Source organism: Pseudomonas sp. S5D5 (genome assembly GCF_003013355.1).
In the GTDB taxonomy this organism is placed as follows: Bacteria; Pseudomonadota; Gammaproteobacteria; order Pseudomonadales; family Pseudomonadaceae; genus Aquipseudomonas; species Aquipseudomonas aylmerensis.
In genome coordinates, this window is record NZ_PTEO01000001.1 from 602,501 (window position 1) to 1,056,491 (window position 453,991).

General features: G+C 60.7%; 414 protein-coding genes, 9 tRNA genes, 5 rRNA genes, 1 other RNA gene and 5 pseudogenes (2 of these 434 cut by a window edge). 264 read left to right on the forward strand and 170 right to left on the reverse strand.

All coding sequences use genetic code 11. The features are described 5' to 3' along the window. The 51 genes from C9990_RS02840 to bfr form a co-directional block, all read left to right on the forward strand. Positions 1–1,785, forward strand: a 23S ribosomal RNA gene (locus tag C9990_RS02840) (it extends 1,107 nt beyond the left edge of the window). A 170-nt stretch (positions 1,786–1,955) separates the two neighbouring features. Further along, positions 1,956–2,071 (forward strand): 5S ribosomal RNA (gene rrf, locus C9990_RS02845). 166 nt (positions 2,072–2,237) lie between these two features. Beyond that, positions 2,238–3,197, forward strand: coding sequence for a bifunctional biotin--[acetyl-CoA-carboxylase] ligase/biotin operon repressor BirA (gene birA / locus C9990_RS02850; RefSeq protein WP_106802490.1), 960 nt, complete (start codon positions 2,238–2,240; stop codon positions 3,195–3,197). Next, positions 3,187–3,936 (forward strand): pantothenate kinase, encoded by a 750-nt coding sequence (locus C9990_RS02855; protein ID WP_106802491.1) that lies wholly within the window; start codon positions 3,187–3,189, stop codon positions 3,934–3,936. The genes birA and C9990_RS02855 overlap by 11 nt, the downstream gene beginning before the upstream one ends. Positions 3,937–3,943: 7 nt before the next feature. Then, positions 3,944–4,390, forward strand: coding sequence for a hypothetical protein (locus C9990_RS02860; protein ID WP_106802492.1), 447 nt, complete (start codon positions 3,944–3,946; stop codon positions 4,388–4,390). A gap of 142 nt (positions 4,391–4,532) precedes the next feature. Further along, positions 4,533–4,617 (forward strand) — tRNA-Tyr (locus C9990_RS02865). Between the two features lie 24 nt (positions 4,618–4,641). Beyond that, positions 4,642–4,715: transfer RNA gene (locus C9990_RS02870), tRNA-Gly, on the forward strand. Positions 4,716–4,741: 26 nt separating this feature from the next. Further along, positions 4,742–4,817, forward strand: a tRNA-Thr gene (locus C9990_RS02875). A 161-nt stretch (positions 4,818–4,978) separates the two neighbouring features. Continuing rightward, positions 4,979–5,054, forward strand: a tRNA-Trp gene (locus tag C9990_RS02880). A gap of 45 nt (positions 5,055–5,099) precedes the next feature. After that, a complete protein-coding gene (secE, locus tag C9990_RS02885) occupies positions 5,100–5,468 on the forward strand; it encodes a preprotein translocase subunit SecE (protein WP_003194658.1) in 369 nt (122 codons plus the stop codon). A gap of 9 nt (positions 5,469–5,477) precedes the next feature. Further along, positions 5,478–6,011: a transcription termination/antitermination protein NusG gene (gene nusG, locus C9990_RS02890; RefSeq protein WP_003176436.1), complete on the forward strand. Its 534-nt coding sequence runs from the start codon at positions 5,478–5,480 to the stop codon at positions 6,009–6,011. Positions 6,012–6,128: 117 nt separating this feature from the next. Further along, on the forward strand, positions 6,129–6,560 hold the full coding sequence (gene rplK, locus C9990_RS02895; RefSeq protein ID WP_003176435.1) for a 50S ribosomal protein L11: 432 nt from the start codon (positions 6,129–6,131) through the stop codon (positions 6,558–6,560). Then, the gene (gene rplA / locus C9990_RS02900) at positions 6,560–7,255 is read left to right on the forward strand and encodes a 50S ribosomal protein L1 (protein WP_003176434.1); all 696 of its coding nucleotides are present in this window, start codon (positions 6,560–6,562) and stop codon (positions 7,253–7,255) included. The genes rplK and rplA overlap by 1 nt, the downstream gene beginning before the upstream one ends. A gap of 199 nt (positions 7,256–7,454) precedes the next feature. Then, positions 7,455–7,955, forward strand: a complete 501-nt coding sequence (gene rplJ, locus C9990_RS02905; RefSeq protein ID WP_016969477.1) for a 50S ribosomal protein L10 — start codon at positions 7,455–7,457, stop codon at positions 7,953–7,955. Between the two features lie 78 nt (positions 7,956–8,033). Continuing rightward, positions 8,034–8,399, forward strand: coding sequence for a 50S ribosomal protein L7/L12 (gene rplL, locus C9990_RS02910; protein ID WP_016969476.1), 366 nt, complete (start codon positions 8,034–8,036; stop codon positions 8,397–8,399). A gap of 219 nt (positions 8,400–8,618) precedes the next feature. Next, positions 8,619–12,692, forward strand: a complete 4,074-nt coding sequence (gene rpoB, locus C9990_RS02915; RefSeq protein ID WP_025857208.1) for a DNA-directed RNA polymerase subunit beta — start codon at positions 8,619–8,621, stop codon at positions 12,690–12,692. Positions 12,693–12,756: 64 nt separating this feature from the next. After that, a complete protein-coding gene (rpoC, locus tag C9990_RS02920; protein WP_065909923.1) occupies positions 12,757–16,956 on the forward strand; it encodes a DNA-directed RNA polymerase subunit beta' in 4,200 nt (1,399 codons plus the stop codon). A 217-nt stretch (positions 16,957–17,173) separates the two neighbouring features. Continuing rightward, positions 17,174–17,545, forward strand: a complete 372-nt coding sequence (gene rpsL, locus C9990_RS02925; RefSeq protein WP_002555494.1) for a 30S ribosomal protein S12 — start codon at positions 17,174–17,176, stop codon at positions 17,543–17,545. A 118-nt stretch (positions 17,546–17,663) separates the two neighbouring features. Further along, positions 17,664–18,134, forward strand: coding sequence for a 30S ribosomal protein S7 (gene rpsG, locus C9990_RS02930; RefSeq protein WP_002555493.1), 471 nt, complete (start codon positions 17,664–17,666; stop codon positions 18,132–18,134). Positions 18,135–18,164: 30 nt separating this feature from the next. Further along, positions 18,165–20,270 carry an elongation factor G gene (fusA, locus tag C9990_RS02935; RefSeq protein WP_065909927.1) on the forward strand — a complete coding sequence of 702 codons (2,106 nt, stop codon included), beginning with the start codon at positions 18,165–18,167 and terminating at the stop codon, positions 20,268–20,270. 30 nt (positions 20,271–20,300) lie between these two features. Continuing rightward, a complete protein-coding gene (tuf, locus tag C9990_RS02940) occupies positions 20,301–21,494 on the forward strand; it encodes an elongation factor Tu (protein ID WP_025857206.1) in 1,194 nt (397 codons plus the stop codon). A 158-nt stretch (positions 21,495–21,652) separates the two neighbouring features. After that, a complete protein-coding gene (gene rpsJ / locus C9990_RS02945) occupies positions 21,653–21,964 on the forward strand; it encodes a 30S ribosomal protein S10 (RefSeq protein ID WP_003186070.1) in 312 nt (103 codons plus the stop codon). Between the two features lie 81 nt (positions 21,965–22,045). Continuing rightward, on the forward strand, positions 22,046–22,681 hold the full coding sequence (gene rplC / locus C9990_RS02950) for a 50S ribosomal protein L3 (protein ID WP_003194649.1): 636 nt from the start codon (positions 22,046–22,048) through the stop codon (positions 22,679–22,681). Positions 22,682–22,693: 12 nt separating this feature from the next. Beyond that, positions 22,694–23,296 carry a 50S ribosomal protein L4 gene (gene rplD, locus C9990_RS02955; protein WP_003176424.1) on the forward strand — a complete coding sequence of 201 codons (603 nt, stop codon included), beginning with the start codon at positions 22,694–22,696 and terminating at the stop codon, positions 23,294–23,296. After that, positions 23,293–23,592, forward strand: a complete 300-nt coding sequence (rplW, locus tag C9990_RS02960; protein WP_002555488.1) for a 50S ribosomal protein L23 — start codon at positions 23,293–23,295, stop codon at positions 23,590–23,592. The genes rplD and rplW overlap by 4 nt, the downstream gene beginning before the upstream one ends. Before the next feature lie 14 nt (positions 23,593–23,606). After that, on the forward strand, positions 23,607–24,431 hold the full coding sequence (gene rplB, locus C9990_RS02965) for a 50S ribosomal protein L2 (protein ID WP_003186055.1): 825 nt from the start codon (positions 23,607–23,609) through the stop codon (positions 24,429–24,431). Between the two features lie 16 nt (positions 24,432–24,447). After that, complete coding sequence (gene rpsS, locus C9990_RS02970) at positions 24,448–24,723, forward strand: 30S ribosomal protein S19 (protein ID WP_002555486.1); 276 nt, start codon at positions 24,448–24,450, stop codon at positions 24,721–24,723. A gap of 11 nt (positions 24,724–24,734) precedes the next feature. Next, on the forward strand, positions 24,735–25,067 hold the full coding sequence (gene rplV, locus C9990_RS02975) for a 50S ribosomal protein L22 (RefSeq protein WP_003103908.1): 333 nt from the start codon (positions 24,735–24,737) through the stop codon (positions 25,065–25,067). A 13-nt stretch (positions 25,068–25,080) separates the two neighbouring features. Continuing rightward, positions 25,081–25,767, forward strand: coding sequence for a 30S ribosomal protein S3 (gene rpsC, locus C9990_RS02980; RefSeq protein WP_003176422.1), 687 nt, complete (start codon positions 25,081–25,083; stop codon positions 25,765–25,767). Between the two features lie 12 nt (positions 25,768–25,779). Then, complete coding sequence (rplP, locus tag C9990_RS02985) at positions 25,780–26,193, forward strand: 50S ribosomal protein L16 (protein WP_003176421.1); 414 nt, start codon at positions 25,780–25,782, stop codon at positions 26,191–26,193. After that, entirely contained in the window at positions 26,193–26,384 is a 192-nt protein-coding gene (gene rpmC, locus C9990_RS02990) for a 50S ribosomal protein L29 (RefSeq protein WP_002555481.1), read from the forward strand. The genes rplP and rpmC overlap by 1 nt, the downstream gene beginning before the upstream one ends. A gap of 2 nt (positions 26,385–26,386) precedes the next feature. Continuing rightward, positions 26,387–26,653, forward strand: coding sequence for a 30S ribosomal protein S17 (rpsQ, locus tag C9990_RS02995; protein WP_003176419.1), 267 nt, complete (start codon positions 26,387–26,389; stop codon positions 26,651–26,653). A 23-nt stretch (positions 26,654–26,676) separates the two neighbouring features. Continuing rightward, positions 26,677–27,045, forward strand: coding sequence for a 50S ribosomal protein L14 (gene rplN, locus C9990_RS03000; RefSeq protein ID WP_002555479.1), 369 nt, complete (start codon positions 26,677–26,679; stop codon positions 27,043–27,045). 11 nt (positions 27,046–27,056) lie between these two features. Beyond that, complete coding sequence (rplX, locus tag C9990_RS03005) at positions 27,057–27,371, forward strand: 50S ribosomal protein L24 (protein WP_007896770.1); 315 nt, start codon at positions 27,057–27,059, stop codon at positions 27,369–27,371. 22 nt (positions 27,372–27,393) lie between these two features. Further along, on the forward strand, positions 27,394–27,933 hold the full coding sequence (gene rplE, locus C9990_RS03010) for a 50S ribosomal protein L5 (RefSeq protein ID WP_003194642.1): 540 nt from the start codon (positions 27,394–27,396) through the stop codon (positions 27,931–27,933). Positions 27,934–27,946: 13 nt separating this feature from the next. Continuing rightward, positions 27,947–28,252: a 30S ribosomal protein S14 gene (gene rpsN / locus C9990_RS03015; protein ID WP_003176414.1), complete on the forward strand. Its 306-nt coding sequence runs from the start codon at positions 27,947–27,949 to the stop codon at positions 28,250–28,252. A 208-nt stretch (positions 28,253–28,460) separates the two neighbouring features. Beyond that, positions 28,461–28,853, forward strand: coding sequence for a 30S ribosomal protein S8 (gene rpsH / locus C9990_RS03020; protein ID WP_010566853.1), 393 nt, complete (start codon positions 28,461–28,463; stop codon positions 28,851–28,853). 12 nt (positions 28,854–28,865) lie between these two features. Next, positions 28,866–29,399 (forward strand): 50S ribosomal protein L6, encoded by a 534-nt coding sequence (rplF, locus tag C9990_RS03025; RefSeq protein ID WP_003176412.1) that lies wholly within the window; start codon positions 28,866–28,868, stop codon positions 29,397–29,399. Between the two features lie 10 nt (positions 29,400–29,409). Further along, positions 29,410–29,760 (forward strand): 50S ribosomal protein L18, encoded by a 351-nt coding sequence (gene rplR, locus C9990_RS03030; protein WP_003186037.1) that lies wholly within the window; start codon positions 29,410–29,412, stop codon positions 29,758–29,760. A 3-nt stretch (positions 29,761–29,763) separates the two neighbouring features. Beyond that, positions 29,764–30,264: a 30S ribosomal protein S5 gene (gene rpsE, locus C9990_RS03035; RefSeq protein ID WP_010566852.1), complete on the forward strand. Its 501-nt coding sequence runs from the start codon at positions 29,764–29,766 to the stop codon at positions 30,262–30,264. A gap of 2 nt (positions 30,265–30,266) precedes the next feature. Beyond that, a complete protein-coding gene (gene rpmD / locus C9990_RS03040) occupies positions 30,267–30,443 on the forward strand; it encodes a 50S ribosomal protein L30 (protein ID WP_003176408.1) in 177 nt (58 codons plus the stop codon). 3 nt (positions 30,444–30,446) lie between these two features. Then, positions 30,447–30,884 carry a 50S ribosomal protein L15 gene (gene rplO / locus C9990_RS03045; RefSeq protein WP_003176407.1) on the forward strand — a complete coding sequence of 146 codons (438 nt, stop codon included), beginning with the start codon at positions 30,447–30,449 and terminating at the stop codon, positions 30,882–30,884. Then, positions 30,885–32,213, forward strand: coding sequence for a preprotein translocase subunit SecY (secY, locus tag C9990_RS03050; protein WP_003176406.1), 1,329 nt, complete (start codon positions 30,885–30,887; stop codon positions 32,211–32,213). Between the two features lie 28 nt (positions 32,214–32,241). Beyond that, a complete protein-coding gene (gene rpmJ / locus C9990_RS03055) occupies positions 32,242–32,358 on the forward strand; it encodes a 50S ribosomal protein L36 (RefSeq protein WP_002555468.1) in 117 nt (38 codons plus the stop codon). 129 nt (positions 32,359–32,487) lie between these two features. Next, entirely contained in the window at positions 32,488–32,844 is a 357-nt protein-coding gene (gene rpsM / locus C9990_RS03060; protein ID WP_003194635.1) for a 30S ribosomal protein S13, read from the forward strand. A 30-nt stretch (positions 32,845–32,874) separates the two neighbouring features. Beyond that, positions 32,875–33,264, forward strand: a complete 390-nt coding sequence (rpsK, locus tag C9990_RS03065; protein WP_002555466.1) for a 30S ribosomal protein S11 — start codon at positions 32,875–32,877, stop codon at positions 33,262–33,264. An 18-nt stretch (positions 33,265–33,282) separates the two neighbouring features. Beyond that, a complete protein-coding gene (gene rpsD, locus C9990_RS03070; RefSeq protein ID WP_003176404.1) occupies positions 33,283–33,903 on the forward strand; it encodes a 30S ribosomal protein S4 in 621 nt (206 codons plus the stop codon). A 22-nt stretch (positions 33,904–33,925) separates the two neighbouring features. Next, on the forward strand, positions 33,926–34,927 hold the full coding sequence (gene rpoA / locus C9990_RS03075) for a DNA-directed RNA polymerase subunit alpha (protein WP_003176403.1): 1,002 nt from the start codon (positions 33,926–33,928) through the stop codon (positions 34,925–34,927). Positions 34,928–34,968: 41 nt separating this feature from the next. Further along, complete coding sequence (rplQ, locus tag C9990_RS03080) at positions 34,969–35,355, forward strand: 50S ribosomal protein L17 (protein WP_003176402.1); 387 nt, start codon at positions 34,969–34,971, stop codon at positions 35,353–35,355. 238 nt (positions 35,356–35,593) lie between these two features. Then, entirely contained in the window at positions 35,594–37,042 is a 1,449-nt protein-coding gene (locus C9990_RS03085) for a catalase (RefSeq protein ID WP_065909929.1), read from the forward strand. A gap of 155 nt (positions 37,043–37,197) precedes the next feature. After that, on the forward strand, positions 37,198–37,662 hold the full coding sequence (gene bfr / locus C9990_RS03090) for a bacterioferritin (protein ID WP_003176400.1): 465 nt from the start codon (positions 37,198–37,200) through the stop codon (positions 37,660–37,662). Between the two features lie 66 nt (positions 37,663–37,728). On the opposite strand, the gene uvrA is transcribed toward bfr, so the two are convergent. Further along, on the reverse strand, positions 37,729–40,563 hold the full coding sequence (gene uvrA, locus C9990_RS03095) for an excinuclease ABC subunit UvrA (RefSeq protein WP_106802493.1): 2,835 nt from the start codon (positions 40,561–40,563) through the stop codon (positions 37,729–37,731). 178 nt (positions 40,564–40,741) lie between these two features. Here uvrA and C9990_RS03100 point away from each other — a divergent pair, with 178 nt between their 5' ends. Both C9990_RS03100 and C9990_RS03105 read left to right on the forward strand, forming a co-directional pair. Next, entirely contained in the window at positions 40,742–42,136 is a 1,395-nt protein-coding gene (locus C9990_RS03100) for an MFS transporter (protein WP_106802494.1), read from the forward strand. Positions 42,137–42,145: 9 nt separating this feature from the next. Then, positions 42,146–42,661, forward strand: coding sequence for a single-stranded DNA-binding protein (locus tag C9990_RS03105; RefSeq protein WP_003232445.1), 516 nt, complete (start codon positions 42,146–42,148; stop codon positions 42,659–42,661). A gap of 67 nt (positions 42,662–42,728) precedes the next feature. Here the strand turns inward: C9990_RS03105 and C9990_RS03110 are convergent, their stop codons facing one another. Next, positions 42,729–43,637 carry a LysR family transcriptional regulator gene (locus C9990_RS03110; protein WP_106802495.1) on the reverse strand — a complete coding sequence of 303 codons (909 nt, stop codon included), beginning with the start codon at positions 43,635–43,637 and terminating at the stop codon, positions 42,729–42,731. A 101-nt stretch (positions 43,638–43,738) separates the two neighbouring features. On the opposite strand from C9990_RS03110, the gene tam reads away from it, so the two are divergent. Then, positions 43,739–44,497: a trans-aconitate 2-methyltransferase gene (tam, locus tag C9990_RS03115; RefSeq protein WP_106802496.1), complete on the forward strand. Its 759-nt coding sequence runs from the start codon at positions 43,739–43,741 to the stop codon at positions 44,495–44,497. Positions 44,498–44,518: 21 nt separating this feature from the next. Here the strand turns inward: tam and C9990_RS03120 are convergent, their stop codons facing one another. Beyond that, positions 44,519–45,082: a cysteine hydrolase family protein gene (locus C9990_RS03120; RefSeq protein ID WP_106802497.1), complete on the reverse strand. Its 564-nt coding sequence runs from the start codon at positions 45,080–45,082 to the stop codon at positions 44,519–44,521. Between the two features lie 96 nt (positions 45,083–45,178). Between C9990_RS03120 and C9990_RS03125 the strand changes: the two genes are divergently transcribed. The 3 genes from C9990_RS03125 to C9990_RS03135 all read left to right on the forward strand — a co-directional run bounded on the left by C9990_RS03125 (position 45,179) and on the right by C9990_RS03135 (position 48,164). Continuing rightward, positions 45,179–46,138, forward strand: coding sequence for a GlxA family transcriptional regulator (locus C9990_RS03125; RefSeq protein WP_065909942.1), 960 nt, complete (start codon positions 45,179–45,181; stop codon positions 46,136–46,138). A gap of 171 nt (positions 46,139–46,309) precedes the next feature. Further along, entirely contained in the window at positions 46,310–47,419 is a 1,110-nt protein-coding gene (locus C9990_RS03130) for a DUF3182 family protein (RefSeq protein WP_106802498.1), read from the forward strand. Continuing rightward, the gene (locus C9990_RS03135) at positions 47,409–48,164 is read left to right on the forward strand and encodes a S9 family peptidase (RefSeq protein ID WP_016969461.1); all 756 of its coding nucleotides are present in this window, start codon (positions 47,409–47,411) and stop codon (positions 48,162–48,164) included. Before C9990_RS03130 ends, C9990_RS03135 begins: the two co-directional genes overlap by 11 nt. A gap of 108 nt (positions 48,165–48,272) precedes the next feature. Here C9990_RS03135 and C9990_RS03140 read toward each other — a convergent pair whose 3' ends face one another. From C9990_RS03140 to C9990_RS03160, 5 genes are all read right to left on the reverse strand, one after another. After that, the gene (locus C9990_RS03140) at positions 48,273–49,229 is read right to left on the reverse strand and encodes a lysylphosphatidylglycerol synthase domain-containing protein (RefSeq protein ID WP_065909945.1); all 957 of its coding nucleotides are present in this window, start codon (positions 49,227–49,229) and stop codon (positions 48,273–48,275) included. Further along, positions 49,219–50,481: a cardiolipin synthase ClsB gene (gene clsB, locus C9990_RS03145; protein ID WP_106802499.1), complete on the reverse strand. Its 1,263-nt coding sequence runs from the start codon at positions 50,479–50,481 to the stop codon at positions 49,219–49,221. Before clsB ends, C9990_RS03140 begins: the two co-directional genes overlap by 11 nt. After that, a complete protein-coding gene (locus C9990_RS03150) occupies positions 50,478–51,254 on the reverse strand; it encodes an endonuclease/exonuclease/phosphatase family protein (RefSeq protein ID WP_106802500.1) in 777 nt (258 codons plus the stop codon). The genes clsB and C9990_RS03150 overlap by 4 nt, the downstream gene beginning before the upstream one ends. Beyond that, entirely contained in the window at positions 51,251–52,177 is a 927-nt protein-coding gene (locus C9990_RS03155) for a DUF72 domain-containing protein (RefSeq protein WP_106802501.1), read from the reverse strand. The genes C9990_RS03150 and C9990_RS03155 overlap by 4 nt, the downstream gene beginning before the upstream one ends. Positions 52,178–52,730: 553 nt before the next feature. After that, positions 52,731–53,933 carry an MFS transporter gene (locus C9990_RS03160; protein ID WP_106802502.1) on the reverse strand — a complete coding sequence of 401 codons (1,203 nt, stop codon included), beginning with the start codon at positions 53,931–53,933 and terminating at the stop codon, positions 52,731–52,733. A gap of 177 nt (positions 53,934–54,110) precedes the next feature. On the opposite strand from C9990_RS03160, the gene C9990_RS03165 reads away from it, so the two are divergent. Next, entirely contained in the window at positions 54,111–56,216 is a 2,106-nt protein-coding gene (locus C9990_RS03165; RefSeq protein ID WP_106802503.1) for a mechanosensitive ion channel family protein, read from the forward strand. A gap of 118 nt (positions 56,217–56,334) precedes the next feature. Here the strand turns inward: C9990_RS03165 and C9990_RS03170 are convergent, their stop codons facing one another. Further along, on the reverse strand, positions 56,335–60,582 hold the full coding sequence (locus tag C9990_RS03170) for a DEAD/DEAH box helicase (RefSeq protein WP_106802504.1): 4,248 nt from the start codon (positions 60,580–60,582) through the stop codon (positions 56,335–56,337). A gap of 166 nt (positions 60,583–60,748) precedes the next feature. On the opposite strand from C9990_RS03170, the gene C9990_RS03175 reads away from it, so the two are divergent. Beyond that, positions 60,749–61,633 (forward strand): sugar nucleotide-binding protein, encoded by an 885-nt coding sequence (locus C9990_RS03175; RefSeq protein ID WP_083221509.1) that lies wholly within the window; start codon positions 60,749–60,751, stop codon positions 61,631–61,633. A gap of 166 nt (positions 61,634–61,799) precedes the next feature. On the opposite strand, the gene C9990_RS03180 is transcribed toward C9990_RS03175, so the two are convergent. The 5 genes from C9990_RS03180 to C9990_RS03200 all read right to left on the reverse strand — a co-directional run bounded on the left by C9990_RS03180 (position 61,800) and on the right by C9990_RS03200 (position 65,848). Further along, positions 61,800–62,498, reverse strand: a complete 699-nt coding sequence (locus C9990_RS03180) for an OmpW family protein (protein ID WP_106802505.1) — start codon at positions 62,496–62,498, stop codon at positions 61,800–61,802. Positions 62,499–62,593: 95 nt separating this feature from the next. Further along, positions 62,594–63,106: a DUF3299 domain-containing protein gene (locus tag C9990_RS03185; protein WP_106802506.1), complete on the reverse strand. Its 513-nt coding sequence runs from the start codon at positions 63,104–63,106 to the stop codon at positions 62,594–62,596. 11 nt (positions 63,107–63,117) lie between these two features. Then, the gene (locus tag C9990_RS03190; RefSeq protein ID WP_065909957.1) at positions 63,118–64,383 is read right to left on the reverse strand and encodes an ABC transporter permease; all 1,266 of its coding nucleotides are present in this window, start codon (positions 64,381–64,383) and stop codon (positions 63,118–63,120) included. Position 64,384: 1 nt separating this feature from the next. After that, entirely contained in the window at positions 64,385–65,095 is a 711-nt protein-coding gene (locus C9990_RS03195; protein WP_106802507.1) for an ABC transporter ATP-binding protein, read from the reverse strand. 150 nt (positions 65,096–65,245) lie between these two features. Then, positions 65,246–65,848 carry a DUF2796 domain-containing protein gene (locus C9990_RS03200; RefSeq protein WP_106802508.1) on the reverse strand — a complete coding sequence of 201 codons (603 nt, stop codon included), beginning with the start codon at positions 65,846–65,848 and terminating at the stop codon, positions 65,246–65,248. Positions 65,849–65,979: 131 nt separating this feature from the next. Here C9990_RS03200 and C9990_RS03205 point away from each other — a divergent pair, with 131 nt between their 5' ends. Beyond that, the gene (locus C9990_RS03205; RefSeq protein WP_106802509.1) at positions 65,980–66,327 is read left to right on the forward strand and encodes a hypothetical protein; all 348 of its coding nucleotides are present in this window, start codon (positions 65,980–65,982) and stop codon (positions 66,325–66,327) included. Here C9990_RS03205 and trxA read toward each other — a convergent pair. The 3 genes from trxA to C9990_RS03220 all read right to left on the reverse strand — a co-directional run bounded on the left by trxA (position 66,324) and on the right by C9990_RS03220 (position 68,421). Further along, entirely contained in the window at positions 66,324–67,196 is an 873-nt protein-coding gene (gene trxA, locus C9990_RS03210; protein WP_065909965.1) for a thioredoxin, read from the reverse strand. The two genes, C9990_RS03205 and trxA, sit on opposite strands and share 4 nt — an antisense overlap. Positions 67,197–67,312: 116 nt before the next feature. Then, a complete protein-coding gene (locus C9990_RS03215) occupies positions 67,313–67,969 on the reverse strand; it encodes a methyltransferase (protein WP_106802510.1) in 657 nt (218 codons plus the stop codon). Next, positions 67,966–68,421 carry a YbaY family lipoprotein gene (locus tag C9990_RS03220; RefSeq protein WP_065909967.1) on the reverse strand — a complete coding sequence of 152 codons (456 nt, stop codon included), beginning with the start codon at positions 68,419–68,421 and terminating at the stop codon, positions 67,966–67,968. Before C9990_RS03220 ends, C9990_RS03215 begins: the two co-directional genes overlap by 4 nt. A gap of 139 nt (positions 68,422–68,560) precedes the next feature. Here C9990_RS03220 and nrdR point away from each other — a divergent pair, with 139 nt between their 5' ends. From nrdR to C9990_RS03275, 11 genes are all read left to right on the forward strand, one after another. Then, positions 68,561–69,025 (forward strand): transcriptional regulator NrdR, encoded by a 465-nt coding sequence (gene nrdR / locus C9990_RS03225; protein WP_016978538.1) that lies wholly within the window; start codon positions 68,561–68,563, stop codon positions 69,023–69,025. After that, positions 69,022–70,158, forward strand: a complete 1,137-nt coding sequence (gene ribD, locus C9990_RS03230) for a bifunctional diaminohydroxyphosphoribosylaminopyrimidine deaminase/5-amino-6-(5-phosphoribosylamino)uracil reductase RibD (protein ID WP_106802511.1) — start codon at positions 69,022–69,024, stop codon at positions 70,156–70,158. The genes nrdR and ribD overlap by 4 nt, the downstream gene beginning before the upstream one ends. Positions 70,159–70,205: 47 nt before the next feature. After that, entirely contained in the window at positions 70,206–70,868 is a 663-nt protein-coding gene (locus C9990_RS03235) for a riboflavin synthase (RefSeq protein ID WP_065909971.1), read from the forward strand. Positions 70,869–70,883: 15 nt separating this feature from the next. Beyond that, entirely contained in the window at positions 70,884–71,975 is a 1,092-nt protein-coding gene (gene ribBA / locus C9990_RS03240; protein WP_065909973.1) for a bifunctional 3,4-dihydroxy-2-butanone-4-phosphate synthase/GTP cyclohydrolase II, read from the forward strand. A gap of 88 nt (positions 71,976–72,063) precedes the next feature. Then, positions 72,064–72,540: a 6,7-dimethyl-8-ribityllumazine synthase gene (gene ribE, locus C9990_RS03245; protein ID WP_003176356.1), complete on the forward strand. Its 477-nt coding sequence runs from the start codon at positions 72,064–72,066 to the stop codon at positions 72,538–72,540. Continuing rightward, the gene (gene nusB, locus C9990_RS03250; protein ID WP_044269051.1) at positions 72,537–73,037 is read left to right on the forward strand and encodes a transcription antitermination factor NusB; all 501 of its coding nucleotides are present in this window, start codon (positions 72,537–72,539) and stop codon (positions 73,035–73,037) included. The genes ribE and nusB overlap by 4 nt, the downstream gene beginning before the upstream one ends. A gap of 17 nt (positions 73,038–73,054) precedes the next feature. Next, positions 73,055–74,020 carry a thiamine-phosphate kinase gene (gene thiL, locus C9990_RS03255; RefSeq protein WP_106802512.1) on the forward strand — a complete coding sequence of 322 codons (966 nt, stop codon included), beginning with the start codon at positions 73,055–73,057 and terminating at the stop codon, positions 74,018–74,020. A 66-nt stretch (positions 74,021–74,086) separates the two neighbouring features. Next, positions 74,087–74,815 (forward strand): ABC transporter substrate-binding protein, encoded by a 729-nt coding sequence (locus C9990_RS03260; RefSeq protein WP_106802513.1) that lies wholly within the window; start codon positions 74,087–74,089, stop codon positions 74,813–74,815. Positions 74,816–74,944: 129 nt separating this feature from the next. After that, positions 74,945–75,562 carry a GTP cyclohydrolase II gene (gene ribA / locus C9990_RS03265; RefSeq protein WP_065909979.1) on the forward strand — a complete coding sequence of 206 codons (618 nt, stop codon included), beginning with the start codon at positions 74,945–74,947 and terminating at the stop codon, positions 75,560–75,562. Further along, complete coding sequence (locus tag C9990_RS03270; protein WP_065909981.1) at positions 75,559–75,978, forward strand: MFS transporter; 420 nt, start codon at positions 75,559–75,561, stop codon at positions 75,976–75,978. The genes ribA and C9990_RS03270 overlap by 4 nt, the downstream gene beginning before the upstream one ends. Further along, positions 75,975–76,763, forward strand: a complete 789-nt coding sequence (locus tag C9990_RS03275) for a cobalamin-binding protein (RefSeq protein WP_106802514.1) — start codon at positions 75,975–75,977, stop codon at positions 76,761–76,763. Before C9990_RS03270 ends, C9990_RS03275 begins: the two co-directional genes overlap by 4 nt. Before the next feature lie 91 nt (positions 76,764–76,854). Here the strand turns inward: C9990_RS03275 and C9990_RS03280 are convergent, their stop codons facing one another. From C9990_RS03280 to ycaC, 8 genes and pseudogenes are all read right to left on the reverse strand, one after another. Next, a complete protein-coding gene (locus tag C9990_RS03280; RefSeq protein ID WP_106802515.1) occupies positions 76,855–78,756 on the reverse strand; it encodes a TonB-dependent receptor domain-containing protein in 1,902 nt (633 codons plus the stop codon). Between the two features lie 136 nt (positions 78,757–78,892). Next, positions 78,893–80,791, reverse strand: coding sequence for a 1-deoxy-D-xylulose-5-phosphate synthase (gene dxs / locus C9990_RS03285; RefSeq protein WP_106802516.1), 1,899 nt, complete (start codon positions 80,789–80,791; stop codon positions 78,893–78,895). A 110-nt stretch (positions 80,792–80,901) separates the two neighbouring features. Then, a complete protein-coding gene (ispA, locus tag C9990_RS03290; protein ID WP_065909986.1) occupies positions 80,902–81,789 on the reverse strand; it encodes a (2E,6E)-farnesyl diphosphate synthase in 888 nt (295 codons plus the stop codon). Then, complete coding sequence (locus tag C9990_RS03295; protein WP_003176346.1) at positions 81,786–82,028, reverse strand: exodeoxyribonuclease VII small subunit; 243 nt, start codon at positions 82,026–82,028, stop codon at positions 81,786–81,788. Before C9990_RS03295 ends, ispA begins: the two co-directional genes overlap by 4 nt. Before the next feature lie 77 nt (positions 82,029–82,105). Then, a pseudogene (locus tag C9990_RS03300) lies at positions 82,106–82,748 on the reverse strand (DUF4172 domain-containing protein); the annotation flags it as partial. 263 nt (positions 82,749–83,011) lie between these two features. Then, positions 83,012–83,455 (reverse strand): hypothetical protein, encoded by a 444-nt coding sequence (locus tag C9990_RS03305; protein ID WP_106802517.1) that lies wholly within the window; start codon positions 83,453–83,455, stop codon positions 83,012–83,014. Next, the gene (locus tag C9990_RS03310; protein WP_106802518.1) at positions 83,452–88,020 is read right to left on the reverse strand and encodes an RHS repeat-associated core domain-containing protein; all 4,569 of its coding nucleotides are present in this window, start codon (positions 88,018–88,020) and stop codon (positions 83,452–83,454) included. Before C9990_RS03310 ends, C9990_RS03305 begins: the two co-directional genes overlap by 4 nt. Positions 88,021–88,394: 374 nt before the next feature. Continuing rightward, complete coding sequence (ycaC, locus tag C9990_RS03315; protein ID WP_065909998.1) at positions 88,395–89,027, reverse strand: isochorismate family cysteine hydrolase YcaC; 633 nt, start codon at positions 89,025–89,027, stop codon at positions 88,395–88,397. A gap of 370 nt (positions 89,028–89,397) precedes the next feature. Between ycaC and C9990_RS03320 the strand changes: the two genes are divergently transcribed. From C9990_RS03320 to C9990_RS03355, 8 genes are all read left to right on the forward strand, one after another. Continuing rightward, positions 89,398–89,979, forward strand: a complete 582-nt coding sequence (locus C9990_RS03320; RefSeq protein ID WP_106802519.1) for a YjfI family protein — start codon at positions 89,398–89,400, stop codon at positions 89,977–89,979. Between the two features lie 17 nt (positions 89,980–89,996). Next, positions 89,997–90,695 (forward strand): PspA/IM30 family protein, encoded by a 699-nt coding sequence (locus tag C9990_RS03325; protein ID WP_106802520.1) that lies wholly within the window; start codon positions 89,997–89,999, stop codon positions 90,693–90,695. A gap of 116 nt (positions 90,696–90,811) precedes the next feature. After that, a complete protein-coding gene (locus C9990_RS03330) occupies positions 90,812–91,372 on the forward strand; it encodes a rhomboid family intramembrane serine protease (RefSeq protein WP_106802521.1) in 561 nt (186 codons plus the stop codon). Positions 91,373–91,445: 73 nt separating this feature from the next. Further along, positions 91,446–92,480: an ion channel gene (locus C9990_RS03335; protein WP_106802522.1), complete on the forward strand. Its 1,035-nt coding sequence runs from the start codon at positions 91,446–91,448 to the stop codon at positions 92,478–92,480. Continuing rightward, positions 92,467–93,141: a DUF2491 family protein gene (locus C9990_RS03340; protein WP_106802523.1), complete on the forward strand. Its 675-nt coding sequence runs from the start codon at positions 92,467–92,469 to the stop codon at positions 93,139–93,141. The genes C9990_RS03335 and C9990_RS03340 overlap by 14 nt, the downstream gene beginning before the upstream one ends. 15 nt (positions 93,142–93,156) lie before the next feature. Continuing rightward, positions 93,157–93,585, forward strand: coding sequence for a DUF350 domain-containing protein (locus C9990_RS03345; RefSeq protein ID WP_065910015.1), 429 nt, complete (start codon positions 93,157–93,159; stop codon positions 93,583–93,585). An 18-nt stretch (positions 93,586–93,603) separates the two neighbouring features. After that, positions 93,604–94,314, forward strand: a complete 711-nt coding sequence (locus tag C9990_RS03350) for a DUF1190 domain-containing protein (protein ID WP_065910018.1) — start codon at positions 93,604–93,606, stop codon at positions 94,312–94,314. A gap of 12 nt (positions 94,315–94,326) precedes the next feature. After that, positions 94,327–95,484: a glutathionylspermidine synthase family protein gene (locus C9990_RS03355; RefSeq protein ID WP_106802524.1), complete on the forward strand. Its 1,158-nt coding sequence runs from the start codon at positions 94,327–94,329 to the stop codon at positions 95,482–95,484. A 301-nt stretch (positions 95,485–95,785) separates the two neighbouring features. Here C9990_RS03355 and C9990_RS03365 read toward each other — a convergent pair whose 3' ends face one another. The 9 genes from C9990_RS03365 to C9990_RS03405 form a co-directional block, all read right to left on the reverse strand. Next, positions 95,786–96,556: a S24 family peptidase gene (locus C9990_RS03365; RefSeq protein ID WP_106802525.1), complete on the reverse strand. Its 771-nt coding sequence runs from the start codon at positions 96,554–96,556 to the stop codon at positions 95,786–95,788. Between the two features lie 213 nt (positions 96,557–96,769). Beyond that, complete coding sequence (gene ppa, locus C9990_RS03370) at positions 96,770–97,297, reverse strand: inorganic diphosphatase (protein WP_003219382.1); 528 nt, start codon at positions 97,295–97,297, stop codon at positions 96,770–96,772. 109 nt (positions 97,298–97,406) lie between these two features. After that, positions 97,407–98,222 carry a zinc-dependent peptidase gene (locus C9990_RS03375; RefSeq protein ID WP_065910024.1) on the reverse strand — a complete coding sequence of 272 codons (816 nt, stop codon included), beginning with the start codon at positions 98,220–98,222 and terminating at the stop codon, positions 97,407–97,409. Between the two features lie 6 nt (positions 98,223–98,228). Then, positions 98,229–98,885, reverse strand: a complete 657-nt coding sequence (locus C9990_RS03380; RefSeq protein ID WP_065910026.1) for a DedA family protein — start codon at positions 98,883–98,885, stop codon at positions 98,229–98,231. A 325-nt stretch (positions 98,886–99,210) separates the two neighbouring features. Next, complete coding sequence (locus C9990_RS03385; protein ID WP_065910028.1) at positions 99,211–99,669, reverse strand: N-acetyltransferase; 459 nt, start codon at positions 99,667–99,669, stop codon at positions 99,211–99,213. Between the two features lie 92 nt (positions 99,670–99,761). Then, on the reverse strand, positions 99,762–100,595 hold the full coding sequence (gene eutC, locus C9990_RS03390; RefSeq protein WP_106802526.1) for an ethanolamine ammonia-lyase subunit EutC: 834 nt from the start codon (positions 100,593–100,595) through the stop codon (positions 99,762–99,764). Beyond that, a complete protein-coding gene (locus C9990_RS03395; RefSeq protein ID WP_065910032.1) occupies positions 100,592–101,986 on the reverse strand; it encodes an ethanolamine ammonia-lyase subunit EutB in 1,395 nt (464 codons plus the stop codon). The genes eutC and C9990_RS03395 overlap by 4 nt, the downstream gene beginning before the upstream one ends. 64 nt (positions 101,987–102,050) lie before the next feature. Then, positions 102,051–103,499, reverse strand: coding sequence for an ethanolamine permease (gene eat / locus C9990_RS03400; RefSeq protein WP_065910034.1), 1,449 nt, complete (start codon positions 103,497–103,499; stop codon positions 102,051–102,053). 206 nt (positions 103,500–103,705) lie between these two features. Continuing rightward, on the reverse strand, positions 103,706–105,226 hold the full coding sequence (locus tag C9990_RS03405; protein WP_106802527.1) for an aldehyde dehydrogenase family protein: 1,521 nt from the start codon (positions 105,224–105,226) through the stop codon (positions 103,706–103,708). A gap of 272 nt (positions 105,227–105,498) precedes the next feature. On the opposite strand from C9990_RS03405, the gene C9990_RS03410 reads away from it, so the two are divergent. The 6 genes from C9990_RS03410 to C9990_RS03435 all read left to right on the forward strand — a co-directional run bounded on the left by C9990_RS03410 (position 105,499) and on the right by C9990_RS03435 (position 112,281). After that, positions 105,499–107,388: a sigma-54-dependent Fis family transcriptional regulator gene (locus C9990_RS03410; RefSeq protein ID WP_065910038.1), complete on the forward strand. Its 1,890-nt coding sequence runs from the start codon at positions 105,499–105,501 to the stop codon at positions 107,386–107,388. 199 nt (positions 107,389–107,587) lie between these two features. Further along, entirely contained in the window at positions 107,588–108,646 is a 1,059-nt protein-coding gene (locus C9990_RS03415) for a hypothetical protein (protein WP_256595048.1), read from the forward strand. A gap of 116 nt (positions 108,647–108,762) precedes the next feature. After that, complete coding sequence (mpl, locus tag C9990_RS03420; RefSeq protein ID WP_106802528.1) at positions 108,763–110,112, forward strand: UDP-N-acetylmuramate:L-alanyl-gamma-D-glutamyl-meso-diaminopimelate ligase; 1,350 nt, start codon at positions 108,763–108,765, stop codon at positions 110,110–110,112. Beyond that, positions 110,109–110,738 (forward strand): flavin prenyltransferase UbiX, encoded by a 630-nt coding sequence (gene ubiX / locus C9990_RS03425; protein ID WP_065910043.1) that lies wholly within the window; start codon positions 110,109–110,111, stop codon positions 110,736–110,738. Before mpl ends, ubiX begins: the two co-directional genes overlap by 4 nt. Further along, on the forward strand, positions 110,731–111,015 hold the full coding sequence (locus tag C9990_RS03430) for a YceK/YidQ family lipoprotein (protein WP_065910045.1): 285 nt from the start codon (positions 110,731–110,733) through the stop codon (positions 111,013–111,015). The genes ubiX and C9990_RS03430 overlap by 8 nt, the downstream gene beginning before the upstream one ends. A 318-nt stretch (positions 111,016–111,333) precedes the next feature. Continuing rightward, positions 111,334–112,281: an IS110 family transposase gene (locus C9990_RS03435; protein ID WP_106802529.1), complete on the forward strand. Its 948-nt coding sequence runs from the start codon at positions 111,334–111,336 to the stop codon at positions 112,279–112,281. Between the two features lie 61 nt (positions 112,282–112,342). Here the strand turns inward: C9990_RS03435 and C9990_RS03440 are convergent, their stop codons facing one another. From C9990_RS03440 to C9990_RS03450, 3 genes are all read right to left on the reverse strand, one after another. Continuing rightward, positions 112,343–112,984 carry an oxidoreductase gene (locus C9990_RS03440; protein ID WP_065910047.1) on the reverse strand — a complete coding sequence of 214 codons (642 nt, stop codon included), beginning with the start codon at positions 112,982–112,984 and terminating at the stop codon, positions 112,343–112,345. Between the two features lie 29 nt (positions 112,985–113,013). Continuing rightward, positions 113,014–114,732 carry a C13 family peptidase gene (locus C9990_RS03445; RefSeq protein ID WP_106802530.1) on the reverse strand — a complete coding sequence of 573 codons (1,719 nt, stop codon included), beginning with the start codon at positions 114,730–114,732 and terminating at the stop codon, positions 113,014–113,016. A 191-nt stretch (positions 114,733–114,923) separates the two neighbouring features. Then, complete coding sequence (locus tag C9990_RS03450) at positions 114,924–115,379, reverse strand: MaoC family dehydratase (RefSeq protein ID WP_065910051.1); 456 nt, start codon at positions 115,377–115,379, stop codon at positions 114,924–114,926. Between the two features lie 165 nt (positions 115,380–115,544). On the opposite strand from C9990_RS03450, the gene C9990_RS03455 reads away from it, so the two are divergent. From C9990_RS03455 to C9990_RS03470, 4 genes are all read left to right on the forward strand, one after another. Further along, positions 115,545–115,898: a CidA/LrgA family protein gene (locus C9990_RS03455; RefSeq protein WP_065910053.1), complete on the forward strand. Its 354-nt coding sequence runs from the start codon at positions 115,545–115,547 to the stop codon at positions 115,896–115,898. Further along, a complete protein-coding gene (locus C9990_RS03460; protein ID WP_106802531.1) occupies positions 115,895–116,611 on the forward strand; it encodes an LrgB family protein in 717 nt (238 codons plus the stop codon). The genes C9990_RS03455 and C9990_RS03460 overlap by 4 nt, the downstream gene beginning before the upstream one ends. Positions 116,612–116,632: 21 nt before the next feature. Further along, positions 116,633–117,223 (forward strand): LON peptidase substrate-binding domain-containing protein, encoded by a 591-nt coding sequence (locus C9990_RS03465; RefSeq protein ID WP_065910057.1) that lies wholly within the window; start codon positions 116,633–116,635, stop codon positions 117,221–117,223. A gap of 101 nt (positions 117,224–117,324) precedes the next feature. Then, positions 117,325–117,540, forward strand: a complete 216-nt coding sequence (locus tag C9990_RS03470) for a hypothetical protein (protein ID WP_065910332.1) — start codon at positions 117,325–117,327, stop codon at positions 117,538–117,540. Here C9990_RS03470 and C9990_RS03475 read toward each other — a convergent pair. Further along, positions 117,534–118,850, reverse strand: coding sequence for a bifunctional DedA family/phosphatase PAP2 family protein (locus C9990_RS03475; protein ID WP_106802532.1), 1,317 nt, complete (start codon positions 118,848–118,850; stop codon positions 117,534–117,536). The genes C9990_RS03470 and C9990_RS03475 overlap by 7 nt on opposite strands. A 70-nt stretch (positions 118,851–118,920) precedes the next feature. After that, a complete protein-coding gene (locus C9990_RS03480; RefSeq protein WP_065910061.1) occupies positions 118,921–119,604 on the reverse strand; it encodes a DNA-3-methyladenine glycosylase in 684 nt (227 codons plus the stop codon). A gap of 174 nt (positions 119,605–119,778) precedes the next feature. On the opposite strand from C9990_RS03480, the gene C9990_RS03485 reads away from it, so the two are divergent. The 13 genes from C9990_RS03485 to C9990_RS03550 all read left to right on the forward strand — a co-directional run bounded on the left by C9990_RS03485 (position 119,779) and on the right by C9990_RS03550 (position 132,269). Next, on the forward strand, positions 119,779–121,044 hold the full coding sequence (locus tag C9990_RS03485) for a glutamate-5-semialdehyde dehydrogenase (protein ID WP_106802533.1): 1,266 nt from the start codon (positions 119,779–119,781) through the stop codon (positions 121,042–121,044). Next, the gene (gene nadD, locus C9990_RS03490) at positions 121,044–121,688 is read left to right on the forward strand and encodes a nicotinate-nucleotide adenylyltransferase (RefSeq protein ID WP_065910068.1); all 645 of its coding nucleotides are present in this window, start codon (positions 121,044–121,046) and stop codon (positions 121,686–121,688) included. Before C9990_RS03485 ends, nadD begins: the two co-directional genes overlap by 1 nt. A gap of 69 nt (positions 121,689–121,757) precedes the next feature. Further along, entirely contained in the window at positions 121,758–122,252 is a 495-nt protein-coding gene (rsfS, locus tag C9990_RS03495; RefSeq protein ID WP_003215432.1) for a ribosome silencing factor, read from the forward strand. A gap of 9 nt (positions 122,253–122,261) precedes the next feature. Beyond that, the gene (gene rlmH, locus C9990_RS03500; protein WP_003176297.1) at positions 122,262–122,729 is read left to right on the forward strand and encodes a 23S rRNA (pseudouridine(1915)-N(3))-methyltransferase RlmH; all 468 of its coding nucleotides are present in this window, start codon (positions 122,262–122,264) and stop codon (positions 122,727–122,729) included. Between the two features lie 15 nt (positions 122,730–122,744). Beyond that, positions 122,745–124,643, forward strand: a complete 1,899-nt coding sequence (gene mrdA / locus C9990_RS03505) for a penicillin-binding protein 2 (RefSeq protein WP_106802534.1) — start codon at positions 122,745–122,747, stop codon at positions 124,641–124,643. Positions 124,644–124,674: 31 nt separating this feature from the next. Continuing rightward, a complete protein-coding gene (gene rodA / locus C9990_RS03510) occupies positions 124,675–125,778 on the forward strand; it encodes a rod shape-determining protein RodA (protein ID WP_065910334.1) in 1,104 nt (367 codons plus the stop codon). A gap of 17 nt (positions 125,779–125,795) precedes the next feature. Continuing rightward, the gene (gene mltB, locus C9990_RS03515; protein WP_065910072.1) at positions 125,796–126,806 is read left to right on the forward strand and encodes a lytic murein transglycosylase B; all 1,011 of its coding nucleotides are present in this window, start codon (positions 125,796–125,798) and stop codon (positions 126,804–126,806) included. After that, positions 126,806–127,804 carry a septal ring lytic transglycosylase RlpA family protein gene (locus tag C9990_RS03520; RefSeq protein ID WP_065910074.1) on the forward strand — a complete coding sequence of 333 codons (999 nt, stop codon included), beginning with the start codon at positions 126,806–126,808 and terminating at the stop codon, positions 127,802–127,804. The genes mltB and C9990_RS03520 overlap by 1 nt, the downstream gene beginning before the upstream one ends. A 179-nt stretch (positions 127,805–127,983) precedes the next feature. Continuing rightward, positions 127,984–129,141: a D-alanyl-D-alanine carboxypeptidase family protein gene (locus tag C9990_RS03525; protein ID WP_065910075.1), complete on the forward strand. Its 1,158-nt coding sequence runs from the start codon at positions 127,984–127,986 to the stop codon at positions 129,139–129,141. A gap of 85 nt (positions 129,142–129,226) precedes the next feature. Continuing rightward, complete coding sequence (locus tag C9990_RS03530) at positions 129,227–129,508, forward strand: DUF493 domain-containing protein (RefSeq protein ID WP_043047980.1); 282 nt, start codon at positions 129,227–129,229, stop codon at positions 129,506–129,508. After that, positions 129,508–130,155: a lipoyl(octanoyl) transferase LipB gene (gene lipB, locus C9990_RS03535; protein WP_065910077.1), complete on the forward strand. Its 648-nt coding sequence runs from the start codon at positions 129,508–129,510 to the stop codon at positions 130,153–130,155. Before C9990_RS03530 ends, lipB begins: the two co-directional genes overlap by 1 nt. Positions 130,156–130,181: 26 nt before the next feature. Then, positions 130,182–131,183, forward strand: a complete 1,002-nt coding sequence (gene lipA, locus C9990_RS03540; protein WP_162473202.1) for a lipoyl synthase — start codon at positions 130,182–130,184, stop codon at positions 131,181–131,183. Positions 131,184–131,336: 153 nt separating this feature from the next. Further along, the gene (locus C9990_RS03550; protein ID WP_106802536.1) at positions 131,337–132,269 is read left to right on the forward strand and encodes an LD-carboxypeptidase; all 933 of its coding nucleotides are present in this window, start codon (positions 131,337–131,339) and stop codon (positions 132,267–132,269) included. Between the two features lie 647 nt (positions 132,270–132,916). Here the strand turns inward: C9990_RS03550 and C9990_RS03555 are convergent. The 5 genes from C9990_RS03555 to leuS form a co-directional block, all read right to left on the reverse strand. Further along, on the reverse strand, positions 132,917–134,242 hold the full coding sequence (locus C9990_RS03555; protein WP_106802537.1) for a lytic murein transglycosylase: 1,326 nt from the start codon (positions 134,240–134,242) through the stop codon (positions 132,917–132,919). 61 nt (positions 134,243–134,303) lie between these two features. After that, positions 134,304–134,468: an alternative ribosome rescue factor ArfA gene (gene arfA, locus C9990_RS03560; RefSeq protein WP_003176285.1), complete on the reverse strand. Its 165-nt coding sequence runs from the start codon at positions 134,466–134,468 to the stop codon at positions 134,304–134,306. A 191-nt stretch (positions 134,469–134,659) separates the two neighbouring features. Further along, on the reverse strand, positions 134,660–135,697 hold the full coding sequence (gene holA / locus C9990_RS03565) for a DNA polymerase III subunit delta (protein ID WP_065910085.1): 1,038 nt from the start codon (positions 135,695–135,697) through the stop codon (positions 134,660–134,662). A 39-nt stretch (positions 135,698–135,736) separates the two neighbouring features. Then, entirely contained in the window at positions 135,737–136,342 is a 606-nt protein-coding gene (lptE, locus tag C9990_RS03570) for an LPS assembly lipoprotein LptE (protein ID WP_106802538.1), read from the reverse strand. Positions 136,343–136,430: 88 nt separating this feature from the next. Next, positions 136,431–139,037 carry a leucine--tRNA ligase gene (gene leuS / locus C9990_RS03575; protein ID WP_106802539.1) on the reverse strand — a complete coding sequence of 869 codons (2,607 nt, stop codon included), beginning with the start codon at positions 139,035–139,037 and terminating at the stop codon, positions 136,431–136,433. Between the two features lie 262 nt (positions 139,038–139,299). Between leuS and C9990_RS03580 the strand changes: the two genes are divergently transcribed. Beyond that, positions 139,300–139,617 carry a hypothetical protein gene (locus tag C9990_RS03580; protein ID WP_065910089.1) on the forward strand — a complete coding sequence of 106 codons (318 nt, stop codon included), beginning with the start codon at positions 139,300–139,302 and terminating at the stop codon, positions 139,615–139,617. A gap of 99 nt (positions 139,618–139,716) precedes the next feature. Next, the gene (locus C9990_RS03585; RefSeq protein WP_106802540.1) at positions 139,717–140,478 is read left to right on the forward strand and encodes a YdcF family protein; all 762 of its coding nucleotides are present in this window, start codon (positions 139,717–139,719) and stop codon (positions 140,476–140,478) included. Between the two features lie 121 nt (positions 140,479–140,599). On the opposite strand, the gene lnt is transcribed toward C9990_RS03585, so the two are convergent. The 5 genes from lnt to miaB form a co-directional block, all read right to left on the reverse strand. Then, positions 140,600–142,123: an apolipoprotein N-acyltransferase gene (lnt, locus tag C9990_RS03590; protein ID WP_065910093.1), complete on the reverse strand. Its 1,524-nt coding sequence runs from the start codon at positions 142,121–142,123 to the stop codon at positions 140,600–140,602. Positions 142,124–142,131: 8 nt separating this feature from the next. Continuing rightward, positions 142,132–142,971: an HlyC/CorC family transporter gene (locus tag C9990_RS03595; protein ID WP_015373027.1), complete on the reverse strand. Its 840-nt coding sequence runs from the start codon at positions 142,969–142,971 to the stop codon at positions 142,132–142,134. A 42-nt stretch (positions 142,972–143,013) separates the two neighbouring features. Continuing rightward, positions 143,014–143,472 carry an rRNA maturation RNase YbeY gene (ybeY, locus tag C9990_RS03600; protein ID WP_106802541.1) on the reverse strand — a complete coding sequence of 153 codons (459 nt, stop codon included), beginning with the start codon at positions 143,470–143,472 and terminating at the stop codon, positions 143,014–143,016. After that, entirely contained in the window at positions 143,465–144,469 is a 1,005-nt protein-coding gene (locus C9990_RS03605) for a PhoH family protein (protein WP_065910097.1), read from the reverse strand. The genes ybeY and C9990_RS03605 overlap by 8 nt, the downstream gene beginning before the upstream one ends. Before the next feature lie 226 nt (positions 144,470–144,695). Continuing rightward, positions 144,696–146,024 (reverse strand): tRNA (N6-isopentenyl adenosine(37)-C2)-methylthiotransferase MiaB, encoded by a 1,329-nt coding sequence (gene miaB / locus C9990_RS03610; protein ID WP_065910099.1) that lies wholly within the window; start codon positions 146,022–146,024, stop codon positions 144,696–144,698. Between the two features lie 131 nt (positions 146,025–146,155). Here miaB and C9990_RS03615 point away from each other — a divergent pair, with 131 nt between their 5' ends. Continuing rightward, on the forward strand, positions 146,156–146,482 hold the full coding sequence (locus C9990_RS03615; RefSeq protein WP_065910336.1) for a DUF1820 family protein: 327 nt from the start codon (positions 146,156–146,158) through the stop codon (positions 146,480–146,482). 129 nt (positions 146,483–146,611) lie between these two features. On the opposite strand, the gene C9990_RS03620 is transcribed toward C9990_RS03615, so the two are convergent. The 4 genes from C9990_RS03620 to C9990_RS03635 form a co-directional block, all read right to left on the reverse strand. Then, positions 146,612–147,166: a tetratricopeptide repeat protein gene (locus C9990_RS03620; RefSeq protein ID WP_106802542.1), complete on the reverse strand. Its 555-nt coding sequence runs from the start codon at positions 147,164–147,166 to the stop codon at positions 146,612–146,614. A 225-nt stretch (positions 147,167–147,391) separates the two neighbouring features. Beyond that, positions 147,392–148,675: a glutamate-1-semialdehyde 2,1-aminomutase gene (gene hemL, locus C9990_RS03625; protein ID WP_106802543.1), complete on the reverse strand. Its 1,284-nt coding sequence runs from the start codon at positions 148,673–148,675 to the stop codon at positions 147,392–147,394. Between the two features lie 11 nt (positions 148,676–148,686). After that, positions 148,687–149,316, reverse strand: a complete 630-nt coding sequence (gene thiE, locus C9990_RS03630) for a thiamine phosphate synthase (protein WP_065910105.1) — start codon at positions 149,314–149,316, stop codon at positions 148,687–148,689. 27 nt (positions 149,317–149,343) lie between these two features. After that, positions 149,344–150,141: a hydroxymethylpyrimidine/phosphomethylpyrimidine kinase gene (locus C9990_RS03635; RefSeq protein ID WP_049711392.1), complete on the reverse strand. Its 798-nt coding sequence runs from the start codon at positions 150,139–150,141 to the stop codon at positions 149,344–149,346. Positions 150,142–150,416: 275 nt separating this feature from the next. Between C9990_RS03635 and C9990_RS03640 the strand changes: the two genes are divergently transcribed. The 4 genes from C9990_RS03640 (at position 150,417) to C9990_RS03655 (ending at position 156,880) form a co-directional block, all read left to right on the forward strand. After that, complete coding sequence (locus C9990_RS03640) at positions 150,417–152,807, forward strand: hybrid sensor histidine kinase/response regulator (RefSeq protein ID WP_106802544.1); 2,391 nt, start codon at positions 150,417–150,419, stop codon at positions 152,805–152,807. Positions 152,808–152,876: 69 nt separating this feature from the next. Further along, the gene (locus C9990_RS03645; protein WP_106802545.1) at positions 152,877–154,526 is read left to right on the forward strand and encodes an acyl-CoA dehydrogenase family protein; all 1,650 of its coding nucleotides are present in this window, start codon (positions 152,877–152,879) and stop codon (positions 154,524–154,526) included. 173 nt (positions 154,527–154,699) lie between these two features. Beyond that, positions 154,700–156,172, forward strand: a complete 1,473-nt coding sequence (gene amn, locus C9990_RS03650) for an AMP nucleosidase (RefSeq protein WP_161630243.1) — start codon at positions 154,700–154,702, stop codon at positions 156,170–156,172. 72 nt (positions 156,173–156,244) lie between these two features. Continuing rightward, entirely contained in the window at positions 156,245–156,880 is a 636-nt protein-coding gene (locus C9990_RS03655; RefSeq protein ID WP_106802546.1) for a pseudouridine synthase, read from the forward strand. Here the strand turns inward: C9990_RS03655 and C9990_RS03660 are convergent. Together C9990_RS03660 and C9990_RS03670 are read right to left on the reverse strand one after the other, a co-directional pair. After that, entirely contained in the window at positions 156,875–157,084 is a 210-nt protein-coding gene (locus C9990_RS03660; RefSeq protein WP_025999909.1) for a DUF2788 domain-containing protein, read from the reverse strand. The genes C9990_RS03655 and C9990_RS03660 overlap by 6 nt on opposite strands. A 203-nt stretch (positions 157,085–157,287) precedes the next feature. Continuing rightward, the gene (locus C9990_RS03670) at positions 157,288–157,767 is read right to left on the reverse strand and encodes an Lrp/AsnC family transcriptional regulator (RefSeq protein WP_003194418.1); all 480 of its coding nucleotides are present in this window, start codon (positions 157,765–157,767) and stop codon (positions 157,288–157,290) included. Between the two features lie 431 nt (positions 157,768–158,198). Between C9990_RS03670 and C9990_RS03675 the strand changes: the two genes are divergently transcribed. Continuing rightward, positions 158,199–159,296, forward strand: a complete 1,098-nt coding sequence (locus C9990_RS03675; RefSeq protein ID WP_106802547.1) for a DUF6515 family protein — start codon at positions 158,199–158,201, stop codon at positions 159,294–159,296. Between the two features lie 82 nt (positions 159,297–159,378). Here the strand turns inward: C9990_RS03675 and C9990_RS03680 are convergent, their stop codons facing one another. Next, positions 159,379–160,278 (reverse strand): cation diffusion facilitator family transporter, encoded by a 900-nt coding sequence (locus C9990_RS03680; RefSeq protein ID WP_106802548.1) that lies wholly within the window; start codon positions 160,276–160,278, stop codon positions 159,379–159,381. A 9-nt stretch (positions 160,279–160,287) separates the two neighbouring features. Then, a complete protein-coding gene (locus C9990_RS03685; protein ID WP_106802549.1) occupies positions 160,288–160,707 on the reverse strand; it encodes a polyribonucleotide nucleotidyltransferase in 420 nt (139 codons plus the stop codon). A 148-nt stretch (positions 160,708–160,855) separates the two neighbouring features. On the opposite strand from C9990_RS03685, the gene hrpB reads away from it, so the two are divergent. Beyond that, positions 160,856–163,363 (forward strand): ATP-dependent helicase HrpB, encoded by a 2,508-nt coding sequence (hrpB, locus tag C9990_RS03690; protein WP_106802550.1) that lies wholly within the window; start codon positions 160,856–160,858, stop codon positions 163,361–163,363. A gap of 105 nt (positions 163,364–163,468) precedes the next feature. On the opposite strand, the gene C9990_RS03695 is transcribed toward hrpB, so the two are convergent. Both C9990_RS03695 and C9990_RS03700 read right to left on the reverse strand, forming a co-directional pair. Continuing rightward, positions 163,469–164,557, reverse strand: a complete 1,089-nt coding sequence (locus C9990_RS03695; protein ID WP_106802551.1) for an endonuclease/exonuclease/phosphatase family protein — start codon at positions 164,555–164,557, stop codon at positions 163,469–163,471. Between the two features lie 40 nt (positions 164,558–164,597). Continuing rightward, the gene (locus tag C9990_RS03700; protein ID WP_065910342.1) at positions 164,598–165,257 is read right to left on the reverse strand and encodes a YciC family protein; all 660 of its coding nucleotides are present in this window, start codon (positions 165,255–165,257) and stop codon (positions 164,598–164,600) included. Positions 165,258–165,437: 180 nt separating this feature from the next. Here C9990_RS03700 and C9990_RS03705 point away from each other — a divergent pair, with 180 nt between their 5' ends. The 3 genes from C9990_RS03705 (at position 165,438) to C9990_RS03715 (ending at position 167,445) form a co-directional block, all read left to right on the forward strand. Then, complete coding sequence (locus C9990_RS03705; protein ID WP_106802552.1) at positions 165,438–166,196, forward strand: DUF2076 domain-containing protein; 759 nt, start codon at positions 165,438–165,440, stop codon at positions 166,194–166,196. Between the two features lie 118 nt (positions 166,197–166,314). Then, entirely contained in the window at positions 166,315–166,791 is a 477-nt protein-coding gene (locus tag C9990_RS03710; protein WP_034117765.1) for an NYN domain-containing protein, read from the forward strand. A gap of 42 nt (positions 166,792–166,833) precedes the next feature. Further along, complete coding sequence (locus tag C9990_RS03715; RefSeq protein ID WP_065910125.1) at positions 166,834–167,445, forward strand: PolC-type DNA polymerase III; 612 nt, start codon at positions 166,834–166,836, stop codon at positions 167,443–167,445. Positions 167,446–167,481: 36 nt separating this feature from the next. Here the strand turns inward: C9990_RS03715 and C9990_RS32650 are convergent. Beyond that, positions 167,482–167,625: pseudogene (locus C9990_RS32650) on the reverse strand (DUF3077 domain-containing protein); the annotation flags it as partial. 193 nt (positions 167,626–167,818) lie between these two features. On the opposite strand from C9990_RS32650, the gene C9990_RS03725 reads away from it, so the two are divergent. Further along, entirely contained in the window at positions 167,819–168,385 is a 567-nt protein-coding gene (locus C9990_RS03725) for a hypothetical protein (protein WP_106802553.1), read from the forward strand. Continuing rightward, positions 168,375–168,638: an acyl carrier protein gene (locus C9990_RS03730; RefSeq protein WP_106802554.1), complete on the forward strand. Its 264-nt coding sequence runs from the start codon at positions 168,375–168,377 to the stop codon at positions 168,636–168,638. The genes C9990_RS03725 and C9990_RS03730 overlap by 11 nt, the downstream gene beginning before the upstream one ends. Positions 168,639–168,759: 121 nt before the next feature. Here the strand turns inward: C9990_RS03730 and C9990_RS03735 are convergent, their stop codons facing one another. Together C9990_RS03735 and C9990_RS03740 are read right to left on the reverse strand one after the other, a co-directional pair. After that, complete coding sequence (locus tag C9990_RS03735) at positions 168,760–169,458, reverse strand: cyclase family protein (protein ID WP_106802555.1); 699 nt, start codon at positions 169,456–169,458, stop codon at positions 168,760–168,762. Next, complete coding sequence (locus C9990_RS03740) at positions 169,448–169,903, reverse strand: Lrp/AsnC family transcriptional regulator (protein WP_065910132.1); 456 nt, start codon at positions 169,901–169,903, stop codon at positions 169,448–169,450. The genes C9990_RS03735 and C9990_RS03740 overlap by 11 nt, the downstream gene beginning before the upstream one ends. A 161-nt stretch (positions 169,904–170,064) precedes the next feature. On the opposite strand from C9990_RS03740, the gene yedA reads away from it, so the two are divergent. Both yedA and C9990_RS03750 read left to right on the forward strand, forming a co-directional pair. Next, entirely contained in the window at positions 170,065–170,961 is an 897-nt protein-coding gene (gene yedA, locus C9990_RS03745; RefSeq protein ID WP_106802556.1) for a drug/metabolite exporter YedA, read from the forward strand. Between the two features lie 48 nt (positions 170,962–171,009). Then, positions 171,010–172,344 (forward strand): DEAD/DEAH box helicase, encoded by a 1,335-nt coding sequence (locus tag C9990_RS03750; RefSeq protein WP_106802557.1) that lies wholly within the window; start codon positions 171,010–171,012, stop codon positions 172,342–172,344. A 93-nt stretch (positions 172,345–172,437) separates the two neighbouring features. Here C9990_RS03750 and C9990_RS03755 read toward each other — a convergent pair whose 3' ends face one another. Then, on the reverse strand, positions 172,438–173,703 hold the full coding sequence (locus C9990_RS03755; protein ID WP_106805602.1) for a TIGR03862 family flavoprotein: 1,266 nt from the start codon (positions 173,701–173,703) through the stop codon (positions 172,438–172,440). 374 nt (positions 173,704–174,077) lie between these two features. Continuing rightward, entirely contained in the window at positions 174,078–174,998 is a 921-nt protein-coding gene (locus C9990_RS03760; RefSeq protein WP_106802558.1) for a histone deacetylase, read from the reverse strand. 75 nt (positions 174,999–175,073) lie between these two features. Between C9990_RS03760 and C9990_RS03765 the strand changes: the two genes are divergently transcribed. Genes C9990_RS03765 through C9990_RS03775 form a run of 3 tightly spaced genes read left to right on the forward strand, consistent with a single transcriptional unit; the run spans position 175,074 to position 177,150 of the window. After that, positions 175,074–175,643, forward strand: a complete 570-nt coding sequence (locus C9990_RS03765) for a GNAT family N-acetyltransferase (protein WP_106802559.1) — start codon at positions 175,074–175,076, stop codon at positions 175,641–175,643. A gap of 47 nt (positions 175,644–175,690) precedes the next feature. Continuing rightward, complete coding sequence (gene tesB, locus C9990_RS03770; RefSeq protein WP_065910141.1) at positions 175,691–176,560, forward strand: acyl-CoA thioesterase II; 870 nt, start codon at positions 175,691–175,693, stop codon at positions 176,558–176,560. Beyond that, complete coding sequence (locus C9990_RS03775) at positions 176,557–177,150, forward strand: HAD family hydrolase (RefSeq protein ID WP_065910143.1); 594 nt, start codon at positions 176,557–176,559, stop codon at positions 177,148–177,150. The genes tesB and C9990_RS03775 overlap by 4 nt, the downstream gene beginning before the upstream one ends. A gap of 936 nt (positions 177,151–178,086) precedes the next feature. Here C9990_RS03775 and C9990_RS03780 read toward each other — a convergent pair. The 3 genes from C9990_RS03780 to C9990_RS03790 form a co-directional block, all read right to left on the reverse strand. After that, a complete protein-coding gene (locus C9990_RS03780; RefSeq protein WP_106802560.1) occupies positions 178,087–179,070 on the reverse strand; it encodes an alpha/beta hydrolase in 984 nt (327 codons plus the stop codon). Continuing rightward, positions 179,071–179,958, reverse strand: a complete 888-nt coding sequence (locus C9990_RS03785; RefSeq protein WP_065910147.1) for a neutral zinc metallopeptidase — start codon at positions 179,956–179,958, stop codon at positions 179,071–179,073. It abuts the gene before it with no gap. Between the two features lie 155 nt (positions 179,959–180,113). Then, complete coding sequence (locus tag C9990_RS03790; RefSeq protein ID WP_065910149.1) at positions 180,114–180,530, reverse strand: membrane lipoprotein lipid attachment site-containing protein; 417 nt, start codon at positions 180,528–180,530, stop codon at positions 180,114–180,116. Between the two features lie 185 nt (positions 180,531–180,715). Between C9990_RS03790 and C9990_RS03795 the strand changes: the two genes are divergently transcribed. Continuing rightward, positions 180,716–181,594 (forward strand): DMT family transporter, encoded by an 879-nt coding sequence (locus tag C9990_RS03795; RefSeq protein ID WP_065910150.1) that lies wholly within the window; start codon positions 180,716–180,718, stop codon positions 181,592–181,594. Here C9990_RS03795 and C9990_RS03800 read toward each other — a convergent pair whose 3' ends face one another. Next, on the reverse strand, positions 181,595–182,929 hold the full coding sequence (locus tag C9990_RS03800) for an MFS transporter (RefSeq protein ID WP_106802561.1): 1,335 nt from the start codon (positions 182,927–182,929) through the stop codon (positions 181,595–181,597). Between the two features lie 220 nt (positions 182,930–183,149). Here C9990_RS03800 and quiC point away from each other — a divergent pair, with 220 nt between their 5' ends. Next, entirely contained in the window at positions 183,150–185,051 is a 1,902-nt protein-coding gene (gene quiC, locus C9990_RS03805) for a 3-dehydroshikimate dehydratase QuiC (protein WP_106802562.1), read from the forward strand. 77 nt (positions 185,052–185,128) lie between these two features. After that, entirely contained in the window at positions 185,129–185,794 is a 666-nt protein-coding gene (locus C9990_RS03810) for a TetR/AcrR family transcriptional regulator (RefSeq protein WP_065910346.1), read from the forward strand. 629 nt (positions 185,795–186,423) lie between these two features. Here C9990_RS03810 and C9990_RS03825 read toward each other — a convergent pair. The 4 genes from C9990_RS03825 to aroQ all read right to left on the reverse strand — a co-directional run bounded on the left by C9990_RS03825 (position 186,424) and on the right by aroQ (position 189,384). Beyond that, positions 186,424–187,260, reverse strand: coding sequence for an IS3 family transposase (locus C9990_RS03825; RefSeq protein ID WP_065899479.1), 837 nt, complete (start codon positions 187,258–187,260; stop codon positions 186,424–186,426). Continuing rightward, a complete protein-coding gene (locus tag C9990_RS32655) occupies positions 187,257–187,559 on the reverse strand; it encodes an IS3 family transposase (protein ID WP_065899480.1) in 303 nt (100 codons plus the stop codon). Before C9990_RS32655 ends, C9990_RS03825 begins: the two co-directional genes overlap by 4 nt. Positions 187,560–188,089: 530 nt before the next feature. Then, entirely contained in the window at positions 188,090–188,938 is an 849-nt protein-coding gene (locus C9990_RS03830) for a shikimate dehydrogenase (protein ID WP_106802565.1), read from the reverse strand. Next, entirely contained in the window at positions 188,935–189,384 is a 450-nt protein-coding gene (aroQ, locus tag C9990_RS03835; RefSeq protein ID WP_065910157.1) for a type II 3-dehydroquinate dehydratase, read from the reverse strand. The genes C9990_RS03830 and aroQ overlap by 4 nt, the downstream gene beginning before the upstream one ends. A gap of 207 nt (positions 189,385–189,591) precedes the next feature. Here aroQ and C9990_RS03840 point away from each other — a divergent pair, with 207 nt between their 5' ends. From C9990_RS03840 to C9990_RS03870, 7 genes are all read left to right on the forward strand, one after another. Continuing rightward, positions 189,592–190,113, forward strand: coding sequence for an RNA polymerase sigma factor (locus tag C9990_RS03840; protein WP_028618031.1), 522 nt, complete (start codon positions 189,592–189,594; stop codon positions 190,111–190,113). Between the two features lie 63 nt (positions 190,114–190,176). After that, positions 190,177–191,175, forward strand: a complete 999-nt coding sequence (locus C9990_RS03845; protein ID WP_106802566.1) for a FecR family protein — start codon at positions 190,177–190,179, stop codon at positions 191,173–191,175. A 198-nt stretch (positions 191,176–191,373) separates the two neighbouring features. Further along, positions 191,374–194,034: a TonB-dependent receptor gene (locus C9990_RS03850; protein WP_106802567.1), complete on the forward strand. Its 2,661-nt coding sequence runs from the start codon at positions 191,374–191,376 to the stop codon at positions 194,032–194,034. 81 nt (positions 194,035–194,115) lie between these two features. Continuing rightward, positions 194,116–194,736 carry a heme acquisition protein HasA gene (locus C9990_RS03855; RefSeq protein ID WP_106802568.1) on the forward strand — a complete coding sequence of 207 codons (621 nt, stop codon included), beginning with the start codon at positions 194,116–194,118 and terminating at the stop codon, positions 194,734–194,736. A 165-nt stretch (positions 194,737–194,901) separates the two neighbouring features. Then, positions 194,902–196,638, forward strand: coding sequence for a type I secretion system permease/ATPase (locus C9990_RS03860; RefSeq protein ID WP_106802569.1), 1,737 nt, complete (start codon positions 194,902–194,904; stop codon positions 196,636–196,638). Further along, positions 196,635–197,960, forward strand: a complete 1,326-nt coding sequence (locus C9990_RS03865; RefSeq protein ID WP_106802570.1) for an HlyD family type I secretion periplasmic adaptor subunit — start codon at positions 196,635–196,637, stop codon at positions 197,958–197,960. The genes C9990_RS03860 and C9990_RS03865 overlap by 4 nt, the downstream gene beginning before the upstream one ends. Beyond that, on the forward strand, positions 197,957–199,291 hold the full coding sequence (locus C9990_RS03870; protein WP_106802571.1) for a TolC family outer membrane protein: 1,335 nt from the start codon (positions 197,957–197,959) through the stop codon (positions 199,289–199,291). Before C9990_RS03865 ends, C9990_RS03870 begins: the two co-directional genes overlap by 4 nt. A gap of 650 nt (positions 199,292–199,941) precedes the next feature. Here C9990_RS03870 and trmA read toward each other — a convergent pair. Next, positions 199,942–201,021 carry a tRNA (uridine(54)-C5)-methyltransferase TrmA gene (gene trmA, locus C9990_RS03885; RefSeq protein ID WP_065910173.1) on the reverse strand — a complete coding sequence of 360 codons (1,080 nt, stop codon included), beginning with the start codon at positions 201,019–201,021 and terminating at the stop codon, positions 199,942–199,944. Then, positions 201,018–202,313, reverse strand: coding sequence for an NCS2 family permease (locus C9990_RS03890; protein ID WP_034100857.1), 1,296 nt, complete (start codon positions 202,311–202,313; stop codon positions 201,018–201,020). The genes trmA and C9990_RS03890 overlap by 4 nt, the downstream gene beginning before the upstream one ends. Before the next feature lie 209 nt (positions 202,314–202,522). Here C9990_RS03890 and C9990_RS03895 point away from each other — a divergent pair, with 209 nt between their 5' ends. From C9990_RS03895 to C9990_RS03910, 4 genes are all read left to right on the forward strand, one after another. Further along, positions 202,523–202,969, forward strand: coding sequence for a DUF4879 domain-containing protein (locus tag C9990_RS03895; protein ID WP_106802573.1), 447 nt, complete (start codon positions 202,523–202,525; stop codon positions 202,967–202,969). 106 nt (positions 202,970–203,075) lie between these two features. After that, on the forward strand, positions 203,076–203,600 hold the full coding sequence (locus C9990_RS03900; RefSeq protein WP_106802574.1) for a (2Fe-2S)-binding protein: 525 nt from the start codon (positions 203,076–203,078) through the stop codon (positions 203,598–203,600). Then, entirely contained in the window at positions 203,597–204,586 is a 990-nt protein-coding gene (locus tag C9990_RS03905; RefSeq protein ID WP_106802575.1) for a xanthine dehydrogenase family protein subunit M, read from the forward strand. Before C9990_RS03900 ends, C9990_RS03905 begins: the two co-directional genes overlap by 4 nt. Then, complete coding sequence (locus C9990_RS03910) at positions 204,583–206,766, forward strand: xanthine dehydrogenase family protein molybdopterin-binding subunit (protein ID WP_106802576.1); 2,184 nt, start codon at positions 204,583–204,585, stop codon at positions 206,764–206,766. The genes C9990_RS03905 and C9990_RS03910 overlap by 4 nt, the downstream gene beginning before the upstream one ends. Before the next feature lie 138 nt (positions 206,767–206,904). Here C9990_RS03910 and C9990_RS03915 read toward each other — a convergent pair whose 3' ends face one another. Beyond that, positions 206,905–208,143, reverse strand: a complete 1,239-nt coding sequence (locus C9990_RS03915) for an MFS transporter (RefSeq protein WP_065910183.1) — start codon at positions 208,141–208,143, stop codon at positions 206,905–206,907. Positions 208,144–208,460: 317 nt separating this feature from the next. On the opposite strand from C9990_RS03915, the gene C9990_RS03920 reads away from it, so the two are divergent. The 3 genes from C9990_RS03920 to C9990_RS03930 are packed head-to-tail and all read left to right on the forward strand — an operon-like array spanning position 208,461 to position 211,089. Further along, positions 208,461–209,900 (forward strand): cytochrome ubiquinol oxidase subunit I, encoded by a 1,440-nt coding sequence (locus tag C9990_RS03920; protein WP_065910184.1) that lies wholly within the window; start codon positions 208,461–208,463, stop codon positions 209,898–209,900. Position 209,901: 1 nt separating this feature from the next. Next, positions 209,902–210,909 (forward strand): cytochrome d ubiquinol oxidase subunit II, encoded by a 1,008-nt coding sequence (gene cydB, locus C9990_RS03925; protein WP_065910185.1) that lies wholly within the window; start codon positions 209,902–209,904, stop codon positions 210,907–210,909. A 12-nt stretch (positions 210,910–210,921) separates the two neighbouring features. Further along, entirely contained in the window at positions 210,922–211,089 is a 168-nt protein-coding gene (locus tag C9990_RS03930; protein WP_010206690.1) for a DUF2474 domain-containing protein, read from the forward strand. A 65-nt stretch (positions 211,090–211,154) separates the two neighbouring features. On the opposite strand, the gene C9990_RS03935 is transcribed toward C9990_RS03930, so the two are convergent. Together C9990_RS03935 and C9990_RS03940 are read right to left on the reverse strand one after the other, a co-directional pair. After that, on the reverse strand, positions 211,155–212,279 hold the full coding sequence (locus tag C9990_RS03935; RefSeq protein WP_106802577.1) for a class I SAM-dependent methyltransferase: 1,125 nt from the start codon (positions 212,277–212,279) through the stop codon (positions 211,155–211,157). 161 nt (positions 212,280–212,440) lie between these two features. Then, positions 212,441–213,151 (reverse strand): LuxR family transcriptional regulator, encoded by a 711-nt coding sequence (locus C9990_RS03940; protein WP_106802578.1) that lies wholly within the window; start codon positions 213,149–213,151, stop codon positions 212,441–212,443. 379 nt (positions 213,152–213,530) lie between these two features. Here C9990_RS03940 and C9990_RS03945 point away from each other — a divergent pair, with 379 nt between their 5' ends. Continuing rightward, positions 213,531–214,307 carry a ferredoxin--NADP reductase gene (locus tag C9990_RS03945; protein WP_106802579.1) on the forward strand — a complete coding sequence of 259 codons (777 nt, stop codon included), beginning with the start codon at positions 213,531–213,533 and terminating at the stop codon, positions 214,305–214,307. A 46-nt stretch (positions 214,308–214,353) separates the two neighbouring features. Here the strand turns inward: C9990_RS03945 and mscL are convergent, their stop codons facing one another. Continuing rightward, positions 214,354–214,770, reverse strand: a complete 417-nt coding sequence (gene mscL, locus C9990_RS03950) for a large-conductance mechanosensitive channel protein MscL (protein WP_065910193.1) — start codon at positions 214,768–214,770, stop codon at positions 214,354–214,356. Positions 214,771–215,057: 287 nt separating this feature from the next. Between mscL and katB the strand changes: the two genes are divergently transcribed. The 3 genes from katB to radA all read left to right on the forward strand — a co-directional run bounded on the left by katB (position 215,058) and on the right by radA (position 218,651). Further along, positions 215,058–216,599 (forward strand): catalase KatB, encoded by a 1,542-nt coding sequence (gene katB / locus C9990_RS03955; protein WP_106802580.1) that lies wholly within the window; start codon positions 215,058–215,060, stop codon positions 216,597–216,599. Between the two features lie 100 nt (positions 216,600–216,699). Beyond that, on the forward strand, positions 216,700–217,248 hold the full coding sequence (locus C9990_RS03960; protein ID WP_106802581.1) for an ankyrin repeat domain-containing protein: 549 nt from the start codon (positions 216,700–216,702) through the stop codon (positions 217,246–217,248). Between the two features lie 35 nt (positions 217,249–217,283). Continuing rightward, positions 217,284–218,651, forward strand: a complete 1,368-nt coding sequence (radA, locus tag C9990_RS03965) for a DNA repair protein RadA (RefSeq protein ID WP_053137919.1) — start codon at positions 217,284–217,286, stop codon at positions 218,649–218,651. A 114-nt stretch (positions 218,652–218,765) separates the two neighbouring features. Here the strand turns inward: radA and C9990_RS03970 are convergent, their stop codons facing one another. Further along, positions 218,766–219,134 carry a PilZ domain-containing protein gene (locus tag C9990_RS03970; RefSeq protein ID WP_106802582.1) on the reverse strand — a complete coding sequence of 123 codons (369 nt, stop codon included), beginning with the start codon at positions 219,132–219,134 and terminating at the stop codon, positions 218,766–218,768. A 174-nt stretch (positions 219,135–219,308) separates the two neighbouring features. Here C9990_RS03970 and C9990_RS03975 point away from each other — a divergent pair, with 174 nt between their 5' ends. From C9990_RS03975 to yjiA, 3 genes are all read left to right on the forward strand, one after another. Further along, positions 219,309–221,375, forward strand: coding sequence for a carbon starvation CstA family protein (locus C9990_RS03975; RefSeq protein ID WP_065910199.1), 2,067 nt, complete (start codon positions 219,309–219,311; stop codon positions 221,373–221,375). A 15-nt stretch (positions 221,376–221,390) separates the two neighbouring features. After that, the gene (locus C9990_RS03980; protein ID WP_106802583.1) at positions 221,391–221,588 is read left to right on the forward strand and encodes a YbdD/YjiX family protein; all 198 of its coding nucleotides are present in this window, start codon (positions 221,391–221,393) and stop codon (positions 221,586–221,588) included. 156 nt (positions 221,589–221,744) lie between these two features. Continuing rightward, a complete protein-coding gene (gene yjiA / locus C9990_RS03985; RefSeq protein WP_106802584.1) occupies positions 221,745–222,704 on the forward strand; it encodes a GTPase in 960 nt (319 codons plus the stop codon). Between the two features lie 159 nt (positions 222,705–222,863). On the opposite strand, the gene glyA is transcribed toward yjiA, so the two are convergent. Both glyA and C9990_RS03995 read right to left on the reverse strand, forming a co-directional pair. Further along, positions 222,864–224,117 (reverse strand): serine hydroxymethyltransferase, encoded by a 1,254-nt coding sequence (gene glyA / locus C9990_RS03990; protein ID WP_065910203.1) that lies wholly within the window; start codon positions 224,115–224,117, stop codon positions 222,864–222,866. Between the two features lie 241 nt (positions 224,118–224,358). Continuing rightward, entirely contained in the window at positions 224,359–228,210 is a 3,852-nt protein-coding gene (locus tag C9990_RS03995) for a bifunctional diguanylate cyclase/phosphodiesterase (RefSeq protein WP_065910205.1), read from the reverse strand. Between the two features lie 285 nt (positions 228,211–228,495). Here C9990_RS03995 and ettA point away from each other — a divergent pair, with 285 nt between their 5' ends. Then, complete coding sequence (gene ettA / locus C9990_RS04000) at positions 228,496–230,160, forward strand: energy-dependent translational throttle protein EttA (RefSeq protein ID WP_025859215.1); 1,665 nt, start codon at positions 228,496–228,498, stop codon at positions 230,158–230,160. Between the two features lie 350 nt (positions 230,161–230,510). Further along, positions 230,511–231,848, forward strand: a complete 1,338-nt coding sequence (gdhA, locus tag C9990_RS04005; protein WP_106802585.1) for an NADP-specific glutamate dehydrogenase — start codon at positions 230,511–230,513, stop codon at positions 231,846–231,848. Here gdhA and C9990_RS04010 read toward each other — a convergent pair. The 4 genes from C9990_RS04010 to C9990_RS04025 all read right to left on the reverse strand — a co-directional run bounded on the left by C9990_RS04010 (position 231,845) and on the right by C9990_RS04025 (position 235,414). Next, positions 231,845–232,333, reverse strand: a complete 489-nt coding sequence (locus tag C9990_RS04010; protein WP_106802586.1) for a GreA/GreB family elongation factor — start codon at positions 232,331–232,333, stop codon at positions 231,845–231,847. The two genes, gdhA and C9990_RS04010, sit on opposite strands and share 4 nt — an antisense overlap. 87 nt (positions 232,334–232,420) lie before the next feature. Then, entirely contained in the window at positions 232,421–232,777 is a 357-nt protein-coding gene (locus tag C9990_RS04015) for a hypothetical protein (RefSeq protein WP_065910211.1), read from the reverse strand. Positions 232,778–232,980: 203 nt separating this feature from the next. After that, complete coding sequence (locus C9990_RS04020) at positions 232,981–234,834, reverse strand: DUF4105 domain-containing protein (RefSeq protein WP_106802587.1); 1,854 nt, start codon at positions 234,832–234,834, stop codon at positions 232,981–232,983. A 91-nt stretch (positions 234,835–234,925) separates the two neighbouring features. After that, positions 234,926–235,414: a DUF3015 domain-containing protein gene (locus C9990_RS04025; RefSeq protein ID WP_016973832.1), complete on the reverse strand. Its 489-nt coding sequence runs from the start codon at positions 235,412–235,414 to the stop codon at positions 234,926–234,928. A gap of 267 nt (positions 235,415–235,681) precedes the next feature. On the opposite strand from C9990_RS04025, the gene C9990_RS04030 reads away from it, so the two are divergent. Beyond that, complete coding sequence (locus tag C9990_RS04030; protein ID WP_065910214.1) at positions 235,682–238,120, forward strand: Lon protease family protein; 2,439 nt, start codon at positions 235,682–235,684, stop codon at positions 238,118–238,120. A 1,411-nt stretch (positions 238,121–239,531) separates the two neighbouring features. Beyond that, positions 239,532–239,849: a hypothetical protein gene (locus tag C9990_RS04045; protein ID WP_065910216.1), complete on the forward strand. Its 318-nt coding sequence runs from the start codon at positions 239,532–239,534 to the stop codon at positions 239,847–239,849. Positions 239,850–239,854: 5 nt separating this feature from the next. Here C9990_RS04045 and C9990_RS04050 read toward each other — a convergent pair whose 3' ends face one another. After that, positions 239,855–241,678, reverse strand: a complete 1,824-nt coding sequence (locus tag C9990_RS04050) for a hypothetical protein (RefSeq protein ID WP_106802590.1) — start codon at positions 241,676–241,678, stop codon at positions 239,855–239,857. A gap of 163 nt (positions 241,679–241,841) precedes the next feature. Between C9990_RS04050 and C9990_RS04055 the strand changes: the two genes are divergently transcribed. Further along, positions 241,842–242,330, forward strand: a complete 489-nt coding sequence (locus tag C9990_RS04055; protein ID WP_010206662.1) for a TIGR00645 family protein — start codon at positions 241,842–241,844, stop codon at positions 242,328–242,330. A gap of 15 nt (positions 242,331–242,345) precedes the next feature. On the opposite strand, the gene C9990_RS04060 is transcribed toward C9990_RS04055, so the two are convergent. From C9990_RS04060 to C9990_RS04075, 4 genes and pseudogenes are all read right to left on the reverse strand, one after another. Beyond that, entirely contained in the window at positions 242,346–243,785 is a 1,440-nt protein-coding gene (locus tag C9990_RS04060; RefSeq protein WP_106802591.1) for a glycosyltransferase family 39 protein, read from the reverse strand. Between the two features lie 125 nt (positions 243,786–243,910). Then, positions 243,911–244,936: a hypothetical protein gene (locus C9990_RS04065; RefSeq protein WP_106802592.1), complete on the reverse strand. Its 1,026-nt coding sequence runs from the start codon at positions 244,934–244,936 to the stop codon at positions 243,911–243,913. Positions 244,937–245,570: 634 nt separating this feature from the next. After that, the gene (locus tag C9990_RS04070; protein WP_106802593.1) at positions 245,571–246,773 is read right to left on the reverse strand and encodes a hypothetical protein; all 1,203 of its coding nucleotides are present in this window, start codon (positions 246,771–246,773) and stop codon (positions 245,571–245,573) included. A gap of 60 nt (positions 246,774–246,833) precedes the next feature. Next, positions 246,834–247,694, reverse strand: a pseudogene (locus tag C9990_RS04075) (WYL domain-containing protein). A 119-nt stretch (positions 247,695–247,813) separates the two neighbouring features. Here C9990_RS04075 and C9990_RS32660 point away from each other — a divergent pair. Together C9990_RS32660 and C9990_RS04080 are read left to right on the forward strand one after the other, a co-directional pair. Further along, positions 247,814–247,942, forward strand: coding sequence for a hypothetical protein (locus tag C9990_RS32660; RefSeq protein WP_256595049.1), 129 nt, complete (start codon positions 247,814–247,816; stop codon positions 247,940–247,942). 255 nt (positions 247,943–248,197) lie between these two features. Beyond that, positions 248,198–248,935 carry a hypothetical protein gene (locus tag C9990_RS04080; protein ID WP_106802594.1) on the forward strand — a complete coding sequence of 246 codons (738 nt, stop codon included), beginning with the start codon at positions 248,198–248,200 and terminating at the stop codon, positions 248,933–248,935. 152 nt (positions 248,936–249,087) lie between these two features. Here C9990_RS04080 and C9990_RS04085 read toward each other — a convergent pair whose 3' ends face one another. From C9990_RS04085 to C9990_RS04115, 8 genes are all read right to left on the reverse strand, one after another. Then, positions 249,088–250,908, reverse strand: coding sequence for a hypothetical protein (locus C9990_RS04085; protein ID WP_106802595.1), 1,821 nt, complete (start codon positions 250,906–250,908; stop codon positions 249,088–249,090). A 399-nt stretch (positions 250,909–251,307) separates the two neighbouring features. Then, positions 251,308–251,727: a hypothetical protein gene (locus tag C9990_RS32665; RefSeq protein WP_256595050.1), complete on the reverse strand. Its 420-nt coding sequence runs from the start codon at positions 251,725–251,727 to the stop codon at positions 251,308–251,310. Next, positions 251,667–251,978 carry a hypothetical protein gene (locus tag C9990_RS32970; RefSeq protein WP_371920614.1) on the reverse strand — a complete coding sequence of 104 codons (312 nt, stop codon included), beginning with the start codon at positions 251,976–251,978 and terminating at the stop codon, positions 251,667–251,669. The genes C9990_RS32665 and C9990_RS32970 overlap by 61 nt, the downstream gene beginning before the upstream one ends. Positions 251,979–251,999: 21 nt before the next feature. Then, positions 252,000–252,344, reverse strand: a complete 345-nt coding sequence (locus tag C9990_RS32675) for an Arm DNA-binding domain-containing protein (protein WP_256595052.1) — start codon at positions 252,342–252,344, stop codon at positions 252,000–252,002. A gap of 174 nt (positions 252,345–252,518) precedes the next feature. Then, positions 252,519–252,915: a transfer-messenger RNA gene (gene ssrA, locus C9990_RS04100) on the reverse strand. A gap of 102 nt (positions 252,916–253,017) precedes the next feature. Further along, positions 253,018–253,299 carry a hypothetical protein gene (locus C9990_RS04105; protein WP_065910245.1) on the reverse strand — a complete coding sequence of 94 codons (282 nt, stop codon included), beginning with the start codon at positions 253,297–253,299 and terminating at the stop codon, positions 253,018–253,020. Positions 253,300–253,434: 135 nt separating this feature from the next. Continuing rightward, the gene (locus C9990_RS04110; RefSeq protein ID WP_106802596.1) at positions 253,435–256,245 is read right to left on the reverse strand and encodes an FAD-binding and (Fe-S)-binding domain-containing protein; all 2,811 of its coding nucleotides are present in this window, start codon (positions 256,243–256,245) and stop codon (positions 253,435–253,437) included. A 70-nt stretch (positions 256,246–256,315) separates the two neighbouring features. Continuing rightward, a complete protein-coding gene (locus C9990_RS04115; protein ID WP_065910248.1) occupies positions 256,316–258,010 on the reverse strand; it encodes a lactate permease LctP family transporter in 1,695 nt (564 codons plus the stop codon). Between the two features lie 251 nt (positions 258,011–258,261). On the opposite strand from C9990_RS04115, the gene C9990_RS04120 reads away from it, so the two are divergent. Continuing rightward, positions 258,262–259,029 (forward strand): GntR family transcriptional regulator, encoded by a 768-nt coding sequence (locus C9990_RS04120; protein ID WP_106802597.1) that lies wholly within the window; start codon positions 258,262–258,264, stop codon positions 259,027–259,029. A gap of 35 nt (positions 259,030–259,064) precedes the next feature. Here C9990_RS04120 and smpB read toward each other — a convergent pair whose 3' ends face one another. Next, complete coding sequence (smpB, locus tag C9990_RS04125) at positions 259,065–259,547, reverse strand: SsrA-binding protein SmpB (protein ID WP_060752280.1); 483 nt, start codon at positions 259,545–259,547, stop codon at positions 259,065–259,067. A gap of 167 nt (positions 259,548–259,714) precedes the next feature. Between smpB and C9990_RS04130 the strand changes: the two genes are divergently transcribed. Beyond that, positions 259,715–260,149: a type II toxin-antitoxin system RatA family toxin gene (locus C9990_RS04130; RefSeq protein WP_106802598.1), complete on the forward strand. Its 435-nt coding sequence runs from the start codon at positions 259,715–259,717 to the stop codon at positions 260,147–260,149. Beyond that, positions 260,142–260,444, forward strand: coding sequence for an RnfH family protein (locus tag C9990_RS04135; protein WP_106802599.1), 303 nt, complete (start codon positions 260,142–260,144; stop codon positions 260,442–260,444). The genes C9990_RS04130 and C9990_RS04135 overlap by 8 nt, the downstream gene beginning before the upstream one ends. A gap of 63 nt (positions 260,445–260,507) precedes the next feature. Here the strand turns inward: C9990_RS04135 and C9990_RS04140 are convergent, their stop codons facing one another. Further along, the gene (locus tag C9990_RS04140) at positions 260,508–261,035 is read right to left on the reverse strand and encodes an outer membrane protein assembly factor BamE (RefSeq protein WP_065910254.1); all 528 of its coding nucleotides are present in this window, start codon (positions 261,033–261,035) and stop codon (positions 260,508–260,510) included. A gap of 98 nt (positions 261,036–261,133) precedes the next feature. Between C9990_RS04140 and fur the strand changes: the two genes are divergently transcribed. Next, on the forward strand, positions 261,134–261,538 hold the full coding sequence (gene fur / locus C9990_RS04145) for a ferric iron uptake transcriptional regulator (protein ID WP_003194220.1): 405 nt from the start codon (positions 261,134–261,136) through the stop codon (positions 261,536–261,538). A gap of 86 nt (positions 261,539–261,624) precedes the next feature. Here the strand turns inward: fur and recN are convergent, their stop codons facing one another. Continuing rightward, positions 261,625–263,298: a DNA repair protein RecN gene (recN, locus tag C9990_RS04150; protein WP_106802600.1), complete on the reverse strand. Its 1,674-nt coding sequence runs from the start codon at positions 263,296–263,298 to the stop codon at positions 261,625–261,627. A gap of 254 nt (positions 263,299–263,552) precedes the next feature. Here recN and grpE point away from each other — a divergent pair, with 254 nt between their 5' ends. The 8 genes from grpE to C9990_RS04190 all read left to right on the forward strand — a co-directional run bounded on the left by grpE (position 263,553) and on the right by C9990_RS04190 (position 274,019). After that, positions 263,553–264,113 carry a nucleotide exchange factor GrpE gene (grpE, locus tag C9990_RS04155; RefSeq protein ID WP_106802601.1) on the forward strand — a complete coding sequence of 187 codons (561 nt, stop codon included), beginning with the start codon at positions 263,553–263,555 and terminating at the stop codon, positions 264,111–264,113. Between the two features lie 102 nt (positions 264,114–264,215). Then, a complete protein-coding gene (dnaK, locus tag C9990_RS04160; RefSeq protein ID WP_065910260.1) occupies positions 264,216–266,132 on the forward strand; it encodes a molecular chaperone DnaK in 1,917 nt (638 codons plus the stop codon). 317 nt (positions 266,133–266,449) lie between these two features. Further along, entirely contained in the window at positions 266,450–267,574 is a 1,125-nt protein-coding gene (dnaJ, locus tag C9990_RS04165) for a molecular chaperone DnaJ (RefSeq protein ID WP_065910262.1), read from the forward strand. Between the two features lie 9 nt (positions 267,575–267,583). Further along, positions 267,584–268,390, forward strand: coding sequence for a 4-hydroxy-tetrahydrodipicolinate reductase (gene dapB, locus C9990_RS04170; RefSeq protein WP_106802602.1), 807 nt, complete (start codon positions 267,584–267,586; stop codon positions 268,388–268,390). Between the two features lie 259 nt (positions 268,391–268,649). After that, on the forward strand, positions 268,650–269,786 hold the full coding sequence (gene carA, locus C9990_RS04175) for a glutamine-hydrolyzing carbamoyl-phosphate synthase small subunit (protein ID WP_065910266.1): 1,137 nt from the start codon (positions 268,650–268,652) through the stop codon (positions 269,784–269,786). Between the two features lie 105 nt (positions 269,787–269,891). Next, complete coding sequence (carB, locus tag C9990_RS04180; RefSeq protein ID WP_065910267.1) at positions 269,892–273,113, forward strand: carbamoyl-phosphate synthase large subunit; 3,222 nt, start codon at positions 269,892–269,894, stop codon at positions 273,111–273,113. Continuing rightward, positions 273,110–273,586 (forward strand): transcription elongation factor GreA, encoded by a 477-nt coding sequence (gene greA, locus C9990_RS04185; RefSeq protein ID WP_106802603.1) that lies wholly within the window; start codon positions 273,110–273,112, stop codon positions 273,584–273,586. The genes carB and greA overlap by 4 nt, the downstream gene beginning before the upstream one ends. Before the next feature lie 28 nt (positions 273,587–273,614). Then, complete coding sequence (locus C9990_RS04190; protein ID WP_106802604.1) at positions 273,615–274,019, forward strand: MFS transporter; 405 nt, start codon at positions 273,615–273,617, stop codon at positions 274,017–274,019. A gap of 9 nt (positions 274,020–274,028) precedes the next feature. Here C9990_RS04190 and C9990_RS04195 read toward each other — a convergent pair whose 3' ends face one another. Beyond that, a complete protein-coding gene (locus C9990_RS04195; protein WP_010206607.1) occupies positions 274,029–274,337 on the reverse strand; it encodes a YhbY family RNA-binding protein in 309 nt (102 codons plus the stop codon). Positions 274,338–274,443: 106 nt separating this feature from the next. Between C9990_RS04195 and rlmE the strand changes: the two genes are divergently transcribed. From rlmE to C9990_RS04275, 16 genes are all read left to right on the forward strand, one after another. After that, the gene (gene rlmE / locus C9990_RS04200) at positions 274,444–275,094 is read left to right on the forward strand and encodes a 23S rRNA (uridine(2552)-2'-O)-methyltransferase RlmE (protein WP_010206606.1); all 651 of its coding nucleotides are present in this window, start codon (positions 274,444–274,446) and stop codon (positions 275,092–275,094) included. A gap of 200 nt (positions 275,095–275,294) precedes the next feature. Then, on the forward strand, positions 275,295–277,205 hold the full coding sequence (gene ftsH / locus C9990_RS04205; protein ID WP_032803717.1) for an ATP-dependent zinc metalloprotease FtsH: 1,911 nt from the start codon (positions 275,295–275,297) through the stop codon (positions 277,203–277,205). An 8-nt stretch (positions 277,206–277,213) separates the two neighbouring features. After that, complete coding sequence (folP, locus tag C9990_RS04210) at positions 277,214–278,065, forward strand: dihydropteroate synthase (protein WP_106802605.1); 852 nt, start codon at positions 277,214–277,216, stop codon at positions 278,063–278,065. Positions 278,066–278,081: 16 nt separating this feature from the next. After that, a complete protein-coding gene (gene glmM, locus C9990_RS04215; RefSeq protein ID WP_065910270.1) occupies positions 278,082–279,419 on the forward strand; it encodes a phosphoglucosamine mutase in 1,338 nt (445 codons plus the stop codon). A 66-nt stretch (positions 279,420–279,485) separates the two neighbouring features. Next, complete coding sequence (tpiA, locus tag C9990_RS04220) at positions 279,486–280,241, forward strand: triose-phosphate isomerase (protein ID WP_058427650.1); 756 nt, start codon at positions 279,486–279,488, stop codon at positions 280,239–280,241. 4 nt (positions 280,242–280,245) lie between these two features. Beyond that, on the forward strand, positions 280,246–280,629 hold the full coding sequence (secG, locus tag C9990_RS04225; protein ID WP_010206600.1) for a preprotein translocase subunit SecG: 384 nt from the start codon (positions 280,246–280,248) through the stop codon (positions 280,627–280,629). A gap of 22 nt (positions 280,630–280,651) precedes the next feature. After that, positions 280,652–280,737: transfer RNA gene (locus C9990_RS04230), tRNA-Leu, on the forward strand. A gap of 96 nt (positions 280,738–280,833) precedes the next feature. Continuing rightward, a tRNA-Met gene (locus C9990_RS04235) sits at positions 280,834–280,910 on the forward strand. Positions 280,911–281,050: 140 nt separating this feature from the next. Then, positions 281,051–281,509 (forward strand): ribosome maturation factor RimP, encoded by a 459-nt coding sequence (gene rimP, locus C9990_RS04240; protein WP_003235029.1) that lies wholly within the window; start codon positions 281,051–281,053, stop codon positions 281,507–281,509. A 47-nt stretch (positions 281,510–281,556) separates the two neighbouring features. Continuing rightward, positions 281,557–283,038, forward strand: a complete 1,482-nt coding sequence (gene nusA, locus C9990_RS04245) for a transcription termination factor NusA (RefSeq protein ID WP_008057419.1) — start codon at positions 281,557–281,559, stop codon at positions 283,036–283,038. Between the two features lie 27 nt (positions 283,039–283,065). Then, the gene (gene infB / locus C9990_RS04250; protein ID WP_025857113.1) at positions 283,066–285,591 is read left to right on the forward strand and encodes a translation initiation factor IF-2; all 2,526 of its coding nucleotides are present in this window, start codon (positions 283,066–283,068) and stop codon (positions 285,589–285,591) included. A gap of 159 nt (positions 285,592–285,750) precedes the next feature. Beyond that, positions 285,751–286,146 carry a 30S ribosome-binding factor RbfA gene (rbfA, locus tag C9990_RS04255; protein WP_016973761.1) on the forward strand — a complete coding sequence of 132 codons (396 nt, stop codon included), beginning with the start codon at positions 285,751–285,753 and terminating at the stop codon, positions 286,144–286,146. 3 nt (positions 286,147–286,149) lie between these two features. Next, a complete protein-coding gene (gene truB, locus C9990_RS04260; RefSeq protein ID WP_034117853.1) occupies positions 286,150–287,067 on the forward strand; it encodes a tRNA pseudouridine(55) synthase TruB in 918 nt (305 codons plus the stop codon). 159 nt (positions 287,068–287,226) lie between these two features. Continuing rightward, positions 287,227–287,496 carry a 30S ribosomal protein S15 gene (gene rpsO, locus C9990_RS04265; RefSeq protein ID WP_003176135.1) on the forward strand — a complete coding sequence of 90 codons (270 nt, stop codon included), beginning with the start codon at positions 287,227–287,229 and terminating at the stop codon, positions 287,494–287,496. Between the two features lie 194 nt (positions 287,497–287,690). Beyond that, a complete protein-coding gene (gene pnp, locus C9990_RS04270; protein ID WP_017528788.1) occupies positions 287,691–289,796 on the forward strand; it encodes a polyribonucleotide nucleotidyltransferase in 2,106 nt (701 codons plus the stop codon). A gap of 295 nt (positions 289,797–290,091) precedes the next feature. Continuing rightward, positions 290,092–290,712, forward strand: a complete 621-nt coding sequence (locus tag C9990_RS04275) for a BON domain-containing protein (RefSeq protein ID WP_065910272.1) — start codon at positions 290,092–290,094, stop codon at positions 290,710–290,712. Positions 290,713–290,960: 248 nt separating this feature from the next. Here C9990_RS04275 and C9990_RS04280 read toward each other — a convergent pair whose 3' ends face one another. From C9990_RS04280 to dksA, 14 genes are all read right to left on the reverse strand, one after another. Further along, the gene (locus C9990_RS04280; RefSeq protein WP_106802606.1) at positions 290,961–293,891 is read right to left on the reverse strand and encodes a DUF748 domain-containing protein; all 2,931 of its coding nucleotides are present in this window, start codon (positions 293,889–293,891) and stop codon (positions 290,961–290,963) included. An 87-nt stretch (positions 293,892–293,978) separates the two neighbouring features. Then, positions 293,979–294,995 carry a class I SAM-dependent rRNA methyltransferase gene (locus C9990_RS04285; RefSeq protein ID WP_065910276.1) on the reverse strand — a complete coding sequence of 339 codons (1,017 nt, stop codon included), beginning with the start codon at positions 294,993–294,995 and terminating at the stop codon, positions 293,979–293,981. Between the two features lie 57 nt (positions 294,996–295,052). Beyond that, a complete protein-coding gene (locus tag C9990_RS04290; protein WP_106802607.1) occupies positions 295,053–295,922 on the reverse strand; it encodes an oxygenase MpaB family protein in 870 nt (289 codons plus the stop codon). A gap of 6 nt (positions 295,923–295,928) precedes the next feature. Beyond that, the gene (gene acs, locus C9990_RS04295) at positions 295,929–297,866 is read right to left on the reverse strand and encodes an acetate--CoA ligase (RefSeq protein WP_106802608.1); all 1,938 of its coding nucleotides are present in this window, start codon (positions 297,864–297,866) and stop codon (positions 295,929–295,931) included. 164 nt (positions 297,867–298,030) lie between these two features. Further along, complete coding sequence (pgi, locus tag C9990_RS04300) at positions 298,031–299,695, reverse strand: glucose-6-phosphate isomerase (RefSeq protein WP_065910282.1); 1,665 nt, start codon at positions 299,693–299,695, stop codon at positions 298,031–298,033. Between the two features lie 213 nt (positions 299,696–299,908). Next, on the reverse strand, positions 299,909–300,757 hold the full coding sequence (panC, locus tag C9990_RS04305) for a pantoate--beta-alanine ligase (RefSeq protein WP_106802609.1): 849 nt from the start codon (positions 300,755–300,757) through the stop codon (positions 299,909–299,911). Continuing rightward, positions 300,754–301,554, reverse strand: a complete 801-nt coding sequence (gene panB, locus C9990_RS04310) for a 3-methyl-2-oxobutanoate hydroxymethyltransferase (RefSeq protein ID WP_065910286.1) — start codon at positions 301,552–301,554, stop codon at positions 300,754–300,756. Before panB ends, panC begins: the two co-directional genes overlap by 4 nt. A 366-nt stretch (positions 301,555–301,920) precedes the next feature. Further along, positions 301,921–302,406, reverse strand: coding sequence for a 2-amino-4-hydroxy-6-hydroxymethyldihydropteridine diphosphokinase (gene folK / locus C9990_RS04320; RefSeq protein WP_106802610.1), 486 nt, complete (start codon positions 302,404–302,406; stop codon positions 301,921–301,923). Positions 302,407–302,408: 2 nt separating this feature from the next. After that, on the reverse strand, positions 302,409–303,812 hold the full coding sequence (locus C9990_RS04325; RefSeq protein WP_065910290.1) for a polynucleotide adenylyltransferase PcnB: 1,404 nt from the start codon (positions 303,810–303,812) through the stop codon (positions 302,409–302,411). A 710-nt stretch (positions 303,813–304,522) separates the two neighbouring features. After that, positions 304,523–305,962, reverse strand: coding sequence for a sigma-54 dependent transcriptional regulator (locus C9990_RS04335; protein ID WP_106802611.1), 1,440 nt, complete (start codon positions 305,960–305,962; stop codon positions 304,523–304,525). A gap of 22 nt (positions 305,963–305,984) precedes the next feature. Beyond that, a complete protein-coding gene (locus tag C9990_RS04340) occupies positions 305,985–308,939 on the reverse strand; it encodes a sensor histidine kinase (RefSeq protein WP_168167075.1) in 2,955 nt (984 codons plus the stop codon). Further along, positions 308,923–309,099 (reverse strand): hypothetical protein, encoded by a 177-nt coding sequence (locus tag C9990_RS04345; RefSeq protein ID WP_003176118.1) that lies wholly within the window; start codon positions 309,097–309,099, stop codon positions 308,923–308,925. Before C9990_RS04345 ends, C9990_RS04340 begins: the two co-directional genes overlap by 17 nt. A 62-nt stretch (positions 309,100–309,161) precedes the next feature. After that, on the reverse strand, positions 309,162–310,049 hold the full coding sequence (gene gluQRS, locus C9990_RS04350; protein ID WP_106802612.1) for a tRNA glutamyl-Q(34) synthetase GluQRS: 888 nt from the start codon (positions 310,047–310,049) through the stop codon (positions 309,162–309,164). Positions 310,050–310,133: 84 nt separating this feature from the next. Further along, a complete protein-coding gene (gene dksA, locus C9990_RS04355; protein WP_065910298.1) occupies positions 310,134–310,577 on the reverse strand; it encodes an RNA polymerase-binding protein DksA in 444 nt (147 codons plus the stop codon). 319 nt (positions 310,578–310,896) lie between these two features. Here dksA and C9990_RS04360 point away from each other — a divergent pair, with 319 nt between their 5' ends. Together C9990_RS04360 and sfsA are read left to right on the forward strand one after the other, a co-directional pair. Continuing rightward, entirely contained in the window at positions 310,897–312,069 is a 1,173-nt protein-coding gene (locus C9990_RS04360) for a pyridoxal phosphate-dependent aminotransferase (protein ID WP_106802613.1), read from the forward strand. Further along, positions 312,069–312,779: a DNA/RNA nuclease SfsA gene (sfsA, locus tag C9990_RS04365; protein WP_106802614.1), complete on the forward strand. Its 711-nt coding sequence runs from the start codon at positions 312,069–312,071 to the stop codon at positions 312,777–312,779. The genes C9990_RS04360 and sfsA overlap by 1 nt, the downstream gene beginning before the upstream one ends. Here the strand turns inward: sfsA and C9990_RS04370 are convergent. Further along, positions 312,776–313,093 (reverse strand): Rieske 2Fe-2S domain-containing protein, encoded by a 318-nt coding sequence (locus C9990_RS04370; RefSeq protein ID WP_106802615.1) that lies wholly within the window; start codon positions 313,091–313,093, stop codon positions 312,776–312,778. The two genes, sfsA and C9990_RS04370, sit on opposite strands and share 4 nt — an antisense overlap. Positions 313,094–313,249: 156 nt before the next feature. On the opposite strand from C9990_RS04370, the gene C9990_RS04375 reads away from it, so the two are divergent. The 3 genes from C9990_RS04375 to C9990_RS04385 are packed head-to-tail and all read left to right on the forward strand — an operon-like array spanning position 313,250 to position 315,929. After that, the gene (locus tag C9990_RS04375) at positions 313,250–314,128 is read left to right on the forward strand and encodes a hemin ABC transporter substrate-binding protein (RefSeq protein ID WP_106802616.1); all 879 of its coding nucleotides are present in this window, start codon (positions 313,250–313,252) and stop codon (positions 314,126–314,128) included. After that, positions 314,125–315,162, forward strand: a complete 1,038-nt coding sequence (locus tag C9990_RS04380; protein WP_106802617.1) for an iron ABC transporter permease — start codon at positions 314,125–314,127, stop codon at positions 315,160–315,162. Before C9990_RS04375 ends, C9990_RS04380 begins: the two co-directional genes overlap by 4 nt. Then, complete coding sequence (locus tag C9990_RS04385) at positions 315,162–315,929, forward strand: heme ABC transporter ATP-binding protein (protein WP_065910310.1); 768 nt, start codon at positions 315,162–315,164, stop codon at positions 315,927–315,929. Before C9990_RS04380 ends, C9990_RS04385 begins: the two co-directional genes overlap by 1 nt. A 253-nt stretch (positions 315,930–316,182) precedes the next feature. Here C9990_RS04385 and C9990_RS04390 read toward each other — a convergent pair whose 3' ends face one another. The 3 genes from C9990_RS04390 to C9990_RS04400 all read right to left on the reverse strand — a co-directional run bounded on the left by C9990_RS04390 (position 316,183) and on the right by C9990_RS04400 (position 318,655). After that, on the reverse strand, positions 316,183–316,455 hold the full coding sequence (locus C9990_RS04390) for a TfoX/Sxy family protein (protein ID WP_106802618.1): 273 nt from the start codon (positions 316,453–316,455) through the stop codon (positions 316,183–316,185). A 206-nt stretch (positions 316,456–316,661) separates the two neighbouring features. Next, positions 316,662–317,006, reverse strand: a complete 345-nt coding sequence (locus C9990_RS04395) for a pentapeptide repeat-containing protein (protein WP_065910314.1) — start codon at positions 317,004–317,006, stop codon at positions 316,662–316,664. Positions 317,007–317,098: 92 nt separating this feature from the next. Beyond that, positions 317,099–318,655 carry a bifunctional aminoglycoside phosphotransferase/ATP-binding protein gene (locus C9990_RS04400; protein WP_106802619.1) on the reverse strand — a complete coding sequence of 519 codons (1,557 nt, stop codon included), beginning with the start codon at positions 318,653–318,655 and terminating at the stop codon, positions 317,099–317,101. 118 nt (positions 318,656–318,773) lie between these two features. Between C9990_RS04400 and mrcB the strand changes: the two genes are divergently transcribed. From mrcB to C9990_RS04505, 20 genes are all read left to right on the forward strand, one after another. Beyond that, on the forward strand, positions 318,774–321,098 hold the full coding sequence (gene mrcB / locus C9990_RS04405) for a penicillin-binding protein 1B (protein WP_106802620.1): 2,325 nt from the start codon (positions 318,774–318,776) through the stop codon (positions 321,096–321,098). 16 nt (positions 321,099–321,114) lie between these two features. After that, positions 321,115–321,849 (forward strand): M48 family metallopeptidase, encoded by a 735-nt coding sequence (locus tag C9990_RS04410; RefSeq protein WP_065910320.1) that lies wholly within the window; start codon positions 321,115–321,117, stop codon positions 321,847–321,849. After that, positions 321,849–322,178 carry a YqcC family protein gene (locus tag C9990_RS04415; RefSeq protein WP_065910322.1) on the forward strand — a complete coding sequence of 110 codons (330 nt, stop codon included), beginning with the start codon at positions 321,849–321,851 and terminating at the stop codon, positions 322,176–322,178. The genes C9990_RS04410 and C9990_RS04415 overlap by 1 nt, the downstream gene beginning before the upstream one ends. A gap of 431 nt (positions 322,179–322,609) precedes the next feature. Next, the gene (locus tag C9990_RS04420) at positions 322,610–324,334 is read left to right on the forward strand and encodes an acetolactate synthase 3 large subunit (RefSeq protein WP_065910352.1); all 1,725 of its coding nucleotides are present in this window, start codon (positions 322,610–322,612) and stop codon (positions 324,332–324,334) included. Between the two features lie 2 nt (positions 324,335–324,336). Next, positions 324,337–324,828 carry an acetolactate synthase small subunit gene (ilvN, locus tag C9990_RS04425; protein ID WP_003176102.1) on the forward strand — a complete coding sequence of 164 codons (492 nt, stop codon included), beginning with the start codon at positions 324,337–324,339 and terminating at the stop codon, positions 324,826–324,828. 46 nt (positions 324,829–324,874) lie between these two features. After that, a complete protein-coding gene (gene ilvC, locus C9990_RS04430) occupies positions 324,875–325,891 on the forward strand; it encodes a ketol-acid reductoisomerase (protein ID WP_003176099.1) in 1,017 nt (338 codons plus the stop codon). A 144-nt stretch (positions 325,892–326,035) separates the two neighbouring features. Further along, positions 326,036–326,893 carry a CDP-diacylglycerol--serine O-phosphatidyltransferase gene (gene pssA / locus C9990_RS04435; RefSeq protein WP_065910324.1) on the forward strand — a complete coding sequence of 286 codons (858 nt, stop codon included), beginning with the start codon at positions 326,036–326,038 and terminating at the stop codon, positions 326,891–326,893. 63 nt (positions 326,894–326,956) lie between these two features. Next, a complete protein-coding gene (gene msrP / locus C9990_RS04440) occupies positions 326,957–327,970 on the forward strand; it encodes a protein-methionine-sulfoxide reductase catalytic subunit MsrP (RefSeq protein WP_106802621.1) in 1,014 nt (337 codons plus the stop codon). Continuing rightward, on the forward strand, positions 327,970–328,590 hold the full coding sequence (gene msrQ / locus C9990_RS04445; protein ID WP_065910328.1) for a protein-methionine-sulfoxide reductase heme-binding subunit MsrQ: 621 nt from the start codon (positions 327,970–327,972) through the stop codon (positions 328,588–328,590). Before msrP ends, msrQ begins: the two co-directional genes overlap by 1 nt. Positions 328,591–329,135: 545 nt before the next feature. After that, positions 329,136–330,672, forward strand: a 16S ribosomal RNA gene (locus C9990_RS04455). Positions 330,673–330,754: 82 nt separating this feature from the next. Then, a tRNA-Ile gene (locus tag C9990_RS04460) sits at positions 330,755–330,831 on the forward strand. Between the two features lie 30 nt (positions 330,832–330,861). Then, positions 330,862–330,937, forward strand: a tRNA-Ala gene (locus C9990_RS04465). Positions 330,938–331,174: 237 nt separating this feature from the next. Beyond that, positions 331,175–334,066, forward strand: a 23S ribosomal RNA gene (locus C9990_RS04470). A 170-nt stretch (positions 334,067–334,236) separates the two neighbouring features. Next, positions 334,237–334,352, forward strand: a 5S ribosomal RNA gene (gene rrf, locus C9990_RS04475). Together the 16S, 23S and 5S rRNA genes with 2 tRNA genes alongside form the textbook arrangement of a ribosomal RNA operon. A 256-nt stretch (positions 334,353–334,608) precedes the next feature. Then, entirely contained in the window at positions 334,609–338,061 is a 3,453-nt protein-coding gene (gene recC, locus C9990_RS04480) for an exodeoxyribonuclease V subunit gamma (RefSeq protein WP_106802622.1), read from the forward strand. Next, complete coding sequence (gene recB, locus C9990_RS04485) at positions 338,058–341,732, forward strand: exodeoxyribonuclease V subunit beta (RefSeq protein ID WP_106802623.1); 3,675 nt, start codon at positions 338,058–338,060, stop codon at positions 341,730–341,732. Before recC ends, recB begins: the two co-directional genes overlap by 4 nt. Then, the gene (recD, locus tag C9990_RS04490) at positions 341,729–343,798 is read left to right on the forward strand and encodes an exodeoxyribonuclease V subunit alpha (RefSeq protein WP_106802624.1); all 2,070 of its coding nucleotides are present in this window, start codon (positions 341,729–341,731) and stop codon (positions 343,796–343,798) included. The genes recB and recD overlap by 4 nt, the downstream gene beginning before the upstream one ends. Before the next feature lie 142 nt (positions 343,799–343,940). Beyond that, positions 343,941–344,507: a YfiR family protein gene (locus tag C9990_RS04495; RefSeq protein ID WP_106802625.1), complete on the forward strand. Its 567-nt coding sequence runs from the start codon at positions 343,941–343,943 to the stop codon at positions 344,505–344,507. Further along, entirely contained in the window at positions 344,504–345,766 is a 1,263-nt protein-coding gene (locus C9990_RS04500; RefSeq protein WP_065908403.1) for a diguanylate cyclase domain-containing protein, read from the forward strand. Before C9990_RS04495 ends, C9990_RS04500 begins: the two co-directional genes overlap by 4 nt. A gap of 4 nt (positions 345,767–345,770) precedes the next feature. After that, positions 345,771–346,262: an OmpA family protein gene (locus C9990_RS04505; RefSeq protein ID WP_106802626.1), complete on the forward strand. Its 492-nt coding sequence runs from the start codon at positions 345,771–345,773 to the stop codon at positions 346,260–346,262. Positions 346,263–346,823: 561 nt separating this feature from the next. Here C9990_RS04505 and C9990_RS04510 read toward each other — a convergent pair. After that, a complete protein-coding gene (locus C9990_RS04510; RefSeq protein ID WP_065908407.1) occupies positions 346,824–347,771 on the reverse strand; it encodes a LysR family transcriptional regulator in 948 nt (315 codons plus the stop codon). Positions 347,772–347,891: 120 nt separating this feature from the next. Between C9990_RS04510 and C9990_RS04515 the strand changes: the two genes are divergently transcribed. Together C9990_RS04515 and mmsB are read left to right on the forward strand one after the other, a co-directional pair. Beyond that, positions 347,892–349,409, forward strand: a complete 1,518-nt coding sequence (locus tag C9990_RS04515) for a CoA-acylating methylmalonate-semialdehyde dehydrogenase (RefSeq protein ID WP_065908408.1) — start codon at positions 347,892–347,894, stop codon at positions 349,407–349,409. Positions 349,410–349,424: 15 nt separating this feature from the next. Next, positions 349,425–350,312 carry a 3-hydroxyisobutyrate dehydrogenase gene (mmsB, locus tag C9990_RS04520; RefSeq protein WP_106802627.1) on the forward strand — a complete coding sequence of 296 codons (888 nt, stop codon included), beginning with the start codon at positions 349,425–349,427 and terminating at the stop codon, positions 350,310–350,312. Between the two features lie 185 nt (positions 350,313–350,497). Here the strand turns inward: mmsB and C9990_RS04525 are convergent, their stop codons facing one another. Beyond that, a complete protein-coding gene (locus tag C9990_RS04525; RefSeq protein ID WP_106802628.1) occupies positions 350,498–350,842 on the reverse strand; it encodes a cupin domain-containing protein in 345 nt (114 codons plus the stop codon). A gap of 318 nt (positions 350,843–351,160) precedes the next feature. On the opposite strand from C9990_RS04525, the gene kynB reads away from it, so the two are divergent. Both kynB and kynA read left to right on the forward strand, forming a co-directional pair. Further along, complete coding sequence (gene kynB, locus C9990_RS04530; RefSeq protein WP_106802629.1) at positions 351,161–351,811, forward strand: arylformamidase; 651 nt, start codon at positions 351,161–351,163, stop codon at positions 351,809–351,811. After that, the gene (kynA, locus tag C9990_RS04535; RefSeq protein WP_065908419.1) at positions 351,808–352,665 is read left to right on the forward strand and encodes a tryptophan 2,3-dioxygenase; all 858 of its coding nucleotides are present in this window, start codon (positions 351,808–351,810) and stop codon (positions 352,663–352,665) included. Before kynB ends, kynA begins: the two co-directional genes overlap by 4 nt. A 141-nt stretch (positions 352,666–352,806) precedes the next feature. On the opposite strand, the gene C9990_RS04540 is transcribed toward kynA, so the two are convergent. The 4 genes from C9990_RS04540 to antA form a co-directional block, all read right to left on the reverse strand. Beyond that, the gene (locus tag C9990_RS04540; protein WP_106802630.1) at positions 352,807–354,210 is read right to left on the reverse strand and encodes an amino acid permease; all 1,404 of its coding nucleotides are present in this window, start codon (positions 354,208–354,210) and stop codon (positions 352,807–352,809) included. Between the two features lie 71 nt (positions 354,211–354,281). Further along, the gene (gene antC, locus C9990_RS04545) at positions 354,282–355,286 is read right to left on the reverse strand and encodes an anthranilate 1,2-dioxygenase electron transfer component AntC (RefSeq protein WP_106802631.1); all 1,005 of its coding nucleotides are present in this window, start codon (positions 355,284–355,286) and stop codon (positions 354,282–354,284) included. A 223-nt stretch (positions 355,287–355,509) separates the two neighbouring features. Then, positions 355,510–356,001, reverse strand: a complete 492-nt coding sequence (gene antB, locus C9990_RS04550) for an anthranilate 1,2-dioxygenase small subunit (protein WP_106802632.1) — start codon at positions 355,999–356,001, stop codon at positions 355,510–355,512. After that, positions 356,001–357,392, reverse strand: coding sequence for an anthranilate 1,2-dioxygenase large subunit (antA, locus tag C9990_RS04555; RefSeq protein ID WP_065908427.1), 1,392 nt, complete (start codon positions 357,390–357,392; stop codon positions 356,001–356,003). The genes antB and antA overlap by 1 nt, the downstream gene beginning before the upstream one ends. Before the next feature lie 311 nt (positions 357,393–357,703). Here antA and C9990_RS04560 point away from each other — a divergent pair, with 311 nt between their 5' ends. Further along, positions 357,704–358,696: a helix-turn-helix domain-containing protein gene (locus tag C9990_RS04560; RefSeq protein ID WP_106805603.1), complete on the forward strand. Its 993-nt coding sequence runs from the start codon at positions 357,704–357,706 to the stop codon at positions 358,694–358,696. 115 nt (positions 358,697–358,811) lie between these two features. Here the strand turns inward: C9990_RS04560 and C9990_RS04565 are convergent, their stop codons facing one another. Then, positions 358,812–359,687, reverse strand: coding sequence for a LysR family transcriptional regulator (locus tag C9990_RS04565; RefSeq protein WP_106802633.1), 876 nt, complete (start codon positions 359,685–359,687; stop codon positions 358,812–358,814). Positions 359,688–359,801: 114 nt separating this feature from the next. Between C9990_RS04565 and C9990_RS04570 the strand changes: the two genes are divergently transcribed. The 3 genes from C9990_RS04570 to catA are packed head-to-tail and all read left to right on the forward strand — an operon-like array spanning position 359,802 to position 362,203. Then, complete coding sequence (locus tag C9990_RS04570; RefSeq protein ID WP_106802634.1) at positions 359,802–360,929, forward strand: muconate cycloisomerase family protein; 1,128 nt, start codon at positions 359,802–359,804, stop codon at positions 360,927–360,929. 12 nt (positions 360,930–360,941) lie between these two features. Further along, on the forward strand, positions 360,942–361,232 hold the full coding sequence (catC, locus tag C9990_RS04575) for a muconolactone Delta-isomerase (RefSeq protein WP_106802635.1): 291 nt from the start codon (positions 360,942–360,944) through the stop codon (positions 361,230–361,232). A 41-nt stretch (positions 361,233–361,273) separates the two neighbouring features. After that, on the forward strand, positions 361,274–362,203 hold the full coding sequence (gene catA / locus C9990_RS04580; protein WP_065908436.1) for a catechol 1,2-dioxygenase: 930 nt from the start codon (positions 361,274–361,276) through the stop codon (positions 362,201–362,203). Between the two features lie 105 nt (positions 362,204–362,308). Here catA and C9990_RS04585 read toward each other — a convergent pair whose 3' ends face one another. Continuing rightward, on the reverse strand, positions 362,309–362,782 hold the full coding sequence (locus C9990_RS04585) for an Lrp/AsnC family transcriptional regulator (RefSeq protein ID WP_106802636.1): 474 nt from the start codon (positions 362,780–362,782) through the stop codon (positions 362,309–362,311). A gap of 143 nt (positions 362,783–362,925) precedes the next feature. Between C9990_RS04585 and kynU the strand changes: the two genes are divergently transcribed. Both kynU and C9990_RS04595 read left to right on the forward strand, forming a co-directional pair. Then, a complete protein-coding gene (gene kynU, locus C9990_RS04590) occupies positions 362,926–364,176 on the forward strand; it encodes a kynureninase (RefSeq protein WP_106802637.1) in 1,251 nt (416 codons plus the stop codon). 137 nt (positions 364,177–364,313) lie between these two features. After that, positions 364,314–365,720: an amino acid permease gene (locus tag C9990_RS04595; protein ID WP_106802638.1), complete on the forward strand. Its 1,407-nt coding sequence runs from the start codon at positions 364,314–364,316 to the stop codon at positions 365,718–365,720. On the opposite strand, the gene C9990_RS04600 is transcribed toward C9990_RS04595, so the two are convergent. After that, entirely contained in the window at positions 365,666–366,556 is an 891-nt protein-coding gene (locus C9990_RS04600; protein WP_106802639.1) for a LysR substrate-binding domain-containing protein, read from the reverse strand. The two genes, C9990_RS04595 and C9990_RS04600, sit on opposite strands and share 55 nt — an antisense overlap. Positions 366,557–366,676: 120 nt before the next feature. On the opposite strand from C9990_RS04600, the gene C9990_RS04605 reads away from it, so the two are divergent. The 5 genes from C9990_RS04605 to C9990_RS04625 all read left to right on the forward strand — a co-directional run bounded on the left by C9990_RS04605 (position 366,677) and on the right by C9990_RS04625 (position 371,948). After that, entirely contained in the window at positions 366,677–367,441 is a 765-nt protein-coding gene (locus C9990_RS04605; protein WP_106802640.1) for a sulfite exporter TauE/SafE family protein, read from the forward strand. Positions 367,442–367,563: 122 nt separating this feature from the next. Then, positions 367,564–368,154: an NAD(P)H-dependent oxidoreductase gene (locus tag C9990_RS04610; RefSeq protein WP_065908447.1), complete on the forward strand. Its 591-nt coding sequence runs from the start codon at positions 367,564–367,566 to the stop codon at positions 368,152–368,154. Between the two features lie 30 nt (positions 368,155–368,184). Then, the gene (locus C9990_RS04615; protein WP_065908448.1) at positions 368,185–369,081 is read left to right on the forward strand and encodes a LysR family transcriptional regulator; all 897 of its coding nucleotides are present in this window, start codon (positions 368,185–368,187) and stop codon (positions 369,079–369,081) included. Between the two features lie 103 nt (positions 369,082–369,184). Continuing rightward, positions 369,185–370,078 carry an NAD-dependent epimerase/dehydratase family protein gene (locus C9990_RS04620; RefSeq protein ID WP_065908450.1) on the forward strand — a complete coding sequence of 298 codons (894 nt, stop codon included), beginning with the start codon at positions 369,185–369,187 and terminating at the stop codon, positions 370,076–370,078. Between the two features lie 424 nt (positions 370,079–370,502). Further along, positions 370,503–371,948 (forward strand): SulP family inorganic anion transporter, encoded by a 1,446-nt coding sequence (locus C9990_RS04625; protein WP_106802641.1) that lies wholly within the window; start codon positions 370,503–370,505, stop codon positions 371,946–371,948. A gap of 23 nt (positions 371,949–371,971) precedes the next feature. On the opposite strand, the gene C9990_RS04630 is transcribed toward C9990_RS04625, so the two are convergent. Next, entirely contained in the window at positions 371,972–372,352 is a 381-nt protein-coding gene (locus C9990_RS04630; protein ID WP_065908454.1) for a lysozyme inhibitor LprI family protein, read from the reverse strand. A 248-nt stretch (positions 372,353–372,600) separates the two neighbouring features. On the opposite strand from C9990_RS04630, the gene C9990_RS04635 reads away from it, so the two are divergent. Genes C9990_RS04635 through C9990_RS04650 form a run of 4 tightly spaced genes read left to right on the forward strand, consistent with a single transcriptional unit; the run spans position 372,601 to position 376,686 of the window. Next, the gene (locus C9990_RS04635) at positions 372,601–373,950 is read left to right on the forward strand and encodes a gluconate:H+ symporter (protein WP_106802642.1); all 1,350 of its coding nucleotides are present in this window, start codon (positions 372,601–372,603) and stop codon (positions 373,948–373,950) included. A 12-nt stretch (positions 373,951–373,962) separates the two neighbouring features. Further along, positions 373,963–374,823, forward strand: a complete 861-nt coding sequence (locus C9990_RS04640) for a MurR/RpiR family transcriptional regulator (RefSeq protein WP_065908458.1) — start codon at positions 373,963–373,965, stop codon at positions 374,821–374,823. A 1-nt stretch (position 374,824) separates the two neighbouring features. Continuing rightward, positions 374,825–376,288 carry an amidohydrolase family protein gene (locus C9990_RS04645; protein ID WP_106802643.1) on the forward strand — a complete coding sequence of 488 codons (1,464 nt, stop codon included), beginning with the start codon at positions 374,825–374,827 and terminating at the stop codon, positions 376,286–376,288. A 29-nt stretch (positions 376,289–376,317) separates the two neighbouring features. Then, entirely contained in the window at positions 376,318–376,686 is a 369-nt protein-coding gene (locus tag C9990_RS04650) for a glyoxalase superfamily protein (protein ID WP_065908461.1), read from the forward strand. A 635-nt stretch (positions 376,687–377,321) separates the two neighbouring features. Here C9990_RS04650 and C9990_RS32975 read toward each other — a convergent pair. Continuing rightward, the gene (locus tag C9990_RS32975; protein WP_371920688.1) at positions 377,322–378,185 is read right to left on the reverse strand and encodes a methyl-accepting chemotaxis protein; all 864 of its coding nucleotides are present in this window, start codon (positions 378,183–378,185) and stop codon (positions 377,322–377,324) included. After that, a pseudogene (locus C9990_RS32980) lies at positions 378,177–379,241 on the reverse strand (methyl-accepting chemotaxis protein); the annotation flags it as partial. The pseudogene C9990_RS32980 and the gene C9990_RS32975, both read right to left, overlap by 9 nt. Positions 379,242–379,518: 277 nt before the next feature. Here C9990_RS32980 and C9990_RS04660 point away from each other — a divergent pair. Beyond that, positions 379,519–380,136, forward strand: a complete 618-nt coding sequence (locus tag C9990_RS04660; protein WP_065908463.1) for an FKBP-type peptidyl-prolyl cis-trans isomerase — start codon at positions 379,519–379,521, stop codon at positions 380,134–380,136. 120 nt (positions 380,137–380,256) lie between these two features. Here C9990_RS04660 and C9990_RS04665 read toward each other — a convergent pair whose 3' ends face one another. From C9990_RS04665 to C9990_RS04675, 3 genes are all read right to left on the reverse strand, one after another. Beyond that, positions 380,257–380,514 (reverse strand): hypothetical protein, encoded by a 258-nt coding sequence (locus tag C9990_RS04665; RefSeq protein ID WP_003194088.1) that lies wholly within the window; start codon positions 380,512–380,514, stop codon positions 380,257–380,259. 159 nt (positions 380,515–380,673) lie between these two features. After that, a complete protein-coding gene (locus C9990_RS04670) occupies positions 380,674–381,015 on the reverse strand; it encodes a zinc ribbon domain-containing protein YjdM (RefSeq protein ID WP_065908466.1) in 342 nt (113 codons plus the stop codon). 170 nt (positions 381,016–381,185) lie between these two features. Then, on the reverse strand, positions 381,186–382,154 hold the full coding sequence (locus C9990_RS04675; RefSeq protein WP_065908467.1) for a polyprenyl synthetase family protein: 969 nt from the start codon (positions 382,152–382,154) through the stop codon (positions 381,186–381,188). Between the two features lie 239 nt (positions 382,155–382,393). Here C9990_RS04675 and rplU point away from each other — a divergent pair, with 239 nt between their 5' ends. The 7 genes from rplU (at position 382,394) to C9990_RS04715 (ending at position 388,843) form a co-directional block, all read left to right on the forward strand. After that, positions 382,394–382,708, forward strand: coding sequence for a 50S ribosomal protein L21 (gene rplU / locus C9990_RS04680; RefSeq protein ID WP_007950961.1), 315 nt, complete (start codon positions 382,394–382,396; stop codon positions 382,706–382,708). 34 nt (positions 382,709–382,742) lie between these two features. Further along, a complete protein-coding gene (gene rpmA, locus C9990_RS04685) occupies positions 382,743–383,000 on the forward strand; it encodes a 50S ribosomal protein L27 (RefSeq protein WP_003205738.1) in 258 nt (85 codons plus the stop codon). Positions 383,001–383,194: 194 nt separating this feature from the next. Continuing rightward, positions 383,195–384,418 carry an Obg family GTPase CgtA gene (cgtA, locus tag C9990_RS04690; protein ID WP_010206489.1) on the forward strand — a complete coding sequence of 408 codons (1,224 nt, stop codon included), beginning with the start codon at positions 383,195–383,197 and terminating at the stop codon, positions 384,416–384,418. Between the two features lie 111 nt (positions 384,419–384,529). Further along, positions 384,530–385,648 carry a glutamate 5-kinase gene (gene proB / locus C9990_RS04695; protein ID WP_005791305.1) on the forward strand — a complete coding sequence of 373 codons (1,119 nt, stop codon included), beginning with the start codon at positions 384,530–384,532 and terminating at the stop codon, positions 385,646–385,648. Between the two features lie 15 nt (positions 385,649–385,663). After that, positions 385,664–386,128, forward strand: coding sequence for a CreA family protein (locus C9990_RS04700; RefSeq protein ID WP_065908470.1), 465 nt, complete (start codon positions 385,664–385,666; stop codon positions 386,126–386,128). A 101-nt stretch (positions 386,129–386,229) separates the two neighbouring features. Further along, the gene (locus C9990_RS04705) at positions 386,230–386,712 is read left to right on the forward strand and encodes a glutathione peroxidase (protein ID WP_065908472.1); all 483 of its coding nucleotides are present in this window, start codon (positions 386,230–386,232) and stop codon (positions 386,710–386,712) included. A gap of 1,027 nt (positions 386,713–387,739) precedes the next feature. Further along, positions 387,740–388,843 carry an NADH:flavin oxidoreductase gene (locus tag C9990_RS04715; protein WP_106802644.1) on the forward strand — a complete coding sequence of 368 codons (1,104 nt, stop codon included), beginning with the start codon at positions 387,740–387,742 and terminating at the stop codon, positions 388,841–388,843. A 47-nt stretch (positions 388,844–388,890) separates the two neighbouring features. Here C9990_RS04715 and C9990_RS04720 read toward each other — a convergent pair whose 3' ends face one another. The 3 genes from C9990_RS04720 to cysZ all read right to left on the reverse strand — a co-directional run bounded on the left by C9990_RS04720 (position 388,891) and on the right by cysZ (position 391,304). After that, on the reverse strand, positions 388,891–389,124 hold the full coding sequence (locus C9990_RS04720; protein WP_106802645.1) for a hypothetical protein: 234 nt from the start codon (positions 389,122–389,124) through the stop codon (positions 388,891–388,893). Between the two features lie 182 nt (positions 389,125–389,306). Then, positions 389,307–390,485: a glycosyltransferase family 1 protein gene (locus tag C9990_RS04725; protein WP_065908478.1), complete on the reverse strand. Its 1,179-nt coding sequence runs from the start codon at positions 390,483–390,485 to the stop codon at positions 389,307–389,309. 54 nt (positions 390,486–390,539) lie between these two features. Beyond that, positions 390,540–391,304 (reverse strand): sulfate transporter CysZ, encoded by a 765-nt coding sequence (gene cysZ / locus C9990_RS04730; RefSeq protein WP_065908480.1) that lies wholly within the window; start codon positions 391,302–391,304, stop codon positions 390,540–390,542. Between the two features lie 294 nt (positions 391,305–391,598). Here cysZ and trxB point away from each other — a divergent pair, with 294 nt between their 5' ends. Continuing rightward, positions 391,599–392,561 carry a thioredoxin-disulfide reductase gene (trxB, locus tag C9990_RS04735; protein ID WP_016976180.1) on the forward strand — a complete coding sequence of 321 codons (963 nt, stop codon included), beginning with the start codon at positions 391,599–391,601 and terminating at the stop codon, positions 392,559–392,561. Positions 392,562–392,747: 186 nt separating this feature from the next. On the opposite strand, the gene C9990_RS04740 is transcribed toward trxB, so the two are convergent. The 6 genes from C9990_RS04740 to C9990_RS04765 all read right to left on the reverse strand — a co-directional run bounded on the left by C9990_RS04740 (position 392,748) and on the right by C9990_RS04765 (position 395,757). After that, the gene (locus C9990_RS04740) at positions 392,748–393,086 is read right to left on the reverse strand and encodes a HopJ type III effector protein (RefSeq protein ID WP_106802646.1); all 339 of its coding nucleotides are present in this window, start codon (positions 393,084–393,086) and stop codon (positions 392,748–392,750) included. Further along, complete coding sequence (locus C9990_RS04745) at positions 393,079–393,375, reverse strand: DUF1244 domain-containing protein (protein WP_065908484.1); 297 nt, start codon at positions 393,373–393,375, stop codon at positions 393,079–393,081. The genes C9990_RS04740 and C9990_RS04745 overlap by 8 nt, the downstream gene beginning before the upstream one ends. Before the next feature lie 65 nt (positions 393,376–393,440). After that, the gene (folX, locus tag C9990_RS04750; RefSeq protein WP_065908486.1) at positions 393,441–393,845 is read right to left on the reverse strand and encodes a dihydroneopterin triphosphate 2'-epimerase; all 405 of its coding nucleotides are present in this window, start codon (positions 393,843–393,845) and stop codon (positions 393,441–393,443) included. 2 nt (positions 393,846–393,847) lie between these two features. Continuing rightward, positions 393,848–394,408, reverse strand: coding sequence for a GTP cyclohydrolase I FolE (folE, locus tag C9990_RS04755; protein ID WP_025858052.1), 561 nt, complete (start codon positions 394,406–394,408; stop codon positions 393,848–393,850). Between the two features lie 20 nt (positions 394,409–394,428). After that, a complete protein-coding gene (gene folM, locus C9990_RS04760; RefSeq protein WP_106802647.1) occupies positions 394,429–395,139 on the reverse strand; it encodes a dihydromonapterin reductase in 711 nt (236 codons plus the stop codon). Between the two features lie 57 nt (positions 395,140–395,196). Continuing rightward, positions 395,197–395,757 carry an antibiotic biosynthesis monooxygenase gene (locus C9990_RS04765; RefSeq protein WP_065908493.1) on the reverse strand — a complete coding sequence of 187 codons (561 nt, stop codon included), beginning with the start codon at positions 395,755–395,757 and terminating at the stop codon, positions 395,197–395,199. A gap of 212 nt (positions 395,758–395,969) precedes the next feature. Here C9990_RS04765 and C9990_RS04770 point away from each other — a divergent pair, with 212 nt between their 5' ends. Beyond that, positions 395,970–396,926 (forward strand): MerR family transcriptional regulator, encoded by a 957-nt coding sequence (locus C9990_RS04770; RefSeq protein WP_106802648.1) that lies wholly within the window; start codon positions 395,970–395,972, stop codon positions 396,924–396,926. Between the two features lie 2 nt (positions 396,927–396,928). Here the strand turns inward: C9990_RS04770 and C9990_RS04775 are convergent, their stop codons facing one another. Beyond that, the gene (locus tag C9990_RS04775) at positions 396,929–397,534 is read right to left on the reverse strand and encodes a hypothetical protein (RefSeq protein ID WP_106802649.1); all 606 of its coding nucleotides are present in this window, start codon (positions 397,532–397,534) and stop codon (positions 396,929–396,931) included. 57 nt (positions 397,535–397,591) lie between these two features. Beyond that, positions 397,592–398,059: a PAS domain-containing protein gene (locus tag C9990_RS04780; RefSeq protein ID WP_106802650.1), complete on the reverse strand. Its 468-nt coding sequence runs from the start codon at positions 398,057–398,059 to the stop codon at positions 397,592–397,594. Between the two features lie 128 nt (positions 398,060–398,187). On the opposite strand from C9990_RS04780, the gene C9990_RS04785 reads away from it, so the two are divergent. Next, the gene (locus C9990_RS04785; protein WP_065908500.1) at positions 398,188–398,643 is read left to right on the forward strand and encodes a flavodoxin; all 456 of its coding nucleotides are present in this window, start codon (positions 398,188–398,190) and stop codon (positions 398,641–398,643) included. Here the strand turns inward: C9990_RS04785 and C9990_RS04790 are convergent. Further along, the gene (locus C9990_RS04790) at positions 398,624–399,520 is read right to left on the reverse strand and encodes a LysR substrate-binding domain-containing protein (RefSeq protein WP_106802651.1); all 897 of its coding nucleotides are present in this window, start codon (positions 399,518–399,520) and stop codon (positions 398,624–398,626) included. The genes C9990_RS04785 and C9990_RS04790 overlap by 20 nt on opposite strands. A gap of 112 nt (positions 399,521–399,632) precedes the next feature. Here C9990_RS04790 and C9990_RS04795 point away from each other — a divergent pair, with 112 nt between their 5' ends. From C9990_RS04795 to C9990_RS04830, 8 genes are all read left to right on the forward strand, one after another. After that, complete coding sequence (locus C9990_RS04795; protein ID WP_106802652.1) at positions 399,633–400,019, forward strand: CidA/LrgA family protein; 387 nt, start codon at positions 399,633–399,635, stop codon at positions 400,017–400,019. Next, complete coding sequence (locus C9990_RS04800) at positions 400,009–400,695, forward strand: LrgB family protein (RefSeq protein WP_065908506.1); 687 nt, start codon at positions 400,009–400,011, stop codon at positions 400,693–400,695. Before C9990_RS04795 ends, C9990_RS04800 begins: the two co-directional genes overlap by 11 nt. A 150-nt stretch (positions 400,696–400,845) precedes the next feature. Next, complete coding sequence (locus tag C9990_RS04805; protein ID WP_106802653.1) at positions 400,846–401,628, forward strand: class II aldolase/adducin family protein; 783 nt, start codon at positions 400,846–400,848, stop codon at positions 401,626–401,628. Continuing rightward, on the forward strand, positions 401,628–402,533 hold the full coding sequence (locus C9990_RS04810; protein WP_065908510.1) for an alpha/beta fold hydrolase: 906 nt from the start codon (positions 401,628–401,630) through the stop codon (positions 402,531–402,533). The genes C9990_RS04805 and C9990_RS04810 overlap by 1 nt, the downstream gene beginning before the upstream one ends. Before the next feature lie 148 nt (positions 402,534–402,681). Continuing rightward, the gene (locus C9990_RS04815) at positions 402,682–403,593 is read left to right on the forward strand and encodes an SDR family oxidoreductase (RefSeq protein ID WP_106802654.1); all 912 of its coding nucleotides are present in this window, start codon (positions 402,682–402,684) and stop codon (positions 403,591–403,593) included. Positions 403,594–404,090: 497 nt separating this feature from the next. Then, positions 404,091–405,857 carry a DUF1302 domain-containing protein gene (locus tag C9990_RS04820; protein ID WP_065908514.1) on the forward strand — a complete coding sequence of 589 codons (1,767 nt, stop codon included), beginning with the start codon at positions 404,091–404,093 and terminating at the stop codon, positions 405,855–405,857. Between the two features lie 24 nt (positions 405,858–405,881). After that, positions 405,882–407,249 (forward strand): DUF1329 domain-containing protein, encoded by a 1,368-nt coding sequence (locus tag C9990_RS04825; RefSeq protein WP_065908516.1) that lies wholly within the window; start codon positions 405,882–405,884, stop codon positions 407,247–407,249. Between the two features lie 221 nt (positions 407,250–407,470). Further along, positions 407,471–409,972: a LuxR C-terminal-related transcriptional regulator gene (locus C9990_RS04830; protein ID WP_106802655.1), complete on the forward strand. Its 2,502-nt coding sequence runs from the start codon at positions 407,471–407,473 to the stop codon at positions 409,970–409,972. Here the strand turns inward: C9990_RS04830 and C9990_RS04835 are convergent. Continuing rightward, a complete protein-coding gene (locus C9990_RS04835; RefSeq protein ID WP_106802656.1) occupies positions 409,969–410,844 on the reverse strand; it encodes an AraC family transcriptional regulator in 876 nt (291 codons plus the stop codon). The two genes, C9990_RS04830 and C9990_RS04835, sit on opposite strands and share 4 nt — an antisense overlap. 138 nt (positions 410,845–410,982) lie before the next feature. Here C9990_RS04835 and C9990_RS04840 point away from each other — a divergent pair, with 138 nt between their 5' ends. Further along, positions 410,983–411,885, forward strand: a complete 903-nt coding sequence (locus tag C9990_RS04840) for a DMT family transporter (protein WP_106802657.1) — start codon at positions 410,983–410,985, stop codon at positions 411,883–411,885. 37 nt (positions 411,886–411,922) lie between these two features. Here C9990_RS04840 and norR read toward each other — a convergent pair whose 3' ends face one another. Beyond that, on the reverse strand, positions 411,923–413,467 hold the full coding sequence (gene norR / locus C9990_RS04845) for a nitric oxide reductase transcriptional regulator NorR (protein WP_106802658.1): 1,545 nt from the start codon (positions 413,465–413,467) through the stop codon (positions 411,923–411,925). A gap of 147 nt (positions 413,468–413,614) precedes the next feature. On the opposite strand from norR, the gene hmpA reads away from it, so the two are divergent. Then, positions 413,615–414,796 carry an NO-inducible flavohemoprotein gene (hmpA, locus tag C9990_RS04850; RefSeq protein WP_106802659.1) on the forward strand — a complete coding sequence of 394 codons (1,182 nt, stop codon included), beginning with the start codon at positions 413,615–413,617 and terminating at the stop codon, positions 414,794–414,796. A 211-nt stretch (positions 414,797–415,007) separates the two neighbouring features. After that, the gene (locus tag C9990_RS04855; protein ID WP_065908531.1) at positions 415,008–415,514 is read left to right on the forward strand and encodes a disulfide bond formation protein B; all 507 of its coding nucleotides are present in this window, start codon (positions 415,008–415,010) and stop codon (positions 415,512–415,514) included. Positions 415,515–415,986: 472 nt separating this feature from the next. Here C9990_RS04855 and C9990_RS32985 read toward each other — a convergent pair. Further along, positions 415,987–416,277, reverse strand: a pseudogene (locus C9990_RS32985) (hypothetical protein). Positions 416,278–416,304: 27 nt separating this feature from the next. Here C9990_RS32985 and cyoA point away from each other — a divergent pair. The 6 genes from cyoA to C9990_RS04890 all read left to right on the forward strand — a co-directional run bounded on the left by cyoA (position 416,305) and on the right by C9990_RS04890 (position 422,364). Next, positions 416,305–417,246, forward strand: coding sequence for a ubiquinol oxidase subunit II (gene cyoA / locus C9990_RS04865; RefSeq protein WP_106802660.1), 942 nt, complete (start codon positions 416,305–416,307; stop codon positions 417,244–417,246). A 3-nt stretch (positions 417,247–417,249) separates the two neighbouring features. Beyond that, complete coding sequence (gene cyoB / locus C9990_RS04870) at positions 417,250–419,268, forward strand: cytochrome o ubiquinol oxidase subunit I (protein WP_065908533.1); 2,019 nt, start codon at positions 417,250–417,252, stop codon at positions 419,266–419,268. Between the two features lie 3 nt (positions 419,269–419,271). After that, on the forward strand, positions 419,272–419,898 hold the full coding sequence (locus tag C9990_RS04875; RefSeq protein ID WP_010206435.1) for a cytochrome o ubiquinol oxidase subunit III: 627 nt from the start codon (positions 419,272–419,274) through the stop codon (positions 419,896–419,898). Continuing rightward, complete coding sequence (cyoD, locus tag C9990_RS04880) at positions 419,898–420,239, forward strand: cytochrome o ubiquinol oxidase subunit IV (RefSeq protein WP_010206434.1); 342 nt, start codon at positions 419,898–419,900, stop codon at positions 420,237–420,239. Before C9990_RS04875 ends, cyoD begins: the two co-directional genes overlap by 1 nt. Before the next feature lie 11 nt (positions 420,240–420,250). Next, positions 420,251–421,138: a heme o synthase gene (gene cyoE, locus C9990_RS04885; RefSeq protein WP_003194050.1), complete on the forward strand. Its 888-nt coding sequence runs from the start codon at positions 420,251–420,253 to the stop codon at positions 421,136–421,138. A 146-nt stretch (positions 421,139–421,284) separates the two neighbouring features. Next, positions 421,285–422,364, forward strand: coding sequence for a pyridoxal phosphate-dependent aminotransferase (locus C9990_RS04890; protein WP_106802661.1), 1,080 nt, complete (start codon positions 421,285–421,287; stop codon positions 422,362–422,364). A gap of 135 nt (positions 422,365–422,499) precedes the next feature. Here the strand turns inward: C9990_RS04890 and C9990_RS04900 are convergent, their stop codons facing one another. Next, positions 422,500–423,207, reverse strand: coding sequence for a hypothetical protein (locus C9990_RS04900; protein ID WP_065908539.1), 708 nt, complete (start codon positions 423,205–423,207; stop codon positions 422,500–422,502). 252 nt (positions 423,208–423,459) lie between these two features. Here C9990_RS04900 and C9990_RS04905 point away from each other — a divergent pair, with 252 nt between their 5' ends. Then, positions 423,460–425,484 carry a c-type cytochrome gene (locus tag C9990_RS04905; RefSeq protein ID WP_106802662.1) on the forward strand — a complete coding sequence of 675 codons (2,025 nt, stop codon included), beginning with the start codon at positions 423,460–423,462 and terminating at the stop codon, positions 425,482–425,484. Here C9990_RS04905 and C9990_RS04910 read toward each other — a convergent pair. Both C9990_RS04910 and C9990_RS04915 read right to left on the reverse strand, forming a co-directional pair. Next, positions 425,481–426,731: an aspartate aminotransferase family protein gene (locus C9990_RS04910; RefSeq protein ID WP_106802663.1), complete on the reverse strand. Its 1,251-nt coding sequence runs from the start codon at positions 426,729–426,731 to the stop codon at positions 425,481–425,483. The genes C9990_RS04905 and C9990_RS04910 overlap by 4 nt on opposite strands. An 89-nt stretch (positions 426,732–426,820) precedes the next feature. Beyond that, positions 426,821–427,714: a LysR substrate-binding domain-containing protein gene (locus C9990_RS04915; protein ID WP_065908545.1), complete on the reverse strand. Its 894-nt coding sequence runs from the start codon at positions 427,712–427,714 to the stop codon at positions 426,821–426,823. Between the two features lie 144 nt (positions 427,715–427,858). Between C9990_RS04915 and C9990_RS04920 the strand changes: the two genes are divergently transcribed. Beyond that, the gene (locus C9990_RS04920; protein WP_106802664.1) at positions 427,859–428,887 is read left to right on the forward strand and encodes an amino acid ABC transporter substrate-binding protein; all 1,029 of its coding nucleotides are present in this window, start codon (positions 427,859–427,861) and stop codon (positions 428,885–428,887) included. Positions 428,888–428,896: 9 nt separating this feature from the next. On the opposite strand, the gene C9990_RS04925 is transcribed toward C9990_RS04920, so the two are convergent. The 6 genes from C9990_RS04925 to C9990_RS04950 all read right to left on the reverse strand — a co-directional run bounded on the left by C9990_RS04925 (position 428,897) and on the right by C9990_RS04950 (position 436,107). Further along, the gene (locus tag C9990_RS04925) at positions 428,897–429,910 is read right to left on the reverse strand and encodes a diguanylate cyclase domain-containing protein (protein ID WP_106802665.1); all 1,014 of its coding nucleotides are present in this window, start codon (positions 429,908–429,910) and stop codon (positions 428,897–428,899) included. A gap of 265 nt (positions 429,911–430,175) precedes the next feature. Further along, positions 430,176–432,071, reverse strand: coding sequence for an alkaline phosphatase D family protein (locus C9990_RS04930; protein ID WP_106802666.1), 1,896 nt, complete (start codon positions 432,069–432,071; stop codon positions 430,176–430,178). 109 nt (positions 432,072–432,180) lie between these two features. Continuing rightward, positions 432,181–432,390 carry a hypothetical protein gene (locus C9990_RS04935; RefSeq protein ID WP_106802667.1) on the reverse strand — a complete coding sequence of 70 codons (210 nt, stop codon included), beginning with the start codon at positions 432,388–432,390 and terminating at the stop codon, positions 432,181–432,183. 287 nt (positions 432,391–432,677) lie between these two features. Then, positions 432,678–434,921: an ATP-binding protein gene (locus tag C9990_RS04940; RefSeq protein ID WP_106802668.1), complete on the reverse strand. Its 2,244-nt coding sequence runs from the start codon at positions 434,919–434,921 to the stop codon at positions 432,678–432,680. Next, complete coding sequence (locus tag C9990_RS04945) at positions 434,918–435,532, reverse strand: biliverdin-producing heme oxygenase (protein ID WP_106802669.1); 615 nt, start codon at positions 435,530–435,532, stop codon at positions 434,918–434,920. The genes C9990_RS04940 and C9990_RS04945 overlap by 4 nt, the downstream gene beginning before the upstream one ends. Before the next feature lie 194 nt (positions 435,533–435,726). Beyond that, positions 435,727–436,107 carry a response regulator gene (locus C9990_RS04950; RefSeq protein ID WP_065908558.1) on the reverse strand — a complete coding sequence of 127 codons (381 nt, stop codon included), beginning with the start codon at positions 436,105–436,107 and terminating at the stop codon, positions 435,727–435,729. Between the two features lie 197 nt (positions 436,108–436,304). On the opposite strand from C9990_RS04950, the gene C9990_RS04955 reads away from it, so the two are divergent. Together C9990_RS04955 and C9990_RS04960 are read left to right on the forward strand one after the other, a co-directional pair. Next, on the forward strand, positions 436,305–436,847 hold the full coding sequence (locus tag C9990_RS04955; RefSeq protein ID WP_226939935.1) for a demethoxyubiquinone hydroxylase family protein: 543 nt from the start codon (positions 436,305–436,307) through the stop codon (positions 436,845–436,847). A 43-nt stretch (positions 436,848–436,890) separates the two neighbouring features. Beyond that, a complete protein-coding gene (locus tag C9990_RS04960; RefSeq protein ID WP_065908559.1) occupies positions 436,891–437,265 on the forward strand; it encodes a cytochrome c family protein in 375 nt (124 codons plus the stop codon). Here C9990_RS04960 and C9990_RS04965 read toward each other — a convergent pair whose 3' ends face one another. From C9990_RS04965 to C9990_RS04985, 5 genes are all read right to left on the reverse strand, one after another. After that, positions 437,266–439,287, reverse strand: a complete 2,022-nt coding sequence (locus tag C9990_RS04965) for an LTA synthase family protein (protein WP_106802670.1) — start codon at positions 439,285–439,287, stop codon at positions 437,266–437,268. Positions 439,288–439,355: 68 nt separating this feature from the next. After that, entirely contained in the window at positions 439,356–439,967 is a 612-nt protein-coding gene (locus C9990_RS04970) for a hypothetical protein (RefSeq protein WP_106802671.1), read from the reverse strand. After that, positions 439,967–441,235 carry an exo-alpha-sialidase gene (locus C9990_RS04975; protein WP_106805604.1) on the reverse strand — a complete coding sequence of 423 codons (1,269 nt, stop codon included), beginning with the start codon at positions 441,233–441,235 and terminating at the stop codon, positions 439,967–439,969. Before C9990_RS04975 ends, C9990_RS04970 begins: the two co-directional genes overlap by 1 nt. 22 nt (positions 441,236–441,257) lie before the next feature. Beyond that, a complete protein-coding gene (locus tag C9990_RS04980; protein WP_065908562.1) occupies positions 441,258–441,803 on the reverse strand; it encodes a cytochrome b/b6 domain-containing protein in 546 nt (181 codons plus the stop codon). Beyond that, positions 441,803–442,069, reverse strand: a complete 267-nt coding sequence (locus C9990_RS04985) for a PepSY domain-containing protein (RefSeq protein ID WP_065908564.1) — start codon at positions 442,067–442,069, stop codon at positions 441,803–441,805. The genes C9990_RS04980 and C9990_RS04985 overlap by 1 nt, the downstream gene beginning before the upstream one ends. A 147-nt stretch (positions 442,070–442,216) precedes the next feature. On the opposite strand from C9990_RS04985, the gene C9990_RS04990 reads away from it, so the two are divergent. The 3 genes from C9990_RS04990 (at position 442,217) to C9990_RS05000 (ending at position 445,094) form a co-directional block, all read left to right on the forward strand. Then, positions 442,217–442,879 (forward strand): response regulator, encoded by a 663-nt coding sequence (locus C9990_RS04990; protein ID WP_106802672.1) that lies wholly within the window; start codon positions 442,217–442,219, stop codon positions 442,877–442,879. Next, a complete protein-coding gene (locus tag C9990_RS04995; protein ID WP_106802673.1) occupies positions 442,876–444,228 on the forward strand; it encodes a sensor histidine kinase in 1,353 nt (450 codons plus the stop codon). Before C9990_RS04990 ends, C9990_RS04995 begins: the two co-directional genes overlap by 4 nt. 293 nt (positions 444,229–444,521) lie before the next feature. After that, entirely contained in the window at positions 444,522–445,094 is a 573-nt protein-coding gene (locus tag C9990_RS05000) for a hypothetical protein (protein WP_106802674.1), read from the forward strand. Positions 445,095–445,104: 10 nt separating this feature from the next. Here C9990_RS05000 and C9990_RS05005 read toward each other — a convergent pair whose 3' ends face one another. From C9990_RS05005 to C9990_RS05025, 4 genes are all read right to left on the reverse strand, one after another. Next, positions 445,105–445,605 carry a hypothetical protein gene (locus C9990_RS05005; RefSeq protein ID WP_106802675.1) on the reverse strand — a complete coding sequence of 167 codons (501 nt, stop codon included), beginning with the start codon at positions 445,603–445,605 and terminating at the stop codon, positions 445,105–445,107. A 4-nt stretch (positions 445,606–445,609) separates the two neighbouring features. Next, positions 445,610–445,897 carry a colicin E3-like toxin immunity protein gene (locus tag C9990_RS05010; RefSeq protein ID WP_106802676.1) on the reverse strand — a complete coding sequence of 96 codons (288 nt, stop codon included), beginning with the start codon at positions 445,895–445,897 and terminating at the stop codon, positions 445,610–445,612. 15 nt (positions 445,898–445,912) lie between these two features. Continuing rightward, on the reverse strand, positions 445,913–447,076 hold the full coding sequence (locus tag C9990_RS05015) for an S-type pyocin domain-containing protein (RefSeq protein WP_106802677.1): 1,164 nt from the start codon (positions 447,074–447,076) through the stop codon (positions 445,913–445,915). Positions 447,077–447,421: 345 nt separating this feature from the next. Further along, entirely contained in the window at positions 447,422–447,793 is a 372-nt protein-coding gene (locus C9990_RS05025; protein WP_065908583.1) for a PH domain-containing protein, read from the reverse strand. Positions 447,794–447,950: 157 nt separating this feature from the next. Here C9990_RS05025 and C9990_RS05030 point away from each other — a divergent pair, with 157 nt between their 5' ends. Beyond that, positions 447,951–448,586 carry a LysE family translocator gene (locus tag C9990_RS05030; RefSeq protein WP_106802678.1) on the forward strand — a complete coding sequence of 212 codons (636 nt, stop codon included), beginning with the start codon at positions 447,951–447,953 and terminating at the stop codon, positions 448,584–448,586. Between the two features lie 6 nt (positions 448,587–448,592). Here the strand turns inward: C9990_RS05030 and C9990_RS05035 are convergent, their stop codons facing one another. Next, a complete protein-coding gene (locus C9990_RS05035) occupies positions 448,593–448,922 on the reverse strand; it encodes a hypothetical protein (RefSeq protein ID WP_106802679.1) in 330 nt (109 codons plus the stop codon). A 203-nt stretch (positions 448,923–449,125) separates the two neighbouring features. Here C9990_RS05035 and C9990_RS05040 point away from each other — a divergent pair, with 203 nt between their 5' ends. The 3 genes from C9990_RS05040 to C9990_RS05050 all read left to right on the forward strand — a co-directional run bounded on the left by C9990_RS05040 (position 449,126) and on the right by C9990_RS05050 (position 453,208). Then, a complete protein-coding gene (locus C9990_RS05040) occupies positions 449,126–449,671 on the forward strand; it encodes a sigma-70 family RNA polymerase sigma factor (protein ID WP_065908587.1) in 546 nt (181 codons plus the stop codon). Further along, positions 449,668–450,648, forward strand: coding sequence for a FecR family protein (locus C9990_RS05045; protein WP_106802680.1), 981 nt, complete (start codon positions 449,668–449,670; stop codon positions 450,646–450,648). The genes C9990_RS05040 and C9990_RS05045 overlap by 4 nt, the downstream gene beginning before the upstream one ends. Before the next feature lie 97 nt (positions 450,649–450,745). Further along, complete coding sequence (locus C9990_RS05050) at positions 450,746–453,208, forward strand: TonB-dependent siderophore receptor (RefSeq protein WP_106802681.1); 2,463 nt, start codon at positions 450,746–450,748, stop codon at positions 453,206–453,208. 151 nt (positions 453,209–453,359) lie between these two features. On the opposite strand, the gene C9990_RS05055 is transcribed toward C9990_RS05050, so the two are convergent. Then, positions 453,360–453,444, reverse strand: a tRNA-Leu gene (locus C9990_RS05055). Positions 453,445–453,552: 108 nt separating this feature from the next. Between C9990_RS05055 and queA the strand changes: the two genes are divergently transcribed. After that, a protein-coding gene (queA, locus tag C9990_RS05060) for a tRNA preQ1(34) S-adenosylmethionine ribosyltransferase-isomerase QueA (protein ID WP_065908609.1) crosses the window boundary here: on the forward strand, positions 453,553–453,991 show its 5' end (the start). Its footprint extends 611 nt past the window's final position; the window shows 439 of its 1,050 coding nt (coding positions 1–439); it begins with the start codon at positions 453,553–453,555; its stop codon lies off the right edge, out of view.

Consider the following 453,991-nt stretch of genomic DNA (forward strand, 5'->3'; position numbering starts at 1 on the left):
CCTGCGCGGAAGATGTAACGGGGCTCAAACCATACACCGAAGCTACGGGTATCACGTAAGTGATGCGGTAGAGGAGCGTTCTGTAAGCCTGTGAAGGTGAGTTGAGAAGCTTGCTGGAGGTATCAGAAGTGCGAATGCTGACATGAGTAACGACAATGGGTGTGAAAAACACCCACGCCGAAAGACCAAGGTTTCCTGCGCAACGTTAATCGACGCAGGGTTAGTCGGTCCCTAAGGCGAGGCTGAAAAGCGTAGTCGATGGAAAACAGGTTAATATTCCTGTACTTCTGGTTATTGCGATGGAGGGACGGAGAAGGCTAGGCCAGCTTGGCGTTGGTTGTCCAAGTTTAAGGTGGTAGGCTGAGATCTTAGGTAAATCCGGGATCTTAAGGCCGAGAGCTGATGACGAGTTAACTTTTAGTTAACGAAGTGGTTGATGCCATGCTTCCAAGAAAAGCTTCTAAGCTTCAGGTAACCAGGAACCGTACCCCAAACCGACACAGGTGGTTGGGTAGAGAATACCAAGGCGCTTGAGAGAACTCGGGTGAAGGAACTAGGCAAAATGGCACCGTAACTTCGGGAGAAGGTGCGCCGGTGAGGGTGAAGGACTTGCTCCGTAAGCTCATGCCGGTCGAAGATACCAGGCCGCTGCGACTGTTTATTAAAAACACAGCACTCTGCAAACACGAAAGTGGACGTATAGGGTGTGACGCCTGCCCGGTGCCGGAAGGTTAATTGATGGGGTTAGCTAACGCGAAGCTCTTGATCGAAGCCCCGGTAAACGGCGGCCGTAACTATAACGGTCCTAAGGTAGCGAAATTCCTTGTCGGGTAAGTTCCGACCTGCACGAATGGCGTAACGATGGCGGCGCTGTCTCCACCCGAGACTCAGTGAAATTGAAATCGCTGTGAAGATGCAGTGTATCCGCGGCTAGACGGAAAGACCCCGTGAACCTTTACTATAGCTTTGCACTGGACTTTGAATTTGCTTGTGTAGGATAGGTGGGAGGCTTTGAAGCGTGGACGCCAGTCTGCGTGGAGCCATCCTTGAAATACCACCCTGGCAACTTTGAGGTTCTAACTCAGGTCCGTTATCCGGATCGAGGACAGTGTATGGTGGGTAGTTTGACTGGGGCGGTCTCCTCCTAAAGAGTAACGGAGGAGTACGAAGGTGCGCTCAGACCGGTCGGAAATCGGTCGTAGAGTATAAAGGCAAAAGCGCGCTTGACTGCGAGACAGACACGTCGAGCAGGTACGAAAGTAGGTCTTAGTGATCCGGTGGTTCTGTATGGAAGGGCCATCGCTCAACGGATAAAAGGTACTCCGGGGATAACAGGCTGATACCGCCCAAGAGTTCATATCGACGGCGGTGTTTGGCACCTCGATGTCGGCTCATCACATCCTGGGGCTGAAGCCGGTCCCAAGGGTATGGCTGTTCGCCATTTAAAGTGGTACGCGAGCTGGGTTTAGAACGTCGTGAGACAGTTCGGTCCCTATCTGCCGTGGACGTTTGAGATTTGAGAGGGGCTGCTCCTAGTACGAGAGGACCGGAGTGGACGAACCTCTGGTGTTCCGGTTGTCACGCCAGTGGCATTGCCGGGTAGCTATGTTCGGAATAGATAACCGCTGAAAGCATCTAAGCGGGAAACTAGCCTCAAGATGAGATCTCACTGGAACCTTGAGTTCCCTGAAGGGCCGTCGAAGACTACGACGTTGATAGGTTGGGTGTGTAAGCGCTGTGAGGCGTTGAGCTAACCAATACTAATTGCCCGTGAGGCTTGACCATATAACACCCAAGCAATTTGCTTGCTTCGAGCTGAAAGGCAAAAGAGCACCAGATTGCGGTGTGTGAAGACGAAATGAACCGAAAGTTCGACGTTCACAAAACACCGAAAGCTATCACATACCCAATTTGCTGAAGCGAGACCACATGGTCGCGACTCAGTACCCGAATTTCTTGACGACCATAGAGCATTGGAACCACCTGATCCCATCCCGAACTCAGCAGTGAAACGATGCATCGCCGATGGTAGTGTGGGGTTTCCCCATGTGAGAGTAGGTCATCGTCAAGATTAAATTCCAGAACCCCTGTTTGCTAACGCAAACAGGGGTTTTGTTTTGGGCGGTCGAAAATGCGCCAGGGACGTGGCTGAGGCCTTTAGCGCTTATGTCCGGCCTTTCTATGCAATGACCCTGCGCATGGCTATCATGCGTGCCTCATTGTGAGGCGATACTTGCATGCTGACGTTGTTAAAACTTCTGAAAGACGGCCGATTTCACTCCGGAGAAGCACTTGGCGCCGCCCTGGGCGTCAGTCGAAGTGCAGTCTGGAAACAACTCCAGCACCTTGAGGCAGAGCTGAACCTGCCCATCCATAAGGTTCGTGGCAAAGGGTATCAATTGGCTTCGCCGCTGGTGTTCTTGAGTGCTGAGGAGATCGCGCTGTTTGCGCCCTCGTTGGCGTGGCCTGTTCATATTTCCGACTCCATTGACTCTACCAATGCCGAAGCACTGCGCCTTGTCGAGACAGGCTCTGCGGCGCCGTTCCTAGTGCTGGCGGAGCAGCAAACAGCAGGAAGAGGCAGGCGTGGCCGAAAGTGGGTCAGCCCCTTCGCGCAAAATGTGTATTACAGCCTTGTACTGCGTATAGAGGGTGGTCTTCGACAGCTTGAAGGTTTGAGTCTTGTTGTTGGCCTGGCTGTCATGCAGGCCCTGCGTGAGTCGGGTATGCGCGGGGCTGCCTTGAAGTGGCCAAACGATGTGTTGGTTGGGCAGAAAAAAATTGCCGGGATATTGCTGGAATTGGTAGGGGACCCTGCTGATATCTGTCACGTTGTCCTAGGAATCGGGATCAATGTGAATATGCAGAGGGCTGACGAGGTTGATCAGCAATGGACATCGGTGCAGCTCGAGACGGGGGCTCCTGTCAATCGTAATGTCTTGGTGGCCCAACTCGGTTTGCAGTTGCAAAGCTATCTTGATCGTCATAGAACCGCTGGCTTCGCAGCACTTCAGGCGGAATGGGAGCAGAGTCATGCGTGGCAGGGCAAGGCGGTATCGCTCATTGCAGGTGTCAACCAAGTGGATGGCGTGGTGCTGGGTGTCGATGGGCAAGGTGCTTTGCGTTTAAGCGTCGATGGGGTCGAGAAAATATACAGTGGTGGTGAGTTAAGCCTGAGGTTGCGTGATGATTCTTGAGCTCGACTGTGGGAATAGCTTTATCAAATGGCGTGTGCTCGGCTCAGGTGGGGTAGGCGCTTGCGCAGAGGGCGTTGCGGGTTCGGATGTCGCGTTGATAGAAAGCCTGGTGGCGTTGCCTGGCTTGTCGCTGACGCGCTGCCGGTTGGTGAGCGTTCGTGCCCAGGAAGAAACAAGCAGGCTTGCCGAGGCGCTGGTGGAGGCTTTTGGCGTTGCTGTTTCCTGTGCGGCCTCTGCGCGTGAAATGGCAGGCGTACGTAACGGCTACGAGGATTTCGAGCGTCTTGGGCTTGATCGGTGGCTGGCAATGTTGGGTGGATTCAAATTGGCTTCAGGTGCTTGCCTCGTGCTTGATTTTGGTACGGCGGCGACTGCAGATTTTATTGCTGCAGATGGCGAGCACCTCGGCGGCTTTATTTGTCCTGGTATGCCGCTCATGCGAAACCAGCTGCGTACGCACACGCGCAAGATCCGTTACGACGATGCCGCTGCCGAAAGGGCTCTGGAGCGCCTTTCTCCTGGTCGTACGACCGTAGAGGCGGTCGAGCGCGGCTGCACGCTGATGCTCAGGGGGTTTGTGTTGACTCAGCTTGAGCAGGCCCGTAGCTACTGGGGTGATGACTTCACTGTGTTCCTGACCGGTGGAGATGCCGATCTGGTCCGAGATGCCGTGCCCCAGGCCCGACTCGTTCCTGACCTGGTTTTTGTCGGGTTGGCGATGGCGTGTCCTTTATCTTGAGGTGATTATGCGTTGGCTGTTTTTGCTTTTACTCGTCCTCAACGCCTTCTACTACATTTGGCACCAGCAAGAAGCGCCTCTGCGCGCCAAGGATGTCACGCCCTTGAGTCTCTATCGGGGTTCTCAGCAGGATATTCGACTGCTGAGTGAATCGTCGGATGCCGTGGTCCGCAGGGATCGGGCAAAAGCGTCCGATGCGCAAAGCACCTGCTTGTACATCGGCGGCTTTGCGGATCAGCACGAAGCGCAATCTCTCGAGCAGCGTCTCATTAGCCTGGATATAAAGGTCAAGCTTCAGTTGCTGAGTACGCCCGACGTCTCGGGTTACTGGCTTCGCGTAGCCCCGGAAAGCCGACGCCTGGCAGATGATCTGCCCTTTGAAAACCTTGCTAAGGAATTCAATGAGTTAAAACATAAAATAATGCTGTGCGAAGGCATTGCAACTCTCGAATAGTTTGCATAGAATGGCGCCCGCTTCGCAGTGAAGACCTTTAAGGCCTTCAGTGAGAGGCGAGGTCAACGCAGCTAACCTCATATTTTTAAATGAGAAAATGCTTGACAGAAGGCCGGCGTGATGTAGAATGCCGGCTCGCTTAGGAGGGGTTCCCGAGCGGCCAAAGGGATCAGACTGTAAATCTGACGTCTACGACTTCGAAGGTTCGAATCCTTCCCCCTCCACCATTTTTAGCGTGAGCTGCAAGCTCCGCGGGTATAGTTTAGTGGTAGAACCTCAGCCTTCCAAGCTGATGATGCGGGTTCGATTCCCGCTACCCGCTCCAAGTTTGCAGGTTGTGCACGGTGTTTTGCTCTTGTAGCTCAGTTGGTAGAGCACACCCTTGGTAAGGGTGAGGTCAGCGGTTCAAATCCGCTCAAGAGCTCCATATAACAAGGCAGATATGAAAATATCTGCCTTTGTTTTAACAGCTGCCTCGGCTTGATTGTGTTGTGCTTGGCTTTGTTGCTGGGTGTTTTCAAGTCTCTAGGGGTTGGTTGTTGTAAAGTCTTTTTCAGGCCTGCATAATGGTCGGCCTGATTTTGTTTTAGGTCAGTAGCTCAATTGGCAGAGCGACGGTCTCCAAAACCGTAGGTTGGGGGTTCGATTCCCTCCTGACCTGCCAGATTCACGTGGTGTGTCTGGCTTTCTTTTCACAGGATCTTCATAGATGACTCCTAAGGCTGAAGCTCAAAGCTCTCGTTTCGATCTCGTCAAGTGGCTCGCCGTAGTCGCATTGGTGGTCGTAGGCGTTGTTGGCAATCAGTACTACTCTGCTTCGCCGATCCTGTACCGCGTCCTCGCTTTGCTCGCCCTTGCCGCTGTAGCTGCCTTTGTAGGCCTGCAGACTGCTAAAGGCAAGTCGTTCGCGGTCCTGGTAAAGGAAGCTCGCACCGAAATCCGTAAAGTCGTTTGGCCGACTCGCCAAGAAACCACGCAGACCACGTTGATCGTTGTGGCTGTTGTTCTGGTTATGGCGTTGCTGTTGTGGGGGCTTGATTCCCTGCTCGGCTGGCTTGTTTCCTTGATTGTTGGCTAAGGGTGTCCCGTGGCTAAGCGTTGGTACGTTGTGCATGCTTACTCGGGTTACGAGAAGCATGTTATGCGCTCTTTGCTAGAGCGCGTAAAGCTCGCAGGCATGGAAGATGGCTTCGGCGAAATTCTGGTTCCCACTGAAGAAGTGGTTGAAATGCGGAATGGCCAGAAGCGTAAAAGCGAACGCAAGTTCTTCCCTGGCTACGTGCTGGTTCAGATGGACATGAATGAAGGTACTTGGCACTTGGTCAAGGACACTCCTCGTGTCATGGGTTTTATCGGCGGTACTGCTGATAAGCCTGCTCCGATCACCGACAAAGAGGCAGAAGCAATTCTGCGTCGTGTTGCTGACGGTAGCGACAAGCCCAAGCCGAAGACTTTGTTCGAGCCGGGTGAGGTTGTTCGTGTCACAGATGGTCCGTTTGCTGATTTCAACGGTACCGTCGAAGAAGTTAACTACGAAAAGAGCCGGATCCAAGTGGCAGTGCTCATTTTCGGTCGCTCTACTCCGGTAGAGTTGGAGTTCAGCCAGGTCGAGAAGGTCTAGCTGGGCAAGCATCCCAACCCCGCAGCCTTAGGCTGTGGGGTTTTGTCGTCACTGGGATAAACGCGCAAGTAACCGGGGAGCCTTTCGAGGCGTTAGAACCCGTAATTGGAGTGCCTCATGGCCAAGAAGATTACCGCTTACATCAAGCTGCAAGTGAAGGCCGCTCAGGCCAACCCTAGCCCACCCGTCGGTCCAGCTCTGGGTCAGCACGGCGTGAACATCATGGAATTCTGCAAGGCCTTCAACGCCCGTACTCAGGGTCTTGAACCAGGTCTGCCGACTCCAGTGATCATCACTGTATACAGCGACCGTAGCTTCACTTTCGAAACCAAGTCGACCCCGGCTTCGGTTCTGCTGAAGAAAGCTGCTGGTCTGACTAGCGGTTCCGCTCGTCCTAACACCGTTAAGGTTGGCACCGTGACTCGTGCTCAGCTGGAAGAAATCGCGAAAACCAAAAACGCGGATCTGACTGCAGCTGATATGGATGCAGCCGTGCGTACCATCGCCGGTTCTGCTCGTAGCATGGGCCTTAACGTGGAGGGTGTGTAATGGCTAAGCTGACCAAGCGCCAAAAGGCTATCGCCGGCAAAATCGAAGCAGGCAAGTCCTACAACTTTGTAGACGCTGCTGCCCTGCTGACCGAGCTGTCGACTGTCAAGTTCAGCGAGTCCGTTGACGTTGCTGTAAACCTGGGTGTTGACCCACGTAAATCCGACCAGGTCGTTCGTAGCGCAACTGTGCTGCCACACGGTACCGGTAAGACTGTACGTGTAGCTGTCTTCACCCAAGGCCCGGCAGCTGAAGCTGCTCTGGCCGCCGGCGCTGACCGCGTTGGCATGGACGACCTGGCTGCCGAAATGAAAGGCGGCGACCTGAACTACGACGTAGTTATTGCTTCCCCGGATGCAATGCGCGTTGTAGGTCAGTTGGGTCAGATCCTCGGTCCACGTGGTCTGATGCCTAACCCGAAAGTCGGCACCGTGACTCCAGACGTAGCTACCGCGGTTAAAAACGCCAAGGCTGGTCAGGTTCGTTATCGCACCGACAAAAACGGCATCATTCACACCTCCGTTGGCAAAGTCGGCTTCGACGCCGTCAAGCTGAAGGAAAACGTTGAAGCCCTGATCGCTGATCTGAAGCGTATCAAGCCAGCTTCCTCGAAAGGTATCTACGTCAAGCGCGTTACCCTGAGCACCACTATGGGCCCAGGTCTGGTCATCGACCAAGGCTCGCTGGACGTATAAGACACAGATTGGCGTGAGAGATTGCGCCAATTGAAAAAATTGGGGTCCCTGCCTGGCGGGGGCTATCCAAGACCGTAGGCGGCGCAAGTCTTAAACCACAAGCCTACGCAGATGGTGCTCCCGGTTCCTTACCGAATCAGACACCAAAACGACATCCGGCTTCGGCCAGATGAAACGGTAACAAGCAGGAGTTAAACCCGTGGCAATTAATCTCGAAGACAAGAAGGCCATCGTCGCTGAAGTCAACGAGGCTGCCAAAGCTGCTCTGTCCGCTGTCGTGGCTGATGCCCGTGGTGTGACAGTAGGCGCTATGACCGGACTCCGTAAAGAGGCTCGTGAAGCTGGCGTATACGTACGTGTTGTACGTAACACCCTGCTCAAGCGCGCTGTTGCTGACACTGAATACAGTGTTCTCAACGACGTGTTCACCGGCCCGACTCTGATCGCGTTCTCCAAAGAACATCCAGGCGCTGCTGCCCGTTTGTTCAAAGAATTCGCCAAGAGTCAGGATAAGTTCGAGATCAAGGCAGCTGCGTTCGAGGGCAAGTTCCTCGCAGCTAACCAAATCGACGTACTGGCAACACTGCCGACCCGCGACGAAGCCATTTCGCAGCTGATGAGCGTGATTCAAGGCGCTACCAGCAAGCTGGCTCGTACTCTGGCTGCAGTTCGCGAGCAAAAAGAAGCTGCCGCAGCCTAAGGCTGAGCGACTTCTCTCGCGTATTTTTGTTTATTTCGATGGCCGCGTAGGCCGTCCCCCAATTCAGGAAATACAGCAATGTCTATCTCCCAAGACGATATCCTCAACGCCGTAGCTGAAATGTCGGTTCTGCAGGTTGTTGAGCTGATCAAAGCTTTCGAAGAAAAATTCGGCGTTTCCGCTGCCGCTGCTTCCGCTGGCCCAGCTGCTGCTGCTGCCGTTGTTGAAGAGCAAACCGAATTCAACGTCATGCTGACCGAAGCTGGCGAGAAGAAAGTAAACGTGATCAAGGCAGTACGTGAACTGACCGGTCTGGGCCTGAAAGAAGCCAAGGCTGTAGTTGACGGCGCTCCTGCCCTGGTTCTGGAAGCTGTTGCCAAAGACGCAGCTGACAAAGCCAAAGCAGTACTGGAAGAAGCAGGCGCTAAAGTCGAGCTGAAGTAAGCATCGACCTTGCGTCTCCAGCCCAAGCGTTAAGCTGAAGGCTGATGGCTGGTGGCTCTTGCCACCGGCCTTTTTCCGTTCTTGGCTGTCGACTCGGTCGCCGCCATTAACGCGCTGTAGCCACCCGATGCGGTGGTGCAAACCATGGGGTTTGCAAGATTTTCTGGCTGCTCCCGTCGGAGGGGCCAAACAAGCAGGTGACCAAGCTGGGGAACGCTGATGGCTTACTCATATACTGAGAAAAAACGTATCCGCAAGGACTTTAGCAAGTTGCCGGACGTCATGGATGTCCCGTACCTTCTGGCTATCCAGCTGGATTCGTATCGTGAATTCTTGCAGGCGGGAGCGACCAAAGATCAGTTCCGCGACGTGGGCCTGCATGCGGCCTTCAAATCCGTTTTCCCGATCATCAGCTACTCCGGCAATGCTGCGCTGGAGTACGTCGGTTATCGCCTGGGCGAACCGGCATTTGATGTCAAAGAATGCGTGTTGCGCGGTGTTACGTACGCCGTACCTTTGCGGGTAAAAGTCCGCCTGATCATTTTCGACAAAGAATCGTCGAACAAAGCGATCAAGGACATCAAAGAGCAAGAAGTCTACATGGGCGAAATCCCATTGATGACTGAGAACGGTACCTTCGTTATCAACGGTACCGAGCGTGTTATCGTTTCCCAGCTGCACCGTTCCCCGGGCGTGTTCTTTGACCACGACCGCGGCAAGACGCACAGCTCCGGCAAGCTCCTGTACTCCGCGCGGATCATTCCGTACCGTGGTTCGTGGTTGGACTTCGAGTTCGACCCTAAAGACTGCGTGTTCGTGCGTATCGACCGTCGTCGCAAGCTACCGGCCTCGGTACTGCTGCGCGCGCTCGGCTATACCACCGAGCAAGTGCTGGACGCCTTCTACACCACCAACGTATTCAGCCTGAAGGATGAAACCCTCAAGCTGGAGCTGATCGCTTCGCGTCTGCGTGGTGAAATTGCCGTCCTGGACATCCAGGATGAAAAAGGCAAGGTCATTGTTGAAGCTGGCCGTCGTATCACTGCGCGCCACATCAACCAGATCGAAAAAGCCGGTATCAAAGAGCTGGAAGTGCCTCTGGACTACGTACTGGGTCGCACTACCGCCAAGGTCATCGTTCACCCGGCTACAGGCGAAATCCTGGCTGAGTGCAACACCGAGCTGAACACCGAGATCCTGGCCAAAATCGCCAAGGCTCAGGTCGTTCGCATCGAGACCCTGTACACCAACGACATCGACTGCGGTCCGTTCATCTCCGACACTCTGAAGATCGACTCCACCAGCAACCAATTGGAAGCGCTGGTCGAGATCTATCGCATGATGCGTCCTGGCGAGCCACCGACCAAAGACGCTGCCGAGACCCTGTTCAACAACCTGTTCTTCAGCCCTGAGCGCTATGACCTGTCTGCGGTCGGCCGGATGAAGTTCAACCGTCGTATCGGTCGTACCGAGATCGAAGGTTCGGGCGTGTTGTGCAAGGAAGACATCGTCGCGGTACTGAAGACTCTGGTCGACATCCGTAACGGTAAAGGCATCGTCGATGACATCGACCACCTGGGTAACCGTCGTGTTCGCTGCGTAGGCGAAATGGCCGAGAACCAGTTCCGCGTTGGCCTGGTGCGTGTTGAGCGTGCGGTCAAAGAGCGTCTGTCGATGGCTGAAAGCGAAGGCCTGATGCCACAAGACCTGATCAACGCCAAGCCAGTGGCTGCGGCGGTGAAAGAGTTCTTCGGCTCCAGCCAGCTCTCGCAGTTCATGGACCAGAACAACCCGCTCTCCGAGATCACCCACAAGCGCCGTGTTTCGGCACTGGGCCCAGGCGGTCTGACCCGTGAGCGTGCAGGCTTTGAAGTTCGTGACGTACACCCGACGCACTACGGTCGTGTTTGCCCGATCGAAACGCCGGAAGGTCCGAACATCGGTCTGATCAACTCCCTGGCTGCGTATGCGCGCACCAACCAGTACGGCTTCCTCGAGAGCCCGTACCGCGTGGTGAAAGACGCTCTGGTCACCGACGAGATCGTGTTCCTGTCCGCCATCGAAGAAGCGGATCACGTGATCGCCCAGGCCTCGGCCACGATGAACGACAAGAAAGTCCTGGTCGACGAGCTGGTAGCGGTTCGTCACTTGAACGAGTTCACCGTCAAGGCGCCGGAAGACGTCACCTTGATGGACGTTTCGCCGAAGCAGGTAGTTTCGGTTGCAGCGTCGCTGATCCCGTTCCTCGAGCACGACGACGCCAACCGTGCGTTGATGGGTTCCAACATGCAGCGTCAAGCTGTACCGACCCTGCGCGCTGACAAGCCGCTGGTAGGTACCGGCATGGAGCGTAACGTAGCCCGTGACTCCGGCGTTTGCGTCGTGGCTCGTCGTGGCGGCGTGATCGACTCCGTTGATGCCAGCCGTATCGTGGTTCGTGTTGCCGATGACGAAGTTGAAACTGGCGAAGCCGGTGTCGACATCTACAACCTGACCAAATACACCCGCTCGAACCAGAACACCTGCATCAACCAGCGTCCGCTGGTGAGCAAGGGGGATCGCGTTCAGCGTAGCGACATCATGGCCGACGGCCCGTCCACCGACATGGGTGAACTGGCACTGGGCCAGAACATGCGCATCGCGTTCATGGCATGGAACGGCTTCAACTTCGAAGACTCCATCTGCCTGTCCGAGCGTGTTGTTCAAGAAGACCGTTTCACCACGATCCACATTCAGGAACTGACCTGTGTGGCACGTGACACCAAGCTTGGGCCAGAGGAAATCACTGCAGACATCCCGAACGTGGGTGAAGCTGCACTGAACAAGCTGGACGAAGCCGGTATCGTTTACGTAGGTGCTGAAGTCGGCGCAGGCGACATCCTGGTAGGTAAGGTCACTCCGAAAGGCGAGACCCAACTGACTCCAGAGGAAAAACTGCTGCGTGCGATCTTCGGTGAAAAAGCCAGCGACGTTAAAGACACCTCCCTGCGCGTACCTACCGGTACCAAGGGTACTGTCATCGACGTACAGGTCTTCACCCGTGACGGCGTTGAGCGTGATGCTCGTGCACTGTCCATCGAGAAGACCCAGCTCGACGAGATCCGCAAGGATCTGAACGAAGAGTTCCGTATCGTTGAAGGCGCGACCTTCGAACGTCTGCGTTCCGCCCTGGTAGGCCACAAGGCTGAAGGCGGCGCAGGTCTGAAGAAAGGTCAGGACATCACCGACGAAGTTCTCGACGGTCTTGAGCACGGCCAGTGGTTCAAACTGCGCATGGCTGAAGATGCTCTGAACGAGCAGCTCGAGAAGGCCCAGGCCTATATCGTTGATCGTCGCCGTCTGCTGGACGACAAGTTCGAAGACAAGAAGCGCAAACTGCAGCAAGGCGATGACCTGGCTCCAGGCGTGCTGAAAATCGTCAAGGTTTACCTGGCAATCCGTCGTCGCATCCAACCGGGCGACAAGATGGCCGGTCGTCACGGTAACAAAGGTGTGGTCTCCGTGATCATGCCGGTTGAAGACATGCCGCACGATGCCAATGGCACACCGGTCGACGTCGTCCTCAACCCGTTGGGCGTACCTTCGCGTATGAACGTTGGTCAGATCCTTGAAACCCACCTGGGCCTCGCGGCCAAAGGTCTGGGCGAGAAGATCAACCGTATGATCGAAGAGCAGCGCAAGGTCGCAGACCTGCGTAAGTTCCTGCACGAGATCTACAACGAGATCGGCGGTCGCAACGAAGAGCTGGACACCTTCTCCGACCAGGAAATCCTGGATCTGGCGAAGAACCTGCGCGGCGGCGTTCCAATGGCTACCCCGGTGTTCGACGGTGCCAAGGAAAGCGAAATCAAGGCCATGCTGAAACTGGCAGACCTGCCAGAAAGCGGCCAGATGCAGCTGTTCGACGGCCGTACCGGCAACAAGTTCGAGCGCCCGGTTACTGTTGGCTACATGTACATGCTGAAGCTGAACCACTTGGTAGACGACAAGATGCACGCTCGTTCTACCGGTTCGTACAGCCTCGTTACCCAGCAGCCGCTGGGTGGTAAGGCTCAGTTCGGTGGTCAGCGTTTCGGGGAGATGGAGGTCTGGGCACTGGAAGCATACGGTGCTGCTTACACTCTGCAAGAAATGCTCACAGTGAAGTCGGACGATGTGAACGGTCGGACCAAGATGTACAAAAACATCGTGGACGGCGATCACCGTATGGAGCCGGGCATGCCCGAGTCCTTCAACGTGTTGATCAAAGAAATTCGTTCCCTCGGCATCGATATCGATCTGGAAACCGAATAACACGTGACGCGAATCGAGAGCGGGGCCGTTTAGCCCGCTCTCTGCTCCGCCAGGAGGAAAGGCCTTGAAAGACCTACTGAATTTGCTGAAAAACCAGGGTCAAGTCGAAGAGTTCGACGCCATCCGTATTGGATTGGCATCGCCTGAGATGATCCGTTCGTGGTCGTTCGGTGAAGTTAAAAAGCCGGAAACCATCAACTACCGTACGTTCAAACCTGAGCGTGACGGCCTGTTCTGCGCCAAGATCTTTGGCCCGGTAAAGGATTACGAGTGCCTGTGCGGTAAGTACAAGCGCTTGAAGCACCGTGGTGTGATCTGCGAGAAGTGCGGCGTTGAAGTTGCACTGGCCAAGGTTCGTCGTGAGCGCATGGCGCACATCGAGCTGGCTTCGCCGGTTGCCCACATCTGGTTCCTGAAATCGCTGCCGTCCCGTATCGGCTTGCTGATGGACATGACCCTGCGTGATATCGAACGCGTTCTCTACTTCGAGAGCTATGTCGTTATCGATCCAGGCATGACCACCCTTGAAAAAGGTCAGCTGCTGAACGACGAGCAGTACTTCGAAGCGCTGGAAGAATTCGGTGACGATTTCGATGCCCGCATGGGTGCCGAAGCTGTCCGCGAACTGCTGCACGCTATCGACCTGGAGCACGAGATTGGTCGTCTGCGTGAAGAGATTCCGCAAACCAACTCCGAAACCAAGATCAAGAAGCTGTCCAAGCGTCTGAAGTTGATGGAAGCCTTCCAGGGTTCCGGCAACCTGCCAGAGTGGATGGTGCTGACCGTTCTGCCGGTTCTGCCGCCAGACCTGCGTCCGCTGGTACCGTTGGATGGTGGTCGTTTCGCGACTTCCGACCTCAACGACCTGTACCGTCGCGTGATCAACCGTAACAACCGCTTGAAGCGCCTGCTCGACCTGTCCGCTCCGGACATCATCGTGCGCAACGAAAAGCGTATGTTGCAAGAAGCTGTCGATGCCTTGCTCGACAACGGTCGTCGTGGCCGCGCTATCACCGGTTCGAACAAGCGTCCTCTGAAATCCTTGGCCGACATGATCAAGGGCAAGCAAGGTCGTTTCCGTCAGAACTTGCTCGGTAAGCGTGTTGACTACTCCGGTCGTTCGGTAATTACCGTAGGCCCGACCCTGCGTCTGCACCAGTGCGGTCTGCCGAAGAAGATGGCTCTCGAGCTGTTCAAGCCGTTCATTTTCGGCAAGCTGGAAATGCGCGGTCTCGCGACCACCATCAAAGCCGCCAAGAAAATGGTCGAGCGCGAACTGCCAGAGGTTTGGGACGTTCTCGCTGAAGTGATCCGTGAACACCCGGTTCTCCTCAACCGTGCACCGACCCTTCACCGTCTGGGTATCCAGGCGTTTGAACCGGTACTGATCGAAGGTAAGGCTATTCAGCTGCACCCGCTGGTCTGTGCTGCGTACAACGCCGACTTCGACGGCGACCAAATGGCCGTGCACGTACCGCTGACACTGGAAGCCCAGTTGGAAGCGCGCGCGTTGATGATGTCGACCAACAACATTCTGTCGCCAGCCAACGGTGAGCCAATCATCGTTCCGTCGCAGGACGTTGTACTGGGTCTGTACTACATGACCCGTGAAGCGATCAACGCCAAGGGCGAAGGTCGTGTGTTCGCTGACCTGCAGGAAGTTGACCGTGTGTTCCGTGCCGGCGAAGCCGCACTGCACGCCAAGGTCAAGGTGCGGATCAACGAAACCGTCAACGACCGTGACGGCGGCAGCGTGACCAACACCCGTATCGTCGACACCACTGTCGGCCGTGCGCTGTTGTATCAAGTTGTGCCAAAAGGTCTGTCGTACGATGTCGTCAACCTGCCGATGAAGAAAAAGGCGATCTCCAAGCTGATCAACCAGTGCTACCGCGTGGTTGGTTTGAAAGAGACCGTGATCTTCGCTGACCAGTTGATGTACACCGGTTTTGCTTATTCGACCATTTCCGGCGTTTCCATCGGCGTTAACGACTTCGTTATCCCGGATGAAAAAGCCCGCATCATCGGTGCAGCCACCGACGAAGTGAAAGAGATCGAAAGCCAGTACGCTTCCGGCCTGGTAACCCAGGGCGAGAAGTACAACAAGGTGATCGACCTTTGGTCCAAGGCGAACGACGAAGTATCCAAGGCGATGATGGCCAACCTCTCGAAAGAGAAAGTCATCGACCGCCACGGCGTCGAAGTTGACCAGGAATCCTTCAACTCGATGTACATGATGGCCGACTCGGGCGCACGGGGTTCTGCTGCGCAGATCCGTCAGCTCGCCGGTATGCGTGGCCTGATGGCCAAGCCGGACGGCTCCATCATCGAAACGCCGATTACTGCGAACTTCCGTGAAGGTTTGAGCGTACTTCAGTACTTCATCTCCACTCACGGTGCTCGTAAAGGTCTGGCGGATACCGCGTTGAAAACCGCTAACTCCGGTTACCTGACGCGTCGTCTGGTAGACGTTGCACAAGATCTGGTTGTAACCGAGATCGATTGCGGCACCGAGCACGGCCTGCTGATGACTCCGCACATTGAAGGCGGTGACGTTGTAGAGCCGCTGGGTGAGCGCGTATTGGGTCGTGTTATTGCCCGTGACGTATTCAAGCCAGGTACCGAGGAAGTTATCGTTCCTGCCGGCACTCTGGTCGACGAGAAGTGGGTCGAGTTCATCGAACTCAACAGCATCGACGAAGTGATTGTTCGCTCGCCGATCAGCTGCGAAACCCGCTATGGCATTTGCGCCAAGTGCTACGGCCGTGACTTGGCTCGTGGTCACCAGGTGAACATCGGTGAAGCGGTCGGCGTTATCGCTGCCCAGTCCATCGGTGAGCCGGGTACCCAGCTGACCATGCGTACGTTCCACATCGGTGGTGCGGCAAGCCGGACCTCCGCAGCTGACAGCGTTCAGGTGAAGAATGGCGGTACCGTCCGTCTGCACAACCTGAAGCACGTTGAGCGAGTGGATGGCCACCTGGTTGCTGTGTCCCGTTCCGGTGAGCTGGCAATCGCTGATGACTACGGTCGTGAGCGTGAGCGCTACAAGCTGCCGTACGGTGCTGTGATCTCGGTTAAAGAAGGTGACAAGGTCGACGCTGGCGCAATCGTGGCCAAGTGGGATCCGCACACTCACCCAATCGTTACCGAAATGAAAGGTACCGTGACCTACGTGGGCATGGAAGAAGGCATCACGATCAAGCGTCAGACTGACGAATTGACCGGTATGACCAACATTGAAGTACTCGACGCGAAAGATCGTCCAGCTGCCGGTAAAGACATCCGTCCTGCCGTGAAGATGGTCGATGACAACGGCAAGGACTTGTTGCTGCCAGGCACTGACGTAATCGCTCAGTACTTCCTGCCAGCCAACGCCCTGGTCGGTGTAGCGGATGGTGCGAAGATCGCGATCGGTGATGTTATCGCGCGTATCCCGCAAGAAACTTCGAAGACCCGTGACATCACCGGTGGTCTGCCGCGTGTTGCCGACTTGTTCGAAGCTCGTCGTCCGAAAGAAGCGTCGATTCTGGCTGAAGTCAGCGGTACCATCGCGTTCGGTAAAGAGACCAAGGGCAAGCGCCGTCTGGTCATTACCCCGAACGACGGTAGCGATCCGTATGAAGAGCTGATTCCGAAGTGGCGTCACCTGAACGTGTTCGAAGGCGAACAGGTAAACCGCGGCGAAGTTATCTCCGACGGTCCAAGCGATCCACACGACATCCTGCGTCTGCTGGGTGTGAGTGCGCTGGCCAAGTACATCGTTAACGAGATCCAGGACGTTTACCGCCTGCAAGGCGTGAAGATCAACGATAAGCACATCGAGACCATCCTGCGTCAGATGCTGCGTAAAGTTGAAATCGCTGAGTCTGGCGATTCCAGTTTCATCAAGGGCGACCAGATGGAATTGACTCACGTGCTGGTGGAAAACGAGCGCCTGACGAACGAAGAGAAATTCGTTTCCAAGTTCACTCGCGTGCTGCTGGGTATCACCAAGGCGTCGTTGTCGACTGAGTCGTTCATCTCGGCGGCCTCCTTCCAGGAGACCACTCGCGTACTGACCGAAGCAGCGGTAACCGGCAAGCGCGATTACCTGCGCGGCCTGAAAGAAAACGTGGTCGTGGGTCGTCTGATCCCGGCAGGTACCGGTTTGGCTTACCACAGCGAGCGCAAGCGCCGCCGTGATGCTGACAAGCCGCTGCGCGTAAGCGCCAGTGAAGTGGAAGCTGCACTGACCGAAGCGCTGAACTCTAGCGGTAACTGAGTTCTGCGATAAATAAGTCTGGGCCCTGGCAGCCCCCATTCGTCGGATCGAGGCAATTTTGTCGCGGTTCGATGAGAGGGGAGGTCGGGGCCTTGCCTTGACTGGGGACAAGATCCTCTTTAGACTCTTGTACCCCTAAATTTGGCGGGAATTCGTTCCTGCCATTTTGCTTTTCTTGCAAGACAATAGCGTCGCAAGACAACAGTGGAGCTAGTAGATGGCAACTATCAACCAGCTGGTACGTCAGCCGCGTAAGCGTATCGTCGAGAAATCCGACGTACCTGCGCTGCAGAACTGCCCGCAACGTCGTGGCGTATGCACTCGCGTGTATACCACTACGCCGAAAAAACCTAACTCGGCACTGCGTAAAGTATGCCGTGTGCGTCTGACCAACGGTTTCGAGGTTTCCTCGTACATCGGTGGTGAAGGCCACAACCTGCAAGAGCACAGCGTGGTACTGATCCGCGGCGGTCGTGTAAAAGACTTGCCAGGTGTTCGTTACCACACCGTACGCGGCTCCTTGGATACTTCCGGCGTTAAAGGTCGTAACCAGGGTCGTTCGAAGTACGGTACCAAGAAGCCTAAGTAGTAGCGGCTTTTTGTAAAACTGAATCATCTTATTTTCTGAGTCGATAAGAGTAAGGTCGGAGGCGTCCCGAAAGGGCACCGATTCCGAGCGAACCTGAAGACCGTTTGAGGGCTTATCCATGCCAAGAAGACGCGTAGCAGCCAAGCGCGAAGTGCTTGACGATCCAAAATACGGAAGCCAAATTCTGGCCAAGTTCATGAACCACGTGATGGAAAGCGGCAAGAAAGCCGTTGCCGAGCGTATCGTTTATGGCGCGCTGGAAAAGGTTAAAGAACGCAAGAACAGCGACCCCCTGGAAATCTTCGAGAAAGCTCTCGACGCCATCGCTCCGCTGGTCGAAGTGAAGTCGCGCCGTGTAGGCGGTGCTACTTACCAGGTTCCGGTTGAAGTTCGTCCGTCCCGTCGTAACGCTCTGGCAATGCGCTGGTTGGTAGACTTCGCCCGTAAGCGCGGCGAGAAGTCTATGGCTCTGCGTTTGGCTGGCGAACTGTTGGACGCTGCTGAAGGTAAAGGTGCTGCTGTTAAGAAGCGTGAAGACGTGCACCGTATGGCTGAAGCTAACAAAGCTTTCTCGCACTACCGCTTCTAATCTTAGCTTCACTAATTTTGCGAGGGCTTTATGGCTCGTACTACTCCGATTAGCCGCTACCGTAACATCGGTATCGTTGCTCACGTGGATGCTGGTAAAACCACCACCACCGAGCGCGTACTGTTTTACACCGGCAAAAGTCACAAAATGGGCGAGGTGCATGATGGCGCCGCGACCACAGACTGGATGGTTCAGGAGCAGGAGCGTGGTATTACCATTACTTCTGCTGCTATTACCGCCTTCTGGAAAGGTTCCGAGAAGCAGTACAAGGATGAGCACCGCTTCAACGTAATCGATACCCCGGGCCACGTAGACTTCACCATTGAAGTTGAGCGTTCCCTGCGCGTACTCGACGGCGCTGTCGTTGTGTTCTGTGGTACTTCGGGTGTTGAGCCTCAGTCGGAAACCGTATGGCGTCAAGCCAACAAATACGGCGTTCCACGTCTTGTTTACGTAAACAAGATGGACCGTGCTGGTGCCAACTTCCTGCGCGTGATCGGTCAGATCAAGCAGCGTCTGGGTCACACCCCGGTGCCAATCCAATTGGCTATCGGTTCCGAAGACAACTTCCAGGGTCAGATCGATCTGATCAACATGGAAGCTGTTTACTGGAATGACGCTGACAAAGGTATGGTCCCTGTTCGCAAGCCTATCCCTGCAGAACTGCAGGAACTGGCTGACGAATGGCGCAATAACATGGTTGAGGCTGCTGCCGAAGCCAGCGAAGAGCTGATGAACAAGTACCTCGAAGGTGAAGAACTCACCAACGCGGAAATCAAGGCCGCTCTGCGTCAGCGTACTATCGCTGGTGAGATCGTCTTGGCTGTTTGCGGTTCTTCCTTCAAGAACAAGGGTGTTCCCCTGGTTCTCGACGCCGTTATCGACTACCTGCCTGCCCCAACTGACATTCCTGCTATCAAGGGTACCAACCCTGATAACGAGGAAGAAGAGATGGAGCGTCACGCCGATGACAGCGAGCCGTTCTCGGCTCTGGCGTTCAAGATCGCTACTGACCCATTCGTGGGTACTTTGACCTTCGTCCGCGTTTACTCGGGCGTGTTGGCCTCCGGCGACGGCGTGATCAACTCGGTTAAAGGCAAGAAAGAGCGCGTGGGTCGTATGGTGCAAATGCACGCAAACGCCCGTGAAGAGATCAAGGAAGTACGCGCTGGTGACATCGCGGCCCTGATCGGCATGAAGGACGTCACCACTGGTGAGACTTTGTGCGACGCTGCTAAGCCAATCATCCTGGTTCGCATGGACTTCCCGGAGCCGGTTATTTCGGTTGCCGTTGAGCCTAAGACCAAGGATGACCAGGAAAAAATGGGTATCGCTCTGGGCAAACTTGCTCAGGAAGATCCATCTTTCCGCGTCAAGACTGATGAAGAGACTGGTCAAACGATCATCTCCGGCATGGGCGAGTTGCACCTGGACATCCTGGTTGACCGGATGCGCCGTGAGTTCAACGTCGAAGCCAACATCGGTAAGCCTCAGGTTTCCTATCGTGAGCGCATCACGAAGAACTGTGAAATCGAAGGCAAGTTCGTTCGTCAGTCCGGCGGTCGTGGTCAGTTCGGTCACTGCTGGATCCGTTTTGCTCCTGCTGACGAAGGTCAGGAAGGTCTGCAATTCGTGAACGAAGTAGTTGGTGGTGTTGTTCCTAAGGAATACATCCCGGCTATCCAGAAGGGTATCGAAGAGCAGATGAAGAACGGTGTTGTTGCCGGCTATCCGCTGATCGGCCTGAAAGCAACCGTTTTTGACGGTTCTTACCACGACGTCGACTCCAACGAGATGGCGTTTAAGGTGGCTGCTTCCATGGCAACCAAGCAACTGGCCCAGAAGGGCGGTGGTGAGTTGCTTGAGCCAATCATGGCGGTAGAAGTTGTTACACCTGAAGACTATATGGGTGATGTCATGGGCGACCTTAACCGTCGTCGCGGCATGATCTTGGGTATGGAAGACACGGTTTCCGGCAAAGTGATTCGCGCCGAGGTTCCGTTGGGTGAGATGTTCGGTTACGCGACCGACGTTCGCTCCATGTCTCAGGGTCGCGCAAGCTACTCTATGGAATTCAAAAAATACAACACAGCTCCGGCGCACATCGCTGAAACTGTATCCAAAAAACAAGGCTGATTCAGTCCTTTAGGCAAGGAGTTAATTGTCGTGGCTAAAGAAAAATTTGATCGTTCCCTACCGCACGTAAACGTTGGCACCATCGGCCACGTTGACCACGGTAAAACCACTCTGACCGCTGCTCTGACTCGCGTCTGCTCCGAAGTTTTCGGTTCGGCTCGTGTTGACTTCGACAAGATCGACAGCGCACCAGAAGAAAAAGCTCGTGGTATCACCATCAACACCGCGCACGTTGAGTACAACTCGACTATTCGTCACTACGCTCACGTTGACTGCCCAGGTCACGCTGACTACGTGAAGAACATGATCACTGGTGCTGCCCAGATGGACGGCGCGATCCTGGTTTGCTCGGCCGCTGATGGTCCGATGCCACAAACCCGTGAGCACATCCTGCTGTCCCGTCAGGTAGGCGTTCCGTACATCGTGGTTTTCCTGAACAAGGCTGACCTGGTAGACGACGCTGAGCTGCTGGAACTGGTTGAGATGGAAGTGCGCGATCTGCTGAGCACTTACGACTTCCCAGGCGACGACACTCCGATCATCATCGGTTCTGCTCGTATGGCTCTGGAAGGTAACGACGAAAACGAAATGGGCACCACTGCCGTTCGTAAACTGGTTGAAACTCTGGACACCTACATCCCAGAACCAGTTCGTCTGACCGACAAGCCGTTCCTGATGCCAATCGAAGACGTATTCTCGATCTCCGGTCGCGGTACTGTTGTGACTGGTCGTATCGAGCGCGGTATCGTTCGCGTTCAAGATCCACTGGAAATCGTTGGTCTGCGTGACACCACCGTCACCACCTGCACTGGTGTTGAAATGTTCCGCAAACTGCTCGACGAAGGTCGTGCTGGCGAGAACTGCGGCGTTCTGCTGCGTGGTACCAAGCGTGACGACGTTGAGCGTGGCCAGGTTCTGGTTAAGCCAGGTTCGGTTAAGCCGCACACCAAGTTCACCGCAGAAGTTTACGTTCTGAGCAAAGAAGAAGGCGGCCGTCATACTCCGTTCTTCAAAGGCTACCGTCCACAGTTCTACTTCCGTACTACTGACGTGACTGGTAACTGCGAACTGCCAGAAGGCGTTGAAATGGTAATGCCAGGCGATAACATTCAAATGACTGTTACCCTGATCAAGACCATCGCAATGGAAGACGGTCTGCGCTTCGCAATCCGCGAAGGCGGCCGTACCGTTGGTGCTGGTGTTGTAGCTAAAATCATCGAGTAATTATCTCTTCTGAGATAGCTCGATTTTTTGAGAAGGCCCCCGCTTAGCGGGGGCCTTTTTTATTGGGTTGACACCTATCTGGGGCGTCTATAGAATTGCGCCTCCTTTTAACGGGCGTATTGCGCTCGCTGGGAATAGCAGCCGGAGTCTGAAATCCAATGCAAAATCAGCAAATCCGTATCAGGTTGAAGGCTTTTGACCATCGCCTGATCGACCAATCCACCCAGGAAATCGTGGAAACCGCGAAACGTACTGGTGCTCAAGTGCGTGGTCCAATTCCACTGCCTACCCGTAAAGAGCGGTTCACCGTTCTGGTCTCCCCGCACGTCAACAAAGACGCGCGTGACCAGTACGAGATCCGTACTCATAAGCGCGTACTGGACATCGTCCAGCCAACGGATAAAACCGTTGATGCACTTATGAAGCTCGATCTGGCGGCCGGTGTGGAAGTACAGATCAGCCTCGGCTAAGACTTGGGTCTTAGTCGTGTAACGCTCTGAAATGGGCGGCCATAGCGGGTGAAAGCCCCGTACACTCATGAGGTTTACAACATGACTATTGGTGTAGTCGGTCGTAAATGCGGTATGACCCGTATTTTCACCGAAGAAGGTGTCTCCATTCCGGTCACGGTCATTGAGATCGAGCCGAATCGCGTCACCCAGTTCAAAACTGAAGAAACCGATGGCTATCGTGCAGTGCAAGTCACTGTCGGCGAGCGTCGTGCTTCGCGCGTGACTGCTGCTCAAGCAGGTCACTTCGCTAAAGCAAACGTTGCAGCTGGTCGCACTGTTATGGAGTTCCGTCTCGAAGACGGCGACTACCAGGCTGGCGATCTGATCAACGCTGAAATCTTCGCCGCTGGTCAACTGGTTGATGTAACCGGTCAGTCCAAGGGTAAAGGCTTCCAGGGTACGATCAAGCGTTGGAATTTCCGTGGCCAAGACAACACTCACGGTAACTCCGTTTCCCACCGCGTCCCGGGCTCTATTGGCCAGTGCCAGACTCCTGGTCGTGTATTCAAGGGCAAAAAAATGTCCGGTCATATGGGCGCTGAGCGCGTGACCGTGCAGTCCCTCGAAGTAGTGCGCGTCGACGCTGAACGCAATCTGTTGTTGGTCAAGGGTGCTGTTCCTGGCGCTACTGGCGGCAACCTGGTTGTACGTCCAGCGGCCAAGGCTCGCGGTTAAGGGGAAGCTGACATGCAATTAAATGTAAATGACGCTCAAGCGATCGAAGTTTCCGAACTGACATTTGGCGGCGAATTCAACGAGACGCTGGTTCACCAAGCAGTCGTGGCCTACATGGCCGGCGGCCGTCAAGGTAGCAAGCAGCAAAAGACCCGTTCCGACGTACGTGGTGGCGGTAAGCGCCCTTGGCGTCAGAAAGGTACTGGCCGTGCTCGTGCCGGTACTATCCGTAGCCCAATCTGGCGTGGCGGCGGTACCACTTTCGCAGCTCGTCCACAGGATCACTCTCAGAAGCTCAACAAGAAGATGTATCGCGCAGCACTGCGCTCCATCCTTGCTGAACTCGTGCGTACTGATCGTCTGGTTGTGGTTCAGGACTTCGCTGTTGAAAGCCCGAAAACCAAAGATCTGCTGGGCAAGCTGAACAACATGAGCCTGACCGACGTTTTGATCGTGTCTGAAGCTGTTGATCAGAACCTGTACCTGGCTGCTCGCAACCTGCCACACGTTGATGTACGTGACGTGCAAGGTTCCGATCCAGTTAGTCTGATCGCATACGACAAGGTGTTGATCACCGTGTCGGCCGTGAAGAAATTCGAGGAGCTGCTGGGATGAACCAGGAACGCGTATTTAAAGTTCTGCTTGGCCCGCACGTTTCCGAAAAGGCTACGGTTCTGGCTGACAAGAAAGGCCAGTTCGTTTTCAAGGTTGCAACCGATGCAACCAAGCTGGAAATCAAGAAGGCCGTCGAAAGCCTGTTCAGCGTGAAAGTAGAGCGTGTTACTACCCTGAATGTTCTGGGTAAGAGCAAGCGCACTGCTCGCGGTCTGGGCAAGCGTAATGACTGGAAGAAGGCAGTTATCTCCCTTCAGCCAGGCCAAGATCTCGATTTCAGCAGCAGTGCTGAGTAAGGAAGGGGTGCATCATGGCAATCGTTAAATGCAAACCGACTTCCCCTGGCCGCCGTTTTGTGGTCAAGGTGGTCAACCAGGAGCTGCATAAAGGCGCTCCTCACGCACCGCTGCTCGAGAAGAAATCGAAGTCTGGTGGTCGTAACAACAATGGTCGTATTACCACTCGTCACATCGGTGGTGGCCATAAGCAGCATTATCGTCTGGTCGACTTCCGTCGCAACGACAAAGATGGCATCGCTGCCACTGTCGAGCGTATCGAATACGATCCAAACCGTACTGCTCACATCGCTCTGCTGCTGTACGCAGATGGCGAGCGTCGCTACATCATCGCCCCTAAAGGCGTGAGCGCTGGCGACCAGCTGATCGCAGGTGCCCTGGCACCGATCAAGCCGGGCAACGCTCTGCAACTGCGTAACATTCCAGTTGGTAGCACCGTACACGGCATCGAATTGAAGCCAGGTAAAGGCGCGCAAATCGCTCGTTCCGCTGGTGCTTCGGCTCAGCTGATCGCTCGTGAAGGTGTCTACGTGACCCTGCGTCTGCGTTCTGGTGAGATGCGTAAAGTGCTGGCTGAATGCCGCGCGACCCTGGGTGAAGTCTCGAACTCCGAGCACAGCCTGCGTTCGCTGGGTAAAGCTGGTGCCAAACGCTGGCGTGGCGTTCGCCCAACCGTTCGTGGTGTTGCCATGAACCCGGTTGACCACCCACACGGTGGTGGTGAAGGTCGTACCTCTGGTGGTCGTCATCCGGTATCGCCATGGGGCTTCCCGACTAAGGGCGCGAAGACTCGTGGTAATAAGCGTACCGACAAAATGATCGTCCGTCGTCGCAAGTAAATAGAGGGATACGACAGTGCCACGTTCTCTGAAAAAAGGTCCTTTTATTGATCTTCACCTACTGAAGAAGATCGAAGTGGCGGCGGAAAAGAACGATCGCAAACCAGTTAAGACCTGGTCGCGTCGTTCGATGATCCTGCCACAAATGGTCGGTCTGACCATCGCAGTACACAACGGTCGTCAACACGTCCCAGTTCTCGTTAACGAAGACATGGTCGGCCACAAACTAGGCGAGTTTGCCGGTACCCGCACTTATCGTGGGCACGTGGCAGACAAGAAAGCCAAGCGTTAAGGGGTAAGGAAATGGAAGTAGCCGCTAAGTTGTCGGGCGCTCGAATCTCCGCCCAGAAAGCCCGCTTGGTCGCCGACCAGATCCGCGGGAAGAAGGTGGGCGAAGCGCTCAACCTGTTGGCTTTCAGCAGTAAGAAAGCCGCCGAGATCATGAAGAAAGTGCTGGAGTCGGCCGTAGCCAACGCCGAGCATAACGAAGGCGCAGACGTTGATGACCTGAAGGTCAGCACCGTTTTCGTCAACGAAGGGCGTTCGCTGAAGCGCATCATGCCACGTGCCAAAGGCCGTGCTGATCGCATCGTCAAGCGGTCTTGCCATATCACTGTCAAGGTTGCTGACAAGTAACGGAGTCGAAGAGATGGGTCAGAAAGTACATCCCATTGGCATTCGCCTGGGAATCGTCAAGGAGCACACCTCCGTCTGGTACGCAGACGGTCGGACTTATGCGGACTACTTGTTCGCTGATCTGAAGGTGCGTGAGTATCTCCAAGACAAACTAAAAAGCGCGTCCGTAAGCCGTATCGATATCCATCGTCCGGCCCAAACTGCACGTATCACCATCCACACCGCTCGTCCAGGTATCGTTATCGGGAAGAAAGGTGAAGATGTTGAGAAACTGCGTCAGGACCTGACCAAGCAAATGGGTGTGCCTGTGCACATCAATATCGAAGAGATCCGCAAGCCGGAGCTCGACGGTATGCTGGTTGCGCAGAGCGTAGCTCAGCAGCTGGAGCGTCGCGTAATGTTCCGTCGCGCTATGAAGCGCGCCGTACAGAACGCCATGCGCATTGGTGCCAAAGGCATCAAAATCCAAGTGAGCGGTCGTCTCGGCGGTGCTGAAATCGCACGTACTGAATGGTATCGCGAAGGTCGTGTGCCACTGCACACCCTGCGTGCCGACATCGACTATGCCAACTACGAAGCTCACACCACTTACGGTGTGATCGGTGTAAAGGTTTGGATCTTCAAAGGCGAAGTAATTGGTGGTCGCCAAGAAGAACTGAAACCACAAGCACCAGCGCCTCGTAAAAAAGCTGCTAAGTAAGGGGTACGCCAAATGTTGCAACCTAAGCGTACGAAGTTCCGCAAGCAGATGACAGGCCACAACCGTGGTCTGGCTCAGCGCGGTAGCAAAGTCAGCTTCGGCGAGTTCGCGCTGAAGTCTGTAGCTCGTGGTCGTCTCACCGCTCGTCAGATCGAGTCAGCGCGTCGTGCTCTGACCCGTCACGTAAAACGTGGCGGCAAGATCTGGATCCGTGTATTCCCGGACAAGCCGATCTCCAAAAAACCTCTCGAGGTTCGGATGGGTAAAGGTAAGGGTAACGTGGAATACTGGGTAGCCCAGATTCAGCCAGGCAAAGTCCTGTATGAAATCGAGGGTGTTTCTGAAGAGCTGGCGCGTGAGGCTTTCGCCCTGGCTGCTGCAAAGCTGCCGCTCGCCACCTCCTTTGTTAAACGGACGGTGATGTGATGAAAGCGAATGAACTTCGTGAAAAATCCGCACAGCAGCTGAACGAGCAACTGCTCGGCCTGCTGCGCGACCAGTTCAATCTGCGTATGCAGAAAGCAACTGGCCAGTTGGGGCAGTCTCATCTGCTCTCGCAAGTTAAGCGTGACATCGCTCGCGTGAAGACTGTGCTCAACCAGCAGGCAGGTAAGTGATCATGGCTGAAGCCGAAAAGACTGTCCGTACGCTGACTGGCCGTGTTGTCAGCGACAAGATGGACAAAACCATCACCGTTTTGATCGAGCGTCGCGTTAAGCACCCGATCTACGGTAAATATGTTAAGCGTTCGACTAAGCTGCACGCGCACGACGAAACCAATCAGTGCCACATCGGCGACAAAGTCACTATTCGTGAAACTCGTCCGCTGGCCAAGACCAAGTCTTGGGCACTGGTTGATGTTCTCGAACGCGCTGTGGAAGTCTAAGGACTAGGGGTCGGAGAAATTATATGATTCAGACTCAATCCATGCTCGATGTGGCCGATAACAGCGGCGCTCGCCGTGTTATGTGCATCAAGGTGCTGGGTGGCTCCCATCGTCGTTACGCTGGTATCGGTGACATCATCAAAGTTACCGTTAAGGAAGCAATTCCTCGCGGTAAGGTGAAAAAAGGCCAAGTGATGACTGCTGTTGTAGTCCGCACTCGTCACGGCGTACGCCGTGCAGATGGCTCCATTATCCGCTTTGATGGCAACGCTGCTGTTCTTCTGAACAACAAGCAAGAGCCGATCGGCACCCGTATCTTTGGGCCAGTGACCCGTGAACTTCGTACTGAGAAGTTCATGAAGATCGTCTCGCTCGCCCCAGAAGTGCTGTAAGGAGATCCGACATGCAAAAGATTCGTCGTGACGACGAGATCATCGTGATCGCCGGCAAAGACAAAGGTAAGCGCGGTAAGGTGCTGAAGGTTCTCGCTGACGACCGTCTGGTCGTTGGTGGTCTGAACCTGGTCAAGCGTCATACCAAGCCTAACCCGATGTCGGGCGTACAGGGCGGTATCGTCGAGAAAGAAGCGCCACTGCACGCTTCTAACGTCGCCATCTTCAACGGCGAAACCAACAAGGCTGATCGTGTTGGTTTCAAAGTAGAAGACGGTAAGAAAATTCGTGTCTTCAAGTCGACCCAAAAAGCGGTTGATGCTTGAACACTGCTAGGTAGATAAGACCATGGCACGACTACAAGAGATTTACCGGAAGGAAATCGCCCCCAAGCTTAAGGAAGAACTTAAGCTCGGGAACGTGATGGAAGTTCCGCGCGTTACCAAAATCACCCTGAACATGGGTCTGGGCGAAGCGATCGGCGACAAAAAAGTCATCGAGCACGCTGTTGCTGACCTGGAAAAGATCACCGGTCAAAAGGTCGTTGTGACTTACGCTCGGAAATCCATCGCTGGCTTTAAAGTCCGTGAAGGTTGGCCGATCGGCGTCAAAGTGACCCTGCGCCGTGAGCGTATGTACGAATTCCTGGATCGTCTGCTGTCGATCTCCCTGCCTCGGGTTCGCGACTTCCGCGGCCTGAATGCCAAGTCCTTCGATGGTCGTGGTAACTACAGCATGGGCGTGAAAGAGCAGATCATCTTCCCGGAAATCGACTACGACAAGATCGATGCTCTCCGCGGTCTGGACATCACCCTGACCACCACTGCCAAGAACGATGATGAAGGCCGCGCTCTGCTGCGTGCATTCAAATTCCCGTTCCGCAACTGATTGGAGTAGGACCATGGCCAAGATGAGCATGAAAAACCGCGAGCTGAAGCGTCAGCTCACGGTTGCCAAGTACGCCAAGAAGCGTGCAGCACTGAAAGCGATCATCGTTGATCTGAACGCAAGTCCAGAAGCGCGTTGGGAAGCTACAGTTGCTCTGCAGAAGCAGCCACGTGACGCAAGCGCTTCGCGCATGCGTAACCGCTGCCGCCTGACCGGTCGTCCACACGGCGTTTACCGCAAGTTCGGCCTCGGCCGTAACAAACTGCGTGAAGCGGCAATGCGTGGTGACGTACCAGGTCTGGTTAAAGCCAGCTGGTAAGTACTTTCAGCGTCCAGGTGGGAGGTATCGCAAGATACTGACCACCGGTGACCTTGAATCTGGAACAAGCCCCTTTTGGGGCTTGTTTCATTTCCGGAGTGTGTCTAGAATACCCGGCTCGCCTGAGCCCGTGTTTTCTATGCTCGGAGATTCTCGGCGACATATGTAGCCGCAAGGCTAATTTTTTTGTATTAGGAGCGTCTAGCCCATGAGTATGCAGGACCCGTTAGCGGACATGCTAACTCGTATCCGTAATGCCCAGATGGCTGAAAAGTCCGTCGTAAGCATGCCATCTTCCAAGTTGAAGGTAGCTGTTGCCAAAGTCCTGAAAGACGAAGGCTACATTGCGGGTTATCAGATCAGCAGCGAAACCAAGCCACTGCTGTCCATCGAGCTGAAGTACTTCGAAGGCCGTTCGGTCATCGAGGAAGTGAAGCGCGTTAGCCGTCCAGGCCTGCGTCAGTACAAGTCCGCTGAGGATCTGCCGAAAGTTCGTGGCGGTCTTGGCGTGTCTATCGTCTCCACCAACAAAGGTGTGATGACGGATCGTGCTGCGCGCGCTGCCGGTGTCGGCGGCGAAGTTCTTTGCACTGTGTTCTAAGGGGGGATAAGCATGTCTCGCGTCGCTAAGAACCCCGTTAAGCTGCCAGCCGGTGTCGAAGTCAAATTCGCAGGCCAACAGCTTTCGGTGAAGGGTGCCAAGGGTACTCTTGAACTGAACATCCATTCGTCCGTTGAGATCGTTGAAGAAGCTGGTGAGCTGCGTTTCGCTGCTCGCAATGGCGATCAACAAACTCGCGCAATGGCCGGTACCACGCGTGCGTTGGTAAACAACATGGTCCAAGGCGTAAGCCAAGGCTTCGAGCGTAAGCTCCAGCTGGTCGGTGTTGGTTACAAAGCGCAAGCAAAAGGCACGGTTTTGAACCTGGCCCTTGGCTTCTCGCACCCAGTGGATTACGAACTGCCGGAAGGCATCACCGCTGAGACTCCTAGCCAGACCGATATCCTGATCAAGGGCATCGATAAGCAGCTGGTAGGTCAAGTGGCTGCTGAGATCCGCGACTTCCGTCCACCAGAGCCGTACAAAGGCAAAGGTGTGCGCTACGCGGACGAAGTCGTCCGTCGTAAAGAAGCCAAGAAGAAGTAGGGCATAGCAAATGACCGACAAAAAAGTTACTCGACTGCGTCGCGCTCGCAAAGCACGCCTGAAAATGCACGAACTCGAAGTCGTGCGTCTCTGCGTGTTCCGCTCGTCGCAGCACATCTACGCCCAGGTCATCTCGGCCGACGGCAACAAAGTCCTGGCAAGCGCCTCGACTTTGGATAAAGAACTGCGTGATGGTGCCACTGGCAACATCGACGCGGCCACAAAGGTTGGCCAGCTGGTCGCTACGCGTGCTAAGGCCGCTGGCGTCTCGCAAGTGGCTTTCGACCGCTCTGGCTTCAAGTACCACGGCCGCGTTAAAGCGCTGGCTGATGCTGCTCGTGAAGCTGGGCTGGAGTTCTAAGTTATGTCAAATAACGACCAAAAGCGCGACGAAGGCTACATTGAGAAGCTGGTTCAAGTTAACCGCGTAGCCAAAACCGTTAAAGGCGGCCGTATCTTCACTTTCACCGCGTTGACCGTGGTGGGTGATGGTAAAGGGCGCGTTGGCTTCGGCCGTGGCAAGTCGCGTGAAGTGCCTGCTGCGATCCAGAAGGCAATGGAAGCTGCTCGTCGCAACATGATCCAAGTTGATCTGAACGGCACCACGCTGCAGTACGCAATGAAGTCCGCTCATGGCGCTTCGAAGGTGTACATGCAGCCTGCTTCTGAAGGTACCGGTATCATCGCTGGCGGCGCTATGCGTGCTGTCCTCGAAGTTGCTGGCGTTCAGAACGTTCTGGCCAAGTGCTACGGCTCGACTAACCCGGTAAACGTGGTTCACGCCACTTTCAAAGGTTTGAAAGCTATGCAATCCCCTGAATCCATTGCCGCCAAGCGTGGCAAAAGCGTCCAGGAGATCTTCTGATCATGGCTACCGTTAAAGTAACGCTGATCAAAAGCATGACCGGCCGCATCCCTAACCACAAACTGTGCGTTAAAGGTCTGGGTCTGCGTCGCATCGGTCACACTGTAGAAGTCCAGGATACTCCCGAGAATCGCGGGATGATCAACAAGGCTTACTACATGCTGCGTGTAGAGGGTTAATCGATGAAACTCAATGATCTGAGTCCAGCGCCGGGTTCCCGTCGCGAAAAGCATCGTCCGGGCCGTGGTATCGGTAGCGGTTTGGGTAAGACTGGTGGCCGTGGCCACAAAGGTCAAACCTCCCGCTCCGGTGGCACCATTGCTCCAGGCTTTGAAGGCGGTCAACAGCCGCTGCATCGTCGCCTGCCTAAGTTCGGTTTCGTTTCCCTGAAAGCCATGGATCGCGCAGAAGTGCGTCTGTCCGAGCTGGCCAAAGTGGAAGGCGACATCGTTACTGTGCAGACCCTGAAAGATGCCAACGTGATCAACGTCAACGTACAGCGTGTGAAAATCATGCTGTCCGGTGAAGTGACTCGCGCTGTCACTATCGGCAAGGGAATCGGCGCCACCAAAGGTGCGCGTTCGGCTATCGAAGCAGCTGGCGGCAAGTTCGAGGAATAAATGGCTAAGCAAGGTGCTCTCTCAGCGCTCGGCAAAGGCGGTATGTCTGAACTTTGGGCTCGTCTGCGTTTTCTGTTCCTGGCGATTATCGTCTACCGAATAGGCGCACACATCCCGGTTCCAGGTATCAACCCGGACCGACTCGCAGACCTGTTTCGACAGAATGAGGGGACCATTCTTAGCTTGTTCAACATGTTTTCCGGCGGCGCGCTGGAACGGATGAGCATCTTTGCACTGGGGATCATGCCGTACATTTCGGCATCGATCATCATGCAACTGATGACCGCCGTCAGCCCGCAGCTGGAGCAGTTGAAGAAGGAAGGTGAAGCTGGCCGTCGCAAGATTAGCCAGTACACCCGCTACGGCACTGTCATCCTCGCCCTGGTTCAAGCTATCGGCATGTCCGTTGGCCTGGCCGGGCAGGGTGTTGCGTTCACTGGTGACTTTGGCTTCCATTTCGTCGCGGTATCCACTTTTGTGGCTGGTGCGATGTTCATGATGTGGCTGGGTGAGCAGATTACTGAGCGTGGTGTTGGCAACGGTATCTCGATGTTGATTTTCGCAGGTATCGTCGCCGGTCTTCCGAGAGCAATCGGGCAGTCTTTCGAGTCTGCGCGTCAGGGTGATATCAATATTTTCGCCCTGGTTGCCATCGGTTTGCTGGCAGTAGCGATTATCGGTTTTGTGGTGTTCATTGAGCGTGGCCAGCGTCGTATTGCTGTTCACTACGCCAAGCGTCAGCAGGGCCGTAAGGTCTTTGCTGCGCAGACCAGCCACTTGCCGCTGAAAGTGAATATGGCCGGTGTTATTCCGGCAATTTTCGCGAGCAGCATTTTGCTGTTTCCGGCTTCGTTGGGTACCTGGTTTGGTCAGTCTGAAAATATGGGCTGGCTGCAGGACCTCTCTCAGTCGATCGCTCCTGGTCAGCCGTTGAATATTCTGCTGTTTAGTGCAGGGATTATTTTCTTCTGCTTCTTCTATACGGCGTTGATGTTCAATCCGAAAGACGTAGCGGAAAACCTGAAGAAGTCCGGTGCCTTTATTCCGGGTATTCGTCCAGGTGAGCAGTCTGCACGCTACATTGATGGCGTTCTGACTCGTTTGACCCTGTTCGGTGCTCTATATATGACGGCCGTGTGCTTGTTGCCCCAGTTCCTGGTGGTTGCAGCAAACGTTCCGTTCTACCTTGGCGGGACCTCGTTGCTGATCGTGGTCGTGGTTGTGATGGACTTCATGTCCCAAGTACAATCGCACCTCGTTTCGCACCAGTACGAATCCCTGATGAAGAAAGCCAACCTGAAGGGCTACGGCAGCGGCATGTTGCGCTGAGTACCCCATAAGGTTCGAGGAGTTGGTGATGAAAGTTCGTGCATCGGTGAAAAAGCTGTGCCGTAACTGCAAGATTATTCGCCGCGAAGGTGTTGTTCGAGTAATTTGCAGCGCGGAACCGCGTCACAAACAGCGCCAAGGCTGAGTGTGATCCGCTTGAAGCCCGGCAGCTAGTGCGCTGCCGGGTTGATTATTTGTTATTACAGCGATATTATCTCGCGCCCTATTTCTTGGCTTCCGGGGCGTAGGTAGCTGTCAATTGGAGTCCCACTGAATGGCCCGTATTGCAGGCGTTAACATTCCAGATAACAAGCACACTGTTATCTCGCTGACCTACATCTATGGTGTTGGTCGCACTACTGCGCAGAAAATTTGCGCAGTTGCTGGGGTAAACCCAGCCGCTAAGATCAAGGATCTGAGCGACGAGCAGATTGAACAGCTGCGTGGCGAAGTGGCGAAGTTCACCACTGAAGGTGACCTGCGTCGCGAAATCAACATGAAAATCAAGCGTTTGATGGACCTCGGTTGCTATCGCGGTCTGCGTCATCGTCGTGGTCTTCCAGTACGCGGTCAGCGTACCAAGACTAACGCGCGTACCCGTAAAGGTCCGCGTAAGCCGATCCGCAAGTAATCGCCCCAGCGAATCGACAGGAAAATTATCATGGCAAAACCTGCTGCTCGTCCTCGTAAAAAAGTTAAAAAGACAGTGGTTGATGGCATCGCCCACATCCATGCTTCTTTTAACAACACCATCGTGACCATCACCGACCGTCAAGGTAACGCGCTTTCTTGGGCTACCTCCGGTGGTTCGGGTTTCCGCGGTTCCCGCAAGTCCACCCCGTTTGCTGCTCAAGTAGCTGCTGAACGTGCTGGTCAAGCTGCGCTGGAATACGGCCTGAAAAACCTCGACGTTAACGTCAAAGGTCCAGGTCCAGGTCGTGAGTCTGCTGTCCGTGCTTTGAACGGCTGTGGCTATAAGATCGCCAGCATCACCGACGTGACGCCAATCCCGCACAACGGGTGCCGTCCGCCGAAGAAGCGCCGCGTGTAATCCAGGAGATTGTAAAGAATGGCTCGTTACATTGGTCCAAAATGCAAACTCGCTCGTCGCGAAGGCACCGATCTCTTCCTGAAGAGCGGCGTGCGCGCGATCGAATCGAAGTGCAACATTGAAGCAGCACCTGGTATCCACGGCCAACGCCGCGGTCGCCAGTCCGATTACGGCACCCAACTGCGTGAAAAGCAGAAGGTCCGTCGTATCTACGGCGTTCTCGAGCGTCAGTTCAGCGGCTACTACAAAGAAGCTGCTGGCAAGAAAGGTGCAACCGGTGAAAACCTGCTGCAACTGCTCGAATGCCGTCTGGACAACGTTGTATACCGTATGGGCTTTGGTTCGACTCGTGCCGAATCCCGTCAGCTGGTATCGCACAAGTCGATCAGCGTTAACGGTCAGACCGTAAACGTTCCGTCCTACCAGGTTCGTGCTGGTGACGTGGTCGCAGTTCGCGAGAAAGCAAAAAACCAACTTCGCATTGTCCAAGCTCTCGATCTGTGTGCCCAACGTGGCCGCGTAGAATGGGTAGAAGTAGACACTGAGAAGAAGTCGGGCGTTTTCAAGAACGTTCCTGCTCGCAGTGATCTGTCCGCCGACATCAACGAAAGCCTGATTGTCGAGCTCTACTCCAAGTAAGGGCTAGAAAATAGGTGCATCCATGCAGATTTCGGTAAATGAGTTCCTGACACCCCGCCACATTGATGTGCAGGTTGTCAGTCCAACCCGCGCCAAGATCACTCTCGAGCCTCTCGAGCGTGGTTTTGGCCACACCCTGGGCAACGCGCTGCGCCGCATCCTGTTGTCCTCAATGCCCGGCTGTGCAGTAGTCGAGGCCGAGATTGACGGTGTGCTCCACGAGTACAGCGCCATCGAAGGTGTACAGGAAGACGTAATTGAAATCCTGTTGAACCTTAAAGGTCTGGCTATCAAGCTGCACGGCCGTGACGAAGTTACGCTGACCTTGTCGAAGAAGGGTTCGGGGGTGGTTACCGCTGCCGATATTCAGCTGGATCATGATGTCGAGATCGTTAACCCCGATCACGTAATCGCTAACCTGGCGTCTAACGGCGCCCTGAACATGAAGCTCACCGTAGCTCGTGGTCGTGGTTATGAACCGGCCGACTCGCGTCAGAGCGATGAAGACGAAAGCCGCAGCATTGGTCGCTTGCAGCTTGACTCTTCGTTCAGCCCGGTTCGCCGTATCGCATACGTGGTGGAAAACGCCCGTGTCGAGCAGCGTACTAACCTGGACAAGCTGGTTATTGATCTGGAAACCAACGGTACTCTGGATCCTGAAGAGGCTATCCGCCGCGCTGCAACCATTCTGCAACAGCAGTTGGCTGCGTTCGTCGACCTCAAAGGTGACAGCGAACCAGTGGTAATCGAGCAGGAAGACGAGATCGATCCGATCCTGCTTCGCCCGGTTGACGATCTGGAACTGACTGTACGTTCGGCTAACTGCCTTAAGGCGGAAAACATTTACTACATCGGCGACCTGATTCAGCGTACCGAAGTAGAACTGTTGAAGACTCCGAACCTGGGCAAGAAATCCTTGACTGAAATCAAGGACGTTCTGGCCTCCCGCGGTCTGTCCCTCGGCATGCGCCTCGACAACTGGCCGCCTGCAAGTCTTAAGAAGGACGACAAGGCGACTGCCTGATCGTCGTAATCACCGAACGTGAGTTTGGTAAGGAATGAACCATGCGTCATCGTAAAAGTGGTCGTCACCTGAGCCGTACCAGCTCGCACCGCAAGGCCATGTTCCAAAACATGGCGGTGTCGCTGTTCGAGCACGAGCTGATCAAAACTACACTGCCGAAAGCTAAAGAACTGCGTCGCGTTGCTGAGCCGCTGATTACTTTGGCCAAGACAGACAGCCTGGCTAACCGCCGTCTGGCTTTCGACCGTACTCGTTCGAAAGCTATCGTTGGTAAGCTCTTCAACGACCTGGGCAAGCGTTACGCTACCCGTGAGGGTGGCTACCTGCGCATCCTCAAGTGCGGTTTCCGCGCTGGCGACAACGCGCCTATGGCGTACGTCGAGTTGGTTGATCGTGCTACTGCTGGCGAAGCTGTAAGCGCCGAGTAAGACGACAAGCTGTAACGAAGAACCGGGCCTAGTGCCCGGTTTTTTGTGCGCGTAATAAAAGCGCCACGTGTACAAGCTTTCGTCAGGTCAAGATTGGCACTATGAATGAAGGGATTGTCGGTAGTTTTTCTCTATTGATGTCTGCAATTTAATGAATTTGTAGACGTCATGTTGATGATCGATACTTCCTCCAAGCCGATAGCCGGCAGTTCCAAGTCCGACCTGAGGAAAATTGAGCATGAGCCAGAACAAAATCCTTACTACTGCCAGTGGCGCGCCCGTTGCGGATAACCAGAATTCCCGTTCCGCCGGCCCTCGTGGCCCGCTGCTTCTTGACGACTTTCACCTGATCGAGAAGCTTGCCCATTTCAACCGTGAGAACATCCCTGAGCGTCGCGTACACGCCAAAGGCTCGGGTGCTTACGGTACATTCACCGTGACAAAAGACATTACTCAATACACCAGTGCCAAACTGTTCGAGTCTATTGGCAAGCAAACCCCAACCTTCCTGCGGTTTTCCACGGTAGGCGGCGAGCGTGGTTCGGCTGACACCGAGCGCGATCCGCGTGGTTTCGCCCTGAAGTTCTACACCGAAGAAGGCAACTGGGACATCGTGGGTAACAACACGCCGGTATTCTTCATTCGTGATCCATTGAAGTTCCCTGACTTCATCCACACCCAGAAACGTCTGCCGCAAAGCAACTTGAAAAGCGCGCAGATGATGTGGGACTTCTGGTCGCACTCCCCTGAGGCGCTGCACCAGGTCACCATCCTGTTTTCGGACCGTGGCATCCCCGATGGCTACCGTCACATGCACGGCTTCGGCAGCCATACCTACAGCCTGATCAACGCCAAGGGCGAGCGTCACTGGGTGAAGTGGCACTACAAGACCAAGCAAGGCATCAAGAACCTGGCGCCTGCCGAGGCTGCACGCCTGGCCGGTACCGATCCTGATTACGCCCAGCGCGACTTGTTCGGTGCAATCGAGCGCGGTGATTTCCCGAAATGGCGCGTCTGCATCCAGATCATGACTGAAGCCCAGGCAAACGCTCACTATGAGAACCCTTTCGACGTAACCAAGACCTGGTCGCAGAAAGAGTTTCCGCTGATCGAAGTGGGTGAGTTGGAGCTCAATCGCAATCCGCAGAACTATTTCGCCGAAGTGGAACAAGCTGCGTTCGGTCCGAGCAACATGGTGCCAGGTGTTGGCTTGTCGCCAGACCGCATGCTGCAGGGGCGTGTGTTCGCGTACGCAGATGCCCACCGCTACCGCGTCGGCACGAATCACCAGCAACTGCCGGTGAATGCCCCGCGTAGCCCGGTAAATAGCTACCAGCGTGACGGCTCGATGGCATTCGGCAGCAACGGTGGTGCGGCGCCCAACTATGAGCCCAACAGCTACAGTGACGCACCGAAGCAAGCGCCGCAGTACGCTGAGCCTGCTCTGGCGCTGAGTGGTGCCGCGGATCGCTACGATCACCGCGAAGACACCGATTACTACAGCCATGCAGGTGCGCTGTTCCGCCTGATGAATGATGAGCAGAAAGCATTGCTCACCAGTAACATCGCCGGTGCAATGTCCGGGGTTTCCAGTGATGTGGTTCAGCGTCAATTGCAGCACTTCTACAAGGCAGACCCTGCTTATGGAGAAGCAATCGCAAAGGCACTGGGTGTATCGCTTAACTAACTCTAAACGATAAGCAGAACCGCCCTCATTCGGGCGGTTTTTGCGTTATTTCAGCTACTTTTCTCCGGAAATCTTCACTTTTCTGCCGTTGATCCCGTGACCTATAGGTCAGCATGGTTCAAACTACAGGCTTTCAAGCAGGGAGATGTAGGGCGATGCAAGGTCACCCCGACGTAATCGATTACCTCAACACGTTGCTGACGGGCGAACTGGCAGCTCGTGACCAATATTTCATCCACTCGCGTATGTACGAAGACTGGGGCTTTACCGAGCTCTACGAGCGTATCAACCACGAAATGGAAGAAGAGGCACAGCACGCCGACGCTCTGATGCGCCGTATCCTGATGCTCGAAGGCACGCCACGTATGCGGCCCGACGATCTGGATGTGGGCACCACGGTGCCTGACATGCTCGCTGCCGATCTTCGCCTCGAGTACAAGGTCCGTGCCGCCCTCTGCAAAGGCATCGAGCTTTGCGAGCAGCACAACGACTACGTCACCCGGGAAATCCTGCGGGTGCAGTTGAACGATACCGAAGAAGATCACACCTACTGGCTGGAAAAACAGCTGGGCCTGATCAAGCTGATCGGCCTGGAGAACTACCTGCAATCGCAGTTCTGATTTCCGGCTACAAAAAAGCCCCTGTCATCTTGAAGTGACAGGGGCTTTTTATTGGGCCCGGGAAGGTCAGGCCCGATCGCGCGCCAGCAGCGGTTTCAAGTAGTAACCGGTGTGGGACTGTGGCATCTCGGAGACCTGCTCCGGCGTCCCCACTGCAATGATCTGGCCGCCCTTGGAGCCGCCTTCCGGCCCCAGGTCTACCAGCCAGTCGGCGGTCTTGATCACATCCAGGTTGTGCTCGATCACTACCACGGTGTTGCCGTGGTCCCGCAGGCGGTGCAGCACGTCCAGCAGTTGCTGGATATCCGCGAAGTGCAGGCCGGTGGTTGGCTCATCGAGGATATACAAGGTCTTGCCTGTATCGCGCTTGGACAGCTCGCGCGACAACTTCACCCGCTGCGCTTCACCGCCGGACAGGGTGGTCGCCGATTGCCCCAGCTTGATATACGACAGGCCCACATCCATCAGTGTCTGCAGCTTGCGCGCCAACGCCGGGACGGCGTCGAAGAACACCCGGGCTTCCTCGATGGTCATCTCGAGGGTTTCGTGGATGCTCTTGCCCTTGTATTTGATCTCCAGGGTTTCGCGGTTATAGCGCTTGCTCTTGCACACATCGCATGGCACGTAGATGTCCGGCAGGAAGTGCATCTCGACCTTGATCAAGCCATCGCCCTGGCAGGCCTCGCAGCGCCCACCCTTGACGTTGAACGAGAACCGGCCCGGCCCGTAGCCCCGCGAGCGGGACTCCGGTACACCGGCGAACAGCTCGCGAATCGGCGTGAACAGTCCGGTATAGGTTGCCGGATTGGAGCGCGGTGTACGGCCAATCGGGCTCTGGTCGATATCGACCACCTTGTCCAGGTGTTCCAGGCCCTTGATGCTGTCGTGCGCCGCAGCTTCCAGCGTAGTTGCGCCATTCAGGGCGGTGGCACTCAGCGGGAACAGCGTGTTGTTGATCAGCGTCGACTTGCCCGAGCCGGACACGCCGGTCACGCAGGTCAGCAGGCCCAAGGGGATTTCCAGGTCCACGTTGCGCAGGTTGTTGCCACGCGCTCCCTTGAGGTGCAGCGCGAGCTTCTTGTTGCGCGGAGTGCGCTTGGCCGGCACTTCAATCTTCACGCGGCCAGACAAGTATTTGCCGGTCAGCGAGTCCGGGTGGGCCATGACTTCGGCAGGTGTGCCTTCCGCGACGATATGTCCGCCATGCACACCCGCACCCGGGCCAATGTCGACGACATAATCCGCCAGGCGGATCGCGTCTTCATCGTGCTCGACCACGATCACCGTGTTGCCGATATCCCGCAGGTGTTTCAGCGTACCCAGGAGGCGGTCGTTGTCGCGCTGATGCAGGCCAATCGACGGTTCATCAAGGATATACAGCACGCCCACGAGGCCTGCACCGATCTGGCTGGCCAGTCGAATCCGCTGGGCCTCACCGCCGGACAAGGTATCGGCGCTGCGATCCAGCGACAGGTAGTCCAGGCCCACGTTAACCAGGAACTGCAGGCGCTCGCGGATTTCCTTGAGGATCTTGTCGGCAATTTCCCCGCGGCGTCCGGTCAGCTTCAGTACGCCAAAGTATTCACAGGCATCGCCGATTGGCAGGTTGGTCACCGCCGGCAGGGTCTTCTCGCCGACCCAAACATGCCGGGCCTCACGGCGCAGGCGCGTGCCACGGCAATCCGGGCACGGCTGGGTGCTGAGGAATTTCGCCAGCTCCTCGCGCACGCTTGCCGACTCGGTCTCGCGGTAACGGCGTTCCAGGTTCGGCACGATGCCTTCGAACGGGTGCGAGCGCTTGACGATGTCGCCACGGTCGTTCAGGTACTTGAAGTCGACGTTCTGCGAACCACTGCCGTTGAGAATGACCTTCTGCTGGTCGGCCGGCAGTTGGTTGAAGGGCACTTCAAGACTGAACTTATAGTGGGAGGCCAACGACCCGAGCATCTGGAAGTAATAGACGTTGCGCCTGTCCCAGCCGCGTATCGCCCCTTCCGCCAGTGTCAGTTCGCCATTCACCAGGCGCTTGATGTCGAAGAATTGCTTCACGCCCAGGCCATCACAGGTCGGGCAGGCGCCGGCCGGGTTGTTGAAGGAAAACAGCTTGGGTTCCAACTCGCTGATGGCGTGGCCACAGATCGGGCAGGCGAAGCGCGCGGAGAAGATGATCTCCTCGCCTGGCTCGTCGTCCATCGGTGCGACCAGGGCGATGCCGTCGGCCAGCTTCAACGCGGTCTCGAACGACTCCGCCAGGCGCTGCTGCAGGTCGGCGCGCACTTTGAAGCGGTCGACCACCACATCGATCGAGTGCTTCTTCTGCTTGTCGAGCTTGGGCGCTTCGTCCAGCTCATAGAGCTTGCCATTGATGCGCGCGCGTACAAAACCTTGCGCACGCAGCTCTTCGAAGACCGAAAGGTGTTCACCCTTGCGCTCGCGAATCACCGGTGCCAGCAGCATCAGCTTGGCGCCTTCCGGCTGCGCCAGCACCAGGTCGACCATCTGGCTGACGGTCTGGGCCTCCAGCGGAATGTCGTGGTCCGGGCAGCGCGGAATACCTACTCGCGCGTAGAGCAGGCGCAGGTAGTCGTAGATCTCGGTAATGGTGCCCACGGTGGAACGTGGGTTATGGGAGGTCGACTTCTGTTCGATGGAGATCGCTGGCGACAGGCCTTCAATGGTGTCGACGTCTGGCTTTTCCATCATCGACAGGAACTGGCGGGCGTAGGCCGACAGCGACTCCACATAGCGGCGCTGGCCTTCGGCATACAGCGTGTCGAACGCCAGGGACGATTTGCCGGAGCCGGACAGGCCGGTGATGACGATCAGTTTGTCCCGGGGCAGGGTCAGGTCGATGTTCTTCAGGTTGTGGGTTCTAGCCCCACGAATCAGGATCTTGTCCAAGATGGCCTCGCACGGCGGGCGTAAATAATGCCGGAGTATACGGCTAAAGACTGGATGAATATACACTGTCAAAAGGCCGCTTGCAGCCTTACATGAAAGCTGCGCGGCAAACCGCCGCATATACCCTCTCAATCGATGGGACTGGTAGAATCGCCGCCGGTTCACACGAGGTTTTTCCATGCACGATCCCCACAGCGAACGCATGAGTAGCGGCGAGACCCGAGCAGCAAGCGGTCTGGCCCTGGTGTTCGCCTTCCGTATGCTTGGCATGTTCATGGTGTTGCCGGTGCTGGCGACCTATGGGATGGACCTCGCAGGCGCGACCCCCGCATTGATCGGCCTGGCGATTGGCGCCTATGGCCTGACCCAGGCAATTTTCCAGATTCCTTTCGGGATCATTTCCGACCGCATCGGCCGTCGCCCGGTGATTTACCTGGGGCTGATCGTGTTCGCCCTCGGCAGTGTGCTCGCGGCCCAGTCCGATTCGATCTGGGGCGTGATCGCCGGACGAATCCTGCAAGGCGCCGGTGCAATTTCCGCCGCTGTCATGGCGCTGTTGTCGGACCTGACCCGCGAACAACATCGCACCAAGGCCATGGCCATGATCGGTATGACCATCGGTCTGTCCTTCGCCGTGGCGATGGTGGTCGGCCCCTTGCTGACGCGTGCCTTCGGTTTGCACGGGCTGTTCCTGGCCACTGGCGGTATGGCGTTGTTCGGTATCGTGATCGTGGCCTTTATGGTGCCGCGCTCCACCGGCACCCTGCAGCACCGTGAATCGGGTGTCGCGCGCAAGGCGTTGTTACCGACGCTCAAGCACCCGGACCTGTTGCGCCTGGATTTAGGTATCTTCGTATTGCACGCGATGCTGATGTGCAGCTTCGTCGCCTTGCCTCTCGCATTGGTGGAAAAAGCCGGTCTGCCCAAGGAGCAGCACTGGTGGGTCTACCTGACAGCGCTGCTGGTTTCGTTCTTCGCAATGATCCCGTTCATCATCTACGGCGAGAAGAAACGCAAAATGAAACGAGTTTTGCTCGGCGCCGTCACGACGCTGATGCTCACTGAGCTATTCTTCTGGCAGTTCGGCGACAACCTGCGGGCGCTGGTAATCGGCACGGTGGTGTTCTTCACCGCGTTCAACCTGCTGGAGGCCTCGCTGCCGTCGCTGATCAGTAAAGTTTCACCGGCCGGGGGCAAGGGCACTGCGATGGGGGTGTATTCCACCAGCCAGTTCCTGGGTTCCGCACTGGGCGGCATCATGGGCGGCTGGATGTTCCAGCATGGCGGTTTGTCGGTTGTGTTCCTCGGATGCGCCGGGCTGGCTGCACTTTGGCTGGCCTTTGCTGTTACCATGCGCGAACCTCCCTACGTCACAAGTCTGCGTTTGCCGCTGTCGCCAGAGGCGATCCGTGAAAGCGGTCTGGTAGAGCGCCTGAAGGCCGTCGTAGGGGTAACAGATGCAGTCGTGGTCGCTGAAGAGGCGGCCATTTACATCAAACTGGACACCGAATTATTGGATCGCGCGACGCTCGAGCAACTGGTCAACCCAGTGCCGACAGCGCGCCCAGCCTAGGAGAACGTTATGGCCCGTGGGGTTAACAAAGTCATATTGGTCGGTACATGCGGCCAGGATCCCGAAGTTCGCTACTTGCCTAACGGTAACGCCGTGACCAACCTGAGTCTGGCGACCAGCGAACAGTGGACCGACAAGCAGACCGGCCAGAAGGTCGAGAAAACCGAATGGCACCGCGTATCGATGTTCGGCAAGGTCGCCGAGATCGCCGGTGAGTACCTGCGCAAAGGTTCGCAGGTCTACATCGAAGGCAAGCTGCAGACCCGCGAGTGGGAAAAAGACGGCATCAAGCGTTACACCACCGAAATCGTGGTCGACATGCAAGGCACCATGCAACTGCTGGGCGGCCGTCCACAGGGCGACCAACAGGGCCAGGGCGGCATGTCCAACTCGGCACCGCGTCCACAACAGTCGCGTCCGCAGCCAAGCCAGCAGCCACAGCGTGAGTCGCGTCCAGCGCCACAACAGGCCGCGCCGCAGCCTGCGCCGGATTTCGACAGCTTTGACGATGATATCCCGTTCTAAGGTTTAACCACCGGAACGAGCAAAACCCCCGACGGCGCAAGCCTCGGGGGTTTTTTATTGCCGTTTGTCAGGCGTCTGTCGAGGCCGCTCGCACCACCATTTCCTTGAAGCGTTGCAGCACTGCCGAGCCATCACCCACCCGCGTCGCCAGATGCAAGGGCGCCACCAGGCTGCGGCAATCGCTCAACTCCCGGTAGACGATGCCATCCCCGCGCAGCCGCTGCATCGAGGCCGGCACGATGGACACCCCAAGGCCCGCAGCCACCAGGCTCAACGTGGCGGTCATGCGCGGGGCTTCCTGGACCACCTGCGGGCTGAACCCCGCTTCACGGCAGGCCACCAGGATTGCGTCATACAACCCCAGTCCGACACGACGGCGATAGAGCACGAAAGACTCGGTGGCCAGCGCAGACAAGGGCAGGGGGATGTCAAAGTCGATCGCCAACGGATGATCGGTCGGCAGCGCCAGCAACATCGGCTCCACCAGGATCGGCTCGTCCTGCAATGATTGCGTGCCGCTGAGCGGTGAGCGGATAAACGCCGCGTCGAGTTTCTCATGCGCCAGCGCGTCCAGCAGTTCGCCGGTTCCGGCTTCCTCCAGTACGACCGAGACTCCCACGAAGGTTTCCCGAAACAGCCGCAATACACTCGGTACAAACGGGTGCAAGGCCGCTGAGCTGGTAAAGCCGATGGCCAGGCGCCCGCGTTCTCCCCGAGCGGCGCGACGCACGACATCGGCGACACCGTCGACGCGCGCCAGCACCTCGCGTGCTTCATCCAGCAGGGCCAACCCGGCCGGGGTCGGCCGCACGCCGCGTGGCAGGCGTTCCATCAGCACCACGTCCAATTCGGCTTCAAGGCTTTGCAGCAAGCGCGTCAACGGTGGCTGCTGCATGCCCAGGCGTTGCGCCGCGCGGGTGATGTAGCCTTCTTCGGCAATGGCCACGAAAGCTCTGAGTTGGCGAAGCTCCAGCATAGGAATACTTTTGAGGTATGGGAGGTAGCCAATCCTGGCATTTGTTCTCATGGCTCACAAGAATTAGGCTGTAGCCAACCTCAAAAAGAAGGAAAGCCGTGATGACCTGGTCAGCCAAGCAGTACACGATGTTCGAACAGCAGCGCACTCGTCCTGTCCGTGACCTGGTCGCGGCCATTCCGAATACTGAGGTGCGCAATGCCGTCGACCTGGGCTGCGGCCCCGGCAATTCCACCGAAGTACTCGCCGAGCGCTTCCCGCAGGCGCACGTCACGGGCATGGACAGCTCCGATGACATGCTGGTCGATGCCCGCAGACGGCTGCCGGCGTTAAGCTTCGAACTGGCGGATATCGGTGCCTGGCGCCCTGCACAGGCTTTCGATGTGATTCTGGCCAACGCCTCCCTGCAGTGGCTGCCGGACCACGCCACGCTCTATCCACATCTGGTCAACCAACTGACGCCCGGCGGCACGCTGGCCGTGCAGACACCGGACAACCTCGACGAACCTGCCCACCGGCTGGCCCGCGAGGTGGCTGCCGACGGCCCATGGGCGGCCAGGATCGGTACGGTCAAACACAATGAGCGGCACAGCGCGAACTACTATTACGAGTTGCTGAGCAAACACAGCACCGTGGACGTCTGGCGCACCACGTACCTGCATCCATTGGCCGACCACGCGGCTGTGGTGGAGTGGTTCAAGGCCTCGGCGTTGCGGCCGTTTCTGGCGCCGTTGACCGACGAAGAAAAGGCCGCCTTCCTACGTGAATATCAGGCGCGAATTACCCAGGCTTACCCAGCCCTGGACGATGGCACCGTGTTGCTGCCATTTCCGCGCCTGTTCATCATCGCCACGCGCTGACGCCCTCCACACGAGTGGCGGTTACGCGGCCGCCGCTTGTGCCTGCAAATACTCCTGTGCCGACACCACGCCGGCATAACCAAACGCCAACGATGCCATGTAGGTGTCATGCACGTGCGCCGCCGGGATCACCTTGCCATTGAATTCCAGGTCCCGCGTGGCGCAGGCGTCATGGATCAGTGTGACCTTGTAGCCCAGGTCCGCCGCCGCTCGCACCACCGCATCAATGCACATATGGCTCATGCTGCCGACTACCACCAACTCCGTGATGCTGCGTTGTTCCAGCAGTGCGCGCAGGTTGGTCTCGCGAAACGCATTGACGAAATGCTTGAGCACCACCGGCTCACTGCCCTCATTCAGTACCTTGGGGTGCAAATAAGCGCCCTCGGAGCCCGGGGTGAAGAAGGGCGCGTCATCCGAGGTAAATTCATGGCGCACATGAATCACCGCATCGCCCGCCTGGCGAAAGGCCTGGAGCACCTGCGCGGCCTTGTCTGCCGCGGCTTCCACGCCGTCGAGCGGCCACTTGCCCTGGGGGAAGTAGTCGTTCTGGATATCGATTAGGATGAGCGCTTGCTTGGCCATGGGTGTTGCCTCGTGATGGGTTGATGGGGCCAGTATGTTAGCTGGCGCCGGCGCGCGGGATTGGCTGCACCGACAATAACAGGGGGAAAACTGACAATGGCGGTTGTGGAGCTGGGCGTGTTGATCTACCACGGTGCGCAGTTGGCGGCTGTCCACGGCCTGACCGATTTGTTCGGGGTGGCCAACCGGATTGCTGCCGAGCATCAATCCGCGCAACTGCCGTTGCTGCGGGTCAGCCACTGGCAGGTGGATGCCCATGGCACGCCTGCGCGGGTATTCGACACTCACCCCGGCCCTGAGCAACCGATGATGGCCCTGCTGGTGCCGCCTTCAATCGGTGAGTTCAGCGAAGAACAGGCACCGCCCGCGCTGCTCGAGTGGATTCGCCAGCAACACGCGGTGGGCACTGTGCTCGGCGGTGTGTGTATCGGCTCGATCATGCTGGCGCGCAGCGGCCTGTTGGACGGGCGCAGCGCCACCACCCATTGGTCCTCCGCCAGTGCCTTCGCCACACGGTATCCGGCGGTGCGCCTGGAGGCCGATAAACCTATCGTCGATGACGGCGACCTGATCACCACTGCCGGGCTGATGGCCTGGTCCGAACTGGGCCTGCGCCTGGTCGATCGCCTGATGGGCCCGAGCATCGCCGCCGGTACCGCGCGCTTCCTGGTGATCGAGCACAGTGACAGCGCCAGCCAATGCGGCAGCAACTTTGCGCCGATCCTGGGGCACGGCGACAGCGCGATCCTCAAGGTGCAGCATTGGCTGCAAGCCAGTGGCGCAGTGGACGTGTCGGTGGCGGCGATGGCGCAGGAGGCGGGCCTGGAAGAACGCACCTTCCTGCGACGGTTTCGCGCCGCCACCGGCTTGAAACCCACCGAATACTGCCAGCACCTGCGCGTCGGCAAAGCGCGGCAGATGCTGGAGTTCACCAACGGCACCATCGACCATATCGCCTGGACCGTGGGCTACCAGGACCCCAGTGCATTTCGAGCCATCTTCAAGAAGATCACTGGCCTGGCCCCCAGCGATTATCGCAACCGTTTCGGCGTGTGAATCGTGCAGAACGCCGCAGCTTCAAGGCGGCGTCGTGCAGAATCAAACAGGCTAACTGCCATCGCTTTTTCGACAACCGGTTGATTTCACTCGCATCCTCCTTGAAACCGCCTTGGCCTGATCCCTGCAACCTTCCCACCACACACATGGCGGGAAGGCCAAGGGGGACGCATGACCCCGAAGAATCGCAAGAAACTCGTAGTTGCCCACTCCACTCGGGAGGGTGCGCCACAGCATGAGGTGGAAACCAATCGTGCGCTGGCGCGCTGGCTGGCGCAGATCCTCGGGCTGAAGTTCGGCGGCAGCTATGACCCCGACCAGCACGCCGACCGAGCCCTCTACCTGTTGCCCACGCAAACCCTGGTCGGCGCGGCCCAGGCCCGCGCGCTGAACGTCAACGGCCCCGAAGACCTGTGGGGCGGCTATGTGGATCACGACATCATCTGCACCAAAGCCATCAGCCATGGCGTTTTGGGCCCGGATGCGGTGACCCCACCCGGCTGGTCGCCATTGTTCTGCGAGCGGGTACGCGACGTCGTGCTCGACGGCCTCAGCGTATTTGCCCTGAAGGATGCACGCGAAGCCGCGACACGCTTGCTCTACAGCGGCCCGATCCGTTTGAAACCGGTACATGCCTGCGCCGGGCGTGGCCAGGAAGTGATCCGCAGTCTCGACGCGTTCGATGTGGTGCTGGCGCGACCGAACGCCGCGCAACTGTTTGAGAGCGGCGTGGTGCTGGAGCAGGACTTGCACGACGTCATCACCCACAGCGTGGGCCAGAGCTTTATTGGCGAGCACGTGCTCAGTTATTGCGGCGAGCAGTTCCTGACACAAGACGCACACGGCGAAGAGGTGTACGGCGGTTCCGATTTAATCGTGGTCCCGGGCGACTACGAAAAGCTGCTCGCCCTCGCGCTGCCGGACGACGTGCGCCAGGCCATCGAACAAGCGCAGGTTTTCGACGCGGCCGCCGATGAGGCCTACCCTGGCTTCTATGCCTCGCGGCGCAACTACGACATCGCCGAGGGCCTGGACAGTGACGGCCAGCGCCGCAGTGGCGTGCTCGAACAATCCTGGCGCATGGGCGGGGCCAGCAGCGCGGAGGTCGCGGCGTTGCAAAGCTTCATCAACCACCCCGGCCTGCGCGCGATCCGGGTGTCCTCGGTGGAAACCTACGTGGACCAGGCGCTGCCCGCCGATGCCATCGAGGTGTACCGCGGCCCGGCGGAAAACAGCGAGTTTCTTCTCAAGTATGTGACGGTTAAATCTTATGACGGCTAGAAGCGAAAGCATTGCGATCGATATCGACGACGAACAGATGAGCGCCACCTTCCTGAGCCCCAAATCCAAAGTGCCGGGCGTGTTGTTTGTGCACGGCTGGGGCGGTAGCCAGGAGCGCGACCTGGAGCGTGCCAAAGGCATCGCCGGCCTCGGCTGCGTGTGCCTGACCTTCGACCTGCGGGGGCATGCCGGCACCGGTATCCCGTTGTCGCGCGTTACCCGCGAAGACAACCTGCGCGACCTGCTGGCAGCCTATGACCGGCTGCTCTCGCACCCGGCCATCGACACCTCCGCAGTGGCGGTGGTGGGCACCAGCTACGGCGGTTACCTGGCGGCGATTCTGACCTCGTTGCGCCCGGTGCGCTGGCTGGCGCTGCGTGTGCCGGCGCTGTATCGCGATCAGGAATGGCTCAAGCCCAAGCGCGATTTGGACAAGGCCGACCTGATGGATTACCGCAGCACGCTGGTCCACGCTGAGACCAATCGCGCGCTGCATGCCTGCGCGCAATTCACCGGGGATGTGCTGATCGTCGAATCGGAAACCGACGACCATGTGCCCCATGCGACCATCATGAGCTACCGCGCGGCCTGCCAGCAGACGCACTCGCTGACTCACCGCATCATCGATGGCGCGGATCACTCCCTTAGCGATCCAGTGTCCCAGCAGGCCTACACCTCGATCCTGGTGGACTGGATTACCGAGATGGTGGTGGGCGAGCGCTTGAGCATTATCCAGTCTCAATAGGGGGGGCTTTGGATCGCTATCGGCGGCAAGCCGACACCTGCAGGGGGACGCATCGCAAATGTAGGCGCTGGCTTGCCAGCGATAGCGATCCTCTCGGCAACATCTCTCTCAAGCCGGTGTCTTCTTCACCCGCAACGCCTTGGCCTTCGCCTCGACACCGACGTACATCACCAGCGCGATCAGCAGCGGCAGAATAAAGTAGATCGCGCGGTAGGCAATCAGCCCGGCAAGCAAACTGCCGCGCGAGGCTTCATGTTGCAGCAGGGCAATAAACACCGCCTCCAGCACGCCCAGCCCGGCGGGGATATGGGTGATCACGCCGGCAATCGCGCTGATCAGTAACACGCCGAGCACGAGCGGATAATCCAGCTTCGCCGGCAGCAAGGTGAAAATCACCGCTGCCATCAACGACCAGTTCAACGCCCCCAGCGCCAATTGCAGGCATGCCATGCGCAGCGACGGCAGGTTGATCTCGATCCCGCGAATCGACCAGGCGCGCTTTTTCGAAAACTGGCAGGCCGCCAGATACCCCAGGCTGGCCAGGACCAGCAACACACCAATGCCCTGCAAGGCACCGCTGCTGACTTTCCACCCTGGCGGCATCGTCACCAAACCGCTGCTGAACACCACCCCGGCCAAGGCCATATAGCCAAACCAATTGGTGGCCAGGCTCAGGCCGAGGATCTTGGCGATGTTGCCAGTGCTCACCCCCAGCCGCGAATACAGCCGATAACGCATCGCGATGCCGCCGACCCAGGCGCTCAGGTTGAGGTTGAACGCATAGCTGATGATGCCCACTGGCAGGATCTGTTTCCAGCGCAGGGGCTGACGAATGTAGGTGCGGCCGATCAGGTCGAAGCAGGCGTAGACGACAAAGCTGCACGCTGTCAGCCCGCCCGCGATGATCAGCGTGCGCACCTTGAAATTGCCGAGGGTCTCGAACACCTCGCTCCAGTCGATGCGCCGGGCGAGCAGGGTGAACAGCACGATCAACAACAGGAAGAACGCGACAGTCAGCGGTTTCTTCCAGCGCGCGAACCGAGAACCGCTGGCTTCAGACGTCATGGGGCGAACGCTCGAAAGGTTTCAGGCGGGGCTTGTGCGCCGGCAACCAGCCCGTCAGCGCGGGGAAGTGGCGCATCACATGGAACACCAGGAAACCCACGGTCAGCCGCCACAGCCACAGGCGCGGCTTGCGGTTCTCCGGTATGGTCCGGCAATGCGTGTCAGCGAGTACTTCCAGGCGCTCGTAGAGCTGCTGGTTGAAGGCGCGGTCACGAATCAGCACATTGGCTTCCAGGTTCAACGACAGGCTCAGCGGGTCGAGGTTGCTCGAACCGACGGTGCTCCATTCGTCATCCACCAGCGCGACCTTGCCGTGCAGCGGTCGCTGGCAATACTCGTGAATCACCACACCGTCCTTGAGCAGGTAGTCGTAGAGCATGCGCGCAGCCAGCTTGGCCAGCAGCACGTCAGGCTGGCCCTGCATGATCAGCTGCACGTGCACGCCACGGCGCGCGGCGTTACGAATCTCGCGCAGCAGCCGGTAGCCGGGGAAGAAATACGCGTTGGCGATCACCACACGTTTCTGCGCCTTGCTCAGGGCGTGGATATACGCCTCTTCGATGTCGTCGCGATGCTGGACGTTGTCGCGATAGATCAGGCGCACCAAGCCTTTGCCTTTCTCGGTGGCCCACAGCGAAGGGCGTTGCTGGCGCCGGCGCCAACCGCGGCGTGTGCGGACCTGTCGACCGCTTTGCGCGAGGGCGAAATGATGCAGGTCCGCCACCGCCGGGCCCGTCACCTGCACCGCGTAATCCTGCTTGGCCTCGGGGCCGAAATCGCCCAGATGGTCGGCGGAAAAATTGATCCCGCCGATAAACGCCACGGCCGCATCCACCACCACAATCTTGCGGTGCAGGCGGCGAAACCAGTTGGTGCGGATGCCCAGTGTCTTGGACGCCGGGTCAAACATCTGCACCGTCACTCCTGCCTCCGCCAGCTCACCGAGAAACCCCGGGCTCAGCTCGCCGCAGCCAAAACCGTCCAGGCTCACGACCACCTTGACCCCGCGTTGCGCCGCCTCGATGAGGATGCCCTGCAGCTCGTGGCCGACCTTGTCTTCGAAGAGGATAAAGGTCTCCAGCAGGATCTCCCGATGCGCTTCACGCATCGCTTCGAAGACCCGGGGGAAATACGCCTCGCCGTTCTCCAGCAACTCGACCCGGTTGTCGCTCTGCCAGCCGTAATCCAGGTCGCGGGCCTTGGCTTCATCCGGCGGCTGATCGGTAGCGATGTGTTCCACGGCAACGTTCATAGCTCAATCTCCACCGACAGGGGCGCGTGGTCTGACAAATGTGACCAGGGGCGGGCAGTGAGCACTCGCGGGTTATGCACCTTCACGTTGCGCACATAAATGCGGTCCAGCGGCAGCAATGGCAGGCGCGCCGGGAAGGTGCGTGCGGGTTTGCCGTGGGTTTCGATGAACACTTCCTTCAGGCCGCTCTGGCTGAGGTCGGCACGCTGGCGCCAGTCGTTGAAATCGCCGGCAACCACCAACGGTGCATCGGCCGGAATCTCGCGGATGCGCTGCTCCAGCAAGCGCAATTGCTGCTGGCGATGCACCTCGCGCAGGCCCAGGTGAATACAGATGGCGTGCACCTCTTGGCCGGTACCCGGCAGGCGCAGCACGCAATGCAACAGGCCACGGTTTTCATGCCCGCTTTGCGAAATGTCGAGGTTGTCGTAGCGCACGATCTGGAATTTCGACAGCAGCGCATTGCCGTGGTCGCCATGCGGGTAGACCGCGTTGCGCCCGTAGGCGAACTGCGGCCAGATGCTGTCGGCGAGGAACTCGTACTGCGGCATGTTCGGCCAGTCGCTATAGCGCTGGGGATGGCGCTCGTGGGTGCCATGGATTTCCTGCAGGAACACCATGTCGGCACCGATACTGCGCACCGCCTCACGCAACTCGGGCAGGATGAAACGCCGATTCAGCGCAGTGAAGCCCTTGTGAATATTCACCGTCAACACGGTAAAACGCGTTATCGCGGTGGTGGGGGCGATGGGTACCCATTCCGGCTGTGTCATGGCAACACCCCGGGTTCCGGCAACTTGCCGGGTTCGGTGAGGAGGTGCTTATCCAGCCCGAAACGCCCGAGCAAGTGACGGGCATCGAAGGGCGCCCGCACCTTGATGTCGTTGTCGAAAAAACAGAAGACGTCGCGCTGCTTGCGCGCGGAGGGCTTGCGCTGCGGGTCGACCAGGTGCGCATCTGCCGGCTGCTTGCCGTGTGCCCAGCGCTCGATGCGATCACCCCAGCGCTCGAGGGCTTCATCGGTGTAGCCGCTGGCGTACAGCTGCTTGTCGCCATGCAAACGCAGGTAGAGGAAATTGGCGGTGACGTCTTCGAGGTACGGCCACTTGCCGGCGGTGTCCGCCACCACCAGGGCCACGCCGTGCCGAGCCAGCATCTGCACAAACTCAGGCACCGCAAAACTCTTGTGCCGGATCTCCACCGCATGACGCAGGGCGCGCTTGCCATGAGCCTGCAGGCTCGCCTTGCCGTTCAGGCGTGGCTCGTGCTGGCGGGCGAGGGTCGCGGCTTGCACCGTGTCAGTGGGCAAGTCGGCGAGGAAGGCTTCGAACAGCGCTGGGTCGAAGGTGAAGCTGGGCGGAAATTGCCAAAGGATGGGGCCAAGTTTTTCCTGCAGCTCCAGTACCCCGGAGGCGAAGAAATTCGCCATTGGCTTGTGCACCTCCCGCAGGCGCAGGATATGCGTGATATAGCGCGGTGCCTTGACGCTGAACATGAAGTCTTCAGGGGTGTCGGCGTACCACTCGGCGTAGCGCTTGGGGGTTTGCAGCGCGTAGAACGAGCCATTGATTTCAATGCTGTTGACGGCACGTGACGCAAACTGCAACTCGCGTTTCTGGGTCAGCCCCTCGGGGTAGAAATCCCCGCGCCAGGGCGTGTAGCGCCAGCCGGAAATGCCGATATGAATCGCCGCCATGGTGACTCCCGTGAATGGTGGGTCGAGTGACCTCCGTTCTGGAATGACTGCGCTATTTGCGCGAAAGTTTCCACGGTCCTACAGACGGCACCCGCTAAAACTGTGGGAACGGGCTTGCTTGCGAAGGCAATCTGTCAGCAATCAATTCATCGACTGCCCCACCGCCATCGCCGGCAAGCCAGCTCCCACATGGGATTGAAGGTGTTGCCGGATCAGTGCCCGGAAAAACTGTGGGATTGAAGGTGTTACCGGATCAGAGCCCGGTAAAAACTGTGGGAGCGGGCTTGCTCGCGAAGGCAATCTGTCAGCAATAAATTCATCGACTGCCCCACCGCCATCGCAGGCAAGCCAGCTCCCACATGGGATTGAGTCGTGGCCGGATCAGTGCCCGGTAAAAAACTGTGGGATTGAAGGTGTTGCCGGATCAGCGCCCGGTAAAAACTGTGGGAGCTGGCTTGCCTGCGATAGCGATTTGTCAGCAATCAATTCATCGACTGACACCCCGCCATCGCCGTCAAGCCAGCTCCCTCATGGGATTGAAGGTGCTACCGGATCAGTGCCCGACCACACTGCGTGTCGAACTCTCGGGATACACCGGACCAAGGCGGTCCAGCCGGCCACTCCACGCGGTCAGCGCCAGGGCCACCAGCACCACCAGCCCGCCAATCCACGCCGTGTGGATCAGGCCCATATGGGCCACGATCAAACCACCCGCCCAGGCACCACCGGCGATTCCCAGGTTAAACGCGGCGATATTCAGCCCCGACGCCACGTCCACTGCATTCGGCGTGTGATGTTCGGCCTGGCGCACCACATACACCTGCAGGCCGGGCACGTTGCCGAAGGCGACCGCGCCCCACACCAGCACGGTGGCCAGGGCCAGCCAAGGATTGCTGGCGGTCATCGTCAGGACAAACAGCACGGCCGCGAGCAGGGCAAAGATGATTTTCAACGCGCTGATCGGGCCGCGTTTATCCGCCAGCTTGCCGCCCCAGATGTTCCCGGCCGCGACCGAGATGCCATACACCAGCAGCACCAGGCTGACCGTGCCGGCGCTGAAGCCGGAGATGTCCTGAAGGATCGGCGCCAGGAAGGTAAACGCGATAAACGAGCCACCGTAGCCGACGGCTGTCATCGCGTACACCAGCAGCAAACGCGGTTGCTTGAGCACTTGCAGTTGTTGCAGCAGCGACGCGGGTTTGCTGTGGGCGATGTGCTTGGGCACGTAGATCAGGCTGCCGATAAACGCGATCACACCCAGGGCGGACACGGCGAGGAAGGTTTCGCGCCAGCCGAAGTGCTGGCCGATAAAGGTGCCCAGCGGCACACCCGTGACCAGGGCGACGGTGAGGCCGGTAAACATGATGGCAATTGCGCTGGCGGCCTTTTCCTTGGGCACCAGGCTGGTGGCGATGGTCGAGCCGATCGAGAAAAACACCCCGTGGGCCAGGCCGGTAACGATCCGCGCCAGCACCAGCGATTCATAACTCGGCGCCTGCCATGCCAGCAAGTTGCCAAGGGTGAACAGCACCATCAGCGACAGCAGCAGGAATTTGCGCGGCACCTTGCCGGTGAGCGCGGTCAGCACCGGCGCGCCGATGGCCACGCCGAGGGCGTAGAGGCTGACCAACAGGCCGGCGGACGGCAGGTCGACACCCAGGTCGGCGCCGATGGTGGGTAACAGGCCAACGATGACGAACTCGGTCGTCCCGATGGCGAAAGCGCTGAGGGTCAGCGCGAGCAAGGCAATGGGCATGGCTGCAACTCCGGTGGGTTTCATTCAGGAGCGCAGTGTCTGGTTTTGGCCTGTGCGGAAAAAGCCAGGGATCGGCATTTGATATTTGCCTGCAGGTCAAAGATCTCGAAACAGGGGAACGATCAGGGTTCAAACCCGTCAGTTCCTTACACACCCTGTTGATGGAGGCCCGGCGTTTTGCTGAATCTCAAGACTGCATTACTGCTCGGCGCGCTGCTGTTTTGTGGCAGCGGCGCACTGCAAGCCGCGGCCACCGCGCCTGAACCCGAAGCGCCGGCCAAGCCGGAATTGCTCGTCGAAGGCGGCCTGCTCGGTGCCATCAGCTCCAGCATCGATGACGTGCAGGAGAAGCTCGACCTCAATCAGAACCTGATCGATGAATGGCGTTTGCGTGCCGACCGCGCCGCGGATGAAGTCGGCCGGCTGGTCGATCAGACGGCGGAGCGCTCGCCGTGGAGCGTCGCCGGGGATTTCCTGTTGCTGTCGGGGGTGTGGATAGGCGCCTTCGCGGTGTTGACGTTGCTTGCGCGCTTCAGCGTACGGCGCCTGAGCCAGCGCACGTTCATTCAGCAGCGCAAGCGATTGCAGGCGGTGCTCGGGTATGTGCTGCCCTACACAATCCCCGCGCTGATCTGCCTGCCGCTGACCCTCTACGTCAGCCATTTTTTACCCACCTCTATCGGCCGCGCGCTGGCGCTGTGTTTTGCCTACGCCACCAGCAGCGGCATCTTCTCTACCTCGATGCTGCTGTGCGTCATCGTGATGTTCAATGTAGGGCACAAGCGCCCGGCGGTGCAGATCATTCGCGGTTACTGCCCCAAGCCGCTGTTCCTGATCGGCTTCCTCGCTGCCCTCAGTGATGCGCTGACCAGCCCGCAGATCGCCCGTCAGCTCGGTGGCAATATCACCAGCAGCATCGCGGTGTTTACCGGCCTGTTTGCCGCGGTGATCTTCGGCGTGCTGGTGGTGCGCTTGCGCCGCCCGGTGGCGCACCTGATCCGCAACCGACCCTTGGCCCAGCGCCTGAAACACCCGGCGCTGCAACAGTCGCTGCGGGTGTTTTCGGGGCTGTGGTACTGGCCGATCCTGTTGATGGTGCTGGTCTCGGCAATCAACCTGATCGGCGCCGGCGACGACAACCAGAAGGCCCTGCGTTGCGCGCTGTTCACCACCATCCTGTTGATCGGCACGGTGTTCCTCAGCACCGTGCTGCAACACCTGTTCAAGTCGCGCAGCCAGGTGGCGATCCAGCGCAGCAGTGCCTACAAGGAGCGCTTCCTCAGCCTGCTGCACGCGATCCTGCGCATCGCCATGGCGATCGCCTTTATCGAAATCCTCGGGCGTATCTGGGGCGTCTCGCTGTTCGAATTCGCCCAGCGCAATTCGGTGGGCCGCGCCATCAGCGACTCGCTCAGCAGCATCGGCCTGATCCTGCTGGTGACGTGGCTGTTCTGGGTGGTGCTCGACACCGCGATCCAGGAAGCGCTGAAGCCACCGGTGAACAAACGCTCCAGCCGTCAGCCCAGCACGCGGGTCAAGACCATCCTGCCGCTGCTGCGCAATGCGGTGAAAATCATCCTGGTGGTGATCTGCGCGATCACCACCATGGCCAACCTGGGCATCAACGTCGCGCCGCTGTTGGCGGGTGCCGGAGTGGTCGGCCTGGCGATTGGTTTCGGCTCCCAGCAATTGGTGCAGGACGTGATCACCGGCCTGTTCATCATCATCGAAGACACACTGTCCATCGGCGACTGGGTGGTACTCGACTCCGGCCATGCCGGCACCGTCGAAGGCCTGACCATCCGCACCCTGCGCCTGCGCGACGGCAAGGGCTTCGTGCACTCGGTGCCGTTCGGGCAGATCAAGGCGGTCACCAACCAGTCACGCCAGTTTGCCTATGCGTTCTTCTCGGTGCAGTTCACCTACGACACCGATGTGGACAAGGCCGTGGAGCTGATCCGCGAAGCCGGGCAGTCGATCCGCGACGACGTGTTCCTCAAGTACAACCTGCAAGGGCCGCTGGAGGTGTTTGGCGTCGACAAGATGGACCTCAACGGCGTGGTCCTCACCGCGCAGTTCCGCACCGTGTCGGGTGGGCAATATGCAGTCAGTCGCGCGTTCAACCAGCGCCTGAAAAAGCTTGTGGATAACTGTGATGAGGTGCACTTCGCGCAGACTTATCCACAGCAGGTGCTGCTGCCCAAGCGCACAGCCCCAGTGGATGAGCCGGATGACGAAGTGCCGGCGTCGGTGGTGCTGACGGAGCAGCCGCGTACCCAGTGATCGATGTCGCCCGGGCTGGCCTCATCGCGGGCACGCCCGGCGCCCACATTGTCGACCGTGTGAACCCGTACAAATGTGGGCGCTGGCTTACCTGCGATGGCGTCAGATCAGGCCCCCCCTAATGCCTGATCAACTTCTCCTGCACCGCCTGCGGGTCCACTTCCAGCAACACCTGCTGCTTGCCCGCGACCATCACCGCCGCCGGCACCCCATCGCGGTACACAATCCGATTGCCGCTGACCGCCGGCACTTTGCTGCCGGGCAACAAGGTGCCCACCAGGTTCAGCGGATCGGCCCCGCACACTGCAATCAGACTCCCATCATGCGGGCGCCGTCGCACCTCACGCAGCAGCGGGATCGCTTCCGGCAATGCAAACTGTTCCCCCGCCAAGCCACTGACAAAGCGCCCGCCGCGAATCTCCCCGCGCGCTTCCAGCCGATGGAACGTGCGCAGCAATTCGCGCCAGCTCGGTAACCAATCCGCCTCGCGCTCCAGCAGCCGCCAGAACACCACGCCGTAGCGGCGCAGCAAGGTCATCGCCACATGCTCCAAGGTCTCTGCCGAGTGCGCGCCGGCGGCGGTCGCCGGGCGCCGGATCAGCGCCCAGCGCCCGGCATCGTCCATGCCGCCGACAAACGCCCCACGCCCGCGCCGGCTGCTGCGCGCCTGGCGTTTGCTCGCCGGCGTGGTTAACGCCCGCAGCCCGGCAAAACTGTCGGCATTCACCAGGCCGGCACCGACCAACTCCTGCAAGGCGCTTTCCAGTTCGCTGCGCAGCAGGTGGGCTTCGTGCACCAACTCATCAAAAAACAGCGCGCCATGTTCGCGCAGGGCCAGGTGGACTTTCTGCGCCTTGGGCGACAGCGTCGTGCTGTCGGTGGGTTCGGTCAGCCCGCTCCACAGCGGCACCTGGCTGCGCGGCAACAGCACCACCGGCGTGCTGCGCAGGGCGATGGCGCTGGCCTTGTTGCTCAAGCGCGTCCACACCAGCTTGCCGCTGCGGCACAACTCATCGAGCCAGGTGGAGGAATAATCCTTGAGCCGCGCGCTGAGCAAATCAGTGTCCCAGGCGGACGTGGCAGCGGCGTAGCCTTCGAACTGGCCGACGATCTGCGCCAACATCGCGCTGCCCTGGCCTCGGGTGCTCTCGGACAAGTGCTGCCAATCGAACAGGAAACGCATGAAGTCCTGCAGCGCCACCGGCTCGATTTCCCGGCGCAGGCGCTTGACCGTGTAGCGATGAATGCGCGCCAGCAGGTGGCGTTCGCACCATTGCTCTGCGTCGGCGCCAGGGCTGAAACGCCCACGCAGCACGTAGCCTTCCTGCTCCAGGCGGGCCAACGCCTGCGTGACATCAGCCACCGGCAAGGCCAGGGGCGCGGCGATCTCGATCAAGGTCAGCGGGCCGAAGCCGCCAAGGCGCGCGCGCAGCACTTCCACCAGCGCTTCGTCGTAGGTCCAGGGCTCATCGAAGCCCGGGAGCAACGGCAAGCCGTTGGGATAAATTGCCTGCAAACAGCTCAGGCGCTCGACCGCTACCCACAGGCCGTTGTGCAATGCAGAGGCGCGCCCACCCTTGGCCAAGGCGTGCAGCCACTCGGCCCATTGCGGCGTGACTTCGTCAGCGGCGATGCAGGCCAGGCTCATCAACGCCTCATGCATTTCATCCAGGCTATGGGGCGCAGGCCAGGCTTCTTCGCGGACCCCGGCGATGGCGTCCGCATCCAGTGCGCCAAGGTCGTCGGTGCTCTGCGGGTCGCTCCAGCGCCGGTTGAGCACGGCCTGGGTGCGGCGTTCTTCCAGCGGCGCATCGTCGAGAAAAGTGTAGGGGCGCGCGCTGAGGATTTCCGCGGCCATCGGCGAGGGCGCCGGCAGGTCACGGCTGATCAAGCGCACGTCGCCGCTCTCCATGCGCCGCAGCAGGGCCAGCCAACCGTCGCTGTCCATGGCTTCGTGCAGGCAGTCATCGAGGGTTTGTTCCACCAGCGGATGCGCGGGCACTTCGCGTTCGCCGGCAAGGTTTTCCAGGCAGGCGATCTGGTCGGGGAACACGCTGGCGATCAGGTCTTCGCTCTTCATGCGCTGGATTTGCGGCGCGACCTTGCGCCCGCCGGTATAACGCGGCAGCGCCAGGGCCACGCCGGCATTCCAGCGCCAGCGCACGCCGAACAGCGGCGCGTCCAGCACCGCCTGGATCAGCAGGTGTTCGGCGCTGTGGCTGTTGAGATAGCGCCACACTTCGTCCAGCTCGAAACTGTGGCTGGTGGACAGCGACAGCACGATGGCATTTTCGCTGGCCGCCGCCTGCAGCTCGAAGTTGAACGTACGGCAAAAACGCTTGCGCAGGGCCAGGCCCCAGGCGCGGTTGATGCGGCTGCCGAACGGCGTGTGGATGATCAGTTGGGTGCCGCCGGACTCGTCGAAAAACCGCTCCATGATCAACGTGTCCTGGGACGGCAACGCGCTGAGTGCCAGGCGCGCACGGGCCAGGTAGTCGAGGATCTGTTCGGCGCTGGCGCGGTTCAGGCCGAGGGTGTCGGTGAGCCAGTCCTGCGCCGGTTGCAGGTCACCGGGGCTGGCGCTGAGCAGCGAGTCCAACTGCCCCTGCAAACGTGCCACGGCCGCCGACAATTCATGGCTGCGCCCCGGTGCCTCGCCGAGCCAGAACGGAATGGTCGGTGGCTGGCCGTGGGCATCCTCGACGCGCACCTTGCCGGCCTCGACCCGCAAAATCCTGTAGGACGTATTACCGAGCTGGAAGATATCCCCGGCGATACTTTCCACCGCGAAGTCTTCGTTGACGCTGCCGATGTTCAGGCTTTGCGGCTCCAGCAACACGCTGTAGTCGGCATTGTCCGGGATGGTGCCGCCGCTGGTCACGGCGGTCAGCCGGGCGCCCCGGCGGCCGCGCAGGGTATGGGTCACGGCGTCGCGGTGCAGGTAGGCGCTGCGGATGCCCTGGCGACCGTTGTAGCCGTCGGCGAGCATCTGCAGCAGCGCCTGGTAGTGGCCCTGATCCAGTTCTGCATATGGCGCGGCGCGGCGGATCAGCGCCAGCAGCGCCGCTTCCGACCACTCCTGGGCGCTGACCTCGGCGATGATCTGCTGGGCCAGCACGTCCAGCGGCGCCACGGGAATGTGCAACGTGTCTAGTTCACCCCGGCGTACGCAGTCGAGCAGCGCGGCGCATTCGATCAGGTCATCACGGGTGGTGGCGAACAGACGGCCCTTGGGCGTGCCGCCAACCTGGTGGCCGGAGCGCCCGACCCGTTGCAGAAAGCCGTTGATGGATCCTGGCGAGCCGATCTGGCACACCAGGTCGACGTCACCGATATCAATCCCCAGCTCCAGCGAGGCGGTGGCGATCAGCACTTGCAGCGCGCCGGCCTTGAGCCGTTGCTCGGCGTCCAGGCGCAGTTCCTTGGCCAGGCTGCCGTGGTGGGCGGCGACAGCGTTCTTGCCCAGGCGCTCGCTCAAGTGCCGGGCCAGGCGCTCGGCCAGGCGCCGGGTGTTGACGAAAATCAGCGTGGTGCGGTGTTCGCGGGCCAGCGCAGCGAGGCGATCGTAGACCAGCTCCCAGACATCATTGGCCATCACTGCCGACAGCGGCACCGGGGGCACTTCGATATCCAGGTCGCGGGGGCGGGCATGGCCGATGTCGACGATGTCGCACGAGCGGCCCGTGCCGACCAGAAAGCGCGACACGGCCTCGATAGGTTTCTGCGTGGCTGACAGGCCGATGCGGGTCAGCGGTTCGCCGCATAAACCCTGCAGGCGCTCCAGGCTCAGGGCCAGGTGGCTACCGCGCTTGCCGGCGGCGATCGCGTGGATTTCATCGACGATCACCGTGCGCGTGCTGGCCAGCATTTGCCGGCCGGAGTCCGAGCCCAGCAGGACGTAGAGCGATTCCGGGGTGGTCACCAGGATATGCGGCGGGCGCTTGCGCATCAGCGCCCGGTCTTTTTGCGGGGTGTCGCCGGTGCGTACGGCGGTGCGGATCACCAGCGGCGGCAGGTCCATGGCCTGCAGGTGCTCGGTGATCCCCGCCAGCGGGGTTTGCAGGTTGATCTGGATATCGTTGGACAGCGCCTTGAGCGGCGACACGTACACCACCAGCGTTTCGTCCGGCAGTTGCCCGCCGTGGGCCAGGCCCTGGTGGACGAGGTCGTCCAGCACCGCCAGGAACGCGGTCAGCGTCTTGCCCGAGCCGGTGGGGGCGGCGATCAGGGTCGAGCGGCGTTGACGGATCAGCGGCCATGCCTGGGCCTGCGCGCTGGTCACCGAAGGGAAGGTGCTGCGGAACCAGGTGCTGACGGCGGGGTGGAAGCCGTCCAATACCGTGTCCGTTGATTCGGGAAGGTTCATGACTCTTATATGCAACCCATGAGGTCAAGTTGCAACCCCCGCACTTTATCCGTGACGGTTGCGCTACAAACCCGCAAAATGCAACGATTCTGGAATACACCTACGGCTGGCTCACGGGCCTGCCGACAATAACCATCGTTCCAAACAGACCGGGCCTGCTCAATCTATGCGAATGCGCCTTATGTTACTGGGCGGCGGGAATGCCCTCGGGCAGGCGCTGATTCGCCTCGGTGCAGAGGAAGACATTGGTTTCCTCGCACCCAAACCGCCCACCGACGGCTGGGATGCCGCAAGCCTCACCCAATTGCTCGACGACACCCGTCCCGATGCGTTGATCAACCTCGCCTACTATTTCGACTGGTTCCAGGCCGAGGCTGTCAGCGAAACCCGCCTGGCTGCCCAGGAGTTCGCCATCGAACGCCTGGCCGAACTGTGCCAGCACCACAACATCACCTTGCTGCAACCGTCCAGCTACCGCGTGTTCGATGGCTCCCGCGCCACCGCCTACAGCGAAAAAGACGAGCCGGTGCCCTTGGGCCTGCGCGGCCAGGCGCTGTGGCGTATCGAGCAAAGTGTGCGCGCCACGTGCCCGCAACATGTGCTGCTGCGCTTTGGCTGGCTGCTGGATGACAGCATCGACGGCACGCTCGGGCGCTTCCTCGCGCGGGCCGAGAAGCCGGATGAATTGCTGATGGCAGATGACCGTCGCGGCAACCCGACGCCGGTGGACGACGCCGCGCGGGTGATCATCTCGGTGCTCAAGCAACTCGATTGTGCCGCGCCGCTGTGGGGCACTTACCACTACGCCGGGCATGAGGCGACCACGCCGCTGGCGCTGGGCCAGGCGATCCTGACCGAGGCGCGCAACTTCCACCCGCTGGCTATCGAAGCGCCCACCGCCCAGGCCCACGCGGCCCGGCCGGATGCCGGCGACGAACCGCAGCACGCGGTGCTGGCCTGCAAGAAAATCCTCCACACCTTCGGCATCAAGCCACGGGCGTGGCGGGCGGGGTTGCCGGCGTTGCTGGATCGGTTCTACCGGCACGGCTGACCCAACCCCAAAACCAACGTGGGAGCGGGCGGGTGTGGGAGCCGGGCTTGCCCGCGATAAAATCGCCTCGGTCTGTCAGTTGCACCGAGGCGATGCTATCGCAGGCAAGCCAGCTCCTGCACCCGCCCGCTCCCACATAGGTTATGCAGCGTGAGTGGAACCTGGGTTAGAACTTGTAGCCGATGCCCACCATGTACACCATCGGGTCCACATCAACGTTTACCTTGGCGCGAGTGCCAGGTGCCACGGCGTTGTTTTCCACGGTCGCCTTGGTGCTGATGTCGATGTAGCGCGCCTGGGCGTTGATCATCCACTTGTCGTTGATCATGTAGTCCGCGCCGATCTGCGCCGCCCAGCCCCAGGAGTTCTCGGCCTTGAAGTTGCTGAAGCCTTCGCCCTGTGCGCGGCTGCCGACGTGTTCGTCGTAGATCCAGGTGTAGTTGATACCGGCGCCCACATACGGTTGAAACGCAGACTTGTTGTCCAGCGGGTAGTACACGACGCTCAGGGTCGGCGGCAGGTGTTTGAGGGTGCCGAGCTTGCCGTTGGCCGGGCTCAGGGCGGTGCCTTTGATCTTCACGTCGTGCTCGAACGGGGTGGCCGCCAGCAGCTCGATACCCACGTGGTTGGTCAGCATGTAGGCAAAGTTCAAGCCCAGCTGGGTGTCGCTGCTCATGGTCGCCTTGCCGCCCAGGTTGGTGCCCGCCAATGGACCCTGGTCAACCTTCACGTGACCGCTGTCGGCTTTCGGGTTCACGGTGATTGCACCGGCGCGCACCAGAATATCGCCCGCTTCGTGAGCGTGGACGACCGGGGCGGCGAGGGCGAGCGCGAAGAGGGACGCGCCGAGCAGAGACTTGTTCATGGGAGCTCCAAAAGGACGTTTAAAAGTTGTACGTCCAATGGTAAAGATCGTTCCGCTCGATCTTTTGACTCAGCTCAATGAAAGGTCGATCAGCGCTATTGCGGCAGTTCGTAGATGTAAATCTTCTCGGCGTCCATCTGGTAACCGGCGTCGGCCAGCTCGCTGGTGGACGGTTTGACCTGCATCGCGCCTTCGATCCAGTACGGCTGGTAGAGCTCATCGAGCTTCACGCCGACTTCGCTTTTCACATGCACGATCTGGTTCGACGGCGGCGGTGGCACATGGATGCACGCGCCGAAATACGGCACCAGCAAGAACTCGGTGGTGCGGCCTGCTTCGCTGACTTCCAGCGGCACGATATACCCCGGCAGACGAATATGCTGGCCATCGAGGCCCTGTACCACCGGCGCGTGGGGCATTTCCTGCTTGGCCGCTGGCGCCGACTCCAGCGCGTCGGCCATCCCGGACAAGTTGTGCAGCGGCTGCATGTTCGGTATTTCCGGTTCGGCATCCGGCGGGATCAGCTCCGACCAGGTCAGCTCTTTAGGCTCAGCGGCCCAGGCCGGCAGGGCCATCAGCAGAAACAGTGCAAACAGGACGCGACGCATCAAAGCCTTCCTCATAAACGTATGGACAGGCCATCGGCCAGGGATTGTCGATAGGCGCGCCACGCGGGCACGCTGCCCATCAACAGCGCTGCACCGAGGATACCGGCCAGCAGCGTCCATTCATATTCGCTCGGCCACGACATCGGCAGGTCCAGGCCGTAATTGGCCTGCAGATACCCGCGCGACGCGGCGATGCACACGTACAGCAGGCCGACCCCCGCGATCACGCCGGACAAGGCCAGCGCGAAGGCTTCGAAGATCAGCAAGGTCGCGATATGCCAGGGCCGTGCGCCCACCGAACGCAGGATCGCCATTTCGCGGCGGCGTTCGTTGAGGCTGGTGAGGATCGCCGTGAGCATGCCGATCAGCCCGGTCAGCACCACGAACAGCGAGATCACGAACAAGGCTTTTTCGGCGGTGCCCATCATGCTCCACAGCTCCTGCAGCGCCACGCCCGGCAGGATCGCCAACATCGGCTCGCCACGGAACTCGTTGATCTCGCGTTGCAGCGCGAAAGTGGAAATCTTGTTGTTCAGGCCGAGCATGAACGCGGTGATGGCCTGCGGGGTGAGGTCCATGTTGCGCGCCTGGTCGGCGCTGATGCGGCCTTTGCCCTGGGCAGGCACGCCGTTGTGCCAGTCGATGTGGATCGCTTCCATGCCGCCCAGGCTGATATGCAGCGTACGGTCCACCGGTGTGCCGGTACGCTTGAGGATGCCGACCACGGTGAACGGCTTGTCATCGTGTTTCACCAGGCTGACCACTGCCACGCCGTGGGCCAGTACCAGCTTGTCGCCGAGCTTGTAATGCAGCGCATCGGCGACTTCGGCGCCGAGCACCACCTCGAACGGGTCAGTGGCGAAGGCGCGGCCGCTGGCCAGTTCAAGGTTCTGCTTGCGGCCGTACTGGTAGTGCTCGAAGTAGGATTCGTTGGTGCCCATTACGCGGTAGCCGCGGTGGGAGTCGCCCAGGGAAATCGGGATGGCCCATTTCACCTGGGGGCTGGCGGCGAAGTGCTCGTAGCTGTCCCAGCGGATGTTGTTGGTGGCGTTGCCGATGCGAAACACCGAGTAGAGCAGCAGGTTGACCGAGCCGGAGCGCGCGCCGACGATCAGGTCGGTGCCGCTGATGGTGCTGGCAAAGCTGTTGCGCGCCTCAACGCGCACGCGTTCCACCGCCAGCAGCAGGCACACCGACAAGGCGATGGCGAAGGCGGTGAGGATCGCAGTAAAGCGGCGGTTCGCCAGGCTGGCCATGGCTAGACGGAACAAATACATCTCAAACCTCTGCGGGCGTGGCGGCGCGATTGAGTTCGGCCAGCGACAGGTTGCGGTCGAACAGCGGCGCCAGGCTCTGGTCATGGCTGACAAACAACAGGCTGGCGCCGGCCTCGCGGCATTCGGCGAACAGCAACTGGATGAAGGCTTCGCGGGCGTCGTAGTCCAGGGCCGAGGTGGGCTCGTCGGCGATCACCAATTCTGGCTGGCCGATCAACGCACGGGCGGCGGCAACGCGTTGTTGCTGGCCGATCGACAGCGAGTCGGCGCGGCGCTCCAGCAAGTCCCGGTCCTTCAAGCCCAGGTGCGCGAGCAGGGTGGCAGCGGCCTGGTCGACACTGCCGTGGCGCTGGATCGCCCGCTGCGCACGCAGCTTGGAAAAGTGGCAGGGCAGCTCGACGTTTTCGCGCACCGACAGGAACGGCAGCAAGTTGAACTGCTGGAAGATGTAGCCGGTATGGTCGACGCGAAAGCGGTCGCGGGCGCCGGCCGAGAGTTCGGTCAGCTCCTGGCCGAGCAGGCGAATGCTGCCGCGGCTGGGCTTCTGCACGCCGCCGAGCAGGCCGAGCAAGGTGGTTTTGCCACTGCCACTCGGGCCCTTGAGAAACAGGGTTTCCCCTGCTTCCAGGCGGAACGCGGGGATGTCCAGCAACCGTGGGTGGCCGGGCCAGTTGAAGCCCAGGTCAGACAGTTCGATTAACGCTTGGGTCATGGGGAGTCAGTGGTCTGGTTTGATTTGGATGATGACACCGATCGAGTGTGGGAGCTGGCTTGCCTGCGATGCAAGCGACGCGGTGTGGCAGAAACACCGCGTCGATGCTATCGCAGGCAAGCCAGCTTCCACCTTGACTGAGGCATGAACTCAAAATTTCAGGGTAGCTGCCTGTGCCGTCGCTTCCACACCTTGCTGGCCACTCGGGCCAATCAGTTGTACCTGGATTTTCTGCGTGGCAGGGAAGGTCTTGAACACCTGGCTCAGGTCCAGGTTGCTCAGGGCTGTCGGCGTGGCGCAGGTGAATTGGTAATGCGCGTGGATTTCGCTGTGGTCATGATGATGTTCGTGGGCGCCGTCTTTGGCGTCGTGATCGTCATCATCGTCGTCGTGGTCAACTTCGGGTTTGTCGCCGAACAGTGGGCTGTTGAGTTCCTGGGTGCTCACGACGCAACCGGCACTTTTGGGCAGGTTGAACAGGGCGATAGGGTTTTCCAGCTGCTTGCGTGCAGCGGCGACCTTGGCCTTGTCTGCGGGGGTAGAGGCCTGGTGTTCGAAGCCCACCAGGTTCATCGCCGGGCTGTCCAGCTCAAGCTCCAGGGCCTGGCCATCGAGTACGGCATTGAGGCGACCGACGCCGTGTTCGTGGGCACCCAGGCTACCGTGCTCGTGTTCATGGTCGTGCTCGTCGGCAGCATGGGCGATGGCGAGTGGCAACAGGGCAAACGGCAAAGCAAGCAGCAGACGGCGCATGAGAAAGCTCCAGAACATGAAAGTTTTGTTATGTGATCTTATAACAATAGTGCCGAGAGTTTGACCGCCCGCTTGGCGTTGCGCAAGCCGCATGGGAGCATGCCCGTCAGAAAAGTGCAGGAGTAAGGACGATGTTGCGAATTCGTGGAACCGTCGGCGACCTGCCGGTGGACTTGACGCTGGAACTGGATGACGGCGATTGGGCGCGACTCGGCGCGCAGTTGCAGGCTGCGCCCGTGACGAGTGCGGCCGCCGCGCCGGTGGCGCCGGCCAAGCACAATGACGACCAGTGGCAGGGCGCCCAGGACCTGCTGCGCAACGCCGGCCAACTGAACGGCCTGGAGTTGCTCGACCAGCTTGAAGGTTTGGCGGGCGACGCGTCGGCGGGCAAGCGCCTGCTGGTGCGCCTGCGCCATAGTGCCAAGGTCAAGGTGAGCAGCGGCGGGGATACGCCGCTGTACAGTTGGATCGGCGATTAGTACAGCGCGGCAAACAGCTTGCGGCGGTACGCGGTCACCAGCGGGTGATCATTGCCCAGCAGTTCGAACACCTGCAGCAAGGTCTTGTGCGGCAAGCCTTCGCTGTAGCTGCGGTTGCGGATAAACAGCTTGAGCAAGCCTTCGAGCGCCGCGTCGTACTGCTGGCGCGCCAGTTGCTGGATGGCCAGTTGATAAGCCGCTTCGTCGTCCTGCGGGTCTTGCGCCAGGCGGCTTTTCAAGTCGGCAGCGTCCGGCAGGTCGGCGGCCTGGCGCAGGAAGGTGATTTGCGCCTTGGCGCCGGCGAGGGCGGCCTTGTGATCGTCGCTCTTGACCGCGTCCAGCACAGTCTGGGCTTCACCCAGCTCACCGCGCTCGGCCAGGCAGCGCGCATACAGGATCAACGCCGCGGCGTTGGTATTGTCCTCGCCCAGCAGCGCCACCAGCACCGCTTCGGCATCGCTGATGCGGCCGTCGGCAAACAGCGCCTGGGCCTGCTCCAGCGGATCTGCCGCGGCCGGTGGTGGCATCTGCACATGCGGCTCCAGCATCGCCCGCACCGCCGACTCCGGCTGCGCCCCGGCGAATCCGTCGACCGGCTGGCCATCCTTGAACAGCACCACGGTCGGCAGGCTGCGAATGCCAAACCGCGCGACGATATCCTGCTCGGCATCGCAATCGACCTTGGCCAGCAGCAACTCGCCCTGATAGCTCTCGGCGATCTGCGCGAGCATCGGCATCAGCGCCTTGCACGGCGCGCACCACTCGGCCCAGAAATCCACCAGCACGGGTTTTTCGAAGGAGTTCTGGATCACTGCCTGATCAAAGTTGGCGGTGGTGACATCGAAGATGTACGGCGTGGGCTCACTCATGGGGCGTCTCGAATAAAGCGGGAATGGGGCAACTATAAGGGCTGGCGCGATTGGCTGAAAGCGTGTCCAGCAGGCGAATGCGCTCACCTGCAGGCGCTGGCTTGCCGGCGATGGCCTCAAGAACGCCGCGAATGGTACAGGCTCACCTTGCGAAACTCCCAAGGCTCGGCCAAATCCGGCAACGTCAGCGCATCCAGGATCTCCAGCCGCCGGTAATCCGGATGCTGGAAATCGCGCACGCGCGAATCCGCCACCAACGCTTCGCGGCCTCGGCTCAGGAACTGGTCCAGCAGCGGCAGGTTGGCCCGATCATAGAGGACGTCGGCGACCAGGATCAGGTCGAAGCGGTCGGCTTCGGCGAAAAAGTCCGCCGAGTAGCTCAGCTCTACACCATTGAGTTCGGCATTCGCCCGGCAGGACGCCAACGCCAGCGGATCCAGATCGCAGGCCACCACTTCCAGCGCTCCGGCCTTGAGCGCCGCAATCGCGGCCACACCGGAGCCGGCGCCGAAGTCGAGCACGCGTTTTCCCGCAACCCATTGCGGGTTCGCCGCCAGGTAGCGTGCCAGAGCCAGGCCGCTGGCCCAGCAAAAGCTCCAGTAAGGCGGCTCGTGCAGGATGCGCCGGGTTTCTTCGGGGCTGAAAGCGCGGTCCATGTTGTCGGCGTCAAGCAACCACAACGACAACTCGGTGCCCGGCAAACGGCAGGGCACCAAGTGCGCGTCGCCGATCAGCTCGCTCAGCGCGGCTTGCAGGTCCAGCGGTGGCGTCATGGGGCCTTGACGAGTTGCAGGGGGCCGGTGGTCTGGGTGATCGGCTGGGTGATGCGCACGGCGGGCAGGTGCAGGATCAACTGGCCGGACTGGCTGGCGCGACCGCGCAATTCAACCCGCGCACCGGCCGGGAAGGCTTCGGGGTTGTAGCGCAGGCGGAAGGCGAGCGGCTGGCCGTTGCCGGTCAACACACTGCTGGCCAGCAGTTGTTGCGGGCGCGAACGGTCATCGATGACCAGCAGCGCCATCTCGACTTCGGCGCCGGCGGGCACGTTGGTCAGGCTGCCGCTGATTTCACGCTGGTAGGCGGGCAGGGGGCCGAGGTCCTCGATGCCTGGGACTTTTTTCTCTTGCGCGGGCGTGGGTTGAGGCGCGGCCGGCTTGGGGGCTTCGCTGCTGCAGGCGACCAGGAAACTGAACAGGGTAAGCAAAACAAGTGGTCGTAACTGCATGTACGGCTCCAGAAAGGACAAAATCCGTGGCTTAAAAAATATGAAACATAATAGTCAGCCTATATACCGTAAAGGCTATGGCTTGTCTTGCCACGGGGATGCGCTACCATGGCCCTCCCTTTTTTTGTTGCCTGCCACCATGCACTGTCCCTTCTGCGGTGCCAACGACACCAAGGTCATTGACTCGCGTCTGGTCGCCGAGGGCGATCAAGTGCGTCGCCGGCGCGAATGCCTGGCCTGCGGTGAACGTTTCACCACCTTTGAAACCGCCGAACTGGTGTTGCCACGGCTGATCAAGTCCGACGGCAGCCGCCAGCCCTTCGACGAAGAAAAACTGCGCGCCGGTATGCAGCGCGCCCTGGAAAAACGCCCGGTGAGTGTCGAGCGGCTGGAAGCGGCGCTGGTGCATATCAAGCACAAGCTGCGTGCGACCGGCGAGCGCGAGGTCAAGAGCCTGGTGGTTGGAGAGTTGGTGATGGGCGAGCTGCAAAAGCTCGACGAAGTCGCCTATATCCGTTTCGCTTCGGTGTATCGACGCTTCCAGGACCTCAATGAGTTCCGCGAAGAGATCGACCGCCTGGCCCGTGAGCCGGTCAAAGAATGAACCCACCTTCTGCTGAACAGGCCGTCCTCGACGCCCATTACATGGCCCGCGCCCTCGAATTGGCGCGCAAGGGCCTGTACACCACCCATCCCAATCCTCGGGTCGGCTGCGTGATTGTGCGCGATGGGCAGGTGGTCGGCGAAGGCTGGCATGAACGCACCGGCGAACCGCATGCGGAGCCCAACGCCCTGCGCGCCGCCGGTGACAAGGCGCGCGGCGCCACCGTGTACGTGACCCTCGAACCTTGCAGCCACCATGGCCGCACGCCGCCGTGTGCCGACGCACTGGTGAGCGCCGGCGTCGCGCGGGTGGTCGCCGGAATGCAGGACCCTAACCCGGAAGTGGCCGGGCGGGGCATGCAGCGCCTGGCTCAGGCGGGTATCGAGGTGCACAGCGGTGTGCTCGAGGCACAAGCGCGTGCGCTGAACCCCGGGTTTCTCAAACGCATGGAGCATGGCCTGCCCTTTGTGCGGGTCAAGCTGGCGATGAGCCTCGACGGTCGCACCGCGATGGCCAGCGGCGAAAGCCAATGGATCACCGGCCCGGCTGCCCGCGCCGCCGTGCAGCGTCTGCGCGCCGAGGCCAGCGTGGTGCTGACGGGCGCCGACACAGTGCTGGCCGACGGCGCACGCCTAACCGTGCGCGCCGCTGAGCTGGGCCTGGATGAAGACACTACGGCACTCGCCCTGTCGCGCCCGCCGCTGCGCGTGTTGATCGACGGGCGCCTGCGGGTGCCGCTCAATGCGCCATTCTTCAAGGCGGGCCCCGCGCTGGTGATCACCTGCGTGACCCCGGAAAACCAGTTTCCGCGCGGGCCCGAGTGCCTGGTGGTGCCGGGCGTGGACGGTCAGGTCGACCTGCGCTCGGCACTGGTGGCGCTGGCCGCCCGTGGCGTCAACGAAGTGTTGGTGGAGGCCGGCCCGAGCCTGGCCGGTGCGTTTGCCCAGCAGGGGCTGGTCGACGAGTATGTGATTTTCGTCGCCGGCAAGTTCCTTGGCTCCGCCGCGCGGCCTTTGCTGGACTGGCCGCTTGAGAAACTGGCCGACGCCCCCCAACTCAAGATCACTGAAATGCGCGCGGTAGGCGACGACTGGCGAGTCACTGCCGTCCCGCTTCCACCCGCGAGCGTATAATTCTGACCGGGCGCTCAAGTGCCCGCACCGTTTTCCAGGAGAAGGCCATGTTCACCGGCATTATCGAATCCATCGGCAGCATCCGCGCCATGACCCCCAAAGGCGGCGACGTGCGCCTGCTGGTTGAAACCGGCAAGCTCGACCTCGGCGACGTCAAGCTGGGCGACAGCATCGCCGTCAGCGGCGTGTGCCTGACCGTCATCGAACTGCCGGGCAACGGCTTTGCCGCCGATGTCAGCCGGGAAACCCTGGACTGCACCGCGATGAACGACCTGAAGGCCGGCAGCCCGGTCAATCTGGAAAAAGCCCTGACCCCGACCACCCGCCTCGGTGGCCATCTGGTCAGCGGCCACGTCGACGGCGTCGGCGAAGTGGTTGCCCGCAGCGAAAACGCGCGTGCCGTGGAATTTCGCATCCGCGCGCCGAAAGAGCTGGCCAAGTACATCGCCCACAAAGGCTCGATCACCGTCGACGGCACCAGCCTGACCGTGAACGCCGTGAATGGCGCCGAATTCGAACTGACGATTATTCCCCACACCCTCAGCGAAACCATCATGGCGTCCTACCAGCCGGGTCGCCGGGTGAACCTGGAAGTCGACTTGCTTGCCCGTTACCTGGAGCGCCTGTTGTTGGGCGATAAGGCCGCAGAGCCAACTGCCGGGAACATCACTGAAAGTTTTCTGGCCGCTAACGGCTACCTGAAATCCTGACCAAGGGGGTGCCACGTGGCGCTCAATAGCATCGAAGAACTGGTTGAAGACATCCGCCAAGGCAAGATGGTCATCCTGATGGATGACGAAGACCGCGAGAACGAAGGCGACATCATCATGGCCGCCGAGGCCTGCAAGCCCGAGCACATCAACTTCATGGCCAAGCACGCCCGTGGGCTGATCTGCATGCCCATGAGCCGTGAGCGCTGCGAACTGCTCAAGCTGCCGTTGATGGCGCCGCGCAATGGGTCGGGCTTCGGCACCAAGTTCACCGTGTCGATTGAAGCGACCACCGGCGTCACCACCGGTATCTCCGCCGCCGACCGCGCGCGCACCGTGCAAGCGGCTGCCGCGAAAGACGCCAAGGCTGAAGACATCGTCAGCCCCGGCCATATCTTCCCGCTGATGGCCCAGCCGGGCGGGACCCTGGCGCGCGCCGGCCACACCGAAGCGGCCTGCGACCTGGCGCGCATGGCCGGGTTCGAGCCGAGCGGGGTGATCTGCGAAGTGATGAACGACGACGGCACCATGGCCCGTCGCGCCGAACTCGAAGCCTTCGCCGCTGAACACGGCATCAAGATCGGCACGATTGCCGACCTGATTCACTACCGCATGATCCACGAACGTACCGTTCAGCGGATTGCCGAGCAGCCGCTGGACAGCGAACTGGGCCAATTCAACCTGGTGACCTACCGTGATTCGGTGGCAGGCGACGTGCACATGGCCCTGACCCTGGGCACCATCTGCGCCGACGAACCGACCCTGGTGCGGGTGCACAACATGGACCCTCTGCGCGACCTGCTGATGGTCAAGCAACCGGGTCGCTGGAGCCTGCGCGCCGCCATGGCTGCGGTTTCCGAGGCTGGCAGTGGTGTGGTGCTGTTGCTCGGCAACCCGGTGGATGGCGACGTCCTGCTCGCGCATATTCGCGAAACCGCCGAGCATGCCCAGGTCAAGACGCCGACCACCTACAGCATCGTCGGCGCCGGTTCGCAGATCCTGCGCGACCTCGGTGTGCGCAAAATGCGCCTGATGAGTGCGCCAATGAAATTTAATGCGATATCCGGTTTCGACCTGGAAGTTGTAGAATACGTGCCCTCCGAATAAAGGCTGGCGATTCCTGCCCCTTGTTCGCGGTTAAATCATCACTGAGGGACGCACTTTTCGCGTCCCGGCTCTTTAAGAGATTTGTCGAATGACCCTGAAGACCATCGAAGGTACCTTCATCGCCCCCAAAGGCCGCTATGCCCTGGTGGTTGGCCGCTTCAACAGCTTCGTGGTTGAAAGCCTGGTAAGCGGTGCCGTGGACGCCCTGGTTCGCCACGGTGTGAGCGAGAGCGACATCACTATCATCCGTGCGCCTGGCGCCTTCGAAATTCCACTGGTTGCGCAAAAAGTTGCACAACAGGGTGAATACGCGGCGATCATCGCCCTGGGCGCGGTCATTCGTGGCGGTACTCCGCACTTCGAATACGTGGCGGGCGAATGCACCAAGGGCCTGGCCCAGGTGTCCATGGAGTTCGGCGTGCCGGTTGCGTTTGGCGTGCTGACCGTGGATTCCATCGAGCAAGCCATCGAGCGTTCCGGCACCAAGGCCGGTAACAAAGGCGCTGAAGCTGCCCTGTCCGCCCTGGAAATGGTCAGCCTGCTGTCGCAGTTGGAGGCCAAGTGATTTCCGACGAGAGCGATCAGTTCAACCCTCAGGAGCCACGTCCTGCGGATGCCGGCAAGCCCTCCAAGAGCGAGAAGCGTCGCAAGGCGCGTCAGCTCGCGACCCAGGCGCTGTACCAGCGTCACCTGGCAGGCGCTTCGCTGAACGAAATCGAAGCACAGTTTCGTGTCGACAACGACTTTACGTTCGCCGATCAGAGCTACTTCCACGACATCCTGCACGGCGTCCACGCCAACCTGACCGAGATCGATACGGCCCTGGCACCTTGCCTGGACCTGACCATCGAGGAACTGGACCCGGTTGAACTGTGCGTCATGCGCCTGTCCACCTGGGAACTGCTCAAGCGCGTCGATGTGCCGTACCGAGTGGTGATCAACGAAGGGATCGAACTGGCGAAAGTCTACGGTTCGACCGACGGCCACAAGTTCGTCAACGGCGTGCTCGACAAGCTGGCCCCGCGCCTGCGCGAAGCCGAAGTGAAGGAACACAAGCGCTAAGCCGCGCTTGAGTTCCCATGGGTGAGTTTGAGCTGATCCACACCTACTTCGCCGCCGCGCCGTGTGCGCAGGGCGGCGAAGGCATTGCCCTGGGGATTGGCGATGACTGCGCCCTGCTGGCGCTCCCTGCCGGGGAGCAGTTGGCAATATCCACCGATACGTTAGTGGCCGGCGTGCACTTTGCCGACCCCTGTGACCCGTTCCTGCTCGGCCAGCGCTCGCTGGCCGTGGCGGTGAGCGACCTGGCCGCCATGGGCGCCCACCCCCTCGCGTTTACCCTTGCCCTGACGACACCGACGGTCGATGCCGATTGGCTGCAACGCTATGCCCAGGGTTTGAACGCCATGGCGCAACGCTGCGGTGTGGGCCTGGTGGGCGGCGACACCACACGCGGGCCGTTGAGCCTGACCCTGACCGTGTTTGGTCGTGTACCCGCCGGGCAGGCGCTGACCCGCAGCGGTGCGCAGCCGGGCGACCTGCTGTGCGTGGGCGGTGAGCTCGGCAATGCCGCCGGTGCCTTGCCGCTGGTCCTGGGGCAGCGCAGCGCCGACGCGGCCATCGCCGATCCGCTGCTGGCCCATTACTGGTCGCCGCAGCCGCAGTTGGCGCTGGGGCTGGCGCTGCGTGGCAAGGCTACGTCCGCGATGGATATCTCCGACGGGTTGCTGGCCGATTGCGGGCATATCGCCAAGGCATCGGCCGTCAGCCTATTGATCGAGCGCGAGCGGTTGCCGTTGTCGGCGCCGCTGTTGGCGTTTGTCGGTGATGACGCCGCGCGCGTGGCGGCCTTGAGCGGCGGCGACGATTATGTCCTGGCGTTCACCCTTCCACCTGTCGAGTTGGCGCCGCTGCTGGCCGGCGGCTGGCCGATCCATGTGATCGGACGGGTCGAGGCGGGGCAGGGCGTGACGCTGCTGGATGCCGCCGGGCAGGACATCACCCCGGCCGTTCGCGGCTATCAGCATTTTCGCGAGGCGCCCTGAGTCGGCGGGCTGCGCTACCCTCTATAGCGTTATCACGGATGCAAGGCTTTGCAGGAGGTCGTCACCATGGATGTGCGCCGCTGGCTGCTGATACTGCTGTGTGCCGTCGCGGCGCCCACCCAGGCGCGGGAAGTGCCGGTGGTGCCCGGCAAGGTGCTGCTGGCCAGTGAGGCCTGGGACGACTACACCAACGCCGACGGCAGCGGCTTGGCCTGGGATGTGCTGCGTCAGGTGTTCGAGCCTGCGGGGATCAGGCTGCAGACCCGCACCGTGCCTTATACCCGTTCGGTCGGCCTGACCCAGCGTGGCGAGGTGGATGGCTGGGTCGGTTCCTATCGCGAAGAAGCCCAGGGTGTGTTGTACCCGCACTGGAACTTCGATTCCGATCATATCTACGCCCTCGGCCTGGCCAGCACCGCGACGCCGACCGTGGCCACCCTCGGCAATTACCGCCTGGCCTGGGTGCGCGGCTACAAGTACGAGGAGTACTTGCCCAATGTGCACCGTTTCGACCAAATCCAGCGGCGCGACGGCATTCTGCCGATGCTGCAGCACGGCCGGGCCGACTTCTACATCGATGCCCTGACCGAAGCTTCCTACGTCCTCAAGCAGGCCGACGACCCGGCGCGCTTCAGGCTGACGCACATTGCCGAACTGCCGTTGTATGTCGGGTTTGCCGACAACGAGCGTGGACGGGGGTTAATGGCACTGTTCGACCAGCGCATGGCGACCCTGGTGAAAAATGCCGAGCTGAAGCCGATTTTCGAGCGCTGGAAACAGCCGTATCCGTTCTGACTGGCATAGAACCGGGATGAAGGCCAATCGAACCGATTGATCTTTATCAGCGATAATTCAGCTTAAGCGTCTGTAGGAACCTGCTGTTACAATGGCCGCCACTGTAAAAACTGAAATCAGGAGCACACGGTGCCCGTCGTTTTCGTCGCTGCTTCCAAGCTGCCTACCCCTTTTGCCACGTTCACCATGAACGGCTTTCTCGAAGAAGCCACCGGTCGCGAGCACGTTGTGCTCAGCCTGGGGGATATCGCTGATGGCGCGCCGGTTCTGGGGCGCGTGCACTCCGAATGCCTGACCGGTGACGCGCTGTTCAGCCAGCGCTGCGACTGCGGTTCGCAACTGGAAGCCGCGCTGCAGGCCATCGCCCGTGAGGGCCGTGGCGTGCTGCTGTACCTGCGTCAGGAAGGCCGTGGCATTGGCTTGCTGAACAAGATTCGCGCCTACGAGCTGCAGGATGGCGGCGCCGATACCGTCGAGGCCAATGAGCGCCTGGGCTTCGCCGCGGATCAGCGTGACTACGCGATCTGCCTGCCGATGCTCGAGCACTTGGGCGTCAAATCCCTGCGCCTGATGACCAACAACCCGCGCAAGGTCAAGGCCTTGACCGAGATGGGCATCACTGTGGCCGAACGCGTGCCGCTGCACACCGGGCACAACCCGCATAACAAGCTCTACCTGGCGACCAAGGCCAGCAAGCTCGACCATATGATGGGCAACGAGCATCAGGGCGAGGTCGATCGCGCGTGACCCGCGGCCAGGTGAAACGGCGACTGTCCTTCAACTGGTGGCAGTACCTGGCCCTGGCGCTGCTTCCGCTGTTCGTGATCAACCTGGTGTTTGGCCAGGCCGAGTCCCTGCTGCCGGTGCTGGCGATGCCATTCTTTATCGCCGGCGTGGCCTCGATGTTCCTCAGCCTGCGCTACTTTCACGGCTATAAACACGCGCTGATCGCCACCGCCAAAGCCCTCGATACCGCTGAAGAACCGGCTGCCTGGATCACCCTCGCGGCTCGCCGGCGCACGGCGTTGCTGGTGGCTGCCATACCCGCGTGGATCGGTGCGCTGGCGGTGTTCGTCGGCCTGGAAGCGGTGCCGCTGTTTCTGCTGGCGCTGTCGACCCTGGTGCTGTTCTACCTCTACCGCATTCCCCGTCAACTGGGATGAAGCGTCACTGGCTGGCGGTCCTGCTGCTGGCGCTGAGTGCCCCGGCGTGGGCGGCCGAGCGCGTGGTGAGCCTGGCGCCATCCTTATCTGAAATCGTGGCTGAACTGGGCGCTGCCGACCTGCTGGTCGGCGTGCTCGATGGCGGTGAGCGCCCGGAAGCGCTGGCCAACGTGCCGTCGGTTGGCAAGTACGGCCAGTTGGACATGGAGCGCCTGCTCAGCCTCAAGCCCGACCTGATCCTGCTCTGGCCCGGCAGCGTCGGCCCGGCCCAGCGCGAGCAGCTGCAGCGCCTGAACATCCCGGTTTTCGTCGCCGAACCCCACAGCCTCGAACAACTCACTACCCAGGTCCAGACGATTGCCGAACAGCTGGGCCGCGCCGAGGCCGGCCGGCAATTGGCGGTGCAGTTGCGCCAACGCCTGGCCGAGTTACGCCAGCGCTATCAACGTGCCGAGCCATTGCGGGTGTTTTACCAGGTGTGGGACCAGCCGCTGTACACCGTGGGCGGCGGGCAGATCATCAGCGATGCGTTGAATGTGTGCGGCGCGCGCAATGTGTTCGACGATCTCAAGCTGCCCGCGCCGCAGGTCAGCATCGAGTCAGTGTTGCAGCGTGATCCCGAGATGATCCTGGTGGGTGATCCGGCTCAGCTGCAGGCCTGGAAGGTCTGGCCGGCGATGGCAGGACGGGTGCGCGTGGTGCCGGATAAAGGCTTGGAGCGGCCCAGCGGGCAGATGCTGGAGGCGGTGGGGCGGCTGTGTGAGGTGATTGCGCCGAGCCGGTGAGACTGCTATCGCCGGCAAGCCGGCTGCTACAGGGTGAGCGCATTCCCGTCGTAGACGCTGGCTTGCCGGCGATGAGGCCTGCACACGCGCCTCACATCTCAGGCGTCCAGGTCACCCCAAACATCCACACCCGGCCTTCTTCGCGATAATCGTGATTGTTCAGGAACGCCGGGTCGTTGTAGCTGTACATCGCGCGGGCGTACGTCTTGTCCAGCAGGTTATCGACCTTCACCGACAGCAACACTTCACGGTTCAATGCCCAACTGCTGCGCAACCCCAGCAGCGCATACCCGCCCAGGCGACTGCGATTGTCTTCATCGTCGTAGCTGCTGCTGATCGCCTGCCAGCTGGCACCCAGGCCCAACTTATCGAATTGACGATCCAAGTCCAGGCTCACTGTGCGCCGCGCCCGGCGGGCCAGGGTGTGGCCGCTGTCGCGGTCGCGCGGGTCGATGACGGCGAGGCCAAGGTTGCCTTGCCAGCCGAACAGGTCCTGCTTGAGCGCCGCTTCAAACCCGTTGATGCGCGCCGACGCCACGTTCTGCGGCTTGCCGGTGCGATCGAGGATAATCGCATCGCTCAAGTCGGTGCGGTACAGCGAGGCTTCCAGGCGTGTGCTGTCAGTCAATTGGCTGCGCCATTGCAGCTCGTAGCTCTTGGAGGTTTCGGGTTGCAGGTCGGGGTTGCTGTATTGCGTCTGCGGGTAGTACAGGTCGTTGAAAGTCGGCGCACGGAAGCCTTCGCTGTAGCTCAGCAGCAGGTCGTTGTCGGGGTTGACCGGCACGGTCAGGGTGCCGCTCCAGCTGTTCTGGCTGCCGAATTGCTGGTTCTGGTCGCGGCGCAGGCCCAGCTCGGTGGAAAACCACTCCCCGCGAAAGCGATGCTGCACAAAGGCGGCACGGTTCCAGCGGCTGTTTTCGGTAAAGGTGGTGGAGCCGTGGAAGCGGTCTTCGTACCAGTCGCCGCCGAGGATCAGGCTGTTGTGCTCATTGAGCGTCAGGTCGTTCTGCCAATTGACCGAGTCGCGATAGGTGTTGAACACACTGGAATCATCGCTGAGGGTATCGCGCTTGGTATCGCGATTTTCGCTGTGGCCCAGCTCCAGGCGCGATTGCCAGTGCTGATTGAGCGTGGCGTCGACATAGCCGCTGGCGCTGCTGACGGTGTAATCGGTGTAGGGCTTTTGCCCAACGGTCTGGCGAGTCGCGACGTCGTAGCGGCCGAAGCTGTTGTCGTACTCCGATTTACCGCGGTTATCCAACAGGTTGAAACCCGCCTCCAGCGTGTCGCTGAACGCGTGGCTGAGGTTCAGGCTGAGGGACTGATTGCGGTAGGCATCATGATCGCCATCGCTGGGAAACGATTGGTGGGTCGAATTGATGCCTGCGGTTTCATCCAGGCTCGCACCCAAGTTGAAGCGCGTGTGTTCGTCGCCGCCGGATACGCCGAGGCTGCGCTCCCAAGTCCCGTTGCTGCCAAACCCGAGCTTCATGCGCGGTTGCAGGCCTTGCTCGGCGTTGCGCCGGGTAAACACCTGGATCACCCCGCCAATCGCGTCGCTGCCGTAGATCACCGAGCGCGAGCCGCGCAGCACTTCCACCCGCTCGATCTGGTCGACATTCAAGTACTGCAGGCCGCTGTCGCCGGAGGTGGTGTTGGCGATGCGCTGGCCGTCCACCAGTACCAGGCTTTGTGCGGATTTGGTGCCGCGAATGTAAATGCCCGGCAAGCTGCCACGGCCACCAGTGGGCGCGACTTGCACGCCGGGCACGCGGCTGAGCAGGTCGGTGAGGCTGGTGGGCTGCAGGCGGTCGATGTCGTCGCGGGTGAATACGGTGTTGGCAGCGCTGCTGTCGTTGCGCGCCTGGACCTGGCGGTTGGCGCTGATGACGACGTCGGGGAGTTTCAGGGCGTCGTCGCGCTCGAAGGTATCGGCGAGCAGGTCGTTGGCGGGCAGGAGAAGTAAGGGCAGGGCGAAGCGAAGGCGACTCATGGGCTGTCCATTGCATTTGAACACGGCACGAAACCAATGTAGGTGCTGGTTTGCCTGCGATGCAGGCACCTCGGTTTTTCAGTGAGGCCGAGATGATGCTATCGCAGGCAAGCCAGCGCCTACAGGTGATTCGGGGTTACAGGCCGAGCAGTGCCAGGCGCTCGCGCACCGATGCTTCGATGCCGGCCTCATCCAACCCGCACTCAGCGAGCATCTGCGCCGGCTTGGCATGTTCGACGTACACATCCGGCAAGCCCAGGTGCAACACCGACTTGAGGATGTTCTCGCGTGCCAGGAACTCGCTGACCGCCGCCCCAGCGCCACCCATGATGGCGTTTTCTTCGACAGTCACCAGCAACTCATGGCTGCCGGCAATTTCGCGCACGAGGGCTTCATCCAGGGGTTTGACGAAGCGCATGTCGACCACGGTCGCGTCGATTTTATCGGCGACTTTCAAGGCTTCGGCCAGCTGCACGCCGAACACCAGGAACGCAGTCTTGCTGCCTTGGCGACGCACGATGCCCTTGCCGATCTCGATTGGCTCGAGGTCTTTCTCGATCAACGCATTCGGGCCGTTGCCACGTGGGTAGCGCACGGCAGCCGGGCCGTTGTACAGGTGGCCGGTGCTGAGCATCTTGCGCAATTCGTTTTCGTCGCTCGGTGTCATCACCAGCATGCCGGGGATGCAGCGCAGGTAGGACAGATCGAAGCTGCCAGCGTGCGTCGGGCCGTCTTCGCCGACCAAACCGGCGCGGTCGATGGCGAACAGCACGTCGAGGTTCTGCACCGCCACATCGTGGACCAGTTGGTCATAGCCGCGTTGCAGGAAGGTGGAGTAGATCGCGACCACTGGCTTGGCGCCTTCACAGGCCATGCCGGCGGCGAAGGTCACCGCGTGCTGCTCGGCAATCGCCACGTCGAAGTAGCGCAGCGGGAAACGCTCGCTGAAGGCCACCAGGTCGGAGCCTTCCTTCATTGCCGGGGTAATGCCCACCAGGCGCGGGTCGGCGGCGGCCATGTCGCACAGCCATTCACCGAACACACCGGAATACTTCGGCCCGCTGGCTTTTTTCGGCGCGGCGGCGGGTGCATCGACGGGTTCGAGCTTGGTGATCGCGTGGTAACCAATCGGGTCGACTTCCGCCGGGGCGAAACCCTTGCCCTTCTTGGTGACGATGTGCAGGAACTGCGGGCCCTTGAGGTCACGCATGTTGCGCAGCGTGGCGATCAGGGTCGGCAGGTCATGGCCGTCGATCGGGCCGATGTAGTTCCAGCCCAGCTCTTCGAACAGGGTGCCGGGGACCAGCATGCCCTTGGCATATTCTTCGGTACGGCGGGCAATTTCCCACGCGCCGGGCAGACGCGAGAGCACTTTCTTGCTGCCTTCGCGCATGCTGGCGTAAGTACGGCTGGAGAGGATCTTGGCCAGGTAGTTGGACAGGCCGCCGACATTGCGCGAGATCGACATGTCGTTGTCGTTGAGGATCACCAGCATGTTGGCGTCCACTTCCGGCGCGTGGTTCAGCGCCTCGAAGGCCATGCCGGCGGTCAACGCGCCGTCGCCGATCACGGCAATCGCCTTGCGGTCGCTGCCTTGCAGGCGGGCGGCAATGGCCATGCCCAGCGCTGCACTGATCGAGGTGCTGGAGTGGCCGACGCCAAAGGTGTCGTACTCGCTCTCGGAGCGACGCGGGAAGGCCGCGATCCCGTCCTTCTGGCGCAGGGTGCCCATGCGCTCGCGACGGCCGGTAAGGATTTTATGCGGATACGCCTGGTGGCCCACGTCCCACACCAGCCGGTCGTCCGGGGTGTCGAATACGTAGTGCAACGCGATGGTCAGCTCGATGACGCCCAGGCCGGCACCGAAATGCCCACCGGTCTGGCCGACCGTGTAGAGCAATTCCAGGCGCAGTTCATCGGCCAGGGTTTCCAGCTCGGCTTCACCCAGTCGACGCAGGCCGGCCGGCGTGGCAGCACGGTCGAGCAGGGGCGTGGACGGGCGCTTGCGGGGAATCTCTTGGAACGTCGTGGGCATCAGGCGAATCGTTATAGGTATAGAAGAGGCGGCAGTTTACCTCAAGCATCGCAAACTGCCCACGCAGAGCGCCGAACTTGGCTGATATGCGGCTGCAATAGCCGCCGTTATCAGTGGCGGCGTTCGACGATATACCGCGCCAGGCCGCGCAGGGGCTCGGCCGCCGCGTCGAAAGGTCGCAGGGCGTCCAGGGCCTGGTCACGCAGTTCCAGGGCATAGGCCTTGGCGGCTTCAAGGCCGAGCAACGCAGGATAAGTCGGTTTGTCCCGTGCGATATCCGCACCTTGGCGCTTGCCCAGGGTGGCGGTGTCACTTTCGACGTCGAGAATATCGTCCTGCACCTGGAACGCCAGGCCGATGGCCCGGGAATAGGTGGTCAGGGCCGCCAATTGCGCGGCTTCGGCACGCCCGCTGGCCAGGGCGCCGAGGTGCACGGCGGCTTCGATCAGTGCGCCGGTCTTGTGGCGATGCATGTGCTCGAGGGCTTGCTGGTCCAGCTTGAGGCTGACCGAGCCCATGTCGATCGCCTGCCCGCCTACCATGCCGGCCGGGCCTGCGGCGTGGGCCAGGGCGGTGACCATGCGCAACCGGATCTCGGCATTGACGCTGCTCAGCGCCGGGTCCAGCAACGCGCTGAACGCCAGGCTCTGCAGGCCATCGCCGGCCAGGATCGCATAGGCTTCATCGAACGCTTTGTGGGTGGTCGGCTGGCCGCGACGCAGATCGTCGTCGTCCATCGCCGGCAAATCGTCATGCACCAGGGAATAGGCGTGAATCAGCTCCACCGCACAGGCCGCGCCATTCGCCTCTTCGGCAGGCGCTCCCAGGGCTTCGCAGGCCGCGTAGGCCAGCAGCGGGCGCACACGCTTGCCGCCATTCATCACGCTGTAGCGCATGGCTTCATACAGACGCGTCATTTCCGGGCTTGGCGCAACAAACAAGGGCTCCAGCGCCGCATTTACCCGGGCTTGGCTACTGGCCTGATACGCGTCGATCATTCCGGCTGTTCCGCATCGAAAGGTTCTTCGGCCAACTCCCCGTCACGTTCCAGCAGGACCTGCACCTTCTGCTCCGCCTGCGCCAAGGCGCTCTGGCAGTCGCGGGTCAGGCCGATACCTTGCTCAAACGCCGTCAGCGAGTCTTCCAGCGACAGCTCGCCGTTCTCCAGACGCTCGACCAGGGTTTGCAGGTCGGCGAGGGATTGTTCGAAATCGAGTGCAACTTTTTTGCGGGCCATGGCGGCTATTCCGGTAGACGGTAAACCGGCGCGACACTAGCAGACATGGGGCCTGCGGGCAAATGAGCGGGCGCGCTTCAAACGCCCCCGCCATTGATCTGATAGCGCGTGCTGCGGCCTCCAGCGGGCAATCGCATCAGGTAGCCTTTTTTCCAGCAGATCAGCCAGGTGACGCGTCGCCGTGGCCTTGGACACCTTCGCAACCAGTTGGTACTGCGCAGCGCTGATCCCGTGCTCAACGCCCTTTTCATCGTCTTCGAGCAGTCGATTGAGCACCTTGATTTGTTCGGCAGACAACGCGAGGTCACGGTGTCGCTGCGAGAAACGGCTTTTGTCCAATATCCGATCAAGCCGGCCAGACACCACCTGCTTCGGCTCGTCCCCCCTCAATGGCCCGATATTGAGCGCTCTGGCGACATAGCCTGCTTCCGGGGGCGGGAACAATAAGTGATGCCATTTCAATAAGTGGGTGAGGGTAAAAGGTTAGGTGAATAGTTGAGTGGCATCCATCATCACTCGGCAACGCCTTCGCTGCGGCGGCTTCCCTGACTATCTTTCATCGGCTCCAGGCCCATCCGCCTTGTCAGGGACGAGCGCCCCAAGCCGATATTTAACTGCTCACCCCCCAATCGCCGAGGACGTCAGGATGTTTTGCAGCAGTGCATCCATTTCATTCTGTGCGCTGACTGCCTGGCTGACGGAGCCGATCACTGTCAGCAACCACTGGAAGATTCCCTCTCCGGTATTGCTCGCCCTAAAGCAGCAGCTTTTTCGTTTCACTAGCTTCAGACTTAATGGGTTTTTTGTGAAAGGCTAGGATCCTATTTGTTGTAATAATACTTACTTTATTTCATTTGTTTTGCAGGGGGTTTTCTCTGTGGTTTTGTCCGTGAATACCTGCGGCCTAAAGTAAGATTTGTGCTGCGAAGATTAACTTCATTTGTGTCAGCTGGTTTCTCTATAAGGCTATCATCCATCAGTTTTCAAAGCTTGGGGGGCGGTGGTGTAGCGGGCTTCAATAGTGCAAAGTCGATATCGCCCTCAAAGGAAATGCAAGCAATCCAGTCTAGCTGTTCTTGAACTATATATGTGTGCTGTGGTATTTCGGAGAAAATTCTTAGTGCTTCTTCTAGTTGTTCGAGGTTTATGCAGTAAGCGTCGTCACAAACCGAATCACCCACAATAATTATTTTGTCGTCGGCGACTTTTTTGATTTCTTTGGCCAGATGTGAGGTCGGCGAGTCCGTAAGGTCGCTCCCAAAGTTCATGCTGTTGCTTAATTTGCTCCAGGCAATTTTGCTTCCTGAGAACGGGATATTTTCATTGATCTCTCTAACAATGGAAGCGTGATCATTTGCTGGGAGAATATTAAAGGCAATGTTGTGGGATCTCAATTCCGAAATTAGCTCGTCATCAAAATAGCTCATTCTTTTGCGAACCTTTTAGTCAGTTGTAATACGGTTTTTGGGCTGGCCTCAAAAAGGTAGTGTGGTCCCTTTTTCTTCGCAGACCAAACGTTTATATGAGCGCCGCTTTTGTCGTCATGCTCAACGCGGTAGCCAGTTTTACCGTCAGCCGTTTGCATTCCAACTGGCTCCCCTTTGCGTGGGCCGAACCTGCCCAGAGTTGGCTTTTCTGCGCGGAAATTATTTTCCAGCAGCCAATCCAATGCTTTATTTGCTGCCTGTTCATATGTTGACGACCGGATAGAGTCGCTAGCTTCTGGAGGCTTTTGCTCATGTTTGTTCGCTGACGCTTTGTCTCGTTGTCCTGGGCACCTCCCGGATATGCAAGTTAATCCCAGCGGGTCTATCCACCCCGTGGGATTGGGCGCGTACTGGTAACCGTTAATCCCACCCGCCAGCTTCACCGGGTCCGGCGTCAGGTAGCGGCCAACATCCGGATTGTAGTAGCGATGGCGGTTGTAGTGCAGCCCGCTTTCCTGGTCAAAGTACTGGCCTTGGAAACGCAGCGGGTTGTCGATTTTTCCTATGTCTAGGCGGCTGATTTCTCCGTAGGCACGGTAATGCGCGGACCAGACGATTTTGCCATCCGGGGCGGTGAGTTCTTGTGGGGTGCCCAGGTGGTCGAGTTGGTAGTGGTAGGGCTTGGTGGCCTTTGGGCCGAAGCCCTCGAGCAACGCCAGCGGCCGAAAGCTGTCGGGTTCGTAGAGATAGCTGCGATGACGATCCGCGTGATGCTCAGCAATCAGCTTGTCGCCTTGCCAGAAAAACTCCGTGGTTGTCCCATCAACGGTTTTGCTGATCCGCCGTCCAAACGGGTCATAGCGGTAGGTCGCGGTTTGGCCGTTGGGTTGGGTGATTCCGATGAGGCGGTGCTGGCAGTCGTAGCGATATTCGGTGATGAGCGCGTGCCCACGGCCACGTCGTTCGCGGATCAGGTTGCCGAAGGCGTCATAGTCGTAATGGCGGTCGCCCTGGATCATCAGCCGATTGCCCGCGACGATGTCCGGACCGGGACGGTCTTGCATCAGCAGGTTGCTGGCTGGGTCGTGGCCGAAGCGTTCTTGCACATCCTGCGAGTGGTCGGCGCGGGTCAGGCGGGCGAGGGGGTCGTAGTGGTAGTGGTGTTCGCCTTTGCGGGTGTCGAGCAGGCGGGTGAGGTTGCCGGATTTGTCGTAGTCGTACTGGCGTTGGTAAAGGGTGTGCTGCTGTTGACTGACGGCATGGGCGTGCAGGCGCTGCTGGTCGTCGTAGTGGTAGTGGCTGATCAACTGGCCTTGTTGGCGTTGGTGTTCCTGACCGGCTTTGAATAGGTGAGCAGTAAGGACTTCACCGTTCAGTTCGACGGTGGACAGGTGGCCGCCCTTGGCGTGATTGAACACCACGCGATTGTTGTCGGGCAGACGCAAGTGTTGCAGCTGCCCACAGGCATCGTAGCCGTAGCGCAAGGTGCCCCAGCCCTGGTGTTCGGCGGTGAGGCGGTTTTGTGGGTCGTATTCGTAGGCGAGTGCCCAGTGGCCATCGTCGACGCTAAGGAGGTTGCCTTGGCGGTCGTAGGCATAATCGACGACGCTGGCATCGGGAAGTACTTTTCTTACGAGACGGCCAGCGTGATCTCGCTCATAACGGGTAACCAGCTGACTGCCATCGTCGCCGTGCTCGGTTTTTTCCTGCAGGTTGCCGTTGAGGTCGTAGGCATAAGCCGTCCGTTGGCCGTCAAAGCCGACTTCCTGCTGGATCAGGCCATTGAGGTGATAGTCGAGTGTGTAGGTTTCGCCAACCTCGTTTTCGATTTCGGTGAGCAACAGCCGCACGTTGTCGTAACGGTATTTAACCTGGCTGCCATCGGCATTGATGCGCCGGCTGATCAGGTGCAACCCATCGGCATATTCGTAGCGGGTGACATGCCCCAGCTCATCACGCTCGGAGGTGATCTTTCCGTAGGGGTTATAGCTGTATTCTCTAAAAGCACCGCCGGGCAACACGACACGAGTCAATCGACTGACGCTGTCCCACTGATACTCGGTCAGCGCCCCATGCGCATCCTCACGCGCCACCTGCCGCCCGAGATCGTCATAGCGGTAGTGCTTGACGCCGCCATTTGGCAGTTGTTCTTCCAGCAACTGACCACGCTCATTCCACACCAGCCGATGGCAGCTGTTGTCGGGAAACCAAACTCCGGTCAGTTGTCCCTGCTTGTCGTAGCTGTAGTCCGTTACGTTGCCGTCGGGATCAGTCTTACGAACGATATCGCCCTGATCATTACGCTCATATTTCCAGGCAGCCTCACCACGCCTTACAACCCGTACGAACCCATTGTCATGCTCGTAGGACGTCGGCTCATCGTCCCCCGGAAACACCGCCACCAAACGTCCGGCTTCGTCGTACTGATACGCCGTCACCGCTCCGAGCGGATCCTGCTCAACCGTCAGCCGGCCTTTGGCGTCGTAGGATCTGAAATGCTCGGCACCATCCGGATCAATGCGCTGCACCAGCCGCGCCCGCTGGTCATGCACGTAGACTTCCTGGCTGCCATCAGCGTTAAACACCGTGACCTGCCCGTGGTCATCCCAGGCATAACGCGTGTCCATCTGCGAAAAGCTCGCCCAGTGGCGGACACAGCGCGCGGCCTTGCCAGCCCGTTCCCACGCCCAGAAAAAACTCGCGCCACCGGCCAACTGCCGTTCAAGAATGACGTGCTGATCGTCGTACCGATAAACCTCGCTTTCGCCGACGGCATTGGTCGCCGAGACCAGTCGGCCTAGGTCGTCATAGGCGTAGGAAACAACGTTGTGCTCAGTCATCCACTCGAAAGGGGCATGGCCCTTGGCGCGCTGGATCTGGTAGTCCACCGCCACGATGCGACCCAACTCATAACGCAGGAACAGCGAACGCCCGACACCGTTATCCAGCCGCTCAATGCGCCCCAAAAGATCCCGGGCAATGCGCAGCCGGTTGTCATACGCATCGCTGATCGCGGTCAGTATGCCGTCGCGAAAGTGGTAAAAGCGCGACGCCTGGGCCAACACCAGTTCATCGGGCAACGTCCCCAGGTAAATCGCCGCTTCAGCCAGGCTATTGGTGATTGCTGGGCGAGAAACAGATGGCAAGGGCAGGGTGGTCGAGCGGTTTTCATGATCGGTCCACACCACCGAATCACCGGAAACACTCAGCCGATGCGCCAACGAGTGACTCCAGCCAAACCCCAACCCGCCATCCACTTCGACCGCGCTGGTGCGGTACAAGCGGCTCCACTCAAACGACAAGATTCCGTCCAGCGCCCCATCAGTCAGGGTGAGCAATTCCTCGCCCGTCACCATCGACACCGGGCAGCCATTAGTGGCGGTCTTATCCGCAGGCGCTGCCGAGTCCCCGTTCAGGTTCTTCCCCGAAACAGGCACATCATCCACACGCTCTTTTTGCTTCAGCACCGCGTTCTGCCGCGCCCGCCAGCGCATCTGCAGCGTGCCTTGCTTCACCCCGCCGACCACGCCGCGAACCGCTACCGCCTTGTAGCGATCCACCGCCCGCATGAATTTCGTCAGAATCTCCAGCACGCTCTGAACAAAACCTACAGCCGCCTTAACAATCTGTGCGCCATACCTGGCCAGCCGCAGGCTCAAATACGCCACAGCCGCCGCTGGCAATGCGATGGTCAGCACCGCGCCAATCACCAGGTCAATCAGCAGCGACACCACAAACCCAGCGGCCACTTGCGCAATCTCACTGGGCGGCAATGCGTCCAACCAGATCATCGCCGTGCGCACCAGCAGGAACAGCGCCGCCTCATCACTGGCGAGCAACATCGCCTGTTCCATGACCTTGGGCGCATCGGTGGCGATTTGTGCGAGCTTGGCCGCTTCAGCCCCCAGCTGTTCGACGTACTTCAACGGGTCTGCAAGAATCGCCTGCACCAGCTGGATGCTGTCCCACACGTCCCGGATCGCGGCCCAACTGCCCGCCAGCACGCCGCTGCCAATCGCACTGGCCGTGGACTGCTGCCAATGCGGCTTGAAGCCTTGCCACTGTTCGCGAAGCCACCGCTCCAGGTCCGCCATCAGTCCGGAGTAGGAGGCGAAGAGCGCATCCACCTGCTCCTCGGAAACTGCGCCCTGTACCCGCACCTGATAGCGCCCGCCCGCGGCGCAGTGGTGTGAGCCCTTGCCATGCTCATCCAGCATGACTCGCGTGGAACTGCCGTCATCCAGCCCGATCACCTCGACCGGAATGTCGCCAATCGGCACGTCATACACCGAGTCGAATTTGCTCTCTATCTTCAGCTCGCCGCCCAACGGGCACACGGCAACACTGCCGATAAAGTTCGGGTCGCTCATGCTCACGGTTGTCTGCGAGTCACCGACGCGCACCACCCGATCCATTCCCAGCAACGACGGCATATCCGCCGCATGGCTCATCGAATCCAGCGCCTGCGAATACCAGGCGCCCATCTGCTGGCGATAAGTCACCAGGCTCTGATGAAAGCCATCCAGCTCATGTTCGATAGAGGCAATGTGGGAAGCGTTGGTCATCCGTGACGTCTCGGCAGAGGGCAAGGCGTCGGAGTCTGCCGCAGTAAAAAGCGGCTGGATGAACGGCGGGGAAAATCAGAAAGGGCTTACTACTGAAGCGTAAAAGTCAGCGCTAACTCACAGCCGATTGCTACCTCCAATGGCGACCTTGCTCATTGACGAACAGTGCCCGCTGCTTCTTTTTAGCGGGGTTTCAAATTCCACCGGCTGCGTCTGCATTCTTTGCAACGCGGCAATTGGCGTGGACAGCTCTCGCTTATCGCGGGCGATGGCAAGTGTCGTGAGGGCGCAGCGCGTATAGGTGAGACTCAAGGCGTGCCTGAAACAACGAAAGCCTGCTTTTCAGGGCAGGCTTGTCGCGAATCTCGGCTGACTTACTGCTGATGAGCCGTCAGCGCCGCATACCCATTCATCAAGTTGCGATAGTTCGGAATACGCTGCGACAACAGATTCCCCAGGCCTTCAATGTCGTTGCGCCAGTCGCCCTGCAACTCACACGCTACCGAGAACCAGTTCATCAACTGTGCACCGGCCTGTGTCATACGGCTCCATGCGGCCTGCTGCACCGTGGTGTTGAAGGTGCCGGAAGCATCGGTCACCACAAACACCTCAAACCCTTCCGCCAGCGCCGACAAGGTCGGGAACGCTACGCACACATCCGTGACCACGCCGGCGATGATGATCTGCTTGCGGCCGGTGGCCTTGATTGCCTTGACGAAGTCTTCGTTGTCCCACGCGTTGATCTGACCAGGGCGAGCGATATACGGCGCGTCCGGGAACATCGCTTTCAACTCTGGTACCAGCGGGCCATTGGGGCCTTGCTCGAAGCTGGTGGTGAGGATCGTCGGCAGGTTGAAGAACTTCGCCAGGTCGGCCAGGGCCAGCACGTTGTTCTTGAACTCGTTGGGCGAGAAGTCCTGGACCAGGGAGATCAGGCCGGTCTGGTGGTCGACCAGCAGTACGATGGCGTCGTCTTTGTTCAAGCGGTTGTAGGTTGCAGTGCTCATGGTTGAATCCTTTTTTGTTTAGGTTGGTTGGGCGATGCGTTCAACATGGGCACAGATTAATAGGTGGGCTGCAGAGGATAAATCGGCTGGGACAGGTAATACCGTCAACTCAGAAGAGACAATTGTCGGGTGGGCAAGAGGACAGGTCTTTTTAGTGACATGAAAATGTAAGGAGAAAAATCTCACGCGTGAGCTATTGAGTGCGGCAGAAATAGCCTGTAGATTTTCTCACGCGTGAGTTTTTCACACCGAGGTCAGTACCATGAAAAGCAGCTCTCCATCGAACCCGCCCGCCGGGCTCGATTCCGATCCAGCAAGCCTTCAGGGAGAGCGCTTGAAGCCGTCTGCGAAAAAACCATCGAGCTTTTACATGAAGCAGATGCGCGCAGGCCTGGCGGCCGCCGGCTACGTGAAACACGAAACTTGGGTGCTTCCCGAAAACCGAAGCCTGCTCAAGCAGATGGAGAAACAGCTTCGCCAGCCGATTCTGGCTGGCTCATTCATGTCGGAGAATTTCATGAGCGCAGGTACCAACTGGAATATCGATCGCCTCTTCACGGCCTTCCAGGCCCTGGATGAAGTGGTCTCCAACGACATTACGCTTTCTCTCGTTCAAGGCTCCGAGTCCAGCATCAAGCTGGAAATGAACGACTTCGGTGGCTTGCCGATTTACATCGCGGTGGTGGGCGAGCAGATCATCGTGGATACCGTGCTGGTCGATGTCGAGTCCATCAATGACGTCGCTAAGTTCAATGACGCGGTGTTGCGCAGCCGGGAAATGTTCCCGCTGTCCTCGATCGGTATCGAGTCCATGCCGAACGGGCAGGTGGTCTACAACATGTTCGGCGCGTTGAGCTCCGACTCCAGCCTGACCAATATCGTGACCGAGGTGAAAACCCTCGTCGACAACGTGCAACGCGCCAGCGAAGCCTTCGAACGTTTCTTCAATTAAGTATTCGGGAGTATCCAATGACTCAGTCCATCTGGAGCAAACTGTTCACCGCGCTGCGTGGCGGTGCCAGCGAAGTCGGCGAATCGATCGTCGACCAACAGGCCCTGCGCATCCTCGATCAGGAAATTCGCGATGCCGACACCGCGCTGGCCAACGCCAAGCGTGAGTTGGTCAGCATCATGGCCAAGCACAAATTGGCGACCGATCGCGTCAGCGAGTACGACGCCAAGATCAAGGATCTGGAAGCCAAGGCGGTTGCGGCCCTGCAGGCCAATCGTGAAGACCTCGCCCTGGAAGTGGCCGAAGCGATTTCGACCCTGACCAACGAGCGGGAAGTAGAGCACAAGCAGGCCACCGAGTTCGGCGGCTACGCGGACAGCATGCGCAAGGACATCACCAAGGCCGAAAGCCGGATCAAGAGCCTGCGCCAGCAGGTGGACATGGCCAAGGCTCGCGAAAGCGTGCAGAAGGCCCAGGTCAGCGCGTCCATCGCCAGCGGTGGTGCCAACGGCAAGCTGGAGACTGCCGTCGGTACGCTGAATCGTCTGCAGGCCAAGCAGCAGCAACGCGCCGCTGAACTGCAAGCCCAGGATGAACTGGCCGAAGCGTCGACCGGTACCGACCTCGAGCGCAAGCTGCGCGAAGCCGGGATCACGCCGGACGAAGGCAGCGCCAATGCGATCCTGGAGCGTCTGAAGCAGAAGTCGGCCGAGTAAGCGAAGGGCGAACACTGTAGCTGTGGCGGGGGAGCAAGCTCACTCGCCACGGCTGCAGGGCTCTTTCTTAACGGACTGGCTTTATAGGCTCTGCCCTTTTTTACGTTGAGGTCAGGATGGACGCCCTGAAGGGTTTCAAGACAATCGCCGGGCTGGCGCTGTTCATGGTCGCGCTGCAACTGCTCAATGTGGCGACCGGTTACAGCCTCATGGCGTTCGGGCTGGTCCCGAGAACGCTGCAGGGGTTGTTCGGCATCCTCGCCTCACCGTTTTTGCACGGGTCTTTCGCCCACCTCAGCGCGAACTTGATTGCCTTTTTGATCCTGGGCACGTTGGTGATTATCGAAGGGCTCCACCGGTTCGTCAGCGTCAGCGCGATCATCATCCTGCTGGGTGGCTCGCTGGTCTGGCTGTTCGGTTTTGCGGGCGTGCATGTGGGGGCCAGCGGTTGGGTATTCGGGTTGTGGGCCTACCTGCTGTCTCGCGCCTGGTTTCACCGAAGCTGGAGCAACCTGTTAACGGCGGGTGTCGTGGCGGTGCTGTATGGCGGGCTGGTCCTGGGCTTCCTGCCTCGACAGGGCATCTCCTTCGAAGGGCATCTGTTTGGTGCATTCGCCGGATTTATTGCAGCCAAGGTACTTCTCTCCAAACCACGCAGCAGGTTTAATGCCGACTGAGCGCACTTGAGCATCCGGATGTCGAGGCGATGACGTCATCAGGAATCAAGTACCCAGGGAGTCAGGGACTGAAATGTCGATTTTTCTTCTGTTGCGCCTGTACGCCTCGTCCCTCTTTCACCGCTTCGGTTGGGCAGGCCTGGTCATTGCCCTGGGCGTCCACCTGAGCACGGCTTACCTGGGCCTGGTGTATCTGGGCGAACAACACCTCACCGCGCCCGCCACATTTGTTTACTTCTATCTCACCACCACGCTGACCGTCGGCTATGGCGATCTTGCGCCGCAGACTTCGGCGGGGCGCGTGTTCGTGGCGACCTGGGTCATGCTCGGCGGTATTGCGCTGCTGACAGCAGCCATCGGCAAAACCACCAGCAGTGTCATCGATGCATGGAGAAAAGGCATGAAGGGCAAAGGCGATTTCACCGGCAAGGTCGGCCATACCGTGCTTATTGGCTGGGAAGGCGCGTCCAGTGAACGGGTCATTGAGTTGTTGCTGCAAGACGAAACCTCGAACGACAACCTGATCGTCATCTGCGACTGCACCCTCGACGAAAACCCGATGCCGGGCAAAGCAGCGTTCATCCGTGGTGACAGCCTGTCCTCCACCGCGCTGTTGCAGCGTGCCGGAGTGCCCGGTGCCGAGCGTGTGCTGGTGCGAACCCCGTCCGACGACCTGACGCTGGCCACCGTGCTGGCGGTGAATCAGTTGAACCCTGTCGGGCATGTGGTCGCGCACTTCAATGAAAGTGAGATTGCCGCACTGGCCAGCTCCTACGCACCCAGCCTGGAGTGCACCTCCAGCATGGCCATCGAGATGCTGGTGCGCGCTTCCCAGGATCCGGGCTCGTCGGTGGTCATTAATGAGCTGCTGTGCGTGGGGCAGGGCGCCACCCAATACCTGATGAAATTGCCTTCGACCTTCGAAGCCACCTTCGGCGACCTGTACACGCGGATGAAAGAACACCACAACGCCACCCTCATCGGCTATCGCGCCAAAGGCGCCCAGCAACCGTCGATCAACCCGCCGAGCGCCACGCGCGTTGAAGGCGGCGAACTCTTCTACATTGCCTCCACCCGCCTCAAGGAAATCTCCAATGGGATGGTTTAAACAGTTGATGGGGCTTGAGGCCCCGAACGCGAACCCACAGTCGAACCGGCCCGCCGCCGAAGCCCTGCCGACCACCGGTCCGCTGGGCCTGGCTCCCGGCAAAGGCGTGATGTTCGACACCACCCTGAAGTTGTTGCTCGACGGGCATACCTCGGTGGTGATCCCCGGCACCCAGGAAATCTGGAGTAACGGCACCGTCGACCTCGGGCAGTCGAACTGGCTGTCGCGCTATTACATGAACGACGAAGATTACTGGCTGCAGGTGCACACCACAGGCGACATCGCCGGGCAGGTCGAGTCCGTCATCCTGTTCAACTACCTCAGTTACGTCACCATCAGCAGCGAAGCCGAACTGCGCCGGCTGGCGGGGCCCCAGAGCCTGATCGGGTTGCCGACCTACACCTACAACGGCGTCGAATACACGCGCGTATGGGGCAGCGAGGAGGGCCAGACCGAACTGGTGGCAATGAGCGAGCAGGTGATAAACCCCGAGAATTCCTACAGCGTCGAACACCGCTCAATGCTATACGCCCGTGACACAGGCCTGACCGATCGACGCGAGTTCCTGCTGTTTTCCGTCGAAGAAGACGCGGAAGGCACCGTCAGCCTGAGCACCTCGCTGGGCATTTCGCTGTACACAACCGACTTGAATGCGCTCTAAAAAAGGAAGCAGTCCATGCTAGAAGCTCTCTCCATTTCCCTGAACAAAGCCGCCGTGCTCGGGTTTGTCACCTACATCCTCGGTGCGGCCGTCCTGTTCATGCTGTTCCAGTTCATCTACACCCGTGTGACCCCGCACAAGGAGTTCGAGCTGATCCGTGCGGGTAACGTGTCCGCGGCGGTCGCCCTGGGCGGCGCCATCGTCGGTTTCGCCATTCCGGCCAGCAACGTGATTGCCTACTCGATCAGCATCCTCGACTTCGTTGTCTGGGCGGTGATCGCAGCCGTCGTCCAGTTGTTGGCGTTCCTGCTGACCAGCCTGGTGCTCAAAGGCACGTCCGAGCGCATCAAGAACGGCGAACTCGCGGCCGGCATCTATGTGGCCGCCGTGGCCATCAGCGTCGGCATGTTGAATGCCGCGTGCATGACGCCTACCCAGAACTGATCGCGCACGGAGCTCCCGATGAAACGAAGCAAGTACGTCCAGCTGTCGCTGGCAGCGTCGGTCGCGATGGCGATATCCGGCTGCGGCCCGACGGAAAAAACCTACGATTTGCAGAAGAAATACAACTTCCAGTCCGTTCAGCAGTGCGCCGATGAAAAACTTCCGGTGGACGTCTGCTCGGACGCCTACATGACGGCCATGGCCGAGCATCGCCGCATTGCGCCGGTGTACGACAATCAGGCCGATTGCGATGCCGATTTTGTCGCCGACTGGTGCCAGCAGGACTCCACCGGCAAATTCATCCCCAGGCTCGGCGGTTTCGAGCTGACCGCCGAAGGGCAGGTGACGCAATCCCAGGTCGACGCAGCCAATGCCCAAGTGGCCGGTTCCCAGGCGAACAGTGGCGGCTCGGGTTTCTCCACCAGCAGCCTGCTGACCGGGCTGTTGATCGGCAACATGCTGAGCAACAATCGCAACAGCTACCGCTCCGAGCCGGTGTACCGCTATCGCGATGATCGCGGCGACTACGCCTCCTCGACGCTCAATCAGCGCGTCTCGAAGGGTGCCACGTTTGGCCGCTCGAACCAGGCCCGCTACGGCAGCAGCAATTACACCAACACGCTGCGCTCCTCCAGCAAGTCGAGCTCCGTGGCCTCGGCCACCTCCCGTGGCGGCTTCGGCAGCAAGGCCAGCGCGCGCAGCGGCTGGGGCGGCGGGTCGAGCAGTTAAGGAAGACGGGCCATGAAGAAGATCCCTTGCGCAGAGCGCCATGACTGGAAACAGACCGCCGACAGCCTCGGCTTTCTGTTCCATACCATCGACGACGAACCCTACTGGGACGAGAGCGCGTACTACCAGTTCACGCTCCAGCAAATCGAGCGCGACCTCGAAGACCCGACCACCGAGATCCATGACATGTGCATGGACCTCGTCGCCCGCGTGGTCCACAGCGAAGAACTGCTCGAACGCCTGAGCATTCCCGCGCCCTTCTACGACATGATCCGCACCTCATGGCTGGAAGGCCACCCGCACCTGTACGGGCGCATGGACTTCTCCTACCACGGCACCGGCCCCGCCAAGTTGCTCGAGCTCAACTACGACACCCCGACCAGCCTCTACGAAGCCGCGGCGTTCCAATGGGGCTGGCTGGAACAATGCATTGAGCGTGGCCTGCTGCCCAAACACGCCGATCAGTTCAACAGCATCGACACCAAACTGCACCAGGCCTTCGCCCAGCTGCAGGTCAACCAGCCGTTCTACTTCGCCTCGATGAAAGACTCGGTCGAAGACAAAGGCACTACCGACTACCTGCGCCTGGTCGCGGAGAAGGTCGGCATCGAATCACGCCACATCGACATCGAAGACATCGGCCTGACCAGCGATGGCCGCTTCGTCGACCTCGAAGATCGCTGGATTCCCCACCTGTTCAAACTGCACGCCTGGGAGTTCATCTTCCACGAACCCTTCGGTTCGGCGATTGCCCAGAGCGATACGCAGTTTTTTGAGCCGGCCTGGAAATCGATTATTTCCAACAAAGGCATCCTGCCGCTGTTGTGGGAATTCAACCAAGGCCACCCGAATTTGCTCGCGGCCCATCTGGATACAGAGCCAGGTAAAGCTGTGCCGAAGGGCTGGGTGCGAAAGCCGTTCTTCTCGCGGGAAGGGGCGAACATCGAGTTGCAGACGGCTGATGGGCTGATTGTGAAAGAGGACGGCCCTTACACGGATGCGCCGTTTATCCTCCAGGAGTTCGCACCGCTGCCACGGTTTGGGGACAGCTATACGCTGATTGGGTCTTGGGTGATTGGGGATCAAGCCGCCGGCATCGGCGTGCGGGAAGACAACAGTTTGATCACCAAGGATTCAAGTCGGTTCTTGCCGCATTTGATATTGGATTGAGGCTGGGGCTTGAAGAGCCAGCAGGGCTGATCGCTTTCATTTGCAGGACGTTTCCGAGAGAATCCCAACCGCATTGCGCCAGCGGGAGTGCAGGCATTAAAAAGCCGGCTTGTGGCCGGCTTCTCGGGGACTGCCTCAGCTTGTTTTTGACAAACCTCACCAGCCTTCAAATCGCTCAGCCAACATCGCGTCTGGCTGAATAGTAGGGGCATCCGCGGGAACTCCTCCGCTTCGCCAGGCAAGGTGGATAGCGCAAAGCCACCCCCTGCCAAATGTGCGGCGCATGATACCCACATTCACTTCAAATGCCCACCTCCGGATCCGATTTAGAGCCTTCCCAGCCCAGCAGGTGTTCGTCCAGCGGTACCGGTCGGCGGTTGTTCAGGGTGGACCACCAGAACACCCAGCCCACGATGGTGAAGTTCTGCTCGAACCGCTGTTCGTGTGTGAGGTATTCGTCCGGGTGTTCGCTGGCGTTGTGGCTGCGCATGCGCAAGCCACCCCCGGGTCGGTTGTAGAGGTATTTGATGCGCAGCATGCCGTCATGTTCGACCGCGTAGATTTCGCCATCGATGATTTGGGTGCGGCCTTTGTCGATGGCGAGGGTGGCGCCCTGTTGGATGATGTCGATCATGCTGTTGTCGACCATGTAGGCGCCCAGCGCGCGGTCGGCGTTGACGTTGAGGGCTTGCAGGGTCTGCAGTGAGATACGGATGCATTCGGTGGAGATGAATGAAGTGTGGAGGGCGATCTCCACGTCGATTTTTTCCGGGCGGCAGGCGGGGCCTGTGAGGTATTTTCCGGTTTCTTCGCGAGCAGGGAGTCCTTTCCTGGCGTCCGGGCCTTCCAGCAGGAAGTTGGCCGGTGGGTGTTTGGGGCCTTCGCCGGTGCGTAGCCAACGGCTGGAGATGCACAGCAGTTCTGCGATCTCGTTGAGTCGGCCCATGGGTACACCGCGTTTGAACCAGTTGTTCACGTGTTGAGGCGTGACACCACGGTTCTTGGCGAAGTCGGAGGCGGAAAGATGAACTTCCCGCAGTAGCGCTTTTAAGCGGTCACCTGATGTATTCATAAACGCAAGTTTACTGGTCGGAAAAACAGATCAAATAAACTATGCGTTGACTGGCGGACGTAGGTTTTTACTTAGTTGTAGTCTGATACTTCCGATGGTTAATTAACTTAAACAGCGTTTATAAAGTGTTCAACTTTGAGTTGAATTTTTCCCACAAAAAAAGCCCCGAATAATCGGGGCTTTTTCAATTGCCGAGGCAATGAGGAGTCGGTATCAGCCTTTGTAGGCAGCGACCGACTTCAGGATCTCGGCGCGGGCGGCGTCTGCGTTGCCCCAACCGTCGATCTTCACCCATTTGCCTTTTTCGAGGTCTTTGTAGTTCTCGAAGAAGTGTTTGATCTGCTCCAGCAACAGCGGCGGCAGGTCGGTGTATTCCTTCACGTCCACATACAGCTGGGACAGCTTGTCGTGGGGTACTGCGATAACTTTGGCATCGCCGCCGCCATCGTCGGTCATGTTCAGGATACCGACTGGACGGGCGCGGATAACCGAACCTGGGGTCACTGGGTAAGGGGTGACCACCAGCACGTCGAGGGGGTCACCGTCGTCGGCCAGGGTGTTAGGGATAAAACCGTAGTTGGCCGGGTAGAACATCGGGGTGGCCATGAAACGGTCAACGAACAGGCAGTCGCTGTCTTTGTCGATTTCGTATTTGATCGGCGCGTGGTTGGCCGGAATCTCGATGGCGACGTAGATGTCGTTCGGCAGGTCTTTGCCAGCCGGAATCTTGCTGTAGCTCATTGGGCGTTGCCCCCGTTAATTGGCCAAGAAACTTGGCCGGATTGGCCTAAAAGTGGCGGCGATTATAGGCATATTCCGCCGCCGATGCCATGCGCCAGACGTCGTACGGTTATTCGTCCTGCGGCTGATAGCGTGGGTCGCTGGCTTGCAGTTGGACGAGGCGGGCCAGCGGATCCTGGCGGTAAAAGCGGCTGAGTTGGGCGTACACTTGTGGATAACTGTTGACCAGTAAATCCGGGGCGCTGAAAAAATATTCGCTGGTGACCGCGAAGAATTCCGCCGGGTTCTCGGCGGCATAGGGGTCGATCTCGGTCTCGACGTCCGGGTTGGCGTCCAGTTGACGATTGAGGTCATCAAAGGCGCTCTGCATCACGCTGGCCCATTCCTGCACGCGCATGTCGTGATGCAGCGGCGGCAGGCCGTTGGCATCGCCGTTGAGCATGTCGAGCTTGTGCGCCAGTTCGTGGATCACCAGGTTGTAGCCTTCCCACTGACCGCTGGCCAGCACGCCGGGCCAGGCGAGGATGACCGGGCCTTGTTGCCAGGCTTCGCCGCTGTGTTCGCCGTCCCACTCGTGTTCGATGCCACTGCTGTCGCGATGGCGCTGGGGGCTGACGAAGTCGTCGGGGTACAGCACGATCTCATGGAAGCCCTGATACCAGTCGAGATCGCCGAGGTTCATCAGCGGCAGTTGCGCCTGGGCGGCGAGCAGCAGGCGTTGTTCCTGGTGCAGCTCGACGCCGGGCAGGGCGGTCAGGTGTTTTTCGGCGAGGAACACCACGCAGGCTTCGCGCAGCCATTGGTCCTGCTCGGCGCTGAGGCCGTCGAGGAAGGTCAGGTGGTGGCGCACCCGCTGCCAGGTGTCATCGGCAATCGGGTGCTTGGCCAGCAGGCGCCGGCGGCGCCAGGCGCTGAGGGACCACATTGCCGGTCAGTGCGGCTTGGCTTCGGAGGACGCGCGGCCAAAGCGGCTGCGGAATACACCAATGATCATCGGCACCAGCGACAGCAGAATGATGAACACCACCAGCAGCGACAGGTTTTTCTTGATGAACGGCACGTTGCCGAAGAAGTAGCCCAGGGTCACCAGGCCGCCGACCCAGAGGATGGTGCCCAGTACGCTGAAACCGAAGAAACGTGCGTAAGGCATCTTGGCGATGCCGGCGACGAACGGTGCGAAGGTGCGCAGGATCGGCAGGAAGCGCGCCAGCGTCACGGTCTTGCCGCCATGGCGATCATAGAAGTCGTGGGTCTTCTGCAGGTAGTCGCGGCGGAAGATTTTCGAGTTCGGGTTGTTGAACAAGCGTTCGCCGACCGTTCGCCCAATCACGTAATTGGTGCTGTCGCCGAGAATCGCTGCGAGCATCAGCAGGCCGCCCAGCAATACCGGGTCCATGCCGCCGCCTGCCGCCACGGCACCCGCGATAAACAGCAACGAATCACCCGGCAGGAATGGCATGACCACCAGGCCGGTTTCGCAAAAAATCACCAGAAACAGAATGGCGTAGATCCACGGACCGTAATTGGTTACCAGCAGGTCGAGATAGACGTCGAGATGCAGGATAAGGTCAAGCGGGTTGAAATCCATGGATGGCACCTGTGTGAATGGCCCGACTCAGCAGGCCTGTGCGGAAGCTCGGGTAAGTAAGGCTACAAGTGTATGCCGCATTTCTTACAACCCTGAAAGGTCCGCATTATACGGATTGAGCTGTGAAAAGCCTGTTGGTTTTGTAGCGGGGGATGTCGCACAAAGGCTGGGTTACGGTCTGAATGTTATCGAATGTCCGATTGTCGCCGCTGGCCTTTGTGGGAGTTGGCTTGCCTGCGATGCAGGCACCTCGGTGTTTCAGTGAGACCGAGGTGATGCCATCGCCGGCAAGCCCGCTCCTACAGGGGATTTGTGGGGTTTGGGGTCAATCTTCGCTGATCGGCAATGTGTAGTTCTTGAACTCGGTGTCCTCGCGAAACCCGATCGACTCGTAGGTCTTCTGCGCCACTTCGTTGTCACTGCTGGTCGACACCCGCAACCGCACGGCCTGCGTTTCCTTGGCCATTTTCTTCGCGGTGCGCATCAAGTTGTCCGCCACCAGTTGGCGACGAGCGTCCTCGGCGACGTAGATGTCATTCAGGATCCATACGCGCTTGAGCGACAGTGACGAAAAGCTTGGATACAGCTGGCAAAACCCAAGCAACTTCTTGTCGTCATCGTCGGCGAGGGCCAGGTAAATCACTGACTCTTTGCGGCGCAGGCGTTTTTCGAGGAAGGCGCGCGAGGAATCCGGGAAGGGCAGGGCCCCATAAAACTCGCGGTATTTGACGAACAACGGGGTCAACAGGTCCAGGTGTTCCAGGGTCGCTTGAGTGATCCGCATGCCAGGCCTCAACTTCCAAATGGGGTATGACCACACACGCGGCCGTAACTCGATGCTGCCTAAAGGCGTGAAAAAGCGCAATCGTGCCGGTATCAGTCCGTGGGCGGGCTGAGTAGGAAATTGCCTTTCATCAGGTCAGGGTCGTCGGATTCAATGGTCTGAACCTGCGCCTCATCCTTCAGATTGACCCCCGACAGCTGCCGGCGACACGCTTCTCGCATCAAGTACAGCAGGCGATGGGCCGCCATGCCATAACTCAACCCTTCCAGGCGCACATTGGAGATGCAGTTGCGATAGGCATCGGTGAGACCGACCTTGGGGTTGTAGGTGAAGTACAGGCCCAGGCTGTCCGGCGAACTGAGCCCCGGCCGCTCGCCGATCAGGATCACCACCATCTTCGCACCGAGCAATTGCCCGATCTCATCCGCCACCGCCACTCGGCCCTGTTCCACCAGAATCACCGGTGACAGTGACCACCCTTCGGCGTGGGTCTGTTCCTCCATGCGTGTAAGAAACGGCAGGGTATGTTTATGCACCGCCAGTGCCGACAGGCCGTCGGCTACCACGATTGCCAAGTCGACCCCGCCGGGGTTGGCCGATGCATGATCGCGCAGTAATTGGGCCGACTCGTCACTCAAGCGCCGACCCAGGTCCGGGCGTTGCAGGTACGTATGGCGGTCAACGGCGGCGCTGTGCAGCAACAGGCTGTCACGTCCGCGCTCGGCCAGCTGGCTGCTGAGGCCGCCATGGTCGAAGGGCAGGTGCACCGCGTCCCGCGCCTGGGCGTGGGCAAACTGGAAGTCCAGTTGTGCGCCGGTGGGAATGCTCGTGCCAGTGCGGCCGAGGGCAATGCGCGCCGGCGTCAGGCGGCGCAGTTCGAGCCAGGGGTTGTCAGGCAGGTCGAGTTGCACGGGCGGCTCCTTCATCCCAGTTGCGCCAGGGCGTGGCGAAACGCCGGTGGCAGGCTGTTGCCGAAATGCACCTTGCCGTCGGCTTGCGTGAAGATGCCCATTTTCGCCAGCCACTGCTCAAACTCCGGCGCCGGTTTTAAACCCAATGTTTGCCGGGCATAGAGGGCGTCGTGGAAGGAGGTGGTCTGGTAGTTGAGCATGATGTCGTCGGAGCCGGGGATGCCCATGATGAAGTTGATCCCGGCCACGCCCAGCAGGGTCAGCAGGGTGTCCATGTCATCCTGGTCGGCTTCGGCATGGTTGGTGTAGCAGATGTCGCAGCCCATCGGCACGCCGAGCAGCTTGCCGCAGAAGTGATCTTCGAGGCCGGCGCGGATGATCTGCTTACCGTTGTACAGGTACTCCGGGCCGATGAATCCTACGACCGTATTCACCAAAAATGGCTTGAAATGCCGGGCCACGGCGTAGGCACGCGTCTCGCAGGTTTGCTGGTCGACGCCAAAATGCGCGTTGGCCGACAAGGCGCTGCCCTGGCCGGTTTCGAAATACATCAGGTTCTGCCCGAGGGTGCCGCGATTCAGGCTCAAGCCGGCGTCGTAACCTTCCTGCAGCACGCTCAGGCTGATGCCGAAACTGGCGTTGGCCGCTTCGGTGCCGGCAATCGATTGGAACACCAGGTCCAGCGGTACGCCCCGGTTGATGGCTTCGATGGAAGTGGTGACGTGGGTCAGCACGCAAGCCTGGGTCGGGATTTCGTAGCGCTGGATGATCGCGTCGAGCATTTCGAGCATGGCGCAGATCGAGGCGATGCTGTCGGTGGCCGGGTTGATGCCGATCATGGCGTCGCCGTTGCCGTAGAGCAGGCCGTCGAGGATGCTCGCGGCAATGCCGGCTGGTTCATCGGTGGGATGGTTGGGCTGCAGCCGCGTCGACAGGCGTCCGCGCAGGCCCATGGTGCCGCGAAACTGGGTGACCACGCGGATCTTCTGCGCCACCAGCACCAGGTCCTGCACGCGCATGATTTTGGAGACGGCAGCGGCCATTTCCGGGGTCAGCCCCGGCGCCAGGGCGCGTAGGCTTTGTTCATCGGCGGCGTCGCTGAGCAGCCAGTCGCGCAGGCCGCCGACGGTCAGGTGGCTGACCGCGGCAAACGCGGGTTTATCGTGGGTGTCGATGATCAGCCGGGTGACTTCGTCGCTTTCATAGGGGATCAGCACCTCTTCGAGGAAGTGCTTCAGCGGGATATTCGCCAGCGCCATTTGCGCCGCGACACGTTCGCCGTCGTTCTGCGCGGCGACGCCGGCGAGAAAGTCCCCGGAACGTGCGGGGCTGGCCTTGGCCATCACGTCCTTGAGGCTGTCGAAGCGGTAGGTCTGTGCACCCACCGCGTGGGAAAAGCTTGCCATACAGTGTCTCCTGGATGACGCGGGCCCGATGTGAGGATCGAACCCGTGTCGAGGTTTACGGCTATCAGTGCAAGGCGGCCTCTGCGGCCTGGATCGCCGCGAATTCCTCTTCGGGCGTGCCTGCTACCAAGTGATGCCGGCTGTAGAAAGCAAAGTAAGCAATTAATACTCCATAGATGATCGCCGCGCCAATCACCACCCGTGGATCCACCAGAAAGCCCGCCACTACGGCCACGCAGGCCAGCACCAGGGCAATGCCGGAGGTGAAGATGCCGCCGGGCGTGCGGTACGGACGGTCCATTTTGGGGCGACGGATGCGCAAGGTGATGTGCGCGGCCATCATCAGCACGTAGGAAATGGTCGCGCCGAACACCGCCACCAGGATCAGCAAGTCGCCCTGGCCGGTCAGCGACAGGCCGAAACCGATGATGCCGGGGATCACCAGCGCCAGCACGGGGGCCTTGCTCTTGTTGGTCTGCGACAGCTTGCGCGGCAGGTAGCCGGCGCGGGACAAGGCGAAGATCTGCCGTGAATAGGCGTAGATAATCGAGAAAAAGCTGGCGATCAGCCCGGCCAGGCCGACCAGGTTGACGAAGCTGCCCATCCAGGTCGAACCGCCGTACGACAGCGCCAGCGCCTCGACCAGCGGGTTGCCGGATTTGACCAGCGCATAGGTGCCGGCGCCACCCGGGGCAATCACCAGGATCAGCAAGGCAAAACTGGTCAGCACCACAATGGCGCCGATCAGACCGCGTGGCAGGTCGCGCTTGGGGTTCTTGGTTTCTTCGGCGGCCAGTGGCACGCCTTCCACCGCGAGGAAAAACCAGATGGCATAAGGAATTGCGGCCCACACGCCGACGTAGCCGAACGGCAGGAAGGTGCTGGCACCCTTGGCCTCGGTGACCGGGATGTCCAGCAGGTTGGCGACATTGAAGTGCGGCACCATCGACACCAGGAACACGCCGAGGGCAATCGCGGCGATGGCGGTAATCACAAACATCAACTTCAAGGCTTCGCCGACACCAAAAATGTGGATGCCGATAAAGATGATGTAGAACGCCAGGTAAATCATCCAGCCGCCGATGCCGAACAGCGACTCGCAATAAGCGCCGATAAACACTGCGATGGCAGCGGGGGCAATCGCGTATTCAATGAGGATGGCGGTGCCCGTGAGGAACCCGCCCCAGGGGCCGAAGGCGCTGCGCGCAAAGCCGTAGCCGCCGCCGGCGGTAGGAATCATGGATGACAATTCGGCCAGGGAAAAACACATGCACAAGTACATGGTGGCCATCAGCAATGTGGCGAGAAACATGCCGCCCCAGCCACCCTGGGCCAGGCCGAAGTTCCAGCCGGCGTAATCGCCGGAGATCACATAGGCAACGCCAAGGCCGACCAGCAGGACCCAGCCGGCAGCGCCTTTTTTAAGTTCGCGTTGTTGGAAGTATTGGGAGTCGACTTTTTCGAAGTCGACGGAAGACCCGGACGCCGGAGCGCTATTCGGTTCGCTAGGCATGATGGAAGCCCTTTCTTATTGTTTTTTCCCGGCTTACTTAAGTAAGCCGAATGAGTAGCAAGGTCTTGTGAAGATCAAGTGTGGGAGCGGGCTTGCTCGCGAATGCGGTGTGTCAGTCACTGAGTCTTAGGCTGACCCACCGCATTCGCGAGCAAGCCCGCTCCCACATTTTTATTGCATTTCAAAATGTGGGAGCGGGTTGTCGGTTAGAAGAAGCCCAGCGGATTGATGTCGTAGCTCACCAGCAGGTTTTTGGTCTGCTGATAGTGGTCGAGCATCATCTTGTGGGTCTCACGGCCCACGCCGGACTTCTTGTAACCACCGAACGCGGCATGCGCCGGGTACAGGTGATAGCAGTTGGTCCACACGCGGCCGGCCTTGATCGCGCGGCCCATGCGGTAGGCGCGGTTGATGTCGCGGGTCCACACGCCGGCGCCCAGGCCGAACTCGGTGTCGTTGGCGATGGCCAGGGCTTCGGCTTCGTCCTTGAAGGTGGTGATGCTCACCACCGGGCCGAAGATTTCTTCCTGAAACACGCGCATTTCGTTGGTGCCCTTGAGCAGGGTCGGCTGGATGTAATACCCGCCGGCCATGTCGCCGCTGAGCTGCTCGACCTTGCCGCCGGTCAACAGTTGCGCGCCTTCGCCCTTGGCGATTTCCAGGTAGGAAAGGATCTTGTCGAACTGCTGCTCGGACGCCTGGGCGCCGACCATGGTGTCGGTGTCCAGCGGATCGCCACGCTTGATCTGCTCGATCTTTTTCATCACCACTTTCATGAAGTCGTCGTAGATCGACTCTTCCACCAGGGCGCGTGAGGGGCAGGTGCACACTTCGCCTTGGTTGAAGAACGCCAGCACCAGGCCTTCAGCGGCTTTTTCGATAAAAGTCGGCTCGGCTTTCATGATGTCCGCAAAGAAGATGTTCGGCGACTTGCCGCCCAGCTCAACGGTGGACGGAATGATGTTCTCCGCCGCCGCATGCATGATGTGCGAACCCACGGGGGTGGAGCCGGTGAAGGCGATCTTGGCGATGCGCTTGCTGGTGGCCAGGGCCTCGCCAGCTTCTTTGCCGAAGCCGTGCACCACGTTCAGTACGCCCGGCGGCAGCAGGTCGCCGATGACTTCGAGCAACACGTTGATGCCCAGCGGGGTTTGCTCGGCAGGCTTGAGCACCACGCAGTTACCGGCGGCCAGGGCCGGGGCGAGTTTCCACGCCGCCATCAGCAGCGGGAAGTTCCACGGGATGATTTGGCCGACCACGCCGAGTGGCTCGTGGAAGTGGTAGGACGCGGTGTGTTCGTTGATTTCGGCGCTGGTGCCTTCCTGGGCACGGATGCAGCCGGCGAAGTAGCGGAAGTGGTCGGCGGCCAGCGGGATGTCGGCGTTGAGGGTTTCACGCACGGCCTTGCCGTTGTCCCAGGTTTCGGTGATGGCCAGCAGTTCGAGGTTCTGTTCGATGCGGTCGGCGATTTTCAGCAGCACCAGCGAGCGGTCCTGGGCCGAGGTCTTGCCCCAGGCGTCGGCGGCGGCGTGGGCGGCGTCGAGTGCCTTGTCGATGTCTTTGGCAGTGGAGCGCGGGAATTCGGCGATGGGCTTGCCGTTGACCGGCGAGGTGTTGGTGAAATAGTTGCCATCGACCGGAGCAACGAATTCGCCACCAATGTAGTTGCCGTACTTGGCCTTGAACGAAACGATCGCGCCTTCGGTACCGGGGTGTGCGTAACGCATGGTGGATTCTCCTGGCTTTTATGTTTATTGGAGTACAGCGCGCAAAAGCGCTTGATTAAGCGTAGAGCAAAGGTTGGGCCAGTGCTTTGTGGGCCAGGTAAATCAAGGGCTTGGGGTTTGTTGCAAGGCGTTGCTGTGACATCTTCGGTACAGCCTGGGTGACAGTTTGTGCCATGGACGGTACAGCCGGTGACCGACGGGTCGCCCCGGGATTGCATTGGCCGGATGCCTGGGGGATGCTGGTTGTTCTCACGCAGGGAGAATAATAAGAAATGCACAACGATCATTTCAGTCGCCATGCCCAGCAAGTCCTCACCGTGGCCCATGGCCGCGATCCGTCCAGCGACCCGTCCATTGCCCGCTCCTGGCTGCGGTGCCTGGAGGACTACCACCTCGACCCTGCGCAAACCATCGCCCCCACCGTGCTCGAGCATGGCCGCCTGCTGGAAAGCCGCGAACGCTTGCAACAGGTATTGCAGATCGCGGGCAGCGAGATGAACAGCCTGCACCAGCAGCTCTCGGGTGCCGGCCATGCCGTGCTGCTGACGGATGCGCGTGGCGTGATCCTCAACTGTGTCACCGCGCCGTCCGAGCGCAGGATCTTCGAGCGCGCCGGGCTGTGGCTGGGCGCCGACTGGAGTGAGGCCTGCGAAGGCACCAATGGCATCGGCACCTGCCTGGTGGAGCGCCAATCCCTGACGATTCACCGTGATGAGCATTTTCGTGGCCGGCATACCGGGTTGACCTGTTCGGCGAGCCCGGTGTTCGATCCCCACGGTGAGCTGTTGGCCGTGCTGGATGTGTCCTCGGCCCGCGAAGCCGTCTCGCGCCAGAGCCAGTTCCACACCATGGCGCTGGTCAACCTGTCGGCGAAGATGATCGAGAGTTGCTACTTCCTGCGTCACTTTGAACACCACTGGTTGCTGCGCTTTCACCTGCAGGCCGAATCCGTGGGCCTGTTCAGTGAAGGGCTGTTGGCGTTCGACGGCGAAGGGCGCATCTGTGCGGTCAACCAGAGTGCGCTGAACCTGCTGGGGCAGGGGCGCGGTGGTCTGCTGGGGCAGCCGGTGGAGGCGTTTTTCGAGTGTTCCCTGGATCAACTGCTCGGTCGCGCCAGCGCCAATGCCACCGCCAGTTGGCCCTTGCGCACGCGGGATGGCCGGCACCTGTTCGCCGCCCTGCGTGGCCAAGCGCGCAGCCAGCCCGCGCCATTGCTCAAGCCGGAACCTGCGCGGCCGCGCCTGCCCGGTATCTACCTGGGCGACCCGGCGCTGCAGAATGATTTTCGCAAGGCACTGCGGGTATTCGAGCGCGACGTGCCCTTGCTGATCAACGGCGAAACCGGTTCCGGCAAAGAGGCGTTCGCCAAGGCGGTGCATCAGGCCAGCCAGCGCGCCGACGAGGCTTTCGTGGCCCTCAACTGTGCCGCCATCCCGGAAAGCCTGATCGAAAGCGAGCTGTTCGGCTATCGCGGCGGCAGCTTCACCGGCGCGCGCAAGGAGGGTATGCAGGGCAAGCTGCAACAGGCTGACGGCGGTACGCTGTTCCTCGATGAAATCGGTGACATGCCGCTGGCATTGCAGACCCGTCTATTAAGGGTGCTGGAGGACCGCATGGTGGTGCCCCTCGGCGGTGAGCCTCAGGCGGTGAACGTCAGGATTATCAGCGCAACTCACCGTGACTTGCTCGGGCGCGTGCAGGACGGCAGTTTTCGCGAAGACTTGTACTACCGGCTCAATGGCCTGGAAGTCGCGTTGCCGCCGTTGCGCGAGCGCAGTGACCGGCCTCAGTTGCTCGACTTCCTGCTGGCTGAGGAATCAGCGGGCCAGTCGGTCAGCCTCGAACCCGCCGCACGCCAGGCACTGCTGGCGTTCGCCTGGCCGGGCAACGTTCGGCAAATGCGCACGGTATTGCGCACGCTGGTCGCCCTTTGTGATGACGGGCGTGTGGGGCTGGAGGACTTACCCGCGTTGCTGCGCCAGGCGCCTGCGCACAAGGTCACCGAGTTGCCACTCGATGATGCCGAGCGCCAGACCTTGCTGGCGGCGCTGGAGCGTCAGCACTGGCACATGACCCAAACTGCCGAGCACTTGGGGGTAAGCCGCAATACTCTGTATCGCAAGTTGCGCAAACATCGGATCACGCGGTTGGCCGGGGTATAGGTTCGGTGTTTTTCGACGGTTCTTGTAGGGAGGATGTTCTGCAGTTATCAGTCATTAAGTCCTTTTATTGTTAAGTTGGAATAACCCGTTCAAGTTGTATTGGGCTGCTCTGACAGGAACTGTTAAGTGCCACGGGGTTACTCAACTTGGGTAACGCCAAGTGAACTTTCAAACAATAAAAACTTAATGGGTATCCCTAATGAAAATTGCACCGCCTGCTGTTTCTTTCATTCCTCCACAGCCCGTATCGATAGAAGAGCCGCCCGCGCGAACTGTGGAGCAACACGCCGACGCTGCCGATCAGCCTTTGATGCGCAACAAGAGGGCGATAAAGGGCTTTTCCTGGTTCGGACGAAGGCCTTCAGCGCCACCCTCCCTGCCGTCGCCTGGCAGTATTGCGCCTGCGCCCATCCCCCGGCCGCCGACACCCGCGCCCAAGCCTTTGCCCAAGCCCGGCCCCTCCGTGAAACCGGGCCAGCCGCTGTCGGTGGACAAGTTCAAGGAGGCCGGGCAGGCGATCGTGCATGCCAACAAAATCAAGGTGAGTGACGAATTGCTCATGACTCAGCTGCGCAAGCAGGCGCCGATCAGTGTTGCCGAGGCCGCCAAGCGAGTGATCGACGCCAATAGCCTGGTCAAGGCCGGCGTTATATCCACAGGCCCCAATGCCAGCCGCGTTGCCCGTGATGCGTTCATCAGTGCAGGGATTACTGGCTTGGTCAGTGCGCCGATCAACGTCGCGGCCTACGCAGGCTCTGTCGCTTCGGGGGAGTCCATCAAGTCGAGCTATGCGCCCGGGGTGCTGCCGCCTCCGTTTTTGCCGGGGGCTGCCAGCCCGCCGAAGGCCACGGGCGGATCCGCGCCCGTGCAATCGACCCCGTCATCGGCAGATCCGGTCAGTGCACAGTTGGATGAGGTTGAAATGAAATTGCTGGGCATGGCCACGACGGTCATGTTCACACTCGGGGATACAAGCCGTGTATTTACCAAGGATGACACCTGGCCGACTGATAATGTCGGGCGCCTGGGTAATCTTGAGAAGTTGCTCGGTGTATCGGAACAACACCTGAAAAAAGCCTCGCGGCAGAACGGTCTGGTGTTCAAACCCTACAAGCCCGGGTCGCCCATCCCCACTGAACCGAAAGATCGCCTCGACCTGATGGAAAAGAAGTTTGCGTGCATGACCGAGGCTTATGAGAAGTTGCGGTTCCTGGCCGCGATGAAAGACAGTCAAAATAAAGCCGAAGCCAGCGCCTGAACACAGCCCGGGCCGAGTGTAGTACCCAGGTGCTCTTCGCTCGGCCTTTGGCCGTATAAAAGGTGCGATTTCGCCCTCCCTGCGCTAACCTGCCTCGATGTTTTACGAGGTCGACTATGCACATTCATATTCTGGGTATCTGCGGTACGTTCATGGGGTCAATGGCTGTATTGGCCAAAGAGCTGGGCCATCACGTCACGGGCTCCGACGCCAATGTCTACCCGCCCATGAGCACGCAACTCGAGGCCCAGGGCATTGCGCTGACCCAAGGCTACGACCCGGCGCAATTCGACCCGGTACCGGATTTGGTGGTGATCGGCAACGCCATGGTGCGCGGCAACCCGGCGGTCGAGTACGTGTTGAACAAAGGCCTGCCTTACGTCTCCGGCCCGCAGTGGCTGGCTGATCACGTGCTGCAGGGTCGCTGGGTGTTGGCCGTCGCCGGCACCCACGGCAAGACCACCACCAGCAGCATGCTCGCCTGGGTCCTGGAGCACGCAGGCATGAGCCCGGGCTTCCTGATCGGCGGTGTGCCGCAGAATTTCTCGGTATCGGCGCGCCTGGGGGACACCCCGTTCTTCGTGATCGAGGCTGACGAATACGACAGCGCCTTCTTCGACAAGCGCTCCAAGTTCGTCCACTACCGCCCGCGTACGGCGATCCTCAATAACCTTGAGTTCGATCACGCGGACATCTTCCCCGACCTGCCGGCTATCGAGCGCCAGTTCCACCATTTGGTGCGCACCATTCCGAGCGAAGGCCTGGTGATCCACCCGACCACCGAGCCGGCGCTGCAGCGTGTGATCGACATGGGCTGCTGGACCCCGGTGCAAACCACTGGTGCGGGTGGGCAGTGGCAAGTCAAATTGCTCAGCGAAGACGGTTCGCGCTTTGAAGTGCTGTTTGAAGGCGAGGCCCAGGGCATCGTTGAGTGGGACATGACGGGCCAGCACAACGTCGCCAACGCCCTGGTGACCCTGGCGGCTGCGCGGCATGTCGGCGTCGTGCCGTCCATGGGCATTGCCGCGTTGAGCGCCTTCAAAAGCGTGAAGCGCCGCATGGAGAAGGTCGCCGAAGTGAATGGGATTACCATCTACGACGACTTTGCCCATCATCCAACGGCGATTGCCACCACGCTCGACGGCCTGCGCAAGCGCGTCGGCGATGCTCCGATCATCGCGATTGTGGAGCCGCGTTCCAACTCCATGAAGCTCGGCGCACACCGCGACGGCTTGCCGGAAAGCGTCAACGATGCCGACGAGGTGGTCTGGTACGCCCCCGCCAACCTCGGCTGGGACTTGCCGGCGATTGCCGCGCTGTGCACGGTACCGTCCACCGTCTGTGATTCCATCGATGGCATCATCGAACACGTCAAGCATCAGGCCAAGCCGGGCACCCACGTGGTGGTCATGAGCAACGGCGGTTTCGGAGGCCTGCATGGCAAGCTTGCCGAGGCGCTGAAATGAGTGGCCCGGAACGCGTCACCCTGGCGATGACCGGTGCATCCGGCGCGCCCTATGGCCTGCGCCTGCTGGACTGCCTGGTGCGCGAGGACCGTGAGGTGCACTTCCTGATCTCCAAGGCCGCACAATTGGTGTTGGCCACCGAGACCGATGTCGCGCTGCCCGCCAAGGTGCAGATGATGCAGGCCTTCCTCACCGAGTACACCGGTGCGGCGGCGGGACAGATCAAGGTTTACGGCAAGGAAGACTGGATGTCGCCGGTGGCCTCGGGCTCCGGCGCGCCGGCGGCGATGGTGGTGGTGCCGTGTTCCACCGGGACCTTGTCGGCGATTGCCACGGGCGCCTGCAACAACCTGATCGAGCGTGCGGCGGACGTAACCCTGAAGGAGCGTCGCCAATTGATCCTGGTGCCGCGTGAAGCGCCGTATTCGAGCATTCACCTGGAGCACATGCTCAAGCTGTCGAACATGGGTGTGACCATCCTGCCGGCGTCGCCGGGCTTTTATCACCAGCCACAGACCATCGATGACCTGGTGGACTTTGTAGTCGCGCGGATTCTCAACCTGCTGAACATCCCTCAGGACATGCTGCCGCGCTGGGGCGAGCACCATTTGAGCAGCGATGAATAAGGCACTGTGGGTGATAGTGGCGTTGCAATTGGCGGGCTGCGCCACCGCACGCACGCTGGACGCCGCGCAGCCCGGCGCGCCGGTGGTGTATGCCGGCACGCGCCTGGATTTGTATGCGATCAACGGCGGCTGCTGCGCCAAGGACCGCTTCGGTGCCGAAGCGCCGAGCTATCCGCACGTCGACCTGCCGGCCAGTGCGCTGCTCGATACCTTGTTGTTGCCACTGTCGGTGTTGACGGTGCTTGGGGTTGGGTTTAACGCCACAGGCGGTCTCTAAGCTCGATGTTAAAGACACCACAAAGCCAATGTGGGAGCGGGCTTGCTCGCGAATTCGGTATGCCAGTCAACTAATAAGCTGACTGATCCACCGCCTTCGCGAGCAAGCCCGCTTGTATGCTAGGACTTGAAGGGAGGAGGAGGGACAAAGCCCGATTCTGACTGTTAGAGCAGTACAGACCGTGGGAGATTTCGCCCCTCCTCCTTTCACCCAAGCGCCGATAAAGAATGCATCTGGCTATGACCGACGATAGGAACAAGCCTGCGCCCCTGGGTGAGCCCTTCAAGTGCTTAAAACCTTAGCCCGGAGGACGTCACTATGGCAATGCCAGTTCCCGTCTCAAAGCCAATCGTTGGTATTGATGTCGCAAAAAATGAGTTGGTGATTTATCACGCCGAGCTCGATCTGCTGGAAACGATCCCGAACAACAAAGCCGCCATCAAAACGTGGTTGAAGGCTTTACCGGGCGCCATAGCGATCGCAATTGAGGCGACTAATACCTACCACTTGGAGTTCGCTGACCTGGCCTATGAGGCCGGCTGCGTTATTTACATGGTCGGTGGTTATGAACTCAGCCATTACCGCAAAGGTGTGAAGGTTCGGGCTAAAACCGACGCTTTGGATGCCCAATTACTGGCGCGGTATTTGAGAAAAGAAGCCGACGAACTTCACCCCTGGACTCCACCGTCTCCTCTTTATCGCCAACTTTTGAGCCTTTTCCGTCGTCGTGCCGCTTTGGTTCAAGCTCGCGTCAGCCTAACGCAAAGCTGGGCGAACGAGCCGCAGTTGAAGGCCTCTTTCGCTGAGCAAATGAAGTCGATGCAAAGACTTGAAGGGCTGATAGAAAAAATGATCGGTGATCGCCTGAAAGAGGCCGGGTTGCTGGCCCAACTCAAACGCTGCATGAAAGTTGAAGGTATCGGTTTTTTGACTGGCGCCCGTTTGATTACAACCTTTCAGCGAGGTGATTTTAGAAACGCGGACGCTTTTATTGCCTTCCTGGGCATGGATTTGCGCGTTTCTAAGTCAGGGCAGAAAGATAATCGCCGCAGCTTGAGCAAGCGCGGCGACTCAGAAGCACGGCGCCTTCTGCATAACGCAGCAATGGCTGCCAGCCGGACAGCAGCATGGAAAGAGTTTTACCAAGCGCAGCGCGCACGGGGATATAGCACAACTCAGGTGTTGGTAATGCTGGCTCGCAAGCTCGCCCGGGTGGTCTTTGCCTTGCTGAAAGGACAAAACGAATACCAACCGAAGGTTGGTTGAGGGTTGCTCCTCAACCATAGAATCTCCCACATTTGAAACTGCGCCAGGGGGTTAGATCGGGTTACTTGCCGAGCTTGCGCAGCTCATCCGACTCCACCACCCGCACCCCATCCTGCTCTTCCAGCGCCAGGCGCCACATGGCCCGGGCCAGTTCGCAGACTTCAATGCCGTGGTACTTGCCCGGAATCAACCGCGACAATGGCCCGGCCAATTGCTCGGCCAGGCGCGGCTCCAGGCGTTCGCCCAGCAGCAGCGACGGCCGCACGATGGTCAGTTGCGGCCAGTCCTGCGCCTTCAGCGCCTGTTCCATTTCGCCTTTGACGCGGTTATAGAAAATCGAGGATTTCGGGTCGGCGCCGATCGCGCTGATCACGATCAAGTGCCGTGCGCCCATTTCCCGCGCACGTTTGGCGAAGGCCACGACCATGTCCAGGTCCACGGCGCGGAAGGCCTCTTCAGAGCCGGCCTGCTTGATGGTGGTGCCCAGGCAGCAGAACGCGATATCCACCCGGCCGCTCAGTTGCGGCAGGAAGACCGCCGGGTCGCCGACCGGGTTTTCCAGGTGTGGGTGCTCGGCCAGCGGCTTGCGGCTCGGTGCCAGCACGCGGGTCACGGTGGGCTCGTTGAGCAGGCGGTCGAGCAGGTGTTCGCCGGTGAGCCCGGAGGCGCCGGCGAGCAAGATATGCTGCGGTGTCAGGTACATGGTGTTTCCCCCTTGTTACACATTACAGCTTAGTTGTCTTTGGCTTCCTTGCTATTCATTGAGACGCTTTCGAGCGCCTTTCGTGCCTGCTGCTTGCGTAATAATTGCCAGTGGGCGATGACGCCCTTGGGGGCCCAGATCTGCGGCTCGGAGGCTTCGAAGTTGTCCGCCTGTTCGCGTTCGGTCACATGCAGCTGCGCGAGCTTGAACGCCTGCTGCAGGTCATCGGTCTGGTTGAAGGCTTGGGCGAAGAGGGCGTCGCCAAAGTAGGTGAAGTCAGCTTCCTCGGAGCAGCCGAAGGACACGCGGTCGGCGCGCGAGGCGGTCATGATCAGCGTGTGTTCATCCTTCAGCGCCGGGATAAACCCGCCGGAGTAGCAGGCGGAAATCACGATGATCTTGTCGCGATTCTTCAGCGGCGTGAGCACCGCCGCCAGTTCATCGGCGGGCAGGTCGGCCAGCTCCATGCGCGGTTGGTCGAGCACCAGCTCGTGTTCGTGGGTGCCGTGGCTGGTCAGGTAGATGAACACCAGGTCTTCCGGACCGCTGCGCTCCGCGAGGGTCTGGACGGCGCGCCGCAGGCTTTCGCGCGTGGCCATCGGACGGTCGGCGATATGGTCGCGGTGGTTGACCAGGCGAATCTGCCCGCGGGCACCGAAGCGCGTGGCGAGCATATTGCTGACGTAATCGGCTTCGCGCAGGAACACGCTTTGTTTGCCGTCGCCGGCCAGTACCAGGGTGTACAGCTCCACCGCCGAGGTGGAGGCGGGCACCGCGGCGAGGGCGGCGTCGAGCAGGTGGCCCTGGGCCAGGATCCCGGTCTCCAGTGGATCGGGCAGCAGCTTGCCGTCGGCATCCCGCACGCGCATGCCGTTGACCCAGGTACCGGCCTGCACCGTGCCATCGGTCAGCACCAGGGTGCCTTTGCCTTGATAGCTGTCGCTGTCGAAGCCGCCGATATAGAAGCTGCCGTCGGTAAGGTTCAAGCGGCCTTCGCCGGTAAAGCGCCAGTCGACGAACTGGCCGACGTAATGGCTGCCGTCCACGCCGATCAACTCGCCCTTGCCGCTGAGGGCGCCTTCCTTGAACTGGCCGATCCAGACATCGCCGTCGGCGTTTTCGTAGCGGCCCTTGCCGTTGAGCTGGTTCTGCTTGAACTGGCCGACATAGATGTCGCCGTCAGCGCTGTTGAACGTGCCGTTGCCTTCCAGTTGGCCATCCACGAAGTGACCGTTGAACTGGTTGCCGCTGTCATCGTTGCGCTGGCCTTCGCCGTTCGGCTTGCCGTGGGCGAACTGGCCCTGGTATTGGCTGCCATCGGCCAGTTCCAGGCGGCCGAGGCCGGAATACTGGTCGTCCTTGAATTCGCCGCGATAGGTCATCTGCCCCTCTTTGAGGGTGCCTTCGCCGTTGCGTCGACCGTTCTTGAAGCCGCCGACATACTGGCTGCCGGCCGTGGTCAGGCTGCCCTGGCCGTCGAACAGGCCTTGCTGGAACTGGCCTTTATAGACTTCGCCATTGCTGCCATGCCACTCGCCCTGGCCGTGCCACTGGCCTTTGTCGAACTGCCCGGCGTACCAGCTGCCGTTCGGGTAGTCCACGCGACCCTTGCCTTGCAGCAAGCCATCGACCACATCGCCCCGGTAACGGCCGCCATCGGGCAGGCGCGCATCGGGCGGCAACAGCGATTCGCCGTCTCCGCAAGCGGTGAGCAACAGGGCAAGGGCAAGGGGAGCGAGTGGGCGCATAGCGGGATCCGGATAATTGAGCGCCGAGTATGCCGCAGCTGCGGGTTTCATACATAAATTTACATCTGTTGTGGTAAGGATTTTGCCTTTCCACAGATCCGTAGGAGCCGGCTTGCCGGCGGGCATTCAGGGGGAATGCGGCGGCTGTGCGTTTTTCGCTGACAAGCCAGCTCCTACATGGGGGCGGGTGGTTACACGAAGTAGAGCGACAACGACTCGGCTACGTAAGCGGGTTTTTCCTGGCCTTCGATTTCCAGGGTCGCGGTGGCCTTGAGCAGCCATTGACCGGGCTTTTTCTCGGTGACGTCATTGAGGGTCACGTTCAGGCGCACCTTGGAATTGACCTTCACCGGCTGGATAAACCGCACACTGTCCAGGCCATAGTTGACGGCCATCTTCAAGCCTTCGGGCACGATCAGCAGGTCTTCCATCAGCTTGGGCATCAGCGACAACGACAGGAAACCATGGGCGATGGTGGTGCCGAACGGCGTCTGCGCGGCCTTGACCGGGTCGACATGGATGAACTGGTGATCGCCAGTGGCCTCGGCGAACAGGTTGATACGAGCCTGGTCGATGGTGAGCCATTCGGAACGTCCCAGTTCCTTGCCGACATAATCTTTGAGCTGCGCTACGGGTACATAGGGCATTGCGTCTCTCCTTGGTTCATCGGTGCTGTTTTTATGGGTTACAGAGAACCAATGTAGATCATCATGGCCAATCAGCCCGGTCAACCCACCATGCTTTTGGCGAATGCCGATGCATAGGGCGGGCATGCTTATAATGCGGGCGGGTCTTGAGGGGGGAGAGAACGGATGCTGTTACGCGGTCTGACATGGCTGGTGCTGTTTCAATTGATCGGCACGGCGATCAATCATTTGCTGTTACCGGTGCTGCCGGGCCCGATCATTGGCCTGCTGCTGATGCTCGGTTACCTGGTGTGGCGCGGCGAAGTCGGCGAGCCCCTGAGCCTGGCGGCCAGCAGCCTGTTGCGCTATTTGCCGTTGCTGCTGGTGCCGCCGGCGGTGGGGGTGATGGTGTATGCGCGGGACATTGCCGCCGACTTCTGGGCAATCGTCGGCGCGCTGGTGGTGTCGCTGGTGATCGCCATGGGCTTTGTCGGCCTGTTGATGGAGCACATGGTCAAGCGCAAGGAGAAGGATCAATGATCTTCGACTGGCAAGGCGCGTGGACAGCCGTGATTCACCACCCTCTGTTTGGCATCGGTATCACCCTCGGCGCGTATCAATTGGTACTCGCGGGCTTTGAGAAAACCCGCTGGATTTTCCTGCAGCCGGTGCTGGTTTCCATGCTGCTGGTGATTGGCGTGTTGCTCACCTGCGGGCTGAGCTACGCCGAGTACCGCAAGAGCACCGAGATCATGAGCATCCTGCTCGGCCCCGCGACCGTGGCCCTGGCGGTGCCGCTGTACTTGAACCTGCGGCGGATTCGCCAATTGTTCTGGCCGATTTTTACTACGCTGGTGATAGGTGGCGTGTTGGCCACCGGCCTGTGTGTGTTGCTGGGGTGGTGGTTTGGCGCCGAGCATAGGATGCTGATGACGATGGCGCCCAAGTCGGTGACCTCGCCGATCGCCATGCTGGTGGCCGAACAGATCGGCGGCGTGGCCGCGCTGGCGGCGGTGTTTGTGCTGATCACCGGGGTGATCGGCGCGATGATCGGACCCGCTTACCTGTCGCGCCTGGGGGTGCGCAGCCCCGAGGCGCGCGGCATCGCGCTGGGGATGACCGCCCACGCCGTCGGCACCTCGGTGGCCCTGCAGGAAAGCGAAGAGTGCGGCGCCTTTGCAGCGCTGGCCATGAGTCTGATGGGCGTGGCCACGGCGGTATTCCTGCCGCTGGCTGTGTCGGTGATTGTTTAAACCAGGTTTAAGGAAACCTTTATGAGTCTGGCGCTGTTCCCGCTCAATACCGTGCTGTTCCCTGGCTGCACCCTCGACCTGCAACTGTTCGAGGCGCGCTACCTGGACATGATCAGCCGCTGCCTGAAAAAGGGCGAAAGCTTCGGCGTGGTGTGCATCCTCGACGGCAAGGAAGTGGGCATCGCCCCGGACGGCTACGCGCTGATCGGCTGCGAAGCGCTGATTCGCGACTTCAAGCAACAGGACAACGGCCTGCTTGGGATTCGCGTCGAAGGTGGCCGTCGCTTCCGCGTGCGTGACGCCGGCGTGCAGAAAGACCAGTTGCTGGTGGCCGAGGTGCAGTGGCTGGAAGAACAACCGGACCAAGCGCTGGAAGAAGAGGACGCCGACCTCCTGGCCTTGCTGCAGGCCCTGGCCGAACACCCGATGGTCGCCTCGCTGGACATGGGCGCCCACGCCGACGGCCAGCAAGCCCTGGGCAACCAACTGGCGTATCTGCTGCCGTTCACCGAGGCCGACAAGATCGACCTGCTGCAACTCGACGACCCGCAGCAACGGCTGGACGCGATCCAGATGTTGCTCGATGAGCTGCAAGGCGAGCTGTTCACCTGAGTTTCGGAAAACTCCGGTGCTGCTTTCGGACGTTTCTTCGCGGCCCGCTGTGCGTTGCCTGAAATAGTCGCCGATCACATAACGATGATCGGGGAATGGACATGATTCGGCTAGCGCAATCGGAGCAGGCGGTCTGGGACGCTTTTTTTGTCAGCATTGCCGGGCAATTGCTGCAGTCGGACGCCAAGCGCGGTGCGGAATACATCGCCGAGCGCGCCGCAGAGATTGCCGATGAGATGCTGTTGGAGCGACGCGAACGCTGTATTGAGCGTCGCGTTGCTCCCGTCGACTGGTTGGGGCCGGCCCGGAGTCAGTAGGCGTACCTGAGCAGCGCGTGCGGTGTGCCGGTAAAGGCGATAAAACTCAGCACCGCCACTATCGCCGGCAGTAACAGCCACCAGGCTTTCTGCGACATCGGCGGCAATGGGCTGCGGTACTGGCTGACGGTCAGGCTGAACGCACACACGGTCATCGCCAGCAGCGTGCCCGCCAGGATATCGGTGGGCCAATGAGCGCCCAGGTACACCCGGGACAATGCGATAAAAGCAGCGGGGATGCAGCCCAGCAGCATCCAGGTCAGGCGCAACCGCGTGGGCTGGCCGCGACCGGCCAATACCGCCAATGCCAGGAAAAACGCGAACGCGCCGGACGCGTGCCCGCTGGGCATGCTGAAGCTGGTGAGTGGGTCGGTCAGGATCTCCGGGCGACCGCGCGCGAAAAACAGCTTGGTCCCGGTATTGATCACCGCCGCCCCGGCCAGTGTGGCGCCGACAAACACGGCATGCCGCCATTGCCGTGCCAGGAGCAGCAGGCCGGTGAACACGGCGCTGGCGACGAACATCTTCTTGAACTCACCCAACTGCGTAATCCGCACCATCACCTCGTCCAACCAGGCGCTGCGATGTTCCTGGACCAGCGCACTGAGGCCCTGGTCAAAGTCGTTGAGGTGCGGATAGCCGATAAACAGTGCGATCAACAGCGTCAGGCTGGCGCAGCCGATCCACAGCGTCGCGCGACGATGCCCGCGCAGGCTGCTGTTCAAGCTAAGCCCCAGCAGTATCGCCAGGCAGGCCGCGACAATCCCCGCTTCCGGCCAGAACCCTGGTGGCAATGGCAGGCGAAACGCGGCGCCGGTCGCCCAGCCTGGCAACAGGTAGGCCACCGACCAGCCGGCGGCGGCTAGAATGCTGACGGCGGCAAAGCGCGGAAACGGCATGTCGCACATGCCGGCCACCATTGGCAGCATCGGGCGCAGCGGGCCGATGAAACGTCCGACCAACAGGCTGGCGATGCCGTACTTGTGGAAGTAGGTCTCTGCGCCGCTCATCCACTCGGGGTGGTGGCGCAGACCGGGCAGGCGGCGAATGTTCTGGTGGAAATGACGCCCCAGATAATAGGACACAGCATCGCCCAGCAACCCTCCGAGAAAACCCAGCAACAGGGTTTCGCTCAACGACAGCGCACCACTGCCGGCCAAGGCAGCGATGGCAAACAGCAACACCGTGCCAGGCACGATCAGTCCGGCAATCGCCAGGCATTCCACGCACGCGACGATAAACACCGCCACCGCCAGCCATTGCGGGTTGAGGGTCAGCCAGCCAGTAATGCTATCGAGCCATTGGCCCATACAATCCACTCCATCCAAGTTCGTACACCTTGCACGCGCCCGGCAAGCCGGGCTCCTGCAGGCCGTGTCATCACATCAAAAAATAATCGCGGCCTTCGACCTGGCCCCGACGCAGCGGGTTGCGCGTGCAATACGGCGCATAGCCCGCGTCCACGAAGCGGTACATCAAGTGTTCGTCACGGCCACTGGGGATGCCCAGGCGGGTGGTCTGGATGATCTGTGTGGGTGTCTGGCCAACGTCTTCCACATAGAGCAAGTCCTGATCGAAGCGCTTGGCGTCCCAAACCGGCACCTTCAGGCCCAGCGCTTTGCACAGCAGCGTCTGCCCGGCGCACAGCTTCTGCGAGGCACGGGGGCTGCCGTCGGCGTTCGGATTGTTCAACAGCATCTGCGCCAGGCTGGCGGGGCCGGAGCGTTCATCGACCCACGGATAGGCCGATTTGATCAGTACCGCATTGCCCGGGCCGTGGGCGCTGAAGTTCAGCGAATCGCCGCCACGGGCGTAGTACATGTAGATATGGCCGCCATCCAGAAACAAAGCCTTACGCTTTTCTGTGTAGCCGAGTGAGGCGTGGCTGCCTTTTTCGGCCACGTAATAGGCTTCGGTTTCAATAATTCGCGCCGAAAGCCAGATATCGCCGACGCGATGGCGTATGACTTTTCCGAGCAATTCGCGCGCGAGCAATTGTGCATCGCGGTCGAAGAAGCTGTCGGGCAGGGCGCTGGCGGGGAGTTGCGGGGTCAAACCGGACATGGCGTTCAGGGTTATTACGGCTAAATGTGACGGAATAATAACAACTCCCACCTTAATTACCGCTGAACCCCAGGTTTTTACAGTTCATTTCGACCATCCGCCCCTCACCGCTGTCAGTCGGGCGGCGTCACAGCTATAATCTGCCGCTTTCCTCTTTGCCAAGACTCCCTGACCATGACTGAGTCCGTTCTTGACTACATGACCCGCCTGGGTCGCGCTGCCCGTCAGGCCTCGCGGTTGATCGCCCGTGCGAGCACCGCGCAGAAGAACCGTGCCCTGCTGGCAGCCGCCGACGCTCTGGACGCCTCGCGCTCCGAGCTGACCGCCGCCAACGAACAGGACCTGGCCAACGGCCGCGCCAATGGCCTGGAGCCCGCGCTGCTGGACCGCCTGGCGCTGACCCCGGCACGTATCGACGACATGATCGAAGGCCTGCGTCAGGTGGCCAAGCTGCCTGACCCCATCGGTGAAATCCGCGACATGCGTTACCTGCCATCCGGCATCCAGGTCGGCAAGATGCGGGTGCCGCTGGGCGTGATCGGCATCATCTATGAGTCGCGCCCGAACGTGACCATCGACGCCGCGAGCCTGTGCCTCAAGTCAGGTAATGCCACCATCCTGCGTGGCGGCTCCGAAGCGATCAATTCCAACCGTGCCATTGCCGCCTGCATCCAGCAGGGCCTGGCGGTGGCCGAGTTGCCGGCTGAAGTGGTGCAAGTGGTGGAAACCACCGACCGCGCCGCCGTGGGCGCCTTGATCACCATGCCGGAATTCGTCGATGTGATCGTGCCGCGCGGTGGCAAGAGCCTGATCGAACGCGTCAGCCGCGATGCCAAGGTGCCTGTCATCAAGCACCTGGACGGCGTGTGCCACGTGTTCATCGACGTGGCCGCCGATATCGACAAGGCGATCCGCATCGCTGACAACGCCAAGACTCACCGCTACGCCCCGTGCAACACCATGGAAACCCTGCTGGTGCACGCAGGCATTGCCGAGCGCGTGCTGCCGCCGCTGGCTGCCATCTACCGTGACAAGGGCGTGGAGCTGCGGGGTTGCGAGCGCACCCGTGCGCTGCTCGGCGGGGATGTGATCGAGGCGACCGAGCTGGACTGGTACACCGAATACACCGCGCCGATCCTGTCGATCAAGATTGTCGACGACCTCGACGAGGCCATCGAACACATCAACACCTACGGCTCCAAGCACACCGATGCCATTGTTTCCGAGCATTTCAGCGATGCCCGGCGTTTCCTCAATGAAGTGGATTCCGCTTCGGTGATGATCAACGCCTCGACGCGTTTTGCCGACGGCTTCGAGTATGGCCTGGGGGCGGAGATCGGCATTTCCACCGACAAGCTCCACGCACGCGGCCCGGTTGGCCTGGAAGGCCTGACCAGCGAGAAGTACGTGGTGTTCGGCGACGGTCATGTGCGCACTTGATGGCTAAACGCATCGGGCTGCTCGGTGGCACCTTCGACCCCGTGCACATCGGCCATTTGCGCAGTGCCCTGGAAGTCGCGGATGCCCTGGCGTTGGACGAACTGCGCCTGATCCCCAATTTCCGGCCGCCGCATCGCGATACTCCACAGGTGTCGCCGCAGCAGCGCCTGGAAATGGTGCGCCTTGCCGTGGAAGGCATACCGCCGCTGGTGGTGGACGATCGCGAGCTCAAGCGCGATAAACCGTCCTACACTGTCGACACCCTGGAGCTGATGCGCGCCGAGTTGGCCGCGGATGACCAGTTGTTTCTGCTTTTGGGCTGGGACGCATTTTGCGGCCTGCCCTCTTGGCATCGCTGGGAGGAACTCCTCCAGCATTGCCACATCCTGGTTTTGCAACGCCCGGATGCCGACAGCGAACCGCCGGATGCCTTGCGCAACCTGCTGGCTGCGCGGTCGGTAAGTGACCCCTTGGCCCTGACCGGGCCGAACGGGAATATTGCATTCGTCTGGCAGACCCCGCTTGCGGTGTCCGCCACCCAGATCCGTCAACTGCTGGCCAGCGGGAAGTCGGTACGTTTCCTGGTGCCTGACGCGGTCCTGGCCTACATCGATGCGCACGGGCTTTACCGTGCGTCGAACTGAAAAGGCGCGCTTGAACGCACGGACAACCGTGCAGCAAGCGCCCGAACATACGAGCAAAACGAGTTTTTTATGACGAACAAAGACGTAAGCAAAGTTAAGCGCAAAGGCACGTTCAAAAGCGCCCCGCTGCCGGTTGAAGCGCACACCGGCCCTGAGCTGGCTGGCGAAGAGCTGGTAAAAGTCGCCGTGGCGGCCCTGGAAGACGTGAAGGCCCAGGACATCCAGGTCCTGGACGTACGCGACAAGCAGAGCATCACCGACTTCATGATCATCGCCACCGGTACCTCCAACCGCCAGATCGGCGCGATGCTCGACAAGGTCCGCGAAGCCGTCAAGGCCCAGGGCGTCAAGCCGCTGGGTGAAGAAGGCAAGGGCGACAGCGACTGGGTGCTGCTGGACATGGACGACGTGATCGTTCACATGATGACTTCCAACGCCCGTCAGTTCTACGACCTGGAGCGTCTGTGGAAAGGCGCCGAGCAGAGCCGTGCGGCTGACGGCAAGCACCACAGCCCGGAAGTGGGCCACGCGCACTTCGACAAGCTGAACAAAGACCAGGAATAAGGAACGGCTGTGCGCCTGCGTCTGATTGCTGTCGGTTCACGCATGCCCAAGTGGGTGGAAGAAGGCTGGCACGAGTATGCCAAGCGTCTGCCCGCTGAGCTGTCGCTGGAACTGGTAGAGATACCGCTCAATACCCGGGGCAAGAATGCCGACGTGGCACGCTTTATCCGTCAGGAAGGCGAGGCCATGCTGGCCAAGGTCGGCCCCAACGAGCGCATCGTCACCCTCGAAGTGCACGGCAAACCCTGGAGCACCGAGCAACTGGCGGTTGAGCTGGATCGCTGGCGCCTGGACTCGCGCACGGTCAACTTCATGGTCGGCGGCCCGGAAGGGCTGGCGCCGGAAGTCTGCGCGCGGGCGGATCAGCGCTGGTCGCTGTCGGCGCTGACGCTGCCGCACCCGTTGGTAAGGATCCTGATCGGTGAACAGCTGTATCGCGCCTGGACAGTTCTGTCCGGGCACCCTTACCACAAATAATCTGCGCCCCTCCCGATGACCCAGCCGATCCGCATCAAGGACCACGAGAAAGACGCACGTCTGGTACGCGCGCGCGTGGTGTTTGGCGCGATCATGGTCGTGGTGCTGTTGGGGGTGCTGATTGCCCGCCTGTATTTCCTGCAGGTGATCCAGTACGACTATCACTCCACCTTGTCGGAAAACAACCGGGTGCACGTGCAGCCGATTCCGCCGACCCGTGGCCTGATTTTCGACCGCAATGGCGTGGTGGTCGCGGATAACCGTCCCAGCTTCAGCCTGAGCATGACCCGCGAGCGTTCCGGCGACTGGCAGCAGATCCTCGATGTCATTGTCGAGGTGCTGCAGCTGACTCCGGAAGACCGGGTGATTTTCGAGAAGCGCATGAAGCAGGGGCGCCGGCCTTTCGAGCCGGTGCCGATCCTGTTTGAGCTGACCGAAGAGCAGATCGCGCGGATCGCGGTGAACCAGTTCCGCCTGCCGGGCGTGGAAGTGGTCGCACAATTGGTGCGCCACTACCCGCAGGGGCCGCACTTTGCGCACTCGGTCGGCTACATGGGCCGGATCAACGAGAAAGAGCTGAAAAGTCTCGACCCGGTCAACTACAGCGGCACCCACCATATCGGCAAGACCGGCATCGAGCGTTTCTACGAGCCGGAACTGCACGGCCAGGTGGGTTACGAAGAAGTCGAGACCAACGCGCGCGGCCGCGTGCTGCGGGTGCTCAAACGGACCGACCCGGTGCCGGGCAAGGACATTGTGCTGAGCCTGGACATCAAGCTGCAGGAAGCGGCGGAGATGGCCCTGGGTGGGCGTCGTGGCGCGGTCGTGGCGCTGGACCCGAATACCGGCGAAGTGCTGGCGATGGTCAGCCAGCCGAGCTTCGACCCTAACCTGTTCGTCACCGGGATCAGCTTCAAGGCCTACGCCGAGTTGCGTGATTCCATCGACCGACCGCTGTTCAACCGCGTGTTGCGTGGCCTGTACCCGCCGGGTTCGACGATCAAGCCGGCGGTGGCGATTGCCGGCCTGGATGCGGGCGTGGTCACCGCCTCCAGCCGCGTGTTCGACCCGGGCTACTACATGCTGCCCAACTACGATCACAAATACCGTAACTGGAACCGCACCGGTGACGGCTATGTCGACCTGGACACCGCGATCATGCGCTCCAACGACACCTATTTTTACGACCTGGCCCACAAGCTTGGCATCGACCGTTTGTCTGCCTACATGGGCAAGTTCGGCCTGGGCCAGAAAGTCTCCCTGGACATGTTCGAGGAATCCCCTGGCCTGATGCCATCGCGCGAGTGGAAGCGCGCGACCCGTCGCCAGGCCTGGTTCCCGGGCGAAACCCTGATCCTCGGGATCGGCCAGGGCTATATGCAGGCCACGCCGCTGCAACTGGCCCAGGCCACGGCGCTGGTGGCGAACAAAGGCGTCTGGAATCGGCCGCACCTGGCCAAGACCATCGAGGGCGAAAAGCCGCTGGATGAAAACCCGATCCCGGACATCGTGCTGCGCGACCCGTCGGACTGGACCAAGGTCAACCACGGCATGCAGCAAGTGATGCACGGCGCCCGTGGCACCGCGCGCAAGGCGGCGGTCGGCGCGCAGTATCGGATTGCCGGCAAGAGCGGGACCGCCCAGGTGGTCGCGATCAAGCAGGGCGAGAAATATGACCGCTCCAAGGTTCAGGAGCGCCACCGTGACCACGCCTTGTTTGTCGGCTTTGCCCCGGCGGACGACCCGAAAATCGTGGTGGCGGTGATGGTCGAGAACGGCGAGTCCGGCTCCGGCGTTGCTGCGCCCGTGGTGCGCCAAGTGATGGATGCCTGGCTGTTGGCCGACGACGGCAGGCTCAAGCCCGAATATGGCGGCCCCCCTTCAAGCACCGAGGTTACGGCCAGTGAAGAGTAATTTTGACCGCATCCTCTCCAGCGAGGATGTGATGCGTCGCCGCGCGACGTTGCTGCAGCGCATGCACATCGATGGCCCGTTGCTGATCCTGCTGCTGACCCTGGCGGCCGGCAGCCTGTTCGTGCTGTATTCGGCCAGCGGCAAGAACTGGGACCTGCTGATCAAGCAGGCCTCGTCGTTCGGCCTTGGCCTGTTGTCGATGCTGGTGATTGCCCAGCTCGAACCGCGGTTCATGGCGCGGTGGGTGCCCTTGGGCTACGTTGCCGGCGTGTTGCTATTGGTGGTGGTGGACGTGATGGGCCACAACGCCATGGGGGCGACGCGCTGGATCAACATTCCCGGGGTGATTCGCTTCCAGCCGTCGGAATTCATGAAGATCCTGATGCCGGCGACCATTGCCTGGTATCTGTCCAAGCGCACCTTGCCGCCGCAGCTCAAGCATGTGGCCATCAGCCTGTTCCTGATCGGCGTGCCTTTTATCCTGATCGTGCGCCAGCCAGACCTCGGCACCTCGCTGCTGATCCTGGCGGGCGGTGCGTTCGTGCTGTTCATGGGCGGGCTGCGCTGGCGCTGGATCCTCAGCGTGCTGGCCGCCGCCGTGCCGGTGGCCGTGGCCATGTGGTTCTTCTTCATGCACGACTACCAGAAGCAACGGATCCTGACCTTCCTCGACCCGGAAAGCGACCCGCTGGGCACCGGCTGGAACATTATCCAGTCGAAGGCCGCCATCGGTTCCGGCGGTGTATTTGGTAAGGGTTGGTTACTGGGCACCCAGTCGCACCTGGACTTCCTGCCCGAGAGCCACACCGACTTCATTATTGCGGTGATGGGCGAAGAGTTCGGCCTGGTGGGCATTTGCGCGCTGTTGCTGATTTATTTGCTGTTGATTGGTCGCGGCCTGGTGATCACCGCGCAGGCGCAGACGCTGTTCGGCAAATTGCTCGCCGGCAGCCTGACCATGACTTTTTTTGTTTACGTTTTCGTCAACATCGGTATGGTCAGTGGCCTGTTGCCGGTGGTTGGGGTGCCGTTGCCGTTCATTAGCTACGGCGGAACTTCGCTGGTGACATTGCTGTCAGCGTTTGGGGTTTTGATGTCGATTCATACGCATCGCAAATGGATCGCACAGGTTTGAATAAGGTGAAGATGTCAATGCAAGTAATGCGCGGCTGGGCGACTCGGCATGCGTCCTGGATGGGCCTGATCGGGCTGCTGGGGGCAACGCAGGAGGTGCAGGCCGGTGACTACGATGGCTCACCCCAGGTCGCCGAATTTGTCGGTGAGATGACCCGCGACTACGGTTTCGCCGGTGAACAACTGATGGGCGTGTTCCGCGAAGCCCAGCGCAAGCAGGCGATTCTCGACGCCATCTCCCGTCCCGCCGAGCGCGTGAAGCAGTGGAAGGAATATCGCCCGATGTTCCTGACCGACGCCCGCGTGGCCCGTGGCGTGGACTTCTGGCGCCAGCACGAGGCCGTACTGGCCCGCGCCGAGCAGGAGTACGGCGTGCCGGCCCAGGTGATTGTCGCAATTATCGGCATCGAAACCTTCTACGGCCGCAACACCGGCAGCTACCGGGTGATCGACGCCCTGTCGACCCTGGGTTTCGACTACCCGCCGCGCGCCGACTTCTTCCGCAAGGAGCTGCGTGAGTTCCTGCTGTTGGCCCGCGAAGAGCAGGTCGACCCGCTGACCCTCAAGGGTTCCTACGCCGGTGCCATGGGCCTGCCGCAGTTCATGCCGAGCAGCTTCCGCGCTTATGCCGTGGATTTTGACGGCGACGGGCACATCAATATCTGGAGCAATCCCGACGACGCCATCGGCAGTGTGGCCAGCTACTTCAAACGCCACGGCTGGGTCGCCGGCGAACCGGTGGTGATCCGTGCCGATGTGACCGGCGATCGCGCCGATGAAGGCCTGACCCAGGGTATCGAGCCGGCCAAGACGGTCGGGGAGTTGCGGGCGCTGGGCTGGTCGAGTCAGAATGCGCCACGCGATGATATGCCGGTGACGGCGTTCCGCCTCGAAGGCGAAAATGGCCCTGAATACTGGATGGGCCTGAAGAATTTCTACGCAATCACGCGTTATAACCGCAGTGTGATGTACGCCATGGCCGTGCATCAGCTGTCAGACATGCTGGTCCAAGCACGGGGCAACAAGTAATGCGGGCATCGCCGTTCAATAAACCGCTCAAGCTGGTGGCGTTCGCCGCGTTGTCCTTGCTGGTTGTCAGTTGTTCCACCAGTCGCGGTCCGGCGCAGAAGTCCGGCGGCACCGCCATCCGTTCCCAGCCTGGCCTGGACATCAACCGCGCGCACAAAGATGGCGCGCCGTGGTGGGATGTCGACGTATCGAAGATCCCGGATGCCACGCCAACCCTGCACACCGGCGCCTACAAGGCCAACCCGTATACCGTGCTGGGCAAGACCTATTTCCCGCTGCAGGAATCCAAGACCTACGTGCAATCGGGCACGGCGTCCTGGTACGGCACCAAGTTCCACGGCCAGAACACCGCCAACGGCGAAGTGTATGACCTGTATGGCATGAGCGCGGCGCACAAGACCCTGCCGCTGCCCAGCTATGTGCGCGTGACCAACCTGGACAACAATCGCACGGTGATCCTGCGCGTCAACGACCGTGGGCCGTTCTATTCGGACCGGATTATCGACTTGTCCTACGCCGCTGCGAAGAAACTCGGCTACGCCGAAACCGGCACCGCGCGGGTCAAGGTCGAGGGGATCGACCCGGCGCAGTACTGGGCCCAGCGTGGCAAGCCGGCGCCGTTGATGCTCAACGAACCGCAAACGCCGCAACCACAGATTACCGCGTCGGCCGGCAAGGTCGAGCAGTGGACACCGCCGCCGGCGCAGCACGCGCCGGACACCGTGGCCGTGCCTCAGGCCGCGCCGGGCAGTTCGATGGCGGGCGGGCAGTACCTGCAGGTGGGCGCTTTCGCCAACCCGGATGCGGCAGAACTGTTAAGGTCCAAGCTGAGCAGCATGGTCAGCGCGCCGGTCTTCATCAGCTCCATCGTGCGTAACCAGCAGACCCTGCACCGTGTGCGCATGGGCCCGATCGGCTCGCCGAGCGAGGTCGCGCAAGTGCAGAACAGCGTGCGCCTGGCCAACCTGGGGCAACCCAGCGTGGTCACCGCCGAATAAGAAAGATTGATGGTTCTGGCCCGTGCGCGGGCTTGAACCCTGGTTGTTGGCTCGTTGAACAATAAAAACCCAGGGGCAAGGGGTGAGCGGGCAACCGAACACGTGACAGTCTGGTAGCGGGCTGTCTGAATAAGTTTTGCCCGCGAGGGCAAGTTTCCATAAGCAATTTCGAGAGACGGATGAACATCACCACCTTAGCCAAACGCACGTGCCTGCTTCTTTCGCTGATCATCACCCCGGCCGCCTGGGCGGTTGAAATGGTGCCGGCTTCCCCGCAACTGGCTGCCAAGGCCTGGGTCCTCATGGATGCCGCCAGCGGCAACGTGCTGGTCGAGAACAACGGTGACCAGCGCCTGCCCCCAGCCAGCCTGACCAAGCTGATGACCGCCTACATCGCGACCCTGGAAATCCGTCGCGGCCAGATCGGCGAGAACGACCCGGTCACCGTCAGCGAAAACGCCTGGCGCACCGGCGGTTCGCGGATGTTCATCAAGGTCGGCTCGCAAGTGACCGTGAGCGACCTGCTGCACGGCATCATCATTCAGTCCGGTAACGACGCCAGCGTGGCCCTGTCCGAGCACATCGCCGGCAGCGAAGACGCGTTCGCCGACATGATGAACAAAACCGTGGCTGACCTGGGCATGACCAACAGCCACTTCATGAACCCGACCGGCCTGCCAAACCCAGAGCACTACTCGTCGGCTCACGACATGGCGATCCTGGCGCGCGCGATCATCCGCGTCGACCCGGTGCACTACGCGATCTACTCCCAGAAGGAATTCTTCTGGAACAATATCAAGCAGCCTAACCGCAACCTGCTGCTGTGGCGCGACAAGACCGTCGACGGTCTGAAAACCGGCCACACCGAAGAAGCCGGTTACTGCATGGTGTCGTCCGCCGTACGTGATGGCCAGCGCCTGATCGCCGTCGTATTCGGCACCAACAGCGAGCAGGCCCGTGCGGCCGAGACGCAAAAACTGCTGACCTACGGTTTCCGCTTCTTCGAAACCCAGACCTTCTATCAGAAGGGTGCTGAGCTGGCGACGGCTCCGGTCTGGAAAGGCGCAACCTCGCAGGTCAAGGCCGGCCTGGCTGAAGACCTGACCCTGACCATGCCTAAAGGCCAGCTGAAAAAGCTCGCGGCCAGCATGACCATGAACCCGCAATTGGTCGCGCCAATCGCCAAGGGTGACGTGATCGGTAAGGTCGAAGTGAAACTGGACGACAAGGTGGTGCACAGCGCCGACCTGATCGCGCTGGACGCCGTCGACGAAGGTGGTATCTTCCGCCGCGTGTGGGATAGCATCCGTCTATTCTTCTACAGCTTGTTCAACTGATTAGTGTGCACCTGCAAAGCCCCGTGTTGATCCGACACGGGGCTTTGCCCGTCGCCACGGCTTACGCTTACGAGGCCGTTTCGCCATGACCGATAAAGAAGTAGAAGTAAAGGCGCCCAAGATCGAATTCCCAGTGACGGATTATCCCGTCAAGGTGATCAGCGATACCGGCGTGGGCCGCAAGGACAAGATTCTCGAGATCGTCAGAAAACACGCGACGATCAACGACAACCGTGTGGACGAGCGTCAGAGCTCCACCGGCAAATACACCACGATCCAGTTGCACATCGTTGCCACGGATCAGGACCAGCTCTACAACATCAACAGTGAACTGCGGGCCACCGGCTTCGTGCACATGGTGCTGTGATGTCGCATACCCTGGGCTTTCGCGAGCTCGGCCAGATGGACTATGAGCCCGTCTGGCACGCCATGCAGCGCTTCACCAATGAGCGCGGCAGCTCGGCCCCCGATGAGATCTGGCTGGTGGAACACCCGCCGGTATTTACCCAGGGCCAGGCCGGCAAGGCCGAACATCTGCTGCTGCCAGGTGATATTCCGGTGGTGCAGGTCGACCGAGGTGGCCAAGTGACTTACCATGGGCCGGGTCAACTGGTGGCGTACCTGCTGCTGGACGTACGCAAGCTTGGGTTTGGCGTACGCGACCTGGTGAGCCGCATGGAGGCTTGCCTGATCGAGCTGTTGGCCAGTTACGGCGTGACCGCCGCGGCCAAGCCCGATGCACCCGGTGTGTATGTGGACGGCGCGAAAATCGCCTCCCTCGGTTTGCGCATTCGCCACGGTTGTTCCTTTCATGGCCTGGCCTTGAACGTGGACATGGACCTGGCGCCGTTTCGGCGGATCAACCCGTGCGGTTACGCCGGGCTGGCGATGACCCAACTGAGCGACCACGCCACACCGATTAAATTTGCCGAGGTAAGTGCCCGGCTGCGTGCGCAGCTCGTCAAACACCTCGACTATGCTGAGCAGACGACCCTCACGGGCGGAATCGACTGATTATGACTACTGATGCAGTGCAAACCATGATCCCGACGCTGGACATCACCGAGCGTCCGGCCCCGGCCCCGCGTGCCAAGGTGGAAGCCGGCGTAAAGCTGCGCGGCGCCGAGAAGGTTGCACGCATCCCGGTCAAGATCATCCCGACCACCGAACTGCCGAAGAAGCCTGACTGGATTCGCGTGCGCATCCCGGTTTCGCCGGAAGTCGACCGTATCAAGGCCCTGCTGCGCAAACACAAGCTGCACAGCGTGTGCGAAGAAGCCTCCTGCCCGAACCTGGGTGAGTGCTTCTCCGGCGGCACCGCCACGTTCATGATCATGGGTGATATCTGCACCCGTCGTTGCCCGTTCTGCGACGTCGGCCACGGCCGGCCGAAGCCACTGGACGTCAACGAACCGGAAAGCCTGGCCATCGCCATCGCCGACCTGAAACTCAAGTACGTGGTGATTACCTCGGTAGACCGCGACGACCTGCGTGACGGCGGTGCCCAGCACTTTGCCGACTGCATCCGCGAAATCCGCAAACTGTCGCCGAACGTGATGCTCGAAACCCTGGTGCCCGACTACCGTGGCCGCATGGACGTAGCGCTGGAAATCACCGCTGCCGAGCCGCCGGATGTGTTCAACCACAACCTGGAAACCGTGCCACGCCTGTACAAGGCCGCGCGCCCAGGTTCGGACTACCAGTGGTCGCTGACCCTGCTGCAGAAATTCAAGCAGATGATGCCGCACATCCCGACCAAATCCGGCCTGATGCTGGGCTTGGGCGAGACCGACGACGAAGTGATCGAAGTCATGAAGCGCATGCGCGAACACGACATCGACATGCTGACCCTCGGCCAGTACCTGCAGCCGTCCCGCAGCCACTTGCCGGTCCAGCGCTTCGTGCACCCGGACACCTTCGCCTGGTTCGCCGAGGAAGGCTACAAGATGGGCTTCAAGAACGTCGCATCGGGCCCGCTGGTACGTTCCTCGTACCACGCTGACGAACAGGCCAAGCTGGTCAAGGCCAGCCTGGTTTCGTAAGCCGGCCCCGATTCAATTGTAGAAGCCGGTTTGTGTGGGAGCTGGCTTGCCTGCGATAGCTTCACCTCGGTGCATCTGTTGCATCGAAGTGACCGCATCGCCGGCAAGCCAGCTCCTACAGTTGTTTCTGCGTCACCGATATGGAGAGCATGGATGACCACTCAACTCGCGGCCGCCGTACCTGCTTTACGCAGTGAAGGCACCATCGCCCTGATCGCCCCCGCCGGCCCTGCCGCGCTGGACGTTGAAAAAGCCGGGCAATGGATGCGTGCCCGTGGCTACGACCTGCGAATCTTCCCCGGTGTGTATGAGCGCGACGGCTACCTGGCCGGCAGCGATGACGTGCGCCTGCATGACCTCCATACCGCCTTCGCCGACCCTGAAATCGATGCGATCTTCTGCCTGCGCGGAGGCTATGGCACGCCGCGCTTGCTCGATCGCCTGGATTTCGACCTGCTGCGCGCCAATCCCAAGCCGTTCGTGGGTTACAGCGACATCACCGCGGTGCACCTGGCGATCAGCCGCTACGCCGGTTTCGTGACCTTCCACGGGCCGATGCTCAATGCCGACCTGCTCGGCGACAAGCAGCAACCCACCGAGTCTTCCTTGTTCAGCCTGCTGCGCGGCCAACTGGGCAGCGGCAGCCTGTTGGCACACCCGGTGGCGTACCCGTTGACCACGATTGAGCCTGGCATTGCCTGTGGGCGCTTGCTGGGTGGCAACCTGTCGATGATCGCCGCGGTCATGGGCACCCCGTTTGAAATCGACGCGCAGGGCATCATCCTGCTGATCGAGGACGTCAACGAGCCGATCTACCGCATCGACCGCCTGCTGACGCACCTGCGACTGGCGGGCAAGCTTGCACAAGTGGCCGGTGTGCTGGTGGGGGATGTGGCGGGTGTGGACGCTGTGGCGCTGGAGCGCCTGCTTAAACAGACCTTCGCCCCATTGGGCATTCCGGTGTTGTCTGGCTGGCGCAGCGGGCATTGCGACCCGAACCTGACGCTGCCGATGGGCGCGCTGGTGCGGTTGGATGCGGGGGAGAAGCGGCTGATGCTGGAGCAGGATGTCGTGCTCAAAGGCTGAGTTTGATGTTGCCTGTCACGCCGTCTTCGCAGGCAAGCCAGCTCCCACATTTGGAATGCACTCCCCTGTGGGAGCTGGCTTGCCTGCGATAGCGGTAGTTGCCTTCCGACGCCCTACCGGGTCTGCAGCGACTCCAGCAGTTCCGCCGTCGGATAGCCATCTGCCAGCCAGCCAGCTCCCACATTTGGAATGCATTCCCCTGTGGGAGCTGGCTTGCCTGCGATAGCGGTAGTTGCTTTACGACGCTCTACCGGTTCTGCAGCGACTCCAGCAGTTTCACTGGCGGATAGCCATCGCAGGCAAGCCAGCTCCCACATTTGGAATGCATTCCCCTGTGGGAGCTGGCTTGCCTGCGATGGCGGAAGTTGCCTTACGACGCTCTACCGGGTCTGCATTGACTCCAGCAGTTTCACTGTCGGATAGCTATCGCAGGCCAGCCAGCTCCCGCATTTGGAATGCATTCCCCCGTGGGAGCTGGCTTGCCTGCGATAGCGTTAGTTGCCTTACGACGCCCTACCGGGTTTGCAGCGACTCCAGCAGATTCACCGTCGGATAGCTATCGGCCGGCCAGCCAGCTCCCACATTTGGAATGCATTCCCCTGTGGGAGCTGGCTTGCCTGCGATAGCGGTAGTTGCCTTACGACGCTCTACCGGGTCTGCAGCGACTCCAGCAGTTTAACCGTCGGATAGCCATCCGCCGGCCAGCCCAGCGCCTGCTGCGCTGCACGAATCGCCTTGCGCGTGTTGGCGCCGATGATGCCGTCCGGGTTGCCGGCGTCATAGCCTTTGGCGCTCAGCGCCGTTTGCAGGTCTATGCGCTGGGAGCGACTCAGCGGCAGCTCATCCTTGGGCCAATCGCCACGAATCACGCCGCCGCCGGCGAAGCGCTCTGACAGCAGCCCCACCGCTAATGCATAGGACGACGAGTTGTTGTACTTGAGGATCGCGCGGAAGTTATCCAGCACCAGGAACGCCGGCCCACGGTAGCCGGCCGGCAGCAGCAGGGCGGCGGATAACGAGTCGACATTCGGTGGCAGGCTCGCGCCCGGTGGCAACTGAATCCCCAACTTCAGCCAGTCGGCCACGCTTTTGCGGATGCCGCCATCAGCCAGTGCATAGTCGAAGTTCGCCGGCAATTGCTTGACTTCAAAGCCCCACGGCTGGCCTTTCTGCCAGCCGGAGCTTTGCAGGTAATGCGCGGTGGAGGCGAGGGCATCGGCAGGGCTGTTCCAGATGTCGCGGCGACCGTCGCCGTCGAAGTCCACGGCGTGGGTGTTGTAGGTCGTCGGGATGAACTGGGTCTGGCCCATGGCGCCGGCCCAGGAGCCTTTCATCTGGTCGGCCTGGATATCGCCGTGCTGGATGATCTGCAGCGCCGCGAGCAATTGCGCCTGGGCAAAGGCCGGGCGACGGCCTTCATAGGCGAGGGTCGCCAGGGAGCGGATCACGGAGTTGTTGCCCTGGAACTGGCCGAAGTTACTCTCCATGCCCCACACCGATACCAGCGCCTGACGGTCGACGCCGTAGCGTTGTTCGATGCTTTGCAGGATGTCGGCGTACTTGATCAGCAGCGCCTGGCCATTGCGCACCCGCACCGGCGACAGCGCGCCGTCGAGGTATTCCCACACCGGACGGGAAAATTCCGGCTGGCTGCGGTCGGCACGAATCACGGCCATGTCGGGGGTGACATTGGCGAAGGCATTGTCGAACACGGCGGCAGTGATGCCGGCCTGCAGGGCTTGCACACGGAAGCCAGCCTGCCATTCGGCAAAGGTCTGGGTCGGTTGGATATCGAGGTTGTCCACGGCCAGCGGGGCGACGACGGCGGGCGCTGCGACAGGGGCGGTCTGGAGCGTCGGCAGGGGCTGGGCGTCAGCAGCGGTGGGTTTTTCCGCGCAGGCGACAAGCAGAATGAGGCTGGAGGCAGCGATCAATTGGCGAAGGTGCCAACGACGGGAAAGACTAGAGGGCATGCACAGGTCCAGGGATTACAAATCAGGTGCAGACCTTATCATGCCAGAGGGGCGCTTGCCTTCAGGCAGCCAGAAAGTAAGAAGCCTCCCAGCTATTAGACTGGAAGGCTTCGCGGCGGTAGCTGCCTTTGCCCTTGCCGGCGCGTTCCTGACGGCTGCGGAACAGTGGCTGGGCGATGATGGATTTGGCCTTGTTGGGGCCATGCTTGGATGGCTTTTTGCTCATGGTCGGTACTCTCGTGGGGTGGGGCAACGGCGCAAATAATCTGCCGAAGTTGCGCCGCTGTAAAGCCCGCTGATATGTCAGACCGTACGCCATAACTTGTAGGCACCGATTGGCGGGCGATGGCGTTCCTGGGATCACGGCTGCCCCCGAGGGGCTCATCGCCGGCCAGCCGGCGCCTATAGGGCGCTGGGTTATTCGGCGGGCAATGTCAGGCGCTGGCCGGCCATCAACAGCGACAGGCGACTCAGGCTCATCCATGGCGAACCGGCCGCTTGGCCCTTGATCTGCGCATCGATGCGCTGCGCTTCCAGCAGCAGTTGCGCCCAGCGTTGCGCCGAGTGCCGTTGCAGGGCCTTGCTCATCAGGGGTTTGCGCTTGTCCCACACCGGCGGCCGGGCCTGGCTGAAGCATTTGTCCAGCGGCGTGCCCTGGCTGTATTGCAGGGAGATATTGGCCAGTACCCGCAGTTCGCGGGCCAGCGCCCAGAGAATCACCGGCGGCTCGACGCCTTCGCCGCGCAGGCCCTCAAGCATGCGCAGGGCGTGGGCGGGTTCACCGTTGAGGATCGCGTCCACCAGCCCGAACACGTCAAAACGCGCACTGTCGGCCACGGCGCCCTGGACGGTCTCGACGGTAATCTGCCCGTCTTCGGCCATCAGCTTGAGCTTCTCGATCTCCTGGGCGGCGGCAAGCAGGTTGCCTTCCACGCGGGCGGCGATCAGCTCCACGGCGTCCTGGGTCGCCGACAGGCCGGATTGGGACAGGCGCTGGCGAATCCATTGCGGCAATTGGTTGCTGTCCACCGGCCAGATCTGGATGAACTGGGTTTGCGCCCCTTCCACCAGGGCCTTGCCCCACTTGGTTTTCTGCGCGCTGCCGTCAAGCTTGGGCAGGCTGATCAACAGCACCGTGTCCTCGGCGGGGCGCGAGCAGTATTCCATCAGGGCGGCCGCGCCTTTGTCGCCGGGCTTGCCCGAAGGCAGGCGCAGTTCCAGCAGGCGCTTTTCGGCAAACAGCGACATGCTCGCGCCGGCTTGCAGCAACGTGCCCCAGTCGAAACTGGCGTCGGCGCTGAAGACCTGGCGTTCATCGAAGCCTTGCTGGCGTGCGGCGGTGCGAATGGCGTCGGCGGCTTCCTGGCACAGCAGCGGGTCATCACCGCTGACAATGTAGACAGGCGCGAGGCCACCTTGCAGGTGTTTGGCGAGTTGGGCGGGGGCGAGTTTCATAGGCAGGGCGAACGGGGCGCCTGGGGCGCCCCGTCGGGCTTACTCGACTGGGACTTCAACAGGCGACTGTTTCGGCGTGTTGTCTTCGTACTCTTGCGCCGCTTTCAGCGCGTCGGCATCGGCCTTGGCCTTGTCGTCAGCGCGTTGTTGCAAGGTCGCGAGTTGTTCCGGGGTGATCATCGACAGGCGCAGGACCATGCGCTGTACCAGCTCACGACGCATTTCCTTGCGCACCTGGATGATTTCGGAGTCCGAGCCCACGAGGTTGTTGCCGTCGTGGCTGACGATTTTCTGCACCTGGATGTCGTCACTCATCAAAGGCAGGTGATCGCGACCCTGAACTTCAAAGCTGAGCATGGTGCTCAGTTCGATGTCGGAAGCACGGCCGGCGCTGGCGTAGCTCAGGTTGCGCTGGGTCTCTTTTTCATTGGCCAGGAACAGCTTGTAGGTCGCGCCGGTGTAGACGTGAACGCCGCTGTTTTCCAGGACCTGACGCAGCTGGGTGACGGTTTCGCTGTAGGCGTCGCGGGCGCTGACGTCCAGTTCCTTGATCGCCAGTTCGTTGGTGCCGGTACCGCGCAGCTGGAAGCCGCAAGCGCTCAGCAGCACGGCGAGGCCCATAACCAGCAGGTTGCGTTTGATCATTTTGTTGCTCCCCTTGAAACCATGTGGGCCTTATCGAGGCCCTGAAGGCTTTGTTCGGCGCAGGGCTCAAGCCCTGCGCCCGATCCGATTAGCTAGCGACGATGTTGACCAGTTTGCCAGGCACCACGATCACTTTGCGGATCGTCAGGCCTTCGGTAAAGCGCAGCACGTTCTCGTTGACGCGTGCGACTGCTTCGACTTCCTCGCGAGTAGCGGTGGCTGGCATGTCGATCTGGCCACGCAGCTTGCCGTTGACCTGGATTACCAGCTGCAGCGTGTCCTGTACCAGGGCGCTGTCGTCCTGCACCGGCCAGCGCGCATCGATCACCGCGTCGCTGTGGCCCAGGCGGCTCCACAGGTCGTGGCTGATGTGCGGGGTGATCGGCGCGAGCAGCAGGGTGACTGTTTCCAGGCCTTCCTGTACCAGCGCGCGGTCCTGTTCGGTGGCCTGTGGGGCTTTTTCCAGCACGTTCATCAGCGTCATCACCTGGGCGATGGCGGTGTTGAACTTGTGGTTCTGGCCCACGTCCTGGCTGGCTTGCTTGATTGCCAGGTGGGTGCTGCGGCGAATGGCTTTCTGCTCGTCGCTCAGTGCGGCGATATCCAGCTTGCCCGGCAGGCCCTGGCTGATGTGGGCATGCGCCAGGCGCCAGACGCGCTTGAGGAAACGGTGCGAACCTTCGACGCCGGAGTCGGACCATTCGGCGCTCATGTCGGGCGGCGAGGCGAACATCATGAACAGGCGGCAGGTGTCGGCGCCGAACTGGTCGATCATCGACTGGGGGTCGACGCCGTTGTTCTTCGACTTGGCCATCTTCTCGGTGCCGCCGATTTCCACCGGCAGGCCGTCGGCGATCAGCTTGGCGCTGATGACCTTGGCTTTGCTGTCGCGCTCGAGCTCGACGTCTGCCGGATTGAACCAGGTGTAGGCGCCGTTGGCTTCGCGGCGATAGTAGGTCTCGGCGACCACCATGCCCTGGGTCAGCAGGTTCTTGAACGGCTCATCGGAGCTCACCAGGCCTTCGTCGCGCATCAGCTTGTGGAAGAAGCGCGCGTACAGCAGGTGAAGAATGGCGTGTTCGATACCACCGATGTACTGGTCTACCGGCAGCCAGTGGTCGGCCGCGGTTTTTTCCACCAGGCCGCCTTCATAGTGCGGCGAAGCGTAGCGTGCGTAGTACCACGAGGATTCGACGAAGGTGTCCATGGTGTCGGTTTCACGCTTGGCAGGCTGGCCGCATTTCGGGCAGCTGCACTCGTAGAACTCGGGCATGCGCGCCAGGGGCGAGCCAGCGCCATCCGGCACCACGTCTTCCGGCAGGACGACCGGCAGTTGGTCTTCCGGCACGGGGACGTCACCGCAGCTGTCGCAGTGGATGATCGGGATCGGGCAGCCCCAGTAGCGCTGGCGGCTGATGCCCCAGTCGCGCAGGCGGAACTGGGTGCGCGAGGCTCCGAGGTTTTTCTTCACCAGTGCAACTTCGATCGCGTCGAAAGCGCCCTGGAAGTCCAGGCCGTCAAATTCACCGGAGTTGATCAGTGTGCCGTGCTCGCCGTAGGCGTCTTGCCACGGGGCCGGGTTGGTGTCGCCCGAGCTGGTGCGCACCACGGATTTGATCGGCAGGCTGTATTTGGTGGCGAACTCGAAATCGCGTTCGTCGTGGGCCGGTACTGCCATTACTGCGCCATCGCCGTAATGCATCAGCACGTAGTTGGCGACCCACACCGGCAGTTTTTCGCCGGTCAGCGGGTGCTCGACGAACAGCCCGGTCGGCAGGCCTTTTTTCTCTTGGGTGGCGACGTCGGCTTCGGCCACGCTGCCGCCTTTGCATTCGGCGATGAACGCCTGCAGCTCAGGGTTGTTCTGTGCGGCCTGGGTGGCCAGCGGGTGCTCAGCGGCCACGGCGACGTAGGTCGCGCCCATCAGGGTGTCCGGACGGGTGGTGAAGACTTTGAGTGCGCCCGCTTCGCCGATCGAGTCGACGTTGTACGGGAACTGCACTTCCATGCCCTTGGACTTGCCGATCCAGTTGCGCTGCATGGTCTTGACCTGTTCAGGCCAGCCCGGCAGGTCATCGAGGCTCGACAGCAGTTCATCCGCGTAGGCGGTGATCTTGAAGTAGTACATCGGGATTTCGCGCTTTTCGATCAGCGCGCCGGAGCGCCAGCCGCGACCGTCGATCACCTGCTCGTTAGCCAGTACGGTCTGGTCGAGCGGGTCCCAGTTCACGGTGCCGCTCTTCTTGTAGATCACACCTTTTTCGAACAGGCGCGTGAACAGCCATTGTTCCCAGCGGTAGTAATCCGGCTTGCAGGTGGTCACTTCGCGAGACCAGTCCACCGCCAGGCCCAGGCTGCGCAGCTGGGTCTTCATGTAGGCGATGTTTTCGTAGGTCCACTTGGCGGGCGCCACGTTGTTTTTCATCGCGGCGTTTTCTGCCGGCATGCCGAAGGCGTCCCAACCCATGGGTTGCAGGACGTTCTTGCCTTGCATGCGCTGGTAGCGCGAGATGACGTCGCCGATGGTGTAGTTACGCACGTGCCCCATGTGTAGCTTGCCGCTGGGGTAAGGGAACATCGATAGGCAGTAGTAAGTCTCCTTGCCTGGCTGTTCACTGACTTCAAAGGACTTTTGCTCGTCCCAGAAGGTTTGGGCGGCATTTTCTATTTCACGGGGCTGATATTGTTCGTGCATGGCTACTTTTGAACTGAATAGGGGTGGCCTAATCCTCTTCGGTGCACTGTCCGGGTTGTTCGACACCAAAAAGCGGCGCGTCCGTGCCCAAACCCTGCGGGAAGTGGAGTTACAGGAAGCGCCGTAGCATACATGACCCCACTCTATCGAGGGAAACCCTGATTGCGCAGGCAGGGCCGTCTGTCGCGGCGCCAGGCAGGTGCAGCCACTAGGACTACGCTGTTTATTGGGGAATGAGTCATATCTTCAATGAGGTGAGGGGATGGTTGAATCGCAGCGAATCGCAACGAAACCGGAAATCTACGAAGGACTGATCGACCGATTGGGTCGTGCATTGGATGCAGCGAGAACAGCGGGCCGATTGCGTGATGAACGGCCTGTCGAGTTGGAACTGCGCGGTCTGAGCCGCGCGGAGCTGGAACTGATCAAGGCTTATCTGGAACGAAACGGGCGCAGTGCGCCTCCTTGGGTAGCACCCCCGCCAGCCAAGGAACCCACGCACTCAGCCAAGGTGGTGTGGCTCAAGGACTTGTCGGCCGGTCGCGGCCCGGAAAAGCTCCGGTCCGTCCGCTACAAGTAGTTCATTCCCCCCTGAGCTGCGTTATCGCGTCATGTCAGCGTAAAGATTGTCGCTAAACCCCGTTACACCTTAGGCTTCGGGCATCTATGGAGATGCCCGATGCCTATTCGCTATTTCATTAAACAACTGCTCTTGCCGCCCGGCATCCTCTTGCTGTTGCTGGCGCTTGCCTGGTGGTTTCGTCGCAGCCGCCCACGCTTGGCCGGTGTCTGTTTTGCCCTCGGGTTGGGCGGCATGTGGTTGATCAGCCTGCCGGTGATGGTGGAGTGGGGCGCCCGTGCGCTGGAGACCGAACCGCCGCTGGCGCGGGAAGACTGGTCGACCCTGGCCCAGCGCGCCGATGCCATTGTGGTGCTGGGCTCGGGCCGCGAACGTGGTGACCCGGCATGGGGCGCCGATCAGCCGACCGGTATCGGCCTGGAGCGCCAGCGCTATGCCGCGCGCCTGGCCAAGGCATCCGGGTTGCCGGTGCTGACCACCGGCGGCCTGCATTACGGCACGCCGCCCAGCGAGGCCGAGTTGATGGCGGTGTCGATGCACGACGACTTCGGCGTGTCGGTGCGCTGGAAGGAAGAGCGCAGCCGTACTACCTGGGAAAATGCGCAAATGAGTGCCGAAATATTGCTGCCCGAAGGCATCAAGCGCGTGGTGGTGGTGACCCAGGCCTGGCACATGCCGCGCTCGGTGTGGAGCTTTGAAAAGGCTGGCTTTACCGTGGTCCCGGCGCCGGTAGGCTTCCTGGGCGTGGACAATGCCCGGCCACTGGGCGGTTGGATGCCGGAATTCAAGTCGGTGTGGCAGAGCGGACAGTTGATCAACGAGGCGGTAGGGCAGGTGGGTTATCGGTTGTTCTACCGCTAGCGCCGCCCTGCAAACGTGGGAGCGGGCTTGCTCGCGAAGGCGGTGTGTCAGTCAACGTAGCTGTTGGCTGAACTAACGCCTTCGCGAGCAAGCCCGCTCCCACATTGTTTTGTCGTGTCTGTCAGACCGTCTTGGCCATCCGGCTCGCCAGCAGCGCCCAGCCAAACAGCCCCAGGCACAGGATGATCAACGGCCACGAGCGCCATTGCAGGTACGGCGTGAGGTTGTGCATCGGCACCACTTCGCCGTAGAGAATGCCGCGCTCGAATTGCGGGATCTGTGCAGTGATCTGCCCGAACGGGTTGATCAGTCCGGTCACGCCATTGTTGGTGGCGCGGATCATCCAGCGACCCGCCTCCAGCGCGCGCATCTGCGCCATCTGCAGATGCTGCAGTGGGCCGATGGAGCGGCCAAACCAGGTGTCATTGCTGATGGTCAGCAGCAAGTCGCTCTGGGCCGACAGGCCGGCGGCAAATTCCGGGTACACCACTTCGTAGCACACGAACGGCGCGATCTGATAGCCCTTGGCCTGCAGCATCGCCTGGTCGGCGGGGCCGCGGGCGAAGTCCGACATCGGCAGGTCGAAGAAGGCGATCAGCCCGCGCAGCATGTCCTGCAGCGGTACATACTCGCCGAAGGGCACCAGCTTCTGCTTCAGGTAGGTGCCGTCGCCTTCACCCACCACGGTGACGCCATTGAAATAGCGCTTCTGGTGGTGCACTTCCTGGCGGATCGGAACGCCGGTGATCAGTGCGGTGTGCCGGTCGGCGGCGAACTTGCCCATCATCCCCAGGTAGCCCTCGACGGATTCCTTGAGTACCGGCACGGCGGTTTCCGGCCACACCAGCAAGTCCACGGGCTTGGAGCTGAAGCTCATGTCGCGGTACAGCGCGAGCTGCGCATTGAGCTGCTCGGGGTCCCACTTCATGCTTTGTTCGACGTTGCCCTGGATGGCGGCCACGCTCAGTGGTGCGCCGGAAGGCGCAGTCCAGGCGTGATGCTTGAGGGCCAGGCCGATAGCCCAGGGGGCGACCAGCAAGACCAGGCCCGCGCCGATAAAGGCATTGCGCTTGCTCGCCAGCAGGCGTGGCAGGTTGCACAACAGGGCCGCCGTCAGTGCCAGGGCAAAGGAGATCAGCCAGATCCCGCCGACAGGGGCGAGGCCCGTCAGCGGGCCGTCGAGTTGGCTATACCCGGAATACAGCCACGGGAAGCCGGTGAGGAACCAGCCGCGAAAGGCTTCCTGGCCGACCCACAGTGCGGCAAACGTCAGGGCATCGGCCAGTGGCGCTTCATTGCGACGCAGCCAGCGCGCCCACAACCAGGCGGGCAAGGCGAAGAACCAGGCGATGGCGGCAGTGAACAGCAGCATCAGGAAGCCTGCCAGCAACACCGAGGCACCGCCGAAGTGGTGGATGCTGTAGTAGATCCAGCTGGTGCCGGCGCCAAACAGGCCGAAACCGAAACACCAGCCACGGCCCAAGGCCTGGCGTGGTGTCAGCTCCCGCAGACCGATATAGAACAGTCCGACTGCCAGTAGCGCAAACGGCCACAGATCGAACGGCGCCAGCGCCAGGGTGGTGATGGCACCGGCCGCCACGGCCAGCAGGTTACCGGGCCAGCCGGGTGCGATCATACGGCGCATGTCAGTCCTTAACGGGCAATAGGTGTCAGGCGAATCAAGTGAATCCGGCGGCTGTCGGCATTCAGGATGCGGAAGCGGTAGGCGCCAATCTCGGTGGTCTCGTTACGCTTGGGCAAGTGGCCAAACGCACTCATCACCAGGCCGCCGACGGTGTCGAACTCATCGTCGGAGAATTCGCTGTCGAAGAACTCGTTGAAGTTCTCGATCGGCGTCAGCGCCTTGACCAGGAAATCACCGCTGGGCAGCGGCTTGATGTAGCTGTCTTCTTCGACGTCGTGCTCGTCTTCGATGTCGCCGACGATTTGTTCCAGCACGTCTTCGATGGTCACCAGGCCCGCTACACCGCCGTATTCGTCGATCACAATGGCCATGTGATTGTGGTTGGCGCGGAACTCGCGCAACAGCACATTCAGGCGCTTGGATTCGGGCACGAAGGTGGCAGGACGCAGCAGGTCCTTGATGTTGAAGTTGTCGCCGTTCTCCTTGAGGATCAGCGGCAACAGGTCCTTGGCCAGCAGGACACCCATGACGTCGTCATGGCTTTCACCGATCACCGGGTAGCGCGAGTGCGCCGAGTCGATCACGGCCGGGAGGAATTCCCGAGGGGTCTGGGTCGCCTTGATGCTGATCATCTGCGAGCGCGGGACCATGATGTCCCGAACCTGCAGGTCAGCCACCTGGATGGCGCCTTCGACGATGGCCAGCGCTTCGCTGTCCAGCAACTTGTTCTGATGGGCCTCGCGCAGCAGCTCCAGCAGCTCCTGGCGGTTTTTCGGCTCGTGGGCAAAAGCCTGGGTCAGTTTACCCAGCCATGACTTCTGCCCGTTGCTCGATCGGTCTTCGCTCATAGCGATTACTCTAAATCCTTTGATGTTTCAGTTGAGTGTTGATCAGTTTTCGTCGTCTGCATACGGATCGCGGTGACCCAATTCTGCAAGCAACGTTCGTTCCAGTGCTTCCATTTCTTCGGCTTCGTCATCGTCTATATGGTCGTAACCCAAGAGATGCAAGCAGCCGTGGATGACTAGATGGGCCCAATGGGCTTCAAGTTCCTTGCCTTGCTCCTTTGCCTCGCGCTCGACCACTTCGACGCAGATCACCAGGTCGCCCAGCAGCGGGATATCCAGCAATTCGTCGGGGACGTCGGCGGGGAAGGACAGCACGTTGGTCGCGTAATCCTTCTGGCGCCAGGTGTGATTCAGTTCGCGGCCTTCGGGCTCGTCCACCAGGCGGATGGTCAGCTCCGAATCGGCGGTGCGCTGGCGCAGGGCCAGGGTGCACCATCGACGGAACTGTTCTTCGCTGGGGGCGGGCGCTTCGGTGGCCAGTTGCAGGTCAAGCTCAAGCATCGCGGCGGCTGTCCTTGGCGGGTGCGTCATCGCGATGATCGAAGCGCTCGTAGGCTTCGACAATGCGCTGCACCAGCGGGTGGCGGACCACGTCCTTGGGCATGAAGTGCGTGAAGCTGATACCCGGCACGTCCTTGAGCACCTCGATCACCTGGGCCAGGCCGGACTTGGTGCCCTTGGGCAGGTCGACCTGGGTGACGTCGCCGGTGATCACGGCGGTGGAGCCGAAACCGATACGGGTGAGGAACATCTTCATCTGCTCGACCGTGGTGTTCTGGCTTTCGTCGAGGATGATGAAGCTGTTGTTCAGCGTACGACCACGCATGTAGGCCAGCGGGGCGATCTCGATCACTTGGCGTTCGATCAGCTTGGCCACGTATTCAAAGCCGAGCATCTCGTACAGCGCGTCGTAGAGCGGGCGCAGGTACGGGTCGATCTTCTGGGCCAGGTCGCCGGGCAGGAAGCCAAGCTTTTCGCCGGCCTCGACCGCCGGTCGCACCAGCAGGATGCGGCGCACTTGTTCACGCTCCAGGGCGTCAACGGCGCAGGCTACCGCCAGGTAGGTCTTGCCGGTACCGGCCGGGCCGATGCCGAAGTTGATGTCGTTGCCGAGGATTTCCTTGACGTAGCGCTGCTGATTCAAGCCGCGCGGGCGAATCATGCCTTTTTTGGTGCGCAGGGCCACGCTGGCTTCGGCCACAGGGTTGTTGGCCAGGTCTTCCACGGCCGATTCCTGCAGGTACAGGTGCACCGTTTCCGGCGACAGCTCACTGCCCTTGGTTTCACGGTAGAGACGGCGCAGCAGGTTTTCTGCGGACGTGGTGTGCTGGGGTTCACCAATGAGCTCGAACTGATTGCCGCGGTTGCGGATCTCGATGCTCAGGCGTTGTTCGATCAGGCGCAGGTGCTCGTCGAACTGTCCGCACAGATTGGCGAAACGGCGAGCCTCAAACGGCTCGAGGAGAAAACGATGGGGTTCTGCTATGGGTGCGTTCAAGGTTGCTTTTAGCCGCCCTTTGGCTGTTTAGGTGAAATAGAGGATAACGCCAGCCGCCGGTGTGCGAAAGCACTTATGTAGGCGGGGTCCACTCTCAGGAACCAAGGTGATCCCTGTGAGGGCTGGCTTGCCGGCGAAGGGGCGGCACATCCAAAAGAGATGCCGCCTGTTTCATCGCTATCGCAGGCAAGCCAGCGCCCACAGTTGGGGTTCGTGTGTCCTGAAGTCAGTTGATCAACGAGCCGCGCAACGAGTGCGGTTGCGCCGCATCGATGTGCACATCGGCAAACTGGCCGATCAGCGTGGGATTATCGCAGCGGAAGTTGACGATTCGGTTGTTCTCGGTACGGCCCTGCAATTCGCCCGGGTCTTTTTTCGAGTAGTCGGTGACCAGGATGCGCTGGGTTGAGCCGACCATTTGTCGGCTGATCTCGAAACCCTGCTGGTTCAAGCGATGTTGCAGGGCATTCAGGCGCTCTTTTTTCAGCTCTTCCGGGGTTTCGTCCAGCAGGTCCGCCGCTGGGGTGCCCGGGCGCTGGCTGTAGACAAACGAGTAGGAGAAGTCGAAACCGACGTCTTCGATCAGCTTCATGGTCTGCTGGAAGTCTTTTTCGGTTTCGCCAGGGAAGCCGACGATAAAGTCCGAGCTGATGCAGATACCCGGCACCGCCGCGCGCAGCTTGCGCAGTTTGGATTTGTATTCCAGCGCGGTGTGGTTGCGCTTCATCGCCGAGAGGATGCGGTCCGAGCCTGATTGCACCGGCAAATGCAGGTGTTTGACCAGTTCCGGCACTTCGGCGTGAGCCTGGATCAGGCTGTCGGAGAACTCCAGCGGGTGCGAGGTGGTGTAGCGAATACGCTCGATGCCGTCGACGGCGGCGACTACCCGGATCAGCTCCGCCAGGTCGGCCAGGCGCCCGTCGTGGGTCAGGCCGCGATAGCCGTTGACGTTCTGGCCCAGCAAGGTCACTTCGCGCACGCCGTTTTCGGCGAGGTGGATGATTTCCGACATCACGTCGTCAAACGGCCGGCTGACTTCTTCACCCCGGGTGTAGGGCACCACGCAGAAGGTGCAGTACTTGCTGCAGCCTTCCATCACCGACACGTAGGCACTCGGCCCATCGATGCGCGGCTCGGGCAAGTGGTCGAACTTTTCGATTTCCGGGAACGAGACATCGACCTGCGGCAGCTTGGTGAAGCGTGCGGCATCGATCATTTCCGGCAGGCGGTGCAAGGTTTGCGGGCCGAACACCACGTCCACATAGGGCGCGCGGTCGCGGATCGCCGCACCTTCCTGGCTCGCCACGCAACCGCCGACGGCGATCACCATGTCCGGGTTGGCCAGTTTCAATTCACGCCAGCGGCCCAGCTGCGAGTACACCCGATCCTGGGCTCGCTCGCGTATCGAGCAGGTATTGAGCAGGATCACGTCGGCATCTTCGGCGCGGGCGGTGACTTCCAGGGCCTGGTGTTCACCCAGCAGATCGACCATGCGCGAGCTGTCGTACTCGTTCATCTGGCAACCGTGGGTTTCGATATAGAGCTTCTTGGCCATGGGGATCGTCAACTGGTGGTAAAGAACCGCGCATTATAGGGGGCATGCCCATTGGTTCCTAGCGTTGTGCATCGGGTGCCATGCTATAGTTCGCGCCCTCTTTTATATCCCCGATGTGTTATTCGCCCACCATGACCAAACGTGAAGCTCCAATCTATAAGGTGATTTTCCTTAACCAGGGCCAGGTGTTCGAAATGTACGCCAAGCAGATCTATCAAAGTGATCTGTGGGGCTTCCTGGAAGTGGAAGAGTTCGTCTTTGGCGAGCGCACCCAGTTGGTCGTCGACCCGGGCGAGGAGAAACTCAAGGCGCAGTTCGAAGGCGTGGTGCGCAGTTTTGTGCCGATGCATTCGATTGTGCGCATCGATGAAGTCGAGCGCCTGGGCACGCCGAAAATCAGCGAAGCCCGGGGCGTGAGCAATGTCATGCCGTTTCCGGTGCCGATGCCTGAGAAGTAAGGCTTAAGACCGCGCCGACCCCTTCGCGAGCAAGCCCGCTCCCACATTCGATCGAGTTCCACCTTTGGAATACAGTCGAATGTGGGAGCGGGCTTGCTCGCGAAGGCGGCAGTAAAGGCGCTACAAAACTCAGGGCAGCGGCGAGAATGGCGAGCTGCCATCTGCGCTCTGCAGTTCCTGCAGGTAGTTGCGGAAAATCTGGCCCAGCACCTGGGTCGCGGTTTCCAGTTCATTGCGCTGCATGTGCTCGGCGACTTCGTCGGCAGTGTCCAGCGCGTCTTCGGCGCCGTTGACCGCCGCCATCTTCAGCACGATATACGCCTGAACGTTATTGGCCGGCACACCTTCACCTTTGAAGAACATGGTGCCGAGCTGGAATTGCGCCTGCGCGTGGCCCTGCAACGAGGCTTTCTCGAAGTAACTCAAGGCTTTGTTGAGGTCGCGGGCGGGGTTCTTGCTGTCGTGGTAGTACTCGCCCAACTCGTATTGCGCCTGCGCATCCCCACCGTCGGCCTGTTTCTGGCACGCGCTCAGGGCTTCGGCCTGGCTGTCTGGCTGGGTATTGAGGGTGCAACGACCCATCGCTGGGATTAACAACGAGTTGCCGCCTGCTTGTGCATGTGCCAGCAGCGGCTGAAGGAGCAACAGGCAGCCCAGAACCAGGGTGCGGCCGGTGCGTTTCATGGGAATCGACTTACCTCTGACGGGGCGCGCGGATCCTCGGGGGATCCAATAAGCGCGCATTATGAAATAAGCAGGCCTCTGCTTACAAAGTCTTTACTCGTTTTTCTGCTGGTTGGGCAAGTTATCTGCCGGATTGCAGGTGGTTTCTCGAAAAAACTCGGAAATCTCTGTAAACAAAGTAGCAAATCAGACACCGCTGGGGCGGCGCCTGATTTTTTCCGTCGTTTATTTCAAGGCCGCGAAGGCGCGCTCGGCGGCATCGAGGGTCAGTTTCAGCTCGGCGTCGCCATGGGCGATCGAGGTGAAGCCGGCTTCGAAGGCGCTCGGTGCCAGGTACACGCCGCCTTCGAGCATCAGGTGGAAGAAGCGCTTGAACAGATCGGCATCGCTGCCCATCACGTCATCAAAGGTAACGATGTCATCGGCGCCGCTGAAGTACAGGCCAAACATGCCGCCCGCCTGGGTCGTCACAAACGGGATGCCGGCGGCATCGGCACGCTGTTGCAGGCCGTCGAGCAGGCGGGTGGTGTAGTCGGTCAGCTCGGCGTGGAAGCCCGGGCGGCAGATCAGGCGCAGGGTGGTCAGGCCGGCAGCCATCGCCAGCGGATTACCCGACAAGGTGCCTGCCTGGTACACCGGGCCCAACGGCGCGATGTGCTGCATGATTTCGCGCTTGCCGCCGAAGCAGCCGACCGGCATGCCGCCGCCGATGATCTTGCCGAAGGTGCTCAGGTCCGGCGTGACGCCGTAGTGCGCCTGTGCGCCGCCGAGTGCAACGCGAAAACCCGTCATCACCTCGTCGAAAATCAGCACCACGCCGTGCTTGTCGCACTGCTCGCGCAGGCCTTCGAGAAAGCCCGGCGCCGGTGGTACGCAGTTCATGTTGCCGGCCACCGGCTCGACGATGATGCACGCCACGTCTTGCCCGACTTCATCGAGCATCTGCTCGACGGCCGCGATGTCGTTGAACGGCAGGGTCAGGGTGTGTTTGGCGAACGCCGCAGGCACGCCGGCCGAGCTTGGCACGCCCTGGGTCAGCGCGCCCGAACCGGCTTTGACCAGCAGGCTGTCGGAGTGGCCGTGGTAGCAGCCTTCAAACTTGATGATGCTGTCGCGGCCGGTGAAACCACGGGCCAGGCGAATCGCGCTCATGGTGGCTTCGGTGCCGGAGCTGACCATCCGCACCATCTCCATCGACGGCACGATCGAGCACACCAGGTCAGCCATCTCGGTTTCCATGGCGGTCGGCGCGCCGTAGGAGAGGCCGTGTTCCAGCTGCTTGCGCACCGCGTCGAGTACGTCCGGGTGGCTGTGGCCGAGGATCATCGGGCCCCAGGAGCCGACGTAGTCGACGTAGCGCTTGTCATCTTCGTCAGTGACGTACGCGCCTTCGGCATGCTTGAAGAACAGCGGCGTACCGCCCACGCTCTTGAACGCACGCACCGGGGAGTTCACACCGCCGGGGATGTGTTTCTGGGCATTGGCAAACAGGGTTTCGGAACGGGACATGATCGGGCTCTCTAAACTGAATATTTAAGAAGATCGTTGAAGGCGCGGGCGCGACGCGTCACTTCCTGGGTGCTGTCCGCACCGAACAGGCCGTGCACCACGGCCAGCAGGTCAGCGCCATGCGCCACCAGCGGTTCGGCATTCTCCAGGGTGATGCCGCCGATCACGCAGATCGGCAGCTGCAGGCGCGCCCGGGCCTGAGCCAGCATCGGGACGGTGGCGGCAGAAGCGCCCGGCTTGGTGTTGGACGTGAAGAAGCGGCCGAAGGCGACATAGCTGGCGCCTTCCTTGGCGGCCTGCTCGGCCAGCTCGATCTGGCTGTGGCAGGTCGCGCCGATGATCGCCTTGGAGCCCAGCAACGCGCGGGCCGGGGTCAGCGGGCCGTCGGTCTGGCCCAGGTGCACGCCGACGCCCAGGCGCGCGGCCAGCTCGGCGTCGTCGTTGATGATCAGTTGGGTCTTGTAGCGCGAGCACAGTTCGCGCAGCTTCTCGGCCTCACGCAGGCGCCGGGCTTCGTCGCTGCTTTTGTCGCGGTACTGCAGCAGGGTCACGCCACCGTCCAGCGCCGCTTCGACGTAGGCGAGGAACTTGCCAGCCAACAGTTGGCTGTCGGTAATGGCATACAGGCCACGTAGTTTCATCGGGCAGGCCCCTTCGAGCAGAAAAAGTTACGAGCAGAAATCCAGCGGCAACCGACGCGGTACGAACTGGCCCTGACCGAGTTGTTCGGCGTCACGCAGGGTGCGCCAAGTGTAGTTGAGGGCCGATTGCACCGCGCTGACCAACCCTTCGCCCTGGGCGATCCGGCCGGCCAGGGCACTGGCGAGCGTGCAGCCCGAACCGTGATAACTGCCGGGCAAGCGCTGGCAGGTAAAGGTCTGGCGCGTGCCGTCACGGCTGTACAGGCGGTTGTGCACTTCATGCTCGTCGCCATGCCCGCCGGTGATCAGCAGGTGCTTGATGTACGGCAGCAGCTTTTCGGCGCATTCGTCTGCCGTGCCCTCGGGCAGTTCGGCGAGGATGCGCGCTTCGGGCAGGTTCGGCGTGGCAATCAGCGACAGCGGCAACAGCCGCTCGCGCATGGCATAGCCGACTTCGTCCTTGCCCAGGCTGCCACCGCCGCCGGCGCGCAGCACCGGGTCGCAGACGACCGGCAGGTGCGGGTGCGCCTGCAGCAGTTCGACCACGGTGTCGACCATTGCGGTGGAACCGAGCATGCCCAGCTTGACCGCCGCCACTTCGGAGTCGCCGAGCACGGCATTGGCCTGGGCCAGCACCCACTCGCGGTCGAGCACGCGGAAATCGCTGACGTTGACGGTGTTCTGCACGGTCAGGGCGGTGACGGCCGGAGCCGCATGGCAGCCCTGGGCGAGCAGGGCTTCGATATCTGCCTGCAAGCCGGCGCCACCACTGGGATCATGGCCGGAGAGACAGAGGACAACGGGGCGAGAGCTGTAGATATTCATGGTGCGCGAGCTTACCACCAAACGCTTTTTGCGTGGCTGTCGGGTGAGGGTTGAATGTTGCCGTGGTTGTGACGCTTTTTTGGCGCTTTTTCAGTCGAGAAAACCCGCTGAAACCCGCGTCCTAGAGCCTTTCAAAAAATTATTTCAATGGTGTCCAATGGCCTTTAGCGGCTATGCTAAAGTGGATCCAAACAACTTAATGTACCGCCGGTGTACGTCTTCTCAAAAGGAATGGGGGGCTTTTGACATAACCGGACACGCCACACTGGGGCTCTATGCGCTATTTGCTGATTTTATTGTTGTGCGGGCTGCCAATGCTCGCCAGCGCCATCGAGTTCAACCAGGACACGCGAAGCCTGCCGCTGGGCCGAGTCATGCAAGTGCTCGAAGACCCCACCGATGCGCTGACCATCGCCGACGTCAGTTCACCCGCCTACGCCGCCCAATTCAAGCCCCATGACAAAGCCACCCTCAACGCCGGCTATTCGCGCTCGGTGTTCTGGCTCAAGGTCGACCTGCATTACCTGGCCAAGGACCCGCGCGCGCCGCGCACCTGGTTTTTGGAGTTGGCCTACCCACCGCTGAATCACCTGGACCTGTACCAGAACGACGGTACCGGCACCTACCGGCTGACCTCCCGCACGGGCAGCGCATTGCCGTTTTCCAGCCGTGAAGTACGCCAGAGCAACTACCTGTTCAAGCTCAACTTTGTGCCCGATCAACAGCAGACGGTCTACCTGCGCCTGCAAAGCGAAGGCTCGATCCAGGCGCCCTTGACGCTGTGGGCCGGCACCGCTTATCTGGAACAACAACCCCTGCGCCTGTCTGTGCTCGGGGTGATCTACGGCGTGCTGCTGGGGATGCTGGTCTACAACCTGTTCATCTACCTGAGCGTGCGCGACACCAGCTACCTCTATTACATCCTTTATATCGCCTCGTTCGGCCTATACCAGCTGTCGGTCAATGGCGTGGCGGTGGAGTACTTCTGGCCGAACAACCCGTGGTGGGCGAACGCGGCGGTGCCGTTCCTGATCGGCTCGGCGGCGCTGTTCGGCAGCCTGTTCGCCCGCAGTTTCCTGCACACCGCGCAGCACAGCCGCTGGCTCAACCGCATCCTGCTGGGGCTGGCGGCGTGCGGCGCGGTCGTCATGGCGCTGGCGCTGCTGACCAGCTATGCGGTGGCCTTGCGCCTGGCCACCGGCCTGGCGCTGGTGTTTACCGTGACCATCTTTGTCGCTGCCATCAAGGCCTGGTATTGCGGCCAGCGCATGGCGCGGTATTTCATCATCGCCTGGTCGGCGTTCCTGCTCGGTGGGGTGATCAATACCCTGATGGTGCTGGGCTACCTGCCGAATATGTTTCTCACCATGTACGCCAGCCAGATCGGTTCGGCGATCGAAGTGGCGCTGTTGTCCCTGGCGTTGGCCGACCGCATCAATTCCATGCGCGAGCAGCAGGCGCAGATCCTGTTCGATGCCAGCCAGAAGCTTGAAGTGCTCAACCAGCAGTTGGCCCGCAGCAACCGGCTCAAGGATGAATTCCTTGCGACCCTGACCCATGAATTGCGCACGCCGATGAACGGCGTGATCGGCTCCCTCGAACTGATGCAAACCGTGCCGCTGGGCGACGACCTGGCGCAGTACCAGCAAACCGCCGCCGGTTCGGCGCGGGACATGATGCGCATGGTCAACGGCATTCTGACGCTGACCGAATTGCAAGCCGGACGCCTGACTCCCCAGCCCAAGGTCTTCAGCCTGCGCGGCGCGCTCGACGGGTTGCGCCAGCAATTCAACGCCAGCGCCCAGAGCAAAGGCCTGGCGTTTTCCATCGACGTGGCGGACGAGTTGCCGGACCGCCTGATGGGCGACGCCGACAAACTCCTGCAGTGCCTGGATTGCCTGCTGGACAACGCTTTCAAGTTTACCCATGAGGGCTCGGTGCGCCTGCGGGTGGTGGGCGTGCCGCAGAGTGACGGTGGCGTGCGCTTGAGCTTTATCGTCACCGACACCGGTATCGGCTTCGCTTTCCTCGACGAGGCCACGCTGTACCAGCGTTTCTTCCAGCTCGATGGCTCGACCACCCGCGAATACGGTGGCCTGGGGATTGGCCTGGCGATTTGCCGGCAGTTGATCGAACTGCTGGGCGGGCGCCTCACCCATCACTCCGAGCCGGGCAAGGGCAGTCGCTTCCAGTTGGAGATGCAGGTCAGCCTGGTGGCCCCGGAGCCAAAGCGGACACCGGATCGGCAGCGTGGCCCGCAGGATTGCGCGGTGCTGCTGGTGGATGACAACAGCGTGGGCCAGTTGGCTGTGCGAGGCATGTTGCTCAAGCTCGGTTACCGGGTAAAAACCGTGGACAACGGGCCGTCCGCGTTGGCGAGCCTGCAGGCCGAGAAATTCGATGCAGTATTGTTGGATATACCTGAAGGCGGTTTCTCGTTGTGCTGTCAGATTCGTGCACTGCCTGGCTGCGCTGAGTTGCCGGTGATTGCCTTGAGTACGTCGCTGAATGTGTCCGAGCGCGAACATTGCCATGGCATCGGCGTCTCCGAGCGCCTGGCCAAGCCCGTGCGTTTCGACGCTTTGCAGGCGGTGCTGGAGCGTCGATTGTTGGGGCGAGTAGAGGGCGAAAGCGCCGGACATTCGGCGGGTATGCCACTTTTTTAAGCCCGGTGTCGGTGCTTAACTGAAATTCAGGCCTCAAATCGACGTGGCCTTTTTTCCAGGAGGCCCGTCATGAACCTGCACTCGTTCGCCGAAACCCACGACGTCACCAACCAGCCGCCATCCCTGGATGGCACCAACCTCTACCGCATCGACCTGCCCCTGCAAGAGTGGTCGCGCCGCTTCGGTGCCGGCTGGGCCGAGACGCGCATCGATGCCTACGGGGAGCTGGCCGGCGGGCCGTTGATGGCGGCCGGGTTCCTGGCGAACCAGAACAAACCGGTGTTCAACAGCCATGACCGTTATGGGCATCGCATCGACCTGGTGGAGTTTCATCCGGCCTACCACGAACTGATGCGCATCGCCGTCGAACACGGCCTGCCGTCGCTGCCGTGGGCCCATCCGCAGTCCGGCGCGCATGTCGCCCGCGCGGCCATGACCTACCTGCACAGCCAGGCCGAAGCCGGCACCGGCTGTCCGTTGACCATGACCTTTGCCTGCGTGCCGGCCCTGCGCCTGCAGCCGGATCTTGCACAGACCTGGTTGCCGAAAGTCCTCAGCACCGAATACGACCCGCGCAACGTCGGCATCGCCCACAAGGGCGGTGCCACCATCGGCATGGCCATGACCGAGAAACAAGGCGGCACCGACGTGCGCGCCAACACCACCCGCGCCTATCCGGTAGGCGCCGGTGGCCCGGGGCAGGCCTACGAGCTGGTGGGGCACAAGTGGTTCTGCTCGGCGCCGATGTGCGATGCGTTCCTGACCCTGGCGCAGACTGACAAGGGCCTGACCTGTTTCCTACTGCCTCGGCACCGCCCGGATGACACGCGCAACGAGTTCTATATCCAGCGCCTGAAAAACAAACTCGGGAATTGCTCCAACGCCTCCAGCGAAGTCGAATTTCGCGGCGCCCTGGCCTGGATGATCGGCGAAGAGGGCCGTGGCGTACCGACCATCATCGAGATGGTCGCCATGACCCGCTTCGACTGCATGGTCGGCTCCAGTGCCCTGATGCGCCAGGCGTTGACCCAGGCCAGCCATCATTGTGCCCATCGTTCCGTGGGCGGGCGTGTGCTCAGCGAGCAACCGCTGATGCAAAACGTGCTGGCCGACCTGGCCCTGGAAAGCGAAGCCTCGCTGGCCTTGAGCATGCGCATGGGCCGGGCGCTGGATCATCTGGATAATGAGCAGGAAGCCAAGTTCGCCCGGCTGGTGACGGCGGTGGGCAAGTATTGGATCTGCAAGCGTGCGCCGGCGATGATCAACGAAGCCGCCGAGTGCATGGGCGGTGCCGGCTATGTGGAGGACAGCATCCTGCCGCGCCTGTACCGTGAGGCACCGGTGAATTCCACGTGGGAAGGTTCCGGCAACGTGCAATGCCTGGACGTGCTGCGCGCCCTGTCCAAAGAGCCGGGCGTGCTCGAGGCGCTGTTCGTCGAATTGGGCGACGGGCACGGCGACAGGCAACTGGCGCGGCATATCGAGCAACTGAAGTCGGCGTTCATGGACACCCAGGACATCCAGTACCGCGCGCGGCAACTGACCGAGGACATTGCCGTGGCGCTGCAGGCCAAGCTGCTGCTGGAGGCCGGGAATGCGGCGGTCAGCGATGGGTTCATTGCCAGCCGGCTGGGTGAATCGTCCGGCCGCGTGTATGGCACCTTGCCGCGGGGTGTCGATGTGGAGGCCATCGTCGCGCGCTCAACCCCGCAATCCTGATCACCGTCCCGTGTAGGCGCCGGCTCGCCGGCGATAGCGGCCTTGAGACATGTATTGAATTCAAGGGCCTTATCGCCGGCAAGCCGGCTCCTGCAAGGTAATGTGTTTCCAAATCGGTGTTTCGGTGTGGCCGGGATACAGGCAAGATAAAGGCCTGCACGTCAGAACACAGGATGCTTACCGTGACCGAAGCTTTTGTTGTCGTTCAAACCGCTGAAGAAGCCGTGGATCGGCTGGCGGCTCTGCATGAGCGTGCTACCGGCGCCCTCAACCAAGCCCTCAAGCAATACCTCAAAGACCGCGTCGAACCCGACGCCGAACAACGTGCGCTGTTTCGCTATCCGGAACTGCGCTTGACCTACCACTGCCACGGCGAAGTCCCACAGACCACCCGGGCGTATGCCAAAGTCCAGTTGCCGGGTACCTACAGCGTTACCGTCACCCATCCGGCGGCGTTCCGTAAGTACCTGCTGGAACAACTGGTGCCGCTGATGCATGACTTTACCGTGACGGTGGAAGTCGGCGTCAGCCAACAGAACATCCCGTACCCGTATGTGGTGGAGCAGGGCGACGAACTGGCCGGCTCCGGCGTAACGGCCGCGACCCTCGCCCGAGTGTTCCCCAGCACCGACCTGTCGGCCGCCACCGATGGCATCGCCGATGGCCTGTACGACTGGGAAAACACCGACCCGCTGCCCCTGGCGTTGTTCGACGCGGCGCGCGTGGACTTTTCCCTGCGCCGCCTGGTGCACTACACCGGCAGTGACTGGCGCCATGTGCAGCCGTGGATCCTGCTGACCAACTACCATCGCTATGTCGACCAGTTCATCTTGCATGGCCTGGAACAACTGCGCAGCGACCCGCGTTTCATCCGCATGGTGCTGCCAGGCAACGTGGTGATCGACAAGAGCATGGACCACGGTGAAGCATCGGCGATTGCCGCCGGCGTGGTGTGGCATCGCTACCAGATGCCGGCCTATCACCTGCAGGCCACTGATGGCCACGGCGTGACCCTGGTGAATATCGGCGTCGGCCCGTCCAACGCCAAGAACATCACCGACCACCTGGCCGTGCTGCGCCCGCATTGCTGGCTGATGATCGGTCACTGCGGCGGCCTGCGCCAATCGCAGACCATCGGTGACTATGTATTGGCCCACGCCTATATGCGTCGCGATGGGATTCTCGACCGCGTGGTACCGCCGAATATCCCGATCCCGGCCCTGGCCGAAGTGCAGCTGGCCTTGCAGCAAGCGGCGGCCAATGTCACCGGCGAAAAAGGCGAAGAGCTGAAAAAACGCCTGCGTACCGGCACCGTGCTGACCTACGACGACCGCAACTGGGAACTGCGCTGGGCCCAGGAGCGCCCTTTGATCAACCTGTCCCGCGCAGTGGCCGTGGACATGGAAAGCGGCACCATCGCCGCCCAGGGTTATCGCTTGCGCGTACCGTACGGCACCTTGTTGTGTGTGTCGGACAAACCGCTGCACAGTGAAATCAAGCTGCCGGGTTCGGCCAACGCGTTCTATGAACGTGCGGTCAGCCAGCACTTGAAGATCGGCATCGAGGCGGTCGACCTGTTGCGCACCGAACTCAACTCGCTGCACTCGCGCAAACTGCGCAGCTTCGACGAGCCGCCGTTCCGCTAAGCGGTTGGGATGGTCATTTAGCGGTCAGGCCACTAGCATTGTCGGTCCTGACCGTTAGATGTTCCTTTTGCCATGTCCCGTCCTGCCCGTCCCGATTCGCGCCGCCCCGGCGTGAACCCCCCGTATTCCGCTGCGCGTCGAGTCGCCAAGGCGCCACCCGCGGAGCCGAAGTTGATCCTGTTCAACAAGCCTTTTGATGTGCTGACCCAGTTCAGCGACGAAGGCGGCCGGGCGACCCTCAAGGATTTTATCGACATCCCCGGCATCTACCCCGCCGGCCGCCTGGACCGTGACAGCGAAGGCCTGTTGCTGCTGACCAACGACGGCCAGTTGCAGGCGCGCATCGCCGACCCCAAGCACAAGCTGGCGAAGACCTACTGGGTGCAAGTCGAAGGCGAGCCGACTGAGGAGCATCTGCAACGCCTGCGCAATGGCGTGGAACTCAACGACGGCATGACCCTGCCCGCCGAAGCCCGGCGGCTGGATGAGCCTGAGTTATGGCCGCGCAACCCGCCGGTACGCTTTCGCAAAAACATACCGACTTACTGGCTGGAACTGGTGATTCGAGAAGGGCGTAACCGTCAGGTTCGGCGCATGACCGCCGCAGTCGGGTTGCCGACCTTGCGCCTGGTGCGCGTGCGAATTGGCGATTGGTCGATCGATGGCCTGGATCAAGGCCAGTGGAAGGAAGTGCCGGCGCGCTTATAAGGCGCCGGACTCGATCAGGCCGATCACCACGCTCTTGATGATGAATGCAGCCACGCCCAGGCCGAGCACGAAGAACAGGATGAACGAGCCAAAGCGCCCGGCCTTGGACTTCTTTGCCAGGTCCCAGACGATAAAGCCCATGAAAATGATCAGGATGGTGACCAGGCCAGTCATCATCCATTCTTCAAACAGGGCGGGATCGATGTTGTTCATGGGCTCTTCCGACGGGGCAGGCGGCAAGTATAAGGCAGCGTCTTCAACACAACATTGATTTGGATCGAGGTACGGTCCAAATGTGGGAGCCGGTTTGCTCGCGAAAGCGCAGTGTCAGTCAACGCATGTATTGACGGAATCAGCGCTTTCGCGAGCAAGCCCGCTCCCACAGGGGATTTTCAATGTTGTTGAAATCAGGTACGCAAATGAGTCAGCGGCAATTCGGTGCTATTGAGCACCTGGTTCAGCACGAAGCTGGAGCGCACGCTGGTCACGCCTTCGATGCGGGTCAGGTGACCCAGCAGTAGCTTCTGGTAGTGATCCATGTCCGGCACCACCACTTTCAGTTGATAGTCGGCGTCCATGCCGGTCACCAGGCTGCATTCCAGCACTTGGGGCAGGGTGCGGATGGCCGCTTCGAAATTCTCGAAACGCTCCGGGGTGTGACGGTCCATGCCGATCAGCACATAGGCGGTCAGGCTCAGGCCGAGCATCTTGCGGTCGAGCAGGGCGACCTGGCGTGCAATGTAGCCGTCGTCCTCCAATTGCTTGACCCGGCGTGAGCAGGGCGAAGGCGACAGGCCGATACGCTCGGCCAACTCCTGGTTGGAGATCCTCGCGTCGCGCTGCAATTCCGCCAAAATACTCAGGTCGTATCGGTCAAGCTTGCTCATTGGGTTGGCCTTTGTCGTAACTATTGCGGTGAATTATCCATGAAGGGTTAAAAATTGCGCAAGCACTGTTTATTGACGCAATCTTCGCAATCATCTGTCGGACGTTGGCGGGTATCGTTATCAACAGAATCACCGCCTGGACAACAGTCCACAGCAGCTCGCCCAATCAGGCCCGCTGCGGCCGCCACCCCAGCAGGGTTGAGTTGGCCTCCAGGCTGCACACTGTCCACAAGACGGCGTGAGGTGAGCCAACGTCAAAAGCGTTGAGCCAGGACGAAGTTCTCAAGGGGTGGCCGACGGGTCACCCCTTTTCTTTTGCCTTGAGAAAATTGTTCTCGTGACTGATAACCTGTCTCAGAACCGGGCGCGGCTTTTCCAGTCTTATCTATGAGGCCGGACGTTCTAGGCCCTTATCCGCAGTGAGGAATAGCATGAAGCGCATCTGGCGTATGGCAGGTGTAGGTTTGCTGATGGTGACCGTCGGCACGCAAGTGATGGCAGATGACCCGCGCCCTGAAGGCGGCGGTCAGCATGAACGAGGGCCGGAAGGCGGTCGGCAAGGTAACGAACAGCCGCGACCGCAAAACAACCAGCCTCGCCCGCAGAACAATCAACCACGGCCGGAAAACACTCAGCCGCGTCCGCAGAACCAGCACTTCGAGAACAACCAGCCGCGTCCCCAGAATCCGCATTTTGATCGCGCCGAGCAGCAGCCGCACGGTGGCGGGCAATGGCAGGGTCGCCCGCAAGGGGCTGAACAGCCTCGGCCGGCGCCGCAGCCGGCGAATAACCTGCCGATCCAGGGGCGTCCGGATACCGTGCGCCAGACCCAGGAACCGCGCCAGGGCAACTACCAAGACATCCCACGTCGCAATGATGGCAACCAGCATTGGCAGGCCGGCAATGGTCCGGGCCCACGTCCGGGCGGTGGCTTCAATAACGGTCACCCGAATGACAATCGCTGGCCGGGTCGCCCCGACGGGCATGGCAATGGTTGGGGGCCCGGCCCGCAGTATCGTCCCGGTTATACCGTCGACCGTTTTCCCGACCGCAATTACCGCGTGCCGTACCGTGGCCAGGATTACTTCTTCTCCGGCGGCTACTGGTATCGCCCGCAAGGCCCGCGCTACGTGGTGGTAACGCCGCCGTATGGGATCCGCGTGCGCTACCTGCCGGACTACGCGCGCGAAGTGTGGGTGGGCAGCGCGTTGTTTTTCCTCGCGGCCGGTGCCTACTACACCTATGAAAGCACCTCCCAGGAATACGTGGTGGTGCAACCGCCGACCGCAGTGCCTGGACCGCAGCCGGCGCCGCAAGGCAACGGGTATGACGTGGTGGCCTACCCCGCCAACGGCCAGTCACCGGCCCAAGTGCAGCAGGACGGTTATGACTGTTATCGCTGGGCAGTGCAGCAAAGCGGCTTCGACCCGCAGGCCGTCACCTACGCGCCCGACCCGGCGGTGGTGCAAACCTACCGCCAGGCACAGGGCAACTGCCTGAGCAGTCGCGGGTATCAAGTGCAGTATTGAGCAGCGGTAAGCTGCAAGCTGCAAGCTACAAGCTGCAAGCTTCACGCTTGAGGCTTGAGGCTTGAGGCTTGCAGCTTGAAGCTTACCGCTTATAGCTGTCTGCTTGCGGTTGATCTGCGGGGTCTGCGTGTACCAGTACTTCGGCACGCGGGTAGGCCTGGTGAATGGCATCGGCGGCCTGGTCGCTGATGCCGTGGGCGACTGACAGGGTCAAATCCCCCGGCAGTTCCAGGTGCAGTTGCACGAACCAGTGGCTGCCGGAAATCCGCGTGCGCAAATCATGCGCACCCAGCACGCCGGGCACGCCGCGCGCCAGTTCCAGCATATGCTGGCTGACCTCCGGCGGCAGCTCCTCGTCCATCAATACCGCGAAGCTTTCCCGTGCGATCTGGATCGCACTCCACAAGATGTAGGCGGCAATGCCCAGGCCGAACCAGGCGTCGACCTGATGAAAACCCATGCCCGCCAGCACCAGTGCCACCAGGATGCTGCCGTTGAGCATCAGGTCCGAACGGTAATGCAGAGAATCCGCGCGTACCGCGTTGGAGCCGGTTTCGCGCACCACCCGGTGTTGCAGCATCAGCAAGGCCACGGTCAGCACCAGGGAAAACACAATCACACCAATGCTCAGCCACGGCGCGCCCACTGGTTCCGGGTGTTGCAGGCGCTCGTAGGCCTGGAATGCGATCAGCACCGCACTGCCGCCGATAAACAGCGCCTGGGCCATGCCTGACAGCGATTCCGCCTTGCCATGACCATAGCGATGATCGTCATCGGCCGGGCGCAGGGCGTAGTGCACGGCCAGCAGGTTCAGCAGCGAGGTCACGCCGTCGAGCAGTGAGTCGGTCAACCCGGCGAGCATGCTCACCGAGCCACTGAGCCACCAGGCGATGGCCTTGGTGATAATCAGCGCACAGGCCACGCCGACCGAGGCGCGGGTGGCCAGGCGCAGGAGCCGCGCGTGTTCGGGGCTGGTAGTCATGGGCAGTCCTTAGGCAGCGGGTTGCAGGCCCAGGGATGCAAGCTGTTGCACGCTGCCCTTGAACTGGATCATGCGCGGGTCATCCAGCGGCAGGCTGCGGCCGGTTTCCTTCTGGATGATGCTTTGCAGCTTGGCGTTGTCGACCTTGCCGTCGGCACCGATAGCCTCGTGGAGTTTTTCCGGGGCGACCTGGGCAGTCTTGCCCGGTTCGAAGTAGATCGCGCCGGTGGCGAAGTCCACGCCGAACGCGATCAGGCCAGGGATCACATAGAACAGCAGGCCCACGGCGTCGAGCACGGCAATCGCCGGGTCGATCTTGCCGTCGATCTGGCCGCGGCGGTCGGGGTAGAAAATCGAGCCGCAGGCCGTCAACTGGCTCAGCAGGGTGACGGCGAGGACACCGCCAATGACACGGGAAGCGATACGCATGAAGACTCTCCTGAACACGGTTGATACGAAACTATAAGCCAGCGCCCACCTTTGAGCGCATCCACCGCGAAAGAGCGGGGTGCTTGTGAGACCAGCACCGGCATCCGGCAGTTCGCCGTTATACTCGCCGCTCTGCTTTGGAGCCAGTATGAATTCGTTGCCGATCGATGATGTTTTACCCGCCCTGCGTGACGCCTTGGCGAATCGCCATGAAGCCGTGCTGGAAGCACCGCCCGGCGCCGGTAAAACCACCCGTGTGCCCTTGGCCTTGTTGAACGAGCCCTGGCTGGCCGGGCAGACCATCCTGATGCTCGAACCGAGGCGCCTGGCGGCGCGTGCTGCCGCCGAACGGCTGGCCAGTGAACTGGGCGAAAAGGTCGGCGACACCGTCGGCTATCGCATCCGTCTCGACAGCAAAGTCGGCCCCAATACACGGATTGAAGTGGTCACCGAAGGCATCCTCACCCGTCGCTTGCAGGATGACCCGGCACTTGACGGCGTGGGCCTGCTGATCTTCGACGAATTCCACGAACGCAGCCTCGACGCCGACCTGGCGCTGGCCCTGAGCCTGAACGGGCGCGAGCTGTTTCGTGATGAGCAGCCGCTGAAAATCCTGTTGATGTCCGCGACCCTCGAAGGCGAGCGCCTGGCCAGCCTGCTGCACGACGCGCCGATCCTGCGCAGCGAGGGACGCATGTTCCCGGTGCAGACGCGCTGGGGCCGGCCGTACCAGCCGGGTGAATTCATCGAGCCGCGTGTGGTGAACACTCTCCTCGAGGCCCTGCACGATGAGTCCGGCAGTGTGCTGGTGTTCTTGCCGGGGCAGGCGGAGATTCGCCGGGTCCATCAACAACTGGCTGACGCCCTGGGCGACCGCAGCGATGTGCTGCTGTGCCCGCTGCATGGCGAGCTGGACCTCAACGCCCAGCGCGCCGCCATCGACCCGGCCCCGCCCGGCAAACGCAAAGTGGTACTCGCCACCAACATCGCCGAGACCAGCCTGACCATCAATGGCGTACGTGTGGTGATCGACGCCGGCTTGGCGCGCGTGCCGCGTTTCGACCCTGGCAGCGGCATGACCCGCCTCGATACCCAACGCATCTCCCGCGCCAGTGCCACCCAGCGCGCCGGCCGGGCAGGGCGCCTGGAGCCGGGGGTGTGTTATCGCTTGTGGTCCGAGGACCAGCATGAAGGCCTGGCGGCGTATGGCAGTGCGGAAATCCTCGCCGCCGATCTCGCCGGCCTGGCGCTGCAACTGGCGCGTTGGGGTGTTACGCCCACGCAACTGGTGTGGCTCGATGTGCCGCCGACCGCCGCCTATGCCCAGGCCCAGGATTTGCTGCAGCGCCTGGGGGCGTTGAATGACGACACGCTGACCGCGCATGGCCAGAAAATGGCCGAGCTGCCGGCCCATCCGCGTATCGCCCATCTGCTGTTGCGCGGCCAGGATCTGGGCCTCGCGGCGACCGCGTGTGAGGTCGCCGCGCTCTTGGGGGAGCGCGATATTTTGCGCGGCGCTGGCGCGGATTTGCACAGTCGCCTGGCGTTGCTGTCCGGTGAAGAACGCGCGCGCGGCACCCAAGGCGGCGTGCAGCGGGCCAAGCAACTGGCGCGGCAATACCGTGGCTATCTGAGAGGCAAGGCCACCCAGCCGGTGGCCGATCCCGACCACCCACGCTGGCTCGGTGCCCTGCTGGCGCTGGCCTACCCGGACCGCGTCGCCCAGCAACGTCGCCCCGGCGGCGCCGAATATCGCCTGGCCAACGGCCGAGCGGCGCTGTTCGCCGAGGCCGACAGCCTGATGAAACAACCCTGGCTGGTGATCGCTGACCTCGGCAGTCGCCAGGGCCAGCGTGAAGAACGTATCTACCTGGCGGCCGATTTTGATCCGGCACTGTTCGACACGGTGCTGGCCGAGCAAGTGCGCACCGTGGACCAGCTGGATTGGGACGAGCGTGAAGGCGTATTGCGTGCCGAACGCCAGCGCAAAGTCGGCGAACTGGTGCTCAGCCGTGAACCGCTGACCGGCCTGGACGAGTCCGCCCGCAGCCAGGCGCTGGTCAACCTGGTGCGGCGCAAAGGCCTGGAGTTGCTGCCCTGGACGCCTGAACTGCGCCAATGGCAGTCCCGCGTCATGCTGCTGCGCCAGCTGGACGCCGGCAAAACCAGCGAATGGCCGGATATCAGCGACACCGCCTTGCTCGCCAGCCTCGAACACTGGCTGATGCCCTACCTGGGCAAAGTCTCGCGCCTGAGCCATTTCGCCCACCTGGATATTTCCAGCTTCCTGCATAACCTGTTGCCGTGGCCGCTGCCCCAGCGGCTCGACGAGTTGGCGCCGCAACATGTGAAGGTGCCGTCGGGCTCGTCAGTGCGTTTGGACTACAGCGAACAGCCGCCGATTTTGGCGGTGCGCCTGCAGGAATTGTTCGGCCTGGCCGACACCCCGCGCATTGCCGGCGGGCGCCAAGTGGTGAAGCTGCACCTGCTGTCCCCGGCACGGCGGCCGGTGCAGGTGACCCAGGATCTGGCGAACTTCTGGCGCAGTACCTACGCCGAAGTGAAGAAGGATCTGAAGGGTCGTTACCCCAAGCACTATTGGCCGGATGACCCGCTGGTGGCGGAGGCGACCGCCAGGATCAAGCCGAGAAAGTAGCGACCACCGGGATCAAATGTAGACGCTGGCTTGCCTGCGACTGCGGTGCAGCCGACACACCGCGTCGTCTGCATCGCCGGCAAACCCGGCTCCTACAGGTATTGGTTATTGCGCGGCAGGCAGCAGGAACCGTGCGATCACCGGCAGATGGTTGGAAATACGCAAGGTATCCTCCTGCCGCACCTTGGCCTGCACCCGTTTGATCCGTGGGCTGTAGAACAGGTAATCGAGCGTGCGATCCGGGCCTTCGATGCTGGGATCATTCGGGAAGTGCGTCAGCCATTTCTCACGATCAATCCCGCTCGATTCGCTGTTACTCGGGATCATCGGGTACTTGTCCCACAGCAGGTGCAGCTCGCTGTCCGGCGAATATTGCCCGCGCTTGCCGGCGTCCAGGCGCAGGAATTGCCCCAGGGGCAGCAGGTTGAAATCACCGCCGATCAACCAGGGCGTGCCGCGACCTTCGAATTTATCCAGCAACTTGACCGTGGTTTGCACCTGCGCCTGCACCGCGCTGCGGCCCGGGGCGTCGCCGTCCAGGCGGGTGTTGAGTACTGCGAATTGGCCGCCATCACTCAGTGGCAAGTAGGTCAGCAGCAGGGCTGGCTTGGGCTGGAACTGACGGCTGATGAAGTTGGCGTCCGGCGCCGGCAATTGCAGGCGCTCGGCGTGTTCGATCTGGTAGCGGCTCAGGGTCGCCAGCTTGCGGCCGACGCTGCCGAAGATATGCCGGTCGGGGACGAAGTCGGCTTTCCAGTCGAAGGTCTGGGCGCTGCAGGGGTAGAGGTCGACCAGGCGTTCCTGGAGCAGGGCCAGTTGGTCCTGGTAGTGGGATGGCTTGGCGTTTTCGTCGAGTTCCTGCAGCAGCAGGATGTCGGGTTGTTCGTCGCGGATCACCCGCGCCACTTCGTCGAGGCTGGCGGCCATGTCTTCCACGGTGGGGCGGTCGTCGGGGCCGCTGCCGTCGGTGGTGTCGTACCAGAACACGTAGTTCTTGCCGGCCAGGTATTGCACGTTCCAGGTCATGACCTTGAGCGCCTGCCCTGGCAACAGGGTCGGCGCACGCGGCGCAACACAGCTCACGGGCAGGATTTCCTTGGGCTCGGGGCGCCAGGTCAGGCTGTAGATCAGGGCCGTCAGCAGGCCTGCAATGATCAACAGGCCCAGCAAGGTTATGCGCAATAAACGGGTCATCGGCTCGGCTTATAGCGTTTCGGGAGTGGCACGGAGCATATCACCGCGCGTCGGCATCGCCACCGATCAGCATGAATAAACGAAACAGCACCACACTGGTAAACAGCTGCAGGAAGCTGTGCGCGCTGTCGATCAGCACGCCTAGCAACGGCGCAGGCTCGGGATAGGCCGCCACACTGGCGCCCTTGAGCAGCCACAGCGGTGTCATCACGCACAACAGGCACACCAGGATCCGCCAGAAATGCCCACGGGTCAGGCGGAAGCTTTCCTTCATTGCCTCCAGCGCCGGCATGCTGCGCAGTACCAGCAGGTACTCGGCAAACGCCAGCACCACCATCAGCCACAGGCCCGGCAGGAAATACAGCGACAGGCCAAGCAGAATCAGCAAGGTGCTCATGGCCGTCAGCAGGGCGAAGCGCGGCCACAGGGTCAGCGCCATCGCCCACACATCCTTGGTGCGCGGCGATTCGCCCCGGGTGCGGGCGTCGAGAAACAGGATCAAGGCGCCGGTGTACAGCGGGTACACCAGCAATCCCACCACCACGCTGTAGCCGGGGAAGGCATCCGGGCCCAGCGTGTGGTCGAGCACCTGTTGCAGCAGGGCCTCCAGGATGACCAGCGGCAGGCATAGCTGAACGATGGCACCCAGGTTGTTCCGGGTAAAACGGAAAGAGTCGCGCAATACGTCTAACGGATTCATCAGGTTCATCGCAGGCCTGGAAACAAGGGCGACACTTTAACCGATCAGGGTTGCAGGGACGCAAACGTAAACCTTGAGTAAAGACCATTGAAACAACTGGTAACAGCCCCATAACTAGAGTGCACCTGGCCTGATCACAGGCAGGACCACGATTTCTACCGGCAATCTAACGAGGTCGCCATGAACAGCGAAGAGCAAACCCTGATCGATGGACTGTTTTCACGGTTGCAGCAAGCCGAAACGGACTCAGCCCCCCGCGATGCGCAAGCAGAAGCGCGGATCAAGGAGCACATGACTCGCCAACCGGCCGCCGGGTACTACATGACCCAGTCGATCCTGGTGCAGGAACACGCGCTCAAGAGCCTCGACGCGCAGAACAAGCAGCAGGCGCAGCAGATCCAGCAATTGCAGGAGGAGCTAGAGCGCGCCAAGTCGTCGCAGCCAGCCCCTGCAAGCGGCGGCGGCTTCCTGTCGAGCATCTTTGGCGGCGGTTCCCGCGACCCGCAGCCAAGCCAGAGCGCCCCGGCGTCGTCGGGTGGCTGGCGTGAACCGGGCAGGCCTGCGTTTGGCCAGCCTGCGCCGCAGCAGAACTATGGCGCGCCCCAGCAGAACTACCAGCAACCGCAGCAGGCGCCTGCGGCCCCGATCGGCAGCGGCTTCCTCGGCGGCGCACTGAAAACGGCTGCAGGCGTGGCCGGTGGTGTAATGCTGGCCGAGGGCATCAGCAGCCTGTTCCACCACAACCAGCAGCCGCAGGTAGTGGAAGAAATCATCGAGCAACCGGCGCCGGCCAGCGACCAGGGCGGCTGGGGCAACGATGACCAGCGCTTTGCCGGCAATGACAGCGACAGCTGGGGCAGCAACAACTCGGACAGTTTTGCCGACAGCGACTATTCCGACGACTCTTCTTCCTTTGGCGACGACGATTCCTTCGTCTGACCTGCACTCAACCGGGGCGCTGTGTCGCCCCGGTCTGATTTTTCCCGGAAACGTTCTCGCGACTGGCATACTGGCACCCTTTCCGGGCGCTGGCGCCTGGCTGTCATGAGGAAGTGCGGTGAAGAAAATTGCAGTGTTCGCCGATGTACAAAACCTCTATTACACCGTCCGCCAGGCCTATGGTTGCCACTTCAACTACGCCGCCCTGTGGGCTGATATCAGCGCGCGCGGGCAGATCGTCGAGGCCTATGCGTATGCCATCGACCGAGGCGACAGCAAGCAGCAGCAGTTCCAGCAGATCCTGCGCAACCTGGGCTTCACGGTGAAACTCAAGCCGTATATCCAGCGCAGCGACGGCTCGGCCAAGGGCGACTGGGACGTGGGCATCACCATCGACATCATGGACGCCGCCGACCACGTCGACGAAATCGTGCTGGCCTCCGGCGACGGTGACTTCGACATGCTGCTCGACCGCATCATCCACAAGCACGGCGTCGAAGCCGTGGCGTATGGCGTGCCGGGGTTGACGGCCAACTCGTTGATACGCGCTGCCAGCCGCTACGTGCCGATCGAAGGCGCGTTGCTGCTCAAATAAGCGCTACGGCGCAATAAATAGTTAGACGGAGTTGGAACAGGTTTGGAACGTATAGCGGTCATCGACTTTGAAACCACCGGCATCACCCCGAGCAGCCACTGCCGGGCCACGGAAATCGCCGTGGTCATCCTCGAACGTGGCCAGATCGTGGACCGTTACCAGAGCCTGATGAACGCTGGCGTGCGCGTGCCCGGCTTTATCGAACAGCTCACCGGCATCAGCAACGCCATGCTGCGCAGCGCGCCGCCGGCTGAGCGGGTGATGAACGAAGTGAATGAATTCGTCGGCACCACGCCGCTGATGGCGCACAACGCTGCGTTCGACCAGAAATTCTGGGATTACGAACTGGGCCTGATCCGCCGCACCCGCCTGCAGAAATTCGCCTGCTCCCTGCTGCTGGCGCGCCGCCTGATGCCGTCGGCGCCGAACCACAAACTCGGCACGTTGAATGCCTTCGCCAAGCTGCCCCACACCGGCCAGGCTCACCGGGCGCTGGCGGATGCGGAAATGGCTGCCAACCTCACAGCGCACCTGGCCCAGGAACTGCGCCGCACCCACGGATTGCGCGAACTGTCCCACGACCTGCTGTGCACCTTGCAGAAAGTCCCGGCGGCGAAGATCAATGAGCATCTGAAGAAACATCGCGGGTTCTGATAGAACAACGCCGTTCAAATGTGGGAGGGGCGGTGTTCATCGAGGCTGCACACACTCCAGCGCCCGATCCACCACCCCCTTCGCCATCTCCACCAAATGCATCACCGCCCGCTGCTGCACATCCATCGTTTTGCCCGACGAGTGCGCAGAGCCCACCGCGCAATGCGGCAAATCCGCCGCGCAAATGAAAGAGAGTGGTCTTGCTGGCCATTGAAACAACCGCTCTTTTTGGGGGCGCTTATCTGCTTTCTGAATAGTCAGTAGGCTTAGCCTTGCTGTCCTGTCGGACCATTCTGGATTTTCCCTTCTCCCGTCTATACCCCTTCGCTGCGACCTAAGATCCCGGCTGTCATTTACGTACAGGGACTACGTCATGCAGGAAAGCGATCTTCACACAGCAATCAGGCGAAGCCAGTTTGAGCTCCAAGGCACCGGCATCGATTTCGGCTCAACTTCAAGCATGGCGTTTCATTTGGGAAACACGATGACAAGTTGCCCGGCAGTCATGGTTTTACCTCATTCGCCAGGCTGGACCCATGGCGCCAGTTACCAGTTACTCAAGCCCGTTCATGCGGACTCCTCGGTGCCGAGCACCACGTTTGACGAACTCTGGAAATGTACCCAGCAACACTACGGCTTGACGGCCGCAACGGTTCTCACTGGCGCCGCCGGCATACCTATAAACAAAATTGCCGTGGGCACTTGGGTTCATGTTGGCTCTAGCAAAACGACGAACCTGGCGAGTCTCAATGGAATGCGCTTTTTCCCTCGGACATTGATCAGGCAACCCACGGTGGCCAGAATGGCGAAAGCGACGTTTGGCACCGTCCGGGTATTTGGCATTATTGGACGGGGCATTCCTTTCGTTGCTGCGGGGTTGGCTGTCTTTGATCTAATCAGTATTGGTAAGTGCGCCTATGAGGCAAGAAATGGCAGCTAGCCCGACTAGAGCCGAGATCAGCGAAAAGGTGATTCAGCTATTCGTCGATATCATCGGTTTCATCGACCGAAGTCAGGTCACCGAGCAAACGGACTTCATCCATGACTTCAAGATTATTGATGATGATTTGACCTGCTTTGTCATGCAGATCAAGTGGCAATTCAACTTGCGAGCGACGCAGAAAGATTGGGATCACATCACCACCATCGAGCAGGTGGTCGATTTGATTGTTCAACGCTCACAGCTGTGTTGAAGCAACTGACGTCATCGCGGGCAAGCCCAGCTCCCACAGTTGACCGAATTGCCCGGACTGTATGCGGTCTAGTGTGGGAGCTGGCTTGCCTGCGATGGCGTCGGTAGGGCCTACCTGCAAGTCAGGGAATAAACGCCATCACTGATGCTGGTGATCCCGAACCGCCTTCCAGTCCTAGTACACCTATCACTAACGTGGCGCCCTTGGCCGGAAGCCGGTCGAGGTGGGTCAGGCACTCCAGCACAATCCCGTTTCTCGCCAACACGGCGTGGTTTGTCGCGAAGGCGGTGCTTTGCCCTGGATCAACCCCGTGGGTATCAATGCCAACCCCGGCAATCTGGCGCTGTTCGAGCAAAAACCGAATCGCCGCTTCACCAATCCCAGGGAAGTGTGAGCCTTGCGCGTCCTGCCCAAAAAACGCTATCGGGTCGTTCCAGAGGTGTTGCCAGCCGGTGTACATCAGCACCACCGAGCCAGGTTCGATAAGCCCGTGCTGACGTTCCCATGCTTCAATATCCAGTGGGCTGATTTCGTAGTCTGGATTGCTCTGGGTTTTACCGTGCACATCGATCACTACGGCGGGCCGCACCAAGTCTTCGGGTCGATAACCATCAATCCCCATTCCACCAGCATAAAAACTGTTCGGCGCATTCATATGCGTGGCGCTATGTTCACCCATGCTGAACCGACGAAGGAAATAGCCGTCCTTGTCCCGTGACGCGACGTCTTCAAACGCCACCGGCGGGTCCCCCGGCCACAGCGGAATATGCGGGGAGATCGGGTGACTGAGGCTGAAGACCTTGCTGGGCTTATCCACCATTTTTGCCCTCCAACTGCCCCAACGGCACCCGCCGTTCTATCGCGCTCGACAAGATGATCGAGGTCTTGCTGAACCCGAACTTCGCCACCCGGTTGATCAAATTCTCCAACTCCGGCATCGAGCCCACCGCTGCCTGCATGATCACGCACGGATCGCCCGTTACACGATGGCATTCGGTCAGTTCGGGGATTTCGGCCAGGGCATCGTAGACCTTCTGGCTGCCGTGGTTGGTCAGTCTCAGTTCCATCACGCACTGAATCGGCAGGCCGACTTTGGATAAGTCCACCTTGGCCTGATACCCGGTGATCACGCCGCTGGCCTCCAGCTTGGCCACGCGTTCGGCGACGGCGGGGGCGGAGAGGTTTACCGTGCGCGCCAGTTGCGCGTAGGAAGCGCGGCCGTCTTCGAGCAGGGCGCTGAGGAGCATGCGGTCGTATTTGTCCATGATAAGGCTCCAGGAGCGCGTGGCTTTCGAAAGTAGGAGTTATAGCCCTGATAACCATGTTTTGAAAAGTGTACTGGCGGATTAAACAGGTTTTGTAACTTATGTTTAGGCGCCTCCCTTTTTAGAATAAGCCTCTCTCATTTCTGCCATAGAGCTGCCCAATGCCAGGCCCACGTCGCTTTCCCTTACCGTTGATCGCCGCTTTTTTTGCGTTGTATGTGATTTGGGGCTCCACCTACCTGGTGATCCGCATCGGCGTGGAATTCTGGCCGCCGCTGATGCTGGGTGGGATTCGCTTCCTGGTGGCGGGGGCGGTGATGTATGGCTTCTTGCGTTGGCGCGGGGCGCCAGCGCCGACCTGGGAGCAATGGAAAGCAGCTGCCAAGATCGGCATTTTGCTGCTGACCTTCGGCAATGGCGCGGTGAGTGTGGCCGAGCACACCGGCGTCTCGTCCGGTGTGGCGGCGCTGGCGGTGGCGACCGTGCCGCTGTTCACCTTGCTGTGCGGTTATTTCTGGGGCGCGCGTAATACCCGCCTGGAATGGGCGGGCGTAATCCTGGGGATGATCGGCATCGCCATGCTCAACATGGGTAGCACATTGCAGTCGAGCCCGATGGGCGCCGCTTTATTATTGTTTGCAGCGGCGTCGTGGGCGTTTGGTTCGGTGTGGAGCCGGCGTCTGCCGTTGCCGCCGGGGGCAATGGCCAGTGCGGCGGAAATGCTGGTGGCCGGCGTGACGCTGTTGATCGCCAGTGCGCTCACCGGTGAACACCTGCAAGCCATGCCGCCGCTGGAAGGCTGGCTGGCCCTGGCGTACCTGACCGTGTTCGGCTCGATCATCGCCTTCAACGCCTATATGTACCTGCTCAAGCATGTGCGTCCGGCGGCGGCGACCAGCTATGCCTACGTTAACCCGGCGGTGGCGGTGTTGCTGGGGATCGTGTTCATCGGCGAGACCATCGGCCTGGAAGAAGCCCTGGCGATGCTGGTGATTATCAGCGCGGTGCTGTTGATCAGCCTGCCCCAGTGGCGCAAGCCCAAGCCGGAAATAAGGTAAACTGCCGCGCATTACGCCCTTGCGCTGAATTTTTCCTACGGTAAACACATGACTTTCGCCACACTTGGCCTGATCGAACCCTTGCTGCGCGCCCTTGAGACGCTTGGCTACCAGACCCCGACGCCGGTGCAGGCGCAAGCCATTCCGGCGGTGCTGGCCGGTCGCGACCTGATGGCTGCGGCCCAGACCGGCACCGGCAAGACCGCCGGTTTCGCCGTGCCGCTCCTGCAATTGCTGACTATGGAAGGGCCCAAAGTCGCCGCCAACTCGGCCCGCGCACTGATCCTGTGCCCGACCCGTGAACTGGCCGAGCAGGTTCACGCCAGCGTTGCCGAGTACGCCCAACACCTGCCGCTGACCACTTACGCGGTGTACGGCGGCGTGAGCATCAACCCGCAGATGATGAAGCTGCGCAAGGGTGTCGACATCCTGGTCGCCACACCGGGCCGGCTGATCGACCTGTTCCGCCAGAACGCGCTGAAACTCAACCAGCTGCAGACCCTGGTGCTGGATGAAGCCGATCGCATGCTCGACCTGGGCTTCTCCGAAGAACTGGCGAACATCTACCGCATGCTGCCGAAGAAGCGCCAGACACTGCTGTTCTCGGCGACCTTCTCCGATGAAATCCGCGTGCTGGCCGGGCAGATGCTCAACGACCCGCTGAGCATCGAGGTCAGCCCGCGCAACGTCGCCGCTAATACCGTGAAGCAATGGGTGGTGCCGGTCGACAAGAAGCGCAAGCCCGAGCTGTTTGTGCACCTGATGCGCAAAGGCCGCTGGAAGCAGGTGCTGGTGTTCGCCAAGACCCGCAATGGCGTGGATGCGCTGGTGGATAAGTTGCAAGGCCTGGGCATCAATGCCGACGGCATCCATGGTGATAAACCCCAAGCGACCCGCCAACGCGCGCTGGACCGTTTCAAATCCAGCGAAGTGCAGATCCTGGTGGCCACCGACGTGGCGGCCCGTGGCCTGGACATCGAAGACCTGCCGCTGGTGGTCAACTTCGACCTGCCGATCGTGGCCGAGGATTACATCCACCGCATTGGCCGTACCGGCCGTGCGGGCAACACCGGCGAGGCGATTTCGCTGGTGTGCGCTGATGAAGTGAACATGCTGTCGGCCATCGAGATGCTGACCCGTCAGACCTTGACCCGCAAGATGGAGCCGGATTTCGAACCGGAACACCGCGTGCCGGACACCGATGCCAGCGGGCAGGTAGTGAAGAAACCGAAAAAACCGAAGAAGCCCAAGACTTCCGGTGGTGGCGGCAAGCGCAACCTCGGCAAGTGGGTGGACAGTGGTGAGGTGGCGCCGGCGGAGCCGTCGATCAAGCCGGTGCGCAAGGTCCCGGTTTTTAATACCGGGCCGCGCAAGAAGAAGTAACTGACCTTTATGGTGAGTGGGCTTGCCCCGCGTTGGGCCGCGAAGCGGCCCTAAAACCTGCAAGCGCGAGTTATCTGTTAAAACCCTGCGGGTTTATTGGGGCTGCTTCGCGGCATAACGCGGGGCAAGCCCGCTCGCCACAAGCCACTCCAACATCCCGCGCCCGGCTGCTCGTCCGCTGGCAAAACACCCCGTCAGCAAATACCCGCCGGTCGGCGCTTCCCAGTCGAGCATCTCCCCTGCGCAAAACACCCCCGGCAATTGCTTGAGCATCAACCGCTCATCCAACGCCTCGAATGGCACGCCACCGGCGGTGCTGATCGCCTCATCCATCGGCCGGGTTTTCACCAGGGTCAGTGGCAGCGCCTTGATATCAACCGCCAACTGCGCCGGATCATGAAAGTGCTCCGCCGGGGTCAACTCGCGCAGCAGCGCCGCTTTCACCCCATCCAACCCCAACTGACTGTGCAAATGCTTGCTCATCGAGCGCGAGCCACGTGGCTTGGCCAGGGCGGCCTGGACCTTGTCCAGCGGCTTGCTCGGCAGCAGATCGATATGCACGGTGGCCGCGCCGTCACGGTTGATGGCTTCACGAATCGGCGCCGACAGTGCGTAGATCAGGCTGCCCTCGATGCCCGTCGCGGTGATCACGCACTCGCCCAGTCGAGGCTTGTCATCCGCCATGCCGATAGCGACGTTTTTCAGCGGCGCGCCGGCGAATTTGCTCACCATCAAATCGCTCCAGGCCGACACCTCGAAGCCGCAGTTGCTCGGTTGCAGCGGGGCGTAGGGCATGCCACGGTCTTCCAGCAACTTGAGCCATGCACCATCGGAGCCCAGGCGCGACCAACTGCCGCCGCCCAGGGCCAGTAGCACGGCATCGCTGTGGATAGTTTTTTCGCCGTCAGGGCTGTGGATAAGTAAGTCGCCCTCGGCATTCCAGCCGAGCCAGCGATGGCGGGTGTGGATAATCACGCCCTGGTCACGCAGGCGCTTGAGCCACGCACGCAGCAGCGGTGCGGCTTTCATGTCGGTAGGAAACACGCGACCGGAGGTGCCGACAAAGGTCTGGATGCCCAGGCCGTGAATCCACTCGCACAACGCCTCGGCGCCAAACGCGCGCAGTAACGGCGCCATCTGCGGCGCGCGCTCGGCGTAACGCGACAGGAACGCCGGGTACGCCTCCGAATGGGTGATGTTCATGCCGCCCACGCCCGCCAGCAGGAACTTGCGCCCCACGGAGGGCATGCCGTCATACAGATCGACCCGCACGCCTGCCTGGCTCAAAACTTCGGCGGCCATCAGCCCGGCGGGGCCGCCGCCGATAATGGCAACGTGGGAGGGAGCAGTAGCGGACATCAGCAGGCCTGGTGAAAACAAAAGGGCGCCCATTGTAAGCAATGGCGCGCAATTGTGGTGGGGAAGGATCGTTGTGATCGGCGCGCACGCTTCCTGTGGTGAACACGCTTCCTGTGGCGAGCGGGCTTGCCCCGCGTTGGGCTGCGAAGCAGCCCCAAACCCTCAACCCCCGTTCTAACTGACAGAACGCGACGCCCTCAAAAGGGGCTGCTACGCAACCCAACGCGGGGTAAGCCCGCTCACCACAAGGAAGCCGGCGTGTCTGATCAGAAAACGTACAGTTTCCTACACGCCATGCGTGGGTTAGCTTTCAGACGCTTACGCTCAACTTATCCACAGGCCGTTCCACAGGCATTGTGGGTAACGCTCACACTTCAATGACAGCCTGATGACGTCCATACCCGTTGCGCGCTGTGATGCAGGATGCCGTGACGACGCGCCAGGGCAGGGCGGTCCTTGCTGTAGCCGCCGCCGATCACGCCCATCACCGGGATGTCGCGGCCCAGGCAGTGGCGCATCACGGCTTCATCGCGGGCGGCGACGCCGGTGTCTGTCAGCTTGAGGTAACCGAGGGCGTCGTCCTTATGCACATCGACGCCGGCGTCGTACAGCACCAGGTCGGGTTGGTACAGCGGCAGCAGGTAGTTGAGGGCGTCATCGACCACCTTGAGGTAGTCGGCATCGCCCATGCCCATGGGCAGTGGGATGTCCCAATCGCTCTGGGCCTTGCGCGCCGGGAAGTTCTTTTCGCAGTGCAGCGACACGGTGATGGCATCCGGGGTGTCGTGGAGGATGCGGGCGGTGCCGTCGCCCTGATGCACGTCGCAGTCGAAGATCAGCACGCGGTTGACCCGGCCGCTTTCCAGCAGGTAATGGCTGATCACCGCCAGGTCGTTGAAGATGCAGAAGCCCGCCGGGTAATCGTAATGGGCGTGATGGGTGCCGCCCGCCAAGTGGCAGGCAAGGCCATGTTCGAGTGCCTGCTCGGCCGCGAGGATCGAGCCGCCCACCGCGCGCACGGTGCGTCGGGCCAGGGCTTCGCTCCAGGGCAGACCGAGGCGCCGCTGGTCTTCGCGCGACAACTCGCCACTCATGTAGCGTTCGATATAGCCCGGTTCATGAGCCAGGGCGAGAATATCTGCCGGACACAGCTGCGGGCGCAGCAGTTGGCTGTCCTCGGTCAGGCCGCTGGCCACCAGGTGGTCACGCAACAGACGGAACTTGTCCATCGGGAACCGGTGGTCCGCCGGGAACTCGGGGCTGTAGTCATCGTGGTAGATCAATGGCAAGGGCATGGGATTTTCTGACAGGAATCTGCGAAGGATCTTAACAGCGCTGTACACTCACGCACATGGCAAGGGAGGGGACCCATGGAGCCGATACTCGAACTGGAAAGTGCACGCCTGCTGATGCGCCCATGGCGTGACAGCGACCTGCCGGATTTTGCACGCATGTGCGCCGACTCGCAGGTGATGCGCTATTTCCCGGCCAAATTGAGCCACCTGGAAAGCGCTGCGCTGATCGGGCGGATTCGTGGCCATTTCGCCGAATACGGCTTTGGCCTGTGGGCCTTGCAGCGCAAGGACACTGGCGAATTCATTGGCCTGACCGGGTTGCAGAATGTCAGCTTCGAGGCGGGTTTCACCCCGGCGGTGGAAATCGGCTGGCGCCTGGCGCGCGAGCACTGGGGGCTGGGCTATGCCAGCGAGGCGGCGTGGACGGCATTGCGCTGTGGGTTCGACCGCTTGCAGCTGGATGAAATTGTCGCCTTCACCACGGAGGCCAATCTGCCATCACAAAAAGTCATGCAGGCCATCGGTATGCATTACGATCCGCTGGCAGATTTCGAACACCCCAAGGTCGCAGCCGATGACCCGCTGTGCCCGCATGTTTTGTACCGCATCACCCGCGCCCAATGGTTGGACACGCTGCACGGGTAGGAGCTGGCTCCTACAAGTAGAAAAGAATTGCTCTGAGGAGAGTGTGAATGAGCCAAGTATTGGAAGATCTGGTGGACTTGCTGACCCTGGAGCCGATCGAGGAAAACCTCTTTCGCGGCCGCAGCCAGGACCTGGGTTTTCGCCAACTGTTCGGCGGCCAGGTGCTCGGCCAGTCCTTGTCGGCCGCCAGCCAGACGGTCGAAGAAGCGCGGCACGTGCATTCATTGCATGGCTACTTTCTGCGCCCCGGCGATGCGAAATTGCCAGTGGTGTATTCGGTGGACCGCGTGCGTGACGGCGGCAGTTTCAGCACGCGCCGCGTGACCGCGATCCAGAAGGGCCACCCGATCTTCACCTGCACCACCTCGTTCCAGTACGACGAACAAGGCTTCGAACACCAGACCACCATGCCCGTGGTGGTCGGTCCGGAAAACCTGCCGTCGGAGCTGGAGCTGACCCAGCAGCGTGCGCACCTGATCCCCGAGCACATGCGCGACAAGCTGCTGTGCCCCAAGCCGATCGAAGTGCGCCCGGTGACCGAGAAAGACCCGTTCAACCCGCAGCCGTCCGACCCGGTCAAGTACGTGTGGTTTCGCGCCGACGGTGCCCTGGCTGACGCGCCGGCGCTGCACAAATACTTGCTGGCCTACGCCTCGGACTTCGGCCTGTTGACCACTTCGCTGCTGCCTCACGGCAAGACCGTTTGGCAGAAAGACATGCAAGTCGCCAGTCTTGACCACGCGCTGTGGTTCCACGCCGACCTGCGCGCCGATGACTGGTTGCTCTACGCCATGGACAGCCCATGGGCCGGCAACTCACGGGGGTTCTCGCGCGGCAGCGTGTACAACCGTGCCGGGCAATTGGTGGCTTCCGTGACCCAGGAAGGGTTGATTCGCCATCGCAAGGATTGGGCATGAGCCTGACGGACGTTAAGCATTGGGTATTCGACATGGACGGCACCCTCACGGTGGCCGTGCATGACTTTGCGGCCATTCGCGTGGCCCTGGAGATTCCGCCCGAGGACGACATCCTCACTCACCTGGCTGCATTGCCTGCCGACGTGGCAGCGGCCAAGCATGCGTGGTTGCTGGAGCATGAGCGCGAGCTGGCGCTGGGTTCCGTCGCAGCAGAGGGTGCGGTGGAGCTGGTGCGGGAATTGGCGGGACGCGGTTATCGCCTCGGCATCCTTACCCGCAATGCGCGGGAGTTGGCGCATATCACCCTGCAAGCGATTGGCCTGGCCGACTGCTTTGCCGTCGACGACGTGCTGGGCCGCGATGATGCACCGCCCAAGCCCGATCCAGGCGGCCTGCTGAAACTGGCCGCAGCCTGGGATGTGGTCCCGAGCGAGATGGTGATGGTCGGTGATTACCGCTTCGACCTCGACTGCGGCCGCGCAGCGGGCACGCGCACGGTGTTGGTCAACTTGCCGCAGAACCCGTGGCCGGAATTGGCAGATTGGCATGCCACAGACTGTGCAGTGCTGCGCCAAATGATCCAGCCCTGAGCCCTGTTGAAGCCAGCTTGAGCCGGGGATGGCGGCGTGTCAGTCGATCTGTTTTCAACTGGCCCACCGCTTTCGCAGGCAAGCCAGCTCCCACATTTTGACCGTGGTTGCCAGGTAGAAAATCGCTCGCCACAGATCTCACAGCCCGCCCCGCGATCCCCTGTGGGAGTTGTCGAGCCCCAGCGAGGCTGCGAAGACGGCCGCATGGGCGATAGAGGCGTTGGCTGACCCACCGCTTTCGCAGGCAAGCCAGCTCCCACATTTTGACCGTGGTTGTCAGGTAGAAAATCGCTCGCCACAGATCTCACAGCCCGCCCCGCGATCCCCTGTGGGAGTTGTCGAGCCTTAGCGAGGCTGCGAAGGCGGCCGCATGGGCGATAGAGGGGTTGGCTGGCCCACCGCTTTCGCAGGCAAGCCAGCTCCCACATTTTGACCGTGGTTGTCAGGTAGAAAATCGCTCGCCACAGATCTCACAGCCCACCCCGCGATCCTCTGTGGGAGTTGTCGAGCCTTAGCGAGGCTGCGAAGGCGGCCGCATGGGCGATAGATGCGTTGGCTGGTCCACCGCTTTCGCAAGCAAGCCAGCTCCCACATTTTGACCGTGGTTGTCAGGTAGAAAATCGCTCGCCACAGATCTCATAGCCCACCCCGCGATCCCCTGTGGGAGTTGTCGAGCCCAGCGAGGCTGCGAAAGCGGCCGCATGGGCGATAGAGGGGTTGGCTGGCCCACCGTTTTCGCAGGCAAGCCAGCTCCCACATTTTGACCGTGGTTGTCAGGTAGAAAATCGCTCGCCACAGATCTCACAGCCCACCCCCGCGATCCCCTGTGGGAGTTGTCGAGCCTTAGCGAGGCTGCGAAAGCGGCCGCATGGGCGATAGAGGCGTTGGCTGACCCACCACCATCGCCGGCAAGCCGGTTCCTGCAGGGATGTGGGGTTATTGGAAGAGTACTTTCTGGCCTTCAGGCGAGGTAAACATGCCGTCGCCGTTATGCCCAACGCCCGGCACTTCCACCAGTTTCTGGCTCAACTGCGGGTGCCGCTGCTTGAGGTAGTCAAAATAGTTGTGCCCGCGAATCAGGCGATACGCGCCTTGGGTCTCGGCGGCGCAGCTTTTATCCAGCGCCGGGTGGTTCGGGTCGGTGTCCTGCTGGCCCAGCAGGTAGGTGATGTTGCGTGACACGTAGGCCTGCTCAAGCTGCTCGGCGCTCTGGCCCTTGGCGTAATCCGGCAGGCTTTGCATGCCGTATTTCCAGTCGTTGAAGCCTGGGCAACTGGCGGTGTCGAACTTCACCGGACGCTGTGGCGTGAAGTACGCGTAGGACGAGGGGTTGGCGACCACGTAACGCAGGCTGATGCCTTCGGTCTGCAGCATCGGGTGGTCGTGGCCGGTCAGGGCAAACCGTTGGACCACCTGGCCACCGCCGGAATGGCCGGCGACGACGATCTCTTTCAGCGCCGGGAACAGCTTGCGATTGCCCAGGTGCTTGATGATCTGGTCCAGGGCACCGTAGGAACTGACCTGGCCTGGGCCGACGGAGGACTCGCCGGCCATCCAGTCGTTGCCGTTCCAGCGCAGCACCTGGTTGTCCAGGTGGTTGCGCTTGATGTCGGACTCATTCAGAAACTGTGGCGCAATCACCAGCGTGTTGGTCGCCTGGCCCGCGTGCTCGGCGGCGTCTTCACCGCTTTGCAGGTAGGTCTGCGCATTGCGCAGGCGGCCGTGCACGATGATCAGCGCGCGGGTGACCTGGGGCAGTGGCTGGCGCCAGTCCTGGCTCAAGCCCAGGCTGAGGTCGCCGGCATCCAGGTGAAAACGATCGGGACTGACCACCTTGACCCCATGTTCTTTCTCGGCGGCCCAGGTGGATGAGGAACAGGTAATCAACAAGCCCAGCAGCAATCCCAATCGTTTATTCATCTAAAGACTCTTGGCGGTAAAAGTGTCGCATTGAGTGATCTGGCCCTGGGCAAAGCCGGTCTTGAACCAGCGAACCCGCTGTGCCGAGGTCCCGTGGGTAAACGAGTCCGGCACGACGCGCCCTTGACCCTGTTGCTGCAAACGGTCATCGCCGATGGCGTTGGCCGCATTCAGTGCTTCTTCAATATCGCCAGGCTCCAGCCAGTTCAGGCGCTTTTGCGCGCGGTTGGCCCAGACCCCGGCGAAACAGTCGGCCTGCAGTTCCTGGCGCACCAGCAGGCCGCCATCGCCTTGCAGCTGCCGGCCCTGCTGGCGCGCGGCCTGGATCTTGGCCGAGATGCCGAGCAGCGTCTGCACGTGGTGCCCGACTTCGTGGGCGATCACGTAGGCCTGGGCGAAATCACCGGCGGCCTTGAAGCGTTGCGACATTTCCCGGAAGAAATCCAGGTCCAGGTACACCTGTTGGTCGGCCGGGCAATAGAACGGGCCGCTGGCCGAGGTGGCGCCACCACAGGCCGAATTGACCCGACCACGGAACAGAATCAGTTTCGGATTCTTATAGGCCAGGCCATTTTCCTGAAAGACCTGGGCCCAGGTGTCTTCGGTATCACCCAGCACCGCGCGCACAAAGTCCGCTTGCTCGTCGTTGGCCGGCGGTGCCTGGCGTGGCTGCGTGCTCACCGAGGGCGCCTGTTCCATCTGGCCGGTCAACTGGCCGAGGATCTGCAGCGGGTCCTGGCCGGTCAACCAACCGATGCCGACGATCAGCACAATTGCCGTCAGGCTCAGGCCCTTGCCGCCACCAAACCGCATGCCGCCACCGCCGCCGCCACTGTCATCGCGGGCATCCACCACGTTGTCGCTGCGTCGGCCTTTTTTCCATAGCATGGGGCAATCCTCTCGATGAACTCTGAAACAGTGTTGTTGGTGCGTGGGAATGGCGCCAGCCCGGCTGTCCGACAGGTTCGAGAGCTGCGTAGTATCGCTGCTCTCAGCCCATGCTGGCAGGGGCGCCAGATGAAAGTTGTGTCAGGTTGGACGGCTCAATCGCGGCAGTAGCCTTCACCGCTATCAACCACCAGGCAGTCCTTTTTCTCCGCCAGCCATTTCAGCCCGGTGGCCTCGCCGTTGCCAGCGCGCAGCAGTTGCGGCCCGTCGGGGCGCGTGAAGGCGATGCCGTCTTCGGCGGCTTCACCTTTGAAGGTGCCGGAGTCGTCGGCGTCGAGGCCGTATTGCATGGTGAGGATGTAGTGACCACGGCCGACGCTGTCGTCCTTGGCGATGGTCAGGTTCAGGCCTTCGACGCCGATCCACTTGCCGACCCACTTATCGGTGGGCGGGGTTTCGGGCACCAGCGTGGCTTGCACAGACGGTGGCGCAGGCTTGGGTGCCTCCTTGGACTCCTGGTTGCAGGCGGTCAGCAGGGCGAGGGCAGAAAGAATAAAGAGGGTTTTTTTCATAGCAGCAGGGCCTTGGTTAAAAAGTGTGCAACGCTGGGGCTGAGGTGCAGCGTTGGACTCGAATCCCGTGATTTAGTGCGCTGTTCGCACGGTGTTTGGTTATGCTCTGGGGGCAGACGCATGCCCGGCTGCTAGATTACCGGGTTGAGTGCCACCGCGTTCAGCTCGCCACGCAAGAGAATTCAATGACTGTCAGCACCCCCCTTTCCGGCGTCAACCATCCTTTCAAAGGCATCCTGTTGATTGTGCTGGCGACGTTCCTGTTTTCCAGCCACGACGCGTTGTCCAAATACCTGGCCGGGTTTTATCCGATCGTGATGGTGGTGTGGGCGCGGTACCTGGTGCATACCGTGTTGATGGCCGGGATTTTCCTGCCGCAATCCGGCTTGCGCGTGCTGCGCAGCAAGCGGCCGGGGATGCAGGTGGTGCGGGCGTTGTGCCTGTTGGGCACGAGTTTGTTCTTCACTGCAGCGCTGCATTACATCCCGCTGGCGGAAGCCACGGCGGTGAACTTCCTCGCGCCGATCCTGGTGACCGCACTCTCGGTGCCGCTGCTCGGCGAGCACGTGACCCGAGGCCAGTGGCTGGCGGTGATCTGCGGGTTTGTCGGGGTACTGATCATCATCCATCCCGGCGGCGAGCTGTTCACCCCGGCGGTGCTGCTGCCGCTGTGTTCGGCGCTGTTCTTCTGCTTTTACCAATTGCTCACGCGCATCCTCAGCCAATACGACACGCCCACCACCAGCAACTTCTTTGCCGGGCTGTGCAATACCCTGGTGATGAGTGCGCTGGTGCCGTTCTTCTGGCAGGTTCCGACGCTGTGGCATGGTGCGTTGATGCTGGCGCTGGGCACCTGCGGGATGACCGCCCACTTGATGCTGACCCAGGCGTTCCGCTTTGCGGCGCCGGCCTTGCTGGCGCCGTTCGGCTATTGCCAGATCGTCTTTGCGGGGTTGTTGGGCTGGCTGGTGTTCAGCCATACCCCCGATGTGACCACGGTGGTCGGCATCGGGGTGATCTGCATGAGCGGCTTGGCCGCTGCCTGGCAGCAGCGGCGCAGGTGATCAGACGTCTACGGTGGGAATCTTGCGCGGCGCCATGAAGTACATCCAGGTCAGCGCAATGAAGTACATCGCCGGGATGAGGGTGAACAACACCGTGTAGTTGTTGTTGGTCACCGTGAGGATATGCCCGACGATCTGGGTCATGAACATGCCGCCGATGGCCGCGCACATCCCGCCAAAGCCGAACACCGTGCTCATCATGTGCTTGGGCGTGTAGTCCATCACCAGGCTCCAGATATTCGCGGTCCAGGCCTGATGCGCGCCGATGGCCAGGGAGATGGCAAACACCGCGACCCACAGCTGGCTGGAGCCGGCCGCCATGATCACGCCGACGATGCAGCAGGCAAACAGCAGCATCGACAGCAACCGCGCCTTGATCGAGTTCATCCCACGGCCGATCAGGAACGACGAGAGAATCCCCCCACCCACACTGCCGAAGTCGGCGGTCAGATAGATGATGATCAGCGGGATGCCCATCTGCGTCACGTTGATGCTCAGGTTGTATTGCTGGTTCAGGAACGGCGGCAGCCAATACAGGTAGAACCAGAACACCGGCGCGGTCATCGAGTAGGCGAGGGCGAAGGCCCAGGTGCCGCGCATGCGCAGGATGCGGCTGAACGGCACGCGCGGTTGTTCCGGTTCGACTTCCTGTTGCACGTAGTCCAGTTCGGACTGTTTAACCGTCGGATGGTCTTCCGGGTTGTAGTACTTCAAGCCCCAGAACAGCAGCCAGATCCCGCCGAGCGCCGACATGCACAGGAACGCCGCCTGCCAGCCCCACACGTGCAGGATCAACGGCAGCAACATCGGCGTCATCATCGCGCCGACGTTGGTGCCGGCGTTGAAGATGCCGGTGGCCACCGCGCGCTCGCCGGCCGGGAACCACAGGCGGGTGGTCTTGACGCATGCCGGGTAGTTGGCGGCTTCGGTCAGCCCGAGGATAAAGCGGCAGACCATAAAGCCGACGGCCGAGGTCGCCAGGCCGTGGGCGCCGGTGGCCAGGCTCCACAGCAGCACCGCGCAGAAGAACACGCGCTTCACGCCGACGCGGTCGATCAAGCGCCCTTGCAGCACAAAGCCGATGGCGTAGCCGACCTGGAACCAGAAGTTGATATTGGCGTAGTCCATCGCCGTCCAGCTCATCTCCTTGGCGAGGATTGGCTGCATCACGCCCAGGGCGGCGCGATCAATGTAATTGAGGGTGGTGGCGAAGAACACCAGGGCCAGCATGCCCCAGCGAGTTTTACCCACGGCCAGGGCGCCGCGAATCTTGTCGCCGATGCCGGCGTGCGGGTTGCCCGGGCGCGCGGCCAGGACGGAGTTTTGCGAAGGCATGAGGTCGTACCCGTTTTTTGAAATTTTTATGGTGTGTTCTGGGTCTTGATACGGAATCGATGGTGCGCAGCGGTTAAAAAATCGTCAATTCGTCAACAGCCATTGTGTTCGATAATCGCACTGAAAACTAACCGGTTCGTACATTTCAATTGCTGTGAACAGTTTAGCGGCGAATAATTTGCCGTAAATAAGACGAGCCTCAAATGCCGGGAGTCGCCCCATGCAACGCTCTATTGCCACCGTTTCCTTGAGCGGAACCCTGCCGGAAAAACTCGAAGCCATCGCGGCTGCCGGGTTTGATGGCGTAGAAATCTTCGAAAACGATCTGCTGTATTACGACGGCAGTCCTCGGGAAGTTAGGCAAATGTGTGCCGACCTGGGCATTGCCATCACCCTGTTCCAGCCCTTTCGCGACTTTGAAGGCTGCCGCCGCGACCGCCTGGCGCGCAACCTGGAGCGCGCCGAGCGCAAATTCGACTTGATGCAGGAACTGGGCACCGACCTGGTGCTGGTGTGCAGCAACGCCTCGGCCGATTGCGTCGGCGATGAACGCATCCTGCTGGATGACTTGAGCCTGCTGGCCGAACACGCTGGCCGGCGTGGCTTGCGCATCGGCTATGAAGCGCTGGCCTGGGGCAAGCACGTGAACACCTGGCAGCAGGTGTGGAACCTGGTCCGCCAGATTGATCACCCCAGCCTCGGCGTATTGCTCGACAGCTTTCACACCTTGTCGCTGAAGGGCGACCCGAGTGGCATCGCCGAGATTCCCGGCGACAAGATTTTCTTTGTGCAGATGGCCGACGCGCCGATCCTGGCCATGGACGTGCTGGAGTGGAGCCGGCATTTCCGCTGCTTCCCCGGCCAAGGCGAATTCGACCTGGCGGGGTTTCTCGCACCGATCATAAAAAGCGGCTACACCGGGCCGTTGTCCCTGGAGATTTTCAACGACGGCTTCCGCGCCGCGCCCACTCGCGCGAATGCGGCAGATGGCTTGCGGTCGCTGCTGTACCTGGAGGAGAAGACCCGCCAGCGCCTGGCGCAGGAGCAACCTGCGGTGCCGGTGGAGATCCTTTTCGAAACCCCGGCGGCCAGCGAATACGACGGCATCGAGTTCCTCGAGTTTGCGGTGGATGAAAGCCTCGGCGCCAAGCTGACTCACTGGCTGGAGCGCCTGGGGTTCGTCAAGGCCGGCCAGCACCGGTCCAAGAGTGTCAGCCTGTTGCGCCAGGGCGATATCAACCTGATCCTCAACTGCGAGCCGTATTCCTTCGCGCATAACTTTTTCGAAGCCCATGGACCGTCGTTGTGTGCCACGGCGATTCGGGTCAAGGACAGCGCCAAGGCCCTGCAGCGGGCAGTGGCCTACAAGGGCCAGCCCTATCGCGGCCTCGTGGGCCCGAACGAGCTGGAACTGGCCGCCGTGCGCGCGCCGGATGGCAGCCTGATTTACCTGGTGGACCCGAGCGAGGGCGGTCTCTACGACACCGACTTCAATCTGCAACCGGCCACTGCCGCCAGCGGTGGCTTGCTGCGCATCGACCATATGGCCATGGCGCTGCCGGCCGACAGCCTCGACAGTTGGGTGCTGTTCTACAAGAGCCTGCTGGATTTCGAAGCCGATGACGAAGTGGTGCTGCCCGACCCGTATGGCCTGGTGAAAAGTCGCGCACTGCGCAGCCGCTGCAGCTCGATTCGCCTGCCGCTGAATATCTCCGAGAACCGCAACACCGCAATTTCCCACGCCCTGTCGAGCTATCGCGGCTCGGGCGTGCACCACATTGCCTTCGACTGTGCGGACATTTTCGCCGAGGTACGCCGCGCGAAAGAGGCCGGGGTGCCGCTGTTGGATATTCCGCTGAACTATTACGACGACCTCGCCGCGCGTTTCGATTTTGACGACGAGTTTCTCAGCGAACTGGCGTATTACAACGTGCTGTACGACCGCGACGCGCAGGGCGGTGAGTTGTTTCACGTGTACACCGAACCGTTTGAGGGGCGGTTTTTCTTCGAGATCATCCAGCGCAAGAACGGCTATGCCGGCTATGGCGCGGCCAACGTGGCGGTGCGCCTGGCGGCGATGGCCAAATCGCGCAGCGGTGCAGTGCGTCAGGCACGCTTATGACGGCGGGCCAGGTGCTTCCTTCGGGGAGCGCCGCGGCCCATAATCACTGCCTGCATAACAATGGCCGTGAGCGCACCATGACCTCGAGTCCCGAACTCCCCGCGGTGTCAGACGCACCGCGCAAGAGTCGCAAGAACAATCCGGAAAAGACCCGCGAAAACATTCTCCAGGAAGCCATCGTCGAGTTTGTCCAGCAGGGCCTGTCCGGCGCTCGCGTGGATGCGATCGCCGAGCGCATCCACACCTCCAAACGCATGATCTATTACTACTTCGGCAGCAAGGAGCAGTTGTACGTCGAGGTGCTGGAGAAGCTCTACGGCGATATCCGCAACACCGAAACGCGGATGAACCTCACCGCGCTGGAACCGCGTGAAGCAATCCGCCGACTGGTGGAGTTCACCTTTGATCACCACGACCAGAACGTGGATTTCGTGCGCATCGTCAGCATCGAAAACATCAACAACGCTGAATACGTGAAGCGCTCCGATTCGATCAAGGCGATGAATAGCAACATCCTCGAAGGGCTGGGCGCCACCTTGCAGCGCGGGGCTGAGTTGGGCGTGTTCCGCCAAGGGCTGAACCCGCTGGACGTGCATTTGTTGATCAACTCATTCAGCTTTTACCGCGTGTCCAACCGCCATACATTCAGTGAGATTTTTCAGATCGAACTGTCGGATGAGGCGATCAAACAGCGGCATCGCGAGATGATTTGCGATTCGGTGATGCGGTACTTGCAGGCCTGAGTACGCGCGATATTCGGGAAGGAATGCAGTCCCTGTGGGGCTTGCTCGCGAAAGCGGTGGGTCAGTCGCTGCAAGGGGTGGCTGATCTGGCGCCTTCGCGAGCAAGCCCGCTCCCACATTTGGGATGTATTTCAAGGTTGGAACCGAGTTGTACCGCCCGCTCAAATGCCGCAGCACCCCGAATCCCCAGCCCGAACAGCGATCAAAACTGTGGGAGCGGGCTTGCTCGCGAAAGCGGTGGGTCAGTCGCTGAAGAGGGTGGCTGGTCTAGCGCATTCGCGAGCAAGCCCGCTCCCACATTTGGGGTGTATTTCAAGGTTGGAACCGGGTGTGTACCGCCCGCTTAAATGCCGGTGCAGCACCCCGAATCCCAAGCCCGAACAGCGATCAAAACTGTGGGAGCGGGCTTGCTCGCGAAAGCGGTGGGTCAGTCGCTGCAGGGGGGGACTGATCTGGCGCCTTCGCGGGCAAGCCCGCTCCCACATTTGGGGTGTATTTCAAGGTTAGAGATGGGTTGTGCCTTAAGCTCAAATGCCGGTGCAGCACCCCAAATCCCCAGCCCGAACAGCGATCAAAACTGTGGGAGCGGGCTTGAACTGGTCAAGTAATCTTGGACACCGATTAAGGTTTCACGCCACCAGCTTCTCCCTGGCGACTGGTGACCGATAGTCGTTGTAGCTATGCGGCCTGGTGATGTTGTAGCGCGATACATAGCGCTGCACATCCGCTCGGGCCTCATGTTCCGACCCGTAGCCTGCTTCTGGCACCCACTCTGATTTCAAACTTCCAAAGAAACGCTCCATCGGAGCGTTGTCCCAGCATTCGCCTTTACGGCTCATGCTTTGTCGGAGTCCATGTTCCAGCAGTTCATTTCTGAATTTATGGCTGGTGTACTGGCAACCTTGGTCGGAGTGAAACAGTACGTCTTTTGGGCGACCGCGCAGTTCAATCGCCATGCGCAGGGCTTCGCAGGTCAGCGTGGCATCAGAGATCATCGAAAACGACCAGCCCACAATCCGGCGAGCGAACAAGTCCAGAACCGCCGCAAAATACAGCCAACGCTTGCCGACTTTGATGTACGTCACGTCCCCACACCACACCTGATTGACCGTCGCAACATCAAACTTGCGTTTGAGCACATGCGGTGCCACCAAAGCCTCCACGCCAGGTGACTTGTACTTATGGCGCCGGCGTTGACGGCTGACAATGCCTGCTTCTCGCATCAAGCTGCGAGCCATGAACCGCCCGACATCATGCCCGCCGGCTTGCAGCTGTTTAGCCAAGGTACGAGCGCCCGCAGACTCTCTCGACGCCCTGTGGTGCTTGACCAGCATAGCCTTGAGTTTCTCTCGCTTAGGGCTCACCTTGCCTTGGCGCTGACGCCATGCGTAAAAGCTACTGCGGTTTATTCCGAACACACGACAGCAATCGTTAACGCCGTACTGCTCGCCCAGCTCACAGATCAACGAGAGTGATCTTTGGCGTCCAAAAGCAGGAGAGCACTGGCCTTTTTTAGGATTTCGATATCCCGGTCTCTTTGCCTGAGCAAGGCTTTAAGTTCCTGGATCTCTCGCTGATCCGCGGTGATCGCCTTGGCTCCCACCGGAGTCGAGCCCAAGCGTTCCTTGCGAACTTGATCGACCCAGCGGCGCAAGGCCGTAGGGCCAATATCCAAGCTGGCACAGACCTCGGGAACCGACTGCCCCTCGTCCAGCACCATGCTGGCAGCCTTGAGTTTGAACTCACATGAATAAGATTTACGCATATCCAAACACCTCAGATTTGGACGCCATCATAGCGCCCGATTGAGGTGTCCAAAATCATTAGGCCAGTTCAGCTTGCTCGCGAAAGCGGTGGGTCAGTCGCAGCAGGAGGTGACTGATCTGGCGCCTTCGCGGGCAAGCCCGCTCCCACATTTGGGATGTATTTCAAGGTTGGAATCGGGTTGTGCCGCCTGCTCAAATGCCGCAGCACCCCGAATCCCCAGCCCGAACAGCGATCAAAACTGTGGGAGCGGGCTTGCTCGCGAAAGCGGTGGGTCAGTCGCTGCAGGGGGGGACTGATCTGGCGCCTTCGCGGGCAAGCCCGCTCCCACCTTTGGGATGTATTTCAAGGTTGGAGCCGAGTTGTACCTCCCGCTCAGATGCCGCAGCACCCCGAATCCCAAGCCCGAACAGCGATCAAAACTGTGGGAGCGGGCTTGCCCGCGATGGCGGTGCGTCGGGTAGACAGCTATCGGCTGGCAAACCGCAATCCCCGGCAAGCCGGCTCCTACAGTTGGTCGTGTTTCGACAGTCAGCTATTCATGCGCTGAAAGTGCGCCAGCATGCGCTGCGCATTCGGCACCTTGCCGCTGAACAATTCAAACGCCTTGACCGCTTGAAACACCGCCATGTTGCCGCCATCCAGGGTGCGGCAACCCAAGGCGCGGGCGTCGCGCAGCAGCTCGGTTTCCAGGGGGAAATACACAATTTCTGCCACCCACAGTTGCGCTCGCAACAGCGCAGCGGGCACCGGTGTGCCCGGTAGCTTGGCCATGCCCATGGGTGTGGTGTTGACCAGGCCATCTGCTTCGGCCATGGCGTTTTCCAGGTCATGGCCGACTTGGGCGCGACCGGCGCCGAAGCGCTGCGTGAGGTTATCCACAAGGTCGCGGGCGCGGCTGGCGTCCACATCGAACACACTCAATTGCTCCACGCCTTCGGCCAGCAGTGCGTGGGCCACTGCCGCGCCCGCGCCGCCGGCGCCCATTTGCACTACGCGCTGGCGGGCAACATCACTCAGGTTTCGCCGAAACCCTTCGGCAAAGCCCAGGCAGTCGGTGTTGTGGCCGATGCGTTTGCCGTCCTTGAACACCACCGTATTGACCGCCCCAATGCTGCGGGCCTCGTCGGATAATTCATCGAGCAAGGGCAGGATCGCCTGCTTGCACGGGTAGGTAATGTTCAGGCCGGTGAAGTGCATCAGCTCGGCGGCATCGAGCAAGTCGGGGAGGGCGTTGAGGTCCAGCTTCAGCGGTTCCAGGTCGATCAGCCGATACAGGTAGCGCAAGCCTTGGGCGTCACCTTCGTGCTCATGCAGGGCCGGCGTACGGGAAGCCTGGATGCCGGCGCCGATCAGGCCGGCGAGAATGCGCGGTTTCATTGCGTCGATCCCTTCAGCAACTGGCTGAAATGCTCCAGGGCCAAGTGGTAGCCATGGCTGCCGAACCCGGCAAGCACGGCCTTGGCGATAGGCGACACAAACGAGTGATGCCGAAACGCCTCGCGTGCATGCACGTTGGATAAATGCACTTCGATCACCGGTACTTCACTGGCCACCAGCGCGTCGCGAATCGCCACTGACGTGTGGGTCCAGGCTGCCGGGTTGATCACGATCCCGGCGCAGCGGGCGCGGGCGCCGTGGATCCAGTCCAGCAGCTCGCCTTCGTGGTTGGTCTGGCGAAATTCGATTTTCAGCCCCAGTTGCTCAGCGCTGCGGCCGCACAGGGCGGCGACATCGGCGAGGGTTTCATGGCCGTAGGTGGTCGGCTCGCGGGTGCCGAGCAGGTTGAGGTTGGGGCCGTTGAGCACCAGCACGATGGGCGGCATAAGGGCTGTCTCCACACTTATTGTTAGTTGTGCGGATAAAATGTACTGGATGGTTAATTTGGTCAATTGATGGCAGCGGATGTGTTCGATTACCGAACCGTTAATCAGACCTTGAGGCGCGACGGATCAGATTAGATATCAATTGAAAATCATTCTCGACAACGCTTAAGATGCCCGCCTGTTTCCTTAACATTCCAGGGAGTCGGTTTGTCGGACGTGGATCTCAAAGGCCTGTTTCTCAAGCACGCCGATACCCTGCGCGGGTATCTGGCGCGCAAGGTACGGGACCCGCAGTTGGCCGCGGACCTGGTGCAGGAGAGCTTCCTGCGCCTGGCGGAAAAGCCGGCCGGCGAGCGCATCGACAACTCCCAGGGCTATCTCTATCGAACGGCGAGCAATCTGCTGATCGACCATATTCGCCAGGAAGCGCGGCGCAAGACAGACTCCGTGCCCCACGAGGCGCTGGCCGAGATTGAAGATGAAGTGGCCGGGTTGGAGGCTCAGGCAATGGCGCAGCAACAGCGACAGGCATTGAAGCAGGCACTGGCGGAGTTGCCGGAGCGCACCCAGCAGATTTTCCGCCTGAACCGCATCGAGGGCATGACCCACGCCCAGGTTGCCCGGCACCTGGACATCTCCGATAGCTCCGTGCAAAAGCATCTGGCCAAGGCCTTGGCCTACGTGATGCAGCGCCTGCAGGACGGCGAGGTGGCGCCATCCGACGAATGAATTACCGAAAAACGCCAGGTCAGTCGTCACAGCGTTATATAACGAAAAATTCGAGATTCACACGTGAATAGCCAGGGTCCGCAACAGCACAGCATTACCGAGGTGGCCGCCGAGTGGGCGGTGCGCCTGCACGCCGGTGCCCTGACCGACCAGGAGCAGGCCGAGCTGCGCCATTGGATCGCCTGTGACAGTCGCCACGAAGCGGCGCTGCGCTTTGCCGAGCAGACCTGGGCGGCGTTGGGCGAGGTGCATAAGGATGAGGCGGTACACCGCCAGCGCCCCTCTGCGGCGGTGCTGCCGGTGCGCCGCTCGGCGCGGCGAAGGCCGTGGCAGCGGGCGGCGGCCGTCGCGCTGGTCGTGATGGCGGCGGGTGTCGGCTGGGTGCGCGGGCCGGATGCCTGGCTACGCCTGCAGGCCGACTATGTCACCCAGAAAGGCGAGGTGCGCACCGTGCACCTGGCCGATGGCAGCACGGTGGAGCTGGATTCCGCCAGTGCCATTCGCCTGGATTACGACGGCGTGCAACGGCGCATCAGCCTGCTCCAGGGCTCGGCGATTTTCGATGTGGCGCCCATGGTCGGCAAGGAGACCCGGCCATTCGTGGTGCAAAGCGCCGGCGGGCAGACCCGCGCGCTGGGTACGCGGTTTGTGGTGGACCGCGAGGAAAGCAGCCAGGCCTGGGTGGGCGTGTTGCAGCACAGCGTTGCGGTGTCCTTGCAAGCCTCGCCGAAAAAAGGCCCCAGCGACCGTGTGCTCCAGGAAGGCCAGGCCGCGCGCTACAGCCTCCAGGAGGGCATCGAGCCCTTGGATCAGTTCGATGTGGAGCGCGCCACCAGTTGGCGTCGCGGCGTGTTGATCTTTGATCGCCAGCCCTTGGCCAAAGTCATCGAACAACTCAACCGCTACCGCCCGGGGCGCGTGGTGTTGACCAGTGCGGACCTGGGCGATCGCGAAGTCAGCGGGGTCTTCCGCCTCGACATGCTCGACACCGCCCTCGGTACCCTGACCCAGGAACTGCAAGTGCAACGCCTGGACCTGGCAGGCCTCAGCCTGATCTATTAACACCCCTGCTGGTGGTGGCGCCCGCGAGATCTTTCCCACGCCATCGCCGGCAAGCCGGCTCCTGCGCGTGTCTTTGCCTGCCAATCGCCCTCATTTAAAAACTTTGAAAAAAATCTTACTGACTTCCTGCGCGTCGCACGTCTTGCTAGGTGAGAAGCATTCGCATAAACAAAAACGCTTACGCAGGGAAAAACACAAATGTCAGCACTCAACAAGGGGCGTATCACCGGTACCCGGTTAGCCCTGGCCATTCACCTGGGCCTGTTCGCGGCAGCGGCGCCGGTGTTCGCCGCACAGCCGCAAGTGGCAGCGGCCCAGCCTGCAGTGCTGACGTTCAATATTCCCGCGCAATCGCTCGGCAGTGCGGTATTGGCCTTCGCCGATCAGGCCGGCCTGCAGGTGTTGTTCGACAGCCAACGCCTGCAAGGCTTGAACAGCACCGCGCTGCAGGGCAGCTTCGGGGTGCAGGAAGGTCTCGGCCGCCTGCTCGGCGCCGCCCCGGTGGACTACCGCTTTACCGGCGAGCGCCAGGTCACCCTGACGCGCGTCGAGCAGACGACCACCCCGGCATTGTCGCTGGCAACCACCACCATCACCGGCCAGCACGCCCAGGATTGGGTGTACTCCTCGCCACGCTCGGTCAGTGTGGTCGGGCGTGAACAGCTGGATCGCAACCCGCCGCGCCATGCCGCCGAAATGCTCGAGGAGGCGCCAGGCGTCTACTCGGCGGTCAGTCAGCAGGACCCTGGCCTGTCGGTGAATATTCGCGGGATCCAGGACTACGGCCGCGTCAACATGTCGGTCGACGGCATGCGCCAGAACTATCAGCAAAGTGGTCACCAGCAACGCAATGGCACCCTGTATGTCGACCCGGAGTTGTTGTCCGAAGTCGTCATCGAAAAGGGCGCTACCTCCACCATGGGCGGTGCGGGCGTGATTGGCGGGGTTGCCAATTTCCGTACCGTGGAGGCGGCTGACCTGCTCAAGGACGGCAAGGAAATCGGCGGGCGCATTCGTCTCACCACGGGGCTGGGCGGGCGCAGCAACGGCACGCACTTTATCGGCAGCTCGGCGTTTGCCGTGGGGACCGACGTGTGGGACATGCTGGTGGCCGCCAGTGAGCGCCACCTCGGTGATTACAAACCTGGTACCCGAGGCAGCATCGGCGATCTGCGCACCGGCAGCTCCTTCCTGCCGAACAGTCAGGAACGGATCAAGAACACCCCCGTCGCTTATTCGGGCTCGGTGATGCGTTCGCGCCTGCTCAAGCTCGGTATCAATCTGCCGGTGGACCAGCGCTTGCAACTGAGCTATCTGACCACCGAGGTTGGCTACGATGATGTGAACATGATGACCGCCGAGAAAGCCCAGTTATGGGAAAAGCTTGGCAGCAGCAATGTCACGGCGCAGAACTTCGCGCTGGACTACAGCTACACGCCGGACAACCCGCTGATCGATTTCAAGGCCAAGCTCTACTACGTCGATACCCGCAATGACCAGAGCACCCTGACCCGTGGCAGCAGCAAGGGGTACGAGGTCACCTACCAGACCAACACCTACGGTTTGCAGGCCCAGAACATCTCGACCTTTGCCTTGGGCGAGCTGTCCGTGCTCAAGGCCAACTATGGGCTGGAGTTCTTCTACGACAAAGTCCGCCCGGACTCCAACCAAATGGTGGAGGCAGGCTCGGCGGTGACCGCTTCTGCAGCGGAAAGCATCACCCCCGAGGGGGACCGGGCACTCGGCAGCCTGTTCGCGCGCCTGGATTACGACTATGACAACTGGCTGAGCCTCAATGCCGGTTTGCGTTACGACCGCTATCGGCTGCGCGGCGAAACCGGCTTGAACACGCGTACCTTCATTATTGGCACCACCCGGCAGGTCGGCTTGCCCATGACCTACGACGTGGACCGGGAAGAGGGGCATTTCTCGCCGACCTTCGGCCTGTCGATCAAGCCTGGCGTGGATTGGTTGCAACTCTTCGCCACGTACGGCAAGGGCTGGCGCCCGCCGGCAGTCACCGAAAGCCTGGTCAGCGGCCGGCCCCATGGCGGGGGCTCGGAGTCGATTTTCCCCAACCCCTTCTTGAAACCGGAGACGTCCACTGCCTGGGAAGTCGGCTTCAACGTGCTGAAGGAAGACCTGGTGTTCGCCGATGACCGCGTGGGCATGAAGGTGTCCTACTTCAACACCCGCGTCGACGACTTCTCCTACATGGCCCTGGGCGTGCAGCCGCCCGGTTATGGCATCGCCAATATCGGCAATGCGGCGTATGTGAACAACCTGGAGACCACGCGTTTTCGCGGTCTCGAATACCAGTTGGATTACGACGCCGGGTTTGCCTATGGCCAGTTCAACTACACACGCATGCTCGGCAGCAACAAGTTCTGCAGCAAGACCGCATGGCTGGGCGGTGTCACCAAGATCCAGAAAGGCCCGGGTAGCCGTGCGCCTGTAGACGCGATGGTGCCGGACGACGTGGCCAATGCGGGGCAGAGCTGCAGCGCAATCCTGGGCTCCTCCGAACACATGCCGATGGACCGCGGTACCGCGACGCTGGGTGCGCGCTTCTTCGAGCGCAAATTGGATGTGGGCGTTCGCGCCCGCTACAGCGGCGGTTACTACGTAAAAGGCGGTGTCGGCGTGACCACGTCGCAAACCGGCGTTTATCCGGCCGACTGGAAGCCCTACACCGTCTACGACCTTTACAGCAGCTACCGCGCCACCGACCAACTGACCCTGCGACTGGCCATGGAAAACGTCACCGACCGCGCCTATCTGGTGCCGCTGGGCGACGTGTTGGCCTTTACCCTCGGGCGTGGGCGCACGTTGCAGGGCACCGTTGAATACCAGTTCTGACCGATTTTGCCCAGTGACGGGCAAAACCACAGCAGGCACTGGCTTGCTGTGGAGATACCACCCCATGACTTGGAGTTTTGCATGAGCATTTCTATTTCATACAGCACGACCTATGCCGCCAACACGGTTGCCGAGTACCTGAGCGACTGGTCCGCTTACTTTGGTGACTTGAACCACCGCGAAGGTTCGGTCAAAGAAGGTTCGAACACCGGTGGTTTCAATCCTGGCCCGTTCGACGGCACCCAATATGGTGTGTCGAGCACGGTCAGCAACGCGGCGGTGGTCGCCAACGGTGACCTGCACTACACCTTGTTCAACCCGCCGTCGCACACCCTGTGGGGGTCGATCGACTCCCTGAACCTGGGCACTATCCTGACGGGCGGCGCCAGCAGCGGTGGCTACACCCTCACCGAGCAGGAAGTCAGCTTCACCAACCTGGGCCTGTCGAGCCTGCAGTCCGAGGGCCGTGACGGCCAGGTGCACCAGATCATCTACGGCCTGATGAGCGGCGACAGCACGGCACTGGCCTCGGCGATCGACTCCCTGCTCAAGGACATCGACCCAAGCCTGTCGGTCAACTCCACCTTCGATCAACTGGCGGCAGCCGGTGTTGCTCATGTCGACTCGGCGTCGGTCGCCGCTGCCGATGTGGCGCTGGTGGGCGTCCAGGATGTGCCTCAGGACTTCGCCCTGGCAGCCTGATGCCATGAAAAAAGCGAATGGAAGATCGCTCTCCCATTCGCCGCATTACACCGCTGTCGCCAAGCCTTCTAACTCTTCAAGCGACGGCGGTGCCGAATTCTGCGCAGCGTCGCATGGCCTGTCAACGCAACGACGCTGCCCGCTCAACCCTTTGAGAATCCCCAGATGCGCCACGCCGGCAACGAAACCCTGGCCGCCCTCGCGGCTTATAAAAGTGGCTTCTTCAACATCGGCCTGTTCTCGGCGGTGATCAACCTGCTGATGCTGGCCCCGGCGCTGTACATGCTGCAGGTGTACGACCGGGTGCTGGCCTCGGGCAATCAGATGACCCTGCTCATGCTGACGCTGATGATCCTCGGCCTGTTCGGCCTGATGGGCGCATTGGAGTGGGTGCGTAGCCAGGTGGTGATCCGCCTCGGCACGCAGATGGACATGCGCCTGAACCAGCGGGTGTACGACGCCGCGTTCGAAGCGCAACTCAAGGGCGGCACCCAGGCGGCGGGGCAGGCGCTGCATGACCTGACCACCCTGCGCCAGTTCGCCACTGGCCAGGCGCTGTTCGCGTTTTTCGATGCGCCGTGGTTTCCGGTGTACCTGCTGGTGATTTTCCTGTTCCACCCCTGGCTCGGCCTGCTGGCCCTGGGCGGCGCGGTGATGCTGATCGCGCTGGCCTGGCTCAACCACCGCGTCAGCCAGGCGCCGATGGCCCTGGCCAGCCAACTGTCGATCAGCGCCAGCCAGCAGGCCACGGCGAACCTGCGCAATGCCGACACCATCGAGGCCATGGGCATGCTCGCCACATTGCGCGGGCGTTGGTTCCACCAGCACCAGGCGTTTCTTGCGCAGCAGAACCTGGCCAGTGAAAAGACCGCGGCCGTCACGGCCTGGTCCAAGGGCGTACGCCTGGCGTTGCAGTCGCTGGTGCTGGGCCTCGGCGCGTTGCTGGCGGTGCAGGGCGAGATCACGCCGGGAATGATGATTGCCGGGTCGATCCTGATGGGCCGCGTGCTGAGTCCCATCGACCAACTGATTGGCGTCTGGAAGCAATGGGGCTCGGCGCGCCTGGCCTACGAGCGCCTGTCGCAGATGCTTGAGGCCAACCCGGCGCGCCCCGAGCGCATGAGCTTGCCGGTGCCCAAGGGGCAACTGAGTGTCGAGCAGATCAGCGCCTGCGCTCCAGGCAGTCGGCGCCCGGCGCTGGCCAACCTCGGCTTCAACCTGCCGGCAGGCGAAGTGCTCGGCGTGATCGGCCCGTCGGGGTGCGGCAAGTCCACCCTGGCGCGGGTGCTGGTGGGGGCCTGGGCGCCGCTGGCCGGCAAGGTGCGGCTGGACGGCGCCGACCTGAGTCACTGGGACAAGCAGCAACTGGGGCCGCACATCGGTTACCTGCCCCAGGACATCCAGCTGTTCGCTGGCAGCATCGCGCAAAACATCGCGCGTTTTGAGGCGGTGGACGCCGACAAAGTCCTCGCCGCCGCACAAATGGCGGGCGTGCATGACTTGATCCTGCAACTGCCCCAGGGCTACGACACCCCACTGGGGGAGGGCGGTGCCGGCCTGTCCGGTGGCCAGAAACAGCGAGTGGCCCTGGCCCGCGCGCTGTACGGCTTGCCCGCGCTGATCGTGCTGGATGAGCCCAACGCCAATCTCGACGAGGTGGGCGAGCAGGCCCTGCTGCAGGCGATCACCCAGCTCAAGCAGCAGCGCCGCACGCTGATCCTGATTACCCACAAACCCAACGTGCTGACGCTGACCGACCAGTTGCTGATCCTCAAGGACGGCCAGTTGCAAGCCTTTGGCCCGACGGCGCGGGTGCTGGAAGCGCGGCAGAAACCTGCGGCGCCCAAGCCGGTGTCGACCATGAGCATGAGTTACCGCCTCGGTGAAGGAAAACAGGCATGAGCAGCAGTAAACCGGTGTTGGTCAGTGATCAGCCGAACAATGTGCTGGCGCTGGATGACAAAAAATACTCGCGCCTGGGCTGGTGGCTGGTGCTGGGTGGCTTCGCCGGCTTCCTCGGTTGGGCGGCATTGGCGCCGTTGGACAAGGGCGTGGCGGTGCCGGGCAAGGTCATGGTCTCGGGTCATCGCAAGACGGTGCAGCATCCGGCGGGCGGTATCGTCGAGCGCATCGAAGTGCGCGACGGTGACGTGGTCAACGCCGGCCAGGTGCTGCTGCGTTTGAAGGAAACCCCGTTGCGTGGGCAGATGCAGTCCCTGCGCAGCCAGTACCTTGCGTCCCTGGCCAGCGAAGCGCGCTTGAGTGCGGAAAGCGAAGGGTTGGCGGCGGTCACCTTTGGCCCCGAGCTGCTTGACGATCCCGAGGCTGCCAACACCCTGGACCTGCAACGCCAGCTGTTCAGCAGTCGCGCCCAGGCGCTGGCGACCGAGCAGCAAGGCCTGCGCGAAACCATCGCCGGGATCGAGGCGCAGCTACGTGGCACGCGCGACTCGCAGGCCAGCAAGGTCCAGCAACGTGCAACGCTGAGCGAGCAACTGCAGGGCCTGCGCGAGTTGGCGCGCGACGGTTACATCCCGCGCAATCGCCTGCTCGACAGCGAGCGCCTGTATGCCCAGATCGACGGCACCATCGCCGAGGACTACGGCCGTATTGGCCAATTGCAGCGCCAGGTCCTGGAGCTGCGACTGCGCATCCGCCAGCTCGGTGAAGACTTCCAGAAAGACCTGCGCGGCCAATTGGCCGATACCCGTACTCGCAGTGATGACCTGCGCAATCGCCTGGCCTCGGCCGAGTTTGAGCTGGCCAACAGCCTGGTGCGTGCGCCCGCGAGCGGTGTAGTGGTCGGCCTGGATGTGTTTACCGAAGGCGGGGTGATCAAGCCTGGCCAGGCATTGATGGACATCGTGCCCCAGGGCGAGCCGCTGCTGGTGGAGGCGCGAGTGCCGGTGCAGATGGTCGACAAGGTGCACCCCGGCTTGCCGGTGGAGTTGATGTTCTCGGCCTTCAACCAATCCACCACGCCACGGGTGGCCGGCGAGGTCACGCTGGTGTCGGCGGATCGCCAGGTCGATGAGCGCACCGACGAGCCTTACTACACGCTGCGCGCGCAGGTCAGCGCGGCCGGCATGCAGCAACTGGACGGCGTGCAGATCCGCCCCGGCATGCCGGTGGAAACCTTCGTCAAGACCGGTGAACGTTCGATGCTCAACTACCTGTTCAAACCGTTGCTGGATCGCACCCACATGGCCCTGGTGGAAGAATGAAGGCGTTGTTGTTCACCCTGTGTTTCAGTTGCGCACCGGCGGCGCAGGCCCTGGGTTTGTTGGATGCGTACGACTTGGCCCTGCGCAATGACCCGACCTTCCAGGCCGCGATCCAGGAGCGCGAGGCCGGCGAGGAGAATCGTGCGATCAGCCGCGCCGGGCTGCTGCCGAACCTGTCCTGGAGCTATAACAATTCGCGCAATGAATCCGAAGTGACCCAGAGCACCGCCGTGGGCAATGTCACCAGCGACCGCGATTACCGCAGCTATGCGTCGACCCTGACCTTGCAGCAACCGCTGCTGGATTACGAAGCCTATGCGCGCTTTCGCCAGGGCACTGCCCAGGCGCTGATGGCCGATGAACGGTTTCGCGGCAAGAGCCAGGAACTCGCGGTGCGCGTACTCAGTGCCTACAGCCAGGCGTTGCTGGCCCAGGAGCGTATCGAGCTGAGCCGCGCACAGAAACGCGCGTTTGCCGAACGCCTGCAACTCAATGATCGCCTGCTCAAGGGCGGGGAAGGCACGCGCACCGACGTGCTGGAAACCCAGGCCCGCCTGAGCCTGGCCCAGGCCGAGGAAATCGAGGCGCTGGACACCCAGGACAGTGCCCTGCGGGAGCTGGAAGCCATCGTCGGCCAACCGTTGCAGATCGAAGAACTGGCACCACTGGCTCGCCAGTTCGCGATTCCGCCGCTGGAGCCCAACCGTTTCGACACCTGGCGCGAACTGGCGATGGCCAACAACCCGGAGCTGAAGTCCCAGCACCACGCGTTGGACGTTGCCGAATATGAAGTGGAGCGTAAACGCGCCGGCCACATGCCCAAGGTCAGCCTCTACGCCAGCAGCCGCCAGACCAGCTCCGACTCCGAAAGCAGCTACAACCAGAAGTACGACACCAACAGTGTCGGCATCCAGGTCAGCCTGCCGCTGTTCGCCGGTGGCGGCGTGTCGGCGTCCACCCGCCAGGCGGCGCACCAACTGTCCCAGGCCCAATACGAACTGGATGCGCAAACCTCGGCGACCCTGGTGGAGCTGCGCAAGCAATTCAACCTCAACACCAGCGGCGCGGCGAAAGTGCGTGCCTACGAAATGGCCGTCAGCTCCGCCACCGCCTTGGTCACCGCGACCCAAAAAAGCGTCAGCGGCGGCGAGCGCGTCAACCTCGACGTGCTCGACGCCGAACAACAGCTTTACACCGCCCGCCGCGACCTGGCGAACGCACGGCATGCGTATCTGCTGGCGCGGATTCAATTGAAGTATTACGCAGGGTTGCTCAACGAGCAGGACTTGCAGGCGTTGGCAGGGTATTTCCAGCCCCCACCTTTGCCTTGAAATGCATGCCCCTGTGGGAGCGGGCTTGCTCGCGAAAGCGTTGTGTCATTCAACACATATACCGACTGACACCCCGCCTTCGCAGGCAAGCCAGCTCCCACAGGGGATATGTGTGCGCTGTGCTGTTGCATGCAGCTCGAACCTGCTGCTCGGATGTGGGAACTCTCGAGCCAGAGCGAGGCAGCGATGGCGGTGGCTCAGCCAACCCATATACCAACTGACCCTGAGTCATCGCAGTCAAGCCAGCCCCCACCTTTGCCTTGAAATGCATGCCCCTGTGGGAGCGGGCTTGCTCGCGAAGGCGTTGTGTCAGTCAACAGATATACCGACTGACCCTCCGCCTTCGCAGGCAAGCCAGCTCCCACAGGGGATATGTGTGCGCTGTGCGATTGCATGCAGCTCGAACCTGCTGCTCGGTTGTGGGAGCTCTCGAGCCAGAGCGAGGCAGCGAAGGCGGTAGTTCAGCCAACCCATATACCAACTGACACCCCGCCATCGCAGGCAAGCCAGCCCCCACCTTTGCCTTGAAATGCATGCCCCTGTGGGAGCGGGCTTGCCCGCGATGGCGGTGGTTCAGTCAGCACATCTATCAACTGACACCCCCCATAGGCAAACCAACCCCCACAGGCGATTTACGCTGTCCTGCCACCTTATCGGCGGGTCAGCAGCACGCCGGATTCCATATGGTGCGTCCACGGAAACTGGTCAAACAGGGCGCACTTGGTGATGCGGTGGGTGTCATGCAGTTGCGCGATGTTCGCCGCCAGGGTCTCCGGGTTGCAGGAGATGTACAGGATGTTGTCGAAACGCCGGGTCAGTTCGCAGGTGTCCGGGTCCATGCCGGCACGGGGCGGGTCGACGAACACGCTGCCGAATTCGTAGCTCTTCAGGTCGATGCCGTGCAGGCGACGGAACGGGCGCACTTCGTTGAGCGCCTCGGTGAGTTCCTCGGCAGACAGGCGCACCAGCGTGACGTTATCCACCGCGTTTTCATCAAGGTTGCTCAGCGCGGCATTCACCGAGGTCTTGCTGATTTCGGTGGCCAGCACTTTGCGCACGCGGGTTGCCAGGGGCAGGGTGAAATTGCCGTTGCCGCAATACAACTCGAGCAAATCATCCGGGCGATCGCCCAGGGCTTCGTACGCCCAGTTGAGCATCTTCTGGTTCACCGTGCCGTTGGGCTGGGTGAACGCGCCTTCAGGCTGGCGGTAGCTGAACGTGCGACCGCCGACCTCGAGCTTTTCCACCACGTAGTCATGGCCGATCACGTCGCGCTTGCCTTTCGAACGGCCGATGATGCTCACGTTCAAGTCGGCAGCCAGCTGGTTCGCGGCGGTGTGCCAATGCTCGTCCAGCGGGCGGTGGTAGCACAGCGTGATCATTGCGTCGCCGGCCAAGGTGGTGAGGAACTCCACCTGGAACAGCTTGTGGCTCAGCGCAGCACTGGCTTGCCAGGCGGCCTTGAGCTGCGGCATCAACTGGTTGATGCGCTGGCTGGCGATGGGGAATTCTTCGATCAGGATCGGCGTGCGTTTGTCGTCCTGGGAGAACATCGCGTAGTGGCGTTCACCGCCTTCGCGCCACAGGCGGAACTCCGCGCGCAGGCGAAAGTGCTGCAGCGGCGAATCGAAGACCTGTGGCTCGGGTGCGTCGAACGGGGCCAGCAGGTCACGCAAGCGCGTGACCTTGTCTTGCAGTTGAGCGGTGTAGCGTGCGGCGTCAAAAGTCATGCGTTGAACCAGCCCAGCTTGATCACAAACAGAATCGACAGAATCACCAGTGCCGGGTTCAGCTCACGGTAGCGGCCCGAAAGCAGCTTGATGGCGGTCCAGGCGATGAAACCGAAGGCGATGCCGTTGGCGATGGAGTAAGTGAAGGGCATCGCCAGGGCGGTGATCACCACCGGCGCTGCAACGGTAATGTCATCCCAGTCGATTTCGGCCAGGCCCGAGGTCATCAGCACGGCGACGAACAGCAGTGCCGGCGCGGTGGCGAACGCGGGAACGCTGGCCGCCAGTGGCGAGAAGAACAGCGCCAGCAGGAACAGGATCGCAACCACGATCGCCGTCAGACCGGTACGGCCACCGGCACTCACGCCGGCGGCGGATTCGATGTAGCTGGTGGTGGTCGACGTGCCCAAAAGCGAACCGGCCATGGCGGCGGTGCTGTCGGCGATCAGGGCGCGGCCCATCTTCGGCATGTGGCCGTCCTTGCCCATCAGGCCGGCGCGCTTGGCGACGCCGATCAGGGTGCCGGAGTTGTCGAACAGGTCGACGAACAGGAAGGCGAAGATCACGCTGACCAGGCCGATGTCCAATGCACCTTTGATATCCAGCTGCAGGAAAGTCGGGGCCAGCGACGGCGGCATCGAGGTCACGCCGCCGAACGGAGTGAAGCCCATGACGATGGACACGATGGTCACCGCCAGGATGCCGATCAGCACTGCACCGCGCACGGCCAGGGCTTCCAGCGCCACGATCAGCGCGAAACCGAGGGTGGCGAGGATCGGCGCCGGTTGCTTGAGGTCGCCCAGGCCGACCATGGTGGCCGGGTTGCTGACCACGATGCCGGCGTTGTGCAGGGCGATCAGCGCCAGGAACAGGCCGATACCGGCGGCAATTGCCGAGCGCAGGGGCAGCGGGATGCTGTTGATGATCCACTCACGGATACGGAAGATCGACAGCAGGAAGAACAGCACCGCCGAGATGAACACCGCGCCCAGCGCAACCTGCCAGGTATGGCCCATGTGCAGGACCACGGTGTAGGTAAAGAAGGCATTGAGGCCCATGCCCGGCGCCAGTGCGATCGGGTAGTTGGCGATCAGGCCCATCACGGTCGAACCGATGGCCGCCGCCAGGCAGGTCGCGACAAATACTGCGCCCTTGTCCATGCCGGTCTCGCCGAGGATGCTCGGGTTGACGAACAGGATGTAGGCCATGGCCAGGAATGTCGTGATGCCCGCGAGGATCTCGGTGCGCACGTTGGTGTTGTGTGCCTTGAGTTGAAACAGCTTTTCCAGCATGCCTGCTCCCTGTGACGCTATTTTGCGTCGTGATTTGTTGACCTCTAAGTCAAAGCACAAACTGCGCCAAGCGCCTGTGGTTCCAGAGAGGATCGGAAAAAGCGGCGCATCATACCAGCAGCCGAGGCCGTGTGGCGTATAGGCTGCGTATTCTGAAGCGTGGCCTTGAGGCATACTGCGCCGACGTTTAATCCAGGGTCATCGCCAGCATGAAAAAAGCCAACGCCAGCAGTCTAGCTCTGTTCGCCATAATCGGCCTTTGGCTCAGTGCGGCACCGGCGTGGGGCGCGACTGCACCGGCGTTGAGCGAGGTGCGGGTGTTCAAGGTGCAGTCGGAAGGTTGCACTGAAACCATCCCTGAACGCGCGGCCAGCACCCAGATGTGCACGCACCGTGGGCAAACGCTGGTGTACGTGATGGAAGTCGGCTTGGGCAACAGCTCCCAGGCGTTCTTCGATGGTGCGCCGGTTTCCGGCAGCAGCACCCCGATCTGCCAGGTGGGCTCCATCAGCCAGGCGTGCAGCGGCGCGGGCACGGTGATGGGCTACATCTATGCATTCCAGCTGAATATCAGCGCGGGTGGCACCTTCCAGTACAGCAACACGTCGATCAATCCGCCGCGCAACCAACTGGTTACCACCCTCAGCATTCGCTGATCGCCACCTATCAATTGCCTTGAACGCTCAATACCCCGGGAAGTCGTACCCCTGAGACGGCGACTTTCCTGAACGCCGCGGATGTATACCAACCCGTGAGGTGTTTATGAGCGCGACCCCCAATGGCGCGGCGGCCCAACCGTTCGCCAGCCACTCCATACGCCTGAGCCTCAATGGCCAGGACCGCCAGCTGGACGTGTTGCCCTGGACCACCTTGCTCGACCTGTTGCGTGAGCAACTGGATCTGGTCGGCAGCAAAAAGGGTTGCGACCACGGCCAATGCGGCGCCTGCACCGTGTTGCGCGACGGCAAACGCGTAAACGCCTGCCTGACCCTGGCGGTGATGTGCGACGGCGCCGAGCTGACCACTATCGAAGGCCTGGCCGACGGCGACCAGCTCCACCCGATGCAGCAAGCGTTCATCCAGCACGATGCCTTCCAGTGCGGCTACTGCACCCCTGGCCAGATCTGTTCCGCTGTCGGCCTGGCCAATGAAGGCCGTGCCCACGACACCGCGCAGATCCAGGAACTGATGAGCGGCAACCTGTGCCGTTGCGGCGCCTACACCAATATTCGCGATGCCATCGAAGACGCGTTGCCCCGCTGCCGCGCCGGGGGAGATCAGTCATGAACCCCTTCCATTACAGCAAGCCTGCGGATGTGCACGAGGCCGTGCACCTGAGCAGCGCCGCATCGCGCTTTATCGCCGGCGGCACCAACCTGCTGGACTTGATGAAAGAAAACCTCACGCGCCCCGAGCACCTGATCGACATCACCGGCCTGCCGTTGCAGGGTGTTGAAGAAACCGCCGAGGGCGGCCTGCGCATCGGCGCGCTGGTCAGCAACGCCGACCTGGCCTGGCACCCGCTGGTCGAGGCGCGCTACCCGTTGCTGTCGCAGGCGATCCTCGCCGGTGCCTCACCGCAATTGCGCAATATGGCCAGCACTGGCGGCAACCTGCTGCAGCGCACCCGGTGCTATTACTTCTATGACGCCGCCGTGCCCTGCAACAAGCGCGAGCCCGGCAGCGGTTGCCCGGCGCGCACCGGCTTGAACCGTATCCATGCGATCCTCGGCGCCAGCGACCAGTGCGTCGCCACCCACCCGTCGGACATGTGCGTGGCCCTTGCGGCATTGGAGGCACGGGTGCATGTGGAGGGGCGTGGCGGCGCGCGGGTCATCGAGTTTGCCGACTTCCACCGCCTGCCCGGCGATGCGCCGCAGCGTGATAACCAATTGGCCGATGATGAACTGATCACCGCCATTGAGCTGCCCGCCGACCACCTGGCGCGTCACAGTCACTACCTGAAAATCCGCGACCGTGCGTCCTACGCTTTCGCGCTGGTCTCGGTCGCCGCAGCCCTGGAGTTGGACGGTGACCGGATCGTCGACGCGCGCCTGGCCCTCGGCGGTGTGGCCCATAAACCGTGGCGGGATCGCGCGGTGGAAGCTGCGTTGATCGGCCAGGCGGTCAGCCGCGAAACCTTCAGCAACGCCGCCGATGCCCTGCTGCAAGACGCCGAGCCGTTGGAACACAACGGCTTCAAGATCAAATTGGCGCGCCGTGCAATCATCCGCGCCCTGAGCGACGCCGCCGTCGCCGGAGAACGCCCATGACCGCTCTCGGCAAACCCCTGGACCGTGTCGACGGTCTGCTCAAGGTCACCGGCCAGGCGCGCTATGCCGGCGAGTTCCCCGAGGCTGGCCTGCTGAATGGCAGTGTGGTCTCCAGCACCATCGCCAAAGGACGCGTAGTCAACATCGACGCTTCCAAAGCCTTGGCGTTGCCGGGCGTGGTCATGGTGCTCGATCACCGCAACCGGCCCAGACTCGCCAGCTATGACGATGCCTTCGCCGACGATGATGCCGCCGATGGCTCGCCGTTTCGTCCGCTGTACAACGACCGTGTGCTCTACAGCGGCCAGCCGCTGGCCCTGGTGATCGCCGACAACCTCGAACTGGCGCGGCATGCCGGCTCGCTGGTGCAGATCGAGTACGCCAGCGAAACCTTCGAAACCGACTTGGTGGCCCAGCAGGAGCAGGCCCACCCGTCACCGCAAACCCCGCCCAAGCCACGCGGTAATTTCCAGGCCGAATGGACCGGCGCCGCCGTGAGCCTTGACCTGCACTACAGCACCCCCATCGAACACCACAATCCGATGGAGCCGCACGCCAGCACCGTGCTGTATCAGCCGGACGGCACCCTGCATATCCACGACAAGACCCAGGGCCCGCAGAACTGCCAGGCCTATGTGCAAAAAGTCTTCGGCCTGGACAAGAGCCAAGTGCGCATCTTTGCCGCGTTCGTCGGTGGTGCCTTTGGATCCGGCCTGCGCCCGCAGTACCAGTTGCCGCTGGCGGTGATGGCGTCCCTGGCGCTCAAGCGCTCGGTGCGCGTCACGCTGACGCGTCAGCAAATGTTCACCTTCGGCTACCGCCCACGCACCTTGCAGCGTTTGCAGATGGGCGCGGCGGCAGATGGCCGCCTGATGGCGCTGGGGCATACGGCGATTGGCCAGACCTCACGTTTCGAAGACTTCAGCGAGCACGTGGTGGAGTGGAGCGGCATGCTTTATCACTGCGACAACGTGCAATTGACCTACCAGTTGGTGCCACTGGACGTATTCACCCCGCTGGACATGCGCGCACCTGGCGCGGCTCTGGGCGTGATCGGCCTGGAGTGCGCCATGGACGAACTGGCATGCGCCTTGGGCATGGACCCGGTGAAGCTGCGGCTGATCAACTACGCCGAGCGCAATCAGAACGACGACAAGCCCTGGTCAAGCAAAGCCCTGCGCGAATGTTACCGTGATGGCGCCGAGCGTTTTGGCTGGAACCAGCGCAACCCGGAACCGCGCAGCATGCGCGATGGCCGCCAGTTGATCGGCTGGGGCATGGCCGGTGGCGTGTGGGAGGCCCTGCAGATGAAGGCCAGCGCCAAGGCCCGCCTCGATGCCGAGGGCAAGCTGACGGTCAGCAGCGCCACCACTGATATCGGCACGGGTACGTATACGGTCATGACCCAGATCGCGGCGCAGGCCAGCGGCGTGGCGATGGACGACGTGCGTTTTCTGCTCGGTGATTCTTCATTGCCGACGGCGCCGTTGCAGGGCGGCTCGTTTACCGTGTCCTCGGTGGGCACTGCGGTGCAGCAAGCGTGCGAAGCCTTGAATGCCCAGTTGCTGGCCATCGCCCGGCAGACCTACCCGGTATTCACGCAGGCACAGTCCGTGCGGTTTGAAGACGGTCAACTGCACGCCGGTGACGTGAGCGTGTCGTTGGCGCAGTTGGTCAAGGACAGTGGCGAAGCAGCGTTGGAAGCCCAGGTCGACAGTGAGCCGGACAAAAAACGTGAGGGCTACAGCACTGCCACGCATTCGGCGGTGTTCGTCGAGGTGCGCGTGGATGAAGACCTCGGCACTATCAAGGTCAGCCGCGTGGTCAGTGCGATTGCGGCCGGGCGCGTGGTCAATCCAAAAATGGCGCGCAGCCAGATACTCGGGGGCGTGGTATGGGGCATCGGCATGGCCCTGCATGAAGAAACCCAGGTCGACCATCAACTGGGGCGCTACATGAACCACAGCCTGGCCGAATACCATATTCCGGTGAATGCCGATATTGGCGAGATTGACGTGATATTCGTCGAAGAACACGACGAGATCGTCAACGCGCTGGGTTCCAAAGGCGTCGGTGAGATCGGCATTGTCGGCGTGGCGGCGGCGGTCGCGAATGCGATCTACCATGCCACCGGCAAGCGAGTGCGCGAGTTTCCCATCACGTTGGACAAGGTGCTGTAACCCGGTCTTCGGACCACAGAAGAGCAAAATGTGGGAGCTGGTTTGCCTGCGATAGCTATCTGTCAGCCCTTCATATAGTGGCTGAGACACCGCCATCGCAGGCAAGCCAGCGCCGACATTGACGGTTTTTCAACCGGCTTATGGCTTGGTTTCCTCCACCGGCACATGCATGCGGTCGCGGTTGGCCAGGGTCGGGAACAGTTTGATCCAGGTCCCCGTCACCACCAGCGTTCCGATCCCGCCCATGACCACGGCGGGCACGGTGCCGAACCAGTGGGCGGTGATGCCCGATTCGAACTCGCCCAGTTGATTCGATGCGCCGATGAACAGGCCGTTGACGGCACTCACGCGACCGCGCATTTCATCCGGGGTTTCCAGCTGCACGAAGGAGGCGCGGATCACCATGCTGATCATGTCCGCCGCGCCCAGGACCACCAGCACTGCCAGCGAGAACCAGAACGAAGTGGACAGGCCGAACGCGATGGTCGCCACGCCGAATACGCCGACGGCAGTGAACATCACGCGGCCCACATGCCGATCCACCGAAAACCGTGCCAGCCACAGCGACATCAACAGCGCGCCTACTGCTGGTGCCGAGCGCAGCAGGCCCAGGCCCCAGGCGCCGGTCAGCAGGATGTCCTTGGCGAACACCGGCAGCAACGCGGTGGCGCCGCCCAGCAGCACGGCAAACAGGTCCAGGGAAATCGCCCCGAGAATGTCCGGGCGGCTGCGGATAAAACGGATGCCGGCCAGCAGCGAATCGAGGGTGGCCTTGCCCTTGTTGAGCGGGGTCTGGCGGGCGGGCAGGTTGAGGGTCAGCACACAGGCAATCAGGTACAGCGCCACGGTAGGGCCATACACCCACACACTGCCAAACGCGTAGAGCAAACCGCCGAGGGCCGGTGCGACGATGGTCGCCAGTTGCTGGGCCGATTGCGACGAGGCTACGGCGCGCGGGAACAGTGCGCTGGGCACGATGCTCGGCAGCAGAGCCTGGGTGGTGGGCATTTCAAAGGAGCGCGCGGCGCCGAGCAGGAAGGCGAGGATAAAGATCATCTCGCGGGTCACGTTGCCGGTCAGGCCACCGATGGCCAGGGACAGGGCGATCAACGCCTGCACGGTCTGGCAGATGGCGGCGACCTTGCGCCGCTCATAGCGGTCGGCCACATGCCCGGTGTGCAGCATGAACAGCACGCGCGGTACGAACTCGACCAGCCCGACCAGGCCCAGGTCCAGCACATTGCCGGTCAGCTGGTAGAGGTTCCAGCCGATGGCCACGGTGAGCATCTGAAAACCGCTGGCGGTAAAGATCCGTGCCAGCCAGAACGCGATGAAAGGGCGGTGGTGACGCAACAGCAACGCGGGTTCACTAGGCATCGGGAATTCTGGTCAGGGCCGGGGGAGGGCCGAGATTATCATCAAGTTGTAACAGATGGTTGCAGGAACTGCGCTGAGGCAGTCTGTCACGCGGCAAAAGACCACACAGTTCAATCCTCAAAATGGGACTACTCTTTCAGCAATGCTTGATCCAGATCAATGTCCGCCCGGGCATCGGTCTGGCGGCCGCAAGGCCAGATTCCCTGCGTGGTTGGTTAAAAAAAGAAACGAATTGAAATTCGCCAGACTCCATATCCGTGGGGGCAGTGGGTGCAGGCTCCCGCCAGCAGCCGGTATTACCTGACAGAGGAAGACTTATGTTCGGTTTGGAGGCGCTAGATCTCGCCCGAATTCAATTCGCATTCACCATCTCGTTCCACATCCTGTTCCCGGCGATCACCATCGGCCTGGCCAGTTACCTTGCGGTGCTGGAAGGCTTGTGGCTCAAGACCCATAACGACACCTACCGTGACCTCTACCATTTCTGGTCGAAGATCTTTGCCGTCAACTTCGGCATGGGCGTGGTCTCCGGCCTGGTGATGGCCTACCAGTTCGGCACCAACTGGAGCCGTTTCTCGGACTTCGCCGGCGCCGTCACCGGCCCGCTGCTGACGTATGAAGTGCTCACGGCGTTCTTCCTCGAAGCCGGTTTCCTCGGCGTGATGCTGTTCGGCTGGAACAAGGTGGGGCGCAAGCTGCACTTTTTCTCCACGGTGATGGTGGCTGTCGGTACATTGATCTCGACGTTCTGGATTCTCGCCTCCAACAGCTGGATGCAGACGCCGCAGGGCTTTGAAATCATCGACGGCCGCGTGATCCCCACCGATTGGCTGGCGGTGATCTTCAACCCGTCCTTCCCCTACCGCCTGATGCACATGGCCACGGCGGCCTTCGTGGCCACGGCGTTCTTCGTCGGCTCCTCGGCGGCCTGGCATTTGCTGCGCGGCAAGGACAACCCGGCGATCCGCACCATGTTGTCGATGGCGATGTGGATGGCGCTGATCGTCGCGCCGATCCAGGCAGTGATCGGTGACTTCCATGGCCTCAATACCCTCAAGCATCAACCGGCGAAAATCGCTGCGATTGAAGGCCACTGGGAGAATATCGGCAACGAACCGACGCCGCTGATCCTGTTCGGCTGGCCGGACATGAAGGCCGAGAAAACCAAGTACGCGGTCGAGATTCCCTATCTGGGCAGCCTGATCCTGACCCACTCCCTGGATAAGCAGGTACCGGCGCTCAAGGAGTTTCCGCCTGAGGATCGCCCCAATTCGACCATTGTGTTCTGGTCGTTCCGGGTCATGGTCGGCCTGGGCTTCCTGATGATCTTCACCGGGCTGTTCAGCCTGTGGCTGCGCCGTGGCGACAAGATGTACACGTCCAAGCCGTTCCTGTACCTGGCGCTGTGGATGGGCCCGTCCGGGCTGATCGCGATTCTCGCCGGTTGGTTCACCACCGAAATCGGCCGTCAGCCGTGGGTCGTCTACGGCTTGATGCGCACGGCGGATGCGTCCTCCGGGCATAGCCTGGCGCAGATGACCATTACCCTGGTGTTGTTCGTGGTGGTGTATTTCGCGCTGTTCGGCGCGGGCCTGGGCTACATGATGCGCCTGGTGCGCAAGGGCCCTGTGACCCACGAAGGCACCGAGCCGACCCACGGTGGTCCTGGCCAGAAACGCACACCGGCCCGTCCGTTGTCTGCCGCCGATGATGGCAGCGATGACGACCACGCCCACATCCAGCACAAGGGGAATTGAGATGGGTATTGATCTTCCGCTGATCTGGGCCGTGATCATCATTTTCGGCATCATGATGTACGTGGTCATGGACGGCTTCGACCTGGGTATCGGCATTCTCTTTCCGTTTATCCCCGGCAAAGTCGACCGTGACGTGATGATGAACACCGTGGCCCCGGTCTGGGACGGCAATGAAACCTGGCTGGTACTTGGCGGCGCGGCGTTGTTCGGCGCGTTCCCGCTGGCCTATTCGGTGGTGCTCTCCGCGTTGTACCTGCCGCTGATCCTGATGCTGATCGGGCTGATATTCCGGGGCGTGGCCTTCGAGTTCCGCTTCAAGGCCAAGGACCACAAGCGTCACCTGTGGGACAAGGCCTTCATCGGTGGCTCGCTGGCCGCGACGTTCTTCCAGGGCGTGGCGCTGGGCGCCTTTATCGACGGCATCCCGGTGGTGGATCGCCAGTTTGCCGGCGGCTCGCTGGACTGGCTGACACCGTTCACGATGTTCTGCGGTGTGGCGCTGATCGTGGCCTATGCCTTGCTCGGCTGCACCTGGCTGATCATGAAGACCGAAGGCAAGTTGCAGGAGCAGATGCACAACCTGGCGCGGCCGCTGGCGTTCGTGGTGCTGGCGGTGATCGGTATCGTCAGCCTGTGGACGCCGCTGGCGCACCCGGAAATCGCTTCGCGCTGGTTCACCCTGCCGAACCTGTTCTGGTTCCTGCCGGTGCCGATCCTGGTGTTGGTGACCATGTACGGCCTGATCCGTGCGGTGGCGCGTAATGCGCACTACACGCCGTTCCTGCTCACGCTGGTGCTGATCTTCCTCGGCTACAGCGGCCTGGGGATCAGCCTGTGGCCGAACATCATCCCGCCGTCGGTCTCGATCTGGGATGCCGCCGCACCGCCGCAGAGCCAGGGCTTCATGCTGGTCGGCACGTTGTTCATCATCCCGTTCATCCTGGGCTACACCTTCTGGAGCTACTACGTGTTCCGCGGCAAGGTCACCCACGAAGACGGTTATCACTAGGAGGGGCGTTTAATGTCCGGCAAGCCTTCGTTGCACGAGATTGAACAGGCCGAGAAACAGCCGCTGTGGCGGCGCCTGGGTTGGTTGGCGATGATCTGGACCGGCAGCGTGCTGGCCCTGTTTGTCGTGGCCAGCCTGATGCGCATGTTCATGAATGCGGCGGGCCTGACCACCCACTGACATCCCGATCCGGGCCTTGCGGCCCGGCTTTCAACCCTGCCCATCGCGAGATCGGCAGGGTTTTTTTATTTGCGCGCCTTGAGGATCACGAATTTCGGGGTCGCAGCCACTTGCTCGACACCCCGGAACAGCCGCGCCAACTTGCTGTGGTAACCCAGATGACGGTTGCCGACTATATAAAGGGCGCCGCCGACCACCAGTGCCTCGCGCGCCTGCTGGAACATGCGCCAGGCCAGGAAGTCACCCACCACCTGCTGCTGGTGAAACGGCGGGTTGCACAGCACCACATCCAGGGACTGCGGTTCCTGGCCAGCGAGGCCATCACCGGCGCGGACGTTGACGTCGCGCTCGCCGAGGGCGGCGCGCCAGTTCTCCAGCGCCGACTGCACGGCCATGTAGGACTCGTCCACCAAGGTGTACTGCGCGTCAGGGTTTTGCAGTGCGCTGGCGATGGCCAATACGCCATTGCCGCAGCCCAGGTCTGCGACGCGGGCACTGCCGAGGTTTTTCGGCAGGTGTGGCAGGAAAGCGCGGGTGCCGATGTCCAGGCTTTCGCGGCAGAACACGTTGGCGTGGTTCAGCAGTTCAATCGCCGGGGCATCCACGGTGTAGCGGGTGGGGTAGGGCGAGACCGCTGTCGGACGCTCCGCAACGGTGGCGATCAACAGCCGGGCTTTCTTGACGGCCAGCGAGGCGTGCATCGGGCCGATATAACGCTCAAGCATTTCCCCGGCCGCGCGTGGCAGGTGCTTGACCATCGCCCCGGCGATCACTTCGGCGCCCGGCGCCAGTTGACCCTGCAGGCGGATCAGTTGCTCTTCCAGCAAGGCGAGGGTCTTGGGTACACGGATCAGCACGCGATCGAAGGGCCCCGCTGGCAGCTGGCTGGCGGGGATGAACGGCACCGCATCGAAGGCCTTGGCGTTGCGCACCAGGTTTTTCCCGAGGCCCTGGGCCGCGAGGAAAGAGTCGCCGCTGGAAGTCACTTGCACCTGGCCTTCAAGGCTGGCGGCCAAGGCGCCGAAGCTGTCATTGAGTACCAAAACGCGGGTCGCGGCGCCGGGTTGCTGTTCGGCCAGGTAGCTGAGGAGGTACTCGTCGGCCGCGTCGAAGGCTTGCAGCGGATCGTTATGCTGTTCTGGCTGGCGAATCAGATCGAGCTGGGCGAAGGGCGTGTCGAGCAGGGGCATGGCGGGGAGGCTCTGGGTAATCGATGGGCGTTGGACAGTGGCCTGCACAACGGTCTGAGTGAACGGCGGGCAGGACCCCGGCAGGGTCGCTCAGCACTCAGACATTTGCCGCAAATGTTACTTTTTTTCAGGGGGGATTACATGCGTAGTTTCAGTCGCGCTTAAAACAACCCCGCTTTCGAAGCGCAGAGCACGGCGGCAATCTTGTTGTTGACGCCCAGCTTCTTGAAGCAACTGCAAATATGAAAGCCTACCGTGCGTTCGGACAGGCACAGGATGGTGGCGATATCCGCGGCGGTCTTGCCCATGGCCGACCACTTGAGGATTTCGGTTTCCCGTGGGGTCAGTTTGCTCGCAGGGCTGCTCGTTGCGGTGTCGGTGTAGGTCTGTGCTACGACCGTGTGGAGCGCATGGCAGAGCCAGAGTACCTGGCCGGCCTTTTCATACAATTCTTCCGGACTGACCGCACCTTTGCCGCGGCCCAGGGTGAGCATGCTGAACACGCCCTGGAAATCATGCACGGCTTGAGTCCAGCCCAGGTTCACGCCACATGTCTGGGCCAGGGACCAGAGGGAGGGGGAATCCTTGAAAGTTTTTTCCTCCCAGACCAGGGGCAATACACAAGTTTTGCAATGTTTAACGACCGGATCAACTTCAAAGAAGCGGGCCTGGTTATACAGTTTGTTCCATTCCTCCGGATAGTTGTTGATGCAAATGGGCTTCGCCTGAGTGTCAGGTCGTTGCGAAGTCATGGTAAATGAGCAGTACTGAAAGCCGAGTGCGTAGGTGTGATTGACGGCTAGGTCAAAAAGACTGGTGGTTTCGCTCTCGCCTTCCAGCTTGGGAAGTCTTGAATTACGCCAGTTAACCATTGGTGAATCTCCATGAGGTTCTGCGCGACTGGGGATACGTCCTGGACTCCCTACGCCGCAGGAAATGAGTGTAGGACATGGCCTGCAAGGCAAGATGAAAATTTGGTTATTGACGGGCGGTGCTTGAGATTTTTTATTCGATTATTGCAACTCATTCCCAGCGCTGAATAAATTTCTTGCGGTTTTTTAGTGGGTTGAAGATTGTGTCACGCGCAAGTTGTGGTGCGTTTGTAACGTCGGGAAAGGGCTTAATAGCCAATTGATTAGTGATGCTGTTAGATAGCCACCCTTGCGTGCGCATGGGATTCCACTACAAACCACCGGTGTTTCCGCGCGCGACTTTGAGGGACACTAGGGCTCCTGTAGAACGGAGCCTCCCATGACGGCCAGTGCTGAGAAATTTACCCGCCAGACCTTGCTCGATGTGCAATCGCTGACCCCCAGCCTGTTTACGCTGCGCACCACACGCGACCCGGGATTCCGCTTCACGGCGGGTCAGTTCGTACGTCTGGGGGTGACCAAGGCCGACGGCAGCACGGTGTGGCGTGCCTATTCCGTGGTGTCTTCGCCGTTCGATGAGCACCTGGATTTCTTCTCGATTGTGGTGCCTGGCGGGGAATTCACCAGTGAACTGAGCCGCCTGCGAGTGGGCGATACCCTGATGGTCGAGCGCCAGGCCACGGGTTTCCTGACGTTGAACCGTTTTGTCGATGGCCGTGATTTGTGGATGTTGGGGACCGGTACCGGGGTGGCGCCGTTTTTGTCGATCCTGCAGGATTTCGAAGTCTGGGAGAAATTCGAGCGGATCATCCTGGTGTACAGCGCGCGTGAGGCCAAGGAGCTGGCCTATCAGGCGCTGATCGCCGAACTGGGCGAGCGTGAGTACCTCGCCGAGTACGCGCACAAACTGACCTACCTTCCGATCGTGACCCGCGAGCCGCATCCCGGCGCCTTGAACGCGCGCATTACCACGCTGATCGAAAACGGCGAGTTGGAGCGCGCGGCCGGGGTCGAGCTGACGCCTGAGCATTCCCGTGTACTGATTTGCGGCAACCCGCAGATGGTCGATGACACTCGCCAGTTGCTCAAGCAGCGCGACCTGCAATTGAGCTTGAGCCGGCGCCCGGGCCAGGTGGCAGTGGAAAATTACTGGTAATAAAAAAGGCGCCTGCAACAGGCGCCTCTGACACAGCCCTTATCGGTCAAAGCGGCTTGTCGTTCTGTGCCTTGAGCAGGTCACGGATCTCGCCCAGCAAGACCTCTTCCTTGGTAGGCGTCGGCGGCAGGCTTGGTGCCACGGCCTCTTCACGTTTCAGGCGATTGATCGCCTTTACGCCCATGAAGATCGCAAACGCAACGATCAGGAAGTCGACCACGCTCTGGATGAACTTGCCATAGGCCAGTACCACCGCGGGGACGTCACCCTGCGCAGCCTTGAGCGTTATCGCCAGATCACCGAAGTCCACGCCGCCGATCAACAGGCCCAGTGGCGGCATCACCACGTCGCCTACAAACGAGGAAACAATTTTGCCGAAGGCGGCGCCGATGATAATACCGACGGCCATATCGACCACATTACCTTTGACCGCGAAGGCCTTGAACTCACTGATCACGCCCATAGGTTATTCCTTGTTACAGATGAGAAGGGTGGAACCCAGTGTAAGTCAGTCATAGCGGGCTTGCCTGACACAACCGTTAACACTGTTAGTTTTTATCGACACATTAAATCGCAAATAGTTTGCAAAGTGCCACCAATCGCGCGCGAAATACTCGCCAAATCAGTGGCTTACCACACTATTTTTTCAATCGGGTTAGTGCGGCTTTTCTATTTATCTTCTGGTGCTCGGGTCACTAGCCTCTGGCAAGCACAACTGAATGTGCATCAAAAAAACCAGAGGACACCTCGATGAAGAACTCAATGAGTCGCCGGCCTCTATCGGCGCGATATGCGCTGGTAGTCGCGACCGCCAGCCTGCTTTCGCTGTCAGTGCAAGCCGCCAACCTGACCCGCGACAACGGCGCTGCCGTTGGCGACAACCAGAACTCGCAGACCGCCGGCGCCAATGGCCCGGTGCTGCTGCAGGACGTGCAGTTGATCCAGAAACTGCAACGCTTTGACCGCGAGCGCATCCCCGAGCGCGTCGTGCATGCCCGTGGCACGGGCGCCCACGGCACCTTCACGGTGACCGACAACCTCAGCGACCTGAGTAAGGCCAAGGTCTTCGCCGCCGGCGAAAGTACCCCGGTGTTCGTGCGTTTTTCCTCTGTGGTGCACGGCAACCACTCCCCGGAAACCCTGCGCGACCCGCGCGGTTTCGCCACCAAGTTCTACACCGCCGAGGGCAATTGGGACCTGGTGGGCAATAACTTCCCGACGTTCTTTATCCGCGATGCCATCAAGTTCCCGGACATGGTCCACGCCTTCAAGCCGGACCCGCGCACCAACCTGGATGACGATTCCCGCCGCTTCGACTTCTTCTCCCATGTGCCAGAGTCCACGCGCACGCTGACCGAGCTATATTCCGACTCGGGCACCCCGGCCAGCTACCGGGAAATGGACGGCAATGGCGTGCACGCCTACAAGCTGATCAACGCCAAGGGCGAAGTGCACTACGTCAAGTTCCACTGGAAGAGCCAGCAGGGCCTCAAGAACCTTGATCCCAAGCAGGTCGTCGACGTGCAGGGCCGTGACTACAGCCACATGACCCATGACCTGGTCACCCATATCAACAAAGGGGATTTCCCCAAGTGGGACCTGTACGTGCAGGTGCTCAAGCCTGAAGACCTGGCCAAGTTCGATTTCGACCCGCTGGACGCCACCAAGATCTGGCCGGGCGTACCGGAGCGCAAAGTCGGGCAGATGGTGCTGAACCGCAACCCGGCCAATGTCTTCCAGGAAACCGAGCAGGTGGCCATGGCCCCGTCCAACCTGGTGCCGGGCATCGAGCCGTCAGAGGACCGCCTGCTGCAAGGCCGGGTGTTCTCCTACGCTGACACACAGATGTACCGCCTGGGCGCCAATGCCCTGCAATTGCCGATCAACGCGCCACGGGTCACCGTCAACAACGGCAACCAGGACGGCGCAATGAATGCCGGCAAGACCTCCACGGGCGTGAACTACCAGCCAAGCCGCCTGCTGCCACGTGAAGAGCCGCAAGCCGCGCGCTACAGCCAGTCGGCCCTGTCGGGCAGCACCCAGCAGGCGAAGATCCAGCGTGAGCAGAACTTCAAGCAAGCCGGCGACCTGTATCGCTCCTACAGCAAGAAAGAGCGCCAGGACCTGATCGAGAACTTCGGCGGCTCCCTGGCCACCACCGATGACGAGAGCAAGCACATCATCCTGTCGTTCCTCTACAAGGCCGACCCGGAGTACGGCACGGGTGTGGCCAAAGTTGCCAAGGGTGACCTGGCACGCGTGAAGGCGCTGGCGGAAAAACTCACCGACTAACCACGCGCCCCCCTTAGGCGACGGCTTGCCGGCGATGGCGTAATCAACGCCGCCATCACCGGCAAACCGGCGCCTGCAGGGTTACGCAGAGGATTAAATGATGCGTACCTTCTTATGGGCTCTGCTGGCCTGCTGGTCGCTGAACGTGTTGGCCGAGCAGCCCGCCGCCAATGATCCCGTCGCGCTCCAGGCGCAGCTGCAGGATTACTATTTCGACGCTGCCCGCCGTGGCGACCTCGACATGCTCGACACCTTTATCGATTCCGGCTACAGCCTCAACACCCAGGATGAAAAGGGCTACACCGCGCTGATCCTGGCGGCCTACCACGGCGAAAGCGCCTACGTGGAGCGCCTGCTCGCGGCCGGCGCCGATGCCTGCGTGCAGGACAAACGTGGCAATACCGCGTTGATGGGCGCGATCTTCAAGGGTGAGCTGAAAATTGCCCAGCGCCTGCTGGCCACCGACTGCAACCCCGATCAACGCAACGGCGCCGGGCAGACGGCGGCCATGTATGCCGGGCTGTTCAAGCGCGTCGAGTTGCTGGATGCATTGAAAGCCAAGGGCGCCAACCTCGACGCCGAAGACCCGGTCGGCAACAGTGCTTCACGATTGGCCAGCGGTGAAATCCGGACCCCGGCGTCGCGCTGAGCTATCATCGCGGTTTTTCGGTTGGAGGTTCTCAAATGGCAAAGGCCAAGCGCATGTACGGCTGCACCGAGTGCGGCGCGACCTTTCCCAAGTGGGCCGGCCAGTGCACCGAGTGCGGTGCGTGGAACACCCTGACGGAAACCATGATCGAAAGCGGCGGCGCAGCAGCCCCCACCGGCCGCGCCGGCTGGACTGGGCAGCAGGCACAGATCAAGACCCTGGCCGAAGTCAGCGTCGAGGAAATCCCGCGTTTCTCCACGGCGTCCGGCGAGCTCGACCGCGTACTCGGCGGCGGCCTGGTGGATGGCTCGGTGGTGCTGATCGGCGGTGACCCGGGCATCGGCAAATCCACCATTCTGTTGCAAACCCTGTGCAGTATCGCCAGCCGCATGCCGGCGCTGTACGTCACGGGTGAAGAATCCCAGCAGCAAGTGGCCATGCGCGCCCGCCGCCTTGGGTTGCCCCAGGACCAATTGCGGGTCATGACCGAAACCTGCATCGAAAGCATCATCGCCACGGCCCGCATCGAAAAACCCAAGGTCATGGTGATCGACTCGATCCAGACGATTTTCACCGAGCAACTGCAATCAGCGCCGGGCGGTGTATCCCAGGTGCGCGAAAGTGCGGCGCTGCTGGTGCGTTATGCCAAGCAGAGCGGCACGGCGATCTTCCTGGTCGGCCACGTGACCAAGGAAGGCGCCCTGGCCGGGCCACGGGTGTTGGAGCACATGGTCGATACCGTGCTGTATTTCGAAGGCGAATCCGACGGTCGCCTGCGCTTGCTGCGAGCAGTGAAAAACCGCTTCGGCGCGGTGAATGAGCTGGGCGTGTTCGCCATGACTGACCGCGGGCTGAAAGAAGTCTCCAACCCATCGGCGATTTTTCTGACCCGTGCCCAGGAAGAAGTTCCTGGCAGCGTGGTGATGGCCACGTGGGAAGGCACTCGACCGATGCTGGTCGAAGTCCAGGCCTTGGTGGATGACAGCCACCTGGCCAACCCCCGTCGCGTCACGCTCGGCCTGGACCAGAACCGCCTGGCGATGCTGCTGGCGGTCTTGCACCGTCATGGCGGCATTCCGACTCACGACCAGGACGTGTTCCTCAACGTGGTCGGTGGGGTCAAGGTACTGGAGACGGCGTCCGACCTGGCGTTGATGGCGGCCGTGATGTCGAGCCTGCGCAATCGGCCATTGCCCCATGACCTGCTGGTGTTTGGTGAAGTCGGCCTGTCGGGCGAGGTCCGCCCGGTGCCCAGTGGCCAGGAGCGTTTGAAGGAGGCCGCCAAGCACGGCTTCAAGCGCGCCATCGTGCCCAAGGGCAATGCCCCGAAGGAGATGCCGCCAGGATTGCAGGTGATCGGCGTGACCCGCCTGGAACAGGCGTTGGATGCGTTGTTCGAGTAAGCACTGACCCCACTGGCAACCCTGTTCAATGTAGGAGCTGGCTTGCCTGCGATAGCGGTGGATCAGCTCGCACATCATTAGCAGGCACTCCGTTATGCAGGTCTGCACGAACGGTCAGGTTTCCAGCAGTGCCGCCAACTCGCGGTGCAGTTCCTCCTCATCACCGAGGTTCAACTCGATCAGCCGCCGCAGGTGGCTGATCGAATCCAGGTCAATGTGCTCACACACAAACCCCAACTGCCCGTGATCGTCATGGGCCAGCCTGACCTGCATCTTTATATGCGCCTGTGGATCGAGGCGAATCTCGACGTCGAACGGCTCTGCGCGATTGCCCCGCCAGTCATCAGGGCGTTGCACCAACAAACCTTTGAGCGACAAATCCACCAGTTGCACCGGCCAATTCCAGCCGGCCTGTGCAATGGTGGTCCTGGCATCGAAGGCAATACGCCGGAAACGGCGGCGATCTGACGGCTGTTCACTCATGGTCAAACCCTCTGTGGATAAGGGGATTGTAGCCCTGCGCCATCATTGGGCTTTTATTTGTGCTTTTTTTGCCGTTGCAAGGCTCTAGACCAATGTAGGGGGGTGGTCTTTGAGGCCAACAGCGCTAAACTCGGGATGGCTGTCCTTTCTGTCCACCCTGGCTGGAATATAAAAATGAAAAATAATAATAGCCTGCTACGCCACCTACCCTGGCTGGTGCTGGCAATTGTAGGAGCGTGCGCCCTGGGCGTAGTGGCCTTGCGCCGCGGCGAGGCGATCAACGCCTTGTGGATTGTGGTCGCTGCTGTGGCCATCTACCTGGTTGCATACCGTTACTACAGTCTGTTCATCGCTAACAACGTGATGCAACTCGATCCACGGCGGGCCACCCCCGCAGTGCTCAACAACGATGGTCTGGACTATGTGCCGACCAACAAACACATCCTTTTCGGTCACCACTTTGCGGCGATTGCCGGTGCAGGTCCGCTGGTCGGCCCGGTATTGGCGGCGCAAATGGGCTATCTGCCGGGCACCCTGTGGCTGATTGCCGGGGTGGTGCTGGCCGGTGCGGTGCAGGACTTCATGGTCCTGTTCCTGTCCACCCGTCGCAACGGCCGTTCCCTGGGGGATATGGTTCGCGAAGAGATGGGCCGCATTCCGGGGACTATCGCGCTGTTCGGCTGCTTCCTGATCATGATCATCATCCTCGCGGTGCTGGCGCTGATCGTGGTCAAGGCCCTGGCCGAGAGCCCATGGGGCATCTTCACGGTCATGGCGACCATCCCGATCGCGATGTTCATGGGCGTATACATGCGCTACATCCGCCCGGGCCGCATCGGTGAAATCTCGATCATCGGCGTGCTGTTGCTGCTGGGTTCGATCTGGCTGGGCGGGCAGATTGCCGCTGACCCGACCTGGGCCAAAGCCTTCACCTTCACCGGGATCCAGATCACCTGGATGCTGATCGGCTACGGTTTCGTCGCGGCGGTACTGCCGGTATGGCTGATCCTGGCGCCGCGTGACTACCTCTCCACGTTCCTCAAGATCGGCACCATCATTGCCCTGGCGATCGGCATCCTGGTCACCATGCCAGAGCTGAAAATGCCGGCCCTGACCCAGTTCATCGACGGCACCGGCCCAGTGTGGAAGGGCGGCCTGTTCCCGTTCCTGTTCATCACCATCGCCTGTGGCGCGGTCTCGGGTTTCCACGCGCTGATTTCCTCGGGCACCACGCCCAAGCTGCTGGATAACGAAGTCAACGCCCGTTACATCGGCTACGGCGCGATGTTGATGGAGTCGTTCGTGGCCATCATGGCCATGGTCGCGGCTTCCGTGATTGAGCCTGGCGTGTACTTCGCCATGAACAGCCCGGCCGCTGTGGTCGGCGGTGACGTGATGACCGTGGCGCAAACCGTCAGCAGCTGGGGCTTTGCGATAACGCCTGAGGCATTGCAGGCCGTGGCCCATGACATCGGCGAGACCACCATCCTGGCGCGTGCCGGCGGTGCACCGACGCTGGCCGTGGGTATCGCGCAGATCCTGCACAGTGTGCTGCCGGGTGAAAACACCATGGCGTTCTGGTACCACTTTGCGATCCTGTTCGAGGCGTTGTTCATCCTTACGGCAGTCGACGCCGGCACCCGTGCCGGTCGCTTCATGCTGCAGGACCTGCTGGGTTCGTTCGTGCCGTCGCTCAAGCGCACCGAGTCGTGGACAGCCAACCTGATTGCCACCGCCGGTTGTGTGGCGATGTGGGGGTACCTGCTGTACCAGGGCGTGATCGACCCACTGGGCGGCATCAACACCTTGTGGCCGCTGTTCGGTATCTCCAACCAGATGCTGGCGGGTATCGCGCTGATGCTGGCGACCGTTGTACTGATCAAAATGAAACGCCAACGCTACATCTGGGTGACCATGCTGCCGGCCGTATGGCTGCTGATCTGCACCACCACCGCAGGCTTCATCAAGCTGTTCGACGCCAACCCGGCGATCGGCTTCCTGTCGCTGGCGAAGAAGTACAGTGATGCGCTGGCCAACGGCCAGATCCTGGCCCCGGCCAAGAGCGTCGATCAGATGCAGCACGTGATCTGGAACGCCTACACCAACGCAACGCTGACAGCACTGTTCCTGTTCGTGGTATTCAGCATCCTGTTCTATGCGCTCAAGGTCGGCGTCGCCGCCTGGGGCAACAAGGAACGTACGGATAAAGAAGCCCCGTTCCAGGCCGTACCGGACGCGTAAACGAGGATTGCAGCCATGTTCAATGACATCAGTCGCCTCGGTAAATACCTCGGTCAGGCCGCGCGCCTGATGGTCGGCATGCCCGACTACGACACCTACGTCGAGCATATGCAAACCAAACACCCGAACAAACCGGTGATGGACTACAAGGCGTTCTTCCGGGAACGCCAGGAAGCCCGTTACGGTGGCAAGGGTGGGCCCAAGTGCTGCTAACCCGGTACCCGGGTTGGCGGTGACTCCATGTGGGAGCGGGCTTGCTCGCGAAGGCGGTCTGTCAGTTGATGCATACTTCGACTGATACACCGCCTTCGCGAGCAAGCCCGCTCCCACATTTGTTTTGTGTTCTTTCAGTTATCAGGAGAACTGTCTTTGTCCTCTCCCATCCCCGTCACCGTCCTCAGCGGCTTCCTCGGCGCCGGCAAGACCACCTTGCTGCGCCATCTGCTCAAGGCCGAGCACGGCTTGAAAATCGCCGTGATCGAAAACGAATTCAGTGACGCCGGAATCGATACCCAGCTGTTGGGTACAGAACCGGTGCAAGTCATGACCCTGTCCAACGGCTGCGTGTGCTGCACCATCCACACCGACCTGACCAAAGCCCTGTACCTGCTGCTGGAACGCCTGGACAGCGGCGAGATCGCCTTCGACCGCCTGGTGATCGAGTGCACCGGCCTGGCCGATCCGGCGCCGGTGGCGCAGACCTTTTTTATCGATGAAGAACTGCGCGAGCGCTACATCCTCGACGGCATCATCACCCTGGTGGACGCGGCGCATGCCGAGCACCACCTGACCCAGACCATCGCCCAGGCCCAGATCGGTTTTGCCGACCGCCTGCTGGTGAGCAAGCGTGACCTGGTGGACGACGCCACCTTCGAGGCCCTCAGCGAGCGCCTGACCCGCATCAATCGCCGCGCGCCGATTCGTGTGGTGGACCATGGCGCCATCGACCTGGCCGAGTTGCTCGATGTCCGCGGCTTCAACCTCAACGCCGGCATGAGCCTGCGCCCGGTGAGTGCGGCGCCGTCCATCGACCGTATCTCCAGCCTGGTGCTGCGCACCGAGCAGCCGCTGGATATCGACCGCCTCAGTGAGTTCATGAATGAACTGCTGGAAGACCACGGCAAGCAGCTGCTGCGCTACAAGGGCGTGCTGAACATTGCCGGAGAGGACCGGCGCATGGTGTTCCAAGGCGTACTGAAGCTCTACGGGTTCGATTGGGACACCGAGTGGGCCGAGGGCGAGGCGCGCGAGAGTGTGATTGTGTTTATTGCCGATGAGTTGCCCGAAGACAAAATCCGCGAAGGGTTTGCACGGGTTTACCAATCCTGATCGTTCCCACGCTCTGCGTGGGAATGCGGGTCAGGACGCTCCGCGTCCCAAAGCGTGACGCAGAGCGTCACAAGAGGCATTCCCACGCGGAGCGTGGGAACGATCAGCCACAAAAAAGCCCGGCTCTTGAGCCGGGCTTTTTCATTCAAGCAACTGCAATCAAGCGCCGTAGACCGGCAGCTTCTTGCAGATGGCCTTGACCTTCTCACGGACCGCGTCGATCACGGCTTCGTTGTTCAGGTCTGCCAGGATGTCGCAGATCCAGCCGGCCAGTTCCTTGCACTCTGCTTCTTTAAAGCCACGAGTGGTCACAGCCGGAGTACCGAAGCGCAGGCCGGAGGTGACGAACGGCGAACGTGGGTCGTTCGGTACGGAGTTTTTGTTCACGGTGATGAAGGCTTTGCCCAGGGCAGCATCAGCATCTTTACCGGAGATGTCCTGCTTGATCAGCGACAGCAGGAACAGGTGGTTCTCAGTACCGCCGGAAACCACGTCGAAGCCGCGTTCGATAAACACGCTGGCCATGGTCTGGGCGTTCTTCACCACTTGTTGCTGGTAAGTCTTGAACTCAGGCTGCAGGGCTTCCTTGAAGCAGATCGCTTTAGCTGCGATCACGTGCTCCAGCGGGCCACCCTGGGCACCCGGGAAGACGGCGGAGTTCAGCTTCTTCTCGATGTCGGCGTTGGCGCGCGCCAGGATCAGGCCGCCACGTGGACCGCGCAGGGTCTTGTGCGTGGTGGTGGTCACGACGTCAGCGTAAGGCACTGGGTTCGGGTAGACGCCAGCGGCGACCAGACCGGCTACGTGAGCCATGTCGACGAACAGGTAGGCGCCGACTTTGTCAGCGATCTCACGGAAGCGTGGGAAATCCAGGATCTGCGAGTAGGCAGAGAAACCGGCCACGATCATTTTTGGCTTGTGCTCGACCGCCAGGCGCTCGACTTCGTCGTAGTCGATCAGGCCGTTGGCATCGATACCGTATTGAACGGCGTTGTACAGCTTGCCCGAGGAGGAAACGCTGGCGCCGTGGGTCAGGTGACCGCCGTGGGCCAGGCTCATGCCCAGGATGGTGTCGCCGCCTTGCAGCAGGGCCAGGTACACGGCGCTGTTGGCTTGGGAGCCGGCGTGTGGCTGGACGTTGGCGTAATCGGCGCCGAACAGTTCCTTGGCACGGTCGATGGCCAATTGCTCAACCACGTCGACGTACTCGCAACCGCCGTAGTAGCGCTTGCCTGGGTAGCCTTCGGCGTACTTGTTGGTCAGAACCGAGCCTTGAGCCTCCATCACCGCAGGGCTGGTGTAGTTTTCCGAAGCGATCAGCTCAATGTGCTCTTCCTGGCGCACGGCTTCTTGCTCCATGGCGGCGAAGAGATCGGCGTCGTACTTGGCAATAGTCAAATCACGGCTGAACATGGCGGTCCTCAAGGATCGGGGGCAGAAAAGGAGGGCATTCTAACCCAATGGGTTTTAGATGGCATATGAAAGGACATCATGTCGCGGACAAGCGGGGCTCATCTGGGGATAGGTGGTGTTTGTTCGGGCCCCTTCGCGAGCAAGCCCGCTCCCACATTCAATCGGGTTCCTTCAGGTGGAATACGGTCGAATGTGGGAGCGGGCTTGCTCGCGAAGAGGCCATCCGCATCACCTGAGGATTTCAGTCGAACATGAACAGCGCATCATTGCTGAATTGCGCCTCGAACCGATTCGCCGGCATCGGCCGCCCGAACAGGTAGCCCTGCACCTCGTCACAGCCGTGCTCACGCAGGAAATCCAGTTGCTCATGGGTTTCCACGCCCTCGGCGATCACCGCCAGGTTCAGGCTGTGGGCCATGGCAATAATGGCGCGGGCGATTTGCGCGTCCTGCTCGCCGGACGGCAGGCCATCGACGAAGGTACGGTCGATTTTCAACACGTCGATGGGAAATTGCTTGAGGTAGTTGAGCGACGAATAGCCAGTACCGAAGTCGTCTACCGCAATGCTCAGGCCGAGGTTTTTCAGGCTGTCGAGGATGTGCATGGCTTCGTTGACTTCGCGCATCAGGATACTTTCGGTCAGCTCCAGCTCCAGGCACGCCGGCGGCAGGCCGGTGTCCTTGAGGATGGTGGCGATGCGCGTGCCCAGTTGGCCGTCGGAGAACTGCCGCGCGGAGATGTTCACCGAGACTTTCGGCACGCGGACCTTGTTCTGGTGCCAGGTCTTGAGCTGGCGGCACGCCTCGCTGATCACCCAGTCGCCCACGTCGACCACCAGGCCCAATTCCTCCAGCACCGGGATGAAGTCGCCCGGTGGCACCAGCCCGCGACGCGGATGGCGCCAGCGCAGCAGGGCCTCGGCGCCGGTCAGGCGTTTGCCGTCGCCGCTGAACTGCGGCTGGTAATAGAGTACGAATTCGTTCTGGTCCAGCGCATGGCGCAGATCGCTTTCCAGCTCCAGGCGCTCCAGGGCGCTGGCGTTCATGTCGGCCTGGTAGAACTGGAAGTTGTTTTTGCCGCGTTCCTTGGCGTGATACATCGCCGTGTCGGCGTTCTTCATCAGTTGGCTCAGTTCGTTGCCGTCCTGCGGGCTCAAGGCGATGCCGATACTCGCGGTCACGAAGAACTCGCGGCCTTCCAGCACGAACGGCTTGACCAGGCTGGCGAGGATCTGCTCGGCCACGTGGATCGCGCGGTTCAGCGCCATTTCGCGGTTGACCCGTGGTTGCAGGAGCAAGGTGAACTCGTCGCCGCCCATGCGTGCCACGGTGTCGTCTTCGGCCACGCAGCCGAGCAGGCGGGTCGCCATTTCCTTGAGCATGCGGTCGCCGGCGGCGTGGCCCAGGGAGTCGTTGATCGGTTTGAAGCGGTCGAGGTCGAGGAACATCAACACCACCCACGACTTCTGCCGCTCGGCCGACTGCAGCGCAGTGTGCAGGCGGTCCTGGAACAGCGTGCGGTTGGGCAGGTGGGTCAGGGCGTCGTAGTAGGCCAGGCGGTGGATACGCTGTTCGCTGGCCTTGCGCTCGCTGATGTCACTGAAGAAGCACACGTAGCTGGCCAGGTCGCCTTCGTCGTCGAACACCGCCGTGATGCCGACCCAGGCCGGGTAATGCTCGCCGTTACGGCGCTTGAGCCAGACTTCGCCTTCCCAGGTGCTGTGCTGGTGCAGTTGCTTGAGCACGTAGCGCAGGTGGGCTTCCTGTTGCTCGTCGACGGTGAGCATGTTCGGCAACTGATCGAGGACATCCGTCACCGCGTAGCCGCTGACCCGGCTGAACGCCTCGTTGGCCTGCACGATATAGCCGGCCGGGTCGGTGATCAGGATCGCCGAGGTGGAGTGCTCGAATACCGTGGCCGCCATGCGCAGGTCTTTTTCGGCGCGGCGTTGCTGGCTGATATCACGGCCCACGCCGAGGATGCCCTCGAAGGCGCCGTGCTCGTCCCAGACCAGCACCAGGCGCAGTTCGATCGGCACTTTGCGACCGTCGGCGCGCAGGCAGTCGAACAGGAACAGCTGGGTCTGTATTTCATCACGCAGGCGGTTCAGCGCCTCGGGATCGCCCAGCGCGCGGCTGACCTGTTCCACCAGGCTGTAGATGCCGGTCAATTGCTGCGGGTTGGCGATGATCGATTGCCAGCCGTTCTTGAACACCCATTCCACGTCGTAACCGAGCACGGCATTGACCGACGGGCTGATGTAGTTGAGGGCCAACTGGCTGTCGGTGGAGCAGATCACGTCGCTGATGCTTTCGGCCAGCATGCGGTAGCGCTGTTCGCTGTCGCGCAGGGATTCGCTGGCTTCGATCTGGTCGGTGATGTCCTTGGCCACGCCGATGATGCGCGTGACCAGCGCGGTCTTGTCCCGAGCCAGGGCCTGCTCGCGGATATCAAAGCGTCGCCACTGGTTATTGCGATGGCGAAAGCGCAGCTGGCATTGCAGTTGGGTGGTGTAGCCGATCTCGCGTTGTTGCTGGCGCAAGTCGTGGTAATGCTCGGCGTCCTCGGGGTGCAGCAGGATTTCCCAGAAGTACTCGCCCATTTGCTGCAGTTCGGCCTTGTTGTAGCCGAGGGTATGGCCCAGGTGGTGGTTGCTGAAAATCATGCGCTGGCTGATCACATCCTGCACATAGAGGTGGTCGGGCACGGTGCGCACTACGTCCGACCAAAAGCTTTCGCGCTCCACCAGCGACAGTTCGATCAGCTTGCGGCTGGTGATATCGCTGATGCTGAGGATCACTGCCTTGAAATCATCCTGTTGCTCGGGCAGGCGCATCACCAGCCACAGGTATTGCTCGTTGCCGGCCACGTCCTTGAGCTGGATTTCCAGCTCCAGCTGGTGCTGTTGGGTGAGCACGGCCTCGAGTATCTGGTAGCCGATGGAGGTGGCGTTGCGCGGGCAATCATCGACCAGCCGCTCCCAGGCTTCTTCGCAGGAGCCGACATTCAACAGGCGCACCGCGACCTGGTTGACCTCGGTGATGCGCAGTTCCTTGAGCAGTTGCTGGCGTTCGAGCGGGTTGTCCTGCAGCCAGGCCTTGAGCTGTTCGCGGGTCTGCAGCTGTGCCCGGTCGAAGCAGGCATTCAGGCCCGACAGGTCAAGCACGCACAAGGCCACGCCGGTGCCTTCGAAAATATCCTGGTAGCGCCGCCGGCCCTCATGCACCTGGCGCTGGCGGCGGCGCATGTTCAGCAGCACGATCACCGGGATCAGGGAAAACGCCAGGCCCAGCAGGCATTTGCCGATGAACGCCGGCAGCAGTTGTTCCAGCACGGCGGTGCGGTCGAACAGCCCGCGCAATTGCCAGTCGCTTTTGCTCAGGGGCGTGACCAGCACGCTTTTATTCAATTCGTCGGGGGTGAGGGCGCTGGCCCACTGGGCCGGCATGCCGCTGTCGCGACTGATGACACGGTGGTTGATGCGGTTCTCGATGGCCCACATGGGGCGCTGGCCCTGGCCGTCCTGGCGGGTGAGGCTGGTCAGGTAATTGGGTGCCAGGCGCAGCACCCAGTACATCCTGGAACCGCCGCTGGGCTGGTGCAGCAATAGATAGATGATGGCGCCGTCGTTGTTGTTGCTCAGGTAGTAGGACTGGGCGTGGCTGCGCTGCACCAGTTCTTCTAGCCAGGGGCCGTCCTGGCTGTCGTTGGCGCTGTCGCTGATCATCGCGCCGCTGGGGGCGAGCAGGGCGATGCTGCGCAGTTCCGGCAGCGAACGTTGCAGGGTGCGCATCAATGCCTGTTGCTGTTCGCTGTCGCGCGGTGGCTCGACCATCGGCAGCAGGTTCAGGGCGATTTTTGCGCTCAGGCCCATATTCAGGCTGATCTGCTCAGCCAGGTCGGCGCTGTAGTCGATGGTGTATTGCTGCTGGTTCTTCTGGTTCTGCTGCAACTGGTCCAGCAGTTGCCAGAACAATAATGCGAGCAACATGAGGACAAGCGTCGCCAACGCGCCTTTGAGGGTGCCGTGCAGGGGCGCTCCCGGCGCTATATGAGCGGCGCGCAGGGGAGTGGGCGGCGTGACTTTGGACAAGCTGTGATCCTGCGGTTTGGCTGGACTGGCGCGCGACGTGCACTATAAGCCGGACGCCCGGAGGGCGGCTAGCATGCCTTGACTTGTGGCAAAGTGCCAGCCCCGCCTGGCTGGACTGGCCCAGCGCATTCAGGTAGCTTTGCCGGTTACGCGGGGGCGTTCCAGCCCCAGACATTCAGGCTTTTTCCGCACGCAGGCATTGATTACCGTCAACGGCCCGCGCGGCGCATGGCCTGGCACGGGCTTCGCCCGCTCAATTCATCAGTCACTGACGCTAGGTTCACCATGGCTCAATACGTCTTCACCATGCATCGGCTGGGAAAAGTTGTTCCGCCGAAGCGGGAAATCCTGAAAAACATTTCGCTGTCCTTCTTCCCCGGCGCCAAGATCGGCGTGCTCGGCCTCAACGGTTCGGGTAAGTCCACGCTGCTGAAAATCATGGCCGGCGTCGACACCGAGTTCGAAGGCGAAGCCCGCCCGATGCCCGAGCTGAACATCGGCTACCTGCCGCAGGAGCCGCAGCTGGACCCGGCCAAGACCGTGCGTGAAGTGGTCGAAGAGGCCGTCAGCGTGATCAAGGACGCCCAGGCGCGCCTGGACGAGGTCTACGCCGCCTACGCCGAACCGGATGCCGACTTCGACAAGCTCGCCGCCGAACAGGCCAAGCTCGAAGCCATCCTGCAGGCCGGCGACGGTCACAACCTGGAGCGCCAGCTGGAAGTCGCCGCCGATGCGCTGCGCCTGCCGGCGTGGGACGCCAAGGTCGAACACCTGTCCGGTGGTGAGAAGCGCCGTGTGGCCCTGTGCCGCCTGCTGCTGTCGGCTCCCGACATGCTGCTGCTCGACGAACCGACCAACCACCTGGACGCCGATTCCGTCGCCTGGCTGGAACACTTCCTTCACGATTTCCCGGGCACCGTGGTTGCGATCACGCACGACCGGTACTTCCTGGACAACGTCGCCGGCTGGATCCTCGAGCTCGACCGTGGCGCCGGTATCCCTTACGAGGGCAACTACTCCGGTTGGCTGGAAGCCAAGTCCGACCGTCTGGCCGCCGAATCCAAGCAGCAATCGGCCCACGAAAAAGCCATGAAGGAAGAACTGGAGTGGGTGCGCAAAGGCGCCAAGGCCCGCCAGTCCAAATCCAAGGCACGTCTGCAACGCTTCGAAGAAATGCAATCGCAGGAATTCCAGAAGCGCAGCGAAACCAACGAGATCTACATCCCGGCTGGTCCGCGCCTGGGTGACAAGGTCATCGAGTTCAAGAACGTTTCCAAAGGCTATGGCGACCGCGTGCTGATCGACAACCTGTCGTTTTCGATGCCAAAAGGCGCGATCGTCGGCGTTATCGGTGGTAACGGTGCGGGTAAATCCACACTGTTCCGCATGCTGATGGGCAAGGAAACCCCGGACTCCGGCAGCATCGAGATCGGTGAAACCGTGCAATTGGCCTGCGTTGACCAGAGCCGCGACGACCTCGACGGCAGCAAGACGGTGTTCCAGCAGATTTCCGACGGTTCCGACCAGATCCGCATCGGCAACTATGAAATCCCGTCGCGTACCTACGTCGGTCGTTTCAACTTCAAGGGCGGCGACCAGCAGAAGTTCGTCAAGGACCTGTCCGGTGGTGAACGTGGTCGCTTGCACCTGGCCCTGACCCTGAAAGAGGGCGGCAACGTCCTGCTGCTCGACGAACCGTCCAACGACCTTGACGTTGAAACCCTGCGCTCCCTGGAAGAAGCCCTGCTGGACTTCCCGGGCGCCGCCATTGTGATCTCTCACGATCGGTGGTTCCTTGACCGCGTCGCGACCCACATCCTGGCGTACGAAGACGACTCCCAAGCGGTGTTCTTCGAAGGTAACTACACCGAGTACGAAGCCGACCGTAAAAAGCGTTTGGGCGATGCTGCTGCCCAGCCGCACCGTGTGCGTCACAAGAAACTGGCCTGATTCGGGTTGGTGGTTAAAAAGCGGAGCCTTCGGGCTCCGTTTTTTTTGCGTGTTACTCAGGCACACCGAGTTGAATTCATTCGCGAGCAAGCCCGCTCCCACATTCGACCGCATTCCAAAGTGGGAACACATGTCAAATGTGGGAGCTGGCTTGCCTGCGATAGCGGTTTAAAGGCTGGTGCATGCTTCAGGTTGAAATCCCTTTCTTGGTGCAAAAAAGCCGATTTATTTATATCCAATGCACCATTTAAATTCACAAAAGCGACATCTTGCGCTTTTCAGGTGCAGCATGAATTGCTAATGTCCGGCTCAATCTCCCTTAAAAACAATCAATTTGCCGAGACTTCTCCATGATCGAATCTGTCGAATCCTTCCTTTCGCGCCTCAAGAAACGCGACCCCGACCAGCCGGAATTCCACCAGGCGGTAGAAGAAGTCCTACGCAGCTTGTGGCCGTTTCTTGAAGCCAACCCCCATTACCTGACCTCGGGCATCCTGGAGCGCATCTGCGAGCCGGAGCGCGCGATTACCTTCCGGGTCTCGTGGGTGGATGATCATGGCAAGGTCCAGGTCAATCGCGGGTTTCGCATCCAGATGAACAGCGCCATCGGCCCCTACAAGGGCGGCCTGCGCTTCCACCCGTCGGTGAACCTGGGCGTACTCAAATTCCTCGCCTTCGAGCAGACCTTCAAGAATTCCCTGACCTCCTTGCCCATGGGCGGCGGCAAGGGCGGTTCGGACTTCGATCCCAAGGGCAAGAGCGACGCCGAAGTCATGCGCTTTTGCCAGGCCTTCATGAGCGAGTTGTACCGCCATATCGGCGCCGACGTGGACGTGCCGGCCGGCGATATTGGCGTGGGTGCCCGTGAAATCGGTTTCCTGTTTGGCCAGTACAAGCGCCTGAGCAACCAGTTCACCTCGGTACTGACCGGCAAGGGCATGACCTACGGCGGCAGCCTGATCCGCCCGGAAGCCACCGGGTTCGGCTGCGTGTACTTCGCTGAGGAAATGCTCAAGCGCAATGGCCAGCGGGTCGAAGGCAAGCGCGTGGCCGTTTCCGGCTCCGGCAACGTGGCGCAATACGCGGCGCGCAAGGTGATGGACCTGGGCGGCAAGGTGGTTTCCCTGTCCGATTCCGAAGGCACCTTGTACGCCGAAAGCGGTTTGACCGAAGAGCAATGGTCGGCCCTGCTCGAACTGAAAAACGTACAGCGCGGCCGTATCAGCGAGCTGGCCGAGCGTTTTGGCCTGGAGTTCCGCAAAGGCAAGACCCCCTGGGAGCTGGCCTGCGATATCGCGCTGCCCTGCGCCACGCAGAACGAACTCGACGCCGAAGCGGCCCGCACCCTGCTGCGCAACGGCTGCATCTGCGTGGCCGAAGGCGCCAACATGCCGACCACGTTGGCGGCGGTGGATATCTTTATCGAGGCGGGCATTCTGTTCGCGCCGGGCAAGGCGTCCAATGCCGGCGGCGTAGCCGTCAGCGGCCTGGAAATGTCGCAGAACGCCATGCGCCTGCTGTGGACTGCCGGTGAAGTGGACAGCAAGCTGCACAACATCATGCAGTCGATCCACCATGCCTGCGTGCATTACGGCGAGGAAAACGGTCGGATCAACTATGTGAAGGGCGCGAACATCGCGGGCTTCGTCAAAGTCGCCGATGCGATGCTCGCGCAAGGCATCGTCTAGGCCTCGGGTTCGATCACCAGCACTTCGATCAACTGATCGCCGACGGGGCGCTTCCACAGCATTTCGTCGCCGACCTGGGCACCGAGTAACGCGCGGCCCAGCGGCGAGCCCCAGTTGATCAGGTTGGCGGTGGCGTCGGCCTGGTCTTCACCGACTAATTGGATGCGCTGCTGCTCGTCCTGCTCGTTGGCAAAGGTGACCCAATTGCCGATCTGCACCTTGTCGGTAGACTTGGCCGGTGGCACCACTTGGGCGCTCTGCACGCGCTGATTGAAGTAGCGCAGATCGCGCTCGAGATCCGCCTGGCGCTGCTTATCGTCTTTGGCAGATTCGAGGCTGTATTCGTGCTGCAACTGCGCGACTTTGGCCTGTAACTGCGCCAACCCTTGCGCGGTGAGGCGATTGGGTTGCTCGCTGACCTGGCGCTCCACCGGCTGGTCGGCCTGGGCGGCAGCGTTATCTTCGTTTACGAAAGCTCGGCTCATGACATGCTCCTCCTATGGAGTTTGGGCCATGTTCGCCGCACGATCGTTCCCACGTCCTGCGTATCCGCCGGTAAGGTCGAAGCAGACCTATTGCGAGCGATACGCCCTGGCTGCGTCTCTGTCCTTCTCCTGCTGCCACGCACGTTCGCGGTCATCCCAGTGATTGTCCTTGTAGTCGCGCAACTCTTCGTTCTCTCGCATGGCCTTGCACTGACGGAAGCCATCCTCCCAGCCTTCGGCGTACTGGCGGTCTTTCAGGTAGCGCGGCACATTCTTGCGAAACTCCCCGGTGATCACCCCAGCGGCCTGGCGACCACTGCTGCAACCATCATCAAAACCGTCGGCGAACGCCGGTGGATAACCCTTGGCCAACAACTCCTGATGAGTGGATTGGCAACCCGCCAGCCACACCACCGCACACAGCATTAGCGCATACCGCCACATGGCGTACTCCCTGGCCGTTTCACGGCTTATAGGGAGAGTCTAGAAGGGGATTTGTCGGGGAGGTGTGAAAGGGAGGTGAGAAAGACGTGGGCGAATCCAAAACGTGCCGGCGATGACGGTGTGTGAGTCAGCCTGACCCTTGCTGATACACCGTTATCGCGGGCAAGCCCGGCTCCCACATTTTGATCATCGCCAGCTTCTGGTCAGTAGTGATACCACTTCACTTCGAGCATCACTTCATTGACCGGCGTCGACAGGTGGCTGTACTCGCGCTGGGCGCTCAGGCGCAGGCCGAGGTTGCGGGACAGTTCCCATTGCTGGTTGAGGCTGAGGCTGCGGCGCACTTCACCGTTGGTGAAGAAATCGCCCTTGGCTTCCAGGCTCAGGTTGCCCAGCGGGTTTTTCCACAGTACGCCGGTGTTGAAACCGGCTGCCGGGGAGATGGCTTCGCTGAAGTCGTTGTTGTGTTCCACGCGCACGGTGCCGAGGGCGAAGCCGAGCATGTCGTCGCTCAGTTGCCAGGTGCCGCCGGCGCCGCCGTTGACGTGGGCGACCAGGGTTTCGTCGTCGTGCTTGCCGGGGACGCGCTCCAGGCCGCCGGTGACTTGCCATGACCACGGCTGCAGCAAGGCATTGCGCGGGGTCAGCGAGCGAATGGTCGCCAGGTCCAGTTGCTGCAGTTGCCAGTGATTGCCTTCGTACTGGCGCAGTTTCATCTGCAGGATCTCGATCTGCGCGCCAAGGGGGAAGCCCTCGGCGTTGTCATTGAGGTCGTGGTAGGCCATGCGCAGGCCGTATTCACCGAACGCCTTGTCGCCACGGGTGCCAATACCGGCTTGCCAAGTGCGTGATTCATGGCCGTTTTCCGGCAAGCCAGGCGGGACGATTTTCAGGTCGGGCGCGGGGTTCTGGTTGATCGCCCGCAGCAGTTCGAAGCTGCGCTGGGAGCGTTCGGTGTCGCGTTCCAGGCCGTTGGCGCGGTAGCGGCCGAGGCGATAGGCGGCGTCGATGATCAGGGCTTGTCGGTCACGGGGCAGGGCTTTGAAGGCGGGCTCCTGCAATTGTTTCTGGTCGTCGCTGACCTTCAATACCCATTGCTGCTCGTCGCTGTCCAGCGGTTTGGCGCGCTCCAGCAGTTCACGTTCGCGAGAGGGGCGATAGTCGATTTTCTCGACCAGGCCTGCGTCTTTTACCGCCTTGACCGTGTCGGTGGGGATGGCCGTGAGCGGGAACTGCTCGGTCAGACGCAGGCCAGGGCGCGCCACTTGCAGCAGTTCCAGCAGGCGATAGGAGCAGTTTTCGTCGAAGAAGAAGTAGTCGAACTGGATCTGCTTGAGTTCCCACACATGTTCGACCATGCGCTCGGTCTCGACCTGGGTCAGGTTCAGGCGGTATTCCCACAGGTCACGGTTCTCCAGGCTACGGTACTCGGAGAGTTTTTCCTGGTAGGGCACCAGGGCGAACAGGCCGGGGTAGCCGCCCATCAGGCCTTTCCAGGCGTAGAGGATGCTGTTGTCCGAGCCTTCGATGTAGGCGCCGAAGTTGATCGCGTAGCTGAGCAGGGCGGTGTTGTTGCTTTGCACGTCCGCCTGGTCGATGCGCAGCAGGGTGTGGCCGAACATCGACGACGGGCTGTTGAGGTACGCCGCCGGGAAGATCATGACCGCGCTGTGGGGCGCGACGTCCTTGAACCATTGCTTGAATTCTTTGCAGTCCACGGCGGGCAGGTCTGTCAGGTGCAACTGATCCTTGAGCCAACGGGTACGTGCGGGGTAAACGCATTGGGCGTGTTTCTCACCGAGGCTGGCCGGCAGGTACAGTGCTTCGACGGTGGCCTTGAGTTCCGCGTCCGGGTGGTGGGCGCCATCGGGGGCGAGGAAGAACTTCTTGTCGCTGACATAGCTGCGCCAGCCGCTGATCTTGCCGGCTTCGTAGTGGCCCAGGGACAACCAGAACGGGTCGTTGGCCAATTGCTGCAAACGTTGATCATCAAGATGCGGGGCCGCGAACAGCGGGGCGCAAGCGAAGAGTGCCAGCCAGGCAAAGCGTTTGAGCATAGGGGCAACTTAAGTCGGATAAAGTGAGACCCAAAGGGGGGCGGGTCCAAAAATTAAAACCCGCGCCTCGAGAGGCGCGGGCGGGTCGAGCTTAAGCCTGGGTTGCGTATTTCGCCAGACGGGCATCGCTTTTCAGTACAGCCAGGGTGTTGTTGTGCACGTCGTCAGCGGTCACGTCAGCTTTGCTGAAGATCTGCTGGAAGTGCTCATGGGTAACGGCCGCGAAGTGCTCGCGATCTTCCGGTGCAACGCCCAGTACCACCGCGTAGGTGGTCAGTGCTTCGCCATTGCCTTTGGCCATGTCTTCGGACAGCTCGTTCATCATGCCATTCATGGCAATCCACGATTTGCCGCCGTAGGTCAGGGCGCTGTTGGTGCTGCAACCGTTGGTGCCCGAGGTCATGCCGAAGGTGGCGTTACCGGAGGTACCGTTGGTGGTGGAAGCCAGGAAGTGCGCTGGAGTACCGCGCTGGCCTTCAAACAACATGTTGCCCCAACCGCAGTTCGGGCCACCTGGTGCTTCAGCCATGGCATTGAGGGAGACAACGGTGAAGAGAGTACCAAGAAGGATCCGTTTCATAGCTTTGTTCTCTTTGTGTGCAAACCAATGGACAAGGGTTCAGGCACTTCGTAGCGCCCTAGGGATCGGTTATTAGTCCAACCCGCGCAGTTTGGAGTTTAGGCACGTTCCAAGGGTTCCGTGTGTTTTTATAAAACAATCAGCGTTGTCGCGATTTTTTTGTAGGACGCATCCCGCGTCTATGCTTTCCCACAGGCGCGCCTTGCCATAGCGCGTAACCGGGAGCCAGAATGCCGTCATCTGCCCCGCCTGATGTAAGGAAGCCCGATGCCTGATCCTGTTGCTGCCAGCTTGCGTCTAGCGCCCGAAGCGCTGACTCGCCCTTTCTCCGCTGAACAGTTCAGCTTCTCGACCACCAATGATTTGGAGCCCTTTCGCGGTGTGCTTGGCCAGGAACGTGCGGTTGAAGCCTTGCAGTTCGGTGTGGCCATGCCACGCCCCGGTTACAACGTGTTTGTCATGGGCGAGCCGGGCACCGGCCGCTTTTCGTTCGTCAAACGCTACCTGAAAGCCGAAGGCAAGCGCCTGCAGACCCCGGCGGACTGGGTCTACGTGAATAATTTCGATGAGCCGCGCGAACCGCGTGCCCTGGAATTGCCAGGCGGCGCGGCGGCGGCGTTCATTGCCGATATCAATGGCCTGGTGGATAACCTGGTCGCGACCTTCCCGGCGGTGTTCGAGCACCCGACTTATCAACAGCGCAAAAGCGCCATCGACCGTGCCTTCAACCAGCGCTACGACAAGGCCTTGGACGTGATCGAGCGCCTGGCCCTGGAAAAGGACGTGGCGCTGTACCGTGACAGCACCAACATCGCGTTTACCCCGATGCTCGACGGCAAGGCGCTGGACGAGGCGGAGTTTTCGCAGTTGCCGGAAGCCGATCGCGAGCGCTTCCACACGGATATTTCCGAGCTGGAGGAGCGTCTCAACGAAGAACTCGCGAGCCTGCCGCAGTGGAAGCGCGAGTCGAATAACCAGCTGCGCCAGTTCAACGAAGAAACCATCACCCTGGCGCTGCAGCCTTTGCTCGCACCGCTGTCGGAAAAGTACGCGGAAAACGCCGCGGTCTGCGGCTATCTGCAAGCCATGCAGGTGTACCTGCTCAAAACCGTGGTCGAGCAGTTGGTTGACGACGCGAAGACTGACGCCCAGGCGCGCAAACTGCTGGAAGAGCAGTACTGCCCAAGCCTGGTGGTCGGCCATCCGGTCAACGGCGGCGCGCCGGTGGTATTCGAGCCGCACCCGACCTACGACAACCTGTTCGGCCGTATCGAATACAGCACCGACCAGGGCGCGCTGTACACGACTTATCGCCAGCTGCGCCCGGGCGCCTTGCATCGGGCCAACGGCGGCTTCCTGATCCTGGAAGCCGAGAAAATGCTCGGCGAGCCGTTTGTATGGGACGCCCTCAAGCGTTCGCTGCAGTCGCGCAAGCTGAAGATGGAATCGCCGCTGGGTGAGCTGGGGCGCCTTGCCACCGTGACCCTCAACCCGCAAATGATCCCGTTGCAGGTCAAGGTGATCATCATCGGTTCGCGCCAGCTGTACTACGCGCTGCAGGACGCCGATCCGGACTTCCAGGAGATGTTCCGGGTACTGGTGGATTTCGACGAAGACATCCCGATGGTCGACGAGAGCCTGGAGCAGTTTGCCCAGTTGCTCAAGACCCGCACCTCGGAAGAGGGCATGGCGCCGCTGACCTCCGACGCGGTTGCGCGCCTGGCGACCTACAGCGCCCGACTGGCCGAACACCAGGGGCGCTTGTCGGCGCGGATTGGCGACTTGTTCCAGTTGGTCAGCGAGGCGGACTTTATCCGGCACCTGGCCGGCGACGAGATGACGGATGCCGGCCACATCGAACGCGCGCTCAAGGCCAAGGCCACGCGGACGGGACGTGTGTCGGCGCGGATCCTCGACGACATGCTCGCCGGGGTGATCCTGATCGACACCGCTGGCGCGGCGGTCGGCAAGTGCAACGGGCTGACGGTCCTGGAAGTGGGGGATTCTGCATTCGGTGTGCCGGCGCGGATTTCCGCCACGGTGTATCCGGGCGGCAGCGGCATTGTCGACATCGAGCGTGAAGTCAACCTCGGGCAGCCGATCCACTCCAAGGGCGTGATGATCCTCACCGGTTACCTGGGCAGCCGTTATGCCCAGGAATTCCCGCTGGCGATCTCCGCGAGTATCGCGCTGGAGCAGTCCTACGGTTACGTGGACGGTGACAGCGCGTCGCTGGGCGAGGCCTGCACCTTGATCTCGGCGTTGTCGAAGACGCCGCTCAAGCAGTGCTTTGCGATCACCGGCTCGATCAACCAGTTCGGTGAAGTGCAGGCGGTGGGTGGGGTCAACGAGAAGATCGAAGGCTTCTTCCGCCTGTGCGAAGCCCGCGGTTTGACCGGCGAACAGGGCGCGATCATTCCCCAGGCCAACGTTGCCACGCTGATGCTCGATGAGAAGGTCTTGCAGGCCGTGCGCGATGGGCAATTCCACATCTATGCAGTGCGCCAGGCGGATGAAGCGCTGAGCCTGCTGGTGGGCGAGGACGCCGGTGAGCCGGACGCAGAAGGCCAGTTCCCGGAAGGTACGGTCAATGCGCGCGTGGTCGAGCGGTTGCGTGCGATTGCCGAGATGATCAGTGAAGACGACTTGAAAGAAGCGGAGAAGGAGCTGGCGCAACAGGCCTTGGCCGAAGCCAAGCCGACCTGATTGTCCTGTTGAAACGCGATTAATGTGGGGGCTGGCTTGCCTGCGATGGCGGTGTGCCTGGCGAAGAAAAATGCCAGCAATACCGCCGCCTTCGCAGCCTCGCTGGGGCTCGACAACTCCTACACTTGGGCTGCGTCGCGCCGGATATTGCGATCACCCAGGGGATTGAAGTCAGGCCGACACCGCCAACCCCCTGTAGGAGCTGTCGAGCTTTAGCGAGGCTGCGAAAGCGGTGTGCAAGGCGCAGAAAATGCCAGCAATACCGCCGCCTTCGCAGCCTCGCCGGGGCTCGACAACTCCCACACTTGGGCTGCGTCGCGTCGGATATTGCGATCACCCGTGGATTGAAATCAGGCCGACACCGCCAATCCCCTGTAGGAGCTGTCGAGCTTTAGCGAGGCTGCGAAAGCGGTGTCTCAGGCGCAGAAAATGCCAGCAATGCCGCCGCCTTCGCAGCCTCGCTGGGGCTCGACAGCTCCTACACTTGGGCTGCTTCGCGCCGGATATTGCGATCACCCAGGGGATTGAAATCAGGCAGACACCGCCAATCCCCTGTAGGAGCTGTCGAGCTTTAGCGAGGCTGCGAAAGCGGTGTCTCAGGCGCAGAAAATGCCAGCAATGCCGCCGCCTTCGCAGCCTCGCCGGGGCTCGACATCTCCCACATTTGGGCTGCGTCGCGTCGGATATTGCGATCACACAGGGGATTGAAATAACGGGGCACCGCCAATCCCCTGTAGGAGCTGTCGAGCTTTAGCGAGGCTGCGAAAGCGGTGTGCCTGGCGAAGAAAAATGCCAGCAATACCGCCGCCTTCGCAGCCTCGCCGGGGCTCGACAGCTCCTACACTTGGGCTGCGTCGCGTCGGATATTGCGATCACCCAGGGGATTGAAATAACGGGGCACCTCCAATCCCCTGTAGGAGCTGTCGAGCTTTAGCGAGGCTGCGAAAGCGGTGTGCCTGGCGAAGAAAAATGCCAGCAATACCGCCGCCTTCGCAGCCTCGCTGGGGCTCGACATCTCCCACATTTGGGCTGCGTCGCGCCGGATATTGCGATTCACCTAGGGGATTGAAATCAGGCCGACACCGCAATCCCCTGTGGGAGTTGTCGAGCTTTAGCGAGGCTGCGAAAGCGGTGTCTCAGGCGCAGAAAACGCCAGCAATGCCGCCGCCTTCGCAGCCTCGCTAAAGCTCGACACTGGCTTCCGCATGGGAACAACGGTGCCTTGGAACACCGATAAAATCGCCACATTTTTGACTCGTCTACAGAGGCCCAACGCCCGTTGGTCCCTACAACCTTGGTTTGCACTGGTTTTATTCTATTCTCTGATCAAGGGATATCCACAGGAGTCGCTGGATAGAAACAGCCTCGCCATCGGCTGAGGTTGAACACCGATCTACCGAGGGTCGCCGCCATGCCGCGCAACCTTTGCCTTACCCGCCAATGCCTGGGCCTGGTCACCCGTATCGAATGCTCCATTCGCCCTCTCGCGGGGGATAACGGGCTGTGGACCCTGCTGTTTGCTGCCGGAATGACTGGCGAGCAGCCCTCCACCATCAAGTCCCAGGGCCCGTTTCATGGGCCCTTCGTCGCCGAAACCATTCTGCAATCGATCGTCGAAAGCCTGACCCTGCACGGCTATGAACTGGCGGATGACCCGCAGATCTGGTGCCTGCACCTGCAGGCCCATCTGCGGCAACTCAACGGTGGGCACGAGCGCCTGGCGCTTTAGCCGGATTACTTGCTCTCGGGCTTGTCCAACTTGACCTCAAAGCCGTACTGCACGGTGCTCAGGTCGGTGCGCTGGTAGCTTTCCAGCGCAGTGGGCTGGCCGTAGAAGTAATGCACGTCAAACATCGCCGTGCCGTATTCCTCGGCGCGGTGGCTCACGCCGAGAATTTCCTTGAGGTAGTTGCCGCTCGCGTCCTTGGCGTAGAAGCGCCAGCTGTCGGCGGGGAATTCCTTCTGGTCGACAATCAGCGCGTTGTCCTTGAGCGACAGCCCCTTGGGCAGTTTGGCGACGTCAATCTCAGCCTTTTGGATGGTGGCCAGGAACAGCGGAATCGAGCCCACCACGTACGCCGGGTTTTCCGGGAACAGGTTGAGGTCGTAGGTGAGGGTGCCGCGCGCCGGGTTCAGTTCAAACGCTTCGGTGGGCAACTCGATCGGCTCGCCGCGTTCACCTTTGTCGTCAGCGGTGAAGAAAGTTACCGGTGATTCGCTGCTGTTACGCTCGCTGCCGACCAGGTCGTCATTGAACGTGAACGGATGGTCGAACACGATATGTGCGGCGCTGGCGTCTTCGACGGACTGGCTGATGGTGACGCTGTTTTTCAGTTGATCCTCAGTCATGGTCGCGTCCTTGAGCCAGCTGGCGGCACCGTCGTCATACACGGTGACCGGCATGGGCAAGGCTTGGACGGTCTTTTCCAGGCTGTTCTTGTCGAAGCGCTGAACCGGCAGGTCGAGGTCCTTGCGAGTGAGCGTGGCCGTGGAGAAATCCAGCACGTTGATCTGCAGGTTGTCGATCAGGCCGTTGAAATACACCTTGGCGTAATGGCTGGTCTGCTTGTGTTCGAAGGCTTTCTGCTCATCGGTCAGCTGTTTTTCAAACGCATCCGACCAGGCCTTCTGCTTTTGCATCTCGGCCAGTTGCTTCTCATAGAACTCGACTTGCGCGGCGCTTTCGTTGATTGAGCCGGAGCGTGTGAGGAATTGCCCGGTGCTGTCGCGTGCCTGCACCAGCAGGGGGTTGGGCGACTCGTCGCCGACTTCCGGCGCCAGCGGTTGGCTGTTGGTCAGCTCGATCTCGGCGTAGTTTTTTTCCAGAAGCACCAGGTTGACCGTGATATTGCCTTCGGTGCGCTTGTGGCCCACGTCCTTTTTCGACAGGTCGAACGTCAGCACTTTGCCCGGCGCAACCACTTCCACCGTACCTTTGAGGCGGACCGGCTGCGGCTGACTTTTGTTTTCTGTCTCGATGCCATCGATGAACGGGTAGGTCACCGTCAGGTCATCCGGGTTGGTCAGGTTGGAGCTGCTGGGGCTCAGCTGGATGCCCGGATCGGTTTCCGACCATTCGGGCTGAAACGGCACGACCTTGTTGTTGCTCAAGGTGACCGACTGCCACTCCAGGCCATGGGGAAAGGGGAATTGCTCGGGGGTGTTGAAGTTGAACGGGAAGACCGGCTGCAGATCCGTCAGGTAGTCGGAGTGCGAGGCCTTGCGCAGCACGAACAGGCCATTGATGTAGGTGTCCACCAGCGCCTGTGGCGTGGGGTAATGCTTGAGCAGGGCCAGGCTGTCTTCGCCGTATTCGGCTTCGATGGGCTTGGTCGCGAGTTTGACCCGCGCCCGTTCCAGCAACAGCAGCGAGCCGCCGAGGTCGGCGATGGCATCGCGCAGTTTGGGGTCCTGGATGCTGTCGAGGGAGTGTTCGAATTTTGCGGTTTTCTCTTCGAGGGTGGTCTGCTTCTGCTCATCGCTGGGGGAGCAGCCGCTGGCCAGCAGCAATGCCGCGCACAGGCCGAGACTGGCCAAAGGGGATCGCACATCCATCATCTGAATTCTTCCTGTCCGACGTCATGGAGCCGAGTTGATGGGCTCGACACTAGCAGAAAAATTCTCTTACAGATGCCGCACAGGTCAGTTTTCTCGCGGTTACAGGTGTTTGGTAGCGGCTGGTATACTCGCCGCCATTTTTAGCCAAGCTGTGTGAGATCCAATGGAACGCTTTATCGAAAATGCTATGTACGCCTCGCGCTGGCTGCTGGCGCCGATCTATTTCGGCTTGTCCCTCGGGTTGCTGGCGCTGGCGCTGAAATTTTTCCAGGAAGTGATTCACTTGCTGCCGAGCGTGTTCTCGATGGCCGAGTCCGAGCTCATCCTGGTGCTGCTGTCGTTGATCGACATGGCCCTGGTCGGTGGCTTGCTGGTGATGGTGATGATTTCCGGCTACGAGAACTTCGTCTCGCAGCTGGACATCGACGACAACAAGGAAAAGCTCAACTGGCTGGGCACCATGGACTCTTCGTCGCTGAAGATGAAAGTCGCGGCGTCCATCGTGGCGATTTCCTCCATCCACCTGCTGCGCATCTTCATGGACGCCAAGAACGTCGATCCGCAACACCTGATGTGGTACGTGATCATCCACATGACCTTCGTGGTCTCGGCGTTTGCCATGGGTTACCTGGACAAGGTCACCAAGCACTGATGCCCCGCGCCGGCCTTACTGCTCGATGAAGTAGTAAGGCTGGCGGTTGATCGCCATCTCCTTGATGACCGTGACCTTGGTGGTTAAATCGTTGGTGTGGTCCAGCAGCGCAACGTTGCCGGGCCTGGCGGTCAAAAAGCGCTGAAGCTCGGCTTCGGTCTGCAGGATCGGCAGATAGGCCTGGGTGTAGAACACGCTGGCGCCGGCAATCCGCTCGTTGGGCTGAAACAACACCACCTCCTTGCCTTCGGCTTGCAGTGCCTGGATCTGACTGATCAACGGCACGAACGACTGGCGCACGTCGGCTTTGGGCGCGAACCAGAAGGCGGCTATCAGGTAGCAGGCGACGGCCAGGGTGAACACGCCGCCCACCAGCCTGGTGTGGTGTTTATACAACCCCGGTTTGTGGGTCTTGAGCCATTCCAGCAGCACCCGTGCATATTCTGCCGCCAATACGGCGGCGGCTGGCGTGAGCGCCATCAAGTACACCGTGCGTTTGCTCGACGCGAAGGTCAGCAGGGTGAACTGCGCCACCAGCCACACGCTGAAGAACAGGCGGTAACGGTTGCGCACCAGGCTTTTACGGAAATGCCACAGCCCCAGGTACACCAGGATGTTCCAGGGCAGGAACGCCTCGGGCAGCTTCGCGATGTAGTAGTAGATCGGCTCGTAGTGGCCCGCCTCGACAAACGAGCCGCTGAAGCGCCCGACGCTGTTGGTCCACAACACTTCTCCCACCGCCTGCATGCCGCCGCGCTGGAACAGGAAGCCCAGCCAGATCATCAACGGTATCAGCGCCAGCAAAGTGAAGAAGGCCGGCTTGAGCCAGTCGCCTATGCGCAGGCGTTTGTCCATCAGGCTGGTGCTGGCCAGGTACACGAAGATCACGATACCCGGCATCGCCAGGCCCAGCACGCCCTTGCTCAAGGTGGCGATGACCATCCCCACGGTAAACAGGGCCCAGGGCCAGGCGTTGCCGCCTTGACGCTCGGATTCGGGCCGCATCGCCTGATAGAAAGCCAGCAGCGCGGTGGTGACGCCCAGGGTCAGTAGCGAGTCCTCACCCACGCCGCGCACATTGCCCCAGTAACTGGCCATGGTCGCGAGGATCAAGGCGGCACTGAACGCCAGCGTCTTCGGCCGTCCGAACGTGCGCAGCATGCCGTAGAGCAGCATCACGCTGAACAACCCGGCAAAGGCCGAGGCCAGGCGCACCGCCCAGGTGGTCCCGCCGAACAGGCGAATCGCCCCGGCGTCGATCCACAGGCTCAGCGGCGGTTTTTCCAGGAAGGGCTCGCGAAACAACTGCGGCACCACCCAGTTGTTGTCCAGGTGCATGGCCATGGCGATCCCGGCGACACGGGCTTCGGTGGACCCTTGCAACTCATGGTTGCCCAAGGCAAAGAAGAACAACAGACCAGCAAGCAGCAACAGCAAAGGAGCGGGACGCGTCATGGATTCTGGCTACCAAGGCAGGAGGACCGTCCGGGGGAACGGTCATTGCAATTGGCTAGTATCCGTCGGCGTTTCTGAATATTTCGTGAACGAGTGTCGGATTTTTTTAAAGTGCACCCAGACCCTCACGGTGCCTTCAAACTGGGGACTGCCGCCTTGCCTTGCGTCGAGAGCACCGGCTCCAGTTGCTCCCAGGTAAAGCTCAGCTCGTTGTCACAGCCGTCGCCTTGGGCGGGTGTCGAGAGTTGCAGGCCCTGGGTGTTGAAGCTCAAATCGAACGTGGAATAGCTGGTCACCGCCGGGCACCCTTCGTCGGTGGTGGTCTGTTTGGCCAGCCACGCGCTGAAGTGGGCGGGCAGTTTGACTTGGCCCGAGTAGGGGTTGTCCCATTGCTCGCGGCCTCCCAGCCACGTCCACGGGTCGACCTTTTCGCCGGTTTGCAGGTTCCAGCTGTGCAGGCCCCAACTGATGCCACCGCGTCCGTAGCCCGCCGACCAGCGATAGAAACGCACAGTGATCCAGTGCGCCGACCAGTACGATGGCTCCACCGTGATCTCGCTGGTCGTGGTGCCGCCGCTCTGGTCCAGTGAGTTGCGTCGCTCCCGGTAGAAGTCGGTCTGGCCCTCTGGATTGATGGCCATGCGCGCGAGGTCGCGGTTGATCTTATCGATCGCTTCCCCGTCGCCTTCAAGTTTCAGGATGACCTGCCCACCTTGGGTCTTCACTTGATAGGCATGCTCGGCGAAGGTCTTCTTCTCGACCTTTACCGCAGGCGGCGTGGCTTCAAGAGGAAGGTTGTAGGTGTCGCTCGCGCACCCGTCGGCGTCCGCGCGTTTCAACACCAACGCCAGGCTTTTACCACCCAGGGCTTTGCTCCAGGTTCCGGTCAGCGAGTCGTCTTGCGGGTCGTCCAACTGCCAGAAGCCGGTTTGCCCTTCTTCCACCCACGGCTCACTGGCATTGGCCTGAGTCAGCTGAATGGGCGTGAGAATACGTTGGTAGTAGTAACTGCCATTGGCGCCGTGGGCGCCGTTGAAACAGACGGTGATCGCGGATTTGCCCAAAGTGCCCGTCCAGACGCCAGCGAGGTCGGCGGCGGTTGCAAGCACTGGGGCGCAGGCGAGGGTGAGAACGACGAGGGGCTTCAGCACGGGTATCGGACTTCCGGTTGTCTGATAGAGGCGGTCAGGGTAATGGGAAGTGCGGGCGGATTCCAGACGGGGATGGTATGGCGAGAAACGCCCAACCTGTCTCTATGAGAAATATTATCGTGTGTGACTTTCCTTGGTCGTCCCCCGGAATCACGCTGATGGCCTAATCCTCTTCCGTCCACCCTGTTGTGGGCGAGCTCTACGCCCAGTTGCTGCGGCGCGAGCTCGACGGCCAGGATCAGTCCCTGGCCTGGCGCAGGACACCTTCGTACGGATTCTGAGCAAGGGGCGCGTGCCGGTTTTTCTCGAGCCGCGGGCGTACCTGGCCTTTATTGCGGGGCGGAGTGAGGTGTCAGCGAGGGGGATTTCCATGCAGCAGAAACAACAAAACCCGCACTGGGCGGGTTTTGTCGATGCTTTGAATTGGTGGGCCGGGGTAATTTGAAACAAGTCGGTCTATCTGTTTTTTCTAATTAATAGTTTATTGGTCAACTTGCTTGGAATACCAGTTGGAATGCAGCGTAGTCTGGATTCGGATGGAGGTGCTTTCTGAGCAGTTTTTTCTGCGGCAGCTAACAGATTGGCAGTTCCGGTATTCAATCAACACCGGAACGTGGGTAGGCATGGGGCAGGGTCAATCAGGCTTGGCTACCGTCGCGACACCCTTGCTTAATACAGGAGCGGCTACATGCACCTTGGCCTCGGACAACGCAATACAGCGATGTGCGTAGCTGTCGATCTCTTTCAAAGCGATATTTCGGTAGCTAGCGGGACAGATCAACAACGTATCGCCGAAGCGGAACTGACGAAACGCCCTGACGCTGTACAAACCATTCGGCCCCTCGTAGCTTTCCAGTTGCCACGGGGCGCTACTGAATACCTCCTTCGGATAATCCTTTTCGTTCAACACATAGCTCAGCTCGGTACTGTCCCTAATTTTGATCAGATTGGCGGCGGAATAAACCCACAGGTCCAAGAGGGCCGGCAACAGCATGGCATTGACGAAGATGCACCCGAGTATCACCAGTGCGGCTCGGCCGGTGCGCTGCATCGCATTGCCGTTTGTCAGATAAAAGACGAGGACTGGCGCTAGGTAGAGGCACATTATCAGTAAGCAGAGAGCGATAGCCCCGAATGCCTCTTCCCCGCTCTCTCCGCCTCGCCACGTCATGATGGCTAGCTGGGCGGGCATGACTCCACTCACCGAAGTAAACGCTAGCAGCGTACCTAGCCAGCCAACGAGGGCTGTGTAATAGAGTTTGCGATGCGAGGGTTTGCGGGGACCAGGCGGTAGCTCCAGTACTTTGTTGTGCAGGGGTGCATCGCGGCGAAGCAGGACTATCACGGCACAAGCGGCAGCGATTACGACGATAGGGAAGAAGTAGCCTGGGGCCATGGTGTGATCAAAGAGGGCCCCCAGCAGGTTGAGCGATAGCAGTAGATAGCCCCCGCCTACGATGAGGCCAAAGCGTAAGGCGAGCCTCTTCTCCAGCTCTCTGTCAACGGTGCATACAGACATGCTCAACGTGAAGACCAAAGACGGCACCGATACGATGAGCAGCAGCGACGCGAGTATCAGCAGGCTGAAGAATAACCAGGCAACTAGGTTTGAGGGGTTACCTAACGAACTCAGGATCAACTCGGGGTGATGGATTACCCAGAGGTACTTTGTAAGGAGTGAGATTGAGATAAGCGTTGAAACCACCGGCAGCCACCATTTGATATCGGCGAGGAGTTTGAATAGGGCTTGCCGGGGGCTGCTGGAGGCTGAGGGGTCGGGCGGTGAAGCGGGGGATGGGCTTTGCGGGATGGTTGTGGAGGGAGATACGGCTGTCATGAGTGTGTTTCTTCCTTGAGTGCAGTTTTCGTGGTTATGGGATGCAACGAGCGCGTTGAATCAGTCGTAGAGCCAAGGCTTCAGCGCGTTCAAGTTGGCGATCACGACCTGCTGCGCTTCTGGCTTAGGGGCCAGGTTCTTGGAGTCGATTTGATAGCGTTGCAGCACATACTTGACCAACGCTTGCCGGCTCGGGATCTCCAGTCGGCCATTTAGCATGCCATAGTCACCCTCTATGATCGCCTTCTGCGCGGCGTCGAGTTGCGGGTCAGGTTCCAGGATCACCGATACCTCATTGTTTCAGACTGTATCGCCTTCGATGCCGTTGCCATTGTCCTCCAGCTGGTCTGGCTGGCCGCGCATGCGGCTGAGCACGAAATCACGGTATGCACCGTTCTTTTCGCATTAAGCCCGCACATGCCAGCGGATCCCCGTGTGCATCAACGTATGGGTTTCGATCAGACGTATTTCTGGCTCGGGATTGGCCAGCGAAATGTATTCCACTTCCAGTCGCAGGCCTTTGCGGCATGCCTGCAGCAGTGGCCTGAGAATCTCCGGCTGAATACTGCGATCCTGCACCTGCAGCATAAGCGTGTGCGCATACGCCAGCTTCAACCCCTCAATGTGCGGTGCACGTTCACTGTTCTGCGCCAGCAGGTCGAGGTAGGCGCTGGCACTGAGGTCGATGAAGCGCGGCTTGAAGGTGCGCGACGGCACATAGCCCTTGATCCGCTTGTCATATGTCAAGTTTTTTGACACATGTTCGCTGATGTAGGTTCTGATGTCTTTCGACGTCTGTTGGCGGCTGATACCGAAGCTCTGCATCAGGTGGCCCGTGGTCAGCCGGCCTTCCCACCAGGCCACGGTTTCGATCAGGCGATAGCGTAGTGCCAGGTCCCAGCGGAATTGCTTGCGTTTCATAGTTCTCCCATGTGTGCCGATACTTTACCTGTATGGGTCTACACCCTGGTCATGTCGTAAAACGCTACATATCTTCTCTATGGCATGAAGGCATATTGCCGCATTTGGAGAGAGTCAATATGAGTACCTATGACTGGGATGCGCTGAGCGCAATGGGAATGATCGGCGTCATCCTGCCGGTGATGCTGTTGCAGTACATCAAGCTGCGCGATCTTTGGGAGGGCTTCAGCCGCTGCCGCGAGGCATAGAGCTGGGCGCGCATCTTTGAGAGTAAAAATCGCGAGCTCAAACGGACCCTGCAAGCCGAGCGCAAGCGTGTTCAAGAGTTGCAGCGCTCGCTGAGCTTGCATGTGGAGCAGGCGAATGCGCGTTGATTTCTTGGTTGCCCGTTATTCGAACTTGGAAACGCGATAGCATTAAGGCAATTTGCCATTATGCGCACGGATGATAGACCCAGTGTGCACAAGAATTTTCGGGCCACCAGGAACCCTCAGGGAGGAAAAATGCGAACACAGGTGATTGTCGAGGATCATGTTCTACCGCAGCTGCTCACCTCGGCTATCGAGGCTTACGAGGTGTCGCATCGGGCGCATGTGCGTGGGCGAAGCAACAAGAATCTTGAAACGTTCGGCTTGCTGTGGGGGTACGCGTTACCGGTTCGTAATGGCCTGCCAGCTCGCCTGGTCGCGGTCGTGGCAACCGTCGAGACATCGGCCCTAAGGCACACCGACTGGGTACGGCCAGATTTCGAGTCCATTGCGATGAAGCGGGATTTCTTCGGCGAATATTGGCCGCAACTGGAGCTGATTGGTACGTTCCATTCGCACCCCTATGAGGACCTTAGCCAGGTCAACGATAACAAAGGCTGGCGAGCCTCTGACGGTGACAGGGAGTTTTGGCCGGCATTCCATGAGTTCGTCTGCCCAGACATGGATGAATTGGCGCACCTGGTTATTGCAATTACTGCTTTGAGCCGCAAAGGCACAGCAGAGCCTGTGCGCTTGGCGGGTGGTGAATACACCTCGGGCTACGTAATCAGTGCCGAAAAACGCAAGCTGTGGATTAAAGGGTACACATCGTCGCTGCATGAGGAGATCGATGAAGATGCTCCCTTCGATGATGAATTCCTAGCCGGCAACATCGACACTGTTCGTTCTTACGATGTTTGGGAGGACGAGGATGTGCTGCTGGAAATACCGTCCCTGGAGGCGCGTTTCAGGCATGAACTGCTGCGCAAGTAAGTTTGGGGTTGTGCGCCGCGGACCGTAAGTTGGCGCAGCGGGGCTCGTGAGCGAGCCCCTGTTATGCCCAAACACAAAATTTCTGACACCCCCCTCGCCCGCTGCCTGCGTCGCCACAGCAATCTGCGGTTAATGGTGCTGCCCCCCTTTGATCAAATAGCCCGCTCTAGCAGCTGCGCCTCAGCGATCTGGCCATCTTGATAACGTAGCAACACTTGTTGTTCACCTAGGTTGAACAGCGATTGGTGCAGTTGACGGGTGTCGAGAGGGCCTTTTGCTAGCACCTCCGCAATGCTGTCCAGTTGCGTCGTGAAGCTTTGGCTCAACGTGCTGTCGAGGCTGAATACTCGTGAGCTGGTCAGTTCCATCTGCGAGCTGTACACACTGCGACTCTGGGTAGCGATAGCGTCGAGCTGGCCAATGCTTTCGAGTACCTTGGCTGCAGCGCTGCGGTGACGCTGCTGCGGGTCAGCCATGTAGCGCAAAGCAATGCTCACTACCTGCAACTGAGCAGCTTGCAGGTAGCCGCTCACCCAACCGTCCAGCTTCGCCAGGCTACCTTTGAGCGCTTTGCGGGCACTGTCTGCGCCAAACAATTTGTCAGCCTCGATAGCTTGGGCGATGTCCAGCTCGTCTTTCATCTTGCGGTCGAAGAATTGCCTCAGCGCCGTGATCTGGCTGTGCTGGCTTTCGAGGGTCTGCACGGCGTAGTGACTAATGCCGTCTTGCGCGTAATGGTCGAGAAGGTCCTGGGTATAGTCGACCATTCCGGCGAGCGATTCCCAACGGACCTCGTCCATTTCGCGCAGCACGCTGTCGAGCTGGCGCTTGATGGCGTTCAGCTTCTCGTTGATATCGTGCAAGTGCTTCTGGCCCATAGCTGAGGACACCGCGTTCCACACCGCGCCGCTCAGCAACACGTTCTGCAGCTCTTCAGGCAATGACAGGCTGGCCTGCTCGCTGATCTTGCCACCCGTACGGACGAAAGCCCTGACGCTGCCATCGTTGTTGGCGTTTTTGGTCAAAGTCTCGAAGGGCAGGCTACAAACTACATAGTTGCCCCTGGACATCTCCCCTAACGCGGCAAGCCCCGGTACGTTTGCCAGCAGCGGGTTCAGCGCGCTGATCTGGTCGGTGGGTAGCGGACGATGTTCGCCTGCAGGCGGTCGTTGCAGCGTGTTGAGTTTTAGTAGTGTTTCACCCCGGCCGTTTTGCACGACCAGCTCTGAATTGCCCGGCGTGGAGGCGGGAACTGCATTGGTCGGCGCCGGTGAAGGTGCCGTGGGCGCTTCGCGGCGCAGGCGAATCCAGCCCATCTGGGCCACAAATGGTACGGTGACCCTGTAGGCTTCGGCGACGCTGCTGTGCAGCCCGAAGCCAGCCGTGGCTATGGCGCCGATGGGGTTCAGGCGAAGCCCCGTGGTTGCCACCGTGAACAACGCCGCGCTGCTTGCTGCCGATAGACCGACCGCGGAGCCAGAACTTATTGAGAGTGCGTCCTTGAGGTTGAACAGCCCAGCCAGCACTTTGGCGCTGGTGGCTCGCTTGTAGCGAACGTCAGGTGCTAGTTCGCGCCAGCTGTTACCGAACAGCGCCAAGGTGATCTGACGTTCCTTGTCAGCGACGGACCGGTTCGCTGCATCGCTACCGTTGAGCTTCTGATAAACATCGTTGACGATTTCGGCATAGGACACAGCGGTCTTTTTCAGGTACCGGCGTGCCAGATTCATCGCCGAATGGCCGCCGAATTGCTGCAGTTCGTGCCCCAGCAGCTCAAGCTGCTGTTGATCGTAGCCGACAGGTCTGGAGCTATGCTTGGCTTGTACCAGGCGCTTCTTGACGTCCGCGTCCAGACCAGCGCGGCCTCGGGAGAAGTCGGTGATGATGTCCACCAGCATGTCCACTTCATCGGGCTTGGCGCTGAGCAGGCTGGCGAAGAGTTCATCGTCGCAGTCGATTCCTGTGGTTGCCATCGTGTCCTTACCTCTCGGTGTCTAAATGAAGTTCAGGGTATTCTGCTTCATTTTCCGCAAGACGTTGAGCTGGCTGTAGAGCTGTTGGATGATGCATCATGGTGATCGCCGGCAACGAGGCCTTCACGACACACATCCAGGACTACCCCATTGATAGCCCTTCCGAAGTCATCTCATGACCTCATGGGCTTGGGGAAATACTGCGTAGCGCAGCGGTAGGTTGGCTTGCCGATAGATTTGAGTAAGCGCCCACTGCCAAGGGGACTGCGGGCAGTTTTTGCAGGTACCCATCCGCCTTGCATGCCTACCTTGCATGAGCGAATAGCTTTCCCCTTGGCAACCAGCCTGGCCAAATCCACTGGATTTTTTCCACGGGAATATCGACTGCCGCTGTGAGTTCTACCATCCATCCCAGCTGTTGCGGTGTTCGGCGCTGCATCCCAGCGCCTCCCTTTGCCGAATCCAAGCCTGGATTTCACCATCACGCCGATAGCAACTCGCATGTTCCTCTCCTTGGTTGGGTCGGTACTGGCCCGACCAAGGGCGCAGTTGACAGAGCATTAGGCTCTTTATCGAGTCCAAATAATCGGCCCAGGTCTGCATCATTTCATGGCGCTCCGGCAAGAAGATGGTTCGATCGTACGCACGTCCCAGCGGATTTTTTACCGTGTGAGCAAGCTGATGCTCCAAGAGATCTGGGCGAAATCCTAGCACCTCCGCACTTATGGTTCTCGCTGTCGCACGAAAGCCGTGCCCAGTCATTTCGTCGCCGCTGATGTCCATGCGGCGTAAAGCGCTGAGTACGGTGTTGTTGGACATCGGCCGGTCGTCTCCTCGTGCCGAGGGGAAGGCGTATGGGAGAGATTCCCAATCTGGTTGGGTGGAGTGATACCCGCAGCTTCGGCGAACTCGAAAATCTGTTTGTAGATCTGGGCAACATGATGCGTAGTCTCGCGAGCACCGCGCTTGATGATGCGCTGCAGGTTTTCGACCAGCATGTGTGTGCTGATGCTGCTGATCGGGAGTTTTCCCAACCAGGGGGAGGCATTGAGCTCAAGGCGCTGCCGCACCGTGCGGGTGTACTCCGGATCTTAGACTGACTCGCGAATAGTGAGCCATTGCTTTGCGACCGATTCAAAGGTGTGTTGGTGATCGAGCTGGCTGACCACCTTGGCCATGCGTCTTTGCAGCGAAGGGTCTTGTCCGCCGGCAAGCTGAACACGAGCGTCATCACGTTTGCGACGGGCCTCCTGCAGGCCGACCTCGGGGTAAACGCCAAGGGCCAGGCGTTTTTCTTTTCCCAGAAAGCGGTACTTCAAGCGCCAGTAACGGCCTCCGTTGGGCTGCACTTCAAGGTACAAACCTTGTTCGTCGTAAAGGCGGTATGGCTTGTCCTGGGGCTTAGCGTTGCGGCAGTTGGTGTCTTTCAGGGGCATTGGGGGCACATCGCTCTCCGAGCGAGCTGATGAGCGTTTTATGCCCCCATATATGCCCCCGTCAACCGTGGGATGCCCTGGGATTAGGTGGGAAAACGCGGGCAAGAAAAAAGCCGTAAAGCTTTGATCTCTCTAGGCTTTACGGCTTTTCTGGGTCTTCCTGGGAAGACTAAATGGTGGAGCCGGGGGGATTTGAACCCCCGTCCGCCAGTACTCCGCTGTCGGTACTACATGCGTAGCCGTTTCTATTAAGTTAACCCTCAGCGACCCGAAGGGCAGGGTGCTTTGGGCGAGTTGTGTAAGTTTTAGCCGCTTCGTCCACAACGTACTGCACGGCGATTCTGTTCTATATGACAATCACTTTGGGTTTACAGACATCCCCTGGTGATTGCTGGACCCGAAGGTACCAGAAGCTCAGGGCTAAGGCTGCTTACGCAGCGAGAGCGAATTCCTGGCCGTAGTTTTCGTCATTGGCAACTATAAGAAGTTGCAACAGTGGATTTACGAGTTCTGTTACCAACTCGGCATGCACCTAAAGTTTCGCGACCGGCGTCGAATCCTAAACGGCCCCGTGCTTGTAACTCGTTGTTTCTTAGTGAGTGACAAGCCTGTGCAGTGTACGCCAAACGCTCACGGAAGGCCAACCCGAAGGTTGGCCATCAACGACGGCGTGTTACTGGTTGCCGCCTTTTTCAGTGTTCTGCAGGTCTTGCAGGGCTTTGGAGGTGATCTCGATGCACTTCTTGTCATCACCTGCAGCATGGGCTGCTTTCGCCTGGGAGACGGCAGTGTCGATTTCTCCCTTCTTGCCGCTGGTGTCAGTGGCAAGCAGGGCTTGGCCGTTGTTGATTTTGTCCAGGTTGATCTTGCACAGATCGGGCTCGCCCGCAGCGAAAACAGGGGAGGCCAGCATCGCAGCGGTAATGAACAAGCCAGCAAGAGCGGAACGCTTCATAGGGTATCTCCTTGCGCAAAAGGGCTCGACGCTGCTGGCGTTCAACGGCTGCCAGCGACATCACTGTTGAGCCTCGTTCGTCGAGGCCTATGCAGATGACTACGCCGGCGCGCAGGGGTTCGTTTTTTTGCAGGATTAATGCGCGCGGGCCTGGGTGACCCGGTCCACGAGATACACCAAGCCGTGATAATCAATGCCTCCGTGCTGGCTCAGGCCGATCTCGCAGGTGCGACTGGTGGAGAGGCCTTCACTGCAATGTTGCACGGCGTCTTTGAGCGAGCGCAGCGCGTGGGCGTTGAGTTCCGGTGTGGTGAAACCTTTGTCGCCAGCAAAGCCGCAGCAGTGGATGCCTTCCGGGATCACTACGGTTTTTGAGCAGCGTCGGGCCAGGTCGATCAACGCCTGGCTTTCGCCCAAATGCTGGGTACTGCAGGTGACGTGTACCGCAATCGGCGCTTCCTGGGGGGTGAAGTCGAGTCGGTCCATCAAGTGCGTGCGAATAAAACGTACCGGATCGTAAAGGTCCAGGCGCGTTTCGCCGAGGTCTTGCACCAGGCGCAGGGTGCAGGGGCTGGTGTCGCAGTAGATCGGATCGAGTCCGCCACGGCTGGCATGCAGCAGCGCGCCGATCAGTTCCTGGCGTTTGTGCTCCGCCTGTTCGGCATAGCCCTTGGAGGCAAACGGCTGGCCGCAGCACAGGCTGTCTTGATTGTCGGGGAACACCACTTGGTAACCGGCCTTTTCCAACAGTCCACGGGTCTTGTCGTACAGCGATATCTGTTCTTTATCACTGGCGGACGGCCCCATGGCGCGTGAGACGCAAGCCGCCAGGTAGACCACGCGGGGCCGCTCATCGGTCACAGTCGGGCTGAAGCGAATGGGTTTCTCCGGCTGTGGCATGGCGCTGGTCCACTGCGGGATTTGCCCCTTGGACAACCGGGTCACCGTGGCAGACAGTTTCGCCAGGCGAGGGGCGCCCAACAGCATGCGCGCACCATTGGCGACATGCAGGGTAAAGCGCGCACCTTGCAATGCCGTGGCGAAATGGGTGGCGAGCCATTCGGCGGTTTTCGTACGGTCAGCATCGCGGCTGCGCAGTTTCTTCACCAGGTCGCCGGTATTGATTCCTACAGGGCAGCGTTGCGCACACAGGCCGGTGGCGGCGCAGGTGTCGATACCCTGGTAGTGATAGGCGGCTTCGAGTTCAGTGGTGTCGACGCCTGCGCGTTTTTTCGCCTGGATATCGCGCCAGATCACGATGCGCTGGCGCGGGCTCAACGTCAGGCCTTTGGAAGGACACACCGGCTCGCAGAACCCGCACTCGATGCACTTATCCACAATCTCGTCGGCGGCCGGCAGGGGCTTGAGGTGCTTGAGGTGGATTTGCGGGTCTTCGCTGAGTACAACATCCGGGTTGAGAATGCCGTTGGGGTCCAGCAGACGCTTGAGCTGCCACATCAACTGATAGGCATCGCTGCCCCATTCCAGCTCGACGAAAGGCGCCATATTGCGGCCTGTGCCGTGTTCGGCCTTCAGCGAGCCGCCAAACTCCACGGCCACCAATTGCGCGACGTCGTCCATGAACGCCTGGTAGCGCGTGACTTCTTCCGCGCTGTTGAAGCCTTGGGTGAACACGAAGTGCAGATTGCCTTCCAGGGCGTGTCCAAAAAGGATGGCTTCGTCGTAGTGATGTTTGTCGAACAGTTCGATCAAGCGGTTCACGCCGATCGCCAGTTGCTCGACCGGGAAAGTGACGTCTTCGATGATCACCGTGGTGCCGGTTTTGCGGACGGCACCGACGGCGGGAAAGGTGTCTTTGCGGATCGCCCACAGGCGGGCGTTTTCCACCGGGTCTTCAGTGAAGTCGACTTGCTTTTCTACGGGGAACGGCGCCAGGGACGCCATGATCAGCGCCAATTGTTCGTGCAGCAGTGATGGGGAAGCGGCGCGCGATTCGATCAGCAGCGCGCAGGCATTTTCCGATAAGTGCTGCACGAAAGCCGGCATGCCGGGTTTGTCCTGTACCGAGCGCATGCTGCGCCGGTCCAGCAGCTCCACCGCCGAGACCGGCTGGGTTTTCAGCACGGTCACCGCGTTGCAGCAGGTCTCGACATCCGGGAACACAATCAGCGCCGACGCTTTGTTGGGGGGGTCGATCACTGTGTCGTAGGTCACCGCGCTGATAAAGCCCAGGGTGCCTTCGGAGCCGACCAGCAGATGGCTGAGGATATCCAGCGGTTCATCGAAATCCACCAGGGCATTGAGCGACAGTCCGGTGGTATTTTTCAGACGATATTTGTGGCGGATTTTTGCCGCCAGTTCGGCATTTGCCCGCGTCTCGCGGCCGAGTGTCGCCAGTCGCTCAAGCAGGGCTGCATGGTGTTTTCGAAACGCTGCAACGCTGGCTGCATCCTCGGTGTCCAGTCGGCTGCCATCAGCCAGTACCAGACGAATCCCGGCCAGGGTGTGATAGGTGTTCTGCGCGGTGCCGCAGCACATGCCGCTGGCATTATTGGCAACGATGCCGCCGATCTTGCAGGCATTGATCGACGCCGGATCCGGCCCGATCTTGCGCCCGAACGGCGCCAGCCACGCATTGGCCTGGGCGCCGATGACGCCGGGCTGCAGGCGGATCTGCGTGCCTTGCCCGCGAATCTCGCGGCCGTTCCAGTTGTCACCCAGCACGATCAGTACTGAATCGCTGATGGCTTGCCCGGACAGGCTGGTGCCCGCCGCGCGGAAGGTCACCGGCACGCGGTCGCGTTGGGCCAGTTGCAGCAGTGCGACGACTTCGTCTTCCGACTCCACGCGGATCACTAGCTGTGGGATCAGTCGATAAAAGCTGGCGTCGGTACCGAATGCGAGGGTGGAAAGTGGGTCGTCGAAACGCCGATCCTTCGGGATCAGCTGTATGACGTCGGCAAGGAAAGCGGCAGGCAGACTCATCGGTCCTCCAGAAATAGCTGACGCCGGAACCGTTGTCCGGCGTCGATTCTTACCCTATTGCGTGCAGGTCTCAGTGCACCAGCATACCGGTGAACCAGTAGGCCTGCGCCAAGGTGATCAGCCCGACGATCGTGGCAAAGAACAGGCTGTGCTTGAGGGTGAAGCGGAACAGGTCGGATTCCTTGCCCACCAGGCCAGTGGCTGCGCAGGCGACGGCGATTGATTGTGGCGAGATCATCTTGCCGGTCACGCCGCCGCTGGTGTTTGCCGCGACCAGCAGGGTGTCGTTGACGCCGATCTGATGCGCGGTGGTGGCTTGCAGCGAGCTGAACAGTGCATTGGATGAGGTATCGGAGCCTGTCAGGAAAACCCCCAGCCAGCCGAGGAAAGGCGAGAAGAACGGGAAGGCCGCCCCGGTGCCGGCCAGCACCAGTGCCATGGTCGACGACATGCCGGAATAGTTGGTGACGAAGGCGAACGCCAGCACCATGCCGATCGACAGGATGGGCCAGCGCAGCTCGTAGAAGGTCTCTTTTAAAGTGGTAAGACCAGTTTTAATGTCGATCTTCAGCACCAGCATCGACACCAGTGCCGAGAAGAAAATCGCAGTGCCGGTGGCCGAGATCGGGTCCAGCTTGAACACGGCCGGGATCGCGGTGGGATTGGTGACGATGGGCGCCACCTTGATCACCAATTGGTCCAGGTGCGGGATCGCGAAGTTGAACACCCAGCTGTACATCGAGCCGCCGGCGGCAAACATTGCCTTGAACGGTTTGAGCGTCCAGATGGTGACCAGCACGGTCAAGATCAGGAACGGCGACCAGGCCTTGAAGATCTGCACCAGGCTGTAGGGCGAAGCAACGGTGTTGCGCGGCAGGCCGAAGCCGCCAGCGCTGGCGGTGACTGCTGCGCTCGACGTGGCGCCGGCAATCTGCGCGCCCGCGGTGCGCTTGGGTTGCCAGACTTTGAGGAACAAGGTCAGGGCAATCAGGCTGGCCAGGGCCGAGGTGATGTCCGGCAGTTCCGGGCCAATGAAGTTGGAGGTGAAGTACTGGGTGACGGCGAAGCTCAAGCCAGCCACCAGCGCCGCCGGCCAGGTTTCGCGCACGCCGCGCAGGCCATCCATCATGAACACCAGCCAGAACGGCACGAACAGCGACAGCAGGGGCAGTTGGCGGCCGGTCATGGCGCCGATCTTGAACGCGTCGATGCCGGTCACCTGGCCGGCCACGATGATCGGGATCCCGAGTGCGCCGAAGGCGACCGGCGCGGTGTTGGCAATCAAGCACAGGCCGGCGGCATACAGTGGGTTGAAGCCCAGGCCTACCAGCAGCGCGGCAGTAATCGCCACGGGGGCGCCGAAACCGGCGGCACCTTCCAGAAATGCGCCGAAGCAGAAGCCAATCAACAGCACTTGCAGGCGTTGATCGTCAGTGATCGACAGCACCGAGCTGCGGATGATTTCGAATTGGCCGCTCTTGACCGTCAGTTTGTACAGGAACACGGCCGCCACGATGATCCAGGCGATAGGCCACAGGCCGTAGGCGAAGCCATAGCCGGCGGCAGCCAGCGCCATGTCTACCGGCATCTGGAAGGCGAAGATCGCGACCAGGATCGAGAGCGCCAGGGTGATGCTCCCGGCAACGTGGCCTTTGAGGCGAAACACCGCCAGGGCCAGGAAGAAGAATACGATCGGGATAACGGCGGCCAGTGCGGACAGGCCGAGGCTGCCGAGCGGGCTGTAGAGCTGTTGCCAGGTTTGCATATGGGGTGGCCCCTGATTGTTGTTGTTTAGTCAGCTTGGATAATTGGTAATACCAATTTACAATCGCTGTGGGCTAGGTTAAAAGGCTTCGGGCCGGTGTGTCAATTTGCCGCTTGCGAAACTTTGGTCTCAGGTCTGCGAGGACGGGGAGCTGAGCGGATAAATCCAAGGCGTTCTGATAGGTGCTGCAAGCGCAGCGATAGGCGAGAATAGAGGGCCCGGCGAGTGGTCGGGATGGTGGAGAGTGAGTTATGGGGTTTGATCAGGTGCGTCAGCGCCGTTTGTCTGACGATATTGTCGAGCAGCTTGAGGGCATGATCCTTGAGGGCACGCTGAAGTCGGGTGAGCGCTTGCCGGCCGAACGGGCCTTGGCTGAGCAATTTGGCGTGTCGCGCCCGTCATTGCGCGAAGCAATCCAGAAGCTGGCGGCCAAGGGGTTGCTGGTGAGTCGTCAGGGTGGCGGTAACTATGTCGCGGAGTCGCTGGGGTCTACGTTCAGTGATCCACTGTTGCACCTGTTGGAGAACAATCCTGAAGCGCAGCGTGACTTGCTGGAGTTTCGCCAGACCCTGGAAGCTTCTTGTGCTTATTACGCCGCATTACGCGCCACCGAGGTGGATCGCGAGCGGCTGACGGCGGCGTTCGAAACACTGCAGGATTGCTACACCCGCGCCGATGACGTGAGCCGGGCGGAGGAGGGGGCGGCGGATGCAAGGTTCCACTTGGCAATTGCCGAGGCCAGCCACAATGCGGTGCTGCTGCACACGATTCGCGGCTTGTTCGATCTGCTCAAGCGTAACGTGGTCACCAACATCGGCGGCATGTATCAGCAGCGCACGGAAACCCGTGACATGCTGATCAGTCAGCACCGGGATTTGTACCTGGCGATTATCGAGGGGCGGGCGGAGCAGGCGAGAGAGGTTTCAACACGTCACCTGCTGTATGTGCAGGAAGTGTTGGAAGAGGTGCGTCAGGAGGTTCAGCGCGTGGCGCGTGCCGAGCGGCGCAAGGGGATGTAGCTGCGGGCGTTCCCGAAGCTACACCGCGACAAGGATTATTCTTCCTTGCCCTTGTTGCGGACGGCGCGGTGCAGTTCCCGGTTGGAATCGCGCTCGCGCTCGGTATCACGCTTGTCGTATTCCTTCTTGCCCTTGCCCAGCGCGATCTCGCACTTGACCAGGTGCTTGCTCCAATACCAGGACAGGCAGACGCAGGCATAGCCCTTCTGCTGCACGGCGGCGGCAAGCTTGTCGATCTCGCGGGCGTTGAGCAGCAGCTTGCGCGTGCGTACCGGGTCGGCAATCACGTGGGTGCTCGCGGTGGTCAGCGGGGTGATATGACTGCCGAGCAGCCACGCCTCGCCATCCTTGAGCAGCACATAGCTGTCGACCAGTTGCAGCTTGCTGGCGCGCAGACTTTTTACTTCCCAGCCGGCCAGGACCAGGCCAGCCTCGAAACGATGTTCGATGAAGTAATCGTGTCGCGCCTTTTTATTTTGCGCGATGGTCCCTGTGGGGTGTTTCTTTTGTTTAGCCATAGGGGCGGCATTATAGGGAGTTGCGAGCGTGTCGGCTACGGTCAACCTGCGTGCTTGAGCGTGTTGGACGAATCCCGGACAATGCAGGCAGTTCTTTGGTTTTTTTCTCTCGCGGATCGGGCTGTTCTTTCGCGATGTTTTGCCTCAGCAGTGGAAATGACGCACACATGACGACGCATATTCAACGTTCGGCGTTGCTGCCCTATCCGGCACAGGCGCTCTATGACCTGGTCAACGACGTTGCGCGTTACCCGGAATTCCTGCCTTGGTGCTCGACTGCCGAGGTACTGGAAAGCAATGATGAGCACATGGTCGCCAGCGTTGGTGTGGCGAAGGGCGGTCTTAGCCAGCATTTTGTTACGCGCAATGTGCTGGTGCCCGGGAAATCCATTGAAATGAACCTGCAGGAGGGGCCGTTTACCCAATTGCATGGTGTGTGGGTGTTCAAGGCGCTGACGGACAAGGCGTGCAAGATCAGCCTGGACCTTTCGTTTGATTACGCGGGGCCTATCGTGCGAGCAACACTGGGGCCACTGTTCAATCAGGCGGCCAATACCCTGGTGGATGCGTTTTGCCAGCGAGCCAAGCAACTGCATGGTTGAGATTGAGGTGGTATACGCCGCAGAAGATCGGCAGGTGTTGCTGGCGGCGGCTGTTCCCGAAGGCACCAGCTTGCGAGCGGCGGTGCAGGCTTGCGGGATCGTGGCGCAGTTTCCGGCGCTGGATCTGGCTGATTGCCCTTTGGGGATATTTGGCAAGGTGATTGCGGACCCCGACGTGCGAGTCGTGCAGGCGGGCGATCGTATTGAGATTTACCGGCCTTTGCTGGCCGATCCTAAAGAGGTGCGCCGCTTGCGTGCAGCCAAGGCGGCGCTGGCCAAACAGCAAAATCCATAGGCTTGCCAAGCAGCAGGCAATAAAAAACCCGGCATGCCGGGTTTTTTATTGGGCGCCGCTCAGTTACTGCGGGCTGGTGTCCAGAGGCTGTGGCGTCGGGACCGGCACAGTTTCTACGCCGTCGACGTCTTTCTGGATCTTGTCGAGCAATGAGCCTGGTTTGGCTGGCACTTCAGACTTCGGCTTCTCGTTTTCCTGCGCAGGGGCAGTCACGTTGGCGCCGTTGTCCTTGCCGAGCAAGGCTTCATCTCGGCTCACGCCGGGCATGAAGTCACCAGACAGGCTGACGAGTTGGTCATTGCCATTGAAAATGACGCTGACGCGCTCCTGCTGGCGTTCACCGCCACCCGGCTGGATGCTGTAGAGATAATCCCAGCGATCAGCATGGAAAGTGTCGGTCAGCAGGGGGTTGCCCATGATAAACCTTACTTGCCGTCGGGTCATTCCCGGGCGTAACTGGTCTATCATGTCCTGCGTGACGACATTGCCCTGCTGGATGTCGATTTTGTAAACCCCGGGGAATGAACAACCGGCGAGTGCGAGCAGTCCCACAAAGGTGAAACTGGTTAGCAAGAGCTTGGTGTTTTGCATCGGTGGGCGACTTCCACTATCTTGGCTGGGACAACGTAAACGCCGATCATACCCGTATTAAGAGAAGCTGCGAAGCAGCATCCGCGAGAAAGCTAACCATGGTTGAAAATAGCGAACTACGCAAAGCCGGTCTTAAAGTGACTCTGCCACGAGTCAAGATTCTACAAATGCTCGATTCTGCTGAGCAGCGCCACATGAGTGCCGAGGATGTTTACAAGGCGCTGATGGAGTCTAACGAGGACGTTGGCCTGGCCACGGTTTACCGTGTGCTGACCCAGTTTGAAGCCGCAGGGCTGGTGGTTCGTCATAATTTCGACGGCGGTCATGCAGTGTTCGAATTGGCTGACGGTGGTCATCACGACCACATGGTTGACCTGGATACCAATGAGGTTATCGAGTTCACCAGCCCTGAGATCGAAGCGCTGCAGCATAAGATTGCTGAGGAGCATGGCTTCGATCTGGTTGACCATAATCTGGTCCTGTACATCCGTAAGAAAAAGTAAAAATCGACGCAGATTCACTCTGCGAAACGATCGAAGGCGACCCTAGGGTCGCCTTCGTGCTTTCTATAAGGGAGAAAATGCTAGCTTCAGGCTTTCGCGGCCACCACCATTTTCTTCGCGTGGGCCAGGGACTCTTTGGTCAGGTCGATACCGCCGAGCATCCGAGCCACTTCTTCCACACGTTCCGATTTGTTCAGCTTGGACACGGCTGTGTGTGTCGCTTCATCGCCGCGCACCTTGTGTACAAACAGGTGTTGATGCCCCTGTGCCGCTACCTGTGGCAAGTGAGTCACTGTCAGCACCTGGCCTCTATCCCCCAGGCGTCGCAACAACTGGCCAACAATTTCTGCGGTCGGCCCGCCGATACCAACGTCCACTTCGTCGAATACCAGCGTAGGCACCCGTGACGTTTGGGCTGTAATCACCTGGATCGCCAGGCTGATGCGCGATAATTCGCCGCCGGATGCCACTTTTGCCAGCGCCTTGAGCGGCTGCCCAGGGTTGGCGCTGACCAGCAGTTCTACCTGCTCCAGGCCGTGGGGCTGCAGCTCATTGCTGGCATTGGCGCGCAATTCAATCGTGAAACGCCCACCCGGCATGCCCAGGCGCTGGATCTCCTGCTCTACGGCACTGGCCAGGCTGGCGGCTGCTTGCTGGCGCAGGTCGCTCAGCTCGCGGGCCTTCTCTTGATAATGACGGGCAAAGGATGCGAGTTCATCGCCCAATCGTTCGATGGATTCGTCGTTGGCATTCAGTGTTTCGATTTCATCCAGCAGCTTTTGCTGCATCGTGGCCACTTCGGTGGGCTGGATTCGATGTTTGCGCGCCAGGGTATAGATAGTGTCCAGGCGCTCCTCTATTTCCTGCAGGCGGGAGGGGTCGGCATCAAAGTGGTCGAGGAAGCGATTCAACTCGCCCACGGCTTCTTCTACCTGGATCTGCGCACTGGTCAGCAGGGTGGTGGCCTCGCTGAGCGAGCCCGAAGCATTGTTGACGCTGGACAGTCGGTTGAGGCTGGCCGTCAGTGCGTTGAGCACATTGCCGGAATCGCTTTCGCTGCATTGCTCCACGACTTGGCGGCAGATGCCCAGCAGGGTTTCGGCATTGGTGAGGTTCTTGTGTTCCTGTTCGAGTTGTTCCAGCTCGGTCTCGCCAAGTGCCAGGCTCTCGAGCTCTTCAAGCTGGTAGCTGAGCAGTTGATGGCGAGCGCGCTGCTCGTCGCCGGAGTTGGAGAGTCGCTCCAATTCCTGGCGGGTCTGGCGCCAGCGTTGAGCGGCAAGCTGCACCTGGCGGGCCAGGTCGGTGGCGCCGGCATATTCGTCGAGCAGGCGGCGGTGGGTGTCGGTTTTCAGCAGGGACTGGTGTTCATGTTGGCTGTGGATATCGATGAGCAACTCGCCCAGGGCTTTCAGGTCGCCAAGCGGGCAGGGCGTGCCGTTGATGTAGCCGCGCGAGCGCCCTTCGGCGGTGATCACCCGGCGCAGGATGCACGGCCCCTCATTATTCAGGTCGCGCTCGGCGAGCCAGGCCTCGGCTTCGGGGATGTCTGCCAGGTCGAAGGTAGCCAGGATGTCGGCCTTGTCCGCACCCGGACGCACCACGCCGCTATCGGCGCGATCGCCCAGGGTCAGGCCGAGCGCGTCGAGCATGATCGATTTGCCGGCGCCGGTTTCGCCTGTGATTACGCTCATCCCGCGATCCAGTTCGAGATCCAGGTGTTCAACGATGGCGTAGTTATGTACGGACAGGTGCACGAGCATGAACGTCGCTCCCAGGCTTTAGGTCTGGTTATTTATACAGTGTTTTGTTCAGGGCTGACAATCCTGGCGCTTAGCTCGATTTGCTTGAGTCGTCACTTTTTTTAGCGCAATGAGGAATGATGAGGCAGGAATTGATCCCGGTCATGGGAAAGACTTTTGGTAACGCCTGCGCCCTTGAACCCTGAAATTGTGGCCCCATATACCGGAACAGAAGCGCGAGTTGAGTTCGCGCATGATTTTGAAAGGAGAAATCTATGGCTGACGAACAGACGCAGGATACGCAAACTCCAGACGCTACCCAGGCTGGCTCGGAAGACCTGGCCGTGCGTGTGCAAGTGCTCGAAGAGCAATTGGCCGCTGCGCAGGACCAGTCTTTGCGTGTTGCCGCCGATCTGCAGAACGTCCGCCGCCGTGCCGAGCAGGATGTAGAGAAGGCTCACAAATTCGCGCTGGAAAAATTCGCCGGTGACTTGCTGCCGATCATCGACAGCCTGGAACGTGGCCTTGAGTTGTCCAACCCAGACGACGAAAACATCCGCCCAATGCGCGAAGGGATCGAACTGACCCTGAAAATGTTCCAGGACACCCTGAAGCGTTATCAGTTGGAAGCCATCGATCCAACCGGCGGCGAACCGTTCAACGCTGAGCATCACCAAGCCATGGCCATGCAGGAAAGCCATGACCTGGAGCCTAACAGCGTGTTGAAAGTGTTCCAGAAGGGGTATCAGCTCAATGGTCGCTTGCTGCGCCCGGCGATGGTTGTAGTGAGCAAGGCTCCTGCACCGGTTTCGCCTTCTATTGATGAGCAGGCTTGAAATACGCCGTAAGGCCCCCATCTATAAGTCAAGCGTTTAAGTGCTACCGCAGTTAGCCACCACTGCTGCGGCATCCAAATTCAAGTTTCGGGAGAGTAAATCATGGGCAAAATTATCGGTATCGACCTGGGGACCACCAACTCCTGCGTCTCCGTCATGGAAAACGGCAAAGCCAAAGTTATCGAAAACGCCGAAGGCGCGCGTACCACGCCGTCGATCATTGCTTACGCAAATGATGGCGAGATCCTCGTTGGTCAGTCGGCCAAGCGTCAGGCTGTCACCAACCCGCACAACACCCTATACGCGGTGAAGCGTCTGATCGGTCGTAAGTTCGACGAAGAAGTCGTACAGAAAGACATCAAGATGGTGCCTTACAAAATCGCCAAGGCTGACAACGGTGACGCCTGGGTTGAAGTCAATGGCAACAAGATGTCTGCACCGCAGATTTCGGCTGAAGTCTTGAAAAAGATGAAGAAGACTGCCGAAGACTACCTCGGTGAAGCAGTGACTGAAGCGGTCATCACCGTTCCGGCCTACTTCAACGACAGCCAGCGCCAGGCGACCAAAGACGCCGGCCGCATCGCGGGCCTGGACGTAAAACGTATCATCAACGAACCTACCGCAGCCGCTCTGGCCTACGGTATGGACAAGGCCAAGGGCGACCACACTGTGATCGTTTATGACCTGGGTGGCGGTACGTTCGACGTCTCGGTCATCGAGATCGCTGAAGTTGACGGCGAGCACCAGTTCGAAGTGTTGGCCACCAACGGCGACACGTTCCTGGGCGGTGAAGACTTTGACATTCGTCTGATCGACTACCTCGTTGACGAATTCAAGAAAGAAAGCGGCATGAACCTCAAGGGTGACCCGCTGGCTATGCAGCGCCTCAAGGAAGCTGCCGAAAAAGCCAAGATCGAGCTGTCCTCGAGCATGTCGACCGACGTCAACCTGCCGTACATCACTGCAGACGCCACCGGTCCTAAGCACTTGAACGTGAAGATTTCTCGCGCCAAGTTGGAAGCACTGGTTGAAGACCTGGTTCAGCGCACCATCGAACCTTGCCGCATTGCCTTGAAAGACGCAGGTATCGACGTTGGTTCCATCAACGACGTGATCCTGGTGGGCGGTCAGACCCGTATGCCACTGGTACAGCAGAAAGTAACCGAGTTCTTCGGCAAGGAAGCACGTAAAGACGTGAACCCGGACGAAGCGGTTGCCATGGGTGCTGCCATCCAGGGCGCGGTATTGGCCGGCGACGTGAAAGACGTGTTGCTGCTGGACGTCAGCCCGCTGACCCTGGGTATCGAAACCATGGGTGGCGTGATGACTGCGCTGATCGAGAAAAACACCACGATTCCTACCAAGAAATCCCAGGTGTTCTCGACTGCCGACGATAACCAAGGCGCTGTGACCATTCACGTGCTGCAAGGTGAGCGTAAGCAAGCGGCTCAGAACAAGTCCCTGGGCAAGTTCGACCTGGCCGAGATTCCACCAGCACCACGTGGCGTGCCACAAATCGAAGTGACCTTCGACATCGATGCCAACGGCATCTTGCACGTAGGTGCCAAGGACAAGGCCACTGGCAAAGAGCAGAAGATCACTATCAAGGCCAACTCCGGTCTGTCTGATGAAGAAATTCAACAGATGATCCGTGATGCTGAAGCCAACGCCGACGCAGATGCCAAGTTTGCCGAGCTGGCTGGCGCCCGTAACCAGGGTGATGCGCTGGTTCACTCGACCCGCAAAATGGTCGCGGATGCTGGCGATAAAGTGACTGCTGAAGAGAAGACCGCAATCGAAGCTGCCGTGGTTGCCCTGGAAGCCGCCATCAAAGGCGACGACAAGGCTGCCATCGAAGCCAAGGTGGAGGAACTGTCGAAAGTCTCCGCACCGGTTGCCCAGAAAATGTACGCCGAACAAGGCCAGCCGGCTGATGGTGCTGCACAGCATGCAGAGCCTGAAGCCAAGCACGACGACGTTGTCGATGCCGAGTTCGAAGAAGTCAAAGACCAGAAGTAAGTTGGTCGCCCGGTTGACCGCTATCAAGCGGTGACTGGTAGGATGTCGCCGCGCGGGAGCTTGCTCCCGCGTTGGCGTGTCTGGGGTATGCGAATTTTTACAACATGCGACAACGCTCGGATGTTGGCGGTGTGATCGGGAATGCTCCTGCTTCCCGGGCGACAGTCACCGCGTTTTTGGCCGGGTCCCTGGCTGAAAGCAGTAATGACCAGGATCGTTGAATTGACGTGAGTTGGGTCCGGGCCTGTATTGGGGCTCAACGAGTTTGGCAAGGCTCAGGAGGGTCTGGCCAAACGTCCTTAAGAGTGCAAAGACTTATGGCAAAGCGTGACTATTACGAAGTATTGGGTGTGGAGCGCGGCTCCAGCGATGCGGACCTGAAAAAGGCTTACCGTCGCCTGGCGATGAAGCACCACCCGGACCGTAATCCGGATAGCAAAGAATCCGAAGAAATGTTCAAGGAGGCCAACGAGGCCTACGAATGCCTTTCTGATCCGAACAAGCGTGCGGCTTACGACCAGTATGGTCATGCCGGTGTCGACCCGAGCATGGGCGGCGGCGGTGCAGGTTTCGGTGGCCAGAACTTCTCCGATATCTTCGGCGACGTTTTCAGCGACTTCTTCGGCGGTGGCCGGGGTGGCCAGCGTGGTGGCGCCCAGCGTGGCAGCGACTTGCGCTACACCCTCGAGTTGAACCTGGAAGAGGCCGTGCGCGGTACCAGCGTCAACATCCGCGTGCCGACGCTGGTTAATTGCAAGCCGTGCGATGGCTCGGGCGCCAAGAAAGGCTCCTCGCCGATCACCTGCCCGACCTGTGGCGGTATCGGCCAGGTGCGTATGCAGCAGGGCTTCTTCTCGGTGCAGCAAACCTGCCCGCGTTGCCATGGCCAGGGCAAGATCATTTCCGATCCGTGCGACTCGTGCCACGGCGAAGGTCGCGTCGAAGAGTACAAGACCCTGTCGGTCAAAGTGCCGGCGGGTGTGGATACCGGAGACCGCATCCGTTTGTCGGGTGAGGGCGAGGCGGGCACCCAGGGTGGCCCTACCGGTGACCTGTACGTGGTGATCAATGTGCGTGAGCACTCGATCTTCCAGCGCGATGGCAAGCACCTGTTCTGCGAAGTGCCGATCAGCTTTGTCGATGCAGCCTTGGGCGGCGAGTTGGAGATTCCGACCCTGGATGGTCGGGTCAAGCTGAAGATTCCCGAGGGTACCCAGACCGGCAAGCAGTTCCGTATTCGTGGCAAGGGCGTTGCGCCGGTGCGCGGCGGTGGTGCGGGCGATCTGATGTGCCGCGTAGCGGTCGAGACCCCGGTCAACCTGGGGCGTCGTCAGCGTGAGCTGCTCGAAGAGTTCCGCAGTTCGTTGGAAGGTGACGACTCCCATTCACCGAAAACCACTGGGTTTTTCGATGGCGTGAAGCGCTTCTTCGGCGACCTGTAAGGAGTGGATATGCGACGTATAGCCGTTATGGGCGCTGCCGGGCGCATGGGGAAGACGCTGGTCGAGGCGGTGCAGCAGCGCTCGCCGGCGTCCGGGTTGACCGCAGCCATCGTTCGCCCGGGCAGCACGTTGATTGGTGCAGATGCGGGCGAGTTGGCCTCGCTGGGCCGTATCGGTGTGTCGTTGTCGAGCAGCCTGGAGCAGGTGGCTGAAGAGTTCGACGTGTTGATCGACTTCACCCTGCCTGACGTGATGCTGAAAAACCTGGCGTTCTGCCGCAAGGCGGGCAAGGCCATGGTGATCGGTACTACGGGTTTGAGTGCCGAGCAGAAGCAGTTGCTGGTGGAGGCGGGCAAGGATATCCCGATCGTCTTCGCGGCCAACTTCAGCGTGGGTGTGAACCTGTCGCTCAAGTTACTGGATCTGGCGGCGCGCGTGCTGGGGGATGAGGCGGATATCGAAATCATCGAGACCCATCATCGCCACAAGATCGATGCGCCGTCGGGCACCGCGCTGCGCATGGGTGAAGCCATCGCTGAAGCGTTGGGCCGGGACTTGTCCAAGGTGGCCGTATATGGCCGTGAAGGTCATACCGGTGCGCGTGCGCGTGACACCATCGGCTTTGCGACCGTGCGCGGTGGTGATGTTGTGGGTGATCACACCGTGCTGTTTGCCACTGAAGGTGAGCGCCTGGAGATCACGCACAAGGCCTCCAGTCGCATGACGTTTGCCAAGGGCGCCGTCCGTGCTGCGCTCTGGCTGGAAGGTCGTGAGCCGGGTCTGTATGACATGCGTGACGTGCTGGATCTGCACTAATCAGTAGCTAAAATCGGGCCTCAGGATTATCCTGAGGCCCCGTTTTTACCCGCTAAGCGACGTCCTGTCGCATTCCCCTGCCTTTAAGGCTCATTAGCGGTGGACCAAAAAAGCCTTTTTCTGTAAGCTACAGCTTTAGTGTGTCCACTAAAAGCGCGCAGAATAATTCGGTGAAGAAGCGGGGTGACGTGTCCATACGTCACTCCGCTTTTTTACAACCTGCGATCGCCCTTTCAGGCTTTATTTACGGGAGGTCTTCTTGACTAAGCCAGCCATACTCGCCCTTGCTGATGGCAGCATTTTTCGCGGCGAAGCCATTGGAGCCGACGGTCAAACCGTTGGAGAGGTGGTGTTCAACACCGCCATGACCGGCTATCAGGAAATCCTTACCGATCCTTCCTACGCCCAACAGATCGTTACCCTGACCTATCCGCACATCGGCAACACCGGTACTACACCGGAAGACGTCGAGTCTGATCGTGTCTGGTCGGCGGGTCTGGTAATTCGTGACCTGCCACTGGTCGCGAGCAACTGGCGTAACACGATGTCGCTGTCCGATTACCTGAAAGCCAACAATGTTGTGGCAATCGCCGGTATCGATACGCGTCGCCTGACACGCATCCTGCGTGAAAAAGGCTCGCAGAACGGCTGCATCATGGCCGGTGAGAATATTTCCGAAGAGGCAGCGATCGCTGCTGCGCAAGGCTTCCCTGGCCTGAAAGGCATGGACCTGGCGAAAGTCGTCAGCACCAAGGAAAAGTACGAGTGGCGCTCCACCGTCTGGGACTTGAAGACTGACAGTCACGCGACCATCGAGGCCGCTGAGCTGCCTTACCACGTCGTCGCCTACGACTATGGCATCAAGTACAACATCCTGCGCATGCTGGTCGAGCGCGGTTGCCGCGTGACCGTGGTGCCTGCGCAAACCCCGGCCAGCGATGTGCTCGCCCTGCAACCGGACGGCGTGTTCCTGTCCAACGGCCCCGGTGACCCTGAGCCTTGCGACTACGCCATCCAGGCGATCAAGGATGTGCTGGAAACCGAAATTCCGGTCTTCGGTATCTGCCTGGGTCACCAGTTGCTGGCCCTGGCCTCCGGCGCCAAGACCCTGAAAATGGGGCACGGCCACCACGGTGCCAACCACCCTGTGCAAGACCTGGACACTGGCGTTGTGATGATCACCAGCCAGAACCACGGCTTTGCGGTGGATGAAGCGACCCTGCCGGGCAACGTCCGCGCAATTCACAAGTCGCTGTTCGACGGTTCCCTGCAAGGCATCGAGCGCACTGACAAGAGCGCATTCAGCTTCCAGGGCCACCCTGAAGCAAGCCCGGGCCCGAACGACGTAGCGCCGCTGTTCGACCGTTTCATCAATGAGATGGCCAAGCGACGCTGACTGAGTGGCCTGCGGGCGGCCCCGACTGTCGGTGGCCCCCGCAGGCTCTTCAAAGAATGTTCAAGACGGCTTGCCGACTGACCTGCGGATTTGAGTGACAAACCCATGCCAAAACGTACAGACATAAAAAGCATCCTGATTCTCGGCGCTGGCCCGATCGTTATCGGCCAGGCCTGCGAATTCGACTACTCCGGCGCCCAGGCCTGTAAAGCCCTGCGCGAGGAGGGCTACCGCGTCATCCTGGTGAACTCCAACCCGGCGACCATCATGACCGACCCGGCCATGGCCGACGCCACCTATATCGAGCCGATCAAGTGGCAGACCGTTGCCAAGATCATCGAGAAAGAGCGTCCGGACGCACTTCTGCCTACCATGGGCGGCCAGACTGCACTGAACTGCGCCCTGGATCTGGAGCGCGAAGGCGTGCTGGAGAAGTTCGGCGTAGAGATGATCGGCGCGAATGCCGACACCATCGACAAGGCTGAAGACCGTTCGCGTTTCGACAAGGCGATGAAGTCCATCGGCCTGGCGTGCCCGCGCTCCGGTATCGCCCACACCATGGAAGAAGCCAACGCAGTCCTCGAGACCCTCGGCTTCCCGTGCATCATCCGTCCGTCCTTCACCATGGGCGGCACCGGTGGCGGTATCGCCTACAACCGTGAAGAGTTCGAAGAAATCTGCGCCCGTGGTCTGGATCTGTCGCCGACCAAGGAACTGCTGATCGATGAATCGCTGATCGGCTGGAAAGAATATGAAATGGAAGTTGTCCGCGACAAAAAGGACAACTGCATCATCGTCTGCTCCATCGAAAACTTTGACCCGATGGGCGTGCACACCGGTGACTCGATCACCGTTGCTCCGGCACAGACCCTGACCGACAAGGAATACCAGATCCTGCGTAATGCCTCCCTGGCGGTATTGCGCGAGATCGGCGTGGAAACCGGCGGTTCCAACGTTCAGTTCGGTATCTGCCCGAACACTGGCCGTATGGTCGTGATCGAGATGAACCCGCGTGTATCGCGTTCGTCGGCCCTGGCGTCGAAAGCGACCGGCTTCCCGATCGCCAAGGTCGCGGCCAAGCTGGCTGTGGGTTACACCCTCGATGAGCTGTCGAACGACATCACCGGCGGCAAGACCCCGGCGTCCTTCGAGCCGTCCATCGACTACGTCGTCACCAAGCTTCCACGCTTCGCCTTCGAGAAATTCGCCAAGGCTGACGCGCGCCTGACTACTCAGATGAAGTCGGTTGGTGAAGTCATGGCCATCGGCCGTACTTTCCAGGAATCCCTGCAGAAAGCCCTGCGCGGCCTGGAAGTGGGCGTTTGCGGCCTGGACGAGAAGCTCGACCTGAGCAACCCGGAAAGCATGAGCGTGCTCAAGCGCGAGCTGACCGTGCCGGGCGCCGAGCGTATCTGGTACGTGGCTGACGCCTTCCGCGCCGGCATGACCGTCGAAGACATCTTCGGCATGAACATGATCGACCCGTGGTTCCTGGTGCAGATCGAAGATCTGATCAAGGAAGAAGAGAAGGTCAAGACCCTGGGGCTGGCCAGCATCGACCGCGACATGATGTTCCGCCTCAAGCGCAAAGGCTTCTCCGACCAGCGCCTGGCCAAGCTGCTGGGTGTGACTGAGAAGAACCTGCGCACGCATCGCCACAAGCTGGAGATCTTCCCGGTCTACAAGCGCGTTGATACCTGCGCCGCCGAGTTCTCCACCGACACCGCCTACCTGTACTCCACCTATGAGGAGGAGTGCGAAGCCGCCCCGTCGGGTCGCGACAAGATCATGATCCTGGGCGGCGGTCCGAACCGTATCGGCCAGGGTATCGAGTTCGACTACTGCTGCGTACACGCCGCTCTCGCCCTGCGCGAAGACGGGTACGAGACCATCATGGTCAACTGCAACCCGGAAACTGTTTCCACCGACTACGACACCTCTGATCGCCTGTACTTCGAGCCAGTGACCCTGGAAGACGTGCTGGAAATCGTGCGCGTCGAGAAGCCAAAGGGCGTGATCGTCCAGTACGGCGGCCAAACCCCGCTGAAACTGGCGCGTGCCCTTGAAGCGGCCGGCGTGCCGATCATTGGCACCAGCCCAGATGCCATCGACCGTGCGGAAGACCGTGAGCGCTTCCAGCAGATGGTTGAACGCCTGAACCTGCGTCAGCCGCCGAACGCCACCGTGCGCAGCGAAGACGAGGCCATCCGCGCCGCCAGCAAGATTGGCTACCCGCTGGTGGTGCGTCCGTCCTACGTACTGGGCGGTCGGGCGATGGAAATTGTCTACGAAGAAGAAGAACTCAAGCGTTACCTGCGCGATGCGGTGAAAGTGTCCAACGACAGCCCGGTGCTGCTGGACCACTTCCTCAACTGCGCCATCGAAATGGATGTGGATGCGGTCTGCGACGGCACTGACGTCGTGATCGGCGCGATCATGCAGCACATCGAGCAGGCGGGTGTTCACTCCGGTGACTCGGCGTGCTCGCTGCCACCGTACTCGCTGCCGGCGCACATCCAGGACGAGATGCGCGAACAGGTCAAGAAAATGGCCCTGGAACTGGGCGTGGTCGGCTTGATGAACGTACAGTTGGCGCTGCAAGGCGAAGACATCTACGTCATCGAAGTCAACCCGCGCGCTTCGCGTACCGTGCCATTTGTTTCCAAGTGCATCGGTGTGTCCCTGGCCATGATCGCTGCCCGCGTGATGGCCGGTAAGACCCTGAAGGAAATCGGCTTCACCAAGGAAATCATTCCGAACTTCTACAGTGTGAAAGAGGCGGTGTTCCCATTCGCCAAATTCCCTGGTGTGGACCCGATCCTGGGCCCAGAGATGAAGTCCACCGGTGAAGTGATGGGCGTGGGCGATACCTTCGGTGAAGCGTTCGCGAAGGCCCAGATGGGTGCCAGCGAAGTGCTGCCGACCGGCGGTACTGCGTTTATCAGCGTGCGTGATGATGACAAGCCACTGGTTGCAGGCGTGGCCCGTGATCTGATCAACTTGGGTTTTGAAGTCGTGGCCACCGCCGGGACCGCCAAGCTGATCGAGGCTGCCGGCCTGAAAGTGCGTCGCGTGAACAAGGTGACGGAAGGCCGTCCGCACGTGGTCGACATGATCAAGAATGACGAAGTCACGCTGATCATCAACACCACCGAAGGTCGCCAGTCGATCGCGGACTCCTATTCCATTCGTCGTAACGCCTTGCAGCACAAGATCTACTGCACCACCACCATTGCTGCTGGCGAAGCCATCTGCGAAGCACTCAAGTTCGGTCCGGAAAAGACCGTGCGTCGCTTGCAGGATCTACACGCAGGATTGAAGGCATGACCAAATACCCAATGACCGTCCAGGGCTTCAAGGCCCTGGAAGAGGAGCACGCCCATCTGATCAAGGTCGTACGTCCAAAGCTGAGCCAGGACATCGGTACGGCCCGCGAACTGGGTGACCTTAAGGAAAACGCCGAATACCACGCTGCTCGCGAGCAGCAAGGTATGGTCGAGGCGCGGATCCGTGACATCGAAGGCCGCCTGCAGAACTCGGTGGTCATCGACGTAACGACCATTCCGAAGACCGGCAAGGTGATTTTCGGCACCACCGTGGAAATCGCCAACGTCGAGACTGACGAAAGCGTGGTCTACCACATCGTCGGGGAAGACGAAGCTGACTTCAAACTCGGCAAGATCTCCGTCGGCTCCCCGCTTGCCCGCGCCTTGATTGCCAAGGAAGAGGGTGATGTGGTGGCGGTCAAGACGCCGGGTGGCGTGATCGAGTACGAGATTGTTGAAGTCCGTCACGTCTGAACGGCGGCGCCCGCTTCGTGCGGGCGCCATGCTTTGGCAGCTTGCCCAGATGCTTTGGGTGGGCGGCCTGTGGTTGTTGCACATTGGCGTGTTACCGGCGCTGGGCCTGATTGGCCTGGCACCGTTGCTGATCGATGAGATCGATGGATTACTGAGTGCGCTGCTGGTGGGTTTTGCGGCGGCGTGCGTGACGCTCCAGTCGTTGGTGCTGGTCAAGGCCGAAGGCTTGGGGAGTTTGTGGCGGGATATTCGCGGCCAACTGCTGTTGATGGCGCTGTATGCATGTGCGATGTACTGCATCGTGCATGTGTGGCTGCCGGAAGCGTTGCGCTGGCAGTTATTCAGCTATCTTGTGCTAGGGTTCTCCGGCCTGGTGCTGGTTATACAGCCTGCACCGGGATGGAGTGGCGGGGCGCGCGAAGCACGCCCGTGACCCTTGTTGTCATTTGAAGCGATGAACGTTCGACAGTTGCTTGTTGACGCTGAAGTTCTTGCGATACAGCAGCGCCATCTTGCCGATGACCTGGACCAGGTCCGCTTTGCCAACCTTGCACAGTTCTGCAATGGCGGCCAGGCGCGCTTCGCGGTCAAGGATATTGACCTTGATCTTGATCAGTTCGTGATCGTTCAGTGCGCGTTCAAATTCGGCTAACACACCTTCAGTCAAACCGTTATCTGCCACAATCAAAACTGGTTTCAGATGGTGGCCAATGGATTTGTACTGTTTCTTCTGCTCTTGAGTGAGCGGCATAATCTGACCCCTGCGTCTGATCTTGTAAAAAGCGGCGGCCAGTTTACCCGAGCGAGTCCGGGACCGCCCAGTTAATCACGACCCGTTTTATTTTTCGAGGTGGCCCGTGGCCCGTTCCAAAACTAGCCTTAAGTGGCTGCAAGAGCATTTCAACGATCCTTACGTCAAAAAGGCGCAGAAGGACGGCTACCGGTCCCGGGCCAGCTACAAGCTGCTGGAGCTCCAGGACAAGGACAAATTGTTTCGCCCCGGCATGAGCGTAATCGACCTGGGTGCAGCACCCGGTGGCTGGTCCCAGGTGGCCAGTCGTCTGATTGGCGGGCAAGGCCGATTGATCGCTTCCGACATCCTCGAGATGGACAGCATCCCGGATGTAACCTTCGTGCACGGCGACTTCACCCAGGACGCCGTACTGGCCGAGATCCTGGAAGCCGTCGGAAATTCGCAGGTAGACCTTGTGATTTCCGACATGGCCCCCAATATGAGTGGATTACCGGCTGTTGATATGCCGCGAGCCATGTTCCTCTGCGAGTTGGCATTGGATCTGGCGGGGCGGGTATTGCGTCCGGGTGGTGATTTCCTGGTCAAGGTCTTCCAGGGTGAAGGCTTCGACGAGTACCACAAGAATATCCGCAAGCTGTTCGACAAGGTACAGATGCGTAAACCGGACTCTTCCCGGGACCGGTCTCGCGAGCAATATCTGCTGGCGCGGGGGTTCCGCGGCATTGAAGGCGCTGCCAGTGATGAGCGTCTTTGAAGGTTTGAAGGGAGTCGATAGGTTTTTTTATATCGCTTTCGTCACGAAGCTTTACGAATATTGTGTAGTCAAAGTTTCACAAAGGGTTACAGACGGCGCCTGCCAGAGTTGTAGGTAATGTAGTAAGTTAGGCCGGTGAATATCATGCGAAGCGCGCGCCAGTAGCGGAGCTTGCTTCAGAGGGTAGTTAATTGAACGATATGGCAAAGAATCTGATCCTGTGGTTGATCATCGCGGCTGTCCTGGTGACGGTGATGAACAACTTCTCCAGCCCTAACGAGCCGCAGACCCTCAACTATTCCGACTTCATCCAGCAAGTTAAGGATGGCAAGGTCGAGCGCGTGGCGGTTGATGGCTACGTGATCACCGGCAAACGCAACGATGGCGACAGCTTCAAGACCATTCGTCCGGCCATTCAGGACAACGGTCTGATCGGCGACCTGGTGGATAACCATGTGGTTGTCGAGGGCAAGCAGCCTGAGCAGCAGAGCATCTGGACTCAACTCCTGGTGGCCAGCTTCCCGATCCTGGTGATCATCGCCGTGTTCATGTTCTTCATGCGCCAGATGCAAGGCGGTGCGGGAGGCAAGGGCGGGCCGATGAGCTTCGGCAAGAGCAAGGCGCGCCTGCTCTCCGAAGATCAGGTGAAGACCACCCTGGCTGACGTCGCGGGTTGCGACGAGGCAAAGGAAGAAGTCGGTGAGTTGGTTGAATTCCTGCGCGATCCTGGCAAGTTCCAGCGCCTGGGCGGCCGTATTCCTCGCGGCGTGCTGATGGTCGGTCCTCCGGGTACCGGTAAAACCTTGCTGGCCAAGGCGATTGCCGGTGAAGCCAAGGTGCCTTTCTTCACCATTTCCGGTTCTGACTTCGTCGAAATGTTCGTCGGTGTCGGCGCCAGTCGCGTTCGCGATATGTTCGAGCAGGCCAAGAAACACGCACCGTGCATTATCTTCATCGATGAAATCGACGCTGTTGGTCGCCATCGTGGTGCTGGCATGGGCGGTGGTCACGATGAGCGTGAGCAGACCCTCAACCAGTTGCTGGTCGAGATGGATGGTTTCGAGATGAATGACGGCATCATCGTCATCGCTGCGACCAACCGTCCTGACGTGCTGGACCCTGCGCTGCTGCGTCCAGGCCGCTTCGACCGTCAGGTTGTCGTGGGCTTGCCGGATATCCGTGGTCGCGAGCAAATCCTCAAAGTACACATGCGCAAAGTGCCAATGGGTGACGATGTCGCTCCGGCAGTGATTGCGCGTGGTACGCCGGGTTTCTCCGGTGCCGACCTGGCTAACCTGGTCAACGAAGCTTCGTTGTTCGCGGCCCGTACAGGTAAGCGCATCGTCGAGATGAAAGAGTTCGAACTGGCGAAAGACAAGATCATGATGGGCGCAGAGCGCAAATCCATGGTCATGTCCGAGAAAGAAAAGCAGAACACCGCTTACCACGAAGCCGGTCACGCCATTGTGGGTCGCGTTGTGCCAGAGCATGATCCGGTCTACAAGGTGTCGATCATTCCTCGGGGTCGGGCGCTGGGTGTCACCATGTTCCTGCCGGAAGAGGATCGTTACAGCCTCTCCAAGCGTGCGCTGATCAGCCAGATCTGCTCACTGTACGGCGGTCGAATTGCTGAAGAGATGACCCTGGGCTTTGATGGCGTAACGACCGGGGCTTCCAATGACATCATGCGTGCCAGTCAGATTGCGCGGAACATGGTGACCAAGTGGGGCTTGTCGGAGAAACTCGGTCCGTTGATGTACGCCGAGGAAGAGGGTGAGGTATTCCTGGGTCGTGGGGGTGGTGGTCAGAGTGCCAGCTTCTCCGGCGAGACAGCCAAGCTGATCGACTCCGAAGTGCGCAGCATCATTGACCAGTGCTATGGCACGGCCAAGCAGATCCTGACCGACAACCGTGACAAGTTGGACGCCATGGCTGACGCGTTGATGAAGTACGAGACTATCGATGCTGACCAGATCGACGACATCATGGCGGGCCGTACGCCGCGTGAGCCGCGTGATTGGGAAGGTGGTTCGGGCACCTCTGGCACTCCGCCTGTCGTGCAGAACGAACGCCCTGAAACCCCGATCGGTGGTCCGGCAGCTGACCACTAAGGTTTGAAATGACTTCTGTGTTGTCCTCCACCCGGTTGCCTTGCGGCAACCGGGTTCTTGATTTGGCCCATACGCACGTGATGGGCATTCTTAATGTCACCCCTGACTCCTTTTCCGACGGCGGCCGCTTCAGTCAGCTCGATGCTGCGTTGCGCCATGCCGAAGCAATGGTGTCGGCGGGGGCGACCCTGATTGATGTCGGCGGTGAGTCGACTCGGCCGGGCGCTCGGGTGGTTTCTCCGTTGGAGGAGCTGGAGCGTGTGGCGCCGATTGTCGAGCGCATTGCTCGCGAGCTGGATGTCATTATCTCGGTCGATACTTCCACCCCGGCAGTCATGCGTGAGACGGCGCGCCTGGGGGCGGGGTTGATCAACGACGTGCGTTCCCTGCGGCGTGACGGCGCACTGGACGCGGCGGCGGCTACCGGTCTGCCGGTGTGCCTGATGCATATGCTGGGTGAGCCCGGCAATATGCAGGACAACCCGCATTATGATGACCTGGTGGGTGAAGTGAGCAGCTTCCTGGCTGAAAGGGTCGCTCAATGCGCCGCATTCGGGATTGCGCCTGAAAAGATTATCCTGGATCCAGGGTTTGGCTTCGCCAAGTCCTTGCAGCACAACTTGAGCCTGTTCAAGCACATGGAGTCCCTGCATGCCCTTGGTCGGCCCCTGTTGGTCGGTGTTTCGCGCAAGAGCATGATAGGGATGGCACTGAATCGTCCGGTAGGTGAGCGGTTGTACGGCGGTCTCGCACTCGCGGCGCTTGCTATGACCAAGGGTGCGCGTATCTTGCGCGTGCATGATGTCGCCGAGACGGTGGATGTGGTGCGCATGATTGCCGCGGTAGAATCAGCCGAATAAGAATGATGGAGCACTTATGACTAAAAAATATTTTGGCACCGACGGTATCCGTGGGCGGGTCGGCGAGTTTCCGATTACTCCGGATTTCATGCTCAAGCTGGGGTGGGCGGCAGGTATGGCGTTCCGTAGCATGGGCGCCTGCCGCATCCTGGTGGGTAAGGACACTCGAATTTCCGGGTACATGTTTGAATCCGCACTGGAAGCTGGTTTGTCCGCCGCGGGCGCTGATGTGATGCTGTTGGGGCCGATGCCGACGCCGGCTATCGCCTACCTCACGCGTACCTTCCACGCGGAAGCCGGGATTGTCATCAGTGCTTCTCACAATCCCCATGATGACAACGGCATCAAGTTTTTCTCGGGTCTGGGCACCAAGCTGCCGGATGAGATCGAGTTGATGATCGAAGAGCTGCTGGACGCACCGATGACGGTGGTTGAGTCCAGCAAGCTGGGCAAGGTGTCGCGCATCAACGACGCCTCTGGCCGCTACATCGAATTCTGCAAGAGCAGCGTGCCAAGCAGCACCAATTTTGCCGGGCTGAAAATTGTTGTCGACTGCGCCCATGGTGCGACCTACAAGGTGGCCCCGAGCGTATTCAAGGAGCTTGGGGCTGATGTGACAGTGCTGTCGGCCCAGCCTAACGGGTTGAACATCAACGACAACTGTGGCTCGACGCATATGGGCCAGTTGCAGGCGGCGGTCCTGGCCGAGCATGCGGACCTGGGCATTGCCTTCGACGGTGACGGCGATCGCGTGCTCATGGTGGATCACACCGGCGCCGTGGTCGACGGGGATGACCTGTTGTTCATCATTGCTCGCGACCTCCATGAGCGTAACAAGCTGCAAGGGGGTGTCGTCGGTACGCTGATGAGCAACCTGGGGTTGGAGTTGGCCCTGGCAGATCTTGGCATTCCGTTCGTGCGTGCCAATGTCGGTGACCGCTATGTGATCGCCGAGTTGCTTGAGCGCAACTGGCAGATCGGTGGGGAAAACTCGGGGCATGTTGTTTGCTTCCAGCACACCACCACCGGTGACGCGATCATTGCTGCGCTGCAGGTGCTATTGGCCCTGCGTCGCCGTGAAGAGAGCCTGGCCCAGGCGCGCCAGGCCCTGCGCAAGTGCCCACAAGTATTGCTCAACGTGCGTTTTGCCGGTGGCGAAAACCCGATCGAGCATCCCGCTGTCAAAGAGGCGTGCGAGCGTGTGACCCTTGCAATGGCGGGGCGTGGCCGCGTGTTGTTGCGCAAGTCCGGCACAGAGCCTCTGGTGCGTGTCATGGTCGAAGGTGACGACGAAACTCAGGTTCGCGGCCATGCCGAAGACCTGGCAAAACTGGTAACTGAAGTTTGCGCCTGAATTCGGCTTGCCAGTGATGATGTGGTTGGGTAACATCTGCGCCCACTTTGACCGACGAGGTACAGCATGCGTCGCACTATGGTAGCTGGTAACTGGAAGATGCACGGTACCCGCGCCAGTGTCGCTGAGCTGATCAATGGCCTTCGTCACTTGGCCTTGCCTAGCGGTGTTGATGTCGCGGTTTTCCCGCCTTGCTTGCATATCACTCAAGTAGTTGATGGCTTGAAAGGCAAGTCGATTCAGGTCGGCGCGCAGAATTCTGCGGTGGAAGCCATGCAAGGTGCGTTGACCGGTGAGATTGCACCGAGTCAATTGGTCGATGCGGGTTGTTCCTATGTGCTTGTCGGGCACTCCGAGCGCCGTCAGATGATGGGCGAGCGTGATGGGACACTCAATCGCAAGTTCGCAGCGGCACAGGCTTGTGGCTTGATTCCAGTGTTGTGCATAGGGGAGACCCTGGAGCAGCGTGAATCGGGCAAGACTCTTGAGGTTGTCTCGCGTCAGCTGGGCAGCATCATCGAGGAGCTGGGTGTTGGTGCGTTTGCAAAGGCAGTTATTGCTTACGAGCCGGTCTGGGCCATTGGCACCGGGCTGACTGCTACACCGCAACAGGCGCAGGATGTGCACGCAGCCATCCGCGCGCAGTTGGCGGCAGAGAATTCTGAAGTCGCACAAGGTGTGCGTCTTCTATACGGCGGCAGCGTGAAGGCGGCCAATGCGGTCGAACTGTTCGGCATGCCGGATATCGATGGGGGGCTCATTGGTGGAGCTTCCCTGAATGCAGATGAGTTCGGTGCGATCTGTCGCGCCGCGGGAAACTGAAAAAATGCTGGAAACAGTCGTAGTCGTTTTTCATCTGTTGGCTGCCCTGGGCGTAGTTGCCCTGGTTTTGTTGCAACAGGGTAAAGGTGCGGATGCTGGTGCGTCTTTCGGTGCAGGTGCTTCAAATACTGTGTTCGGAAGCCAAGGTTCCTCTACCTTTCTTAGTAAGTTTACTGCTATACTTGCCGCCGGTTTCTTCATAACCAGCTTGGGGTTAGGTTACTTTGCTAAAGAGAAAGCTCATGTGCTGACTCAGGTAGGTCTCCCAAACCCAGCAGTGTTGGAAGTACCAAAAGCAAAACCGGCTTCTGATGATGTCCCGGTGCTTCAAGAGCAAAAGTCGGCTACTCCAGCGACTGACGTACCTCCAGCTCAAGAGCAGAAGTAAGAAGGGTTGTAAACGCTGTATTGCCGAGGTGGTGGAATTGGTAGACACGCAACCTTGAGGTGGTTGTGCCCATAGGGTGTAGGGGTTCGAGTCCCCTTCTCGGTACCAATTATCAGGAGAGCCCGCTGTTGCGGGCTTTCTTGTAGGTGGAAGGTTACATTGACCCTGTAAGGGATCGGTCGTATACTTCCGCCCCAGCTTTGTCGCGGGGTGGAGCAGTCTGGTAGCTCGTCGGGCTCATAACCCGAAGGTCGTCGGTTCAAATCCGGCCCCCGCAACCAGTTTTAGCGGAGCCCCTTTTAAGGGGCTTTTTGTTAGCTGGACACTTTCAACGCCGCTGTTCGACGGCGTTTCAAGGATGGGCGTTTCGCCCATTTTTTTATTTTGCACAGCATGCACATACATGCACGAGGGGGTTCAGGTGTCGAGCAAGCTAGAAGAGTTGCAGGCCTTGTTGGCCCCGGTGGTCGTGGCCCTAGGCTATGAATGCTGGGGTATTGAGTTTTCGGCTCAAGGTCGCCACTCAATGTTGCGCGTTTATATCGATAAAGAGGGCGGCGTGCTGGTGGACGATTGTGCCATTGTCAGCCGTCAGATCAGCGGTGTCCTGGATGTTGAAGATCCGATCTCCGTTGAATACACCCTCGAAGTTTCCTCGCCAGGCATGGAACGCCCACTGTTCACTATTGATCAGTTTGCAAAATTTGCCGGTGAACAAGTGAAGATCAAGCTGCGATCCCCGTTCGAAGGGCGTCGCAACTTTCAGGGCCTTCTGCGCGGTGTAGAAGAACAGGATGTCGTGGTGCAGGTAGAAGACCATGAGTTCCTGTTGCCGATCGATATGATCGACAAGGCCAACATTATTCCCAGTTTTGACTGAGACGCGGATCCCGCGGATCCAATGGCTTGCGAAAGGCGAGGCGTACGATGAGCAAAGAAGTACTGCTGGTTGTTGAGTCGGTATCCAATGAAAAGGGCGTACCGGCAAACGTGATTTTTGAAGCGCTGGAGCTGGCCCTGGCCACTGCAACCAAAAAGCGTTTTGAAGACGAAGTTGATCTGCGTGTGGAAATCAACCGCCACACCGGTGCCTATGAGACTTTCCGTCGCTGGACGGTCGTCGAAGAAGCCGATCTTGATGATCCGGCCATCGAAACCTGGCCAAGCAAGGTTGCTGAAACGCACCCTGGCGCCAAGGTCGGTGATGTCGTCGAAGAAAAGATCGAATCGATCGAATTCGGCCGTATTGCTGCACAGACCGCCAAGCAGGTCATTGTGCAGAAGGTTCGCGAAGCCGAGCGCGCTCAAGTCGTTGACGCTTATCGCGAGCGCCTGGGTGAAATCATCTCCGGCACCGTGAAAAAAGTTACTCGCGACAACGTGATCGTCGACCTGGGCAACAACGCCGAAGCGTTGCTGGCCCGCGAAGACATCATCTCTCGCGAAACTTTCCGTGTTGGCGTGCGTTTGCGCGCGCTGCTCAAGGAAATCCGCACCGAGAACCGCGGCCCTCAGTTGATCCTGTCGCGTACCGCGCCGGAAATGCTGATCGAGCTGTTCCGTATTGAAGTGCCGGAAATTGCCGAAGGCCTGATCGAAGTCATGGCTGCGTCCCGCGACCCGGGTTCACGCGCCAAGATCGCGGTTCGCTCCAAGGACAAACGCATCGACCCGCAAGGCGCTTGCATTGGTATGCGCGGTTCGCGCGTCCAGGCAGTGTCGGGCGAATTGGGCGGTGAGCGTGTGGACATCGTCCTGTGGGACGATAACCCGGCGCAGTTCGTGATCAACGCCATGTCGCCGGCTGAAGTGGCGGCAATTATCGTTGACGAAGATGCCCATGCAATGGACATCGCCGTTGGCGCAGACAATCTGGCTCAGGCCATTGGTCGTGGTGGTCAGAACGTGCGTCTGGCCAGCCAACTGACCGGCTGGACCCTGAACGTGATGACCGAATCGGACATCCAGGCTAAGCAGCAAGCTGAAACCGGTGACATCCTGCGCAACTTCATCGATGAGTTGGAAGTCGACGAAGACCTGGCGCAGGTGCTGGTAGATGAAGGCTTCACCAGCCTGGAAGAGATTGCCTACGTACCGTTGGAAGAAATGCTCAACATCGACGGCTTTGACGAAGACACCGTCAACGAGCTTCGCGCTCGGGCCAAGGATCGTTTGTTGACTAAAGCCATCGCTACTGAGGAAAAGCTGGCAGACGCCCATCCGGCCGAAGACCTGCTCTCGCTTGAGGGTATGGACAAGGATTTGGCGATGGAACTGGCGGTGCGCGGCGTAATTACCCGCGAAGACCTGGCCGAGCAGTCTATTGACGATCTGCTCGACATCGACGGCATTGACGATGATCGTGCCGGCAAGTTGATCATGGCCGCCCGAGCCCATTGGTTCGAGTAATTAGGCGCGGCCTGAGGAGAGAAGTGCATGACGCAAGTCACGGTGAAACAACTGGCCGATGAGGTCAAAACACCGGTAGAGCGCCTGTTGCAGCAGATGCGTGAGGCAGGTCTGCCGCACACCGCCGCCGATGAAGGTGTGAGCGATAGTGAGAAGCAGTCTTTGCTGACTCACTTGAAGAGCAGCCACAAGGCGAAAGTGGAAGAACCGCGCAAGATTACATTGCAGCGCAAAACCACCAGCACACTGCGTGTTGCTGGTAGCAAGAGCATCAGCGTTGAAGTACGCAAGAAGAAAGTCTTCGTACAGCGCAGCCCGGAAGAAATCGAAGCCGAGCGCAAACGCGAACTGGAAGAACGTCGCGCAGTAGAAAATGCTGCTCGTCAGAAGGCTGAAGAAGAAGCCAAGCGTCGCGCCGAAGAAGAAGCGCGTCGCCAGCCTGCTGCTGCGCAACCTGCTGCCACTGAAGCAGTCGCCGCGCCAAGCGCGCCGGTAGAAGCTGTGCGTGAGGCCGCTCCGGTTGCCGCCGCACCTGCTCCTGCAGCTGACGCCCGCAAGCGCGACGAACCGCGTCGTCCAGACAAGCCACGTGCCGACGATAACAATCGTCGTGGTGGTGGCGGTGATGGCGAGCGCAAAAACGCTCCGCATCGTGCGTCGGTCAAAGAGAAAGCGCCTGCTCCACGCGTTGCCCCACGTACTACCGACGAAGAAAGCGATGGCTTCCGTCGTGGTGGTCGCGGCAAGGCCAAGCTGAAAAAACGCAACGCCCACGGTTTCCAGAGCCCAACCGGCCCTGTCGTGCGTGAAGTGAAGATCGGCGAGACCATCACTGTGGGCGATCTGGCCCAGCAGATGTCGGTCAAGGCTGCTGAAATCATCAAGTTCATGTTCAAGCTGGGTACTCCGGCCACCATCAACCAGGTACTGGATCAGGAAACTGCCCAACTGGTTGCTGAAGAGCTGGGCCACAAAGTGACCCTGGTCAGCGACACCGCCCTGGAAGATTCCCTGGCCGAGTCCCTGAAGTTTGAAGGCGAGGCTGTTTCCCGTGCGCCGGTCGTGACCGTAATGGGCCACGTTGACCACGGTAAGACATCCCTGCTCGACTACATCCGTCGTGCCAAGGTAGCTGCAGGCGAAGCCGGCGGCATTACCCAGCACATCGGCGCTTACCACGTTGAAACCGACCGTGGCATGGTGACGTTCCTCGACACCCCGGGTCACGCCGCGTTTACCGCAATGCGTGCTCGTGGTGCCAAGGCGACCGACATCGTGATCCTGGTGGTTGCAGCGGACGACGGCGTGATGCCACAAACCATCGAAGCTGTTCAGCACGCGAAAGCGGCTGGCGTGCCGCTGGTGGTTGCCGTGAACAAGATCGACAAGCCGGGCGCTGATCTCGATCGCATCCGTAGCGAACTGTCGGTTCACGGCGTGACTTCCGAAGAGTGGGGTGGCGACACTCCATTCGTACCGGTCTCTGCGAAGATGGGTACCGGCGTTGACGAACTGCTCGAAGCCGTTCTGCTGCAAGCCGAAGTTCTGGAACTGACCGCTACCCCATCGGCTCCTGGCCGTGGTGTCGTGGTTGAGTCCCGCCTCGACAAGGGCCGTGGCCCGGTGGCGACCGTCCTGGTTCAAGACGGTACCCTGCGCCAAGGCGACATGGTGCTGGTCGGTTCGAACTACGGCCGTGTACGTGCCATGCTCGACGAGAACGGCAAGCCAATCAAGGAAGCAGGTCCAGCTATCCCGGTCGAGATCCTCGGCCTGGACGGTACGCCGGACGCTGGCGACGAGATGAGCGTGGTTGCCGACGAGAAGAAAGCCCGTGAAGTGGCTCTGTTCCGTCAAGGCAAGTTCCGCGAAGTCAAACTGGCCCGTGCTCACGCTGGCAAGCTGGAAAACATCTTCGAGAACATGGGCCAGGAAGAGAAGAAGACGCTTAACATCGTCCTCAAATCTGACGTCCGTGGTTCCCTCGAAGCGTTGAACGGCGCCCTGAACGGCCTGGGTAACGACGAAGTGCAAGTGCGCGTTGTCGGTGGCGGTGTCGGTGGTATCACCGAATCCGACGCCAACCTGGCACTGGCTTCCAACGCTGTACTGTTCGGCTTCAACGTGCGTGCCGATGCTGGCGCTCGCAAGATCGTCGAGCAGGAAGGCCTGGACATGCGTTACTACAACGTCATCTACGACATCATCGAAGACGTCAAGAAGGCCCTTACCGGCATGCTTGGCAGTGACGTCCGGGAGAACATCCTGGGTATCGCCGAAGTACGTGACGTGTTCCGCTCGCCGAAATTCGGCGCGATCGCCGGCTGCATGGTTGTCGAAGGCACCGTGTACCGTAACCGTCCAATCCGCGTACTGCGTGAAGACATCGTTATCTTCGAAGGCGAGTTGGAATCCCTGCGCCGCTTCAAGGATGACGCTTCTGAAGTACGTGCCGGCATGGAATGCGGTATCGGCGTCAAGAGCTACAACGACGTCAAGGTTGGCGACAAGATCGAAGTCTTCGAGAAGGTTCAGGTTGCTCGCAGCCTCTAACTCGCGCACTTCAGGAGCCACACGGCGTGTGGGCATGCAGATGCCCCGCGCAGTGTCCGGACTCTAAACGCAACGCCCGGTCTGGCTTTTGTCAGGCCGGGCGTTTGCCGCTTTCAGACCCCACGGGTTTCACCGTGTGGCAGTAACAGGTAACAAGACATGGCAAAAGAATACAGCCGTACCCAGCGTATCGGCGATCAGATGCAGCGTGAGCTGGCCCAACTGATCCGTCGCGAAGTCAAAGACCCACGCGTTGGCCTGGTCACCATCACCGCTGTTGAAGTGAGCCGTGACGTTGGTCACGCGAAGATTTTCATCACCGTGATGGGCCAGGACAGCAGCGAAGAAATCGCGCAAAGCATCAAGGTGCTCAACTCGGCTGCAGGTTTCCTGCGCATGCAGTTGGCCCGTGAGATGAAGCTGCGCAGCGTGCCCCAGTTGCACTTCCACTACGACGAAAGCGTCGTGCGTGGTGCGCACCTGTCGGCACTCATCGAGCGCGCCGTGGCTGAAGACAGCCAGCACCCGTCCACACCTGAAGACGCCAAGGAGTAAGCGGTGGCTCAGGTCAAACGTATTCGTCGCAATGTCAGCGGCATCATTCTGCTCGACAAACCCATTGGCTTTACCTCCAATGCTGCGTTGCAGAAGGTTCGCTGGCTGCTCAATGCCGAGAAGGCCGGGCATACCGGCAGCCTCGATCCCCTGGCCACCGGTGTATTGCCGTTGTGCTTTGGCGAGGCCACCAAGTTCTCGCAATACCTGCTCGATTCCGACAAGGGTTATGAAACCCTGATGCAACTGGGCAAGACCACCACCACGGCTGACGCCGAAGGTGATGTTCTGCAGGTTCGCGACGTGACCGTTGGTCGTGCTGATATCGAGGCTGCTTTACCCGCTTTTCGTGGAGAAATCAGTCAGATACCGCCGATGTACTCGGCTCTCAAGCGCGATGGGCAGCCTCTTTACAAGCTGGCACGTGCGGGCGAAGTAGTGGAGCGCGAACCGCGTTCTGTTACTATTGCGCGCTTGGAATTGCTCGCCTGTGAAGGTGACACTGCGCGCCTGGCCGTGGACTGCAGCAAAGGCACCTATATCCGTACCCTGGTGGAAGATATCGGTGAAAAGCTCGGTTGCGGCGCGTACGTTGCAGAGCTGCGACGTACCCAGGCCGGACCTTTCAGCCTGGCCCAGACGGTGACGCTGGAAGAGTTGGAGGCGGTGCACGCCGAAGGCGGCAATGAAGCGGTGGATCGCTTCCTGATGCCATCGGACAGCGGTTTGCTGGATTGGCCATTGCTGCACTTCTCGGAGCACAGCGCGTTCTACTGGCTCAACGGCCAGCCGGTACGTGCCCCGGATGCCCCGAAGTTCGGCATGGTGCGGGTACAGGATCATAACGGTCGCTTTATCGGTATCGGTGAAGTGAGCGAAGACGGGCGCATCGCGCCGCGTCGACTGATTCGGTCAGAATGACCGGAACCAGTTTGTGGTAAAAGCGCAGTAGATTTTACGCAAACTGGAACGAGGGTGGCTGTTAACAGGCACGGTCACTACTCATTTTTAGATACAGGGATTTGTCCCTGGCCTGTTGAGACTGCCCTTTGGGTGGTTTCCTGAAAAAAGGATTGCCTCATGGCTCTCGACGTTCAAGAAAAAGCACAAATCGTAGCTGACTATCAGCAAGCTGTTGGTGACACTGGTTCGCCAGAAGTGCAAGTTGCACTGCTGACCCACAACATCAACAAGCTGCAAGGTCACTTCAAGGCCAACGGTAAAGATCACCACTCCCGTCGTGGTCTGATCCGCATGGTAAACCAGCGCCGTAAGCTGCTGGACTACCTGAAAGGCAAGGATCTGGGTCGTTATCAGGCTCTGATCGGTCGCCTGGGTCTGCGTCGCTAATAAGCGATTGCGCTAGAGGTTGGTTGTCTGCCGTGTGTCAGTGGGATTCCCGCTGGCCCATGGCAGGCTCCCAGCCTCAAGTTTTATCTGGACACACGTTTTACCCTGGACAGCGGTCGGGCCGACTCCCGGCATTGCCCAAGAATTTCGCAAGAAGACAAGTTCCCCAAGAGCCACAAAGAAGGTAGGACACCGTGAACCCGGTTATCAAAAAATTCCAGTTCGGTCAGTCGACCGTTACCCTCGAGACAGGCCGTATCGCCCGTCAAGCCTCCGGCGCAGTGCTGGTCACCGTTGACGATGACGTCACCGTACTGGTGACCGTAGTCGGCGCGAAGACCGCTGACCCGAGCAAGGGCTTCTTCCCTCTGTCCGTTCACTACCAGGAAAAGACTTACGCTGCCGGTAAGATCCCTGGCGGTTTCTTCAAGCGCGAAGGCCGTCCTTCCGAGAAAGAAACCCTGACTTCCCGACTGATCGACCGTCCGATCCGTCCGCTGTTCCCAGAAGGCTTCATGAACGAAGTGCAGGTTGTCTGCACCGTCGTTTCCACCAGCAAGAAAACCGATCCGGACATCGCTGCGATGATCGGTACTTCGGCTGCCCTGGCCATCTCCGGCATTCCTTTCGATGGTCCGATCGGCGCAGCCCGCGTTGCTTTCCACGAGAGCACCGGTTACCTGCTGAACCCGACTTACGAGCAACTGAAAGCATCGAGCCTGGACATGGTCGTTGCCGGTACCTCGGAAGCCGTTCTGATGGTTGAATCGGAAGCCAAAGAGCTGACCGAAGACCAGATGCTGGGCGCCGTGCTGTTCGCCCACGACGAATTCCAGGCTGTCATCAAGGCTGTCACCGAGCTGGCTGCCGAAGCTGCCAAGCCGACCTGGACCTGGGCTGCTGCCCCGGAAGCCACCGAACTGCTGGGCGCTATCCGCTCCGAGTTCGGCGCTGCTATCTCCGACGCCTACACCATCACCGTCAAGGCCGACCGTTACGCTCGCCTGGGCGAGCTGAAGGATCAGGTTGTGGCCAAGTTGTCCGGCGAAGAAGGCCAGCCTTCCGCCAGCGACGTCAAAGCTGCATTCGGTGAAATCGAATACCGCACCGTTCGCGAAAACATCGTAAACGGCAAGCCACGTATCGACGGTCGCGACACGCGCACCGTGCGTCCGCTGAATATCGAAGTCGGCGTTCTGCCGAAGACTCACGGTTCGGCCCTGTTCACCCGTGGTGAAACCCAGGCCCTGGTAGTCGCGACTCTGGGTACTGCCCGTGACGCACAGCTGCTGGACACCCTGGAAGGCGAGAAAAAAGACCCGTTCATGCTGCACTACAACTTCCCTCCGTTCTCGGTGGGCGAGTGTGGTCGCATGGGTGGCGCTGGTCGCCGCGAAATCGGTCACGGCCGTCTGGCCCGTCGTTCGGTCCAGGCCATGCTGCCGGCGGCTGACGTGTTCCCGTACACCATCCGTGTTGTCTCGGAAATCACCGAGTCCAACGGTTCCAGCTCGATGGCTTCCGTGTGCGGTGCTTCCCTGGCACTGATGGACGCTGGTGTGCCGATGAAGGCACCGGTTGCCGGTATCGCCATGGGCCTGGTTAAAGAAGGCGAGAAGTTCGCCATCCTGACCGACATCCTGGGTGACGAAGACCACCTGGGCGACATGGACTTCAAAGTAGCCGGTACCGCCAAAGGTGTGACCGCGCTGCAGATGGACATCAAGATCAAGGGCATCACCGAAGAGATCATGGAAATCGCTCTGGGCCAAGCCCTGGAAGCGCGCCTGAACATCCTCGGCCAGATGAACCAGATCATTGGTCAGTCGCGTACCGAGCTGTCCGAAAATGCTCCGACCATGATCGCGATGAAAATCGACACCGACAAAATCCGTGATGTCATCGGTAAAGGCGGCGCGACCATCCGTGCGATCTGCGAAGAGACCAAGGCTTCGATCGACATCGAAGACGACGGCTCGATCAAGATCTTTGGCGAAACCAAGGAAGCGGCTGAAGCAGCACGTCAGCGCGTTCTGGGCATCACCGCTGAAGCCGAGATCGGCAAGATCTACGTCGGCAAGGTTGAGCGCATCGTCGACTTCGGCGCATTCGTCAACATCCTGCCTGGCAAGGACGGTCTGGTTCACATCTCCATGCTGAGCGATGCTCGCGTCGAGAAAGTGACCGACATCCTGAAAGAAGGCCAGGAAGTGGAAGTGCTGGTACTGGACGTGGACAACCGCGGCCGTATCAAGCTGTCCATCAAGGACGTAGCAGCAGCCAAGGCTTCGGGCGTTTAAATACCCGCAGGCTTTAAGCTGGAAAAAGGACCCTTCGGGGTCCTTTTTTTATGTCCGTGAGAAAATGCCGGTAAATCAGGTGCTTAGTAAATCGAAAAAACCGCAACTTGCATGCAGCATCGGTCAGGTTCATGCAAGTTGCACGATTCCGAAAAAAGCGTGTTTTCTTAACATATTGTTTTATAAGGATTTATTTGGATATCGAGACTTGGCACACTGTCTGCAATATCCCTGTTAACGCTGCAGCATCAAGGTTCACACACTGCAGACTTTTAATAAAACAGGAGTTACTCGTATGAAGAAGTTCGCTCTCGCTACTGCTACCGCTCTGACCCTGGCCATGGGTGCTAACGTGGCCTTTGCCCAGACTTCCCAAGCTCCAATGACCATGGCGGCGGGTGAAGCCACCAAGGCAAAAGAAAGCGTTTCGGATACTTGGATCACCACCAAAGTTAAGTCTGATCTGCTGACCGAAAAAGGCATTCCTGGTTCGGACATCAAGGTTGAAACCAACAAAGGTGTGGTTTCCCTTTCGTCGACCGTAGCAATTTCGGATTCGCAGAAAGCGACCGCTGTAGCAATCACCAAGAAAATCAAAGGCGTAACTGCAGTTTCTGCTGATGGCCTGCTGGCTGGCGGCGCTACCAAGGCAGACAACGTCGATAAAACCAAAAGCGCAGCTGCAGGTGCCAAAGAGTCCACCTCGGACACTTGGATCACCACCAAAGTGAAAGCTGACCTGGTAACCGAGAAAGGCATTCCTGGTACCGACATCAAAGTCGAAACCAATAAGGGTGTAGTTTCCCTGTCCTCTTCGGTCGCTGTGACTGAAGCACAGAAAACTACCGCGGTGAACATCACCAAGAAAATCAAAGGCGTTAAAGCTGTATCGGCCGATGGCCTGAAAGCAGAGTAACGCTTACCCATTCGTCTGAACTAGGCGAAGGCGGCAACGAGTGAGCTAGATATCCACTCAATGCACCTCACGAGTTCATGCGACCGACCACAAGGATGTGGTCATTACAGGCCCCGGCATTCGTGTCGGGGCCTGTTCTATTGTGGGTCGAAATAAAATCTTAGTGCGAAAGCGGTCAGATGTGGGAGCGGGCTTGCCCGCGAATTCGGTGTGTCAGCCCATAGTGACTGACGCACCGCCTTCGCAGGCTACTCGGCATCCAGGTGCATTGGCGTCACCACCCGGCCATCCTTCTCGGCCTGGCCCAGGTTGGCATCGATGAAGTACACCCGGTCATCTTCCAACTGCCCTTTGTCCACCAGGTAATCCTTGATGGTACTCGCGCGATCCTGGCCGAGCTGGCGCAGCAGCACATCACTGCTGCTCCAGAACTTGATTACACCGTCTTTCAACTTGGCCGTGCGGTCGTCGCGGCTGAGGTCTTTCCACTCGGCTGGCGGCTGCTGCTTCAGGCGCGTGCGGTAGATGCCTTCCAACAGCGGGGCCTTCTCGCTTTCCGGAACCACCAACAGCGATGCCTGGGCCGGGACCTTGTCGCCGCGGCGCTGGAGCATCTTGTAGTAGTTGTATTGGTATTCACGCTCCAGGCGCTGGGAGGCAAGGAACGGGCCGTCGCTGCTGGCCGCGGCCGTGCCTTCGATTTCCAGGCGCAGGGTAGGGCGTTCCTTGAGTGCCTTGGCCAGTGTATTCAGTGCACCTTCGGCGTCTTTGCTCAATTCGCTGGAGCCGGCGGCGAAGGACACATTGCCCAGGTCCTCCGAGCCTCCCCCGGTGATCAGCCCACCGATGAATTTGAACGGCGCCGTCGCCGCGCGTACCACCAGGTTTCGCAGGGTCTGCCAGACGATCGGCATCACGCTGAATTGCGGGTTGTTCAAGTCGCCGGTGACCGGCAGTTCGATCGAGATCTTGCCGTCGCTGTCCTTGAGCAACGCGATGGCCAGGCGAATCGGCAGGTCCACGGCATCGGCGCTGTCGACTTTCTCACCCAACTGCAGTTGCTCGACCACCACCTTGTTTTCGGCCTTCAGTTGGCCTTTGGTGATCACGTAGTGCAAGTCGAGGTTGAGACGGCCCTTGCGGATACGGAAGCCGGCGAACTTGCCCGAGTAAGGCGTCAGGGTGGTCAGCTCGACACGTTTGAAGCTGGTGGCGATATCCAGCGCCGCCATCGGATCAAACGGGTTTACGCTGCCTTTGATGGTGACGGGAGCGTAACGGTCGACCTTGCCCTTGATGTCGACGCTGGCCGGTTTGGCCTGGCGGCTGTCGATGGTGCCGATCTGCCCGTTGAGTTGTTGAATCGCCGTGGCGAAGTTGGGCGTGAGGCTGAAGTCGGCGAAGTTGGCCGAGCCGTCGTTGATCGCGATTTGCCCGACATGAATGCCCAGGGGTTTGTCTTTGCTGGCCGGTTTTGCCGCTGACTTGGCGCCACTGTTGGCCGGCTGTGGAATCAGCAGGTCATCCACGTTGGTGGTGCGGTCATCGTTGATCATGAACCGTGCATACGGTTGCAGCAGGTTGACCTTGTCAATCGACAGGCTCTCACCGTGCTGGTAGTTCACGCCTTCCAGCACCAGGCGCTGCCACTTCACGAAGTCGCGGGTCTTCAGGGTGTCGAGGGTGTGCAACTGGTCGACTTGCGCCCGGCCCGTTACCTGGAGCTTCAGCGGATCGGCGCTCTTGAGGTTGACGTCCAGATTGCTGCCGAGCATGCCGCTACGCAGTTCCAGGCGAATAAACGGGCTGATATAGGACTGCGCCACCCGAAGGTCGATGTCCTGGGTATTCACTTTCAGCTTGGCGCTGATCGGGTTGAGGTTGACCTCCCCGGTTGCCTGGATCTTGCCCTGCTTGCCCAGGCCGGAGTCGACCTTCAAGGTGAAGGGGCTCTGGTTGAGGCTGTCGAAGTTTTGCATGTCGACGTTCAACGGGCCCAGTTCAAGCGCGACGGCGGGTTTGACCTGGCGGTCGGCCAGGTGCACTTGATAGTTGCGCAACTGCACATCCTTGAGCAGCACTTGCCAGGGTTTGCTCGGCGCGGCGGGTTCGGGTTTCGGTGAGTCGGCGGTGGCCGGTGCCGTGGCAGGCTCAGGCGCCTTGGCCGGTTTGCTCGGTTGGCTGGCGAACAGTTTCTGCCAGTCCAGTTGGCCGTCGGCTTCACGGGCGGCCCAGGTTTCCAGTTTGTTGCTGCGGATCTTGCCGATGACGACCTGCTGCTTGGCCAGGTCAACCGTGGTCTCACTGACGTCCAGGCGCTCCAGGCGCACCAGCGGGCGACCATCCGGCGCGTTGATGGCAAACGGCGCGACGCTCGCTGCGGTGTTAGTCAGGTTCAGCTCGGTCTCTTTGGCCAGGCTGAATCGGTAGTCGGTACTGAAGTTGAGTACGCCGTCTTCGAGCACCAGTGGCAAGGCGTCGCGCACATAAGGCCACCAGGCTTTCATCTTGCCGTCGGTAACCTTCAGGGTCCCTTCGGAAATGATCGGCACCAGGCTGAAATTGCCTTTCCAGTCGATCCGCCCACCTTCAGGGCCGGCGGCCACCAAGGTCATGTCGGCGTTGTCTTCGGGCATGGTGCTGAGGTTCTTCAGTTCGAAGTCGAGCGTGTCGTAGAGAAATTCGATAGGTTCGCTGGGGCGCAGGTCCTGAAAGTGCACATAGCCGCCCGCCAGCTTGATGCTGTCGATACGCAATGGAAACGGCTTGGCATTTGGATCGGCCGGGCTAGGCTCGCTGGGCGGCAGCTTGAACAGCTGCGCCAGGTTCAACTGGCCGGACTTGTCGAACAGCAGTTCGGTCTTGGGCTTGTCCAATTGCACATCGGCCAGGTGCAGCGCGCGAGTCCACAGGCTATCGATCTGCAGGTTGGCGTAGAGACGCTCGAAACCCACTTGCTCCTTGCCCGGCTCGCCGATTTTCAGGCCCCATGCCGTCACTTCCAGGCTGAACGGGTTGAGCTCGATGCGCTCGATCCGGGCCGGCACCGTGGCGTAATGGGCCAGTTGTTGGTTGGCAATGCGAAGGGCGATGCCCGGCAGAATCAGAAAGCCCAGCAAGCTGTACAGGGCAAGGGCGGTCAACAGGGCGCCAGCGGCGCGAATCAATCCTTTGGGCATGGGTGACGCCATCTATGTCGAACAAGAGTGCCTTGGAGTATGGCACGGGATTTCGGTTCCGAAGTACGCGGCTTCTTGGGAAAAGTACTACAGCTGCAGGATCAGGGTCTTCAACGGCGGCTGTTGGTCTTGCGAGGGAAAGTCCGCGCCAGGTGTCATGATCTGCCAGTCGCGTACCGGCCGCCCGGCTTTCTCGGCGCAGCGCAGCACCTGGTCGCGCCAGTCGTCCATGCTGACTTTTGCGAGGTTGTTGCAGCAGATCAGCACGCCGTTGTCGGCGGTGGCGAGCAGCGCCGGCTTGAGCAGGCTCTGGTAGTCGCGCAGCAGGTCGACAGTGCCGAATGCGCTCTTGGCCCAGGCCGGTGGGTCGAGCAATACCAGGTCATATTGACGTGGCTCCAGGCGCGGGTAACTCGGCAGCTTCTGCCCACGACGTTGGGTAATCGGCAAGCCGGCCAACTGGCGAATCGCAGGGAAATAATCCGACTGCACAAACTCCATGGTCGGCAATTGCGGGTTGAGCAGGCCGTTCTCACGGCCGACCGCCAGATTGCCTTCGGCGAAGTCCAGGTTGCACACCTCGCGGGCGCCGCCGGCTGCGGCACTCAAGCCGACGCCACAGGTGTAGGCAAACAGGTTCAGCACGCTTTTGCCCGCGCTGTGCGCCTTGACCCAGCCGCGCGTGTTGCGCAGGTCGAGGAACAGCAACGGGTCCTGCCCGGCATGCCGCCCGCGCACGCGGTAATTGAGACCCCACTCGTGGCCGATCATGTCTTCCAGCGCAGCCGGTTCGGCGCGGTACACCGTGTCTTCGCGGTCGATTCGCGAGTTGCCCCGGGAGCGGTCGTTGTACACCAGCAGCAGTTCCAGGCCCAGGTGCTGGTTGATCTGTTGATGCAGCGCCAGCAGGTCGCTGGTTTCCAGGCTCTGGTGGAAGCTCTGCACCAGCAGTTGCGGGCCGTAGCGGTCGACGGTCAGGCCGCCGGCGCCTTCCTGGCTGCCATGGAACAGCCGATAGCAATCGGTGCCCTGGGCATGCAGCTCGTTGATCAGGTCTTGGCGTTGATCGAGGGCGGCGCGCAGCGCCTGATTCAAGGAAGACATGGAGCGCGCCTTGCTGGGGAAATGAGGGCGCGGAGTTTAACAGCTATGCGCCACGGCCTACATCAACCCCATCCGCCGATGGGCGCGTTGCACCGAACCATTGCGCATCGCCCAACGCAGCAACGGCGCACTGCGCTTGACCCCGGCGCGGATCATCTGGCGCTGCAGCGGGCTCTGCTGTTGGTCGAGCATGGCGCTGGCCCAGTCCGGCAGCAGATCAATGCCGGCCTGCATCATCAAGGCACCGAAAGGCTTGGCCAGGTGACTGGGCGCAGGCGCATTGAGCAGCAGGCGCAGCACTTCATGGCTGCGCTCGTCGCACAGCAGTTGAGGACGAATACGCGCCATGTAATCCGCCACTTCCTGCCGCGAGCGAGGCACATGCCGCGCGCCCAGTCGCTCGGCGACCAAGGCAATTTCGCTGTAGTAACGGTCCTGATCCCGGCCCGACAGGTGCGGGTTGCGATAGCGCAGGTGGGCCGCGAGGAAATTGCTCACCTCGGCCACGTGCACCCAGGTCAGCAGCTCCGGATCGCTGGCGGCATAAGGTCGCCCGTCCGGCGCATGGCCGACCACCTGCAGGTGAATGGTGCGGACTTTTTCGATCAGCCATTCGGCATCCTTGCGCGAGCCGAAGGTGGTCCCGGAGATGAACTGCGAAGTCCGCCGCAGCCGCCCGAGCATGTCCTGGCGGAAGTTCGAGTGATCCCACACGCCCGCCAGGGCCAGCGGGTGCAAGGCTTGCAGCATCAAGGCGCTGATACCGCCGATCAGCATGCTGCTGAAGTCGCCATGCACCTGCCAACTGACCGAGTCCGGCCCGAACAGGCCGGGGTCGCCCTTGGGGTTTTCCAGGTCCAGCTGGCCCAGTGACAAGCCCGTCAGGCTCATCAACTGGGTTTCGATACGGCTGCGCAGAAATTCCATGGTGTCCTATCGGTTCAGGCGTTTGTCGATCAGGCCGTCGACCACACTCGGATCGGCCAGGGTGGAAGTATCACCGAGGCTGTCGAGTTCGTTACAGGCGATCTTGCGCAGGATCCTGCGCATGATCTTGCCCGAGCGAGTCTTCGGCAAAGCGGGCGCCCATTGGATCAGTTCCGGCTTGGCAAAGCTGCCAATTTCCTTGCTGACCAGCTCCAGCAGGTGCTTTTTCAATGTGTCATCGGGCTCGACGCCATTCATCGGGGTGACGAACGCATAAATGCCCTGGCCCTTGACGTCATGGGGGTAGCCGACCACGGCCGCTTCGGCCACCTGGTCATGCAGCACCAGGGCGCTCTCCACTTCGGCGGTGCCGATACGGTGGCCGGACACGTTGATCACATCGTCGATGCGCCCGGTGATCCAGTAATCGCCGTCTTCGTCGCGCCGGGCGCCGTCACCGGTGAAATAGTAGCCGGGGTAGGGTTTGAAGTAGGTGTCGATCATTCGCTGCGGATCGCCATACACACTGCGGATCTGCCCCGGCCAACTGGCCTTGATCGCCAGCACGCCGCTGCCGGCGCCGCTGATCACTTTGCCGTGCTCATCCAGCAGCACGGGCTGTACGCCAAACATCGGCTGGGTCGCACAACCCGGCTTGATCCGCCGGGCGCTGACCAGCGGGCTGAGCATGATGCCGCCGGTTTCGGTCTGCCACCAGGTATCGACAATCGGGCAGCGCTGTTCGCCGACCGCGTTGAAATACCAGTCCCACGCCTCCGGGTTGATCGGCTCACCGACACTGCCCAGCAGGCGCAGGCTGGCGCGGGAGGTGCTCTGCAAAGGGCCATGGCCTTCACGCATCAAGGCGCGCAGGGCGGTGGGCGCCGTGTAGAAGATGTTGACCTGGTGCTTGTCGATCACCTGCCAGAAGCGCGAGCTGTCCGGGTAGCTCGGTACGCCCTCGAACATCAGCGAGGTGGCGCCATTGGCCAGCGGGCCATACACGATATAGCTGTGGCCGGTGACCCAGCCGACATCGGCGGTGCACCAGAACACCTCGCCATCGCGGTAATCGAGCACGTATTTGAAGGTCATCGCCGCCTGCAGCAGGTAGCCGCCGGTGGTGTGCAGCACGCCCTTGGGCTTGCCGGTGCTGCCGGAGGTGTAGAGGATGAACAGCGGGTCTTCGGCGTCCATGGGCTCGGGTGGGCAATCGTCGCTCGCGGCTTCCAGGGATTGCCGATACTTCAGGTCGCGGCCTTCGCTCCAGTTCACAGTCGCGCCGGTGCGCTCGACCACCAGCACTGTACTGACGTCCGGGCAACTGGCCAGGGCCTTGTCGACATTTTGTTTCAGTGCCACCGGCTTGCCGCCGCGCACGCCCTCATCGGCGGTGATCACGGTGCGGCAGTCGGCATCGAGGATGCGGTCGCGCAAGGCATCCGGCGAGAAACCCCCAAACACCACCGAGTGCACTGCACCAATGCGCGTGCAGGCGAGCATGGCGTAGGCCGCCTCCGGGATCATCGGCATGTAGATACACACCCGGTCACCTTTCTTCACGCCACGGCTTTTCAGCACGTTGGCGAGGCGACAGACGTTTTGGTGCAGTTGGCGGTAGGTGATTTTGGACGCGTTGGTCGGATCATCGCCTTCCCAGATGAAGGCCGGCTGATCGGCGCGTTGCGCCAGGTGACGGTCAATGCAGTTGTAGCTGACGTTCAGTGTGCCGCCGGCGAACCACTGGGCGGCGCCGGTGTGGATGTCCGACTGCTGGACGGTGTGCCACGGAGTTATCCAGTCGAGAAAGGCCATGGCCTGTTCAGCCCAGAAAGTATCCGGCTGGTCGATGGATTGGCGATAGAGGCGCTGATAGTCCTCTTGGCTGAGTTGCGCAGCCCGGCGGACGGCATCGGCGGTGGGGAATTGGCTGAGGTCGAACATGAGCGGTCCTTATTCTTGTTTTAGGGACAAGAGGGGAGCCGTGCGACCCTCGTAGGCGCTAGCCTGCCGGCGATGGCGTCCTGAAGATCGCTATCGCTGGCAAGCCCGCTCCTACACAGGGTGTGCTCCCGCAGGTTCAGACCGTAAGTGTAGTGCCGATCCCTTTAACCGCGGTGACGACCGCGGAAGTAGTTGATCAGGCCCTGGGTCGAAGCATCCTCGGCGGAGGTTTCTTCGGCGCCGGTCAGGCGGTTGTAGACGCCCTTGCCCAGTTCCTTGCCCAGCTCCACGCCCCATTGGTCGAAGGCGTTGATGCCCCAGATCACGCTCTGCACGAACACCTTGTGCTCATACATCGCCACCAGCGCGCCCAGGCGGCGCGGGCTGATCCGTTCGACCACAAGGGTGTTGCTCGGGCGGTTGCCCGGGATCACCTTGTGCGGCGCCAGCTTCTGCACTTCGGCTTCCGGCAGGCCTTTGTCGCGCAGTTCGGCTTCGGCTTCGCTGCGGGTCTTGCCGAGCATCAGCGCCTGGCTCTGGGACAGGCAGTTGGCGTACAGCCACTGATGGTGATCGGACACCGGGTTGAAGCTGACAATCGGCACGATGAAGTCGGCCGGGATCAGTTGGGTCCCCTGGTGCAGCAACTGGTGGTACGCGTGCTGACCGTTGCAGCCGACGCCGCCCCAGATCACCGGGCCGGTATCGGTGGACACCGGCGTGCCATCCTGGCGCACGCTCTTGCCGTTGGATTCCATGTCCAGCTGTTGCAAATGCTTGGTGATGTTACGCAGGTAGTGGTCGTACGGCAGGATCGCATGGCTCTGCGCGCCCCAGAAGTTGCCGTACCACACGCCCAGCAGGCCCAGCAGCACCGGCATGTTCGACTCGAACGGGGCATTCTGGAAGTGCTGGTCCATGGTGTAGGCACCGGACAGCAGCTCCTTGAAGTTGGACATGCCGATGGCCAGGGCGATGGGCAGGCCGATGGCCGACCACAGCGAGTAACGACCGCCGACCCAGTCCCACATCGGGAAGATGTTTTCTTCGCGAATACCGAAGGCCACCGCTGCCGCGTTGTTGCTCGATACGGCGATGAAATGGCGATACAGCTCGGCTTCCGAGCCACCCTGGGCCAGGTACCAGGCGCGGGCGGCCTGGGCATTCTTCAGGGTTTCGAGGGTGTTGAAGGACTTCGACGAGACGATAAACAGCGTGGTCTCGGCGCGCAGCTTCATGGTCAGTTCGTGGAACTCACTGCCGTCGATATTCGCCAGGTAGTGGCAGCGCACGCCTTTATGGGCGTAGGACAACAGCGCTTCGGAGACCAACTCCGGGCCGAGGAACGAGCCACCGATACCGATGTTCACCACGTCGGTGATCGGCTTCTCGGTGTAGCCACGCCACAGGCCGTCGTGGATGCGGCCGACCAGGTCAGTGATCTGGTTCAGCACCTTGTGCACGTCCGGCATGATGTTCACGCCGTTGACCGACAGCTTGTCGCCCACCGGGCGGCGCAGTGCGGTGTGCAGGGCCGGGCGGCCTTCGGAGGAGTTGACTGGCTCGCCGGCGTACAGGGCGTCGATCGCGCCTTTGAGATTCACTTCCTTGGCCAGGCCCACCAGCAGGTCGCGGGTTTCGCTGGTGATCAGGTTTTTCGAGTAATCGAGGAAAAGTCCGCAGCTGCTCAAGGTGAACTGGGAAAAACGCTGGGGATCGGCAGTGAACGCTTCGCGCATGCTGAAATCCTGCATGGCTTGGCGATGTTGATTGAGCGCTTGCCAGGCGGGCAGAGCGGTAACGTCATGAGGAGTGCGGTAGTACGCCATCGCTGCGGGTTTCCTTTTATTACGGGGACTGCCTTTAGGACACTTCAAAGCCCGGAACGTCCAGTCTTTCATCAAGGGCGGGTTCCGGACAGCGCTAACCATAGCGCAGGGCGATTACATTAAACCTAGCGTGCCGATATGTCTTGGCTTTGTCTGCGCTGTGGCCGGTACTTTTTTATACCGGCACAGCGAGGAGGGCAACTGGCGGGGGGATCAGAGGTTCAGGTGCAGGTTGTCGATGAGGCGGGTAGCGCCCAGATAGGCGGCGACCAGGATCACCACATCGCGGTCCTCGGGCGTGGCCGGGCGCAGGTTTATGCCCTGGCGCACTTCAAGGTAATCCAGGCGCAGCCCGGCGGCTTCGATCTGCCGAACCTGTTCGGCGCGCAGCGTGGCGAAATCGCGGTCACCGCCTTTGATGGCGGCGGCGATCTGGCCGAGGCTGCGGTACAGCACCGGGGCGATGGCGCGTTGCTCATCGCTGAGGTAACCGTTGCGCGATGAGAGCGCCAGGCCGTCGTCGGCACGCACGGTCGGTTCGCCGATGATCTGGATCGGCATGTTCAGGTCATGGACCATGGCGCGAATCACCGCCAGTTGCTGGTAGTCCTTCTGGCCGAACACGGCCATGTCCGGCTGGACCATGTTGAACAGCTTGCTGACCACCGTCGCCACGCCCTCGAAGTGCCCGGGACGACTGGCGCCGCACAGGCCTTCGGACAACTGCGGGACGCTGACGCGGGTCTGGCCGCTCATGCCGCCGGGGTACATTTCCTCGACGGTCGGCGCGAACAGCAGGTTGCAGCCGGCTTGCAGGAGCTTTTCCTGGTCCGCTGCCAAGGTCCGCGGGTATTTGTCCAAGTCTTCGCCAGCGCCGAACTGCAGTGGGTTGACGAAGATGCTCGCGACGACGAAGTCAGCCTGTTGCGCGGCTTTGGTCACCAGGGTGGCGTGGCCGCTGTGCAGGTTGCCCATGGTGGGCACGAAGCCGATGCGTTTGCCGGCTTTACGGGCATGGGCGACGGCAGCCCGCAGTTCGCGGACGGTTTTTACGGTGTTCATGCAGAGAATCCGTGTTCGGCGCCGGGGAAGGTCACGCCTTTGACTTCGGCGACATAGGCGCTCAGCGCGGCGTGGATGCTGTCCTGGCCGGTCATGAAGTTTTTCACGAACTTTGGAACGCGGCCGGTAAGCGACAGGCCGAGCATGTCATGCAGTACCAAGACCTGGCCATCGGTGGCCGAGCCTGCGCCAATACCGATCACCGGCACTTTGACGGCCTGGGTGATTTCTGCTGCCAGTTCGCTGGGCACGCATTCGAGCAGGATCATCGCAACGCCCGCTTGTTCCAGGGCGATGGCATCGGCACGCATCTGGCGCGCCTGGGCTTCGTTGCGGCCTTGTACCTTGTAGCCGCCGAGGATGTTCACCGACTGTGGCGTAAGGCCCATATGTGCACAGACCGGCACGCCGCGTTCAGCCAGCAGACGAATCGACTCGGCGAGCCACACGGCACCTTCCACTTTGACCATGTGCGCACCGGCGCGCATCAGTTTGCCAGCGTTGTGGAACGTCTGCTCGACAGTGGCGTAATCCATGAACGGCAGGTCGGCGATGATAAATGCGCCGTCGTTGCCGCGCTTGACGCTGGCGGTGTGATAGGCGAGTTCATCGGTGGTGACGGGCAGCGTGCTGTCATTCCCTTGAAGAACCATGCCCAGGGAGTCACCTACCAGCAACACTTCAACTCCGGCCTGGCAACTGGCTTGGGCGAAGGTGGCGTCATAGCAGGTGAGCATGGTGATTTTTTCACCTTTGAGCTTGAGGCTCTGCAAGGTGGTCAGGGTAATGTCTGGCATGAAAAGGGTCCTCGTTCAGGCGCTTGGAAACAGCGAGTAACGCGCGTGAGTCTTCGTTTATACAGGCGCAATGTCTTGAGAGCAGTGCTTATAAGGCCTGGATTGCGCCCTTCAGCGCCGGGTTGGCGGCAGCGGGACGCCTATAGTCGTGAGGAGGACACGGGAAGTCAATTGGATGTGTTACCGCATTGTTACGATGGCGGTGTTACCGCTGTTACTGACGCGATTCAGCAAGTGGGAAAGGGATTTTGAGGGCGTAGGTGAACAAAATGTGGGAGCTGGCTTGCCTGCGATGCAGGCGCCTCGGTCTTTCAGTGAAACCGAGGTGATGCTATCGCAGGCAAGCCAGCTCCCACATTGATTGAGTCAGTTTTGGGGCAAGCGTTCCAGACCGACAAACGGGCAGGCGGTCAGCAAGTCGTTGAGCGTTTGACCGTTGGGCATTTGCAGCGATGCGGGCGCTAGCTCAGCCAGCGGGTACAGCACAAACGCGCGCAGGTGCATCTGGTAATGGGGCACCTTGAGGCGCGGCTCGTCGATCAGGCGATCGCCAAACAGCAGGATGTCCAGGTCCAGTGTGCGCGGCCCCCAACGCTCAAGGCGCTCGCGGCCCTGATCGTTTTCGATGGCTTGCAGCGCATCCAGCAGCTCAAGGGGCGCCAGGCTGCTGTCCAGGGCCGCCACCGCGTTGGTGTAGTGCGGTTGGCCCGGGAGCAGGGAATCGCTTTGGTAAAACGCCGACACACCGGCGACGGTGGTCCCCGGTAGTTGTGCGAGCGCTTCGATGGCGCTGCGCAATTGCTGATCCGGGGCGGCCAGATTGCTGCCCATGCCGATGTAGATACGTTCCACGTTTATTCGCCTGCGGCGCCCGAGGCATCGGCGGCGCTGCGCTTGCGCTTGGTACCGCTGCGACGACGTTTCTTCGGCCCTTCGCCGGCGCTCTCGCCCTTGCTGCCAAGGTCGCGAATCATGTCGCGGCGCTGGCTTTCATTGGCGTCCTGGTAGTCGGTCCACCATTCACCCAGGCCATCGGTCTGCTCGCCGGCGCTTTCGCGCAACAGCAGGAAATCGTAGCCGGCACGGAAGCGCGGGTTGTCCAGCAGCAGGTCGGCGCGCTTGCCGCTGCGGCGTGGCAGGCGCTCCTGCATGTCCCAGATCTCGCGGATCGGCAGGGTGAAGCGTTTCGGAATGGCGATGCGCTGGCACTGCTCGGCGATCAGCTCATGAGCCGCTTCCTGCATGGCCGGAATCGGCGGCATGCCACGCTCTTGCAGGCGCAGTACGCGTTTGGGCAGGGCCGGCCACAACAGCGCGGCAAACAGGAACGCCGGGGTCACCGGTTTGTTCTGCTTGATGCGCAAGTCGGTATTGATCAGCGCTTCGCTGATCAGCGTGTGGGTGTACGTCGGGTTGTATTCCAACGCCTCGGCACTGGCCGGGAACAGCGGATCGAACAGCTGCAGGTCGACGAGCATTTCGAAGGTGTCGGCAGCGTAGCCCGAGAGGAACAGCTTGAGCACTTCCTCGAACAGGCGCGCCGAAGGAATCTCGCGCAGCATCGGTGCCAGGTCGCGGATCGGCGCGGCCGTGTGCTTTTCGATGCCGAAGTTGAGCTTGGCGGCGAAACGCACGGCCCGCAGCATGCGCACCGGGTCTTCCTGGTAGCGCTGCACCGGGTCGCCGATCAGGCGGATCAGGTTGTTGCGGATGTCGTGCACGCCATTGGCGTAATCGAGAATGCGCTCGCTGACCGGGTCGTAATACAGGGCGTTGATGGTGAAGTCGCGGCGCTGCGCATCTTCTTCCAGGGTGCCGTAGACGTTGTCGCGCAGGATGCGCCCGCTTTCGTTGCGGGAAGACTGGTTGGTGTCTTCCTCTTCATCGTTTTGCGGGTGGCCGGCGCGGAAGGTCGCCACTTCGATGATTTCGCGGCCGAAGTGGATATGCACCAGCTTGAAGCGGCGGCCGATGATGCGCGCATTGCGAAACTCGGCACGGACCTGTTCAGGCGTGGCGCTGGTGGCGACGTCGAAATCCTTGGGTGTGATATTGAGCAACATGTCGCGTACGCAACCGCCGACCAGATAAGCCTGGTAGCCGGCGTTCTGCAAACGTTCGACGATGTTCACTGCATAACGGCTGAACTGAGCGCGCTGCAGCGAATGCTGGCTGCTATTGAGCACTTCAGGCGTGCTGCGTTTGTGTTGCGTACGACGCAAGGGAGAACGGAATGACTGGAACAACTTCTTCAGCATGGGATGCACTGTTTGAAGGAATGTTCGGCCATAACGAAGAATGACCGCATGATGGGCGGGGATTCTAGCATTTAGTCAGGGGATGGTGTAGGAACAAGCTGCAGGCCTTGCGCCATAAGCCTTAAATCGTCAAATGCTCGAGTTTTCATGCGGAAACTACAAGGGGAGCCGAAGCTCCCCCAGAAGTAGTTGCGTGCTCTATTTTTATTATTGATTTCGGGCTTCTTGTTTTTGTTGATCGCCCTCGCCATGAAGCTTCACCTTCATGACACTCCCAATCGGGAGTCAAGAGCAAACGGATTGCTTTGGTCGCTGTGTTGCTGATCTACGATCCAACCAGTTCAGGCTCTGCCTTAGGGCAGTTTTTGTTGTTCTCGGCCTGGTTGCGGGGCAAGCCCCAAATGCAACGCCTCTCCAAAAGAATCAGTTAGCTGCGCCTCCGCCGTGTTGTTTTTATTGTGCGTGAGTCGATTCGTCTTATTTTTATTGTCTTGTACAAAGCTTGTTATTGTTTTTGTACTAAGCATATAGCAGGGTGCGTGCCAACTTTTGTGCCGCCCAGCAAAAGCAGGGGTTTGAGGCGGTTTTGGGTTTTCGACGGGCGAAAAAAAGCCGGGGCTTCGTTACCGTAAGCCCCGGCTTTTGTTACGTGAAAAATCAGCGGTAACAGTTTTTTCACATCTGAGGGTGTTACCTGTGGGGGCGCACCCTCAACTCTCGCTGGCCACCCCGGTCTTGCGCCGTGGGATGCCCAGGCGCTGGCGCCGTTCCCACAGGCACTTGCGGCTCACGCCCAGCTTGCGTGCCAGTTCGGTCTCGGTCATGTGGTCCTGGTGCTCAAGGACGAAATGCTGGAAGTAGTCTTCCAGTGACAAATCCTCCGTCGGCTCGTGGCTGGTATTGCTACCGCCGCCCTGTTGTGGGGCCAGGCCGATGAAGTCGTCATCCTCAAGGTCACTGAGCTCGATATCGATGCCCAGCAGCTCGGCGGAAATCTCCGGGCTCTCCGACAGAATCACCGCACGTTCGACCGCATTCTCCAGTTCACGCACGTTACCCGGCCACGAGTAATGCCGAATGGCCTGCTCGGCATCCGGGGCGAACTTGAGGTCGGTACGGTTGATGCGGGCGCTCTGGCGCAGCAGGAACGCGTTGGCGATCTCGTTGACGTCGGCGCCACGCTCGCGCAGGGCCGGCAGCTTGAGGGCGATCACGTGCAAGCGGTAATACAAGTCTTCACGGAACTGGCCGATCTTGGCCAGGCTCTTCAGGTCACGGTGCGTGGCTGCGATCAGGCGCACATCCACCTTCTGCGATTGCACCGAACCGACGCGGCGAATCTCGCCTTCCTGCAGCACGCGCAGCAAACGCGCCTGGGCTTCCAGGGGCAGCTCACCGATTTCATCGAGGAACAATGTGCCGCCGTCCGCCGCTTCGACCAAACCTGCACGGCCGGCGCTGGCGCCGGTGAACGCGCCTTTCTCGTGCCCGAACAGCTCGGACTCGATCAACGATTCGGGGATCGCCGCGCAGTTCACCGAGATCATCGGTGCCTTGGCGCGCTTGGAGAGGTTGTGCAGGGCGCGGGCTACCAGTTCTTTACCGGTACCCGACTCGCCCTGGATCAGTACATTGGAATCAGTCGGCGCGACCTTGCGGATCTTGCCGTACAGGTCCTGCATCGGTGGGCAGGAGCCGATGATACCGATCTCGCCGTTACTGTTGTCGACCCCCGGCTTGTCGGCGCCGTTGGCCGCTTTACCGGCGGGGCGCTGTTCGGCAGGTGCGCTGCTGGCCGACTGGCGGTCACGCAGGATGCGGGCCACGGCCTGGAGCATTTCATCGTGGTCGAAAGGCTTGGCGATGTAGTCCACCGCGCCCATCTTCATGGAGTCCACCGCCGAGCGCAGGCTGGCGTAGCTGGTCATGATCAGCACCGGGGTGCCCTGGCCAAGCTTGATCAACTCGGTGCCAGGCGCGCCCGGCAGGCGCAGGTCACTGACAATCAGGTCGAACGTGGGAATGCTGAACCGCTCCTGGGCTTCCTGCACCGAGCCGGCTTCGCTGACCTGGTACTGATTACGTTCAAGCAGGCGACGCAAGGCAGAGCGGATAATGGTTTCGTCTTCGACGATCAAAATGTGCGGCATTGATTCAATTCTCTCGACGGTCTCAGTTCACAGCGGACGTCGCTTCGACATGACGCGGCAAGGTCACCCGAATACGGGTGCCGCGTTGGCTTTCGGTGTCAGCCGGGCTGTCGATGGTGATTTGTCCATAATGCTCTTCAACGATGGAATAGACCAGTGCAAGGCCCAGACCGGTACCTTCACCCGGATCCTTTGTGGTGAAGAAGGGTTCGAACAATCGGTCCATGATGTTCTGTGGAATGCCGCTGCCTTCATCCTCCACGATCAGGTCGACCGTGTGCTCGAAAGCCTCGCTCTTGACGCGTACCGCGCTGTGTGGCGGCGACGCGTCACGGGCGTTGGACAGCAGGTTGATCAGCACTTGGGCCAGGCGTTGTGAGTCGCCGTCGACCCAGTGGTCGGGGTCGCACAAGTTGAAGAACTGTACTTCGAAATTACGCCGGTTCAAGGCCAGCAGCCCAATGGCATCCTGCGCCACCTCGGCCAGGCACACGGCCTCGTCCTGATTCTGATGGGCGCCGGCATGGGCAAAGCTCATCAGCGACTGCACGATGCGCGAGACCCGCTTGGTCTGTTCGAGGATTTGCCCGCTGATCTCGGTGATTTCGCCGTCTTCCTCGCGCTCTTCGCGCAGGTTCTGCGCCAGGCAAGCGATACCGGTGATCGGATTGCCGATTTCATGGGCCACGCCTGCGGCCAGGCGACCGATGCTGGCCAGGCGCTCGGAGTGCACCAGCTTGTCTTCGAGCATCTGCGTGTCGGTCAGGTCTTCGACCAGCAGCACCAGGCCGCTGTTGCCGGGGGCCAGCGGCTCGTCGATGGCGGCTTTGTGCAGGTTGAGCCAGCGGGTCTGGCCGTCAAGGGCCAGGTGCTGCTTGTGCAAATGCTCGTCGGGCAGGTTGATAAAGCCTTGCAGCAGTTCTTTCCACGGATCGCCCAAGGTGTTCAGGCGCGAGCCGACCACCCGTTGTGCGGCGATGCCGGTGAGTTCTTCCATGGCCTTGTTCCACATCAGGATCTCTTGATCCTTGGCCAGCGAGCACACGCCCATCGGCAGTTCCTGCAGGGTCTGGCGGTGGTAGCGACGCAGGGCATCGAGTTCGGCGGCCAGCCCGGTGAGGCGTGAGTGGTAATCCTCCAGCCGGCTCTCGATGAAATGGATGTCTTCGGTGACGTAGTTTTCGCCGCCGGCCTTGTAGGGCAAAAAGGTTTCGACGATGTCCTGGGACACGCTGGGGCCCATCAGGCCGGACAGGTTGGCTTCAATACGGTCACGCAGGCGGCGCAAGGCATACGGGCGCCGCTCGTCAAACGGCAGGTAAAGGTCGCGCAGCGCCTGCTCGACCTCCTTTTGCGCGGCCTTGGCGCCCAGCGGCTTGGCCAGTTGCGTGGCGAACTCCTGGGGCGAGGCGGCGTGCAGTTCGCGGCGCTGCGGGCGGCGCACGTTGTCTACTGCGCAGGCTTCGGCGGCGCTGGTTTCTTCGGGGCTGGCGTTGGTGAACAGTGAAATCAGGGTGAACATCAGCACGTTGGCCGCCAGCGAGGCAATCGCCGCCATGTGCCAGCTGGTGTCGTCCAGCACGTAGATCATGTTCAGCAGCGGGATGTAGAAGCCCTGCAGATTGCCGACCAGCGGCAGCAGCATGGTCACGAGCCACACCAGGATCCCGGCCAGCAGCCCGGCGATGAAGCCACGTCGATTGGCCGTCGGCCAGTACAGCACCGACAGCACTCCCGGCAGGAACTGCAAGGTCGCGACAAACGCGACGATGCCCAGGTTGGCGAGGTCTTGTCCGGCGCCGAGCAACAGGTAGAACCCGTAGCCGGCCATGATGATCGCGACGATCAGCGCGCGGCGCGTCCACTTCAGCCAGCGGTAGATATTGCCTTCGGCCGGTGGCTGGTACAGCGGCAGCACCAGGTGATTGAGCGCCATGCCCGACAGCGCCAGCGTGGTGACAATGATCAGCCCGCTGGCTGCCGACAAGCCGCCGACATACGCCAGCAGCGCCAGGGCCGGGCTGTTGGCGGCGATGCCGATGCCGAGGGTGAAGTATTCCGGATTGGTCGTTGCCCCGAGTTTGAGGCCGGCCCACAGGATCAGCGGCACCGCCAGGCTCATCAGCAGCAGGAACAGCGGCAAGCCCCAACTGGCGCTGACCAGCGAGCGCGGGTTGAGGTTCTCGGTGAAAGTCATGTGATACATGTGCGGCATCACGATGGCCGAGGCGAAGAACACCAGCAGCAGCGTGCGCCATGGACCTTCCTGCAGCGGCGTGTGCAGGGCGGCGAGGGCCGTCTGGTTTTGCAGCAGCCACAGTTCCAGCTGTTGCGGGCCATCGAACACGCCGTAGAGCGCATAAAGGCCGACACCGCCGATGGCGATCAGCTTGATCACCGACTCGAACGCAATCGCGAACACCAGGCCTTCATGCTTCTCGCGGGTGGCGATATGGCGTGAGCCGAAGAAAATCGTGAACAGCGTGATCAGCGCGCAGAAGGCGAGGGCGACGCGGTGCTGCACGGGCTCGCGGGTGAGGATGCTGATGGAGTCGGCCACCGCTTGAATCTGCAGGGCCAGCAAGGGCAGTACGCCGATCAGCATGAAAACGGTGGTCAGCGCGCCGGCCCAGGTGCTGCGAAAACGGAAGGCGAACAGGTCGGCCAATGACGACAGTTGATAGGTGCGGGTGATCTTCAGGATCGGGTAGAGCAGCACCGGCGCGAGCAAAAATGCGCCGGACACGCCCAGGTAACTGGACAGGAAGCCGTAGCCATACTGATAGGCCAGGCCCACCGTGCCATAGAACGCCCAGGCGCTGGCGTAGACGCCCAGGGACAAGGTGTAGGTCAGCGGATGGCGAATGATCGCCCGCGGAATCATTCCGCGCTCACTGATCCAGGCGACCCCGAACAGCGCCGCCAGGTAGGCGGCGCTGATCAGCAGCATCTGGGTGAGGCTAAAGCTCATCGGCATCTTTTTGGCTCTGCAGGATAAAGGTCACGACGATCAGGATCAGCCACAGCAGATATGGGCGGTACCAGGCGCCCGTGGCGTCGATCCACCAATCCATGATGGCGGGGGAAAACAGGTAGATCCCGACGACCAGCAGCAGGACCAATCGATAGATGTACATGTTGGCCTCTGATTGAAAAACTGCGGCGATGGTAACGGATGGTGGGCAAGCTGCAAGCGCCTTCAGCTCAATTGCGCTTCGGCCAACGTGAGTGTGCGCGGGATGCGGCTGGCATCCCACTGCGCAATGCCCCAATCCAGCAGCTCCCGTGGGCTGGCGTGGAGCAACTCGCTGCCGGGTTGCTGGCCGAGCGCGCGCAGGGCTCTCAATAGCAAAGGCGTGGCCTGGTCAGGTGTCAACGGCGGGGAGCGATAGGATTTGCCCAATTTGTTACCGTCCGGCTGGACAATCAACGGTACGTGGAGATAGCGCGGTTGGCGCAGGCCCAGCAGCTCCTGCAGATACAACTGGCGCGGCGTGGAGTCGAGCAGGTCAGCGCCGCGCACGATGTCGGTCACCCCTTGCCAGGCATCGTCGAGGACCACGGCCAATTGATAGGCGTACAGGCCGTCACGGCGGCGGATGATGAAATCGCCTACATCGCGGCCCAAGTGCTGTCGGAATTCACCCTGAACGCGGTCAGTAAAGTGGTATTCCAGCTCAGGAACGCGCAGGCGAATGGCGGCATCTTGCTGGTCGTGCCCGGCATTGCGGCACAGCCCCGGATAAATCCCGTTGTAGCCCTCCAGCTGTTTGCGCGAGCAGGTGCACGCGTAGGCCAGGCCGTGGTTGAACATATCGTTCAGCACTTTGGCGTAGGCATCATGCCGCTCGCTTTGTCGGACCAATTCACCGTCCCACTCAAAGCCGTAGCTTTCCAGGGCGTGCAGGATCGCCGTTTGGGCGCCGGGCTCTTCACGTGGCGGGTCGAGGTCTTCCATGCGCATCAGCCAGCGGCCGTGGTTGGCGCGGGCGTCGAGGTAGGAGGCGAGGGCGGCGACCAGCGAGCCGAAGTGCAAATGGCCGCTGGGCGTGGGGGCGAAACGCCCGATATAAGTAGAGGCTGTCATGGGCCGGATACTACTGGAAAAGTAGTAAATTCCAGAAACAAAAATGGGGCGTTCGCACGCCCCATTTCTTTCAGCTCGGCGGGATTACTTGCCGACCTGTTTTTCCTTGATTTCAGCCAAGGTCTTGCAGTCTACGCAGAGGTCCGCGGTAGGGCGGGCTTCCAGGCGACGAATACCGATCTCGACGCCGCAGGATTCGCACCAGCCGTATTCTTCGTCTTCGATCAGTTGCAACGTCTTGTCGATTTTCTTGATCAGCTTGCGCTCGCGATCACGGGCGCGCAGTTCGAGGGCGAACTCCTCTTCCTGGCTGGCACGGTCGGCCGGGTCCGGGAAGTTGGCGGCTTCGTCCTTCATATGGTCAACCGTGCGGTCGACTTCCTGCATCAAGTCCTGCTTCCACTTCTTCAGGATATTGGAGAAGTGCTTGCGCATGGGCTCGCTCATGTACTCCTCACCCTTCGCCTCAACATAGGGTGTGAAGCCGCTGAGGCCTGAGGATTGTTGTTGCTTTGCTTGGGTGGACATGAATAGACCGCCTCTCACTCTTCTAATCCATTGCGCAGGATTGCAACGTCACCGACACCTGCCGGCCCTGCGGCTGCAAGCGGGCGAACTTACCAGATAGATTCAGGGTGCGCCACTCCCGGTTGTCGAGGGCCATCACGCCAGGGTTGCTGACAACAGCAGCCCGCTATGGCTGGGTATGGATCGCCCTGCGTGTTGATTTTAGTCGTTTTACAAGCGCTTGCTGGCCCATCTTGAGCGGCCGAGCAGGCAATAGAACATGTTTTACGCCAGGGGTTCGGTAGAATCCTTATTTTGTCCTCACCGTTAAGGAAGGCTAATGGCTCAGCCCTACAGTGCGCGCAGTCGCGCCATCGAACCTTTTCATGTCATGGCATTGCTGGCGCGAGCCAATGAGCTGCAGGCGGCCGGCCATGATGTGATCCACCTGGAAATCGGCGAACCGGATTTCACCACCGCCGATCCGATCATCCAGGCCGGCCAGGCAGCATTGGCCAACGGCAAAACCCGCTATACGGCGGCCCGTGGCCTGCCGGAGCTGCGCGAGGCCATCAGCGGCTTCTACCAGCAGCGCTACCGCCTGGACATCGACCCCGAGCGCATCTTGATTACCCCGGGCGGTTCCGGCGCCTTGCTGCTGGCCAGCAGCCTGTTGGTGGACCCCGGCAAACATTGGCTGCTGGCTGACCCGGGTTACCCGTGCAACCGGCACTTCCTGCGACTGGTGGAAGGGGCGGCGCAGTTGGTGCCGGTGGGCCCCGATGTCCGTTATCAACTGACCGCCGACCTGGTTGCCAGGCATTGGGACCAGGACAGTGTGGGGGCTCTGGTGGCCTCGCCGGCCAACCCCACCGGCACAATCCTCACGCGGGATGAATTGGCAGGGCTGTCCAGTGCCATCAAGGCCCGTAACGGCCATTTGGTCGTGGACGAGATTTATCACGGCCTCACCTACGGCACCGACGCCGCCAGCGTGCTGGAGGTCGATGATGAAGCGTTTGTCCTGAATAGTTTTTCGAAGTATTTCGGCATGACCGGCTGGCGCCTGGGGTGGCTGGTGGCACCACCGGCAGCCGTCGGTGAGTTGGAGAAGTTGGCGCAGAACCTGTACATCAGCGCGCCCAGCATGGCCCAGCATGCGGCACTGGCCTGTTTTACCCCGCAAACACTGGGCATTCTGGAAGAGCGCCGCGCCGAATTCGGCCGCCGCCGTGACTTCCTGCTGCCAGCGCTGCGCGAACTGGGTTTCGGCATCGCCGTCGAGCCGGAAGGGGCGTTCTACCTGTACGCCGACATCAGCGCCTTCGGCGGTGATGCCTTCGCGTTCTGCCGACACTTCCTCGAAACCGAGCATGTCGCGTTTACGCCCGGCCTGGACTTCGGCCGTTATCAAGCCGGTCACCATGTGCGATTTGCCTACACGCAAAACCTTGATCGGCTACAAGAAGCGGTAGAGCGGATCGCCCGTGGCCTGCGGAGTTGGCAAGGCTGATGCGTTTTTATCCTCCCCTCGAAGAAGCGCGCCTGATTCGCCGATACAAGCGTTTTCTCACCGATATCGAGACCGTTACCGGCGAATTGCTGACCATTCACTGCCCCAACACCGGCTCGATGCTCAATTGCATGGTCGAGGGCGGGCAGGTCTGGTTCAGCCGTTCCAATGACCCCAAGCGCAAATTGCCGGGCACCTGGGAAATCGCCGAAACGCCCCAGGGCCGGCTGGCCTGTGTCAACACCGCGCGCGCCAATCAGTTGGTCGAAGAGGCGTTGCTGGCCGGGGTGATTGTCGAGCTCAATGGCTTTACTGCATTGAAGCGCGAAGTGCCTTACGGCCAGGAGAAAAGCCGCATCGACTTTCGCCTGGATTACCCGGATGGCGCGGCCTATGTCGAGGTCAAGAGTGTGACCCTGGGTTTCGATGACACTCCCGTTGCCGCCTTCCCCGATGCAGTCACCCAGCGCGGCGCCAAGCATTTGCGCGAATTGGCGCACCTGGCGCGTGATGGCGTGCGCGCGGTGCAGCTGTATTGCGTCAATCTCTCCGGCATTGACGCAGTGCGCCCGGCGGTGGAGATCGATGCCGCCTATGCCGCGGCCTTGCGTGAGGCAAAGGCGGCGGGCGTCGAGGTGCTGGCGTATGGCGTGAAGGTTACGCCTGAGGAAATCTTCGTTGACCGTCGACTGGAGGTGCTGCTCGACTAGAGTTGCACCCACAGCCCCTGTTCGTCTTCGCGGCCGGGCAGGGCGGTAAGGCTTGCGCCTGCGCAGGGTCCGGCGATGCACTCGCCGCTTTCGATCAGGAACAGCGCACCGTGGGTTGCGCACTGGATCAGGCTGGCACTGGTGTCGAGGAAGCGGTCGGGCTGCCATTCCAGGGGGATACCGCGATGGGGGCAGCGGTTGATATAGAAGTAGGCAACGCCGTCGCGGCGCACTGCCAGCAGCTTGCAGCCGTCCAGATCAAACCCCAGGCCGCAGTTGGGGGCGAGGGCGTCGGAGGGGCAGAGAAACTTCATTTCAATCCTTAAGTGCCTTGACGTGCAAATGCAAACAATTATCAAATGCCGGCTTCGCCCGTCAGCTGACTGGGTGCTTGGTTCGATGTTCGGCAGGGGTTACCTGTCACATCACTGAGTGCTCGAAAGGCCCTGCCCTTGGAAGGAAACCCTGTTATGCGCCTGAGTGCCAGCGCTATTGCGCTTGTTGTCGGACTGCTCGTCAACCACGGGGCGCAAGCCTCTGAACTGCCTCAACGCTGGGTGAGTGCCGGTGGGGCGCTGTCGGAGTGGGTGACGGCCCTAGGCGGTGAGTCGAAGCTGGTGGGGGTGGACACCACCAGCCAGCATCCGGAATCGCTCAAGGCGTTGCCGAGCATTGGCTATCAGCGCCAGTTGTCGGCTGAAGGGATTCTCAGCCTGCGTCCCCAGGTGCTGGTAGGGACCGACGAAATGGGGCCGCCGCCGGTGCTGGCGCAAATCCGCAGCGCGGGCGTGCAGGTGGAGATGTTCTCGGCGGAACCGGACCTCCCGGCCCTCAAAGGCAATCTCCAGCACCTCGGCAAGTTGCTGGGCAACCCGGCCAAGGCCGATGAGTTGTTTACTGGATATGAACAAGCCCTCGATCAACAGAAACGCTGGGTTGCCAAGGCCCAGGCCACGCAAAAGGCGCCGGGTGTGTTGGTGCTGATCGGCCACGCCGGCGGTAAATCGCTGATTGCGGGCAAGGACACTGCCGCCGACTGGGTGTTGCAGCAGGCGGGCGGGCACAACCTGGCGACTCATAATGGTTACAAGCCGTTTTCGCTGGAGTCGCTGGCGGGGTTGAGCCCTGATGTGTTGGTGTTCGCTGATCGTGCCCTGACCGGCGACGCGGCACGCGCGGCGTTGTTCAAGGAGAATCCGATCCTTGCCTCGACGCCGGCGGCCAAGAATGGGCGAGTGTTTGAGCTGGACCCGACCTTGCTGGTCGGCGGCCTGGGGCCGCGTCTGCCGCAAAGCCTGGTAGAGCTGTCCGCCGGGTTCTATCCCGCCCAGGCTAAAGCCGCCCCATGACCACTCTGGTTAAACCGCGAACGTTATTTATCGGGCTGACGATACTGTGCGCCCTTGCGATTTGGCTATCCCTAGCGCTGGGGCCTGTGAGCCTGCCCTTGCTGGATACGCTCAAGGCGGCGCTGCGACTGATCGGGGTGCCGATCCAGGCGCAAGGGTTGGAGCAGGCTGAGCTGATCCTGGGGCAGATTCGTCTGCCGCGAACCTTGCTGGGGCTGGCTGTCGGCGGTGTATTGGCATTGTCGGGAGTGGCCATGCAGGGACTGTTTCGCAACCCGCTGGCGGATCCGGGATTGGTGGGCGTTTCCAGTGGTGCGGCGCTGGGCGCAGCAGTGGCGATTGTCGGGGGGTCGTTTTTCGGCGGCTTGCCGGATGCCTTCGGGCCTTACCTGTTGTCGTTGTGTGCATTCCTCGGTGGCCTGGGGGTGACCGCGCTGGTCTATCGACTGGGTCGGCGTAACGGCCAGACCAATGTCGCCACGATGCTGCTCGCCGGTATCGCGCTGACGGCCCTCGCGACCTCGGTGGTCGGCTTGTTCACTTACCTGGCCGAGGACGCGACCCTGCGTACCCTTACGTTCTGGAACCTGGGAAGCCTCAATGGCGCCAGTTATTCGCGGCTGTGGCCTCTGTTGCTGGTGAGCGCCGGCGTAGCACTGTGGTTGCCGCGCCGCGCGAAGGCGCTGAATGCCTTGCTGCTGGGCGAGTCGGAAGCGAGCCACCTCGGGATCGATGTCGAGCGGCTCAAGCGCGAGTTGGTGTTCTGCACCGCGTTAGGAGTAGGCGCAGCGGTGGCCGCGGCGGGCATGATTGGCTTCGTGGGGTTGGTGGTGCCGCACCTGGTGCGCCTGTTGGCGGGGCCGGATCATCGCGTGCTGTTGCCGGCTTCGGTGTTGGCGGGCGCCAGCCTGCTGCTGTTTGCCGACCTGGTCGCGCGCCTTGCCTTGGCGCCGGCTGAATTGCCGATTGGTATTGTTACTGCATTTATCGGTGCGCCGTTTTTTCTGTACCTGTTGTTGCGGGGGCGTGCCTGATGCTGCGTGTGGAAGACCTGCATATCCGTCGCGGCAGCAAGACAGTGTTGGCGGATATCACCCTCGATCTGTTGCCGGGCCAGGTGCTCGGCGTACTCGGCCCCAACGGTGCGGGCAAGAGTACGTTGCTCGGCGCATTGTGCGGTGAGCTGCATCCCGACCAGGGCAAGGTGTGGCTGGACCAGCAAGCACTCAAAGACTGGACCGGCGCACAGCGCGCGCAGCGCTTGGCGGTATTGCCGCAAAGCTCGACCCTGGACTTTGCTTTTCGCGTGGAGGAAGTCGTCGGCATGGGGCGTTTGCCGCATCAGACCGGCCGCACACGCGATGACGAGATTATCGACGCGGCGCTACAGGCTGCGGATGTCGGCCACTTGAGCGGTCGCAGTTACCTGGCGTTGTCCGGTGGCGAGCGTCAGCGCGTCCACCTGGCGCGGGTGCTGGCGCAGTTATGGCCGGGCGAGACGGGGCAGACGTTGCTGCTTGATGAGCCCACTTCAATGCTGGACCCGTTACATCAACACACCACGTTGCAGGCGATTCGCACCTTTGCTGATCGCGGCGCGGCGGTGCTGGTGATTCTGCATGACTTGAATCTGGCTGCACGTTATTGCGACCGGATTTTGCTGCTGGAGCAGGGCCGACCGCATGCGCTGGACACGCCTGAACAGGTGATGCGTCCGGAGCCGCTGAAAGCCGTGTTCGGCCTGGACGTGTTGGTGCAGCCCCATCCTGAGCGGGGGCATCCCCTGATCATCGCTCGCTGAACGGTATGGCAGGCAGCTTTCTGCAGGCAAAAAAAGACCCGGCAAGAGCCGGGTCAAATAACCGTGATTAGCCTGATGAGGAGATAATCTGAGAGTCCGAACCAATGGTCTTTCAGTTATCGGCTGATCTCGCGACCAGTTGTGATAATCATAACGATTCTCATTTGAGAGTCAATGCCTGTTTTTGGTCGCTTCGAATTTTTCCTCAAACGATCGTTCGAAAGGCCCGTAATTGTTGGGCTTGCTGACTGATCTAATTTCTCTGCCGTGCCGAGAGGGCGTCCAGCTGGCGGTTCAACGCCTCCTTGCGCTCGGTCGGAATGTCGTTCCAGTGCACATCCATCAAGGCCCCTTCGATTGCATACAGCAGCACTTTCGAAGCCCGGAACCCGCGCGTTCTCACTGCTCGATAGGCATCCACAGCCCCCAGGCGGCGCAAGTCGGACGCACTGTGGATGCCCACCGCATGCAGCCACTGTGCAGACGTCTTGCCGAGGTTTTTCAGGTGTTGCAGCTCATCATTCATCAAGCCTCCTTGCGACGGCCGAATGGTGCGGTGGGTATCGTGACCAGGCAAGCCTGAAAAGGAGTGTAGCGCTCAGTAGGAAAAGCGTAGTTCTTTGGTCAGGAACGGCCTAAAAGCTTATAAGAATGACGCGGGGATTTTGACGGCGGGCAGGTGCAAGGTCCTTGGTACGTGGGCGCGTACCAAGGCCCGGGGGGGGACAATGTCTACTTGGTGCGGTAGCGCAGGCGAGTGCCGAAATTGACCGACATGAGGATCTCGTCGGCGGTCAGTTCAGGTGGGAAGTAGGTGCCCGAGATTTGCGCATGCGCCAGGCTGGCGCCTTCCAATGAGCAGTCACGCAAATCCAGGCCGCGCAGGTCGGCGGAGCGGAAGTACGCGTCGGTGAAATCCACGCCGACGGCATTCAGCTCGCGCAGGTCCAAGCCACGGAAATCGCCGCCACGCATGTCGATCGCCCCTTCTTTTGGGCGTTCCTGATTGAAGCCGCGGATATCGTCTTTATGCAGGAGCGAGTAGAGCGGTGTATCGAGAAGCTTGGGCTGACTCATGACGGCGACTCCTGTTGGATTTATGACGCCATTATAGTGCCACTATTGCTTGGTCGTGCGCCCAAGTAGACGACACGACCAAGAAATTTTTCTTACAGGCCCGGCAAGCGCTGACGAATATGCGCGACCAAGGCATCCAGTGTCCCGCTTTCATTGGTCTCGACGCGTTTGCTCAGCAGCAGTTCTTCGGCCGTCAGTGGGTCACGATTGGCCTGCTGTTCTTCGATTACCGCCAGCGTTGCGTCAGACGGATCGTTTTTGTCTGCCTGACGTTGTGCCAGCCAGGCGCTGATAACGGCTTGAGGTGCGTTGCAATCCAGGATCAGGAAAGGCGCGCCGGTGGCCTCGGCAACCTTGGCCGCTGCGTCGCGCTGTTCGCGTTTGAGGAAGGTCGCATCCAGCACTACCGGGTAGCCAGCACGCAATACGATGTCAGCGATTTCATTCAGGCGTGCGTAGGTGGCGGCGCTGGCATCCGCGGCATAAATGCCGGCCTGTGGCGTGTTTTCCACGTGTTGCTCGCCGAATAGGCGCTTGCGCTCCACATCCGAACGCAGGCGCACCGCCCCCAGTGCTTCGACCAGGCGCATGGCGACGTGGCTTTTGCCGACCGCCGAAACACCGTGGGTGATCGCCAGGAAGCGCGATGGAATGGTGCTGTAGCTTTCGGCCAGGTTGGCGTAGTTACGGTACTGGCGCAGGGTAGTGGCGCGCTGCACCGGGCTTGCCTCGCTCGGCATGCTGAACAGCGAGATCTTGGCGCGAACGAGCGCACGGTAGGCTTTGTAGAAGTTCAGGACTTCGAGGCCCTGATAGTCGCCGGTCAATTCCAGGTACTGGCTGATAAAGCGCCGCGACAGCGACTTGAGGCCACGGTCTTCCAGGTCCATCGCCAGGAAGCCGGTGTCGGCGTACACGTCGGTGAAACGGAACGGTTCGTTGAACTCGATGCAGTCGAAAATAACCACGTGGCCATCGATCAAGGTGGCGTTGCCCAGGTGAATATCACCGTGACACTCGCGGGTGAAGCCTTCCAGCTTACGCTGTGCCAGCAATGGCTTGAGGCGCTCGAAGCTGCTTTCAGCCCAGGCTTGCAGTGCTTCGAGTTGGTCCAGGTCGGCCTTGTCGCTGAGGAACGGACGGATCTGATCGAAGTTCTGTCGGACCGGTGCCATCACTTCGTCCGGCGTGCCGGCAGGGTGATCCTGCGGGACTTTCGGCGCGGTAAGGTGAAAGTGCGCGATCTGTTTGGCCATTTCATCGATGTGTGCGCTGGTCAGTTCGCCATTGGCCTGCAGGGTGCTGAGCAGTTGGCTTTGCGGGAACTGACGCATTTTCAATGCGTATTCGATGACCGGGCCGTCGCCGCCCAATTGCGGGGCTTCGGCTGTGCCGGTGATTGGCAATACTTCAAGATACAAATCTTCGGTCAGGCGCTGGTTGAGGCGCAGTTCTTCCTTGCAGAAGTGACCCCGGTCGTCCAACTGGGTGAAGTCCAGGAAGCCGAAGTTCATCGGCTTCTTCAATTTATACGCATAAGGACCGGTCAGGATGACCCATGAAATATGGGTCTCGATGACGTGGAACGCTTCTACCGGATGGGGGTATAAAGCCGGGTTTTGCAGGGCGGCGATCAGGGACTGGCTCACGGGCGATCCTTCAGAGTCTGGAGAAAAACATGGCGGGCATTATGGCTGCTGCGGCCGGTCGTGCAAACCGCTGTCCGGCTCATGTTGATCAGCAATAAAGTGCGTATAATCCGCCGCCATGACTCGAACCCGATCTCCCCGTTCCCGTAAAAAACCTCCTTCGCGTGGCCTGCGCCCATGGCTGGGCTGGGCGCTCAAGCTCGGCCTGGTGGGCCTTGTGGTGCTTGCCGGCTTCGCCGTTTACCTCGACGCCGTGGTCCAGGAGAAGTTCTCCGGCAAGCGCTGGACCATTCCGGCCAAGGTGTACGCACGCCCGCTGGAATTATTCACCGGCCAGAAGCTGAGCAAGGATGACTTCCTCACCGAACTCGATGCCCTGGGCTACCGCCGCGAACCCGTGAGCAACAGTCCGGGCGCTGCGGCTGTCAGCGGCAATACCGTCGACCTCAATACCCGTGGCTTCCAGTTCTATGAAGGCCTGGAAAAAGCCCAGCCGGTGCGCGTGCGTTTTTCCGGTGACTATGTAGCCGAGCTGTCATCGCTCAATGGCTCGAAGCTGCCGGTGGTGCGCCTCGAACCGCTGATGATCGGCGGGATTTACCCGAAGAATCTTGAAGATCGCATCCTGATCAAGCTGGATCAGGTGCCGCCGTATCTGCTCGAAACCCTGGTTGCTGTCGAGGACCGCGATTTCTACAGCCACTGGGGCGTGTCGCCGAAGTCGATTGCCCGCGCCATCTGGGTCAACACGTCTGGCGGCAAGATGACTCAGGGCGGCAGTACGCTCACCCAGCAGTTGGTGAAGAACTTCTACCTCACCAACGAGCGCAGCCTGACCCGTAAGCTCACGGAAGCCATGATGGCGATGCTGCTTGAATTGCATTACAGCAAGCAGGAAATCCTTGAGGCCTACCTCAATGAGGTCTTCGTCGGCCAGGACGGCCAGCGCGCAGTGCACGGTTTCGGTCTGGCCAGCCAGTTCTTCTTTGGCCAGCCGCTGTCCGAGCTGAAGCTGCATCAGGTCGCGTTGCTGGTGGGCATGGTCAAGGGGCCTTCCTACTACAACCCGCGTCGCAATCCTGAGCGTGCGCTGGAGCGCCGCAACCTGGTGCTCGATGTGCTTGAGCAGCAGGGCGTGGCCACCGCGGAACAAGTCGCTGCAGCCAAGAAAATGCCACTGGGTGTGACTACCCGCGGCAAATTGGCCGACAGCTCCTTCCCGGGCTTTATCGACCTGGTCAAGCGCCAGTTGCGTGAAGACTACCGTGACGAAGACTTGACCGAAGAAGGCCTGCGGATCTTCACCAGTTTCGACCCGATCCTGCAGATGAAGGCCGAAGCCTCGGTCAACGACACCTTCAAGCGCCTGACCGGCCGCAAAGGCTCCGACGAAGTCGAGGCCGCCATGGTCGTGACCAACCCGGAAACCGGTGAAGTCCAGGCCATGATCGGCAGCCGCCAAGCCAGTTTTGCCGGTTTCAACCGTGCACTGGATGCGGTACGGCCGATCGGCTCGCTGGTCAAGCCGGCCGTCTACCTGACCGCGCTGGAAAAACCGAGCAAATACTCGCTGACCAGTTGGCTGTCGGATGACCCGCTGTCGGTCAAAGGAGCCGATGGCCAGGTGTGGACGCCGCAGAACTTCGACCGTCGCTCCCACGGTACGGTGTTCCTGTACCAGGGGCTGGCGCATTCCTACAACATCTCTACCTCCCGGCTCGGCCTGGAAGTGGGCGTGCCGAACGTCCTCAAGACGCTGGCGCGCCTGGGCATCACCCGCGAGTTCCCGGCTTTCCCGTCGATCCTGCTGGGCGCTGGCGCAATGACGCCGATGGAAGTGGCGACCATGTACCAGACCCTCGCCAACGGTGGCTTCAATACGCCGATGCGCGGGATCCGCAGTGTGCTGACCGCCGAGGGCGAGCCGCTCAAGCGCTATCCCTTCCAGATCCAGCAGCGGTTCGACGCAGGCTCCATCTACCTGATCCAGAACGCCATGCAGCGCGTGATGCGCGAAGGTACCGGCAGCTCTGTCTATAAAGTGCTGCCGTCCAACCTGACGTTGGCGGGCAAGACGGGTACCAGTAACGACTCGCGCGACAGTTGGTTCGCAGGCTTCGGCCAGGACGTGCTGGCAGTGGTGTGGTTGGGGCGCGACGACAATGGCAAGACGCCGTTTACCGGTGCGACCGGTGCGCTGCAGGTCTGGACCAGTTTCATGCGCAAGGCCGACCCGCTGCCGCTGAACATGCCGCAGCCGGACAATATCGTGCAGGCCTGGATTGATCCGCACACCGGCCAGGGCTCTGACGCCAACTGTCCGGGCGCGGTGCAGATGCCGTATATTCGCGGCAGCGAACCACCACCCGGCGCCGCATGCGGTGGCAGTGCCCCTGCTGACGCGGAATCGGTGATGGATTGGGTCAAGGGCTGGATGAATTAAGCAAAGAGGGTTTCAAGTGAACAAGTGGTGGATTCCAGCTATTACAGCTCTGGCTTTGCTCAATGGTTGCGCCAGCGTGCAGCGCGGCTCCATTCCCGTGGTGGACTCGAGCACCGCTGTCTCCAATAACGACCGGATCTCGGCCAACGGCGGGTTCCGCCAGACCGTGACCACGCGTCCTGCCCAGGCCGCCACCCAGGCTGTGCCGCAGGATTCGGGCGTGGTGGTGATGGTGCCGGGCGCCGGGGCGGCTACCTCCGCGCCGATCAGCGCCGAGCCGTGGACCCCGGGGCCGAGCACTTCGGGCCCGATCGACACCGCGCCGGTCCAGGCGGCGCCGATCAATCAGGGCACCTACAACATGCCGTCGACACCCAGCGGCATCCCGTCATCGTCCAGCGCTGGCGGCCTGTCGGCTGACGAGCAACTGGATGGGCCGGTACTGGCCTTGCTGACCACCGCCCAGCAACAACAGGCCGGTGGCGACTTGAACGGTGCATCATCGAGCCTGGAGCGCGCCCAGCGTGTGGCGCCGCGCGAGCCGCAAGTGCTGTATCGCCTGGCTCAGGTACGCATGGCCCAGGGCGACGCACCGCAAGCCGAACAGTTCGCCCGTCGTGGCCTGACCCTGGCCAATGGGCGTCCCGACCTGCAAGCCAGCCTGTGGGCCCTGATCGGCGATGCACGGGCTGCGCAGGGCGACGCCGCCGGTGCTGCCCAGGCACGTCAGAAAGCCAAGGTCAGCCTCTGATGGATGCACGTTTTCCAGCGATTGCCGAACAGTTATTGCTGATCGAGCGCGAATTGCGCGTGCAAGGCTGGTGGGATGAAGTGCCCCCCAGCCCCGAGGCGCTCAGCAGCGTCGAGCCGTTCTCGGTGGACACCCTGGACTTTCATCAGTGGCTGCAGTGGATCTTCCTCGTGCGCATGAAGCAGATCCTCGAGCAGGACCTGCCACTGCCCAACGCATCCGGGATCCTGGAGATGGCCGAGATGGTCTATGCCGACCGTCCGTTGCAGAGCCTCGGATTGCGCAATGCGCTGAAAAAGTTCGACCAATTGATCGTCGACGCTCGTTAATTGCCTGACTGTCGGGTTTTCCGGCAGTCTTGCGCACATTTCTACCGCTTGACGACATTCAGGCGAGTTTTATCCCTCCTCAAAGCCCTTTCTTCTACGTTCTCATGCGCTTAGTTGGAAAAAAGCGCAATTATTGCTTGACTTGAAGGGGCTGAAACAGAAGAATCCAAAGTCCGCTGTATCGGGACTGCCAGAAGCAGACCCGCTCAGCAGATCATGAGGCGCACATCCGCGCCGACCTGTTACACCCGCAACGCGTTACCTCGCGCTGGGTGGGAAAAGCCCGCAACACTTGGGACGATCCCAATACTTGCTCAGTCAGTGCTGACGTAGTCGGCGACCACCGTCGCTCATGCTCTGTTGAGAAGTAAACCTATTAAGACCCGTCGGTTTTCAACGGACGGTATTCTGGCGTTTTAGAGGTGAACAACGTGGAGCTTTTATCTGGCGGTGAGATGCTCGTCCGCTTTTTGCGTGACGAAGGCGTCGACTATATCTACGGGTACCCAGGTGGTGCTCTGCTGCATGTCTACGACGCACTGTTCAAGGAACCGGCTGTTACCCACATCCTGGTTCGCCACGAACAAGCTGCTACCCATATGGCTGACGGTTATGCCCGTGCCACCGGTAAAGCCGGTGTGGTACTGGTAACGTCCGGCCCAGGCGCGACCAATGCCATTACCGGCATCGCGACTGCTTATATGGACTCCATCCCGATGGTGATCATTTCCGGCCAGGTCGCCAGCACCATGGTGGGTACCGATGCATTCCAGGAAACCGACATGATCGGTATCTCCCGGCCGATCGTGAAACACAGCTTCATGATCAAGCATGCGTCGGAAATCCCGGAAGTCATGAAGAAGGCCTTCTACCTCGCTCAGTCCGGTCGCCCGGGTCCTGTGGTGGTCGATATCCCGAAGGACATGACCAATCCTGCGGAAAAATTCGAATACGTGTTCCCGAAGAAAGCCAAGCTGCGCTCCTACAGCCCGGCTGTTCGTGGGCACTCGGGCCAAATCCGCAAGGCGGCAGAAATGCTCCTGGCGGCCAAGCGCCCGGTGTTGTACTCGGGCGGTGGCGTGATTCTGGGCGGTGGTTCTGCACCACTGACCGAACTCGCCAAGCTGCTTAACCTGCCGGTGACCAACACCTTGATGGGCCTCGGCGCGTTCCCGGGCACGGACCGTCAGTTTGTCGGCATGCTTGGCATGCACGGCAGCTACACCGCCAACCTGGCCATGCACCACGCCGACGTGATCCTGGCAGTCGGCGCACGGTTCGATGATCGGGTGATCAACGGCGCGAGCAAATTCTGCCCGAATGCCAAGATCATCCATATCGACATCGACCCGGCGTCCATCTCCAAGACCATCAAGGCCGACGTGCCGATCGTGGGTCCTGTTGAAAGCGTGCTGACCGAAATGGTTGCTGCGCTCAAGGACATCGGCGAGACGCCGAACAAGGAATCCGTTGCCAGTTGGTGGAAGCAGATCGACGAATGGCGCGGTGATCGCGGCCTGTTCCCTTACGACAAGGGCGACGGCAGCATCATCAAGCCACAAACCGTGATCGAGACCCTGTGCGAAGTGACCAAGGGCGACGCCTTTGTGACCTCCGACGTGGGCCAGCACCAGATGTTCGCGGCGCAGTACTACAAGTTCGACAAGCCTAACCGCTGGATCAACTCCGGTGGCCTGGGCACGATGGGCTTTGGGTTCCCTGCGGCGATGGGTGTGAAGCTGAGCTTCCCGGACACTGACGTTGCGTGCGTCACCGGTGAAGGCAGTATCCAGATGAACATCCAGGAGCTGTCGACGTGCCTGCAATACGGCCTTCCGGTGAAGATCGTCTGCCTGAACAACGGCGTGCTGGGCATGGTTCGTCAATGGCAGGACATGAGCTACAACAGCCGTCACTCCCATTCCTATATGGAATCGTTGCCGGATTTCGTCAAATTGGTTGAAGCCTATGGCCACGTCGGCATTCGCATCACCGATCTGAAAGATCTGAAGCCGAAGATGGAAGAGGCGTTCGCCATGAAGGATCGCCTGGTGTTCATCGATATTCAGGTGGATACCAGCGAGCACGTCTACCCGATGCAGATCAAAGACGGCTCTATGCGCGACATGTGGCTGAACAAGACGGAGCGTACTTAATCATGCGGCACATTATCTCCTTGCTTCTGGAGAACGAACCCGGCGCTCTGTCTCGTGTTGTCGGCCTGTTTTCGCAACGCAACTACAACATCGAAAGCCTGACCGTGGCCCCGACCGAAGACCCGACCCTGTCGCGCCTGACGTTGACTACTGTTGGCCACGATGAGGTGATCGAGCAGATCACCAAAAACCTCAACAAGCTGATCGAAGTGGTCAAGCTGGTCGACTTGTCGGAAAGTGCCCACATCGAGCGCGAGCTGATGCTGGTTAAGGTCAAGGCCACGGGCGCCCAACGTGCCGAGATCAAGCGTACTACCGACATCTATCGCGGGCAGATCGTTGATGTGAGCGCCAGCGTTTATACCGTTCAATTGACCGGTACGAGCGACAAACTGGACAGCTTCATCCAGTCGATCGGGACGGCCTCGATTCTGGAAACTGTACGCAGTGGTGTCACCGGGATTGCCCGTGGCGACAAAGTACTCAGCATCTAACCCAATTAGTGAATGGCCTCACGGCCTGGATATATAGAGGAACCTCATGAAAGTTTATTACGATAAAGATTGTGACCTGTCGATCATCCAGGGCAAGAAAGTCGCCATCATCGGCTACGGCTCCCAGGGTCACGCGCAAGCTTGCAACCTGAAAGACTCCGGCGTTGACGTGACTGTTGGCCTGCGTAAAGGCTCGGCCACCGTTGCCAAGGCTGAGGCCCATGGCCTGAAAGTGACTGACGTTGCTTCCGCCGTTGCTGCTGCCGACCTGGTCATGATCCTGACCCCGGACGAGTTCCAGTCCGCGCTGTACAAGAACGAAATCGAGCCGAACATCAAGAAGGGCGCCACCCTGGCCTTCTCCCACGGCTTCGCGATCCACTACAACCAGGTGGTGCCACGCGCTGACCTCGACGTGATCATGATCGCGCCGAAAGCACCGGGCCACACCGTGCGTTCCGAGTTCGTCAAGGGCGGCGGTATCCCTGACCTGATCGCGATCTACCAGGACGCTTCGGGCAATGCCAAGAACGTTGCGCTGTCCTACGCTGCTGGCGTGGGTGGCGGTCGTACCGGCATCATCGAAACCACCTTCAAGGACGAGACTGAAACCGACCTGTTCGGTGAACAAGCCGTTCTGTGCGGCGGTACTGTCGAGCTGGTCAAGGCCGGTTTCGAAACCCTGGTTGAAGCTGGCTACGCGCCGGAAATGGCCTACTTCGAGTGCCTGCACGAACTGAAACTGATCGTTGACCTCATGTACGAAGGCGGTATCGCCAACATGAACTACTCGATCTCCAACAACGCTGAATACGGCGAGTACGTGACGGGTCCGGAAGTGATCAACGCCGAATCCCGCCAGGCTATGCGCAACGCCCTGAAACGTATTCAGGACGGCGAATACGCCAAAATGTTCATCAGCGAAGGCGCTACCGGCTACCCTTCGATGACCGCCAAGCGTCGTAACAACGCCGCTCACGGTATCGAAGTCATCGGCGAGCAACTGCGCTCCATGATGCCGTGGATCGGTGCCAACAAGATCGTCGACAAAGCCAAGAACTAAGTCGCACGCATCAAGAGAAAACGCGGCTTAGGCCGCGTTTTTTCGTTTGGGGAGCCGGTTCTGGTATAAAGCTGCATCGTTTGCGGGCGAACACTCGCCGCACGTATTTGTCGAATTTTTTCAAACCGTTGCAAGGTAAAGTCCATGAGCGAACGTCCCGAAGAGCCAAGCCAGGCTTCTGACGCCGAAAGCCTGCTACCGATCGATGAACATGTCGAGGAAGGGCATGACGCTGAAGGCCGCAAGGTCCGGCATCGTGGCATCTATCTGCTGCCCAATCTGTTCACCACGGCGAACCTGTTCGCCGGGTTCTATTCCATCATCAACTCCATGAGTGCCCAGAGTGCGCTGGCGGCAGGTGATGCGGCGAGTGCCAGCAAGTATTTCGGCTTTGCCGCGATTGCGATCTTCGTGGCCATGGTGCTCGATGGCCTTGATGGTCGGGTGGCACGCATGACCAATACCCAAAGCGCCTTCGGTGCCGAGTATGACTCGCTGTCCGACATGGTCGCCTTCGGTGTCGCGCCGGCGTTGCTGGCGTTCGCCTGGGCGCTGGGTGATATGGGCAAGGTCGGCTGGATGGTTGCCTTCATCTATGTGGCGGGCGCCGCTTTGCGTCTGGCGCGCTTCAATACCCAGGTGGGGACTGCCGACAAGCGCTACTTCATTGGTCTGGCCAGCCCTGCGGCTGCCGGGGTGGTGGCGGGTATTGTCTGGGCGTTCAGTGACTACGGCATCCAGGGTTCCAAGATGTCGTTCCTGGTGGCATTGATGGTGGCTGCTGCCGGCATGCTGATGGTCAGCAACATCAAGTACAACAGCTTCAAGGAGCTGGACTTGAAGGGGCGCGTGCCTTTCGTGGCAATTCTGGCAGTGGTGCTGGTGTTCGCCGTGGTGTTCAGTGATCCGCCGCGCATTCTGTTGCTGGCGTTCCTGGTCTACGCCGCTTCGGGGCCGGTTCAGTACTTGTTGCATATGCGCCGGGACAAAACATTGCCTTAATGTAATTTCCCCCATACTCCGCAGTCTATTGGTGCATCAGTTCTCCAATGCTGCGGAGTTGCCATGTTAATCAAATTTCCCAAAGCGTCCGATTGCAATGAATCGGATGTCACGCCTGAATCCCTCTACTTTTCTCGCCGTGCGTTGCTCGGCGGTGCGCTTGCCGGTATGGCTGCCAGCAGTCTGCCGCGTTGGGCCAGTGCGGATGATGCTGCGCGTTACGCCGACGTCGAGCCAGGTAAGGCCCCGGGATGGTTTGCTGAAAAGCTGCCAGGCACCCAATGGCAGGCGGTGACGGTAAAAAACGAAGCCATCACCCCCTTCAAGGATGCTACTCACTACAACAACTTCTATGAGTTCGGTACTGGCAAGGGCGATCCAGCGGTGAATGCGGGCTCGCTCAAGACCGAGCCGTGGAGCGTGGTGATTGATGGTGAAGTCGCCAAGCCTGGGCGTTACGCCCTGGAAGACTTCATGAAGCCGTATCAGTTGGAAGAGCGTATCTACCGTTTGCGCTGTGTCGAGGCGTGGTCGATGGTCATTCCCTGGATAGGCTTCCCTATAGCAGCCTTGCTTAAACAGGTCGAACCCACCTCCAAGGCCAAGTACATCCGCTTTGAAACCCTTCAGGACCCCAAGAGCATGCCGGGGCAGCGCTCGAGCTTCGGTTTGATCGACTGGCCTTATGTTGAAGGCCTGCGCCTGGATGAGGCGATGAACCCTTTGGCGATCCTTGCCGTGGGTATGTATGGGCGCGAGTTGCCGAACCAGAATGGGGCGCCGCTGCGTTTGGTCGTGCCGTGGAAGTATGGCTTCAAAAGCGTGAAGTCAATCGTGCGGATCAGCCTGGTGAGTGAGCAGCCGAAAACGACTTGGCAGAGTATCGCGGCGGATGAGTATGGGTTCTATGCGAACGTGAACCCTACGGTTGATCACCCGCGCTGGACCCAGGCCCGCGAGCGCCGTTTACCGAGTGGTTTGTTCAGCCCCAATGTGCGCGAGACGCAGATGTTCAATGGTTACTCGGACGAGGTTGCCTCTCTTTATACCGACCTCGATTTACGGAAGAACTATTGATGCGCTATCCGATCTGGCGTGCCAGCGTCTTTATCGCGGCGGTAGTCTGGCCGTTGTACTGGTTGTATGAGGCCTGGAGCTCCGCTCTGGGGCCAGATCCCGGAAAGGTGCTGGTTGACCGTTTGGGGTTGGGGACCCTGATCCTGTTGCTGGTCACCCTTGGGATGACACCGTTGCAGAAGCTGAGCGGTTGGGCAGGGTGGATAGCTGTACGTCGGCAGTTGGGGTTGTGGTGTTTTGCCTACGTGGTGCTGCACCTGGCGGCGTATTGCGTGTTTGTCCTGGGGTTGGATTGGTCGCAGTTGGGGGTTGAGCTGCGCAAGAGGCCGTACATTATTGTGGGGACGCTGGGTTTCTTGTGCTTGCTGATATTGGCGGTGACGTCCAATCGCTACAGTCAGCGTCGGCTGGGTGTCCGTTGGAAGAAGCTGCATCGCCTGGTATATGTGATTCTCGGCCTTGGGTTACTGCATATGTTGTGGATTGTGCGGGCGGACCTGAAGGAGTGGGCTATCTATGCTTCTATAGGGGCGCTGCTGTTAGTCCTTCGAATCCCTCCTGTAATGCGCAGGATTCCCCGCCTTATCGCGAAAAAATCACTTTCTGCAACAAAAGCGTAATTAGTGCTTGACGGCAGATTCTGGAAGTCTATAATTCGCCCCACTTCCGGCGCAGTCGAAACGGAAAACTCCTTGGTAAACAAAGAGTTACGCGAGATTCGACAGCGACTTGCTTCAGTTCATCGAAGCCCAGAAGGAGTTGGTAGGGCAGGGTTGTTTGGCTCTATTAACGTTTCGATCTTCTCGGTCGAAAGCGGAGAAAAAGAGGTGTTGACAGCAGCGTGTAACGCTGTAGAATTCGCCTCCCGCTAACGAGAGATCGGAAGCGCAAGTGGTTGAAGTTGTTGAAGAAATCTTCGAAAACTTCTGAAAATAATCACTTGACAGCAAATGAGGCTGCTGTAGAATGCGCGCCTCGGTTGAGACGAAAGATCTTAACCAACCGCTCTTTAACAACTGAATCAAGCAATTCGTGTGGGTGCTTGTGGAGTCAGACTGATAGTCAACAAGATTATCAGCATCACAAGTTACTCCGCGAGAAATCAAAGATGTAACCAACGATTGCTGAGCCAAGTTTAGGGTTTCTTAAAAACCCAAAGATGTTTGAACTGAAGAGTTTGATCATGGCTCAGATTGAACGCTGGCGGCAGGCCTAACACATGCAAGTCGAGCGGTAGAGAGAAGCTTGCTTCTCTTGAGAGCGGCGGACGGGTGAGTAATGCCTAGGAATCTGCCTGGTAGTGGGGGATAACGTTCGGAAACGGACGCTAATACCGCATACGTCCTACGGGAGAAAGCAGGGGACCTTCGGGCCTTGCGCTATCAGATGAGCCTAGGTCGGATTAGCTAGTTGGTGGGGTAATGGCTCACCAAGGCGACGATCCGTAACTGGTCTGAGAGGATGATCAGTCACACTGGAACTGAGACACGGTCCAGACTCCTACGGGAGGCAGCAGTGGGGAATATTGGACAATGGGCGAAAGCCTGATCCAGCCATGCCGCGTGTGTGAAGAAGGTCTTCGGATTGTAAAGCACTTTAAGTTGGGAGGAAGGGCAGTTGCCTAATACGTAACTGTTTTGACGTTACCGACAGAATAAGCACCGGCTAACTCTGTGCCAGCAGCCGCGGTAATACAGAGGGTGCAAGCGTTAATCGGAATTACTGGGCGTAAAGCGCGCGTAGGTGGTTTGTTAAGTTGGATGTGAAATCCCCGGGCTCAACCTGGGAACTGCATTCAAAACTGACTGACTAGAGTATGGTAGAGGGTGGTGGAATTTCCTGTGTAGCGGTGAAATGCGTAGATATAGGAAGGAACACCAGTGGCGAAGGCGACCACCTGGACTGATACTGACACTGAGGTGCGAAAGCGTGGGGAGCAAACAGGATTAGATACCCTGGTAGTCCACGCCGTAAACGATGTCAACTAGCCGTTGGGAGCCTTGAGCTCTTAGTGGCGCAGCTAACGCATTAAGTTGACCGCCTGGGGAGTACGGCCGCAAGGTTAAAACTCAAATGAATTGACGGGGGCCCGCACAAGCGGTGGAGCATGTGGTTTAATTCGAAGCAACGCGAAGAACCTTACCAGGCCTTGACATCCAATGAACTTTCTAGAGATAGATTGGTGCCTTCGGGAACATTGAGACAGGTGCTGCATGGCTGTCGTCAGCTCGTGTCGTGAGATGTTGGGTTAAGTCCCGTAACGAGCGCAACCCTTGTCCTTAGTTACCAGCACGTAATGGTGGGCACTCTAAGGAGACTGCCGGTGACAAACCGGAGGAAGGTGGGGATGACGTCAAGTCATCATGGCCCTTACGGCCTGGGCTACACACGTGCTACAATGGTCGGTACAGAGGGTTGCCAAGCCGCGAGGTGGAGCTAATCCCATAAAACCGATCGTAGTCCGGATCGCAGTCTGCAACTCGACTGCGTGAAGTCGGAATCGCTAGTAATCGCGAATCAGAATGTCGCGGTGAATACGTTCCCGGGCCTTGTACACACCGCCCGTCACACCATGGGAGTGGGTTGCACCAGAAGTAGCTAGTCTAACCTTCGGGAGGACGGTTACCACGGTGTGATTCATGACTGGGGTGAAGTCGTAACAAGGTAGCCGTAGGGGAACCTGCGGCTGGATCACCTCCTTAATCGACGACATCAGCTGCTCCATAAGTTCCCACACGAATTGCTTGATTCATTGAAGAAGACGATAAGAAGCAGCCCGAAATTGGGTCTGTAGCTCAGTTGGTTAGAGCGCACCCCTGATAAGGGTGAGGTCGGCAGTTCGAATCTGCCCAGACCCACCAATTTTGTGTGGGAAACGCCTGTAGAAATACGGGGCCATAGCTCAGCTGGGAGAGCGCCTGCCTTGCACGCAGGAGGTCAACGGTTCGATCCCGTTTGGCTCCACCATTAACTGCTTCTACTGTTAGAGTTTAGAAATGAATATTCACTAATGAATATTGATTTCTAGTCTTTGATTAGATCGTTCTTTAAAAATTTGGGTATGTGATAGAAAGATAGACTGAACGTTACTTTCACTGGTAACGGATCAGGCTAAGGTAAAATTTGTGAGTTCTCTTAATTGAGAAATTCGAATTTTCGGCGAATGTCGTCTTCACAGTATAACCAGATTGCTTGGGGTTATATGGTCAAGTGAAGAAGCGCATACGGTGGATGCCTTGGCAGTCAGAGGCGATGAAAGACGTGGTAGCCTGCGAAAAGCTTCGGGGAGTCGGCAAACAGACTTTGATCCGGAGATGTCTGAATGGGGGAACCCAGCCATCATAAGATGGTTATCTTGTACTGAATACATAGGTGCAAGAGGCGAACCAGGGGAACTGAAACATCTAAGTACCCTGAGGAAAAGAAATCAACCGAGATTCCCTTAGTAGTGGCGAGCGAACGGGGACTAGCCCTTAAGTGGCTTTGAGATTAGCGGAACGCTCTGGAAAGTGCGGCCATAGTGGGTGATAGCCCTGTACGCGAAAATCTCTTAGTCATGAAATCGAGTAGGACGGAGCACGAGAAACTTTGTCTGAATATGGGGGGACCATCCTCCAAGGCTAAATACTACTGACTGACCGATAGTGAACTAGTACCGTGAGGGAAAGGCGAAAAGAACCCCGGAGAGGGGAGTGAAATAGATCCTGAAACCGTATGCGTACAAGCAGTGGGAGCAGACTTTGTTCTGTGACTGCGTACCTTTTGTATAATGGGTCAGCGACTTATTTTCAGTGGCGAGCTTAACCGAATAGGGGAGGCGTAGCGAAAGCGAGTCTTAATAGGGCGTCTAGTCGCTGGGAATAGACCCGAAACCGGGCGATCTATCCATGGGCAGGTTGAAGGTTGGGTAACACTAACTGGAGGACCGAACCGACTACCGTTGAAAAGTTAGCGGATGACCTGTGGATCGGAGTGAAAGGCTAATCAAGCTCGGAGATAGCTGGTTCTCCTCGAAAGCTATTTAGGTAGCGCCTCATGTATCACTGTAGGGGGTAGAGCACTGTTTCGGCTAGGGGGTCATCCCGACTTACCAAACCGATGCAAACTCCGAATACCTACAAGTGCCGAGCATGGGAGACACACGGCGGGTGCTAACGTCCGTCGTGAAAAGGGAAACAACCCAGACCGTCAGCTAAGGTCCCAAAGTTATGGTTAAGTGGGAAACGATGTGGGAAGGCTTAGACAGCTAGGAGGTTGGCTTAGAAGCAGCCACCCTTTAAAGAAAGCGTAATAGCTCACTAGTCGAGTCGGCCTGCGCGGAAGATGTAACGGGGCTCAAACCATACACCGAAGCTACGGGTATCACGTAAGTGATGCGGTAGAGGAGCGTTCTGTAAGCCTGTGAAGGTGAGTTGAGAAGCTTGCTGGAGGTATCAGAAGTGCGAATGCTGACATGAGTAACGACAATGGGTGTGAAAAACACCCACGCCGAAAGACCAAGGTTTCCTGCGCAACGTTAATCGACGCAGGGTTAGTCGGTCCCTAAGGCGAGGCTGAAAAGCGTAGTCGATGGAAAACAGGTTAATATTCCTGTACTTCTGGTTATTGCGATGGAGGGACGGAGAAGGCTAGGCCAGCTTGGCGTTGGTTGTCCAAGTTTAAGGTGGTAGGCTGAGATCTTAGGTAAATCCGGGATCTTAAGGCCGAGAGCTGATGACGAGTTATCTTTTAGATAACGAAGTGGTTGATGCCATGCTTCCAAGAAAAGCTTCTAAGCTTCAGGTAACCAGGAACCGTACCCCAAACCGACACAGGTGGTTGGGTAGAGAATACCAAGGCGCTTGAGAGAACTCGGGTGAAGGAACTAGGCAAAATGGCACCGTAACTTCGGGAGAAGGTGCGCCGGTGAGGGTGAAGGACTTGCTCCGTAAGCTCATGCCGGTCGAAGATACCAGGCCGCTGCGACTGTTTATTAAAAACACAGCACTCTGCAAACACGAAAGTGGACGTATAGGGTGTGACGCCTGCCCGGTGCCGGAAGGTTAATTGATGGGGTTAGCTAACGCGAAGCTCTTGATCGAAGCCCCGGTAAACGGCGGCCGTAACTATAACGGTCCTAAGGTAGCGAAATTCCTTGTCGGGTAAGTTCCGACCTGCACGAATGGCGTAACGATGGCGGCGCTGTCTCCACCCGAGACTCAGTGAAATTGAAATCGCTGTGAAGATGCAGTGTATCCGCGGCTAGACGGAAAGACCCCGTGAACCTTTACTATAGCTTTGCACTGGACTTTGAATTTGCTTGTGTAGGATAGGTGGGAGGCTTTGAAGCGTGGACGCCAGTCTGCGTGGAGCCATCCTTGAAATACCACCCTGGCAACTTTGAGGTTCTAACTCAGGTCCGTTATCCGGATCGAGGACAGTGTATGGTGGGTAGTTTGACTGGGGCGGTCTCCTCCTAAAGAGTAACGGAGGAGTACGAAGGTGCGCTCAGACCGGTCGGAAATCGGTCGTAGAGTATAAAGGCAAAAGCGCGCTTGACTGCGAGACAGACACGTCGAGCAGGTACGAAAGTAGGTCTTAGTGATCCGGTGGTTCTGTATGGAAGGGCCATCGCTCAACGGATAAAAGGTACTCCGGGGATAACAGGCTGATACCGCCCAAGAGTTCATATCGACGGCGGTGTTTGGCACCTCGATGTCGGCTCATCACATCCTGGGGCTGAAGCCGGTCCCAAGGGTATGGCTGTTCGCCATTTAAAGTGGTACGCGAGCTGGGTTTAGAACGTCGTGAGACAGTTCGGTCCCTATCTGCCGTGGACGTTTGAGATTTGAGAGGGGCTGCTCCTAGTACGAGAGGACCGGAGTGGACGAACCTCTGGTGTTCCGGTTGTCACGCCAGTGGCATTGCCGGGTAGCTATGTTCGGAATAGATAACCGCTGAAAGCATCTAAGCGGGAAACTAGCCTCAAGATGAGATCTCACTGGAACCTTGAGTTCCCTGAAGGGCCGTCGAAGACTACGACGTTGATAGGTTGGGTGTGTAAGCGCTGTGAGGCGTTGAGCTAACCAATACTAATTGCCCGTGAGGCTTGACCATATAACACCCAAGCAATTTGCTTGCTTCGAGCTGAAAGGCAAAAGAGCACCAGATTGCGGTGTGTGAAGACGAAATGAACCGAAAGTTCGACGCTCACAAAACACCGAAAGCTATCACATACCCAATTTGCTGAAGCGAGGCCACATGGTCACGACTCAGTACCCGAATTTCTTGACGACCATAGAGCATTGGAACCACCTGATCCCATCCCGAACTCAGCAGTGAAACGATGCATCGCCGATGGTAGTGTGGGGTTTCCCCATGTGAGAGTAGGTCATCGTCAAGATTAAATTCCAGAACCCCTGTTTGCTAACGCAGACAGGGGTTTTGTTTTGGGCGGTCGAAAATGCGCAGATGCCGTCGCGTAGTGCTAATCCTCCGCTGTTCTATTTGATACACGCGATGCGCGTTAACCGTAGCGTCCCGAGCCTGATACTGTCGCGACAGCCAAAATCTCCCCATATCCTGCATCCCAAGACCGCCAATACCGCCTTCAATGCTAAAGTCGCTCCCTCGATTTTGCTTTTCCCAAGGAAGCCGTTATGCCGGATGCGACGTCCCTCAGCGCTGGATTCATGGTGGTTCACGGCAACCGCCTGGATGAACTGCGCAGCCTGGTTGTCAGCTGGATGCGTCGATATCCGCTTGCGCCCCTGGAAAATGAAATCGCCCTGGTCCAAAGCAACGGCATTGCCCAGTGGCTCAAATTGGCCCTGGCCGAAGACCCGGAAGAGGACGATATGGGCGGCTGTGGAATCGCGGCTGCCATTGATGTGCAACTCCCCGGCAGTTTCATGTGGCAGCTCTACCGCATGGTCCTGGGCCGTGACGAAATCCCGCCAAAATCCCTGCTCGATAAAGCCCCGCTGACATGGCGCCTGATGCGCCTGCTCCCGGAGTTGATCGATCAACCGTACTTCGAACCTCTGCAGCGTTTCCTCACTCACGACGCCGATCTGCGCAAACGCTACCAACTCGCTGAGCGCCTGGCCGATCTCTTCGACCAATACCAGGTCTATCGTGCCGACTGGCTGGAAGATTGGGCTGCCGGCCGCCATCAGTTGCGTAACGGCCGCGGTGAAACCAAGCCCCTGGACCCAGCCAACTGCTGGCAAGCTGAGTTATGGCGCGCGCTGTTGCTGGATGTAGGCGAGGAGGGCATGGCCCAAAGCCGTGCCGGTGTACACCAGCGCTTTATCGAACGCATCAATACCCTTGAGAAAGCCCCATCAGGCTTGCCCTCCCGAGTGATTGTCTTCGGTATTTCCTCGTTGCCCGCCCAAGCTCTGGAAGCGCTCGCCGGCCTGGCGCGGTTCAGCCAAGTGTTGTTGTGCGTGCACAATCCATGTCGCCACCATTGGTCCGACATCGTTGCCGACAAAGACCTGCTACGTAACGAATACAAGCGCCAGGCGCGTAAAGCCGGCATGCCCGTCACCATCGATCCACAGACCCTTCACCAGCACGCCCATCCGCTTCTGGCAGCCTGGGGCAAACAAGGGCGTGACTACATCAGCCTGCTGGACAGTTACGACGACCCCAATAGCTACCGCGCGGCCTTCCGTGACGGCCGCATCGACCTGTTCAGCGAGAGCGAACCCAGCACCTTGCTCAATCAGCTCCAGGACGACATCCTCGAACTGCGCCCACTCAACGAAACCCGTGAGCTATGGCCCGCTGTCGACCTGCAGCGTGATACTTCAATACGCTTTCATGTCGCTCACAGCGCCCAGCGTGAGGTCGAAATCCTCCACGACCAACTGCTCCAGCGCTTCAGCGCGGACCCTGCGCTGCGCCCGCGTGACATCATCGTTATGGTTCCCGACGTCGACAGCTACGCGCCGCACATCCGTGCCGTATTCGGCCAGTTGGAGCGAACTGATCCACGCTTCATTCCCTTTACCCTCACTGACCAGGGCCAACGTGGCCGCGATCCGCTGCTGATCGCCGTCGAGCACCTGCTGAAGCTACCCGACAGCCGCTTTCCGGTCAGCGAAATCCTTGACCTGCTGGACGTTCCCGCGCTGCGCGAACGCTTCGCCATCAAGGAGCGCGACCTGCCCACATTGCATCGCTGGATCGAGGGTGCCGGGATCCGCTGGGGTCTCAATGCCGAGCAACGTGCTGGCCTCGGCCTGCCCAATGAGCTGGAGCAAAACAGTTGGCGATTCGGCCTGCGCCGCATGTTGCTGGGCTATGCCGTCGGCACGGGTCTCGCCTGCGACGGTATTGAGCCATACGATGAGATTGGTGGCCTCGACGCCGCGCTGATCGGTCCCTTGGTCGCTCTGCTCGATGCGCTTAATGACGCGCATCAAGCACTGTCGCAACCGGCCGCCCCGCACGAATGGGGCGAACGCCTGCAACGCTTGATGCAGTTGTTCTTCCTGCCCAGCAGCGAACACGATGACTTCCTGCTGGGCCAACTCGAACAACTGCGAGAAACCTGGCTGGAAACCTGCGAGTCGGTCGGCCTGTATGACGAGTTACCCCTGACCGTAGTACGTGAGGCCTGGTTGGCCGGTCTGGATGAAGGCCGTTTGTCCCAACGCTTCCTCGCCGGAGCTGTCAATTTTTGCACCCTGATGCCCATGCGCGCGATCCCGTTCAAGTTGGTCTGCCTGCTTGGCATGAACGACGGCGATTACCCGCGTGCGCAACCGCCGCTGGATTTCGACCTGATGGGCAGCGACTACCGCCCCGGCGACCGTTCACGTCGTGAAGATGACCGTTACCTGCTGCTGGAGGCGCTGCTGTCTGCCCGGGACCAGCTCTACATCAGTTGGGTCGGCCGCAGCATCCGTGACAACAGTGATCGCCCGGCCTCGGTGCTGATCGGCCAATTGCGCGATCATCTCGCCAGCGGCTGGCATAACGCACACACACAAGAGCCGTTGCTTGAAGCGATGACCCAGGAGCATCCGCTCCAACCTTTCAGCGCCCGCTACTTCCATGAAGGCGATGCATTGTTCAGCTATGCCCGTGAATGGCAGTTGCTGCACGCCGCAGTCGAGGCCATTGCCGTAGAGGACGAACTGGCGCAACACCAACAAGAAGAACCCTTGAGTCTCGGCCAGCTTCAGGACTTCCTGCGCAACCCGGTCAAACATTTCTTCAGCCAACGTCTGAAGGTGTTCTTTGAAGCCGCTGAGGTGCCGTTGGCCGATGAAGAGCCCTTCGTCCTCGACGCATTACAACGCTACAGCCTGAGCGACAGTCTCTTGAGTGCGGCGCTGAGCCATCCCGATCACCTCGACCAGGCCCTGAATGCCCAAGCCCTGCGCTTGCAAGGCAGTGGCCTGCTGCCTATGGTCGGTTTCGGCGAGTGCCTGCGCAACGAGCTGATTGAGCCATTGCCCGACTTGCTGCAGCGCTATCAGCAGCTTCTGGCGCTCTGGCCGCAGCCCCACACTACCGCCGAACCGATCAGTTTTGAGCATCAAGGTATCCAGCTGGAAGGCTGGATCAGCGGCCTGCATCGACGCAGTGATGGCGGCCTGCTGAGCGTGACCACCATCCCCAACAGCATTGGCTCGATCAAGACGCGCAAATGGCACCGCCTGATTCGGCCCTGGGTCAATCACGTGGTTGCCTGCGCCTGTGGCCTGCCGTTGAGTACAGGGTTGGTGGCCAGCGACGACACCTTGTTGCTGGCCCCATTGGATCCGACCACTGCCCGGGAGATCCTCGCCAACCTGCTCTTGGCCTGGCACCACGGCATGAGCAAGCCTTTGCCCGTGGCGGTTAAAACCGCGTTCGCCTGGCTTGGCCAGACCGATCCGGCCAAGGCCCAGGCCGCTGCCAGCAAGGCCTATGAAGGGGATGGCATGACCACTGATGGCGAACGCCGTGAAACCCCTGCACTCACGCGACAATTCCCCGACTACGCCGCGTTGGTCGCCAGTGAAGAGTTCGAAGGCTGGTGCGAAACCTTGTACTGCCCACTGATCAACGCCGCATGGCGATCTCTCACCCGCGAGGAGGCCGGCGCATGAGCAGCAAACCCTTGGCCCTGGCCTTCCCGCTGCAAGGCAGCCAACTGATCGAAGCCAGCGCCGGTACCGGCAAGACTTTCACTATTTCCGCGCTGTACTTGCGCCTGGTCCTCGGCCACGGTGGTGATGAATGCGGTTTTGGCCGCGAACTGCTGCCCCCACAAATTCTGGTAGTGACCTTCACCGACGCTGCCACCAAGGAGTTGCGCGAACGCATTCGCATCCGCCTGGCAGAGGCGGCACGTTTCTTTCGCGATGAAATACCGCAACCTGATGCCCTGATTGCCGAGTTGCGAGATCAATACCCGCCTGAGCAGTGGCCCGCCTGCGCCAATCGCCTGGACATCGCCGCCCAGTGGATGGACGAAGCTGCTGTTTCGACCATCCACAGTTGGTGCCAGCGCATGCTGCGCGAGCACGCGTTCGACAGCGGCAGCCTGTTCACTCAAACCCTGGAAACTGACCACAGTGATCTGCTTGGCGAAGTCTTGCGCGATTACTGGCGGTTGTTCTGTTACCCGATGCATGACGACGCGCTCAATTGGGTGCGCAACAACTGGGGCGGCCCTGCTGCCTTGATGCCACGGGTACGCGCCTTGTTCGGCAGTGAACGACCCACGGATGAAGCCCGTGAACCTGCCGAGCTGATCAACGCCTGCCTGCAAGAGCGTCGAGCAGCGCTGATACAGCTCAAGGCGCCCTGGCGGCAATGGGCCGCCGAGCTGCGTGACATCTGCCTGCAGGCCGTGGCCGCCAAAGCCGTCGACGGCCGCAAGATGCAGGCGCGTTACTTCGAACCCTGGTTCGAAAAGATCAGCGCCTGGGCCGCTGACGAAACCCTTGAGCAATTGGACATCGGCACTGGCTTCACCCGCCTGACGCCCGAAGGCATGGCCGAAGCCTGGAAGGGCGACCCGCCGCAGCACCCCGGTATCGACGCCATGGCTGGCCTCAAAGCTGCGCTCGACGCACTGCCAACGCCTGACGCGGCGGTGTTGCAGCATGCTGCCGGTTGGGTAGGTAAGCGCTTCGAAGAAGAAAAACGCCGTCGCGCCGAAATGGGCTTCGACGACATGCTGATTCGTCTCAACGCTGCCCTGCAGGCCGACGGTGGCGAGCGCCTGGCCAGCGTGATCCGCGAGCAGTTCCCGGTGGCGCTGATCGACGAATTCCAGGACACCGATCCGGTGCAATACAGCATCTTCGATAGTATCTACCGCATCGAAGAAAACCACCTCGACAGCGGCTTGTTCCTGATCGGCGACCCCAAGCAGGCGATCTATGCCTTTCGTGGTGCCGACATCTACACCTACCTGCGTGCGCGCCAATCCACCACCGGCCGCCATCACACCCTGGGCACCAACTTCCGCTCCAGCCACGCGATGGTCGAGGCGGTGAACCACGTGTTTCAGCGTGCGGAAACTGGCCGTGGCGCCTTCCTGTTCCGCGAGCCGGACGGCCGCAACCCGGTACCGTTCCACTCGGTGCTGTCCCAGGGCCGCAAGGAGCAATTGCAGGTCGACGGCCAAGCAGTGCCAGCGATGAACCTCTGGCACCTGCCCACAGATCAGCCGGTTTCCAACGCGGTGTACCGCCAGCAACTGGCCGCGGCCTGCGCCACGCAGATTGTTGAACTGCTCAATGGCGGTCAGCAAGGCACAGCCGGTTTCCTACATCCGGAGGCGGGTTTTAAAGGCGTGCTGCCGTCAGACATCGCCATCCTGGTGCGCGATGGCAAGGAGGCCCAAGCCGTGCGCGCCGAGCTGGCCGCCCGGGGCGTGCGCAGTGTCTACCTCTCGGACAAGGACTCAGTGTTCGCCGCCCAGGAAGCCCACGACCTGCTGGCCTGGCTCAAGGCCTGTGCCGAGCCGGACGTCGAGCGCCCGCTGCGAGCTGCCTTGGCGTGTGTCACCTTGAACCTATCGCTGCCGGAGTTGGAGCGTCTGAATCAGGACGAGCTGGCGTGGGAATCCCGTGTCATGCAGTTCCGTGGTTACCGCGCCATCTGGCGCACCCAGGGCGTGCTGCCGATGCTGCGTCGCCTGCTGCACGATTTCAAACTGCCGCAAACCCTGATCGCCCGCAGCGACGGCGAGCGGGTGCTGACCAACCTGCTGCACCTCAGCGAATTGTTGCAACAAGCCGCTGCGGAACTGGATGGCGAACAGGCGCTGATTCGCCATCTGGCCGAACACCTCGCCTTGTCGGGCCAGGCCGGCGAAGAACAGATCCTGCGCCTGGAAAGTGATGAACAACTGGTCAAGGTCGTGACCATCCACAAGTCCAAGGGGCTGGAGTACGACCTGGTTTTCCTGCCCTTCATCTGCTCGGCCAAGCCCGTGGACGGCAGCCGCTTGCCGCTTCACTACCACGACGAGCAGGGTAAATCCCACGTGAGCCTGCGGCCGACCGCCGAGTTGATTGCCCTGGCTGACGACGAGCGCCTGGCCGAAGACCTGCGTTTGTTCTACGTCGCCTTGACCCGCGCCAAACACGCCTGCTGGCTGGGTGTCGCCGACCTCAAACGTGGCAACAGCAGCAGTTCGGTGCTGCACTTGTCGGCGCTGGGCTATTTGCTCGGCGCGGGTTCGTTGCTGGGCGAATCTGCCGGCCTGGCGCGCTGGTTGCTGGACCTGCAGGAAGGCTGTCCCGCGATTCACTACGGCCACGTGCCCGAAGCTCAAGCCATCCTGTTCCACCCGCCGCGTAACGAAGCCACGCTGCTTGCACCGTTGCTGCCCAAACGCAAGGCCGCGGAAAACTGGTGGATCGCTTCCTACAGCGCCTTGCGTATTGGCGACAGCATGAGTGCCGCCAGCCTCGAAGCGCCGGAAAGCCCACAAGCCCAGAAGCTGTTTGATGATGAGCGCCTCGACCCCGACGCACCGCGCGAAGTGGCGGCATCCGGCGGTGATATTCACCGTTTCCCACGTGGCCCGAACCCAGGCACCTTCCTCCATGGCCTGTTGGAGTGGGCCGGCGAAGACGGTTTCAACGTAACGCCCGAGGCGATCGAAAAAGCCGTGGGCGCGCGTTGCAATCGGCGCAACTGGGAGGGCTGGATCGTCACCCTCAGCGACTGGCTCGGTCACTTGCTGCAAACCCCGTTGCCCGTGGATAACGGCCAGGTCAGCCTCAGTGGCTTGCAGCACTACCAGATCGAAATGGAGTTCTGGTTCGCCAGCCACAAGGTCGATGTACTCGCCCTCGACAAGCTGGTGTGCCAGTACACCCACAACGGCGTGTCTCGCGTCGCCGCCGAACCGGTGTTGCTCAACGGTATGTTCAAGGGGTTTATCGACCTGACTTTCGAACACGATGGTCGCTATTACGTGGCTGACTACAAATCCAACTGGCTCGGTCCTGACGATTCGGCCTACACCCAAGCCGCCATGGAACAGTCGATCCTCGAGCATCGGTACGACCTGCAATACGTACTTTACCTGCTGGCCCTGCATCGCCAGCTCAAGGCGCGCCTGCCGGACTACGACTACGACCGCCATGTCGGCGGCGCCCTCTACCTGTTCCTGCGCGGTACGCAGGCCGCCAGCCAGGGCGCGTATTTCACTCGGCCACCGCGTGAATTGATCGAAGGCCTGGATCTGTTGTTCCAGGGCAAGCCCATCCCGCCCAAGGTTGAGCCCGCCTGGGAACAAGGAGTGTTGTTATGAGCCTGTCGCCATTGCCGTTGGAGGAACTGGCGCCCCTCAGCCGCGCCGCCGACCTGCTGCAACTCTTGGAACGTTGGGTGGCGCGTGGCTGGTTGCGCGCCCTCGACAAAGCCTTCGTCGGCTTCCTGCATGAACTCGACCCGCAGGCCGACCCCCTGGTGCTGCTGGCGGCCGCGCTGACCAGCCACCAATTGGGCCACGGCCATGTCTGCCTGGACCTGTTCGAGACCCTGAAAGCGCCGGACTTCGCCTTGTCCTTGCCGCCCGAAGGCGATCTGCAGACCACCGCCATGCTGCTGCCGTCGCAGTTGCTCGACGGTCTGGACGGCGCCCATTGGTGCCATGCCCTGGCTGCCAGCGGCCTGGTCGCGTTGGCCGTCGATGGCAGTGAATCAGCCCAAAGCCGCCCGTTAGTACTGTCCGGCAAGCGCCTGTATTTGCGCCGCTACTGGACCTATGAACGGCGTATCGACACGGCACTGCGCCAGCGCCTCGCCACCCAGGAAAGCGTCGCTGCCGATTTGCCCCAGCGTTTGAATGGCTTGTTCGACCAGCCCGCGCCCGAGGGTGTGATCGACTGGCAAAAACTCGCCTGCGCCCTGGCGACTCGCGGGGCATTCAGCATCGTCACCGGTGGTCCCGGTACCGGCAAGACCACCACCGTGGTGCGCCTGCTCGCGTTGTTGCAGGCGCCTGCGGTGGAAGTCGGCACACCGTTGCGCATCCGCCTGGCCGCCCCCACCGGTAAAGCCGCCGCACGGCTTACCGAGTCCATTAGCCAGCAAGTACTGTCGCTGAAAGTGCCCGAAAGCGTGCGGGAAAAAATCCCGACCCAGGTGACCACGGTTCACCGCCTGCTGGGCAGCCGCCCGGGTACTCGGCATTTCCGTCATCACCTGGGCAACCCACTGCCGCTGGATGTGCTGGTGGTGGACGAGGCGTCGATGATCGACCTGGAGATGATGGCCAACCTGCTCGACGCCTTGCCGCCCCATGCGCGGCTGGTGCTGCTGGGGGACAAGGACCAGCTGGCGTCGGTGGAGGCGGGCGCCGTACTCGGCGATTTGTGTCGCGACGCCGAGGCCGGTTGGTACAGCCCCGAGACGCGTCAGTGGCTGCAGGCGGTCAGCGGCGAAGACCTCGACGCCAGCGGCCTGCAGGAAGACCTCGATGGCAGCCACCCGCTGGCCCAGCAAGTGGTGATGTTGCGTTACTCGCGGCGTTTCGGCGAGGGCAGTGGCATCGGCCAATTGGCGCGCTGGGTCAACCAGCAGAATGCCGAAGAAGCGCGCAAGTTGCTGGCCGCGCGCAGCCATCGCGACTTGTTCTGCGTCAGCCTCAAGGGCGAACACGACCACGCCCTGGAGCGGCTGGTACTGGACGGGCAGGGTGATGGCGCCGAAGGTTATCGCTATTACCTCAACCTGCTGCACAGCGCGCGCCCGTCCCTGGATACTCCACGCGAGGACGCTGCCTGGACCCACTGGGCGCAACAACTGTTGCAAGCCTTCGACGCCTTCCAGTTGCTTTGTGCCGTGCGCAAGGGACCGTGGGGGGTGGAAGGCCTCAACCTGCGCATCACCGCGGCCTTGCGCAAGGTGCGGCTGATCGAAGGTGACGAGCAATGGTACGAAGGCCGCCCGGTGCTGATGACCCGCAACGATTACGGCCTGGGCTTGATGAACGGCGATATCGGCATCGCCCTCAAACTGCCCGAAAGCGACGGGGGGCCGCAGGTATTGCGCGTGGCCTTCCCGCGCAATGATGGTCAGGGCGGTGTGCGTTTTGTACTGCCCAGCCGTCTGAATGATGTCGAAACCGTGTACGCCATGACCGTGCACAAGTCCCAAGGCTCAGAGTTCACCCACACGGCGCTGATCCTGCCGGACGCATTGAACCCGGTGCTCACTAAAGAGCTGATCTATACCGGGATCACCCGCGCCAAGCGCTGGTTCAGCCTGATCGAACCCCGTGGCGGCGTGTTTGAAGAAGCGGTACGACGCAAGGTCAAGCGCTTGAGCGGGTTGATGCTGGAACTGGGTCAGGAGACGGAAAAAACTGACTGACAGGTCATGCGATATTTCTGATTCAGTCGCCTGATTTTTCTGAAAAAATAGCGGCCCCCGCGAAAGCCTCGTTTCGCGGGGGTTTCCGTTGCTGTGCTATCGTTGCGGCATCACTTTGTACACACCTGAGAGAAATCGCTGCATGAACGTGGCTGTCTCGCCCACAGAGCGCGGTATGAGCTGGGGACGCCTGTTGCTGGTGGCGGTTCTGTGCCTGCTTGCGCCCGGCGCCTTTGCCCAGGCGTCCAGCCCCGCCGACTCCCGCGCCCAGGCGGTGACCCAAGTGGTGCTGGGTATCCTCAGTTACGCGCGTTGGCCGGTGGAGCCTGCGCAATTGCGCCTGTGCATCGTCGGGCCGACCCAATACACCGACGACCTGGTCAAGGGCACCACCCAAGCCACCGGCCGCCCGGTGGTGGTGCAGCGCCTGCTCGCCGACCACCCTGATATCGTCAATAGTTGTGACGCCGTTTACATCGGCAAGCTCAGCGGCGATGAGCGCAGCCGTCTGTTCGCTTCGTTGATCGGGCACCCGGTGCTGAGCATCAGCGAAGGCGGCGACCAGTGCACGGTCGGCAGCTTGTTCTGCCTGCGGGTCGGCGATGATCAGGTGTCGTTCGAGGTCAATCTCGACTCCGTGGCGCGCAGCGGCGTGCGCATTCACCCCAGCGTGCTGCAACTGTCCCGCCGTCGAGCGCTTGCGCCATGAAGGTCGATAAGGTGCGACCGACGCTGCGCTCGGTCATCGGCCGGGGGCACCTGATCCTCGCGCTGGTGGCGGTGAGCCTGGCCAGTGTGTCGCTGACCCTGCTCGGCGTGCTGGCGCTGCGCGTGTACGCCGAGCACAACCTGCATTTGATCGCACGCTCGATCAACTACACCGTAGAAGCGGCGGTGGTGTTCAACGACAGCGCGGCGGCCACCGAGGCCCTCAGCCTGATCGCCTCCACCGAAGAGGTGGCCCAGGCCGAAGTGCTGGATGTCAACGGCAAGCTGCTGGCGCAGTGGACGCGTCCGGAAACCGGCATGCTCTCACGGCTTGAACTGGAGCTGGCGCACACCCTGCTCGAACAGCCCATCAGCCAGCCGATCCTGCACCAGGGGCGCACCATCGGCAGCATTCATGTCACCGGCCATGGCGGCAGCCTGTTGCGCTTCCTGCTGAGTGGGCTGGCGGGGATCCTGATCTGTACCGCCCTCAGTGCGTGGGTGGCCTTGCACTTGGCGCGGCGTCTGTTGCGCGGCATTACCGAGCCGCTGCAACGCCTCGCCGCCGTGGCCCATGCCGCCCGCAGCGAGCGCGACTTCGACCGTCGCGTGCCGCCCGCGCGGATCGCCGAACTCGACAGCCTGGGCAGCGACTTCAACGCGTTGCTCGGTGAAATGGAAGCCTGGCAAAGCCACCTGCAAAGCGAGAACGAAACCCTTGCCCACCAGGCCAACCACGACAGTCTCACTGGCTTGCCCAACCGGGCGTTTTTCGAAGGTCGGCTGATTCGTGCCTTGCGCAGCGCGGCGAAGGTCAAGGAGCAGGTCGCGGTGCTTTACCTCGACAGCGACCGCTTCAAGGAAATCAATGACAGCTTTGGCCATGCCGCAGGCGATGCCGTCCTCGTGGCCGTCGCTGAACGCGTGCGGGCACAACTGCGCGAAGATGACCTGGTCGCGCGCCTGGGCGGCGATGAGTTCGCCATCCTGCTGGCGCCGTTGCATAAAGTGGAAGACGCCCAGCGCATCGCCGACAAGATTATCGCCAGCATGGACGTGCCGATTGCCGTGCCCGGGAATACCCAGGTGTTGACCTCCCTCAGTATCGGCATTGCCATCTACCCCGATCATGGCGCCACGCCCGGCACCTTGCTCAATGCCGCCGATGCAGCGATGTACCAGGCCAAACGGCAGGCCCAGGGCGGCCAGCAAACGGCGGAGTCGGAGAGCCCTGCCGTCAATGTTCAACACAGGAGTTGATCCCTTGTTTTCGACCGCGCGTTTTATCTTCATCACCGTGCTGGTGTCACTGCTGGCTCTCAGCGGTTGCCAGACCGCCCCACCCAAAGGCTTGACCCCGGCCCAGGTCGCCGTGCTCAAGCAACAAGGCTTTGAGCTGACCGACGAGGGTTGGGCGTTCGGGCTGTCCGGCAAAGTGTTGTTTGGCAGCGACGTCGAAACCCTCAACCAGCCCAGTACCGAGATCGTCCAGCGTATCGGCAAGGCCCTGCTCGGCGTGGGCATCGAGCGCGTACGCGTCGACGGCCATACCGACGCTTCGGGCAAGGAAACCTACAACCAGCAACTGTCCCTGCGCCGCGCCAAGAGCGTGGCCACGGTGCTGATCGGTGTGGGCATGAAGGAAGAGAACATCCAGCTGCGCGGGTTGGGCAGCAGCGAACCGGTGGCGTCGAACGCGACGGCGGCGGGACGTACGGAGAATCGGCGGGTGTCGATTGTGGTGAGTGCGGACTAAGCGGGTTTTCCACCTGCACTGCATTCAAAATGTGGGAGCCGGGCTTGTCTGCGATGGCGGTGTATCAGTCAAGGTTAAGCTGGGTGACCCACCGCCTTCGCAGGCAAGCCAGCTCCCACACTTATTTGCGTCTGACCAAAATCTTGCACTCGCTGCAGCTCCCACTCTATTTGTGTCTAACCAAAATCTTGCACACGCTGCAGCTCCCACACTTATTTGTGTCTAACCAAAATCTTGCATCCGCCGCAGTTCAAATGTGGGAGCTGGCTTGCCTGCGATAGCGGTGTATCAGTCAAGGCTAAGCTGGCTGACCCACCACCTTCGCAGGCAAGCCAGCTCCCACACTTATTTGTGTCTGACCAAAATCTTGCACTCGCCGCAGCTTCCACACTATTTGTGTCTAACCAAAATCTTGCATCCGCCGCAGTTCAAATGTGGGAGCTGGCTTGCCTGCGAAGGCGGTGTATCAGTCAAGGCTAAGCTGGCTGATACACCGCTATCGCAGGCAATCCAGCCCCCTATTATTTTGCAGTGCGCTCGCGGCAACACCGCGCGCCCCCCTTAATCTGCAAACTTGATCTCCCGCGTCTCCCCCATCAATAAACCCTGGTTCTGTTCCGTCACCTCGCGGATGTAATCCCACAGCAAGGTGATCCGTTTCAACTTGCGCAAGTCTTCCCGGCAGTACATCCAGAACTGCCGAGTCAGTGTGATCTGCTCCCCCAGCACCGGCAGCAACCGAGGGTCCTGCGCCGCCAGGAAGCACGGCAATATCGCCATCGACCGGCCTTGTTGCGCCGCCACGTACTGGGCAATCACGCTGGTACTGCGCAGGCTGGCGCTGGCGCCGGGCACCACGTTCGCCAGGTAGAGCAGCTCGGAGCTGAACGCCAGGTCATCCACATAGCTGATAAACGGGTGCTCGGCCAAATCCGTGGGTTTGCGGATCGGTGGGTGCTGGTCGAGGTATTCCTGGGTCGCATACAGCTGCAGTTTGTAGTCGCACAGTTTGCAGCACACGTAGGGCCCGTGTTCCGGGCGTTCCAGGGCGATGACAATGTCGGCTTCGCGCTTGGACAGGCTGATGAAGTGGGGCAGGGGCAGGATGTCCACCGAGATCGCCGGGTAAGTGTCGACGAAATGGCTGAGCTGCGGGGTGACAAAAAAACTGCCGAAGCCTTCGGTACAGCCCATGCGCACATGCCCGGACAGTGCCACGCCGGAGCCGGACACCTGCTCGCAAGCCATGTGCAGGGTGCTCTCGATGGACTCGGCGTACCCCAGCAAACGTTGGCCCTCGGTGGTAAGGACGAAGCCGTTGGTCCGAGATTTCTCGAAGAGCAAAGTACCCAGCGACACTTCCAGTGAGCTGATGCGCCGCGACACCGTGGTGTAGTCCACCGCCAGGCGCTTGGCCGCGACGCTGGCCTTGCGGGTGCGGGCCACTTCGAGGAAAAACTTCAGGTCGTCCCAGTTCAGGGAGCCCAATGATGTGATGTTTTTTTGCATATTGGACCGGCTTTTATGTGCGTTCTTATTAGAGATTTGCACATCTATACTCCAAAAACGCCTCATTCCCAAGGCGATTCACGCGCCTTGTCTCTGCATAACTACAAGATTGGAGACCACATGAACGCATCTGCCGATATTTCCGTGCAACAGGTCAAGCTGCTGATCAACGGTGAATGGGTCGAGTCCAAGACCACCGAGTGGCACGACATCGTCAACCCGGCCACCCAGCAAGTGCTGGCCAAAGTGCCGTTTGCCACTGCCGATGAAGTAAATGCCGCCATCGACGCTGCCCATCGCGCCTTCCAGACCTGGAAGTTGACCCCGATCGGCGCGCGCATGCGCATCATGCTCAAGCTGCAAGCCTTGATCCGCGAACATTCCAAGCGCATCGCCGCAGTCCTCAGCGCCGAGCAGGGCAAGACCATTGCCGATGCCGAGGGCGATATTTTCCGTGGCCTGGAAGTGGTGGAGCACGCGTGCTCCATCGGCACCCTGCAAATGGGCGAATTCGCTGAAAACGTCGCCGGTGGCGTCGACACCTATACCCTGCGCCAACCCATCGGCGTGTGTGCCGGCATTACCCCATTCAACTTCCCGGCGATGATTCCACTGTGGATGTTCCCGATGGCGATCGCCTGCGGTAACACCTTCGTCCTCAAGCCGTCCGAGCAGGACCCGCTGTCGACCGTGCTGCTGGTGGAGCTGGCGCTGGAAGCCGGCGTACCGGCCGGCGTGCTCAACGTGGTCCACGGCGGCAAAGACGTGGTGGATGCGCTGTGCACCCATAAAGACATCAAGGCCGTGTCCTTCGTCGGTTCGACCGCCGTCGGCACGCATGTTTATGACCTGGCCGGCAAACACGGCAAGCGCGTGCAGTCGATGATGGGCGCCAAGAACCACGCCGTGGTGCTGCCCGATGCCAACCGCGAACACACCCTCAATGCGCTGGTCGGTGCCGGTTTCGGCGCAGCGGGCCAGCGTTGCATGGCCACCTCTGTGGTGGTGTTGGTCGGTGCCTCCAAACAATGGCTGCCGGACCTCAAGGCGCTGGCGCAAAAACTCAAGGTCAATGCCGGCAGCGAGGCCGGTACCGATGTCGGCCCGGTGATTTCCAAACGTGCCAAGGCGCGCATCCTCGAGCTGATCGAAAGCGGTGTGAAAGAAGGCGCCAAGCTCGAGCTGGACGGCCGCGACATCAAGGTGCCGGGCTTTGAGCAAGGCAATTTTGTTGGCCCGACCCTGTTCTCGGGCGTGACCACGGACATGCAGATCTACACCCAGGAAATCTTCGGCCCGGTGCTGGTGGTGCTCGAAGTCGCGACCCTCGATGAAGCCATCGCGCTCGTCAACGCCAACCCGTTCGGCAACGGCACCGGCCTGTTTACCCAGAGTGGTGCGGCGGCGCGTAAATTCCAGAGCGAAATCGACGTGGGCCAGGTCGGCATCAACATCCCGATCCCGGTGCCGGTGCCGTTTTTCAGCTTCACCGGTTCGCGTGGCTCCAAGCTCGGCGACCTCGGCCCGTACGGCAAGCAAGTGGTGCAGTTCTACACCCAGACCAAAACCGTCACCAGCCGCTGGTTTGACGACGACACGGTCAACGATGGCGTCAACACCACCATCAACCTGCGCTGATTCCGGGAGACGACCATGAAGATTGCATTTATCGGCTTGGGCAACATGGGCGCGCCCATGGCCCGCAACCTGATCAAGGCCGGCCACGCGCTGAACCTGTTTGACCTGAACCAGGCCGTGCTCAAGGAATTGGCCGAGCTGGGCGGCACTATCAGCGATTCACCCCGCGATGCGGCGAAAGACGCCGAGCTTGTGATCACCATGCTGCCGGCGGCCGCGCATGTGCGTAGCGTGTGGCTGAATGAAGACGGCGTACTCGCCGGTATCGGCCAAGGCGTGCCGGCGGTGGATTGCAGCACCATCGACCCGCAGACGATCCGCGACGTAGCGGCTGTGGCGGCCAAGCAAGGTGTGGTCGTGGCTGACGCTCCAGTCTCCGGTGGCACCGGCGGCGCCAGTGCCGGCACCCTGACCTTCATGGTCGGCGGCACCCCTGAACTGTTCGCCACCCTGCAACCGGTGCTGGCGCAGATGGGGCGTAACATCGTGCATTGCGGTGAGGTCGGCACCGGGCAAATCGCCAAGATCTGCAACAACCTGCTGCTCGGTATCAGCATGGTCGGCGTCAGCGAAGCCATGGCGCTGGGCGATGCGCTGGGGATCGACACCCAAGTGCTGGCCGGCATCATCAACAGCTCCACCGGACGTTGCTGGAGTTCCGACACCTACAACCCATGGCCGGGCGTGATTGAAACCGCGCCGTCATCGCGCGGCTACACCGGTGGCTTTGGCGCCGACCTGATGCTCAAGGACCTTGGCCTGGCCACCGAGGCTGCGCGCCAAGCCAAGCAGCCCGTCATCCTGGGCGCCGTGGCCCAGCAGTTGTATCAATCGATGAGCCAGCGCGGGGAGGGGGGCAAGGACTTCTCGGCGATCATCAACAGCTATCGCAAACCCAAGTAGAGTGCTGAACCCGCTTGTCGCAGCAAGCGGGCTTTCTGTGGTGAGCGGGCTTGCCCCGCGTTGGGCTGCGCAGCAGCCCCATCAGGGTCACCGAATTGTTGCAGTCAGAAACGCGGCGCCAGGCTCAGGTGCCGCTACGCACCCCAACTCGCGGCAAGCCCGCTCACCACAAATAACGTGGTCGCTCACGCAAACACAAAATACTTACGCACCGTCTCGACCACTTCCCACGTCCCCTTCATCCCCGGTTCCACCACAAAGATATCCCCAGCCCGCAAATGGATCGGTTCCAGGCCGTCTGGGGTGATCACGCAGTAGCCCTCCTGGAAATGGCAGTATTCCCACTTCACGTATTCCACGTACCACTTGCCTGGTGTGCAGATCCAGGTGCCCATGATCTTGCTGCCGTCTTCGCTGGTGTAGGCGTTGAGGTTGACGGTGTGCGGGTCGCCTTCGAGTTTTTCCCATTTGCAGGCATCCAGGACCGGCAGGGGGTGAGTATCGCGCAGTACGGTGATGGGCTTGGACATGATGACTCCGAGGCAGTGAATGCAAAGATGCACCCTAAGGCCTCGGGCGTCGTGCCAGTGGTCTGAACTCGACATCGGGATGCCCAGAAGCGCAAGTCCCACGCAATTCAAAACCCTATTGGCGCCGGCTTGCCGGCGATGGGCCTCGTAGGAACGCCATCGCCGGCAAGCTGGCGCCTACATTTGAAATATCCAATCACAAATAAGGCAATTCCTCGCAGTAAGTACGAAAGAAATCCCGCCTGGCGCTGGAATTCGCAAGAAAATTCACAGCTGGCCCTCGTATCATTCACCCCAGTAACCGCCGAGAGCCTTGAAATGAATCCAATAAAAACGTGGTGGGATATCAGCCCGCCCTTGAGTACGGCGACCCCGACCTGGCCGGGCGATACGCCGTTCCAGGAAGAGCGCGTCTGGCAGTTCGGTCCGGAATGCCCGGTGAATGTCGGGCGCATTACCTTGTCGCCGCACACCGGTGCGCACGTCGATGCGCCGCTGCATTACAGCGCGGACGGCGCGCCGATTGGCGAGGTGTCGCTGGATGTCTACATGGGACCGTGCCGCGTCCTGCATTGCCTGGACAGCGGCGCGCTGGTGCAGCCGCATCAGTTGAAAGGGCGTGTGGATAACCTGCCAGAGCGCGTGCTCTTGCGCACTTATCCACACGCGCCGCTGACCGAATGGGATTCGAATTTCACCGCCATCGCCCCGCAGACCATCGAGTTGCTGGCGAGCCTCGGCGTGCGGCTGGTCGGGATCGACACGCCGTCCCTCGATCCGCAGCAATCCAAGACCATGGATTCGCACAACGCCGTGGCCCGTCATGGCATGGCGATTCTTGAAGGCATCGTGCTCGATGACGTACCGGAGGGCGACTATGAATTGATCGCGCTGCCGTTGCGCTTTGCCAACCTCGACGCGAGCCCGGTCCGCGCCATTCTCCGCCCGCTCAAGGAGCCCACGCGATGAGCCAATGTCCCTTCTCTGCTGATTATCAACCGCCGGAAGAATGGCATAACGCCGAGCTGAATTTTTCCGAGTCCATGAGCTATGGCGACTACCTGGACCTGGGCAAAGTCCTCAGCGCCCAGCACCCGCTGTCGCCGGACCACAACGAAATGCTGTTCATCATCCAGCACCAGACGTCTGAGCTGTGGATGAAACTGATGCTCCACGAACTCAAGGCCGCCCGCGAACATGTGCGCCTTGGCGAGTTGCCGCCGGCGTTCAAGATGCTGGCGCGGGTGTCGCGGATTTTCGATCAACTGGTGCACGCCTGGGCGGTGCTGGCGACGATGACGCCGTCGGAGTACAAGGCGATCCGTCCGTTCCTGGGGCAGTCGTCTGGGTTCCAGTCGTTCCAGTACCGCGAGATCGAATTTATCCTCGGCAATAAGAGCGCGGCGCTGTTGCGTCCTCACGCGCATCGGCCGGAGTTGTTGAACGAGTTGAAAGTGGCGATTGCCACGCCGTCGCTGTATGACGAGGCGGTCAACCTGATGGCCAAGGCGGGCCTGGCGATTGACCCCAAACGCGCCGAACGCGACCCGACGGCGGCCACGGTTCACGATGAATCGGTGGAAGCCGCGTGGCGTGAGGTGTACCGCGATCCGAGCCGGTATTGGGATTTGTATCAGTTGGCCGAGAAGTTCATCGACCTGGAGGATTCGTTCCGCCAGTGGCGCTTCAGGCATGTGACGACGGTGGAACGGATTATCGGCTTCCAGCCCGGTACCGGTGGTACTGAGGGCGTGGGGTATCTGCGCAAGATGCTCGACACCGTGCTGTTCCCCGAGCTGTGGCGAGTGCGTTCCACGCTATGAAAAAAGCCCCGGATAACCGGGGCTTTTTCATTTGGAATGCAATCAACAGTGGGAGCTGGCTTGCCTGCGATGCGGTGTGTCAGCCACCACAGCCATCGGCTGACCCACCGCCATCGCGGGCAAGCCCGGCTCCCACAGGTATCACTGTGCGTTGACTGGCACGTTACTTCTGCGCACCCGCATCCGATACGCGATGTAGATAATCCCCACCCACACCGGCATCGCATACACCGACTCACGAATGCCCGGGATCGCCAGCATCACGCTGACGATCATCAGCATGAACGCCAGGCACAGGTAGTTGCTGAACGGGAACCAGAAGGTCTTGAACGACGGCACCACGCCCTGCTCGCCCATGGCCTTGCGGAACTTGATATGGGTGATGCTGATCAGCGCCCAGTTGATCATCAGCGAGGCAACCACCAGCGCAAACAGCAACTCCAGCGCACTCTGGGGCGCCACGTAGTTGACCACCACGCACAGCATCGTCACCAACGCCGAAATGGCCAGGGCACGCAACGGCACGCCTTGTTTGTTGAGCTTCATCAGCGCCTTGGGTGCATCCCCCTGCTCGGCCAGGCCGAACAGCATGCGGCTGTTGCAGTACACGCCGCTGTTGTACACAGACAGCGCCGCGGTCAGGACCACGAAGTTGAGGATGTGCGCCGCGGTATCGTTGCCGATCAGCGAGAAGATCTGCACAAACGGGCTGCCGCTGTAGGCATCGCCCGACGCGCCGAGGGTTTGCAGCAATTGGTCCCAGGGGTACAGCGACAACAGCACAGTCAGTGCGCCGACGTAGAAAATCAGGATCCGGTACACCACCTGGTTGATCGCCTTGGGGATCACCTTGCGCGGCTCGCTGGCCTCGGCGGCGGTGATGCCCACCAGCTCCAGGCCACCGAACGAGAACATGATGAACGCCATGGACATCAACAGCCCCATGCCGCCATTCGGGAAGAACCCGCCGTGGCTCCACAGGTTAGTGATCGAGGCTTGCGGGCCGCCGGTGCCGCTGAACAGCAGGTAGCAGCCGAGCACGATCATGCCGACGATCGCCACCACCTTGATGATCGCGAACCAGAACTCGGCTTCACCGAAGAACTTCACGTTGAGGGTGTTGATCAGGTTCACCGCGACAAAGAACACCAGCGCGCTGACCCAGGTCGGAATCTCCGGCCACCAGAACTGGATGTACTTGCCCACGGCCGTGAGTTCGGCCATGCCCACCAGTACGTAGAGCACCCAGTAGTTCCAGCCCGCCAGGAAGCCTGCGTAACCGCCCCAGTATTTGTGCGCGAAGTGGCTGAAGGAACCGGCCACCGGCTCTTCGACGATCATTTCGCCGAGCTGGCGCATGATCAGGAACGCGATGAAACCGGCAATCGCATAGCCGAGGATCATCGACGGTCCCGCCGACTTGAGCACGCCCGCCGAGCCGAGGAACAGCCCCGTGCCAATCGCCCCTCCCAAGGCGATCAGCTGAATATGCCGGTTCTTCAAGCCCCGCTTGAGGCCTACCGGGTTAACCATGTCATCCGCCATTAACATTCCCTTCTACTTGTTTTTCTCAGGGTTGATTGCACGCCGCACCAGCCCCTCAGAAGTGCTGAGGGTCAGATATTACTCTGCGTGAACTTTTCGTAATACAGCTGAACGCCATCAAGTGCCTGATCTGCCAGCCATTGCTGGATGGATTCGACCATTGGAGGGGGGCCGCACACGTACATATCTGCCGATCTGTCCCGCAATTCGGCCAGGTCGAAATGTTCGGTGAGGTAACCGCGCTTGCCGGGCCACGCCGGCGATGGGTTGCTCAGCACTTCGGTGTAGCGAAAATCGAGGGTGGAGGCGTATTGGTCGATGCGTTCGGCCTCGCACAGGTCCTCGGCACTGCGTACGCCGTAATACAGGTGTACCGGTTGGTCACAGCCGCTGGCAACCAGTTCATCGAGCATGCCCAGCAAGGCCGACAACCCGGTGCCACCGGCGACCAGCACCAGCGGCTTGGTCACCTGACGCAGGTAAAAAGCGCCCAGCGGCGCTTCCATCAAGAGGCGGTCGCCTACCTGGCAGCGCTCACGCAGGTAGTTGCTCATCACGCCGTCGGGCAACAGGCGGACCAGGAACTGCAGCTGATTGCCGGGCCGGTTGGCGAAGGAATACGAGCGCCAGCTGTCGGTGCCGGGAACGGACAGGCGCGCGTACTGGCCGGGCAGAAAATCCAGCGACGCGTCCAGCTGAACCTGCAGGATCGCCGTGCTGGCGGACACCAACTGCACCGCGCTCACCGTGCCTTGCAGCTGTACCGGGCCGGGCGCATTGCACAGGCTCGAATCAAAGTCGAAGTAGAACGTCGCGTCGGATTGCACACGGGTCTGGCAACTGAGCATCTTGCGTTGCTGCAGGTCGAGGCTGGAGAGGGCTTCCTCGTCCACATAATCCTGGGTGTACTCGCCGGACTCGCAACGGCCCTGGCACGTGCCGCATACGCCTTCGCGGCAATCCAGGGGGATCTTGATGCCGTTGCGCAGCGCCGCATCCAACAGGATCTCGTGGGCGCCCACCGGGAAAAACAGGGTCTTGCCATCGGCGAAGCTGAAGGCCACTTTGTGATTCATGTGTTGGTCTCCGCATAGTCATGAGCGTGTCGAGTGCGCCTGTCGTGGCGAGCGGGCTTGTCCTGCGTTGGGGCGTGCAGCGGGTCCTGGTCCAGGCACCGCTGTTTGACTGAAGAGATGCGGTGACTGTATTGGGGCCGCTGCGCGCCCCAACGCGGGGCAAGCCCGCTCGCCACAACAATCCTGCTCAGCACAACAATCCTGCTCGCCACAACAAGCGCGTTTAGAGGTGATAGAAATCCAGCACCGAGTTGATGGTGTCGTTGAGCAGCAACGCGTGCTTGCGGGTGATCAGCCAACTTTCGCCATGGGGTTTGAGGCGGTAGGTGGCGTGCCCGTAGAACTGCTCCGAGGTGGCCAGGCGATAGAACAGCGTGTGCCAGTTCAGGCGCACTTCCAGCGTGCCGTCCGCCTGCTCGTTGATGCGCACGTTATTGATCAGGTGCAAGGTGCGCGGCATCGGCGTGGCGGATGCCGCCTTGCCGGTGCGCAGGCGGAAGACGCGGTCCTCCAGGCCCGAACGGTTGGCGTAGTAGATCAGCGACATCTCGCGCTTGGGGTCGCGGGTGTAGACGTGTTCGGAGTCCCATTGCGGCAGATGGAACTCACTCTGGGGGTCGAACAGCTCTACATAGGCGTCCCAGTCCTGGGCATCGCAGAGCTCGGATTTACGGTAGAAAAACTGCTCGATCTGGTACTGCAATGGCGCGTTCATCATTTCACCTCCCGCAGTTTCAACGCGTGTCGATCAAGGCCGTCGAGCAGGAACTGCTGCCAGTTGCGGTGCTGGTTGACGTACAAGCCTTCGTGGGTGAATTCGGTGCCGGTCATGGCCGGCTGGATGCCGATAGCCTCGCTGTTCGGCGTCGGGCCGGTCTCCCAGCGGTGGCTGCCGCGCGAGATGTCGCTCCAGCGCTCCAGGCGCCCCTGGAAGCCACGCTGGGCTTCGCGGAACTCCACGAGGTCGTCCGGTGTGCCCATGCCGGACACGTTGAAGAAATCCTCGAACTGGCGGATGCGGTTCTCGCGGTCGGCGTCGGACTCGCCCTTCACCCCCAGGCACTGGCTGATGATCTCGGTCTTGTTCCACGCCACCGGGCGGATGATGCGCAGCTGTGAGCTGATCTGGTCGAGGAAGAACAGGCTCGGGTAGATGTTCAGGTTGCGCAGGCGGTGCATCATCCACTCGGCTTTTTGCTGGCCGTGCTCTTCGACCAGGCGCGGCATGATCGTGGCGTAGCCGGAGCGCACGCTGGGGTTGGGCATGTCGCTGAACAGCACGCTGTGCCCGTTGTTGAAAGCGAACCAGCCGTCATCGGTATTCGCGTCGCCGGCGCCAAGCTTGCTGTAGTCCAGGGTGCTGGCGGACCCGCTGCCGTTCTCGGTATTGACCTGCTGGCGATGCTGCACCGTGGCCACGTAGTTATAGTGCACGGTGCTGACGTGGTAGCCGTCCAGGCCGTTTTCGTTTTGCAGCTTCCAGTTGCCGTCATAGGTGTAGGCGGACTTGCCCGGCAGCACTTCCAACTCTCCGGTGGCGGACTGCGCGACCATCATGTCGAAGAACACTTTGGCATCGCCCAGGAACGCTTCCAGGCTGTCCGTGCCGTGCACGTCCAGGCTGATGAATACGAAGCCCTTGTAGCTGTCGATGCGTGCCTTTTTCAAACCGCGCGTGGCCTTGTCGAAACCTTCCGGGTATTCCCCCGGTGCCTTGACCTTCACCAGCCGGCCGTCACTCTTGTAGCACCAGGCGTGGAACGGGCAGGTGAAGGTGGACTGGTTGCCCTTGCCAACCCGAGTCAGGGTGGTGCCGCGATGCTGGCAGGCGTTGATCAGCGCATTCAGTTGGCCTTCGCCGTCGCGGGTGATGATCATCGGCTGGCGCCCGGCGCGCATCGTCACAAAGTCGTGGTTATTGGCCAGCTCGCTTTCGTGGCAGGCGTAGATCCAGTTCTTCTCGAAGATCAACTCCATCTCCAGGTCGAACAGCTCCGGCTCGGTGAACATGTCGCGGGCGATACGGAACACGGCATCGGCCGGGCGAAAATCCAGGCAGCTTTCGATAAAGCTTTTCCATTGCTCGACGCTTCTTGCACCACTCATGGGAGGCACCTTTTGATAATGGCTAAACAGGTGGGCCATTAAGAGGCTGCGACGCGGCGAGGGGCTATCCGGTTAATGGGCAAAGGCAGGCCGCAAAGTTGGGCAGCAAATACCCACGGCGGTGCAGGGCGGTGACGTGATGCGCTACTGTCTTGCAAGGTGAGGGTCGAAAAAGCCGTCGGCTTATCCACTTAGTCGACGGTTGCTATCCACCCAGTGGCAATACGGCTGGCGTGGCGTAAAACTTGCTGTCGATCAACCAGGACGCGCCGTCAGAGCGCGCCGGCCACAATTGCCGTGGGTGCCCCGTGATGAGTAGCAATACACGCGATATACGTATCGAGCGTTTCGACCTTGAAGGCGCCTGCAGCTGGATGTCCGGCATCTGCGGGCCGCACCGGCTGCAAACCGCGACGCCGGAGCGAATCCGCTTTCACCACAGTGCCAATGTGTTCAAGTCCCGCGCCACGACGCTGGGGATTATCGAATACGGCACTGACGTCACCATCGACATCGAGGACGCCGAGCACTTCAGCAGCTACAGCCTGACCCTGCCGCTGGTGGGCGAGCAGGAGCTGAGCAAGAACGGCGAACGGCTCATGTCCAACCGTGACCAGGGCGTGATCATCTCGCCCAACGAACATCAGGTGCTGGAGATTTCGGGCGACTGCCGCAAGCTGCAGGTGGTGATCACCCGCGCGGCCATGAGCGAGTCGCTGGAAGGCTTGCTGCAACGGCCGATTGAGGCGCCGCTGCGCTTCGAAGCGGTGATGGATGCAGTCGACGGCGCTTCTGCGTCGTGGTGGCGCATGGCGCGGTATTTCATCGCCGAGCTGGAGCGCAGCAGTGAGCTGTATGACCAGGCGGCGTTTACCCGGGACCTGGAAAGTTCGCTGATCAAGGGCTTGATCCTGGCCCAGCCGAACAACTACTCCGAAGAGCTGCGGGACATGCTGGGCGTGAAGCTGCCGCACTATTTGATCCGCGCCCGGCAGTACATCCACGACAACGCCCGCGAAGCGGTGCACCTGGAGGATCTGGAAGCGGCGGCTGGAGTGTCGCGTTTCAAGCTGTTCGACGCCTTTCGCAAATACTTCGCCCTGTCGCCCATGGCCTACCTGAAGAAATACCGCCTGGGCGCCGTGCGCCAGCAAATCCTCGAACACGGCTCAACCCACACCATCTCCGAAATCGCCCTGGGCTGGGGGTTTACCCACCTGGGCCGATTCTCGGCCGAGTACCGCAAGCTGTTCGATGAACCCCCTAGCCAGACGTTGCAACGCAAGCGCCTGCGCAGCTTCTGAACCCGATGAAACGCACAGTGTGGGAGCTGGCTTGCCTGCGATGGCGGTGCAACATTCACCACCGCCATCGCAGGCAAGCCAGCTCCCACCCTGGATTTTCAATGTATGGAATTTTTCAGATCAACTCTTCCACCAAGTGCAAACAATGACTCAGCCCCGGCGACTGATCATTCACCCGCCGGCTGAGGATGATCGGCGACGTCGCGGTGGCTTCCACAATCGGCGTGTAGCCGATGTCCGCGCGGTGCAGCACCTGCACCGAAGCCGGTACCAGCGTCACGCCCATGCCCGCGCCGACCAGGCCGATGGCGGTCTGCAATTCGTTGGTCCACTGCGCCACCTTGAGGCTCAAGCCGTGCGCATCGAACAACGCAATCACGTGGTCGGCATAGCTGGGGCGCGGGTTGCCGGGGTACAGCACGATCGGCTCGGCGGCCAGTTGGGCAAGGGTGGCGGGCGCCTCGAGCAGAGGATGGCCGGCGGGCAGCACGGCCACCAGGCGGTCCTCCACCAGCACGCGCTGGACGATGGCCGGGTCGTCGATGCGGATACGCCCGAAACCCACATCAATGCGCCCGGCCTTGAGCGCTTCGACCTGCTGCAGGGTGGTCATCTCCGACAAGCCCAACTCCAGCTCCAGCGCGTCATGGTTGCGCAGGCGCCGGATCAGTTCGGGCAGCACGCCATACAGCGTCGACGGGGCAAAGCCGATGCCCAGCCAAGTCTTCTCACCCTGGCCAATGCGCCGGGTGTTGTCGCAGACCTTGCCCAATTGTTCGAGCAACACATTGGCGTGCTCATAGAAAAACCGCCCGGCTTCGGTCAGCCGCAGGGGCCGGCCGCGTTCGAGCAGGACCACGCCCAACTCATCCTCCAGTTGCTGGATCTGCCGGCTCAACGGCGGCTGGGCGATGTGCAGGCGTTCGGCGGCGCGGGTGAAGTTGAGGGTTTCCCCCAACACCTGGAAATAGCGCAGGTGACGCAGTTCCATGACGGCTCCTTTCATACCTTGAGGGTATTGTGCGAGACCCATTCTATATTGGAAGCCTCGAAAAATAGGGTACAGAATCGGCCAAAACCAATAAAGAACCCAACGGGTATTGCCATGCCGATTTGCGCCATCGAGTCGATCGACACCGTCATCGTCGACCTTCCTACCATCCGCCCGCACAAGCTGGCGATGCACACCATGCAAAACCAGACCCTGGTGATCATCCGCGTGCGCTGCGCCGACGGCATCGAGGGCATCGGTGAAGCCACCACCATTGGCGGCCTGAGCTACGGCAACGAGAGCCCCGACAGCATCAAGGTCAACATCGACCGCCATTTCGCACCGCTGCTGATCGGCCAGGACGCGAGCAATATCAACGCGGCGATGCTGCGCCTGGAGCGCAGTATTCGCGGCAACACCTTTGCCAAGTCAGGTATCGAAAGCGCCTTGCTCGACGCCCTGGGCAAGCGCCTGGACCTGCCGGTCAGCGAGCTGCTCGGGGGCCGCGTGCGCGATGCCTTGCCGGTGGCCTGGACCCTGGCCAGCGGCAACACCGAACAGGACATAGCCGAGGCCGAAAAGATGCTCGACCTGCGTCGCCACCGCATCTTCAAGTTGAAGATCGGTGCCGGTGAAGTCGGGCGCGACCTGGCCCATGTCATCGCGATCAAGAAAGCGTTGGGCGAGCGCGCCAGTGTGCGCGTCGACGTCAACCAGGCCTGGGACGAAGCCGTGGCCCTGCGCGCGTGCAAGGTACTCGGCGACCACGGTATCGACCTGATCGAACAGCCGATCTCGCGCAACAACCGTAGCGGCATGGCCCGGCTCAACCTGTCCAGCCCGACGCCGATCATGGCGGATGAATCCATCGAATGCGTGGAGGATGCCTTCAACCTGGCCCGCGAAGGCGCGGCGTCGGTGTTCGCGCTGAAGATCGCCAAGAACGGCGGCCCCCGCGCGGTGTTGCGCACGGCGGCGATTGCCGAGGCCGCGGGGATCGGCCTCTACGGCGGCACCATGCTCGAAGGCGGCATCGGCACCCTGGCCTCGGCGCATGCCTTCCTGACCTTGAACAAACTGGCGTGGGACACCGAACTGTTCGGCCCCTTGTTGCTCACCGAAGACATCCTGGTCGAGCCGCCGGTGTACCGCGATTTCCAGTTGCATGTCTCCACCGCTCCGGGCCTGGGCCTGGCCATCGATGAAGAGCGCCTGGCGTTCTTCCGTCGTGATAAACACTAAGAGGCGCCTGCCATGCTGTTCCACGTAAAAATGACCGTGAACCTGCCCGTCGACATGAATACCGAGCGGGCCGCCAGCCTCAAGGCCGACGAAAAAGCCCTGGCGCAGCGCCTGCAACAACAGGGCAAATGGCGCCACCTGTGGCGCATCGCCGGGCACTACGCCAACTACAGCGTGTTTGATGTCGACAGCGTGCAAGAGCTGCACGACCTGCTGATGCAACTACCGCTCTACCCCTACATGGCCATCGAAGTGAATGCCCTGTGCCGGCACCCTTCGTCGATCCATGAGGACGACCGCTGAGCCTGTTCTGCACCCAATAATTACAAGATGAGGATTGCACCATGTCCATCCGACTGTCCCAGACTGCCCACGCCCAACAGTTCCTCGAGGAAGCCAGCGGCAACCTCAATGACGGCGGCAGCCCGCGCACCAAGGCGCTGATCTACCGGATCCTGCGCGATACGGTAAACATCATCGAAGACCTCGAAGTGACCCCGGAAGAGTTCTGGAAGGCGGTCAACTACCTGAATGAGCTGGGCAAGAACCAGGAGGCGGGGCTGCTCGCCGCCGGGCTCGGCCTGGAGCATTACCTGGACTTGCTGATGGACGCCGCTGACGAGCAAGCCGGTAAATCCGGCGGCACTCCGCGCACCATCGAGGGCCCCCTGTATGTGGCGGGTGCGCCGCTGTCCAAGTACGAGGCGCGGCTGGACGATGGCACGGACGCCGCGGTGCCGCTGTTCATGCGCGGGCAAGTGCGTGACACCGATGGCAAACCGTTGGCGGGGGCGATCGTGGATGTGTGGCAGGCCAATACCGGCGGCACCTATTCGTGGTTTGACCCGACGCAATCGGCGTTCAACCTGCGTCGGCGCATCGAGACCGACGCCCAGGGCAACTACCGGTTTCGCAGCATCGTGCCGTCCGGCTACGGCTGCCCGCCAACCGGGCCGACCCAGCAGTTGCTTGATCAACTGGGGCGTCACGGGCAGCGGCCGGCGCACATCCACTTCTTTATCTCGGCCCCGGGCCATCGGCACCTGACCACGCAGATCAACCTGTCGGATGATCCGTACCTGCATGATGATTTTGCCTACGCCACGCGGGATGAATTGATCGCCGAAATTCGCTTCAGCGACGATCCGCAACTGGCCCGGGAATTTGGCGTGGAAGGGCGGTTTGCGCAGATTGATTTTGACTTCGAGCTGCAGGTGGCTGATGCACCGGTAGAGCAGAAACGCATGCAGCGCGTGCGCGCCCTCGAAGACTGAACGCGGTAAAAAATGTGGGAGCTGGCTTGCCTGCGATAGCGGTGGTGAATGACACACCGCCATCGCAGGCAAGCCAGCTCCCACAGTTGATGTGGGGTGTTCGTGCTATTTGCGCACTACCAGATCCAGCACCTCATCCCGGTCCTTGATCTTCTGCAACACGATCTCCGAGCGAATATCCATCACCCCCGCCGTGCGGTTCAGGTGGTTCACGATGAAGTCCGAAAAATGCTTGAGGTTGCGTGCCTGCACCCGCAGCACATAGTTGCTGGCGCCGGTGATCACATAGGCACTGGCGACCTCCGGCCAGCCTTGCACCTTCTTGATGAACGTCTCGTGCCAATCCTCCCCATCCTGGCGCAATGACAGGTGGACGATGGCCTCCAGCTCAATCCCCAACTGCTCGGCATTCAGGACCGCGCGGTAGCCGCTGATGATTCCCTCGCTCTCCAGCAGGCGCAACCGGCGCAGGCAGGCGGAGGGCGACAGGGCGACCTTTTCCGCCAGTTCCTGGTTGCTGATACGCCCATCCTGTTGCAGGAAATGCAGGAGGCGAAGGTCGGTGGCGTCAAGAATCATGGTTAGAATAAATCCGCGTATTTGGAGGTTAAATTCGAATTTCCTACAGCTTAATTAGCCTGTTACCCACCACTTTGCACGAAAATTCTCTAAAGCTTCGTTCATTATTTGGTCCATATTCCTTATAAAAACCAGGACAGCCCATGACCCTTCGAAGCCATTGCCAAGCCCTAGACGCCCAGGACCCCCTGGCGCCGCTGCGTCAACAGTTCGCCTTGCCGGCGGGCGTGATCTATCTCGACGGCAACTCCCTCGGTGCACGCCCGGTGGCCGCGTTGGCGCGGGCGCAGGCGGTGATCGCCGAAGAGTGGGGCAACGGCTTGATTCGCAGTTGGAACAGCGCGGGCTGGGCGGATCTGTCGCAGCGCCTGGGCAATCGCCTGGCACCGCTGATCGGTGCGCGCGACGGCGAAGTGGTGATCACCGATACCACCTCGATCAACCTGTTCAAAGTGCTCAGCGCGGCGCTGAGCGTGCAGCGCCAGCGCACGCCGGCACGCAAGGTGATTGTCAGCGAAGCGAGCAACTTTCCCACCGACCTGTATATCGCCGAAGGCCTTGCCGAACTGCTGCAACAAGGCTATTCGCTGCGGCTGGTCAACAGCCCCGACGAGCTGCCCGAAGCCATCGACCAGGACGTGGCAGTGGTGATGCTCACCCACGTCAACTACAAGACCGGCTACATGTACGACATGCAGGCACTCACCGCCTTGAGCCATGAGTGCGGCGCGTTGAGTATCTGGGACCTGGCGCATTCGGCGGGCGCGGTGCCCATCGACCTGCACGCCGCGGGGGCTGATTACGCGATTGGCTGCACCTACAAATACCTGAACGGCGGGCCAGGCTCCCAGGCGTTTGTGTGGGTGAATCCGGAGTTGGTGGATGTGGTGCGCCAGCCATTGTCGGGCTGGTTCGGGCACACTCGGCAGTTCGCCATGGAGTCGACCTACGCGCCCAGCAGCGGCATTGCACGCTACCTGTGCGGCACGCAGCCGATCACTTCCTTGGCCATGGTCGAATGCGGCCTGGAGATTTTTGCCCAGACCGACATGGCCAGCTTGCGCGCCAAGTCGCTGGCCCTGACCGACCTGTTTATCGACCTGGTCGAAGCTCGTTGCGCCGCCCACGACCTGGTGCTGATCACCCCGCGTGACCACGCCCGGCGAGGCAGCCATGTGAGCTTCGAACACCCTGAAGGCTACGCGGTGATCCAGGCGTTGATCGCCCGTGGCGTGATCGGCGATTACCGCGAGCCGCGCATCATGCGCTTTGGCTTTACCCCGCTGTACACCAGCTTTACCGAGGTGTGGGACGCCGTGGAGATTCTCGGTGAAATCCTCGACAACGCCACGTGGGACCAGCCGCAATTCAAAGTCCGCAACAGCGTTACTTAACGGCAACACCTTTCACAGGTGGGAGCGGGCTTGCCTGCGATGGCGATGGTGAATTCACCGAAATCATCGCAGGCCAGCCCGCTCCCACAGGGTCCAACACCGGCAGTAACCATCACAATAATAAAGGGGCACCCCACGTGACCACGCCAGACAACGGCTTTGCAGAGATTACCCACCGCGAACTGGGCCTCAGGCGCCAGCTCACTTCCGGCCAGATGAGCATGATCGCCATCGGTGGCGCGATCGGTACCGGGCTGTTCATGGGCAGCGCCTATGCCATCGGCTATGCCGGGCCGAGTGTGCTGATCAGCTATGCCATCGGCGCGCTGATCACCTTGCTGCTGATGGGCTGCCTGGCCGAAATGACGGTGGCCCATTCCACCTCCGGCTCGTTTGGCGCCTACGCGGAGTTCTACGTCAGCCCGCTGGCCGGATTCCTGGTGCGTTATGCCTACTGGGCGGCGATCGTGCTGGCGGTGGGCGCCGAGGTCACGGCGGTGGCGATGTACATGAAGTACTGGTTCGCCAACGTACCGGAGTGGGTATGGATCGTGTCGTTTTCCAGCGTGCTGATCCTGCTCAATGCGATCAGCGTAAAGACCTTCGGCACCTTCGAATACTGGTTCTCGACCATCAAGATCAGCGCCATCGTCGCCTTCATCCTCCTCGCCGTCTACGTGGTGTTCGGCTCCGGCAACCCGGAATACGGCGTACAGAACTACACGGCCCACGACGGCTTTTTCCCGCATGGCCTGAGCGGCATGTGGATCGCGGTGATCGTGTCGATCTTCAGCTACCTCAGCGTGGAGATGATCGCCGTCGCCGCCGGTGAAGCGGCTGACCCGGAACAAGCGGTGAAAAAGGCCTTTCGCGCGACCATCGTGCGGCTGGTGGTGTTCTACCTGCTGACCCTGGCGCTGATGCTCGCCATCGTGCCGTGGAACCAGGCGGGCCAGACCCAGAGCCCGTTCGTCACGGTGATGCAGACCATCGGCATTCCCGGGGCGACCGGGGTGATGAATTTCGTGATCCTGATCGCGGCGCTGTCGGCGATGAACAGCCAGCTCTACATCACCACGCGGATGATGTTCAGCCTGTCTCGCGCAGGTTTTGCGCCCAAGTCCATGGGCGCCCTGAGCAAGAGCGGTATTCCGTTGAATGCGCTGTTGCTGTCCAGCTCGGGCATCGCGCTGGCAACCTTGCTTAACGTGGTGTACCCGGAAAGCTCGTTCACCCTGATGATGGCGATCTCGATGTTTGGCGCGATCTTCACCTGGTTCATGATCTTCCTCACGCACCTGTTCTTCCGGCGCTATCGCCAGCGCCATGGCGGCGCGAAGCTGTCGTTCGAACTGCGCCTGTTTCCCTACAGCACCTTGCTGGGCCTGGTGCTGATGGGCGCAGTGATGATCACCACGTACTTCACCGACGCGTTCAAGATGACCCTGGTGTTTGGCGTGCCGTTCCTGCTGATCCTGTCGGCGGTGTATTACGGGTTTTTCCGCAAGGGCAGGGCCAAGGCATCGAACAAGGCCCTGGCGTAACCCGGCAAATGTTCGAAAGAGCGTGCGCATAACAGCAATCGGCGACAGGCCCAGTCCTCCTTGAGCGGCTGGGCCTTGAAGCGGCGCCCCAGCGGCCAGCGTTCCAGTGCGGCCTGGGGCACGATGCCCAGCCCGGCGCCGCCGGCGACCATGCGAATCAGCCCATCAAAGCCATCGGCGCGAATGCGCGTCTGCAAGCGAAAACCCGCGTGCAGCGCCTGCTCCTCCAGGTACACCGCGAGTGCGCTGTTGGCGGCCAGGCCTACGTAGTCGTATTGCAGGCTGTCGATGAAACTCGCCGTGGTCAACGGATGATCAAGGGGCATGATCAGCACCAGCGGGTCGTCGCGAAACGCCAGCGTCTGCAAACCATGGGTGTCGACCGCATCAGAGATGATTCCCAGGTCGGCCGTGCCTTGGCGCAAGGCCTGGGTGATGCGCAGGCTCGGCAGCTCCTGCAGGTCGATATCCACGTTGGCGTGTTCGCGCAGGAAATCCGCCAGCAGTTCCGGCAGGTATTCGCTGAGCGCGGTGGTGTTGCACAACAGGCGCACCTGGCCTTTGACGCCATTGGCGTATTCCGCGAGGTCCTGTTGCAGGTGGTCGGCTTGTTGCAACAGCAGGCGCGCGTGGCGGGCCAGGGCTTTGCCGGCCGGCGTTGGGGTGACGCCACGACGGCCGCGCTCGAGAAAGGCGATGCCCAGCGAGGCCTCCATCGCCCGGATGCGCGCACTGGCCGCCGCCAGGGACAGATGACTGCGCGCGGCGCCGGCGGTGATGTTGCCGGTGTCGAGGATGTGCAGGTAGAGGCGCAGGTCGATCAAATCAAAGTGCATGGCGGCTGTTCTCGGGTGACTGGCTTGCCAGCGATGGCGTCCTCAGCCTCACGCAAAACAAGAGGCTGCCTCAGTATATGGCGAATTTCCCGCCGCATCGAAACCGCTCACAATCGCCCCATGAATACCTTCCTGACCTTCTACCAAAACCTCGGCCCAGCCCTTACGCTGCTGGTGATTGGTACCTTCCTGCTGGCCGGCACCGTCAAGGGGGTGATCGGCCTCGGCCTGCCCACCGTCGCCATGGGCATGCTCGGCCTGGCTATGCTGCCGGCGCAGGCTGCGGCGTTGCTGATCATTCCCTCGACAGTCACCAATCTCTGGCAACTGGCCTTCGGCGGGCACCTGAGCGCCTTGTTCAAGCGCCTGTGGCCGCTGCTGTTGCTGATTTTTCTCGGCACCGGGCTCGGCAGCGTGTGGCTGGGCATGGACGGCGGCCATTGGGTGGTGCGTGCGCTCGGCGGAGCCTTGCTGGTGTACGCATTGAGCGGGCTGTTTTTGCCCACGCTCAAGGTAAAGCCCGAGACCGAACGCTGGCTCGGCCCGCTGTGTGGGCTGATCACGGGGGTGATCACCTCGGCCACCGGTGTGTTTGTGATTCCGGCTGTCCCGTACCTGCAGGCATTGGGCTTGAACCGCGATGAGTTGGTGCAGGCGCTGGGCCTGTCGTTCACGGTTTCGACGCTGGCGCTGGCCGCCGGTTTGGCCTGGCGCGGCAGCCTCGGCGGTGGCGAAATCAACGCCTCGATGTTGGCGTTGTTCCCGGCGCTGCTGGGGATGTGGCTAGGCCAGACGCTGCGCCAGCGCATCAGCGCGGTGGTATTCAAACGCGTATTTTTCATCGGTATGGCGCTGTTGGGGGGTCACCTGCTGATTAGCGGATAATTCACAAGTGCGCAGTTATTCGTGCGTATGGGTCAAATGTATTTTGCTGCACCACCGCTTATTCCCAGGGTTACGAGTCGCTAGTCTGCCGCCAGACATTTCTAACCCCTTGGATCCCTGCGATGAAAAAAGTCCTCCTGCTCAACGGCGGTAAAAAATTCGCCCACTCCGATGGTCGCTACAACGCCACCCTGCACGACGCCGCCGTGGCCGTGCTGGACCGTGGCGGTATCGACGTCAAAGTCACCCACATCGACGAAGGCTACGATGTCGCCGAAGAAGTGGCCAAATTCCTCTGGGCCGACGTGATCATCTACCAGATGCCCGGCTGGTGGATGGGCGCACCGTGGATCGTCAAAAAGTACATCGACGAGGTCTTCACCGAAGGCCACGGCAGCCTGTACGCCAGCGACGGCCGCACCCGTTCCGATTCGTCGCAGAAATACGGTAGCGGCGGCCTGATCCAGGGCAAGCAGTACATGCTCTCGCTGACCTGGAACGCGCCGCAGCAAGCCTTCGACGACCCGAGCGATTTCTTTGAGGCCAAGGGCGTCGACGCGGTGTACTTTGCGTTCCACAAGGCCAACGAGTTCCTCGGCATGACCGGCCTGCCGACCTTCCTGTGCGTGGACGTGATGAAACGCCCGGCCATCGAGGCCGACGTGGCGCGCTACGAGCAGCACCTGGCGCAGGTGTTCAACCTCTCGGTGTAAGCTGGCAGGAATCGATAAAGAGGACAGCCTGTGAAAGCCCGATCCGATGAGCTCCAGATCTTCGTCAGCGTGATTGAATGCGGTTCGATTTCCGCCGCAGCGGAGCAGGTCGGGCAGACGCCTTCGGCGGTCAGCCGCACCCTGTCGCGCCTGGAAGCCAAGCTCGACACCACGTTGATCAACCGCACCACGCGGCGCATGGACCTGACTGAGGAGGGTAAATACTTCTTCGAGCAGGCCAAGGTGATCCTGGCGCAGATGGAGGAGCTGGAAGAACGCTTGTCGTCGCGTCAGAAAAACCCGGCCGGGCGCCTGCGCATCAATGCTGCAGTACCGTTCATGCTGCATGGGATCGTGCCATACATCGACGAGTTTCGCCGTTTGTACCCGGATATCCAGCTGGAGCTGAACAGCGATGACTTGATCATCGACCTGCTGGAACAGAGTACCGACATTGCCATTCGCATCGGCGTGCTGGCCGATTCGACCCTGCATGCGCGCGCCCTCGGCTGGTCGCCGCTGCATATCCTCGCCAGCCCTGAATACCTCAAGCAGCACGGCGCCCCGGCAACGGTGGCCGAGCTGGCCGACCACACATTGCTGGGGTTCACCCAGACCGAAACCCTCAACCACTGGCCATTGCGCCATGTGGAGGGCGACCGCTGGCTGATCCAGCCGGGGATTGCTGCGTCGAGTGGCGAAACCCTGCGTCACCTGGCCTTGGCAGGGCAGGGGATTTGCTGCCTGTCGAATTTCATGACCCTGGAAGACATCAGCGCCGGGCGCCTGGTGCCGGTGCTGGAAGCGTTCAATACCGGTTATCGCCAGCCGATCCACGCGGTGTTCTACCGCAACTCGCAACTGGCGCTGCGCATCCAGTGTTTCCTGGACTTCATCCAGGCCAAATTGGCGCGTTATGCCCGTTGATTCGTGACCTGCGCGCAAGAGTGAATTGGGCATCAGGGGCTTATTCGCCAGGGAGGGGTCCGTAACAATGGGCCCATCACTTACCCAGTCAGGAGCACACTCCATGAACGTATTCGTCACCGGCGCTGCAGGTTTTATCGGCGGCTCCATCGCCACGGGCCTGGTCAAGGCCGGCCATCACGTTACCGGCCTGGTGCGCAGCGCCGAGCAAGCGGCTGAAATGAGCGCCCTGGGCATTACCCCAGTCATCGGCACCCTGGATGACGCCGGCGTATTGACCGAGCAGGCCAAGCGCGCCGATGCGGTGATCAACGCTGCGAGCAGCGACCATCGTGCTGCCGTGGAAACCTTGCTGGCGGCGTTGAAAGGTTCGAACAAGCCATTCCTGCACACCAGCGGTTCGAGCATTGTTGGTGATGCATCCGGCGGCAAGGCCAGTGATGTCATCTACTTTGAAGACAACCTGCCGGCGCCGACGGTCGACAAGGCTGCGCGCGTGGCCATCGACAACCTGATCCTGGCGGCCGCCAACGACGGCGTGAACTCGGCGGTGATCTGCAACACCTTGATCTACGGGCACAGCCTGGGTGTGAAGCGGGACAGCGTGCAATTGCCGCGCTTGCTCAAGCAGGCCCGCAAGAGCGGCGTGGTGCGCCACGTGGGGACCGGGCAGAACATCTGGTCCAACGTGCACATTGACGACGTGGTGGCCCTGTATCTGCTGGCGCTGACCAGGAACGTGCCGGGCACCTTCTACTTTGTGGAAAGCGGCGAGGCGGCGTTTATCGACATGACCACCGCGATTGCCGCCGCCCTGAACCTGGGCCAGCCGCAGGATTGGCCATTGGCCGAGGCTGAAGCCGAGTGGGGCTATGAAATGGCCAACTATGGCCTGGGCTCCAACAGCCGCGTGCGCGGCAAACACGCGCGTGAACTGCTGGGCTGGGCGCCGAAGCGTACGTCGGTGGTGGAGTGGATTCGCCACGAGATGGTCTGAGTTTTCTGCCGCTCAACTTGTGGTTGTAGCTGTAGTTGGGCGGTCGGGCGGCCGGGCTTTTTGTGGCGAGCGGGCTTGCCCCGCGTTGGGCTGCGAAGCAGCCCCATCCCAGCCACCACCTATATTCCGACAGATATGCGCTGAATGGTTTGGGGGGCTGCTTCGCAGCCCAACGCGGGGCAAGCCCGCTCGCCACATGGAACGCGTCCGCCACACACAATTGCCTATCACACCAAGCCCGTCTGCCACACAAACGTGCCTATCACACCAAGCCCGTCCGCCACACACGCGTGCTTGTCAGAACGACTCCGTTTGTCACAACCGGCCCGTTCCCCACCGGGGATTGCCTGCCTGAAAAATCTGGTTCTGCCGCGTTCAATTCCGTACCATTCCCGGCCTTATCCCCGCAATGCCCTGGTACCTCATGAACCTCACCCGTCTGCGCGCCGATGCCCTGGCCGGCCTCACCACGTCTTTTGCGTTGCTGCCCGAATGCATCGCCTTTGCCCTGGTCGCCCACCTCAACCCGCTGATGGGCCTCTACGGCGCCTTTATCATCTGCACTCTCACGGCGCTGTTTGGCGGCCGGCCCGGCATGGTGTCGGGGGCGGCGGGCTCGATGGCGGTGGTGATCGTCGCGCTCGTGGTACAGCACGGCGTGGAGTACCTGCTGGCGACGGTGCTGCTGGGCGGCCTGATCATGGTCGCGTTCGGCCTGTTGCGCCTGGGCAAGCTGGTGCGCATGGTGCCGCACCCGGTGATGCTGGGGTTCGTCAACGGCCTGGCGATCATTATTGCGCTGGCGCAACTGGAACACTTCAAAAGCGGTGACACCTGGCTCAGCGGTACGCCGTTGTATGTGATGACCGGCCTGGTGCTGGTGACCATGGCCATCGTCTACCTGCTGCCGCGCATAACGCGCGCCGTGCCGCCGGCCCTGGTGGCGATTCTCGGCGTGGGCCTGGCGGTGTACCTGCTCGGCCTGCCGACCCGCACCCTCGGCGACATGGCCCACATCGCCGGCGGCCTGCCGACCTTTGCCCTGCCGCAGATCCCCTGGACCCTGGAAACCCTCGGCATCATCGCGCCCTACGCGTTCCTGATGGCCATGGTCGGCCTGCTGGAAACCCTGCTGACCTTGAACCTCACCGACGAAATCACCGAAAGCCGGGGCTACCCCGACCGCGAAAGCGTGGCCCTGGGGGCGGCGAATATGGTCTCGGGCCTGTTCGGTGGCATGGGCGGTTGCGCGATGATCGGGCAAACCGTGATCAACCTCAGTTCTGGCGGGCGCGGGCGTTTTTCCGGGGTGTTTGCCGGGGTGATGATCCTGTTGTTCATTCTGTTTCTGTCGCCGCTGATCGAGCGGATCCCGCTGGCGGCGCTGGTGGGGGTGATGTTTGTGGTGTCCCAGCAGACCTTCGCCTGGGCGTCGCTGCGGGTCATCAACAAAGTGCCGTTCAATGACGTGCTGGTGATTCTCGCGGTGACGGTGATTACCGTGTTCACCGACCTGGCCACCGCCGTGCTGTGCGGCATCGTGATTGCCGCGCTGAATTTTGCCTGGCAACAGGCGCGGGAATTGTATGCCGATGAGCATCTGGAGGCCGACGGCAGCAAGCTCTATCGCCTGCACGGCACCTTGTTCTTCGCCTCGACTACGCCATTCCTGAACCAATTCGATCCAGCCAACGACCCGGCCCAGGTGACGCTGGACTGCCGTCACCTGAGCTTTGTCGACTATTCAGCGATTGCCGCGCTGATGACCCTGCGCGAGCGCTACACCAAGGCCGGCAAGCACCTGCGGGTGCTGCATTTGTCCGAGCGCTGCAAGAAGCTGCTCAAGCGCGCCAAGGTCCATCACGATTAACCTGCCGGTTTCTACAACGGGCGTTATGGCCCGACCAGGTCTTCGAGTTCCTGGGCGCGGGTCTGGGTCATGTCCAGCACACAGCCGGAGCCATTGACCTGGTCGATCGTGCCGCCGGTGGCACTGCCGGCGAAGGCACAATTGGCGTCGCGGTATTTTATCCACAGGCGCTGCACGTCCTGCAGTTGCTGTTTGCGCGCGCCTTCCTGGGCGGCGAGGGCGGTCTTGTAGGCGCGGTTCAGGCGATCGTCCTGCACCTTGGCTTCCTTGGCGTTGCAACCGACCATGTCGGCGGTCGTGTTGGCGCCGTCCATGCATTTTTTCAGCGCCGCGTTATCGGCGGCCGAGGCAGCGCCGCACAAGGTCAGAAACAGCGCGCCGGCGGCGAGGGAGGTGCGAATCATGGTCGATTTTCCTGGGCATGAGTGGATGCGCATTCTATGACTCAACGCCCGCCCCTGAGTTTCCGGCAGTTGCTGATCTTCATGTAAGAACACACCTTGAATTTTCATGCGTGCGTGTCGGGCATATCCCAACGCGACAGCACGTGTCTGTGGGCGAAAATTACTTTCATAAAATTTGAAAATACTCCTCGGTAATGATTTATGAGTTTCACAACCAATTCGACGTGACCCTTTCCTAGGAGTACCGCATGGCCGCATTACCGGGCTTCGGGCTATTGGCATACGCTGCCATTGCCATCATTGCATTGATCGTGCTGATTGCACGTTACCGACTCAACCCGTTTATCGTCATCACCCTGGTGTCCATTGGCCTCGCGCTGATGGCCGGGATGCCGGCGGACACCATCATGGGGTCTTATGAGGCGGGTGTCGGCAAGACGCTGGGGCACATCGCCCTGGTGGTGGCGCTGGGCACCATGCTCGGCAAGATGATGGCCGAATCCGGCGGCGCCGAGCAGGTGGCGCGCACGCTGATCAACCGCTTCGGCGAGCGCAATGCCCACTGGGCCATGGTGTGCATCGCCTTCCTGGTGGGGCTGCCGCTGTTTTTCGAGGTCGGTTTTGTGTTGCTGGTGCCGATCGCCTTTACCGTGGCGCGGCGCGTGGGCGTGTCGATCCTGATGGTCGGGCTGCCGATGGTCGCCGGCTTGTCCGTGGTGCATGCGCTGGTGCCGCCGCACCCGGCGGCGATGATGGCGGTGCTGGCCTATAACGCATCGGTGGGGCAGACCGTGCTCTACGCGATCCTCATCGGCATTCCGACGGCGATCATCGCCGGTCCCGTGTATGCCAAATTCATCGTGCCGCGTATTCACCTGCCGGCGGAAAACCCGCTGGAGCGCCAGTTCATCGAGCGCGAGCCTCGCGAGCGTTTGCCGAGCTTTGCGCTGACCATGGGTACCATCCTGTTGCCGGTGGTGCTGATGATGATCGGCGGTTGGGCCAACGTCATTTCCACCCCGGGCACCGGGTTCAACCAGTTCCTGTTGTTTATCGGCAACTCGGTGATCGCCCTGCTGGTGGCGACCCTGGTGAGCTTCTGGACCCTGGGCCTGGCGCAAGGCTTCAACCGCGAGTCGATCCTCAAGTTCACCAATGAATGCCTGGCGCCGACCGCGAGCATCACCTTGCTGGTGGGCGCGGGCGGTGGCCTTAACCGGATCCTCGTGGATGCAGGCGTCACCAATGAAATCCTTGGCCTGGCCCATGCGTTCCAGTTGTCGCCGCTGGTGATGGGGTGGCTGTTTGCAGCCCTGATGCGCATTGCCACGGGTTCGGCCACGGTGGCCATGACCACCGCATCCGGCGTGGTAGCGCCGGTTGCCCTGGGAATGGGTTATCCACACCCTGAATTGCTGGTGCTGGCCACCGGTGCGGGTTCGGTAATCTTTTCCCACGTCAACGACGGCGGCTTCTGGCTGATCAAGGAATACTTCAATATGACGGTGATCCAGACCTTCAAGACCTGGACCGTATTGGAGACCCTGATTTCGGTGGTCGCCTTCGGTCTCACGTATGGTCTGTCCTGCATTTTGTAACCCGGAGACCCCATGGACATCCTCTACCAGATCCGCGCCCGCCAGGATTCCTTCAGCGCCGGCGAAGGGCGTATCGCCAGGCTGATGCTTGAGGATGTGGCATTTGCCGCGTCGGCCAGCCTGGAAGAGTTGTCCCAGCGGGCCGAAGTCAGCACCGCAACCTTGTCGCGGTTTGCGCGCAGTGTCGGCTGTCGCGACTTGCGCGATCTGCGCCTGCAGCTGGCCCAGGCCAGTGGTGTCGGCAGTCGCTTCCTGGACCCGGCGGGGCTGCCCGAGCAGTCGGCGTTTCATCGGCAGATACTCGGCGATATCGAAACGACGTTGCGTCAGCATTTGTCGGGGTTCAACCAGGCGAGTTTTGTCGATGCGGTCAACCTGCTCGGCAAGGCGCGGATGATTCACGCCTTCGGCATGGGCGGCCCGTCGAGCCTGTGCAGCGACGAGTTGCAGGTGCGCCTGGTGCGCCTGGGGTACCCGATTGCTGCCAGCCATGACCCGGTGATGATGCGGGTCACGGCCGCGACGCTGGGGCCCGAACAGGCACTGATCGTCTGCTCGCTGACCGGCCTCACGCCCGAGTTGCTGGAGGTGGTGAAGCTGGCGCGCAACTACGACGCGCGCATCGTCGCTATCACCCTGGCCGATTCTCCACTGGCCGAATTGGCGGATGTCCTGCTGCCGCTGCAACCGGCCGAAACCAGTTTTATCTACAAACCCACGGCGGCGCGCTACGGAATGCTGCTGGCCATCGACCTGCTCGCCACCGAGCTGGCGCTGGCCATGCCGGACGACAACCAGGAACGCCTGCGCCGGATCAAGCTGGCCCTGGACGATTATCGCGGCGGCCCTGACAGCCTGCCGCTTGGAGACTGATATGAAGTACGACACGCTGATTCGCCAGGCGCTGATCATCGATGGCAGCAACACCGAAGGCTATGTTGCCGATGTGGGGCTGCGCGACGGGCGCATCGAAACGATCGGCGATTTGTCGGCAGCACGCGCCGAGCATGAAATCGAGGCCGCGGGCCGGGTGCTGGCACCGGGCTTCATCGACGTGCACACCCACGATGACACGGTGGTGATCCGCCATCCGCAGATGCTGCCCAAGCTCAGCCAGGGTGTGACCACGGTGATCGTCGGCAACTGTGGCATCAGTGCGTCGCCGGTGAGCCTGCGCGGCGCCCCGCCGGACCCGATGAACCTGTTGGGCACGCGTGAAGCCTTCGCCTATCCGCGTTTTATCGATTACCGCCTGGCGGTGGAAAACGCTCACCCGGCCGTCAACGTCGCCGCGCTGATCGGCCACACGGCGCTGCGCAGCAACCATATGGACGATCTACACCGCACCGCCACGCCCGGTGAAATCGCGCACATGCGGGCGCAGTTGCAGGAAAGTCTCGAAGCCGGCGCGCTGGGCTTATCCACAGGCCTGGCCTACGCCAGCGCGTTCAATGCCGAGACCGATGAAGTGCTGCAACTGAGTGAAGAACTGACGGCCTTCGGTGCGGTGTACACCACCCATCTGCGCAGCGAATTCGAGCCGGTGCTGGAGGCGATGGACGAGGCTTTCCTGATCGGCCGGCATGCCAAGGCGCCGGTGATCATTTCCCACCTCAAATGCGCCGGTGCCGGTAACTGGGGGCGTAGTCCACAGCTGTTGGCGGCGCTGGAGATGGCGGCGAAAACCCACCCGGTGGGCTGTGATTGTTATCCCTATGCGGCGAGTTCTTCGACCCTGGACCTCAAGCAAGTCACCGATGCGTTTCGCATCACCATCACCTGGTCCACGCCGCATCCGGAGATGGGCGGGCGTGACTTGCAGGACATCGCTGCCGAGTGGGACGTTTCGCTGATGGACGCGGCGCGTCGCCTGCAACCGGCAGGGGCGGTGTACTACGGGATGGATGAAGCGGATGTACGACGCATCCTTGCGCATCCGCTGTCGATGGTGGGGTCGGACGGCTTGCCCGAAGACCCGTTTCCGCACCCGCGTTTATGGGGCGCGTTTCCACGGGTGCTGGGGCATTTCAGCCGTGACGTGGGGTTGTTTCCACTGCACACGGCGGTGCACAAAATGACCGGGTTGTCGGCGGCGCGTTTTGGCCTGGCTGAGCGCGGTGAAATCCGTGAAGGGTATTGGGCTGACCTGGTGTTGTTCGATCCCCTGCGGGTGCGCGATGTGGCGGACTTCAAAGCCCCGCAACGTGCCGCCGAGGGCATTGACGGTGTGTGGGTCAATGGCGTGCTGAGCTACAGCGACGGGCAGGCCAATGGTCAGCGGCCGGGACGGTTTTTGGCGCGCAGCGGGGATTTGCGCGGCGGGTTTTCGTCTCTATAGTGGGCGATCTCATACACGGAGCGAGCGCAATGCACTTAGGAAAAGTCACCCCCATCCTGCGGATCTTCGACGAGGCCAAGGCGTTGGAGTTTTACGTCGATTTCCTCGGGTTCAAGGTGGATTGGCAGCATCGCTTCGAAGCGAATTTCCCGCTGTATTTGCAGGTGTCGTTGGGCGACTGCGTGCTGCATCTGTCCGAACACCACGGCGATGCTTCGCCCGGCTCGGCGGTGCGGATTCAGGCGCAGGGCGTGGACGCGTACCAGCAGCAATTGCTGGCCAAGGATTATCGGTATGCCAAGCCTGGGGTTGAAGCAACGCCTTGGGGCTCGCGGGAGATGAGCATCGGCGACCCATTTGGCAATCGGCTGGTGTTTGTCGAGGAAGGCGAGGGCTGATCGGTCAATCGCAGGCAATAAAAAACCGCCTGGGTAGGCGGTTTTTTTTGCAATCCCAGTGAGTGGCCGGGGTTGCATTCTTACAGGAAGCGTTGACCCGCCCAGTGATACTAATGCTGGTTATCGTCTCGTGCAAGACTTGACGAGGATCGTTACTTTTCATCTGTCGACTTTATTTCTATTTAGAGTTGGTGGCAAAAACTTGCAACATGTCAGTTGATCTTTCCAGCAGGTTTATCGTCCCCCGTCACACCTTTGATCCGGATGTTGATTAGTATCACCCCCGTTCCAAGTATGTCGTTTTGCAGGTGGCTGGGTATGCGCACGGAATTATGGACCGAACGCCACGGGCTAGTAATCCGTGCCGGATTCATGCGGGAGGAACCAAGCCCGGCCGCCTCACAGGAAGCGTTGACCCGCATCCAAAGGCTCACGTGTTCCGGTAAGTGTGCTGGAGGTAAGGCCCAACTCACGGAGGGCCGAGTATGTCTAAGTTTGCACGACGTACATGGAACCTCGTAGTGAATGCCGTGCGTGTTTATCACGTGTGGACATTCCTGCGGGACAGCTTCGATGACCTGTAAGGTCTGAGAAGTGGAGCCGCCTCGGCTTAAACCGAGGCGGCTTTTTGTTGCTTAAACCCGGAAGTGACTGACCATCTGCTGCAATTGGCTGCCCAAACGCGCCAGCTCAACGCTGGACTTGGCCGTCTCGTCGCTCGCCGTTGCAGTCTGCTCCGACACATCACGCACGTTGACAATGCTGCGGCTGATCTCTTCCGCAACGGCGCTCTGCTGTTCGGCGGCGGCGGCGATCTGCTGGTTCATCGACTGGATATTCGACACCGTGCGGGTGATGTTCTCCAGCGATACGCCGGCCTTGCGCGTCAGCTCGACGCTGCTGTCGGTGAGGCTGCGGCTGTTGTTCATCACATTGGCGACTTGCTGGGTGCCGTTCTGCAAACCGGCCACCAGGCCTTCGATTTCCTCGGTGGATTTCTGTGTGCGCTGGGCCAGGCCACGCACTTCATCGGCCACCACGGCAAAGCCGCGACCGGCTTCACCGGCACGCGCCGCTTCAATCGCGGCGTTGAGGGCGAGCAGGTTGGTCTGTTCGGCTACGGCCTTGATCACGTCCATTACGCTGCCAATCTTGTTGCTCTCTTGCTGCAGGTGCGTCATCGCGTCGGTGGAGCGCGCTACTTCGGTGGCCAGGCGCTCGATCTGGGCGATGGCTTCCGCCACGACCTTGTCGCCTTCGCGGGCCTGGCCGTCGGCTTCGGAAGCCGCCTGGGAGGCTTGCTCGGCATTGCGCGCCACTTCCTGCACGGTGGCAGTCATTTCATGCATCGCGGTGGCGACCTGGTCGGTCTCGATCTTCTGGCTGTTGACGCCGGCGCTGGTCTGCTCGGTCACGGCCGACAGCTCCTCGGCGGCGCTGGCGATCTGGGTGACGCCATCACGAATGCCGCTGATCAGCTCGCGCAGGGTTGTGCCCATGCGCTGGATGCCCTGTTGCAAAACGCCGAGTTCATCGCGACGGGTTACCTGGATGTTGTGGCTCAGGTCGCCGGAAGCGATGCGCTCCACCACGGCCAGGGTTTCCTGCAAGGGGCGGGTGATCTGGCGGGTGATCACCAGGGCGGCAATGACACCGACCAGCAGCGCCAGCAACGTGCTGATCAATTGCAGGCTGCGGGCCTGGGCGCTTTCGGCGTCACGGCGATCCAGCTGGATGTCGTACAGCTTGTCGCTGATGGTGACAATGTCGGCGCCTTGGGTGGTCATTTCGGCGCGGGCGGCGACGATGTTGGCGTTGGCAGCCTTGTAGTTCTGCACGGCGCTGCGGTAGTCGCCCAGGGCGGTTTCCAGCGCGCTCAACGCGCTTTGCTGGCCGGCCCCGAAAACGGCGCTGAGGCCCTTCAGGCCGTTGATGGCTTTTTCGATTTGTGCGGCGGCGCGGGCTTCGGTCTCCGCGTTGACGTTGCCGGTATAGCCGCGCACTTCATAGCGGGCCAACTGGAATTGCATCTTGGCATCGGCGACGGCCTGGAACTGGGCAAGGTGCTCGGAGCTGTCCGGGGCTTGCTTCACGCTGGTTTCCAGCGCGTTGATTTGTGCATTGGCGATGTCGGCCTTTTCGCCCATCAGCTGGCGAGAGGCATTGCCGTTACGGTAGGCCTCGCGCATTTTGTTCAACGACTGCTGGTAGGCGGTGATGATGTTTTTCTGCTCGGTGAGCAGCTTGCGGTTTTCCGGGCTCTTGAAGCTGTCCAGCAGTTTCTGCTGCTGAGCCGTGAACGCGTCCAGGTTGGTCTGTACGTTCTGGGCCACGGCTTCGTCGCCGTTGGCGAGCATGTACTGCAGGCGCACGATCCGCAGTTTGGTCAGCGACGCATTGAGCTGGGTGATGTCGCTCATCCAGTTGCTGCGGTCGATCAGGCCGCCCAGGCTGGTCCAGCCGGTCAGGGCCAGGATTGACGTGAGGACCAGCACCAGGCCGAAGCCCAGGCCGAGTTTGAGATTGACGCTAATGTTGCCGAACCAGCTGTTCATCGAATGCTCCGCAAAAATTGATGTCTGTCTGCTGGACGGTGTTGTTCTTTGAGCCAGCCAAGTTGTGTAGGGCTGTATCGGCGGGGGGCAAGGAATCTGAACCTTTATTCGTAAGCCGATAGGCACCGCCGCCGCATAACCGACCAGCGGCGCTCGGTCGGCGGGCTGCGCGCGGCTGATCCCGGACTGACATTCTGTGCTAGTCTGCTGGCCCTTTTAGTTTCGGGCAGTGCAGGAAAACAGTGTTTTCAGCCCTGCCCTACAGCGGAGCCTCTTCATGTCCGAAGTTAATCTGTCCACCGACGAAACCCGCGTCAGCTACGGTATCGGCCGTCAGTTGGGCGACCAACTGCGCGACAACCCGCCACCGGGCGTCAGCCTGGACGCAATCCTGGCTGGCCTGACCGACGCGTTCGCCGGCAAGCCAAGCCGCGTTGACCAGGAGCAAATGGCTGCGAGCTTCAAAGTCATCCGCGAAATCATGCAAGCCGAAGCCGCTGCCAAGGCTGAAGCCGCTGCAGGTGCCGGCCTGGCATTCCTGGCGGAAAACGCCAAGCGTGACGGCATCACCACCCTGGCTTCCGGCCTGCAATTTGAAGTGTTGACCCAAGGTGACGGCGCCAAGCCGACCCGTGAAGACCAAGTGCGTACTCACTACCACGGCACGTTGATCGACGGCACGGTGTTCGACAGCTCCTACGAGCGCGGCCAGCCTGCAGAATTCCCGGTAGGTGGCGTGATCGCCGGCTGGACCGAAGCCCTGCAACTGATGAATGCCGGCAGCAAATGGCGCCTGTACGTGCCGAGCGAACTGGCTTACGGCGCTCAAGGCGTTGGCAGCATCCCGCCGCACAGCGTTCTGGTGTTCGACGTCGAGCTGCTCGACGTTCTGTAAGACCTGCTTTATGTGGGAGCCGGGCTTGCCCGCGATGCAGACGACTCGATCCGAGCTGTTATCGAGTGGATGCCATCGCAGGCAAGCCAGCTGCCACACAGGGCCTGTGTGTTGGCTGGTTCATGGATGGAACTTGCCATTGAGTTCCGTGGCCGGGCGCAATGCTCGGGCATAGCAGAACAGAAACAGATTGCGCACCACTTCCTTGAGTACACCGGGTTCACTCGAACTCAGGCCATTCACGTCCAGGTCGCCCTGGTCCTGCAGTTCATTGAGTGCCTCTTCTTCCAGCACCGCACAGACTTCGCCGGTTTCCCGATGCAGGATCCGCAGGTAAGGGTGTGGGCGATCCAGCCAGGCATCTATCAAATAAGTCATGGTCGTTCTCCTTGATGAGTTTCAATGAGAATAATTCTTATTCGTAGAATAGCAAGTGCCTATTGGCGGTTTCCGGGTTTTTCTGTGTGGATATTGCGTTCGATCAACGCAGAGGGCGAAACGCCATCCCGCGGCGGGCGCGGGATGGGTGCAGCAGATTCAGACTTTGCGCACGAACTCGGACTTGAGTTTCATCGGGCCAATGCCGTCGATCTTGCAATCGATATCGTGGTCGCCGTCGCACAGGCGGATGTTCTTGACCTTGGTGCCGACCTTGACCACCAGGGACGTGCCCTTGACCTTGAGGTCCTTGATCACGGTGATGGTGTCGCCGTCCTGCAGGACGTTGCCCACAGAGTCTTTCTTCACGGTTTCATCGCCCGCCACTTCGGCCTCGCCACTGGCGGACCATTCATGGGCGCATTCCGGGCAGACCAGCTGGGCGCCGTCTTCGTAGGTGTATTCGGAATTGCATTTCGGGCAGGGTGGCAACGTGCTCACTAAAGCTCCTTGAAAGTCAGGGATGGCTAAAAGTCGCACATTATATAGGGATTTGTAGGGGGGAGGGGGCGATGTGGTCTTAATGTAGGAGCTGGCTTGCCTGCAATGACTGCAGTGAATTCACTACCGCTATCGCAGGCAAGCCAGTTCCCACATCAAGTGCGGCGCAATCAGTGCGTCCGCGCGACCGCAAACTCACTCAGCTCAACCAGGGCATCCCGGTATTCGCTGGCCGGAAGGGCTTCCAGGCATTTGATCGCACGGGCCACGTAGTCACGCGCCAATTGCGCGGTGTACTCGAGGGAGCCGGAGGCTTCCACGGCGACGCGGATGGCCTCCAGGTCCTCGATCCCGCCTTTCTGGATCGCCTTGCGCACCAGGGCGGCCTGTTCCGGCGTGCCTTCGCGCATGGTGTAGATCAGCGGCAAGGTCGGCTTGCCCTCGGCCAGGTCGTCACCGACGTTCTTGCCCAGGGTCTCGGCGTCGCCCTTGTAGTCGAGCAGGTCGTCGACCAGTTGGAACGCCACGCCCAGGTGATCCCCGAAGGTACGCAGGGCTTCGGCCTGTTCGGCCGTCGCGCCACACAGGGCGGCGGCGCTGTGGGTCGAGGCTTCGAAGAGCATCGCGGTCTTGCCGCGAATCACTTCCATATAGGTTTCTTCGGTGGTGCTGGCGTCGCGGACCTTGGACAGCTGCAACACTTCGCCTTCGGCGATGATGCGCGTGGCCTGTGAAAGAATCTTCATCACCGGCATCGAGCCCAGCTCGACCATCATTTCGAACGAGCGCGAGTACAGGAAGTCGCCCACCAGCACGCTCGGGGCGTTGCCCCACATCGCATTGGCGGTCTCACGGCCACGGCGCATGCCGGACATGTCGACCACGTCGTCATGCAGCAGGGTGGCGGTGTGCAGGAACTCGATAGTGGCGGCCAGCAGGCGCACGTCATCGCCTTCGCGACCCAGGGCCTTGCCGCACAGCAACACTAATAAAGGACGCAGGCGCTTACCGCCCGCCGACGTAATATAGTCGCCAATTTTGGAGACCAGCGGCACTTTAGACGTCAGCTGCTGCTTGATGATGCCGTCGACGGCGCTAAAATCGTCCGCGACCGCGCGGTAGAAAGCTTGGGGTTGCATCAGCGACAGTCGCTCCAGAAGGGTTGCGCGGCATGCTAGGACCCTGACCCCCGGGTGTCAAGGCGCGATAGGCGGCCACTTGCAACGTATCAAAGCCTTGCGTACAATCGCGCACCCTGAACTTCCTGGGCAGCACCTGCCTTACGCAATTGCATTCGGGACGTCCATCCCATGCAGCCATGCCAGCCAATACCTCTTCTTATAAAGCGCTGGGTGAGCAGGATTATCGGAGAAATACCATGTCGTACGCAGTAATTGTTACTGGTGGCAAGCAATACAAGGTCGCCCCAGGTGAATACCTGAAGATCGAAAAACTGGAAGTCGCTACCGGCGAATCCGTTACTTTTGATCGCGTTCTGTTGGTCGCCAATGGCGATGACGTGAACATCGGCGCTCCAGTTGTTGCTGGCGCTACCGTTGTGGCTGAAGTGATCTCCCAAGGTCGTCACGATAAAGTCCGCATCATCAAGTTCCGTCGTCGTAAGCACCACATGAAGCGTATGGGCCACCGCCAGTGGTACACCGAGATCAAAATCACCGGTATTCAGGCTTAATTTCAGCCTAATTCCTCACTAGGAGAATTGACTCATGGCACACAAAAAAGCTGGTGGTAGTACCCGTAACGGTCGCGACTCAGAAGCCAAACGCCTTGGCGTGAAGATGTATGGCGGCCAGGCTATCAAAGCGGGCAACATCATCGTGCGTCAGCGCGGCACCCAATTCCACGCTGGCTACGGCGTTGGTATGGGTAAAGATCACACCCTCTTCGCTAAAGTCGAAGGCGTGATCAAGTTCGAAGTAAAAGGCGCCTTCGGTCGTCGTTACGTAAGCGTTATCGCAGCTTAATTGCGAGACCGCTGGAAAAGCCCTGTCTTGCGACGGGGCTTTTTCGTTTGTGGGGTGAGTCTCTTGCAAAGCTGTTTGTAATGGGCGAGAGCAGCTGGATGTGTGGTCGTTGCTTGAGGTCGCTGCGCTCATTTTTGCAAGAGTCTTATGTCTTGGTTTTTTAAGCTCGTCCGTGCGGCGAGAGGCGTTTTGTTATGAAGTTCGTTGATGAAGTTTCCATCCGAGTAAAAGCAGGCGACGGCGGTAACGGTTGCATGAGTTTCCGTCGCGAAAAATTCATCGAAAACGGTGGTCCAAACGGCGGTGACGGCGGTGACGGCGGTTCCATCTACATGATGGCCGACGAAAACCTCAACACCCTGGTCGACTACCGTTACACCCGGCACTTCGATGCCGAGCGTGGCTCCAACGGCGGCAGCACCGACTGCACCGGCAAGAAAGGCGAAGACCTGGTACTGCGCGTACCGGTCGGCACCACCATTATCGACTCCGCGACCCAGGAAGTGATTGGCGACCTGACCAAGGCCGGCCAGAAGTTGATGGTAGTGCAGGGCGGCTGGCACGGTCTGGGTAACACCCGATTCAAGTCCAGTACCAACCGTGCACCGCGCCAGACTACGCCGGGCAAGCCAGGCGAGCAGCGTGACCTCAAGCTGGAAATGAAAGTACTCGCCGACGTGGGCCTGCTGGGCCTGCCGAATGCCGGCAAGAGTACCTTCATCCGCTCGGTCTCGGCCGCCAAGCCGAAAGTCGCCGACTACCCGTTCACCACCCTGGTGCCAAACCTGGGTGTGGTCAGCGTCGACCGCTGGAAAAGCTTCGTGATCGCCGACATTCCCGGCCTGATCGAAGGCGCTTCCGATGGTGCTGGCCTGGGGATTCGCTTCCTCAAGCACTTGTCGCGTACCCGTTTGCTGCTGCACCTCGTCGACATGGCGCCGCTGGATGACACCAGCGCACCGGACGCCGCCGAAGTGATCGTCAGCGAGCTGACCAAGTTCAGCCCGTCCCTGGCTGAGCGTGATCGCTGGCTGGTGCTGAACAAGTGCGACCAGATCCTCGAAGAAGAACACGAGGAGCGCGTCAAGGAAATCGTCGATCGCCTGGAGTGGGAAGGTCCGGTCTACGTGATCTCGGCCATCGCCAAAGAAGGCACCGAGCGCCTGACCCGCGACATCATGCGCTACCTCGAAGACCGTGCCGACCGCCTGGCGGCCGATCCGGTGTTCAAGGCCGAACTGGCCGAACTCGACCAGCGCATCGAAGACGAAGCCCGCGCCCAGCTGCAGGCCCTGGATGACCAGCGTGCCCTGCGCCGCAGTGGCGTGAAGTCGGTCCATGACATCGGCGACGATGATTGGGACGAAGAAGACGTGGATGATGAAGACGGTCCGGAAATCATTTACGTGCGTGACTGATCCGTTGCGATAAACTTGAACGCCGCTCCCTGGAGCGGCGTTTTGGTATCCGGGTATAACGTTATGGGCGGCGCTGGGTCGCGTGCAGCCCTCACTCTAAGGTTGAAGAAGATGCGGAGCAAAGTGACAGGTGCGCAGCGCTGGGTCGTAAAGATCGGAAGTGCGCTGCTGACGGCAGACGGCAAGGGGCTGGATCGCGCAGCCATGAGCGTCTGGGTCGAGCAGATGGTGGCCTTGCATGAGGCGGGCGTGGAGTTGGTGCTGGTGTCGTCCGGGGCGGTTGCCGCCGGGATGAGCCGCCTCGGCTGGACCGCGCGACCCAGCGCGATGCACGAACTGCAAGCCGCCGCCGCCATCGGTCAGATGGGCCTGGTGCAAGCCTGGGAATCCAGCTTTGCCGAGCACGGCCGCCACACGGCGCAGATCCTGCTGACCCACGACGACCTGTCCGACCGCAAGCGCTATCTCAATGCCCGCAGCACCCTGCGCGCGCTGGTGGAGCTCAAGGTCATCCCGGTGATCAACGAAAACGACACCGTGGTCACCGACGAAATCCGCTTCGGCGACAACGACACCCTGGCCGCCCTGGTGGCCAACCTGGTGGAAGCCGACCTGCTGGTGATCCTCACCGACCGCGACGGCATGTTCGACGCTGATCCACGCAACAACCCCGATGCCCAGCTTATTTATGAAGCGCGTGCCGATGACCCGGCGCTGGACGCCGTGGCCGGCAGCGTCGGCGGTGCATTGGGCCGTGGCGGCATGCAGACCAAGCTGCGCGCAGCCCGTTTGGCCGCACGCTCCGGCGCCCACACGATTATCGTCGGCGGGCGCCTGGAGCGCGTGCTGGATCGCCTCAAGGCCGGTGAGCGCATCGGTACGCTGCTGTCGCCGGAACGCGGCATGCTGGCGGCGCGCAAACAGTGGCTGGCCGGTCATCTGCAAACCCGTGGCACCCTGGTGCTGGATGAAGGCGCGGTATCGGCGTTGTCCCAAGGCAACAAGAGCCTGCTGCCGGTCGGCGTCAAATTGGTCCAGGGCAGCTTCCGCCGTGGCGAAATGGTGGTGTGCGTGGCGCCGGATGGTCGTGAGATCGCCCGTGGCCTGGCCAACTACAGCGCCCTGGAAGCGCAGAAAATTATCGGACAATCGTCTGATGCGATTGTCGGACTCCTGGGTTACATGGCGGAACCGGAACTGGTGCACCGCGATAACCTGATCCTGGTTTAACCAAAGGAATACACGATGCGTTTAATGAAGGGATTGCTCGGCCTGCTGCTGGCCATGCCGTTGCTGGCTTCGGCTGAAGAGATCGGCCAGGTGTCGACGGTGTTCAAGTTTGTCGGCCCCAATGATCGGATCGTGGTCGAAGCGTTTGATGACCCCAAGGTCGACGGCGTGACCTGCTACCTGTCGCGTGCCAAGACCGGCGGCGTCAAGGGCGGCCTGGGCCTGGCCGAAGACCGCGCCGAAGCTTCGATTGCCTGCCGTCAGGTCGGCCCGATCCACTTCAAGGGCGAACTCAAGGACGGCGACGAGGTCTTCAAGGAACGCACCTCGTTGGTGTTCAAGACCATGCAGGTCGTGCGCTTTCTCGACAAGAAGCGCAACACCCTGGTGTACCTGGTCTACAGCGACCGCCTGATCGAAGGCAGCCCGCAGAACGCGGTCACGGCGATTCCAATTTTGCCGTGGCCGACCGCTCAGTAATCCGCAGGCGAGTTTTGTAATCGGCGTCTATGATTGCAGGCTTGCGGGTTGTAATCTCGATACGTCGCAATGCGAAGAACATGGGATATCTGGAGTTCGTCATGAGTGCTTTCCACGACCTGAAACTCAAAGCGTTGGACGGACAAGAGCTGCCGCTGGCGCCCTTCAAGGGGCAAGTCGTGCTGGTGGTCAACGTCGCCTCCAAATGTGGCTTGACCCCGCAATACGCGGCGTTGGAGAACCTCTACCAGCAGTACAAGGACCAGGGGTTCACCGTGCTGGGCTTGCCTTGCAACCAGTTTGCAGGCCAGGAACCGGGCACCGAGGATGAAATCCGCGAGTTCTGCAGCCTCAACTATGGCGTGACGTTCCCGCTGGGCAGCAAGCTCGATGTGAATGGCCCTGAGCGTCACCAGCTGTACCGCCTGCTGGCGGGCGAGGGCGCCGAGTTTCCTGGGGATATCACCTGGAATTTCGAGAAATTCCTGCTTGGTAAAGACGGCCGGGTCCTGGCGCGTTTCTCGCCACGTACCCCACCGGAAGACCCGTCGATCATCCAGGCCATCGAAAAAGCCCTGGCTTGAACACCGGGCTGGCTTCGAAGAGCGGCTTTTTGTGGTGAGCCGGCTTGTTGTGGCTAGCAGGCTTGATGGGGTGAGCAGGCTTGTTGTTGCTAGCGGGCTTGATGGGGTGAGCAGGCTTGTTGTGACTAGCAGGCTTGATGGGGTGAGTGGGCTTGTTGTGGCTAGCATGCTTCATGTGGCGAGCGGGCTTGCCCCGCGTTGGGCTGCGAAGCAGCCCCAAAACCCTCCACCTCGGAGTCTCTGAAAAGCTGCGGTGACTTGATTGGGGCTGCTGCGCAGCCCAACGCGGGGCAAGCCCGCTCGCCACAAGGTGCCTGCGCAATAAGCGCGCTCACCCCAGCCCAACAGCTACTACGCTCCCCTGCTTTTACCCTTTCATCACCCCCATCAATTTTGTGGTGAGCCGGCTTGTTGTGGCTAGCAGGCTTGATGGGCTGAGCAGGCTTGTTGTGGCTAGCATGCTTCATGTGGCGAGCGGGCTTGCCCCGCGTTGGGCTGCGAAGCAGCCCCAAAACCCTTCACCTCGGAGTCTCTGAAAAACTGCGCTGACTTGATTGGGGCTGCTGCGCAGCCCAACGCGGGGCAAGCCCGCTCGCCACAAGGTGCCTGCGCAATAAGCGGGTTCATCCCAGCCCAACAGCTACCACGCTCCCCTGCTTTTACCCTTTCATCACCCCCATCAATTTTGTGGTGAGCCGGCTTGATGGGCTGAGCCGGCTTGTTGTGGCTAGCATGCTTCATGTGGCGAGCGGGCTTGCCCCGCGTTGGGCTGCGCAGCAGCCCCAAAACCCTCCACCTCGGGGTCTCTGAAAAACTGCGCTGACCTGATTGGGGCTGCTGCGCAGCCCAACGCGGGGCAAGCCCGCTCGCCACAAGGTGCCTGCGCAATAAACGCGCTCACCCCAGCCCAACAGCTACTACGCTCCCCTGCTTTTACCCCTTAATCACCCCCATCAATAGTGCTACCCAGCGCAGCGCACTGCTCATATTATCCACATCATAAACCCGTCTTTCGTGGAGTGCCCCCATGCCTGTCCAAGCCTTGTTCAAACCGTTCCAGCTCGGCGCACTGCAGCTGTCGACCCGCGTGGTCATGGCGCCGATGACCCGCTCGTTTTCCCCCGGTGGCGTGCCCAATTCCAAAGTGATCGAGTACTACCGTCGCCGTGCCGCTGCCGGCGTCGGCCTGATCATCACCGAGGGCACTGTGGTCGGCCACAAGGCTTCCAATGGCTATCCCAATGTCCCGAATTTCTATGGAGAAGCGGCGCTCGCCGGCTGGAAGAAAGTGGTCGATGCCGTGCACGCCGAGGGCGGCAAGATCGTCCCGCAGCTGTGGCACGTGGGCAGCGTACGTCGCATCGGCACCGAGCCTGACGCCAGCGTGCCGGCGTACGGCCCGATGGAAAAACTCAAGGACGGCAACGTGGTCGTGCACGGCATGACCGCCCAGGACATCCAGGATGTCATTGCCGCCTTCGCCCAGGCCGCCAAGGATGCCCAGGGCATCGGCATGGACGGCGTGGAAATCCACGGCGCCCACGGTTACCTGGTCGACCAGTTCTTCTGGGAAGGCAGCAATCAGCGCACTGACGAATACGGTGGCAGCCTGGCCAACCGTTCGCGCTTTGCCATCGAGCTGATCCAGGCCACCCGCGCCGCCGTGGGCCCGGACTTCCCGATCATCTTCCGTTTCTCGCAGTGGAAGCAGCAGGACTACACCGCGCGCCTGGTGCAAACCCCCGAAGCATTGGGGGCGTTCCTCAAGCCTTTGTCTGACGCCGGCGTGGATATTTTCCACTGCTCTACCCGCCGTTTCTGGGAGCCGGAGTTCGAAGGTTCCGACCTCAACCTGGCCGGCTGGACGCGCAAGCTTACCGGCAAGCCAACCATCACCGTCGGCAGCGTCGGCCTGGATGGCGAGTTCCTGCAGTTCATGGTCAATACCGACAAGGTCGCGCAACCGGCGAGCCTGGAAAAGCTGCTGGAACGCCTGAACAACGACGAGTTCGACCTGGTGGCCGTCGGCCGTGCATTGCTGGTCGATCCGGATTGGGCGCTGAAAGTGCGCGAAGGTCGTGAAGGCGACATCCTGCCGTTCAGTCGTGAGGCGCTAACGACGCTGGTGTAAGCCATCAGGGGCAAGGGTGACCGGCGGATATATCCGCCGGTCGTGTTTCAACTCACGGCGTCTAAATCGTCCGGCCAATCTTTTGTAGCGTGCTGGAAGTTCTGATTTTGCTTCTGGCTGATGTCCTCATAATTGATGCTCTGAGAGCCTTGCCCTTGCGATCCGTACTCAATGCTGGACGCTGCTGACTGTTGGGCTGGCTCGTCAGAGGGCGCAGCTTGATCGTTTTGAGGATAGTTCCAGGCTGCAGCCTGTGTATTGCCAATTGCGCCTACGCCCATTGGTATCTCCATGTGTTATTGATTTGATAGGGGGGACTCGAAACCATCTCTCGGTTCCAAGACCTCTTTATGTGGGATGCAGGTGGGATAGGGTTCCAGGCCCGCGTGGTCTTTTTGGACGGGAGGAGGCAGGCAAGGCGTTGTGGTGGGCCAGGACGATGTCACGGCGGCCAGGTTCTGCGTCAGATCAGGCGTGAAGTCGCCGCTATCGACACGTCCTCGCCACAGGCGCTGCGCAGTTGTCCTTCAAACTGCTCGATAATCGCCGGCCAGCCCTGGCGGCTCGCATGTTGGCGCGCATTCAGTCGGGCCCTGCGCAAGGTCTCGCGCTCTTCCAGCAGCCAGATCGCGGCATCGCAAAATGCATCCTCATCCCCAGGCATCGCCAGCACGCCGTTGTAGCCATGGCGGATATGCTGGGTGGCGGCCGCCTGGTCGTAGGCAACCACGCCGAGCCCGGAGGCCATGGCTTCCAGCACCACGTTGCCAAAGGTTTCGGTCAGGCTGGGGAACAGGAACAGATCCCCTGAGGCGTAATGCCGGGCCAGCTCTTCGCCACGCTGCGTGCCGCAGAACACGGCGTCAGGGAGCTCCCGTTCGAGCAGCGCGCGTTGCGGACCGTCACCGACGATGACCAGCTTCAGGCGGCGCCACGGGTAGGTCGCCTGCACTGCATCAAAGCAGCGCTTGAGCAGGCCGAGGTTTTTCTCCTGGGCCAGGCGCCCGACGTGCAGCACTGCGATATCGTCGTTTTCCAGGCCCCAGCTTTCGCGCAGGGCACTGTCGCGCCTGGCCGGATGGAACAGCTGGCTGTCGACGCCGCGCGACAACATCCCCAGCCGCTCGAAATGCCGGCGCTCCAGTTCCAGGCGCTGGCTGGCGCTGGGGACCAGGGTCAGGGTCGAACGGTTGTGAAACCAGCGCAGGTAGTGAGTGACCATGCGGCTCAGCAGGCTCAAGCCGTACTGGTTCGAGTACTGCTGGAAGTTGGTGTGAAAGCCGCTGACCACGCTGATCCCCAGGCGCCGCGCGGCACGCAATGCCGAGAGTCCCAGCGGGCCTTCGGTGGCGATGTACAGCACGTCCGGGCGCTGGCGCGTCCAGCGGCGCAGCAATTTGTGCATCGACGACTGGCCCCATTGCAGCCCTGGATACCCCGGCAACGGCCAGCCGCGGCACAGCAGCAGGCCATCGTCGCTGGGACGGCTCTGGTCCGCGCCCTGGCGCGGGCGCACCAGTTCGACCTGATGGCCGCGCGCGCGCAAACCGTCGCACAGGCGGCCAAGGGTATTGGCCACCCCGTTGATCTCTGGCGGGAAGGTTTCGGTGATCAGGGTGATGTGGAGCGAGGCTGTCGTCATGACCCACAGTGTCGCCGTGGGCCATGTCGTCATTGTGTCATCCAGATGATGGATTTATGACTTGGCGATCTGCTGCGCCGCCATTGCCTCGGCGCCTTGCTCACGCACCCAGAACAACGTGGCGCCGGCCACTGCTGCCGGCATCATCAGCAGGTTGACCACCGGCACCAGCAGCACCAGGTAGACGATGCCGCCGAAGCTCATGCTCTGCCAGCGTTTCTGGCGCAGCCAGGCGAGCATTTCGTTCCAGCCCAGCTTGTGGTTGTCGGCCGGGTAGTCGATGTACTGGATCGCCATCATCCACACGCCGAACAGCAGCCACAGCGGCGCCGCGATCAGGTTGACCACCGGGATGAACGACAGGATAAACAGGCCGATGGCCCGTGGCAGGAAATAGCCCAGCTTGCGCATTTCCCGGGCCAGGGTACGTGGGACCATCGCCACCAGCTCGCCCCAACTGAACGGGGGGAAGTCATCGGTACCGCGCACCACCACCTCGACCTTCTCGGCCAGAAAGCCGTTGAACGGCGCGGCGATGATATTGGCGAGCATGGTGAAGGTGAAGAACACCATCAGCACCACCAGCACCACGAACAGCGGCCACAGGATATAGCTGAGGAAGCTCAGCCAGCCGGGCAGCGTCGGCATCAGCGTGTCGACCCACAGGCTGAATTGATGGCCGGCAAAATAGATCAGGCCGACGAACAGCACCAGGTTGATCGCCAAGGGCAGCAGCACAAACAGGCGCAGGCCGGGGCTCAGGACCAGTTTGAGGCCTTCACGCAGGTATTGCGGGCCGGAAAGAGCGGGGGCGGGCATGGAGAACTCCGAGCAGGATGACGAACGCGCCGACCTTACCGGCTTTGCATCGACGGCGAAAGCGTGGCCGGTGTGACGACATCAACGGTAACAAAGGCGTCGATTAATCGATCTGACTGCATAGAGACCCGCTATGAGCTGGATTGTTATTGCGTATTTCCTTAATCTTGCCCCCCTCGATACGCTGCACCCATTATTTTTCAGGGCCTGCGAGTTCAAGCCTTCCCCAAGTGCTTCGTGGTCCCTTTTTTATTCCAGCCGCCTTGTTGTCCGGGCGGTCGATAGGAGTGAGTCATGTCTGATACCCGTCATTCGCGAGTGATTATTCTCGGTTCCGGCCCTGCCGGTTACAGCGCTGCCGTCTACGCTGCCCGCGCCAACCTCAAGCCGCTGCTGATCACCGGCATGCAGGCGGGCGGTCAGTTGACCACCACCACCGAAGTCGACAACTGGCCGGGCGATGTCCACGGCCTGACCGGCCCGGTGCTGATGGAGCGGATGAAAGAGCACGCCGAGCGTTTTGAGACCGAGATCGTCTTCGATCACATCAACCAGGTCGATTTCTCGAAAAAGCCTTACAGCCTGACCGGCGACAGCGGCGTGTACACCTGTGACGCGCTGATCATCGCCACTGGCGCGAGCGCCCGTTACCTGGGCCTGCCGTCGGAAGAAGCGTTCATGGGCAAGGGCGTTTCCGCCTGCGCGACCTGCGACGGTTTCTTCTACCGCAACAAGCCGGTCGCCGTGGTCGGTGGTGGCAACACCGCCGTCGAAGAGGCGCTGTACCTGGCCAACATCGCCAGCACCGTGACCCTGGTTCACCGTCGCGAGACCTTCCGCGCCGAGAAGATCCTGATCGACAAGCTGCACGCCCGTGTCGCTGAAGGCAAGATCATCCTCAAGCTCAATGCCACCCTGGACGAAGTCCTCGGTGACAACATGGGCGTGACCGGTGCCCGCCTGAAAAACAACGACGGCAGCTTCGACGAGCTGAAAGTCGACGGCGTGTTCATCGCCATCGGCCACACCCCGAACACCTCGCTGTTCGAAGGCGTGCTGGAGGCCAAGGACGGTTACCTGGTCGTGCAGGGCGGCCGTGAAGGCAACGCCACGGCGACCAACATCGAAGGCATCTTCGCCGCCGGTGACGTGGCTGACCACGTGTACCGCCAGGCCATCACCTCGGCTGGCGCCGGTTGCATGGCCGCCCTGGACGCCGAGCGTTACCTCGACGGCCTGCAGAACGCTTCGTTCTGAACCCGTTGAAATGAAAAAACCGGCTGAGAGGCCGGTTTTTTTATGCGCGGGATTTGATGATCCAGCGCTATCTCAACGTGGTAATCCAATCACTGTGGGGCTGGCTTGCCGGCGATAGCGGTGTGTCAGTACCGACGTCATCGCAGGCAAGCCTGCTCCCAGATTAAATCGGGTTTGCAAATTGAATCAGCGGCGCGTCAATGGCTGCTGAGTGAACTTCACACCGGCCAATCCATGCTCGATCAGTGCACGAATGTTGCCGTGGTCACTGCCCTCTGGCGTGGCCAGTACCGAGCGGTAATGCTCGCCAAACGCCAACAGCGCTTCCTGATCGCTGAAGCCTTCCAGCAGGGCCAGGCCCAGGGTCTTGCACGAGCCTTCGTTCTGGCCGGCGGCGTTTTCCACCGGGCCGTTGGTGAAGGCCTGCGGTTGGTAGTCGTAGCCAGCGGCGACAAAAGCCAGGGTATCGGCGAAGACGTGTTCGCCACTGTTGAGGCTGGCGCGCAGGGTGTTCAGGTCAGTCATGGGTTTTTCCTTTGGCGAACGCCGCCTGTTGGTCGGCGCTGGCTTCTTTCTGGTATTGGGCTTTCCACTCGGCGTACGGCATGCCGTACACCACTTCACGTGCGTCATCGAGGCTCAGCTCGATGTGGCGCTCATCGGCCTCGGCCTTGTACCACTTGGACAAGCAGTTGCGGCAGAAACCGGAGAGGTTCATCAGGTCGATGTTCTGCACATCCTTGCGGCTGTCCAGGTGCGCCACCAGCCGGCGGAAGGCGGCGGCTTCGAGTTCGAGGCGTTGTTGGTCGTTCATGACGGTCTCTTCGAGACAGCTTCAAGCGGGTAAGCTTCAAGCTGCAAGTGGGAATGAGGTTGGCTTTAACGTGTGGCTTGAAGCTTATCGCTCGAGGCTGGGCGGCTCGCCGCGAGCGTTATCGAAACCGACTCGGCAAAGCGCAGCGCATGCGGCTTGTCGACTTCGACTTCGGCGTACAACACCGATTCGTTGCTCATCACCAGGTCCAGCAGCTCCTGGGTCAGGCGCTCCAGCAGGGCAAAACGATTGCCTTCGACGTGGGCGATGATCGCCTTGGTGATGGTGCGGTAGTTCAGGGCATGGTCGATGTCGTTGTCGCGCACGGCTTCCTGGGCGGCATACAGGATGGTGAGGTTGATCAGCACGTCCTGCTTGTTGAGGATTTCGTCCTCGTTGATGCCGATGAAAGTGCGCAGGCACAGGTCCTTGACCCGGATGCGCGCCATGCCTGGTTGAAGTTGTGGCATTGCTACTTGCTCCGTCCAATCAGTTGCAGGAACTCCATGCGCGTGGTGTTCGACTCGCGGAACGCGCCGAGCATCACCGAGGTGTTCATGGTTGAATTCTGTTTTTCCACACCGCGCATCATCATGCACATGTGCTTGGCCTCGATGACCACGGCCACGCCGGCGGCCTGGGTCACGTCCTGGATGGCGTCGGCGATCTGCCGCGTGAGGTTTTCCTGGATCTGCAGGCGCCGGGCGAACATGTCGACGATGCGCGCCAGCTTCGACAGGCCGAGCACCTTGCCGGTCGGAATGTAGGCCACGTGGGCCTTGCCGATAAAGGGCAGCAAGTGATGCTCGCACAGCGAGTACAACTCGATGTCCTTGAGGATCACCATCTCGTCGTTGTCGGAGGCGAACAGGGCGCCGTTGACGATTTCTTCCAGGTTCTGCTCGTAGCCATGACACAGGTACTGCATGGCTTTGGCGGCACGCTTGGGGGTGTCGAGCAAGCCTTCGCGTTCCGGGTCTTCGCCCAGGCCCTTGAGGATCTCGCGGTAGTGGTGGGGCAGGGATAAGGTCATACAACATCCTCACAAACGGCTTACTTGATATGCCGCCCGCCGTTGACGGTCAGGGTGGTACCGGTGACATAGGGGTTGTCCAGCAGGTAACGCAGGCTCTGGTAAATCACTTCGGGCCCGGGCTCGATGCCCAGTGCCGACTTGGCCAGGACCTTGGCGCGGTAGGCCGCGTCGTCGTGCTCGTTGAACATCACCATCGCCGGGGCGATGCCGTTGACCTTGATCAGCGGCGCGAACTGCGCGGCAAACGACAGCGTAAGGCTGTCGAGCCCGGCCTTGGTGGCGCAATAGGCGATGTGCTGGCGGCTGCCCTTGCGCACCACATCGTCGCTGATGTGCACGATGTCGGCGGGCGAAGAGCGTTGCAGCAAAGGTGAACAATGCAGGTTGATCAGGTACGGCGCAAGCATGTGCACACTGAACATGTCGGTAAAGGCGCGGCTTTCGTCGCCGGGTGTTTCCGCGACCCAGGCCGAGGCGTTATGCACGATCGCACGCAGGCACTGGGTATGCGTGTTCAATTCATCGATGAACGCCAGGATCCCCGCTTCGCTGGAGAAGTCGGCAAACACGCCGATCGCACCGCGTTCGCGCAAGGCCTGCACGCCGGGACGTTCGCTGCGGTAGCTGAAAATCACCGCATGGCCTTCGTCCAGCAGGCGCTGGGCACAATGCAGGCCGACACGCTGGCCGGCGCCGGTGATCAGGATCGGGGCGGGGGTGGATGTCATGGGAGGCTCGAGTCGCTGGCAGAGTGAAACTATACCAGCGACCGGCCGCCCCTGTACTCACGCGGCGGCTTCAGTCGCCTTGCGCGGAGTGGGCGCAGGATGCAGCCAGTTGGCCAGCAGATGCGTGGACAACGGGATGAACCAGTAAACCATCAGTGGCGTCAGCGCCATAGTGCTCACCAGTACGCGCGGCGCCAACTCCAGCTCGCTGAGCAACGGCCCGAGCACGAAGTTGAACAGCAGCGACACCGGGAAAAACGCCAGCCAGATCGCCACCGCCTGTTTCCAGCGCGGCGGTCGTGCGCCGACCGCGCCGAACCAGCCATCGATACCGCTGACGCGATGTTCGGACGGATCGGCAAACAGTTCGCTGCCACGGCTCAGCCAGGCACTGCGCGAGGCCGAAAACTCCCAGGCATGCAGGGTTTTCTCGTCGGCGAAGCGGAAAATAATCTGGAATTCATCGTCATTGGGTGGCGGTGCGAGCACGCCGGAACCCAGGTAACCGGGGAAGTCGGTCGCCAATTGCTCGCCTTCGCGCAGCCAGGCCATCAATTCTTCATAGCGACCTTTGGCCACGCGGCGCGCAACCATCAGGGTGACGGGTGAGGTAGACATTGTGTATCTCCAAGTAATCAGGTGCGCTGGGCCGGGTAGGCGGCGCACAAACGTAGCGCCCGGGTAGGGCGGCTACGTAAAAACAGGCAAGGATTATTCCTGTTTCCGCGAAATACGCCAGATACTTTGGTCGGCTCGCGGCACAGCTTGAATCAGAGGCTTGAATCAGCGTTAAATGAGGTCCACATCGACACGGATGTTTTTCAACGCTGATGCCCGAAATTACTGCTCCTCACGCCGAAATGGCGCACGCCAGCGCCATCGATCCCGCTGATCTTTTTCCGATTCGCGAAGTCGCCCGGCTGACCGGCGTCAACCCGGTCACCCTGCGTGCCTGGGAACGTCGCTACGGTCTTATCCAGCCAACCCGCACTGAAAGCGGGCATCGGCTGTACTCAAGCACCGATATCGACACCGTGCACCGCATTCTCGACTGGATCGAGCGCGGCGTCGCCGTGAGCAAAGTGGGCAAGATCCTCGCCCGTGACACCTTGTGCAGCGAACACGCCACGCCTTCGCGCGTCGATACCGAACGCGAATGGAGCCAATGGCAGGTGCAGCTGCGCCTGGCCATCAGCGCTTTTGACGATCGCCAGCTCGACCGCCTGTACGGCCAGATTTTCGCTGCCTACCCGGTCGCGGTGGTGTTCCAGAGCATCATCATGCCGCTGTGGCAGCAATTGCTGCGGCATCAGGGGCACTTCGGCCAAGCCAGTGAGTGGCTGTTCTTCGACGCCTTCCTGCGCGCCCGTGTCGCGCAACGCCTGCACCTGGCCAGCGCCTCGGCAACGCCGCGGATCCTGCTGTCGGCGATTGTCGGTGAATGTCGGGAGCTGGAGCTGTTGGTGGCTGGGGCATTGATCGGCTCCGATGACCTGGCGGTAAAGGTGTTTGCCGTTGGCCAGCCGTTCGACGAGTTGACCCTGGTTTGCGAGAAGACCCGGCCGCAGGCGTTGGTGCTGTTTTCCAATCGCGCGCCCGGCGCCGATTTGCCGCTGCGGCTGCAGCGCCTGGCGCTGACCCTCGATTGCCCGCTGCTGCTTGCCGGTGACGCCTCGGACCTGGCCGAAGCCAGCCTGGCGGGCTCTTCCATCGGCTGCCTGGGCAATGAAGGGCGCTCGATGCAGCACCGCCTGCAGCAATTTCTGCGTGGCAGCCTGGACACCTGATCTCAGGCGTGGACTTCGGGGTGGATCAAGCGATGCTGGTGCAGGATGAACTGGCGCAGGCGCTCGGTTTCACTCACGTCGCTCTGATCCAGGCGGTAGGCAAACAGGCCACGCGCGGTTTCGCGTTCCAGCGTGCCGCGCAATGCGATTCGCTCATAACCCGAAGGGCTGAACCACAGGGAAAAGGTTTTCGGCGGCTTGATCCGCCCGCGGATCTCCACCAGCACGCCTTTGAATGACACTTCATGCACCCACAAGGCGCTCAGGTTGCCCCTGATGTTCTCCAGCGCCACCGGAGTTTCCAGGGCCAGGCGCCAAGGCCGGATCATCGGCCCGTCCTCGAAAATCGTCGGCACGCCCAGGCGCAGATGCAGCGCATGAAACTCGTCCTCCATCAGGTGCAGGGGGAAGGTGAGTTGCTGGTTGTCGAACTGCGCTTGAATGGTCAGTTGATCATGGGCGGCCAGGCGCGTGAGCAAGTCGCGAATCTGCGCGCCGCCGTTGACGGTCAGGCTCGACGACGCGTCCCGCAGGTTGAGCTGCGGGTTGTGTTGCATCATCTGAATAAAATCCAGCTCGTCCTGCGTCAGAAGTGTGTCGCGGTGCATGAGGCGTGCTCACGGGGAGGTATTAAAACGCCATTATCCTCTTAATGGCCGGTTTTTCTAAATTTTGTTCGATCCGCTCGTCGCTTTGAGCGCCGCCAGCTCGGCCTTGACCTGGGCCAGCTCGGCTTCCAACTGGGAAACCCGCTGCTGCGCCTTGACCTGCACGGTGACGTCCTTTTGAACGCCGACAAAATAGGTCTGCTTGTCCGCCTGGTTGCGCACTGTGGACAACGACAGCTCGTTCCAGAAGTGGCTGCCATCCTTGCGGTAATTGCGCAGGGTTTCACGGCACGAACCGCCGCTCTCCAAGGCCTCGCGGATGGCCATCAGTGCCGGCTGGTCACGGTCGCCCGATTGCAGGAAGCGGCAATCCTGATAGAGGATTTCATCGAGGGTGTAGCCGGTCATCCGTTCAAATGCCGGATTGACGTAGATCAGCGGCTTGTCCTTGCCTTCGCGTTCGGCGACGACGATGCCGTCGTTGGAAGCGTTGATCACCATTTGCATCAGGTGGGCGTTGATCATTGAGCGGTCCATGGCGTGTGGGGGTGCTGGCAGTTTATGACAGGCGCCGAATGTTGCACGGTGTGCACCGAAATATTTGCCACAGCTGCTAATATCCCACGCTTTCGCTCAACTACAGGATCAGATTGATGAAAGTCGCCATCCTTTCCGGCTCGGTGTACGGCACGGCTGAAGAAGTCGCCCGCCACGCCGCAGGCATCCTCAACGCGGCCGGTTTTGACGCCTGGCACAATCCACGCGCGAGCCTGGCGGACGTGCAGGCGTTTGCCCCCGAGGCGTTCCTGGCGGTGACCTCGACCACCGGCATGGGTGAGTTGCCGGACAACCTGCAACCGTTGTATTCGACCATTCGCGACCAATTGCCTGCTGCCTGGCGCGGCCTGCCCGGTGCGGTGATCGGCCTGGGCGACGCCAGCTACGGCGACACCTTCTGTGGCGGCGGTGAGCAAATGCGGGAGCTGTTCGCTGAGCTGGGCGTGCGCGAAGTGCTGCCGATGCTGCGCCTGGATGCCAGTGAAAGCGTGACCCCCGAAGCCGACGCCGAGCCGTGGCTGGCCGAGCTGGTCACAGCACTGCGCGCTTGACCGGAAACTCACGCAGCAACGCCAGCCAGGCTTGTGCGGCTCTCGACAGATAGGTGCCTTCACGCCAGATAAAGGCAATGTCCCAGCGCAGGAAGTCGGGCGCCTTCAGTGTCAGGCGCACGACGCCCGGTCGCACCAGCCCACGGGCGACCACGCTGGGCAACAGCACCACGCCCTGGCCTGCCGCGACCAGCGCTGCAAGAAAGTCGGCCTGGCCGCTGCGCCCGATTTCCTTCGGGGTAAAGCCCAACTGGTGACACGCCTGCATCAGCCGGTCGTTGAGGACGAAGCTGCGTTGGTACATCAGGAACGGCGTGTCGGCCAATTCCTCCAGGCGCACCTGGGCGTTGTCCGCCAGCGGGTGGTCAATCGGCAGCAGTGCATCCAGTGGCTCATCGCAGAAGGCTTGCCAGGCGAACGCCGGGTCGCTGGGCTTCAAGCTGCCGCCGACTTCCAGTTCACCGCTGAGAATCGCCTGCTCGATATTGCGGCTGCCGCCTTCCAGCAACTGGATGGTGACGTTCGGGTAGCGCCGCCGATACTCGGCAAACAGTCCGGCAAATAATGTATCCCCCGCCAGCAGTGGCAGACCCAGGCGCAACTCGCCGCGGGTGAGCTGGTGCATATCGTCCAGCTCGCTCAGCAGTTCGGTCTGCAGGCGCAGCATGGCCTCGGCGCGTTGCAGCACCACCTGGCCGGCGGCGGTCAGGCGCACCTGCGAGCCGATGCGGTCGAGCAGCGGCGTACCGAGGCTTTGCTCCAGCTGCGCCACTTGCTTGCTGACGGCGGACTGACTGATGTGCAGGGTTTTCCCGGCCTGGGTAAACCCGCCACGGTGGATCACTTCGACAAAGCTGCGCAGCTGTTTGAATTCCATGGGTGTGCATCCCGCTCGCTATTCCAGGGTGGAATAGCTGGCAGTCTAACAATTCGCTGTGGGGATGGAAGGCGGCTCTCTAAAATGGGCGTACTGCGAGGATCCAAAGCCCATGAAACGTTTCACCTTCAAACACCTTGGCCGTTTGTTGACCGAACTGGTTGTGTTGTTGGCTATCTACCTGCTCGGCACTCAACTGGCGGTGTGGCTGGCCCGGCCGATCCCCGGTGGCGTAGTGGGGCTCGGGCTGTTGCTGGCGACCTTCGCCAGTGGCCTGGTCAAGCCGGCAGCCTTGCAACTGGGCGCCGGGGTGTTGATGGCGGAAATGCTGCTGTTCTTCATTCCGGCGCTGATGAGCCTGCTCGATTACGGCGGCCTGCTGCGCAACGACGGCTGGCGCATCCTGCTGGTGATCGGCTTCAGCACGCTGGCGGTGATGCTGGTGACGGCCTTTACGGTGGAAGCCGTGTGTCGCTGGAGGCTGCGCCATGAAGCTTGAGCTGATGCCGGTGTTCTGGCTCGCGCTGACCCTGGGCGCGTATGTGTTCAGCCGCTGGATCTATCGGCGTACCGGTCGCTACCTGTTGTCGCCGCTGATCCTGGTCCCGGTGCTGTTGCTGGCGGTGGCCGTGCCCATGAAGACCGCCTACGCCGAATACGCCACCGACACCCACTGGCTGATGCTGGTGCTGGGCCCGGTGACCGTGGCGTTCGCCGTGCCGATCTGGCAACAGCGGCGTTTGCTGGCGCGGCACTGGTCGGCGTTGCTGCTGGGGATGGTGGCAGGCAGCGCGGCCTCCATCGGCACCTCGTTCGGGTTGGCCAAGGCGCTGGCGCTGGACAGCTCGGTGACGATGTCGCTGGTGCCGCGCTCGATCACGACGCCGTTCGCCATGCCGGTGTCGTCCGACCTGGGCGGCGTACCGGAGCTTACCGCCGTGTTTGTGATGTTCACCGGTGTCTTCGGCGCAATGCTCGGCGGCGTGCTGCTCAAGTGGCTGCCGCTGCGCACGCCGCTGGCGCGTGGTGCGTTGTTTGGCGTGGGTGCCCACGGCGCCGGCGTGAGCCGCGCCCATGAAGTGGGCGGTGAAGAAGGCTCGGTGGCGGGCCTGGTGATGGTGTTGACGGGCTTGCTCAACCTGTTCGCCGTGCCTTTGTTGGCGGCACTTCTCTGACGCGACACGGGCTACTTTCAACTATTCTGCGTAGTGACTCGCTCGGTCATCAAGCTGGCTGCGAAGGCAACTACGCCTGCCATGAGGTCTGACTAGACTGGCCCTTCACCCAAAAAAACAATAAGAAAGCGCGCCAAGGAGGTCATTGCCGTGAGCCTAGCCCCCGTTCTATCGCCACAGAATGTCAAAGACCAGGTCAGTGCTGCCGAATGGCAAGCGCGTGTCGACCTGGCCGCCTGCTATCGCCTGGTGGCGCTGCATGGCTGGGATGACCTGATCTTCACCCATATCTCGGCCAAGGTGCCGGGCACCGATGATTTCCTGATCAACCCGTACGGGCTGATGTTCCACGAGATCACGGCGTCGAGCCTGGTCAAGGTCGACCAGGCCGGGAACAAGCTGATGGACAGCCCCTACGAGATCAACCCGGCGGGCTACACCATCCACAGTGCCATCCATGAAGTTCGCCACGATGTCACCTGCGTGCTGCACACCCATACCGCCGCCGGTGTAGCGGTGGCCGCGCAGAAACAGGGCGTGCTGCCGATCAGCCAGCAATCGATCTTCGTGCTGTCGAGCCTGGCCTATCACGCTTACGAAGGCGTGGCGCTGAACCACGAAGAGAAGGCCCGCCTGCAGGCAGACCTTGGCGACAACAGTTTCCTGATGCTGCACAACCACGGCCTGCTGACCTGCGGCAGTACCATCGCCGACACTTTCCTGATGATGTTCACCTTCCAGCGCGCCTGCGATATCCAGGTGCTGGCGCAAAACGGTGGCGCCGAGTTGATCCCTATCGGGCCGCAGATTCTCGCCGGTGCCAAGGCGATGGTGGCTGCTGTCACCAAGAGTGCACAAGGTATGGGGGGCGCGCTGGCCTGGCCGGCGCTGCTGCGTAAGTTGGATGCTCAAGACCCTGGATATAAAAGCTGATGCCACTCGCCGAGATCCCGCTGAGAGCCTGGCGCAAGCGCGGGCAGGAATTCGTCTTTCGTGGCCGCACCATCCGTTACTGGGTGGCGGGGCAGGGCGAGCCGCTGCTGCTGATCCATGGCTTCCCCACTGCCAGTTGGGACTGGCATTACCTGTGGCAACCACTGGCCCAGCGCAACCTGGTGATCGCCTGCGACATGCTCGGCTTCGGCGACTCGGCCAAGCCTTTGAACCACACCTATTGCCTGCTCGAGCAGGCTGACGTGCAACAGGCCCTGCTCGAACACCTGCGGGTGGAGCAGCCGGTTCACGTGCTGGCCCACGACTACGGGGACAGCGTGGCCCAGGAACTCCTGGCGCGGCACTATGAAGGTCGGTTTCACATGGCCAGCTGCGTGTTCCTCAATGGTGGGCTGTTCCCCGAAACCCATCGCCCGGCGCTGGTGCAAAAACTCTTGCTCAGTCCCCTGGGCTGGATGATCGGCCGCGCCTTCGGGCGCAACGCCTTGTCCGACAGCTTCAGCCAGATCTTCGGCCCCGACACGCGCCCCAGTGAAAGCGCCCTGGATGATTTCTGGAGCCTGATCAACTGCAACGACGGCACGCGCATCCTGCACAAACTGATTGCCTACATCCCCCAGCGCCGACGCCTGCGTGAGCGTTGGGTGGATGCCATGCAGCGCGGCGAAGTGCCGCTGCGTGTGATCGATGGCGAGGTAGACCCGATCTCCGGCGCGCACATGGTCGAGCGCTACCACCAATTGGTGCCCCACGCCGACACCGTGCTGCTGGCCAATATCGGCCACTACCCGCAGATCGAGGCGCCCGTGCAGGTGCTCAAGCATTACCAGGCGTTTCGGGACCAGGTCGGGCATCCGGTGTTGGAACTGGCTTGCCTGCGCTAGCGGCATTGTCCCAGGCCAGTCATCGCCCAGAACCCGCAATCATCCCGCTGCCTTATCGAGCACCATTCAGCCCTGGCCGTATTTATTGTGACCAGGCGCGCCTTGCCGGACACTCGACCCATTCCCATTGTCGCCTTTGGAGTTCGGTATGAGTGAGTCAGTGCAGTTCCAGGATAAGGTCGTGATCGTCACCGGCGCCGGCGGCGGATTGGGCCGCGCCCATGCGCTGCTGTTCGCCCGGCACGGGGCCAAGGTGCTGGTCAATGACCTGGGTGGTTCGGCCCAGGGCGAGGGCGCCAATGCCTCCGCTGCCGATCGCGTGGTCGCCGAAATCCGCGCCGCCGGTGGTATCGCCGAGGCCAACCATGACTCTGTCACCGAAGGTGACAAGATCGTACAGAACGCCCTCGACGCCTTTGGCCGCATCGATGTGGTGGTCAACAACGCCGGCATCCTGCGTGACAAAACCTTCCATAAAATGGACGACAGCGACTGGGACCTGGTTTACCGGGTACATGTCGAAGGCGCCTACAAAGTCACCCGCGCCGCCTGGCCGCACCTGCGTGAGCAAGGCTATGGCCGGGTGATCTTCACTGCGTCCACCTCGGGCATCTACGGCAACTTCGGCCAGTCCAACTACGGCATGGCCAAGCTCGGGCTGTATGGCCTCACCCGTACCCTGGCCCTGGAAGGGCGCAAGAACAATATCCTGGTCAATGCCATCGCTCCCACCGGTGGCACGCGCATGACTGAAGGCTTGATCCCGCCGCAGGTGTTCGAGCGCCTCAAGCCTGAATTGGTCAGCCCGCTGGTGGTGTACCTGGGCAGCGAGGCGTGCCAGGAAACCTCGGGGCTGTTTGAAGTGGGCGGCGGCTGGATCGGCAAGACTCGCTGGGAGCGCAGCCTGGGTGTGGGCTTTGATCCAGAGGCCGGTTTTTCGCCGGACGATGTGGCGGCGCATTGGGCGCAGATCTGCGACTTCGAAGGTGCGGCCCACCCCAAGGACAATATCGAGGCCTTGAAGGAGATGATGGCCAATTTGCAGAAGTACAGCCTCTGATCGTTGCCTGAAAAAGATTGAATCCCACGGGGCGCTGATGGCGCCCCGTTTTATTTCGGGCAAAAAAAAGCCGCTGCAAACGCAGCGGCTGAAGTCAGACGTTGGATCAAGGAGCGACAAATCAACGTCAGTGAACACGGGTAACGGATTGAAAAAAGGCATCAATCCATTTAAAGCTGGCTGTTCTTCCTGTAGAGGAAGCGGGCCGTTTGCCCTGAAAGCCCGGTAAGAATAGTCGCTTGTTACAAAATGAGTAATGCCGGTTCATGACAAGGACTGTTACCGAAGCGGCAATAATCAGTGTCCGTGCCATCCATGCGCCTGATAAGCCGCCATCCACCGCGATCATGGCCCGGCCAGGACCCCGGCCAGAGCGCCTCGTCATCCTTTCGAGCGACAACACGAATCCCTCCTTGGTGCGCTTATCGCTCCTGACAGGCGGCAGTAGGGTGGGGCCTTCTGTCACTCACCGGGGAAGACGCATGACAAGAACAACAATGCGCGCCATCTTCAGGCCACAGGCGCTGGCCGCTGCGGTTGCGTTGGGGTGCTGTGCCCAGGCACAGGCTGTTTCTTTCAACATTGGCGAGATCGAAGGGCAATTCGATTCCTCGCTGTCGGTCGGCGCGAGCTGGGGCATGCGCGATGCCGACAAGAAGCTGGTAGGCGTGGCCAACGGCGGTACGGGCCAGGCGTCGACCGGGGATGACGGGCGGCTGAACTTCAAGAAGGGCGAGACCTTCTCGAAAATCTTCAAGGGCATCCACGACCTTGAACTCAAATACGGTGACAGCGGCGTGTTCGTGCGTGGCAAGTACTGGTACGACTTCGAACTGCAGGACGAAGACCGCGAGTTCAAGCAGATCAGCAATCACCATCGCGACGAGGGCGCGCGCTCTTCCGGCTACGAATTGCTCGATGCCTTCGTCTATCACAACTATTCCATCGCCGATCTGCCGGGCAACGTGCGGGTGGGCAAGCAGGTGGTCAGCTGGGGCGAGAGCACCTTTATCGGCAACTCCATCAACAGCATCAACCCGATCGACGTTTCCGCCTTCCGCCGCCCCGGCGCGGAGATCAAGGAAGGCCTGATCCCGGTGAACATGCTCTTCGCCTCGCAGAGCCTGACCAACCAGCTGACGGTGGAAGGGTTCTACCAGTTGAACTGGGAAAACACCGTGGTGGATAACTGCGGCACGTTCTTTGGCAACGATGTGGTCGCGCACGGGTGCAACAATAACTACACCGTGGGCAGCGCGGCGGCGGCGGGCTTTCAGCCGGCGGCCAATCTGGTCGGGCAGGGTTTTGAAGTCACCCGGGAAGGGATCGTGGTGCAGCGCGGCAAGGACCGTGAAGCCCGCGACGGCGGCCAGTTTGGTGCAGCGTTGCGCTGGCTGGGGGACGACACCGAGTACGCGTTGTACTTCATGAACTACCACAGCCGTACGCCCACCGTGGGCACCACCAGCGCCGGGCAGGCCACGCTCAATGGCTTGGGCGCCTTGCTGCCCGGCACGCCGGCAGCCCTGCGTCCGTCACTGGTTTCCGCGCTGATGCTCGGCCGCGGCCAGTACTACCTCGATTACCCGGAAGACATTCGCCTGTACGGCGCCAGCTTCTCCACCACCCTGCCCACCGGCACGGCCTGGAGCGGCGAGATCAGCTACCGGCCCAATGCGCCGGTGCAGTTGAACACCACTGACCTGACCCTGGCGCTGGTCAACCCCGCCGTGCCGGGTACCTCGGTGATCAGCTCTTCGGCCGGCGCCGACAACAAAGGTTATCGCCGCAAGCAAGTCACCCAGGCGCAGACCACCTTCACGCAGTTTTTCGACCAGGTCATGGGCGCCGACCGCCTGACCCTGGTGGGCGAGGCGGGCGTCACCTACGTGGCGGGCCTGGAGTCCAAGAGCAAACTGCGCTACGGGCGTGATTCGGTCTATGGCGTCTACGGCTACCAGGGCGATACCGATGGGTTTGTGACAGCGACCTCGTGGGGCTACCGCGCCAGGGCGATCCTCGACTACAGCAACGTGTTCGCCGGGGTCAACCTCAAGCCCAACCTGTCCTGGTCCCATGACGTGAAGGGCTACGGCCCCAATGGCCTGTTCAACGAAGGCGCCAAGGCGGTGAGCATCGGCGTCGATGCCGACTACCGCAACACCTACACCGCCAGCCTCAGCTACACCGACTTTTTCGGCGGCCATTACAACACCCTGACCGACCGCGACTTCCTCGCCTTCAGCGTCGGCGCGAACTTCTGATCACGGCTTGAAAAGGATGCTTTTATGCGCAAGATGATTCTGCAATGCGGCGTGTTGGCCCTCAGCCTGCTGGCCGCCAACGTGATGGCGGCGGTGTCGCCGGAAGAAGCGGCGAAGCTCGGTACCACCCTGACCCCGGTCGGTGCCGAAAAGGCCGGGAATGCCGATGGCTCGATCCCGGCCTGGACCGGCGGCATCCCGAAAAACGCCGGCGCGGTGGACAGCAAGGGCTTTCTCGCCGACCCGTTTGCCAGTGAAAAACCGCTGTTCGTGATCACCGCCGCCACCGTCGACAAGTACAAGGACAAGCTCTCCGACGGCCAGGTCGCGATGTTCAAGCGCTACCCCGACACCTACAAGATCCCGGTGTACCCGAGCCACCGCACGGTCAATCTGCCGCCGGAGATCTACGAGTCGATCAAGCGCAGCGCGTTGAACGTGCATGCGATCAACGACGGCAACGGCCTGGAAGGTTTTACCGGCAACCGCTACTACGCGTTCCCGATTCCCAAGAATGGCGTGGAAGTGCTGTGGAACCACATCACCCGCTACCACGGCGGCAACCTGCGCCGCATCATCACCCAGGCTACCCCGCAGACCAACGGCAGCTACACGCCGATTCGTTTCGAGGAGGAAGTGGCGGTGCCGCAACTGATCCCGGACATGGACCCGGCCAAGGGCGCCAACGTGCTGACCTTCTTCAAGCAGTCGGTCACGGCGCCGGCGCGCCTGGCGGGTAACGTGCTGCTGGTGCATGAAACCCTCGACCAGGTGAAGGAGCCGCGCCTGGCCTGGATCTACAACGCCGGCCAGCGCCGAGTGCGCCGCGCGCCGCAAGTGGCCTACGACGGGCCGGGCACTGCCGCCGACGGTTTGCGCACCTCTGACAACTTCGACATGTTCTCCGGCGCGCCCGACCGCTACGACTGGAAACTGGTGGGCAAGAAGGAGATGTACATCCCCTACAACAGCTACAAGCTCGATTCGCCGTCACTCAAGTACGACGACATCATCAAGGCCGGGCACATCAACCAGGACCTGACCCGCTATGAGCTGCACCGCGTGTGGGAAGTGGTCGGCACCGTCAAGCCGAGCGAGCGACACATCTACGCCAAGCGCCACATGTACATCGATGAAGACAGCTGGCAGGTGGCGCTGGTGGATCACTACGACGGGCGCGGTCAGCTGTGGCGTGTCGCCGAAGGCCATGCGCAGTTCTACTACAACCACCAGACCCCGGCCTACACCGTGGAAACCCTGTACGACATCATTGCCGGGCGCTACATCGCCCTGGGCATGAAGAACGAGGAGAAGAGCAGCTTCGTGTTCGGCTTCGATGCCAAGGCGGCGGATTACACGCCAGCGGCGTTGCGCGCCTCAGGCGTGCGCTGACCGACACCTCCCCCTGCAGGAGCCGGCTTGCCGGCGATAGCGGTCTGTCAGCTGCCGATGGGGTGGTTGGTCTACCGCAATCGCCGGCAAGCCGGCTCCTGCGGTTTTCGGTGCTTTTTTATGCTTGCCAATCACCCTGCTGAATACTTCTTCAACAACCGCCGGCCACAGGACTAGGGTAGGCGCCAGGTTGCACAACAATAAAAACGCAGGATGCAGCTATGACCGCCATGACACGCTGCCTGGACCGTCCTGGATTCATGCCTCGGCTGTCCGCCCACCATCTGCTGCGCCCCCGCCTGGCCGAGCCTTTGCTGGCGGCGCAGGCCCGGGTCAGATTGCTTTGCGCGCCGGGCGGCAGCGGCAAGAGCGCGCTGCTCGGCGAGTGCGCATTGCAGGCACCACCGGGGTGCCAGGTGTATTGGCTGCCGCTCAATGGCGCGGCCCTCAGCCCATTCGAGTTGTGCCAGCGCCTGGCACAAAACCTCGGCCTGGCGTTCAGCGATGAAGCCACGTTGCTGCTGGACCTCAGTCGCTGGCAATCCCCTGCGTGGTTGTTCCTCGATGATTTTTGCCGCCTGCCCACGCCCGACACCGACGCCTTGCTCGACCGCCTGCTCACGGCCAGCAGCCCGGCGCTGACCTGGTGGCTGGGCGCGCGACGTCGCCCGGTGTGCAACTGGCCGCGCCTGCTGCTCGACGATGAATTGCTGGAGTGTGGCGGTGAGCTGGCGTTCAGTGCGGCGGAAATCCAGCAACTGCTCTGCCAGGCGCCCGGGCAGTCGGTCGACAGCGTGCTGCAGTTCAGTGCCGGTTGGTGCGCCGGGGTGCGTATCGCCTTGCTCGGCGATGGCCACCCCGACAAGACCTTGCTCGACTACCTGCAACACGAACTCTTCAGCACCCTGCCGCCGGAGCTTGCCGAAGCCTGGCGGGTGCTGGCCCATTTGCCGCGCTTCAATGCGGGGCTGTGCGAACACCTGTTCGGCTTTGGCGATGGGGTTCAGTACCTGCGGGATCTGCAGGCCCTCGGTGCCTTCATCCAGCCGTGGGAGGACACCGATTGGCTGCAGGTTTTCCCGCCGCTGGCGCAACTGCTGCGCGCCGAACCCTGGGCGGCAAAGCGCTCCTGGCATCGGCGCGCCTGCCAGTGGTTCACCGCCGAGCAGGACTGGCAGGCCGCCTTCGAACAGGCGCTGCTGGCCGAAGAATATGAAGTCGCCGTCAGCCTGTTGCAGCACTTCAGCTTCGAGGACCTGTTCCGCCAGCAGAACGCCGCGTTGTTGCTGCGCCTGCATGAACAGCATGGCGAAGAATTGATGCTGGGCTCGGCGCAGCTGGTGGGCCTGGTCACGGCGGCGTTGCTGTTCGCCGGGCGCTTCGACCAGGCTGCGCAGTGCATCGACCAATTGGCCCGCTTCGCCCCGCAACCGACGGCGGCGCAGCAGCGCTATCTGCTCGCGCGTTGGCAGGCGCAGTGGGGCTGGCTGCTGCATTTGGGCGGCGATGCCGAACGCTCGCGCGTCCATTTTCTCGAAGCCCTGCAAGCCTTGCCCGACAGCGCGTGGACCTCGCGGCTGATGTGCCTGTCGGGCCTGACCCAGCAAGCGCTGCTGCGCGGTGAGTTGGACGTGGCCCAGGCGCTGAGCCGCGAAGCCTTGTGCCTGGCACGCGCCCACGGTTCGTTATTGCTGGAGGCGCTGCTCGAACTGGATCACGCGCTATTGCTCGAACAGCGCGGCGCGCCCTATCGCGCGCAAAGCCTGCTGGAGAATGTGCAGGCGATGTTGCTCCAGCAGCGGCTCACGGCCGGGCCCCTGGTGGGGCGTATCGCGCTGCGACGCGGGCACCTGGCGCTGCGCCAAGGGCACGACACGCTGGCCGCCGAGTGCTTTGAAACCGGCCTGACAATGTGCCTGCACAGTCACGACAAACGCGTGCTCTACGGTTTTCTCGGCCTGGCGCTGTTGGCCGCCAACCGTGGTGATTACGCCCAGGCATTTTTCCAGCTGCGCGAGGCCGAGCGGCTGATGCAGCGGCGCCAGGTGCCGGACACGGTGTACCGCGCGGTGCTGTTGTTGGTCAGCGGGCATTTCTGGTTGCAGCAGGGCCGTGCGGAATTGACCGTGGAAGCGGTGCGCCGCGTACTCCGTCATTTCCGAGGGCCGCAGGCCAAACAGGCGCCGCCGGCCACCCTCGAACTGATCCCGCGTCTTGAATACCTGCTGGTGCTGGCGGAGGTGAAACTGGGGTGCTGCGACCAGCCGGTGGCGCGGCTGACGGCCCTGCTGGACACTACGCACCGGCGCGGCATGCTTTGCCTGGAAACCGAACTGCACCTGGTGCTGGGCGAGGTCGCGTGGCAGGTCGGTGACCCGGTCCTGGCGCGCCGCTCACTGCAGACCGGGTTGGAACTGGCCGCGCGTTGCCAGGTGCAGCAGGCGATTCGCGAGCTGCGTCTGCGCTCGCCGGGGCTGCTCAGCGAACTGGGTATGGAGCCGCAGGCGTCCACGCCGGGCGCGCTGGAAAATCCGCTGAGCCACCGGGAGCTGGAAGTGCTGCAGTTAATTGCCCTGGGCAACTCCAATCTGGAGATTGCCGACCGGCTGTTTATCTCGCTGCACACGGTCAAGACCCACGCGCGGCGTATCCACAGCAAGCTCGGCGTGGAGCGGCGCACTCAGGCAGTGGCCAAGGCAAAAACGTTGGGCTTGATGGTTTAGGCGCAGAACGCCAGGCGGTATTCACCGGGCGTGGCGCCCATGGCCTGGCGAAAGCGATGGGTGAAGTGGCTGGCGCTGGAAAACCCGCACATCAAGGCAATCTCGCCCAAGGGCAGGGCGCCGCTGCGCAGCAAGGCCTGTGCGCGGGTCAGGCGCCGCGCCAGCAGGTATTGATGCGGCGGCAGGCCGAAGCTCTGGCGGAACATCCGCGCGAAGTGGTATTCGGACAGCGCGCACATTCCAGCCAGTTGTCCCAGGCTGATCGGGTCTTCGAGGTGCTGGTCGATGTACTCCACCAACAGCCGCCGCTGGTACGCCGCCAAGCCGCCTTTCAAACGCAATCCGTCGCGCGCGCCGACCTGGCTGAGCAGCGTGTGGCTGAGCATTTCATGCGCCAGGCTGCTGGTCAGCAGGCGCTCGGCGGGCTCGTGCCAGTTGAGCGCGATCAACTGGTGAAAGCGCCGGGCCTGGCTGGCGTCTTCCAGGAAGGTGCTTTCGCGCAGTTGCAAGGTGCGCGGCTCGCGGTCGAGCAGGGTGACGCAGCCCAAGGCAAACTGCTCCGGGCTGAAATACACATGGGCCAGGCGGATTTCGCCGTTGATCACCCATGCCGACTGGTGTTCGGCGGGCAGGATGCAGAGCTTGTCGGGCCCGCCCTTGGTGCCCGGTTGATCGCGCCGGAATGTACCGGTGCCGCCGCCGATGTAGCACGACAAGGTGTGATGGCTGGGCGCCTGGTAATCCTGGGCGTCATGGTGGTTGCTCCACAAGGCCGCGGACAAGCCGTCACCGAGCTCGGCGCAGGCTTCCAGGCGTGCGTTGGGCGAGCGGTTAAGGGCTTGAAAGACTTGCAGGGATTCCAGGTCAGGCATGGTGAGTACTCTTGGATGCCTTGCATCCTACTCCGGGAGGCTGGCGCTGTGATCCCACCGCCCGACAAAAGCGCAAGAATCTGCAAGAGCGCGACACCGGTTGAAGGCGACACTGTGGCTCAACCGATGGAGCCCGCTATGAACCTTTTCCTGTATTTACTCACCGTGCTGATCTGGGGCACCACCTGGATCGCCCTCAAGTGGCAGTTGGGCGTGGTGGCGATTCCCGTGTCGATCGTCTACCGCTTCGGTTTGGCCGCGCTGTTGTTGTTTGCGTTGTTGCTGCTCAGCCGCAAGTTGCAGGTGATGAACCGGCGCGGGCATCTGATCTGCCTGGCCCAGGGACTGTGCCTGTTTTGCGTCAACTTCATGTGCTTTCTCACGGCCAGCCAGTGGATCCCCAGCGGGCTGGTGGCGGTGGTGTTTTCCACGGCGACATTGTGGAACGCGCTGAATGCCCGAGTGTTTTTCGGTCAGCGGGTGGCGCGCAATGTATTGATGGGCGGCGGCCTCGGTTTGCTGGGCTTGGGTCTGTTGTTCTGGCCGGAGCTGGTGGGCCACACCGCCAGCCCGCAGACCTTGCTGGGGTTGGGCCTGGCGTTGCTGGGGACCCTGTGTTTCTCGGCCGGCAATATGTTGTCGAGCCTGCAGCAGAAAGCCGGGCTCAAGCCGCTGACCACCAATGCCTGGGGCATGGCGTACGGGGCGACGATGCTGGCGACTTACTGTGCGGTGCGCGGGATTCCCTTCGACATGGACTGGAGCGCGCGGTACATCGGCGCGCTGTGGTACCTGGTGATTCCGGGGTCGGTGATTGGCTTTACCGCCTACCTGACACTCGTAGGACGCATGGGTCCGGAGCGTGCGGCGTATTGCACGGTGCTGTTTCCCGTGGTGGCGTTGAATGTGTCGGCATTTGCCGAGGGCTACCAATGGACGGCGCCGGCACTGGCGGGATTGGTGCTGGTGATGTTGGGGAATGTGTTGGTGTTTCGTAAGCCCAAGCCTGTGAGTCCGGTTCTGAAGCCGGCGCAGGTGTAGGCGCCGGCAAGCCAGCGCCTACAGTGGGAGTGCGGTGTTATTTGAGGTTGAGGCGCTTGGCCAGGCGGCCGAGGTTGGCGCGGTCGAGGCCGAGTTCGCGGGCGGCGCTGGCCCAATTGTGCTGGTGGCGTTCCAGGCAGGCATTGATCAGTTCACGCTGATAGTGCTCGGTCGCCTGGCGCAGGTCGCTCGTGAGGGCGGCAGGCACCGGCGCCGGTGCTTCGATCACCGCTGCGCTGACGTCCGGCAAATCGAGGTCGTGGGCGCTGAGGCTGAGGATCTTCGGGCGCTCGCGACAGTTACCCAGGGCTTTGAGTGCGCTGCGTCCGATCAAATGTTCCAGCTCGCGCACATTGCCCGGCCAGTTATAGGCCAGCAGCGCCGCCTGGGCATCGCTGGTCAGGCGCAGGCTGCCCAGGCCCATGCGTGAACGGTTCTGTTCGAGGAAAAAACCGGCCAACAACAGTACATCGCGTCCGCGTTCGCGCAGTGCCGGCACTTGCAGCGGGTACACACTCAGGCGGTGATAGAAATCGGCGCGGTAGCGGCCGTTGCGCACTTCGTCAGCCAGGTCGCGGTTGGTGGCGGCGATCAGGCGCACATCCACCTGATGCTCCTTGTCCGAGCCCAGGCGCTGCAACTGCCCGCTTTGCAGCACGCGCAGGAGCTTGGCTTGTACCGTCAGCGACAACTCGCCGACTTCATCGAGGAACAACGTGCCGCCGTTCGCCAGTTCAAACTTGCCGCGCCGCTCGTTCAGCGCGCCGGTAAAGGCCCCACGCACGTGCCCGAACAGTTCGCTTTCGACCAGGGTTTCCGGCAGGGCCGCGCAGTTGAGGCTGATCAGCGGTTTGTCCGCACGCGATGAAGCGGCGTGGATCGCCTGGGCCACCAATTCCTTGCCCACCCCGGTTTCGCCGGTGATCAGCACGGTCAGGTCGCTGCCGCCGACCAGCTTGGTTTCCTCGACCAGGCGCTTGTGGGTCTTGCTCTGGCCGATCATTTCCTTGTGCTGCTGGCCGCTGGCCTGGCGATAGATCTCGGCGCGCTGGTGTGCGTCTTCGGCGCGCAAGGCCAGGCGTTCGATGCGTTCGGCCACGTTGACGGTGGCGGCGGCGAGGCTGGCAAAGGCCTGCAGGGCGTCCAGCTCCACGCGTTCGAAGCGTTCGGTGTCGAGCGCATCCAGGGTCAGCAGGCCCCACGGCTGGTCGTCGACAAACAGCGGGCAGCCCATGCAGTCATGCACTTGCAGGTGCCCGTGCAGGCCATCGACCAGGCCGTCATAGGGGTCGGGCAGCTCGCTGTCACTCTCAAACCGCGTCGGGCCGGGGCTGCCCAGCAGCACGGCGAAGCGCGGATGCTCGCTGACCTTGAAGCGCCGACCGAGGGTGTCGGCGCTCAAGCCGTCGACCGCCAGCGGCACCAGCCAGTCGCCATCCAGGCGCAGTAACGCAGCGGCATCGCAGGGCAGCAGTGCGCGCATGGCTTGCAACAAGCGGCGGTAACGCTCGCCTTCGGGCAGCTCGCGAGACAGGTCGGCGACCAGGGGGAGCAGGGTAGTGAGCAGTGATTGCGCAGTCATAATGACTCCTTGTAGTCCTTATGACTATAAGGCGTAGGAGGTCAAACTGACTACATATTATTTAAGTGATTGAAAAATAACGATTAATAAGTTGGCATGAATACTGAGTAGCAAAGGGTAATCAGTAAAGAAGCCCAGGAGGCTCCCATGCTTAGTGCCCAAGACCGTGCCATCGTCAAATCCACCGTGCCCCTGCTGGAAAGCGGCGGTGAAGCGCTGATCACCCATTTCTACCGCATGATGCTGTCCGAGTACCCCGAGGTCCGTCCGCTGTTCAACCAGGCCCACCAGGCCAGCGGCGACCAGCCTCGGGCGTTGGCCAACGGCGTGTTGATGTACGCGCGGCATATCGACCAGCTGGACCAGCTGGGCGACCTGGTGGCGAAGATCATCAACAAGCACGTGGCGTTGCAGATCCTGCCGGAGCACTACCCGATTGTCGGCGCTTGCTTGCTGCGGGCGATCAGCGAAGTGCTCGGCAGCGAGATCGCCACCCCCGAGGTGATGAGTGCCTGGGGCGCGGCCTACGGCCAGCTGGCGGACATCCTGATCGGCGCCGAGGCGGCGATCTACGAGGAAAAAGCCCAGGCCCCGGGTGGCTGGCGCGGTGCGCGGCCGTTCACGCTGGTCAAGCGCGTGGAGGAGAGCGCCGAGATCATCTCGTTCTATTTTGCCCCTGTGGATAACGGCCCGATCCTCAAGGCTGCGCCAGGCCAGTACATCGGCATGAAGCTGCTGCTGGACGGTGAAGAGGTGCGCCGCAACTACTCCTTGTCGGCCCTGAGCGATGCCGGCCAGTACCGCATCAGCGTCAAGCGCGAGGCCGGTGGCCGGGTCTCCAACTACCTGCACGATCAACTGCAGGTCGGTGCGACCCTCGACCTGTTCCCGCCGTCGGGTGAGTTCACCCTGGCGGCCGGCGACAAACCGCTGGTGCTGATCAGCGGCGGTGTCGGTATCACGCCGACCTTGCCGATGCTCGAAGCCGCCCTGGCCACCCGGCGCCCGGTGCATTTTATCCACTGCGCGCGCAACGGCTCGGTGCATGCGTTCCGCGACTGGGTCGACGGCCTGGCTGCCCAGCACCCGCAGCTCAAGCGCTTTTACTGCTACGCCGAGGACGACGGCGTCAGTCCGGCGGCGGATAAAGTCGGCCTGCTGAGCCAGGAACAATTGGCTGCGTGGCTGCCCGAGCAGCGCGATCTCGACGCCTACTTCCTCGGTCCCAAGGGCTTCATGGCGGCCATCAAGCGCCACTTGAAGGCCCTGGGTGTGCCTGAGAAGCAGGCGCGCTATGAGTTCTTCGGGCCGGCGGCGGCGCTGGAATAACGCGGTAAGAAATGTGGGAGCGGGCTTGCTCGCGAAGGCGGTGTATCAGAAGCTTATCCGGCGGCTGACACACTGCCTTCGCGAGCAAGCCCGCTCCCACATTCAGTTCTCTATTGCTCCTGATTAATCCCCCGTTAACCCCCCTCTGTTTAAACCACTCTCTGTGTGTAAACTTGCGGCCATTGGCACAACCAAACAAAGGGAAACGGGGATGAGTGACGAATTGCGTTTAGGCAGGGAGCGGCGCTTTCTGGTGTTGCTGGGCATCATCTGCCTGGCGCTGATCGGCGGTGCGCTGTACATGCAGGTGGTGCTGGGCGAGGCGCCGTGCCCGCTGTGCATCCTGCAACGCTATGCGCTGCTGTTGATCGCGATCTTCGCGTTCATCGGCGCGGCCATGCGCACCAAGGGGGCGATCACGTTGTTTGAAGGCCTGGTGATCCTCAGCGCCCTCGGCGGCGTGGCGGCTGCCGGGCATCACGTGTACACCCAGTTCTTTCCACAGGTCAGCTGCGGCATCGACGTGCTGCAACCGATCGTCGACGACCTGCCGCTGGCCAAGGTGTTCCCCCTGGGCTTCCAGGTGGACGGTTTCTGCAGCACCCCGTACCCGCCGATCCTCGGCCTGTCCCTGGCGCAATGGGCGCTGGTGGCGTTCGTGCTGACCGTGATCCTGGTGCCCCTGGGCATCTATCGGAATCGTCAGCGCCAGGGCTGAACCTTTACACAAACGCCCCGGTCCTTCTTGAAGGAAGGCCGGGGCGTTTTCGTATGTAGGGATTTGTGAAAGGGCTGTGACGAGGGGCAAGTTTAGGTGCGCGCAGTGTGCGACATGTTGTCACACGGACGCTGTCGCAGGACGTTTCTGACCCGCCGATCGGCCGCTTAAATTTGCACCGAGCGGTCAATTTGTGCTGTCAGTTCGTCGTTTGCAGCGGCCTCGCAGGCTTCGGTTGTTCGAGGCTTGCGGTGATGTCTGAATGCCTTGTTTTATGGGGGCTTGCATCGGTTTGCCTTGCCCTTACGACCTGTAGGGGATGCGACTCACTGACGAATAACACGGCAATTTTTGTGGTTTTTGTTGAGAATCGAACGCGATAAGATCGCGAACCGTTGCAATAATGGTGAAGGATTATTGCTGTAATCGATAAAAATTATTTCTTTATAAGACATGGTTTATACATCGCTAGCTAACTACAATCGCCCGCACTGAATGTCCGGTGCTGTTCAATATTTGAGCATTGGAGCGGTCGAGGGGCAGATGGATGGCTCTGTGCGACCCCAGGTTCCGGCAGCCTTTCAACTATCCGCACCAAATGGAATTGGTCTGTAACAAGGCCTTTAACCACGAAATCGAATAAGAACTCACCGCAGGTCCGTGAAACGTAGAGTTATGACGTGATGGGCAGGCTCTTATTCAATCGAAGAGAAATGCCAACCCTTGGCAGGGTGAAGTGTTGGCGATCAAAACCCAACTGCATTGCGCAAGCTGCTTTAGAGGTCGTGAGATGAGTAAAAACAGGTACCCCCGATTACTAGGCTTTTTGCCGCTGCTTGGCATGATGTTAATGCTGGGAGGCTGCAAGTGGACCTTGATGGACCCAAAAGGACAGATCGGTCTGGATCAACGCAACCTGATCATCACCGCGACCCTGCTGATGCTGTTGGTCGTGGTGCCTGTGATCATCATGACGTTCGCCTTCGCCTGGAAATACCGCGAGTCGAACACCAGCGCGACCTACGCGCCGAAGTGGTCGCACTCCACCAAGATTGAAATCGCGGTGTGGCTGGTTCCGATCCTCATCATCATCGCCCTGGGTTACATCACCTATAAGTCGACCCACGAGCTGGACCCGTACCGTCCGCTGGAGTCCGACGTCAAGCCGATCAACATCGAAGTGGTCGCGCTGGACTGGAAGTGGCTGTTCATCTACCCGGACCTGGGTATCGCCACGGTTAACCAGATCCGTTTCCCGGAGAACACCCCGCTTAACTTCCGGATCACCTCCGACGCCGTGATGAACTCGTTCTTCATCCCTGCCCTGGGCGGTCAGATCTACGCGATGGCAGGCATGCAGACCCGACTGCACCTGATCGCCAACGAAAAAGCTGAAATGGAAGGCATCTCCGCGAACTACAGCGGCGCTGGCTTCACCGGCATGAAATTCAAAGCGATCTCGACGAGCCAGGAAGATTTCAACGCCTGGGTAGCCGAAGTCAAGGCCGCACCTAAACAGCTTGATCAAGCTGAATACGATGCCCTGACCAAACCGAGCCAGAACAACCCAGTCGCCCTGTACTCCACGTATGAGCCGAACCTGTTTCAGAAAATCGTCGACAAGTACGAAGGTATGAAGCCAGGCAAGCCGGTCAAGCACGAGAAGAAAGAAGTGGCCGCGGTTGAAGGTTCTGACACGGGCTCGCATTCAACTGCTGGGGCAGAGGAGTAAACGATGTTTGGTAAATTAAGTTGGGATGCGGTCCCGTTCCACGAGCCGATCGTAATGGTGACTATCGCCATGATCGCGCTGGGTGGTCTGGCACTGTTTGCAGCAATCACTTATTTCAAGAAGTGGACCTACCTGTGGACCGAGTGGCTGACTTCGGTCGACCACAAGAAAATCGGCGTCATGTACGTCATCGTTGCCATGGTCATGCTGCTGCGTGGTTTTGCCGACGCCATCATGATGCGTACCCAGTTGGCCATGGCCACCGAGGGTTCGCCTGGCTACCTGCCACCTGAACACTATGACCAGATCTTCACCGCCCACGGTGTGATCATGATCATCTTCATGGCGATGCCATTCTTCACCGGCCTGATGAACCTTGCCTTGCCGCTGCAGATTGGTGCCCGTGACGTTGCCTACCCGTTCCTGAACTCCCTGAGCTTCTGGCTGCTGGTTTCCGGCGTGGTGCTGATCAACGTGTCCCTGGGCGTCGGCGAATTCGCCAAGACCGGTTGGGTTGCGTATCCGCCATTGTCGGGCATCCAGTACAGCCCTGGCGTGGGTGTGGACTACTACATCTGGGCGCTACAGTTATCAGGGCTCGGGACGACATTGACGGGGGTCAACTTCCTGGCCACCGTCCTGAAGATGCGCGCTCCTGGCATGAAACTGATGGACATGCCGATCTTCACCTGGACCTGCACCTGGGCCAACGTCCTGATCGTGGCTTCGTTCCCGATCCTGGCCGCTACCATGGCGCTGCTGTCGCTTGACCGTTACCTGGATTTCCACATTTTCACCAACGAACTTGGTGGCAATCCAATGATGTACGTGAACCTGTTCTGGGCATGGGGTCACCCTGAGGTGTACATCCTGATCCTGCCAGCGTTCGGTATCTTCTCTGAAGTGATCTCGACCTTTACCGGCAAGCGCCTGTTCGGTCACCACTCGATGGTCTACGCCTCCGGCGCGATCTCGGTACTGGGCTTCATGGTGTGGCTGCACCACTTCTTCACCATGGGTTCGGGGGCCAGCGTCAACGCCTTCTTCGGCCTGGCGACGATGCTGATTTCGATCCCGACGGGGGTGAAGCTATTCAACTGGCTGTTCACCATCTATCACGGCCGTCTGCGTATCACCAGCCAGGTCCTGTGGACCCTGGGCTTCATGGTGACCTTCGCCATCGGCGGCATGACCGGCGTACTGCTGGCCATCCCGGGTGCTGACTTCGTGCTGCACAACAGCCTGTTCGTGATCGCTCACTTCCACAACGTGATCATCGGTGGTGCGGTATTCGGCTACATCGCTGGTTTCAGCTTCTACTTCCCGAAAGCGTTCGGCTTCAAGCTGCACGAAGGTTGGGGCAAGGCTGCATTCTGGTTCTGGATCTCGGGCTTCTTCGTCGCGTTCATGCCGCTCTATGCACTGGGCTTCATGGGCATGACCCGTCGTCTGAACGCCACTACCAACCCTGAGTGGGTGCCGTACCTGTACGTCGCCATGTTCGGTGCGGTGATGATTGCTGTCGGTATCGCCTGCCAGCTGATCCAGCTGTACGTGAGTATCCGTGACCGTAAGCAGAACGCTTGCGAATCCGGCGACCCATGGAATGGCCACACCCTGGAATGGTCGACTTCGTCGCCACCACCGTTCTACAACTTCGCCGTGATCCCTACTGCGAACACCATTGATGCGTTCACCGAAGCCAAGGAAGACGGTACTGCGTACCAGCAACCGAAGCACTACGAACCGATCCACATGCCAAACAACACCGCCACTGGCGTGGTGATGGGCGGCCTGCTGACCGTGTTCGGTTTCGCGATGATCTGGCACATCTGGTGGCTGGCAATCGTGAGCCTGGTAGGCACTATCGGTTACTTCATCATCCACGCTGCCCGTGATGATCAAGGCTACATGGTGCCGGTCGAAACGATCGAACGCATCGAAGCCGAGCAGCACGCTCGCCTGGTAGCCGAGAAGAAAATCCCGGCCAACCGTGTAGAAACTTCGTTGGAACAGGCTTAAATCATGTCGAACTTAGTGACCAATGCTGGACACGCCCATGTCGATGACCATGGGCACGATGACCATCACCACGACTCGGGGCCGATGACCGTTTTCGGTTTCTGGCTCTACCTGATGACCGACTGCATCTTGTTTGCGTCGATCTTCGCGGTGTACGCGGTACTGGTAAACAACGTAGCGGGTGGCCCGTCGGGCCACGACATCTTCGAACTGCCTTACGTGCTCGGCGAAACCGCCTTGCTGTTGTTCAGTTCGATCACCTACGGCTTCGCCATGTTGGCCTTCTACAAGGGCAACAAGAAGGGCGTACTGAGCTGGTTGGCACTGACCTTCCTGTTCGGCCTGGGCTTCATCGGCATGGAGATCAACGAGTTCCACCTGCTGATCTCCGAAGGCTACGGTCCGCACCGTTCCGGTTTCCTGTCGGCGTTCTTCACGCTGGTCGGCACCCACGGTCTGCACGTAACTGCCGGCCTGCTGTGGATGGCGGTGATGATGTATCAGGTCAATAAGCACGGCCTGACCAACACCAACAAGACTCGCCTGAGCTGCCTGAGCCTGTTCTGGCACTTCCTGGACGTGGTCTGGATCTGCGTCTTCACCGTTGTTTACCTGATGGGGACTCTGTAATGGCTAATGCACACTCCCATGACCATGACAGCCATGATGCGAGCCACGGCAGCGTAAAGTCTTACGCTATCGGCTTCATCCTGTCGGTAATCCTGACGCTCATCCCGTTTGGTCTGGTGATGTACCCGACTCTGCCGAAGTCGATCACCTTGATGATCGTATTGGCGTTCGCGGTGATTCAGGTTCTGGTTCACCTGGTGTACTTCCTGCACCTGGATCGTTCCAAAGAGCAGCGCGATAACGTGATCGCGTTCGTGTTCGCAGGCCTGGTAATCCTGCTGCTGGTTGGTCTGTCGATATGGATCATGTTCAGCATCCATACGTTCATGATGGCGAAGTGAGGTAAGACCCGATGTCGCTTAAGCACTTTATCCAAATCACCAAACCGGGGATCATTTTCGGTAACGTGCTTTCTGTGGCGGGCGGCTTCTTCCTGGCCTCCAAGGGACATGTCGATCTGGCCATCTTCCTGGCTGCAATGATCGGTACGTCCCTGGTGGTAGCTTCCGGTTGTGTCTTCAACAACTGCATCGACCGTGACATCGATATCAAGATGGAGCGCACCAAGAATCGCGTGCTGGTCCAGGGCCTTATCTCCCTGAAGCTGGCACTGATCTACGCGACCGTCCTGGGTGTTGCCGGTGTGGCACTGTTGTACAAGGTGGCCAACCCGTTGGCGGCGCTGTTTGCCGTGATCGGCTTTGTCATCTACGTCGGCCTCTACAGCCTGTACCTCAAGCGCAAGTCGGTTCACGGCACGCTGGTGGGCAGTCTGTCGGGGGCGATGCCGCCGGTGATTGGTTATGTAGCTGTGACCAATAGCTTCGACATGGCCGCGCTGACGCTACTGGTGATGTTCAGCCTGTGGCAGATGCCGCATTCCTACGCCATCGCGATCTTTCGCTTCAATGACTACCTGGCTGCGTCGATTCCGGTCCTGCCGGTCAAGCGTGGCATCCAGGTGGCCAAGAAACACATCCTGCTGTACATCCTGGCCTTCCTCGTGGCGACCTTGATGTTGACCTTCAGTGGCTACGCCGGCATGAGCTACCTCGCCGTCGCTGCCGCCATGGGCATGTACTGGTTGTACATGGCCTGGACCGGCTACAAGGCGGTGGATGACACCGTCTGGGCGCGCAAGCTGTTCGTGTTCTCGATCTTCACCATCACCGCGCTCAGCGTGATGATGTCCCTGGATTTCCAAGTGCCGAAAGAGCTGTTGCTGACCTACGCTCACTGAGTGTCACAGCGTTGAAAAAGCCCCGCCTTCGAGAGAAGCGCGGGGCTTTTTCTTGGGCGCCGGTTTAAATTCGTCCAGGATTATCTCGTCATACCTCTCTGTACGAGCTGTGCGAATCCATCACCGGTCTACAAGGAGTAGTTACCATGGTCAGCGTTAGTCGTCGGTCCCTTCTTGCCTTTGGCGCTGCGTTACCCTGGCTGGGGCGCCTGGAGTGGGCGGTGGCGGCCCCGCCGAAACCGACTGACGCGGTGCTGCTCAACTACAACGAAAGCCCCTACGGCCCCTCACAGGCGGCGCTCGAAGCCATGGCGCGCGGCATCGCCACCTCCGGGCGCTATCCCTACCCGCACATGTACGCGCTCGCCGCATTGTTTGCCCAGCAGCAGGGCCTCGCCGCAGAGCAGGTGGCGGTGTTTTCGGGCTCCATGGCCGCCCTGCGCTACGCCGTGTTGGCGTTCACCAGTGCCTCTCGTGGCCTGGTGATGGCTACGCCGTCCTACGAAGTGCCGCGCCAGGCCGCCGAGTCGAACAAGGCGCCGGTGCATGAAGTGAACCTTGGCGCCGACCACGCCCACGATATCCCCGCCATGCTCGCCGCCGATCCCCAGGCCGGCATGCTCTACCTGTGCAACCCCAACAACCCTACCGGCACCATCACCCCGCTTGATGCCATCCGCCTGGCGCTGGCGAACAAACCCTCCGGCAGCGTGCTGGTGGTGGACGAGGCCTACATCGACTTCGCCGACGTGCCCAGCGTTGTCAGTTGGGTCAAGGACCACGACGACCTGCTGGTGCTGCGCACCTTCTCGAAAATCTACGGCCTGGCCGGCGCCCGCCTGGGCCTGGCGATCGGCCATCCGGCGCTGCTGGAACGGTTGGCGGTGTTTGGCGGCGACAACGTCCCGGCGGGCACCACCTTGCTCGGCGGGCTGGCGAGCCTCGAAGACATCAAGCTGCTGCCACAGCGCAAGGCGCTCAACGCGCAACTGCGCGACGAGACCGTCAACTGGCTCAAGGCCCGTGGCTTTACCTGCACCGCGTCGCAGAGCAACTGCTTCATGATCGACGTGAAGCAACCGGCGGAGCAGGTCATCGAGACGCTGGCGGCGCACGGCGTGATGATCGGAAGGGTGTGGAAGAATTGGCCGCAGTGGGTGCGGGTGACGGTGGGGAACAAGCGGGAGATGGCGCGGTTTCGCGAGGTGTTTGCGGCGCAGGTCTAGCGCAGCCTGCAAACTCATACAAAACCAATGTGGGAGCTGGCTTGCCTGCGATGCAGACGCCGCGGTTCTTCAATAAAACCGAGGTGATGCTATCGCAGGCAAGCCAGCTCCCACATTCAGGCAATTACTTTCAGGTTACTGCTGCGCGATGCTGTACCCATCGAACGCGGTCTGCTGCTGCAGCGCAGTGATCACGCTCTTGCGGCTCAACGGCTGTTCAGCCCCGGCGTTATCCACAAAGCTCTCGACCTCAAGCTCCGCCTCATCGCCTTCACCGACAAAGCTGAAGCCCAGGAACTCGAACGCCTCGCGGTCGACATTGAGCTTCGAGCGCGGGGTGCGCAGGGGCAGGGTGACGCTGATGCCGTCCTTGCTGATCACAAACACTTCGGCTTCTTTCTTGGGCCGCGATGCCTTGCTCTTGCCGGCGCTTGGGTTGCTGATCGCCTGGTGGCTCTGGTTCAGCACTTTCAGCGCCAGACCGTAGACCAGCTCCTGGAACTCGGGGTCGTCCTTGAAGCTGGACAGGATGCGGCTGATCGAGAATTTGCTGCTCAGGTCTTCCAGGGCGGCGCTGTCAGCGGCCTCGGCGTCCTTGAGTTGCTTGAGCTGGCCCATCAGGTCATAGGCCTTGTCGTCGTCGAAGGCATCGTGGGCCTGGCGGATGGCGACGCGCAGCTCGCGGATCTGGTCGCTTTCCTTGGAGGTGTGAAACGCGTCCAGCACCATCTCGCTGATGATCTTGGCCGCCGGCACATGCTGTGAAAGATTGATGGCGTTTTCGTATTCCGCTTTGGATTGCAAGGCGACTACGGATTCTTCGGTGGTGTAGGAATCGGACATTGAAATTTCACTACTTCAGTAAACGGGGGACAAAAAAGCGTCGGGCATTTTCAGCGGGGAGGGGGATCAGGTCAAGGCGGCACTCTGCCCCACGGTTGTGCTGATCCATATCAACAGGCGCCCCGGGGAAATTCGCTACAACAACACGGGGGCCGAACCCGCCCCGGGTTATCTGCCTGATGACGTATAAAAATAATTGCAGACCTGCGCCGAGGAGACCGCTCCAGGCCGGGTTTTTAAAGGAATATTGCGATGACGCTTCCCCTGTCACGTCTTGGCCTTGTGGGGGTGATGTGCTGTCTGTCCCTTCCCCTGCACGCCAACACCCCCGACCCCGCACTGATCGAACACGGCCAATACGTTGCACAACTGGGCGACTGCATCGCCTGCCATACCGCCAAAGATGGCAAGGTCATGGCCGGCGGCCTCGAACTGAGCACGCCGATGGGCACGATCTTTTCGAGCAATATCACCCCGGACCGCGAGACCGGTATCGGTCACTACACCTTCGAACAATTCGACCGGGTCATGCGCGAAGGCGTCACGCCTGCGGGTATGAATCTGTACCCGGCGATGCCGTATCCGTCCTACGCGAAGATGAGCGAGGCGGATATGCGCGCCTTGTACGCCTACCTGATGCAGGGGGTGGAGCCCGTGCCCCAGGCCAACCGCGACGCCGACATGGGCTTCCCCTTCAACCAGCGCTGGGGCCTGGCGCTGTGGAACTTCGCCTTTCTCGACAAGCAGCCGTTCCAGCCAGACCCGGGCCGCGACGAGGTGCTCAACCGTGGCGCCTATCTGGTCCAGGGCCTCGGCCACTGCGGTTCGTGCCACACGCCGCGCGGCATTGCCTTCCAGGAAAAAGCCCTGAGCGATGCCGGCCGCAGCGGCCAGCATTACCTCGCCGGCGAAACCGTCGAGCATTGGCGCGCCCTGAGCCTGCGCAACCTGTGGACCGTGGATGACACCGTGCAATTGCTCAAGACCGGGCAGAACCGCTTTGCCACCGTCTCCGGCAATATGGCCGATGTGATTCACCACAGCACCCAGCATTTCAGTGACGATGACCTGACTGCCATCGCCAGTTACCTCAAATCCCTGCCGCCGGGCAAAGACGACCTGCCGATGCCGTCCGTGGCCCAGGCACCCGCCGCGCCGCCTGCCGACCTGTTCACCAGCCGCGGCGGCCTGGGCTATATGCAGTTCTGCAGCGATTGCCACCGCAGTGACGGCGCGGGCGTGAAAGGCCTGTTCCCACCCCTGGCCGGCAACCCGAGCATCGCCGCGAGCAACCCGACGTCGCTGCTGCACATCACCCTGACCGGTTGGGAAACCGCGCAAACGGCGACTCACCCACGGGTCTACACCATGCCCGGTTTCGCCCGGCTGGCGGACCCGGAAATCGCCGAGATCCTCAGTTTCGTGCGCACGCGCTGGGGCAACCAGGGCACCCCGATCGACGCCGCCCAAGTGAAAAAGCTGCGCGCCCAGCTCAACCCGGTCACCACCGATTCGTCCGCCTTCGAAACCCCGCGCCTGGCCGATCTGCTGTCCGCCCCCAACGCCGATCAAGTCATGCGCGGCATGCGCCTGCACCTGCAAACCAAGGCGCTGCTGCCTGACAACGTCGGCAACTCGCTCAATTGCACCAGTTGCCATCTCAACGCCGGCACTGTGGCAGACGGCTCGCCCTTTGTCGGTGTGTCGGCGTTTTTCCCCAGCTACGCACCGCGTGCGGGCAAGGTGGTGACCCTGGAAGAACGCATCAACGGCTGCTTCCGGCGCTCCATGAACGGCAAGCCGTTGCCGCCGCAGTCAGCCGATATGCAGGCGATGGTCGCCTACTTTGACTGGATGAAAAACAACACGCGGCCTGAAGACAAAGTCGCCGGGCGTGGCGTGGGCAAGGTCGACCCGGCGATCAAGCCCGACCTGGCCAATGGCAAGGCGGTCTATGCCAAGCAATGCGCGGTCTGCCATGGCGACAACGGCCAGGGGCTGGCGCGGGCCGATGGCGAGCTGATCTACCCGCCGCTGTGGGGCGAGCAGTCGTTCAACATCGGCGCGGGGATGGCGCGCACCTACACCGCGGCGGCGTTCGTCAAACGCAACATGCCGATTGGCTTCCACGAGAAATTCCCGTTGGGGCAGGGCGGTTTGTCCGACCAGGACGCGGTGGACGTGGCGGCGTATTTTGCTGGGCAACCGCGTCCGGACTTCCCGGACAAGGTCAAGGATTGGCCGAACGGCGGCAAGCCGGTGGATGCGCGGTACTAGTCCAGTTGCTTGAGGCAGGCCTCGAGGATGTCCAGGCCTTCCTCCAGCACCGCTGGCTCAATGGTCAGCGGTGCGAGCAAGCGGATGATGTGCCGTGACTTGCCGCTGGGCATCAGCAGCAGGCCGGCCTCGCGCGCCAGGCTCAGCAACTGGGCGAGTTGTTTCGGCGCGGGCGTGCCGTCGGCGTGGGCCAGTTCCATGCCGCGCATGGCGCCGACGCCGGTCAGGCGGCCGAGGTAGGGCGACAGGCGCTGTACACGCCAGGTTTCATAGCGGCTGACAATCGCTGTTTGCTGCTGCGAACCCCAGGCCTGCAAGTGCTCATCGGTCATCGCGTCCAGGGTGGCCAATGCCGCCGCGCAGGCAATCGGGTTGCCGGAATAGGTGCCGCCGAGACCGCCTTTGGGCAGGTTGTCCATCAGCGCCTTGCGCCCGACCACCGCCCCCAGCGGTACACCGCCGGCGATGCTTTTGCCGAGCAGGATCAAATCCGGTTCGATGCCCAGGCGCGAGAAGGCGAAGCGCTGGCCGGTACGCCCGAAGCCCGACTGGATTTCATCGGCAATCAGCAGGATGTTTTTTTCATCACAGAAACGCCGCAGCGCCTGGGCGAACTCGATGTCGAGGGCCAGGAAACCGCCTTCGCCCTGCACCGGTTCGAGGATGAAACAGGCGACGTCGTCGATGTCGATTTCCACGCTGAACAGGCGGTCCATGGCCTTCAGCGCTTCGGCACAGGTCACGCCGTTGTCGGCGCTGGGGTAGGGCAGGTGATAGACCGGGCCGGGCAGGACGCCGACCTTTTGCTTGTAGGGCGCGACCTTGCCATTGAGGTTCAAGGTGGCGAGGGTGCGGCCATGAAAGGCCCCGTCGAACGCGATCACCGCCGTGCGGCCGGTGGCCCCGCGCACGATCTTCAGGGCATTTTCCGCCGCTTCGGCGCCGCTGTTGGTGAGCATGCCGCTGACCGGATAGTCCACCGGGATAAACGCGGTCAGGCGATCCATCAGCTCGATGTAGGGCGCGTGAGGCGCAGCGTTGAAGGCGTAGTGGGTCAGTTTCGTCGCCTGTTCGCGAATCGCGTCCACGACCCTCGGGTGGCAATGGCCGAGGTTGAGCACGCCGATGCCGCCGACAAAATCGATATAGCGTTTGCCCGCAGTGTCCCAGACTTCGGCGTTTTTACCGTGGCTGAGGCTGATCGGGTGGACGATGGAAATCGACTGGCTGATGGTTTCGCGGCTCATGAATCTCGGACTCGGCAATGGCGGACGTGTTTTTATCTAAGCCGTGCGCCCACCCTGGCCGCAAACGAAATAAAGTCGCCGGGTCATTATTAAAAGTCGCGATGTGCACTCACGTAGTCGACCATCCAGTTCAGGAAGGCTTTGACTTTGGGGATCTCGCCGGCGTGTTCGGCATGCGCGATAAAGTGCGCGCCGCTGCTGGGCATGGCGTAGTCCCATGGGATCGTCAGGCTGCCTTGGGCAAGTTCTTCGGCCACCAGGTAATGCGGCACCAGCGCCACGCCATAGCCCGACTGCGCCGCGCGAATGCACATGTAGAACGTGTCGAAACGCGGCCCGTGATAACTGTTCTGCGAGTGCAGGCCTTGTTCCAGGAACCATTCGTGCCAGGCTTCCGGGCGCGAGGTGCATTGCAGCAAGGTGTGGCGCGACGACGCGTCGCTGCCCTCGGCAACAAACCCCGGCGCACAGACCGGCACCACGGCTTCACGAAACAGCTCGATGCAGGTCGCGCCCGGCCATGAGCCCTGGCCGAAGAAAAACGCGATATCGGCCTTGGCCTGCAGCACGTCGAAGGGCTCCAGTTCGTTGCGCACGTCCAGGTGGATATTCGGGTGTTTCGCCGCGAAGTCCTTGAGCTTGGGCACCAGCCAGCGATCGCCGAAGGTCGGCTGGGTGGCGATGCGCAGCACCTCGGTTTCACCGCCGTAGGTGAGGATGTAGCGGCTGGAGATGTCCACCTGGGTGAGGATCTTGTGCACCTCGGCCAGGTACAACGACCCGGCCGGCGACAAGTACAGGCGCTGGCGGACCCGCTCGAACAGATTGTGGCAGAGCATCTCTTCCAACTGTGCCACCTGCTTGCTGACGGCACTCTGGGTCAGGTGCAGCTCTTCGGCGGCGCGGGTGAAACTCAGGTGGCGGGCGGCGGCTTCGAAGCATTGCAAGGCCGTCATCGAAGGGGTCAAGCGTTTTGAAATCATGCAGTTCATTCCAAATCGGAAGGAGCCTTTGCCTAAAGGTCGTTTGTGGCAGCGCCGTAAAGCCGTGGATACTGCCCGGCAGCACTATAAACCGGCGCGGGCTGTGCAGCGCCGAATAATAAGGAATGACAGGGAGCGCCTTGCATGAACCGATTCAAAACCACGTTGGCCACACTGGGCGCCACCGCCGTATTCGGCCTCGCCGGCACTGCGCACGCCGGGGCGACCCTGGATGCGATCCAGAAAAAAGGCTTTATCCAATGCGGCGTCAGCGACGGCTTGCCCGGTTTTGGCGTGCCCGACAGCAAGGGCAAGATGACCGGCCTCGATGTCGACGTGTGCCACGCCGTGGCGGCGGCCGTGTTCGGCGATGCGTCGAAAGTGAAGTTCACCCAATTGACCGCCAAGGAGCGCTTCACCGCGTTGCAGTCCGGCGAAATCGACCTGATCTCGCGCAACACCACCTGGACCAGCTCGCGTGATTCGGCGATGGGCCTGGTGTTCACGGGCATCACCTACTACGACGGCATCGGCTTTCTGGTGAACAACAAACTGGGAGTGACCGGTGCCAGTCAACTGGACGGCGCGACCGTGTGTATCCAGGCCGGCACCACCACTGAACTGAACGTCTCCGACTACTTCCGCACCCACGGCATGAAGTACACGCCCATCACCTTCGACACCGCCGACGAGAGCGCCAAGGGCCTGGAGGCCGGGCGTTGTGATGTGCTGACCACCGACCAGTCGGGACTGTATGCACAGCGGATCAAAATGGCCCACCCGGATGAGTTCGTGGTGCTGCCGGAGGTGATCTCCAAGGAACCGCTGGGGCCACTGGTGCGCAAGGGCGATGACGAGTGGTTCAGCATCGTCAAGTGGACGCTGTTCGCGATGCTCAATGCCGAGGAAATGGGCATCACCTCGCAGAACGTCGAGGAACAGGCCAAGACCAGCAAGAACCCGGATGTCGCGCGGCTGCTGGGCGCCGACGGTGAGTACGGCAAGGACCTCAAGCTGCGCAAGGACTGGGTCGTGCAGATCGTCAAGCAGGTGGGCAACTACGGCGAAGTGTTCGAGCGCAATATCGGCCAGGGCAGCGTGTTGAAGATCAAGCGCGGGCTCAATGCGCTGTGGAACAACGGCGGTATCCAGTACGCGCCGCCGGTGCGATAACGCCGGGGGTCAGTCGGCGACCCCACCTTTCCCCGCCGCCTTAGCGCGATACAACGCCTGGTCGGCACGTGCCATCAAGGCGGCGGGGGTATCACCCGATTGGCTCGCCGCCACGCCTACGCTGAGGGTGACGTGGAAGTCGTTGCTCACCGGGTTATCCCTCAACGCCTCGCAGATGCTTTCGGCGATTGCCTTGGCCGTCTCCAGCGACGTGTTGGGCAGCAGTACCATAAACTCATCGCCGCCCCATCGAGCCAGCAGGTCATCGGCGCGTATACAGCCTTTCAAACGCTCGACCACCCGCACCAGCGTCTCGTCGCCTGCGCTGTGGCCGTACTGATCGTTGATCGGCTTGAAGTCATCGATATCCATCGCGATCAATGCCAGCGGCAGGCGAAAGCGTTGGGCGCGTTCGCATTCTTCCAGCAAGGTTTTTTCCATGCGATAGCGGTTGGCGACCAGCGTCAGGGTGTCGCGTTCGGCGAGGGAGCGATTTTCATCCAGCTGCAATTGCAGTTGCTGGTTGACCCGTGACAGCTCGCGCGTGCGCTCGGCCACCAGCACTTCAAGGGATTGATTGCGCTGTTCCAGTTGCTCGACGGAGCTTTTGCGTGAATGGATATCACGGTGGGCGCCCACCATCCGCGCCACCGAACCGTCAGCGTTGCGGGCAATCACGTAGCCACGGTCTTCGATCCACAGGTAGCTGCCATCTTTTTTGCGGCAACGGTATTCGGCCTGGTAGTAGGGGGCACGACGCTGGATATAGTCATCAAACAGCATCATCACCTGGGGGTAGTCGTCCGGATGGATCACGTTTTCCCAGGTGAACACGCTGTTTTCCAGGGCGTGTCGAGGGTAGCCAAGCATTTCATACCAACCCGGGTTGCGGTACACGAACCCGGTATTGGCGTTCCAATCCCAGATGCCGTCGCTGACCAACTCCAGAACGGTGTGCAGCATGTCGGCGTTGAAGTGAGAGAAATCAGTGCCCGGTGGGCTGTTGCCGGGAGTATCGTCCATTGCGCGATCCTTGCTTGGGCTGGCATCCAAGGCCTGCCGATATTGATGCCGGTACTCCGTGGCTGGCGCTACTGTACAACGGGATTTGAGTGCTTTGAATAGGGCGAATGTACGCCTTTGGCAGGATGGCAATAGGCTATCTATCTGGGGCGCCCGACGATTTCCCCGCGCCTTGACGATGCGCAGCGCTTCGCGCCAGCGTTCGAACCGCAGGCACCCCTCGTGGCCATCCGAGCTGGACGGCCTTGTTGTCGATGAAGAAAAGTTACTTGGGGGCCAGCATTCTCGTCCTGGCCTTCCCATCCGCGTTGTGTTGGTAAATCTCTTCAGGTTGGCCCTGTTCGTTGAAAAACACCTGGCCGATCCCCGCCGAGTTCCATAGCCGCTCGCCCGCTTCGGCATGTTCCGGAATATGCGGGACCACCTGCATGGTGCGGCGGCGGGTGAACCAGTTGAGGGGCGAGCGGGGCGAGTAGAGCCAGCGGTTGAGCCGGTCGAACCATTCCAGCAGGCGCGGCGGGAATTCGTTCTTGATGCCGCTGCTGGTGATCTGCCAGATTTTCGGGCCGGCATTGCGATGACGGATCAGTACTTCGTAGACGAACGAATAGTGCACATCGCCCGACAGGATCACGTAGTTCCCCGGTGTCCGTGAGTGACGGAAGATATTCAGGATCACCTGGGCGGCGCCGCGATGGGCCATCCAGTTTTCCGCGTCCACCAGCAAGGGGTGGCCGCACCAGCTGAACACTTTTTGCACGGTCTCGATCAGCTTGACGCCAAAGATCGGCGCGGGCGAGACGATGATGGCCGAGGGGTGATCAAGCAGTTCCTGCTGCAGTTCGCTCAAGGCTTCCCAATCCAGCAGGCCGGAAGGTTGCTTGAGGGTGAACTCACTGCGCCAGCGACGGGTGCGGGTGTCCAGCACTACCAGCGCAGGCGTGGTGGGCAGTACGTAGTGCCATTGCTGGAATTTCAGCAGGGCCTCGAGCAACGCATCCTGCGCGCTGGCGTCCAGGTGGTTGGCCTGGGGCTGGGTGGTCAGCGCCTGGACCTGGCTGACCAGCGGACCAAAGACATCCGGCTGGTTGCCCCAGCCCTGACACAGCAAATAGGCCAGCAGGGCATTGCCGATGATGCGTTTGGAGAAGGGGTGGCCGTAGGCGGTTTCTTCCCATTGGGCGCTGAGGTTCCAGTCGTCGGTGATGTCGTGATCGTCAAAGATCATCAGCGTGGACAGGTGGGCGAATACCCGCGCGACGCCCGGCAGGCCCTGGCGAAAGCGCTCGATCTGTACCTGCTCGCGGGCGAAGCGCTGCTGTTCTTCGGCGCTCAAGCGGGGAGGCTCCAGCGTGAGCAGGTTCCAGGGCGTGGGCGACCAGACCAGCAGGTACATCGCCATGACTTCGGCGAAGGTGACCAAGTGGTTATCGGCGGTGCTGCTGGTGAATATCGGTTTTTTCACCCCGCCGAAAAATCGCTCGCGCAGGGTTTCATTGCTGTCCAGCGCCGGGAGCAGGTCGGCACGGTGGTAGTAGCTGGCGCGATGCCCGTAGAGGCTGGCGCTGTCGTCTATCACCGCTCCTTCCAGGTATTCATCGAACAGGCCCAGGCGCGCGATCAACCCATGGATCGCCCGCAGCATGGGCCCGGCGACATCGTCCGCGTACACCTGGTCGCCGCTCATCATCAGCAGGGCCGGGCGCTGCTCGGGCAGGTGGGCTTCGGCCAGCAGACGGTCGACGCACAGCAGGCCTTCGTCCGCGTGATGGTGTGGTTTGCGGCACGAGCCATGGACCAACTGATGAATACGGCTGTGCAGCACAAAACTGGGGTATTGGGCGTCGGCATACAGCAGGTGTGGCGCCCACTCGGCGATGCCGAGGCTGTCGATCAACAGGTCATAGCCAATGACCTCATCCTGCGGCAAGGCGTCATCCAGCGGCACGTCGATCAAGTGGATGACGGCGTCACGCCCCACCGCAACGGTTTGGCATTGGCCCTGATCCAGCACGATGCTGCGGGTCTGCCCGGCGATGTGCAGCGTCAGGGTCAGTACCAGCTCCCGGGTGCCCATCAGCCACAGCACCAACCGCTGGGGTTCCAGGCGGCGTAGCAGGGGGCCGGCGAGTACGGCGGGCAATGTGTCGGGTGGCAGCATGCAGGGAAGGGCTCCAGGCGGGGTCGGCCGAAAACTCTAGCGCATTGAATGTCAGTGTTTTGTTAAGGCGAGGGTATGAAGGGCCGTGCACAGCCCTTCACATGCCCGGTTAGAGCAGTCGACCGCCGCCCAGGCTGTCCAGCGTGCTGGTGCCGGTGCTCCTGCGCCTGTCGTTCGCGGCCGGGCCATTGGACTCAATGGAGGAGGCGTGTTGGTGGGTCTGCTCGATGCTGCGCTTGTTGCGAGAGCGCGTGACTTCATCCTGCTGAGCCACAGATGCAATAGGCATGTTCAACGAGTGATTGAGGGTACTTATCATGGAGGTGGTCCTCTGTCAGTGGTAAGCCTCACCGCTTAGTGAAGCTGAGCCAAACCTACAGAGGGGGACGGCAACCGCGCTATAAACGCCTCGCCGCAACATGTGACGGATCGCGGCTGGAAATCATCGACACGGCCTTCGGCGCAGCCGCCCGCTTCGGGCGAAGTCGCGGCCTCCCTGGCGTGCAGCCCAAACGCCGCGCAGTTCTGTGCGGCGCCGTTACGTAACGCGCTGTAGTAATCCGCGCGGCACCCTGACCCTGGCAGAGCGCCAAGGTGGGAGGCGTGTCAGGTATGCGACTCTTCCATCACCTTTGGCACGGTGAAGCGGAACTCACTGCCACGCCCCAATTCACTCTCGGCGACGATCTTGCCGCCATGGGCCTGCACGATACCTTGGGTGATGTACAGCCCCAGGCCGCTGCCGGTGGGGTTGTTTTCCGCCTGGGTCCAGTAGCGATCGAACACGTGGGGCAGTTGTTCCGGCGCAATGCCTTCGCCCGAGTCACGCACCGAAAACACGATTTCCTCGCCATTGCTCATGGCGCTGATACCGATATTGCCCTGGCGCGGGGTGAACTTGATGGCATTGCCAATCAGGTTCGACAGGACCTGGAACAGCCGCTCCGGGTCGGCATTGATCTGCAGGCCGGGCTCGGTGTTGAACGACAGGTCGATGCCTTTCTCCATCGCCAGCGGGGCAAGCAGGGAGTAGGCCTCTTCGAACATCTGGCTGACATCCAGCGCCACCGGCTTGACCACGTAGCGCCCGGCCTCGATTTTCGAGGTGTCGAGCAAGTCTTCCAGCAGCACATTCATGCGCCCGGCGGCCTGTTGCATGGTGTCGATGGCCGAGGAAATGCGCCGTGAAGTGTGTGGGCCATCGGAGCTGAAGGCCTTTTGCATCATGCCGCACAGCATCGAGATTACGGTCATCGGGTTACGCAGGTCGTGGGACACCACCGCCACCAGTTCATCGCGGGCGCGCACGGCTTGTTGCTCGCGCAGTACCTGGCGGGCCAGGTCGTTTTCCAGGGCCGAGCGGCGCAGGTCGTTGGCGGCGAAGCGGTCGCCATGGCTCCACTTGGTGGAGATGCCGGCCATTTCGACTTTCCAGATTTCAAATGAAGTACGTGGGCGAAGGCGCAGGCCGGCGTCGGAATTTTCCAGGTCGAGGGGCTTTTTCGGGTCGCCGCTCCAGTTGATGTTTTCCTTCACCTCCGGGCGGAACCACATCACGCCATTGTCCACCGGCTTGGGCAGGCTCATGGCCAACACGCCGCTGGCGACCTGCTGGAACTCGGCAGCCGGCGGGTACACCGACACCAGGTTATGGCTGGAAAATACCGGCTCGCCGCTGTCCTGCAGCCACTTGTGCAAGGCACGGATCTGCGCCGGTTCCGGGCAGTTGCCGTAGCGGTGCAATTGTTTGTCTTCGATGATCGCCACGCCGCCGGCGAGGGTCAGGTCCATCAGCAACTGGCCGCGTTGGGCGAGGCCGTCGAATACGTTGTCTTGCGAAGCTTTCATCGCCTGGTCCAGCAGCGCCAGGGCCTCGACTTTCTCTTCTCGCTGACGGCTCAGGTCCAGGGCTTCCATGGCGCTGATCTGCAACGACAAGACTTGGCCGATGGTCTGGCAGGCGGTGCGCAGGTCGTTGGGCACCAGCAGTGGCTCGCGGTTGCCGCAGCTGATCAGGCCCCACAGCTTGTCACCCTTCATCAGCGAGATGCTCATGGACGACAACACGCCCATGTTCTGCATGTACTGGCAGTGAATCGGCGACACGCTGCGCAGGGTGGCGAAGCTCAAGTCCAGCGGTTGGCCGGTGTCCGGGCGCAGTTTGGGCAACAACGGCACCGGCTCGTAGGCCGCGTTCGGGATGATGCGCAGCCAGTTGGTGCGGTACAGCTCGCGGGCCTGCTCGGGGATGTCGGACGCGGGGAAGAACAGCCCGTTGAACAGCTCCATGGACGGTGCCGACGCTTCGGCAATCACCTGGCCGTGGCCTTCGTCTTCGAAGCGATAGATCAGCACGCGGTCGTAACCGGTCATGGCCTGGATTTCGGTCACGCTGATTTCGTACAGCGCCTGCAGGGTTTTCGCCGACTGCAAACGTTGCAGCATTTTGCCCAGGTCACTGGTGCGACCATTCAGCGCGCGTGGGCGGAAGTCTTTGAGCCGCGGTTCGAACTCCAGCACCAGCACGTCCTGATGGCGGTGCAGCAGGCCTTCGAACTCGGCGCCGTTGAGGCTGACATGCAGCGGCGGGGCATCGAAAAAGCTGTTTTGCGCAGCCACGGTTTGCACGGCCTGGGCGTGTTCGGCCCCGATCAGCGTGTGCAGCGGCTGGCCCAGCAGTGCCTCGGGTGCGTGGCCGAACAGGGCCGCGACGTTGGCGCTGACCTGGATGATGCGCAGGTCCGGCTCCGAGAAGGTCAGCAGCACGCCGTGGGGCTGGATCGCACCAGGGAAGCGGATCGGCTCGTCGGCACAGTTGGCAAGCAGCTCTTCAAAATCTTCGGGTTTCATAGCAGTACCTCCTGGCTGTCGAGCCATTGCTCAAAGCAGCTGAACGTCGAACGGGCCGCATCCACCGCGTGCTGTCTGGCCTTGGCATCCAGCGGCATGTGGCCCAGGTAATCGAGGAAATCCCTCCAGCGTCGACCGGTGTCGGCACCGTAAACATTGAGAAACGCACCGCCGTTGTCGGCATGCACGTCCAGGCGCTGGGCCATTTCGCGGCGCAGTACCTGGCCGCCCAAGGTCGCGCCTTCCAGCACATAGAGGGCACCGAGGCAGGCGGCGGGCGTGTCGAGACGGGGCAAATGGGCGCAGCGGGGCAGGGCGTCGATAGCGGTGTCACTCACGCCGAGGGCGTGAAGATCGCTCACCAGGGTCGGCGTTTTCACACGCAATGCCTGGTCGTAGCCCACGGGAATCAAATCTCGGTCGTACAGCGCCGCTTCGATCGGCGCATAAAAACCGTAATACGCCCGGACCAGGCGCTGATACCAGCTGGCATCCAGGCGCTCGGAGAAAAACGGCAGGCGTTTTTCCAGCGCCACGTGCAACAGGCCGGTGCCTTCACGCAACGCTTCCAGCAATGAGGGCGCACTAACGTCATGGGCCGGTGAATGCATTCAATGAGCTCGAAGTGTGGGCCTCTCGGCCATGAATGACGCTTGGAAATGGGCGACGATTCTACACAACTCATGGCGATCAACTGAACGCACAAGGCGAAAAGGCTGACCAGCGGATCAGAAAAGTCGCTCCCTGCTCTTCAATGACCACACGGACCCATGTGAAGTTCGGTCCGGGTGATATCGCCATGCTATCAATGCAAGGACGAGCCCTGCTGGGTCAAGGCGGTTTGCACACACTCCAGCAGATGCTCAGTGCTCCACGGCTTGGGCAGGAACCGCACGGAACCGCCCAACTGCTCGGCCAGTTTGGTATTGCCAGACGTCAGCAGCACCGGCACGCTCGGCCACCGATGCGCGACAACCCGGCTCAGGTCGTAGCCATTGAGTAGCCCCGGCATTTGCACATCGCTGACGATCAGGTCCACCGGATCATCGCCCCGTTCCAGGTAAATCATCCCCTCATCCGCCGAAGGAAACGACGTTACCACCGCCCCGAAATCCTCCAGCACATCCACCATTAACGAACGAATGATCTCGTCGTCTTCCAGCACTAAAATCGATGGCTGAGCCATGATCCTTACTCCACCATCAGGGTCCAGTAAGGTGGAGTGGGGCAGGCGCGGATAGGTTCGATTGGATGTTTATAAGGCGATGGGTGGTCACTTGGAGGGTCTGGCTTGCGCATTTGAGTGGGTGTGCTGCACGATACCGGCGCTCTGCCATCCTGACCGGTCCGGCTCCCGCCGGCGCACACACAAGGCCGTCAACCGTGAACGCTCCCGCCGCCTCCTTGATCGACCCGGACCTGGGCAACCGCATGATCAAAGTCGACCACGCCGGCGAGCATGGCGCGATCTGTATCTACAGCGGCCAATTGTTCATGGCCCGCGTGTTCGCGCCCGGCATGGTGGCCGAGTTGCAAGCGTTTCTTTCTCACGAGCGTCGCCACCGCGCGGTGTTCCAGGCCGAGTTGCAGCGGCGCGGCTATCGTCGCTGCCGCAGTTACTGGCTGTGTGGGCTGGGCGGGCTGGCGTTGGGGTTGATCACCGGCGTCTGCGGGCGCAAGGCTATTGTCGCCACGACGGTCGCCGTTGAAAGTGTCGTGCTCAAGCACCTGGCGCACCAACTGCACACGCTGCGTGACATTGATCCGCTGGCCGTGGCCGCCATTGCCTCGATTGTCGACGAGGAACAGCACCACCACGACCACTCGGCCGCGCAGATTGATGCGCAGGACCCATGGTTCCGTGCGCTGGCGCCGGTGGTCACGGCCTGGACCGAAGCGGTGATCTGGATGGGCATGCGCTCCTGACAAACAGGCATAATTGCCGTTATCACCCGCTGTGGAGTCCACCATGAAGTACGCCTTGTTCATCCTCGCCCTGATCCTCAACAGCGGCTCGGCCCTTGCCGCAGGCGATGCCGAGGCGGGTGGCAAGCTCTTCAGCAAGACCTGCGGCGGCTGCCACAGCATAGGCGAAGGTGCGCGCGGTGGCTTCGGGCCGGAACTCAACGGCATCATCGGCCGACCCGCCGGCACCACCACCGATTACCAGTACTCCGACGCGATGAAGAACTCCGGCGTGGTCTGGACCCGCGACAAGCTCGCCGCCTACATCGAGGCACCGAAGAAGGTGGTGAGTGGCACGCGGATGATCTTCTGGGGCATCAGCGACCCGGAAAAAATCGAGAACATCCTCGCCTACCTGGAAACCTTCCAGGATAAATAGTCACTCCCGCACATTCCGGAACAGCATCAACCGCGCGCTCTCATGCAGCCCCTGCGTGAGCGTCCGCAGGCGTTGAAACTCCTGGGGATGCTGCGCGGCGACGTCCTCGCGCGGAGTGGGTGAGGCCAGGTCATGCAGGGTCGGTGAGCTGCCGTCATGCTGCATCTGCAGTAAAAAGTCCTTGGTCACGCCGCCGATGATCGGGAACGTGCCCTCCTGCAAGACCAGCGGCACCACGCGCTCGCCCTCCGGCGCCGGTTGCTGGATGTCCCGGCCCATCGCGCCGTTGCGAAAGGGTATGCCCGCCATGCCGGCCACCGTCGGCAGCAGGTCCGCCAGGCCCACCGCCTCTTCTATGACGCGCGGTTGCAGGCCGGGGGCGTGGATCAGCAGCGGCACGTTGTTGCTTTCCAGGCCCAGTTGTTCGAAGGCCGGGGCCATGTGTGGGATCTGGCTGATGCGCGTGTTGTGGTCGCCGAAGAACACGAAAATGCTGTTGTCGTACCAACCACCGGCCTTGGCGATTTCCATCAAGCGACCGATGTTGTAGTCCAGCAGGCGCACCGCATTGTATTGCTCGACGCTGCGCGAACCGGCGGCCTGCACCTGTTCCAGGGTCACGTCCTTGACCTGGAAACCGTCGTTGAGGCGGGGAATGGTGAACGGCCGATGGTTGCCGGAGGTTTGCACGTAGGCAAAGAACGGCTGGTCCTGGGGCACGCTGCGCAACAGCTGGTCGCCTTCCTTGAACAGGTCCAGGTCGGAGATGCCCCACACGTCCACCCGCGGCGAACGCCAGTGGCTTTCGTCATAGAGTTGCACGCCGTCGATGCTCTGGCGGATCAGCGCGTTGATATTCGCCCAACCGGCATTGCCGCCGATCAGGTAGAACTTCTGGTAGCCCTGGAACGCGTTGATCACAGTGTGTTGGCGCGTGATCAGCGGGTTGCGGGTGGCCGTTTCCTGGCGGGTCACATCCGGCACGCCGGTGATGCTCGCCCACACGGTCTTGGCGGTGCCGGTGACGGGCACATAGAAGTGCTTGAAGAACCAGCTTTGCGTGGCCAACTGGTCCAGGTTCGGCGTCGGGTTGAGCGGGTTGCCGTAGGCTCCCACGGCACTGGTGCCGAGGGATTCGAGCATCACGAAGATCACGTTAGGTGCACGCTCGCCGGCCAGTCGATACGGCTGCACGGGTTGCTCGCGGATGAAGTTCAGTTGCTGCGCATCCGGCTGGTCAACACCAAGGTACGTGGCGACTTGCGGGTAATGTTCGCGCACCTGGGCTTCATCGAACTGTGACTGGCCGACCTTGAGCGTGTCATACAAAAACAGCACCGGGTTCAGGCCCACGGCTGCCACCTGGCTGTTGCCGGAAAAGAACGCATCGCTCCAGCGCAGCGGCACCGGGTTCTCCAGGTTGAGGTTGGCGACGCGGCCGAGCAGGGCCAGCAGCACGGCGACCAGGCCGATCACCGAGACCGAGGCCAGCGCCCATTTGCGCGTGGGCGTGGGCTGGCGATCCAGGGTCAGCCGCTCCAGGCAGATCAACGCCCACACCCACAGTGCTACCGCCGCGAGCCAGCAGGCGGTTATCCACAGCACCGGGTAGGTTTCCCACACCATCTGTTGTGAAATCTGCGCGTCTTGCAGGTAACGCAACACCGTCGCGTTGATGCGCACGCCCAGGTAGGCGTAGTGGCCGAAGTCGATGATGTACACCAGGCCGACCCCGGCCAGTGCGATCACCAGGTAACCCCGCGCCAGCCAGCGCAGGGCCGGCAGGGTGGTGAGGTTCCAGCGCGGCAGCCAGGCCAGCACCGCCAGCGGCAGCAGCAACAGCACCGCCAGGCGCAGGTCGAACCGCAGGCCGATGCCAACGGTTTCCAGCAACGCCGGGGTGTCCAGGGCGAGGCCCGAAAACGCCAGCACGAATATCAGCCGCAAGGCGGCCAGCAACGCAAATACCAATCCAATCGCGCCCACGCCGTAGCGCAGGCGGCGTGATTGCAACGCACCCATTATCTTCCCTCTTCTCAACAACACCACAGATCAAATGTGGGAGTGGGCGTGCTCGCGAACGCGGTGGTTCAGTGCCAGAGATGCTGCCTGACACTGCGCATTCGCGAGCACGCCCGCTCCCACAGGTTGAGTTGCATTAATCCAGCCACGACGCAGTAGCCCGCCAAGAGCGGATCCACCAGATAGTCCCAGTAGTTTTCCGAAGCCTTGAGCCGCAGCGCGAACGCCAGGGTGCCCACCGCCAGCATCCACACCGCCAGCGCATTGCGCAGCCACAGCATCAACAGCGCGGCCGCGCCCACCAGCACAATCATCGGCCGCGGATTGAAGCCCCAGCGGTAGGGATCGAAATACGTCAGGCCCAGCGTGGCCGGGTACAGCACCAGGCTCAGCAAGCCAAACAGCAGCAACATTTGCACGTGGTGCTGCCGGTTGAGCGGCTGTACCACGCCCACGCGACTCAAGCCCACCCACGCCAACAACACCAGGGTGCTGATCGCCAGGTCATCGGTAAAACTGCGCACGTACGCCGCCAGCGGCAGCTCGTTGATAGGGATAAAACTCACCGCCACCAGCACCGGCAGCAGCCACGGACGCCAGGGTGCGGTGAAGCGCAGCGCGCACAGCAACACAAAGCCCAGCAGTACAAAACTCAAATGCGCCTGCCACATCGAAACCATCAGAGACGCTCCGCCAGCCAGGCTTCGTTGAAGCTGACATGTTTGATAAAGGTGTTATTCCACGAGTACACCAGGTGGTACATGCCGTCCGGGCTACGGCTGAAGTACGGGTATTCGTATTCGAAATCGCAGCCTTGGGGTTTGCACACGCGGTAGTCGAGGTTGCTGAGAAAGCGCTGCTCCAGCGGCAGGCGCCGGGCGCCGCTGGAGGCGCGGAAGCCTTCGCCGATGATCGCCTTATAGGCTTCGGGGGAGAACGGTTGGCCGAGCGGGTCTGGCGACTCATCCAGTTGCACCACGGTGCGCCATTGGCTGAGCTGGGCGTCGGTGCCGTAGAGGCTGAGTTTGAAACGGCCATCCTCCAGGTCGTTCAGGGCCACCAGCAACCCATCGTCCACCGTGCCCACCGCAGCCAGCGACGAGTTTGGATTGGCCGGCTCCAGCGGGTACGGCTCGCTCCAGGTCTGGCCGGCGTCTTCGGTGCGGCTGGCCAGGACCCGGTGATGGGTGTCGCCGGCGTAGCGCAACATCGCCACGGCGCGCTTGCCGTCCAGCGGCACGATGGTCGGTTGCAGCGAGTGTTTGCCGCGACTGATGCGAAATTTGTCGATCACTGCGCCATCGGCACTCAAGTACAGGTACTCGGCAAACTTGCCCATGAACTCGTGGTACACCGGCAGACCGATCGAGCCGTCGGCATGGAACACCGGGGCGGCGCGCACCAGGGTGCTGATATTGAAGAACGGTGAGGTCACCAACTGCCTTGGCGCCGACCAACTGGCGCCGAAGTCCTCCGAGACCATCAGATTGATCGCACTGGCGGCCCAGCCACCGACTGACACCGATACGTAAAACATCCACAGGCGTTTATCCGGCCCGAGAGCGATGACCGGGTTGCCCAGCTTGCGGATATAGCGCTGGGTGCCGTCGCGAGTGCTTTCCCGCGTGGCCAGCACCTGCTCGGCGCCCCATTCGCCGCTGCGCGCATCAAAGCGCGCGGTGCGCACCTGCACATCGGCCGCGCCTTCGCGTGAGCCGGCAAACCACACTGCCATCAAATCGCCGCCGGGCAGGGCGGTGACGGACGAGGAATGCACAAAGTCAGTGAGTTGGGTGGACACGAAGCGGCTGGTGTATTGCGCCGGCGCCGCCACTTTTGCGGGGTTCGGGCTGGTCTCGGCAAACGGTGCGAGCACATGGGGCGGATGGCTTTGCCAGGCCGCGAAGAATACGGCCAGCAGGCTGCAAATCAATAAGGCGGAGCGCATAGGGAACCTGTCGGCAAAAGGATTACTGCGCACGCTCATCCGGCAGGCGCTTCCTGCGACCGGTGAGCATCGATAACGGCAGGTTGTCCCGCACCTGGATACTTTCAAACAGCGCGGCCAGCACATGCACGCAGACCAGGCCAAGAAGCACATTGGCGGCGGTCTCGTGGATTTGCTGGGGCCAATCGGCGCCCCATAGCGCATCGACTTCCTGCATCAGGAAGCCGCTGACGCCCAGAGTCAGCAAGGCCAGCAACATCAACAGCATCACCAGCGCACCAATGGGCGAATGGCCCAACCGGTGCAGCGGGCGGCGGTTGAGCAGCGAGCGCGCGTGGGCACCCAGTCGTTTCGGCGTAGGCCAAAAGTCCGCCCAACGCGCACTGCGCGGTCCGACAAATCCCCACACCAGCCGTACCAGCAGCCAGGCCATGGCGTAGTAGCCCAGCCAGACATGCCAGTCATCGCCCGCTTCATTGAAGAAGTAATTGGCGACAAAGACCCCGGCGATCGACACATGAAACAGCCTCACCAACGGGTCCCACAGGCGCAGGGATTCGCCTGGCATCAGCCTTTGATCTCAGTCTTCACGGCTTTGCCGGTGACCGGGTCGTGGTAGATCTCGACTTTGCGCTTGTCTTTGTCGAAACCGTAGATCTCGTAGCAGTTGCCGTCGGTGACCTTGAACTTGCTGATTGTGTAGCCTTCGGCCTTGAGCTTGTCCTGGAAGGCTTTCTCGTCTTGCCATTGCGAGCGCTCGGCGGTGGTGCACTGCGGGCCGGCGATGGCCAGGGGGCTGGCGATAATCAGGGACAGCAGGAGAATTTTGCGCATGGAAAAGCTCTCAGCAGAAGTGGGAGGTTTCACAGTGCAAAACCAACCTTAGCGCAACCTTAGTTGGCAACGAGCCGTAACATCTTTGCCGAAATGCCCCGTGTCATAACCCGGCATGATGCCGCCGATTCCTACAGAGATTCTGCTATGCGCCTGCTCCTTGTCGAAGATGATCGTGCCCTCGGCCAGGGGATTCGGGTGGCGTTGGGCGCCGAGGGCTATACCCTCGATTGGCTGCAGGATGGCGTCGCGGCCCTGCATGCGCTGCGCACGGAGAACTTCGATTTGCTGCTGCTCGACCTCGGCCTGCCGCGCCTCGACGGCCTCGACCTGTTGCAGCAACTGCGCGCCGAGCAGCATGACGTGCCGGTGCTGATACTCACCGCCCGCGACGGCACCGCCGAACGCATCGCCGGGCTGGACGCCGGCGCCGACGACTACCTGGTCAAACCCTTCGACGTAGAAGAACTCAAGGCCCGCGTGCGTGCCCTGTTGCGCCGCAGCCAGGGGCGTGCGCAACCGATGCTGGAGCATGCTGGCATTCACCTCGACCCGGCCACCCAGCAAGTGCGCTACCTGGACGAAGACATCATCGTCACACCGATGGAATACCAACTGCTGCACCAACTGATGGTGCGACCCGGCAAGGTGGTGACGCGCGAGCGGCTGTCCCGCGCGTTGTATGGCTGGCAGGACCGCGTCGAGAGCAACACCCTGGAAGTGCTGATTCACAACCTGCGTAAAAAGCTCTCCATCGAACTGATCCGCACTGTGCGCGGTGTCGGCTATGTGCTGGTGCTCAAACCATGAGCTCGGTTCGCGCGCGCATCCTCATCCCCGTCTTGCTGCTGATATTGGCGGGTGACGCCCTGATCAGTTGGCTGGTATTGCGCGACAGCCACCACGAAATCGAAGAAGTCTACGACGCCCAGCTCGCCCAGAGTGCGCGCCTGCTGCAAGGTGTCTTGCGCCAGCGCGATCCCGGCGAAGCGGACTGGGACCGGTTGTACGAGGCATTTGACCAGGCCATGAGCCGGGTCGGCGTGGAGGGCGTCGCCCATCCTTATGAAACCCGGTTGACCTTCCAGGTATGGCGCACTGACGGCCAGTTGCTGGTGCGCTCCGCCGAAGCGCCGATCCTTGCAGCGCCGCCGACCACATTCGGCTCCCACGACATCCTCGACAACGGCAACGACTGGTGCGCTTTCCTGCTCGCCGATCCGCAACAGGGCTTGCTGATCTGGGTGGGCGAGCGCGACGACATTCGCCAGGACCTGATCCAGCGCATCGTGCGCCACACGCTGTGGCCCACATTGATCGGCGTGCCGCTGCTGACGTTGTTGATCTGGCTGGTGATCGGCTGGGGCCTGAAACCGCTGCGTGCGATGGTCTTGTCGATTCGTGGACGCAATACCGACACCTTGCAACCGCTGCACCTCAAGCCCCTGCCGACTGACCTTGAGCCCATGCAAACCGCACTCAACCGACTGCTGGTCCAAGTGGACGACCTGCTCGAGCGCGAGCGCCGCTTCATCGCCGATGCCGCCCATGAACTGCGTACACCCTTGGCGATCCTGCGTATCCACGCCCAGAACGCGCAAAGCGCCGCGACCCCGGAGCAACAGCGCGAGGCCCTGGATTTCCTGGTCAATGGCGTCGACCGCGCCACCCGTATTGGCAGCCAGCTGCTGACCATGGCGCGCATCGAACCGCAGCTGAACAACCCCAAGCGCATCCCCGTGCAACTCACCGAACTGGTGCGCGAAGAACTCGCCGAACTGACCCCGCTGGCCATGGAGCGCGGCGTGGAACTGGTGCTCGAAGGCAATGAAGAGTGCTGGGTCGAAACCGAGCCGGTGGCACTGGCCATCGCCCTGCAAAACCTGGTGACCAACGCGCTGAACTTTTCCCCCGCGGGCAGCGAAGTAAAAGTGGTGATTGGCGCCGATTGCCTGAGCGTGGAGGATGAGGGGCCAGGGATCGACGAGGCGGAGTTGGCGCGCCTGTTCGAACGCTTTTACAGCCGCGGCAATGCCAACGGCGCGGGGCTGGGATTGGCGATTGTCGAGATGATCGTCGGCAAGATCGGCTGCCGCCTGGCGTTGCATAACCTGGAGCAAGGCGGGTTATGTGCGCGGCTGGTGTTCAGCGTGCGCTGATGCACCGCTTTCGCAGCCTCGCTAAGGCTCGACAACTCCCACAGGTGAGCTTCATCGCGTCGGATATTGTGATCACACAGGGGATTGAAATAAGGGTGACACCGCCAATCCCCTGTGGGAGTTGTCGAGCTTTAGCGAGGCTGCGAAAGGATCACCTCGGTATGCCTGCCAGACCTGCGCATTTGCATCGCCGCCTTCCCGAAGTGTGACGGCTCGCCGTTTCAGTGCGGAACAATCCGTTTAAACTCGGGTCCAGTCATCACTCACTCTCACCTTGATAAGGACATCCTCCCGTGAAGCGAATCGCGCTGCTCTCCCTCGCCCTGGCCTTGGGCGCCTGCCAATCCAACCAACGCGACTCATCGCCCAGCCTGCTCAAGGACGGTATCCAACTGCGCCAGAAAACCGTGGCCGTGGATGCGGATCATGCCAAGGTCATCATGAAGGCCAGCGGTGGCACCAACCCTGTCGAATTCGCCGTGCGCCGCGAAGGCGACCCCGACCAGCGCCTGGAAACCCTCGGCACCGTCATGGACACCGGCGAAGGCAAAGTCTTCAACTGGATCGCCAAGCTCAACCAGACCGTCGCCAGCGCCGGGTTCAAGCGTTTTCCGCAGCTGGAACTCCAAGCGGATCCAGGCAAGAAACTCACCGTCTCCAGTTCAGCGAGAAGCCAGGGCAACGGCGCTTACTACAGCTGCGGCCCGGTGATGAGCACGTTCAGCCCGGAAAAGGCCAAGGTGTATCTGGTTGAGTTCCAGTTCAGGCTCAATAGTGCGGCGTGTGCCCAGCAGGTGTTTGATATTACGGATCCGGCGAATCGGGTGTTGATTGGAGGGGAAGGGAGTGAGGTGAAAGAGGGCTAAGCGGAGTTGATTAAACGGTGGGTTTTGCCCACCGTTTGCGTGCTGAAGACTGTGCGAATACCACACCGTTGAAGGTGTGGGTGTCGTAGTCGGAGAAGGGCCCCATCTGCTCGGGCGTCAGCATTGGATTGACCTTTTGCACCAGGCCCGCTTCGTCGACCCACAAGCCGCTGTAGTAGCTGTTTTCATCCGTTCTCACGGACTCCTCCTTGTCGCTTTCATGCATCGCAACCATCCAGAAGATGGGCTCTGGGCGATCCAAGCGGGCTTTGGCTTCGCTGAAAACCTCATCCCACGGGTGGCCCACTTTGGATAGGAGAAACCGGAACAGCGGCGTGTAGTCAAACCCGTGTCGTTGATGGCTGTGCATCGAACCGCGGTTTGATCGTTTGTCTTTTTCGCTTTTAGTGTGCCGCTCGTACCGGTAGGCGCGACAACTGCCGTGGCGCACGCCGTGGGTTCGGGTGTTGACTGAGCGGTAGAGGAGGAGCTTTTGCAGTGTGGGTTTCATCGCATTAGGACGCCTTTTGGCGTTGCTTTGGGGGCGGTGGCCAGGCGCCTTGGTACCGGAAGGAAATTTGGTAGTCGAAGCGGTCGGGTTCGATCATGTGCTGGAAGTACGGCTGAATAATCGTTACCCAGTTAGGTTGAACGTTGAATACGTCGGCGTAGATCGCGGTTTCTTCGCCTAAACCTAATGCTTCAAAAACACTGTCTGGATCTGCGATATCCGCTGAATACTCATCCGCCTTCAAGTCATTGCTGTGTTTTTCGTACCATCGCAGTCTGATTTTCATTAGCATTTTCCGAGTTCCTTTTTATCTGTAAATACGACGTTTCGGGTCCGCCGGTCCGCGACGCTCGGCGGTGTAAGGATCAAATGCGCCGAGGTGTGTTAAATCGCTATTTCGATAGACTTCCAGCTCGCCTTTTTTAGAATCCCACTCAAATATTTTTCTTCCTTTTGCGTCTTTCCAACGTTCACGTAAGCCGGCTCCGCCTTTTCTCGGTGTTAAAGGCTTTTGGGGAATCAGACCGGGAAAGCCTGTTATGTCCTCCGTTTCGGGTGGAGAGAAGTAATCATGGTGTGGGTTTCTGAGCCCTTTCCTTGGCTGGTTTACCACCACATACAGCGGCCGAACCCCCGACTCCACCGGGAACACCAGAATAAAATCCCGATACTCCGGCGGATAAATCGGGTTCACCAGAATCTGTGCGGCCTTTTCGGTCGGCGGATAAATCCAGATTACCGGCGCTTGCGGCGCAGCCTCCAAGGCTGGAATACCCAGCGTGTCACTTGGATCAACGGCGGGCGTCCAGATCAGCTCCACGCCCTCGTCCAAGTCCGCCACAAACTGATCGCCACGGGTTTGAAACTGCACGACATCAATCATCTGCCAATCGGCATGGTTACCCGTGTAAAACCCATACCCCTTGAGCGTACCGTCCTCGCGTTGCTCAATATGCAACCGCATCTGCGACCGCGCCCGCTGCATCGAACGCAACTGCTCCTCGCTGTAGAGCGCGCTATCACCCAGCTCCGACGGCCAGGCCAGCGCCACCAACCCCGTCAACAAGCCTCCGGCGACGGACCCGACGGCAGTGGCCGCCGACTCCAAAACCGCCGAACGCAACGCCAACTGCCCGAGGCCAACGGGCAATGTGCTGCCGCTGATCTTGCGCAAGGCAACTGCGCCCCGGCTGTCCACCTCACGCCCACCCAGCAGGCTTAAATGGCCATACTCCTTGACCAACTCCAACGGGACATACCCCGCAGGGTTGAAGTAATGGGTGACGCCGTCAGGCAGTTGGCAGGGCTTGATGAAAACGCAGCCGCAAGGTTTGGCCAGCGTGGGTACCGGGGCAGGGGTTGGCTCGAAAAAATCAACCGTCGGTGAATACGGCACACGCAATGGCTGCGGAATCAGGATGCGCTGTTTGAGTTGCTCTGCTTCGGTGGGGGGATAAAAGCGTTCTGACATGAGCGGCTCACTTCCTTGTGCGAGGTAGTGAGCCTACGGAGGCGAATCAGCGCCAGATATGCGCTTTGTTCGATGAGTTGCGTGGGAAAGTTCAGCGGCTTACCAGCGGCCCTCGGCACTGATACTTGAGCCCCACCATCAGATGGCGTGGGTCACCGCTGAAGCAGCTGTTGTATCGCCCATACCCGCTGTAATACTGGCGGTCGAACACGTTATTCAGTGACCGATGCACTCAGGGCTTGTTGATTTTGCAGCGCGCCAGCAGGCCCACCACTGCGTAGCTGCCTTCCTTGGCGTGAGCAATGAAGAAGACCTTGGGACGCCAAGGTCTTTTTTTGTCGCGGATCAGCCCAGCAGATGCTTGGAAATCAACCGCGAGATTTCCACAATCGACGTCTTCCCCGTGAACTCAAACCTCACTTTCCCCAGCGACGAAAAGTAAATCTCCAACTCCGAATCCAGGTCAAACGTCCCGGATGTCTCCACCGAATACGCGACGATGTTTTTGTACGGCAGCGACGTGAAGTCCTTCTTGCTGCCGGTAATCCCCTGCACGTTGACCGCAATAATCCGCTTGGTGGTGAACACCACGCCGTCGCGCATGGCCTTGTAGGCGTCGATCACTTCTTCACCGTCGAGCAGCAGGGCCGAGACGCGTTCGGCGTATTCGTTGTTTTGCTTGAGCTTGAAGAAACCTTTGTTGTTGAAGTCGATCATGGGCCGGTCCTTAGATAAGTAGTGCCGTGGGTGTATGACGTTTTGCTCGCGGATCTGTATCTAACGCGCGCATTTTGAACGCCCTACCATGGCGTCCAACCCTGCAACGTTGGCCAAATGTTTCACGTCGACAGAACAATACCCCAGGAGCCGAAGAATGCCTGAACTGTCCAGCTGGCTGGCCTATGCGCTGATTTCACTCGGCATGGTGCTGACGCCCGGCCCGAACATGATTTACCTGATTTCTCGGTCGATCTGCCAGGGACGAACGGCGGGGTTTATCTCGCTGGGCGGCGTGGCGCTGGGGTTTGTGGTGTACATGTTGTGCGCGGCATTGGGGATAACGGCCTTGGTGATGGCAGTGCCTTTTGCCTACGACGCCTTGCGCTTCGGCGGTGCGCTTTACCTGGTTTACCTGGCGTGGCAGGCGATCAAACCGGGTGGTCGTTCGCCGTTCCAAGTGCAGAGCCTGCCCCAGGACAGCCCGCGCAAGCTGTTCACCATGGGCCTGGTGACCAACCTGCTGAACCCCAAGGTGGCGGTGATGTATCTCTCGCTGCTGCCGCAGTTCATCGATCCGAACGGCCATGGCAGTGTGCTGGCGCAATCCTTGGTGCTGGGCTTTACGCAGATCTTCATCAGCGTGAGCGTCAACGCGGTGATTGCCACGATGGCGGGCTCCATCGCGGTGTTTTTCGTCACCCGGCCGGGTTGGCAGGTGGTGCAGCGCTGGCTGATGGGCTCGGTGCTGATGGGGCTGGCGGTGCGGATGGCGGTTGAAGGGCGGCGCTAGGTTGCTTTATTGGATGTCCTTAAGGTAATCCTTGAGGGCATTCAGCGGTGCCGGCAGTTCATCAAGCTGACCCACGCTTTGCACATCAGCCGCCAACCGTTGCAGTTCGCGACCCATCACCGTATTGGCGCCGCCCAATGCCTCAAGTGCCTGGTCAACACAGTCCGCTATCTTGGATTGAATAGCCGCCAGGTTTCCCTGGCGCACCAGCAGCCCAAACACTTCGCGCTCATACCCATCCATCACCAGGTCATCCCGCAAAACCGGGCTGCCGCCGTCCGTCTCGTGCACCAGTTTCAGTGCAAAGAGCGCAACCGCTTCCAGCGTCAATTCCATGGTTTCGGTGCCTCTGTTTTTTGGGGGGAGGGCGATGATCACTGTTCTTTGGTCGAAAAAAAAGACCCGGGTGCAGGAGTCAGCTACAAGGCTGGATAGGGCCAGCGGCATTGATATCGGCGCAGTCTCGGAAAGACGGGGATAAACGCATTCTTTACTTGATGGCTGCAACTCGCCGATACTAGGATGAGATCAGTTCTCAAATGCATCTATCTATCAGGCCGAGGCTTTCCGTGTCGTCGTCATCCACTCCCCCAGTGCCTCACGTCGATGTTCGCACCTTGTATGTCAATCATCACGCGTGGCTGCTGGGTTGGTTGCGCAAGCGAATGCGCCATGGCGACCACGCTGCCGACCTGGCCCACGATATCTTTGTGCAGATCCTCGGCAAGCCGGAACAATTGCAGGAACTGCGCCAGCCTCGTGCCTGGTTAAGTACCGTGGCGCGTGGCGTACTGGTGGATCGGGTTCGCAGGCAGCGGATCGAGCGAGCCTACCTGCAAGCCATTGCGCACCTGCCGGAAGCCGAGGTGCCATCGCCCGAGTCGCAATTGATTCTGTTGGAAACACTGTCTCGCGTAGATGCATTACTCAATGGCCTCCTCCCCAAGGTGCGCATGGCCTTCCTGATGTCGCGCCTCGAGGGCCTCAGCTACAAGGAAATCGCTGAGCGCCTGGCCGTCAGTCTCAGCTCGGTAGAAAAGTACATGGCCAGCGCCATCCGCCACTGCTACCTGGCCCAACGATGAGCCTTCACTCTCTTCCCGAACTTCCAGACGCTGTGCTCGACCAGGCCATCGGTTGGCTGGTCAGGATCGAGTCCGGTGGCTCGAATCCCGAGATGCTGGAGGCCTGCCAATGCTGGCGTCAAGCCGATGTGATGCATGAAGCCGCCTGGCAAGCATTGCGCAAAAGCGACGCGGCTTTCCAGGGCTTGGCCGCTTTACCCGGCACAGTAGCGCTGGATACCCTACAAAGCCTGAACAGTGGTCGCCACAGCCGGCGCCACGCGATCAAGTTGCTGGGGATGGGGCTTGTGGTCAGCGGTGTGGGCGGCTGGTCGCTGCGCGAAAGCACGTGGGTACCCTGGGGAGCGGACTATGCCACCGGGGTCGGCGAGCGACGCCAGTTCATGCTCAATGATGGCACCCGCCTGCAATTGAACACCGCCAGTGTGGTGGACGTTCAATTCACTGCCCAGCACCGACTGATCGGACTGCGCCGTGGCGAAATTTTCATCGATACCGGCAAGGACAACGCCGCGCCGGACGGGCGCCGCAGCTTCTGGGTCAGCACCCCGCACGCACGTTTGCAGGCCATCGGAACCGCTTTCGCCGTGCGTGACGACTATCAGGGCACGCGAGTGCGTGTAGAAGACGGTGTGGTGGCTATTCATGGCCAAGGTGAGCCGGTCTTGATCGCTGCCGCCGAGGAATATGTGATCGATGCCAACGGCAGTCACCGTGTCGACGTAAGCAGCATTAACGCCAGTGCGTGGACACGTGGCCAGTTGGTGGCCAAACGCATGCTGCTGCGCGACCTTGCCGCCGAACTGGCGCGTTATCGTCACGGCTGGCTGCGCTGTGATCCGGATATTGCGCAACTGGAAGTATCCGGCGTATTCCAGCTTGATGACATTGACCGGGCCCTGAGTGCATTGAGCGATTCGTTGCCCGTACGTGTTGAACGTTTTACCCCGCTCTGGACCCGCATCGTTGCCCGTTAAACGCGATGAGAAAAAATCTCAAAAACGTTTACGGGTTTCTCCGAGCCCTTCGACAGACAGGAAATACATTCAGTCATTCGAAAGGAGCTCAGCGTCCATGTCCTCTGCCTTTACTTTCCCTCAGCCGCTCCAGCGCAGTGCGCTTGCGCTTACCCTGCGTAGTGTTTTGCTGGCCGGTGTGACCAGCCTGCCCCTGGCCAGTTTTGCGGTGCAGGCAGAAAACGTCGACCGCCGTCATTACGATTTGGCGGGCGGGCCGCTGGACGACTCGCTCAATCGCTTTGCACAGGTTGCCGGTATCAGCCTTCCCTTTGATCCGGCGTTGGTGCAAGGCAAACGCGCGCCGGCGCTGCGTGGTGATTATGGCGTACACGAAGGCCTCAACCGCCTGCTCGTCGACAGTGGCCTGGCGGCTATTCGGACTGCCAGTGGCAACTATTTGCTGGTCGCGCGCACCCGCGACAGTGATGCACTCGAGTTGGGCGCTACCACCATCAGCGGCCTGAGCCTCGGGGCAGCCACTGAGAACAGTGGTTCCTACACCACTGGGGTCATGCAGACTGCAACAAAATTGCCGCTGTCCCTGCGCGAGACCCCGCAATCCGTGACGGTGATTACGCGCCAGCGCATGGATGACCAGGCCATGCGCAGTCTCGATGATGTCGTCCAGGCCACCCCGGGGCTACGAATGTCGGCTGCGCGCCCGGCCAACAGCGAGTTTTTCGCCCGCGGCTTTCCTATCACCAATATTATGTTCGATGGCCTGCCGACCACTTACAACGCCGACTGGGTCGCCACCGCCGATCTTGCGCCTTACGACCGTGTCGAAGTAGTCCGTGGCGCCACCGGCATGATGCAAGGCGCCGGCAACCCGTCGGCAGCCATCAACATGGTGCGCAAGCGTCCCACCAAAGAGTTCCAGGCCAGTATCACCGGCAGTGCCGGCAGTTGGGACAACTATCGCAGTGAGTTGGATGTGTCCGGCCCGGTTACTGACAGCGGCAGCGTGCGTGGCCGTTTTGTGGGTGCCTACCACGACAAGGACAGCTATCAGGATTACGCAGGGCGTGAGCGCGGCGTGTTCTACGGCGTCACCGAGTTTGACCTGACCGACAGCACCACCCTGACCGTGGGTGCATCCGATCAGAACGACAATAACAACATCAACTGGGGCGGCTTACCGGTGAACCCGAACGGCAGCCACATGGGCTTCTCCCGTTCCAAATCGTTCGGCTACAGCTGGTCGCACCAGGACATCGACAACAAAACGCTGTTTGTCGAGCTCGACCAGCGTTTCGACAACGACTGGCGCCTGCATGCAGGGGCCTCGAAAAACTGGTCTGACTTCAAGTTGGTGGGTGCGGTCCTGGAACGTAACAACGACACGACCTACCGGCAAAGAGTGTTCAACCAAGGGCGTGACTACGACCAGTCCACCTATGATTTCTTTGCCAGCGGCCCCTTCGCCCTGATGGGGCGTCAGCATGAGCTGGTAGTCGGCGCCAGCAAGCGCCAACTCAAGACCGAGGCCGTGGGTGGCACGACCTTCATCAATAATATCGACATCAACCATTTCAACCCGAATACGCCCCGGCCGTTCGTTCCCGATATCTATTCCATCAACGACAAGGTCGATCAAGAGGGCCTATACGTCACCACGCGCTGGAATCTCGCCGACCCGCTGAAAGTCATTCTCGGCGCGCGCCTGGAATGGTACGACTCGACCTCGATCTATAACGAGACCAACGACCAGTACTACACTTCGGGCAAAACCAAGGAAACGCGCCACGTCACCCGTTATGCCGGCTTCATCTACGACCTGGACGACAACCACTCCGTCTACGCCAGCTACACCGACATCTTCCAGCCCCAGAGCGAAAAGAACAGCGACGGCGCCGGGATCAAGCCCATCACCGGCGAAAACTACGAAGTGGGTATCAAGGGCGAATACTTCGGTGGCGCACTGAACGCCAGTGCCTCGCTGTTCCAGATCGACCAACTGAACCGCGCGGCGGAAGTGGCGGACGCCAGCACCTGCCGGGTTATTCCTGTCGGCGCCTATGGCTGTTACGAAGCCGCTGGCAAAGTTCGCAGCCAGGGTATCGAGCTGGAGATCAACGGTGCACTGACGCCAAACTGGCAGGTCGGCGCCGGTTACACCTTCGCTCAGGCGAAGTACAAAAAGGATGCGGACAATTCCAAGGAAGGCACCCTGTTCGACACTGACGTGCCTCGCCACATGTTCAAGGCCAGCACCACCTACCACCTGCAGGGTGATCTGAACAAGCTGCGTGTCGGTGCAAACGTCTACAGCCAGAGCAGTACCTTCAATAAAGGCCGCAACGTTTTCGGCAACTACCATATCGAACAGGAGGCCTATGCGTTGGTGGGGCTGATGGCTGGCTACCAGGTCAGTAAACACCTCGACACCCAACTGAACATCAACAACGTGTTCGATAAAAAGTACTACCAGGGGATTGCCAGTAACTCTACGTGGAGTCCGTACGATGTGTATGGTGATCCGCGTAACTTTACGGTCACTGCCAAGTACACTTTCTGATTGGAGGGGGGCTGGCGTTTTCGCAGGCAAGCCAGCTCCCACAGGAGACTGCATTTCAAGGTGGCGACGGCGGCGATCGGTCATTTCGCGGGCTGGCCACTTTTCTACAGGCGAAAAAAAAGACCTTGAATTTCAAGGTCTTTTTTTAAGATGGTGCCCCGAGGGAGACTCGAACTCCCACTCCTTTCGAAAACGGATTTTGAATCCGCCGCGTCTACCAATTCCGCCATCAGGGCTCAATGGCGGCGAAGTATAGAGAGGTGATTACCGTTGGTCAATCACGTTTCATGGTCAATTTTGACTATTTCCGCTAGACTTCCCGGCCCTGCTAGACGAACCCCATCATGCGCGTTGCTGACTTTACTTTTGAGCTCCCTGATTCGCTGATCGCTCGCCATCCTTTGGCCGAGCGTCGCGCCAGTCGACTGCTGACCCTGGACGGGGTGAGTGGTGCCCTCGCACACCGTCAATTCACTGATTTGCTTGAGCATTTGCGCCCTGGCGATCTGATGGTGTTCAACAATACCCGGGTGATTCCGGCACGGCTGTTTGGCCAGAAAGCGTCCGGCGGCAAGCTGGAAATTCTGGTGGAGCGGGTGCTGGATAGCCATCGCGTGCTGGCCCATGTGCGCTCCAGCAAGTCGCCGAAACCGGGCTCGAGCATCCTCATCGATGGTGGTGGCGAAGCCGAGATGGTCGCGCGTCATGATGCGCTGTTCGAACTCAAGTTCGCCGAAGAGGTGTTGCCGTTGCTGGAGCGCGTCGGCCATATGCCGTTGCCTC

What these genes read in the sequence shown, in the direction of transcription:
- birA (WP_106802490.1), top strand. Translation starts at nt 2,238, where the DNA reads ATGCTGACGTTGTTAAAACTTCTGAAAGACGGCCGATTTCACTCCGGA.
- C9990_RS02855 (WP_106802491.1), top strand. Translation starts at nt 3,187, where the DNA reads ATGATTCTTGAGCTCGACTGTGGGAATAGCTTTATCAAATGGCGTGTG.
- C9990_RS02860 (WP_106802492.1), top strand. Translation starts at nt 3,944, where the DNA reads ATGCGTTGGCTGTTTTTGCTTTTACTCGTCCTCAACGCCTTCTACTAC.
- secE (WP_003194658.1), top strand. Translation starts at nt 5,100, where the DNA reads ATGACTCCTAAGGCTGAAGCTCAAAGCTCTCGTTTCGATCTCGTCAAG.
- rplK (WP_003176435.1), top strand. Translation starts at nt 6,129, where the DNA reads ATGGCCAAGAAGATTACCGCTTACATCAAGCTGCAAGTGAAGGCCGCT.
- rplA (WP_003176434.1), top strand. Translation starts at nt 6,560, where the DNA reads ATGGCTAAGCTGACCAAGCGCCAAAAGGCTATCGCCGGCAAAATCGAA.
- rplL (WP_016969476.1), top strand. Translation starts at nt 8,034, where the DNA reads ATGTCTATCTCCCAAGACGATATCCTCAACGCCGTAGCTGAAATGTCG.
- rpoB (WP_025857208.1), top strand. Translation starts at nt 8,619, where the DNA reads ATGGCTTACTCATATACTGAGAAAAAACGTATCCGCAAGGACTTTAGC.
- rpsL (WP_002555494.1), top strand. Translation starts at nt 17,174, where the DNA reads ATGGCAACTATCAACCAGCTGGTACGTCAGCCGCGTAAGCGTATCGTC.
- rpsG (WP_002555493.1), top strand. Translation starts at nt 17,664, where the DNA reads ATGCCAAGAAGACGCGTAGCAGCCAAGCGCGAAGTGCTTGACGATCCA.
- fusA (WP_065909927.1), top strand. Translation starts at nt 18,165, where the DNA reads ATGGCTCGTACTACTCCGATTAGCCGCTACCGTAACATCGGTATCGTT.
- rpsJ (WP_003186070.1), top strand. Translation starts at nt 21,653, where the DNA reads ATGCAAAATCAGCAAATCCGTATCAGGTTGAAGGCTTTTGACCATCGC.
- rplC (WP_003194649.1), top strand. Translation starts at nt 22,046, where the DNA reads ATGACTATTGGTGTAGTCGGTCGTAAATGCGGTATGACCCGTATTTTC.
- rplD (WP_003176424.1), top strand. Translation starts at nt 22,694, where the DNA reads ATGCAATTAAATGTAAATGACGCTCAAGCGATCGAAGTTTCCGAACTG.
- rplW (WP_002555488.1), top strand. Translation starts at nt 23,293, where the DNA reads ATGAACCAGGAACGCGTATTTAAAGTTCTGCTTGGCCCGCACGTTTCC.
- rplB (WP_003186055.1), top strand. Translation starts at nt 23,607, where the DNA reads ATGGCAATCGTTAAATGCAAACCGACTTCCCCTGGCCGCCGTTTTGTG.
- rplV (WP_003103908.1), top strand. Translation starts at nt 24,735, where the DNA reads ATGGAAGTAGCCGCTAAGTTGTCGGGCGCTCGAATCTCCGCCCAGAAA.
- rpsC (WP_003176422.1), top strand. Translation starts at nt 25,081, where the DNA reads ATGGGTCAGAAAGTACATCCCATTGGCATTCGCCTGGGAATCGTCAAG.
- rplP (WP_003176421.1), top strand. Translation starts at nt 25,780, where the DNA reads ATGTTGCAACCTAAGCGTACGAAGTTCCGCAAGCAGATGACAGGCCAC.
- rpmC (WP_002555481.1), top strand. Translation starts at nt 26,193, where the DNA reads ATGAAAGCGAATGAACTTCGTGAAAAATCCGCACAGCAGCTGAACGAG.
- rpsQ (WP_003176419.1), top strand. Translation starts at nt 26,387, where the DNA reads ATGGCTGAAGCCGAAAAGACTGTCCGTACGCTGACTGGCCGTGTTGTC.
- rplN (WP_002555479.1), top strand. Translation starts at nt 26,677, where the DNA reads ATGATTCAGACTCAATCCATGCTCGATGTGGCCGATAACAGCGGCGCT.
- rplX (WP_007896770.1), top strand. Translation starts at nt 27,057, where the DNA reads ATGCAAAAGATTCGTCGTGACGACGAGATCATCGTGATCGCCGGCAAA.
- rplE (WP_003194642.1), top strand. Translation starts at nt 27,394, where the DNA reads ATGGCACGACTACAAGAGATTTACCGGAAGGAAATCGCCCCCAAGCTT.
- rpsN (WP_003176414.1), top strand. Translation starts at nt 27,947, where the DNA reads ATGGCCAAGATGAGCATGAAAAACCGCGAGCTGAAGCGTCAGCTCACG.
- rpsH (WP_010566853.1), top strand. Translation starts at nt 28,461, where the DNA reads ATGAGTATGCAGGACCCGTTAGCGGACATGCTAACTCGTATCCGTAAT.
- rplF (WP_003176412.1), top strand. Translation starts at nt 28,866, where the DNA reads ATGTCTCGCGTCGCTAAGAACCCCGTTAAGCTGCCAGCCGGTGTCGAA.
- rplR (WP_003186037.1), top strand. Translation starts at nt 29,410, where the DNA reads ATGACCGACAAAAAAGTTACTCGACTGCGTCGCGCTCGCAAAGCACGC.
- rpsE (WP_010566852.1), top strand. Translation starts at nt 29,764, where the DNA reads ATGTCAAATAACGACCAAAAGCGCGACGAAGGCTACATTGAGAAGCTG.
- rpmD (WP_003176408.1), top strand. Translation starts at nt 30,267, where the DNA reads ATGGCTACCGTTAAAGTAACGCTGATCAAAAGCATGACCGGCCGCATC.
- rplO (WP_003176407.1), top strand. Translation starts at nt 30,447, where the DNA reads ATGAAACTCAATGATCTGAGTCCAGCGCCGGGTTCCCGTCGCGAAAAG.
- secY (WP_003176406.1), top strand. Translation starts at nt 30,885, where the DNA reads ATGGCTAAGCAAGGTGCTCTCTCAGCGCTCGGCAAAGGCGGTATGTCT.
- rpmJ (WP_002555468.1), top strand. Translation starts at nt 32,242, where the DNA reads ATGAAAGTTCGTGCATCGGTGAAAAAGCTGTGCCGTAACTGCAAGATT.
- rpsM (WP_003194635.1), top strand. Translation starts at nt 32,488, where the DNA reads ATGGCCCGTATTGCAGGCGTTAACATTCCAGATAACAAGCACACTGTT.
- rpsK (WP_002555466.1), top strand. Translation starts at nt 32,875, where the DNA reads ATGGCAAAACCTGCTGCTCGTCCTCGTAAAAAAGTTAAAAAGACAGTG.
- rpsD (WP_003176404.1), top strand. Translation starts at nt 33,283, where the DNA reads ATGGCTCGTTACATTGGTCCAAAATGCAAACTCGCTCGTCGCGAAGGC.
- rpoA (WP_003176403.1), top strand. Translation starts at nt 33,926, where the DNA reads ATGCAGATTTCGGTAAATGAGTTCCTGACACCCCGCCACATTGATGTG.
- rplQ (WP_003176402.1), top strand. Translation starts at nt 34,969, where the DNA reads ATGCGTCATCGTAAAAGTGGTCGTCACCTGAGCCGTACCAGCTCGCAC.
- C9990_RS03085 (WP_065909929.1), top strand. Translation starts at nt 35,594, where the DNA reads ATGAGCCAGAACAAAATCCTTACTACTGCCAGTGGCGCGCCCGTTGCG.
- bfr (WP_003176400.1), top strand. Translation starts at nt 37,198, where the DNA reads ATGCAAGGTCACCCCGACGTAATCGATTACCTCAACACGTTGCTGACG.
- C9990_RS03100 (WP_106802494.1), top strand. Translation starts at nt 40,742, where the DNA reads ATGCACGATCCCCACAGCGAACGCATGAGTAGCGGCGAGACCCGAGCA.
- C9990_RS03105 (WP_003232445.1), top strand. Translation starts at nt 42,146, where the DNA reads ATGGCCCGTGGGGTTAACAAAGTCATATTGGTCGGTACATGCGGCCAG.
- C9990_RS03110 (WP_106802495.1), bottom strand. Translation starts at nt 43,637, where the DNA reads ATGCTGGAGCTTCGCCAACTCAGAGCTTTCGTGGCCATTGCCGAAGAA.
- tam (WP_106802496.1), top strand. Translation starts at nt 43,739, where the DNA reads ATGACCTGGTCAGCCAAGCAGTACACGATGTTCGAACAGCAGCGCACT.
- C9990_RS03120 (WP_106802497.1), bottom strand. Translation starts at nt 45,082, where the DNA reads ATGGCCAAGCAAGCGCTCATCCTAATCGATATCCAGAACGACTACTTC.
- C9990_RS03125 (WP_065909942.1), top strand. Translation starts at nt 45,179, where the DNA reads ATGGCGGTTGTGGAGCTGGGCGTGTTGATCTACCACGGTGCGCAGTTG.
- C9990_RS03130 (WP_106802498.1), top strand. Translation starts at nt 46,310, where the DNA reads ATGACCCCGAAGAATCGCAAGAAACTCGTAGTTGCCCACTCCACTCGG.
- C9990_RS03135 (WP_016969461.1), top strand. Translation starts at nt 47,409, where the DNA reads ATGACGGCTAGAAGCGAAAGCATTGCGATCGATATCGACGACGAACAG.
- C9990_RS03140 (WP_065909945.1), bottom strand. Translation starts at nt 49,229, where the DNA reads ATGACGTCTGAAGCCAGCGGTTCTCGGTTCGCGCGCTGGAAGAAACCG.
- clsB (WP_106802499.1), bottom strand. Translation starts at nt 50,481, where the DNA reads ATGAACGTTGCCGTGGAACACATCGCTACCGATCAGCCGCCGGATGAA.
- C9990_RS03150 (WP_106802500.1), bottom strand. Translation starts at nt 51,254, where the DNA reads ATGACACAGCCGGAATGGGTACCCATCGCCCCCACCACCGCGATAACG.
- C9990_RS03155 (WP_106802501.1), bottom strand. Translation starts at nt 52,177, where the DNA reads ATGGCGGCGATTCATATCGGCATTTCCGGCTGGCGCTACACGCCCTGG.
- C9990_RS03160 (WP_106802502.1), bottom strand. Translation starts at nt 53,933, where the DNA reads ATGCCCATTGCCTTGCTCGCGCTGACCCTCAGCGCTTTCGCCATCGGG.
- C9990_RS03170 (WP_106802504.1), bottom strand. Translation starts at nt 60,582, where the DNA reads ATGAACCTTCCCGAATCAACGGACACGGTATTGGACGGCTTCCACCCC.
- C9990_RS03175 (WP_083221509.1), top strand. Translation starts at nt 60,749, where the DNA reads ATGCGAATGCGCCTTATGTTACTGGGCGGCGGGAATGCCCTCGGGCAG.
- C9990_RS03180 (WP_106802505.1), bottom strand. Translation starts at nt 62,498, where the DNA reads ATGAACAAGTCTCTGCTCGGCGCGTCCCTCTTCGCGCTCGCCCTCGCC.
- C9990_RS03185 (WP_106802506.1), bottom strand. Translation starts at nt 63,106, where the DNA reads ATGCGTCGCGTCCTGTTTGCACTGTTTCTGCTGATGGCCCTGCCGGCC.
- C9990_RS03190 (WP_065909957.1), bottom strand. Translation starts at nt 64,383, where the DNA reads ATGTATTTGTTCCGTCTAGCCATGGCCAGCCTGGCGAACCGCCGCTTT.
- C9990_RS03195 (WP_106802507.1), bottom strand. Translation starts at nt 65,095, where the DNA reads ATGACCCAAGCGTTAATCGAACTGTCTGACCTGGGCTTCAACTGGCCC.
- C9990_RS03200 (WP_106802508.1), bottom strand. Translation starts at nt 65,848, where the DNA reads ATGCGCCGTCTGCTGCTTGCTTTGCCGTTTGCCCTGTTGCCACTCGCC.
- C9990_RS03205 (WP_106802509.1), top strand. Translation starts at nt 65,980, where the DNA reads ATGTTGCGAATTCGTGGAACCGTCGGCGACCTGCCGGTGGACTTGACG.
- trxA (WP_065909965.1), bottom strand. Translation starts at nt 67,196, where the DNA reads ATGAGTGAGCCCACGCCGTACATCTTCGATGTCACCACCGCCAACTTT.
- C9990_RS03215 (WP_106802510.1), bottom strand. Translation starts at nt 67,969, where the DNA reads ATGACGCCACCGCTGGACCTGCAAGCCGCGCTGAGCGAGCTGATCGGC.
- C9990_RS03220 (WP_065909967.1), bottom strand. Translation starts at nt 68,421, where the DNA reads ATGCAGTTACGACCACTTGTTTTGCTTACCCTGTTCAGTTTCCTGGTC.
- nrdR (WP_016978538.1), top strand. Translation starts at nt 68,561, where the DNA reads ATGCACTGTCCCTTCTGCGGTGCCAACGACACCAAGGTCATTGACTCG.
- ribD (WP_106802511.1), top strand. Translation starts at nt 69,022, where the DNA reads ATGAACCCACCTTCTGCTGAACAGGCCGTCCTCGACGCCCATTACATG.
- C9990_RS03235 (WP_065909971.1), top strand. Translation starts at nt 70,206, where the DNA reads ATGTTCACCGGCATTATCGAATCCATCGGCAGCATCCGCGCCATGACC.
- ribE (WP_003176356.1), top strand. Translation starts at nt 72,064, where the DNA reads ATGACCCTGAAGACCATCGAAGGTACCTTCATCGCCCCCAAAGGCCGC.
- thiL (WP_106802512.1), top strand. Translation starts at nt 73,055, where the DNA reads ATGGGTGAGTTTGAGCTGATCCACACCTACTTCGCCGCCGCGCCGTGT.
- C9990_RS03260 (WP_106802513.1), top strand. Translation starts at nt 74,087, where the DNA reads ATGGATGTGCGCCGCTGGCTGCTGATACTGCTGTGTGCCGTCGCGGCG.
- C9990_RS03275 (WP_106802514.1), top strand. Translation starts at nt 75,975, where the DNA reads ATGAAGCGTCACTGGCTGGCGGTCCTGCTGCTGGCGCTGAGTGCCCCG.
- C9990_RS03280 (WP_106802515.1), bottom strand. Translation starts at nt 78,756, where the DNA reads ATGAGTCGCCTTCGCTTCGCCCTGCCCTTACTTCTCCTGCCCGCCAAC.
- dxs (WP_106802516.1), bottom strand. Translation starts at nt 80,791, where the DNA reads ATGCCCACGACGTTCCAAGAGATTCCCCGCAAGCGCCCGTCCACGCCC.
- ispA (WP_065909986.1), bottom strand. Translation starts at nt 81,789, where the DNA reads ATGATCGACGCGTATCAGGCCAGTAGCCAAGCCCGGGTAAATGCGGCG.
- C9990_RS03295 (WP_003176346.1), bottom strand. Translation starts at nt 82,028, where the DNA reads ATGGCCCGCAAAAAAGTTGCACTCGATTTCGAACAATCCCTCGCCGAC.
- C9990_RS03305 (WP_106802517.1), bottom strand. Translation starts at nt 83,455, where the DNA reads ATGAGCTATTTTGATGACGAGCTAATTTCGGAATTGAGATCCCACAAC.
- C9990_RS03310 (WP_106802518.1), bottom strand. Translation starts at nt 88,020, where the DNA reads ATGACCAACGCTTCCCACATTGCCTCTATCGAACATGAGCTGGATGGC.
- ycaC (WP_065909998.1), bottom strand. Translation starts at nt 89,027, where the DNA reads ATGAGCACTGCAACCTACAACCGCTTGAACAAAGACGACGCCATCGTA.
- C9990_RS03320 (WP_106802519.1), top strand. Translation starts at nt 89,398, where the DNA reads ATGAAGCAGATGCGCGCAGGCCTGGCGGCCGCCGGCTACGTGAAACAC.
- C9990_RS03325 (WP_106802520.1), top strand. Translation starts at nt 89,997, where the DNA reads ATGACTCAGTCCATCTGGAGCAAACTGTTCACCGCGCTGCGTGGCGGT.
- C9990_RS03330 (WP_106802521.1), top strand. Translation starts at nt 90,812, where the DNA reads ATGGACGCCCTGAAGGGTTTCAAGACAATCGCCGGGCTGGCGCTGTTC.
- C9990_RS03335 (WP_106802522.1), top strand. Translation starts at nt 91,446, where the DNA reads ATGTCGATTTTTCTTCTGTTGCGCCTGTACGCCTCGTCCCTCTTTCAC.
- C9990_RS03340 (WP_106802523.1), top strand. Translation starts at nt 92,467, where the DNA reads ATGGGATGGTTTAAACAGTTGATGGGGCTTGAGGCCCCGAACGCGAAC.
- C9990_RS03345 (WP_065910015.1), top strand. Translation starts at nt 93,157, where the DNA reads ATGCTAGAAGCTCTCTCCATTTCCCTGAACAAAGCCGCCGTGCTCGGG.
- C9990_RS03350 (WP_065910018.1), top strand. Translation starts at nt 93,604, where the DNA reads ATGAAACGAAGCAAGTACGTCCAGCTGTCGCTGGCAGCGTCGGTCGCG.
- C9990_RS03355 (WP_106802524.1), top strand. Translation starts at nt 94,327, where the DNA reads ATGAAGAAGATCCCTTGCGCAGAGCGCCATGACTGGAAACAGACCGCC.
- C9990_RS03365 (WP_106802525.1), bottom strand. Translation starts at nt 96,556, where the DNA reads ATGAATACATCAGGTGACCGCTTAAAAGCGCTACTGCGGGAAGTTCAT.
- ppa (WP_003219382.1), bottom strand. Translation starts at nt 97,297, where the DNA reads ATGAGCTACAGCAAGATTCCGGCTGGCAAAGACCTGCCGAACGACATC.
- C9990_RS03375 (WP_065910024.1), bottom strand. Translation starts at nt 98,222, where the DNA reads ATGTGGTCCCTCAGCGCCTGGCGCCGCCGGCGCCTGCTGGCCAAGCAC.
- C9990_RS03380 (WP_065910026.1), bottom strand. Translation starts at nt 98,885, where the DNA reads ATGGATTTCAACCCGCTTGACCTTATCCTGCATCTCGACGTCTATCTC.
- C9990_RS03385 (WP_065910028.1), bottom strand. Translation starts at nt 99,669, where the DNA reads ATGCGGATCACTCAAGCGACCCTGGAACACCTGGACCTGTTGACCCCG.
- eutC (WP_106802526.1), bottom strand. Translation starts at nt 100,595, where the DNA reads ATGAAGGAGCCGCCCGTGCAACTCGACCTGCCTGACAACCCCTGGCTC.
- C9990_RS03395 (WP_065910032.1), bottom strand. Translation starts at nt 101,986, where the DNA reads ATGGCAAGCTTTTCCCACGCGGTGGGTGCACAGACCTACCGCTTCGAC.
- eat (WP_065910034.1), bottom strand. Translation starts at nt 103,499, where the DNA reads ATGCCTAGCGAACCGAATAGCGCTCCGGCGTCCGGGTCTTCCGTCGAC.
- C9990_RS03405 (WP_106802527.1), bottom strand. Translation starts at nt 105,226, where the DNA reads ATGCGTTACGCACACCCCGGTACCGAAGGCGCGATCGTTTCGTTCAAG.
- C9990_RS03410 (WP_065910038.1), top strand. Translation starts at nt 105,499, where the DNA reads ATGCACAACGATCATTTCAGTCGCCATGCCCAGCAAGTCCTCACCGTG.
- C9990_RS03415 (WP_256595048.1), top strand. Translation starts at nt 107,588, where the DNA reads ATGAAAATTGCACCGCCTGCTGTTTCTTTCATTCCTCCACAGCCCGTA.
- mpl (WP_106802528.1), top strand. Translation starts at nt 108,763, where the DNA reads ATGCACATTCATATTCTGGGTATCTGCGGTACGTTCATGGGGTCAATG.
- ubiX (WP_065910043.1), top strand. Translation starts at nt 110,109, where the DNA reads ATGAGTGGCCCGGAACGCGTCACCCTGGCGATGACCGGTGCATCCGGC.
- C9990_RS03430 (WP_065910045.1), top strand. Translation starts at nt 110,731, where the DNA reads ATGAATAAGGCACTGTGGGTGATAGTGGCGTTGCAATTGGCGGGCTGC.
- C9990_RS03435 (WP_106802529.1), top strand. Translation starts at nt 111,334, where the DNA reads ATGGCAATGCCAGTTCCCGTCTCAAAGCCAATCGTTGGTATTGATGTC.
- C9990_RS03440 (WP_065910047.1), bottom strand. Translation starts at nt 112,984, where the DNA reads ATGTACCTGACACCGCAGCATATCTTGCTCGCCGGCGCCTCCGGGCTC.
- C9990_RS03445 (WP_106802530.1), bottom strand. Translation starts at nt 114,732, where the DNA reads ATGCGCCCACTCGCTCCCCTTGCCCTTGCCCTGTTGCTCACCGCTTGC.
- C9990_RS03450 (WP_065910051.1), bottom strand. Translation starts at nt 115,379, where the DNA reads ATGCCCTATGTACCCGTAGCGCAGCTCAAAGATTATGTCGGCAAGGAA.
- C9990_RS03455 (WP_065910053.1), top strand. Translation starts at nt 115,545, where the DNA reads ATGCTGTTACGCGGTCTGACATGGCTGGTGCTGTTTCAATTGATCGGC.
- C9990_RS03460 (WP_106802531.1), top strand. Translation starts at nt 115,895, where the DNA reads ATGATCTTCGACTGGCAAGGCGCGTGGACAGCCGTGATTCACCACCCT.
- C9990_RS03465 (WP_065910057.1), top strand. Translation starts at nt 116,633, where the DNA reads ATGAGTCTGGCGCTGTTCCCGCTCAATACCGTGCTGTTCCCTGGCTGC.
- C9990_RS03470 (WP_065910332.1), top strand. Translation starts at nt 117,325, where the DNA reads ATGATTCGGCTAGCGCAATCGGAGCAGGCGGTCTGGGACGCTTTTTTT.
- C9990_RS03475 (WP_106802532.1), bottom strand. Translation starts at nt 118,850, where the DNA reads ATGGGCCAATGGCTCGATAGCATTACTGGCTGGCTGACCCTCAACCCG.
- C9990_RS03480 (WP_065910061.1), bottom strand. Translation starts at nt 119,604, where the DNA reads ATGTCCGGTTTGACCCCGCAACTCCCCGCCAGCGCCCTGCCCGACAGC.
- C9990_RS03485 (WP_106802533.1), top strand. Translation starts at nt 119,779, where the DNA reads ATGACTGAGTCCGTTCTTGACTACATGACCCGCCTGGGTCGCGCTGCC.
- nadD (WP_065910068.1), top strand. Translation starts at nt 121,044, where the DNA reads ATGGCTAAACGCATCGGGCTGCTCGGTGGCACCTTCGACCCCGTGCAC.
- rsfS (WP_003215432.1), top strand. Translation starts at nt 121,758, where the DNA reads ATGACGAACAAAGACGTAAGCAAAGTTAAGCGCAAAGGCACGTTCAAA.
- mrdA (WP_106802534.1), top strand. Translation starts at nt 122,745, where the DNA reads ATGACCCAGCCGATCCGCATCAAGGACCACGAGAAAGACGCACGTCTG.
- rodA (WP_065910334.1), top strand. Translation starts at nt 124,675, where the DNA reads ATGCGTCGCCGCGCGACGTTGCTGCAGCGCATGCACATCGATGGCCCG.
- mltB (WP_065910072.1), top strand. Translation starts at nt 125,796, where the DNA reads ATGCAAGTAATGCGCGGCTGGGCGACTCGGCATGCGTCCTGGATGGGC.
- C9990_RS03520 (WP_065910074.1), top strand. Translation starts at nt 126,806, where the DNA reads ATGCGGGCATCGCCGTTCAATAAACCGCTCAAGCTGGTGGCGTTCGCC.
- C9990_RS03525 (WP_065910075.1), top strand. Translation starts at nt 127,984, where the DNA reads ATGAACATCACCACCTTAGCCAAACGCACGTGCCTGCTTCTTTCGCTG.
- C9990_RS03530 (WP_043047980.1), top strand. Translation starts at nt 129,227, where the DNA reads ATGACCGATAAAGAAGTAGAAGTAAAGGCGCCCAAGATCGAATTCCCA.
- lipB (WP_065910077.1), top strand. Translation starts at nt 129,508, where the DNA reads ATGTCGCATACCCTGGGCTTTCGCGAGCTCGGCCAGATGGACTATGAG.
- lipA (WP_162473202.1), top strand. Translation starts at nt 130,182, where the DNA reads ATGATCCCGACGCTGGACATCACCGAGCGTCCGGCCCCGGCCCCGCGT.
- C9990_RS03550 (WP_106802536.1), top strand. Translation starts at nt 131,337, where the DNA reads ATGACCACTCAACTCGCGGCCGCCGTACCTGCTTTACGCAGTGAAGGC.
- C9990_RS03555 (WP_106802537.1), bottom strand. Translation starts at nt 134,242, where the DNA reads ATGCCCTCTAGTCTTTCCCGTCGTTGGCACCTTCGCCAATTGATCGCT.
- arfA (WP_003176285.1), bottom strand. Translation starts at nt 134,468, where the DNA reads ATGAGCAAAAAGCCATCCAAGCATGGCCCCAACAAGGCCAAATCCATC.
- holA (WP_065910085.1), bottom strand. Translation starts at nt 135,697, where the DNA reads ATGAAACTCGCCCCCGCCCAACTCGCCAAACACCTGCAAGGTGGCCTC.
- lptE (WP_106802538.1), bottom strand. Translation starts at nt 136,342, where the DNA reads ATGATCAAACGCAACCTGCTGGTTATGGGCCTCGCCGTGCTGCTGAGC.
- leuS (WP_106802539.1), bottom strand. Translation starts at nt 139,037, where the DNA reads ATGCACGAACAATATCAGCCCCGTGAAATAGAAAATGCCGCCCAAACC.
- C9990_RS03580 (WP_065910089.1), top strand. Translation starts at nt 139,300, where the DNA reads ATGGTTGAATCGCAGCGAATCGCAACGAAACCGGAAATCTACGAAGGA.
- C9990_RS03585 (WP_106802540.1), top strand. Translation starts at nt 139,717, where the DNA reads ATGCCTATTCGCTATTTCATTAAACAACTGCTCTTGCCGCCCGGCATC.
- lnt (WP_065910093.1), bottom strand. Translation starts at nt 142,123, where the DNA reads ATGCGCCGTATGATCGCACCCGGCTGGCCCGGTAACCTGCTGGCCGTG.
- C9990_RS03595 (WP_015373027.1), bottom strand. Translation starts at nt 142,971, where the DNA reads ATGAGCGAAGACCGATCGAGCAACGGGCAGAAGTCATGGCTGGGTAAA.
- ybeY (WP_106802541.1), bottom strand. Translation starts at nt 143,472, where the DNA reads ATGCTTGAGCTTGACCTGCAACTGGCCACCGAAGCGCCCGCCCCCAGC.
- miaB (WP_065910099.1), bottom strand. Translation starts at nt 146,024, where the DNA reads ATGGCCAAGAAGCTCTATATCGAAACCCACGGTTGCCAGATGAACGAG.
- C9990_RS03615 (WP_065910336.1), top strand. Translation starts at nt 146,156, where the DNA reads ATGACCAAACGTGAAGCTCCAATCTATAAGGTGATTTTCCTTAACCAG.
- C9990_RS03620 (WP_106802542.1), bottom strand. Translation starts at nt 147,166, where the DNA reads ATGAAACGCACCGGCCGCACCCTGGTTCTGGGCTGCCTGTTGCTCCTT.
- hemL (WP_106802543.1), bottom strand. Translation starts at nt 148,675, where the DNA reads ATGTCCCGTTCCGAAACCCTGTTTGCCAATGCCCAGAAACACATCCCC.
- thiE (WP_065910105.1), bottom strand. Translation starts at nt 149,316, where the DNA reads ATGAAACTACGTGGCCTGTATGCCATTACCGACAGCCAACTGTTGGCT.
- C9990_RS03635 (WP_049711392.1), bottom strand. Translation starts at nt 150,141, where the DNA reads ATGAATATCTACAGCTCTCGCCCCGTTGTCCTCTGTCTCTCCGGCCAT.
- C9990_RS03640 (WP_106802544.1), top strand. Translation starts at nt 150,417, where the DNA reads ATGCGCTATTTGCTGATTTTATTGTTGTGCGGGCTGCCAATGCTCGCC.
- C9990_RS03645 (WP_106802545.1), top strand. Translation starts at nt 152,877, where the DNA reads ATGAACCTGCACTCGTTCGCCGAAACCCACGACGTCACCAACCAGCCG.
- amn (WP_161630243.1), top strand. Translation starts at nt 154,700, where the DNA reads ATGCTTACCGTGACCGAAGCTTTTGTTGTCGTTCAAACCGCTGAAGAA.
- C9990_RS03655 (WP_106802546.1), top strand. Translation starts at nt 156,245, where the DNA reads ATGTCCCGTCCTGCCCGTCCCGATTCGCGCCGCCCCGGCGTGAACCCC.
- C9990_RS03670 (WP_003194418.1), bottom strand. Translation starts at nt 157,767, where the DNA reads ATGAGCAAGCTTGACCGATACGACCTGAGTATTTTGGCGGAATTGCAG.
- C9990_RS03675 (WP_106802547.1), top strand. Translation starts at nt 158,199, where the DNA reads ATGAAGCGCATCTGGCGTATGGCAGGTGTAGGTTTGCTGATGGTGACC.
- C9990_RS03680 (WP_106802548.1), bottom strand. Translation starts at nt 160,278, where the DNA reads ATGACTACCAGCCCCGAACACGCGCGGCTCCTGCGCCTGGCCACCCGC.
- C9990_RS03685 (WP_106802549.1), bottom strand. Translation starts at nt 160,707, where the DNA reads ATGCGTATCGCTTCCCGTGTCATTGGCGGTGTCCTCGCCGTCACCCTG.
- hrpB (WP_106802550.1), top strand. Translation starts at nt 160,856, where the DNA reads ATGAATTCGTTGCCGATCGATGATGTTTTACCCGCCCTGCGTGACGCC.
- C9990_RS03695 (WP_106802551.1), bottom strand. Translation starts at nt 164,557, where the DNA reads ATGACCCGTTTATTGCGCATAACCTTGCTGGGCCTGTTGATCATTGCA.
- C9990_RS03700 (WP_065910342.1), bottom strand. Translation starts at nt 165,257, where the DNA reads ATGAATCCGTTAGACGTATTGCGCGACTCTTTCCGTTTTACCCGGAAC.
- C9990_RS03705 (WP_106802552.1), top strand. Translation starts at nt 165,438, where the DNA reads ATGAACAGCGAAGAGCAAACCCTGATCGATGGACTGTTTTCACGGTTG.
- C9990_RS03725 (WP_106802553.1), top strand. Translation starts at nt 167,819, where the DNA reads ATGCAGGAAAGCGATCTTCACACAGCAATCAGGCGAAGCCAGTTTGAG.
- C9990_RS03730 (WP_106802554.1), top strand. Translation starts at nt 168,375, where the DNA reads ATGGCAGCTAGCCCGACTAGAGCCGAGATCAGCGAAAAGGTGATTCAG.
- C9990_RS03735 (WP_106802555.1), bottom strand. Translation starts at nt 169,458, where the DNA reads ATGGTGGATAAGCCCAGCAAGGTCTTCAGCCTCAGTCACCCGATCTCC.
- C9990_RS03740 (WP_065910132.1), bottom strand. Translation starts at nt 169,903, where the DNA reads ATGGACAAATACGACCGCATGCTCCTCAGCGCCCTGCTCGAAGACGGC.
- yedA (WP_106802556.1), top strand. Translation starts at nt 170,065, where the DNA reads ATGCCAGGCCCACGTCGCTTTCCCTTACCGTTGATCGCCGCTTTTTTT.
- C9990_RS03750 (WP_106802557.1), top strand. Translation starts at nt 171,010, where the DNA reads ATGACTTTCGCCACACTTGGCCTGATCGAACCCTTGCTGCGCGCCCTT.
- C9990_RS03755 (WP_106805602.1), bottom strand. Translation starts at nt 173,703, where the DNA reads ATGTCCGCTACTGCTCCCTCCCACGTTGCCATTATCGGCGGCGGCCCC.
- C9990_RS03760 (WP_106802558.1), bottom strand. Translation starts at nt 174,998, where the DNA reads ATGCCCTTGCCATTGATCTACCACGATGACTACAGCCCCGAGTTCCCG.
- C9990_RS03765 (WP_106802559.1), top strand. Translation starts at nt 175,074, where the DNA reads ATGGAGCCGATACTCGAACTGGAAAGTGCACGCCTGCTGATGCGCCCA.
- tesB (WP_065910141.1), top strand. Translation starts at nt 175,691, where the DNA reads ATGAGCCAAGTATTGGAAGATCTGGTGGACTTGCTGACCCTGGAGCCG.
- C9990_RS03775 (WP_065910143.1), top strand. Translation starts at nt 176,557, where the DNA reads ATGAGCCTGACGGACGTTAAGCATTGGGTATTCGACATGGACGGCACC.
- C9990_RS03780 (WP_106802560.1), bottom strand. Translation starts at nt 179,070, where the DNA reads ATGAATAAACGATTGGGATTGCTGCTGGGCTTGTTGATTACCTGTTCC.
- C9990_RS03785 (WP_065910147.1), bottom strand. Translation starts at nt 179,958, where the DNA reads ATGCTATGGAAAAAAGGCCGACGCAGCGACAACGTGGTGGATGCCCGC.
- C9990_RS03790 (WP_065910149.1), bottom strand. Translation starts at nt 180,530, where the DNA reads ATGAAAAAAACCCTCTTTATTCTTTCTGCCCTCGCCCTGCTGACCGCC.
- C9990_RS03795 (WP_065910150.1), top strand. Translation starts at nt 180,716, where the DNA reads ATGACTGTCAGCACCCCCCTTTCCGGCGTCAACCATCCTTTCAAAGGC.
- C9990_RS03800 (WP_106802561.1), bottom strand. Translation starts at nt 182,929, where the DNA reads ATGCCTTCGCAAAACTCCGTCCTGGCCGCGCGCCCGGGCAACCCGCAC.
- quiC (WP_106802562.1), top strand. Translation starts at nt 183,150, where the DNA reads ATGCAACGCTCTATTGCCACCGTTTCCTTGAGCGGAACCCTGCCGGAA.
- C9990_RS03810 (WP_065910346.1), top strand. Translation starts at nt 185,129, where the DNA reads ATGACCTCGAGTCCCGAACTCCCCGCGGTGTCAGACGCACCGCGCAAG.
- C9990_RS32655 (WP_065899480.1), bottom strand. Translation starts at nt 187,559, where the DNA reads ATGCGTAAATCTTATTCATGTGAGTTCAAACTCAAGGCTGCCAGCATG.
- C9990_RS03830 (WP_106802565.1), bottom strand. Translation starts at nt 188,938, where the DNA reads ATGAAACCGCGCATTCTCGCCGGCCTGATCGGCGCCGGCATCCAGGCT.
- aroQ (WP_065910157.1), bottom strand. Translation starts at nt 189,384, where the DNA reads ATGCCGCCCATCGTGCTGGTGCTCAACGGCCCCAACCTCAACCTGCTC.
- C9990_RS03850 (WP_106802567.1), top strand. Translation starts at nt 191,374, where the DNA reads ATGTCAGCACTCAACAAGGGGCGTATCACCGGTACCCGGTTAGCCCTG.
- C9990_RS03855 (WP_106802568.1), top strand. Translation starts at nt 194,116, where the DNA reads ATGAGCATTTCTATTTCATACAGCACGACCTATGCCGCCAACACGGTT.
- C9990_RS03860 (WP_106802569.1), top strand. Translation starts at nt 194,902, where the DNA reads ATGCGCCACGCCGGCAACGAAACCCTGGCCGCCCTCGCGGCTTATAAA.
- C9990_RS03865 (WP_106802570.1), top strand. Translation starts at nt 196,635, where the DNA reads ATGAGCAGCAGTAAACCGGTGTTGGTCAGTGATCAGCCGAACAATGTG.
- C9990_RS03870 (WP_106802571.1), top strand. Translation starts at nt 197,957, where the DNA reads ATGAAGGCGTTGTTGTTCACCCTGTGTTTCAGTTGCGCACCGGCGGCG.
- trmA (WP_065910173.1), bottom strand. Translation starts at nt 201,021, where the DNA reads ATGACTTTTGACGCCGCACGCTACACCGCTCAACTGCAAGACAAGGTC.
- C9990_RS03890 (WP_034100857.1), bottom strand. Translation starts at nt 202,313, where the DNA reads ATGCTGGAAAAGCTGTTTCAACTCAAGGCACACAACACCAACGTGCGC.
- C9990_RS03895 (WP_106802573.1), top strand. Translation starts at nt 202,523, where the DNA reads ATGAAAAAAGCCAACGCCAGCAGTCTAGCTCTGTTCGCCATAATCGGC.
- C9990_RS03900 (WP_106802574.1), top strand. Translation starts at nt 203,076, where the DNA reads ATGAGCGCGACCCCCAATGGCGCGGCGGCCCAACCGTTCGCCAGCCAC.
- C9990_RS03905 (WP_106802575.1), top strand. Translation starts at nt 203,597, where the DNA reads ATGAACCCCTTCCATTACAGCAAGCCTGCGGATGTGCACGAGGCCGTG.
- C9990_RS03910 (WP_106802576.1), top strand. Translation starts at nt 204,583, where the DNA reads ATGACCGCTCTCGGCAAACCCCTGGACCGTGTCGACGGTCTGCTCAAG.
- C9990_RS03915 (WP_065910183.1), bottom strand. Translation starts at nt 208,143, where the DNA reads ATGCCTAGTGAACCCGCGTTGCTGTTGCGTCACCACCGCCCTTTCATC.
- C9990_RS03920 (WP_065910184.1), top strand. Translation starts at nt 208,461, where the DNA reads ATGTTCGGTTTGGAGGCGCTAGATCTCGCCCGAATTCAATTCGCATTC.
- cydB (WP_065910185.1), top strand. Translation starts at nt 209,902, where the DNA reads ATGGGTATTGATCTTCCGCTGATCTGGGCCGTGATCATCATTTTCGGC.
- C9990_RS03930 (WP_010206690.1), top strand. Translation starts at nt 210,922, where the DNA reads ATGTCCGGCAAGCCTTCGTTGCACGAGATTGAACAGGCCGAGAAACAG.
- C9990_RS03935 (WP_106802577.1), bottom strand. Translation starts at nt 212,279, where the DNA reads ATGCCCCTGCTCGACACGCCCTTCGCCCAGCTCGATCTGATTCGCCAG.
- C9990_RS03940 (WP_106802578.1), bottom strand. Translation starts at nt 213,151, where the DNA reads ATGGTTAACTGGCGTAATTCAAGACTTCCCAAGCTGGAAGGCGAGAGC.
- C9990_RS03945 (WP_106802579.1), top strand. Translation starts at nt 213,531, where the DNA reads ATGACGGCCAGTGCTGAGAAATTTACCCGCCAGACCTTGCTCGATGTG.
- mscL (WP_065910193.1), bottom strand. Translation starts at nt 214,770, where the DNA reads ATGGGCGTGATCAGTGAGTTCAAGGCCTTCGCGGTCAAAGGTAATGTG.
- katB (WP_106802580.1), top strand. Translation starts at nt 215,058, where the DNA reads ATGAAGAACTCAATGAGTCGCCGGCCTCTATCGGCGCGATATGCGCTG.
- C9990_RS03960 (WP_106802581.1), top strand. Translation starts at nt 216,700, where the DNA reads ATGCGTACCTTCTTATGGGCTCTGCTGGCCTGCTGGTCGCTGAACGTG.
- radA (WP_053137919.1), top strand. Translation starts at nt 217,284, where the DNA reads ATGGCAAAGGCCAAGCGCATGTACGGCTGCACCGAGTGCGGCGCGACC.
- C9990_RS03970 (WP_106802582.1), bottom strand. Translation starts at nt 219,134, where the DNA reads ATGAGTGAACAGCCGTCAGATCGCCGCCGTTTCCGGCGTATTGCCTTC.
- C9990_RS03975 (WP_065910199.1), top strand. Translation starts at nt 219,309, where the DNA reads ATGAAAAATAATAATAGCCTGCTACGCCACCTACCCTGGCTGGTGCTG.
- C9990_RS03980 (WP_106802583.1), top strand. Translation starts at nt 221,391, where the DNA reads ATGTTCAATGACATCAGTCGCCTCGGTAAATACCTCGGTCAGGCCGCG.
- glyA (WP_065910203.1), bottom strand. Translation starts at nt 224,117, where the DNA reads ATGTTCAGCCGTGATTTGACTATTGCCAAGTACGACGCCGATCTCTTC.
- ettA (WP_025859215.1), top strand. Translation starts at nt 228,496, where the DNA reads ATGGCTCAATACGTCTTCACCATGCATCGGCTGGGAAAAGTTGTTCCG.
- gdhA (WP_106802585.1), top strand. Translation starts at nt 230,511, where the DNA reads ATGATCGAATCTGTCGAATCCTTCCTTTCGCGCCTCAAGAAACGCGAC.
- C9990_RS04010 (WP_106802586.1), bottom strand. Translation starts at nt 232,333, where the DNA reads ATGAGCCGAGCTTTCGTAAACGAAGATAACGCTGCCGCCCAGGCCGAC.
- C9990_RS04015 (WP_065910211.1), bottom strand. Translation starts at nt 232,777, where the DNA reads ATGTGGCGGTATGCGCTAATGCTGTGTGCGGTGGTGTGGCTGGCGGGT.
- C9990_RS04020 (WP_106802587.1), bottom strand. Translation starts at nt 234,834, where the DNA reads ATGCTCAAACGCTTTGCCTGGCTGGCACTCTTCGCTTGCGCCCCGCTG.
- C9990_RS04025 (WP_016973832.1), bottom strand. Translation starts at nt 235,414, where the DNA reads ATGAAACGGATCCTTCTTGGTACTCTCTTCACCGTTGTCTCCCTCAAT.
- C9990_RS04030 (WP_065910214.1), top strand. Translation starts at nt 235,682, where the DNA reads ATGCCTGATCCTGTTGCTGCCAGCTTGCGTCTAGCGCCCGAAGCGCTG.
- C9990_RS04045 (WP_065910216.1), top strand. Translation starts at nt 239,532, where the DNA reads ATGCCGCGCAACCTTTGCCTTACCCGCCAATGCCTGGGCCTGGTCACC.
- C9990_RS04050 (WP_106802590.1), bottom strand. Translation starts at nt 241,678, where the DNA reads ATGATGGATGTGCGATCCCCTTTGGCCAGTCTCGGCCTGTGCGCGGCA.
- C9990_RS04055 (WP_010206662.1), top strand. Translation starts at nt 241,842, where the DNA reads ATGGAACGCTTTATCGAAAATGCTATGTACGCCTCGCGCTGGCTGCTG.
- C9990_RS04060 (WP_106802591.1), bottom strand. Translation starts at nt 243,785, where the DNA reads ATGACGCGTCCCGCTCCTTTGCTGTTGCTGCTTGCTGGTCTGTTGTTC.
- C9990_RS04070 (WP_106802593.1), bottom strand. Translation starts at nt 246,773, where the DNA reads ATGACAGCCGTATCTCCCTCCACAACCATCCCGCAAAGCCCATCCCCC.
- C9990_RS32660 (WP_256595049.1), top strand. Translation starts at nt 247,814, where the DNA reads ATGAGTACCTATGACTGGGATGCGCTGAGCGCAATGGGAATGATCGGC.
- C9990_RS04080 (WP_106802594.1), top strand. Translation starts at nt 248,198, where the DNA reads ATGCGAACACAGGTGATTGTCGAGGATCATGTTCTACCGCAGCTGCTC.
- C9990_RS04085 (WP_106802595.1), bottom strand. Translation starts at nt 250,908, where the DNA reads ATGGCAACCACAGGAATCGACTGCGACGATGAACTCTTCGCCAGCCTG.
- C9990_RS32665 (WP_256595050.1), bottom strand. Translation starts at nt 251,727, where the DNA reads ATGTCCAACAACACCGTACTCAGCGCTTTACGCCGCATGGACATCAGC.
- C9990_RS32675 (WP_256595052.1), bottom strand. Translation starts at nt 252,344, where the DNA reads ATGCCCCTGAAAGACACCAACTGCCGCAACGCTAAGCCCCAGGACAAG.
- C9990_RS04105 (WP_065910245.1), bottom strand. Translation starts at nt 253,299, where the DNA reads ATGAAGCGTTCCGCTCTTGCTGGCTTGTTCATTACCGCTGCGATGCTG.
- C9990_RS04110 (WP_106802596.1), bottom strand. Translation starts at nt 256,245, where the DNA reads ATGAGTCTGCCTGCCGCTTTCCTTGCCGACGTCATACAGCTGATCCCG.
- C9990_RS04115 (WP_065910248.1), bottom strand. Translation starts at nt 258,010, where the DNA reads ATGCAAACCTGGCAACAGCTCTACAGCCCGCTCGGCAGCCTCGGCCTG.
- C9990_RS04120 (WP_106802597.1), top strand. Translation starts at nt 258,262, where the DNA reads ATGGGGTTTGATCAGGTGCGTCAGCGCCGTTTGTCTGACGATATTGTC.
- smpB (WP_060752280.1), bottom strand. Translation starts at nt 259,547, where the DNA reads ATGGCTAAACAAAAGAAACACCCCACAGGGACCATCGCGCAAAATAAA.
- C9990_RS04130 (WP_106802598.1), top strand. Translation starts at nt 259,715, where the DNA reads ATGACGACGCATATTCAACGTTCGGCGTTGCTGCCCTATCCGGCACAG.
- C9990_RS04135 (WP_106802599.1), top strand. Translation starts at nt 260,142, where the DNA reads ATGGTTGAGATTGAGGTGGTATACGCCGCAGAAGATCGGCAGGTGTTG.
- C9990_RS04140 (WP_065910254.1), bottom strand. Translation starts at nt 261,035, where the DNA reads ATGCAAAACACCAAGCTCTTGCTAACCAGTTTCACCTTTGTGGGACTG.
- fur (WP_003194220.1), top strand. Translation starts at nt 261,134, where the DNA reads ATGGTTGAAAATAGCGAACTACGCAAAGCCGGTCTTAAAGTGACTCTG.
- recN (WP_106802600.1), bottom strand. Translation starts at nt 263,298, where the DNA reads ATGCTCGTGCACCTGTCCGTACATAACTACGCCATCGTTGAACACCTG.
- grpE (WP_106802601.1), top strand. Translation starts at nt 263,553, where the DNA reads ATGGCTGACGAACAGACGCAGGATACGCAAACTCCAGACGCTACCCAG.
- dnaK (WP_065910260.1), top strand. Translation starts at nt 264,216, where the DNA reads ATGGGCAAAATTATCGGTATCGACCTGGGGACCACCAACTCCTGCGTC.
- dnaJ (WP_065910262.1), top strand. Translation starts at nt 266,450, where the DNA reads ATGGCAAAGCGTGACTATTACGAAGTATTGGGTGTGGAGCGCGGCTCC.
- dapB (WP_106802602.1), top strand. Translation starts at nt 267,584, where the DNA reads ATGCGACGTATAGCCGTTATGGGCGCTGCCGGGCGCATGGGGAAGACG.
- carB (WP_065910267.1), top strand. Translation starts at nt 269,892, where the DNA reads ATGCCAAAACGTACAGACATAAAAAGCATCCTGATTCTCGGCGCTGGC.
- greA (WP_106802603.1), top strand. Translation starts at nt 273,110, where the DNA reads ATGACCAAATACCCAATGACCGTCCAGGGCTTCAAGGCCCTGGAAGAG.
- C9990_RS04190 (WP_106802604.1), top strand. Translation starts at nt 273,615, where the DNA reads ATGCTTTGGCAGCTTGCCCAGATGCTTTGGGTGGGCGGCCTGTGGTTG.
- C9990_RS04195 (WP_010206607.1), bottom strand. Translation starts at nt 274,337, where the DNA reads ATGCCGCTCACTCAAGAGCAGAAGAAACAGTACAAATCCATTGGCCAC.
- ftsH (WP_032803717.1), top strand. Translation starts at nt 275,295, where the DNA reads ATGGCAAAGAATCTGATCCTGTGGTTGATCATCGCGGCTGTCCTGGTG.
- folP (WP_106802605.1), top strand. Translation starts at nt 277,214, where the DNA reads ATGACTTCTGTGTTGTCCTCCACCCGGTTGCCTTGCGGCAACCGGGTT.
- glmM (WP_065910270.1), top strand. Translation starts at nt 278,082, where the DNA reads ATGACTAAAAAATATTTTGGCACCGACGGTATCCGTGGGCGGGTCGGC.
- tpiA (WP_058427650.1), top strand. Translation starts at nt 279,486, where the DNA reads ATGCGTCGCACTATGGTAGCTGGTAACTGGAAGATGCACGGTACCCGC.
- secG (WP_010206600.1), top strand. Translation starts at nt 280,246, where the DNA reads ATGCTGGAAACAGTCGTAGTCGTTTTTCATCTGTTGGCTGCCCTGGGC.
- nusA (WP_008057419.1), top strand. Translation starts at nt 281,557, where the DNA reads ATGAGCAAAGAAGTACTGCTGGTTGTTGAGTCGGTATCCAATGAAAAG.
- infB (WP_025857113.1), top strand. Translation starts at nt 283,066, where the DNA reads ATGACGCAAGTCACGGTGAAACAACTGGCCGATGAGGTCAAAACACCG.
- rbfA (WP_016973761.1), top strand. Translation starts at nt 285,751, where the DNA reads ATGGCAAAAGAATACAGCCGTACCCAGCGTATCGGCGATCAGATGCAG.
- rpsO (WP_003176135.1), top strand. Translation starts at nt 287,227, where the DNA reads ATGGCTCTCGACGTTCAAGAAAAAGCACAAATCGTAGCTGACTATCAG.
- C9990_RS04275 (WP_065910272.1), top strand. Translation starts at nt 290,092, where the DNA reads ATGAAGAAGTTCGCTCTCGCTACTGCTACCGCTCTGACCCTGGCCATG.
- C9990_RS04280 (WP_106802606.1), bottom strand. Translation starts at nt 293,891, where the DNA reads ATGCCCAAAGGATTGATTCGCGCCGCTGGCGCCCTGTTGACCGCCCTT.
- C9990_RS04285 (WP_065910276.1), bottom strand. Translation starts at nt 294,995, where the DNA reads ATGTCTTCCTTGAATCAGGCGCTGCGCGCCGCCCTCGATCAACGCCAA.
- C9990_RS04290 (WP_106802607.1), bottom strand. Translation starts at nt 295,922, where the DNA reads ATGGAATTTCTGCGCAGCCGTATCGAAACCCAGTTGATGAGCCTGACG.
- acs (WP_106802608.1), bottom strand. Translation starts at nt 297,866, where the DNA reads ATGTTCGACCTCAGCCAATTCCCCACCGCCGATGCCGTCCGCCGGGCT.
- pgi (WP_065910282.1), bottom strand. Translation starts at nt 299,695, where the DNA reads ATGGCGTACTACCGCACTCCTCATGACGTTACCGCTCTGCCCGCCTGG.
- panC (WP_106802609.1), bottom strand. Translation starts at nt 300,757, where the DNA reads ATGAACACCGTAAAAACCGTCCGCGAACTGCGGGCTGCCGTCGCCCAT.
- panB (WP_065910286.1), bottom strand. Translation starts at nt 301,554, where the DNA reads ATGCCAGACATTACCCTGACCACCTTGCAGAGCCTCAAGCTCAAAGGT.
- C9990_RS04325 (WP_065910290.1), bottom strand. Translation starts at nt 303,812, where the DNA reads ATGCTGAAGAAGTTGTTCCAGTCATTCCGTTCTCCCTTGCGTCGTACG.
- C9990_RS04335 (WP_106802611.1), bottom strand. Translation starts at nt 305,962, where the DNA reads ATGCCGCACATTTTGATCGTCGAAGACGAAACCATTATCCGCTCTGCC.
- C9990_RS04340 (WP_168167075.1), bottom strand. Translation starts at nt 308,939, where the DNA reads ATGCCGATGAGCTTTAGCCTCACCCAGATGCTGCTGATCAGCGCCGCC.
- C9990_RS04345 (WP_003176118.1), bottom strand. Translation starts at nt 309,099, where the DNA reads ATGTACATCTATCGATTGGTCCTGCTGCTGGTCGTCGGGATCTACCTG.
- gluQRS (WP_106802612.1), bottom strand. Translation starts at nt 310,049, where the DNA reads ATGACAGCCTCTACTTATATCGGGCGTTTCGCCCCCACGCCCAGCGGC.
- dksA (WP_065910298.1), bottom strand. Translation starts at nt 310,577, where the DNA reads ATGTCCACCCAAGCAAAGCAACAACAATCCTCAGGCCTCAGCGGCTTC.
- C9990_RS04360 (WP_106802613.1), top strand. Translation starts at nt 310,897, where the DNA reads ATGGCTCAGCCCTACAGTGCGCGCAGTCGCGCCATCGAACCTTTTCAT.
- sfsA (WP_106802614.1), top strand. Translation starts at nt 312,069, where the DNA reads ATGCGTTTTTATCCTCCCCTCGAAGAAGCGCGCCTGATTCGCCGATAC.
- C9990_RS04370 (WP_106802615.1), bottom strand. Translation starts at nt 313,093, where the DNA reads ATGAAGTTTCTCTGCCCCTCCGACGCCCTCGCCCCCAACTGCGGCCTG.
- C9990_RS04375 (WP_106802616.1), top strand. Translation starts at nt 313,250, where the DNA reads ATGCGCCTGAGTGCCAGCGCTATTGCGCTTGTTGTCGGACTGCTCGTC.
- C9990_RS04380 (WP_106802617.1), top strand. Translation starts at nt 314,125, where the DNA reads ATGACCACTCTGGTTAAACCGCGAACGTTATTTATCGGGCTGACGATA.
- C9990_RS04385 (WP_065910310.1), top strand. Translation starts at nt 315,162, where the DNA reads ATGCTGCGTGTGGAAGACCTGCATATCCGTCGCGGCAGCAAGACAGTG.
- C9990_RS04390 (WP_106802618.1), bottom strand. Translation starts at nt 316,455, where the DNA reads ATGAATGATGAGCTGCAACACCTGAAAAACCTCGGCAAGACGTCTGCA.
- C9990_RS04395 (WP_065910314.1), bottom strand. Translation starts at nt 317,006, where the DNA reads ATGAGTCAGCCCAAGCTTCTCGATACACCGCTCTACTCGCTCCTGCAT.
- mrcB (WP_106802620.1), top strand. Translation starts at nt 318,774, where the DNA reads ATGACTCGAACCCGATCTCCCCGTTCCCGTAAAAAACCTCCTTCGCGT.
- C9990_RS04415 (WP_065910322.1), top strand. Translation starts at nt 321,849, where the DNA reads ATGGATGCACGTTTTCCAGCGATTGCCGAACAGTTATTGCTGATCGAG.
- ilvN (WP_003176102.1), top strand. Translation starts at nt 324,337, where the DNA reads ATGCGGCACATTATCTCCTTGCTTCTGGAGAACGAACCCGGCGCTCTG.
- ilvC (WP_003176099.1), top strand. Translation starts at nt 324,875, where the DNA reads ATGAAAGTTTATTACGATAAAGATTGTGACCTGTCGATCATCCAGGGC.
- pssA (WP_065910324.1), top strand. Translation starts at nt 326,036, where the DNA reads ATGAGCGAACGTCCCGAAGAGCCAAGCCAGGCTTCTGACGCCGAAAGC.
- msrP (WP_106802621.1), top strand. Translation starts at nt 326,957, where the DNA reads ATGTTAATCAAATTTCCCAAAGCGTCCGATTGCAATGAATCGGATGTC.
- msrQ (WP_065910328.1), top strand. Translation starts at nt 327,970, where the DNA reads ATGCGCTATCCGATCTGGCGTGCCAGCGTCTTTATCGCGGCGGTAGTC.
- recC (WP_106802622.1), top strand. Translation starts at nt 334,609, where the DNA reads ATGCCGGATGCGACGTCCCTCAGCGCTGGATTCATGGTGGTTCACGGC.
- recB (WP_106802623.1), top strand. Translation starts at nt 338,058, where the DNA reads ATGAGCAGCAAACCCTTGGCCCTGGCCTTCCCGCTGCAAGGCAGCCAA.
- recD (WP_106802624.1), top strand. Translation starts at nt 341,729, where the DNA reads ATGAGCCTGTCGCCATTGCCGTTGGAGGAACTGGCGCCCCTCAGCCGC.
- C9990_RS04495 (WP_106802625.1), top strand. Translation starts at nt 343,941, where the DNA reads ATGAACGTGGCTGTCTCGCCCACAGAGCGCGGTATGAGCTGGGGACGC.
- C9990_RS04500 (WP_065908403.1), top strand. Translation starts at nt 344,504, where the DNA reads ATGAAGGTCGATAAGGTGCGACCGACGCTGCGCTCGGTCATCGGCCGG.
- C9990_RS04510 (WP_065908407.1), bottom strand. Translation starts at nt 347,771, where the DNA reads ATGCAAAAAAACATCACATCATTGGGCTCCCTGAACTGGGACGACCTG.
- C9990_RS04515 (WP_065908408.1), top strand. Translation starts at nt 347,892, where the DNA reads ATGAACGCATCTGCCGATATTTCCGTGCAACAGGTCAAGCTGCTGATC.
- mmsB (WP_106802627.1), top strand. Translation starts at nt 349,425, where the DNA reads ATGAAGATTGCATTTATCGGCTTGGGCAACATGGGCGCGCCCATGGCC.
- C9990_RS04525 (WP_106802628.1), bottom strand. Translation starts at nt 350,842, where the DNA reads ATGTCCAAGCCCATCACCGTACTGCGCGATACTCACCCCCTGCCGGTC.
- kynB (WP_106802629.1), top strand. Translation starts at nt 351,161, where the DNA reads ATGAATCCAATAAAAACGTGGTGGGATATCAGCCCGCCCTTGAGTACG.
- kynA (WP_065908419.1), top strand. Translation starts at nt 351,808, where the DNA reads ATGAGCCAATGTCCCTTCTCTGCTGATTATCAACCGCCGGAAGAATGG.
- C9990_RS04540 (WP_106802630.1), bottom strand. Translation starts at nt 354,210, where the DNA reads ATGGCGGATGACATGGTTAACCCGGTAGGCCTCAAGCGGGGCTTGAAG.
- antC (WP_106802631.1), bottom strand. Translation starts at nt 355,286, where the DNA reads ATGAATCACAAAGTGGCCTTCAGCTTCGCCGATGGCAAGACCCTGTTT.
- antB (WP_106802632.1), bottom strand. Translation starts at nt 356,001, where the DNA reads ATGAACGCGCCATTGCAGTACCAGATCGAGCAGTTTTTCTACCGTAAA.
- antA (WP_065908427.1), bottom strand. Translation starts at nt 357,392, where the DNA reads ATGAGTGGTGCAAGAAGCGTCGAGCAATGGAAAAGCTTTATCGAAAGC.
- C9990_RS04560 (WP_106805603.1), top strand. Translation starts at nt 357,704, where the DNA reads ATGAGTAGCAATACACGCGATATACGTATCGAGCGTTTCGACCTTGAA.
- C9990_RS04565 (WP_106802633.1), bottom strand. Translation starts at nt 359,687, where the DNA reads ATGGAACTGCGTCACCTGCGCTATTTCCAGGTGTTGGGGGAAACCCTC.
- C9990_RS04570 (WP_106802634.1), top strand. Translation starts at nt 359,802, where the DNA reads ATGCCGATTTGCGCCATCGAGTCGATCGACACCGTCATCGTCGACCTT.
- catC (WP_106802635.1), top strand. Translation starts at nt 360,942, where the DNA reads ATGCTGTTCCACGTAAAAATGACCGTGAACCTGCCCGTCGACATGAAT.
- catA (WP_065908436.1), top strand. Translation starts at nt 361,274, where the DNA reads ATGTCCATCCGACTGTCCCAGACTGCCCACGCCCAACAGTTCCTCGAG.
- C9990_RS04585 (WP_106802636.1), bottom strand. Translation starts at nt 362,782, where the DNA reads ATGATTCTTGACGCCACCGACCTTCGCCTCCTGCATTTCCTGCAACAG.
- kynU (WP_106802637.1), top strand. Translation starts at nt 362,926, where the DNA reads ATGACCCTTCGAAGCCATTGCCAAGCCCTAGACGCCCAGGACCCCCTG.
- C9990_RS04600 (WP_106802639.1), bottom strand. Translation starts at nt 366,556, where the DNA reads ATGCACTTTGATTTGATCGACCTGCGCCTCTACCTGCACATCCTCGAC.
- C9990_RS04605 (WP_106802640.1), top strand. Translation starts at nt 366,677, where the DNA reads ATGAATACCTTCCTGACCTTCTACCAAAACCTCGGCCCAGCCCTTACG.
- C9990_RS04610 (WP_065908447.1), top strand. Translation starts at nt 367,564, where the DNA reads ATGAAAAAAGTCCTCCTGCTCAACGGCGGTAAAAAATTCGCCCACTCC.
- C9990_RS04620 (WP_065908450.1), top strand. Translation starts at nt 369,185, where the DNA reads ATGAACGTATTCGTCACCGGCGCTGCAGGTTTTATCGGCGGCTCCATC.
- C9990_RS04625 (WP_106802641.1), top strand. Translation starts at nt 370,503, where the DNA reads ATGAACCTCACCCGTCTGCGCGCCGATGCCCTGGCCGGCCTCACCACG.
- C9990_RS04630 (WP_065908454.1), bottom strand. Translation starts at nt 372,352, where the DNA reads ATGATTCGCACCTCCCTCGCCGCCGGCGCGCTGTTTCTGACCTTGTGC.
- C9990_RS04635 (WP_106802642.1), top strand. Translation starts at nt 372,601, where the DNA reads ATGGCCGCATTACCGGGCTTCGGGCTATTGGCATACGCTGCCATTGCC.
- C9990_RS04640 (WP_065908458.1), top strand. Translation starts at nt 373,963, where the DNA reads ATGGACATCCTCTACCAGATCCGCGCCCGCCAGGATTCCTTCAGCGCC.
- C9990_RS04645 (WP_106802643.1), top strand. Translation starts at nt 374,825, where the DNA reads ATGAAGTACGACACGCTGATTCGCCAGGCGCTGATCATCGATGGCAGC.
- C9990_RS04650 (WP_065908461.1), top strand. Translation starts at nt 376,318, where the DNA reads ATGCACTTAGGAAAAGTCACCCCCATCCTGCGGATCTTCGACGAGGCC.
- C9990_RS32975 (WP_371920688.1), bottom strand. Translation starts at nt 378,185, where the DNA reads ATGGGCACAACCCTGCGCGAGCTGATCAGCGGCATTCGTGATGGCGTC.
- C9990_RS04660 (WP_065908463.1), top strand. Translation starts at nt 379,519, where the DNA reads ATGTCCGAAGTTAATCTGTCCACCGACGAAACCCGCGTCAGCTACGGT.
- C9990_RS04665 (WP_003194088.1), bottom strand. Translation starts at nt 380,514, where the DNA reads ATGACTTATTTGATAGATGCCTGGCTGGATCGCCCACACCCTTACCTG.
- C9990_RS04675 (WP_065908467.1), bottom strand. Translation starts at nt 382,154, where the DNA reads ATGCAACCCCAAGCTTTCTACCGCGCGGTCGCGGACGATTTTAGCGCC.
- rplU (WP_007950961.1), top strand. Translation starts at nt 382,394, where the DNA reads ATGTCGTACGCAGTAATTGTTACTGGTGGCAAGCAATACAAGGTCGCC.
- rpmA (WP_003205738.1), top strand. Translation starts at nt 382,743, where the DNA reads ATGGCACACAAAAAAGCTGGTGGTAGTACCCGTAACGGTCGCGACTCA.
- cgtA (WP_010206489.1), top strand. Translation starts at nt 383,195, where the DNA reads ATGAAGTTCGTTGATGAAGTTTCCATCCGAGTAAAAGCAGGCGACGGC.
- proB (WP_005791305.1), top strand. Translation starts at nt 384,530, where the DNA reads ATGCGGAGCAAAGTGACAGGTGCGCAGCGCTGGGTCGTAAAGATCGGA.
- C9990_RS04700 (WP_065908470.1), top strand. Translation starts at nt 385,664, where the DNA reads ATGCGTTTAATGAAGGGATTGCTCGGCCTGCTGCTGGCCATGCCGTTG.
- C9990_RS04705 (WP_065908472.1), top strand. Translation starts at nt 386,230, where the DNA reads ATGAGTGCTTTCCACGACCTGAAACTCAAAGCGTTGGACGGACAAGAG.
- C9990_RS04715 (WP_106802644.1), top strand. Translation starts at nt 387,740, where the DNA reads ATGCCTGTCCAAGCCTTGTTCAAACCGTTCCAGCTCGGCGCACTGCAG.
- C9990_RS04720 (WP_106802645.1), bottom strand. Translation starts at nt 389,124, where the DNA reads ATGGGCGTAGGCGCAATTGGCAATACACAGGCTGCAGCCTGGAACTAT.
- C9990_RS04725 (WP_065908478.1), bottom strand. Translation starts at nt 390,485, where the DNA reads ATGACGACAGCCTCGCTCCACATCACCCTGATCACCGAAACCTTCCCG.
- cysZ (WP_065908480.1), bottom strand. Translation starts at nt 391,304, where the DNA reads ATGCCCGCCCCCGCTCTTTCCGGCCCGCAATACCTGCGTGAAGGCCTC.
- trxB (WP_016976180.1), top strand. Translation starts at nt 391,599, where the DNA reads ATGTCTGATACCCGTCATTCGCGAGTGATTATTCTCGGTTCCGGCCCT.
- C9990_RS04740 (WP_106802646.1), bottom strand. Translation starts at nt 393,086, where the DNA reads ATGACTGACCTGAACACCCTGCGCGCCAGCCTCAACAGTGGCGAACAC.
- C9990_RS04745 (WP_065908484.1), bottom strand. Translation starts at nt 393,375, where the DNA reads ATGAACGACCAACAACGCCTCGAACTCGAAGCCGCCGCCTTCCGCCGG.
- folX (WP_065908486.1), bottom strand. Translation starts at nt 393,845, where the DNA reads ATGCCACAACTTCAACCAGGCATGGCGCGCATCCGGGTCAAGGACCTG.
- folE (WP_025858052.1), bottom strand. Translation starts at nt 394,408, where the DNA reads ATGACCTTATCCCTGCCCCACCACTACCGCGAGATCCTCAAGGGCCTG.
- folM (WP_106802647.1), bottom strand. Translation starts at nt 395,139, where the DNA reads ATGACATCCACCCCCGCCCCGATCCTGATCACCGGCGCCGGCCAGCGT.
- C9990_RS04765 (WP_065908493.1), bottom strand. Translation starts at nt 395,757, where the DNA reads ATGTCTACCTCACCCGTCACCCTGATGGTTGCGCGCCGCGTGGCCAAA.
- C9990_RS04770 (WP_106802648.1), top strand. Translation starts at nt 395,970, where the DNA reads ATGCCCGAAATTACTGCTCCTCACGCCGAAATGGCGCACGCCAGCGCC.
- C9990_RS04775 (WP_106802649.1), bottom strand. Translation starts at nt 397,534, where the DNA reads ATGCACCGCGACACACTTCTGACGCAGGACGAGCTGGATTTTATTCAG.
- C9990_RS04780 (WP_106802650.1), bottom strand. Translation starts at nt 398,059, where the DNA reads ATGATCAACGCCCACCTGATGCAAATGGTGATCAACGCTTCCAACGAC.
- C9990_RS04785 (WP_065908500.1), top strand. Translation starts at nt 398,188, where the DNA reads ATGAAAGTCGCCATCCTTTCCGGCTCGGTGTACGGCACGGCTGAAGAA.
- C9990_RS04790 (WP_106802651.1), bottom strand. Translation starts at nt 399,520, where the DNA reads ATGGAATTCAAACAGCTGCGCAGCTTTGTCGAAGTGATCCACCGTGGC.
- C9990_RS04795 (WP_106802652.1), top strand. Translation starts at nt 399,633, where the DNA reads ATGAAACGTTTCACCTTCAAACACCTTGGCCGTTTGTTGACCGAACTG.
- C9990_RS04800 (WP_065908506.1), top strand. Translation starts at nt 400,009, where the DNA reads ATGAAGCTTGAGCTGATGCCGGTGTTCTGGCTCGCGCTGACCCTGGGC.
- C9990_RS04810 (WP_065908510.1), top strand. Translation starts at nt 401,628, where the DNA reads ATGCCACTCGCCGAGATCCCGCTGAGAGCCTGGCGCAAGCGCGGGCAG.
- C9990_RS04815 (WP_106802654.1), top strand. Translation starts at nt 402,682, where the DNA reads ATGAGTGAGTCAGTGCAGTTCCAGGATAAGGTCGTGATCGTCACCGGC.
- C9990_RS04820 (WP_065908514.1), top strand. Translation starts at nt 404,091, where the DNA reads ATGCGCGCCATCTTCAGGCCACAGGCGCTGGCCGCTGCGGTTGCGTTG.
- C9990_RS04825 (WP_065908516.1), top strand. Translation starts at nt 405,882, where the DNA reads ATGCGCAAGATGATTCTGCAATGCGGCGTGTTGGCCCTCAGCCTGCTG.
- C9990_RS04830 (WP_106802655.1), top strand. Translation starts at nt 407,471, where the DNA reads ATGACCGCCATGACACGCTGCCTGGACCGTCCTGGATTCATGCCTCGG.
- C9990_RS04835 (WP_106802656.1), bottom strand. Translation starts at nt 410,844, where the DNA reads ATGCCTGACCTGGAATCCCTGCAAGTCTTTCAAGCCCTTAACCGCTCG.
- C9990_RS04840 (WP_106802657.1), top strand. Translation starts at nt 410,983, where the DNA reads ATGAACCTTTTCCTGTATTTACTCACCGTGCTGATCTGGGGCACCACC.
- norR (WP_106802658.1), bottom strand. Translation starts at nt 413,467, where the DNA reads ATGACTGCGCAATCACTGCTCACTACCCTGCTCCCCCTGGTCGCCGAC.
- hmpA (WP_106802659.1), top strand. Translation starts at nt 413,615, where the DNA reads ATGCTTAGTGCCCAAGACCGTGCCATCGTCAAATCCACCGTGCCCCTG.
- C9990_RS04855 (WP_065908531.1), top strand. Translation starts at nt 415,008, where the DNA reads ATGAGTGACGAATTGCGTTTAGGCAGGGAGCGGCGCTTTCTGGTGTTG.
- cyoA (WP_106802660.1), top strand. Translation starts at nt 416,305, where the DNA reads ATGAGTAAAAACAGGTACCCCCGATTACTAGGCTTTTTGCCGCTGCTT.
- cyoB (WP_065908533.1), top strand. Translation starts at nt 417,250, where the DNA reads ATGTTTGGTAAATTAAGTTGGGATGCGGTCCCGTTCCACGAGCCGATC.
- C9990_RS04875 (WP_010206435.1), top strand. Translation starts at nt 419,272, where the DNA reads ATGTCGAACTTAGTGACCAATGCTGGACACGCCCATGTCGATGACCAT.
- cyoD (WP_010206434.1), top strand. Translation starts at nt 419,898, where the DNA reads ATGGCTAATGCACACTCCCATGACCATGACAGCCATGATGCGAGCCAC.
- cyoE (WP_003194050.1), top strand. Translation starts at nt 420,251, where the DNA reads ATGTCGCTTAAGCACTTTATCCAAATCACCAAACCGGGGATCATTTTC.
- C9990_RS04890 (WP_106802661.1), top strand. Translation starts at nt 421,285, where the DNA reads ATGGTCAGCGTTAGTCGTCGGTCCCTTCTTGCCTTTGGCGCTGCGTTA.
- C9990_RS04900 (WP_065908539.1), bottom strand. Translation starts at nt 423,207, where the DNA reads ATGTCCGATTCCTACACCACCGAAGAATCCGTAGTCGCCTTGCAATCC.
- C9990_RS04905 (WP_106802662.1), top strand. Translation starts at nt 423,460, where the DNA reads ATGACGCTTCCCCTGTCACGTCTTGGCCTTGTGGGGGTGATGTGCTGT.
- C9990_RS04910 (WP_106802663.1), bottom strand. Translation starts at nt 426,731, where the DNA reads ATGAGCCGCGAAACCATCAGCCAGTCGATTTCCATCGTCCACCCGATC.
- C9990_RS04915 (WP_065908545.1), bottom strand. Translation starts at nt 427,714, where the DNA reads ATGATTTCAAAACGCTTGACCCCTTCGATGACGGCCTTGCAATGCTTC.
- C9990_RS04920 (WP_106802664.1), top strand. Translation starts at nt 427,859, where the DNA reads ATGAACCGATTCAAAACCACGTTGGCCACACTGGGCGCCACCGCCGTA.
- C9990_RS04925 (WP_106802665.1), bottom strand. Translation starts at nt 429,910, where the DNA reads ATGGACGATACTCCCGGCAACAGCCCACCGGGCACTGATTTCTCTCAC.
- C9990_RS04930 (WP_106802666.1), bottom strand. Translation starts at nt 432,071, where the DNA reads ATGCTGCCACCCGACACATTGCCCGCCGTACTCGCCGGCCCCCTGCTA.
- C9990_RS04935 (WP_106802667.1), bottom strand. Translation starts at nt 432,390, where the DNA reads ATGATAAGTACCCTCAATCACTCGTTGAACATGCCTATTGCATCTGTG.
- C9990_RS04940 (WP_106802668.1), bottom strand. Translation starts at nt 434,921, where the DNA reads ATGAAACCCGAAGATTTTGAAGAGCTGCTTGCCAACTGTGCCGACGAG.
- C9990_RS04945 (WP_106802669.1), bottom strand. Translation starts at nt 435,532, where the DNA reads ATGCATTCACCGGCCCATGACGTTAGTGCGCCCTCATTGCTGGAAGCG.
- C9990_RS04950 (WP_065908558.1), bottom strand. Translation starts at nt 436,107, where the DNA reads ATGGCTCAGCCATCGATTTTAGTGCTGGAAGACGACGAGATCATTCGT.
- C9990_RS04960 (WP_065908559.1), top strand. Translation starts at nt 436,891, where the DNA reads ATGAAGTACGCCTTGTTCATCCTCGCCCTGATCCTCAACAGCGGCTCG.
- C9990_RS04965 (WP_106802670.1), bottom strand. Translation starts at nt 439,287, where the DNA reads ATGGGTGCGTTGCAATCACGCCGCCTGCGCTACGGCGTGGGCGCGATT.
- C9990_RS04970 (WP_106802671.1), bottom strand. Translation starts at nt 439,967, where the DNA reads ATGGTTTCGATGTGGCAGGCGCATTTGAGTTTTGTACTGCTGGGCTTT.
- C9990_RS04975 (WP_106805604.1), bottom strand. Translation starts at nt 441,235, where the DNA reads ATGCGCTCCGCCTTATTGATTTGCAGCCTGCTGGCCGTATTCTTCGCG.
- C9990_RS04980 (WP_065908562.1), bottom strand. Translation starts at nt 441,803, where the DNA reads ATGCCAGGCGAATCCCTGCGCCTGTGGGACCCGTTGGTGAGGCTGTTT.
- C9990_RS04985 (WP_065908564.1), bottom strand. Translation starts at nt 442,069, where the DNA reads ATGCGCAAAATTCTCCTGCTGTCCCTGATTATCGCCAGCCCCCTGGCC.
- C9990_RS04990 (WP_106802672.1), top strand. Translation starts at nt 442,217, where the DNA reads ATGCGCCTGCTCCTTGTCGAAGATGATCGTGCCCTCGGCCAGGGGATT.
- C9990_RS04995 (WP_106802673.1), top strand. Translation starts at nt 442,876, where the DNA reads ATGAGCTCGGTTCGCGCGCGCATCCTCATCCCCGTCTTGCTGCTGATA.
- C9990_RS05005 (WP_106802675.1), bottom strand. Translation starts at nt 445,605, where the DNA reads ATGAAACCCACACTGCAAAAGCTCCTCCTCTACCGCTCAGTCAACACC.
- C9990_RS05010 (WP_106802676.1), bottom strand. Translation starts at nt 445,897, where the DNA reads ATGCTAATGAAAATCAGACTGCGATGGTACGAAAAACACAGCAATGAC.
- C9990_RS05015 (WP_106802677.1), bottom strand. Translation starts at nt 447,076, where the DNA reads ATGTCAGAACGCTTTTATCCCCCCACCGAAGCAGAGCAACTCAAACAG.
- C9990_RS05025 (WP_065908583.1), bottom strand. Translation starts at nt 447,793, where the DNA reads ATGATCGACTTCAACAACAAAGGTTTCTTCAAGCTCAAGCAAAACAAC.
- C9990_RS05030 (WP_106802678.1), top strand. Translation starts at nt 447,951, where the DNA reads ATGCCTGAACTGTCCAGCTGGCTGGCCTATGCGCTGATTTCACTCGGC.
- C9990_RS05035 (WP_106802679.1), bottom strand. Translation starts at nt 448,922, where the DNA reads ATGGAATTGACGCTGGAAGCGGTTGCGCTCTTTGCACTGAAACTGGTG.
- C9990_RS05040 (WP_065908587.1), top strand. Translation starts at nt 449,126, where the DNA reads ATGCATCTATCTATCAGGCCGAGGCTTTCCGTGTCGTCGTCATCCACT.
- C9990_RS05045 (WP_106802680.1), top strand. Translation starts at nt 449,668, where the DNA reads ATGAGCCTTCACTCTCTTCCCGAACTTCCAGACGCTGTGCTCGACCAG.
- C9990_RS05050 (WP_106802681.1), top strand. Translation starts at nt 450,746, where the DNA reads ATGTCCTCTGCCTTTACTTTCCCTCAGCCGCTCCAGCGCAGTGCGCTT.